The organism is Desulfosarcina alkanivorans, from assembly GCF_009688945.1.
GTDB classification, from domain to species: Bacteria; Desulfobacterota; Desulfobacteria; order Desulfobacterales; family Desulfosarcinaceae; genus Desulfosarcina; species Desulfosarcina alkanivorans.
Genome location: NZ_AP021874.1, coordinates 3683864 through 4145236 on the forward strand (window position 1 = coordinate 3683864; position 461373 = coordinate 4145236).

Consider the following 461373-nt stretch of genomic DNA (forward strand, 5'->3'; position numbering starts at 1 on the left):
TTCGCATGGTGGCAGGCCCTCTCCTCCCGGCAGGGAGGCATGGCCGGGCGGGGGCCTCTGAATCCGTTTCAGCATCACGCCCTGGCAGGCAATGGTGAGGGAAATCGTGCAAATTAAGGAAAGAGTAAGTCGCTGAAGAAACCCTTTTGGGAATACAATGCGGCGGTCTACAGGCAAACGAAGGTTAACGGTCATGGGCTGGCAGGATATCCATTGCCGTTTCCAGGCCCCGCCATCATCGTTATGAGCGCCGCCAAACGGACCGCCTACCCCAGGTTGATCAGAACCACCGCCACCCCCGCCAGGGCAAGGAACGCAAAATTAGCCGGGCGCAGCCGTTCACGCCAGACCAGCAGGCTGGCCAGTGTCGTCAATGCAATCACCCCCAGTGCCAGGGTCGGGTAGGCCGTCGCACCCGGCAGATGGGCCAGGGTGCGGATCCAGAAATGCGTGGCCAGAACGTTGGTGAGCCCCAGGACCGCACCCCAGAAAAGGCAGCGCCTGCCGGGCCGGGCGCCTTTGAAAAGCTGGGGAAGGGTGAGAATCAGGGCGGTGGTGAAGATCATGGCCATAAAGCGGTCCGGGTCGGCCAGCGGCGCCAGTTCCGCCTGGACCTTGAAGGTGAAATCGGTCACCCCGTATGCCGCGAATAAAAGCAGCCCCCAGACGATGCCTCCCCATGCCGTTTTTCCGGAAGGGCCGGGGCGCAATGGTTCTTTGCCGGCCAGCGGCAGACAGGCGAATGCCAGGATGAGCCCGGAAAACTGATAACCGTTGGCCGGTTCGGCAAAAAGCAGCAGGGACCCCGCCGTGGGCAGCGCGGCAGACAGGCGCATCAAGGTGGTGGACAGGGCCAGGCCCGCAGCCGATATGGCCCGGTCGAAAAGCCAGAGCGATAGCACGTACATGAAGCCCACAAAGATGCCCAATGACCATAGCAGGGGCGAATCCGTGCCTGGAAGGGGTTGCCAGGCCCCCCGGGCCGCAAGACCGAGACTGCACACCAGATAGTTGACGGCCAGCAATTTCCCCAGCTTCAAGCCCTTGGCGTTGGCGACCTTCATGGTCATGGCCACCCCGCTGGAAAAGGCGATGGCCAGGGCCAGCGATGGGATTGCATTCATGATGTGCCCTGATCTCCTTGACTGTATTGGGGCCGGTGGGCCTTGCTGCCAACCCCGGCACGACCGTTCCCGGATGAAAACCGGCGATGGCCGCAACCGGTTCTTCGGCCTTCGGGCCGCCGCCGTCGACATCACCGCCAGGGGGCGTTGTCACCGCAGCAATAAGCCAGGCCGGACAGAAAGGCAATAGATTGATTTGGTTATCGTTAGCAGGTAGAAAAAACCACTCATCGCGCCGCGCCGGGCCCCAAAAACGAACAGGTACATGAACCCATCCGGCATGGGGCGGGCATTGATGAAAGCCGGCGTGGACGGCCCTGCCATGGAGGAAATCAATAAAATGATAGCCAATGGCGAATCCGCCAATAAAACCATTTTCACCGTGATCAAGGAAAAAGAAATTCTGGACAAAGCCATTGGCCTGGTAAAATCCTTTTGCGGCGATCTCTGTGAGCCGGGCAAGGGCATATTATTTGCTGTGCCACTCGCTTTTGTGGATGGGCTGCCGGAAGAAGCGTGAAAGGCCCGGCACTGCGGACAAGGACCCTGGTCGTGGAAAAAAAGCGGGTCAGGGAAGGATGTCGATGGGCGTTCCGTCAGCGATGAGGGACCAGACCACATCCATGCCTGAATGGTTCAGGGCAATGCATCCGCCGGTCCTGCTCGCTCGGGCAGGAGATGTGGATGAAGGTATAGAACCGGCTTCCTGGATTGCGCCAGTCCATGACATACTGCCCTTCGGGGGTGGGCCATTCGCCCTCCTCCAGCTTGTCCCCTTCGGGCGCGCCGCCCAGGGCAATGGCAAAAGCATACAGCACGCGGTCCCCGTGCATGAGCAGCAGCAGGCGCTCGGGTTTTTGACCACCACCCGGTCCGCTGTGACCACCTGCCACGCCGACACGATTGCCGGCGCCATGACAAAAGCCGACATCGTCAACAATAAAAAAAATGAGCGCACCCTGTTGGGCGCCCTCACCGGCTTGACCGGTTAACGCTTCGGGAAAGCGATTTTAATTTTTTCGCGGCCGTTCTTTTTCTTCACTTTGACCTCGAGGTCGATGCTGCTGTCGCGAATGCCCAGCGCCAGCGCCGTCTTGCCCTTGTCGGCTTCGATGTGGGTCATCTGCCTGAAGGTTTCAAAAATTTCATGGCCCACATCCTTGCCCGGGGAGGGCAGCTCAGCGGGCCGGTATTCGGCGGAGACGGTGATCCGGCCGTCTTCGCTGCGGGAGATGGTGATCTGTTCCGCATTGCTGCCGACCCCGTGCAAAGCGGCCAGGGCAGCCCATTTCAAGGCTGCGCTGCGGGCATCGGGTTCGTCTTTTATCGTCGACATCTCCTTGAGCGGATCTGTCGTTGCGTAGCAATCGCACATGTCCTGAACGTTTTTATGGATACTGCCGGAATCCTTCATGATGGGCCCCCTTATGGTTCGGTGGTCGTCGGGTCGGTCAATGGGCATCAACAACCCCTTTCAATGACAATCGGAAATATTACCATTTGACGGGAAACGTCAACGGCGGCGGAATGGACGGCAACCGGTCCCTATGCGGCGGTCGGCTCCCCCCTGCCGCCTTCGTCATGGCAAGCGCATAACGGCCGCCTGCACCAGGTCCAGCAGGGCCGTGGGATATATGCCGATGCCCACGATCAGGACAATCATGGCCAGGGCCGCCAGGCGGGCGGCCGGGGTCAGGGGGATGGCCGCGGCCGGGCGGTCGGGTTCATCCAGGTAGGCGGCCTTGAGCACCAGCAGGCAGTAGTACAGGGAAACGACGACGTTGGCCATGGCGATGACGACCAGGACCAGATAGCCCTTTTGCATGGCGGCCAGGAATATCATCAGCTTGCCGGCAAAACCGATGGTGGGCGGGATGCCGGCCAGGCTGAACAGGGCCAGCATCAGTGCCAGGGCCAGCAGGGGGCTGCGCCGGTGCAGGCCCGCCAGTTCACTGATCTGCAGGTTGCGGCCGTCATCGGCCACCCGGGTCATGACCATAAAACAGGTGTATTTCATGACCAGCACGGCCGCCCCGTAAAACAGGGCGCCGGCGTACCCGGCCGGTGTCATGCACAGCATGGCCAGCAGCAGGTAGCCGGCATGGGCGACACTGGAAAAGGCCATCAGCCGCTTGAAGTCCCGCTGGGCGATGGCGGCCAGGTTGCCCACGGTCATCGACACCACGGCCATGGCGATCAACCCCCGGGCCAGCATGTCGCCGTTTCCCTGGGCCAGTGAAATCACGCGCAGCAAGACGGCCACGGCAGCCACCTTGGACACGGCGGCAATAAAAGTCGCCACCGGGTTGGGCGCGCCCTCGTATGCGTCGGGGGCCCAGAAGTGGAAGGGAAAGACAGCCAGTTTGAAAAACAGCCCGGCCAGGGTCAGCAGCAGGCCGGTGGCCACCATGGGCTGGCCCATCCTGGGGGGAATCAGATCGATCAGCCGGTCGATGTGCATGGCGCCGGTAGCCCCGTAAACCAGGGCCAGACCGAAAAGCATGATGGCCGACGCACTGGCCCCCACCAGGAAATAGCGCAGGCCCGCAGCCATCCCCAGACGGCCCTCCCGGCGAAGAAAAACCAGGATATACAGCGAGTAGCTGGACAGTTCCAGGGCCAGGACCAGGGCCAGCAGGTGCACCGCCGAGGCCATGAGCGTCATGGCCAGGGTGCAGACGGCCAGCAGAAAAAAGCCTTCAGCGTGGTGCGCGGGTGCAACGCCCTTGAAGTCATCGCACAGGCAGACGACCAGAAAAAAACCGATGGCCAGGAGCACCTTGACCACCTGGGAGAAAAGATCCACGCGGTAGACGCCGTTGAACAGGTCGCCGCCCATCGTGGCACAGGTCAGGCTGGCCGCGACCGTTACGGCGGCCATGGTGACGCCCAGGTGGTAATCCCGCTGCCGGTCCGGCTTCAGGCAGGCCAGCACCAGAAACAGGGCTGCCGCCAGCAGCAGGGTCATTTCGGGAAGGAGCAGGGTCCAGTTCATCTTAATCCTGTCAATTGAACCGTGGCCGTATGGATCATGTCAAACAGCAGGCCCGGGAACAGCCCGAACAAGACGATCACCGACACCAGAATCACGCGGGGCACCGCCAGGGCGGCGGGGATGTCCGTCAGACCGGCGAATTTTTCCAGCGGCGGCCCGTAGCAGGTGTTCTGGACCACCCGCAGCATGAACAGCGCACCCACCGCCAGCGCACCGATGGCCAGCGCACCGGCCACCGGGTAGACCCGCACGCAGGACATGAACACCACCAGTTCGCCCCAGAAGCTGGCCAGGCAGGGAACGCCGATGCCGGTCAGCGCGGCGATAATGAAAAAGGCGCTCGCCCGCGGCATGATCCGGCTCAGCCCGCCCAGTTCGGCGATGGCCTTGGTGTGGGTCCGGTCGTAAATATAGCCCACCGAGGAGAAAAAGAGGGCCGTCATGATGCCGTGGGCAAACATCTGGAACACCGCCCCGTTCATGCCGTCGACGGTCATGGTGGACAGCCCCAAACCGACGATGCCCATGTGCGACACGCTCGAGTAGCCGATCACGTATTTCAGGTCGGTCTGGCTCAGCCCGACGATGGCCCCGTATACAATCCCGCAGACCGCCAGCACGGCCATAAGCGGCGCCCAGAACTGCCAGCCTTCCGGGCACAGGAAGATGCCCACCCGCAGGATGCCGAAGGCACCGATCTTCATCAACACGCCGGCGTGGATCATGGACACCGCCGTGGGTGCGGCCACATGGCCCACCGGCGACCAGGTGTGAAAGGGAAACACGCCGGCCAGGATGCCGAAACCGATGTAGAGCATCAAAAAGGCCAGGCGCTGCTGGGCCGGCGAGAAGCGTTCCCCGTCCATCAGCGTCAGCAGGTCGAAGGTCAGGGTGCTAGCCTGGGACACCAGGTAGACGATGGCCGGCAGGATCAGCGCGCTGCCGGCCAGCAGGTAGAGGGTCAGCTTCATGGCCCCGTACTCCTTGCGCGTGCTTCCCCAGACGGCGATGAGCAGGTACATGGGAAACAGGGAGACATCGAACCATACGAAGATGAAAAACAGGTCCAGGCTCATGAACATGCCGAAGACGCCGGCCACGAGCAGGAACACCAGGGCGAAGAATTCCTTGACCCGCAGCTGCATCTCCCAGCAGGTCAGTACGGCGGTAAAAAAGACGATGCCGGTCAGCAGCAGCATGGGCAGGGCAAAACCGTCCACCGCGTTGAAATAGGCGATACCCAGCGCGGGGATCCATTCCACCCGCTCGGCGAACTGGTAGCCGCCCGCCTGCTGGTCGTAGGCACAGTATAGATAGACGGAGATAACCAGGGTCAGGCCGCTGAACACGGCGCCCACGATTTTAATGGCCTGCGTGTGCCGTCCGGGGATGGACAAAATCACCAGCAGGCCCACGGCGCAGCAGAGCAGCAGGGCCGTCAAAAAGGGGAAATGTGCCAGCTGGTAGGCCATGGTCACCCGCCCCATGCGATAAAGAGAATCAGACCGACAACCGCCGCAAACATCACCATCAGCCGGTACTGGATCATGCCCGCGTGCAGCCAGGCCGCCACCCGGCCCAGGCTGACGGTCGAGCGGCCCAGTCCGTCCACGGCACCGTCAATCACCCGCCGGTCGTTGGCCGCAAACCACCGCGACACCCCCCGGTAGACCAGCGTGTCCAGTAAAAACCGGTAGAACCGGTCCAGGTACCAGCGCTGGCCGAACAGGTCCGCCAGCAGGGGGAAGCGCTCCACCCAGCCGATCCGGCTGGCCTTTGGCCGGCCGAATTCGAACCAGGCCTGCCCGATGGCCACCGCGGCCAGCAGGCAGGCGGCCACGGGCAGCCAGCCGTGGTGGGCCGCCGCCCCCGCCCCGCCGCCGGTGCGGGCCAGAAAATCCTGCAGCGGGGCCTGAAAAAATCCCAGGGCCAGCGTCACCCCCGCCAGACACCACAGCACCACCGCCATGGCCCGGTCGCCCCCGTGGCCCCGATCGCCGTGGCTGTCCGCCGGCGGGGCATCATCCCCACCATCCCGGGGAAACAGGAGAATGAAAATCAGGCGGAACGAGTAGTAGGTGGTCAGAAAAGCGCCCACGGCCGCTGCCAGAAAGGCGACCGGGTGCCCGCTGTCCAGCAGGTGCCCCAGGATCAGTTCCTTGCTGAAAAACCCGGAAAAGGGCGGCAGGCCGGACAGCGCACCGGCCCCCACGATGGTACAGGCGACCGCCGATTTCAGCCGGCGACCGCCCTGCCGCCCGATGGCGGCCATATCGTTGGTATGGCAGTGATGGATAAACACGCCGGCGCTCAGGAACAGCAGGGCCTTGAAACCGGCATGGGTGACCAGGTGGAACACCCCTGCAAACAGGCTGCCGGCGCCCAGTCCCATGAGCATGAACCCCAGCTGGCTGATGGTGGAAAAGGCCCAGACCTGCTTGATGTCACGGGCCACCATGGCCATGGTGGCGGCCAGCAGCATGCTGACCGTGCCGATCGTCAGGCAGACCGCCATGGCTGTCGGCGACAGGGAAAAAAAACCGAACAACCGGGCAAAAAGATAAACACCGGCGGCCACCATGGTGGCCGAATGCAGCAGGGCGCTCACCGGTGTGGGGCCCTCCATGGCGTCGGGCAGCCAGGTGAGCAGCGGGAACTGGGCGCTCTTGCCGACGATGCCGCCGAAGATCAGCAGGGCGGTCAGCGTGGTCATGCCCGGCGACAATTGCGCCGCCACCGCGGCCGGATCAGTCAGCACCGGAATGTCCAGGGTCCCCAGTTGCAGCCAGAGCAGCACCAGCCCCAGCAAAAATGCCACGTCGCCGGTGCGGGTCATCACGAAGGCCTTTTTCCCGGCCTCACTGGCGCTGAATGTGTCGAACCAGAAGCCGATCAGCAGGTAGGAGGCCAGTCCCACCAGTTCCCAGAAAATGTAGAGCTGCAGCAAGGAGCTGGAAACCGTCAGGCTCAGCATGGCCCAGGCGAACAGGGACATGCAGCCGTAATAGCGCCCGAAACCCGGGTCCCCGGCCATGTATCCCAGCGAATAGACCTGGACGAGGAAACTGATCGCGGCCACCACGGTGAACATCAGCAGGCTGGTCGGGTCCAGCAGGATGCCGAGGGGGATCGCCGTCTGTCCGGAAACCACCCAGACGGTCTGGAATACCAGCGGTGCCGGCATCTGCCAGTGCTGGACCAGCAGGGTGACCGCCGCCATCAGGGACAGGCCGGCGGCGCCGATGGAGATAACCGCACTCAGCCGATGGCGCGACCGGGTGGCCACCATGATCACGCCGAAGGCCAGCAGCGGCAGGATCAGGGCCGAAGCCGCAACGATCAGACTGAAGTGAAAAGGGGTCGCGGTGCCCATACTCAAGGGGTTCCTCCCGTTTCGACTGCCGCGTCACCGAGCCCAGGGTCCACCGACCCGGTGCGCCGGTAGACCACCAGAATGGCGGCCAGCCCGACGGACACTTCCGTAGCGGCAATCGCCAGGATAAAAATGACAAACGCCTGCCCTTCCATCTGCTGCCAGTGCAGTGCCGCCCCCACAAAGGCCACCGCCGCCGCATTGAGCATGATTTCGATGGCCAGCAGCATCATGATCAGGTTGCGCCGGGCCAGGATGCCAAACATGCCCAGGGTAAACAGCAGGGCCGACAACAAAAGGATGTGGTTGAGCGGAACGATCACGGCGCCTCCTTTTGCCGGTCAGCGGACGGCGGACGGACCCGGATGCCCAGCACATAAGCGCCCACCAGGGCCACCAGCAGCAGCATGGATGCAATTTCCACGGCCAGCCAGTGGGCCTGGAAGAGGAAGACGCCGAACGTCATCGGCGATGCCTGGGCCGCCGATAGGGGAGCCCATCCCGAGGTGTCCCGGCCCACCAGCACCGTATTGACCAATAAGAAGCCGACACTGATGAAAATAGCCGGCAGCAGCTGCCCGGCCGGAAAGAACATGCCGGGCCTCTTTTTCAGCCGGATCATCATGATCAGGAAGAGAAAAAGCACCATGATCGCGCCGGCATAGATGATAATCTCAAGGGCCGCCAGGAAGGGCGCCCCCAGCAGGTAAAAGAGCATGGCCGTTCCAAAAAAGGACAGCACCAGGTAGAGCACCGCATGGACCATGTTGCGCCGGGTGACGGCCAGCACGGTGGACGCGAGGATCAGCAGGGCGATGGCGTAAAACAAAAGGGTGAGTAGGGACATGGCTCAATCACGATGTCAGGGTAAATTACTTTTCACATTCACCGGCGGCGCCTCACTGGCATGCTCGCCTTTCCCGCGTTGGTCCGTGGTCACGCCGGCATAGTCATAAAAGTTATAGGACGGGTCCTTGCCGCAGCCGTCCACCAGCAGGTCCTTTTTCTCAAACACCAGGGTCAGGATATCGCGCTGCACGTTCTCGAAGTCCGGCGTGAGCTGAATGGCCGACGTGGGACAGGCCTCTTCGCACAGGCCGCAATAGATGCAGCGGCCGAAGTTGATGCGGAACCAGCGGGCGTAGCGCCTTCCGTCCGGCTGTTCGGCACTCTGCATGCTGATGCAGCTGACCGGGCATACCGCCGAGCAGAGGTAGCAGGCCACGCAGCGCTCGCGGCCGTCCGGATCACGGGTCAGCACGATGCGGGCCCGCGAGCGGTCGGGCAGCTGCCGCTTGACCTCCGGATATGACTCGGTGATGGGCTTGCGCCCCAGGTGTCTGGCCGTGGTGGCAAACCCGTCCACCAGCGCCTTGAGGGCCGACCATGCCGAATTCTCATCAGGCTTCAGTGGTTTATGTGCTGTGGTTTTTTTCCTTGGGCCCACTTGGGATCTCCACAGTTTTCATTACTTCGGATCAAGGCCGCAGGATTTTTGTCACCGCCCAGCAAGCCCATCGGGATCTTCGTCAGGCGGTACATCGCGCCATTAAGGGTTCCAAGTGTTTTGGATGGTTCGGGTTCAGATCATTCGGTTTTCCCTCGAATCCTTGACGCCTCGCCCCCTTGCCCCCTCAGGCTACCCCCTGGAGCGAAAGGCGCCGCTTCTCATCACATTGCGAACTGGATGAATGCCCCCGTCACCACAATATTTACCAAAGACACCGGAATCAGCACCTTCCACCCCAGGGCCATGAGCTGATCGTAACGCAGCCGCGGCAGGGTGCCGCGAATCCAGATCATGATCACGGCCACCATGACTATTTTCAGCATCAGCCAGACCACCGGCGGCAGCCACGGCCCGCGCCAGCCCCCCAGAAAAAAGATGGCCGTCAGCGCGCCCAGCACCTGGATATGCACGTATTCTCCCAGAAAAAAGAGGCCGAAACGCATGCCGCTGTATTCGGTGTGAAACCCGGCCCCCAGTTCGTTCTCCGCTTCGGGCAGGTCGAAGGGAATGCGTTTGCTTTCGGCCATGGCGCCGATCACGAAAATGGCGAACGAGACCGGCTGGAGCACGATGAACGGCACGCCGGCCTGGGCATCCACGATGGCTGTCAGGCTGAACGACCCGGCCAGCATCACCACCGGCACCAGCGACAGGCCCAGGGCCAGCTCGTAGCTGATCATCTGGGCCGCACCGCGTATGCCCCCCAGCAGGGCGAACTTGGAGTTGGAGGCCCATCCGCCCAGGGCCACGCCGTAGACGCCCAGCGAGGACAGGGCAAACACGAAAAGCAGCCCCACGTTCAGATCGGTGATCACCATGGGAACGGCGCGGCCAAACACCCTTACATCTGGTCCCAGAGGCACCGCGGCGAACATCAGCATGGCCGTCACGGCCACCACGGCAGGTGCCAGTCGAAAAATGACCCCATCGGCCGCGGCCGGCACGATGTCCTCCTTGGTGAGCAGTTTGACGGCATCGGCGATGGGCTGCAGCAGGCCGAAAATCCCGGCCCGGTTGGGCCCCAGCCGGATCTGCAGCCGGGCCAGCAACTTGCGCTCCAGCCACACCAGGTAGCTGGCCGCCAGCAGCAGGCCGCTGAGCGTCACGGCGATCTTGATAAAAAGAATGGTGAGGCCTAACAAAAAATCCATGCGATCTCAGCCCGTCCAGGGGTTACGATGGCTTAACGAGCGATGCCCGCTACATTTCAACAATTCCGGGTCTTGACCCCCGCCGTTTCACCACGCCGGGGCATTGCTACGGGTCCAACGGAGCCACCCGGCTGCTTTCCAGGCTCAGCCGGGTGTCCCCCAGTTCCTGCCAGTTCAGCAGGTGGTGCCGGGGAACGACCAGCACCCCCCTGGCCATGGTCGGATCGGCCTGCAGTGGCAATTGCAGCTCCCCCCGGCGGGCAGTCACCCTGACCGGCAGGTTTGCGGCCAGGCCGGCACCGGCGATGGTGTCCGGGTGCATGCGCGCAACGGGCGAGGCGCTCAGCGCCTGCAACACCGGAGACATGGCCGACAGGCTTTCGGTGCCGAAGGTCCAGTCCACCAGCAGCAGGGTAATCGCGTCGGCCGGCGTGTCGATTTCCGGTGGGGAAAGTCCCTCTGAAACGGTTCCCGGGGAAAAGGACGAAGCGGCCAGGTCGATGCGGTCTGCCGCTGCATCGGCTGCGGGCATGGCCACTGCCGGGTGAAAGGCCGCCATGGCCGCGTTCAACTGCTGAACGGGATCGGCTGAAAGCGACCGGGCAAGGGACGCCACGGCCCGCCAGGCTGGCAGCGGGTCATCACCGGGGACGCGCCTGTCGAAAGCGCGCGGCGGATGGTCCCCGTCGCCGGCCGCCGCGATGGAATCCCCGGGGGCCATGACGGCATCGGCCGCCTGCAGGCGCCCCTCCTGGTTGATCCAATGGCCGCCGGATTCATAGATCGGCTGGGTCGGCAGGAACTGCCCCGCCCCATGGTTCAGGGGCGAGTCCAGGTCATCGAGCACCACCAGGTGATCCAGCCGTTTCAATGCCGACTGCAGCCGGGTCCGGTCCGGAAAGCCGCGCCAGAGATCCGATTCCACCGCCACCAGCGCACGAACCTGACCCGCTTCGATGTGTTCCAGCACCTGCGACAGGGAAAGGAGCGGCTCAGCTGTCAGGGCGGCCGCGAAGGCATTGGCCCCGACAAGGGTGTAGAACAGCCCGACCTTGATATGGGTCCGGCTCAGTGCCCGGGCCAGATCGGCGGCCAGGCGGATGTCCCGGGAGGTCACGATGTCCGTGCCGCAAACAATCACCGGCCGCGGACTGCCGTTCAACCGCCTGGCCAGGGTCGCCACGGGAAAGGCCTCCGTTGCACCGGGCGGTGTGGCATCCGCCGCCGGCGCCGTGATGCGGCCCCCGATCTGCTCGATCATGGCCTGCAGGACGGCGCCCAGATGTGACGGATGCACGGCCCAGTGATCGAATCGGAAGGGCAGCTGCACCCCGCGCGGATCGACGACGGTCACCCGGCCGCCCTGCCGCCACACCTGGCGCAGGGAGAGGGCCAGCATGGGGGCCTCGTTGATCGGATCGGCCCCGATGACCAGCACGTCGGCAGCGGCGGAGACGTCGGCCAGGGAAACGGCCAACGCTGGTATCAGGCCGCCCACGGCAGCGGCCAGGTTGGATGCCTGGCGCGGTGTGGCCGCCACCGCCGGCCCGGTCCATCCGTGCTCGCCGCAGGCCCGCCCGACCATGGCCAGGGTTTCCAGGCTGCTGCGCGACGAAGCCGCGACGGCCACACTCCCGGGGCCGTATTGCCCGGTCGTCCGTTCGATCGCCGACCGCGCTGCGGCCAGCACGTCGCCCATCGCTGCGGGCGTCCCTTCGAGGCGGGCCTGCCGGGGCCGGTCGACGGCGCTGGCGTACGGGTAGGCGTAGCGGCCCCGGTCGCAAATGAAATACCCGTTGACCGCAAGGTTGGGCCGGGCCTCGTGGCGCACCACCTGACGGTAACGGGCCGATGCCACGGTATTGCACCCCAGGGAGCAGTGAATGCACAGGGAAGCCTGGCGTTGATAATCCCAGCGCCGCCCGAAATATCGCGACGGCTTGTCGGTATACACCCCCGTGGGACAGATGTCGGTCAGGTTGCCGCTAAAGGGGCTTTCCAGTGCACCGGACCTGCTGCGGCCGAAATAGACCCGGCTGCCGATCCCCATCACGCCCAGGTCCCGGTAGCCGGTATACTCCTGGTAGTACCGCGAGCAGCGATAGCATTGGATGCAGCGGTTCATTTCGTGCTGCACCAGCGGTCCCAGGTCCTGGTTGTGGTGGGTGCGCTTCAGCCCCCGATAGCGACGCAGGCCATGGCCGCCCGATACGGTATGGTCCTGGAGCAGGCAGTGCCCGCCTTCGTCGCACACCGGACAGTCGTGGGGATGGTTGAGCATGAGAAACTCGATCACATGCCGCCGGAAATCCACGGCTTCGGCATCGGTGGTGGAGACCACCATGCCCTCCTGTGCATCGATCATGCAGCTCATCTGGACCCCCTTGACGGGCCCATCCGTAAAGGCCACGGCACAGACCCGGCAGGCCCCCACCGATCCCAACGCCGGATGATAGCAGAAACGCGGGATCATGATGCCCAGCCGTTCGGCCGCCGCGATCACCTTGGTGCCGGCGGGAACATCGATTTTTCGGTTGTCGATGGTAAGCGTGGGCATGATTGTTATTTAACCGATTGCCATCCGTTTCAATTCCGGTGTGTTAATAACCGTCTAATGGGGGTTCAAGGATTCGAGGATCCAAGGGGTCAAGTGATTGTCTTCCACTTTTTCCCAAAAAAGGTTGCGGGTTCGGCCATCCCTGTCCGGGTTGATGTCTTACCAGATTGGCGCGCTTTACCTTTCCCTCGACCCCTTGAACCCTCGACCCCTGAACAAAACGCCGTATTGGACCGGCAGGTGCCTTTTACTATCTTAACGACCTGTCCCCCCGGAAAGGGTAGCCTGTGGTTCAGGGCAAGGCCGCAGCATTTTTGCAACCACAGGCGTAGCAGCGCTACGTTGAGGATTGCACAAATGGGAGAACGCCGCCCCTGGGCCTCAGGATGCCCTTTCCCTGCTTTTAAAGGGGCAGCCCCTGCCCTCAACGTGCGCCATCACCTCGTCTTCGAAGTGCGCCAGCAAACTCTCGATGGGCCCCACCCCGCCCGGCGCAAAGGCGCAGTAGGACTTCCACAGGTGCCGGCACATCGTCCTCATCATCGGAATGAAGTCCGCCTCGCCCTGCCCGTTTTCGATGCGCCACAACAGGTCCCGCAGATAGGGGAACCCCTCCCTGCAGGGGGTGCACCAGCCACATGACTCGCGGGCGAAGAATTCCGTCAGGTTCAGGGTCGCGGCCACCAGGCAGGTGTGGTGGTCGAATACCATGACGGCCCCGGTCCCTAAACGGTTGCCGATCGCTTTCAGGGAATCGAAGTCCATGGCAATATGGTAATGGTCCGCGGTCAGGTACCCGGTGGAGGCGCCGCCGGGCAGGCAGGCCTTGAAGGTCGCCCCGTCCTTCATGCCGCCGCAGCAGTCCTCGATGATCTCCGAGAGCGGGATGCCCAGGGGCAGTTCATGGCAACCGGGTTGGCTGACCTTGCCCGACACGCAGAAAAGCTTGGTGCCGGCGGCCTCCGGACTCAGGGCCAGGTCCTTGAACCATTGGGCCCCGTGGGTGACGATATGGGGAATGCAGGCCAGTGTCTCCACATTGTTCACCAGGGTCGGCAGCCCCCACAGCCCTTTATCGGTGGCGTAGGGCGGGGGCTGCTTGGGGTTGGGCCGCCGGCCCTGAAGGGCGTTGAGCTGCGCGGTCACCTCGCCGCAGATGTAACGGCCCCCGCTGCGATGGACGACGATCTCGAAGGTGTAGTCGCTGCCGAGGATGCCTTCGCCCAGCAGTCCCTCCCGGCGGGCGATCTCGATTTCCCGCTCCAGGATTCTGGCGGCACTCTCATATTCGGGGCGGATAAAAATGATCCCGTGGGAGGCCCGGATGGAGTAGGCCGCCAGGGCCATGCCCTCCAGGAGCATATGCGGTTCGGCATGCAGAAAGACGCGGTCCTTGAAGGTTCCCGGCTCCATCTCGTCGGCGTTGCAGACCAGATAGCGCGGAAACGGGGCGTCCTCGGCCACGGTCTGCACCTTGACCCCGGCGGGGAATCCGGCCCCGCCGCGCCCCAGCAGAAGGGCATCCGTCAGACGGGTCTTGACCGCCTGCCGGTCCATTTCGGTCAGCACCCGGCGCAGGGCATCATAGCCGCCGGCCGCCCGGTACTCCGCCAGGGTGGTGATGCGGTCCGGCTTTCGGTGTGCCAGCAATACCCGGGGATAGGATGCACTCACGGGGACGCCTCCTGCAGGGTGTCGATCAGCCGATCCAGGGATTCGATGGTCAGGGGACCGTGAACCCTGCGGTCGACCAGAATGGCCGGGGCCCGGTCGCAGTAGCCGATGCAGCATACCGGCAGCAGGGTGAACAGCCCGTCGGCCGTGGTCCCGCCCACCGGGATGCCCAGCCGGTCGCACAGGTGCGCCACCAGGTTTTCCCCGCCTTCCATCCAGCAGATCAGGCTGTCGCAGACGTGAATGACATGCCGGCCCACCGGTTCGCGGTAGATGAACGTATAGAACGTGGCCAGTTCATCCACCTCCAGGGGCGACATGCCCAGCAGGTCGGCGGCCTGCACCAGGGCCTCGTCGGAAAACCAGCCGTAATGATCCTGCAGGGCATTGATCACGTCGATGGCCATCTCCCGAGGATGGTCCACCCGGTCAATCTTCGCCTGCAAATCGCTTTTCAGTGTTTCAGGCAGCATAGGAGATGAAGCCTTTACGTATTCGGTTCCGGGCGGTGCTGTAAAGCGGTCGAGATCAAGGCTTGCGCATCCTTGAGAAACGAGGCGTACTCAAGGTACGCCGCAGTGAAGTAAGGATACGCGTAACGCCGATATCGATCGTTTTACAGTGCCGCCATGCTAGCGGTCGATGTCGGGTAGTATGTAGTCCACCGACCCGATAATGGTGATCAGGTCGGAGAGCGACCAGCCTTTGGCCATCAGCGGCAGGGCCTGCACATTGGCAAAACCCGGCGCCCGGATGCGCATGCGGTAGGCGCAGCCGAGCCCGTCGCTGACCACGAAATAGCCCTGCTCGCCCCGGGGGATTTCGCAGGCGACATAGGCCTGCCCCCTGGGAATCTTGGGCCCGCGGGTCACGTTGATGAAATGATGAATCAGGCTCTCGATATCCGTGAGCATGTCCTTGCGCGCCGGGATCACGTAGCGGTAGTCGTCCGTGACGGTGCGTCCCGGCGGCATCTTCGCCGCCGCCTGGCGGATCAGCCCCAGGCTCTGGCGCATCTCTTCGATACGCACCAGGTAGCGGGCGTAGCAGTCGCCGCCCTCGGCCGTGGGGATGTCGAAATCGAACTGGTCGTAGCCGCTGTATGGAAAGGCCCTGCGCAGATCCCAGGCCAGGCCGCAGGCCCTCAGGTTGGGGCCGCTGACGCCCCACGCCACGGCATCGTCCAGGCTGATCGCCCCGACCCCCATGGTCCGGGCACGAAAGATGGGATTTCGGGTGATCAGGGATTCGTACTCGTCCAGGCGCCGGTCGAAGCTTCGCGTGAAGGCGTCCACCGCCTCTTTCCACCCCCCGGGCAGGTCGGCGGCCACACCGCCGATGCGAAACCAGGAGGGGTGCAGCCGGCCGCCGGTGATCCGTTCGACGATGTCCAGGATCATCTCGCGTTCCCGGAAGGTGTAGAACGTAGGGGTCATGGCGCCCACATCATGGGCATAGGTCCCCAGCCAGACCAGATGGTTGCTCAGGCGGAAGAGCTCGCTGAGCATTACGCGGATAAACTGGGCGCGGACGGGCACGTCGATGCCGGCCAGCGTCTCCACGGCCATCACATAGGGCAGGTTGTTGGCCGCCCCGGCCAGGTAGTCCACCCGGTCGGTGTAGGGAATGAACTGGTGCCAGGTCTGCCGCTCCCCGATCTTTTCCGCCGCCCGGTGGTGGTAGCCGATCTCGATGTCCATGTCGGTGATGGTTTCCCCGTCCAGGCCCAGCACGTAGCGGATCAACCCGTGGGTGCTCACATGATGGGGACCCACATTGACGATCAGGTCCTGCCGGCCGTCGCGGTCGCGGACAAAAAAACCGCCGTCGCGCGGCTGCAGCCGCCGGGCGTCCGCCTGGGTGTAGGGGGCCATCTCCGTCGCCCGGCCGGGATGGGATTTTCTCAGCGGGTGCCCCTGCCAGTGGTCCGGCATGAGGATTCGCCGCAGGCCGGGATGCCCGTCAAAGCCGATGCCGAACATGTCGTAGGCTTCACGCTCGTACCAGGCGGCCGACGGCCAGACGCCGGTAACGCTTGGCGCGGTGGGGGATTGTCCTGTCAGCGGCACGGTCAATCGCAGCCGGGTGGGCGGATCGAAGGCCAGCAGGTGATAGACCAGGGTATAGTCACGGCCCGGCTCACGGTGCCGGCGGGCCGACTCGTCGATTGCAGTGAGGTCGTCCAGCCGTCTGAATCTGGGAGCCGCATCATTTTTCAGGTAGGACAGGACCTTTCGAAGGGCGTGGGGAGCCACTTCAAAGGCGGCCATATCGCCGGTCGGTGATAGCTCGTGGACCGCATCGCCGAATCGCCGGTGCAGCCGTTCGCCCAGCTGCCGGTCGGTTTCGGTTGCCGGGCGCTCGGCCGGCGGCGGTGTCCACATGCCGTCGCTGCGGCTGTCGTCAAAGGATGGCGGAACCACCGAGGTGCCCCGGATGGCGGTGCCGCCCATGCCCGGACCACGCGGGTCACGGCTCTTGGAAACACCGTCCACCAGCACCGGCGTCACGGTCCCCTGACTGCCGCCGGCCAGGTGAAAGACCGGGCGGGCCGGTTTTTCCCGGACGATTTTTTCCTGCAGTTTGACCAGGCCGGCCAGCACCGCCTCGGGTCGCGGCGGGCAGCCGGGGATGTACAGGTCCACCGGCAGGATCTGATTGACCCCCTGGACCACGCTGTAGGCGTCGTACATGCCGCCGGTGTTGGAACACGACCCCATGGAGACGACCCATTTGGGCTCGGCCATCTGCTCGTAGAGCCGCAGAACCACCGGGGCGATCTTTTTGAAAACGGTTCCGGAAATGATCAGCAGGTCGGCCTGCCGGGGCGAGGGACGCAGCACCTCGGCACCGAAGCGGGCGATATCATAGCGGGCGGTAAACACGGCGGCCTCTTCCACAAAACAGCAGGAAAGGCCGAAGAACATGGGCCACAGGCTGTGCCTGCGGGCCCAGTTGATAACGGCGTCAGCACCGGCCAGGGCGGTGTCCATGTCCGGTTTCAGTCGCGTTTCGGCCCCCATTCGAGGCCTCCCTTCACCCAGACGTAAACGAGACCGGCGATCAGCACACCGATAAAAAACTGGATCTGGAACCAGCCCGCCCAGCCGAGGGGACGGCTGGCCACCGCCCACGAGAAGATGTAGGCACCCTCCAGATCAAAGATCAAAAAGAAGATGGCCACCATGAAAAACGGCACCGGATAGCGCAATCGGGCCTGGCCGGTGGGAATGATGCCGCTTTCGTAAACCCTTGTTTTTTCCGGGGTGGGATGCTGTCGGCCCAGCCAGCGGGACAGAAAAAGCAAGGCGAGCGTCAGACCGATGACGACGGCGCCATAGAGGATCAGGCTGAAGACGCCGGGTTGCCAGGGGGAAAGAACGCCTTGAAGGTCAATGGGCTGCATCGGTTCACCGTTGGTCTTCAGAGGTCGGTTGGAAGGGATATCCAAAAAAGCGAAACGCCGGTGCTGACCGCCTGTCCCGGGGCCGAGGCCCCTTCGTCGGCTGTGGAGAATAATTGTAGATCGGAGTGTTCCCGGTTGTCAAGCCGGACGGTTGGGCTCAGACGACTGCCGGTTTTAATCATTGCTTCAATCTGGATATGTTTTATAATGATTCAGGATTGAACATGGTGTGATGCTTTCTGAGAACCTTTTCTTAAAAGGGGAAAGCCATGGCCCATATCGTCTCCCATTCTTCCTACCGCCAGCTTACCGATCGCCTCAACCGATTCCCCCAGGGCGCCCCCCCCGCTGAACTGCTCACCAAGATATTGAAAGTGCTCTTCAATCCACGGGAAGCAGAACTGGTTTCGCTGCTGCCGATCCGGCCGTTCACCGCAAAGCGGGCCGCCGGGGCCTGGCGCATGCCCGAAAGCGAGGCGCACCGGATCCTTGACGGGCTGGCCGGAAAAGCCCTGCTGGTGGACTTTGAAGTCAACGGGGACATGCAATACGTACTGCCGCCGCCCATGGCCGGTTTTTTCGAGTTCTCCATGATGCGCATCCGGGAGGACATCGATCAGCAGCTGCTGGCGGAGTTGTTTTATCAATACCTGAACCAGGAGGAGGACTTTGTCCGGGCGCTGTTTACCGAGGGGCAGACCCAGCTCGGCCGGGCGTTCGTCCATGAGCCGGCGCTGTCCGAAGCCAACGCCCTGCACGTGCTCGACTACGAGCGCGCCAGCGAGGTGATCAGAACCGCCTCCCACCGGGGCATCAGCATGTGCTACTGCCGGCACAAGATGATGCACATGGACCGCGCCTGCTCGGCGCCCATGGATATCTGCATGACCTTCAACACCGCGGCCGAATCGTTGATCCGCCACGGCCATGCCCGGCCGGTGGAAGTGACCGAAGGGCTGGAGCTGCTGGCCAAAGCCCGGGAGAACAACCTGGTTCAGTTTGGTGAGAATGTGCGCCAGGGCGTCAACTTCATCTGCAACTGCTGCGGGTGCTGCTGCGAAGCCATGACCGCCGCACGCCGCTTTGCCCTCATGCAGCCGATTCACACCACGGGCTTTTTCCCCCGGGTGGACGAAAGCACCTGCAACGGCTGCGGCCGGTGCGTAACCCTGTGTCCGGTGGCGGCCATGACCCTGGTTTCGGCCAACGACCCCAAACACCCCAAACGAAACGTGGCCCGGGTGGACGAAAACCGGTGCCTGGGCTGCGCGGTGTGCCTGGGGGCGTGCACCCAAACCGCCAGCCTTTCCCTCGAGCACCATCCCGGACGGGTACTGACCCCCCTGAACGGCGCCCACCGGGCGGTGATCATGGCTGTCGAACGGGGCAACCTGCAACACCTGCTGTTCGACAACCGCGTCCTGTGGCACCACCGGGCCCTGGCGGCCGTGGTGGGCGTCATCCTGCGCCTCCCTCCGGTGGCCCGGGTCATGGCCACGGACCAGGTCAAATCGCGCTACCTGGAAGCACTGGCGCGCCGATACGCATGAGCCGTTCAAAGGAAAAGGAGGGAATCATGTTTGGATTGATTATTGTCGCCCTGGACGGGTCGACGCATAGTTTAAAAGCGCTGGATTACGCCAGCCAGCTGGCCGAAAAACACGATTCAAAGCTCATTTTACTGCATGCGTTTCGTTCCACCTCTGATCTTCGAGGGTCTGAAGGCTTCAACCAGATGGTCGGCAAACGGAGGCAAAAAGGGGAAGAAATCATCAAAGCGGCATGCAAACGGTTGGGACAGGCGGCCCATGACGTGGAAGAAAATCTGCTTGAAGGTCCGGCAGCCGAAGCAATCGTCTCGGTCGTCGAAGCGCGTAATGCCGATCTGGTTGTGATGGGCACTCGGGGGATGGGTTCCCTGAAGGGGCTGCTTTTTGGAAGCGTCAGCACCAAGGTGACCCATTATTCTCCATGCTCGGTACTGGTCGTTCGATGAGTGGGTAACGGTCGGCGCCGGAAGAATCAGGGGTGATGCATCTGTATCGAATGGATTCCATCGGGAGAATTTCGCCTGCTCGACAAAAAGTCAATGACGACGCCCTTGTCTATTTGAGACTGAACACAACCCTGCCCCTCGCGGTCTTCTCCTGATTCTGCCCTTCGGCTGCGGCCTTCGGGGCCACGATAAAAACCCGTTCCCGCGCCACCCGGCCATTTTCCAGCAGATAGTTTTTAACATTAAACGCACGCGCGTCGGCCAGCTTGCGAAAATCGTTTTCAGTGACCCGGGTATGGGTCCGCACGAGCTGATCGATCTCTTCGGGCGTCAGCACGACCGGTTTTCCATTGGCGTCAACCGGCACGGCAAGGCCGTCGGCGCTGAAAATCGCCGCCATGAGAACCGGACGTTCCGCGGGGTCAACGGTAATCGCCTCCAGGGGAACGGCGCTCTCGCCCGAGGCCATCATCCGCTGGAGCTTTTCCGCCTTGAGCCGGTTTTCCAGCAGCACGCCCCGCAGTCCATCTCGGTCCCATTCCGGTGACGCCGTTCCCTGAAGGTCCAGTTTCAACCCCGGCCGCTCGTATAGAATCTTGGCCAGTTTGTCCATCTTGTCCGCATTGTCACGGCTGATCTGGCTGGTACCGGAATCGAAATCCAGGTAACTCAATTCCTCACCGCCACCGGCCAGGGCCCCTAATGCGGCAAAAGGCGAGGTGACGATTTTGACAATCAAATTCCTGATGACGGTCAGCACCACCCTGCCGATCTTGAATTCGGGGTCGTCCACATTGCCGCTGACCGGCAGCTCCAGTTCGATATTGCCGTCCCGGTCCTTGAGCAGGGCCACGGCCAGCTTGATGGGCAGGCCCACCGTGTCGGGGCTGTCCACCGGGTCGCCCAGGGTGAGTTGATTGACATAGATGCTGTTCTTTCCCTCCAGCCGGCGATCCTCCATGAGGTAGGCCACGTTGAAGGTCAATTTACCCTTCTCCAGTATATAGCCCAGATATTTCCCCGAATAGGGCGAAAAGGGGCTCAACTCGATGTCGGAAATATTCAGGTTCAGATCCAGGTAGGGATTGTCGATCAGCGGATTGATCCGGCCGGTGACCTTTACCGGCGCGTGATCGGACCACATGCCCTCCAGAAGCACATCGGCCTTTCTCTCCTCGATGGACTCCAGGCCGGACACACGCCCCCCCAGGTCGTGGAACCTGGCGTTGAAATTGGGCTTGATCAGCCGATCGGAAAAATCCACATCCCCGCCGGTCAGAGAGACCCGGGCGATGCGAACGGTTGGTTTTTCCGTTCGGGGGCCTGCCGGCGGGATTGGCGCCGGTGGTGGCGGGGAACTGTCCGTAGGGCCGGTTTCGGTTTCCGATCCCGCGTCAGTCGGGCTGAACATGGAGACCAGGTTGACGCTGCCGTCCGGGTCAACGATCAGGCGGGCGAAAAAATCGGAAAGAGAAACCTGGTCGATGGAAATCCCGGTGGGGTTCAGGCCAAGGTCAAAGTGGTCAAACACAAGGGCCTCCCACTTGAGGAAATCATTGGCATTTTTGCGGTCGATGGAGGCGAACCGGTTGAGCCCGGCCGTGCCGGTATAGGCGACCGCCGGCGCCGCGCCCGGTTTCCGGGACACTCCCAACCGGCCCTGCGTGCTGAAAAAGCCCTGGGTCACAATGAGTCCCGCCTGTTCGGAAAGGTACGGCTGGAAGGGACGGACATCCATGTTTTCAGCGGCAACAGCCAGATCCAGGGCAAGGGGCGAGATGGTGACCGCACCGCCGGCCCTGAACTGCCCCGCCTGTTCCCAGCGGAGCGAGAAATCCGCCTTGCCCGCTGAACCGGGTGCCGTGGAAAGATCCGAAGCGGACAGGGCGATCCTGTCCAGCCTGATCTTGACCGGTTCCCGGGGCACGCGGTCTTCCACCGCCACGGCGGCATCAGTGACACTGACAGCTCCGAGGTTCACGACAAATGGCGCGGATTCCGGGTCGGCCGGCGACATTCGTTTCTCACCGGACGGCCCCGCGCCATCACTCTCCACGTCGTGGGCCCCGAAAGCGGGAACAAAGGCCTTGACCAGGTTCAAGGCGCCATCCTTCTCCCGGCGGCAGGAGAAATCGGCCCTGGAGAGTTCGAGGCGTCCCAGGGTCACCTCCCGCCGGGCCAGTTCCACCGTGGCATCGGCCACGCGCAGCCGTTCGAACGCGATCAGGGGGTCGTCGTCATCCTCGTCCACCACACTGAGATGTTCCAGATCAAGGTGGACGCCGGACAGGGAGAGCAAAGGGCCCCCCGCTTCCTGACGGAAGCGGTAGCTGCCGCCGAAGGACAGCTGGCCGGCTGTGGTCTTGAAGTCGAAACGATCCTTGTAGTAAGGGATGTACCGGGAAACCTGCAGGCCGGAGACGTCAAGTTCTCCCGCCAATTGGAGGGGGGTGGGAGATGCGGTGCCGGACAGGGTGACCGATTCACCGGCCTCGCTTTTCAGGGAGAGGCGGTAGGCGGCGGTGCGGTCGCTGTTGAGGCCAAAGTTGTCGACCTCGACGTCAAGGTCGGTAATCGTCGTGGAAAACGGCTCGCTGTTGGAAAGGTCCGTAAAATGGACGACGCCCTTGTCCAGCTTGAACGCGTCGATGGTCAGCACCGGCTGAAATCCGCCGGTAGTGTCTTCAGCCGCTTTTTCCTCCGCCTTGCCGTATGCTTTGGCCGCCAGAAAGGGCAGATACAGCGCCCCTGAGTGCAGCCGTTTCAGAAAATATTCCGACCCGGACGATTCCATCCGGGCCACGCGCAGCTGCCCCCCCAGCACCGTTGAGGGCAGCAGATCGATTTTCAGATTCGGGTGGTAAACGAAGGCGTCGCCGTTTCCGTCCGCCAGCCGCGCGTCAATAAAGGAAATCAGGCCGGCCACCACCAGCTCCGGCTGGCCGCCTTCCAGCATCCGAAAATCGACTTCGGTTTTCGTTTCCAGGGTAAGCGACTGCACCACCAGGTTTTCCGGAAGCGCTGCATAGGGAAGGTAATGGGGCACGCTCAACCGTTCGACGCCCACGTCTAGGGTGGTTTCCCGCTCGGGGCCGAATGGCCGCGTTTTGCCGTCCAGGGCCAATGTGGCGCCGTTGATCCGCGCGCCCAGGTGAAACCGGGTGGTGACGTCCATGTCGGCCGGACGGGAGGAAAAGTCGGAAACGGTCAGGTTCAGGTCGTCGATATGGTGGGTGACGCCCGCCACCCGGTCATCCATAACGACCCGGGCGCCGGTGAGGCGCGTCTCGTAAACGGCCAGGGCCAGTCCCCCTGGGTCATCCGGCGTGCCGGTTGGTGCAGATCCGGTCCCGTCGCCCCCGGCGATGTCCGAGAAGTTGAAGGCGGTCTCACCGGAGCGTACCAGGGAGAGCGTCGGATTGACCACCCGAACGGATTTGAGCACCAGCGCCCATTTAAAAAGGGACGAGACCTGCAGGTTGACGGTGGCGTCATCCCATTTCACAAAAGGCGCACCGCCGGTTTCCCGGACGTCGAGATCGCGGAGGGTGACCGACAAGGTGATGGGGTTGACCCGCACCGAACCCACCGACACATCCCGGTTGATGGCCCTGGCGACCTGATTTTCCATGATGCTGCGCACGATGAAGGGGGCGCCGAGGAAACCGAAAAGAATATAAAAGACAAGGATCGCAGAAATGGCGACGACGATCTGTTTCTGGCGCACGGTCAGGTCAGCTGTCTTTATCATCTTGATGGATCCGCCTGCAATCGTTCGGATGGGAGCCCAGGTGTGGGCCGGCTGCCGCTGGGGCAATCAAAGGGCGCCGGCAATCACCTCCAGGGCCCGTTTCATCAGGTCCGGGTCCGCCTGGGATCCCATGTGGCCCAACCGGAACACCTTATCGGCCAGGGGCCCGTAACTGCCGGCAACCACCAGCCCTTGGTCCCGCAGGCACCGATCCCACGTCTCCCATGTATGTCCGTCGGGAATCCTGGCCGCCGTGACCGTGGGGGACGGGATGGCGCCGGATACCGGAAACAGGTCGATCCCCATCTCCAGCAGACGCCGGCGGCAGAACCGGGCCACCGCATCATGACGGTTGAAGCTGTTTTCCAGTCCCTCCTCCAGCAACAAGCCGGCCGCCGTGTGCAGGGCAGCCACGCCCTGCCAGTTCGGCGTGTAGGGGAAATAAGCGTTCTTAACCGCCTGCTGGAAGGGCTTGAGCGCATCGTAGCCCACATAGCCCACGGCATCGACAATCTCCCAGGCCTTGGGGCTCACCGACAGGAAGGACATGTCCGGCGGCGCGGAAAGACATTTCTGCCCCCCCCCCAGGCACAGGTCGATATGCCAGTCATCGGCCAGCACCGGGACGCCGCCGGCACCGGCCACCGAGTCCACGTAAAAAAGGGGCACCCGGTAGGCGTTTTTCAGCCGGCCCAGTTCCTCGAGGGGATTGAGGGTCCCCGACGGGGTCTCGCAGTGGACAGCGGTGATCATGCGGGGTTTGAACTCGGCAATGGCCGCTTCGATGCGGGCCATGTCATTAATGGTCTCGTCATAGCTGAAGCCCACGGTTTTCACATCTGCACCGAGGGATTGGGCCATTTCACCGATGCCGTAGCCGAAGACACCGGTGGCCACGGCCAGCACCCGGTCGCCGGGCACCAGGCAACTCTTCAGAGCGCTCCACAGGGCGAGCATTCCCTCCCCTGACATGATCACGATATCATCCCGCGTGCCGAAAATTTCTTTCAGCCGCCGCTGAGTGCGCGTGTAAAGTTCGACAAACTCGGATTCCAGATCCCCGGAACCATAAGGTTCCAGGTAGGCCTGACGGACGGCCTCGGGCACCACCACCGGCCCGGGGACCATGGGGATGGGATAGGTTTGCATGACGGCCCCTCCTTGCAGGGAAATGCGGTCTTTAGGAGCAAAATAGTGCCTGTTTACTTCGTATAGATGGCTACATTTGGATAGGAATGCCAAATGTCAAAACCCGAATGCCAATTGGAGGATGGGGATTCGATCTTATTTCCGAACAGGCAGCATACCTTCATTTGACATTTTGCATTTGAACTTTGGTATTAAGGTTTATCGATGAATCAAGATTCACAACACTTTTTGTATGTTGTTTCAAATAATACCCGGTCCTGTCAGCACGATTCCGTTAAACCTGTATGCTGCGAATCTGCTTCAGCCACGGCTGAATCCGGTCCCGGTGCTCCGGGGGAATCATGAGCACAAACACGGGCTGATTGGCGACCAGGCCGGCCGGCGGTGGCCCGAGTTGGCCGGCGGTGTAAGCTTGCCGGTTTTTTTCAGAGTCCAGAAACTGCATCACATCGGAAAAATTTCCCGAGAACCCCTGGGCGTCGATATGCTCCAGGTGCTGGAGAAACACGTCATTGACCGTCAGGATAAACGGGTCCATGTCTGCAAATCCCGTCTGGCCGCAATTTCTGGCAGAGACCATGCAGCGGCAGCCAAAGGGCCGCACCCCATAGAGAGAACAGGCGTCATCGGCAAGCACCGGACAGGGGCCGGCGGAAGGATCCATCTGCTCTTCGGGCGGGTCGCCATCGCGGGCGCAGATGTCGGCCATGCGGTTAATGGAAACCCGGGGCTTGAATCGGTCCGGATGAGACTGCCGGGCAATGGTTTCCAGGCAATGCATGTCACCGGCCTTTTCCAGATGGGTGATGATCCGGTAACCTTCCAAGGTGGTCATGGTCACATTTGCCGTGCAGCAGTGCGCGCAATATTTTTCACATGCCAGGTCGAATTCGCCGATAAAGCGGTCGTAGATGTCGACCATTTGTTCCAGTATGGTCAGTTTTGCATTCAAGTTCATTTCAGATGACTTTCCGTGGGATAAAGGGATCATGTCTCGCGTTTCTCTTATACCCCAAACCGTTTCCTTTTTCCAGCAGTTACGGGCCGGGCCCCGACGCCCCGGGTGATGGCGGCCGCTCGGACCGGATCCACACGGTTTTTCCTTCGATCGAAAGCATGGTATACAGTATATTTTCCAATCAACTATTGCCTGGCGAACAAACCGGTATGGTTTCGTCGTGCCGGACTTGATCGGGCATCCAGGAAATACTGGATAGCGCTAAAGCGTCACTGCGAGCCCGGCCTTCGCCGGCATGACGGACGGTTGAAGTCTCTAATCGCCGGAATAATAACGGACAGCAAGGGAGGATGCCATGACCGGCAGGGTCTATTTCATCGATATGCGGGCCACGATCAAGGAGAACTTTATTGCCAAAATCGGACGCCTGATGGAAACCGCAGGCATATCGAGGATCATCGACAAGCGGGACCTGACGGCGGTAAAAATGCATTTCGGGGAAATGGGAAATGCGGCGTTCATCCGACCGGTGTACATCCGCAAAGTGGTCGAAGTGGTCAAACAGGCCAAGGGCGTTCCATTCCTCACCGATGCCAACACGTTGTACGCCGGCACCCGCAGCGACGCCCCCCACCACCTGACCACGGCCGTAAAAAACGGCTTCGCCTATGCGGTGGTTGAAGCGCCGCTGATTATCGCCGACGGCCTGCGCGGCAAAAGTGAAACAGCGGTTCCGATCAACCAGAAACGCTTCGCGTCGGTGTATATCGGCACCGATATCGTGGAAGCCGACGCCTTCATCTCCGTGGCCCATTTCAAAGGCCACGAATTGTCCGGCTTCGGCGGGGCCGTCAAGAATGTGGGCATGGGGTGCGCCTCCCGAAAGGGCAAGCTGGCCCAGCACTCGGGCCTGTCTCCCCGAATCTCGGGCGAACAGTGCATCGGCTGCGGTGAATGCCGGGACCACTGCTCCCAGCATGCCATCTCCATGGAGGGCGAAACAGCCGCCATCGATGCCGACAGCTGCATCGGCTGCGGCGAATGCATCCTGATCTGTCCCAACGAAGCCATCACGGTGCAGTGGAACCGCTCCGTCCCGGTCTTCCTTGAAAAAATGGTGGAATACGCCCTTGGCGTTCTGAAGGGGAAGGCGAACAAAGCGTTTTTCATCAATTTCATCACCGATGTCTCCCCGGCGTGCGACTGCTATCCGTCCAACGACGCCCCCATCGTGAAAAATATCGGCGTGGTGGCCGCCACCGACCCGGTGGCCATCGACCAGGCCTCGGTGGACCTGGTCAACGCCGAGCCCGCCCTGGCCGGCACCCGGCTGACCACCAATACCGCAGCAGGCGAAGACAAGTTCAAGGGCATCTACCCCAAGGTGGACTGGGAGATCCAGCTGGACTACGCCGAAAAAGTGGGATTGGGTTCAAGGACCTATGAACTGGTAAAATTATAACCCGACGAAAGGCCGATATGCTGCGTACCACGGTTCACATGGCCCTGCACGTTCTGGCGCCGGCCGCCGTCGCCCGATTCGGTTTTCCACGTCGCTGGAAGAGGGCCTGGGCGGTCATGGTCGCGACCATGGCCGTTGACCTGGACCACCTGCTGGCCACACCGATATTCGACCCGGATCGCTGCAGTATCGGTTTTCATCCCCTGCACACCTGGCCGGCCATGGCGCTGTACCTGGCAATGGCCCTCGCCCCCAAAACCCGCCTGGTGGGTCTGGGACTGGTGATTCACATGGCGCTGGATGCCATCGATTGCATCTGGGCGGGATCGGGTCTGGGATAGGAACAAATACGTACTACCAGATTTTGATGCTCCGCCCCTTCAGCTCCAGCAGTTCTTCGGTGGTAGCCCTGAGCCGGTCGGCCAGAACGCCCGAGAATACGCGATAGATGACATAGCCGAAAGCCAGCTTGTCATTGCCGGTCAGCTGCTCGATGTAATAGATGTCCGTGGCCAGGCAGACCGTTTCACCGACGGCGACGGCCGAAGCACTGCGGGGGGCACACTCGATCGCCCCCATCTCGCCGAAAACATCGCCCCGGCGCTGGAGCATGGCCACCGGTTTATTGTCCTTCATCAGCCGGACTTTCCCGTAAACCATGAAGTAAAGCCATGTATCGGCGCTGCCCTGTTCAAAAATGGTTTCCCCGGGGTTGTACTTCCTGATTTTGCTCATGGACATCAGGTGGTGCAGTTCATCCTCTTGGAACGGTTCGAAAATTTCGAATTTCTTGATATCATTCAGGACTCTCTGGTTTCCCTTTAAAAAATCGGTTTCCTGCATGGGGCTCCTCCCTGTCCCGATCATTGGCTGAAGCGGGTGACATCCTGTTGACCATCCCTGTGGGAAATGTCAATTTTTTATACAGCCCGTTGCACTGTACGTAACTGGAATGCCAGCTGATCGGTAAAAAAACCAACTGTTTTTATATTAGTTTTTGCAAATTCATGGGACTCCGTTCCCATTTCCTGGCATATGTTAAGCATGATTCGCACCAATAAGACCGTAAATCACGGCGCGATCGTTCAGGCCCCAATTTTTTCAATTCGGGTTTCTTTTCGAAGGAAGTGGGTAAGGCCAAGGCCCGGTACGGGCGAACAAATGGGAGCCGGGTCAGGACGGCGTTTCGGACCGTTGCTCGACTCTCATGAACCAGGCCTTGATGACGGCATTGACCAGGGTTGCCAGGGGAATGGCAAAGAAAAGCCCCCACAGACCCCACAATCCGCCAAAGAGCAGCACCGCCACGACAATGGCCACCGGATGGAGGTTCACCACCCCGGAAAGCAGCAGCGGCGCCAGCAGGTTGCCGTCGAGGATCTGAATGACCATGTAAGCCACCATGGCCGAGGCAAACTGGCTGCTCCAGCCCCACTGGATGAAAGCCACCAGCGCCATGACAAACCCCATGACCGTTACACCGATATAGGGAATGATGACGGACAGTCCCACAAACAGGGAGATCAGCAGGGAAAACTGAAGCCCCATGGCGCGGAACACGGCGTAGCTGACACCCCAGATAATCAGCAGTTCCCAGCCTTTTCCCCGGATGTAATTGGTCACCTGAACATTGGCCTCCTGCCATACGGATTCGGTAAGGTCCATGTTATCGGGCAGAAAGCGCCGTCCCCAGTCCAGGATCATCTCCTTGTCCTTGAGCAGGAAAAAGACCATGAAGGGCACCAGCACCAGATAGACCACCAGGTGAATGAGGCCCATGACCGAAGCCAGTGACAGGGTCAGGACCCGTTTGCCCAGGGTGGAGATCCCGGTGTTGAGAAATGCGATGATCTCTCTGATCTGGTTTTCGGAAATGAGTTCCGGGTAGTTGGTGGGCAGTTCAAGCAGCCGGTATTGTATCGTGGTCAGCATGCCGGGCAGCTGCTGGACCAGTTGGCTGATCTGCTTGACGGTCAGGGGAATCAGCCACAGGGTCATGACGACCATGGCCACCATGAAAACGGTAAAAACGATGGATACGGCGGCCAGTCGCGGCAGGCGGGAACGCTGAAACAGGCTGACCATCCCGTCGAGCAGGTAGGCGATGATGATACTGATGAGAACCGGCGCCAGAAGGCTGCCCAGAAAATAAATCAGACCGGCGCCCGCCAGGAGCATAACGCCGAGAATCACCCGCTGGGGGTCAGAAAAATGCCTGTCTTTCCACGTCCTGAACAGCTCAAACATCGGTTCCGTTCCCTGCTCCCCTCTATGTAAACCATCGGCCGGTGGAGACCCCGTTAAAAGCGGTATCCATATACCAGCCCCAGACTGTCCATGCCTTCGTTGGGCGACGCCAGGTCGGCATTGGATACGTGGTCAAAGGCAAGGACGATCCGGTGATGGCGGCTGATGGCATATCCGATTTCGATGGGAATCCGGAACAGCACCCGTGAGCCCAAAGATTTCCGGTCGGCCGAATCCGTATCCCGCTCCCCGTCGTGCAGGGCCAGCCCGATTCCCGTCGAAAAAGAGAAAGCCGATGCCGGTTCCCACTGGAGCAGGACCCCTCCGTATACCGTGCTGGTGTCGCCACGGGTGTTCCAACTCCCCCCCACGCTGGGGTATGCCGTTGCCGACAGCAGATTGAACAGCGGGCGATTGAAGATCACCGCCATGCTGAAATCCGGGCCCTCCTCCCTGGATTCGCCGCTCCACAGCCCGTCAACATCGTGGGCCAGCACCCCGGCCCGGATTTCCCGGACAGGGCCGGCAGACGGGGATTGCCCGAAGGCGAGGCCGGTCATCGTCAAGCACACCGCCAAGGCCCAGGGGCCTGCATGCAGGCGAAAAAAGCGGTGGTAGAGGCTGCGGCGAACCCCATCTGCGAATATCATTCAACCGCATCCGGAGGCAGTTCGCAGGTATCCCCCCGAACTGATTTCTTAGCCTCGACGTAGTGGGCCGCGGCCAGGGCGGCCGTGCAGCCGTCCGCCGCCGAGAGCACAATCTGACGGGCGAACTTTTCCCGCAGGTCCCCGATCACGTATACGCCGGGCGAGTTGGTTTCACACTTCTCGTCGGTGACCACCAGCCCGTCGGCGTTCATGCGGGTACCGGCAGGCACCAGTTCGTTATTGGGGTTGAAACCGATGAAGATGAACACCCCGTCCACGTCCAGGCTCCGGGCGTCCGCCGTCACCGTGTCTTTCAGGGCGACGCCGTTCACCCCGTCCTCGCCGGCCTTGATCTCGGTGACCACGGTGTTCCAGAGCATCTCGATATTACAGTCGTCGAAAATGCGCTGCTGCAGGATCTTGCTGGCCCGCAGTTCATCCCGGCGATGGGCGATATAAACCTTCTTACACAATTTGGCCAGGTACAGGGCCTCTTCCGCAGCGCTGTCGCCACCGCCGACCACCACCACCGTTTTCCCCCTGAAAAAAAATCCGTCGCAGGTGGCGCAGTAGGAAACGCCTTTGCCATAAAATTCGCGTTCCCCATGCACGTCGAGCTTTCTCGGGCTGCCACCGGTGGCCAGAATCACCGCATGGGCCTTCAGGGACTCGCCATTGGCCAGCTTCACCGTGTGATGGTCCAGGCCCGGGTCCAGGGCGGTGACCTCCTGGGAGATCATTTCAAGGTCGTAGGATTGGGCGTGCTGGGTGAATTTCATGGAAAGCTCGGCACCGCTGATATGGGTGAACCCGGGATAGTTTTCCACTTCGTCGCTCATGGCCACCTGTCCGCCGGTGACGCCCTTTTCGACCATCACGGTCTTGAGCGCCGCCCGCATGGCATAGATGGCGGCGGACAATCCGCCCGGGCCCCCGCCGATGATTACCAGATCATAAAAATCGCACTGTGCCATCGTCAGTCTCCCTTCTTTTGCCGGGCCAGGGCTTTCTGCAGCTGGTCCCCCAGCGATCCCATTGAGTTGGTCGTCCCGCCGGCATATTCCTGCCACCCCTGGTCATCGGCACCATCGCCGGTCCCCAGTGATATTTTCCGTTCCCTGGCGTGGATGCCATCGATGGTCACGGTGATGGCGGCCCCGGGCTTGAGGGTGTCGAAGGCCGCCGCTTTTTCCGATGCGGCGATTTTTGATTTGGGAAGCAGCCCGGTGATACCCGGCGACAGGTTCACGAAGATGCCGAAGGCCTCCTTTTTCTCCACCCGCCCCTGCACCTTGCTGCCGGGCTTGAATTTTTCTTCGACGTCCGCCCAGGGATCGCCTTCGGCATCTTTGATGCTCAGGGAAATTCGCTTGCGGTCAAGGTCAAATTCCTTGACCATCACCATGATCTCGTCACCGGGCGCGACCACCTCTTCCGGCCGCATTACCCGCCGCGTGTAGCTCATCTCGCTGATGTGCACCAGCCCCTCGATACCGGGGAACAGCTCGACGAAAGCGCCGAAATTGGCGCAACGGGTCACCTTGCCCATCAATTTGTCGCCCACGCTGACCCGGTTCGGGGCCTCGAGCCAGGGATCCCCCATGGCCTGCTTGACGGAAAGGGAGATCTTCTGGGTGCCCGGCTTGTCGCCCTCCTTGATGCCCAGGACCTTCACCTGAAGTCGATCCCCCACCTTGACGGCCTGCTCGGGCGTGTCCAGCCGGGACCAGCTCAGTTCACTGATATGCACCAGTCCCTCCACACCGGGTGCCAGAGACACGAAGGCGCCGAAGGGCAGAATGCGCACCACGGTGCCTTCGAAGACCGCCGCCTCCTCCAACTGCGCCATGAATGCCTTGCGGCTGGCTTCCATCTCCTTCTGGAGGATGTCACGCCGCGAGACCACAATGTTGCGCCCCCTCTCTTCGAAACGTTTGATCATAAAGGAAAACGTCTGCCCGACATACAACTCCGGATCTTCCACGTAGGTCACATCCATCTGGCTGATGGGGCAAAAGGCCCGCTGCTTGGACACGTCCACCTGAAACCCGCCCTTGATGGCGGCCGCCACCTTGCCCTCCACCGGAACGCGTTGTTCCCATGCCTCCTTGAGCATGTTCAGGCCACCGATTCCGGACATGGCCCTGGACAGGCGGATTTCACTTTCATCGGCGGCGACCACGTACAGGTCCAGTTCATCGCCTTCGACAAACGGCAACTGGCCGTCCTCATCCAGCAGCTCGGACGTTTCCACCACCCCGTCCACTTTGGTACCCGTGTCCACAAACACGTTGCCCGTGCCGATGGAAATGATGCGTCCGCGGATCTGGTCGCCCACCCGGATATTATCATTCATGCCTGCGCTGTAGGATTCAAACAGCTCGGCAAAACTCTCTCCGTCCTCCGGGGACTCGTTTTCAAAATCGTCGTTCATGGTTGTTCTCCCAGTCGTTTAAAAGGTGCGGCAACTTCACCAGAAAATGATGGCTTTTGCAAGCCTATTGTCGGTTGCCGGACCATTTCCCGGATCACCGGCGAAGGCCTGAAAAAGCAACTTCCGGGGTTGACATCTGACCGGGAAAGGATAAGCTTTCCCCATCGGTGCCAATGCCTGTCAGTGCACTCGCCTCGGCCGTTTCACAAGCCCGGCACCCGATACAGACAGACACCCGTGAAACGGGCTGTGCCCATCATTAAAAAGGAGATGTCATGGCCATCATCAAATGGGATCCGCTGGGAAACATTGCCACGCTGCAGGACCGCATCAACAAGCTTTTTGACGATTCGTTCCCCTGCCAGACGGATGAGGACGGCGAAACGCCGCTGTGTGAGTGGACACCCGGCGTGGACATCTTTGAAACCGATCCGGGGGTCGTCATTGCCGTCGATCTTCCCGGGGTAAACAAGGAAGATGTGGTGGTGGAAATCCGGGATGACGTGTTGAGCATCAGTGGGGTGCGCTGCGCCGATCCGGAATATCAGGCGACCAACTATTATCGCCGGGAGCGCATCTGCGGAAATTTCCACCGGACCTTCACCCTGCACGCGATGGTCCCGCCGGAACAGATCAAGGCCAAATTCAAAAACGGCGTGCTGGTGGTGGAAATCCCCAGACCCGAGGAGGATCATCCCCGGCAGGTTTCCGTGGACATCGAATAGACGCCTTTCCCATAGTGCCTTCGGTGAAAATGCGTCAGGCCGGGTTGAGCTGTTTGTCAAAGTTGGAGATATGATAAAAAAGAATGTCCCGGAGCATACTCAAAAATACGTTTTTTTCCAGATCGTGGTTAACCACCTGCCTGTCGATGAGGGCAAGCCTTGATTTAAGCAACTGGTGCTCGGCCAGGTGCTCCCGGGTCATGGCCAGACCCTCCTCCCTGCAGATTTTTTCCTCGCTGTCCAGATGATTGACAAAAGCCGAAACCAGAATTCGGGCCGTGGGGATCCAGTTCCCGGATTTTGAGCGGCAAAGATCGATCATGCTGTCGATGTTGGCATGTTCGCTGTCGATGCGCAGACTGCCGGTCGAAAAGTAAGAATAATACATCGGCGCGCCTGTAAAAAGAACGTGATAGGGTGGAGGATTAAAATTAGCAAACGGAACGGTCATCCGTCAATCCGTCTTTTGACGAATTGACCGGCAGGCAGGTTATGCGCGGCAACGTCGAGGGTCAGGACGGTCGCGTCCGAACCGGGACCGTGCAGGGATGTTTCTCCTGCGCGCCCCTTCGCAGAAGACCGTTTTGTCCCGTATATTTAAAATCCGCCAGGCGTGATTACATTGTTGGAAGATAATTTGCCCGGATTCATTCAGATGGGCCGATTTTTTACAACGTTTATCCAAAGGAGTCTGCCATGGAAAGAAGAGATATCGTACCCAACGAACGGGAATGTATCAGCCAGTGCATCATGAAGTTCTGGTCCGGTTCGGACCGGCCGGTTGAAAACAGGGATGAACGCTACGAACGATGCCTGACCCACTGCAATGTCTGCGGTTCGGCCTGACCGGGCCGCGTCGATAACGGTTGACCGGTCCCCGGAGAAAATGAACGGCCGGTCCGGTTTCACGATGGAAAACCTGTAAAAAAAGCCCCATAGGCGACTGTTGTCGTCCGTGGGGCTTTGGCTTATTGACGGGCCGGCCGAGTCATCGATCCCCCGGCGGCCACCAGTTTTCCAGCTGACGATGAAACGCTTCTGCAGAAAAAACGAATCGGGACCGCCGCCGGTTGCGCCGGATTGCAATTTGACTTTTCCGGCAGATCGGCCATACCTTTGGCTCAGCCGATTAACCCCCTGAAAAACAGCCAGGCGAACACAAGGACGTCGTTATATTCATGAATGAACACGGCACCCCCGAACACATCCAGCGCCAGGCCGAGATGCTGGCCAACCGGGTAAAAAAACGTTTCAAACACCTGCACCGGCGCTTCAAGCGGCAACAGATCGAGGTGTTTCGCCTCTACGACTGGGATATCCCCGAGATTCGTGCCGTGGTGGACTGGTACGGCGGCCACCTGGTGATCGGGGAGTACATGCGCCGCCAGTCGGTGCCCGAATGGCTGCCCATGATGGGCCGGGCCGCGGCCCGGTCCCTGGACGTCTCTGAAGACAAGGTCCACCTGAAGCACCGCTGGGCAGGCAGTCAGGATGGCAACCGCTACCGGCGGATCGACCACTCCGACAGGAAAATCGTCGTCTCCGAACGCGATCTGAAGTTCCTGGTCAATCCCACCGACTATGTGGATACGGGCCTGTTTTCCGACCACCGGGACACCCGGCAGATGGTCCGGGAGATGGCCGCCGGCAAGGATTTTCTCAACCTGTACTGCTACACGGCATCTTTTTCCTGTTACGCCGCCAGAGGCGGGGCCCGCGCCACCGTTTCCGTGGACCGGTCGAAAAGCGTGATCCAGTGGGCCCGTGAGAACATGGCCCTCAACGGCATCGACCCGGAGGTCAACCGGCTGGTCCAGGCCCACACCTTCGATTTTCTGAAAAAAGCCCGGCAGGAAAGGCAGCGCTTCGACCTGGCGGTCGTCGACCCGCCGTCCTATTCCACCACCAAAACCCGCAACGTGGCCTTCGACATCGCCAGGGACCATCCCCGGCTCCTGGAAGGGGTGGTCGAACTGCTTCGACCGGGGGCCACCCTCTTTTTTTCCACCAACCACCAGAACTTCGACCCCCGCATGCAGGGTCTCAGGATTTCCGGTGTGCAGGAAATCACTGCCCGCACGATCCCCGAGGACTACGTAAACAAGCGCAAGACCATTCACCGCTGCTGGCGCATCACCGTATAGCCGGGCTGATATCGGAAAAAAACGCCATCCTGGCTTTAAAACCGGCCCCGGCGGCCCCATATTCCATATGGTTTGACAATAACGCACGACAACCAGGAGAAAACCCATGATAAAACACGCAACGGCAACCCATCTGGCCGATCTGGTCGGCTACCAGAAAGATGCGGTGGTCAGCAAAACCATTATTGAAAAGAAGACAGGCACCGTAACCCTGTTCGCCTTTGACCAGGGGCAGGGCTTAAGCGAGCACACCGCCCCCTTCGATGCCATGGTTCAGGTACTGGACGGGGAGGTGGAGATTCGCATCTCCGGCAATCCGCACACGGTCAAGGAAGGCCAGACGATCATCATGCCGGCGGGCGAACCCCACGCCTTGAAGGCCGTGACCCCATTCAGGATGCTGCTGACCATGATCCGGTCCGGTTGATCGCATTCGAGACAGCCGGCTGCCATCCAGGCAGCGCAGGTGCAGCGCACATGGACTAAAAACGGCCCTTGAGGGTCAAGCCGATAAACGGCGCCGGGTCGTAGTCGGTGTCGCCCAGTTCATGGGCGTTTTCATCTTCGATGGTAATGCTGCCGCCCACCAGCGCCCCGCCGTTGAGGTCCAGGCGACACCGGCTGCCCAGCGACCGGCCCACCCGTATAAACGGCGCCCAGAATGCCACCTCGCCGATGCCGTCGGCCACCACGCTGCTGTCGTCCAACCGGAAGCGGTAGGATCGGTAGGCGCCGCCCACCCCCATTTCCAGGGCATCGTTCGGGGTGTAGACCAGCTCCAGTCCGGCCGGCCCCACCGGCCCGGCCCGGAAGGGGTTGGTCAGCCGCAGCCGGTCGTTGATCTTCCAGTCGACGACCAGGTAGGGAAACACTTCCGACTGATCCAGCCGTTCGAAGATGCCGCCCCCCAGGCCCAGCATCAGATCCGGGCCGAAGGTGTAGGCGGCCGACAGCACCACGCCGTAGGAAAGGGATTCTCCGGCGTCGGCCCCGGATGCACCGGCAAAATCCATTGAGGGGATGACCCCGAAGCGCCAGGGGGTATCGGTCCGGTAGAAAATGGGGACACTGATGCCGGGCCTGAAAATTTCGTTCCACAGATCGACGCCGGCCAACCCGTCGATGTCGGAAAAGGTCCAGCGTTCGTAATCGACGCCCAGTCCGAGGCCCACCGTCCAGTGCCGATCGATCAACCGGGCAATGTCGAAGCGCAGAAAATGGCGCTGGACGTCGAACCTGCCGCCGCTGTCCAGATCGGTTTCAAACTGGTAGATGGGGGTGTAGGAGAACCGGTAACCGATATTGGGCCGATCCCCCTGCCCGGGTCCGGCGGAGGATGCACCGGCATGGCCGGGCGACGCGACAGCAGCAACCATCAACGATAGCACCAGTAGAACCGGGTGAAGCCGGGATCGGATCATGTCAGTCTCCTTGTAAAAAAGGGTTTCGGGTGAACGGGACAGGAAACGTTCTCATTACACCGGCGCCTTGGCGGTCGTCGAGGATTATTTTTTACCTGTCCGGCGGCACGACAGGCGTTACCGGGATGGGAGCCAAGGAGACGACAGGCGTTTTCAGAAAAGCACCGGGCCGGATGGATGCTTACGGCGATCGGGACCCGGGGTTGCGCACAGCAGCACCCGTAGTCGAATGTCCCCATGGGCACAGGTTAAAACCGGAAGCGAACGCCCGCACACACGGCGTCTGATCCGCCGTCGGCGGCGATGGTGCCGAAGCCGTCGGAGCGGTGGTGCAGCCGAAACAGCAGTTCCCATCCCCTGGTGGGGGGGCCGAGGGTCAATTCCCCGAACCAGTAGATCAACCACCGGCTGCTGTCGCTGTTGGTTTCGAGTTCGATTTCAGGGACACGGGTGGCATGGGAGGGGCCCCGGGGGATATCGCGCGTTGCCATTTTTCTCTGGTCAGCCGGCCCCCATAGACGGCCAGGGCAAGATCCTGGGCGATCACGACGCCGGGGAGGAGCCCCACCATCAGGCAGGCGATCAGCACGACCGATATGTGTTTTCTTCCCATAAGCCATCCCAGGACGCTGCGTTCCTCTTTTTTTCAAGGTACTGCCCGTTTCGCGGTAACGTCGTTTTCGGACCACATCGGCGTGCGCCGCACCGTCCCAGGGTACGCCGGCCACCCGCATTCCCAAACCGTCGCGGGTTGAACCGGGCTGCAAATGGCTGTCATCCAGGGGGGGTGAATGCGTATCGCCCGATACCGGATTCAAAACGGTCCGGATCGAATCGACACGGCCTGGCTGATATCCGAGCGCTCGCCGGTCCGCTCCACAAGGTGGATCCGATTGCCTTCATGTACGACGGAAGCGTCTGCGCGGAGGGCCAGAAAGGCCAGGACCAGAAAAGCAGCCACCGGGCATCGGTTTTCATCATATCCACCAAAGCAGCATGAAATCAAATTTTTCTTGCAGCGCTGGTCTGCACGAGGACGAAATCCTTACCAAAACGTATGGGAATCGGGGAGCCGTGGAAGAAAACGTCCTGCAATGGGGGGCCCGCTGGCCCCGTGGCTGCGGGGGGATGAAGGTCCGGGAAACCGAAGGGTCGGGGCGGCTGTTTTCCCGGATACCGGGACCGACGGCGCGCCGCGGCAGGGGCGGCCAGTCACCCGGGGACGGCCAGCGGCGTAGGGCCGCCGGCGTCCAGAACATTGCGAATGGTGTTCAGCAGTTGTTCCCTCGTGTAGGGTTTACGAAGGTATCCGCTGGTACTCGATTCAAGGGTTTGCATGGTTCGTTCATCCAGGGTGCAGCCGGAGATAATGACGACGCTGAGGCCCGGATGGGATTTCAGCAGTGCCTGCAGGCATTTTTTGCCCCCCATCCCGGGCATGATCAGATCGAGCATGACGATATGGATCGGGTCCCGGCTCCGTCCGACCACCTCGAGGGCCCTCTCCCCCGCGGAAACCGTCAGGACCCGATAGCCGGCGTTTTCAAGCAGCAGTTGGCTGCAATGCCGGATGGCTTCATCGTCATCCACCACAAGGATGGTCTCACTGCCCCCCCGGCAGCCCACTTTCGCCCGGGTCGGTGTCCGCTCCCGGGGGGATTCGACCGCCGGCAGATAAATCCGGAAGCAGGTTCCCCTGCCGGGCGAACTGCTGCACGTGATCTGGCCATCGTGGTTGTTGACGATCCCATAGACCATGGCCAGGCCGAGCCCCGTTCCCTTTCCCGGCGCCTTGGTCGTAAAAAAAGGCGCAAAAATCTGATCCACGGTATCCCTGTCCATGCCATGCCCGGTGTCTGAAACGCTGATCAGCACACCGTCCTGCGGGAGACTGGCGGGCGGGGGACTGTCGCCGGCTGCGGGAAGGGCCACGCTTTTCGTCTCGATGACCAGACTGCCGCCGTCCGGCATGGCGTCACTTGCATTGATCGCCAGATTCATCAGCACCTGCTCCATCTGAACCGGGTCGGCATCGACCATCTTCAGGTTGGCGTCGAGGCGCAGGTCCATGTGAACCATCTTGGGAATGGTGCGCTGCAACAGCTGGTGCACCTGGCGCACCCGGTGGTTGAGGTTGATGGGCCGTTTTTCACTTTCGATTTTCCGGCTGTAGGTGAGCAGCTGCCGGGTAAGGGCGCCCCCCCTTTCAACGGTCTCTATTATCTGGTCGAGCCCATGCAGGTCGGTGTTGCCGTTATTAAGGTTCAACCGAAGTAATTCCGAAGCCCCCTGAATGGTCTGGAGCAGGTTATTGAAATCGTGGGCAACCCCACCGGCCAGCGTAGCCACCACCTCCAGTTTCTGGGCCTGCTGCAATTCTTCTTCGAGCCGTTTTTGGGCATCCATCATCCGCACGGCACGCATCATGTATCGAATCCGCTGAACCAGGATCACCCAGTTGATCGGCTTGGTAATGAAATCCGTGGCGCCCACCTCATAGGCACGATTGATGGAATCCAGGTCATCCAGGGCCGTCATGATCAGAATGGGCATCCCCTCGCAGCACGGCATGTGGCGCAGGGCGATGGCGGTGTCAAAACCATCCATCTCCGGCATCATCACATCCAGCAGGATGATGTCGGGCAGGTGGCGTTCAACGGCCTCCAGGGCCCGTAACCCGTTTTCGGCTTCCGACACCAGAAAACCGGCGTTTTCCAGAGACTCACAGGCCACGCCCCGCATGATGGCATCGTCATCCACGACGAGGACGTGGGGTTGTGGTTCGTTGTTCTTCGGTTCTGTCATGAAGCTCCTGTCTTTCCGGGAGGTCAGGCGTTTCACCCCACCCTCTGGTTTCATTGGCCGGTATGCAGGCACGCGCTGCAAAAGGCCGGCAGGCAGTCGTGGATGCAGATTCATCACCACGAAAAACACCGCCGCATGACCTACCTTATCGACGCGGCCCGAAAAATCTTCAGCATTATTCCCGTTTTTCTTTCAACGCATCCAAGCAAAACAGATTTTCCGGCTGCCGCCGGAGGCGGTTTATGGATCGTTTTCAGACTTGCCTGTCCGGTTCGCATGGATGGCGCAGGCGTGTGTTCCCCGCCATTTTCCCTAATGAAAGCCGGAAGTGAGCCGATAGTATAGAAAAACAACCAACCGCCTTGGCGTTAACGTTGCCAGCGAGAGAGGTCATGCGAAAAAAGGGAGAACCGATCAAAAGGGAGCCCAATCACAAGGGTATCGGAATCCACTTCGAGCCCCTCGAGCCCCGGATCCTGCTGTCCGGAAGCTGGGGGACGGGGATGGACAGCCCTGCGCCCGACATCCAGGCCGGCCCCCGGAGCGACTTCGCCCAGGACACCGTGGCAATTTATGAGCGCACCGGAAGATCCGTTGCGGTCTTCGAGCACCAGAACCAGGGTCCGCCGGGCAGCGGCTCGACTGTGGACCTGCTGGCCGGCAGCCCTGCGCTGGAAACCATCCCTGCCGACCATGCCGGCTGCAGCGCCGCCCCTGGCCGGATCGAAAATGACGAAATCCCGAGTCCTTACCCGCAACCGGATAGGGAGACGCAGCTGGAACTGGTCGTCGTCGATGCCGGCATCCGGAACCATGGACCGTTGGTGGACGATATTCTGGCGACCGCCGGTGATGACCGGGCGTTGGAGGTCCTCGTGCTGGACAGCGGCCGCGATGGCGTGGAACAGGTCAGCGACGCCCTGGCCGGCAGGCAGGGCATTGACGCCCTGCACATCCTGTCCCATGGATCCGAGGGACAGATCCAGTTGGGATCCACCGCGCTGACCGCAGGCAGCCTCGACGCCCATGCCGATGCGATCGCCGGCTGGTCCACTGCGCTGGACGGGTCGGCAGACATCCTGATCTACGGTTGCGATGTGGCCGCCACACCCGACGGCCGGGCCTTCATCGACACCCTGGCCGCCATGACGGGGGCCGATGTCGCGGCGTCGGTCGACCCCACCGGCAATCGCGCCAACGGCGGCGACTGGCATCTCGAATACCGTGTCGGCACCCTCGAAAACAGCGTCGCCGTTACCCCATGGCTGCAGCAGAACTGGGACCAGGTGCTCGGCCAGATCACCGTGACCACCACCAGTGACACCCTTGACGGCGATGCCGATACCAGTTCCCTGGCCGCCCTGGCGGCCACCCCGGGCAGTGACGGGGCGATCTCCCTGCGCGAGGCCATCGAGGCGGCCAACGCCGATACCGGCGCCGATACCATTATCCTGGGGTCCGGCACCTATGGCATTACCCGCACGGGACTGGCTGACAACACGGGTGACTTCGACATTCGCGACGATTTATCGATTGTGGGTGTATCGCCATCACAGTCCATCGTGGACGGCAACGAGTCCAACCGCGTCTTCGAGGTGCACGATGACGCGGCGATCACCGTTTCCTTCTCCAACCTCAAAATTCAAGATGGCTATACCGGGCTCGGTGGTCCGGACGGGGCCGGGCTGTTCATTAACGGGAGTGCCAACACACCGTCGGTTTCGATCGCCAATGCCTGGTTTTCCGGCAACGACACCGGCGCATTTGGCGGCGATGGCGGCGCGATCTACAACCAGGCCGACCTGACCATTGTCAACACCTTGATCGAAGGCAACACCGCCGATTTGGGCGGCGGCTTATACAACGCCGTCGGCGCGACATTGCGCATGGCCAATGTGACGGTCAGCGGCAATGATTCGACCGACGCCGAAGGCGGCGGCCTCTATAATGGAGGGGTTGCCACGCTGCGCAATGTTACCGTTGCGCTGAACACCTCTTTTACCCAGGGGGGCGGGCTGTTTCAAGCCGGTGGTATGCTGGATATGGCCAACAGTATCTTTGCGGGTAACAGCGCCGGCGGGTCGGGGAATGACATTCATGGGGTCGTTTCCAGTTCCGGATACAACATCGTTGAAGATATCGCCGATGTCACCGGCTTGATCGGAACGGACCAGAATGTCGACCCGCTTCTCGGCGGCCTCGCCGACAACGGCGGCGACCTGATGACCCACGCCCCGGCGGCCGCCGAAGCCATCGACACGGCCGATCGTTCGCTGATGGCCATCACCGACCAGCGCGGCTTCCTGCGCGGCGACGGCAGCCCGGACATCGGCGCCTTCGAGGTTGGGGCGAGCGCGGCCGGCACGGCGGACTATCTCGACCGCTTCGACACCGATGGATCGTTCGCCGGCGACGATGGGGCGCTGCCCTGGATCAATGGCTGGCAGGAGGTCAATGAAGCTGATGGAGCTAGCAATGGATTGGCACAGGTCCATGACCAATTCAGCGGTGACGGCGGCGGTAATGTGGAGCTACGCATAAAAAATGACAGCGGTGTCTGGCGCGAGGTTGATCTCGGTGGCGCCGTTTCCGCCTCGTTGAGTTTCGACTATGTCCGTGCCGATCTGGAGGTTGATGACCACCTCGTGGTCTATGTCCAGACCGCGGGTGGAACCGGTGGTGTACCTGTGGGAGACGCGCCTGGCACCTGGGATGAAATTGGACGCTATAGCGGTGTGGCCGACGATTCAACCTATCAGAGCGAATCGCTTGATGTCAGCTCCTATATCTCTACGGAAACCCGAATTCTGCTTTACGCTGAAGGAGTAGCCCAAGTAAATGATTATATTTATATTGACAATGTTAAAATCACTTTGAGCTTAACGGCGACGAATGCCGAGGAGTCCCTGGCGGTCAACACCGGCATCACCGTGGACGAGGGCAGCGCCGACAACACCGTCACCGCCGCCATGCTGCTGACCACCGATGCCGACAACACCGCCGCCGAGTTGGTCTACACCCTGACCGCCGCACCGACCCACGGCACCCTGTTCCTCTCCGGCGCGGCCCTGGCGGCCACGGACACCTTCACCCAGGATGATATCGACAACGCTCGCATCACCTACGACCACGATGACTCGGAGAACCTTTCCGACGAATTTGATTTCAGCGTCGACGACGGCGCCGGAACCGCCACTACGGGCACCTTTTCCATCAGCGTCACGGCGGTCAACGACAACGAAGAAATCCTGGCGGTCAACACGGGCATCACCGTGGACGAGGGCAGCGCCGACAACACCGTAACCGCCGCCATGCTGGCCACCACCGATGCCGACAACACCGCCGCCGAGCTGGTCTACACCCTGACCACCGCACCGACCCACGGCACCCTGTATCTTTCCGGCGTGGCCCTGGCGGACAGCGACACCTTCACCCAGGACGACATCGACAACGATCTGATCACTTACGACCACGACGATTCAGAAACCCTGTCCGACAGTTTCGCCTTCAGCGTCGACGACGGCGTCGGGGCCGCCACCACCGGCACCTTCAGCATCACCGTGACCGGTGTCAACGACGCCCCCACCCTGACCGCTTCCGCCGATGATCCGATCTTCACCGAAGGCGGCGCTGCCTCTGGACTGTTCAGCGGCACCAGCGCAAGCACGGTCGAGGTCGGACAGACACTGAGCACGCTGGTCCTGACCGTGACCGATGCGGTGGACGGCGGCAACGAGATTCTCAACATCGACGGCAATCAGATTGCGCTGGCCGACGGTACGACGGGTACGACCGCGATCAACGGGCTGCTGTTCAACGTCAGCGTTATCGGGGTCACCGCGACGGTTACCCTGAGCGGTGGCACGCTGTCGGCTGCGGAGCTCGAAACCCTCGTCGACGGGATCAGCTATCAGCACAACAGCGGCACCCCGACCATAGGGGGCCGGACGGTCACCCTGACCCGTCTGGTGGATTCGGGCGGCACGGCCAACGGCGGTGACGACACCGCAACCCTGGCCATCGCCTCGACGGTGACGGTCGAGGCCGCCGGCGGCACTGCGCCGGTGCCGGGCAACAACGCCATCAGCATCAACCAGGGCGGCGGGATCGTCCTCGACAGCACGATGCTGTCAGCGACCGATGCCGATAATGCCGACGCCGGTCTGACGTTCAATGTATCGGGGGTCAGCAACGGCTGGTTTGCCTTCCTATCGGACACCGCCACGCCGATCACCAGCTTCGACCAGTCGGCGGTCACCGCCGGCAACGTGGTATTTATCCACGACGGCGGCGAACTCGCGCCGGCCTACCAGATATCGGTGACCGACGGCAGCACCAGCACGGCCGCCGCGCCAGCCATGGTGACCTTCAGCCAGACCGGTTCAGGGGTGTTGTGGGTGAGCACGGATGGAGATGTGGGCGCTTCCAACGGGGCGCCCGGACTGGATGGCACGGGTTGGCGCAAGGGCGACATCCTGCAGCAGGCCGCCCCCAACCTGAGCCTGGGCGAGGCCGCCACCGACGGCACCTTCAGCATCGCCTTCGATTCGTCGAACTTCGCCACCGACGCCAACGTCAACGGCATGCACTTCGTGACCGGCACCGTCACGATCGGCAGCAGCAATGCGATCACCCTGCAGGCCGGCGATCTGCTTCTGACCACATCCAATTACAAAACCTTTTCCAGCAACGGCGCCTTCCCGCCGTCCGACCTCACCGTCGACAAGACGGATATCTTCTTTTTCCGTCCTGACACCCCCGGCGACTACAGCGTGGGCAACTTCTACCTGCTGCTCAGCGATCCGTTCCGGGACGGCGCCGAGATACGCGGGCTGTCCCTGGTCGAGAAGGACGTCTGGGTGGGCGACGTCCAGTTGCAGGCGGGCGACCTGCTGCTGGCGCGCTCGGGCGGGGCCGAGGACAACGACATCTGGCTGCTGGAAACCGGCACCCTCGACCCGACGGTTGGCGGAAGCTACCCGACCGCGCAGCGTCTGATCGAAGGTGACGACGCGGGCGTGGATATCGAAGACAAAATCCATGGTCTGGATATCGTCGAGACCGACATCTCGGGCGGTGGCTATAATTTCGATGCAGGCACCATCCTGGTGACGTTGGATGCCGATGACGGCGACGGCATTGGTACCACCGCACAGGCGGCCGACCAGCAGGACATCGTCGCATTGCAGGTCAACAAGACCACCCTGGGTTCGGGTGCCGGCAACGCCCAGGGGGTCGCGACCCTGGTATTTGATGGTGATGACGTCAGTGGCAACGACGTGAATTTTGATTCGGGCAGCGAGAATCTCGATGGCCTTACGCTAACGGTCACCCCGGGCACTGGCAATGCGGCCCCGACGCTGGACAGCAGCACACTGGTGGTCAACGAGGACCAGACCGTGACCCTGACGGCTGCGATGCTGTCGGCCAGCGATCTGAATGATGCGGACAGCGGCCTGGTATTCAACGTGTCGTCGGTCAGCGGCGGACGGTTCGAGATTGCCGGGGCACCGGGTGTGGCGGTGACCAGCTTTACCAAGGCCCAGATCGACGCCGGTGACGTGTTGTTCGTCGATGATGGCGACGAACTGGCGCCCGCATTCAACGTGTCGGTTTCCGATGGATTGCTCTCCGACGGACCGGTGGCGGCGACGATCAACTTCACCCCGGTCAACGACGAACAGACCCTGGCGGTCAACACCGGCATCACCGTCGCCGAGGGCAGCAGCGGCAACACGGTCACCGCGGCCATGCTGGCCGTCACCGACGCCGACCACACGGCCGATCAGCGGGTCTACACCCTCAGCGGGATTCCGGCCAGCGGCACCCTTTACCTGAACGGCGCCGCCCTATTTCTGGGCGATACCTTCACCCAGGACGACATCGACAACGACCGGGTGACCTACGACCACGACGGTTCGGAGATCACGGCCGACAGCTTCGCCTTCAGCGTCGACGACGGCGTCGGCGCCGCCAGCGCCGGCACCTTCAGCATCACGGTCACCCCGCAAAACGATGCCCCCACGGCAAGCGGCAGCTGCACGATAGCCGGCACGGATGAGGACACCATCAGTGCCGCAGTACAGGTCAGCACCATTGTTTCCGATGCATCCATAACGGTCAACGATAGGGATGGGGACATAGTAGGCATAGCCGTTTTCGATACAACCGGCCTGGGCAATTGGCAGTATTCCACGAACGGTGTCAGCGGATGGACTGATTTTGGCACCGTCAACCCAAATGCCGCCCTGCTCCTGTCGGAGACCACCTGGGTTCGGTATCTGCCCGATGGCACCAATGGCGAAATCGTCGGTTTTGATTTTCGGGCCTGGGATCAAACAACGGGCAGCTCCTCCATCAATGGCGCGCCGGAGGTTGCCGATACTGTACCTGGCGGTGGCACCACGGCCTATTCGCCAAGTGCCGCCAGGGTTGCCCTGACCGTCACGGCAGCCAATGACGAGCAGGTGGTGGCCACCAACACGGGCATGACCGTATCCGAGGGCGGCACGGGCAACACCATCACGGCCGCCATGCTGCAGGCCACGGATGTCGATAACAGCGCCGACCAGTTGGTTTACAGTGTCACTACCGTACCGATCAACGGCATCTTGTACCTGAACGGCATGGCCCTCTCGGCCTCGGACAGCTTCACCCAGGACGACATCGACAACGACCGGGTGACCTACGACCACGACGGCTCGGAGACCACGGCCGACAGCTTCGCCTTCAGCGTGGACGACGGCGTCGGCGCCGCCAGTGCCGGCACCTTCAGCATCACGGTCACCCCGCAAAACGATGCCCCGACCGCGACGGCCGACAGTTTCACGGTCGCCGAGGGGTCGACCACCCGTCTGAATCTGTCGGGCAACGACAGCGATGCCGACGACGGACTGGACCCGGCCGCCATCACCATCGTCTCCGGTCCGGACAACGGGACCATCGACAGCATCAATGCCGACGGAACGGTGGTCTACACCCACGACGGCGGTGAAACCCGTTCCGACAGCTTTACCTACACCATCGACGACGTGGCCGCGGCCACCTCCAACACGGTCACCGTCAGCATCACGATCACCCCGGTCAACGACGCGGCGACCGGCGTCCCGGCGATCATCGGCACGGCGCAGGAAGACGGCACGTTGAGCGCCGATACCAGCGCCATCGGGGACCCCGATGGCCTGGGAGCCTTCAGCTATCAGTGGCAGCGCTCCGGCGACGGCGGCAGCACCTGGCACAACGTGGGCCCGGATTCGGCCACCTACGTGCTCGGCGACAGCGATGTGGGCGCCCGGATCCGCCTGCAGGTCCGTTTCACGGATGCCCAGGGCGCCGGCGAGGGGCCGCTGACCAGCGCCGCCACCGCGGCGGTCGCCAACGTCAACGATGCCGGTGCGGTGGCCATCGACAACACCACGCCGGTCCAGGGCACGACGCTGACGGCCGCCGTGACGGATCCGGATGGAACCAGCGGCCCCATTGCCTACCAGTGGCAGCGTGACGGGGTGGACATTGCCGGCGCAACCGGCTCGTCCTACACCACGACCCCGGACGATGTGGGCACGGTGATCACGGTAACCGCGAGCTACACCGATGACGGGGCCGCCGCGGAACACCCCACCAGCGCCGGCACAACGCCGGTTGCCGGGATCTCCCCCCCCCAGGTGCCCACGGTGGATCCGCCAGCGGACAGCGGGGAGCCCGCCGGCCCCCCGCCTGTTCCCGACATGAAAGCACCCGAGCCCATCGCCGAAGAAGAGGCGCCGGCGACAGAACCGGCGGCCGAGCCGAGCGCCCCGCCGTCGGCGGCAACCCAGGCAGCGGCGATATCCAGTCGCCGGCCCACCGCCGGGCGGTCGCCGTTCCTGGTCAAGGCCGCCCATCAGGTCGGCCGGATCCTGGGTGCAGACACCTATGTCAAATCGATCGCCCGGCGCCAGGCCGGCAACCCGCCTGGTCTCCAGGCAGAAGCACCCACGGACAGGGAGCCGCACCCGGTGGACCGTCATGCCGGCCTGCATCGTCGAACGGCGGCCCGCGCGTACCTGAACATGGTCAATTCCCTGGATGAGGTAAAAAAGGAGATGGCCGGCGACGTCGCCGTCAACCAGACGATTTTGGGCTCCGCCATCGCCGTGTCCACGGGCCTGTCGGTGGGCTATGTGGTCTGGATGATCCGGGGCGGCATGCTGCTCAGTTCCCTGCTCTCATCCCTTCCCGCCTGGCAGATCCTGGATCCGTTGCCGGTCCTGGCGGTGAGAAGAGGCGACACGGACGCCGATGACGATGAATCGCTGGCATCGATGGTGGCAAGCCAACCCCGCAGTGCTCCCGGGAAGCCCGCCCCCACAGGGGAGCTGACAGAAGCGACGGAGGAAACCTAACGGCCATGAATCGATTGAATGTCAAGCACCGGGTTGTCATCGGCCTCCTGGGATTGGTGGCCAGCGTGGTCATGCTGGGTTTCTTTCTGGGAATCGTCCCGGACAGGGACAGTGCGGTCCGGCAGGGGCGCACGGCGCTGGCCGAAGCCATTGCCGTGCACACGACGTCAGCGGTGCTTGCCACGGAGTTTACCTACCTGAACGACGATTTCGACCGCCTTGTGGCCAGGAATCACGACCTGCTGTCGCTGGCCCTGCGCCGGCAGGACGGTGCGGCGCTGGTGGCGACGGCCGGGCATGCCCGTCAATGGCAGGTGATGGGCGGTGAGTATTCCCGGGACACCCAGGTGCGGGTGCCCATCTGGTCCGGAGAGAACAAGTGGGGCCAGCTGGAGCTTCGTTTCGAAGCCTTGACCCGGCCCGGCTTCATGGGGCTGGCCCACCACCCGATGCTTCGCATGGTGGTGTTCATGGTTCTGCTCTGCTATCTCGGTTTCTACTTCTATCTGGGCAAGGTGCTGCGTCAGCTGGACCCCTCCCGGGCCATTCCCGGCCGGGTGCGCTCGGCCCTGGACACATTGGCCGGCGGCCTGCTGGTGCTCGACCACAAAGAGCAGATTGTGCTGGCCAACAGATCCTTTGCCAACCTCCTCGGTAAAGCATCGGACAATCTTCTCGGCCACCGGGCCGGTGACCTGCCATGGATGGATAAAAAGGGCGACACGGTCAAGCGCCCCGACCGTCCCTGGGTCCAGGCACTGGAGAGCGGCGAAACCCAGACCAACCGTATCCTGCGCCTGCGGCGCCCGGACCGGCGCGGGTTGACCTTCAACGTCAACTGCTCTCCGGTGCTGGGTGCCAGCGGCAAGTACGCCGGTGTGCTGGTCAGTTTTGACGATATCACCCAGCTGGAAAAAAAGGAGATCGAGCTGCGCCAGTCCAAAGAGCAGGCCGAAGCCGCCAATCAGGCCAAAAGCGCTTTCCTGGCCAACATGAGCCATGAAATCCGGACGCCCATGAACGCCATCCTCGGATTCACGGAAATCCTCAAACGAGGTTACGGAAAAGACCCGGCGGACAGTTTGCGCTACCTCAATACGATTCACGCCAGCGGCACCAATCTGCTGGACCTGATCAACGACATCCTGGACCTGTCCAAGGTCGAGTCCGGTCAGCTGGAGGTGGAGGCGGCCTGGACCGAGCCCCATCGCATTATCCACGAAGTGCTCCAGATGCTGGGGCTCAAGGCCCGGGAACAGGGAATCCGGCTGACATTCAAGGCGCGTCGTGCGCTGCCCCGGCAGATCAAGACCGACCCGGCGCGTTTTCGACAGATTATCTTCAACCTGGTGGGCAATGCCATCAAGTTCACGGAGAAGGGCCAGGTCAGGGTGGCCTGCGATTTCCAAGCATCGGCGGCCCACCCTCAGCTGCAGATCGATATCAGCGACAGCGGCATCGGCATTGCCGCGGATAAGATTGATTCCATTTTTGACCCGTTCACCCAGGCCGATTCGGCGATCACCCGTCGTTTCGGTGGAACTGGGCTGGGCCTTTCCATCAGCCGCAAGTTCGCCCGGGCACTGGGCGGCGACATTCGGGTAAAGAGCCGGCCGGGTGTCGGCAGCACCTTCTCGGTGACCGTGGCCACCGGTGATGTGCAGGCGGTGCCCTTCCTGCAGCCGGACGAGTTGACGAAGGCGGATCAGGTGCAGCCGGCAGGGAAACAGACAGCCTGGCAGTTCCCCGAGGCGCGGGTGCTGGTTGTGGACGACGGGGATGAAAACCGGGAACTGATCCGATTGCTGCTGCAGGAGGCCGGGCTGAAGGTGGAGGAAGCGGAGAACGGAAAAGTGGGGGTGGAAAAAGCCACCGCGCAATCGTATGACGTTATTCTCATGGACGTCAACATGCCCGTCATGGATGGGTTCACGGCAACGCAGACGCTCCGGCGGCAGGGCCTGGAAGCGCCGATTATCGCCCTGACCGCCAACGCCATGGCCGGGTTTGAGCAGGAGTGCCTGGACGCCGGGTACTCCGGTTACTGCTCCAAGCCCATCGACCTGGACCGGCTGATGAAACGGATGGCGGATCTGTTGGGGGGCAGGCCGGTTGACGGCCGGTCCGCCGAAGCGGAAACCATCGACGCCGCACCGATAGCCACCGCCGGGACGCCTCCGTCCGCAGAGGCCGCCCCCATCGTTTCCACCCTGCCGGACAGCAACGAACGGTTCCGCGGCCTGATCGCCCGTTTTGCCGCCCGGCTCAATGAGCAGCTGCACACCGCCCGACAGGCCCTCGTCCAGGGGAACCGGGACGAGGTCTCCGCATTTGCCCATTGGCTCAAGGGGTCGGGCGGCACCGTCGGCTTCGATGATTTCACGGTGCCGGCAAGCCAGCTTGAAACCCTGGCCAAAGAAAACGGCAGTGCCGCGGAACTCCACAAACAGATCACCGCGCTGAGCGGGCTGGCTGCGCGCCTGGTCGTTCCCGGGAATTCAGCACCGACAGCACCCCCGTCTGAGGTCGTTCGGTCAGGCAAAATCATTTCGGACACCCCGATGAAGCCGATCCGACCAGCCCCCGAGGCAAGCCCCCCCCTGACGTCGCGCCTGGCGTCCAACCCCAGATTCCATGGTGTCATCTGCCAGTTTATAGAGAAATTGAAAGAAGAATTGGGCCGGGCGGAGCGGGTTCTGGAAAGCGGAGACATGCCAGCGCTCACCCTGATCGCCCAATGGCTGAAGGGAGCCGGTGGAACGATGGGTTTCGACGATTTTACGGCACCTGCCGCACAGCTCCAGGCGTGTGCCAAAGCAGCACAGGTCGAGCAGGCAGGCCAGGTGATCGCCCAGTTAAGAATCATTTCGGAAGCCATCGTGCCGCCACCGCCCTTGCCGGCAGGCAAGGCTGAAAACCGACCGATGGGTAAAAGACCTGTCGCCAGCATCAACTAAAGGATTAATCAACCATGCCCGTTGCTCTTGGATCGGATACCATAACGTGCAGGATGGCCTCATCAGAACCAATGAAAGATGGTGAGCCCCTGTTGGATGCAACCATTATGATGGTCGACGATGAACCCATCACGATGGAAATCGTCCAGATCCTCCTGGAAGAGGCCGGTTATCGACACTTTGTGATGGTCGAGAATCCAGCCAAAGCAATGCACACGCTCGAGGAAAAGCGTCCGGATCTCCTTTTGCTCGACCTCATGATGCCGGAAATCTCGGGATTCGATATATTGAGATCCGTGAGGGCACACCCGAAACTCAGGCATTTGCCCGTGTTGATCCTGACGTCATCCTCGGAGGATAACGACAAACTGACGGCACTTGACCTTGGCGCGACGGACTTTTTATCCAAACCGGTGGATCCGATCGAACTGCGCCTGCGGGTGCGCAACACCCTGGCGGCCAAATCCTACATGGATCAGCTGGCATTCTACGACCCCCTGACCAAACTGCCCAACCGGCATTTATTCATGGAGCACCTGGACTGGGCGTTGAAAGGGGCCAGACGCAACCGGGAAAATCTGGCCGTATTGAGCATCGAACTGGACCAGTTCGATAAAATCAACGACACCCTCGGACTTTTTGCAGGTGACGAACTGCTTCGAAAGCTGGCTCAGCGCATCGCCGGTGTGGCCCAGGGTGTCGATATACTGGGAGATGTGACACCCGATAAAAAAATTGCCGTGAACCTGTTCCATCTGGAGGGAGGGGTTTTTTCCCTGATTCTATATCGTCTCACCAACGCGAGAAGTGCGGCATGGGTCGCCGAAAGCATCATGGAATCCGTTAACGAACCCATATACATCCAAGACACGGAGCTCTATCTGACAGCCAGCATCGGCATTTCGACCTACCCGACGGACAGGGCCGATTGTGCCACGATGCTGCAGATGGCCTCGGGTGCCAAGGATTATGCCAAGAGCACGGGGGGAAACACCTTTCAATTTTCTTCCCGCCAGATCCACACGCGCTATCAACGCCGCCTGGGTCTGGAAGCCCGGCTGCGGCGGGCACTGGATCGCGATGAATTAATTCTCTTCTACCAGCCCCAGCTGGATGTCCAGACCAACACCATCACCGGGGTGGAAGCCCTGTTGCGATGGCAGGCCCACGATGGCGGCATCATTCCGCCGGATAAATTCATACCCCTTGCCGAAGAGACCGGGCTGATCGTCCAGATCGGCGAATGGGTGCTGCATCGCGCATGCAAGCAGTTGAAGGCGTGGCAGCAGGCGGGAAAAGCCGCTATCGGCATGTCGGTCAACATGTCACCGGTCCAGTTTCAGAGCAGGGAGATGCCTGCCATTTTCAAGCGCGTCGTCGGCAGCAGCGGCATCGATCCCTGCCAGCTGACGATCGAGGTTACCGAAGGCATGTTGCTGGAAGATCTCGACGCCAAGATTGCCCTGATGAAAGGCTTGAAGGACCTGGGCCTGAAACTGTCCATCGATGATTTCGGGACCGGGTACTCTTCGCTGAGCTACCTGAGAAAACTGCCCTTGGACGAATTGAAAATCGACCGGTCCTTCTTTATCGATTTTTTCGAAGACACCAAAAGCCGTGCCCTGGTCTCCTCCATGATATTTCTCTCCCACAACCTGAATCTGCTTACGGTTGCCGAGGGTGTGGAAACGGAGGCCCAGCTTCGCTTTCTGCAAAAAGGGGGCTGCGACCTTTACCAGGGCTACCTGTTCAGCCGGCCGCTTCCCAACGACAAGTTGATCGAACTGCTTTCCCCTGAGGATTGAACGCGGTTCGGTCAAGCCGGGTCGAACGGAGTTCGGGATTTCATCCGGTTGCCGGAAACCTCCGGCCGTGGGACGTCGTATTTGACGCGACCGGCGTCAAAATCCGGGCACTTTTCGGCCGCCCCCCGGCCAAAGAATATAAGAAATTGGTATCATTAACTATTTTTAGACTCCTGGTTGGTATATTCTTTGCTGATTACACAGGAAGCCACAACAGAGGCCCTTCGTTTCCGGAAGGGCACCAAAAGATCAGGATGTCTTTTCGCCTGAGAGGAACACGCGTCATGGTTAAACTCAAATCCGCTGTCATTCTGGTCTTGCTGATGGGGGTGGTGGCCGGCAGCACCCTGTCCGCCCATGGGGAAGAATTGCAGGGCATCACCGCACCCAGTGCCGACATCAGCCTGTCCTTTGTGCTTGCGGGCCGGGTAGCCGATGTCCTGGTTGCCGAAGGTCATCGGGTCAAAAAGGATCAGCTGCTGGCGCGCCTGGACGACGAACCCGAAAAGATCCAATCCCAGCAGTTGAAGCTGCTGTCAGCGGACCGGACCCGGATACTGGCCGCCGAGGCGGAACTGGCCCAGAAGAGGGTCGATCTGAGAAAGCTTGAACTGGCCCGGTCCAAAGGCGCCGCCAGCGACTGGGAGGTGGAACACCTGCGACTGAACGTCCAGATCGCCCGGCTGGCGCTGCAGACGGCAATTCTGGAGCAGGAGCAATATCAGCGCCGCTATGCGCATTCACGGAGCCAGCTTCGACGAATGCGCCTGGTCGCGCCCATGGAAGGGATTGTTGAAAATGTCAGCGTCGAAGCCGGCGAATCTATCGGAGCCTTAGGACCGGTGATCCGCCTGGTCAAAAACGATCCGCTCTGGATCGACGTTCCGGTGCCATCAGCTCAGGCCAATGATCTTACAGTGGGCCAACCGGTATGGACGTCCGTTGCCGGAGGCACCGGGATGGCGGCACCCAACGGCCGGATCATCAACATTTCGGCCGTTGCAGATGCCGCCAGCGACACCCTGCGCGTGCGCGTCGAGGTTGACAATCCGATGAGAAGGCCTGCCGGTGAGCGCGTTACCATCGAATTCTCATCGCCAACAGACGCAGATACCGCTGCCCGACTGAAAACGGAGACGGAGTAGCGGCTCCTATGTTCAACCGATCCGTTTTATCTACCGATGCCGCCCCGGAAGGGCACCCACCGGGGCCATCATTGCCATTTAAATGGGTTTCCAGGCATCATGGCCGCAACACTGAAAAACGCATCTGCAGGTGATTCAACGCCTGGGGATCCTTTTCGATTCGCGCACATCACAGAATTGTTCACGTGCGGCGGTCCGCCCGATCAGTTCCTCGCCGACTTGCTGGCCACCCAGTGCCGCAATGCCCGTGCGGATGCCGCCGTCGTGGTGCGGCCCGGACAAAAGAACCGCCTGGAAATCCTGGCGGCCTACCCCGGGCCGGTTGCCAGCAAACCCGCCCTGGATTGGGTCGCCAGGGCCCACGAGCCGTTTCACAGGGTCATGGCGGACGGGAAGTCGGTTTTAGTTCCGGAAATGCCTGCCCCGGGCGGGAGCACCGAGCCGTTGGGGACCGTGCTGGGCGTCCCGATCCGCAACGAAGCGACGGTTCGCGCGGTGGCCTTGTTTCTGCTCCGGGCATCAACCACCCACGAAGGCTCGGCCCCCCTGACCCTTCTGGAAACGACTCCGCTCCTGCTTGAACATTATGAACTGCGCCTGGCATTCGACCATGGTCAGGCGGCCATGAAGCGCCTGGGGCAGGTCCTCGACGTGCTCACGGTGGTCAACCGGTCACACCGCTTCTTGAGCGCCGCCATGGCATTGTGCAACGAGATGGCGACCCGCCTGGACTGCAGCCGGGTCAGCCTGGGGTTTTTAAACGGCCGTTGTGTCAAGGTTCAGGCCATGAGCCATACGGACACCGTCAACCGGGAAATGAAGCGGGTCCAAGCCATTGAAGCAGCCATGGAAGAGTGCCTGGATCAGGATGTGGAAGTGATTTACCCGGCATCGGATACGGCAGCAGTGGTGTGCCGCGCAACCGCAGGACTTGCCGGGGAGCATGGTCCCGCCGGCGTGCTGAGTCTGCCGATTCGGGAAGACGGTGGGGCGGCCGCGGTGATGACCCTGGAGCGCACGCCGGAACGGCCCTTTGACCGGCCGGAGGAAATCGAGGCGGTCCGACTGATCTGCGACCTCTGCGCCCCGCGGCTGCTCGACCTCCGGCAGAACGATCGCTGGTTCGGTGCACGGGTGGCGTCGTGGGCGCGCCAGCCGATGGAATCGCTCATCGGGCATGAACACACGTGGATCAAGGTGGCTGCGATCCTGTTCTTTTTTCTGATGGTGTTTCTCGCCACCACCAGAGGAGATTATCGACTGGATGCGGCCTTCGTTCTGGAAGCCCGCAATCAGCAGGCCGTGGTTGCGCCATTCGACGCCTTCACCAAGAGTGTCCTCGTGGCGCCGGGTGACCGCGTCGAAGCCGGACAAACCATTCTGGGCACACTGGAAACCACGGAACTGCGGTTGAAGCGGGCCGCCCTGAAGGCCGAGCAGCTGGGTTACCGGAAACAGATGACCGCATCGATGCGCGACCGGAAGACTGCCGACGCGCAGATCGCAGGCGCCCAAAGCGATAAGCTGGCCGCTGAGATCCGCCTGGTCGACAGCAAAATCGAACAGGCCACCCTGGTCGCACCGATCACGGGCCGGATCATTTCAGAAGACCTGAAGCAACAGATCGGAGCACCGGTCGAAACCGGAGAGATCCTTTTCGAAATCGCCCGCATCGATGCCCTGCGGGCCACCCTGTTCGTCCCCGAAACGTCTGTCGCCGGCGTCACCGCCGGTCAGGCCGGGGAACTGGCATCCGAGGGCCATCCCGGCCAGCGGATCCGGTTCGTCATCGAACAGGTGAACCCCATAGCCGAAATCGTCGACCATCAAAACGTATTTCGCGTGCATGCCCGCATCGTCAACCACCTGGAATGGATGCGGCCCGGCATGAAAGGCCGCGCCAGGATATCCGCTGGACAGCGATCCCGACTGTGGATCGTCTCCCACCGCGTGGTCGACTGGCTGCGCATGGCATTATGGATCTGAGCGAGGCAAGCAGGTGAGCACTGACCGGCCGACATTCAATGAATCCTGGTATCGGGTATCCGCCCTGACCCCAAGGCTGCTCGCCGCGGTGAACGTTCGCCGGCAGCACTTTCGAGGCGTGAGGTGGTATATTCTCCAGGATCCGGCGGACAACTGTTTTTTCCGTATGAGCGACGCCGCCTACTATTTTGTTGCCATGCTGGACGGACGACGCACCGTGAACCAGGCGTGGCAGGTCTGCATGAAACGATTCGGTGACAACGCGCCGACCCAGGGCGAGGCGATCGATCTTCTCGGCCGGCTCCATAACGCCAATTTGCTCCAGGGCAATATCGCACCTGATGCGAAAACGCTCTTCAAAAGGCACCGGAAACGCGTCTGGCGGGGGGTGAGGGGGGCAATGGGCAATCTTCTTTTCGTTCGCATCCCCTTGTGGGATCCGGACCGTTTTCTGGACAGGTGGGTGAAGCTGGTCGGGAGGGTGTTCAGCGGATATGGCCTGGCCCTGTGGTCAGGCCTCCTGGCCGCCGGGCTGTGGGCCGTTGGCGGCCATGCCGAGGCGCTGGCCGAAGGCACTGCCAACGTGCTTGCCCCGGACAACCTGCCCCTTTTGTATGCCGCCGTGGTATTGGTGAAACTGGCCCACGAAATGGGACACGGGTTTGCATGTAAACATTTCGGGCAACGGACGGGTGCCGGCGGCGAGGTGCATCAGATGGGCGTGACCTTTCTCTTCTTCACCCCGCTGCCGTTTGTGGATGCATCCAGCGCCTGGGGCCTTCGAAACCGCTGGCACCGTATCGTGGTCGGTGCCGGCGGCATGCTGGCTGAACTGGCCATTGCATCCGTTGCCGCCATCCTCTGGGTGCGAACGGCTGACGGAACCATGGCGCATGCAATCGCCTATAATATCATGTTTATCGCCAGTGTGAGTTCCCTGGCATTCAACGGGAACCCGTTTTTGCGATACGATGCCTACTACATCCTGCTGGACCTGCTGGAGATCCCCAATCTTGAATCCCGATCGAGGCTGTACGCCTTCTATCTGATCAAGCGATACCTATGGGGTCTGGGCACGGCTTTCGACCCCAGCCATACCCCGGGGGAAAAGGGATGGCTGATCTTCTACGCCGTTGCCGCCACCGCCTGTCGACTGGTCGTTTTTTCAGCCATTGCGCTGGTGCTGATGGGTAAATTCTTTTCGATCGGCGTGCTGCTGGCGGCGATCCTGATCGGCCGCTGGGTGCTGCTGCCCCCGGGGCGCCTCATCCGCTATCTGGCCACCAGCCGCGAGCTTGTCCGCCACAGAAAGCGCGCGGTGCTGACATCCGCAGCGGCCGCTTTTCTGGTTTTTGCTGCCGTGGGGTGCGTCAGGATGCCCGATCGATCCCGGGTCGAGGGTGTCATCGACCCGCGGGATTATTCTGTCATTCACATGCAGACAGCAGGATTTATCGAACAGGTTCTCGAGTCCGGCCAGCCGGTCGGGCCGGACGGGCCTGCGGTGGTCAAGGCGACCAGCCCTGAACTGACGGCCAAACGGGATCGGGTGCGAGCCGAGCTGCGCCGGCTCCGGGTCGGTCGGCAGACGGCCCAGACCCGGGACGCTGCCGCCGCCCAGATCATGAAGGAAAAAATGGCGGCATTCGAGGAGCAGGTCGCGCGTTTGGAAGATGACTGGCAGGCTCTGGCGCCCAAAGCGCCCATCCCGGGAACCTGGGTCGCACCGGATGGCGGGCGGATGACGGCCATGTATGTAAAACAGGGTCAGCGAGTCGGTGTGGTCGTTAATCTGGACCGCCTGCGTATCCGGGCCGTCGCCAGTCAGCGGGTGGCGTCACGGCTCATAGAAAGCGCCAGCCGGGATGTGGAGATAAGGCTCAGAAATCGGCCGGACATCGACTTCAGCGGACGGATCGAAAGAATCATTCCGGCCGGCCAGGAACGGCTGCCGTCAGCCGCATTGGGATATGCAGCCGGCGGTGCGACCCGGACCGAACTCGAGGATCCCAGCGGAAAGCGGGCAGCGGAGCCGTTTTTTGAAATTTTGGTCGCGCCGGTGGTTCCGGCGACCCTGACGCTTCGCCCCGGCCAGACCGTGGTCCTTCGCTTCGAGACACCTGCCAGGCCGCTGCTCGCCCAAGGCTGGCGTGCCCTTCTGCAGCTATTCCAGGGGAGGTATCGGGTCTAGCATGGAGACCGTAGACAGTGCCGCCTGGCGAATGCTTTCACAACGCCTCAAGGTGGCGGAACCGCTCCAGGGCCTGGATGCGCGATGGCATCAGGTCATCGGCCTTGCCGGCCGGCTTTCGCCGGGTCGGGGTCGTTTTCTGCGCCAGGCCGACCGGGTCATGGCCATGACCAGAGCCTTAATTCCGCTTTCAGACGCCGGGCTGCGCGACTGCATGGCGCCGCTGCAGGATCGGTTCCGCCTGGGTCGCGACACGATCGACAATCACCTGCTGGCCTTTGCCATCATCGGCGAAGTGGCCGCACGAACCGTCGGGCTGCGGCCTTATCGCGAGCAGATCGCCGCAGCGATTTCAATGGAAGCCGGTTGTGTTGCCGAAATGGCCACCGGCGAAGGCAAAACCCTCGTGGCCGCGCTGCCGGCCGTCCTTGCCGGCTGGCGCGGTCACGGCTGCCATGTCATCACGGCCAACGCCTACCTCGCCCGGCGGGACGCCGGCTTGATGAAGGCCGTTTATCGTTTCTGTGGCCTGACCGTGGGATGCGTCACCGGGGAAATGGAACCGACCGGACGCAAACAGGCTTACCGGGCGCACGTCACCTACTGCACGAACAAGGAAGCCGCCGCCGACTTCCTGCGTGACCGGCTGCTGATGGGAAGTCTTCAGGGGCTGCCCGCGGCCCTGCTCTCGAAGATGGTTCGCGGCCGCGGCGCCGACATGAGCCGGCTGGTCCAGCGCGGCCTGGCGTGCGCCATCGTCGACGAAGCCGATTCCATATTCGTCGATGAAGCCGTCACGCCCCTGCTGATCTCGGGAGAAAGCCCGAATCAGGACCATGTCGCCGCCTACCGTCGGGCCGCCCGACTGGCCGACGGGCTGCGTCCGTCCATGGATTTCCGGATCGATCGCCCCCATCGCGAGATCCATCTGACGCCGGCCGGAAAACAGCGTCTTGCCGAATTGGCGCATCCCCTGGGGGGCCTCTGGGCCGGATCCCGGCGGCGTGAAGAGCTGGTTGTGCAGACCCTTGCCGCCAGGGAATTTTTCATTCGCGACAAGCAGTATGTGGTCGATGGCGGCAAAGTGGTAATCGTGGACGAGTTCACGGGTCGGCTGATGCCCGACCGAACCTGGCGGGAAGGCATCCATCAGGCGATCGAGGCCAAAGAAGGACTCGACATCAACCTTCCTAAAGAAACCCATGCAAGAATCAGCTTTCAACGGTTCTTCCGGCTTTATGGAAAACTGTGCGGGATGTCCGGCACGGTCACCGAGGCCCGGTCGGAATTGTGGCAGATTTACCGACTGGCGGTGGTCTCCGTCCCCACCCATCGTCCCTGCAGACGGACCGTCATGCCGGATCGTGTGTTCACGACGGCCGCAGCCAAGTGGGAGGCGGTGGTAAAGGCGATCACCGAAGTTCACCGGACCGGTCGCCCGGTCCTGGTCGGCACGCGCAGTATCCGGGAAAGCGTGCACCTGAGCGGCCTGCTCGCGGCCAGGGGCGTGGCGCATCGATTGTTGAATGCCGTGCAGCAGGATTCCGAGGCCCTGATTATCGCACAGGCCGGCCGCAGGGGGCAGGTCACGGTGTCGACGAATATGGCCGGCCGCGGAACGGACATCCGGCTGGGCCCGGGCGTTGCGGAACTGGGGGGCTTGCATGTGATCGCCACCCAGCGCGCCGAAGCGCGGCGCATCGACCGCCAGCTCTTTGGCCGGTGTGCCCGGCAGGGCGACCCGGGCAGCGCCCAGGCCTTCGTCAGCCTGGAGGACGACTTGTTCCGGAGGCACGCCCGCCTGGTGCCCATGGCCGCAGGTAAACGTTACAGCCATCACAACAAAGAGATCTCCTCGCCTTTCTGGCGGCGTTGGATCAATACCGTCCAATCCCGTGCCGAACGGGTGTCGTTTCGCGCACGCAAAGAGGTTCTATCGGCAGACAAATGGATCGAACATCAACTCGGATTTGCATCCCATGACATATAAAAGGGGTAGCCTTCACCACATGCTGACAACACGAAAAATTCTCGGTTCGTTCTGCATCGCCGTCCTGTTAGTCTTGAACACCATGGCGCCGGCCAGCGGCGGGGTCGACACCCCATCCGCCCGCCTGGAGGTCGCCGACGTCAATTTCGGTGGCAACTCGCCGGAACCAAAGGATGAACGATTCACCCTTCAAGTGGGTGCCTTTAAAAGGATGGATCGGGTTGAAAAAGCGTTGTCCCGGCTTGAGGCCAAGGGGTGCCATGCATTCTATCGATACGAGGATACCGGTGCAAAGGGGATGTGGTATCGCGTCTACGCGGGCAGCCACACGACGAGAGAAGAGGCATTGGCAGCCGCCGATCAGTTGAAGGCCCGCGGAGTGGTGGATTCCTGTATCATTCGCAAGGTGGATACGGGCGGGGGCCCGCTTTCGACAACGGCCGCTCAGGGGGCTGCGGGCCTGCAGGCCGGCCTCGCGAAGGCGGAAGAAAGAGAGCCGGCCCCCATCCGCACATCGCGCCCGGACGGGGACGCACAGGCAGCCGGCCCGGTGAAGGCGCCGCCGGATGACGTCCGGGATCCGGTGCCGGCGGTATCGCCGCCTGACGCCGGGGGGAAGAACGTCCCGGAAAGGGAAATGGCGCCGGTCCGCCTGTCGCTGATGGACGCCATCCTTTACAGCCTGAAGGGCAATCGTGAAATCGGCGTGGTAGCCTATGAACCGGAGCAGGCCCGGGAGGACGTTGAAAACGCCGAATCGGTATACGACCCGTTATTGTTCGCCGACACCACCTTTCGGCGTGAGCCCAACCTGGACTCGAGTGTGACGGATATTGTCACCAGCGATGAAGGGATCAGCCAGGCGGGCATCAGAAAGCCGCTCAAGACCGGGGGGTCCCTGTCGACCTACCTGGAAACGAGATACGAAGATTTGAACAATGCGACCTTCGAAAGGCGTTACAAATACATCGTTGCCCCGACGATTGAACTGCGTCAACCGCTGCTGAAAAATCGGGGCGGCAGGGAAGAACGGACCGCCATTCAGATTGCCAGCTGCCAGGCGAGCATTTCCGAGGAAAATTTTCGCCAGAAGGTGATTGAGATCGCCAGCAGCGTCGCCAGCGCCTACTGGAAGCTCTTTTTATACAAGGAAGTGGTGAGCATCAATCGGCAAAATCTCGACATGGCCGAAGAGGTCCTCCGGCGTGAAACGGTTCGACTGGCCAGGGGCATCTCCCAGCAGCTGGATGTCGAACGCGCAAGAAGCAATGTTCAAACACGGCGCAGCACCCTGTTGCGGTCCCGGGAAAACCACCGGGTCGCCATGGATCGGCTCAAGCTGCTGCTGAACTGGTCGCAATTGAAAATTGATTCCGATTTACCGGTGATGCCTGTGGAAACCCCACGGACGGTAACGGTGCATGTGAACGAAAGGGAAGCCATCGCGACGGCACTCGAGAACCGGCCGGAAATCATCAAAGCGAAGCAGGCGCTTCTGATTCGGGAGATTGACGAAGACCTCTCGGCACACCAGCGCCTGCCGACGCTCGATGCGGTCGGACGTTACAGCTTAAGCGGTTATGGCAAGGATCTTGACGGCGCCGGAAACGACATGTCACCCAATGATGAGGATTCATGGGAAGTCGGCCTCTATTTTGAGTGGGCCATCGGCAACCGCTCGGCCGGTTCCGTCTACCGGAAAAAAAGACTGAAGCGCCTGCAGGCCAATGGGCAACTGGCACGCATCGAAGATGACGTCAAACTGGACGTCAAACGCGTACTCCACGGCATCGCCGCCGCCAGGGGCGAGATAGAAGCCACCCGGTTGGCCAGGGAATCGGCTGAAAAAGTGGTGGAAGGCGAATTCGTTCGGTTCGATATCGGGCAGGCAGGCAACCTGGAACTCCTGCGTGCCCAGGACTTGCTGGCGGCCAACAGCCGCAGCTTTATCCGCGCCGTGGTCGACTACAATATCGCGATGCAGGAACTGACGAGGGCCCAGGGAACCCTGCCCCATGGGGTCACCCTGGAGGCGGCCGGAAGAGGCAGCCATTGAGCAACCCGTTTCAGGGAACCAACCCGCCAGGCGAAAGGAATCACGTCAGGGTTCGAAGTTTTTCCTTGATGCGGAGTCTGGCTTCCGGGGAAAGCGCGGCGGCATCCCGGGGCGTCGACGGATCACTGTCGACCTGACGGCTCATCGCCCTCAACAGGATCAATTGCCGGCGGACACGGGCACAGTAACGGCACATCATCAGGTGAATGCGAACCGCCATGCGATGGTGAAACGGCAGCGGGCCATCCAGTGATTGGGATACCTTCTGCGACACGTCCCTGCAGCAGAACATCCAGTGCGTCATTTTACCGTTCCTTCTTGATGCCGGCTGAATCCAACCCGTTCAAGGCATTTGCGCAACAGCATCCTTGCCCGGTGGAGCAGCACCCAGCAATTGTTGGCGGTAATCCCGAGCTGCCCGCAGATCTCTTCGGTCGTCAAGCCATCGATTTCTCTGAAAACAAACGCATCGGCACTTCGCTGCGGCAAGTCTGACAAACATCGATAGAAATGGTCCAGAAATTCTTTGGTCTGCTGGGCTTTTCCGGGGTGGGTGCGCCAATGGGCCGGACGGGTCTGCCAGCCCCCGTTGGCGTTGAAAAGCCTCTCCACCTCGTCCGGGTCATCGGACCGGTTGGGTGCCATAATCGTGGACTTGTTTTTTCGGTAATGATCGATCAGCTTGTGCTTCAGGATGCCGAACAGCCAGGTTTTCTCGGAAGAACGCCCCTTGAACCGGTCCTTGGCCTTCACAGCCGCCAGAAATGTTTCCTGAACCAGATCTTCGGCAACAGCTTTGTCTTTGACCCTGGCAAGCGCAAAGCGAAATAGCGAATCTCCATACGCATCCACCCACAGGTCGGCATTTGTTTTTGGCGAGCCTTGCATGATTGTCGAATACCCTTTGTCCGGATGACCGCTGATTGTTGAATCAGGGTATCAGATTGCGTCGATTTTTCAAGCGGTCCGCCTTTCATCTGGTGGATTTGTCGGCCCAACCCGACAGCCCTTACACGGTTCAATGCGGATTGTAATGATTTTCTGCCACCGTCGACTGAATGGTAGAAATGAGGGGCAGGCGGTGTCGAATGCGATCAGCAGGAGAGGTCAGATGCTCAGGCACACCGTTGAGAATGCCAGAGATGCGTTTGACGCGGGCCATGCAAATTTCTGGGGCAATCTCATCCGGTTGAATAATTTGCTGGTCATCGTTAACATCAGTATGTTTTTTCTGACCGGACTGGTGGCCAAAGGCTATTTTTATACCTTTTATTCCCTGGTATGTCTGGGGGTCGTGGGGGTGGGCGTGCTCATTCCGACGACGCTGATCCGCCGTCTCTGGTATTACTGGATATTCCCGGCCACTGAACTTTGCGGCCTCTATTTCCTCGTTGCCAGTGTTGTATACTGGATTAACAACGGTTCCGGGTAGCCCTGCAGGGCCGTTGGCGGCAATCCACTTCCAAAGGGTGAACCATGCGACGCAACATCGACATACGATCCGGTGGCCTGTTAAAAAAAATCGGCCGTTATTTTCTCAAACGACTGGAAAGGCCCCTTCGGTATTGCTCCCGAAGACCTGGAAATTGTCCTGAACAGGGTGGTCGGCAATCTGGGGTATCGCTATGACCACGAAAACCTGGTGGACCTGGCCCTGCTTGCCCTGCCGTCATCGATCAATCCATTTAAAAAACAGACGATTAAAGCCTGTTTAGGCGGGTGCACGGAATATAAAGTGATCTGTTCGGGAATGATTGCCAACGCATTCCAGGCCGTCGGTTATCCGATTGTCCCTGCATTGCGGCCGGCGTCGGGTACCGGGAGCCACATGGCCAACGCCCCTTACGGGTCCAGGCTGGTCATGCGCCACCATTCTCAAATTGTGCCGAAAGATTTTGACCTCAGCCCCAATTTCGAGATAGTGAAGTACAACATTATCGGATTGGGACGTTTCAATTACCAATCGATCTGGGCTGAAAAAAAACCGACGTTCAATAGGGATTGACATCTGGCCGCCCATTGACGAACGTGGTGCGGCATTCATCAACCTCGTTTACCCTCCCAAAATAAGGACCGACCCCCCATGAGACAGGATCTTGAGCCAGGCGTTGCCGACATTCTGAAAAAAGCTTCGGACATGGTGCCCCTTGAGCGGGAAGACGCGTTAACCCTGATGCGGGTGCCGTTGCACACGGCAGGGTGCTATGCGCTCATGGAGACCGCCAACCGGATGTCGCGATCAGAATTCGGTAATAAAGGAGAAAATCATTTTCATATCGGGCTCAATGTGGAAGCCTGCCCCATGGATTGCCTTTTTTGCAGCCTCACCCGCACGGCCGGCATCTTCAAAGAGAAAATCGATTTTTCCATGGAACAGATCATCCGTTGGGCCAAAGCGGCCGAGCAGCAGGGCGCCGATGCCCTGAACCTGATGACCACGGGAACCTATCCGTTCAAGCGCCTGCTCGAGGTCGGCCGGCAGCTGGGTGAGGAAACCCGCGTTCCCCTGGTGGCCAACACCCGGGACATCAGCCATCGGGAAGGTGAAGCGCTGATCGATGCCGGTTTCGTGGGGGCCTACCATGCCGTCCGGCTCGGGGAGGGGCGGGACACCCCGTTTAACCGGAATAAGCGCATTGAAACCATCCAGGTGTTCCGCGACGTGGGGTTGCTCTGGATGAACTGCGTGGAGCCGGTCGGGCCGGAACATTCGGACGATGAAATCGTGGATCTGATGCTGCTGGCCCGGGACTATGGCGCCACCTACAGCGGCATCATGCGACGAATCAACTTTCCGGGTTCGCCCATGGAGCGGTTCGGCATGATCAGTGAGCTCGAAATGGCCCGTCTGGTGGCCATCAGCCGCCTGGTCATGGGCGACGTTCCCCAAGCCCACTGCACCCATGAACCCCACAGCGCGTCACTCATGGCCGGTGCGAACCTCTTCTTTTCCGAAGTAGGCTCCAGTCCACGGGACCAGCAGGCCGATACCGGCAAAGGCCGCGGCACCGACGTCACGCATTGCCGGCAGATGCAGCTGGAAATGGCGTGGGACCCCTCACTGCCATCGAACTGTTTTGAGAACTAACCAGGCGCGGGACGGCAAACCGTCATCGCCTGCGAAAGGAACACGCATGCCATCAAAACAAAGATTGATTCGCTTTCTCGTGGTCGGCATCCTGACGTTGATGCCCCTTTCTGCTCCGGCTGAGGAACCGGTTCGCATCGGCACATGGAAAACCCCGCAGACGATCCAGCCACTTTTTTACCACCGTTTTCTTCCGCAAACGATGAAAAGCCGGGTTCTCACGTTTACCAACCCGGCGGACCAGAAAACGGCGCTTCTTGCCGGAAGCCTCGACATTTGCGGAACCACGCTGGCGCATGCCATTTATTCCGCTTCCGTCGGCCAGCCGGTGGTCGTTGTTTCGGCACTGTGCAACAAATGCTCGGCCCTGGTGGTCAAAAAAGACGGCCCGATTCATTCCGAAAAGGATCTCGCGGGCAAAACCATCGGTTATGTCCCGGGGACCATGCACGAAATCCTGCTCAGGGAAACATTGACCCGCAACGGGATAGCGCCGAATACGGGCGTCACTCTCATTCGGGTCGATTTTTTTGACATGGGAACCGCCCTTGCCGGCGGCAGCATCGATGCCTTTCTCTCCGGGGAACCGTTTCCCTCACTGGCCGCCAACCAGGGATACGGCCGAATTCTTTCATACCCCTATTACGCCGATTCGGTCGGCACGATCAACGCCGGGATGCTGGTGCGTCGGGCCACAATCGAAAACCATCCTGAACGGGTGGCCCAATTGGTGCTCGCGCATGCCCGGGCGACCCGCTTTTTAAACGCGCATCCGGACGCATGGCTGAGAAAAGCATCCGGTTTCGGAACCCGTATGGAGGTATTGACCGCCGCGGTGCCCAACATCGAACTCGCCTGGGAGATGGACGACGCGTTCATACGCAAAGCCAAAGCCCTGGGCAACCGCATGCAGGCCCTGGGAATGATCCAACGCCAACCGGACTACGATCGGCTCTTTGATTTATCGTTTGTTGCCCAGGCCCGGGAACGACTCCAATGAACCGTCGACCGTCCACCCCCGGCCTCTCCGGCCAGCTGATGCCATGGATTCTGCCGGCATGTTTTCTCGTGGCCTGGATGGCCGCCTGCGAAACCGGCCTGGTTCCCGGTTACCTGTTGCCGCATCCGAAGGACATCTTCGCCACCGCCTCGACCTATATCTTCAGTGACCCCGGACAGGACCCCTACGCGGGACGCTTTGTCGAGGATCTTCTCGCCAGCACCATGCGGGTCATGACCGGCTTCGGCCTGGCGGTGGCGGCAGGCATCCCGCTGGGCATCGTTTCCGGACGAATCGCGCTGGTCAATCGGATGCTGAGCATGACCATCAATGCCCTGCGCGCCGTTCCCGGTATCAGCTGGCTGCCGCTGGCGATGGTGTGGTTCGGCATCGGCATGAAAACGACCGTCTTTCTGGTGGCCCTGGCGGCCTTTTTCCCCATTTTCCTCAACGCCGAGGCGGGCGCCCGCCAGGTCAGCCCGATTCTGCTTCAAGCCGGCGCCATGATGGGCGTTCACCGCCTGCGGGGCACCTTCGCCATCCTGATCCCGGCGGCCATGCCGCAGATCATTACCGGCCTGCGCCTTGGAATGGGCATTTCATGGGCCTACCTGGTGCTGGGTGAACTCACCGGTGTGCCCAATGGGCTGGGGGCCGTCATCATGGATGCACGCATGCTGGGCCGCATTGACATCATCATCGTGGGGATCCTGATGATTGCACTGGTCGGACGGCTGTGTGACCTGGGCCTCCATGGCTTGTTGCGAGGCTGCTTCAAGAGTGCCAGGAGGCTGCCGTGACGACCCGATTGCATATCGTAAAAAAACGGCCGGACGTTAAACCGGTAATTCTCGAAATCGAAGGTCTGAGCAAGGGATTCGGGACAAACGGGCCCGCCCAACCTCGCGTGCTGGAGCATATCAGTTTTTCTGCCCGACGGGGTGAGATGATCTGCATTTTAGGGCGCAGCGGCTGCGGCAAATCCACCCTGCTCAAGATTCTGGCCGGTTTTTTGCCCCCAAGCAGCGGTTCGGTGCGGCTGAAGGGGCGACCGGTCGACCGCCCCGGGCCGGACCGATGTGTGGTCTTTCAGGAGGATGCCTTATTCCCCTGGCTGACGGTCCGGGAAAATATCGCTTTCGGCCTGAAAGGCCGCGGGATGGACCACAGGGATCAGCAGCGGGAAGTGGATCGATTCCTGTCCCTCGTCGGACTGGCGGATTTTGAGGATTTTCTGCCCCAGGATATTTCCGGCGGCATGAAACAGCGGGTATCCCTGGCACGGGTACTGATTCTCCAGCCGGAGGTATTGCTCATGGATGAACCCTTTGCCGCCCTGGATGCCCAGACACGCGAGGAAATGCAGAATCTTCTGCTCGATCTGTGGGAACGGCTGTCCCACACGGTTGTTTTTGTAACCCACGACGTCAATGAGGCCGTATTGCTGGCCGACCGGATCATCCTGCTGGAAAAGGATCCCGGCCGCATCCGCGAAGATATAACCATCGACCTGCCCCGGCCGCGCAAAAAAGAATCAGACCGCTATTTTGACCATTGCCGTTCGATGATGGCCAAGATTAACCAGGTTTGACGGTACTGCTGGACTGCCCGGCTGCCAGGTTGACCCGAACACGAGACCATCACGGGAGGATGAGAAGACGTCCATGCGTGAGCAGTTCACGGATCGCTGTTGCGGAATTCGTTGTCAAAAGATGAATCAACATCCCGCGATGCAATCGATCTCCACATCCAATCCGGCATCCAGGCCTTTAACCGCCATGGCGATGCGGGCTGGCGGATCATGCGGAAAAAATTTCTGATAAACCGTATTCATCTCTTTTTTATGCTCCCATTCGGACAGGTAAACATTGACTTTCAGAACCTTTTCGAGGCCTGAGCCGGCAGCCTCCAGAATATATTGGATATGGGTGAGGATGCGCTGTGTTTGGGAAGCAACCGAATCTTTGACGGGTTCATGGGTTACCGGATCGTCAGAGGTTTGTCCGGAGACGAATACCAGATTGCCATACTTGATCGCCTGGGAGTAAGGACCGGGTTCGGGTGCTCTATCACTGTATACGATCTCTTTTTGCATGGTTTCTCCTTATTATTTTACAAACAGCTGTTGGGGAAACTCGATAAATTTTTCACACCCCTTGTCCGTTACCAGTATCGGCTCGCTGCATTCGAAGCCATAGGCATCAAGCCAGATCCCCGGCATGAAATGCAGGGTCATTCCGGGTGATAGTATGGTTTTGTCCCCGGGTCTGAGACTGATGGTGTGCTCGCCCCAATCCGGTACGTAGTTCAGTCCGTAGGAGTAACCGACGCGCGAGGGCTTGACCACACCCGTATGGGCAATCGCTTCCCGCCACCTGGCCTCCACCGCCTCGGCCGTTACCCCCGGTCGGACAAAGGACAACGTTTCCTGGAGTCCTTTCACCACGCCATCGGCGGTTTGACACAGGTCTTCCGGCGGATCTCCCAGGTATACGGTCCGGGACAAGGGGGCATGATATCGGTATCTGGCGCCGCAGAGTTCCAGCAGCACCGCATCGTTTTTTTGGTATTGCCGGTCGGGTTCGAAAGTCAGATGAGCGGTGGACGTTCTCTCCGCAGATGGCATGATCGGGAAAATAGCCGGTGACGAACCGCCGAATGCTTCCGTACCGGCAATTTGGGCGGCGCAGACGTTTGCCGCCACATCTTTTTCCCACACCCCCACATCGATCTCATCAATGGCGGTTTGCATCACCTTTTCACAGATCCGGCTCGCTTGTCTCATATATTCGATTTCAGCCGGCGATTTCACGACTCGAACCCAGTTGACAAGATTGGTCCCGTCCATCAGCTGAGCATGGGGCAGTTCCTCTTTTAGCGTGATATACATTTTTGCATTGAACCAGTATCCGTCCATCTCGAGGCCGAATCGTCTATTGTCTGCCTGATTCTCCCGCAAAAGGCCTGCCACCCAGCGCATGGTGTGGGTGTAGCGTGACTGGACATATTTATCCGGATATCCGCATATACAGTCATCGGGCAACCAACTGGTAAGCCTTGCACCGTTGGAATCCTGCTCGCGGCCGAACCAGATCGGGTTTTCCCGGTTCAGAAAAACGATGACGCCTTGGTGAACATAAAACGACCATCCATCATAGCCGGTCAGGTAATTCATGTTGGCCGGATCCATTACCAGCAACATTTCCATACCGAGATGGTCCATCATCTCTTTGGTTTTGCGGACCCGCCGTAGGTATTCTTCCTTGGTAAAAATCATATCGAGGATTCCTTAATTGTCGTCATCGATGAGTCTATGCTGAATAATGGATACATAATCACGGGAATTGATGCTGTTTCCGGACAGCAAGGTGACAACTGTATTCCCTTTCACATCCATCCGCTGATCGATCAATGCGCCGACACCAACGGCGGCGGCACCTTCCACGATTAATCGATGATTTTCAAAAACATAATGCATCCCGTTTTTTATTTCTTCTTCCGATATCAACAGGTGCTCGTCCGTAAATTTTTCCACAAGCGGCAGTGTGTGTCGATTCACATAACCGATCCCACCCAGCAGCGAATCGGCGATGGAGTCTTTTTCTTCCACTTGGACGGGCCTGCCGGCTTTCAGGCTCTCCAGCATGGCTGGAGACTGCTCAATGGAAAGACCAACGATATGAATGCCCGGATTGATGGATTTGGCAGCCATAGCGATCCCTGCCAATAGGCCGCCTCCGGAAAGTGGTATCAGCAGCACATCCGCATCGGGGAGCGTTGACAGTATTTCAAGTGCGATCGTCCCCTGACCGGCAATTATCATCGGGTCGTCAAACGGCAGTACGGGGATGAGGCCTTCGGCCGAGACCAGATCCTGATAATTTTTCTCTGCTTCATCCTGGGAATGGCCTTTCACAGAGACTTCCGCCCCCAGTTGTCTGATTGCCTGGACCCGGTAAGAGGCAACGTGTTCCGAGAGGCATACCACTGCCCGGATACCCATTTTTCCGGCGACATAGGCAACCGCTTTACCATGGTTGCCGGTGGAAAAAGTAATAACGCCTCTTTTCTTTTCTTCATCGCTAAGGCTTAGCATCTTATTTGCCGCCCCCCTGACCTTGAATGCGCCGGTATGCTGCAGACATTCCAGCTTCAGGTCTACCGTTCGTGCACCGGTTATTTTGGCCAGACCGGCAGATGGCAACAACGGCGTCTGAAGAATCATTGGTTTGATTCGGGCATGGGCACGATATACGTCCTGTAATGTTGGTAAGTGTGTCATAAAGTTATTCCACATCGAAGCAATTGTTTTAGTGCTTCCGTATACCAAAGACCGGAACCGGGATCTTTGATAAAGTCGTTTGACACCGCCGCCTTTCATCACGCCAGGATAAGTGATTTCCTTTGCCACCCATGTCTACCCCCCCATTGCCAGGTTCGGTAGAAAAAGAGCAATCTGCGGAAAGGTAATCAGGATAATCGTCGCCAGGATCAGAATTGACAGAAACGGCAGCGCGTGGCCGATCACCTCGAGATAAGGCCGCCTGAAGATGAGTTGTGCGGTAAAGATATCGCAGCCAAAGGGCGGCGTCGCCGAGCCGATGGCCGCCTGCAGTGTCACCAGGGTTCCCAGTAGAATGGGGTCGACGCCTGCACCGACCACATACGGCTGAAAAACAGGGCTCAGGATGAATATGGCGACGATGGGGTCCACAAACATGCAGGCCACAAAATAGACGACAACAACAATGGTAATGACCCACAGCATAGACGGATCGGTCCCGAAAAGCGGTGGCAGCAGCTTGGCCGGAATCTGCAGGAATCCGATAAGGAAGGAGAACGCCTGGCCGGCGCCAACCAGGATAAAGACGACGCCGGTGATGACGCCGGTCTGTAAAAAGGCATCCACGATGCGCTCGACCGTCAGGCTTTTGTAAATAACCATTTCCAGAATCAGCGCATAAAGCACCGCCGCTGCTGCTGCCTCGGTGGGACTGAAAAAGCCTGCATAAATGCCGCCCACGATGATAACGGGAAAGCCCATGACCGGCAACCCGTCTTTGACCGCTGTCCTGCGCTCGGACCAGTTGGCCTTGGGTAGGGTCGGAATCTTCTTCACTCTGGAGTAAATGTAGCAGTAGATGGAGAACATCATCAGAATCATCAACCCGGGGAAAATCCCGGCCAGAAAGAGCATTCCGATGGAGGTACTGGTTGCCACGCCGTATACGATAAACCCGATACTGGGCGGGATCAGAAATGCGATGTCACTGGAGTTGATGATCAACCCCAGAGTAAATGAGCTTTTGTAGCCGGCTTCCAGGAGCATGGGCCGCATGGTGCCGCCGATGGCCGCCACCGTGGCCTGGGTGGATCCGGAAACGGCGCCAAAAAGCGTACAACTGGCATTGGTGGTGATGGGCAGGCCACCGGGCAGATGGCCGACGAACACCTTCAGCATCCGGATCAGGCGATTGGCCGATTCCCCTGAAGTGATAATGCTGGCCGACAGGATAAACATGGGCACGCACACCAGTGCCGGCGGCGTCACCCCGGTAATGACCTGCTGCACCATGGTGATGATCATCCTCGGGGCGAAATCCGGCATATAGACGAACAGGTAAAGGATCAAAGAGCCCAGCAGGGTTATCATGAAAGGGAATCCGATCAGAAGCATGGTCGCCAAACTGATTCCGAAAAGGATCATATCTGCTCACCTCCAATTTCTTCATCTTCATATTCGCTCTGTTGATCCGGAGACTGCCAGGGGTCTTTTTCGATGATGTTTTTGATGATCGTGCGAAGGTACTGTATGCAGGCAAGCCCGAAACCAATGGGGATAATGATATAAAAAGTCCACTTGGGCACCCGCAGCGCGGGGGTCATGTGCCCCTTGGACATGGCGTTCATCAAATATTCCCATGACGCCCATGCCATAATTCCCATTACGACGGCGCTGACCAACGAGATGAAAATGATAAAGACCTTTTCCATTTTCGGCGGCATGGCATCCAGAAAGGCCCCCATTCGGATGTGACGTGCTTTACGAACGCCGTAACTCACGCCGGTAAAGGTCGTCAGCATCACCAGAAACTTGGAGACCTCCTCTGCAAAATAAATACTTTGGAAAAACGTGCGCGCAAACACATTGGTGATCAATAAGATTCCTAAAGAGGCGACGCAAAAGACCAGGATAGAGACTTCCACTGCATTGACCACCTTGCCGGCGGCACGGTTGAACCTTCGCAGAGCGCCGGGTATAACCGACTCTTCAGTGTCCTTTTTCATGGGTTGACCTCGGGGGCTGGAGCGATTCGCCCTGCCGCGGTTTGCCGGCCGCGGCAGGACAAATTTGCTTCGTTAGTTAATGCTGAGGGCTTTTTTTGCGTTCTTGATGTCTTTGAGCAGGGCATCCAGCACCGCTTGGGCGCCTTCGCCCCCAAGTTGAGGATATTGCGGGTAGACCGTTTCAGCCTTGGCTTTGAAGGTGGCAATGGTTGCGTCATCGAGAACGTGAAATTTCAGTGACGGTTTGGCCGCCTTCATCTTCTCCATGTCCGACGCGTTGCGCTCGGTAATCCATTTACCGGCAGGGACGATGGCGTCGATCCAATACCTGCGCATTTCATCTTGTGCTTCTTTGGTCAATCCGTCGAAGAACTGCTGGTTGACGGTGGGGATGCCAATGAAAGGCTCGCTTTTTAATTGGGTTAAATGTGTCTGAACCTCGTAGAATTTCATGCTGAAAATGGCAAACAACGGGTTCACCTGGGCATCGATCAGGCCCATCTGCAGGCCGCTGTATACTTCGCCGTAGCTCATGGGGGTCGGGCTGGCCCCATAGGCCTTGTAGTCTTCCACGAGCAGTTTGGATGACATCAGCCGAAGCTTCAGGCCGTCCATGTCTCCCAGCGATCGGATCTCTTTCTTGGAAGTCACCCACTGCCAGCCTTCGAACATGATTGACAGCGGCACAAGATCGTTCTGGCGGAAGGCTTTTTCCAGCAGTGGCAGGAACTCGCCGTTTTGTGCCATCCAGCCGAGAACCTCGGGAACCTTTTCGGTGGGGAAGATATAATTCAGCGCCAACGCCTGAGCTTGCGGCACAAAAGAACTGATCCATGCATGATCGGAAAAGACGAACTGCACGACGCCCATCTGGGCCAATTCGTTGATGTCGCCGGTATTTCCCAGTGTGCCGTACGGGTATACCTCAATGTCGATTTTACCGCCGGACCATGTTTTCATGTGGTCAGCAAAATTCCTGGCCCAGACGGTCATGAAGTCACCTTCAATCTCTTCCGAGGCCAGTTTGGCTTTGATTGCCGGACCGGTGTAACTGGCGGCCATGGCGGTCCCAAAGAGAATGAGAACAAAAAGGGCGGTTAACAGCACAATGCTTTTTTTCATAGTCAGATTCCTTTCATCTAACGCTCGTCGGGGCGAGCCGTAAGCTGTTGAAATTCCATTTCAGGCCTTGGGTATGGTCCTCCGATCACCTCCTTTTTGATCCTTTGACATGGTAAAAAAATTCAGGGCACCGCGGACATGCATGGCGACCCCGTTTAAAAGCACATCTTCATCGATGTCGAATCGTGGATTATGATGGGAAACGAACGTGCCTTTCTTCTCACTTCCTGCACCGAGGAACATGAAAACGCCGGGCACACGCTCACTGAATTCCGAGAAATCCTCACTTGCGATGGTGACGTGATCGATAATGGCATCTTTGTTTTCGAATACATCCCGGGCAGTCCGGCGGGCTAACGCGGCCAGGGAGGGATCGTTGATCAGCGGGATATTCTCATGGATGATTTCGATATCACAGGTACATCGATGGGTGCGACAGACCTGCTCGGCCACCCGCCGGAACCTTTCGGTAGGCTGTTCTTCGCTGTCGGGGCCGCCTTTGTATAGAAAACGGATAGAACCTTCCAGTTCGACCTTGTCCGGAATAATATTGCTTTTGGTGCCACCGGAAATTTTTCCGAACATGATGACGGTCGACTTCAGGTTGCTGATCTCGCGGGTCTGGATCGTCTGCACGGTCTGTATCAGGTTGGCAGCGGCAATCACGGGGTCCACGGCATCCTCAGGAACGCCGGTATGGCCGCCTTTTCCGAAAACAGCCATTTTGAACACATCCAGTCCGCCCATGACCGGGCCGGCGCTGATGCCGATCTTGCCGGATGCCACCGGTGTCCAGACATGAATGCCCATCACGGCATCGACGGTTGGGTCTTCAAGGACCCCTTCTCCGATCATGTGCAGTGCGCCGGCGATTTCTTCATTCGGCTGGAAAACGAACTTGATCGTTCCCGCGAGGGTGTCTCTGTGTTTAGACAACACCTTGGCCGCAATCAGCAGCATCGCCATATGGGCGTCGTGACCGCAGGCGTGCATCACCCCCGGGTGTTGCGATTGGTAGTCAACATCATTCGCTTCGGTTATCGGTAAGGCGTCCATATCCGCCCGAAGCATCAGCACCGGACCCGGACGGGATCCTTCAAGAAGGGCGACGACCCCTGTTTTCGACATGCGCCGGGTGGCCAGGCCCAGGGCCTTTAAATAGGCTTCAACCACTTTTGCGGTACGGTGTTCTTCGAAACCCAATTCGGGGTACCGATGAAAATCCCGCCGCAAGGCGATCACTTCATCACGGTATTGTTCGATCTGTTCGGATAATTGCATACGCGTCTCTCACCTGCTTTTTTTCTTAATCCTTCATCTGCTTCACAAAAATCCCGTATACGGGCGTTTCACTACCGTCGAAAAAACATAATCGATCATGGAAATGTAATCGAATACCGGCATTTGAACAGTTGCTTGCAAGGCCGCGGCGTATGGCGGCAGGAGGCTGCATTCCAACAGCAGCGCCTGTACCGCGTCATGTTGGGAAATGAGACGGCGGCCGGCCGCCACCACTTCGGCCTCTACCTTCTCGGTATCGAGCGTCCCCGTCTCCTGGATGGCAAACCGGTAAAAATTCGGCTGATCTTCCAAGCCTTCGATGACCAGTCGATCGACGTCGGTGACGCCCACGGCAGCCAGCAGTGTCTCGTCCAGGCTGCGGCCGTCGGCGGTCAGGACGCCAACCTTGCAGCCCTCATTCAGAATGGACAGCATAAAAGGAATCTGAAGCAGGCTCGACAGAAATACCGGCACCGCCAGTTCACTGGCCAGGCGTTTCTGGTGCAGGGCCATAAACCCGCAGTCTCCGGTCACGGCCCTTACGCCCTGGTCAACGAGGTCCTGGGCCGCCGTCTTCAGTGCATCGTAGACCGCCGGGTCCTTGCCGATGGCCCGCGCCACCGAAAAGCCCTCGACTTTGCAAAAGCGTACGGGATAGTTATAGGTGGTGGCGTTGGCCACATCCCCCGGGATGAATGGAACCGAGGTGTCCAGAAGGAGGATGCCGATGGCCTCTCCGCTGCTCGCCTGTCCTTTTGTGGCCTGATAGATCATCGAATCACCCTCTTCGTCCATCAGGATCTGTGGCAGGATGCCGACGTCGCTTCATGCTTTGACGAACAGTTTTCGGGGGACATCGGCAAAGGTCTCACAACCGTCTCCGCTGACGCGGAACGATTCACTGCACTCAAATCCATAGTCGTCCATCCACATGCCCAGAATCATGTGAAAGGTCATGTTGGGTTCAAGGACCGTCTGATCGCCTGGCCGCAGGCTGGCGGTGTGCTCGCCCCAGTCCGGCGGGTAGTTGAGGCCCATGGCGTAGCCAATGCGCGACTCCTTCTCCAACCCGACCTTGGCCATGTGCTTTCGCCAAACCTGTTCCACCGCTTCGGCGCGCATGCCCGGCTTGATCGCCGCCAGGGTCAGATCGAGGCCCTCAACAGTGTGAGCGGCCAGTTCGACCAGCTTGGCAGGGGGGTTTTTGCCCAGATAGGCCGTACGCGCGATGGGGCAATGGTAGCGATGCCGGCAGGCCGCCAGCTCCAGGTTGACCATCTGTTCGTTTTCGTATGGGGCATCGGTCCAGGTCAGATGAGGTGCCGAGGTCTTCTCTCCGGTGGGCATCATGGGCACGATGGCGGGATAATCTCCGCCGAATGCCTCGGTTCCCGACATCTGGGCCTGGTATACGGCAGCCACGGCATCACACTCGCGCACACCTGGTTCGAGCCGATCAATGGCCGTGGTCATCACCCGGTTGGCGATTTGGCCGGCTTGCCGCATAATGACAATTTCGGCGTCCGATTTGATCAGACGAACCCAGTTGACCAGCAGGTCGGCATTGGCAAAGCGCGCGTTGGGCAGGTGCTTTTGCAGTTCGGCATAGGCGCGCGCCGAGAAGTAGTAGGCATCCATTTCCACACCGACGGTCTTTGCCCCCCAACCCCGTTCGGCGATCATGTCCCCCACGAAATTCATAGGGTGCCGTGCCAGTGTCTGCACATAGTGATCCGGGTATCCGATAATGTCGGCTTCAGGTAAAAATGTGGTATGACGGGCCCCGGCCACGTCCATTCCCCTACCGATCCACAGCGGGGTGTCCGCATCCAGGCTGACCACGACACATTGTGGCACATAAAACGACCACCCGTCATATCCGGTGAGGTAGTTCATGTTGGCCGGATCCGAGGCGACCAGCACGTCGATTCCGGCATCTGCCATTCGGGTCTTGGTCTTGCCAAGGCGTTCGAGATATTCGCTTTCGTCAAACAGAGTCATTGTTCCTCCACACGATCAACGGTTGGATTACACCCACCCTCTTAATTTCATGGCCTTTTCAATTTTTTTCAGCGCACTGATCCAGGTTCCGATCCGCAGCGTGGCACCTTCATGGGCCCGAGCCGTTTCAGCCGCATCGCGGTAGGCCGCCAGAATCCGTTTTTCCAGCATGGCATTGACGGTCTTAAGGTCCCAGTACTGGTCGGAAAGGCCCTGGGTCCGCTCGAAGTGACAAACGGTGGCGCCGCCGCTGTTGGCCACCACATCCGGCACAATGGTCACTCCTTTTCCGGCAAGAATCTCGTCCGCTTCGGTCGTCACCGGGCCGTTGGCGCCTTCCACAATCAATTTCGCCTTGACATGCGCGGCATTATCTTTGTGGATGACACTCTGTACCGCGGCCGGCACGATAATATCGCAGTCAACGCCGAAAATTTCGGCATTAGAAACCGGCCTGGTACCCGGAAAGTCAACCACTTTACCGGTTTCGGCCACGTATGCTGTAAGTGATGCGATGTCGATGCCTTCAGTATTGTAGATGCCGCCGAACACATCGCTCACGGCCACAATTCTGGCCCCTTCCTTATTGAGCAGTCCGGCCAGGGCCGATCCAACCTGTCCGAAACCCTGAACCACCGCGGAACTCCTGGAGACCACCATGCCAAGATCCTCGGCTGCCGCTTTCAAGGTAATGAAGACACCGCGACCGGTGGCCTCTTCGCCGCCGACGGACCCCCCCAGGATGGCCGGTTTGTCATTGATTGCCGCCGGGCAGTGGTTTCCGGTAATCTGCTCGTATTCGTCGAGCATCCAGGCCATGGCCTGCTCACCCGTCCCGATGTCGGCGCCGGGAACGTCGGCCCAGGGCCCCTTTGGAGAAAGTGAGCGCACAAAGGCGCGCACCAGCCGCTCCATGTCGTTTTCGGTCAGTTCAGCAGGGTCGGCTTGGATACCGCCTTTGGCTCCGCCTGCGGGAATGGCCGCCGCGCAGTGTTTGATGGTCATAAACAGGCCCAGGGCCTTGATCTCGTCCAGGGTCAGGTTGGGGCGTATGCGCGTTCCATTGCGGCATGGCCCCAGAGCATCGCAATAGTGGACCCGATAGGCGGGAAAAACCTTGAAGGCGCCGCTATCGAGCTTCAAAGGAATTCGAAATTGTTGAATCCGCTTCGGTGCCTGGAGAATTTCCATCACCCGCGCGTTGATACCACCAATGGTACCGGCCTGGTTGAGGGTGTTAATCGCTACCTGAAAGACATTATTCATATTGCTCACCTTAAAAATTACAATTGAGTGCTAACCGATCCCATAGTCCGATTCCGGAGTATTTTTTAATAAAAATTCAGGTATTCCGTCTGAAGACCGACAGGTGAACGGTCCTGATCGGTTTACACCTTCAATGCTTGGACCTGAATTCTCACAAGATTATCGACAATTAAACAACCACCGGCAGGACCAGGTCGGCCGGTCCTTTTTTCGAAACCTTTAAATTCGGGGCATGGCGGTTCATCAGTTCCTGGATCACCTGGGCGACTTTGACCTTCTCACGCACCAGATCCTGATGGAATGATTCGAACGCCCAGGGTTTGTATATGTCACCTTCGCTGGTGCCCGGCTCGATCTTGAAGTAGACCGGTGCGGCGACACGGGCAATTTCAGGCGCCTCGTAGGCCCGGTACATGCCGCCGAATGCGTCGACGATAATTACATAAACGTCCAGTGGGATATCCACGGTCTTTCGAATGGAGGACAGGATCGGCAGGGAGACATCGGAAAGCGGGTTGAGGGAATTGACGCCCATGGATTCCACCACTTTGGCACCTGCCGCGCTACAGTATCCGCCGAATACGGAAAATTTGAAGATGGTTTCAGCCGGGATCACCCCTTCTGCGCGCATCTTGTTGAGGATAAACAGCACCCCTTCGTCATAGACCAGAAATCCACGGTGCCCCGCCTCGATGTTGCGCATGATGTCGGCGATGTGATAAGAGATGTTATCTGACCCCCTGAGCCGAAAGCCCTGCATGGTGCCCTCCGGCGTGGACATCTCCTTGGCGCCGGCGTCCCAGCCCTTGCGATGGCCGACAGTCATAACCAGTTCGATCTTCTCGTCGTGAGCCATCCGGGCCATGGCCTTGAGTTCCTCGAAGTCGCAGTAGGTCGAGCCGCCTACGGTCGCAATGGCGCGGTGAACGGTGACATCTCGTTTTTTGGCTTCGTCGATCATCGCTTCCATTGTGGTGGCCCGTTCGATACCGGCAATTTCTATCCGCCAGTGCCCTCCGTCCGGAAAAGATTGGGTCGAATCCACCAGATCGTAGCCGTCCCGGCCTGGGATCCCCTCTTTCTCCATGAAGTCACGAATGGTTTTCAACACCTCGGACATAAAAACCTCCATATCTGAAAAGTTTCGTTTATGTAAAAAATTACTGCTCATAGCAGCTTATCTGAAGTACGGGCGAACATCATTGGCCGATCAGTTTTTTAAGCTTGGGCAGTTCTTTCTCCACCATTTTGTAGGCATGTTCTTCTTTGGGGAATAACCCGTTTCGTGCCTCCTGCGCATATTGCTGGAATGCGCTAACGGTTTTTTCTCCCAGGTTCTCATATTTCTTTACAAACTTGGGCGTAAATGCCTGGAATATACCCAACACGTCGCTGCAGATCATAAGCTGCCCATCCGCTTCCCAGCCGGCTCCGATGCTGTATACAGGGATGCTCAGCCGTTCCCGGATAATGCCACAGACTTCAGGCGGCACCGCTTCCACCAGGAGTGCAAAGGCACCGGCGGCCTCGATCGCCATTGCGTCTTCGATCAGGTCTTTTGCCGCAGCCGCTGTGCGGCCCTGAGCCTTGAAGCCCCCCTGCTGGCCCGAACTCTGGGGAGTGAGTCCGATATGCCCCATGACCAGCATACCGCCATCGGCGATGGCCTGAATCTGGGGGCATACACGTCGGCCGCCTTCCAACTTGATCGCGTCCACGCCAGCTTCTTTGTGAAAGCGTCCCGCATTTCGAACGGCCTCTTCCACACTGACCTGATAGGAAAGAAAAGGCATATCTCCGATGATAAACGTATTCGCTGCACCCCGCCGCACCGCCTCACTGTGCCAGATGCACTGGTCCATGGTTACCGGGACGGTACCGCTGTATCCGTATATGCACATGCCCAGTGAATCGCCCACCAGTATCATGTCCATGCCGGCCTGATCGGCGAATGCGGCGGTCCAGTAGTCATATGCCGTAATCCAGACTGCTTTTTGGCTATCCTGTTTCATTTTCTGCAGATCAATACGCGTCAGTTTTTTTTTACTCATGGCGTGTATTCCTCCTTCAAGGTTCGGTTGGCAGCCAACCGGTTTCATGGTTTTATTTCTCAGGTGCACCGATCTGGCGCGATATTTGGCGGCACATCGGTAACAGCGTTTTTTGGATCGTGTTGATTTTTTCTTCCGTCATCCTCAGCGTTGGACCGGAAACGCTCAGGGCATATGTCGGCCTGCCCGTATGATCAAACACCGGCACGGCCACACAACGAAGCCCGAGGCTCAGTTCTTCATCGTCGATGGCGTAGCCGCGTCGCCGGATCTGCACGATGTCGGATTTCAAGTTCTCAGGGGTGGTAATTGTACGGGGAGACATTGCCACCCAATCCACGGACGCCAGATAGGCTTCGAGTTCACGATCAGGCAGAAAGGCCAACACCGCCTTGCCCAACCCGGTGCAGTATGCTGGAGCCATTGCCCCCATACCGACGTCCATTCTTAAAATCTCAGTGCTGTTGATTTTATCCAAATGAACGATTGCGGTTCCGTCCCAATGTCCCAGATTGACCGTTTCGCTGAAAGCCCGGGCAATTTCCTGCATGAAAGGATGGACGATCCGGCGGATCTCGAACCCATCGAGCTTCTTCATGCCCAATTCGAGGACCTTGAACGTCAGGCGAAAGACGCCATCCTCTGTCTTTTCAACATAGCCCAAATCGCGAAGCGTCGATAAAAACCGGTGACTGGCAGCCCTGCTGGTTCCGAGGTGCCCTGCAACCTGAGAAACCGACATTTCGCCTTTGGAGGCGAGCTGCTCCAATATTCGCAACCCTTTGGCCAGGGAAGAAACAAAATAGTATTTTTCACCTTTTGACGGCATTGCGTTCCTCTTTAACCGAAATGAGGCCCAATTTGGCACGTTGATCCCAGCAAATTGTATCTCACTATGTGTGACGCCATCTCTCTATGTGTGACGCATTGTTTAGCGGATATACATGGGCCTTGTCAAGGATTTTTATACCCGGGTGATTTGCCAGCTGCATGGTCCAAACGGAGCATCCACCCCTGATGTCCCCTCTCGAGTCGAAGACGACCGGGTCAACATTTGTGTTGACAAGACCGACCGGTCTGGCTTAAAACCATAAAAATATGACTGAGCGTTCGCTCGGATTATTAACAAAAAAACGGGGAATTGGTAGTTTTTACAAAATGTTGAACAAAGTTCAGAAAAAAACTGAAACCAAGGGGATTCCCACCCAGGTCAAAAACCAGGCATTGGTGACCCAGCGTCGGCGCCAAATCGTGGACGCGGCGGTGAACCTGTTCATCGAAAACGGATTCCACAAGACCACCACCCGACAGATCGCCCGGGAGGCAGGCATCTCCATCGGTTCGCTCTACGAATACATCGCCACCAAGGAGGATGTGCTCTACCTGGTATGCGACGCCATTCATGCCGAAATCGAGCACGGGGTGGCCGAGGCGCTCGACCGCGCCAAAAACGGGAGGAACCCCCTTTCCGAAGTCATCCGTGAATACTTCATGGTCTGCCACCGCATGAACGACCACATTCTGCTGATCTACCAGGAGACCCAGTCGCTGCCCGGCAAGTGGCAGCGGGTCGTGCTGGAAAACGAAATCCGCATCACCGGCATATTCACCGGTGTGCTGGCCCGGCTCATGGCCTCGGGGGACCTGCCCCGCATCGCCCCGCGGCAACTGGACCTGGTGGCCCACAACATCTCGGTGCTGGGGCACATGTGGACGTTCCGGCGCTGGTTTCTGGCCAACCATTACGGCATCGATGAGTATATCGAATTCCAGACCAGAAACATTTTAGGCATGTGCCGGGAGAATGCATTGTTAAAATAAGGATTCAAGGGGTCGAGGGGTCAGGGATTCAAGGGAGAACGAAAACGGGCTTCACGGGTGACAGCGATTTTGGGATATCAAAATGATACTTCGTGATATGGGGTGAATTCGAATCACTCGACCCCTTGAACCCTCGAACCCTATTTATTGTCGGATACAGAATGGACGGATACCATTATTAATAAACGCAGGAGGGAATGGAATGGATTTTGAGCTGAACAAAACCCAGAAGGACATTCAAAAGGCAGTCAGGGATTTCGTAAAAGGAGAATTTGACAAGGAATTGGCCTTCGAAATGGAGCAAAAACACGAATTTCCCCGTAAAATCTGGAAAAAGGCCTGTGACCTGGGGCTGCTCGGGGTTCACTTTCCGGAGAAATACTCCGGACAGGGGCTCGGTTCCATTGAAGACATTCTGGTCATCGAAGAACTGTGCCGCGGCGACTCCACGATCGGCAGCGCCATCGCCCTGGCCCCGTTCGCATCGGAAATCATCATGCACTACGGATCCGATGAGCAGAAAGAGAAATACCTGCCCGCCGTTGCCGAAGGCGAAATGCTTTCCGCCGGCGCCTTTACCGAGCCGGACCACGGTTCGGACATCACCTTCATGAATACCACCGCCGTCAAAGATGGCGACGAATGGGTCATCAACGGCGGCAAGACCTTCATCACCAATGGCGGGCTGGCCGGGTTCTACAACGTGCTCTGCCAGACCGACCCGGACGCCTCTCCCGGCTACCGCGGCCAGAGCGTCATCCTGGTGGAAGCGGACCGAGAAGGGCTCTCCACCACCGATGTGGGCCAGAAGATGGGTATCCGCATGATGGCGACCGCCGAAGTGACCCTGAAAGATGTCCGCGTGCCCCTGGCCAATCTCGTTGGTGAGGAAAACAAGGGGTTTTACCATGTGCTGCATTTTTTCGATGAAAGCCGCATCCAGGTGGCCGCCCAGGCGCTGGGAACGGCCCAGGGGGCCTATGACCGCGCACTGGCCTATGTCAAGCAGCGTGTACAGTTCGGCAAGAAAATCGCCCAGTTCCAGGTGACGCAGCACAAACTTGCCGACATGGCCACCAAAATCGAGCTGGCCCGGCTGATGACCTACAAGGCTGCCTGGAATTTCGACCAGGGCCGTATCGATCCCAAGCTGACCTCCATGGCCAAAATGTATGCGGCCCGCACCGCCGTAGAAGTGGCCGATGAAGCCATCCAGCTGCTGGGCGGCTACGGCTACATGACCGAATACGAGGTGGAACGCTTCTACCGCGATGCCAAGATCACCGAGATCTACGAGGGCACCAAGGAGATCCAGAAAAACACCATCGCCAGTGCATTGATCGGCAAATTGAAATAAGAACGACCCATCCCCGGAAGGCCCCCTCCCCGTCGTTCACCGGCGCCTTCCGGGGTCACCCGCAACCGCATTTCGTTGATGCTGCGACCTGAACCCTTCGGCCGCCACCACAGCATCTTTCCAGTGCTGTCCGACAGGCACCAATCGGCCTGCTCAGGACACGGGAAAGTCACCCGCTCGGCGGAGCGAGACAACCAGGACCAGCCACAGGAGGACGCATGAACGATGACATCCAGGTTTACCGGCCCGAGAACAATGTAAGGGTCGTCACGGCAACATCCCTTTTCGACGGCCACGACGCCTCCATCAATATCTTCAGGCGCATTCTGCAAAGTACCGGCGTGGAGGTAATCCACCTGGGCCACAACCGCTCGGTGAAGGAGATCGTCGACGCCGCCATCGAAGAAGATGCCCAGGGCATTGCCATTTCCAGCTATCAGGGCGGCCACCTGGAATTCTTCAAGTACATGGTCGATCTGTTGAAGGAAAGCGGCGCGGACCACATCAAGGTGTTCGGCGGCGGCGGCGGCGTCATCGTCCCCGAAGAAATCAAGGAACTGGAAGCCTACGGGGTGACCAAAATCTACTCACCGGAAGACGGCACCAGCCTGGGGCTCCAGGGAATCATCAACCACATGGTCCAGTCGATGGACTACTCCCGCGCCGACGAGACCGCCATGGATCTTTCCGACCTGGCTGCGGACAACAAGTTGCTGGTGGCCAACCTGATCACGACCCTGGAACAGGCCAAGGCCCGGGAGAACGGCCACCTGGCCAAATTCCGGCAGGAACTCAAAGAAAAAATAGGGGACCGCAAGGTACCGGTGATCGGCATCACGGGAACCGGCGGCGCCGGCAAATCCTCCCTGACCGACGAACTGATCCTGCGCATGCTCCATGACCTGAAGGACATCCGCATCGCCATCGTCAGCGCCGACCCCTCCCGGCGGAAAACCGGCGGGGCCCTCCTGGGCGACCGCATCCGCATGAACGCCATCGACAGCCCGCGGGTCTATATGCGCTCCATCGCCACCCGGCGTTCCCACACGGAGATCCCCGAGGCCATGGGTGAAGTGCTGGATGTGGTCAAGGCAGCCGGTTACGACCTGGTCATCGCCGAAACCGCCGGCATCGGCCAGGGGGACTCGCACATCATCGACCTGGTTGACCTTTCCATGTACGTCATGACCAGCGATTTCGGCGCCGCCTCGCAGCTGGAGAAGATCGACATGCTCGACTTCGCCGATATCGTCGTGGTCAACAAGTTCGAAAAACGCGGTGGCGAGGATGCGGTGCGCGACGTGCGCAAGCAGGTACAGCGCAACCGCATGGTCTTCGATCGCCCGGCGGAGGACATGCCGGTGTTCGGTACCATTGCATCCAAGTTCAACGATGACGGCGTCACCGCCCTTTACCACGCCCTGCTGGACGCGATCAAAGCCAAGACCGACGTGGCCTTCGAATCCAGCCTGCCGCGGCCCGACACCAAGCAGTCCACCTCCAAGACCATCATTATCCCGCCGGAGCGCACCCGTTACCTGGCGGAAATCGCCGAAACGGTGAGAAACTACCACCGTGAAACCGAAAGCCAGGCCGACGCCATGCGGCGGGTGTGGCACCTGGAAGAGGCTGCCAGGACGGTCGGCGAAGAGGGCCTGGAAGGGGACAGCGCCGCCCTGCTGGAACGGCTCAAAGGTGAAATCGCCAAGGCGCGCGAGGCCCTGGACGGCGAAACCGAAAAGCTGGTCAGGGAGTGGGAGACCACCCGGGCCGCCTATTCCGGCGACGAACTGGTATACACCGTGCGCGGCAAGGAAATCCGCGTCCCCCTCTATTCCGAGTCCCTCTCCCACCAGAAAATCCCCAAGATCTCCCTGCCCCGTTTCAAGGATCCCGGAGAGATCTATCGATGGATGAGAAGGGAGAACCTGCCCGGCTATTTCCCGTTTACGGCCGGCGTCTTTCCCATGAAGCGCGTGGGCGAGGATCCCACACGCATGTTCGCCGGCGAAGGCGATCCGGCGCGCACCAACCGACGGTTCAAGATGCTGTCGGCAAACAGCGACGCCAAGCGCCTGTCCACCGCCTTCGACTCGGTCACCCTCTACGGCTACGATCCGGACCGACGGCCCGACATCTACGGCAAGGTCGGCAATTCCGGGGTGAGCGTCTGCACCCTGGACGACGTGAAGGTGCTCTACGGCGGGTTCGACCTGTGCGCCCCCACCACCTCGGTCTCCATGACCATCAACGGGCCGGCGCCCATCATGCTGGCCATGTTCCTCAACACGGCCATCGACCAGCAGGTGGACAAATATATCGAGGAAAAGGGCCGTCAGCCCCTGACCGAGGAATACAACCGGATCAAGGCCATGGTGCTGGAAAATGTTCGCGGCACCGTGCAGGCCGACATCCTCAAGGAAGACCAGGGTCAGAACACCTGCATCTTCTCCATCGATTTCGCCCTCAAAATGATGGGCGACATCCAGGAATACTTCATCGATAAAAATGTACGCAACTTCTACTCGGTCTCCATTTCCGGCTACCACATCGCCGAGGCCGGGGCCAATCCCATCAGCCAGCTGGCCTTCACCCTGGCCAACGGATTCACCTACCTGGAGTACTACCTGTCCCGCGGCATGCCCCTGGACAGCTTTGCGCCCAACCTCTCCTTCTTCTTCTCCAACGGCATGGATCCGGAATACACGGTCATCGGCCGGGTCGCCCGCCGTATCTGGTCCGTCGCCCTGCGGGAGAAATACGGGGCATCGGTGCGCAGCCAGATGCTCAAATACCACATCCAGACCTCGGGCCGCAGCCTGCACAGCCAGGACATCCAGTTCAATGACATCCGCACCACCCTGCAGGCCCTGTGCGCCATCTACGACAACGCCCAGAGCCTGCACACCAACGCCTTCGACGAAGCCATCACCACGCCCACGGAAGAGTCGGTGCGGCGCGCCCTGGCCATCCAGCTGATCATCAACCGGGAGTGGGGGCTGGCCAAAAACGAGAACCCCTACCAGGGCAGCTTCGTCGTCGACGACCTGACCGACCTGGTCGAAGAGGCCGTGCTCATGGAGTACGACAAGATCACCGCCCGCGGCGGCGTCCTGGGCGCCATGGAAACCGGCTACCAGCGCAGCAAGATCCAGGAGGAGTCCATCTACTACGAAACGCTTAAGCATACGGGCGCGTATCCCATCGTGGGCGTCAACACCTTCCGGGATCCCCATGCCGACGGCGCCGACATGATTGAAGGCGCCTCGTGCATCGACCTGGCCCGGGCCACCACCGAAGAGAAGGAGTCCCAGCTCACCCGCCTGAAAGAGTTCCAGTCCCGCCACGCGGACCAGGCCCCCGAAGCCCTGGCCCGGCTCCAGAAGGTGGCCCTTTCCGGCGACAACATCTTTGCCGAGCTGATGGAAACCGTGAAATGCTGCAGCCTGGGACAGATCACCGGCGCGTTGTATGGCGTGGGCGGGCAATACCGGCGCAATATGTAAAAAAAAGGATTCAAGGGGTCGAGGGGGCAAGGATCCGAGCGAACAATCCTGTAGATACGTGTCGTTTGCCTTGAACCCTTGAACCCTCGAATCCTTGAACCCTTAACAATCTTGGAGAATAAAATGAAAGAAGCAGTCATCGTCAGTGCCGTGAGAACGCCGCTGGGCAGTTTCAACGGATCGCTCGCCGGCATCGGCGCCACGGATCTGGGTGCCATCGTCATCGAAGAAGCGGTCCGGCGGGCCGGCATCGACAAAAAAGAGGTCAATGAAGTCCTCATGGGCCAGGTCCTGCCCTGCGGCTATGGCCAGAACCCTGCCAAACAGGCGGCCGTCAGGGCCGGCATGCCCTGGGAAGCAGAATGCGTTACCGTCAACAAGGTGTGCGGCTCCGCCCTGAAAACCGTCATGCTGGCCGCCCAGGCGATCCAGACCGGCGATGCCGAGGTGGTGGTGGCCGGCGGCATGGAGAACATGAGCATGGCGCCCTACTACCTGGAGAAGGCCCGTTTCGGCTACCGCATGGGGCCCGGACAGCTCCAGGACTCCATGATCCACGACGGATTGTGGGACATCGTCAACGACTTTCACATGGGCATCTCCAACGAACTGTGCTCCGAGCGCTACCACGTGAGCCGGGAAGACCAGGATCGCTATGCCGTCGAATCCTATCGCCGCGCCCTGGAGGCCATCAACAGCGGCCGCTTCGACGATGAAATCGTTCCCGTCACCATCCCCCGGCGCAAGGGGGATCCCAAAATTTTCGACCGGGATGAATGCGCCCGGGAAACCGCCTACGATGCCATGTCCAGAATGAAACCGGCCTTCAAGAAAGACGGTTTCGGCACGGCCGGCAATGCCTCCATCATCAGTGACGGCGCCGCCGCCGTGGTGGTGATGTCACGGGAGAAGGCCGAGGCACTGGGGTGCACGGTCCTGGCCGCCGTGGGTGCCCAGGCCTCCTACGGCATCGATATGAAATACGTCCTGGTGGCGCCCATGTGGGCCATACCCAAATGCTTGAAAAAAGAAGGCATCGGCATCGACGACGTGGACCTGTTCGAGGTTAATGAAGCCTTTTCCGGTTCCACGGTTGCGGTCATGAACGAACTGGGGCTGTCTGCCGACACCACCAATGTCAACGGCGGTGCCGTGGCCCTGGGCCATCCCATCGGGGCCAGCGGCTGCCGGGTGCTGGTGACCCTGCTGCACGAAATGATCCGCCGGGATCAAAAGACCGGCTTGGCATCGCTTTGTCTGGGGGGTGGGGAGGCGGTGGCCATGGTCGTCAAACGCTGATCGCCGACCAGAAACGGCATCTTGCGGCCCAGATCGGCGTTTTCGGGTTTTGGCAATCCTCGACGTAGCGATGCTACGCCTGCGGTTTCCAAAACCCTGCGGCCTTGATCTGGACCACAAGCCACCATTTCTGAATGAAAACGGCTGTTGTAATGAACCGCATCTGATATCGGAAACAAGCACCTACAGTCTAAACACCTAAACGGCTACAGCCTCAACGGCTAATCAGCTTAACACCTAAATCACTAACCACCTAACAACGGAGTGAGACAATGGACATCAACACCTTTGGGGTTATCGGATCCGGCCAGATGGGCAACGGCATCGCCCAGGTCGCGGCCACTGCCGGCCTGAACGTCATCATGAGCGACATCAAGATCGAGTTTGCCGAAAAGGGGCTGGCCAACATCACCAAAATTCTCGGCAAGAATGTGGACAAGGGCAGGATCAGCGCAGACGACAGGGATGCGATCCTGGGCCGCATCAAGATCACGGCCGATCTGAAGGACATGGCAGAAGCGGATTTCGTGGTGGAGGCGGCCACGGAAAACGAGACCCTTAAATTCCAGATATTCAAGGACCTGGACGACATCTGCAAACCCGGCGTGATCCTGTCCACCAACACCTCCTCCATCCCCATCGGCCGGATCGCCGCCCAGACCGGACGTCCGGACAAGGTCATCGGCATGCACTTCATGAACCCGGTGCCGGTGATGAAGCTGGTGGAGGTGATTCGCGGCCTGGCCACCTCGGACGACACCTACCAGACGACCTGGGACCTGTCGCTGAAATTCGGCAAAACACCGGCCCTGGCCAACGACTTTCCCGGCTTTATCGCCAACCGCATCCTGCTGCCCATGATCAATGAGGCCGTGTTTGCCCTGTACCATGGGGTGGGCACCCGCGAAGACATCGATACGGTCATGCGGCTGGGCATGAACCACCCCATGGGCCCCCTGGCCCTGGCCGATCTGATCGGCCTGGACACCTGCCTGGCGATCATGGAAACCCTGTACAACGGATTCAAAGACTCCAAATACCGGCCCTGCCCGCTGTTGAGAAAATATGTGGAAGCCGGCTGGCTGGGAAGAAAAACCGGCCGGGGATTTTACGAGTATTAAAAAAAAGAAGGATCCAAGGGGTCAAGGATTCGAGGATTCGAGTGAAAAAAATTCATCGAGAACATTCAGATAAAAACTGCAGCCGGGCACAGCGGATAAAAAATGCTGCATTCACTTGATCCCTCGACCCCTTGAATCCTCGAACCCTTTCCTGACAAGGAGGTATCATGCCCCCCAAAAAAACCACGCCACTGCCCCCCGTGGGCAAAAAAATCAAGAAGGCCCGGACCGACAAAAAGATGTCCTACGACGCCCTGGCCAACGAAACCGGTTTTTCCATCGATTTTTTAAAGCAGGTGGAAGCCGGCAAGGTGACGCCGCACGTGGGGTCCCTGCTACAGATTTCCCGGGCTCTGGACATCGACTCCTGCGATCTGCTCAAGGAGGCCGAAGGCCGCATGCAGGATCGCATCAAGGCCTATACCAAGCGGACGTCCAGCTACGCTTACAGCACCCTCACACCGGGCGCTGAAAACAAACATCTCAAGGCCTTCCGGGTGAAGATCGATGCCATGAAAGACCATGAAGGCGTCAGCTACAACCACGAGGGAGAAGAATTCGTGTATGTGCTCGACGGCACCATCGAAGTGGTGGTGGGTCAGCATGTCAACAGCCTCGGCCCCGGCGACTCCCTTCATTTTAATTCCGGCATCCAGCATCACCTGAAAAACACCGGAGAAAAAGACGCCGAACTGATTGTGGTCATCTACAACCCGTAATCGACTGATTCCAGCGAGGCGGCGGTTTCGGTCATGCTGCCCGGGCCCCACCCGGTCATCGGGCCGCCATGAACCGAACACCCGGAACCATGCCGGTGAACATGCCGCCCTGCGGATATACCCAAAAAAGGATTACGCCATGTCATTCAAGCTGACCGATGAACAACTGATGATTCAGTCCATGGTTCGCGAGTTCTCCCGCAAGGTGGTGGCGGAAACCGCAGCGGAGCGGGATAAAACCAAGGAATTCCCCGCCAGGAACCTCAAGAAGATGGCCGAGCTGGGGCTTTTGGGGATGATGGTGCCCTTCGATTACGAAGGCTCGGATTCGGATACGGTGGGATACGTCCTGGCCCTTTCGGAAATCGCCTACTCCTGCGCCTCCACCGCGGTGGTCATGTCGGTGCACAATTCCATTGTCTGCGAAAGCATCTTGAATTTCGGCACCGAAGACCAGAAGCAGCATTATCTCAAGGACCTGGCCATGGGCAAGTATATCGGTGCCTTTGCCCTCACCGAACCCGAAGCCGGCTCCGACCCGGTAAGCCAGCAGACCACAGCGGTCAAGGATGGTGACCACTACATCATCAACGGCACCAAGCGGTTCATCACCACCGGTAAAAACTGCGGACTGGTCATCGTCACTGCCAAAACGGATCCGGATGCCCGCCACAAAGGGATCAGCACCTTCCTCGTCACCAAGGACAACCCCGGCCTCGTCGTGGGCAACATGGAAGACAAGATGGGGCTGCGCGCCTCCGACACCACCGACCTGCACTTCGAAGACTGCCGGGTACCGGCATCGGACATGCTGGGCAGCGAGGGAGAAGGGTTCACCATCGTCATGAAGGGTCTGGACGGCGGACGCATCGGGATTGCCGCCCAGAGTCTTGGCGTGGCCCAGGCCGCCCTGGATGCAGCCGTAAAATACGCCAAGCAGCGGGATCAGTTCGGCCAGAAAATTTCCAAGTTCCAGGGCCTGCGATGGATCATCGCCGACATGGCCACCGAAATCGAAGCGGCCCGGCAACTCACCCTGTCCGCCGCGGCCATGAAGGACCGCAAGGAACGCTTCACCATTCAGGCCTCCATGGCCAAATTGTACGCATCGGAAATGGTCAACCGGGTCACCGCCAAGGCTCTGCAGATGCACGGGGGGTATGGCTTTACCACCGACTACCCGGTGGAGCGGTTTTACCGCGACGCCCGGGTGTTCACCATCTACGAGGGCACCTCGGAAATCCAGCGGGTGGTGATCTCCAACAATATATTGAAAGACAAGCGGACACCCTGATAATATCCAGAAACGGCACCTTTCACTCGATTTCAGCGTTGGGCGGCAAATTCAAATCCTCGAAATATTGTATATATGCCTCCGGTTTGAATCCGCCACCCGCCTTTAACTCGAGCAAAATCTACCATTTCTGAATGCAAGTGGCACAAAAAAATTGGCTTAAAAGGAGGACAATCATGGTCAGAACGGAAATATCCCTGTTCCTGAAAAACGAACCCGGTGAACTGGGCAGGCTGGCCACACTCATGGGTCAAGCCGGCATCAACATCGATGCGTTGACCATCCAGGATGCGTCGGCATATGTGCTGGAACTGTTCAAGGCCAGGGGTAAATCACTCAAGCGCATCGCTTCCGCCGCCAGCTACAACTCCATGCGCAAAGACTCGGCCCAGTTTGCCCTGATCCGCCTGCTTGCCGAAGACGGCAAGACCAACGCCGCCATCGACCTGCTTTCCCAGCACGACTATACGTTCGACATCATGCCGGTCATCGCCGTCCAGCTGGACAACAACCCCGGTGAACTGGCGCGGCTGTCCACCAAATTCGGTGAAGAGGGGATCAACATCAACTATGTCTACGGATCGGTAGCCGGGCCGGACGCCAAATGCCTGTTTGTCTTCTGCCCCGAGGACATCGACCTGGCATCCAAGATCTTTACCAAGGACAAAGCGGACGGATAACGGCTGCACCAGCATTCCTGAAATCCGGATCTTTCTGTTTGCTACCATCGCTTTGGCGGTGCAGAAACAAGCTTTTCTGCACCGCTCTCTTTTTGGCCTTTTGCTTAAAATAACGGAGCCGCCAATGACCGCTTCCGCAGGCATTTTCTCTTGATGGTGGGTTTGGCCTATCAATAGACGCCTGCAACCCGACCATTGAATTTTTCGCGTTCATTGTCACTTTCAGTCTACGGCGCGTTGTGATTCCTACTGAATAAAAGTCAAACATTGGCGTATTGGAGGTTCGTGATGAACAAACAAGATTGTGTAAGCGAAAAATGGTCCAGCAGGACCATTGGACTGATCATCCTGCCCCTGGCGATGGCACTGGGATTTCTCGGTTTTCTGATCCTACCGGTGGTGGGCCTTTTCTTTGCGCTTCCGCTGTTCATACTTTCGTTCTTTTTTATTGCCGCACCGGAAAGCAAGGTGTGCCGCCTTATCCTGCGAAAAGAAACATAACCGTTCACCGACTGGGCACGGATTTCAGGTTGTCCTGAAAAACGCCGCCCGCACGCATGAGCGCAGTGAGGCGGTGGGTCTTTGAACGAAAAGGCCAGGCGTTATTCGCCTGGCCCTTTTTGTTTTTCTCATCCGGCAGACAGGCCTTTCACATCAACTCCGGGTGGCCCGACGGTAACCTATTTCGACCATCCCGATCAATTGGGCGTTTGGATCTGTTTGGCGCCGTCAATGGCCAGATCCACCGTGCTGGGATCGGCAAGTGTCGATGTGTCGCCCATGGATTCCTTGCTGAAATCGCCGGCGGCGACTTTTTTAAGGATACGGCGCATGATTTTGCCGGAGCGGGTCTTGGGCAGAAAATCTGACCATTGAATCATCTCCGGCGTGGCGATGGGGCCGATTTCCTTGCGGACGTGGGCCACCAGTTCCTTTTTCAGCGCATCTGTTTTTTCAACGCCGGAGTTAAGCGTTACAAAGGCGTAGATGGATTGCCCCTTGACGGGATGCGGATACCCCACGACCGCCGATTCGGCGACATACGGGTGAGAGACCAGGGCCGACTCGACTTCGGCGGTTCCCATGCGATGGCCGGATACGTTGATGACATCGTCTACGCGGCCCGTGATCTGGTAATAGCCGTCCTTGTCCCTGCGGCAGCCATCGCCGGTGGTATAGACACCGTCAAACTGGGTGAAATACGTTTCGAAAAATCGTTGCGGATTTTTATACACGCCGCGCATCTGGCCGGGCCAGGACCTTTTGATGATCAGGTTGCCCTGACATTCGCCTTCCAGTTCCTGGCCGGCGTCATCCACAATCGCCGGCTCTACCCCGAAAAAGGGGACGGTGGCCTGGGCCGGCTTGATGTCGATGGCGCCCGGCAGCGGGGTAATCAGAATCCCGCCGGTTTCCGTCTGCCACCAGGTGTCGACGATGGGGCATTCCCCCCTGCCGATATTCTGATAATACCAGTTCCATGCTTCGGGATTCAGCGGTTCCCCTACGGAACCCAGAAGCCGGATGGAGGAAATGTCGTGCTTTTTAACCCATGAATCGCCCTCTTTGGCCAGGGCGCGGATGGCCGTCGGTGCAGTGTAGAAAATGTTGATCTTATATTTTTCGACAATGGCCCAGAACCGGCCGTAATCCGGATAGTTGGGAACCCCTTCGAACATGACCGACGTCGCGCCGTTGCACAGCGGTCCATAGACGATATAGGAGTGTCCGGTTACCCAGCCGATGTCGGCCGTGCACCAGTAGATGTCTCCGTCGTGGTAATCGAAGATCATCTTGTGGGTATAGGAGACATAGGTGAGATACCCGCCGGTGGTGTGCATCACGCCCTTGGGCGTTCCGGTGGAGCCTGAGGTGTAAAGAATGAACAATGGATCCTCGGCGTCCATCTCCTCGGGCGGACAATCGGCATCGACCTTTTTGAGCTCGTCATGAACCCATCTGTCGGTATCGGCGTTCCAGTCCACCTTGACCTTGTCCCCGACCCGCTCGACCACCAGGTGGGTGTGGATGGTGGGGCACGCCTTGACCGCCGTATCCGCGTTGGCTTTTTGCGGAATGGCCTTGGCGCCGCGGAAGGTACCGTCGCAGGAAACCACCATAACGCTTTCGCTGTCCTGGATGCGACTGGCCAGTGCGTCGGCGGAAAACCCGCCAAAAACCACGGCGTGAATGGCTCCGATGCGCGAGCAGGCCAGGATGCCGATGGCCAGTTCAGGAATCATGGGCAGGTAGAAGGTTACGACATCGCCCTTTTTTATGCCGTTACTTTTCAGGATGTTGGCAAATTTGCAAACCTCGGCATGCAGGTCTTTATAGGTAAATTTTTTGCTTTCGCCGGGGTCATTGCCTTCCCAGATGAGCGCGACCTGGTCACCCCGGGTTTCCAGGTGCCGGTCGAGACAATTGTATGAAATGTTCAGTTTGGCGTTGGTGAACCATCTGATGTGAAGATCTTCGGCGCTGGTACCGTAATTGAAGTCCGTTACTTTGTCCCACTTCTTGAACCAGGTTACCTGTTCGTCGGCGACCTTTCCCCAGAAGGCATCGGGGTCGTCGATGGACTGCTGCCACATTTGCCTGTACTGGTCGTAGCTGCTGATGTAGGCTTTTTTCCTGAAATCTTCGGGTACCGGGTAAATCTCTTTGAGCTTCACATCTGTCATGAAAACCTCCATTGGATAAGAATATTGAGTTAATGAGCAACACAATGGCGCGATACGGATCAACGCGGTGCCGTGGCCAAATGTTTCGGTGTCCGGCACCACCGCCACTTTAATGAATTTTATTCATTATATATTTTTTTAGTTTTTTTTTAATGAATGTAAATTTCATGTGGTTCCTTTTACAAATTACATGCCAGATATAAATTGCAGGGCAATAGCAAAGCGATTTCATAACGGCGACAGACTATTAACGCAATAATTTTTAATGGTTAGTCAGCTGTTCGGTATCGTCGGCATGTCACCCTTGAGGGGGAAAAGCAGACGTCCAAAGGGAAGAGCTACAACTTTTATTGTAGAGATAGTCGCCCAGTACCCCCATAACCCATCGGGTTTTTTGATCAAACCAACTATCTTACAACTATAATTGTGGCTACAACCAGTCCGGGATGGACAACTACAGGCGTAAGGGCGCAAAAAGCGCATGCCATGAGCTTTTTACGAGGGCATCAGGCATAGGGAAACCGATCCACGGAATGGCAGGGCCGCATCACCTTGAACGGTTGACAGCACCCCCCTCTATCGTATATCGTCGTTTTACGATTAATCTTGGGTTGCATTCTATGGAAAAAGTGGAATCGAACCATGAATCAAGACGGTGAATGGCAGCTCGACACCCCAGCTTTCGCCAGGATCTGCAAGGCGCTGGGGCATCCGGCACGGGTCCGGATTGTTGAGCACCTCAAAGCCATCGACCGGTGCATCTGCAGCGAACTTGTCCAGATCCTGCCCCTGGCCCAGTCCACCGTGAGCCAGCACCTGAAGGTGCTCAAGGCTGCGGGGCTCATTACAGGAGAGGTGGAGGGTCCCCGGACCTGCTATTGCCTGGACCGGCAGATGCTGGAACGCTTCAAGCGAAGGGCCGATGCCTTCTGATCACAACGCGAGGTCCGACGCAGCGAAGCGTTGGCGGATGACAGGAATGAAATAAACGATGACGTCATGTTGCCCCGAAGAAAAGAACCAGGTGCCCCGGCCCGACGGCACCAGCCACGAGTCGACCGCGTGCGGCCTGAAACCGGACTTTCCCATACTGGGCAAAGACGCAGGGGCATGCTGCGGCGGTCAGGCGCCGGAAACCGGCAGTCGGCATGAAACACCCGGTTACCGGACGTGGGGCTTTGTGGAAGATTTCGTGGAAACACCGGCGGGAAGGATTCCCCGGGTGCACAACCATTGGAATCGTGAGGATCGAACCGGAACCCTTTGCGCCCGCCTGGGCATCGGCCGGGACAGCTACCGCATCGCTCCCGGACTGTATGGCGTCGGCGCAGCGGATGCAGCGTCGCCGGTAATGGTCACCGCCAACTACAAACTCTCCTTCGACACCCTTCGGACGTCGCTTGCGGACACCAGTGCCTGGATCCTGGTGCTCGAGACCCACAGCATCAACGTCTGGTGCGCCGCCGGCAAGGGGACCTTCTCCACCCGGGAGGTCGCCGACCGCGTAAAAGCAGCCGGCCTCGAAAAAGTCGTCGCGCACCGGCGCCTGATCCTGCCCCAACTGTCGGCCACCGGCGTGGCCGCGCGCCAGGTAAAACGCCTGTGCGGGTTTGAGGTCGTCTGGGGACCTGTACATGCCAGAGACATCAAAGCGTTTCTGGAAAACGGCATGAAAGCCGCTCCGGCCATGCGCAAGGTCACCTTCTCCCTGCGCGAGCGCCTGGAATTGATTCCGGTCGAACTCAACCACATGGGCCGGCCGACACTCTATCTGATACCGGGACTGCTGGTGCTGTCCGGTCTGGGAACGGGCATATTTTCAGTGAGCGCCGCCGTCTCACGGGGAAGTGCCGCCATTCTGGCGTACGTCCTTGCCGTGGCGACCGGCGCCATTTTGTCCCCGCTCCTGCTCCCCTGGCTGCCGGGCAGGGCCTTCGCCGTCAAGGGTGCCGCAATCGGCGCCGCGGCCGGCGCCCTGCTCTCGGCCGGATTCAGGGGCCACCTGGCCTGGATGGAGATGCTGGCCCTGACGCTTTTCATCATGGCCGTCAGCTCCTACCTGGCCATGAACTTCACCGGATCGACGCCCTTTACCTCTCCGACCGGCGTGGAAAAAGAGATGCGCCGGGCCATTCCGCTCCAGGCGGCCGGCAGCCTGGCAGCCGCTGCTCTGTGGGTGGGTGCCGGGTTCACGGGATAAGACAACTCACAGGAGGTCGCGATGAAACGATTCAGATACCTGCCCGGGGTGACCACCCTTGAATACGATAAGGGGCTTTGCGTGGGGTGCGGGTCCTGCGAACGGGTATGCCCACACGGGGTGTTTACCATGAACGGCAAAAAGGTGCAGCTGACGGACAAGGACGGCTGCATGGAGTGCGGCGCCTGTGCCCTGAACTGCCCCACGTCCGCCATCCGGGTCACCCCCGGAGTGGGCTGCGCCGCCTACATCATTTCCGGCTGGATCCACGGCAAGGAGAATGCCAGTTGCGGGGGTGAAGGCGGTTGCTGTTGAGAACAATACGGAAAACCCAACGTGGCATATGCCGGAGTACTGATTGGCCGTGGCAGGCACTTGGGAATAAGATTGAACAGGATGACCTGCGACGCTGATCGATGATCTAAATTTAGTTTCACGGGCATCTGCTCTCTCAGTTTACAACATGATTATCATTGCTTTTCAGGAGCCATAGAAAGCTGATAGAGTTGGAGAATCCCAAGTTTAAACCAAGAATCCGCCACCCCAATATATTGTGTTCGCCCCAAAATGAAAAAGCGTGGACTTTTTCGGCAATCCACGCTTTCTGGCTGATCCCCATTATGGCGGTGACCTGCACTATGGGATATCAGGTGGGCCATCTGGACCGAGGACTGATGGTCGTATTCCTCACCTCACCATCTTTCGGGCAAGCTAATGGACACTGATATCTTCGTATTTTATGCCGATCTTACGGCTTCCCATCCAATCAAAGCCTTCTTTCTCGCAGATCCCCAACGATATTGATGAATTTTTCCAGATTTAGCAATCACCCGATGGCATGGAATCAAATAAGCAACGGGGTTGACGGCAATCGCATTGGCAACTGCCCGAAAGGCTTTTGGATGGCCGATATACGAAGCAATGTCCTGATAACTGACGACACACCCCTTGGGGATGTTTAACAGGGCCTTCCAGACATTGATTTGAAAATTGGTCCCCTTGACCTGCAAATTAAACGGGTGTGCACTTTTCTGATGATTAATTCTAAAGATATGGTTAACGATTGAGCATACGGCAGTCGGATTTTCAATAAACTCGGAATCTGGCCACGTATCGAATAACTGTCCAAATGTTTCAGATCGTTCTCCTGACGCTACAAATCCAAAATAACATATCCCCCGTTGGGTGGTTGCCAGCAGGCACTCACCGAAAGGCGAATCACAGACACCGTACGAAATTTGCAGCCCCGACCCTTGTTTTTTAAATTCGCCGGGTGTCATCGCTTCGAAGGTAACAAATAAATCGTGAAGACGACCGGTGCCTGACAGGCCTGCGTCCATAGCGGTTTCTAAAAGGCTCTTTGATTCGACCAATCGTTTTTTGGTGTAATCGAGGGTCATAAATTGCATGAATTGGATCGGACTTATCCCAGCCCACCGCTTAAACAGCCTGTCAAAATGATACTTGCTTAAATGAACGCTTTGCGCCATCTGATCCAGGGACGGCTGGGATTTAAAGTTTTGTTCGATGAACTGAATTGCCTTTTCGATTCGTTGAAAGTCCTCGGACTGCTGTGAACAATCGGATGTATTCATACCAATTCCCCTGCGTTCTCTGTTTTCCTTCATCCTAACCAAATTAAACAAAGATAGCGACCCGGATCTTGCTAGTGTTCATCCAGAAATAGGAAAATTGGGTCGAGATCAAGGCGCGCGAAAAATTTTACCGCAGGCATATGGCTGATATTCCGAGGATAAAATTTTGAGCGCAACGCAGATATCGGACAAATTGGCCATTTATGGATGGGCACTTGCTATAAAATTCAGCAAGATTCGGGTCGCAGGATCCCCCTGCAAGTGTGTATTAATAGGCCAAGCAAACAATAAGACCCATTTTTACAGACCATGACAATTATTCAGGGGGAAACATGAAAACACAGAAAAACATACGAGAATCTGCAACAGTCAACCAGATAATGGGGTTTCAAGAATGGGGGTTGATCATAATTTTATCAATTCTATGGGGAGGCTCTTTTTTCTTTGTAGGCGTGGCTGTTCAAGATATGCCGCCACTCACGATTGTATTATGCCGGGTCGCCCTCGCGTCTATTCTTCTTCTGGCCGCTGTTTATCTTAAAGGGGATAGAATGCCGTCATCACTGGCCTTGTGGGGTGGGTTTATCGTCATGGGCGCATTGAATAATTTGATCCCCTTCAGTTTGATTGTCTGGGGGCAAACCCATATAGAAAGCGGTCTTGCAAGTATCTTAAATGGTACGACGCCTATATTTAGCGTTATTCTTGCCCATTTTTTAACAAAAGAAGAACGGCTGACCACCAATCGGATGTCGGGTGTATTGATCGGCTGGGTGGGTGTTGCGGTGTTGATCGGATTCAATTCATTGCGAGGCTTCGGCATCGAAGTGTACGGTCAAATTGCCGTATTAGGAGCAGCCTTATCATATGCCTGTGCCGCAATTTATGGGCGTCGGTTCAAAGGTCTCAGCCCTCTTGTAGTGGCTACTGGAATGCTTTGTGGCTCTACCATCATGATGACACCAATGGCATTGTTTGTCGATCAGCCCTGGAATCTATCCCCCAGCATCTATTCAATGGCGGCGCTCTTTGGACTGGCTGCGATCAGTACATCCCTGGCTTACATAATTTATTTCAGAGTATTGTCCATCGCAGGCCCGACGAATCTGTTATTAGTTACCTTTTTAATTCCCCTGAGTGCTATTTTACTGGGGGTCATGTTTTTAGGGGAGAGGCTGGAATGGAATGCATTTGTTGGCATGGGACTGGTATTTACTGGCTTGATTGCCATCGATGGCCGCTTGTTGGACAGGTTCCAACGCAAAGAAAAGGTTTGGTATTATGAAATCTGATAGCGTTTTCGTTATTTTAAATTCGCAACTTTGACGCGGTCGTAAAAAGTCAGAATCCCGGTTCTCCCGTCATTCCGGCGAAGGTCGGAATCTATTTTTTAATAATACCTCAACTTCCGGAGCTAACAGACAGAAACTTAAAACTGAAGGTAACGCTATGAATTAATTTAAAAAGATAGTTGAAGAGCCCAGTCTTTTGATTTATAGTGAATTTGCGAATAAACACAATAATATCAATAGGCAAGGGCTCAAATGATTCATAGCAGCATCGCCCCCAAACACAAGCCAACATCTGCATTCTTGGTAAAACGACGACTTTTTCAGCCGATTCAAAATTACTTCCGCTTTGCATCGGTGCGGTACCCGAAAACACCGCGGGCACAGTGGTCGTTCTTTGATATGAACGATTTTTACATTGCCTTTTGTGGGTAAGAACTTCTTCCGAGGCATTGTGATCAACGACGAACTGGCGTTTGGCAAAGATGCTGCCTGCGAAATCCTCAAAGGATGTACCTACAACTGGCGACATCTGCTGATGATTTTAGGGTCCCGGCTCCATGGCTTCTTAAACCGTTTGACGAATGAAAACCGCAAGGCGGTACTGATTGTGGATGACAGTCCTTACGATCGTTCACGGTCAAAAAAGGTGGAACGTTTATCCCGGGTATGGGGCCACAGCAAAAAGCGTTATTTCAAGGGATGTCGAATGCTCACGGACAGTTGGTTTGCCATGCCATCCGTCGTCACCGCACTGAAAGCGCATATTGATGTAATCGGCATGGTAAAAAAGACGCCGAAAATCCATTACGGCTGCAAGGGGCATCAGACAGACCTGATGGCCATTTACCGGAAGCTGAAGAAACGTCCCGGTCGGGCCAGAATCCTGGCCAGCACAATCGTAACCCTGAAAAAGGGATTGCCTGTAAAGTTGGTCTTCGTCCGGGACAAACGCAAAAAGGACTGGCTGGCATTGATGTCCACGGACCTTGAACTGCCGAATGAAGAAATTATCCGCATTTACGGTAAACGCTGGGACATCGAGGTGTTCTCTAAATTGGGCAGGCAGCATCTGAAACGTGCCAAAGAGATCCGCCGGGACTTAGCGATGCATGGATTGCCCATACCAGCATCGTGTTCATGCGCTATATGTTTCTGGCGTACCAGTGCCGGATAGAGACAGACCATCGTACATTTGGAGATCGGTTTTATGCCTGCTGCGATGAAATGGCAGACATTTCGTTTGTCGAGGCCTCTACCGGATTTTAACCCTGGCCGGTGAACAGTTGAGAAAAATGGGCAGTTATTGTGAAAAGACGGCATCGGCAACCTTCGATGCCGTCATTGAAACTGAACTGCAATATGTCGGCTTGCCAAAGAGCGGCGGGATGACCGCTTCGGCGTAACCCCGAAAGTTGAGCAATTAATTTAGTGTTCATCCAGAAATAGGAAAATTGGGTCGAGATCAAGGCGCGCGAAAAATTTTACCGCAGGCATATGGCTGATATTCCGAGGATAAAATTTTGAGCGCAACGCAGATATCGGACAAATTGGCCATTTATGGATGGGCACTAACTAAGAGCTTTGATACTTTCGCCCAATAAATTATGTATTCCTTTGGTGTTACATTCGTTAATCGCATAAAAACGGATTGGCAGTAATCGGCAGATAGCTTGCTACTCCTCAACCCATAGAAATTATTTCAATATCACATCCAAGTTATTTTACTCGAAACTGCACAAACAGTTTAACGGCAAGGCTTTTTTGGATGGAAAGCTTAAAGCATGATTGTGCCGTATGGATTTTCCAACATTTTTTCTGGACATATCTCATAAGCTTTTGTATGTTTTGGCCGATAATTCCGACACATAGTGTCTGCGGCCGGCATCCTGCCTCACTCATGCCGACCTCCTTGCTGACCGCAGGGTTAAAGGAGGTGATCTCTTCTCTACCGACCCGCAAACTGCTCAATTAAATTTTCCTTATTCGAAAACGCCAAAATCCAGTTGATCTGCATCTACGCCTGCGAACCCATCAATTTCGCGAAAAGGAGAAAATGATGCGCATCCGACCCGCTGCCCTTGTTTGGATAATTGTTCCCTTCCTGTTGGCGGTCGCCCTTCCCTGCCAGGCCGCCCAATTTAGCGCGGAACTGACCATCACATCCCCCCAGGAAATTTTATTTACGATGTATCGGTCAAAGACGATCTGATGCGGCTAAAGAAAACTGCCGGCCCTATGACGGTTCCGCCGTTGCCTACCATTCACAACCGAAATACAGGTGTTACCTGGGGACTGATGCCCCAGATGCACCAGTATGTGGAAGAAACCGATCCGGTAAAAACCATGGTGATGAACCCGGTTGTCGGTTGGGAACACAGGCGCAAGTATATGACCGGCACGCCAGCGGGCACCGAGATGGTGGCAGGATATCCCTGCGATGTCGTCGAGTACCGCGAAGCCGGCAAAGATGCCGTCGCATACCGGGTATGGACATCCCAATCCCTGGCTTTTACCGTTAAGACGGTCTCCTACGCGACCAACGGCAACGCAACCATGGCCTTAAGGAACATCAAGGAGGGGCCCCAGGATGACGCGCTTTTCAGCATCCCGGCGGGATATTCCAAGGTCGGTCCGGGAGCCAAAGGTGCGGACAGCTCTGCCGGGCAAACGGAGAAGGAGAAACCGTCGCCAGCCGCCTCGGGCAACATCGTGTTCATTCTGGACGCTTCGGGGTCCATGTGGGGGCAGGTGGAAGGCACGGCCAAGATCGCCATTGCCAAGGAGGTGCTCACCGGTCTGGTGGAGGAATTGCCGGACGATGCCGTGGTCGGTCTGGTGGCATACGGACACCGGCGCAAGGGTGACTGCGACGACGTGGAGGAGCTGATCCCGCTGGGCCTGCTGAATAAAAAGAAAACGATTGCCAAGATCCAGGCGTTGAGCCCCAAGGGCAAGACCCCCATCAGCCGGTCGGTGCGCCTGACCGCCGAGCGGCTGAAAAATCTCAAAGAGGAGACCACCATCGTCCTGGTTACCGACGGCAAGGAGACCTGTGATCCGGACCCCTGCGGCTTGGTCAAAGGCCTCAAAGCATCCGCTATCAAATTCGTCATGAACGTCATCGGATTCGATGTCACCGGGGATGAGCGGGAACAGTTGGAATGCATGGCCACGGCCGGCGACGGGCAATACTATACCGCCGGCAATGCCGGGGAATTCATGTCCGCCGCCCGAGAGGTGGTGGAAAAATCCACACCGCCCTATGGTGTGCTCAAGGTGTCTGCATCCAAGAACGGCAAACCGTTTAACACATTTGTCACCATCACCGACCAGGAAAGTGGCAAGCGGTGGACCCCGGCCAGTACATCCGGTGAAACCGGAACGGCGGAAATTCGGCTCGCGCCGGGTACCTATCAGGCCGAACTCAAGGACTCCGGCGTCAGCGGCGGCCGGGCACCGATGGTGCACCTGAAGGAGATCGTCATCGTGGCCGGTGAGACGGTGGAACGCACGGCTGATTTTTCGGACGGCACCCTGGTTATCGCCACCCTGCTCAACGGCAAAACGATACTCAAGAACTGGAGCAACTATCCCAGAAACGGCACACGCGTCGTCAACCTGCCGGAAGGAACGTATACGGTGATAGTTATCAGCAAGAAACAGAAACTTAATTTTGATAATGTCATGGTTGCTGGCGGATCGCGTGAAACCATCACGGCATCGTTCCCAATAAACCCATGAGTCTGACACGCGCACGAAAGAAGGCATGTCAAACAGTGTAAGATGGATGCGGACATGTACCCGCCGACAAAAGTCGAAAAAATCGGTGTTTATGAAACCGATGCATACATGGCCGGCATTCGCAAATACATATCCTGGCTGGAACTCAACTGCCCGGACGATCAGCGGCTGGCCGTGGCCAAAGATCGGCTGGCTGCATTGAAAGCCAACCGCGCACGGTGACCACTATCGAAACAAAGGAAGATGCATGCGTAAACGAATGATTGTAACCGCAACGATGCTTCTTTGGGCCTTTACAACGGCTGTCGTCGCGACTGCGCAAGACAACCCGGATGAACTGTTCGAGCGATGCAAGGATCACCCCCGCGGCCCCTGGTGCTACCAGGAAACCGTGGAGCAGCGCAACCAACCCGAACTGTGCAAGAATATTCTCACCTATTGGCCCAATGCCGATGGGGTGCACGGATGATGTTACTATCAACTGGCCATGAAAAACAGAGATTGCTCCCTGTGCCAGCGCATCCAAAAGGCGGCCATCAAGCAGATGTGCCTGCGTGACGCCTGCAAATGATTCGTGCATACACTGAAACCAGATAGGAAAGGATAATTTCCATGAACACTCCCACGCTTCTCACCGGACTGGGCTGCGGCATTGCCTCCGGGCTGCTGCTGCGCATGGCCAAACAGGAACTAGCCGCCAAGAAGATGGCCGGGAAATTGAATCTGACACCCATTGGAAACATTCAGCCCGGTTTGTGCCTGACCGCCGGTGAGGTGGTATGCGAAAAACCGCTGGTTACGCCCTACTCGCAGACACCTGCCGCCTGGTATCGTTTTGCCGCAACGGAACGCGGTCTGCAGGATGTGGATAATCACAGAAAGAAACCGGACAAGATGTTGTCCTCAGGAAGTCAAAGCTGTCCGTTTTTCCTCAGGGACGATAGCGGCATCATTGAAGTCTTACCCGCTGGCGGCACGGCTGGCTCTTATCCCCATCAACGCATCATGAAATCACAAAGCGGCAAGCGCACGGCCGTGGGTGATCGGATAAAAAAGCTCAAGGAAATCGACAGACAAAATCATCCGGATGGCGAGAAAAAACCGTTTTTCCGGAAAATCGAAATGGACGAGGCACCCCTGGATGTACCTGAGGATCTCATCGAAGTGGAACCCGGCTCCCGGGAAGCCCAGAACGCCCTTCACAAATATTCCGAAAGCTGGGTACAGGCGGGGGATCGTGTATTCGTTATAGGAATGGTCGAGGATGGGGCAAGGGGCAACCCCAGGAGAATTACCCACGCGGGTAAAAATGGCCCGTTAAAAATGTCTACGGATATGAATGATCTTTCGGCCGGGGCTTTCGGACGCAATTTTATGGTGGCATCCCTGATGGGGCTGGGATTGGGCGTTCTGGGCGTGGTATTCGTCTTGATGAGCCTCGGGATGGTCGGATCCTGAGAAAGGGATCCGATAATGGCCGGTCAGACTCTGACGGCCTTGTAAAAATGAACACATACAGAAGCTTGGGATCAGCAAGGTGAACTAACTTTACGAGTTTTCGCATCTCTATGAAGATTAACCGGGGAGCAGCAGGCAAAACCATTGTCGCTGTAGCGGTGGAACGGAAAAGTAAATTATATGCCTACTCGAAAGATGGGTACTTCGAACGCCTCCCAGATACTGGAGAGACGTGGATCTTGAGAAAAACTGTCCTTTTCGAAATCGGTCGTGAAAGTTCCGATATGGATTGACTATAGAATTTTAAACAATATAAACAAGTGGTTAAAAATTGGCACCATTTTTGGATTGGCTAACCGGTACCGTTTTGCTTGAGGATTAGAAGTGCGAATCAAACAGGGTTTCCTGGGAAATGACGAATCCAACAAACCGAATTGCCGCTTACGACCACGCCCGCGCGTTGGCCATCTGCGGTATGATATTCGTGAACACCCGCGCAATCATGAACAAACACGTTCTCGAGCTGTGGTGGATGGATACCTTCATCGACTTTATCACCGGTCGTGCGGCTGTGATTTTCGTCATGCTGGCTGGTGCCGGCATGGTGATGGCCTACGATCGGGCATCGGACGAAACAAGACCGTTGATAAAAATGCGTCTGATCATCCGTGCCTCATTGCTATACGTGATCGGCCTTCTTCTTATGTCTGTGTGGACGGCAGACATTCTTCATTACTACACGGCTTTTATTATTGGTGGTGTCATCCTTCTTGACCGTCAAACCCATTGGATAAGGATGCTGCTGATTGGATTGGTGGCCGTTTCCATACCCGTTTCTACCCTTGTGGTTTATGAATTTGAAGGGGGCCAGATCATTGAAACGCTGGTTTCACCTGGCCTGTTGGCGGGGCTATTGGATTACTTTTTTTTCAGCAACCATTATCCGGTGTTTCCCTGGATTTGCTTCTTTTTGGTGGGGATGTTGCTCGGGCGGTTGGAACGGAACCCGGGCAAGAGCCGGTTTCAGATCCTTTTTATTATCAGCAGTGTTGTAGTCATCGCCACCGAACTTTTGTCGGCCCTGCTGAACACGGAACCGATCACCGGCAGATGGTTCGACATTGAAGAACCCGGGTGGCGGTCCTTCAGCCTGTCGGAAGCGTTTCCGGTAGGACCGCTGTTTATCTTTTCTGCGGGGGCTTCCGGATTGGCACTGATATCGTTTTTGAGGTGGCTGCCGTTACAGACACAGATGACCACACACTTCTCTCCTCTATCGGCATTTGGTCGCCTGTCCCTGACGTTTTACATCTCCCATATCCTGTTCGGGCATTTTTGCCACCAATGGATCGTGAAACAATACGGCAGCGTCTCGAATAGTCAGGCCCTTCTTTTCGCGGTTGGTTTCATCATTGCTGCCAACCTTTTCGCCCTGGTGTGGACCCGTTTTTTCATGCGGGGCCCGTTGGAAATAGCGATGAATGCGCTGACATATGCCTTCATGAAACCGGTAAGAGCCGTATGGCATCTGGATACGTTGCCAGGTGAGGATTTCCACTTCATAGGGGTGATATCCAATGACGCCAAAAATCATCGTGCACGGAGGGGCACGCAACCAGGAAACCGACGAATCCAAACGTCGGGCGGATGTTCGCGCAGCCTGTGAAGCAGCCTACGAAGTTCTTCTCCAACAATCCGCAGTGGATGCCGTGGAAAATGCAATTCGACAGCTGGAATCCTCCGAATACTTGAACGCCGGGGTGGGCAGCTACCTGCAGCTGGACGGCCGGGTTCGGATGGATGCCGCCATCATGAAGGACGATATGACCGCCGGTGCCGTGATCGGTGTGGAGAGGGGTTTCCAATGCGAAAAATCAACAAAGGCTATATTTTACCCAGCGCTGCGTTTTCATTGAAACCAAGTCAAATCAAGTTTTTCCAGCCACTGGACCGGATACCGGAAGCAGGCGACGTCGTCTACGGGAAAGTATCTCGGATCGGCCAGCATTCGACCTTGGAAAATGTTTCAGGTCGTATCCATGCGATCCACAATGGCTCCAAAGGGATATTTGTCTTTGGGAATCGCTATGCACCTGATTATTATGAAGGGGTTGTCCCCAAAGAAAGCTGCCTGGAAATCGATTTGCTGGCCCGCTCAGGCATCATCGGAAAAATCAGGACAAAAAATACGCTCATCAAGGATCCGACCAAAGTCGACATTCTTGGATATGTCTGCACGGGCAACGGACAGGTGCTCAACACCACCCAATTCCCTTTGATCGATCCCAAGAGCCGGACGAAAAAAGCACCCCGATCACAAATGATCCTGATTTGCGGCACGGCCATGAACTCAGGCAAAAGCATGGCCGCTGTCGCTTGCTGCTGGGTTCTGGCATCCCTCGGCTACAATGTAAGGGCTTCGAAAGTGACCGGCACGGCCAGTCTCAAGGATATTTTGCATATGAACGATGCCGGGGCCAGCCATTATACTGATTTTACCCTGCTGGGACATCCCTCCACCTATATGTTGCCCCCGGAGAAGCTGCTGGATGTCTTCAACGTGTTGGATTTGAAATATGCCAACAATCCAAAAAATTTCTGGGTTGTTGAACTCGCCGATGGTATCCTTCAGCGTGAGACCGGCATGTTGCTGAATGCACAGGAGGTCCGATCGCGGATACACCGGTTGATTTTTTGTGCCAATGATGCCTTTGGTGCCATTGGCGGATTGAAAGTCCTAAACGAACAATATGGACTACAGCCGGATGCCATCTCGGGCGTGTGCTCCAGTTCACCGCTGCATATTCGAGAGTTGTCCGCTTTCACGGACATCCCGGTTTTTAACAGTGCCAATCCGGATCAGCAGATGTTGAAACAGTTGCTCGTCCCCGCCAAAGCGAAGCCGGGCAGGCAGAAAGCAGCCTGAAAAGAGGGATGGTGCTATTGATTGGCACCGACCCATCCACCCGGAATGCGTTCAGGACCTTGTCATGAAGATCGCTCCCGAACTGATCCCCAAAATCAAGATGGTCGCTCCCGGCACGTTGCTGCGCCGTGCGCTGGACGATATCATCATGGCCGATTTCGGAGCGTTGATCGTCTTCTTGGATGACATCAGAGAGCAGGAAGACATACTGCAGGGCGGATTCTACATCGGGGCAAGCTTTTCACCGGAAAAACTGTACGAACTGGCCAAAATGGACGGCGCCATTATTCTCGATGAAAACGTTTCCAGAATCCTGGCGGCCAATGTCCAGCTGGCGCCCGATCCCTTGATAGCGACGAATGAGACCGGTATGCGCCACCGGGCGGCCGAACGCATGGCCCGGCAGACGTCCAAGTTTGTGCTGACCGTCTCACGACGCAGAAAGGTCATCACCCTTTACCATAAAAACCTCAAGCACCAGATCAGTGATATCAATACGCTCATCGCACGAATCAGCCAAACCATCCACACCATGGAGCGATACAAAGGCAGTCTTGACAATAAGTCACTTAGAATCGAAGGCGATGAGTTTCTGGATCGGGTGCAGCTCATTCAAATTACCGAGCTGATTGATGACTGTATCGGAATAATGAACCTGCTCGGGGAAATCGAGCCCTATGTTCTTGAAACCGGAAGTGAAGGCCGTCTGCCGTATATGCGACTGAACAGCATCAAGGATGACGTTGACACCATGATGCTGATGTTCGTCAAAGACTATTGTTCTCAGACACTTTCTGATCCAGAAGTTGTCCGTCTGATTGAAAAGCTGAAAACCGTTACACCTGCCGATAATGAAAAAATTGCTGAACTGCTGGGATGGCCGGCATCGGGAGAGCGCAGTCTGTATGACGTTACGGTGAGACCTAGGGGATATCGGCTACTCAAACAGGTCGCCAAAATTCCGCCGGGCACAGCGGACAAGGTGGTCGACCAGTTCGGGGATCTTGTCCATCTCAGTTTGGCCGATGAAGACGCCCTTCTATCGGTTGACGGGATCGGCCAGAAAAGAGCCCAATCGATCATCGAAGGGATTCAACACATGCGCAACCGTAGTATTTACCGCTGAGCTCTGCTCGGTGCACGGATGATGGTCAGTAGTACCGGGCCAGACCCGGTGTAATGGTTTCGAAGGGGAGGATGTTTTTACATGGCCCGCGTAATCGGGGATCTTGCGTGCTATCCGTTTGTAGCTTCCCGCGGATATCGAGCAGGCTTCCGAACCCCTGAACCGCCTCACTGTCCAGCCAATCCGTTGAATGGACCATCTGTTTTTCGATCACAAGGGATTTACCGCGGTCCAAAGCCACTTTCTTGAACGGATGGCGATAACTGACGCCCTCTCTGAGAACGGCCTGGCTGTATCCGACCTTTAGACGGACTTTTGAAAAATCGATCAGATGCCACAACTCGGCCGAAAAAGAGATGGCATCCTTTTTGGCGGAAATGCTGTATAGCGAGGCGTCGACCCCGCGGTCGGCGAGCGTTTTGCAAACGTCGGCGATATGGTTCTCAGCGCCGATGACTGTCAGCCGCCTGATATACCCGGTAGGGGTGATATCTTCATGGCCGGCCCTGATCTCTTTCGCACATCGTTTCCTGGCACCCATCCCTTGAAATTGGTGGCGAAAAGCAAACGAACAGTAATTGATGGGCAGGGAAATGTCCCGTTCAAGGGCGTATTGGATTAAGGCCAAGGCAGTCAGTTCGCTCTCCAGAACGGTAACTCCTGGGCCGCGGACAAATGTATATCCTCTGTCTATTAGATGGTTGACGTTGTGAGGTGTGCAACGTATCTGGTGAAGGTTCAGATGGTTCACCCCGAGCCGTTCCAGATCAATCATCAATTGTTTGACTGTGGAAATATCTTCCGGAATTGCCGGTATTTCGACGGTAACCCGCGGAATCACATGTAGCGCCTGCTCCAGTGTTTCCAGACGGTATCCATTGGCACTCAAATCGAAACGAATTTCATCCAGTCCACCATCGCACAAGGCCGCAAGCTTCTCCCGATTTACCAAAATCCCGTTGGTATACAGCCACGTATACACTGGATGATCTACCCGTTTTTTGAGGGCTTTCAGATAAGCAAGAAGGCGGTCGAAAGTGAGAAGAGGCTCCCCTCCGCTGAAACCAACTCCCTTGATGTGATAGCGGGATACATAGTCCGCATAATTGTCGGGATGATCGAATACAATCGTATTGGTCATGGGCTGCCCGGGATCGTCCTGAGCGGTGGGACAATAAAAACAGCGGGCATTGCAGGTGCCATTGATGAAGAGGCAGGACCACCGCCCCTGTCCACACAGGGTGCATCCTTGCGAGATATGGCGGGTATAGAGTTTGGTCCGAGAATGGGCCCAATGCGCTTGGGGATTGCCCATGATACGATCCAGCAACGACGTTCTGGTGAAAACGGCTTCCTCTATTTCATCTGGAAGCAGCCATTTCATCGTATCATAAACGTTTGCATACGCTTTGCGGATGTGCGAATCCAAGCTGGTTGCCCTGAATTGTTGTCAATTAAAATCCAAGAGGTCTTCTTCGTCCAGTCCCCGACCCAATTCCTTTTGGATGAGGTCATCGCTTCTGCTCTCGGAAAAGTTCCTTTCATCCGGCATCCAGTCATCGCAATCGGGAAGGCCTTCAAATCCGCAAACCGAACAGGTGCTGGTAAAAGGCTTGAATAATGTTCCACAGATGTGGCAAATTCCATGATTCACACCGTCTTCCTCTCGTTTCTATTAATGCCCACGTCCTCTTCCAGCTTGAAAAACATTCCGCTATCATCCACGATCACTACCTGAGCCAGCGTCTTGATAAAATGCGACCGGAGGCTTTTGATAACTGCCAATATCAGCAACTTTTAAGCCATCAACATATAATTGTGGGATTTAATCAATCTATCTATGAATCAGATGGTTATCCACCATTCAGACGTGATGGAATGGTTTGTTTTCCAATAATAGGAAGCATGGGTTCCGAACGGACTATTTTTGAGAACTGACAGTTCCGGTTTTTCTAACACCGTGGGGGCCGACAAATCAGGTGTTATTTTGGAATGTCGCCTTTATCATTTAAAATCAAAATGTAATATTAATTGCAGATCATTTTCCATAAGATAAAGGGCCTCGGTTGGCACGAGATTGGCGTTCATATAAAAGTCTGGTATCAACGGAGCTGTGATTGCGATCGATCAGCCACCTTGTTTTCAGGTATAGACCCTTTAAGATTAGGAGTATCGAACTGATGGAAAATTTTCAAAAGGATCTGCTTTCTATCTCGAAATCTATCTCTAAACTGGCAGTAAAAGTAGAAACATTGGCTAACGATATCATTGGACAAAGCATGGAAAAGAAGCCAGTCAAAATATCATCGTCCTCAGAAGCAATCGTAAAAGAAGCCACGTAACGCATGCCCTCTAAAAATTGGATTAATAACAACCTCACCATCGCTGCTCATCCAATAAAGACGCAAAGAAAAGGAAAATGGTGGGAAAGCTATGACCTGATCATCAATGTCTCTGACTATGTGGACGTAGAGCTGAATACGATAATAGCTTACCATGGTATTGCAGTTTACTGGTTCCCAATGGGGGAATCCTACGGCATCCCTTTGGAAAATGTTTATGGTGCGATTTCAGTCTTGTGGTACGCTGAATCCAACAACCTAAGAGTCCTCCTTCATGGCATATCTGGGAGGAATCGAAGCATAATGGTTACCGACTGTTATTATTATATAAAAAACGGAAAGCACAGGAAAGACAGCGCCCGTGATGTCCTTTATGGCATAAATAAAAGCAACAAGCTGATTCTGAACATTCACGATAATCAACTACCCGGCATCTATCGCATGGAACTGTTTCTCGAAAATTGTAAAAAGCTACTAACAGCACCAGAGGTCGCAGGCGGGGCCCCAGTTGATTGGTTAAAAAAAGAAACATTCGGATAGAGGATCTAATGCCAACTTGGCAGCACAATCATTTTAATTGCAATCCGTTTTTTTTTAAACCCATAAAGGACAAATTAAGCAGCATTGACACTGTATAAACCGAGTTGATGATCCATGAAAACCTGGGGCGTACGTTCACGATGAAAACAATCATCCCCTTCATCCTATGGCTTCTGCTTTTCATTGGCAACGACATCGCTGTTAATCCGGTATCGGCCACCGATAGTGTGGCCTATCCTGTGATCAAACTGACCGTCAATAACCAGCCCCTCGGAGAGGTCTTGGCGGCCATCACGACCGAGACCGGGTATGAGTTCAACATCAACGAACAGTGGGAGTCGCATCCAGTCAGCGCCACCCTCGATAACCTTTCCTTGGAACAGGGGCTCAAACGACTGCTGCGCAACTTGAACCACACCATCATCTGGGATTCGGACCAGATCATCTCCATCATGGTCTATGGCAAGACCGAGGCCACAAGCCATCACAGCGGGATCTCACATGCCGCACTTCCTCCTGGTATCCCGTCCGTGCCGCCCTCAGAAGCCGAGGACCTTGGCGAACTGCAAGACGATCTTTCACCCGAAGAAGAAGCCTCAGAAGCCGATAAGCGCGAAATGGCAGGAAGCGAGGAGAATGCGCCGCTTGATGATCAAAAGCCCGACAAGACCCCAATTCAAGATTAGCAGCTTGAAAACTTTTTAGATCCTTGTATTGGTTTCCAGTCCAATAAAACTGGAACAATTATCCGAGCACCCCTGCAGGCCGGCAAATAAAGTATGTTCTGGCTATAACACGAAAACCAGCATTCCGGAAATTCCATTTATCTGTCCATACGTTGCCGATCAAGAGGACAGATGGAAAATTTCAAGGGCCACTACATATGGCAGTCGGACGAAATCCCTGTTCGATGCAGATTACATTTGAAAATAGTAAATATGACATAAGTACGGTGGTCTGAGATATATTGAGAAAATAACCGGTTGGACTCAACAACAGATACCATCTTTCCTGGATTTACAGAACCGCGACGTCCCCGCCTATCAGGCGACGGGAACCCATTCACAAATGACGCCAATTGTGGTTTCGGCCCCAAGGCGCCTCCAGTCGGTGTGTATCGGAATTGCTGCCAGCGGGTGAAACGCATGTGCCGGGCCGTTCCCAGGCAGCTATACCCGCCCCTCGGTCACCAACCTTGCAAAATGCTCATAGCTGCGGTCATAGGTGCGTTCGGCATCGTCGGGAAAGACGCAGGCGGGCAGCTGACGCATCTGCGCGTGGTACTTGATGCATTCACAGCAGACCCCTTTTCGCGAGCAGGGTTCGTAGGAGCAGTTGCAGCGTTCCAGATTCTTATCCTTATTGCACTCCATGCTAGGCATCTCCCTTCAGGCCGATTTCATCGGCCACTTCCCGCATGCCCATGATGGTGTCGGTGATCAGTTCACCCAGTTCCACCCCCAGCATATCGACGCCCTGTTGAATAATCGACCGGTCCACTTTGGCGGCAAAACGCTTGTCCTTCCATTTTTTTTTCACGGACTTGGCCTTCATGTCCAGGACGCTTTTGGTCGGCCGCACCAGCGCCGAGGTGGCCACCAGACCGGTCAGTTCGTCGATGGCGAACAGCACCTTTTCCATGGTGGTTTGCGGTTGGACATCCGAACAGATGCCCCATCCGTGGCTGACCACGGCGCGGATCAGGTGGTCGGGCCAGTTGTTTTCCTTCAGGATTTCTTCTGTTTTTTTACAGTGCTGATCGGGGAATTGTTCGTAATCCAGGTCGTGGACCAGGCCCACGACCCCCCAGACGTTCTCGTCCTCGCCGTATTTCCTGGCCATGTAGCGCATGACGCCTTCGACGGCAAAGGCGTGTTTAATCAGGCTGTCACTCCGGTTGTATTTTTTTAAAAGGGCCAGGGCATCTTCTCTGGTGGGTATCGGACTGCTCATCATGGTCTCCTATATCGTCATGGGATTGTCTGTGGAGCATGCAGGTCTTACTTTAAAAATACGGAGATTGATTTACCATATGACACGCCGGGCAACAACCCCTTGCCCCTTTGGATCATCGAAGCCTTTAACCCCTGTCAAAATGGACGGGCCATGCCAGGAGAAAGAGACGACCATGCCCCGCAAGCACCCCACGGATGAACTGCACCGACTGACATCCGCCATCCAGGCGCTCAACGTCCGCTGGTCCAGGCAGGCCCTGGCCCTCTGGCAAGGCCTGCCGCCCGAACATGCACCGGACCGGCTGTATGCCGGATTCGAAGCCGTCCTGACCCCGGAAACCATTGCCGGGGCATCGGACATACCGGACGATAAAACACGCACCCGCATCCGCCACGGGTTGATCGATCACTACCTGCAGCGCCAGCTGATGCCCCACGAGACGGAAATGCAGGCCTGGAGCCGTGGTGCGGCGGCCCACGTGGACGGTGAAAAAATATACTTCAGGGACGTCATTCCCTGGTGCCAGAAATCCAGCACCCTGGCCAAACGTCAGCGTCTGCAGCAGGAAACCGGCCCCTTGTGCAAACTGCTTAAGCCCTTTGCCGTCAACTACTGGAAGGTCGTGCTGGACACCCTTACCGCAGAGTTCGACTTCGACAATTACATCGATTACTGCCGCCAGAAAAAGGGCATTGACTACCACCGACTCTACCGGCAGGTGAAAGTCCTCGTCGATCAGACGGACGCTTACTACTTTGCGGCCATGGACGCGTGGAGCCACGCGCGTTTCAACCTGCCCGTGCAGCAGCTCACCCGGTTTGACGCCATCTACCTGCTCAGCCTGGGCCAGTGGGATCGGCTGTGTCCGGTGAATGCGCCCGAAGAGACGCTGGGATTCTTCAGGCACTGGGGGCTGGACCCGGCCCATCATCCCGGTCTTCATCTGGACCTGAGCACATCGGCCGAAAAAAGTGCCCAGGCGATTACCGTCATGGTCCGGATCCCCCGGGAGATCCATATTCTCATGCGGCCCGAAGGAGGGTGGGTCGATGTGGAAACCCTCTGGCACGAACTGGGACACGGGCTGTCGGCCGTTTCCACTGACCCGTCACTTTCTGAAGTGGACCGTGAACTGGCCACGGCCTTCAACCTGTCCGAAACTTACGCCTTCCTGCTGCAGCGCATGGCCCTGAGCCGGCCGGTACTGGAACGGGTCATGGGGCTGCCCGAGGCCACCGTGGCCACCATCGGCTACTACAAGGACCTGAAGGATCTGTCGGTCTTTCGCCGCTACGCCGCCAAATTCATCAGTGAATACGAAATGTTTACCGGCGGCGACCTGACCGACGGCCAACCCTATGCCGACACCATGGCCCGCATCACCGGTTTCTACCACCAGCCGGAAAGTCACCTGTTCGACCTGGTGCCCGAATTCTACTGCGCCGATTACCTCTTGGGGTGGATGGGGGAAGCCGTGCTGGCCGACCACCTGACCGGACGTTTCGGTGAATACGGATGCCTGGATCCCCTGGCCGGAGAATGGCTGAAGTCCCTCTGGCGCCAGGGCAATGCCGCGGACATGTTTGCCTTCTTCGAAACGAACGGACTGGATGAACTCACGGCGGCCCCCCTGCTGCGTCGATGGAGGCGTTTATCGGAGACGCCGGCAGCCTGAGATCAGGGCCGGCACTTTCCGGAGCTGGCTTGAATGCATGTTGTCGACTGGCACCAGTTTGTATTTCAGTCCGGAGCTGTGTATACTGCCCCTGAGCCCCATCAACCAGACGCACGACACGCAGCAACTGCCCCCCGAAGTCCTTTCAGGTCCGTGAGTAAACGGGCCAAAAACGGTGGTATCTACCCGTTTTCCGTTCACCGCCGTGTTGGCGGCCCACGGAAAGATCAAACCATTGGAGGAATGAATGACGAAAAAAATGGCCATGTGGCGCCCCCTGATTATTGTTTTCCTGCTGTTGCCGGGTGCCGGAATGGCGCAGGACTGTTCGACCCTTGATGCATGCATGGCCGACATGCTCGAAACGGCACCGGACAGTGTGACCGTTGGAGAATTGAAACAATATTGCCGGGATTGCGTTAACGCCCACCGGGCCGAAGGGCCGGCGGCTGAACAGGAAGCGGAAAAACCGCCGAGCCCCGTTGAGGTCCGACTGAAAGAAGAGGGGAGAACCAGCCAGGACTGGTTCGTACTGACCCCGCACCGTGCCAACTATCTTTTGCCGGTCGCTTACAACAGCTCCCCCAATGAAGAAGCGCTGGAAGGAACGTCGCTGGAAGATGCAGAGCTGGACAATGTGGAAGTCAAATTCCAGATCAGCGTCAAATATCAGTTGTTTGATAATATCTTTAAGGACAACGGTGATTTATATGTCGCCTACACCAATCAGTCCTACTGGCAGGCCTACAACAGCGACAATTCCAGCCCCTTTCGGGATACGAACCATGAACCCGAAGCCTGGGTGCAGTTCGATACCGACTGGAAATTCTGGGGATTCAAAACCCGGTTGATCGCGATCGGTGCGGCGCATCAGTCCAACGGCCGCGCCGAACCCCTGTCCAGAAGCTGGAACCGGCTGTACGCCAGCATTTTAATCGAAAGAAACCATTTTGTGCTCGGCATCAAACCCTGGTGGCGGGTTCCGGAAGACGACGATGATGACGACAATCCGGACATCGACAAATACATGGGTTACGGAGAGCTTCGGGTGGCATACAAATGGAACGACCACACCTTTTCCATGATGATGCGCAACAACCTGAGGAGTTCCGGCAACAAGGGGGCCGTGGAGTTGGGGTGGAGCTTTCCCCTGTATCGGAAACTCAAAGGGTATGTGCAGTATTTCAACGGGTACGGGCAGAGCATCCTGGACTATGACGATTCAGCCAATACCATCGGCGTCGGATTCGCGCTGTCGGACATTCTTTAAGGCCTTCGCTGCGCAACACACGACGGCCTGACCATCGAAGGCGGAAAATCACGTCGGGGATGACAACCGGGATGGTCACCCCTGAACGGACCGATATTTTCCATCGGCTGCCATTGGCGCTTCCCGTCCCGGAGTCCCGAACCATGGTTGCCACCAGCGCCTCGATCGACTCCCGGCAACGTCCAGTGACCAAGGTACGACGATCATGCACTTCCGTTTGACCAAAATTCACTCCATACGCGTTAAGTTGATCATCAGCCTGATTGCCGTGTCGCTGTTCATCGGCCTGATATCTCTTACAGTGGGCGGGAAACTGCTTTACCAATCGGTGATCGACGAAGCCAACAACCGGGTTCGACAGGATCTGAACGTCGCCCGCCTCATCTATGAGGAGCGGATCAACGCCGTTCGTCTGGCCCTGGAAGTCATCGCATCGAATCACGAATACTCGGGTAAAGGTTCCGCCGCGGGTCTGTTGGCTGTTGCCGAATCGGTCGATCAATTGTCCGACCGGCTGAAGTTGGATTTTTCGGGAATCACCGATGCCCGGGGACAGGTGATATCCGGTTCGGCGACAACGGCCCGTGAAATATCCGCCCCAGGGCCTCTCCATCCGCTGGCAGGCCACACACTGGAAAAGCGGCAGACCGTCACCGGCACACTGGTCATGGATCGCGACCAGCTTATGGCCGAAAGCCCGTCCATGGCCGACCGTGCGGACATCACGATTCGTTCGTCCGGGAAAGCGGACGGCGCACCGGCCCACCGGGAGACGAGCGGGCTGACGGTCGGCGCGGCGGTTCCCATCGTTGTCGACGGCAGCATCGCCGCCGTCCTTTACGGGGGGTTTTTGCTCAACCGTGACACCACGATCGTCGATAAAATCGGAGCGACCGTCTTTAAAAATGAGGTTTACAAAGGCCGGAACGTGGGCACGGCCACTATTTTTTACAAGGATCTGAGGATTGCGACCAGCGTAAAAGATCCGTCGGGAAAGCGGGCGCTGGGGACCCTGGCCTCGCCGCAGGTGGCCCGGCACGTACTGGAGAAAGGAGAAAAATGGACCGACCGCGCCAGGGTGCTCGATGACTGGACCATCACCGCCTATGAGCCCATCGCCGATATTGCCGGAAAACGGGTGGGCATGCTGTATGTGGGCGTACTGGAGGCCAAATATTCAGACATCCGGAGAAGGGCCATCGTCGTTTTCGGCGGCATCACCCTGGCGGGCGTGATCATCGCCATCGCACTGGAGTGGCTGTTTGCCGGACGGATCATGCGTCCGGTGAGCAATCTGATCCGTGCCAGCGCAGAGATATCCAGCGGTAATTTCTCACCTAATATCGGCACCATCTCCAGGGGAGACATCGGTCAGTTGCAGAAAAAATTCCTGATCATGGCCGGGGCCCTGAAAGAGAGGGAGGAGCGCCAGCGGGCCGAGAGCGAGACCCGCCTGATTCAGTCGGAAAAGCAGGCCAGTGTGGGCAAGCTGGCGGCCGGGGTGGCCCACGAAATCAACAACCCGTTGACGGCCGTCCTGACCTTCACCCATCTGATCCTGCGGCGAAAGGATCTGCCAGCCGAGGTCCGGTCCGACCTGGAAACCGTTGCCGCCCAGACCGAGCGGGTCCGGGGGATCGTCAAGAGCCTGCTCGACTTTTCCCGCCAGACGGAGATTTCCACTGAAACCGTGAATATCAACAGCCTGGTCGAAGACAGCGTGGGATTAATGAAAAATCAGGCACTGATCAAAGATGTTCACCTCTCTTTCAAGGGCGAAGCGGGCCTGCCCGCCTTGACCCTGGATCGCAATCAGTTTCAAAGCGTCCTGATCAACATGATCATCAACGCATTGGATGCCACGCCGTCAGCCGGAAAAATCGAAATCCGGACGACCCGGGCCGACCACAACGATGCCCCCGGCGTAGAAATCCGGATTGCCGATAACGGCAGCGGCATCTCACCCGAGCACATGGATCAGTTGTTCGACCCGTTTTTCACCACCAAGGCGGTGGGCAAGGGCACCGGCCTCGGTCTGGCCGTCTCCGCCGGCATCATTCAGCGCCATGGCGGGACCATCAACGTCAGATCCAGGCTTGAATCGGGAACCACTTTTACGATCTGGCTGCCCCGGCAGCAGGTCAAGGCATCGGCGCCCCCCGCCGGAAGCCGGGAGAAATCGTAATGAGAATTCTGGTCGTCGACGACGATGCCATCGTGGTGCAGAGCTGCTGCCGGATTCTGGAGGCCGAGGGCATGGCCATTCAAACGGCGGACAACGTGGAGACGGGGGCGGCGATTCTGGCCGCCGAAAGCTTCGATTTGATGCTGACCGACATCAAGATGCCCGGCCGGGACGGGTTTGAAATGATCCGGCGTGCCAAGAAGATACGGCCTGGAATGCCCATCCTGATGATGACCGGATACCTGACCGCAGATACCATTGAAGCGGGGCGCCATGCCGGTGCGGACAACTGCATCGCCAAACCCTTTACCCCCGAAGAACTGGTTCAAGCCGTGCTGAAGATGGGGTAGCCATGCCCCGGAAAGCAACCATACCCCAGGAAGGAGCCGCAAAATGAAACCAAGCATGTTGATCATCGACGACGACACCGCCGTTCTGACATCATGTCAGCGCATATTCACCGAAGAAGGATTTGCAGTGACCACGACCACCAACCCGGTAGAGGGGCTTGAGCTGGCGAAACACAACGAATACACGGTTATCCTTTGCGACTGGCACATGCCGGAACTCGACGGCATGAATGTCGTGGCACGGCTGGAAACGGATGCACCCGAATCGGCGGTCGTGATGATCAGCGGTTATCCTTCCGTTGGCCGGGCGACGGAAGCCATGAAACGCGGCGCCATGGATTACCTGGCCAAACCGTTCACCCCGGAGGAGATCGCGGCGACCGTCAAAAAGGCGATTGCCGGCAAATTGGACCGGGAGAAAAAGGTAATGGGACGATTTGAGAAAATACTGGGCAAGTTTCCGACCCAGAGCGTGGACGATAAAGTACCCAAAACCATTGCCGAAACCGTGGCCGAAACCGTGGGGGTCGTCAAAGCGACATCGCCGTGGTTCTCCCTGTTTGTGTTGGGGGTGATGGCCGGCGCCTACATCGGATTCGGCGGGCTTTTTTCCGCTTCGGTAACCTTCGACATGCCGGCGGACCTGGGAACGGGTTTGAAGAAGCTGGTCACCGGCGCCACGTTCAGCCTCGGTCTCATGCTGGTGGTCATCGCCGGTGCGGAACTGTTCACCGGCAACACGCTCATGGTCTCCAGCGTCATGACCGGAAGGGTGACCTGGCAGAAGGTCCTGGCCAAATGGGGGCTCGTTTATGCGGCCAATTTCTTAGGTTCGATTCTGCTGGCGCTGCTCTTCTATTACTCCGGGCTCTGGAAAGCGGGGGGCGACGCGCTGGGGGCGGTCGCGGTGAAAACGGCCCACGCCAAGGTCAACCTGCATCTGGGCGAGGCGTTTGTGCGGGCCATCGGCTGTAACTGGATGGTCTGCCTGGCGGTCTGGATGGCATTGGCCGCACGACAGACGGTCAGTAAAATTTTTGCCATATTCTTCCCCATCATGGGATTCGTGGCCATCGGATTCGAGCACTGCGTGGCCAATATGTATTTTATCCCGGCCGGCATCTTCCTCTCCCGATGGGCCGGTCTGGCGCCCGAAGGCGTCGATTTGACCACCCTCACCTGGAGCGCCTTTTTTCTGAAAAACCTTGTCCCGGTTACCATCGGTAACACCATCGGTGGCGTCGTTTTTGTGGGCATGGGCTACTGGGGAGCGTACCTGAGGTCCTCGGAATAATGAATGTGACCGTGCCCCAGAACAAATTCATCATCACCTTCTGCCTGACCGGTTTTCGAGCTGCCATGGGAGACGCCATCCCGGGCACCCGCGGGTTTGACGCATTCAATGCCCTGAAGGACAGGCTGGATGAAATGGCCGGAGCCGCACCTCCCAGCCGCTCATACCGGTTGACCCCCTGATGCAGGCGCCTTGTGGAACCAGGGCCAAGCACGAATGTTCCAATCATACAAGGCCCGTCCTTTAACGGCGCATCGCATGCATTAAAGGGTTGTTTTAACGAGTCTTTTCGGTTAATGTCAGGTGATCTGGTTGATAAGGCCGACCACCTTTCACCCTTGTTTGCCAATCCATTTTCCATACAACCATCACCCAGAGGTCTTGCCCATGAAACGGACTCCAGTCGTCGCAGAACTGTCTGACCGGTTCCCAACAAGGCATTGGTTTCTCAGGACCGCTGCCACGGCGTTAATGTTTTTTCTTGTTTGCGGCTGCGGCAAAAAGGAGGAACCCGCCCCGAAAGAAGTCGTCCGCCCGGTAAAAGTCATCACCGTCAAAGGCGGCGGCGGCGGCACCACCATGACCTATCCCGGAAAAACACGGGCCAACCGGCGGGTGGATCTCTCCTTCAAGGTCCCCGGCCCCTTGGTGGAACTGCCCGTGGAAGAAGGCCAGGAAGTCAAAAAGGGACAGCTGCTCGCCCGCATCCTGCCACGGGATTTCAAGATCACCCTCGACCAGGCCAAGGCCCGGGCCATCGAAGCCGATCGCCAGTACGACCGCTACAAGGAGCTGTATGTGCGCAAACAGGTGTCCAAGGCCGAGTTCGACCGCTACAAGGCCTCCCGCGATGTGGCCGCCGCCCAGTTGGAAGACGCGCAGAATGCCCTGAAAGACACCTACCTGAAAGCACCGTTTGATGGCATCGTGGCCAAGCGCTATGTGGAGAACTTCCAGGAAGTGCAGGCCAAGCAGCCCATCGTTTTCTTTCAGGACCTTTCCAGGATCGAAGTCCTCGTGGATGCACCCGAGACGGTCGTGGCCACGCTCCGGCAGGGTGAAGAAATCGAAGCCACGGCGACGTTTTCGGCGGCGCCCGATAGACAGTTCCCCCTCGAGCTCAAGGAGTTTTCCACCGAGGCCGATCCCCAAACCCAGACCTACCAGGTGGTACTGGTCATGGACCGGCCTGAAGGAATCAACGTGCTGCCCGGCATGACGGCAACGGTAACCGGCAAGCAGGCCGGAATCGGCTGCTCGGCCGCCCGCATCGTCATCCCCGCCATTGCCGTAACGGAGGGTGCAGACCAAAAGCCCTACGTGTGGGTGCTCGAAAGTCAGATGACCGTGAGTAAAAAAGGCGTCCGGGTCGGCGAGATGACCGGATCCGAGGACATTGTCATCCTCGAAGGCCTTTCCGGAGGAGAGAAAATCGTGACCTCCGGGGTCACCAAGCTGAAAGAGGGCATGCAGGTCAGCATATGGAAAGAGTAGATCGCGTCCACCCATAAATGGCCAATCAGCACGATATCTGCGTTGGACGTACGATTTTTTCATCGGCACATCAACCACATGCCTGGGGGACAGCCCGTGATCCAGGCGGGGCGGCACAGATTAACCGCATACCTTGATCTCAGCCCCATTTTCCTGTTTCCGGACAGACACAAGATAAGGATTGCCGGCAATGAATATCGCTGAGTTCTCTATCCGCAAGAATATCGTCACCTGGACCCTGACCGTGGTCTTGCTGCTCCTCGGCTACCTGGCCTACCGGAACCTGAGCCGGCTGGAAGACCCCGAATTCGTCATCAAGGATGCCGTGGTCGTCACGCCATATCCCGGCGCTTCACCCGACGAGGTCGAAAAGGAGGTGACCGAAAAGATCGAAAAGGCGGTTCAGGAACTGGGTCAGCTCCGCCGCATCGAATCCTACTCCTCCCGCGGGTTATCGACCGTCAAGGTCACCATCCAGGACAGCTTCGACAAAACGACCCTGCCCCAGGTGTGGGACGAAATGCGCCGCAAGATTTATGACGTTCAGGGGCAGCTGCCCCCGGGCGCCGGTCCCTCGATCATCAACGACGATTTCGGGGACGTCTACGGCGTCTATTTCGCCCTGACCGGAGACGGATACTCGTATGCCGAACTCAAAGAGGTCGCCGAACTGCTCAAAAGGGAGCTGCTGACGGTTGTGGACGTCAAAAAGGTCGTTTTTTTCGGTGAGCAGACCGAGGCCATCTACGTGGCGATGTCCCGCGAAAAAATGGCGGCCCTGGGAATCACGCGCCAGGAGATCTTCAACGCCCTGAGCGCCAAGAACCTGCCTGTCGATTCGGGTAAAATCAGAATCGGCAGCGAATATATCCCTATCTTTCCCACGGGTATTTTCAAGTCCGCAGAAGATTTCGGGGAGCTGTTCATTGCCAGCCGGGGAGGCAAGCTGATCTACCTGAAGGATGTGGCCGACATCCGGCGTGATTACGTGGATCCGCCGAGGGCCATCCTGCGCTTCAACAGCAAGCCCGCCATCGGGATTGCCATTTCCACGGTGCAGGGCGGCAATGCCGTCACCATGGGCGACGCGGTCAAGGCCCGCATCGGGCAGCTGATGCCCCAGATACCGGTGGGCATGGAGCTGGGTGTGATCGCCATGCAGTCCGATGCCGTCACCGAGGCGGTCAACGGATTCGTGATCAACCTGGTGGAGGCCGTTCTGATCGTCATCGTGGTGCTGCTGTTTTTCATGGGGCTGCGCAGCGGCCTGATCATCGGGTTCATCCTGGTGCTCACCATCGCGGCCACGTTCGTGTTGATGGACTATTACGCCATCGCCCTGGAGCGCATTTCCCTGGGCGCCCTGATCATCGCCCTGGGCATGCTGGTGGACAACGCCATCGTGGTGGTGGACGGCATGAAGGTGCGCATGGAGCAGGGCATGGACGGCATGCAGGCCGCCAAGGAGGTGGTGGGGCAAAATTCGATTCCCCTGCTGGGCGCCACCGCCGTGGCCGTGCTGGCCTTCGCCGCCATCGGCAGCATGCAGAACAGTACCGGGGAATACTGCCGGTCCCTGTACTACGTGATTCTCATATCCTTGTCCCTGAGCTGGCTGACCGCCGTGACCACCACGCCGCTGGCGACCAAACTGTTCGTCCTCAGCAAAAAGGCCGGGGGCAGCAGTGCCGGCAAGGCAGCCGATCCCTATGGCGGCAGATTCTACCAGGTGTATCGCCGGCTTCTCATCACCGCGATCCGGTTTCGCTGGGTGACCATCGCCGTGGTGGCCGGCATGTTCGCCATGGCCATTTTCGGTTTCGGGTATGTGGACAACATGTTTTTTCCGCCGTCCACGCGTCCCCAGATCATGGTGGAATGCCAGTTCCGGGAAGGCAACCACATCCGCGAAACGGAGGCGGGGGTGGCCCGCATGGAGGCCTACCTGAGGGAGTTGGAAGGGGTCACGGACATTGCCTCGGCCATCGGCTCGGGACACTCGCGGTTTCTGCTCACCTATGATGTTCCGGTGGACGCGGGACCTCACTACTGCAGCATTCTTGTGGGGGTGACCGACTTCGAAGTGATCGAGCAGATTTACACCAGGATGCAAAACGACCTGGAACGGATGATGCCGGACGTCACCGTCAATGTGAAGAAGTTCGCCCTGGGACCCGGTGCCGGCGGAAAAATCCAGCTGCGCATCAACGGCCCGGATCCGGTCGTGTTAAGAGGCCTGGCCGACAAGGCCATGGCCATCATGGAGGCCGATCCGGAGACCAAGGCCCTGCGCAGCGAATGGGGCGCACCCGTCAAGGTGGTTCAACCGGTCATTGCCGAAGACCGCGCCCGGCGCCAGGGAATCGACCGCCCCATGATCGCCCAGGCCATCCAGTCCAACTTTTCGGGGACGACGACCGGCGTCTACCGGGAAGGGATCGAACTGATCCCCATCATTGCCCGGGCGCCCGCCGGCGAACGCAGCACCATGGAGAACATGCGTGACATCCAGGTTTACAGCCCCATGGCGAACCGCAACGTCCCCTTGAGCCAGGTGATTGACGGGTTCGAGACGCGTTCGGAAAACGCGCGCATTTCCAGGCGCCAGCGTCGCAGCATGATCAAAATGCACTGCGATGCCCGTACACAGCTGCCTTCCCAGCTGTTCGCCCGCCTGAAACCCAAAATCGAACAGGCCCTGGGTGTGGATACCGAGGCCTACCTGGGCAAAGCGGTCGCCCCGGAACAATACACCGCCGAGACCATCAAGGTGAAGTACGACGACATCATTCCGCTCAAGGACATGCCCGGCTATTTCATGGCCTGGTCCGGGGAGGCCGAAGACAGCGCCGACGCCCAGCGCAAACTGGGAGATTACATTCCCATTTTCTTCGGCCTGATGATCCTGACGGTGATATGCCTGTTCAACGCCTTCCGGCAGCCGCTGATCATCTGGCTGACGGTTCCCCTGTCCCTGATCGGCGTTACCGCCGGTCTGCTGCTGCTCGGCCAGCCGTTCGGTTTCATGGCCCTTTTGGGGCTGATGAGCCTGTCCGGCATGCTGATCAAGAACGCCATCGTGCTCATCGACCAGATCGACCTGGAGATCCGTGATGGCAAGGCGCCCTTTCATGCCGTGGTGGACTCGGGGGTCAGCAGGATGCGGCCGGTCATGCTGGCGGCCCTGACCACCATGATGGGCATGATTCCGCTGTTCCAGGATGCCTTTTTCATCTCCATGGCGGTCACCATTGTCTTCGGCCTGGGATTCGCCAGCCTTCTGACCCTGGTTTTTGTCCCGACGCTGTATACCGCCTTCTTCAAGATTCCCTGCGAACCGGACAATTGAAGATCAGGGCCGGGATATCGTTAACCAACATGCACACAGGAGTTGCGTATGAAACGCCGATTGGCACTCGTTTTGGGATTGATCGGCCTGGCCGTTATCCTCGCTTCCGTCGTCCAGGCAAAAACCGTTCGAATCGGCGTGGTATATGACGGTGACTCGCCGCAATTTCCAGTGATCAGGGATCTTTTTTTCCATGAAATCGACAGTATGACCCGAGGCGCCCATACCGTGGTATTCCCGGCCCATGCGCAGGCCAGCGGGGAATGGAATATGCGGCAGATCAACCGGGCCCTGGATCGGCTGCTGGCGTCCGCCGGCGTGGACATGGTGCTGGTCCTTGGCGGGGCGTCCGCCCATGAAGTCTGCCGGCGCCGCAACTTCAGCAAACCGGTTTTCGCCGCCTATGTGGTGGACGCCAGGCTTCAGGGACTCCCCGTCGAGGCAGGCACCAGTGGCGTGCCGAACCTGAACTATATCAGCATCTTTTCCGATTTCAACCGGGCAATCCAGACCTTTCGGGAGATCACGCCGTTTTCCCGCCTGGCCCTGGTTGCGGACGGCTTCCTGCGCGAGGCCATCCCCCAGCTGAACACCATCGCCCGACGGATGTCCAACGAGTTTACCATGGATGTCACCGTGGTCCCCGTGACCGAATCCGGAGAACAGGCCCTGGCGGACATTCCCGCTGACAGCGATGCCGTGCTGCTTACGCTGATACCCCGTTTGCCCGACGCGGAATTCCGGAAGCTGGTGGCCGGTATCAACCAGCGCCGGCTTCCCAGCTTCTCCTTGAGGGGACGATGCGATGTGGAAAAGGGGGTCCTGGTCAGCACCACCCCCGAGGACACCTTTTTGCACCTGGCCCGCAGCGTGGCCATCAATGTCCAGGAAACCCTTGACGGCACCAATCCCGGCGACCTGTCCACCGCCTTTGCCGTGGGCGAGAAACTGGCCATCAACATGGCTACCGCCCGCGCCATTGGCATCTACCCGAACTGGGGGGTCCTTGCCGAGGCGGACCTGCTGGACGACGCGTCCGCGGTGGATCAACGGCGGCTGAACATCGTCATGGCCATGCAGGAGGCCCTGGCGGCCAACCTTGACCTGGCCGCCGCCAATCGAACGGTGGAAGCCGGCGCGGCCCAGGTGGAGGAAGCACGGTCACCGCTGCTGCCCCAGGTGGGCGTTTCCACCCAGGCCTCGATTATCGATGACGACCGGGCACAGGCCTCTTTCGGAGCCCAGCCCGAGCGCCTGTGGACCGGCTCCCTGCAGGCCACCCAACTGGTCTATTCGGACAAGGCCTGGGCCGGGTATACCATCGAGAGAGAACTGCAGACCTCCCGTGAGCAGGGGCGCGATGCCGTTCGGCTGGACATCGTTCAGGCCGCCGCCAGTGCCTACCTCAACGTGCTGCGCGCCAGGAGCATCGAACGGATTCAGAAAGAGAACCTGAAGCTGACCCGTGAGAACCTGGAACGGGCGCGCATCCGCGTGGACATCGGCGCCGGCGGCCCCGAGGAGGTGTATCGCTGGGAAAGCCAGATTGCCGACAGCCGGCGAAACGTCCTGACGGCCCAGTCCATCGCCCTGGACACCATCAGCGCAATGAATAATATTCTCAATCGCCCCCTCAGGGAGATGTTTGCCCCCGAGGAGGCCGACTACCGCGACCCCATGAGCATTCTGCCGGATCACCGGCTGACGGATTACATGAACAACCCCATGGAAATTCGGATCCTGAGGGACTTTCTGGTGGCGGAAGGGCTCGCGGCATCACCGGAGCTGAAGCAGATCGAGGCGGCCATGGCAGCTCAGGAGCGCAGCATCACCCTGGCAAAAAGAGAATTCTGGGTGCCTACGGTGTCCCTTTTTGGGGATGTCACCGAAAGGTTCTCCGAAGGGGGTGAGGGATCTGCCCCCCCATCCATCGGCAGTCTCCAGCTGTCAGGCAAAAACGATACGGACTGGACGGCCGGCGTCCAGGCGTCCCTGCCCCTGTACACCGGAGGCGGCAGGCGCGCCGCGCTCAGTCGGTCACGGGAAGAACTGTCGAAGCTCCGCTATGACCGGGACAATATCGCCAACCGCATCGAGGCACGCATTCTCAACGCGGTTCACCTGATCCGGGCCTCCTACCCCGGCATCCGGCTCTCTAAAGACGCCGCCGATGCGGCCGGTCGCAATCTGACCCTGGTGACCGATTCCTATGTTCGCGGCATCAAATCCATCATCGACCTGATTGACGCCCAGAACCAGGCCCTGGTGGCCAACCAGCAGGCCGCCAATGCCGTTTACGATTTTCTCATCGACCTCATGGCCGTGCAACGCAGTACCGGCAGCTTCTTTCTCTTTGCCCCGGAAAAAGAACTGGATGCGTGGATGGATCGGTTGAATCAATATGTAAGCGATGAGGAAAAGATGGCCAGACAGGGCTGACGGTCCCGCATGCATCCGACGCCTTCCCCGCGCCCATTTCATGAGGGGCGGCAAGCCTGCATGTGGCGGGACCGATCGACAGCGTTGAATCAGCGGCGCCTGCCGCCCCCGCCCCGGCCAGCTCCGCTGCGGCTCGGCTGGCGCTGGCGGGATCGCTGATACTGCTGGGTCCGCTGCTGGCCCCGGCTCCGGGAATTGGCATCACGCTGAAGGTTGCGCTGCCGGTCATTCTGCACACTGCCTGCCGGCTGCCGGGCGGGCTGAACGGCCGGCCCGGATAGTTGCGTGGCCGGGCGGTCCGGCGATCCGGCGGTCCTGTCTCCGCCGGGTCGTGTCCACTGGGTTCCCTGGCGCTGCTCCCACCCGCTGCCGGTGCGGCGAAAAATATTGCCCTCCCTGTCGGTATACACGTTGTTGGGCAGGTTGGCCGGCCGCCCCGCGGGGCGCGTGCCTTTCACCTCCCGGGTGGCCGGGCGGGACCGATCGCCACCCTCGCGGCCGGGCACCCGGTCATACAGGCTGCCACCGCTGGGAAGATTTACGGGACGGCCGCCGGACGGTCCGCCCCCACCGGGTGGTCGCTCCCCCGGTGGTTTGGCGATGGGATGCGTAGGCTCGGGCGGCCGGTGTGGCGGAGGACGGTGGTGCGGGGGCCGGTAGTAGGGGGGACGGTATCGGGGCGGCCCCCACCAGCCGCGGTAATACGGGACCCCCCAGCCGTAGCCGAAATAAAAGGTGAACGGCCCGTTGGAAAAAGCGACCCCGAAACTCCAGCCGTAGTAGGAGCTGTATCTTACGCTGTAGCCCCATGTCACCGGCCGCGGGTAGTAGTCGTGGCGATACCAGGGGTGATACCGGTAACCCGTTCCGTACACCACGACCCCGTGATGAACGTAACAGCCGGTGTATCCGGGCGTGTAACCCACATAAACCACTTCGGGCGTGGAATCATACACATAGACATATTTGACGTGGTAAACGGGGCTGGACGGCGGAATCTCCTGAACCGAAGCCGGAACGCTGTCTGCAACGGTCCAGGGGCCCCTGGGGGCTGCCGACACATACCACACGCCATTGTCCACGGCGTAGTACGTCCCCGCCACCCGTATCACCGGAGTGGCCGTGTTCACGGCATAGTCGATTCTCGTCCCCTTGATGCCTTCAAATTCGGGGGCACCATCGTAGACCACCTCGAGGGCCGCCTCCGACCGTATGACAACCGTGGTTTCCGGCACCTGGGCATCGAGCACGGCCTCCCTGGCTTCGACGGTACCGGGAATGCTGGCTCGCAGGTCCCCTTTTTGCGAGTCAGCCGGAATCTGTGCAAAGCTTTTCGGCAGACGGCTCGGCAGTACATGGGACCAGGGGCCGGCCAGTTTCCCGGCCCGGTACCAGCGGCCGGATATCAGCAGAAAATAACGGCCGGTATCCACCTCGTAGACGATATCGCTGGTGGTGTTTTCCACAAACATCAGGTCGTTGCCGGGAAACGGGGTCATCCGGGGCGGCCCGTCGGTGGATATGAGCTCGGTGGGTTCCGTGGCGCCGATAACCTCCAGATCGGAAGCGATGCCGGGCAACGCCCCCCCGTCCGGTCGCTCCGGCCGGATACCGGCCACCGCTTCCGGCGGATCGGCAGCCTGCTCCCATTGGTCAGTGACGGCGCTGGCCCGATACCAGGTGTCATCGCCCATGAGGTAATAGGATTTATCGGCCGGGCTGAAAACCATGGGAAAAGGCGTGTTGACCACCGCCATCAGCGTTGAATTGTCGATGGGCTGAAGAATCGGCTGCCCGTCGAGCGTAACCAGTATCGCCGGGTGCTGGACGTGGATGATCCTCGGTGGCCGGTTCTCCAGCCGCCCTTCCACGACCTTGCGCTGTTCAGCCACTTCGAGGCCGGCAAGGAGCCGGTCGAGGGACATGGGCAAATTCCACTGCGGTACACGGGCTTTCAAAATCCCGGCAAAGGCGGCCGCCTCTTCATCCGTGGCGTTGGGAAACCGCGAACGGACGGTTTCCAGGGATACCAGCCTGACGATGCGCGCATCCCGGTCGGTCTCCACGCGGGCCTTTGTCCAGACAGCGCCGAATACGGGCTCCGCCATTTTGGGGGTCTGGACCGATGCCGCAAACCGCGACGCCAAGCGGTCTCCTTCAAATTTTTCGATCTGGGGCTGATAAATGACAATCGTCCCTTCGGGGACCTTGATCTCCCGGGGCCACCCCGGCTCATCCCCCACGCCGAGGTCGGCCGAACGGGCGGGCAACGGGGAAAATGCCAGAAAAAGAATAAAAACAAGTCCCGGGAATGTGACCCATTTCAGACGCAACATGATTCTCCTGCCGTGAACAGTTCAGGTTGTGAGGTTGTTCCCAGGGCAACCGGACCGGACGGGGAAACCACCGAAAGGTTTGAAGGATACCCGCCCGTCTCCGGCATGGATATGGTCATTTGGGGATTTCCCGGGGGTCGGTCATGTTCTCCGGCCGCAGCATGTCGTCCAGGCGCTCCTGGGTCAGCCAGCCCTTTTCCAGCACCAGGTGGTAGACGCTGCCCCCGGTTTTCAGCGCCTCCTTGGCGATGGCGGCGGATTTCTCATAGCCGATCACCGGAACCAGGGCGGTGACCAGGCCGATGGAATTCTCAACGTAACTGCGGCAGACCTCGCGGTTGGCCTCGATGCCTGCGATGCAGCGGCTGGTCAGGGTGATGCAGGCGTTTTTTAAAATCAGCATGCCGTGCAGCAGGTCGTAGGCGATGATGGGCTCGGCCATGCACAACTCCAGTTCGCTGGCCTCGGCGGCCATGGAGACCACGGCATCGTAGCCGATCACCTGGTAGCAGACCTGGTTGACCAATTCGGGAATCACCGGGTTGACCTTGCCCGGCATGATCGACGACCCCGGCTGCATGGCCGGCAGGTTGATCTCGTTCAACCCGCATCGCGGGCCGGAAGACATCCAGCGCAGGTCGTTGCAGATCTTGGATATCTGCACCGCCGCCCGCTTCATGGTGGCCGACATCTGGGCAAAGGCCCCGGCGTTCTGGGTGGCCTCCACCAGGTTGCGGGCCCGGCGCAACGCGAAGCCGCTGACCTCGGACAATTTAAGCGTCACCCGGTCTGCGTATCCGGGCGGGCTGTTGATGCCGGTACCGATGGCCGTGGCGCCCATGTTGATGTTGTGAAATTCGTCCTCGGTGCGCTTGAGGGCCTCGGCGGCGCTCTCGATCATGACCGCATAGGCCGAAAACTCCTGGCCAAGGGTCATGGGCACCGCATCCTGGTTTTCCGTGCGCCCCATCTTGAGCACATCGGCAAACGCCTCCGCCTTGGTCTCCAGGGCCACCTTCAGTTCGTCCATGGCGCCCAGCAGATCCTTGAGTGACAGCAGCACGGCCAGCTTGATCGCCGTTGGATAGGCATCGTTGGTGGACTGGCTGCAGTTGACGTGGTCGTTGGGATGCAGGTGCTCGTATGCCCCCTTCCAGTATCCCATGATCTCCAGCCCGCGGTTGGCGATCACCTCGTTGGCCATCATGTTGGTGGAGGTGCCGGCGCCGCCCTGGAACATGTCCACGGTGAACTGGTCGTGCAGCCGGCCGTCCAGCAGTTCATCGCATGCCTCGCAGATGGCCTTCATTCTGGCGTCGTCCAGCACCCCCAGTTCACAGTTGGCCTGGGCCGCTGCCTTCTTGACAAAAGCGAGGGCTTCGATCATGTGCTCGAAATTCTTGACGAACACACCGGAGATGGCAAAGTTTTCCATGGCCCGCAGGGTCTGCACCCCGTAATAGACCTCGTCGGGCAGTTCTCTTTCCCCCAGTGAATCGTGCTCGGTCCGAAAATCGCCGATCAGCTGCGCCGGCCCGGCCCCGGTGACCCGTTCGGCGGCCATGCGCAGCCGGTCGCTGATTCCCGCGGCCACCCGGGCGACGATGCGATAGAACTGGTCCGGCTTTTCCTCCCGAAAGGCGGCCAGGGCCGCCTGGGAGATCTGCCAGACCGTGGCCCCGTTTCGGGTAAAGGCTCCTGTGGCATGGGCCTCATCCTCCAGAAAAGCACCTTCCGATATCAGGGCACCGGGGGTCAGAACGGCCAGATGCCGGGTGGAACCGTGCAGGCCACGAACGATGGTCACGTCGCCATCGACGACCAGCCCGGCCCACTGCCGGGGGGTGGATTCGTGAAACAGCCAGTCCTCGGCCGCATAGATCACCTGCTCGCCGCGTTTAAAAAAATCTTCCAGGTCGGTGCGGGCCACACCCATTTTTTTGGATGCTCTCTTCAATACCTCGTTGAGTCTGATCATGGGATCGACCTCCTTTTAAGCTAAAGAATGATCGGGGCAATCATAAACCCGATCACCACGGACAGGGCGATGGCCGTGACGCCCGGGATCAGGAAGGGGTGATCGAATACATACCTGCCGATGCGCGTTGACCCGGTGTCGTCAAATTCCACCGCCGCCAGCAGGGTCGGATAGGTGGGCAGCACGAACAGGGATCCCACCGCACCGAAGGAGGCGATGGCGGCCACCGGGCTGATGCCCAGGGCCAGGGCCGCCGGCATCAGGGCCCGCGTGGTGGCCGCCTGGGAATAGAGCAGCATGGCGGCAAAAAAGAGCACCACCGCCAGCAGCCAGGGTTTGGCCTCCAGCAGGGAACCGGCGAAAACGTTGATCTCCTCGATGTGGGCGGAAACGAAAGTGGTGCCCAGCCAGGCCACGCCCAGGACACAGACGCAGGCGCTCATTCCGGACTTGAAGGTGGCGGCATTGAGGACGTCGCTGGTGTTGATCCTGCAGACCAAGGCGATGAAGGAGGCCACGGTGAGCATGATGGTCATGATGGCATGATCTCTTGGCAGCACCGGATCTTTGATCAGCCCGACGTTGCCGCTGATGGCGGTGGCGTAGGAAACCACAGCGATCAACCCCATCAGGAAAATCAGGACGGACATTCTGGCGCCGGGCTTCATTTCCCCCTGCCGGGAGTCGGATGATGTCGAGACCAGGCCCCTGGCCAGTCGATCCTGGTAGACCGGGTCGTCTTTGAGTTCCTTTCCCAGGAAATTGGTGACCACGGCGGCCATCATGACGGCCTGAAACGTGCTGGGGATGCTGATCAGCAGCAACTGGACGTAGCTGACCCCGACCTTTTCCAGTTCACTGGCGAAAAAAATCACCGCCGCCGATATGGGCGATGCGGTAATGGCGATCTGGGACGCCACTGTGGCAATGGCCAGCGGCCGGGACGGACGCACGCCGGTCTCCTTGGCCACCTCGGCAATCACCGGCAGGGTGGAGAACGCCGTCAGCCCGGTCCCGGCAAACATGGTCATGGTATAGGTCACCACCGGTGCCATGAAGGTGATATACTTGGGATTGCTGCGAAGCACCTTTTCTGCCAGCTGGACCATGAAATCCAGCCCGCCGGCCACCTGCATGGCTGCAATGGCGGCAATCACCGACATGATGATCAGAATGACATCTACCGGGATGCTGCCCGGTTTGATGCCGAAAACAAAGGCCAGCACCAGTACGCCGAAGCCGCCGGCAAACCCGATGCCGATGCTCCCCAGGCGCGCGCCCAGCCAGATAAAAAGCAATACGACCAACAATTCGACAAGCCACATATGACAAGCCTCCTGTCTGGTTATGCCTGGATGGCGCCGTCAGGGCAGTTGATAGGAACCGGACAGGTTTTCGGTATGGCCCGTGAACCGGTTCTCGGTCCGATTGCGAAACACCGATGTCCAGGTGAACGTCAGCCCCCCGGTCAGCCCCTTGAGCCGGCCGGCACCGCCCACGAACGTGCCGTTTACACGGACGCCTTCCTCGACCAGCCGTCCTTCGAGTATACTGTATGCCGCATCTTCTCCCCCCGGCGTTCGCCAGACGCATCGGGTGGCAGTGCCGGTTCCGGCATCCCACAACCCGGTGCACTCCGACCACAGGTCGGCAACCGTGCCGATCTCGTTCTTCAGGTTCACGTGGCCGGACAACCTGAAGGTGAGCACTTCCCTGCCCTCCGCGAAATCAAGGGTCCGATACGTTCCGCTGACGATCCAGGAGCCTGAAAAGGTTCCCGCCTCTTCTGCAAGCGCCCGCCCCGCCGCCAACATCACAAGTAAAAACAAGAGGATCACCCCCGGCCAGATATAGACAGGATTTTTTTCGGCAGACATGCATTCTCCTTTCCGGCACAACCATGTATGTCCGTCACATGGATGTGTGAAAAAAATCGGATTACATTGAAGAGGAACTGAGTTGGTGGAACGCCGCGGTGGATAGATGCTTGAAAAAAACGGCCCAAGTGTACAACATATTTTCCTGTGGGTCCATAAAAAGATCCTTTGTGGGTGCACCCGCACCATTGACATCCGATGAGAAAACGAGCTTGTACAGAGGAGGCTTTTATTCTCACTCTATCGAGAAGCAACTGTAAAACAGGGGGTCGACCCGGACGAGGCAATGTATTCTCTTCTTCTCATGCGCTTTAAACTCAAAGCGGCGCATGCCCCAAGGATGAGAGCTTGACGCGGTGCGCGTCCGCTTCGAAAGCCGGTGACGGCAAAAAGAGCCGTTGAATCCACCGGCCGCAGGATCCCGGCGGAAGCGTTGGCGACATTCAGGCGGGAATGAAGAAACATTCATGGAACGCACGGCCGGTCAAAATGGCAGAAGGCGGCCGCCTGGGGTTGCATTCTGAGTATTGGCTGATATGATCCTGAAGTGCTGATGACCCCCGACAACCCGATCGGTTATGGAGCAACCATTGAAAATTGTCGTTACCAATGATGACGGATACGATCAGCCCGGGCTGGCCGCCCTGGTCGAAGCGGTAAAACCATTGGGCGAGATAACGGTCGTCGCACCGGCAACCCCCCAGTCCAACGTGGGGCACCGGGTGACCATGCGCGATCCCATCCGGGTGGATCGTGTCGGCGAACGGACCTATGTGGTTCACGCAACCCCGGCGGACTGCACCCGCCTGGCCGTCAAATGCCTGGTGCCCGATGTCGACTGGGTGGTTGCCGGGATCAATCCGGGTGCCAACCTGGGCAGCGATGTCTACCAGTCCGGCACCGTGGCGGCCACCCGTGAAGCTGCCATTCTGGGCATCCGGGCGGCAGCCGTCTCCCAGTATATCGGACCGGACGTCACCGTCGACTGGCCGGCGGCACAGGCGCAGAGCGCCCGATGCCTGCAGGCCGTCTGGGAAAAACCGCTGGCTGCGGGCCAGTTCTGGAACATCAATCTGCCCAGCCCGATTTCCGCCAACGACGTCCTGGCCCACCGTTTGTGTCCCCTGGACAAGCACCCCCACCGCTATCGATACGTTGAAGCGGCAAAGGGCTATCGCTACCAGGGAATCATCCACGACCGTCCCCGAGCAGCCGGCAGTGATGTGGACGTCTGCTTCGGCGGAATGATTGCCGTTACCCGGATGGAGATTTAACCGAATGAATTTTTGTTCCCATTGCGGCGGCCCCGTGGTTCTCCAGGTGCCCGAGGACGATGAACGACCGCGCCACGTCTGCCCTTCCTGCGGCACCATCCATTACCAGAATCCCAAGCTCGTGGTGGGCTGCATCCCGGTATGGGAGGATCGGATCCTCATGTGCCGCCGGAACATCGAACCCCGGAAAGGGTACTGGACCCTGCCTGCGGGATTCCTGGAAAACGGGGAGACCGCGGCTGCCGGCGCCCGACGGGAAACCCTCGAGGAAACGGCATCAACCGTTACCGACCTGGAACCCTACCTGATGGTCGATATCGTTCACATCCACCAGATTTACCTGATGTTCCGTTCACGCCTGCTGGCGCCCGACTTTCACCCCACCCGGGAAAGTTCCGAAGTAAAATTGCTCGGAGAAGCGGACATTCCCTGGAACGACATCGCCTTCAAGGTGGTTGAAAAAACCCTGAGACACTACCTGCAGGACCGGCCATCGGGCCGATTTGTCTTCCGGACCGACAAGATTGACAACCGGAGGTTGATCGGCAGTTGAATTCGACATGCCCCCCTGATAAACCGGTTGCCGCCCCACCGAACGGTGTCAAAGGAACTGGCCGAACTCGATGCCCACCCCCACGCACTGCCGGCCGAGCACGCAGGCGGCGGCATCCGCATCTTCCAGGAAATGGCGCACCTTTTCGCCCCCCAGCTCAAAATCCACCGCCCAGGCCCTGTTGGCCGCATCCCATTGTACGACCATATTGCGTTCGCATGATCCAAGTTGGGGATAAATTTCAGATATTTTCTCACATAGTTCCGATCTATTGACCATGGGTCACCTCCACGGGTCCTTTTCAACCGCGGCCCCGTCGCGAGTCCATGTGGACCGGATGCGGACGAAGCACGGTGCGGGTTTGTCGTTGTTTCCGGGAGAGCCGTCAAAGCGGTCAGCAGGAAGAAAACAGGCGGCGGGCGGGTCAGCGTCTTTTCCCCGGATCGATTCAGGGGCTGGTAATGACAAAATTCGCCAATTACCAGTGTCCGTAGGAAAGCGGGGCAATCTTGAGCGTGCGCAGAAACCGTGTAAAACCGGCGTTTCCGGAAATATGTAACCTAAGATAACCGCATTCACCGATTAATCAAGCACGGTCCCTGCAGGGCTTCTGGTACCCGGACCCGTCGCTGGAACCAGGACAATTTGACATTAAGACGACCGGTCATATCGTTATTCCCATGAAACGGATCAGAGACCACAGACGCGGCGCCATACTCGAATCCGGTGCGGAATTGATGCTCCGAAAAGGATATCACGGCACCGGGATTCAGCAAATCGTCGATGCTGCCGGCGTCCCCAAAGGATCGTTCTACAACTACTTCAGGAGCAAGGAAGATTTCGCCCTGGCCGCGATGGAACACACCAGCCGTGATCATATCTCCCGGTTCGAAGCGGCCCTGCAAAAGGGCTCCCCGTCTCCCCGCAAACGGATCATTGAGGCGTACAGGGCCATGGCAAAAGCCTATGATGAGGCCCGAAGCTACACCACCGGGTGTTTTGTCGGAAACCTGTGCCAGGAGCTGGCCGACACCAACGCAGCCGTTGCCGAAAAGGCGGAATTCCTGTTTCGGATATACACCACGGCGCTGGCGCGGTGCATCCGCAGCGCCCAGGCCGCCGGGGAGGTCGCTGCGGAAGCGGACCCCGACCGATTGGCGGAAGCCATTTTCAACAGCTGGGAGGGGGCCATCCTGCGCATGAAGTCCAGCCGGAGCATCGGGCCCCTGAATGCGTTTCTGGGCATGCTGGAGATGCTGCTGCAATAGTGCCGGACAGGAACTGGAAATGGCAGGTCATGGTCCAGACAACAAGGCAACTGGGTTTGAACCCAACCAATGAAATAGACGACCGGTCATTGGAATCAATGACCGCATTGAAAGGAACACCATCATGACAGACACGTTATTTACCCCCTATACCCTCGGATCGTTAACCCTGCCCAACCGCCTGGTCATGGCGCCCATGACCCGCAACCGCGCCGATGAAAACGGAGTGCCCCGGCCCATGACCGCCACCCACTATGCCCAGCGGGCCACGGCAGGGCTGCTGATCACCGAAGCCACCCAGGTTTCTGACAAGGCCAACGGCTACATGTTCACCCCCGGCCTCTACACCGACGACCAGGCCCGGGGATGGCGGGCCGTCACCGATGCGGTTCACGCCAAAGGCGGCCGCATTTTCAGTCAGCTGTGGCATACCGGCCGGGTGTCCCACACCCTGCTGCAGCCGGATGGCGGGGACCCGGTGGCCCCCTCTGCCGTCCCGGCGGACACCCAGGTGTTCACCCCCAACGGGTTCGAACCGCCAAGCATGCCCCGGGCCCTGGCTGTCGGCGAAATCCCGACCATCGTTGAACAGTTCGCTCATGCGGCCCGGCTGGCCAAAAGCGCCGGTTTCGACGGCGTGGAGGTCCACGGCGCCAACGGCTACCTGATCGAACAGTTCCTGAAAGACGGTTCCAACCGGCGCACGGACGCCTATGGCGGGGACATTCCCTCGCGCATGCGCTTTGCCCTCGACGTGGTCACGGCCGTGGTGGCGGTCTGGGGGCCCGGACGGGTGGGATTCCGCATCTCTCCGAGGGGCGTCTTCAACGGCATGGTCGACTCGGACCCGCTTGCCCTGTACAGCCGGCTGACTGAAGCGCTCAACGACATTCCCCTGGCCTACCTGCACCTGATCGAGCCGCTTCCCGGCCACCCCGCTTTTACCAGCCAGGAAGAGGTGCCGCCGGTCGGCAAGGAGCTGCGCAGGATCTACCAGGGGTCCCTGATGATCAATGGGGGCTACGGCAAGGAGAGCGGCGAAAAGGCAATTGCCGAAGATGCGGCGGACCTGGTGGCCTTCGGGGTTCCCTACCTGGCCAATCCGGACCTGGTGGAACGCTATCGTCGCAACGCACCGCTCAACGTACCGGATCAGGACACTTTCTACGGCGGTGATGAAAAGGGGTACAACGACTATCCGTTTCTGGACGAATAACCGACTGAAGTGCCTGTGGCACACGATCCCAAAAAAAACGCCGGCCCCCGGGGTCGGTGTTTTTCATGACCACTGCGGTTGCAGGGAGCGGATAAAGGACACCTCGTTCCGGTATTGTTCGACGGTACTGCGATGGGCGGGAATGGGGTTGGGCGTGACTGCTGGAACGGGCAGCCGCAGGCGGCGGTCAAAGGGCGTCTGGCCGAGTTTCATGTTGAAGGCGGTGACCATCAGGGCTTCCAGATTGATGGCATCCTGCAGGTTGTAGGCCAGCAGGGTCTCTAAGGCCTGTTCGTCACGATTGCGAAGGTAGGCCTTCCACAGCACGACCGCGAACAGCCCGTCAATGTCTTCAAGATCACCGCGGTGCATACCCAGCTGCGCCTCGCAACGTTTGAGTCCCCCTTTGAGCCCCAGGCTGGAGAGCACGTAACGCAGGTCGATGTGGGCATGGTCCAGAGGCCGGCCAAAATGCCGTTCGATCACCGGCACGTCGAAACATTTCCCGTTGTAGGTCACCAGCACGCGATAGCGGCCAATGTCGTCGATGAAGTCCTCCAGGTTTCGTCCATTCACGTAGGTGGCCATCGTCGACCCGTCGTAAACGGCAATGGTCGAGATGGTACAGTCCGTTTCCAGCCCGGTGGTTTCGATATCCAGGTATGCGGTCCGGTTGCGGAACTCACCGAACAGACGCCACTGCTGGCTGGCCGGAATGCGCCGGGCGAAAAAATCGGGGTTGCAGCCGTCCAGTTGGCGCCGGGATTCGATCAGGGTCTCGGAAATGGCTGCCCGTCTGGAGGCCGACAGCTTCAGCGACGCATCGTCGAAAAAAGCGTCCCAGTCATGGACGCCGGCGGCCCAGAAGCCCTGTTCGGTTTTCGGTCCGATGCCCGGGATATGGATAAACGTGTGTCGAAGCATAAGGTGACGTTTACCCGATTTTGCCAGGAATTGAAATGGGAATCGATGCAGGCCCGGAAAGGATGTGCGGGCGTGGAAAAGATCGGGTTGACGCTATGGGCGCTCTTCTTCAGGCGGTGCTTCATTCTGGGACGGTTCTTGATCCCCTTGGGAAATGACGCTGTTTTTTTCCAATTTGTTTTTTCGTTTTTCTTCTTTCTTTTTCTTTCTGGCCAATTCTTTCTGGCGCTTTTGAAAGGAATAATTCGATCTTGCCAATGGCCGACCTCCTTCGTTTTAACCGCTTAAATTCATAATAGGATCGATGCAAAAAAACCTCGATACGGCTGCCGGACGGCAGGGGGTGGCGAAGGGTCCGCACCGTGGTCCAAACAAAAAAGGCACCCCCGCGTATCGCAGGGGATGCCTTTTATTTCTCAACAGAAGGTTAAACTACGGTGACATTCGTGGCGGAAGGACCTTTGGGTCCCTGCTCGATGTCAAAGGAAACGCGGTCACCGTCATTCAAAGATTTGAAACCGGTAGCGTTGATGGCAGAATGATGAACAAACACATCTGCTCCGTCTTCCTGCTCAATGAATCCGAATCCTTTTTGGTCGTTAAACCACTTTACTATTCCATTAGCCATGATAACATCCTCCTTTCTTAAGATTTTCAACGTCGCAGACTGGAGGGTGCCACTCGGACAAATGGGGTTTACCTCTAGAAAGAAACTGCCCTGCACAAGGGTCAGGACTTGATTGATTACAGCCAATCTAATCCTTATTGGAGAGAAAGCAAGCGAATCATTCGTTATTTTCAATAAAAATGACGGGCGCAGATATTTTAACAGGCGAAAATATGGGCTTATGCTGAAATGGTTGAAATGGTTGCAGCGTTGATGATAATTTATCCGTTCCTGTGACCGAGGAGATCTGGAAATGAAAAACGTTCACGCTGAATCGGATGCCCGCGCCCAAAACCAGTCGAAACCAACAATCGAGAAAGAAAAAAGCTATCGTGAGCTCATCGAGAATCTGAACGATATTGTCTACACCACTGATGACAAAGCCATCGTGACCTGGGTCAGCCCTAACATCAGCCGGCTGTCCGGATATACGCCCGACGAAGTGATCGGAAAAAATTTCATCGATTTCGTTGCCCCCGATGATCTGACGGGACGGATCGATCAGTTTTTAAAAATTCTTGGCGGTACCACCCAAGCCACGGAATACCGGCTGGTCACCAAAACAGGTGAAATAAAATGGGCCCGGACCAATGGGCGGCCGATCAGGCGCGAAGGCCGTGTCGTGGGCGTCCAGGGGATTCTCGTTGATATTACCGATCAAAAAAAAACCGAAGAAGCGCTCCGACAATCCGAAGAAAAGTACCGAATCCTGGTCCAGCATGCCAAAGATGCAATCTTTGTTATCCAGGAGGAGCGCATCCGGTTCATGAATCCCAAGGCATCGGAAATACTGGGGTACACCTGTGAGGGCATCGCCGACCGATCCTTTATCGACTTCGTGCATCCGGACGACCGTGCTGCCATCGTGGACCGTTATATCCGGCGCCTGCGCGGTGAGCCCCTGTCCGACCAGATCTCCTTCAGGATATTGAACAAGGATGGCGATGTCAGGGATGTGGACCTCAATGCCGTGCTGATTTCCTGGGAAAAAAAGCCGGCCATCCTGAATTTTTTAAGGGATATCACCCGCCACAACCAGATGGAGGCCCAATTGCGCTATGCGCAGAAAATGGAGGCCCTGGGGACCCTGGCCGGAGGTATCGCACACAATTTCAACAACCTGCTCATGGGCATTCATGGTAATGTATCGCTGTCCCTGATGCGCTTGGACCCGTCTGCATCTTCCATAAAATATCTGGAAAATATCAACAAGCTGGTCGAAAGCGGCTCCCGGCTGACCCACCAGCTATTGGATTCCGCCCGGGGCGGGAGTTGCGAATTCGGCACCGTGGACGTCAACCAGCTGGTCAGGGAGGTTTCCGAAACCCTGACGGCCACGAAAAAGCACATACGGCTGCATCCCCGGCTGTCCGAAAAGATCCCGTGCATTCAAGCCGATCGCGGCCAGATCGAGCAGGTGCTGCTGAACCTTTTTCTGAATGCCGCCGATGCAATGCCCGATGGAGGAAACGTGTTTATCGAGACATCTGCCCTGACAGGGGCCGGGGCCAGGGGGAAAGCCGCGCTGTCCAGCCATCGAACGTATGTCCTCCTGAAGGTGTCCGATGGCGGCACCGGCATTCCTGAAAAAAATCTGGATCGCATCTTCGAACCTTTTTTTACCACCAAAGGGTTGGAAAACGGCACCGGGTTGGGGCTTTCCACCGCATACGGAATCGCCAAAAGCCATTACGGGGATATTGCCGTTGAATCCGAGGTCGATAAGGGGTCGAGCTTTTTTGTATACCTGCCGGCATCCGAGGACGGATTGGCAGCCACCGAAACGATGAAGGTATCCGAAGCGGCAACAGGACAAGGAACCATTTTGCTGGTCGACGATGATGCGTCGGTGATTGAAACCAGCGCGGAGTTGCTGGAGCTGATGGGCTTCGCGGTGTTAACGGCCTCCTGCGGGCCGGACGCACTGGGAACGTTTCTGAAAAAGTGGCAGCTGATTGACCTTGTGATTCTGGATCTGATCATGCCTGAAATGAGCGGCAAAGCGCTCTATCACCAGATGAAGAAAATCAACCCGGGGGTGAAGGTCTTGCTTTCAAGCGGATTCAGTGTATCCGGTGAAGCCGAGGACCTGCTGCGCATCGGGTGCCATGGATTCATCCAGAAACCGTACGATATCAAACAGCTGTCAGCAACCATAGTGGACATCCTGTCGGCGGAATAAACCATCACACACCCGATGGCCGGGTGCCCTCCGGGTTCCAGGGCCCGCCAAGGCGCTGTGAAGCCGGAGGTGGGCAGCGAAAAAGAGTTGCACCCGCGGATGGCGTTCGTCTGCCGCCATCATTTTCTACCTGGTGGCCTTGCGGTTATCGAGGACCCTTCTGAGCTGTTCGGACAATTCGTAGATATTGAACGGTTTCTGGATAAACCCGTTGCAGCCCCTTTCCATGATGGCCTTCGTCTGGCCGCCCGGAGAGTAGCCGCTGGACAATATCACGGGCATCGCCGGTTGAAGCTCCCGGATGCAATCGAATGTCCGGCCGCCGTCCATGCCGGGCATGATCAGATCGAGGATCACCAGTTGAACGTCGCCGCCGTTTCGCCTGACCGCCTCCACCGCGCGTTCACCATTTCTGGCCACCATCACATCATAGCCCAGCTCCTCCAGCAGGGCCTTTCCGACGCCGAGAATCAACTCTTCATCATCGACCAGAAGAATCGTCTCGGCCCCTTCGACCAGCTGCCTTGCCAGAGGGGCTGGCTGCCACACCGCCCCGTCAATCAACGGCAGGTAGATGGTAAAGGTGGTCCCGTGGCCGACTTCACTGTAAACGGTAATGATCCCCTCGTGATTTTTGATGATGCCATAGGCCGATGCCAGCCCCAGGCCGGTGCCGCGCCCCATTTTTTTGGTTGTGAAAAACGGATCGAAAATCCGCTGGCGAATGGAGGCATCCATGCCGACGCCGGTGTCGGTGACCGAAATCTTGGTGTAATGGCCCGGTTTGACCTGGCAGGGATTGCAATAGGCATCATCGAGGGCGACGAGGCCCGTATCCAGGTATAGATCCCCGCCGCCAGGCATGGCCTGCCACGCGTTGATATACAGGTTCAGGAAAACCTGTTCGAGCTGGCTCCGGTCTGCGGCGACCACGGGTGAGGGGCGCTTCAGGTTGGTGTGGATGCGAATTTCCTTTCTCGTCCGGCCAAACATCGTTGCACTTGCCACCAGCAGTTCATTGATGTCGACGGGACGCACCTCATATTTTCCTCCCCTGGCAAAACCCAACAATTGTCTGGTCAGGTGGGTCGCGCTTTGTATGCACGCCTCGATGGCGACGATATGCTCCATATGCGGGTGGGATGGCGCCATACGAAGCGATAAAAGCGAGGTGCGGCCCTGAATGCCCATGAGCAGGTTGTTGAAATCGTGGGCTATTCCCCCGGCCAAAGTGCCGACGGCCTCCATTTTTTGAGATTCGAGCAGCTTGTTCTCGAGCCGTTTCCGTTCGGCAAACAGGTCGTCTATCTCGTCTTTGATCAGTTTGATGGACTGGAAAAGCACGTAAAACGGATCATCTTCGGTGATTTCCATCGGGGGTTCGCCCCCTTCCCGGTCCCACTTGATGCCGCCGATATAGGTCAGGAGCTGTTCGATTTTTCGTCGGTTGGGATCTTCCGCTGTCACGTCCGCTGAAAACCGGGGCTGGCCGGATGGCGGACGCTGCCGGTCCTGACTGACCATCAGAAAGGCGTGATCAAGGTCCCGGACGATTTCAACGCTGAACGGCAAAAATGGCCGGGCCAGAAGTGCCGCCGTATGCATGGAGGCATTGGCGTGATAAAGGATATAGGCGCGCAGCGGGAACCGGCGGTTCCATTTTTTCAATGATTCGAGAAAGGCGATTCGTCCCTGACGGTTTCCCCGGCCCAACCGGCTTGCGTCAATGATAACATATTCTATTGCGGAACCATGGGGCAGTTGGGCCTGGAATAAAGGACGCATTTTTTCAAGCATCGGTATGTGCTCGCGCTCGATGCCGCCCTCGGCGATCGAATGAAGAATGCGCCTGTCGACGATGACAGAGCGATTGGCAAATTTCGGCGTTTGAATATTCCAGGACTCGTTCGAAAGCACTTCCACCGGTGAGAACGACCGGTTTGAACGATCGATGCAGGTTTGTTGGCCGAACAGGAATGCGTCCGACCCGGACAGGGACGGGTCGCACAGCTTGAGTGCACGCACAGCGGCATCTCCGTATTGCCCTTCCACGTAAATGGGTTTGTCCGACAGGTTGAAACGGCGGCCTATTTTGACCGCAATGGAAAGCAAAGGGGACAAATTACAGAATATTAACGCCAGAATCCGTTGGTTGGCGGTCAACCTGTTGGTGGCGTACTGCCGGGCCGACTGGCTGACCCCCTCCAGGGCGGCATAATCTTCTATTTGCAGATATTGTCCGTTTACGCCGCTTACGGATTCGGCCACGGCCTCGTTGAGCGCCAGTGACTGCCGGACTCCGGTGATGTCGGCAAACCCTTCCGGACAGCTGTAGATGATGGCCCCGCCGATCACATAAAAATTGGCCACCAGCGTTTCACCGACCTGCTGCCGGATCCATTCGGGGCGGAACGCGACCCTGAACCCCGTGACCGGGCAAACCCAATCCGGCTGCAAGCATCGTCCGCCCTGATTTGAAAGCGTGTTCATCTTGGATTCGCCCTGATCGTGAACGATTATCACTTCGTCAATGGCGCCTGCAATAAGGCCATGACGGCAATGGGTTGCGCCATATGAAGGTATCAAACCTGGAATAGAGAGGATGGAGATGGAGGCCCGTACAGGCCAATATGCCAAAGTAACGGCAAAAATTCAATCTTTTTGAAGGGTTTCAGGGCAATCCGGCTGGCCCATCCCCGGGCGCTTGAATCCGCCCGGAGACCAGCCTTCATGCCCTTGTCCCGTCTCCCGGTGCCTGATCGGGATAAATGACCGCCGGGCTATCGGACGCGATGGCCGGTTCGCTTCAGGACCGAAACGGCCTGCTCCAGATCGTGTCGTTTTACCAGGACATAGTCCGTGTCATACGTGGAGAGGGCGAAAATTGAAATGCCGGCATCGGCCAATGGCCCGGCCACTGCCAGGAGAATGCCGGTGAGTGAAAAATCCAGGGGGCCTTCAATTTTCAGGGCGAGAAAGCCAGGCTCGGTCCGGACGCCGCCCGGTGGCGCGTCCTGGCGGCAGACGATGGACAGTTCGTCCGCCGTGCGGGTGACGGAAGTCAGGCCCTGCACGGGCAGCCAGTCGGGAACAGGCGCGTCCGGCGCCAGCCGGCACACCGACAATGGATCCTCCAGAACCGACAGGGTCAATTGAACAGGTTTCATGGTCGCGTTCCAATGCCTTTGAAAAACGTATAGCAAAAGGTGCCATCCGCCCGGGTGGTACGGCAGAGATCAGCCATACCTTTATCCCATGTCCGCTCACCGATCAACCCCATGGCCAGGGCCTGCTCCCTGACCCCCGCCACCATGGCGGTAAAGGTCCTGCGGGTAAAGCCGTCGATCAGGGCGGGCCGGGACGCATCCACATATACCATGCGCGGAGAAACCGCGACACCGGCGTATCCGGCATCGACGAGCAGCGGATACAGCCGCCGGCCGATCAGTGCATCGCCACCGGCATGGGCCTGGATTTTAACCAGGCAGTCGACAACCCGGTCCGCCGCATCGCTCCTGGGATGGCAGTAGTAGGATCCGTGGTCGCCCTCGATGACAGTGAGCGTCCCCCCGGGTTTGAGCACCCGCCGGAATCCGGCCAGTGCTTTCACAGGATCGGCCAGATGCTCGAGGACAAAGCAGACGAAGACATGATCGAAGCAGCCCGTCCGGTATGGCAGCCGGTAGAGGTCCCCCTGCCTGAAGCTCACGTTGGTCAGCTGCCGGTCCGCCGCCATCCGTCGGGCCGCGTCGAGGGACGCCCTGGAGATGTCCATGCATTCGAAACGGACTCCGGGGCTGTTCCGGGCCAGCGTGAGGGTCTGGGCGCCGACGCCGCAGCCGGCCTCCAGCACCCGGCTGCCGGCCGGGTAGGCGGTGTCCCCATGCAGCAGTTCGGTGAGTGTACCGGCCTGGTCGGCCAGCCGGCAGGATTCTTTTTCTGAATACCCGTGAACATAGGAACCCATATACCATTCTCCCTTGTCTGGATCCAAAGCCGATCGGAACGGTTTCCTGTCGTTCAGGACAGGAACGCAGGGTTTTCGCAACCAACGGCGTGGCGGCGCACCGTCGAGGATTGCGAAAACGTGAAAACGCCGGTCTGGACCGCAAGATACCGTTCAACGGGAACGGTGGTCTTGTACAGAATTGCGGTATCGACCGGGCGTGGTGCCGACGATTCGCTTGAAATGGCGGGAGAGGTGGCTCTGATCGTAAAAGCCCGCTTCAACGGCAGCCTGCGCAGGGGGTTCTCCGGACGCGAGCAGATGCGTTGCCCGCTGCACCCGCGCCTGTATGAGATAGGCGTGGGGCGTGAGCCCGACCTGCCTGCTGAAGGTGCGGATGAAGTGATAGGGACTCAGGCCGCTGGCCGCCGCCAGTTCGTCAACGGAGATGTCCCGGGCATGGTGGGCATGGATATAGTCCCGGGCGGTGCCCACGGCCACCGGTTCGCGGCCGGTTTCACGGGCCGGGGGGTGCGGCCGGCCGTATTTCCGGATTACCCGGGTCAGTACCGCCAGCAGTTCCGTCTCTTTTTCCAGGAGCGGTGCCTGCGGCGCCTGCATGCGACGGTGAAGGCGGTGGATCATACGGGCCAGACCGGGATCGAAAAGCACCCCGTCCCGAATGAACGGCAGGGGAACCGTCTTTGCGGCGATCTGGGAGGCGGCCGATGCCAGCAGGCCGGCGTCCAGGTAGAACATGCGGTAGGTCCAGCCGGCTTCATGGGCGGCATGGCCGGTGTGCACCTCTCCGGGAACCGCCAGGTTGACGGCACCGGCAGGGGCCACGAGGTTCTCCCCCATGTAGCGAAATCCCAGGGCACCCCTTTCGATGACCCCCAGGCAGTACCCCTCGTGGAAATGGGGGGCAAAGGTCTGGGTCACATAGCGGGCATGCATCAGGTTCACCGGCCCCAGTCCGGTATGCACCCGGCACATGCGGGTTTTTTCCGGGCGGTTCATCCCTTGTTTCCGGCTGACCATGATCTGATCTCTGCAATTTCAGCGGCGTCGATGCCCAATGATTCCAGGAAATCCTGGTGGGCCTCGGGGGACATGCGTTCGAAGGCCACGTGCCACTGGCCCATGGCCGCGTCGTCCAGCCCGGCAGCACGAAGCACGGCCACCCAGCGCTGCTTGTCCAGCACCCGGGTGCCGGCCAGCAGCGATCGATCCTTCAACAGGTTGACGATGGTCTGCTGCTGGGCGCGCAGGTCATGGATTTCCCGATTCAGGGCCTCCAACCGCAGTTCCAGGGCCTTGACGGTTTTCTGCCGGGGCGCCGCCAGGATCCTCTGGATGGTTTCCAGGGCCATGCCCGTTCGTCGATAGCGGCAGATCTGCTCGAGCCGCTGGCGGTCCGCATGGCTGTATATCCGATAGTTGGCGCGGGTTCTTCCCGACGGCCGCAGCAAACCGATGCGATCATAATAGAGCAGCGTGCTCCGGGAAAGCCGGAACATCCGGGCCAGCTGAGAAATACGGTAGCTGGTGGCCTCACTGGCGGGTCTATCGGGCATAGGGATCGGTCTCGAGATCGAGGTCCGCCATCTTGAGCATGGTGCCGGTTTTCAAATAGTGATCCAGCATGCGTTCAAGGGCCGCTTTTTCCGATCGGAAAGCCTCGTCGGTCAGGGCCCTGATCCATTGGTTCCCCGGCTCGCTCAAGCCGGTATAGGTATGGGTCCAGGTGAGAACGGTGCCGCCGCCCTGCGCGGTCAAGGACAGGTCCAGCCGGTTGACCTTGAGGTCGGGCACCAGCCGAATGAATTCGATGGCCCGGTCTTTTTCATACCGGCACACGATCCAGGTTTCCTGGCCCCCCTGGGCGGGGAAATGGGTCTTGAAAACGGCATTGTTTTCGGCCATGCCGCCCGCCGAAAAAATCATATCACAGGACCAGGGTTCGATCCACTCGTATTCCCGCACCGGACACAACAGCGGAAACACATCGGCGGGCGGCGCACACACGGTCATGGTATAGGTTCTGACCACACGTTCTGCCTTGAAGGGCGTCATTTCATCACTCCTTTTCAAAGGGTTGACAGTATAATGACCGCATACACTGTTAAGCTGTAGGCGGGTCAATACCGATTTTCACCTTCGGCACCTCTTCGCGAATAACCGGAAGGGAAGCTTTAAAACCGGTTGATGCTGGTGTATACTCGACACACCCCCCCACCTGGACGCCCAAAAAAACGGAGGAGACGGTTATGGAAAAAACAGTACTGGTGCCCGTTGCCGACGGCACCGAAGAGTTGGAAGCCGTGGCCATCATCGATGTGCTGCGCCGGGCCGGCGCAGCGGTAACGGTGGCTTCGGTAAGCGGCAACCGCCAGATCACGGCGTCTCGCGGAACCGTCATCGTGGCCGACACCCTGATCGAGGATTGCGAAACAATCGATTTCGATTTGGTGGTACTGCCCGGTGGCATTCCCGGTGCCGAGCACCTGCGCGACTGTACGGGCCTGATCCGCATCCTCAGGCAGCAGCGCGAGCGTGGCGGTCTGTACGCGGCCATCTGCGCCAGCCCCGCCGTGGTCCTGGAGCACCATGGGCTGTTGGCCGGACGTCAGGCCACCTGCCATCCCGGGTTTGCCGAGCAGTTGGCCGACCCGTCCCGTGTTCAGGAATCGGTGGTGACAGACGGCACCTGCGTCACCAGCCGGGGCGCAGGAACCGCTGTGGCCTTCGCCCTGGTGATGGTGGAACAGCTCTTCGGCAAAACGACCCGCGACGAGGTGGCGGCATCCCTGGCCATATAGCCGCCCCATGGCAATAAACTGTCGGCGGAATTCACCGGGAACCACTTTGTTGGCCGGTTCACCAATCGCTCCAAGAGGCCGGTGCCTGTATCGATATTGCATTCAATTCAATCGGGATGCAATCCATGGCGGTGATGCACATGAAAAACCGTGTCTTTAATTTGTACCTCAGGAATTTTATACTGACCTTCCTCCCGCTGATTCTGCTCTTTGCCCTGATCTCCGCTTTTTTCTGGTTCCAAGAAAAAAAATCACAGGCCTTGCTGCTGGCGACCGCAGGACGCCAGCATGTGGAAACCCTGAGGAGGATCGCCAACGATGAGCTGAGGACCATCGTTAAGGGGTCAAACGCGGAATTGTTCTGTTGAACTATCTTGGAAACGAGCTTATCGGCAACCTCAACCGGCATTCATCCGATTCGGCTGGCGAGTTCATGATGGTCAATGCAAGTGGCTATTGGCTTAAAGGCCTTGAACCCGGGGAAGAATGGGGGTTCATGTTCGATGATCGCAAAAAGTTGACCCAGGTCCGTCGCGATCCCGAAGCCTGGCGAATCATATCCACCCGGGACGAGGGGCAATTCCGTAACGACCAGGGTCTCTACACCTATGCGACCATCTGTCCGCTGAACCGAAACATGCTGAGCAGCACCGGCTCCAGCCAGGCATTCACCCCAAGTGCGGGGGAGCGTTCCGGCAGGGAAATGCATTGGAAAATCATCTCCCTTGTCAGCGAAAAAACGCTGCAGGGACATAGCCAGATGCTTTTGTTGAAAAAGCTGCCGGCAGGCAGCTTGGAGGCACTGCTGATCGTGGCCGTCGCCATGGCCTTTTCGGTCATAACCGTCCAACGCAAACGGGCTGCGGAAGAGCGTCTCTACCTTGAAAAACTTCAGGCCATCCTGGAATTGGCTGGCGGCGTCTGCCACGAACTGAGCCAGCCCATGCAGGCCATCAGCGGGTATTGCGAATTACTCATGATAAACAGAAAAGATGATAATCCGCACAGTGGCATGATAAAAAAAATGAAAGCCCAGATCGAACGAATGGGAGGCATAACCAATCAACTGACGAGAATCACCAAATATGAAACCACCGATTACCTGGGCGGTAAAATTGTCGACATTGAGAAGTCATCCTTACCATCCAGCGATACGAATGAGGACGTGAAGAAATGAGCGACATGACCCCGCCATCACGCAAAACCGTGGCCCTGGTCCTGGGCAGCGGTTCATCCCGGGGCTGGGCCCACATCGGTGCCATCGAGGCCCTGGTGGAAGAAGGCATTCCCATCGACTTCATCTCGGGGTGCAGCGTCGGCTCCTACGTGGGGGCCATCTTCGCCAGCGGCAGCCTGGACAGCCTCAAGCACTTCGTACTGAGCATGGACGGCAGGAAGGTCTTCTCCTACTTCGATGTGGTTTTTCCCCGTTCCGGCCTGCTGGACGGCACCAAGAAGGTTGCCGAACTCTTCTCCATGCACACCGCCGTAGAGCGGTTCTCCGAACTGAACATCCCGGTGATGATGGTCGCAACGGACCTCCAGCGCGGAGAAAAAATAGTTCTTAAATCAGGCCCCCTGCTTCCCGCCCTGCGAGCCACCATGAGCGTGCCGGGGCTTTTCGCACCCGCCCGGGTAAAGGGCCGCTGGCTGGTGGATGGCGGCGTGGTGGACCCGGTCCCGGTAGGCGTCGCCCGTGCCACGGAAGCCGACGTGGTGATTGCCGTGGACCTGAACAGCGGCATTGCCTCCCGCCGCATGAGAATACCGCCTGTCGAGGAAGAAGTCACACCGCTGCAGGACGGACCCAAGTTCAAGAGTGAATTGCTGGTCAAGCTGACCGACTACTACGAAACCGCAGAGTCCAATTTCAAGCACAAGATCAACGAACTGCTGGGGCGGGACTCGGGCATGCCCGACATCATCGACACCGTCATGAGTTCCATCAACATCATGCAGGAACGGATCACCCGCATCAACCTGGCCGTGGAGCCCCCGGATGTACTGATCCAGCCCCGTCTGGGCGCCTTGAAGATGATGGACTTCGACCAGGTGGAGCTGGCCATCGAAGAGGGGTATATCGGGGTCAGGGAGAAGATGGAAGACATCAAGGCGCTGCTGGAAACACCTTCAACATCATCGTTGTTGCCTCAACCGGGCAGGCCGTAATGCAGGGGCCGCACCCCGAACCAGCACAGGAATGACAGGCCATTCGCTGGTTTTGGCGGGTGCGGGCACCGAAAACACACCTTGCCGGTGCACTCCCCCCAGTGAATGCATGCGTCGGAATCGGCAACCGCAATGTATTCCGAACGGGCCGCCAGCGCCTCCCGCTGGTATCGCTTAATAATCCGCAACTCATGACATCAGCAGGGACAACAGCTGCCTGGCGCGTATATTTCGTGGTCGGACATGAACAGGCTGAGATGAACCCGCCCGCTTTCGTTGGCGGCCTCGAACATTTCAGCCGCTTGCGACGCCAAAACATGGCGGGCCTTTCCATGGAGACAAGGCTGCCGGCAACGCCGTTCAGCAGAAAGCAGACCTCCAGGGGGTAGTCACATCGTTAATAACGGCTATGGATATTCACACAAGGGCAATCCATGCAGGGCCCCCCAGGCGGAAGCCTGGGCGCGGTCATTGACACCAAGTTTATTGAATATATGGATGACGTGACTCTTGACCGTATGTTGGGAGATCTGCAGTTCCCCGGAGATCTCCCTGTTGGTGGCGCCGCCGGCAATCCGCTGCAGCACCTCAATTTCACGCCGGGTCAAAGGGGTGGGCAGGTTGTCGTTGGCGGCATCGAAATTGGCAGCACGGATTCTCTCCAGATCGGATAAGCGCGACTGCAGGGATTGGATACGGGTCTCTTTCTGGTCGATTTTCTGGCGCAGGCAGGCGGTATCGATATCCAGGGACACCGTCCGAACGACATTTCCCTGCCGGTCATAGACCGGGAAAATGGCCTTTTCCTCCACCGGACGGGCCAGGTGCGGACATTTGACCATGGATGTCCGCTGGCGGGAAAGGGCGGCAGCGTAAGCCATGCAGGTGGAATAGCCGCAAATGCGGCAGTTGGTCCCCGGCAGCAACCGATAGATGTCCAGGATGGATACGGGTTTAAATTTTTTATGATTCGGGGTGAGGCGGGGTCTTTGCCTGTACAAATCAGCTATAAAATCTAGCAGTTTCGGCAAAAATGCCATCGCCCCGGCGATATCGCGAACCGGAGCAAATGCGCCCTGCCTGGGATAAAATGCGCATAGCCGCTGAAAAAGCACAAACTTGATGTACACGGGTGTCTCATAATATTGGGCATGGTCCGCCACGGCATTGATATAGGGAAAAAGAGGCGACAGGTCACCATCCAATTCGAACCGGGCGCCATACGCGCCGGCGCCAATATCGGCAACCTGGCCCGTCATGGGGCCGGACGGGAACAGCTTCAGCGTTGTATAGGCCGTCGAGAAATCCCGGTTTTCGAAATATTCAGCGCCGCTCATATCGGGTGCCATCGGGTTCAGGGTCCGGTCTGGTCCGACGCATGACGGGGTCGCCCCCGGGTGATGACCCGCCGTCTTTGTCTGGAGTTCGCGCCGGATATTTTTCAAGAAGGTGCAAATCATAGGCAACCCCGCCACCAAACGCAATTAAATTCCGAAACCGAAACGAGCCCCCCGCGGTCCAAGACAGGCCCTTATTGCCATCGGGCATTCAGGTCCGGTTCCCCGGTCTTTTTCACCCTGTCGATGCAGCTGGGCAACCCAAAAATCGGATAAAAAATCGATGAATCCCCCATTTGGGGGATTTCAGCAGGCGGCCTGTTTCCTATGATCGCCCAGCATAAACACAGTAACCAGGCCGATATCGAGATCGGGCAAAATGACCGCGTCCGGATGGACACGCGTCGGGAAGGAAGGGATGTCATGCCTCAGCTAAAAACCCTCATGGATGTTTTCAAACTGCTGGATAAAACCAATTGCCGCAAATGCAATGAAAAAACCTGCATGGCTTTTGCCGCAGCGGTCTTCCAGGGCAACCGGCCCATTTCGGATTGTCCGCAGCTGCCACCCGAGGTTGCCCGGTTGCATGGATCACGGCCAATGCAGCGGAGCAACAACGAAAGGGACGTCGAGAAACAGCTGGCTCGATTAAAAGCCAAACTGGGGGAGGTCGATTTAACGGCTTCGGCGCCGCGACTGGGCGCCGCTGTTGACGGGGCGAAGCTGGTCCTAAAAATCATGGGTAAGGAATTCAAGGTGGACGCCGACGGAAATATAGTTACGGACATCCACGTGAATCCCTGGGTGACGGGCCCCATCCTCAACTACATCATTTACTGCAAAGGCACGCCGATCAAAGGCAAATGGGTTCCACTGCGGGAACTGCCCAGCGGCGGGGACTGGTACCGGCTGTTCGGCCAGCGCTGTGAAAAGCCCATGAAAAAAATTGCGGATGCCTACGGGGACCTGTTTGCCGACCTGGTGGCACTCTTCAACGGCCAACCGGTTGAAAACCACTACCCGTCCGATGTGGCCCTGGTCCTGCATCCGCTGCCACGGGTACCGCTGCTGATCTGCTACTGGCACCCGGAAGAAGGCATGGGGTCCAAACTGAACCTGTTCTTCGACGCCAGCGCCGAAGACAACCTGGGCATCGACGGGATATACGCCCTGGGCACCGGCATCACCCGAATGTTCGAACGCCTGGCCCTGCGTCACGGCGGCGCCCCGGCCTGATTGGAAACGGTCACAACTATAGGAAAAGGGAGGGAAAATGGCCGTAACAGCACCTGTTTTCGACCGCATTATGAATGATTATCTTTCGCAGGTGGCGCGTCTGGAAGATGTCGCCCGGATCAGTGCGGCACTGGGCGTCCGATACGACGAAAAGGGCTACCGGGTCGGCTTCTTCAACCGGCAATTCACGATCGGCGACGAAAGGATTGTGGATCAAACCGGGAAGGCCCCCAATCACTCGACCAGCGTGATCCTGTGCCAATACCTGCTGTTGTGTCCCGATCCGCCGGTTGTTGACCGGTCTCTGGTCACCTACAAAGATTTCAAGGATGCCGCGCCCTATGTGGGTGGGTTTAAAAACACGGTGGGGCGGCCCATTGCCGGGCACTTTGAAGGAAACATGGACAAGCTTGAACAGCAATGCCTGGCATTGGGGGGCCGGCCGTGGGAGACGGATGTCTCCTGCCAGCTGGCGTTCCAATTCCGTGCGCTGCCCCGGGTGCCGGTGTTTCTGCTGTTCAATGACGCCGACGAGGATTTCCCGGCCCAGTGCACCCTGCTGTTTCAAAGGGATGCGGCATCCTACCTGGATATGGAGTGCCTTGCCATGGTGGGGGCGACGCTGGCGGCCCGGCTTCAGGGGAAATAATCCCCGGCCACCGATCTCTCTAACCCGGCGTTGCAAACGCCTGAACGCTTCAGCACCGCGGCGGCAGGGGTGGCGCCGTTGTTTTTTCCTGCGAGCCTTTGGGGACACGGCCCTTTGCGTCCGCTGAGTGGAAATGGCGGCGAAGGTATTTTATCACTTCTCGATCCAGGGGGAATTGGCCCGGCCATGTTTGAACCTCAGGTTCTTTTTTTGATAGTTCCCCGCGCGATGTAATCACGTTCAGTCCGAAGGGGGTCGGGACCTCGCAGGCGTTTTCCTCAGCCGCGACATGGGATCCGTCCAGTTTCAAGGCCGCGGTTCCGGAATTCATGATGCGCTTTCGGTTGGCAAGGCGCGTTTTGCGGCCGGGTGAACAGACACTGCGGCAAAAACCGCATACGGTGTAATAAAACCAGTCGGGATCAAAGACCGCCTGACGATAGTTCTTAAAACTGTTCCCAGCGTCCTGCATCTGGGGATCAGCCTTCTGAAGACGGATGCACAGGGCATCGAGTTCCTGCTTTTCCCCGGGCAATGCGCAGGCAAGCCGGAAAGGGCTCCAATTGGACCAGGTCCCTGAATCGGACAGCCCCTGATACCCGGTGCATCCGATCCAGCAACAGGTATTCGGTCGTTTCCACGCCATGGTCTCGGTAATGCCGGCGACGGCAACCCGTCTGGAAGCCTTGGGGTGAATCATCTGCACCGGGCAGACTAGGCTGCACATTTTGCACCTGTCGCAAGGGTGATCTTCATCCGAAATGGGTGCGTCCGCCGCCAGGGTGGCGGATGTCAGAACACTTCCCAGTTCAACCAACGCGCCGTATTTCCGGGTCAGCAGATTGCCACTCCAGCCCAGGCGTCCGACCCCGGCGGCAAGGGCCGCATAGCAGCGATACCGCAAATGAAATGACCGAATTTGCAGATGGCAACAGGTAGCGCGGGTCAGCGGAGGGTGGCCCGTCGGCAAGCTTCGCCCTTGATGTGACACCGATCAGATCGGCACCCAACCTTTTTGCCAGGGTTTTCAGATCCGTTGTCGCAGGTGCCATCAGGGCATCCCTTTTTTATGATTGGTATGATCAGGCAAGTGATTCAGTTTTCGTCCCCAGTTCAATATCCCTGATACAAACGGCCCAGACACCAAACCCAAGTTCATCCCAGGGCTTGATGAAATCGGTGATATATCCTGAAGCAGCGTCTCGCTGTCCTTCAGGCGTTGAAACCTCGTCAGAAGAGGGCAGCCGGTACATAACATCCCGGTCTGACATGATCGTATCCACCATCACGTCCCGACCGGATAAAGAGACCTTCGGCCGTTTCAGAATCGCCTTCAGCACACACGGTACACATAAACCCGGTTGAGCCGGTCCGGGTGTTCCAGGGGCAATCCGGGGAACGCTTTGGTTTTCTCGACCATCTGCCATTTACCATCGTTTTCCAGAGCGTCGAACTTGTCCTTGTACCCCTTCGGGATATAAACCTCTTCCAGCATGCTGAAAAGAATATAGCCGCCCGGGCACAGCACACGCACCAGTTCATCGAAGGCGCTTGCCGGGGCATGGCCTGCTGTGAAAACCCCGATGGACTGGCAAGCGCCGAAATGGCCGGAAGGGAAATCCAGCTTCTCACCGAGGACCATTTGGTGAAGCGCCTCATAGACATCACGTTCGTTGGCCTTGTTCAGCATGCCCGCGGAGACATCGATGCCAACTTGCCCCCGGTACCCCAGCAGATCGAGGATGGCCCCCATCAGTCCCGTTCCTGCACCGGCATCGAGAATCGGCGTCGTTCCGGGAACCACATATTTTCCAAACATGCCGGCAGCAACGGCCGGAATATTGTAACCGAATGAAGTGACATCCGCGTCATATTTTTCAGCCCACTGATCGTAAGCCGCCATCAAATCACGGTTGTCTCTGGCAGAATAGACTTTCTGTAAATTTACGCTGCTTTCTTGCCTTACCATTTTATCGTCTCTGTTCATTTCTTCTGCACATCGGTCGAAAAACTCAGCGTCGTTTCACGACCATCCGCCAGGGGTGGGCGACGTTTTTCTTTTCGAGTCTGATTTCAACAATTCGGACCCGACGGTGGTTCTCACCGATCACCAGAGTGGCGTGGGGCCCCCGGATGGATGTGCCGGCATGAATGATTCCAAGCGTTTCGACAACGGGGTTTCTTTCAAACACCCCCGCTTTGATGCGTGAAAATTCATCCAGTTCCCGGATGACATCTTCGAGGCGGGCCAGTTCTTTCTCAACACCTTCCATTTCCTGGCGCAGATCCGCTATCTTTTCAAACAGCAGCTGATGTTCATCTCTCCGCTGGATAATCGTTGCCAGGGACCGTTCGGATGCCGAACGAAGCGTACCCATTTCCGATTTGATTTTCCATGCAACGGCTGGGTCCGCCGATTGAGGGGAATTCAGCAATTCAGTCAATTGGGTCAGTTTTTCCCGGGCAGCCGTCTGGACTTCCGACGCGGCGGCGATCGTCTGCTCCAGCGTATCGGATGCGTCATTGTAATCGCCCAGCAACGCCTCCAGTTCCAGCCGCCGGGTCTCCTTTTCCGAAATTTGCCGGTTGATCACTTCCAGCGCCTCATCCATACGACTGTCGATACCCACAATCAATTCGCACGTTTCGGATGCTTTGGAGCCAATACCGGCTGCGGTAATGCCCTTCCTGGCCTGCACTTTGGATGTCAGGATTTTCCCGTTGTCGACGATCACCGTTCCGCCGGCGATGATGGTGGAATTGGAGACATCCCGATCGACAATGACATCGCCCCTGGCTTCGATGGTCGATTGGTGGATATATCTGGCCCGGATGTTACCGCCTGCTTTCAGGCGGGAGCCGTAAACCCCGCCCAGCACGTTGATATTGCCGACGATATCCGCTTCCGCCGTATTGGCTTCCCGGGTGCACAGGCTTCCCCCTTTGACCTTGTACCCGGCATTGACAATACCGGCCACGTCGATATGACCGTCAAAGTCGACATGGCCGGTACGGATGCCGATGTCGCCTTTGATGTTGAGATCCTCGAACACATGAACCTTGCCGTCGGCGGATCTGACCGGCCGGCCGTCTGCCGTGGCCGTTGCCTTCAGGCCGTCTGCCGATAAAGCCACCCCCCTGCCGCATCGCAACCTGACGTCGGGGACCTTTGGCGGGTGCACGGGCTGGCCGAAAATATCGATACCGGGTATGCCTTTTTTGCCCGCTATCTTTTCTGCAACCAGGGTTCCCGCCTTGACCTGCGGAATCTTGCCACGGTCCTTGTAATCCATGAAACCGGTCTCTTTGAGGGTCCCGATTCTCAGGGGATCGGTCTCGAAATGGTAAACCAGCTCCGCTTTTTCACCCGGGACCGGCGGCTGGCCGTTGGCGATGGTCCAGGGCGCCTGCGGGGTTGCATTATCGGCCAGCGCTTCTATCAGACGGGCCGGCTCGACGATACCGTATTGAACCGCGTTGATTTTGAGGGTTTCTGCGATATCGGCCAATTCTATGGGCTTGGGATACATCTGTATGGGGCGGACAACGCCCTCGAGCTTATCCTCACCGACCCAAAATTCGTAACCCTTGCCCGTTAGCCGGCTGTTTTTGTTAATGGCCTGCAGTGATTTTTTCTTCAAGTCGAATAACCTGTTCAAGATGTCGGGATAATCTTGGGTTTGATATCGCAATCAGATTACGGTCATGAGCCATGGGCGTTATTTATTGATACAAATAAATCCTTTGCCATGGCAACATTTTTCCGGCTGCCTGGCGGCATCTCCGGCCAGCCGTCCTTATCGGTGAGTGGATGCCATCGGGAGAACTGCCCGGCGGAAAGGACGCGGTCCGACGGTTTGGCCGGCCATGCGCAGGGTCCTATGATGAAAACTACGGATTCCATACAGGCCGGACGGGGTTCACTCGCGATTGCCGCGTATCGCGATTGAATTATACATCTCCCACGCAGACAAAAGGTTGCGGTTCAATTCGGTGGACCAGCAGGGGATCACGGATTCCCTTGACGTTGACCCGCGGCAGGGGGCTCATGTCCACGCACCGGTCAAGGCCCGCCCGCACGGCATCGCTGATGAGAATATCGGTGTCATAATCCTTGTTCAGGGCCTGGATGCGGGAGGCGACGTTCACCGTCTCCCCCACCATGGCATAGGAGAGCCGCCGGGGACTGCCGATGTTGGCGGCCACCACTTTGCCGGTGTGCAGGCCGATGCCGTGCCGCAGGGGCGGGTATCCCTGGTTGGCCAGTTCGAGATTGACCTGGGACAGGCGCGTTCTCATCTCCAGGGCCGCATCCATGGCATACTGCTGATGGTTGTCGAGGGCCACCGGCGCCCCGAAGACGGCCTCGATCTCGTCGCCGATGAATTGGAGAACCAAACCGTGGTGGGCGTTAATGATCTCGGACATGGCTTTAAAGTAGGTGTTGATGACCGTGACCACCTCCCGTGGGGATATGGATTCGACCAGACAGGTAAAATCCCGGAGGTCGGCGAACATTACCGTGACCTCCTTGAGTTCCCCGTTGAGGGTCACCCGACCGCCAATGATTTCGTCGCGCACCTCGCTGGATACATATTTTCCGAAGGTGTCATTCAAAAAATCACGTTCCCGCCGCTGACGTCTCTGGCGGTCCACCATCCAACCGGTGAGCAGTGCCATGAGGTTGAAACCGGCCACCTGAAGCGCCACCACTGCCGCCGAGAGGGTGTGGACGTCTGCATTGTGGGTGAAAAAATGCGCGTAGACGACGCTGGCGGCAACGGAAGCGAACAAGGCTGCCTTGAGGCCGAACCAGAGCCCGGCCAGGACGATGGGAAAGAAAAACAGCTCCCGGTGCAGGATGTGGGTGCCCAGGAACCCTCCCATGGGTAAGTGGTGGATCACCGCCACCGACGCAAGAAGAATGAAGACGGCACCCATTTTCATGGCGTTGAGGCTCATGGGCATATCTCCATACCCAGGTTAACCGGATCCGGCAAATTGCAAAAGTTAAATTCCAAATCTCAAAAAGGGAAAAACCAATAGTTGATTGGCATTTTGCAAATTAACCATTTGGACAAAGACTGGTAAAATTGACCCGCCAGTGTCTGTCCAGAAAGGGTAGGTTGAGGTTCAGATCAAGGCCGCAGCGTTATTGAAACCGCAGGCGTAGCAGCGCGACGTCGAGGATTTCAATAACGTGAGGACACAGATATGGACCTCAAGATGCCATTTCCGGATGGACGCGATCTATTGCATGTGATGGTACCAGAACTTGAACACCTGTTTTTTGTCCTGGTTTTTGAGCAGGCAGATGACGCCGTATTTTCCCGCTTGCGCGAAGGTGAAATTGGCGGCCAGGATGCCGCTGTAGTTTTTCAACGGGCTCGTCTGTTCGCTCTTGTCGGGGGCAATCACCTTGATCTTGCCCACGGCGTCTTTAATGGGTGCGCCGTCGCCGGCCTGCTTGAGGTTGACCATGATGTGGTGGGTATCCCCCTTGTCCGAGGTCATGTTCATGCTGGCCAGGCTCATCACCTGGAATTCTGCATCGATGCCCCCTTCCGTGGCCGCGTGTTTGAAGGTGCCGCCCATGCCGGTGTGGTCCATTTTTTTGCCGGACTTCATATCATGCCCGCTGTGGTTCATCTTTTCGCCGGACTTCATATCGTGCCCACCGTGATCCATTTTACCGTCGGACGTCATATCGTGTCCCTGCATGGCCATGGCTGTAACGGTGGTAAGTGCAAAGATAACTGCCGCAATGAGAAGTGTCTGCTTTTTCATTATAATTCCTCCAGAGTTGTGAATAACATCGCCATGTCGGCGAAGGTTATGTACTGAAACCTTGTTTCAGGAACAAAATAGGCGCCACCCATTTTCAAAAAAACGATCGGGGCTGGGAGCCCATTATCCAATTCCTCAATCCCCTGATCCCTCAATCCGGAATATTTTTCTCTTTCCTCATTCCTCCGGCAGCCGCCACCCCTTCCATATCCCGTAGATGACGGGCACCACGATCAAGGTAAGAATCGTTGCGCTGACCATGCCGCCGATCATGGGGGCGGCGATGCGCTTCATCACCTCGGAACCGGTGCCATGGCCCCACATGATCGGCGCCAGGCCCGCCATGGTGGAAATAACGGTCATCATCTTGGGGCGCACCCGCAGGGCCGCGCCCTCTTCGATGGCTTGTTTGAGATGACGACGGTTGAGCCGCTCACCATATTTTTCCCTGAACTTGCGGTAGGAGATATCCAGATAGACCAGCATGACCACACCGGTTTCGGCAGCCACGCCGGCCAGGGCGATAAAGCCCACGCCGACAGCCACACTCATGTTGTATCCCAGCAGGTACATCAGCCAGAACCCGCCGGTCAGGGAAAAGGGCACGCTGAGCATCACCAGCAGGCTTTCTGCGATGTCCTTGAAATTGAAATAGAGCAGCAGGAAGATGAGCAGCAGAGTCATGGGCACCACGATCATCAGGCGCTTTTTGGCCCGGACCATGTATTCGTATTGTCCGCTCCACACCAGGCTGTAGCCCGGCGGCAAATCGATTTTCTCCTGGACGGTTTTCTGGGCGGCCTTGACATAGGTGCCCACGTCGATACCGGTGATGTCCACGTATACATAGGCGCTGTTGCGGGCGTTCTCGCTCTTGACCACCGGCGGTCCTTTGACGATGCGGATGTCGGCCAGTTGGGCGATGGGGACCTGGGCGCCGGTGGGTGTGGGCACCAGGATACGCCTCAGTTTTTCCGGCGTGTCGCGCAGTTCGCTGCCGTATCGCAGATTGACCGGGTAGCGCTCCAGCCCCTCCACGGTCTGGGTGATGTTCATGCCGCCCACGGCGGTCATGATGATGTCCTGGATGTCACCCACGGTCAGTCCGTAGCGGGCGGCCTCATCGCGCCGGATTTCGTAATCCAGAAAATTGCCGCCGGTCACCCGTTCCGCATAGACACTCAGCGTTCCCGGCACCTCCCGGATGACAGCTTCCACCTTTTCGCCCAGATTGTTGAGCACCTGCAGGTCGTCACCCATGATCTTGATGCCCACCGGCGTCTTGATGCCGGTGGAAAGCATGTCCAGACGAGTCTTGATGGGCATGGTCCAGGCGTTGGTCAGACCGGGAAACTGGATGGCCTTGTCCAGTTCATCCACCAGCCGTTCCATGGTCATGCCTTCGCGCCACTCGGATTCCGGTTTCAGCATGATGGTGGTTTCAATCATGCTCAAGGGTGCCGGATCGGTGGCCGTCTCCGCCCGCCCGATTTTGCCGAAGGTGTGCGCCACTTCCGGAAAAGAGGCGATAATTCGATCGGTCTGCTGAAGCAGCTCTTTGGCCTTGGTGATGGAGATGCCCGGCAAGGTGGTGGGCATGTACAGCAGGTCGCCCTCGTTCAGGGGCGGCATGAACTCCGAGCCCATTCGTTTGACCGGGATCCATGTGACCGCCAGAATCACGAACGCGGCAACGAGCACAATGGCTTTCCTCTTTAGCACCACCTTGATAACGGGGCGATAAATCCAGATGAGGAACCGGTTGACCGGGTTTTTGTTTTCAGACTTTATTTTCCCCCGGATCAGGTAGCCCATCAGAATGGGTACAATGGTGATGGCCAGAAACGCGGCACCCAGCATGGCGTAGGTCTTGGTGTAGGCCAGGGGACGGAACAAGCGTCCTTCCTGGGCCTCGAGGGTGAACACCGGCAGAAAGCTCACCGCAATGATCAACAGGGAGAAGAACAGCGCCGGCCCCACCTCCTTGGCGGCGTCGGTGATCAACTCCCAATGGGCTTTTTTTCCACCTTCGTATTCAATGTGCTTGTGTGCGTTTTCGATCATGACGATGGCGCCGTCCACCATGGCGCCGATGGCGATGGCAATGCCCCCCAGGCTCATGATGTTGGCGTTGATCCCCTGGCCATGCATGATGATGAAGCTGATCAAGACACTCACCGGCAATGTGAAAATAATCACCAGGGCGCTGCGGAAGTGAAAGAGAAAAACAATGCACACGATGGCCACGATGATGCTTTCCTCGATCAGGGTGCGTTTAAGATTGTCCACTGCACGCAGGATCAGCCCTGACCGGTCATAGACCGCTTTGACCCTTACCCCTTCCGGCAGGCCGGACTTGAGTTCCTCCAGTCGCCGCTTGACGTTGTCGATGACCTGCAGGGCGTTTTCGCCATAGCGCATGACAATAATCCCCCCGACCACTTCACCCTTGCCGTTGTAGTCGGCGATGCCCCGCCGCAGTTCCGGACCGATCTTTACGCTGGCCACGTTGCGCAGCAGAATGGGGATCCCCCTGTCATCCACACCCAAGGGCACCGAATTCAGGTCTTCGATGCTTTTGATGTAGCCCAGCCCCCGAACCATGAACTCCGTTTCACCCATCTCCACCAGCCGGCCGCCGATATCCTTGTTGCTGCGCTTGATGGCCATGCGGATCTTCTGGATGGGGATATTGTATGCGCGCAGCCGGTTGGGATCGACGACCACCTGGTACTGCTTGACATATCCCCCGATGGACGCCACCTCGGACACCCCCGGAACGCTGGCCAGTTCATAGCGCAGGAACCAGTCCTGGATGGAACGCAGCTGCGACAGGTCGTGGCGGTCACTCTCCAGGGTGTATTCGTATACCCAGCCGACACCGGTGGCGTCGGGCCCCAGGGAGGGGGTCACCCCAGCGGGGAGCCGGCCGGCCACAAAATTCAGGTATTCCAGCACCCGGCTGCGGGCCCAGTAGAGGTCGGTACCATCTTCGAAAATGATGTAGACAAAAGAGATGCCGAAAAAGGAAAACCCTCGGACCACCTTGGCAAAAGGCACGGACAGCATGGCCGTGGTCAGCGGGTAGGTCACCTGGTCCTCCACCACCTGGGGCGCCTGACCGGGATATTCAGTAAAAATAATCACCTGTACGTCGGACAGATCGGGAATGGCGTCCAGGGGGGTACGCACGATAGCATATATACCGGCAGCGATGACAAACAGGGTCGCCAGGATCACCAGGAACTTGTTTTCGACCGACAGTTCGATAATTTTAGCGATCATGGCCTGGTTTCCTCTTCAGAGTACTTGTTCATGGTTATCGGTTCACGGTTTTTTTGATGTACCATGCAACGGTCGAAGCATTTAGGATATTGATAAATATTCGTAAATCCGGAACAACTTTTTTGCGCCTCCTTCCGCAATATTTGATGGATAACTGTAGATGGGCGCAGCAGTTGATTTTTCATCGCATAATCGCGGCAGACCCCTATTATTTTTAGCCGTGAACCGGCAACTGTAAACCGTGAACGGTTACTCGTCTGAATCCATGGACAGGCCGCTCATGTCCAGGCCGTCGTCTTCCATGGTCAACCCGTCCATGTCGAGGTCATCGTCTTCCATGGTCATATCGCCCATATCCAGATCGTCGGCATCGCTCCCGGTTTCCTTGCTTCGCGCTTCGAGCATTTTGGCGATGGCTTCCTTGAGGCGGCTTTCCGAATCGAGCATGAACTGCCCGGAGATGACGATCTCCTCACCTTCGGCCAGGCCGTCGATCACTTCGAACATGTAATCGTTGCCCTCGACACCCAGGGTGACCTCCCGTGCTTCGAACGCCCCTTTACCCCGGGAGATAAAGACCCGCTTACGGACGCCGCTGTCGATCACCGCCTCCTGGGGTACCACCAGCTTTTTTTCGGGAAAGGTGCTCTGAAGGTAGACGTTTGCGTACATCCCGGGTTTAAGTACGTTGCCGGGATTGGGAAAGGAGAGCCGCAGTCGGGCGGTCCGGGTTTTGGGATCCAGGAAAGGGTAGATGAAAAGGACTTCTCCCTGGTAACGTTTGCCGGGGATATAGGCCAGATCCATTTCGGCAGCCATGCCCTTGTGGACCCAGGGCAGTTCGTACTCGTAGACGTCCACATCCACCCACACCGTTGACAGGTCGGCAATTTCGTACTGGTGTTCCCCGGCTTTGACGTAGTGACCTTTCAGGGCGATCTTTTTGGTGACCACACCGGAGGCGGGCGAAAAAATCGTGATCGTCTTCTGAATTTCTCCGGCGGTCTCCAGCTGGGCGATCTGCTCGTCGGTGAGATCCCAGTATGCCAGCCGGGTGCGGGAGGCCTCCAGCAGCCGATCCCTTCCTTTACGTGAATTTTTTTTCCGACCGTTCTGCTGCTGAACGGCGATGAGATATTCCTGCTGGGCGGTGAGCAGGTCGGGGCTGTAAATGTCGAACAGGGGCTGGCCCTTTTCCACCTGCTCCCCTATAAAATCAACGTAGAGGGTTTCGATCCAGCCGTTGAATTTGGTATTGATCGAGTACAGCCCGGTTTCATCATAGATGACCGTTCCGAATGTACGGATCGTCTTGGCAAGGTGTTTCTTCTCGACGCGGCCCAGCCGGAGGCCCATGTTCTGCCGGGTCACCGGGTCGATGCGGACGGTGGAACTGGACGCCTTCTCCCCGCCCTCCTCTTCGTATACCGGCACCAGGTCCATGCCCATGGGCGACTGGCCGGGTTCGTTGCGGATGTATGTGGGGTCCATGGGCGCGGCCCAATATTTGATCTTCTTGCCGGTCTTGGGGTCCACCATACCGGCCTTGAGTGCCTCTTCGGCACGCACGCCGGAAGGACTCAGAACGCCCAGCCCCCCCCACCGGTCCGAACCGGGGGAAAAGGGAGACATCAGTACCCCACTGAGGAAGACGGCCCCAAGGGCGATGCATATCGGTTTAACAGACATGGTTGATCCTTTCCGGTTTTTTCCCCTGGTTACGGCAGCGGGGCGCCCACGCGACGCGCCAGTTCGATTCGGGCAATCCCGACATCGCTGTTGCGGCGTTCGCCGGCCAGATTTACATCCAGCCAGCCGGTGTAAGAGGCAATCACGTCGGCAAAAGAGACTTTTCCCGACTCGTACCCCCGGGTAGATACGTCCAATGAGGTTAAGGACAAGTTTATCAATCGGTCCTTGTACAGAGATCGCTCCCGCCGGGCCCGGTCCAGGTCGAACCAGCCGTTGCGCACCGCCAGACGGGTGCGCGCCTCGGCATCGGTGAGTTCGGCCCCCAGGGCCTCGAGCTTGCGCCTGGTTTCACGAAGATAGGCGTCCCGGCTGCCAAACCAGGCATTCTTGGGCAGGCCCTTGCCGCGAACGGGCGAAACCGTGGTGCTGAAGGTCGGTGTCATGCCTGCGCTGCCGGCCTGGAGAACCGCTTCATCGGTGTAAAGTGAGAAGTTCTGGCTATACGTCGGCCGAATCATGGTCTCGGCCAGTTCCACCATGCGCGCCATCTTACCCACCATGGCCCGCATGCGGTTCAGTTCCTGGCGGTTTTCCAGCGCCAGCGGGTAGAGGATGTCCAATGGGGGAACCGAGGCGTCCGGGGTCGTGGTTGCCGGCCAACCGAGAGAAACGCCCGGCTGCAGGTCCATCAGGGTCAGCAATTCGGTTTCCAGGTTGACCCGTTGCTTTTTCAGGGTATCCAGCCGTTCGCCCAGGCGCTCACGGCCAATGCGGATCTTGACCACGTCCTGGTAGCTGGTTTTACCGGCGCCGTATCGGGTAGTGGCCACCGATTCCAGGCTGTCCATCCGATCGAGGGTATCCCGTGTGATTCCTATCGCCCGGTGGATATACAGCAGGTTCCAGTAGGCCTTGCCACCCTGGGCAACGATGTCGCGCTGAACAAGGCTCAGTTTATGGGCTTCGATCTCGACGTTCTTTTCCGCCACCTGGCCCTTCAACGCGGCCACACCGGGAAAGGGAAATTTCATGCGGATACTGTCGGATCCTCCCATGGGGCCGACCCCGGCCATCACACTCTCGGTAAACGCCGAGTACAGGCCTATCATTGCGTCCAGCTGGGCAACCTGGTCAAATCCTTCCAGGGAAGCCTTCAAACGGGCCGTGGCGCCTTTAATGGATGCGTTGCGCAACAAGACCAGGGACTGTATCGTCTGAAGGGAAAAAGGCCCCTGAAGCTCAGCCACCGTCCGTGCATCATAAGCGGCCGCCAGGACCAGGGCAGAAGAAATGGGGCGACCTCCCGGAGCCAGCCCGTCTCTGTCTATTGCCTTAATCCAACGGCCTCGGGCCGCCTCGATGGTTTTCTTCTCACGGTCGAATGCATCCGGACTCTCAATCACGTCCTGCTCTGAAGCGGCCGGCTGCCGGAGCATGGCCGGCGGGGTATAGGCGTCCATGCCCTGCTTCAGGTCACGGTAGGCGGCAGGCGCCGGACCGGCGGCGGTCATTAGAACGAAAACCGTAATGGGGATCGACAAACGCCTCATGGCAGCTCCTTTCCGGCAGGACCTTCCGCATCCATCGCTTCACCGGTCAAGTGTCTGCCGGCTGCCCGTTCGAGCCGGGCCAGATTGATGCCATAGTCTGCCGTAGCGCGGGCCAGGGCCAGTTGGAAATTGTACCAGACCGACTGGGTTTCGATAAAATCACTGAAAGACGCCTCCCCTTCCCGGTACCATAGCTCGGCGAGTTCCATGGATCTGGCGGCCTGAGGCACGAGTTCGGTTTTGTAAAGGATGAGCACGCGCTTGGCATTACGGGCTTTGAAGTAGAGGGTGCGGATCCGGGTCCTGACATTGTTGATGCGGACCTGCTTCTCCGAACGGGCCCTTGATTTCTCGGCCATGGCCTTGTTCACGCGGCTGCTGTTCCTGCCGAACCACAAAGGGATCGAAATCCCCGCCTGGAGACCGATGGCGTCCCTTCCGGCATCCCTTGGCCGTACGGGAACATCTGGCTCGCCGATACCGGCGTAAAACAGTCCCACCTTAAAATCCGGCAGGTTTTGGAATCGAGCCAGCGACACTTTGGTGTCACCTTTTTCTATGTCCACCTGGGCCATGAGGATGTCCTCCTGGTTGGCTTCGGCCAGGTCATAAATGGTTTTCAGCTCGACACCGATGGGTAGTAAAGCCGGCGGCGCCAGCTGTCCCACCGCCAGGTCGGGAGGACGGTTCAGCAATCCGTTGAGGCGGGCAACCTCCGTCTGTTCCAGTTCTTCAAGAAGCAGCGCATCGTACTGCAACTGCCCGGTCTGGGACTGGGCCTTGACCACGTCAGTCAGTGTGGTTCGGTTGTCGGCGTGAGCGGTTTCGGCAATTTTTCGAATGTGGTTCAGCAGGTTGGTGTTGTGTCGGGTTACCATCCTGGCCTGCCGGATATACCAGAGCTCATAGTATGACTCCTTTACGGCCAGCAGGGTCCCCTTAACCGCCTTGTCGAGCTGGAGCTTGGCCATGCGGGCATCGGCAGCCACCAGGTCACCTGCTTTGGACAGCTTGCCGGGGAAGGGAATTTTCTGGGAAATCTGGGCGTTCCATTCCTGCGGCCCCAGACGGGTCTCGATGGGCTCGGGAAACCAGGTCACCATCAGCTGCGGGTCCGGATAACCGGTGGCGACCCGGTAGTTTTCCACCGTTGCCCGCCACGCTTCACGTGCCTGCTGAATCGACGGGTTGTGGGTATAGGCATGCTCGATGAGGTCGGCAAGCAGAACGGTAGCGGTCAAGTCCCGCCCTTGATCAGGGGACTGAGGGGAAGGGGCGCCGGCGTTCGCCTTCGAGGCCATCAAAACGGTGATCCCCAGCAGCAGTGCAAAGGCGCGTTGGCATAACCACCACGGCCGCGGCGCGATGGCCGATCGGATACGGATTCGAAAAAATGGGTGGTCCATGGGAATCTCCTGCCAGTGATTTAAATACGAGCCGACCCGTTAACTGCGATCGTGCTGCCATGTATTATCAATAGCCATGCCAACGATAAAACCATCTGTTATGATTTCGTTTTTTAATAACTACGGATATTGTGAAGGAAACATGTGCGTAATTATTGCGCAATTTGGCTTGCATGAGACACACGGTGCGTAAATTTTTATCACAATGGGTTGTTCCAGCGTGCCCCCGCCAGGGCACCTGCCGCCAATCGTGCTGCCGGCTGGCTCGGCCACGACTGGAGGTTTCATCAGAACGCACCCGTCAATCAGGGACCCGCAACGAGAGCGTGGTATGGAATTTGAAGGGGGAGATTGACCGGGTGATCAAATTAAAATGGAACGCGACAGAAACCGTATGGGAGTTGACCATGATCGTATACAACAGCATACTGAATCGGCCATGGGTGGCGGCCGCCCTCTTGACCGCTGCGGGGTTGATCCTTTCCGGCCCCGGGGAGGCATTCGGCCATGGCGGCAAAACCCACGCCGCTGAACCTTTTTCCGCATTTCAAGCCGTCCAGAAGGCCACGCAGCTTTACGACCGCCTGATCGTCTCCGAAAAACTTTCGGAGGATTGGGAAACCGGCCTGGCATCCATACATGTAACCGTCCGGGGAACTGAAAGCCGGCGGGAATACGTGGTGCAGTTCAAACGGTCCGGCGACGATCCGGGCAGCGTCTATTTTTATTTCAACCGGCAGGGCGATTATTCAGGATCGAACTTCACTGGAAAATAGACATCGACGGGAGGCGCGTATGCAATCCGGCACAACCGATCCACGCCATTTTCCGAAAATGACGCTGGCGACAATGCCCACCCCGGCAAAGGCCCTGGCCACCTGCATCCTTGTGGCACTGGCCATCGGCATGCTGGGCGCACTGGGCCAGATCGTCGTCCACGACATCATGCCCACGTTTTATGCTCAAACCGGAACCAATGAAACGGCCTCGCCGTCAGGCGATCCCCATGCCGGCATGGATCACGACGCCTCGCCACCACCCGGGGATGGCCGGGGGGATCTCTTCGCCGACCTGGCTGGCGTCGAAAAAAAAACGGTCAAACCGTTTTACCAGCAGGAGCAATTTGTCTGGACCTTGAAGTGGACCCACATCCACCTGTTCGGGATGAGCATGATATTCATCTTCGTGGGGGCTATCACCATCTGGCTGGATGCCGCTCCCGCCCTGCGCACCTGGCTGGTGGTGCTGCCCTTTATCGGGGTGCTGATCGACATCCTGGCCATGTGGCTGAAAGCCTTCGTATCTCCGGCTTTTTTCTGGCTGCACCTGCCCGGCGGGTGCCTGTTTGTCGTGGTGTTCGCCTACGTATCGCTGCGGGCGTTGTGGGAAATGTGGTTCAGATCCGCCGGCCACCGCTAAGAACACCATTTGCTTGTCCGTTACGCCTGGGGGCGGTGCGCAAAAAATTTGCACTTGGGCCCTTGCCGTACTATTCTTTTCACAATTATAATGTTCATGTTCTTTAGCGTCCTTTCGTAAAGGAATCAAAACGGCCATGACCGTCGTTCCCCGCCGACAACTCTATCTGACGGCCCTTTCCATTCTTTTTGTCGTTCTGCTGCTGTTGGTCTTGATCAGCGTTTCCACCTATCGGAACCTGAACCGGGAAAGAAACGCCGCCATGGAGACGGTCCACCGCCAGGCCCTGACGCTGATCAATGCACTGGAAGCGGGGGCCCGGGCCGGTATGATGATGCAGATGGCCGGAAAAGATGCCATCGGAAACCTGGTTCACGAAACCGGCCGGTCCAGCGATATCAATTACCTCTACCTGGTGAACGCGGCCGGCGAGGTGATGCACCACTCCATTCCCTCCCTGGAAGGCACCCGGGCCCTGTGGCGCCCTGAATTCCAGCGGGCGACGGATGTTCGCACCCGGGTGCGTCGTCTGGCCGACGGCGCCCATATTTATGAGGTGGCCAAACCCTTCATGCCCATGGGCATCCATTTGGATCCCGGCATGTCCGCGTCCGGAGCCACATCCGCAGTCCACTTCCATTCCGGTGCCACCGTCTACCTGGCAATGACCATGGCGGCCTATGAAGCCGCCCGGCAGTCCGACCTCCATCACGCCATGATCATGGGAGGCATCGTTCTGGCGTTGGGCGGCGGGGTCGTCTACTTTTTTATCGTGATCCGAAGCTACTACCTGCTCAGCCGGACCCTGCAGGAAACCCGGGACTATACCCGGCAGGTGATCGCCAGCATGGCCCATGGCGTATTGAGCATCGACAAAACGGGAAAGGCGGTTTCCTGGAACCGGCAGGCATTGTCACTGCTGGGTATAACGGGCACGGAAATAGACCACCTTGATCTGCAGACGGTTTTTGATTTTCAGGAAACCGGCATCAGCCGGACGATCCATCAGGGCGTTGCGGTGATGAACCGGGAAATCCGGCATTACCGGGACAATGGGGAATGGCTTCCGCTGCTGTTAACGGTGACACCCATTCAGGATGAAGCCGGAAGCCGCAGCGGTGCTGTGATGGTGCTCAGGGATATGAGCGAAATAAAACGGCTTGAAGCAAAGGTGCGGCGTGCGGAAAAACTGGCTGCGGTCGGCCGGCTGGCCGCCGGCGTGGCCCACGAAATCCGCAACCCGCTCAGTTCCATCCGCGGGTTCGCATACCTTCTCGGGCGTGGCCACGGAAAGGAGACGCCCGAACGGGAGTATGCCGATGTCATGGTGCGTGAGATCGACCGCATCAACCATGTCGTCACGGACCTGCTCAATTTTTCCCGGCCCATGGCGCTTGAGCCTCAAGCCACCATGCTTGCCGATCTCCTCACTCACGTGGTCTCCCTGGTGTCCGCCGATGCAAAGACCAACGGCATCGATATCCGCTTGGATTGCGACACCGGCATTCCGTGCGTCTTTCTGGACCCCAACCAGGTCACCCAGGCCGTGCTCAACCTGATGCTCAATGCCCTCCACGCCTCGCAAAGTGGCGGTGCCGTGGCGATCAGGGCGGCATGGCGCCCTAAAGAGGGGGAGGTGGAAATCCAGGTGACGGATAATGGACCGGGGATTGCGCCGGAAGTTCAGGAAAAAGTTTTCGAGCCCTTTTACACCACCCGGGAGCGGGGGACCGGTCTGGGGCTGGCCATTGTGCGCAAAATAGCGGAAAACCACGATGGCAGCGTCAGTGTGGAGAGTCCGCCGCCGGGGAAAGGCCGCGGTACCCGGTTCAGGCTCTTATTGAGGGATATGCAGGCGGGCGGGGATCCGGCAATGGAAAGATTGACGTCCAACATTGAACTTCCGACATCCAACGTCGAATAAAGCATTTTCTCCAAATTTTTAACGTTTTCAGAAAAATATAAGCATACCCATGAAAGCCAAAATCCTTGTGGTAGACGACGACGCCTCTCACCGCACCATGCTTTCGGCCGTGCTGTCGGCCGAGGGCTACCAGGTGCAGGAGGCCGACGATGGTGACACGGCCTGCCGGGCGGTGGAGAGAACCCTTTTCGATATGGTGCTCATGGATATGCGCATGAAGCGCATGAACGGGGACGCGGCTCAGAAAAAAATGGCGGCGATCAGTCCCGGCACCCCGGTGGTGATCATGACCGCATACGGTTCGGTACGCTCGGCCGTCGAGGCCCTCAAGGCCGGCGCCCACAATTATCTTACCAAACCCATTGATATCGACGAACTGAAAATCCTGGTGGTCAAGACCCTGCACCACCGCAAGCTGGAAGAAGAGAACCGCAACCTGAAGGAACGTCTGGACGCCCGTTTCGATTTCGGCGACATCATCGGCCGCAGTCCCTCCATGCGGGAGCTCTTCGATACCCTGGCATTGGTGGCCCCGTCGGAGGCCACGGTCCTGATCCTGGGCGAAAGCGGCACGGGCAAGGAACTGGTGGCCAACGCCATTCACCACAACAGCCCCCGCAAGGAGCGCCCCTTCGTGAAGGTCAACTGCGCCGCCCTGCCCGAAACGCTGCTGGAGAACGAGCTTTTCGGCCATGAAAAGGGAGCCTTCACCGGTGCCACTGGACCGACAAAAGGACGTTTTCAGATGGCCGACAGGGGAACTCTGTTTCTGGATGAAATCGCGGAAATGGCCCCGGCCACCCAGGCCAAAATCCTGCGTGTACTCCAGGAAAAGGAGTTTGAACCGGTGGGGGGCGCCCATACGGTCCGGGTCGACACCCGCATCATCTCGGCCACCAACCGGAACCTGGACGCGGAAATTGCCGCCGGCCGCTTCCGGGAAGATCTTTACTACCGGCTCAATGTGGTTACGATCAACGTACCGCCGCTGAGAAATCGTTCGGCCGACCTGTCGCTGCTGGCCGACTATTTTCTCGACCGGTTTGCCAAAAAAAATCACCGCAGCCTCAAAGGCATCCACCCGCGGGCCATGGATCTGCTGCTGCGCCACGCCTGGCCGGGTAATGTCCGTGAACTGGAAAACGTCATCGAGCGCGCGGTGATCATGGCCAGGGGAGACATGCTGAAGCCGGAGCACCTGCCCGACACCCTTCAGGACCATCACGACGATGAAGCGGCCAAGGGGCCGGTGCTTGCCTCGGGCCGATCGCTGAAAGAGGTGGAAAGGGAGATGATCCTGAAAACCCTCGAAGACATGGGCGGCAACCGGACACGAACGGCCGAGATGTTGGGCATCAGCCGTCGGACCCTGCAGTTGAAACTCAAGGAATACGGTGTCAATTAATCCTATATGGACTGTTTCGGAGGTGCATCATCGAATCCCGGTCCCGGCATCAAAATAAAATTTCCCCCATCCACTGGCTGCTGATCCGGCGGCTGATAATGGCGGTGAGCATCATCTCCATCGTTCTGGTGTCCGCGACCTGGGTCAATCTTCGCAACATGGCCGTGGAGCGGGTCCTGGATCGGGTCATCATGGCCGCCAGCCACTTCAGCCTCCAGGCCAGGGACATTCTTGACCGTCCCGGCCTGTCGGGCACCGATGGCCTGCAAACCGAGCTGGAAGCGTTCATCGCCGACCGCTCAAGCCATTACGACAGCAGTTTCACCCGGATGGGCCGATTCGTCTACGCCCGGATCTATGACACCGGTGCCCGACGGCTCGCCAGCATCTCGGACAGTGCCTATGATCACATTGCCGCGGTGAACCGGCGCATGGACGATGCCGCCCTGCGCATTCCCCAGCGCGGCAAAAAGCGGCACCGGGTATTCCGGCTGAACGGCAAGCCCCTGATCTCCGTGGTCGCGCCCCTGACCAGCAGTAAAAATGAGGTGGTCGCCTACCTGGAAGGTGTCTTTGCCCTTTCCGGGGCGGCCATGGACGCAGCCAGGAGAGAAACCCTGAAGACACTGGCGCTGGTGACGGCCATCGTCCTGACCACCGCGATCGTCCTGTACCCGGTCATCATCGGCCTGCTCGGCCGCCTGGCCCGAACATCCCGCAGTCTGCTGGATTCGCATATGGAAACGCTCAACGTGCTGGGCAGTGCCATTGCCAAACGGGACAGCGACACCGATGCGCACAATTACCGGGTCACCATCATGGCCGTTAACCTGGCCGAGGCATTCGGGTTGACGGCCCGTGAAATGCGATCCCTGATCAAAGGGGCATTTCTGCATGATGTGGGAAAGATCGGCATCCCGGACAGCATCCTGCACAAACCGGAAAAACTGGACACGGATGAGTACTCGCAGATGAAAACCCATGTGGACAAGGGGCTTGAAATCATCGGTCGCTCACGATGGCTCCGGGATGCGCTGGATGTGGTCGGCGGGCACCATGAAAGAATAGACGGCAGCGGCTACCCCAACGGCCGAATCGGCACCGAGACCCCCGTCAGTGCGCGCATTTTTGCCATCGCCGACGTCTTCGACGCCCTGACGTCCCGGCGTCCCTACAAGGACCCCCTTTCCTACACGGACACCCTGGCCATTCTGGAAAAAGGACGGGGCACCCACTTTGACACCGACCTGTTGGACCTGTTCGAGAAAATCGCCCCCGATCTTTACAAGCGGCTGGCCAACCGCGATGATCAGCAGCTGAAGGTCATGCTCGGGGACATTTCCCAGAAGTACTTCATGAACGATGTGGATACGATTCTGGCCCGGGGGGATTTGGCGTGAGGGCCGGCTGGGAAGAAAAAAAGCGGTATCCGGGGATAACTGCGTTCACCTGATGCCGCCCCGGACAAGCGGGCCATTCACGGACGGGCAAAAGCCTATTTGTTGCTTGCAGCCAGGCCGATCCCCGAGGCGACAAAAGAAGCGCCGACAATTTTATTGAAATACTTCCCCACGGCTGACCGGGAGAAAATGGCGACGATCTGCTGCCCGCCAGCGGCATACAGCATGAAGCAGCTGAATGCAATCAGTGCCCCCGCCCCCATGAGCACGCAGAACTGGATTAAAAAAGACGCATGCGGATCGATGAACTGCGGGAACACCGCAGTGAAAAAAACGATGGCTTTGGGATTCCCGGCCGTGACCAGGGCCGCCTGGAGGAACATTTTTCCCAGGGACGCATCATCCCGACCGGCGCCGGGGAGGTCCGTCGGCACAGCCCCCATGGCCGACGACCGCATGATGCCGATGCCCATGCAGACAAGATACGCCGCACCGGCCCATTTGACCAGTTGAAACACGGTCTCGGAGGCCAGCAGGATGGCCCCCAGGCCGGCGATGGACACCGCCGCCTGAATCAGGGTCACGAGGACGTTGCCCATGGCCGAGGCGATGGTTCGCCTGGCGCCGTATTGCATGCCATGGGTCAGGGCCAGCAGCATGCTCGGGCCGGGAATGATCGAAGCCACCAGCACGGTCATCGAATAGAGCAGCAGAAAATGAACCGTCATTTCTCGACCTCTGCGACGGCAACGTGATCCGGGCTGTCGATCCGGACATGGTCAAACCGCGGCGGATCTTCGTTGCCGTAGTATTTCAGGTAATTTTCCCAGTCGGCCAATTTGGCTTGATCCCGGGGATTGGCGCGCGACAACAGCCGCTTTCTCCGAATGTCCGGCCGGCAACGGACATAGTGAACTTCTACCACAGCGCCCAGATGCTGCCCGAGCGTCTGCGGCCAGTGGGCATCCTGAATCTCCCGGGTGAAAGGGCCGGCGATGACCACGCTGTTAACGGACAGATTATCCCGCGCGATGTCAAACAGCTGTTCGTAAACGGGGGTTCTGAAGATCTGCTTGAAATGGGCGCTGTCCCGGTCGTCAGGATCATGCCCGGATTGCCGGAGCGCGAGTCGGACGAGCCGTTCGGTCGACACATCGATATCGAGAAAAACCGCGCCCTTCCGGGTGGCCAGTTGTTTCCCGTAGGTGGTCTTTCCGGCACCGGGACTGCCGCAGACGATATAAACGCCTGTCATTTATGCGCTCCCATCGTTTTCCCTTGCGGGTTGCCCGGTGCGGCCCCCCTTCGGCCCGGTCTTTTTCCCCTGGGGTTCAAAAAAAGTCATGAAGTATCCGGGGACGGGGGTTTCAAAGGTCATCTCTTCATCGTTGAAGGGGTGTTTAAACTTGATCGACAGGGCGTGCAACGCCAGGCGCCCCTTGGTGCGCCGTCCATATTTGCCGTCTCCGACAATGGGGTTCCCGTTTTCGGACAGGTGGGCGCGGATTTGATTTTTTTTGCCGGTCAGCAGGTCGATCTCCAGTAAGCTATGTTTTTTTGACGATCGGATCACCCGGTATCGGGTTATCGCCAGGTCTCCATCCTGCGGGTTTTCAACCGATTGCATTTTATAATCATCGCCTTCGGCAAGATAAGACTTAAAAATGCCCTTCGGCTCGGTTAACTGTCCATGGACAACGGCCATATATTTTTTTTCAACGGTTTCCCACTGCGCGGCAAATTTCTCACGGATCTCATGACTTTTTGCAAAGACCAGCACACCGGAGGTACCCCGGTCCAGCCGATGGACAACAAACAGATTGTGTTTGGCCTTCGGGTTGCCTTTTCTGACATAATTGGTGAGCAGGTGATGAGCGGTCTTTTTGGCTTCGTAATGGGCTTTGACGCTCAAGAGTCCTGAACTTTTATCGATCACGATGATGTCGCGGTCTTCATAGAGGACCTTGATGCCGGCGGGCACGTATTTGGTTCTTATTTTTATTTTCGATTTGATCATAACTGTTTCCTGCCGTTACAACGGCCTCAGCGAAAAAGGCCGTCCGCCGGAATGCGGTCAGGGGAGGACGACAAGGACCAGCGAAAGCCCGTAAGCGCCCACCTTGGTGAAAACACCCGAGAGGGTCATTCAGCATTTTGCCAGATAGTGGCGGCAGGCGTCTTTCTGCACCGGTTTGGAAGGAAACTTCCTGCACACTTCCGGTCGTGAATCATAGACCCCACAGGCGTAGCGGCCATTGTTCTCATTCAGGAAAAAACAATCTCCGTTGGCCTTGAACCGTAAAAAATACGCTTCGGTGGCCTCACCTTTCGAGTGGGTAAACACTTCAAAGGGCAGGCCGGTCACGTGTTCCAACAATTCGATTTCCCTTGTTGACAATTCCACAAACGGAACATTTTTACAACATTGAGCACATTTTCTGCAAATTTCAGTGGATATAAAATCCGTCATCGCTGAAAAACGCCCGTATCTTCAATAGCAGGATTTAAGGATGCCCCTCTCCCGTCCAGTACGTCCGCCGACAGTCGCCGGACGGGATGGCGGCCAGATGGCACCATGGCCCTTCCGGCTGCAGATCATCGGGGCAGACAGCCGTCTGCAGCCCCGATCACAATATCGGCGAAAACAGCCGGGCCGTTCTTATGGCCAGGCGGAAGGCCAGTGACCGCCGATACACGTCGTCGGTGGTCAGGGGATCGGAAACGGCAAAATCATCCCGGCACATCTTCTCCACCCGGCGGATAAAATCGGCATCGGTGAAGGTCATGGTGATTTCGAAATTGATCCGCAGGGAGCGGTTGTCCAGGTTGGCCGTGCCGATGCCGGCCAGGCAGTCATCGATCAGGAAAACCTTCTGGTGCATGAACCCGTTCCGGTAGGTGTACATGCGCACCCCGGCCACGGCCACTTCGGCCAGGTAGCTGTGGGCCGCCCACCAGACCACCCGCTTGTCCGGGTGGGCCGGAATCAGAATCCGCACGTCCACGCCGCGCATGGCAGCCAGTTGAAGGGCCTTGATCACGGCCACGTCCGGCACAAAATAAGGACTGAGCATCCAGCATCGCCAGGTGGCGGCATTGATGGCCTGCACCATCATCAACGAGCAGCTTTCAACCATGTCGCCGGGGCCGGTGGGGATGCACAGCACCGGTTCGCTGCCAAAGGTGGGGGGCGGCGCCCAGGAGACCTCGGGCCGCTGTCCGCAGGCCCAATGCCAGTCCTCGACGAAGGAAAGTTGAACCGCCAGGGTGACCGGGCCGGCCATTTTGACGTGGGTATCCCGCCAGGATGAGAACCGGGTGCTCTTCCCCAGGTATTCATCGCCGACATTATGGCCGCCCACCCAGCTCTTTTCACCGTCCACCACGACAATTTTGCGGTGATTGCGGAAGTTGATCCGAAACCGGTTCAGCCATCCCCTGCCCACCCGGAAAACGCCCACATGAACCCCGGCGGCCCTGAGTTCATCCGTATAGGAACGGGGCAGCCTGACCGAGCCGACCTTGTCATAGAGGAAGTAAACCCGGACCCCGGCGCGGGCCCGTTCGATCAGGGCCGATTTCAGCCGCCGGCCCAGGTCGTCTGCATGAACGATGAAAAATTGAATCAGGATATAATGCCGGGCCTCGGCGATGCCCGCCAGGATGGAATCGAAGGTGGCCGTCCCGTTGACCAGCAGGGTACAGCGGTTCCCCTTCATGACGGGAAGCTGGTAAATATCGCTGAGAACGTCGATCTGGGGCGTCTCGCGCACCATGAGGTCACGAAGCTGCTGTTCCTGCCGCAGCATCTTCCCCAGATGATGCGTATCGGTGGTGCCGGACTGGTGGGCGGCGGCGTAGTCCTGAATGCGCCGGGCTCCGAAAATCAGGTAGAGAAAAACGGCCAGGTAGGGAAAAAAGAAAAGGGCCATCACCCAGGCGATGGTGCCCTGACTGGTCCTGCCGTTCATGAGAACGTCGAAAATGAACAGGATGCCCAGGCCATGGAGCACCAGGGGAATCAACAACATCCAGTATTCTATGACCACCTGCACGGCAGGCATCTGACAACCTCCGGAACTGAGCATGGTACACGGTTGCCCCCGCTCAATTCAGAACATGACAGGCTACGCCGGGCCGGCCACCACAGCCGCCCCGGCATCGACCGTATTGATGAACGCTGATTTCTCGAGCACCTCTTTTTTAGCATATGATTCCCTGAATTAGCAATCAAACTCGGTCTGGCCGGCCGCCTCCCGCCGGGACATGACAATGCCGGCCCCATTTATGAGTTGACTTGTACCGGCCGGAGCCGATAAATTATGGGTGTTTTCTTCAGGTTTCGCATTGGCAGGCCATCTTCTCTCTCCATGTCCGCAAACGTTCCCGCAGGGCGGCTGCCGGAGACCATCCGGCTCGCCCCCGTCAGGAGGTCAATATGCATCGTACCATCGTTGCCGGCTTAACGGCGCTGTTATTCCTGCTTGGCGGCACCGCCACGGCGGGCACCATCTATACGTGGACGGATGCCGATGGCGTCAAACGCTACTCCAATTCCCAGCCGCCCGAAGATGCCCGGGATGTGCAAACCATCGAGGAAATCCAGTATGACCAGGGCGCGGAAGACCAGCGCCGGCAGGAATTTGACCGTATGGTCCAGGAGGCCAGTGAAGACGCCGACCGGCATTTTGAAACCCGGGCCCGGGAAAAAGAGCAGCAGGCCGAAGCCAGCCGGCAACGCCGGCAGGAGGCGAAAGACCGGCAGATCGAGGAAGCCCGGGCCGAACTGCTCAAGGAAATGGACGCCATTCAAGACCGGGGATACAGCGCCACCTTTACCCAGGGCATGAAAGAGAATCTGATCAAGGCGGTGCAGGAAAAGATCGATCAATTGGAAGCCGGTGCAGGCGACTGACACGCTTGCGAAAATAAAAACAGGCACCACTGAAATGGGGAGGCACGCCGGCCGGTCGCCACGACAAGCGACCGGCAGCGCAGCAGATCCATGCAGATGCTTTTTGCAGGCTGCGGGCAGCAGCGCGGCGGAACCGATCCGGCGGGAGAATCCGATGACCGAACTACGAAACACCCGCACCACGATCCTGAATACGGGCCGGCCTGAAGCCAAACGTGAGGAAATTCGAGACTACTTCCACAACACCTTTACCATCGACGAGAAGCTCTACGACTGCCTGGCCGGCGATGATGCCTTCTACCTGCGCGCGGAACCGCTGCGGCACCCCTTGATCTTCTACCTGGGCCATACCGGCGTTTTCTATATCAACAAGCTGATCACCGCCAAAATTGTCTACCAGCGCGTCAACCCGGCATTCGAATCCATGTTTGCCGTGGGGGTCGACGAGATGTCCTGGGACGACCTGGACGGGGCCCACTATGACTGGCCGACCGTCGATGCGGTCAAGCGCTATCGGGATGAGGTCCGCGCCGTCGTTGACGACATCATCAAAACCCTGCCCCTGTCCCTGCCCATCACCTGGGAGCACCCCTTCTGGACCATCATGATGGGCATCGAGCACCAGCGGATTCACCTGGAGACCTCCTCGGTGATCATCCGGCGGCTGCCCATCGACCGGGTGCAGCCGCTCCCCCTGTGGGACATCTGCACGGAATCCGGGCCGGCACCGGAAAACGCGCTGGTACCGGTGCCAGGCGGCCGGGTGGTGCTGGGCAAATCCAAAGATCACCCCCTTTATGGCTGGGACAATGAATTCGGGCGCCATTCGTTTGAGGTCTGGGATTTCTCCGCCTCACGCTACCTGGTCTCGAACCAGGAGTATCTGGCCTTCGTCGAGGATGGCGGCTATCGAGAAGAGCGCTTCTGGACCGAAGAGGGCCGGCACTGGATCGCCTATGCTCAGGCGCGCCACCCGCTCTTCTGGATCCCTTCGGACGACGGCTACCGCTTCCGGACCATGACGCAGGTCATCGCCATGCCCTGGGACTGGCCGGTGGAAGTCAACTACCTGGAGGCCAAGGCATTTTGCAACTGGCTGGGCGAAAAAAACGGCACCCGCCTGCGCCTGCCCACCGAGGACGAGTGGTATCGCCTGCGCGACATTCACGGCATCCCGGACCAGCCCTATTGGAAAACAGCGCCGGGCAACATCAACCTGGAGCACTGGGCCTCGTCGTGCCCGGTTAACCGCTTTCGCTTCGGAGACTTCTACGACATCATCGGCAACGTGTGGCAATGGACGGAAACACCCACCACCGGCTTCGATGGTTTCGAGGTCCACCCCGTTTACGATGATTTTTCGACGCCCACCTTCGACACCCGCCATAACCTGATCAAGGGGGGCTCCTGGATCTCCACCGGCAACGAAGCCACCCGCGACGCCCGCTATGCCTTCCGGCGCCATTTCTACCAGCATGCGGGCCTGCGCTACGTGGCATCCGAACAGCCGGTGGCGCTGCCCGAGGCCATGTATGAGAGCGACCAGGCCGTTTCCCAATACTGCGAGGCCCATTATGGAAAAGATTACTTTGGGGTGGAGAATTTTCCCGTGCACTGCGCCCGGCGCTGCGTGGCCCATATGCAGGACCGGCCGAAGCGGCGGGCCCTGGATCTGGGGTGCGCCGTGGGGCGGTCCACCTTCGAACTGGCCCGCACGTTCGAATTCGTCAACGGCCTGGACTTCTCGGCGCGCTTCATCCGCATCGCCTTCCAGATGCAGGAAAAAGGGGTCACCCATTATGAACTGGTGGAAGAGGGAGACATCGTCTCCTACCACGAGCGGCACCTGTCCGATTTCGACCTGGATGCGGCAGCCGACCGGGTGGAATTTTACCAGGCCGACGCCAGTAACCTCAAACCCCGGTTCACCGGATACGATCTGATCCTGGCGGCCAATCTCATCGACCGGCTGTCCACTCCGCAAAAATTTCTCTCCTCCATCCACGAACGTCTGAACATGGGCGGCATTCTGGTCCTCACCTCACCATACACCTGGCTGGAGGAATTCACCATTCGGGAAAACTGGGTGGGCGGCATTCGCAGGGACGGCGAACCGTTTACCACCCTGGACGGGCTGAAGGGCCTGCTGGCGGACCATTTTCAGATGATCGCTCCCCCCCGTGACATCGAATTCGTCATCCGTGAAACCCGTCGGAAATTTCAGCACACCGTCAGCCAGATGACGGCCTGGGAACGCGTGAAATAAGGGTCGGCCATGGTCCGGCCAGCAGTCAGTTGGATCAGGGGCTGTCCGGTGTTCGTGGTCCGTTTTGCAGACTGATTTCAACCCGGCGGTTGGCCTTTCGATTCGCCGCTGACGTGTTGGGCAGCAGGGGATGGAATTCCGATTTTCCCTGGATGACCAGCCGCTGCGGAGAAACACCGTGCAAGGCCAGGTGTTTGGCCACGCTGGCGGCCCTGGCGGCGGACAATTCCCAGTTGGAGGGAAAGACGGCGGTGCGAATGGCAAGGTCATCGGTATGGCCGGAGACGATGACCTGATGATGCCTCAGGGGTGCAATCAACTCGGCGAGCCGTTTCAGGACCGACTGCGAATCGGCCAGGAGCATCGCGTCACCGGCATTGAACGTGATGCGTTCGCTCAGGACAAACACGGGCTGTTTCCGGTCCCACCGCACATAAAAATCATTGTTGAAGCTGCCTTCCAGGCGATCCACCATGTCCCTGTTCAGGGGAGCGGTCGGCGTCACCGTTGCCGGGGTCCGGGCACCCGGGACCGATGAGGCCTCAACGGACGGCCCGGCGGCTGGTAAAGGGGCTGACGCCCGGACGGCGGCTGGAGGCAGACGAACGGTATCGGCGGTGGACCGTGGTGCGGCTGTCGTTCCGGCGGGTTCCGATTCCCCGGCGGCGCGATCGGGCCGATGGATGGCATTGGCGTAAAGCAGCACAAAAAATACGAGCAGGAGGGTCATCAGGTCGGCCAGGCTCCACAAAAAGGCATCGTCTTCGGCGGATCCCCCTTGCGCCGGCAAGCTGACAGGGCCATGGAAACCACCGTCCCCGGATGGGTGAAAGCGCCATTGGGCCAACGGGCCGCCATTATCGACCGGCATCTATTTAACCATTTCCTGTTGCCCGGCGGACCGGCCCCGGATATGCCATCGAAACCGCTGTGGCCGGCTCGTCGACGGCATCCTGGATAAATCGGCGTCGGCATACGATTTGAGATGGTGAGCGATTTCCAGGGGCGGCCGCTTGTCGCAAACAGCCACCAGGCCGTCGAAAATGACATTGAGCATCATGGTCTCCCGTCTGATGGTTTCGGCAACCCTGCCGGCGAGGGGAAGAAACAGAAAATTGGCGAAGAGCAGCCCGTAGAAGGTGGTCAGCAGGGCCGCCGCCATCCCCTGACCGATCTGTTCGGAACTGCCGATGTGGTTCAACACATTGATCAACCCGATGATCGTACCCACAAATCCAAACACCGGCGCCAGCCTGGCGAGCCGGCTGACCACGTTAAACTGAATCTGCAGGTGATCCAGATACAGGTTGATCTCTTTTTTCAGGGCCATCTCGACCCGCTGGCGATCGTGGTTGTCAAGAATCATCTGAAAACCGCGGCGCAACACCGGATGCCCCACCGTGTCGATTTTCCGGTTCATCTCCCATAGGCCGGCGACCCGCTTGAGGCGCGCCAGGGCGACGATCTGTTGGACCAGGTCCTCAAGGTTCCGGGACCGCGGCTTCAGGCTGCCGCGCAGACTGGATAAAAACCCACCCGGGGTATGAACCGGAAATGTCAGCAAACCGCCGACAATCGTACCCAAAAGCACCAACGCCCCGCTTTTGAAATTGACCATGAGCGGGATATCTCCCATGATATTGCGGGCAAACAGGAAAAAAACCGCTGTCCCGACCAGCAAAACACCCTTCCTGATCACGAAATTAGCCCTCCAGCTGGTGGCGTTGCCACCGGTTAGGTTTAACTGCATCGATTCTGCTTCCATCCAAGCAGTTTTTATGCCATGACACAGGATGGCCGGTCTCGGGGGAGCCAACGCCTTGCTTGCGGGGAAGTGCCCCTTGTGACTCCGGGAAAAACCGGCCGGGGACGGCAATCCATTCCGGTAAAAAGGGAAGCGCCATGAACGACCGACGCAAAGAAGGCTCGATGGGCCGGGGCTTTCTTTTCCATAACAAGGCAAACGACAAAGGCATGCGCAGATGGGAAACCCGCTGCCCCGCATGCCGCGCTGCCGGAGGCAGGACGTGTCGACATGATCAACCCTGAAACCCTGGCCATCACCTGCGGCCTCTGCAGCGCCGTGGCCTGGGGAGCGGGAGATTTTGCCGGTGGCTTTGCCTCCCGGCGGGGCAATGCACTCACCGTGGTTCTCTTCTCCCAGTTGATCGGCGGCATCCTGCTGTTCTGCCTGGCCACGGCCTTTGCCCGCAGCCTGCCGCCCGCCGGTCATCTGGTATCCGGAGGACTGGCCGGCATCTTCGGCGTCCTGGGTCTGACCGGACTTTACAGCGGGCTCGCCCGGGGGCGCATGGGACTGGTTGCGCCGCTGTCCGCGGTGGTGACCGCCGTGGTGCCCATGACCTTTTCATTTTTTGTGGAGGGCTTACCCGGCGGGTTTCGGCTGACCGGTTTTGCCGTCGCCATGGCGGCGGTGTGGTTTCTGTCTTCTCCGGGAGGCAAATCCAGAATCGCACCGGGGGAACTTCGCCTCTCCCTGCTGGCCGGTTTGGGGTTCGGCCTGTTTTTCATCTTCATGGACCACGCCAGCAGCCAGGCGGTGCTGTGGCCCCTGGTGGCCGCCCGGGCGGCGGCGATCGTGGTGATGGCCGTCCTCCTGGCCGTCACCCGGCAGCTGGCCGCGCCGCCCCGGGGCCAGTTCACCTTTATCGCCCTGGCCGGCATCCTGGATACGGCGGGCAACGCCGCCTTCGGCATGGCCGCCCATCTCGGGCGGCTGGACATTGCCGCCATTCTGGCATCTCTCTATCCCGCCTCAACGGTCCTGCTGGCCTGGCTGGTGTTTCGGGAGCGGCTGGGCCGGCGGCAGTGGTTCGGCGTGGCTACCGCTGCGGTGGCCCTGGTGTTGATCGCACTGTAGTGTATCGCCGGAAACGGCATCTTGCGGCCCAGGCCGGCGTTCTTCCGGCGATAAAATACTTCAACCGTCCGCCATTCCGGCGAAGGCCGGAATCCAGCCGCGCCGCCAACCGTTGGCCGGTTTAAACACCGATGAAACGTTCTGTCAGGAAAGTCGCCACAGGCCCGGCCTGACCGACACCGGGATCGGTTTGACAAGCGAATGTCCAATATCCAGCAAGGAACCGCAGAATGATGAAGGAGGGGATGGTGTCGTTTATCATTGATATCGTGAAACGATACCCTCCCTGGTTATTCGCAGGTTAATAAGGACCCGGCCTGCCCCCTCGTATCTGTCCGGAAAGGGTAGATTGTGGCTCAGGCCAAGGCCGCAGGGATTTTGGAACCGCAGGCGTAGCAGCGCTACGTCGAGGATTGCAAAATCACGAGAACGCCGGCCCGGGCCGCAAGATGCCCTTTCTGGACAGATACGTTAGCCATGGAGGGCCTTGCCGCCGGCCTTGAGCGCCGCCTCCAGCATGATCTCCGCCAGGGTGGGGTGGGCGTGGATGGTGCCGGCGATATCCGCGACCCCCAGACCGCTGGACACCGCCAGGGCCCCCTCCCCCAGCAAATCCGTGGCGTGCGGCCCGATAATATGGACACCCAGCAACCGGCCGCTGCCGGCATCGGAAACGATGCTGGCCTGGCCGGCCAGCTCTCCGAGGACCTGCGCCTTTCCGAGGGATCGGAACAAAACCGTATCGGTGCGGGCATCGATGCCCCGGTCCCGGGCCTGGGCGTCGGTGAGCCCCACACAGGCCACTTCCGGCATGGTGAAGATGGCCCCGGGCACTGCCGTGTAATCCATGGCCCGGTCCCCGCCCATGGCGTTTTCCGCTGCCAGCATGGCTTCGGTGGACGCCACGTGGGCCAGCATCACCCGCTCCGGGCCCAGCACATCACCGATGGCATATACCCCGGAAACGCCGGTCTGCAGGCGATCGTCCACCGGGATCCATCCTTTGGCGTCCGTCTCCAGGCCAATGGTGGACAACCCGATGTCTTTCGTATTGGGCGACCGGCCGATGCACACCAGCGCCTTCTCCACCGACACCGTTACCGGAGCCTTGTCCTTCTCTTTTAAATGTGAAGCAAACGGCGAGGGGCCGACGGTGACCTTCAGATCGCTGCCGGTCCGCACGATCGATTCCACCACCCGGTTGACGTAGAACTTGATCCTGCGCTTTTTCATCTCCCGTTCGAGCACCTTGGAACAACCGGCATCCACAGACGGCAGGGGCAGCATGCGGTCCAGGGCCTCCACCACGGTCACCCTGGCGCCCAGGGCCGACAGGATGCAGGCAAACTCGCAGCCGATCACGCCGCCACCCACAATAAGGATCGATTCGGGTACCGTTTCAATCCCCAGGATATGGTTGCTGGACAAAATCCGTTGGCCGTCAAAGGGAAAGGCCGGCACGGAAAAAGGTTGCGAGCCGGTGGCAATGATCAACCGATCCCATTCCCAGGCCTTCACCTGGCCGTCTTCACCGACGGCGGAAACCCTGCCCGGCCCATCGACGCGGGCCCTGCCGCGAACCAGGGCAATCCTGTGGTGGGCCAGCAGGCCTTCGATCCCCTTGATCTGTGCCGACACCACCTTTTCCTTGCGAATCATGAGTTTTTCCATGTCCGGCAGGGCGCGCCCCTCGCTCCGGATGCCGAACGCCTCGGCCTGATGAAATTTTTCCAGCAGCTCGGCGGTGACCTTCATGATTTTAGAGGGAATGCACCCCCAGTTCAGGCAGGTGCCGCCGACCTGCTCTTTTTCCACGACCGTCACGTCAGCACCCAGCTGTGCAGCCCGAACCGCGGCCACATATCCTCCCGGGCCGGCGCCCAGAATCGTTACCCGTATCGCCATAGGACCGTTCCTCCTTCTCCGGCAGGCACCATGTTGCTCTGAATCGAAACCGCAAGCAGGCCCGCCATGGAAATTGTGTGTTTTATCCGACCCCATTTAATGTATTTATCATCTTTTTTACAACTAATTTTTGAAGAATTCATCAATTTTTCAAAAAATGTTTGACAGATTCATCATCCTTATTTAGCATGATTTAATCATTATCATAATCATGAAAGATGCCCGATGAAAATAGACGCGTTGAATATTTCCATCATCCGCCATCTGCAGGAAGGCCGCAAGTCTTATAAGGTCATCGCCGGGGATCTCGGCGTATCGGAGAATACCGTCCGGTCACGGGTCAGCAAGCTGGAAGACGAGGGCGTACTGGAAATCGTGGGCCTGGTGGACCCGGAAGCGGTCCCCCGGCACCGGGTCGTTATGGTGGGCGTCAAGCTGACGACCATGGACCTGGTCAAGAAAGGGGAAGAGTTCAGCCGTGCCCGCGGGGTAGTATCGGTAAGCGTGGTCACCGGGCGATTCGACCTGATTCTCGTGGTGCTGCTCAAAGAGGGCTTCGGCCTGCTGGAATTCTATACCGAAGAAGTCTCCCGCCTGGAAGGGGTTCAATCGGTGGAAACCTTCGTGGTCTACAAAAGCTACAACTTGAAAATACCTTACATTTTCTAGGATCATCCATTCGAAGCGGATTCGAATGACATGCTTTTCTCGTGATTAAACTTAACCGGCAAGGAGAAATGCATCATGGACACTCCGATCAAACGGACACCACTGAACAACTGGCACAGGGAGAACGGCGCCAACATGGCAGACTTCGGCGGCTATGACATGCCCCTGTGGTATGCCTCGGTAAAAGATGAGCACCTGGCCGTACTGACCGGTGCCGGTGTGTTTGACACCAGTCACATGCCCGCCGTCAACGTCACCGGACCGGGTGCCGCCGACCTGCTTCAGCACTGTTTCACCAATGACCTGGAGGCCTGCATGGGACCGTCCAGGACACCGCTCATACCGGGGCGATGCGTATATGGCGCCTTTCTGGACGAAAAGGGGCATACCATCGATGACGCCATCATTTTTTTTCTGGAAGCGGACAGCTACATGGTGGTGGTCAACGCCGGCATGGGCGGCGCGGTCGCCGGCCATTTGCGGCAGCATCTCGGTGGACGGGATGCCACGGTCGTGGACATGACCGACCGGCTTGGCAAAATGGACATCCAGGGGCCGGCGGCCGCCAGAATCCTCGGCCGGGTCCTGGCCGATCCGCAGGCGGTGTTTGCCGGCATGCCCTACTTCTCCTTCAAGGGGCACCATGACAACGCCTCCCCCCTGGCAGATGCCGTGCGCCTGGACGACGGCACCCCCATCCTGCTGTCGCGCACCGGGTACACCGGTGAATTCGGCTTCGAGATCTTCCTGGCCCCCGACCGGATCCGGCACCTGTGGGAACGTCTTCTGGCTGCCGGTGAATCCGACGGTATCCGGCCCTGCGGCCTGGCAGCCCGGGACAGCCTGCGTGCCGGTGCCGTGCTGCCCCTTTCCCACCAGGATATCGGCCACTGGCCGTTCATCAACCACCCCTGGCCCTTCGCCCTGCCCTTTACCGCCGACCAGGCCGGGTTCACCAAAGACTTCATCGGACGGGCCGCCCTGGAAAACCCGACGGTGGTCGCCTTCACCCAGGCCTTTGCAGGCAAGGATCTGCGTAAAATATCGGCCGGGGAAGGCTCCCGGGTGGTCGATGCCGATGGCCAGACGATCGGCACCGTGCTGACCTGCGCCACGGACATGGGCATCGGGCGTCACGATGGCCGGATATTCAGCATCGCCAGCCCGGATAAACCGGAAGGCTTTTCCCCCAGGGGGCTTTGCTGCGGGTTTGTGCGGGTCGACCGCAAGCTGTCGGTTGGCCAGCAGGTCGACATTGCGGACAGCCGCCGTAAAATCACCGTCACCATCGTGGCGGATGTACGACCCGACCGCACCGCCCGCAAAACCATGGCCGACATGATCTAATCGCGGACACGGTGCCGCGTATCCTATACAAAAAAACAATTACAGGGAGGGAAAAAATGAAAGCGATCAACGAACTGAATCTGCCGGACGATGTACGATACACCGATGACCACGAGTGGGCCAGGAAAAACGGCGATGTGATCCGCATCGGCATTTCCGACTACGCCCAGGATCAGCTGGGAGACATCGTCTTCGTGGAACTGCCCGAAACGGGCAGCACTTTTGACAAAGGCGAAGAATTCGGCACCGTGGAATCGGTCAAAGCCGTATCCGAGCTTTACATGCCCATGGGCGGAGAAGTCGTGGCCATCAACGAGGCCCTTGCCGACCAGCCCGAGCTGGTGAACAGCGACCCCTACGATGGGGGCTGGATGATTGAGATCCAAGCCAGCGACCCCGGCGAACTGGATGCCATGAAATCCAAGGCCGACTACCTTGAGATGCTGAAAGGATAAACAATCATGAGATATCTGCCCCATACCGAAGAAGACATCCAGCAGATGCTTCAGGTGGTGGGTGCGACGGATCTGGAGGCACTATTTTCCAGCATTCCCGACGACTGCCGCCGGAAGGACGAAATGAACCTGCCCGAGCCCCTCACCGAGTGGGAACTCAACGGGCACATGGACTGCATGGCCGCCAGCATGGGCGCCCCCCCCTTCTACAAGGTGTTCATGGGCGCCGGCAGCTACCATCATTATATCCCCGAAATCACCCGTCAGCTGCTGCTGCGCAGCGAGTTCTTCACCGCCTACACCCCCTACCAGCCGGAAATCAGCCAGGGCACCCTGCAGACCATCTACGAATACCAGACCCTGGTCTGCCGCCTGCTGGGCATGGACGTGGCCAATGCCTCCATGTATGACGGCGCCTCCGGGCTGGCCGAGGCCCTGCTGATGACCATCCGGGCCACGCGGCGCAAAAAAGTGGCCGTCTCACGCGCCGTGCACCCCATGTACCGAAAGGTGGTGGAAACCTATTTCGCACCCACCGGATTCGAGGTGGTCGAGCTGCCCGTGGGCGCCGACGGCCGCACCGACCTTTCCGGTCTGTCCGACCTGGGTGAGCTGGCCGGTGTCGCCCTGCAGAGCCCCAACTTTTTCGGCTGCATCGAAGACCTGGAGACGGCCGGCAAGGTCATCCACGCCGACAAGAAGACCCTGTTCGTAACCGCATTCAGTGAACCGCTGGCCTATGGCCTGCTCAAAAGCCCCGGCGCCTGCGGGGCGGACATCGCCTGCGGCGAGGGCCAGAGTTTCGGTATCCCCCAGAGCTTCGGCGGGCCCGGCCTGGGCATGTTTGCCGCCAATCAGAAATATGTGCGCACCATGCCCGGACGCCTGATCGGCAAAACCACCGACCGCGACGGCAAAACCGGTTTCGTGCTGACCCTGGCCACCCGCGAGCAGCACATTCGCCGCGAAAAAGCGACGTCCAACATCTGCTCCAACCAGGGGCTGTGTGCCACCGCCGCCACCATGTACATGGCATCGCTGGGCGGTACGGGCATCCGCGAACTCTCCCGGCTCAACCGCGACCGGGCCGAGTATCTCAAAGCCTCTCTGGCCAAGGCCGGCCATACGTCACCGTTCAGCGCGCCCACCTTCAACGAGTTCGTGGTGCGCTTCCCCGACGGATTTGCCGACACCTGGCAGGCCCTGCTGGAAAAAAAGATCGTCGCCGGGCTTCACCTGGCACCTTATTACCCGGAACTGTCCGACTGCTGGCTGATGTGCGTGACCGAAACCATCTCTAAAACGGCGATCGATGCATTGGTAAAGGAGGTGGCCAAATGAAAGACCAGATTAAAGATAAGATGGGAACCACCGGTCTGATCTTCAACGAACCCCTGCTCTGGGAAAAAGGATCCCCGGGCCGCAAGGGACTGTCACTGCCCCGCCGCGACGTGGAGGAAGCGCCGCTGGACGACGCCCTGGCCGGTGATGGTCCGGATTTTCCGGATCTCTCCGAACTGGATGTGGTGCGCCACTTCACCAAGCTTTCCCAGTGGAATTTCGGCGTTGACAGCGGCATGTACCCGCTGGGCTCCTGCACCATGAAATACAACCCCAAGACCAATGAACGCCAGGCGTCCATTCCCGGATTCGCCGGCGCCCATCCCCTGCTGCCGGAAAGCCTCTCCCAGGGCGCCCTGGAGCTGATGCATGACCTGCAGGGCTATCTGGGCGAGATCACCGGCCTGCCAGCGGTGACCCTCCAGCCGGCTGCCGGCTCCCAGGGCGAACTGACCGGCATGCTGATCTTCGCCGCCTACCACAAAAACAAGGGCCAGCAGCGCACCAAGGTGCTGATCCCCGACACGGCACATGGCACCAACCCGGCCAGCGCCGCCCTGTGCGGCTTCAAGGCCGTTGGCGTCAAATCCGGCCCGGAGGGAATTCTGCTGCCCGAATCGGTGGCCGAACTCATGGACGAGGATACTGCCGGCATCATGATCACCAACCCCAACACCCTGGGGCTGTTCGAGGACAACATCCGTCAGGTGGCCGACATCGTTCACCAGAAGGGCGGCCTGGTCTACGGCGACGGCGCCAACATGAACGCGGCCATGGGCATCGTCAACTTCGGCGACATCGGTGTGGACGTCATGCATCTGAACCTGCATAAAACGATGTCCACCCCCCACGGCGGCGGCGGTCCGGGCGCCGGACCGGTTTGCGTCACCCCGGAGCTGGACCCCTTCCTGCCGGTACCCCGGGTGGTCAAAGACGGCAAGGTCTACCGCCTGGTCGAGGACTATCCCCTCTCCGTGGGCAAGGTGCACGCCTTTTACGGCAATTTCAGCATCCTGCTGCGTGCCTACAGCTACATTCTGAGCCTGGGAAAGGACCTCAAGACGGCCAGTCAATACGCGGTGCTCAATGCCAACTACATCAAGGAAAAACTAAAAAGCCACTACCACCTGCCCTATGACCGGCCCTGCATGCACGAATGTGTTTTTACCGACAAGCACCAGCAGGAACACCATGTGGCCACCCTGGATATCGCCAAGCGCCTGATGGATCACGGATTCCATCCGCCCACGATCTACTTCCCCCTGGTGGTCAGCGGCGCCATCATGATCGAACCCACCGAATCCGAATCCAAGGAGACGCTGGACCAGTTCATCGACGCCATGGGGCAGATCGCCCGGGAGGCCTTAGAATGCCCCGAATGCCTGCACGAATCGCCCCAGTTCCCCAAGGTGCGGCGACTGGATGAAACGGCAGCGGCGAGGAATCCCTGCCTGAAGGGCTGAAACCAACCATACCAGGGGCGGCCAACCGGCCGCCCTTGCCTTTTCCTCTCCAGGATCGTAAAACGGTCGCCATGGAATTTGAAAATCGACAAAACAGGCCGCCAGCCTGCTGGTGGATTGATCTGCCGGAAACCGAATACGGAAAGGCCCTGAACATTCAGCTGGCCATCCTGAACGCCAAGATCACCGGCCGCCTGGAGGCCGACGTCGTCCTGTGCATCGAACATCCCCGGGTCTTTACCCTGGGGCGGCGCGGCGGCCGGGAAAACCTTTGCGTCCGCGATTCATTCCTGGCCCGAAAGGGCGTTGCCGTGATACCCACGGACCGGGGGGGCGACATCACCTACCACGGGCCGGGACAGCTGGTGGTCTACCCGATCATCCACCTGAGCCGCCGCCGCCTGAAGGTGGTGGAATTCGTTTCCGGCCTGGAGCAGGCCATGATTCGCACCGCCGGCCGCTGGCGAATCGATGCCGGCACCGACCCGGCCAACCGCGGTGTCTGGCTGAAGGGCGACAAACTGGGCAGCGTGGGCATCACCATCCGGCGCGGCGTCAGTTTCCACGGGCTGGCGCTTAACGTCAACACGGACATGGAACCGTTCGGCTGGATCAACCCCTGCGGCCTGGACCAGGTCCGCATGACCTCTATCGAGCGCCATCTCGGCCACCCGGTGCCCATGGCCGAGGCCCGGCAGGCGATGGCCGCCCACATGGCGCAGGTTTTCGGCATGACCTTGACAACACGGTCGGCAGAACAACTATACGAAGAGATCGAATTTTGGAATTATTAGGATTCAAGGGTTCGAGGATTCAAGGGAAATGCTCAAGAACTAAAAAAAACTGAGGGTTTGGCAGAAATCCTTTGAGTTCTGTTTGAGAATTTACCGGATAGCTGGAAAATTCACCAAAGAAGAGAGATCCGGCCTGATAAGATCCTTGGTCAACCGTCACTCGCCCCCTTGACCCCTGGAATCCTTGAACCCTTTTTTTGAAAGAAGCCCTATCATGACCCCACCCAACCCCATCCGCACCGGCAAACCGTCCTGGCTGAGAAGAAAACTGCCGTCCGGTCCCGAGTATGAAAAAATCAGGGCCATGATCGGCAAGGGCCAGCTCCACACGGTCTGCCAGGAGGCCAACTGCCCCAACCAGTTCGAATGTTTTTCCGCCCGCACGGCCACCTTCCTGATCCTCGGCGCCACCTGCACCCGCAACTGCCGCTTCTGCAACATCGACGGCGGCCAGCCGGGCCCGCCGGACCCGGATGAACCCAGGCGCGTGGCCGACGCGGCAGCCGACATGGGTCTGCGATACGTGGTAGTCACCTCGGTAACCCGGGATGACCTGGAAGACGGCGGCGCCGGCCATTTTGCCGCAACCATCGAGACCCTGCGCGCAACAATCCCCGGTGTGCAGGTGGAAGTGCTCATCCCGGATTTTCAGGGAGACCGGTCGGCACTGGAAACGGTATTGAGCGCCCGCCCCGATGTGCTCAATCACAACACGGAAACCGTCCGGCGCCTATATTCGGAAGTGCGGCCACAGGCCGACTACCGCCGGTCCCTGGAGCTTCTGGCCCGCGTCGGTGAGATCGCGCCCGCCATCCCGGCAAAATCCGGCATCATGCTGGGCCTGGGAGAAACCGAAGCGGAAGTCCGGCAGACCATCGCGGACATCCATCGCACCGGCTGCCGCATGCTCACCATCGGCCAGTATCTTCAGCCCACCCCCCGGCACCTGCCGGTGGTTGACTTCATCCCCCCGGAGGAATTCGATCGATGGCGTCGGCTGGCCCTGGACATCGGTTTCAAAAAAGTGGCCTCCGGTCCGTTTGTGAGAAGCTCCTACCATGCCGGGGAGATGTTTACAGGATCCGAAAAATGAGTTCTGGATAAAAATGGATTATTTTCTCTGCGTTATCGGCATGGTGATGATCATCGAAGGGGTTCCCTATTTCGCGGCACCGGACCGGATGAAGGGCTGGATGGCAAAAATCATGGAAATGGCGCCGGCATCCCTGCGCCGGTTCGGGCTGGTGATGATGGCAGCCGGCCTGTTCCTGGTATATCTGGGACGATCCTGAAGCGGCGGCCGACAGATTTGAACAACCGGTGCCGCCGGTCCGGCGAACCGCGTGTTCATCCATTCTTGTACAGGTAGAAAAATCTCATCACTTTCTTCACGTAGGCTTCGGTTTCCGGTATGGGCGGAATGCCCCGGTGGGTGTCCACTGCCCGGGGGCCGGCGTTGTAAGCCGCCAGGGCCAGGGGCACCTGCCCGTCGAACCGCTGGATCAAGGTCTTTAAATAACGGGCACCGCCCATGATGTTCTGCCAGGGGTCAAAGGGATCGGAAACCCGGAAGGCTTTCAGGTTCCCCGGCATGATCTGCATGAGCCCCAGGGCCCCTTTTTTGGAAACCGCTTTGGGGTCAAATGCCGATTCGGCGCGGATCACGGCTTTGATCAGGGGGAAATCGACACCGTGAAGGCTGGCGGCCTCGTCGATGTACCGGTCCCACCGGTTGGCGTCCATCCCGGTTCCCTGTCGCCTGGGGCGTTCCTTGACATAGACCTTGTAATCACTCGTCGTGGGGACATTGGTGAAATGCATGACGCCGTCGCTGTCGATATACATATAGATATCGGCAGCCGCCGGCAATGCCAGCATCACCACCAGAAAAATGGCGATCCATGTGCTGCGCTGCAGGATCAGAAAGAATCGAAACGTTTTTCGCATGAAACCTCGGCCGTCAATGGAAATGCAGTTTTTTTCACCCGCGCTCCGTTTCCGGTGGTATCGGCACAACTTGTGGATTTGTAAAGTTTTTTCTTCCTGTTGGCAAGAAAAAAAGGCTCGGGCCGAAGCGGCGCCCCCACGGAGCTTGACACTTCTTTGGTTTCCGCATATAGACCGGTTCAACTTTCACGTCTGCCCCACGTTATCCCGATTCCCAAAGGAGGTGTTATGCCCGCGCACGAGTCCGCCACCGATTACGCATTCCGTCCCAAAGACAGCCTGGTGGGCGCCCAGATGTTGTTTGTCGCCTTCGGCGCCCTGGTGCTGGTCCCCCTGCTCACCGGTCTGAACCCCAACGTCGCCCTGTTCACCGCCGGTGCGGGCACCCTGATTTTCCAATTGATCACCAAACGGATGGTGCCTATTTTTCTGGCCTCGTCTTTTGCGTTTATTGCGCCGATCATCCATGGCGTCAACACCTGGGGCATTCCCGGCACCATGTGCGGCCTGGCGGCCGCCGGTCTGCTGTACGTGGTGCTGAGCCTGTGCATCAAAACCTTCGGCGCCGGTTTCCTGCACCGGCTGCTGCCGCCCGTGGTCGTGGGCCCGGTGATCATGGTCATCGGACTGGTGCTGGCACCGGTGGCGGTGCACATGGCCATGGGCCGCACGGGTGACGGCGCCGCCTGGCTGGTTCCCCAGGGTGCGGCCATGATCGTGGCCGGCACGGCGCTTCTGGTCACCGTCCTGACCTCCCTGCTGGGAAAAGGCTGGTTTCGCCTGATCCCCATCCTCATCGGCATCGGTGCCGGCTACGCGGCGGCCCTGCTGCTCGACATCACCGGCATCTCCGGCGCCATGCAGGCCGGATTCGATCCCGGTGCGCTGAAAAACTACACCGGCCCCGCCCTGATCAGTTTCCAGCCCCTGATGGACGCCCCCTGGTTTGCCGTTCCGGATTTTGTGTTTCCCGAATGGAACCTGCAGGCCATCTTTTTCATCGTTCCGGTGGCGATTGCCCCGGCCATCGAGCATTTCGGCGACATCCTGGCCATCGGCAGCGTCACCGGCAAGGATTTCGTCAAGAAGCCGGGCATCCACCGGACCATGATGGGCGACGGCATCGCCACCTCTTTTGCATCCCTTTTGGGCGGGCCGCCCAACACCACCTACAGCGAGGTAACCGGTGCGGTCACCCTGACCCGCATGTTCAACCCCGGCATCATGACCTGGGCCGCCATTTTCGCCATCGCCCTGGCCTTTATCGGAAAAATGGGCGCCCTGCTGCAGACCATCCCGGTACCGGTGATGGGCGGGATCATGCTGCTGCTGTTCGGCGCCATCACCGTCATCGGCCTCAACACCCTGGTGAAGGCCGGCGAGGATCTCACGGAATCCCGCAACCTGACCATCGTGGCCCTGATCCTGGTCTGCGGCATCGGCGGTATGGTGATCTCCTTCGGCAAATTCACCCTGGGCGGCATCGGCCTGTCCGGAATCCTGGGTGTCGTGCTGAACCTGGTGTTGCCGGGCAAAAAGGAGGGCTGATCCGCCAGCCCGGTTGATCGTGAATGGCCAACGCCCCTTCCGACTCCCTGCGGAAGGGGCGTTTGTATCTTTTTACAGGGGGTTGACAGCCGGGGACCGGCATCGGATTATTTTCCAAGGTGGGTGCGCCCGCAACCGATCAGAGGCATCCCCCTTTCCGCAAACCGGAGTCTGCCATGGACAGAGACACCATCTACCGCAGCCCCCAAACGCCCGTGCCGCCATTTGAATTCAACCGGGAGGTTGCAGATGTGTTCGACGATATGATCCACCGCTCGGTGCCCATGTATGCCGAAATCATCCGCAGGCAGGCCCAGTTGATCGAAGGGTCCTGCCGCCCCGGGTCGCGCCTGTACGATTTAGGATGCTCCACCGGCAACCTCGCCCTGGCCCTGTGCGAGCGAATGCCTCCCGGCAGCTTCCAGATGACGGCCGTGGACAGCTCGGTGCCGATGCTGGACATATTCCAAAAACGCCTGGAAGCCGCCGGCCGGTCCGATGACGTCACACCGGTCTGCCGGGATGTTCGCCGGGTGGACATGCTGCCGGCCAGTGCGGTGGTGGTGAATTTCACCTTGCAGTTCATTCCACCGCCGGACCGGGATGCCCTGCTTCAACGCATTTACCATGCCCTCGAGCCCGGCGGCAGGCTTCTTTTCTCGGAGAAAATCATCCACCCGAACCCGGGGTTGTCGGAGCTGCAGGTGGGCTATTACTACCGGTTCAAACGGGAAAACGGCTATTCCGAGATGGAAATCAGCCAGAAGCGCGAGGCCCTGGAGAACGTCCTCGTTCCGGAAACATTGGATGCGCATCATGACCGGCTGCACCGCTGCGGGTTTTCCGGCATTGACGTCTGGCTCAAATGGTTCAACTTCTGCTCCTGGATCTGCATCAAATGAACCGGCTGGATGCCCTCACCCACGACCCGGTCGTCGGCCCCTATGCGGCTGAATTGACGGAAGCGGTCAGCCGTCGGAACCAGGCGATCTTGCGCACCGATAAAAAGGGGCTTGCCCTGGCGCGCGTCCTGGAAAGCCTGCCCGACGTGGCACCCTCCTCGACCGATGCGAACCGGGCGCGAATCCGCATCGGCACCGCCGGGGATCTGAACAGGGACCAGATCGCGTCCCTTCATACGGCCCTGCGCCACCTGAAACCCTGGCGCAAGGGGCCTTTCGATTTTTTCGGCATACCGCTGGACAGCGAGTGGGACAGTTCCATCAAATGGGATCGGCTGGCCGGCCATCTGGGCCCGCTGGCCGGCAAGCGGGTGCTGGATATCGGCGCCAGCTGCGGCTACTACCTGTTCCGATTGGCGGCCCGGGAGCCTGAATTGATCCTGGGCATCGAACCCTACCTGAATTTTTTCTTCCAGTTCCTGGCGCTGGCACGCTACCTGCCCTGCCCTCAGGTGCACTGCCTGCCCTTAAAACTGGAAGAACTGCCGGCCATGCGGCGCTGCTTCGACACGGTGCTGTGCATGGGGATCCTCTATCACCGGCGATCGCCCCTGGATACGCTGCGGCAGGTTCACCGGATGATGGTGCCCGGCGGACAGCTGGTGCTGGAAACGCTGATCCTGGAAGGCCGGCGAGCGCTGGCGCTGTTCCCGGAAAAGCGCTATGCCAAGATGAACAATGTCTTTTTTATCCCCACCGTCGCCTGCCTGACCCACTGGCTGAAGCGGTCCGGCTTCGACGGCATTCGCTGCGTGGACATCTCACCGACCACCCTGGCGGAACAACGCAAAACCGACTGGATCGACACGGAAAGCCTGGCGGACTTCCTTGATCCCGACGATCCTGAAAAAACGGTGGAAGGCTATCCCGCGCCGGTCCGCGCCATGGTCCTGGCCACTGCCCGTCCCAGATAGCCCCGCCGGCATCACGGCCCGGGAGGTGAGGGGCACGCCGGTTCAGGCCGGCGCCATCTTCTTCAACGCATCCGATATGATGGCATGCACCCTGTCCGACAACGCCTCCACCGACAGGTCATTGAACTGCTCAGGGGGGATGGGGTCCAGGATGCGGATGACCATCTGCTGGCGGCCGTGGAAATTGAGGCTGTGTTTGGGCAGGGCGGCATTGGTGCCGCTGATCACCACCGGCAGAATGGGCACCGCCATCTTTTTCGCAAGGATGAACGCCCCCGGCCTGAACGGCTTCATCGCCCCCGTTTTAGACCGGGTGCCCTCGGGGAAAATGAAAATCGAATTGCCCCGGGAAAGTGCGCGTTCACAGTCGGCAAACATCTGGGCCACCCCCGCCTTGTCCCCCCGCTTGAGCCGGATGTAGCGGTTCAGCCACATGTTCCAGCCGATGAAGGGCAGCTTGAACACCTCAGCCTTGGACACCCACTTGAAAGGGATAAACAATCGAAAAGCCACCAGAATATCCAGCTGGGACTGGTGGTTGGAAACAATTACGTAGTTGCGCCGCCAGGCCTCCCGCCGCCGGCCGCCAACCTGAACGCACCAGGCGGGCATGGCCCACAGATAGAGGGATGCCCAGAAGGAGCTGAACAGGTGAAGAAGAATCAACCGGCGGTCCACCGGTACGGTGAGGATCCATATCAGCAGGGCAACCGTGAAAAAAACGGCGGAGGTCAGTCCGAGAAATACCAGGAAGGCGGCGGCAATGAGTCGGTTCAGCATATGGGGCAACTCCGGCAGGGATGCGATGGTCCGGATTGGCTGTCGATTAACGGGTGATACCGGACACGAACCCATGGCAGAAACGGTGATGCGGCAAGGACTCAGTTACGCCTGAATGGTTCCGATCGTTTTTTCTCTCATGTTTTTCCGGGGGTTGTCCGATAACCAAGCATGCCGTATAACATAATCGATTCTTTCTCAAGCGATTAAACCGGCAGCCGTATAGGGACGGCAGCCATTATTTATCTGACAAGGAGAAATGTTTCCATGGACGATCGGTACACCGTTATTTTTGAAGGCAGAATCATGCCCGGAAAAACCGCGGGAATGGTCAAGGAGCGATTGAAATCCGCGCTCAAGACCGACGAGCGGGGGATTGCCAGGCTGTTTACCGGCAGCCCCGTGGCCGTCCGCAAAAACACGGACCTGGCAACCGCTGAAAAATACAGGCAGGTCTTTTCCGCTGCCGGCGCCTTTTGCGATGTCAGAAAAGAAGCGGCCGCCGACACCCAGGCCCCGCCATCGCCGGCGGCCGGATTGACAGCCGCGGAGGGGGCCGCCGGAGCGCCCGTGCAACGAACCGTTCCCGAGGTAAAAGTTCACCATATAACGACATCAGATGGAGGCAAAATGATCACCACCAACATTGAAACGGTTCCGGGTAAAACCGTGGTCGAACATTTCGGACTGGTTTCCGGCAGCACCATCCGGGCCAAGCACATCGGCCGCGATTTTATGGCCAGCCTGAAAAACCTCGTGGGCGGAGAACTCAAAGGCTACACCCAGCTGCTCCAGGAGTCCCGGCAGCAGGCCATGGACCGAATGGTCGAAGAAGCCCGGCTGATGGGCGCCAACGCCATTGTCAACGTTCGTTTTTCCACCTCTTCCGTGGCCCAGGGCGCGGCGGAGCTATATGCTTACGGAACCGCTGTCCGGGTGGAATAGGAGACTGCCGATGATTGACCTGATAATCTTTTTGTCATTGCTCGCGTTGGGTTACGGCGCGGGTACCTGGGCGGAAAAAAGACACTATCGCTCTATTTTCCAGCGGGAAACGGCCACGATCAATCTGCCCGCCGTCACCTTGAGATCCGTCAATGTGCCCGAAGACAAAATCCGGTCGGCCCGCCTGGTTGTCGGCAGCGCCGTGATTTCGGTGGATTACTTCAAACGCATCCTGGCCAGCCTGCGGAACATCTTCGGCGGCAAGGTAAAATCATACGAAAGCCTGATCGATCGGGCGCGGCGGGAGGCCCTGCTGCGCATGAAAGAGATGGCCGGGGACGCCACGGTCATTGTCAATGTGCGCATCGAAACGTCAGCCGTGGGCAAGCAATCCAAACGCAAAAACATCGGCTGCCTGGAAGCCATGGCCTACGGGACGGCGCTGACCCTGGAGGAATAGGTGAAATTCACGGCCCGGCGGCCGCTGACCAATGTCAATGTCTCGCCCACCCACCCGCTGAAAGAATTTGCGGTGCTGGCCGGCGGCCTGCTGGCCATTGCGGTCGGTGTATACCTGGCCCTCGGCCTGGCGGTCGATTTGGTCGTGCCCCGCCTTTCCATGGACCTGGAACAAAAACTGGCCGGCGCCTTCGTCGGGCGCATCGCGGAAACGGACGAGGTCGCGGAGACCACCCGGTCCCTCCAGGCCCTGGTGGATCGGCTCCAGGAAGGCTGCGCCCCGCTGCCCTACACCATCAGGGTCCACGTCCAACAGGCCGATGCCGTCAACGCTGCGGCCCTGCCCGGCGGCCACATGGTGGTCTTTACCGGGCTGCTGGCGGAAATGACATCGGAAAACGAACTGGCCTTTGTCCTGGCCCACGAACTGGGGCATTTTGCCCACCGCGACCACCTTCGGGGCCTGGGGCGCGCACTGGTGTTGATGACGGCATCCACTGTGTTGCTGGGGGCGGACAACAGCGTCAACAGCATGATCGGGCAGGGAATGGTACTGACCGAATTGAGCTTTTCACGCAAACAGGAAACGCGGGCCGACGAATTCGCCCTGGACACCCTTTTCTGCCATTACGGCCACGTGGCGGACGCCACCTCCTTTTTCAGCAAAATCCCCGAGGACGGGGACCCGGGCCGCTTCGGCCACTATTTCGCCTCCCACCCGGAAAACCGACGCCGCATCGGCCACCTGCAGGATCTGGCGCGGGAACGGGGGTATCCCGCCGGCACGCCGCTGGCCCTGCCCGAAGCTCTCGTACCCGCGAAGTGAACCCGTCCCGAAACGTCTTTTCCGGATGATCGCTATTTTTTTTCCGGCGCCTGTATCAGGCTGCGGTAAAACAGGTCGTCTTCACATTGATTCAACCCATTTTCCACCCGGATCAGGCCTTTTTTGGCCAACCTGGCCAGCGAAATGTCGATGCTTGAAAAGTCGTCGCTGCCGGTCTGCATCTGGGTGCGGATATGGTGGGTTTTCCCATCCCGGATAAAGCCCTTCATGCGCTGGCTGTTGACAAAATATTCCAGGGCCAGAATGCGGCCCTTTCCGTCCGCCCGGGTCACCAGCCGCTGGGCGATGGAAAGCAGCAGGGATTCGGCCAGCGTCATGCGGATCAGATTCTGTTCAAAAGGTTCGAACATGTTGACGATGCGCTCGATGATGGAGGTAGAGTTGTCCGAATGGACGGTGGAGAGGACCAGGTGACCGGAATTGGCCGCCTGAAGGGCGATGCGGAAGGTCTCCTTGTCGCGCATCTCGCCCACCACGATAACGTCCGGGGTATGGCGCAGCACGTGGCGCATGCCCTGGGCGAACGAGCCCACATCCCGCCCCACTTCGCGCTGGCTGATATTGCTCTTTTTGTGTTTGTGCAGGTACTCGACCGGGTCTTCCATGGTGACGATATTACAGCCCCGGCGGGTGTTGATGATGTCCACCAGGGCGGACATGGTGGTGGTCTTTCCATGGCCCGCCGGGCTGGAAACCAGAATCAGCCCCTGGGGCCGCAGGGCAAAGTTGGTGATCCATTCCGGCAGGTTCAGTGCGGGCAGTTCGGGCACCGCGTCCATGAGGGGCCGCAGGGCGATGGCCACGGAATTGCGCTGGCGGTACAAAGCCACACGGAATCGTCCGATTCCCGGATAGGTCGCGGAAAAGTCGTAATCCGTCTTTTTGGAAAAGGCCTGCCACCCTTCATCGGACAGCATTTCCCGGGCGTATTTCAGGCAATCCTCCGGGGTCAGGGCGGGAATGGCCAATCGCTTGAGGGTGTTGGCTATCTTGATGGACGGTGGTGACCCGGCCGTGAAGACCATGTCGTTGGCACCGGTCTTTTTCAGGTAGCGAAGCAGCGGCAGCAGCCGGGGGGATTTTTCCCCGTTTTCCATTTCGACCAGTTCGGACAATACATCTCCGCGCAGGCCCATACCGGGATTGGCGGAAATGCTCCGGATGGCGCTTTCGATCATGAAGGCCGGCATCACGACCGGGCGGATCTTCTTTCCCAGGGAAAATTCGAGTTCGCTGGTGGTGGCGAAATCCTGTGGATTCACCATGGCCAGCACCAGGGTCTGATCTTCCATGGCGACCGGCAGCACCCGCATGGCCGTCATCTTTTCCACGGGTATCAGCTGGAGCACGTCATTGGTGATGTTCCGCTCGTAAAGGTTCACCCCCGGAACGCCGAACTTCCGGCTCAGCAACTCCAGCAGGTCGTCCAGGGCCACAAACCCCATTTCGATGAGAATCGACCCCAGCTGCCCCCCGGCCTGGGCCTGCCGCTTCAGCACCTGCTGAAGCTGGTCGGCACTGATAAGGCCATCATCCATCAGTTGTTCACCAATGCGGCGTTTTCTTCCCTCTTTGGAATCCCTGGGGAGGTGATGATCTGCCATGTTCAATGATCTCCTTTTCGCATGTTGACGGTTGCACACCCTAATAGAAAGGCCGCCGGGTGTTGTCAAATCAAAAAGTGCCGGCCTAGGGCAAGGATTTGGATTTGCCTTGTGGATGGCAATCAAAAATGATAACGGGGCCAGCCGGTTCTTCGACCGGTTTGCCGGCATCGCACCCCTTCACATACGGAGTAGACCCATGACGAGCATTTTATTGATGTATATCCTGGTCGGCGCCGTGGCCGGCATCCTGGCCGGCCTGCTGGGTATCGGCGGCGGGCTGGTCATCGTGCCCATGCTGGTGTTCTGCTTTGTGCGCCAGGGAATTCCCGACGCCATGACCATGCACCTGGCCCTGGGCACATCACTGGCCAGCATCATGTTTACCGCCGTGTCCAGCTTCCGGGCCCACCACCGGCTCGGCGCCGTGCATTGGAGCGTGGTACGCAAGATCGTCATCGGCATTTTCACCGGCACCTTTGTCGGCAGCTGCATTGCCGCGCAACTCTCCACCCATTTCCTCAAGGGATTTTTCGTCGTTTTTCTATATTACGTGGCCGTCCAGATGCTGTCCAACAAGAAGCCCAAACCCTCGCGTCAGATTCCCGGTCCCGGACCCATGTTCGGCGTCGGCAACATCATCGGCGTCGTCTCCAGCCTGGTGGGCATCGGCGGCGGGACCCTTTCCGTGCCGTTCATGATCTGGTGCAACATGTCCGTCCACCATGCCATCGGCACATCGGCAGCCATCGGCTTTCCCATCGCCATTGCCGGGACCATCGGCTATATTGTTAACGGGCTGCCAGTCCCGGATCTGCCGGAGTTTTCCCTGGGGTACGTTTATCTGCCCGCTCTTTTCGGCATCGTGGTGACCAGTGTCCTCACCGCGCCCCTGGGCGTCCGCCTGGCCCACAGCCTGCCCGTGGATCAACTCAAGCGCGTGTTTGCGGTGCTGCTGCTGGTGGTAGGCACCCGGATGCTGATCGGGATCCTGTGATCGTTTTGATCAAATGCGCGAGCCACCGGCGGAAACGTGGTTTATCTGCATGGATCAGCCCTCAAGTCCCGAAATTTTCTTGACAAAAAAACTGTTCCCGAATAGTTAGCTTATCTTGGTGTTTTAATTCCCTCCCGGCTATCGATCTGTGCATACAGATTATGAAATCTACATTATCGAAAGGAGAAAGAACACATGTCCAATCTTATTCCCCCGCATGGAGGCAAGGGCCTCACTGTCTGTCTGCTCGAAGGTGCTGAACTGGAAGCCGAAAAGAAAAAAGCCGAAGGTCTCAAAAAAGTGGAGATCTCCCCACGCGTCAAAGGCGACCTGATCATGATCGGCATCGGCGGCTTCAGCCCGCTGACCGGCTTCATGACCAAGGCCGACTGGAAAGGCGTCTGCGAAGACTTCCTGACCGCCGACGGCACCTTCTGGCCGGTACCGGTGTGCCTCGACGTAAGCCAGGAAGATGCGGCCGCCATCAATGACGGTGACGAAATTGCCCTCTACGATCCCAAAGGGGACGAGATCATGGCCACCATGAAGGTCACCGAAAAGTTCGAGCTGACCGAAGCCGACAAGACCTGGGAGTGCGAAAAGGTCTTCATGGGCGAAGGCACCCCCACCGCCGAAGAATTCTGGAAGATCGCCAAGGAAGATCACCCCGGCGTCCAGATGGTCATGGCCCAGAAACCGGTCAACCTGGCCGGCCCGGTCAAGGTGCTCAGCGAAGGCAACTATCCCACCAAGTATGCCGGCGTCTACCACCGCCCGTCCGAATCCCGCAAGCTGTTCGAAGAACGCGGCTGGAGCGAAGTGGCCGCCCTGCAGTTGCGAAACCCCATGCACCGCAGCCACGAATACCTGTGCAAGATCGCCGTGGAAGTGTGTGACGGCGTTTACATTCACTCCCTGGTCGGCAACCTGAAACCGGGCGACATTCCGGCGGAAGTCCGTGTCGAATGCATCGACGCCCTGGTGAAAAATTACTTCGTCGAAAAGAACGTCATCCAGGGCGGCTACCCGCTGGATATGCGCTACGCCGGTCCCCGCGAGGGCCTGCTGCACGCCGCCTTCCGCCAGAACTATGGCTGCTCCAAGATGATCATCGGCCGCGACCACGCCGGCGTGGGCGACTTCTACGGCATGTTCGAAGCCCAGACCATCTTCGACAAGATTCCGACCCCCGAGGGCGGAAAAGGACTGCTCTGCCAGCCGCTGAAGATCGACTGGACCTTCTACTGCTACAAGTGCGACGGCATGGCCTCCCTGAGAACCTGCCCCCACGCCAAAGAAGACCGCGTGCTGCTCTCCGGCACCATGCTGCGTAAGATGCTGTCCGAAGGCGGCGATCTGCCCGATCACTTCGGCCGCGACGAAGTTGTCGCCATCCTGCGCAAATACTATGAAGGCCTCACCGAAAAGGTGGAGATCAAGACCCACAAGGCAGCCACCGGTAACTAATCATCCGGTAACTGTTTGCAAAATCATAAACGGGACGCACCTCGGTGCGCCCCGTTTTTTATTGGGCAGGCGAATGCACGACGATTCGTGCAGGATACCGTTACCGCAACAACAAAAAAGCCCCGCCAGCTATCGAATGGCATGAAGGGGCTTTTTTGCTCGAAAATGGCAGGCGCGATTGGATTTGAACCACCACCCTTTATCAAAATTATTGGGCCGCCCCCAGTTCTTCTCGAACAACGCGGCGCAGGATTTCTTCAAGCGGTTGTTCCTTATGTTCCATGTGTTTTCTTGTGCCTTACTTGGCTGCTTTATCCTGTGGATGCAGCGTTTCCCATATTTTTAAAGCCAAATCATGTTTGGAAAAAGGTTTGTTTATAAAGTCAATTCCTTCATCTAACACACCATGGTGCGCAATCACATTGGCTGTATACCCGGACATGAAAAGACATTTAATGCCCGGGTGCAGGCGGCTTATCTTTTTGGCCAAATCCCTGCCGTTCATTTCAGGCATGACAACATCGGTTATCAGCAGATGAAGATCATCGGGGTCCAAGTTGCCTGCTATTTGAAGAGCTTCTCCAGGTGTGGATGCGGATAAAACGCTGTACCCCAGTCGCCCGAGCATGGTTGATGTCATATTCAGGATTGAGATCTCGTCTTCCACCACCAGAATTTTTTCATTGCCTTTTTTTATCTCAGGTTTAACCGCTATTAATTCTTCACAGGCAGCCTCATGCCGGGGAAAGTATACCTTGAATGTTGTTCCCTGACCGGGTTCGCTGTAGACGTTTATAAACCCCTTGTTCTGTTTGACAATGCCGTAAACGGTGGCAAGGCCCAGACCAGTCCCATGCCTTGTTCCCTTTGTCGTAAAAAAGGGTTCAAACACGTTTGCCAGGGTATCTTTATCCATGCCGGCACCGTCATCACTAAAGGCCATCATCACATAATCACCCGGTTTGAACCCCCTGTGTGCCAGACAATACTCCCTGTCAAAACTGACATTTTCAGTTTCAATGGTGACTTTGCCAACACTTTTAATGGCATCCCTGGAGTTGACACATAAATTGGCCAGCGCTTGATCGATCTGGGAGGGGTCGATGTTGATTTTCCATAGGTTGTCCGACGGCCGCCATACCAGGTGAATATCCTCCCCAATGAGCCGTTCAAGCATTTTGAGCATGCCGTCAATCGCTGTATTCAAATCCAGGACCTTTGGTGCGATCGTCTGCTTCCGGGCAAAAGCCAGCAACTGTCGTGTCAGATCTGCCGATCGTTCTGCGGCTTTATGAATTTCATGCAGGTTGTCAACGATCGGATTTGACGGGCTTAAATCCTCAAGAAGAATATCGGTGTTTCCCAGTATAACGCTCAGCATATTGTTGAAATCATGGGCGACGCCGCCGGCAAGCTTTCCAACGGCCTCAAGCCTCTGAGCCTGCTGCAGTTCTTTCTCGAGCCTGATTTTTTCTTCTTCGGCCTTCTTTCTCAAGGTGATATCCCGGCCCACTCCCAATACGCCGATGAGGGTTCCCTTGCCGTCGAACATCGGGCTTTTTATTGTCTCCAATAGTTCGGTATGGCCGTCATCCGCATAGGTGATTTTTTCTTCGTTCATGCTCGGCTCGCCTTGTTCCATGGCGAGTCGGTCCTTTTCCCTGAAAAAGTCGGCCAATGATTCATCCAGGAAGTCATAATCTGTTCTGCCGACGATCTGAGCTTCTTTGGCGCCAAAAAAATGTTCAAATTTCGTATTGCAGGACAGGTAAACCCCGTTTGGATCTTTCAGCCAGACAAGGTCAGGCAGAGAATTGACCAATGTGCGTAAATGGGTTTCGCTTTTCTGGAATGATTTTTCCGCCTGTTTTCTCTCAAGGACCTCTCCCTTCAACCGGGTGTAGGAGTCATTGAGATTGGTCCGCATCAGATTGATGGTTTTTGCCAGTTCATCCAGTTCATCTTCCCCCCATTGGATCTGGCCCCGTTTCATCGTAAAAGGGGTTTTCAACGTATCGACCCTTAGAGACCTGGCATAATTCACCAGTTCATAAAGATGACGGGCTACTAACAGGTAAAAAATGAAAAAGATAAAACATGAGACCAGTACTACGACAATACCCTGGGAAAGAAGTAATACAACTGCATTTCTGATCAGACGACTGTATACATTTTCCAGGGTGTAAACAATCCGAAGCGTTCCCAGAGAAATGGTTTTACCGTGGTAGGTATAGGGTAAGGGAAATTCTTCGGCAATGACATTCTTATCTTGAAAAATACCTGCTTCTGCAATGACCTTTTTATCATGCATCACCCCGACGTACTGCATATCGGGCAATTTCATCATTCCATCGATCTGTGTCTGCAAAAGTTCGTTGTCGGATATCCAAAGGCTTTTTTTTATGCCGCCAAGATAACTTTTTTCCACCTGCCGGATACTTTTCCTGATTAAATTAAACCCGCTTTTATAGCCGATATACAATTGCACGGCCGTGATAATAATGGTGAGCAGCGAGCTGAATATGAAAAGCCAGAATATGAATTTCTGGGCGATCCCCCATCGAAAAATTCTTTTCCTTTTTAAATGTCCTTCATGCATTATTGTATATCTCAGTTTTCAGGCCTGTCCGTATGATACTGATTGACGATATTCCGATAGGTTCCGTCCTGCTTAATTGATTGAAGTGTTTTTACGATCTTCGGGATTAACGCAGCGTGTTTTTTATTAACATACAAAAATAAATCGTTGGTCACAATGGGAGGTTCTATGGCCTTAATGCGGTTATACCCCAGTTTGTTCAGCACCTCTGTACCAGTACTCAAACCGAAGATACCGACATCTGCGCGATTTTTTTCAAGGAGGGTGAAAAGCAGGTATTCATTTTTTACCGCAGTTTTGGCGTTATGATCTTTTAGCTCACGTTCGCAATTTTTCCATCCATTCACATAAGCCACATGGTACTGAAAAAGGCTCTTCCAGTCGTTGATCTCGATTTTTTCATTTTTTGAAAATGCGACTACGCGGTTTACAGATAGCCGTTCGGGTACGATGACCAGGTTTGGAAATGCATAAGAAAGTGTGTCTGTGCGTAAAAAATTACCGTCTTCTATGCCACGGTCGGCATTTATTAAAGAGCGTTTTGAAGGCATTGGCGTAATGTTAAGTCTTATCCCGATTCGGTTGAAACATTCCGTCAGCACAGCATTCATTGCTTTTGCCCTGCCATGACGCTGATCGTCCCCAGTTGTAAATGTGAGTATGGTCTGGGCGGATGAACCGGAAGAGAAAAACAAAAATAGAAACAGAATCAATCCCAAGCAGATTTTTTTCATTGTTCCAGCTCATTCTCCCCGATTAAAGGGGAATTAAGTTTTTTGCGAAAGGACTGGCATATATCCTTTTTCAGGTTCTATGTTTTTATACACTATAATTTTCACCGTCTGCAATAATATCCATGACTGACCGATTCCCTCGTCTTGAATTCAAGTGCAAGCAAACCGTTAAGCGTGATCGTTTCCAGGTAACTTGTGCTGTTCATACGCTTCAATCTGCCATTCATCATCATATCTCATGGGATCGTAAATTTTGGGTATCGCACTTGAACGAGACGCCTATAACGGCACCAAGAAAGCGATGCGTCGTCATCCATTCCGAGACCGGAAATCCGGTCCATGGTGTTCCGGTGCATCGCCGATGTCACATGTTGGCAGTGCTTTCGCAATGCCTCTGGACCGCTCACACCTCATTCAACGGCAAGATAACCGAATCCAGCCTATATTGCTTGGGAACATGGGCAGGCCGCCGAAGGACCCGTTGGGCAAAATCGTTGGCTTTTCTGGCCGGCATCGACCTGTGGATGGGACATCCACGATCCTCCAATAAAAAAATACCGCCATGCAGAAAGCAGCGATGGCGGTATAAAATGCGATTTGAAGGAAATATCCTGAATGGCCTGGCAGGCCGCCTGGAATCGTCGGGCATCGGTTCGGGGCAGGGAGGCCCGTGTATTCTGCTATTTCACGTTTGCGGTCCGGGATATCGCGATCTGGCTCCATATGCACCTCCGGAAGCGGACAGGATTCATCGACCCGTTTCAGATCGTTTTCGACGTCTCTCCGATCTGTTTTCTCACCCGTATAATCAGGACTGCCGTTAGATGGATGGGTTAATTCTCAAATGTCCAAGAGGGAACGTAACAAAGCCTGAATGAATTAGCAAATGAACAAAACTAAAAAGCCTGGCCATACATCCGTGTGTATGGCCAGGCTTTTTCATTTAAAAATGGTAGGCGCGATTGGATTTGAACCAACGACCTCTTCCGTGTCAGGGAAGCGCTCTCCCCCTGAGCTACGCGCCTACATGAAGTGATGCAGATACCACTTGCGTCTGCCGCTGTCAAGAAAAATGAGGTGCCGGCAGGATCCTCTTTTCCGCCTCCCGGAGAGACGATTCATGCCGGTGCGGAGGCGCTGGCCCCGATATCGAATTCAGAGCAGCGGCCATGAACCCTCCTCCGGCAACCCATTTCAGGGTTACTGGTGGACCAGACGAATTCGAATGGCCTCTGGGGTCACCTCGAAGATGTCGATGCCGAAGCCGCTGAAGGTCTTCAACAGCAGCGCGTCGGCCAGGGACCGGGTACTGCCCTGGTAATTAACGGCCATGGCGGCCCGGTCTGCAGACATTTCTTTCATTTTCAATTCCTTGACGCCGGACAGCGAAGAGATGGCCGTCCGCAGGCGGACGAAGCTGGCAATGTGGCCGCCGGTGCCCTCCACCGCCACCTCGATGACGGCGCTGCGATCCTGATCCTGCTGCCAGGCAGCCATCACCTGCCGGGCCAGCGCATCACCGGCCAGGGAACCGCCACCGGCCAGGGCATCGCGCCCTCCCGTGACCGCATCTTGGCCGGAAACCACGTCTTTCTGACGCGCACGGCCGATGGACTGCCCGGTCTTGACATTGAAGGCCCGTGCCTCGACAATCGCTTCGAAGGCGGCGATGGCCCCCCCCATGGTATTGGTTGCGGCCGAGGCGGCGCCGGAAGCGACAATCAGCACATCCGCGCCCAGGCGCCCGGCCAAATTGACCAGGTCCGTCTCCGGCGCATCGCGTGGAAGACCCAGCGGGGCACTTAGATTTGGCGGGTCGAGGATATCGAATCCGGCGGATTGGAACGCTGCGGCCATTGCCCCTTCACAGATGGTGCGGCCCGCAAGAAGCCGGTCCCCCCACCAATAGGTAAACGCGGCATCCAGCACATTTTTTTCGGCCACCATGAAAAGGATCCGCGGGGTCACGGCGCCGGCCAGGGCCAGCCCCAGGCGTGACAAATCACGGCTGATCCGGTCCGCAGCAACCTCCACACGTACCAGCGTTCGAACGGTCGATCCTGCCACGGACTCGGTGAGGACTCGATAATTTTCTACGTAATTGTCCCGCTCGGCCAGGATGCTGTCGTTGATCAGCTGGAACCGCCGGACCACCGTCTCGTCGGTGAGCATCTCCATCACCACCTGGCCCACCGCGGCGGCCAGGGCATCGTTGACGGCGTTCTGCCTGCCGCTGGCCAGATTCTTATCATGGATAACGGCGGATCCCAGCACGTTCATCTGCTTCACCACCCGATTGTCCTGTCCGTAACTGCTCGTGGCGACAAGCGCCAGCAGGAGAAACAGGCAGATCCGTTTCATCCAGGTTTTTATTGTCAGACCATCGGACATGGTTTCCTCCCACCCGGACCACTCGGTTGCCGGGGCAACACCGCCGGGTCCATCCGGGCGGCATTGGTAGCTAAATCTTGGTTATTCGATATCAAGCGTTCCGGACCAATGCATAGTCGGCGATGTCCGTCAGAATTTCCCGCACCGGGCCATGGTCAAAAGCGTCAAGCGCTGCCGTCGCCGTTTGGATGTGCTCCGCGGCCAGCGACCGGGTATAGGCAATACCGCCATAGCGGTGCAACATGTCGACGAACTCGGCAAACTCGGCAGGGGTGAAATCAGGGTTTTTAAGAATGGAAACCATGTGTTCCCGTTGCCCGTCCGGCGCATGGGAAAAAGCATGAATCAGCGGCAGGGTCATCTTTCCCTCCCTCAGGTCGGCACCGGCACGCTTGCCCAGGGAACGGGAATCCTGGGTATAGTCCAGCAGGTCATCGGCCATCTGAAATGCCAGCCCCAGGTGGTATCCGAAATCGGTCAGCGCCTGCACGATATCGGTTCCGGCACCGGCCACCAGGGCGCCGGTGCGGCAGGCCCCCTGGAACAGAACCGCCGTCTTGCAGCGAATCACCTCGACGTACGCGTCCTCGGAAAGGGTGACATCTCCCTTTCTTTCCAGCTGGCGGATTTCGCCCTGGGACATGTTTTCAGTGATTCGGGCGATGGTCCGGATCACCTCGTTCAAACCGGTATCCGCGGCAATGGACAACCCCCGGGCCAGGAGGAAATCACCGGTCAGCACCGCCGTGGGGTTGTCCCACTTCTGGTGGGCCACCTGCCGCCCCCGCCGCAAGTCGGCACCGTCCACCAGGTCGTCGTGCAGCAGGGTGGCGGCGTGCAGATATTCAAAAATGGTCGAAAAACGGACGACCTGATCGCCGGAAAAGCCGCAAAGCCGGGCGCAAAGAACCATCAAGAGGGGTCGCAACCGCTTTCCCCCGGCAAAAAGAATATGCCCGGCCACATCGGACACCAGATCGAAATGGGGCTTCAGGTTGTCGGCCAGCGCCTTCTCGATGGCATCGACATCGTCGGCCACGGCAGCGATTATTTTCTGTTTCAGATCGGTCATGGCACCTTCCCGATGAGGTCGTATTCCAGGGTGTCCGTTATTTTGACCGTTGCCATTTCGCCTATCGCTATCTGAGGGCCGCCCTCCTGCGTTCGAATATAGGTGAGGCCATCCACTTCGGGTGCCTGCACGATGGACCGGCCCTCATAAAGGTAGGGTTCGGAGGATGCCTCGACCAGCACCGGCATGGTCGTTCCAATCATGGATGCCAGGTTGTCGGCCGATATCTCCATCTGTCGGGCCATGAGGGCATCATGCCTGGACCGGGCCACCGCTTCGGGCACATGTCCGGGCAGCCGGTGGGAGGGCAGGTCCTCGGCGTCGGAATAGGTAAACACCCCCAGGTGGTCGAAGCGAACCCGCTCCACAAAATCCATCAGTTCCTGAAAATCGGCATCGGTTTCTCCGGGAAAGCCGACGATCAGGGTGGTTCGGATGGCCGCCCCGGGAACCGTGGACCGAATCCGAGCAAACAGATCCAGCAGCCGCCGGCGATCGTAGTTCCGTCCCATTCGCTTCAGGACACCGGCCGCGGCATGCTGGACGGGCAGATCAAAATAGGGACACAGGTTGCGGTGGGCGGCAACGGTCTTGAGGACATCGTCGGAGATGCTCTCCGGGTGACCGTATAAAAAGCGAATCCAGACGTTCGGGTCCATCCCGGCCAGCCGCGCCAGCAGGATATCAAATCGCACCGGTTCGTCCAGATCCTGGCCGTAGCAGGTGGTATCCTGGGCCACAAGATTCAGCTCTTTGACCCCCGCGGCAATCAGCTGGCGGGCTTCGCCCAGGATCCCATCGATCGGTCGGCTCTTCTGGCGGCCCCTCAACCGGGGAATGATACAATAGGTACAGTGCCGGCTGCATCCTTCGGCAATTTTCAGGTAGGCCGTATGGGACAGCACCCGTTCCCGGGCCGCGGTCCGGCCGATGGGAATCAGATCCGGATCGGGCAGCAGGCAGGCCCCGCCGGCCAGTTCGCCGGTCACGGCATCGACAATGCGGGTAAAGGCCCCGGTACCGATGAACTGGTCCACCTCGGGCAGGGAATCGGCAATGGCATCGCGAAACCGTTCCGGCAGGCAACCGGCCACGACCAGCCGCTGGCAGCGTCCCTCTTTTTTGAATCGGGCCAATTCGAGAATGGTGTCAATGGACTCGTTGATGGCCGATTCCACGAAGCTGCAGGTATTGACGAGGATGACGGACGCGTCAGCCGGATCCGGGGTCAGCGACCAGCCGGCCTGACAAAGCTGCCCGGCCATGTTTTCACTGTCCACCTGATTGCGGGCACAGCCCAGACTTTCAATGTATAATCGCATGGGGTTCAGCAAGGTCTCCGAATCCCGATCGGGGGTCAGGAACGGTCATGGTTCTATATCCATAGAAGTATGACGGTACCGGGTTCATCTACCAGCAACCATATGAAAAGTCAAAAGGCCGCCCGACTTTTCGGGCAGCCCTTTTCAATGGTCGGCACCTGAAAATGATAACGGTCTTCATCCAGATGCCTGATCAGGAACGAGGACGCGTCTTAACCTGAGATCGATAACATACCGCATTCATGGGGCCGCTGGCGTTCAGATTCATCGAAGAATGCACCTGAGGCCGCCGGTGAAGGCCCTTCAGCCTTTCAACTTTTCGATTTCAGCGGTGATGGCCGGGACCACATCGAAAAGATCGCCGACGATGCCAAAGTCGCATTTGGAAAAGATGGGGGCTTCGGCATCCTTGTTGATCGCCACCACCACGCGGGATGAGGCCATGCCGGCCAGATGCTGAATGGCCCCGGAAACACCGCAGGCGATATACAGGTTGGGGGCCACTACCTTGCCGGTCTGTCCCACCTGGTCGGAGACCGGCCGCCATCCCTCGTCAACAGCGCTGCGCGAAGCACCGACGGCGCCGTCCAGAGCGCTGGCCAGCGCTTCGACCACGGCAAAATCATCTCCGCCCATGCCCCGGCCGCCGGTGACGACCACATCGGCCTCGGTCAGTTCGATCTTGCCGGTTTCCAGATGTTTTTCAACCAGGTTCAACGCCGTGCCGGTCAGATCGACGGCCACGGTTTCCACCTCTCCGGCGGACTGGTCAGCGACCGCTTCCACGGCCCGGGGACGCAAGGCGACGATGGCCGGGCTTCCGGTCAGGCCCACGTCGGCCAGGGCCTTTCCCCCGTATACGGGCCTTGTGGCCACAATCTGGTCGCCATCAACGCGAACGTCCACGCAATCCATGGCCAGGGGCGCATTCAGGCGCGCCGAAAGCCGCGCGGCGATGTCCCTGCCCAGGGAGGTGGCGCCGATCAGTACCAGGGCCGGGTCGCATGCCGCCACCAATTGGGCGGCGGCTTCGGTGCAGGCATCAGAAAGGCCGTCTTTCAGGCCTTCTTCGTTGGCGACCAGTATCCGCTGGGCGCCATATTCGGATGCCTGTCCGGCCATGGCCTCCACATCGGCACCCATGACCGCAGCGGACAGCGATCCGCCGAGGCTGTCGGCAATCTTTTTGCCGGCGGAAAGGACTTCAAATGAAATATGCTTAAAACTACCGTCGACCTGTTCGGTGATGGCCAGTATTCCCTGTGGCATAATTTTTCTCCCTGTACGGTAACGCCCGACAAGGCATCTGCATCGGGCGGTGTCTTGAATTTACTTGGGCAGCCGCAGCCGTCCCGATCAAATCACCTTGACCTCTTCACGCAGGGCCTTGACCAGGGCTGCCGCCTTGTCGGTGGCACTGTCCCCATCGATGATCCGCCCCCCCTTTCGCTGGGGCGGCAGCCGCATGGCGAGGGTTTTCACCATGGGGTCGCCCGGATCGGTTCCGGTTTCCGACAAGGTGCGGGTATCAATGGGTTTTTTCTTGGCTTTCATGATTCCCGGCAGGCTGGCGTAGCGCGGCTCGTTGAGCCCTCGCTGGGTGGTGATCAATGCCGGCAAAGCGGTTTCCAGCACCAGGGTGCCGCCATCGATGGTCCGGGTGCAGCAGATCTTGCCATCGGCAATTTCCTGACGGATCACCATGGAGATATGGGGCATCCCCATGAATTCGGCAACGGCCGGTCCCACCTGAAAGTTGTCGTCATCCACGGCCCGGTGACCGGCGACAATCAGTTCGAAAGCGCCCTTGCGGAGCTCTCCGGCCAATACTTTGGCCGTGGCCAGACCGTCCAGGGATTTGCCTTCCGGATCGATGCGGACAGCGGTGTCCGCACCCATGGCCAGGGCCGTGCGAAGGGCCTCCACGGCCTTTTCCGGTCCCAACGAAAAAACGGTGACCGACCCGCCGACCGCATCGCGGATCTGAAGGGCCTCTTCAACGGCCATCTCGTCATAGGGGTTCATGACCCAGTTGATACCATCGGTCTTGATGGTGGCGCCATCATCGGCGATCTCAATCAGCGACTCGGTGGCCGGAACCTGTTTGAGCAGAACAGCGATTTCCACGATTCACCTTCCTTTGAGTGACCGGGCCAGGGCGGGTAGAGACGAAAAGCCCTGGCAGCCGGGTCTGAAAAGTTTGGGAACAAATACTTAACCCATCAATATTATGAGCATTGCTTTCGTATTGGGGCTAATTATATGACACCGGCCCCACTTGTCAACCGCCATTCCATCCGGGTTTGCGGCCCCCAAAAGGCCCATGGCGGCCGGCCCTGTTTCCGGAAATGATTTTAACGGCGGACAATGCTGGCCGGCGTGGCGGGCCCCGCCAACAAGCTATATTTTAGCTACAAAATAACTACGAAGCTCTCCGGATTTTGTCAAGCAAAAAACCTGCGCCGGTAGGCTGCGACCCGGGCGTGCCCGGCGTGACAGCAGGCGGCGCTGGCCCTGCCCCTCTGGCAATGCCCTCAATGGATCACAAAGCCGCTGGATGGATGGTCGATGAGGGTGCCGTCCGGCTGGCGAACCACGATGAGGCACTCGACAGCGGCCAATCGGTCCACCAGCGCCAGCCCCTCCTTTGGCCCCATGACCATCAGCGCCGTGGCCAGACCGTCCGCAACCGTGCAGTTGGCCGCCACCACCGTGGCACTGACCACGCCACTGCTCACCGGCCGGCCGGACCGCGGATCGAGGATGTGGGAATAGGTCCGATCGCCGACCTGGAAAAAAATCCGGTAGTCGCCGCTGGTGGCCATGGCCCGGTCCGTGAGAGGAACCGCCCGGTAGACATCGTCGAGTGCGGCCCCCTTGTCCGGGCGGTTGATGCCCACCCGCCAGGGGACCCCGTCCTTTCGGCGGCCGCGGGCGAACACTTCCCCGCCGATTTCCACCAGAAAGTTTGAAAACCCCCTTTCTCCAAGCAGCCGGGCGATCGCGTCCACGCCGTAGCCCTTGGCGATCGAGGCCAGATCCAGGGTTACGGCCGGGTCTGTCTTGCCGATCGTGCCCGACGGGTCCAACCGGATGCGACCGAATCCCACATGGGCCAGCGCCCGGTCGATGTCGTCGTCACCCGGGACCCGGTCGACCGTCCCTTTGCGGCCGAACCCCCACAGGGTGATCAACGGGTCCAGGGTGCCGTCCCAGGCCCCATTGGTGAGCCGGTGCAATTCGGCAGCCACCTGCAGCACATTGAGAAAATCATTGGACGGGGAAAAGGATTCGGATGTGGAGTCGATGCCATTGAACCGGCTGATTTCGCTGCCGGGATCATAGGTGGACATGCTGGCGTTGATGGCGGCCAGGCGATCGTCGATCTGCTCCTGCAAGTCGGCGCCGGACGTGAACAGGCCGGCCACCACCTTGATGTGATAGGTGGTGCCCATGGTCTTTCCGGCCAGGCGCAGTTCCCTTTCCGGCTGGCAGCCACCGCAGGCGAGCAGGATCATCGCCCCGAGGATGAGAATGGCCGGACGGACGGGTATCGGTCGCCAAGGCATCAGCATATCCGTGGTAATTGCTCACCGGTGAGCATGTCCACAATGCGTTCACCGCCGATGCGGGTTTGCATGTAGACGCGACCCGGATGGGCGTCGACGGCCTCGCCGATGATGCAGGCATCCTTGCCGTAGGGCGATTGCCGGATCACCGCCAGCACCCCATCGGCCTGGTCCGCCGGCACAAAGGCCAGCAGTTTGCCCTCATTGGCCACGTAGAGGGGGTCGAAGCCCAGCAGTTCACAGATACCCGCCACCGCGGGCCGGACCGGAAGGCGCGCCTCGTGGATGCGGACGCCCACTTGGGACTGGCCGGCGATTTCATTGAGGGTCGTGCCCACACCGCCCCGGGTGGGATCCCGCAGGACGTGGACGTCGCACCCGGTACCAAAAATATCGGCCACCATGTGATTCAGGGGCGCCGAATCGCTCCTGACGTCCGAGTCGAAGGACAGTCCCTGTCGCTGGGTGAGAATGGTCATGCCGTGATCGGCCATGGTGCCGCTAAGAATCACCGCATCGCCCGGCCGGGCATTGGCGCCGGAGACATCGACCTCCTCGCGGAGCATGCCGATGCCGGCCGTGTTGATAAAAATCCTGTCCGCCGCCCCTTTGGGCACAACCTTGGTGTCTCCGGTGACCACCTGTACGCCGGCCAGGCTGGCGGCCTGTCCCATCTCGGCCACGACCCGCTCCAAATCGGCCATGGGAAACCCCTCTTCGATGATCATTCCCACACTGAGAAACAGCGGGACGGCCCCGCACATGGAGACATCGTTCACCGTGCCGTTGACCGCCAGGTCGCCGATGCTGCCGCCGGGGAAAAAAATGGGATCTACCACATAGGTGTCCGTGGAAAAAGCGATGCGCCCGGCGGGCACATCGAGGACCGCCCCGTCATCGAGCATGGCCAGGGCCGGATTGTCAAAGGCCGGCAGCAACAGGTCGGCCGTCAGGCTGTGGGAAATCTTACCCCCGCTGCCATGGTCCAGAAGAATCTTGTCCGGTTTCATAAGATGCAGCTGATTCCTTTGGGAATATAAATGGTGATAAAAGACATGCTTTTGATTTACCTGAAGACGGCAGCCCGTCCGTCAATGGGCTACGCGCCGCTGACCGCCGGCATTCCCGGGTTATCCGTCCCCATGATAGCGATAATAGGCGGCGCAGGTGCCTTCGCTGGAGACCATGCAGGGGCCGACCGGCGCCATGGGATTGCACACCGTTTTATACAATGGGCACTGGGGGGGAATTTTCATGCCGGTAAGGATTTCACCGCATGCGCAACCCTTGGGCTCCGGGACCGGCCGCAGGTGCATGTCGAAAACCTTGACCGCGTCCAATGCCGCATATTTTTCACGAATCACCAGCCCACTGGCGGCAATGGTGCCGATGCCCCGCCAGTCGGCATCGGCAACCGCGAACACCTCGCGCATCACCGCCATGGCCTTGGGATTGCCGGCAGAAGACACGGCGCGGGTGTAGGCGTTCTCAAGGGCCGGCCGGCCGGATTCCACCTGGTCCACCAGCATGGCGATACTGCTGAGCAGGTCGGTGGGTTCGAAGCCGGCCACGACACACGGCACCCGGTGGTGATCGAAAAAAGGCCGGTAGGCATCCAGGCCGATGATCACGGATACGTGGCCGGGCAGCAGGAACCCGTCGATGTTGATGACACCGCCGGCCAGGGCCTCCAGGGCCGGAGGCACGATCTTGTGGGCCGACACCACGAAAAAATTGTCGAGCCCCTGCTGGTGGGCAGTCACAATGGCGGCGGCCACCGTCGGGGCGGTGGTTTCAAACCCCACCCCCAGAAAGACCACCCGTTGGCCCGGATTCTCCCGCGCCAGGGTCACGGCATCGAAGGTGGAATAGACAATGCGAACGTCGGCGCCGTCAGCCTTTTCCCGCTGCAGGGAGGATCCGCTTCCCGGCACCCGGATCAGATCGCCGAAGGTGGCCACGATGGTGTCCGGCTCACGGGCCAGACTGATGAAGGCGTCGATCTCTTTTTGCGCGGTGACGCAAACCGGGCATCCCGGCCCCGAGAGCAGGGAGATGGTCTCCGGCAGCAGGGAGCGGATGCCGCTTCTGAAAATGGAAACCGTGTGGGTGCCGCACACTTCCATAAAACGGACGGGCCGGCGGCTGGCCCCGGCGATACGATCGGCCAGGTGCCGGGCAATTTTCGGGTCGTGAAAGGCGTCACTGTGTGTCAGGGGCATATAGGGTTGTCTCCCGTGGCTTATTTACCTCTAAGCAACTAATCAGAACAGGGTCGTTTTTCGATAGGGGTCGGGAAGGGCCGTCGCCCTCCCCGCCCTCCGAACCGTGCGTGCGGTTCTCCCGCACACGGCTCTCCAGTCGGTGGTTTCAACATCGTGATTGGCTTGCCAGTGCATGGGCTTCGGTCATGGTGAAAAGCCCACGCTCAGCAAAGAAAGCATTCGGCCAGCGGGTATGGTCTTTACGGCATTGACCCATTCCAGGACGCTTCTGCTGTTTCCGTAGCACCGATCGAAGCCGACGACGGATAAATCCATCGACCGATTTGAACTCATTGGAATTCGCATGTTTGAAATAACCAAACCACCCACGCAGCATCGGGTTCAGGTCCTCAATAATGTGTTTGAGGCTGTTTCCTCGCGTGCGCCGGGTCTTGGTCCGAATGCGATCCCGCAAGGCGTTCAAACTTTTGCGGCGGACCCATCGTCTTCCAGCCTCGAACCGATATCCCAGAAACTCGAAGCCTTGCCCCGGTACCGTGCAATCCCCCACGTGGGTTTTGTCCGGATGCAAGGTCAGACCGTTTGCCGCTACCCAGGCGTTTATAACGGCCAGCGCCGATTGAGCCGTCTCCGGGCTCGGGCACATCACGACAAAGTCATCGGCATAACGCACCATGCGGTACCCTTTGGACCGCATCAGACGGTCCAGCGGATGCAGGTACAGGTTCGCCAACAGCGGGCTGATAACCGCACCTTGCGGCGTGCCACCAATCGGCGTCCATCGCTTGAGCTCGCTGATGATATCCTGTTTGAGATACCCGTGAATCAGGTCGAGAACCCGCCCGTCGCTGATGCGCGTTTCCACCAGCGCCATCAACCGGTCATGGGCAATGGTGTCGAAGTAGCTCGCCAGGTCCGCATCCACGACATGGGTGCAGCCATTCTTAATCAGGCGGTCCACCTCTCGAAGGGCGCTCTTGCAACCGCGCCCCGGTCGGAAGCCAAAGCTCGTCTCCTCGAATTCCTTTTCGAAAATCGGTTCTATCACCAACTTCAACGCCGTCTGCACGATGCGGTCCTTGACCACCGGAATTCCCAGTGGGCGGGTCTTACCCGGTCCCTTGGGAATCTCCACGCGCTTGACCGGCTGGGGGCGATAGGTTCCCGATTTCAACGACTCCGACAATTCCTCAAGGTAAGCCGACGCCTTGTACCCAAACCGTTCGATACTCTGGCCGTCCACACCTGCCGACCCCTTGTTTGCGGCGACCTTCTGCCACGCGATTTCAAGGGTTCGCTGACGGGCAACCTTGTCGATCAGGCTGAACCATGTGCCTCCTTTGACGCCGTTTTCCAGCGCCGCCAACATGCGCTCTGTCCAGATCGAGGCTTCCACCCAACTTCGGGTTTCTGTGCCTTGTTTAGTCCCGCCGCGACGGGACACTGGCGACACGTAGCTTGTGCATTGCCTGTTACTGGATTTCACACATCCACCTTCCTGCCTCCCTTCCCTCGGCACGGGTTTGCTCTCCGCGCTTCTCACGACAGTCGCCGCTGCAGTACTATGAAGGCTCTGACTCCTGTCCACATCACCCCACAGACAGGTCTCCCCGCTTTACCCACGACGCCTTCCGACCATTCCATCTCCAACCACCTGACGTCCCCCTGTCCCAGCTTTAACACGCTACCCCTTAGCTCGGCAGGTCCCCTTTCTTCGGGTAGAGGCTTCGCCATTCTCCAAGCAGGCTCGCCGGCAACGCCCGGCCGAATCGAGTTCGTCATCCTACGGACTGGTCGTTCACCTCCGGTTGCTTCCCACCCCGCCTCACGGCGACGCAGTTACCTTCGGTTACAGGCCCGGAGAGCGATAGGCCTGAAGAGGACTTGCACCTCTTTGACATCGTGCGCTCACGGGCGCACTTGGAGCGGCGTCCTCGCCGCGACTGTCCAGATTGCATCGCGGCTGGAAGCCGCTCCTACGCCTTTTCGGTTCCTTTCGGATATATGGCCATGCGTGGCCTGAAAAAACTTTTTATGAACGCTTGAAAAATCACATTTCCGACGGCTTCGTAAAAGGTTCGAGATCTCCCGCTAAACGCCAGACGGACAAGAAGGCTTTCAAATCCCGAGAATACCGCTATCCGGGTTCCGCAGTGACGAGGGATAAAACGAAACGCAGATATGGTTTTTTTACGAATCCGTCACGTTTGCTGCCGCCACCACGGCCTGTCCCAGCGAAAGGCCACCGTCGTTGGCCGGCACCAGCCGGTGGGTGAGCAGGTCGAATCCGCTTTTTTCCAGGGCGGCGGTCAGTCCGGTCAGCAGGCGGTGGTTCTGAAACACGCCGCCGCTCAAGGCCACGCGATCGATGCCCGTGCCGGACCGCAGATGCCGGCAAAGCGCGTCAAACAGGCCGATCAGGGTGTTGTGAAACCGGGCACTGATCGTCGCCGCGGAAAGGCCCGCCGTCAGGTCGCGGACCACCCCGCGGATAATCGGGGTGACGGCAATATGAAGCGGCGGCTCGCCGTGGTCGTCCCAGGCGAACGGGTAACGGCCGGATTCGGTGGCGTCGAGGATCATCTCCAGTTCCATGGCCGCCTGGCCCTCGAAGGCCACACGGCCGCGCAGCCCGATCATGGCAGCCACAGCATCGAACAACCGGCCCAGGCTGGATGTGAGCGGGCTGTTGATCTGTTTTTCCATCATGGCCATGATGACCGCCACCTGTTTTTTCTCCAGCGATCGAAAAAGGGGCAGCGGGAGGCCCGCGAGGTCCTCTCCCAACGCAGCATTCAGGTGGGCCACCGCCATGCGCCAGGGTTCCCGGATGGCGGCGGCACTGCCGGGCATGGGCACCGGCGCCAGGCAGGCGGCCCGGGTAAAGGAACGGCAGTCGGCCACCAGGACTTCCCCCCCCCAGACCGTTCCGTCCGTTCCCAGGCCCGTGCCGTCGAAGGCAAGCCCGATCACCGGTCCGTCGGCCTGGTTCTCGGCCATACAGGCAGCGATGTGGGCGTGATGATGCTGCACCCCGACACAGGGAAGCCCCGACAGTTCCCTGGCGTAGCGGGTGCTCAGATAATCCGGGTGAAGGTCGCAGGCCACGACCCGCGGATCGATGTCCAGAATGCGTTTAAGATGCTCCACCGTGAGACGGAAAAAATCGTCCGTGGCCCGGTTTTCAAGATCGCCGATATGCTGGCTCACAAAAGCCTGCCGCCCCCGGGTGAGGCAGATGGTGTTCTTCAGTTCGGCCCCGCAGGCCAGTACCGGCGGCATGTCTTCCCTTAAAAAAACGGGTACGGGCACATAGCCCCGGGAACGCCGGATGGGACGCATATGGCCGGCACTGTAGCGGACAATGGAATCATCGGTTCGCAGCAGGATGTCCCGGTCATGAACGAGAAAGGCATCTGCAATACCCCCCAATCGGGAAAACGCCTCGGTGTTGTCGATGGCAATGGGTTCGTCGCTCAAATTGGCGCTGGTCATCACCAGGGCCGTAAAACCGGCATCCAGCAGCAGGTGGTGCAAGGGCGCATAGGGCAGCATGATGCCGAAATAGCGGTTGCGCGGCGAGACCGAGTCGGCAATGGGCGACGGCTCACGCTTTGCCAGCAGGACGATGGGACGCTGGATGGACACCAGCAGTCGCGCTTCGGCCTCCTCCACGCGGGCAATGGCCCGGACGCGCGCCAGACTGCTGCACATGAGGGCAAAAGGCTTTTCCTCGCGGTGCTTTCGGCGGCGAAGGCGCGCCACGGCATCGGCATGGGTGGCATCGACGGCCAGGTGAAAACCGCCCAGGCCCTTGATGGCCACGATTTGCCCCTGCCTGAGCCGGACGGCCGTGTCGGCGATGGGATCGTCGGCGGCGATCATCTTTCCGTGGGCATCACACAGGGTCACCCGGGGACCGCAGACCGGGCAGGCATTGGGCTGGGCGTGAAAGCGCCGGTTGTCGGGGTCGTCATATTCGGCCTGGCACTGCGGGCACATGGTAAAGTGCCGCATGCTGGTCTTGGGGCGATCGTAGGGGACATCGTCGATGATGGTGTAGCGCGGGCCGCAGTTCGTGCAGTTGATAAACGGATAGCCGAATCGGCGGTCGGTCGCATCGCGCATCTCGGCCAGACAGTCGTCGCAGACCCTCACATCGGGAGATATCAGGGTGGACCGGCTGACACCGGCCCGGCTTTTGACGATGGAAAAAGCTGAAAAGCCCGTCACCGGCGCCGGCGATACCGACACGTCCACGATGTGGGCCAGGGGGGGCTTCCGGTTGGGCAGGTCGTCGATAAACTGACGGATGCGGTCCTCCGGCCCCTCGATCATCAGGGACACACCCGTCGCGGTATTGGCCACCTCTCCGTTCAGGCCGTGGTGGTTGGCCAGCTGGTAGATGAACGGGCGAAAACCCACGCCTTGCACGATACCGTTGATCTCCAGGCGTTTTGACGTAAGAGCCTCTGTCATGACCCGCGTTGGACGCTATCCTTTATCGGCTTCCAGACTGTCCACGTAAGCCGCCGCTTCACGCAGCAGTTTCAGGGATTCCGCCGCCGCGGCGGCGTCCAGCTTCTGGATGGCAAATCCGGCATGAACGATGACATAATCACCCACGGCCACATCTTCGAGCAGCATCATGCTGGCCGACCGCTGGACGCCGTCCACGTCGATGGTGGCCATGTTGTTTTCGATGTTGATGACTTTTGATGGAATGGCAAGGCACATAGGTATTCAAGTCCCTTCTTTTTCTGCGTAGGCGACGCCCAACCGATCCAGCTCGGCCAATACCATCTGGATCACATCGTCCATGCGGTCTGCGGTCGTGGCCGTCAAGTCTACACACAAGGTCTCGGTATCCCGGGGCTCGATGCCGACGATAACCGTTTCCGGAACCTTGTCCAAGGCCTGGCAAAGGGTCAGGGATTCAAGAAAATCAATCTGGTGCAGTGAATTTTTGGCCCGAATCCGCTCGGGAATCGCGTCCCCGTCAATGCGGTACAAGTCACCGGGTTCGCCGTGGTTGCGGATGACATCCACAACGATCAGCTGGTCGGCTTCGGCGATGACGCCCATCAGGTTGATACCCAACACACCGCCATCAATCACCGATACATGCTCCGGAAAATCGTAGCGCGCCTCCAGCGCCTCAACCACCCGGACGCCAAAGCCTTCATCGCTTAAAAGGATATTGCCGACCCCCATGATCATGACGTGCTCAGCATTCATATTTTCGGTCTTCCGCTGTCTGTGAGGAGTTCATAAAAGCCTTCGCCCTGAAGCAGACTGCATTGGTAGCACTAAATCACCCTCGGTTCAAGGCATCATCGCCGAAGTCGATTCGCATCCTTAATCCCTTCTGTCCGTGGGAAGCGCCAGGTTGCGGCTGCAGAGCGTGATGTGGCCGGGCCGGCCTGCCCTGACGGAAACCGGTTCCTGCCAGGCCACTTTGTAGCCGCCGATCATGGCCGGGAAGGTAACGACAACATAGTAGTCGCCGGGTGGCACATTCAGGAAGGCAAAATTGCCCGTGTCCGACGATTCGGTGTGGGCGACCAGATAACCGGGCTGATTTCGGTGTTCGGCAAACTGTTTGTAGAAATTCAGATGCATCTGGTTGATCCGGTCCAGGCGTCGATGCCGCTCCAAGGCATCAAGGCCTGCGAACCGGGGGACGGAAATCTTCTTGCTGGTCAGAAAAACGGAGAGGTATTCACCATATATCCGCCGGCCCCGGTCATCGCTGATACCAAGGCTGCCCAGCAGCCATTGCTCCGCCGCAGCCGGCTCGCCGGAAGCCCCAAACAGCACCGACAGGACTAAAAAGATCACCACGAATCGACTGACAGTCATGGCAACGCTCCGCTGTTTATTTTTTCATCGGTCCCGCCCGCCGTTTCCATGGCCGGCGGGCGGGATTTTTTAAGCCACGATATTGAAAATATACTCAAAACATGAAATAGTAAAGGTTAACCTTTTCTGATGGTTCTGCCAATGGCAGAAATGGTTCCCATTCCCCCGGAGGCATCCATGGATCGTTCATACATGGGAAAGGTGTTGTGGGTCGACCTGAGCACCGGCACCATCACCACCGAAGCCATTCCCGACCATCTTTACAGCCGCTTTCTGTCCGGAACGGGGCTGGCGTCCTGGCTCTTGTACCGGCGGATCCCGGCCGGTGCGGATCCCCTGGGGCCGGAAAACATTCTGGGATTCGCGTCCGGCCTGCTGACCGCCAGCGGATCCCTTTTTACCGGCCGCTGGATGGTGGTCGGCAAAAGCCCGCTTACCGGCACCTGGGGAGACGCCAACTGCGGCGGCAACCTGGCTCCCGGCATCAAGGCATGCGGCGTGGACGCTATTTTTTTTAGCGGCAAAAGCGACCATCCGGTCTATTTTTACGCCGACACCAAAGGGGCCGAACTTCGTGATGCGGCCCACCTGTGGGGCAAGGACGCCGTCGAGACCGAACAATTGCTGATAGCTGAAAATGGCGCCCGGCGGCGGGTTCGGGTGGCATGCATCGGCATGGCCGGCGAACGCCGTTCCCTCATCGCCGGCATCGTCAACCACGGCGGCCGCCTGGCGGCCCGCAGCGGCCTGGGAGCGGTCATGGGGGCCAAAGGGCTCAAGGCCCTTGCCCTTTGCGGCGCCCGGCGGGTTCATGCCTATGACCGCCGGCGAATGAAGGCCCTGAGCCTGTCGTGCAACGACCATGTGGCCTTTCAGCCCCCCTTTTTGAACGGCACCATGACGGCCTATCTCGGCGCCCTGATGCGCATGCTGCCCGCCCAGATGAAACTGGACGGCATGCTCTACAAGGTGATGCTGAAAAAGTGGGGCACCGTCAATCAGAACCAGATGGCCATCGAAGTCGGCGATGCACCGGTGATGAACTGGAAGGGGTCCAACCGGGATTTCGGGCCGGACAAATCCAAGCTCATCGACCCCGACGAATTTACCCGGCCGGTGGTGGCCAAATACTACTGCTACTCCTGCCCCCTGGGATGCGGCGGAATCAGCCTGGCACCGGACGGCGCCACCGAGGTGCATCGGCCCGAATACGAATCCACCATTGCCCTGGGGGGACTGTGCCTGAATGAAGATGCCGACAGCATTTACTACCTCAACGAACTGCTCAACCGGGCCGGCATGGACACCATATCCGTGGGCGGCACGGTGGCCTTCGCCATCGAGTGTTTCGAAAAGGGCCTGTTGACCCCCCTAGACACCGACGGCCTGACCCTGACCTGGGGCAATACCGAAGCCATTGTCCGGCTGGTGGAAAAAATGGTCAGGCGGGAAGGCATCGGCGACCTGCTGGCCGACGGCACCCGGCGGGCGGTCGAGCGCATCGGCAGGGACGCCGGGGAGATGGCGGTTCATGCCGGCGGCCAGGAACTGGGTATGCACGACGGCCGCTACGACCCGGGCTTTGCCCTGCACAACGTGGTCGAACCCACCCCGGGGCGCCATACCATCGGGGCTTACATGTATTATGAAATGTTCCAGCTGTGGCGAAAAATACCGGACTTGCCCGATCCCTCCCTGTTCTACCTGAAGGGCAGCAAATATCGGGCAAATCGGGAAAAGGCGATCATGGGGGCGGCATGCAGCCAGTATATGAACGTCATCAACGGCGCCGGGTGCTGCCTGTTCGGTGCTTTTCTGGGCGCCCACCGGATTCCGGTATTTGAATGGCTCAACGCCGCCACCGGATGGGACCTTTCCCCGCAGGCCTACCTGACGGTGGGCCACCGGATCCAGACGGTCAAGCAAATGTTCAACATCAGGCAGGGCATCGCCCCGAAGGACATCCGTCTCAGCAAACGGGTCCTGGGTGAACCGCCCCAACAGGCGGGGGCCAACAAGGGCCGGACCGTGCCCCTGGAAAAACTGCGCCGCTATTACTGGCGCGAAATGGGATATGAAATCGACAGCGGTGTGCCCACGGACGCATGCCTGGCCCACCTGGGCCTGGACAAAAATGAGGCCTGAAAAACATAAACCGGAAATCTGTTAGAAGCGGACCATGGCCTATCAAATTACGAATCGCTGTGTCGGTTGCGGGGTGTGCGTAAGGATCTGTCCGGTCGCGGCCATATCCGGACGGCGCCGGAAACGCCACCGCATCGACGAGAATATCTGTATCGACTGCGGCGCCTGCGGGCGGATATGCCCCCATGCCAGCGTGAAGGACCCCGAAGGCCACGTATGCGACCGGATCCGCATCCGGTCCAAATGGCCGAAGCCGGCATTCGACCCGGACCTCTGCATGGCCTGCACCATCTGCGTGGAGTCCTGCCCAACCGGCTGCATCGATCTGAAACCGGATCGGGGATCCCTGAAAACCCTTCGCCGGCCATTTTTAAAAAACGGCCGCGATTGCATCGCCTGCACGTTTTGTGCTGCCGAATGCCCGGTGGACGCGATCGTGATGTCCGAGGTAAAAAAATGACGGGTTCGTAAAAAAGCCGATATCTGCGTTACGCGTCATCCCCCGTCACTGCAGCGTACCGCCAGTACGCCTGATTCCTCGGCCTTCGCAAGCCTTGATCCCGGCTTTTTTGCGACCCCGTCGGGGATGACAGTTTTTACGGGGGCATCAAAAATGAGGTGCTGGAAAAAAAATCCCCTCCCGGGAATGGACGCCCGGGAGGGGATGATCATCGGATGTTCAGGTTAGAGCACTTTGAACTTGTAGACTTCGTTGGAGTCCGGATCGATCACGTGAACCGCACAGGCGATGCAGGGATCGAAGGAGTGGACGGTGCGCAGCACTTCCAGCGGCTGTTTGGGATCGGCGATGGGCGTGCCGATCAGGGATTCTTCCACCGGCCCCAGCTGGCCCTTCTGGTCTCGCGGACCGAAATTCCAGGTTGACGGGACCACATACTGGTAGTTGCCGATTTTTCCATCCTCGATTTTGATCCAGTGGCCCAGAGCGCCGCGAGGCACATCGTTGAGCCCCACACCCATGGCGCTTTCCGGCATTTCGTAGGGCTCGTACGTCTGGGTGTCGCCCCCCTTTATATTTTCCACCAGTTCCATGACCCAGCCCTGCATGGCGTCACCGATGGCGATGGTTTCCAGGCCTCTGGCAGCGGTGCGGCCGAGGGTGGAAAACAGGGCGCCGGCCGGGACCCCCAGCTTCTGAAGCGTACTGTCCACGATCGGCTTGATGTCCTTATGGCCCTTGCCGTAGGCCATCAGCACGCGGGCCAGCGGCCCCACTTCGCAGGAAAGGCCGTCGTAGCGCGGTGCCTTCAGCCAGGTGTACTTGCCCCCGTCGGGCCGGTACTTGGGATCTTCCTTGATCGGCTTGGTTTCCCCCTTGTAGGGATGCAGCGCGGGACCGTCTTCATACCAGGCGCGGGTCACCTCCTCGGTGACTTTTTCTTCGTAGGCCATGTCGATGTTGGCCAGGTCCCGCTTTTTGATCACGCCCCGGGGCATATACAGGCTGTCCGGCTCGACGTCGGTCAACGGGAAGTCGCCGTAGGTCAGGAAATTGGTCGTACCGCCGATGGCCCCCCAGTCCTTGTAGAAAGAGGCGACCGCCAGAAGGTCCGGGATATAGACGTTTTTAATGAAATCCTGGGTTTCTTTGGTGAGGTAGAGGAATTCGGCAATGCGGTCAGGCGTCATGTCCGCCACACTGGTGACGCCGCCCACCACCAGAGACTGGGGATGCGGGTTCTTGCCGCCGAAAATGGCGTGCATGCGTGCGGCCCGGGCCTGCAGCCGAAGGGCTTCGATGTAATGGGCACAGGCCATCAGGTTGGCCTCGGGCGGCAGCTTGTAGGCCGGGTGGCCCCAGTAGGCATTGGCGAAGGGACCCAGCTGGCCGCTGTCCACGAAGGTCTGAATGCGTTGCTGAACCTGCTTGTAGTAGGCGGCACCGCCCACCTGGGCATTGCTGACATTGTCGGCCAGGGCGGCGGTCTTTTTGGGGTCGGCCTTGAGGGCGCTGACGATATCCACCCAGTCCAGGGCATGCAGATGATAAAAATGGACCAGGTGATCGTGCTGGTACTGGGCGCCATGGAGCAGGTTCCGGATGAGCCGGGCATTTTTCGGAATTTTCAGGCCAATGGCGTTGTCCACGGCCCGAACCGATGAAACCGCATGGACATAGGTACAAACACCGCACGAACGCTGGACGAAATGATGCGCGTCCCGGGGGTCGCGGCCCTGAAGGATCAATTCGATACCGCGGAACATCTGCCCCGAACTCCAGGCGTTGACGACTTTTCCTCCGGCCACTTCGACCTCGATGCGAAGGTGGCCCTCTATTCTGGTAATCGGATCAACAACTACACGCTTACCCATTATGCAATCCTCCCTTATTCGTTAAGGAATACTGATTTCGGTGATAGACGGCTTACATCTCTTCGTAGAACGGGGACATGGTGTCCCAGAAATTCGGCTCACTGCAGCCGATACAGGGATGCCCCGCTTCCACCGGCCAGCTGGTGCCGTCGTTGAATTTGGCAATCGGGCAGTTGTTGTAGGTCTCCGGGCCGCGGCAGCCGACTTTGTAAAGGCAGTAACCCAGGGCGGCCTCTTCGCTTCCGAATTCTTCCACGAATTCCTCGTTTTCGAAATGGGCGCGTCTGGGGCACTGGTCATGAATGGTTTTGCCGTAGGCAAACAGGGGGCGGCCGCTATCGTCCAGATCGGGCAGTTTGCCCAAAAGCAGGTAGTTGACCACGGTCCCCACCAGGTTGATGGGATTGGGCGGGCAACCGGGAAGGTTCAGGGTTTTGATGCCCAGGGCATCGCTGACGCCCTTGTACCCGCCCGGGTTCGGGGCGGCGGCGGGAACACCGCCGTAGGCGGCGCAGGTGCCGATGGAAATAACGGCGGCAGCCTTGGGACAGACCTCTTTGGCAATTTCCAGGAAAGAACGACCGGCCACTTTGCCGTATCCGCCGTTATATTTCGTGGCGATGGAGCCCTCTACGATACAGATGAATTTTCCGTCGTATTTCTTGACTGCATGCTGCAGCTGTTCTTCGGCCTGATGCCCGGCGGCGGCCATGATGGTTTCATGGTATTCCACCGAGAGCACTTCCAGAACCAGCTCGTCAATATAGGGGTACTGGGTCCTGAGCAACGCTTCGGAGCACCCGGTGCATTCGCCGAAATGCAGCCAGACCACCGGCGGCCGCTGGGCCGGCGCAGCAAACACCTCGGCCACCTTGGGGACGAAGGATGATGACAGGCCCATGGTTGCCGTCAGCGCCGTGCAGTACTTCATGAAATCTCTTCGCGAGACGCCTTTTTCCTTCAACCTTTCATAAAATGATCTTTCCTTTTCCATTGGCACCTCCTGATGCTGATTAAGGATGATTGGGGATCAAAAAAAATAGAACCGGCTGTTCATGGGAGGCGGGTTGTGCAGCGGCACAATCTGCGAACTCATGGACGGCCCGGTTCCATTTGTCTTCTCAAAGGCGCTGTATCGATTTGTTTTGGAAGCTCTCAATGCGTTTCGCGATGCTTTCAGTTATCAGGGCCGTATCCGTCAATCTCTATAAATGCAAACGCATGCTAACGCGCAGGAGCAACTGCACGGCATTCAGTTAACGACAATGCTGGTTTCATCAAAAATTCAAACGTGGTGAAAAAAATTAAGCAACGTTTGAAACTATTAGTGGAAGACCCGGGGCAAGTCAAGGTAAAAAGAGGATTTTAACTATTGTTCAAGCTGGTTGGAATCAATGCGGGATGATTTTGCCACCTGGAGAAAATCATGGCAGGGGATAAAAAAAACGCCCGCATGGGACGCGGGCGTTTTCGATTTCAGAGACACCTGACGGGATCAGGCATCGTCCATATTCGTATCCGAATCGGATATCTTTATGGTCTTTTTCAAGTCCTTGATAATTCCTTTTTCTTCGAAATCATCATCCATGTCCTCATCGAGCAGATCATCCACAGCCATCCCCTTATCGGATGCAGACGCATCGGCGGTTTCATCCATCTCCTCTGCCTCTTCCGGGGCGAACAAATCCCGCTCTTCGAAAAACAGCTCGGCAGAAGTGTTGGCACCGGGCTGGAACATCTCGATGATGGCATCGGCAATACGCTCCGTATAGACTCCCGGCGGGTACATGTTATGGGTGCGAAGTGCCTGGATCAGAGCATTACGGTCCTTGTCCATGGAAGATTTGATAACATCGGCATCGTAGGATTCTTCACACAACAGGGAGAGCATCTCCTTGTCCAGTTCCGCGTATTCCTGAATGGCCAGCTTCCCGGCCTCATTGTCCAGCAGAACCACATATTTTTGTTTCATATCCGTCTTCCTCCAGAGGCGATATTTCGCTATTATTTTTTGTGCAGGGAGGAACATCATAAAACATCTGTGATGTCAACCATCATTTAAAATATCCCGTTTTGGAGCGGTTGACGATATTCGGCAGCTGCCCGCCGGTCTTTAGCTCCGGACAGAATTTCTTGCACGCCGGATGCGGTGACGTGAAACTTTTCACGCCGCCAGGAAAACCCGCCCGCCCCCCTCCCCTCCGGGGATAAAAGGATTGACGCTGATGGTACGAAATGTTATTGAGGCGACTTATTTCAGTGGAGGGATGGCCGAGTGGTTTAAGGCGGCGGTCTTGAAAACCGTTGAGCGAAAGCTCCGTGGGTTCGAATCCTACTCCCTCCGCCATATAATCGCTTCACGATTTTATGGTAAGATGGATTAAAAAAATTACGGAGAGATGGCCGAGCCGGCTGAAGGCGCTCGCCTGCTAAGCGAGTGTGGGGGGAAACTTCCACCGAGGGTTCGAATCCCTCTCTCTCCGCCATTTTTCTTAAGGCACCGATAGCCCGCTTGATCCGCGGGCTATCGCTTTTCTGGGTCAAGCCAGCGAAACCCGTTTCGTCAGGGACCGGCCCCCCGCTTCCGCAAAATCATTCCACCATGAAAACCTCATTGACAAAGACAGCATTGTCCCGAGTAGCGACCCTGTTCCTGCTGGCCGCCGGCTTTCTGACCACTGCCATGACGGGGGGCTCCCTGCTCGCCCATGCAGCCGGTCCCGACATCGACCGGGTTCAGAAGGCCATCCAAACCCGTCTGGACGGCGGCACCGCCATCGAGGCCCTGTCCTGCCAGGGAGAAATGATCTGCGGCATCCGAATGCTGCCGCGGGCCTATGACAACCGAAACTATCTGCCCCTGTGGATCGATGCCTCGCTGCGACTGGAAAAAGCGGAGGCCCTGGCCGGGGCCATCGGTCGTGCCGATGAAGATGGGCTCGTACCGCAGGACTATCATATCGAGGCCATTGACGGCCTGCTGGCCGAGATCTGTGAACAGGCCTCCGCAGCGGGTCCGGATTCGGTGGCTGCCGAGCTGTGGGCGGACCTGGATTTAATTCTCACCGATGCCTTTCTCCTGTATGGCTCCCATCTGGCAGCCGGGCGGGTAAACCCGGAGACCTTGCACAACGACTGGAAAATCAACCCGGTTGCCGCGGACCTGCTGTCATCGCTCGTTGCGGCCGCCTCATCCGGGGATGTCGATGGGGCATTGGCACAATTGAGGCCGGCGCACAGCGGTTATTCGACGCTTCGAAGCGCGTTGGCCCGACTGCGCCGATTGGCCGCCTCCGGCGGCTGGCCGCTGCTGGGTGCCGACCGGACACTCAGGCCGGGTGACCGGGATGCGGCTGTGGGCGGCCTTCGCCATCGGTTGACCGTGACCGGTGACCTCGAACAGGCCTTCCACGAAGACGATGCGTTGCTTTTCGATGCCGGGACCGAATCGGCAGTAAGGCGGTTTCAGCAGCGCCACGGGCTGAAGGTCGACGGAATCGTGGGCCCCGACACGTACGGGATGTTGAACGTTCCCGTCAGCCAGCGCATCCGCCAGGTGGTTCTCAATCTGGAACGATGGCGGTGGCTGCCCCATGACCTGGGATCCCGGTACATCCTTGTCAACACGGCAGACTTTAACCTAAAAGCCGTTGAAAATGGCCGGGTTGGCCTGCAGATGCGGGTGGTGGTGGGCAGGCCGGCCAGACGTTCACCGGTGTTCAGCGCGAGAATGACGTATCTCGTGGTCAACCCTTACTGGAATGTGCCCACCACGATCGCCGTCCAGGATATCCTGCCCGAGCTTCAAAAAGATATCACCTACCTGTCCTCGAAGGGCATCCGCGTTTTCGAGAACTGGGAGAGGGACGCACCTGAAATCGACCCGGCCACCGTGGACTGGCAGGCCTACCATGCCAACCGCTTTCCCTTCAGGCTCCGCCAGGATCCCGGGCCCTATAACGCCTTGGGGCGGATTAAATTCATGTTCCCCAACCAGTTTGCCGTATACCTGCATGACACGCCCAACCGCGCCCTCTTCAAGCGGGCCCAGCGGGATTTCAGCTCCGGCTGCATCCGTTTGGAATCACCTGAGGCGCTTGCTGATTTCGTGCTGGCCGACGACCCGCGCTGGGCGGCGGAGACGCTGGCTGACGTCTTCCGGGAAAAAGACCGCCGGATTATCCGGCTGAAGCATCCGATTCCCGTCCATCTGTTGTACATGACCGCCTGGGTGGACGCAACGGGGAGCATCCAGTTTCGCAGCGACATTTATGACCGAGACCGGGATCTGGCCCAGGCCCTGAGCCAGAGAAGACCGAACCAGCCGCCTGATTTTGTCCGCCGATAGCCAAACCGACCATGCCGGCCGATTTCTCCGCTAAAGCCAAAAAATAAAAGCCACCCTGGAGTTGGCAAACCGTCCCGGGTGGCTTTGGTTTTTTTAACCCTGATGGGGAGTGGCGCCGCTTACCCGTTCCAGGTTCGAAACGCCCCGGTATCCACGTGCACAAAATCCGATCGGGGATAGTAGCCGACGCCGCCGGTTTTCAAATCCATGCAGGCCTTGCGGAGCTTGCGGGTGTCATGTCCCGGCAGGCGAATGTCGATGGCGCGGCCCAGCATGTGGTAGCTGAACTTGGCCACCCCTGAACTTTGCTTGCGGAGCCGGGCGTTGGTCTTGGGCGAGCGGTAGCCGGAAATGATGTGAAAGGGAGAGCCGGCCCCCACGTGGCGATGGACGGAATAAAGCAGGTCCATCAACCGGAAATCCATCGCCTGGACATCGCCGGTGCGATGATCTCTCAATATGTGGTTGATGCGCCTCATGGCATCGGGGCAGTAGGCACCGTCTTTGAAATAGCAGAGGGCCAGTCGCTCGCCGGTATGGGTGTTGAAAAAGGAAAGGGACCGTCGGGTGCCGTCGGGCAGCAGGGCGGCCCATCCGGCTGCCGGTACCAGACAGGTGGCCAGAAAACCCGATCCCATTTTTAATAAATCTCGGCGGCTGCAACAGTTCATCTTTGTCTCCCCATTTCAGCGTGTTGGGCCCTGTTCGGCCATCAGTTCAAATCGCAGGCAATAGAAGCAAAAAACATACCTGAATGCTGAAATGGGCATGAAGTTATGGAAAGACTCACGATAAGCATATAAATATCTGTTTTTGTTATTAATTTTTAAATAATTAACCGCTTCACAGACAGAAGACCGATCGAGGAATGTTTTCATCTGCGGCCAGGGTGTTCACATTTTGTCAATCCGTTGACACAAAACTTGCGCTCAAACAATCCGCTGGAATTGTTTCTCCAGGTCCCTGACGGTCCATCGAATCCAGATCGGTCTGCCGTGGGGGCAGTGGGACGGGTTATCGCACAGGTCCAGTTGTTCCAGCATGGCCTTGATCTGGGTCTCGGCAAACTGCTGGTTTGCCCGGATCGCATTGTGGCAGGCCATGACCATGAGGCATCCATCCAGAATCGTTTCCATCTCTGCGCCCACACCGATTTCGGCCGTTTTTTCGACAAGCCGGGTGACCAGCGTCGGTATGCCGCCGCTGTCCAGCAGGGTCGGTATGGCCTTGACCACGAACGTGTTGCCGCCGAAAGGCTCGATCTCCAGCCCGTAGCGGTCCAGTTCCGGGGCCAAGCGCTCCAGGATCTGGGCTTCACGAAATCCCAGGTCAACGGTTTCAGGCAGCAGCAGCCGCTGGGCGGTGGGCCGACGGCCGTCGGATCGCCGCTTGAGCTGTTCGAAAACAATGCGCTCGTGGGCGGCATGCTGGTCGATCAGTATCAGGCCATCGTCGGACTCACAGATGATATACGTTCCCTTGTATTGGCCGAGGAGGGTCAGGTCGGCAAAAAAACGCCTGTTCCACAATGGTGCCTGACGGGCAGGCGGGCTGCGACGGGCCGGGCCGTCCGTCGATGGCGCCGGCGCATGGGGGGCGTCGGCAGGCGGCAATGCGGCCGGTTTGGGATCGGCAGGCGCATCGCTGTCCATGGCCGGCGGCGGCGGTGGGTTCGGTTCAGGAAAACCGGTCCGGGGGACTTGTTCTGCTGCCGGTCGTAGTTTCCGATCCGCGTAGTGGCCATGGGCCTCGGACACCTGTGCCGGCTGTCGCAACGGCTCGGCATCTGACGGTTCAGGCACGTCCCACCGGTTGGGATCGGATTGCCTGAGCGCATCGGCCACGGTGTCCCGCAGGGTGTCGTGGACTATTTTTTGTCGGACAAAACGGATTTCGTGTTTGGTCGGGTGCACATTGACGTCCACCTGGTCAAAGGGCACCTTTAAAAACAGCACCGCCACCGGATACTGGCCCTTCATCAGCCGCCCCCGGTAGCCGGCAAACAGGGCGTGCTGGATGACCCGGTCCCGGACCCATCGGCCGTTGACAAAAAGATAAATCCCCCGGGCCGTGGACCGGTTCATGCGGGGAGCGGCGACCCACCCGCTGATGTGGATATCCTCGGTGGTCCGCTGGACCGGATGGAGTTCATTCCTGATCGCGGTGCCGAGGACATCCGCCACCCGATCCGTGGGGTCTGCAGCCGGCGCCCAGCTTTTGACGATCCGGTTGTTGTGCGACAACCGGAATTGAACGGATGGACGGCACAGGGCCATGCTGGCAAGGGTGTCGGCAATGTGCCCCATCTCGGTGTTGATGCTTTTCAGAAACTTCCGGCGGGCCGGTGTGTTGTAGAAAAGGCCGGCGATGGTGATCATGGTCCCGGGCGGGGCCCCCGCGTCCGAGACATTGTTGATCCGGCCGCCCGCGACATCAATCCGGGTACCCACGTCGGCATCCGCTTCCCGGGTGACCAGGGTGAAGCGGGAGACCGAGGCAATACTGGGCAGCGCCTCCCCCCGGAACCCAAGGGTGCGAATGGCAAACAGATCCGGCTCCCGGCTGATTTTACTGGTGGCGTATCGTTCCAGGCAGAGCAGGGCATCGTCTCGGCCCATGCCTTTCCCGTTGTCCGACACGCGAATGAGTTTGCGCCCGCCTTGCTCGATTTCAACGATAATTCGGCTGCTGCCGGCGTCGATGGCATTCTCCACCAGCTCCTTGACCACCGAGGCCGGGCGCTCCACCACTTCACCGGCGGCGATTTTGTTGGACAGGTTTTCCGGAAGAATTCTGATGCTGGACATTTAGGCTGTCTGGGGTCCGTCTATGGCTAACAGATCGGGGTCCGGATCAGGACGGCAGGGCATCCGTTTCGCACAGGCGTCAACCTGCAATTTCTTTGAAACTGCGGGCCAGATACTCCGCTTCCACAGGTGTCAGGTTGAATTTCAGGCCGGCCGCCTCCATGAGCTGCTGCCGGCTTTGGGTAGATCCTGCTTTTTTTTCTTCAGCGATCCATCTGACCGCTTTTCTCAGGTTTTCACCTTCGGGCTGGATGGTGGCCATGGGCTCGCTCCTTTACGCGTATGGGTTGAGGCGATTCGTCCTATCGAACTGTCAGCCGATGGGAGGCTTCTGATCCGCGATGGTTTGCGCCGCTTCGAACGCCCGGGCGATTTTAAAAAGCATCGCCTCGTTAAAATGGCGCCCCATGACCTGCAGGCCGATGGGCAGGCCGTCATCCGAAAAACCACAGGGGACCGATATTCCCGGAATGCCGGCCAGGTTGGCCGACAGGGTGAAAATATCCGACAGGTACATGGTCAGCGGATCCTCGAGGGTCGCACCGATCGGATAGGCCGGTGTGGGCGCCACCGGGGAAAGGATGGCGTCGCAGGACGCAAAGGCGGATTGGAAATCGTTCTTGATCAGGGTCCGGACCTGGGATGCCTTGCCGTAATAGGCATCGTAGTAACCGGCCGACAGGGCGTAGGTGCCCAGAATAATGCGCCGCTGCACCTCCGCGCCGAATCCCTGGGACCGGGTGCGGCGGTACATCCCGAGCAGATCGGTCTGGGTCTTGTCACGGGCGCCGTATTTCACACCATCGTAGCGGGCCAGGTTGGAACTGGCTTCACTGGGGGCGATGACATAATAGGCGGCCACGGCATGATCGGTGTGGGGCAGGGAGACCTCGATGCATCGGGCGCCCAGCGATTCGATGGTGGCAACCGCCCGCTCAACCGCCGCACCCACCTGAGGATCAAGGCCCTGGGCCTGGCTGAACTCTTTGGGGATGCCCACCACCACGTCCGCAAGCCCCCCCTCGGCAATCGACGCAAAGGCCGGCACCGGTTCGGCAACGGAGGTGGAATCTTTCGGGTCGTGGCCGGCAATGGCGTCCAGCATGATGGCGCAGTCGGCCACGGTTTTACCCAGGGGGCCGATCTGGTCCAACGAAGAGGCAAAGGCCACCAGGCCGAAACGGGATACCCGGCCGTAGGTGGGCTTGATCCCCACCACCCCGCAATGGGATGCGGGCTGGCGGATGGATCCGCCGGTGTCCGACCCCAGGGCCCCCAGGCACATGTCGGCCGACACCGCGGCCGCCGACCCGCCGCTGGACCCACCGGGAATGCGGTCCAGGTTCCAGGGGTTGCGCGTGACCTGGAAACCGGAGTGTTCGGTGGTTGACCCCATGGCAAACTCATCCATATTGAGCTTGCCCACGATCACCGCCCCGGCATTTTTCAATCGCGTGACCACGGTCGCATCGTATGGGGGAACGAAGTTTTCAAGCATCTTGGAGGCACAGGTGGTGCGCAGGCCCCGGGTGCACATCAGGTCCTTGATACCCAGCGGGATACCGGTCAGCGGCTGAGCATCACCGGCGGCCAGACGATGGTCGGCCGCTTGCGCCTGGTCGAGGGCACCGTCTGCATCAACGGTCAGGTACGCGCCGACCTTGCCGTCCACCGCATCGATACGGTCCAAAACGGCCCGGGTCAGCTCAACCGAAGAAATCTCTTTATTTTTCAACAGGCCGGAGGCCTGCTTGATGGTCAGTGCATGCAGTTTCATGGGGTCACGTCCTTGGGGCGTTTCTGCCCGGTAAAGCGATTTCCGAATCAACCCATTGCCAATCAGATCACCCTGGGTACGGTAAAGGCCCCGTCGTCTTTTTCCGGGGCGTTGGCCAGGGCGTCCTGAGGATCAAGGTGGCCCTGCGCCTCGTCCTCCCGGAATGCATTGGTCAGGGTGATGGCATGGGAGGTGGCGGGAACCCCGGCCGTGTCCACCTGTTTGAGGGTATCGACATAGTCAAGAATGGTGCCGATCTGGCCGGCAAACCGGTCGACATCTGTCTCATCGATGTCCAACCGGGCCAGGTGGGCCACGTGCAGGACTTCTTCCTTGGATATTTTCATGGTGTCAAGCCTTTGTTATTTTTTGACCAGGATGGGCTTTTTCCGAGCCCGGATCAGCCGGTTCATATCCGCGGTCGCTTGTTCCCGGCCCTTGTAGCTGCCCACCCGCACCCTGAACCAGAGGCCGTTGCCGGGGATGACAATTCTCGACAGATAGGCAGAATACCCGTCCTTTTTCAGATTTGCAACGATTCGCTGGGCAGCCGTTGGATCCTTGAGGGACGCCACCTGGATGGTCAGGTTGCCCGCGGTGCCGGCAGCGGGCGGCGCCGGCACCGCTGCACGCCCCCCCGGTTTGGCCGACAAACCGGTTTTCTTGGCCATGACGGCGGACCGGTTCTTGTGGGGCGGTTTTAGGGCATCGCCGGATTCAGCCGGTGCAGCCGCCGCCGGCGGCACCGGTGTCGCCGGAAGTGCAACGGCGGTATCCGGATCGTCTTGTTTCAGGGCCTCATAGAACTCCAGGGGGGTCTTGTTGTCCTCCCCCCGGATGGTTTTTTCTATCGCCTCGCGCTCCTTTTTCATCATGGCGTCCCGCAGGGCGGCAAGCTCTTTCTGCAGCGCCTGGGTGTCGAAATGCACGGGAGCGGTCCCCCGGCCCACCAGCACGCCGAGGACAAACATCCAGGCCGCAACGAAAAAGACCAGCAGGTATCGCCCCCAGGCCATTCCCCGTTTTGGCTCGGTATCCTTGCCCTCTGTCACAAGTGATTTCCTTTGCCGGCAGTGAGGCCCGTTGCGGGTGATTTACATGGAATCCGGAGCGGAAACACCCAGCAGCGCCAACCCGTTGCGAATCACCTTCTGGACTGCCGTGATCAGGTAAAGCCGGGCCCGCGTCAACGTCAGGTCATCCGCGCAAAGCACCCGATTCCGGTTATAATAGGTGTGAAAGGCCGCGGCCAGGGTCATCAGGTAGTAGGTGATGCGGTGCGGTTCCATTAATGTTCCGGCCATTTTTACGGCTTCCGGATAGCGGGCCAGGGCCTTGATCAACGCCACGTCCTCCGGAGTATCCAGGGCGGACAGGTCCGCCGGCGTAAAGTCGCCCACATCCATGTCATCCGCCTCGGCCTTGCGGTGGATGCTGGCAATCCGCGCATGGACATACTGGACATAGTAAACGGGGTTGTCGTTGGTCTTGCGCTTGGCCAGGTCCAGGTCGAAGTCCAGGGGGCTGTCATAGTGCCGGGTCAGAAAGATAAACCGGGCCGCATCACGGCCGACCTCCCGGACCACGTCGGACAGGGTGACAAACTCGCCGGCCCGGGTGGACATGGCCACGGGCTGGCCGGCCCGCAACAGATTGACCAGTTGCACCAGCAGCACGCCGAATTGGTCGCGGCCGTATCCGGAGGCCTCCACGGCCGCTTTCATGCGGGGAATGTAGCCATGGTGGTCAGCCCCCCACACATCGATGACGGTGTTGAATCCGCGCTCGAACTTGTCCTTGTGATAGGAGATGTCCGACGCAAAATAGGTGGTCTGACCATTCTGGCGGACCACCACCCGGTCCTTCTCGTCACCGAAATCGCTGGTCTTGAACCACTGGGCGCCGTCTTTTTCGTAAACAAGCCCCTTCTCCTTGAAAAGACGGATATCCGCTTCCACCTTGCCTGCGTCGTAGAGGCTCTGTTCAGAAAACCACCGGTCGAAGGTCACCCCGAAATCCACCAGGTCGGCCCGCATGCCGTCAATAATCTTGCCGGCCGCAAAACGGGCGCAGGGCATGATGGCCTCCGCCTCGTCCTTTGCAAAAAGCTCCCGGCCGTCGCCTTCCAGCAGTTCGCCGGCCAGGTCACGGATGTAGTCGCCCTGGTAGCAGGTATCGGGAAAACCCACCGTCTCGCCCAGCAGCTCCTTTCCCCGCAGGTAAACCGACATGCCCAGAGTCTGGATCTGGCGGCCGGAATCGTTGATGTAATACTCTTTTTGAACGTCATACCCGCAAAAAGAGAGGATGTTGGCGGTGCTGTCTCCCACGGCGCCGCCCCGTCCGTGGCCCACGTGAAGGGGACCGGTGGGGTTGGAACTGACGAACTCGATCTGAATGCGGGCGCCCCTGCCCAGGTCGCAGCGGCCATACTGGTCGTCCTTGGCATGAATGGCCGCCAGCACCGGGTGCCAGGCGGTCGGCCGGATGAAAAAATTGATGAATCCCGGACCGGCGATTTCCGTTCGTGCGATGATGCCGTTTTCATCGTTCAGGTGCTTGATGAGGGCTTCGGCAATTTTGCGCGGCGCCATGCGCTGGGACTTGGCCATCTGCATGGCCATATTGGTGGACAGGTCCCCGTGGCTGTCGGCCTTGGGCTCTTCGAGCACCACCTCGCAAAAATCCGGCGAGGGGAAAATGCCTTTTTGGTGGGCGGCCGAAGCGGCAGCCAGAATCATTTCCTTGAGCAGGGTCTTCATCGATTATTTCCTGACACGTCGACAGCTGACGCCCCTTGGGGCCTCAGTCGTTGCGGTGGTGTGGGTTGATGCTTGCCGGCAGACGGCAGTTTCGCCTGCCGTCGGATACACGCCTGTTTCGATAGAGTCCAGTTCATAAAGAGTTTTCAAATCCAAGTCAAGAACGTTCACCCCGGCAACCGAATGGGCGGACATGGCCCTTAAAACAGACCCAAAACCGCTGAAAGGGCCGAACCGGTGCCCAATGCCGTCGGCGCCGCCCCATGCGTCGACGCCGCTTTTTCCATACCGGCCGATTCCCCATCCGGTCATGGGGTGCTTCTCGTGTTGCCTTTTTACTTGCATATCCTTACATTCCAACGTATTTTGCTTTTTTGCCCGACACTGCAAAGCAATCGCTTGGATCCTGGATCGATCAAAAGGTTTAAATTTTATGAATGTGAGTATCTGCAAACAGCGGCAGAGACTTGCCGTTGATGTTGATGCGGTTTGCCGTCTGGTCATCGCCACCCAGCTGCCCTCCGGGGAAATCCCGTGGTCCACGGGAGAAAAAACCGACCCGTGGGATCATGTCGAAGCCGCCATGGGGTTGGTGGTGGGCGGCTACCTGGAGCAGGCCCGGCGGGCATTTTACTGGCTGCAGTCTATGCAACTGGCGGACGGCAGCTGGTTTGCGGCCTATCGCAGGGGCATCCCCGAAGACCGGACCCGCGAAACCAACATGAGCGCCTACATCGCCGTGGGCGTTTTTCACTACTGGCTGGTTACCGGCGATCGCCGCTTTTTGGGATCCATGTGGGATACCGTGCGCCGGGCCATTGACTTTGCGGTGGCTCATCAGGGCCCCAAGGGAGAAATCAGCTGGGCCGTCAGTCCCCAGGGCAAGATCGATCCCATGGCTCTGCTCACCGGCTCCAGTTCCATCTATATGAGCCTTAAATGCGCGCTCGCCATTGCCGCCGAACTGGGGATGCCGGCGGCGCCGTGGGGCGATGCCCTGCATCGGCTGGGTGACGCCATCCGCAACCGGCCCTACCTGTTCAACATGACCAAATCCCGATTTTCCATGGACTGGTTCTATCCGGTGCTCTGCGGCGCCGTCACCGGGGACGCCGCCGGCCGCCGCATCGAGCGGCAATGGAAAAAATATGTGGTCGAAGGGCTGGGGGTTCGCTGCGTCTCCGATCAGCCCTGGGTGACCGTGGCGGAGAGTTCCGAACTGGTGCTTGCCCTTGCCGCCATGGGAGATACGGAAAAGGCTCACATCGTCTTCAACTGGCTGTCGGAACATGTCTTCGATGACGGTTCGTTCTGGTGCGGATTCACTTTTCCGGACATGACCCGGTGGCCCGAAGAGAAAATCACCTGGACCAATGCCGTGGTGCTCATGGCCGCCGATGCGCTGTTCAGCCTTACCCCCGGTGGGCGGTTGTTCAGTCATGACTGGTGGGCGGAATCCGGATATATGGTATGATCAAGGATCATCGCCCCTACATCGTCAAGAAAGCATACCTGAAGCTTCAAAAATTTTATGCCAGCCACTTTCTTCGCCCTCAGCTGGAGCATCTGGGAGGCGGATTCACCTTCATGCGGCCCTGGCATGTGGAGCTGTTCGGCGCCCCCATATCCATCGGACAATTTGCCACGGTCATCGCCACACCGGACAAGAAAATCAGGCTGTCGGTCTGGCCGGACCAGGCGGGCAAGGGACATATCACCATCGGCAACTACTGCCTGGTCTGCCCGGGTGTGCGCGTCAGCAGCGCTGTCGGCATCACCATCGGCGACAACTGCATGATCGCCAACGGTGCCTATGTAACCGATTCGGACTGGCACGGCATCTACAACCGCATTTCCTTTGGCAAGGCCAGCCCGGTGACCATCGAAAAAAACGCCTGGATCGGTGACAGTGCCATCATCTGCAAGGGGGTCACCATCGGCGAAAACAGTATCGTGGGAGCCGGGGCCATCGTGGTGGACCCGGTTCCCCCCAACTGTGTCGCCGCAGGCAACCCGGCCCGCGTGGTCAAACAGCTCGACCCGCAGGAAACCTTCACCACCCGCGCCCAGTTCTTTTCCGATCCGGTCAAGCTTTCCCGGGACTTCATGGCATGGGAACAGGCCGTGCTTCAGGGAAACACCCTGTTCGGCTGGCTCCGCCACCTGCTGTTTCCCGCCAAAGGGGATTGATGACGAGCCGGACATCAGACCGGAACCTGATCGCCGTCCTCCTGCCGGACGGCGGCCTGCAACTGGAATGGGAGGCGGCGGATGCAGCCATCGGCAAAAGCCGCACACTTCTCCAGGATGAGCTGTATCGATGTTCTGTATCGGACCGGGAAGGCTGGCTGCTACGCCTCGGTCTGGCCGATATGAAGGTGCCGCTCTCCGCTTCGATGTCCTATTGGCGGGAGTTTGCAGGAGAGTTTACCCGGCAGCTGATTCGCACGCCGGATCTCGAAGCCCTGCGGGAATCGGTCCGGCTGGAACTCGCGGCGGATAACATGGCGGCCTGGCTGGGCCGCGCGCCCATGATGACGGGACTGGATTATCTGGATGACCTCCTGCTGGCCAACGTCTGGGAACGATTGCACGCGGCCTGGCGCTCGGCCATGCGGGCCCACGACGGAACGGTGGCCGACTTTATCAGGGCATACCGTCCCAGCGCCCACCTGGTGGGCCGCATCTTTTTCCATCTGGTGGAAAACAAGGATGCGGCGCATCCCTTTGCCTTTCTGGCCACCTATTCCACCCGCCTGAACCAGGCCGGCGACTCCAGGCATGTGCCGCTGAAATTCGCCCTGCAGGAATTTGCCGGGAACCAGGCCAGGTTGCTGGAACTGCTGGCCACGGTCCACGAGGCCGCCAAGACGTCGGCGGTTCTTCAGGAGATGCTCTCTTCCGGCACTATCTTTCAGCCCCTGGCCTGGTCGTCCCGGCAGGCCTTCCTGTTTTTAAAGGACATTCCCGTTTTCGAAACTGCCGGCATCCTCTGCCGGATTCCCGACTGGTGGAAAGCCGGCGGCCCCCGGATCTCCCTCGACCTGAAGTTCGGCACCCGAAAGCCGTCCCTGGTGGGCATGGATGCGATCCTGTCCTTCAAGGCCGGATTACTGATAGACGGCGAGCCGCTGTCCCGGGAAGAGATCCAGCGGCTGCTGGCCCAGTCCGAGGGACTGGCCTTCATTAAAAACAAATGGGTGGCGGTGGACCCGGTCAAACTGCAGAAAATCCTGGCGGCCCACGAAGCGGCCGCAAAGATGGCTGACGCCGGGCTTTCATGGCTGGATGCCATGCGGTTGCAGATGAATCCACGGCAGTTGCCGGGCAATGCCGCAGCGGCGATTGACCAGGTCAGCGTGTCCCATGGACAATGGCTCGCCGATGTCCTGCAGAAATTGCGCGATCCGCATACCCTTCGGGCCATCCGTCCCGGCCGGACCTTCAAGGCCAGATTGCGAAAATACCAGCAGGCCGGATTGAACTGGCTCTGTCTGTTGCACGCCCTTCGACTGGGCGCCTGCCTGGCCGACGACATGGGGCTGGGCAAAACCGTTCAGGTACTGGCCTTTTTAAACTGGCTGTATGCAGCCCAAAAAGGCCGCAGGACCCGTCGACCGGCCAGCCTGCTGGTGATCCCCGCCTCCCTGCTGGCCAACTGGGCCGCCGAGATCAGGCGATTTTACCCGGACCTGTCTTTTTTCATCGCCCACCCCGGCATGCATCCGCAGGAGGAACTGGCCAATGGCGGCAAAGGGCTGATCGAGGCCCATGACCTGGTGATCACGACCTATGCCCTGGCCGGGCGCTATCGTTTTTTGCAGGACCATGCATGGTATTACCTGATACTGGATGAGGCCCAGGCCATCAAAAATCCGGGAACCCGGCAGACCCGCACCCTGAAAACCTACACGGCCGAAAACCGGCTGATTCTGACGGGAACGCCCATTGAAAACCGCCTGTCCGATCTATGGTCCCTGTTTGACTTCATCAACCCCGGACTGCTGGGCTCCGCCACCGAATTCAAACGCTTCGCCAAAACCCTGGACCGGGATCGCTCCCGGTATGGCACGCTGCGCCAACTGATCCGCCCCTATATGCTCAGACGCCTGAAGACCGACAAAACCGTCATCCGGGACCTGCCGGACAAGGTCGAAATGAAGGTCTACACCGACCTGTCGGCCAAACAGATCGTGTTGTACCGGCAGCTGGTGGGCAGCCTCGAAAAGGCCCTTTCCGACACGGACGGCATGCAGCGCAGGGGCCTGATCCTCTCGTCCCTGATGAAACTGAAGCAGCTGTGCAACCATCCGGATCAATACCTGGGCGGTGGCGGCTATCCGGAAACGGAATCGGGCAAGTTCGGCCGCCTGCGGGACATCTGCCGGACCATCCACGAAAAGAGAGAACGGGTGCTGGTGTTTACCCAGTTCAAGGAAATCATTGACCCGCTGTGCCGTTTCCTGGCAGACGTTTTTCACCACCCGGGGCTGATGATCCACGGAAGCGTATCGGTGAAAAAAAGAAAGGCTGCGGTAGACGAATTTCAGGCGGCGCCCTATGTCCCTTTTATGGTGCTCTCCCTCAAGGCCGGCGGCGTGGGGTTGAACCTGACCCGGGCCAGTCATGTGATTCACTTTGACCGCTGGTGGAATCCGGCGGTGGAAACCCAGGCCACCGACCGGGCCTTTCGCATCGGCCAGAAAAAAAACGTGATGGTTCACAAGTTTATCACCACCGGCACGATTGAGGAAAAAATCGACCTGATGATCGAAGAGAAGAGGCAGCTGTCGGAAGATGTCATTGCCGCCGGCAACGAGAACTGGATCACGGAGATGGACGACACCCGGGTGGTGGACATGTTCCGGTTATCGCTGGCGGTCGACCAACAACAGGAACGTGAAAGATCATGAGTTACTGGAAATTCGCCCCATATGTAACCGTTGCCGAGAAAAGGGCGCGGGCGGAGAAAAAAATCCGGCAGCTGAAAAAGAAAAAACCGGATCTCGCGCCGGTCGTCATTGAAGGCCGCAGCCTGGCCAGGACCTGGTGGGGAAAATCCTGGAACGCCAACCTCGAACGCTATGCGGATTACAGCAGCCGCATCGGGCGCGGCCGCAGCTACGTGAGGCATCTGGCGGTTCTCGACCTGCGCATCGACAGGGGATCGGCGGTCGCCCTGGTGCAGGGGTCGAGAAGCAAGCCCTATAGGGTTGAAATCAAGATCAAGGGCCTCGGGAAAACCAACTGGAAAACCCTCACCGCGGCCTGCGGGGACAAGCTGGATTCCCTGCAGGATCTTCTGGCCGGGCGATTCCCCAGGGACCTGTCGCACCTTTTCCTGCAAAGGGGCAGCGGCCTTTTCCCCAGCCCGAAGGACATTCAGTTTTCCTGCAGCTGTCCGGACTGGGCTTATATGTGCAAGCATGTCGCTGCCGTCCTTTACGGCATTGGCGCCCGGCTGGACGAAGACCCGTCGCTCTTCTTCGTGCTGCGGCAGGTCAACATGGACGACCTGATCGCCAGAGCCCTCAGCGATACCACCGAAAAATATCTCCAAAAGGCACAGGAGAGTGACCCGCCCGTGGTTGCCGAAGCGGATCTGGGCCGTGTGTTCGGCATCGATATGGATGTGGCGCCCGAATTTGGCCAGATGATCCCCGAGGCGGCCCCCAGCCCCGCCCGCGCGGCAAAGCCCTCGCCCCAAGCCAGCCCCGGCAAACGGTCACCCGCCAAAAAAAAGGGTGATGACCAAACGCTGATCCTGGAGCGGCTCCAGCGCGCAAAATACGGGATCGATGCGGCCGGACTGCATGCCGAGAGCGGCATCGACATCGTCAAGATTCGCAGCATCCTTTACCGGGCCTACCACAAAGGCCTCATCCAGAAAGTTGCCCGGGGCATTTACACAGCCGGGACGCCCTCGCCGGCCGACCGCCGGGCCGCCGTCCTGGCGGTTATCGAGGCCAGTGCAGGAGGCATCCGCACCCCCCGGGTCGCCGAGGAGACCGGAATGCACCCGGCCTCCGTTCGCCCGGTGCTGGCCCGTCTGCTGAAAACCGGGGAGATCCGCAGAATGTCGCGGGGGCTGTATGGTCCACCCGTGAATCGGATGAGGACCAAACCGGGCGGCGCAACAAGGGCCATTCTTGCCATGATTCAAACCCATCCTGACGGCGTCGCCTTTGCCGCCCTCAAGACCCAGTCGGGCTTCGAGGAGAAGCAACTTCGAAATATCGTATTCCGCCTTGTCCGATCAGGGAAAATTCGCAGGGCCGGCCGGGGGATTTATGCGGCCGTTCCGAAAACAAAATAGTGAAGCCGGCGGTTGATGGGCGCATCGCTCCCGACACCTCATCAGGGGAGCCGGCCAGGCCAGACCCGTTGGGGTGCCTCACCTCGATCGGAATCGGTTTTTTCCCCTTGACGCTTTAAACGATTCCATCATATCAATATTTTATAGTGGCCTTTCTCTCATTTCTTTCGCCATATCCAAGCGACTAAGTTGCTCCTCTGACGCTTACATCGGATCTGAAGCGCTGCTTTAGGAAAAACCCAGTTTTCATCACCCAATGCACATGGACGCCTGCCGGCACGGAAGGACCGCTTTGAATCGGGTCATACTCGGTGGCGCATGAATGTCGTCAAATTATGACGGACCACGACGGATGGGGGTAATCCGGGACATGAGAACGGCTGAAATGGGAAAATCCCATAATGTAGAAAGAAGCAGAAGGATAAACGAAAGAAAAAAATATCAGGAAGAAATCTTCTTTTCGACGGATTCAATGATTTTTCACGGAAGGATTGAAAACGTCAGTATGGGAGGGGCCGGCGTTGGCAGCCGGAGCCTATCGAAAATAAAAAAAGGGGCGGAAGTCATCATTGCCATTCCTTTTGCCAACAGACAGGGCGGCATCAAAAGAAAAGCAATCGTCAAGTGGACCCGAAATGACCAGTTCGGGGTTCAGTTTAACAGGAGAGAAAACGCAAGGCTGAATTATCATAAAGAAGTTTCCTTTTCCGTGGGTTCGATGGTTTTTTCCGGAAATATTAAAAACATCAGCATGGGGGGGGCGGGCGTTGGCAGGTTTAACCTGTCCAAAACCAAATTACCGGTCAAGATAAGGGTCACGATTCCTTTTGCTAAAAAACAAGGCGGCATCAAAAGAAAAGCGATCGTCAGGTGGACCCGGAATGACCAGTTCGGGGTTCAGTTTATTTGACTGGACCAACGCATCGCTTCCGGACGGGCGCGGGAGAGACGGCAGACCGCCGCCTTCACTTACCCCGCTCAGGACGGCCCCTTGGGAACGTCAGTGATCATCGACCCCAGGCCGGGGCCGGCCATAAACCGGTCCGGGTCCTTTTTTACATGGACATCGCGGTCCTTGCAGCGCGGGCAAACCGGCGTGATATCGTCGCCTTTGAAGGTCAAATGGACAAAGGTGTGGCCGCAGGCGTTGCAGCGGCAGTCGGCCGTTGGCATGAGGGGTTACCCCGTCTTCCGGATCGTGTCCGCCGCCTGCTTGACGATCTCATACAGGTCCGTCGGCCCCATGCCATGGCGCATGGCGATGTCGCGCATCGATTCCGATGCGGCGGCGGAAATTGTTTTCGTTTTCAGGGCGGCCCGAAGCTTCTGGATGTCCAGGCCATAAGTGGTGCAAATCTCCTCCAGGGTCAACCGGCCGGTTCCCGGCGGCGGAGTGTCGGGCAGTCTGGCCGGGCCGGTCGTCGCGGCCGCCGGCGGTTTCATGGCCTCGTACAGGGCTTTGGGGGTGGTGGTGTTGATGGTGGCAATGGCCTGAAGGGTCTGCCCCCCGTCCGTGACCTGGTAGCCTGCCTGCCTCAGGCGCTGCAGGGCCTCGGCAGCATCGAGATTCACCTTCCTGGCAAAGGTGTTCAGCGAAGAGAGTTCGGCGTGGCCGTAAGGGGGTTCCCCGTATGTTCGGATGCCCTGATCCTTGAGGGCGGCATTCAGGTCCAGCACCCAGGAAAAGGGCGGCACCGTCAACAGGGTGCCGGCCACCGTCACGACGCACACAACCAGGGCCAGGTTGAACGCCGGCGTGAAGATTTTCACCTGCCGGGATCGGTCCTTGAGATAGGTCAAAAGGGGTTTCCAATTGTAATAGATGTGAAGGCACAGCGCCAGGAGGAACAGCAGCCCCACATTGATGTGCACGTCACCCCACTGGGTCTTGTTCAGCCCCCACAGGCGCCAGTCCGCCCAATAGGCGACCCGCCCATGGGGAACCAGGTACAAGATGATGCTGGTGACCACCATCAGGACAAACGCCAGGCTGGCGGTCAGGGAGGTAAGTTTTCTCAGTTTCATGCGTTTCATTGCTCCGTTGGGTGGGTTGAAAACCATATCCGGTGCCGGGGAAAGGACGCTAAGCTGAGGAGCCCCGCCCGGCCCTTTCGTTACAGGCTGCCGGCATCGCCCGAAGAAAAGCCGTGAAAACAGGAAAAAAGAACACCGCCGGCAAGGGCGGTGGCGGCGCTGAACAGAAACAGCGGCGCACTGTTACCGGCTTCGTAAAGCGCACCGCTGACGAAAAACCCCACGGTAAGGCCCAGACCATATGTCACCGCGTTATTCAATGCCTGGCCCAGTGTTTTGTCTGTATCCGGGGCCAGTTGGTCCATGTAAAGGATCCCGGCCATGTGAAAAGCACCGTAAGTGACGGCGTGCAGGAGTTGACTGGCCATAATCACCATGGCCGATTCGGCAACATACAGGACGCCCCATCGAATGGCGGCCACGGCAAAGGATGCCGCCAGCACCCGCTTGAAAGAAAAACGGGCAAACAGCCGGGGCGAATTGATCATGACCACCACTTCCGCAGTTGATGCCAGGGCCCAGCACAGGCCGATGAAACTGCCCCCATGGCCCAGCTGGGCCAGGTGAATGGAGAAAAATCCATAGTAGGCGCCGTGGCTCACCAGCATCAGAAACGCACACATCAAAAACACCACGGTGTTTCCCGAAAACAGGCGAACGGCTTCATGGGACTGCGCGGTCCGCTGCGGGCGGGTTCGGGGCATCGCGGTGGCGGCAACGGCCTGGATCGCTGAAATGGCCAGCACCAGTGCGATGACGATGCCCACGTCATAGCGGTCGATCACCTTTCCGACCACGACCACCACGACGATAAAGGCGACGGACCCCCAGGCCCGGGTACGGCCGTAGCGGTGTTTGGTTTTTCCGAGCACATCCATGGCAAAGGCTTCAAGAAAGGAGATGATGGGTGCATAGAAGGCACCGTACACGATGGTGAGGATCAGCATGAATCGGAAATCGGTGGTAAAAAGGAAAAGCGCCCACAGGGCCGTGCTGGCCATACTGCAGAGGATGTAAATGGGGCGGCGGAGGCCCTTCCGATCCGCCATGAGCCCCCAGAACAGGGAAAAAATGATCAGCACGGCCGCGCGGACGGCGGACAGGCTGCCGATCTGAAATCCGCTGAAGCCGATCTTGAGGCAATACAGGTTGAAATAGGGCAGAAAGACGCCCATGGCTCCGAAATAGAGGAAGTATTGGATTCTGATGGTATTTTTATCGCTGGTCATGGCCCCGATCGCAACCGTGATGGATTCGTCAGTCACCGCTAAAACGGTTGCGTGCATCATATCCATTCTGAACGGAAAGGCAACGCCTTTCCCCATTTGTCCGGCAGGGAAAAAGGGCCAACGTCTCCGGGATGTTGACACAAATCGAAAACATGCGCATCATTCAGCTGTTGGCTGTCTGCCATCGCGAAACCTTAACAAGCGAACCCGCGTAATACGTGTCATTCCCGTCAAGGAGGAAACAATGAGCCCTCAGGTGAGAAATCCGATCCGGATTTCACTGGTCGTTTTCGGTCTGCTCATGGCCGGGTGTGTGCCACCCCAGACAACCGGAACCGCCGTGACCGGCGTCCGGGACCCGTCGACCGTCGAAAGCCCGGCCAATCTGGTCGGCCAGCTCAGCAACGACATTTCCCGCGCGCGGATGGCGCAGGTCAATGTCCTGTCTCCAGGATGGTTCAAAAAAGCGGAAAGCGCCTTCTTCAGGGCCCAACAAAACCTTGAAAGAGGCAACAAGATCGCCGATATCCGCAGGGATGTCATGGCATCACGGGACCACCTGCAGCGGGCAAACGAATTCGCCGTCATTTCGCGCACCACTTTGGAAGATGCGATCGAGGCCCGTGAAATGGCCCGCAACGCCGGGGCCACCAGCTTTGAAAAGGAGTATCGGCGGGTTGAAAACGATTTTCTGGATCTGACCCGGGCCATTGAACGGGACAATTTGAGTTATGCCCAGAAAAATCGGAGCATGGTGATCGACCGTTACCATGAACTGGAAGTTCGCGCCATCAAGGCGGAGACCATCGGCGAGGTGCGGACGCTGGTTGCCCGGGCCGAAGCGGCCGATGCCCGAAGGCTCGCGCCCCTCTCTCACGACCAGGCCGTAACCCGGCTCAACGACACCGACACGTTCATTTCTTCCAATCCCTATGCCAAGGAAGAGATGCTCTCCATGGCCAAAGAAGCCCTGTTCGAGGCCAGGCGGCTGGTCGTGATCACCGAACTGAGCAATCGGGTCAAAGCCATGAAGCCGGAGGCGGTCGTCCTTTTGCTGGAAGAACACCTGCACAGCATATCCGCCGCGCTGGGCGCACCGGACATGCGCGACCAGGAATACCCGACCCAGTTGGAAAATATCATCGGCTCGGTGAATTCACTCAAAAGCGACCGCACCTTCATTTCCGAAAAAAACCAGGCCCTGCAGTCGGAAATGGAAACACTCAAGGCTGACTACCAGGCCCAAATCGACGCCCTCAACGTTCGTGTGGCCACCCTGGAAGGCAAAACCCGGGAAGACCAGATGGCCAAGGAGCGCATGGCCAGGGAGCGCATGGCCGCCGAACAGCGCCTGGCGGCGGAAAGAAAGTTCAACCAGCTTTACGTGGCGGTACGCGGCTACTTCCAGACGGATGAGGCCGAAGTCTACAAAAAGGAAAACCAGCTGGTGATCCGGCTCAAGGCCATGCGGTTCCCGGTGGGTAAAAGCCTCATCATGCCGGAAAACTACGCCCTGCTCAGCAAGGTGCAAAAAGCCATCCGCACCTTCGACGACCCGCGGGTGATCGTGGAGGGACATACGGACACCACCGGCTCCGACGAAGTGAACATGCTGCTCTCCCAGCAGCGGGCCGAAGCCGTTCGCGAATACATGATCGCCAACCAGACCCTGGCCCCGGAGAGCATTTCCGCCGTCGGCTACGGGTCCGAGCGCCCCCTGGCTTCCAACGCCACATCGGCGGGCCGGGCGATCAACCGCCGCATCGACCTGCTGATCATCCCTGAAGCAAAGCCCATCTGACCGGGCGTTTGTGATATATCGTCAACGATCCATCAGCCATAGGACGTTCCATGAAAAAAGCATGGGACACCTGTTTCAGCCGGACTGGAAAGACGAAAGCAATGGCCAACTTCATCGCCGAAGGGATGAAGGCCTGCCAGGACTGCGGCAAAGCGTTGGGTGAAAAACTGGCTTGATCCGGTCATCGGTTAAGAATTACGGCAGCGTACCGGACGGTTCGGCACGCTGCCGTTTTATTTTTTCTGCCCCGGCCGGCGTGCTTTTCAGGGCTGGCTTTCATGTTCAGGGGTCAGCGCCGGTCTACTCCTTTTTTCCGTTGACTTGCCCTCTGAATCCGGTCTATTTTTAATACAGGCACCAGGGGCTTGTTGCAGTGCACTCCGGCACCAAGATCTGAGCCGACCGTTCCATCGTACCGTTCCAGATGATCGTCTCCCCACCTTTTTCTGAAACACCACGCCACTCGAACCGCCCCTTTATGAACCGCCGACAGATTCCATTGCCGAGCCGTCCAGGCATCCGTTGCCCCCTGGCCGGACGATGCCAACACCGCTGACTGATGGCCGGACACCCCTTCAATGAGCCGGTGCCTGGATGAAAAAGGGCACATTCACGAAGCCGATGGTAAATGCGGTCGTGATCCGTCTTATCACCCTAACGCAATGGAGGCCCGCCCATGTATCTTAAACAAGGAGATCTGTTCTGGGGAATGGACAAGGGGTTCGTCAAGGAGGCCATGAGTGCCACCACCAAAGTAAACCTGGAGGAAGGAGAGGTGGCCTTCAGGGAAGGAGACCCGGCCGATTCTTTTTTTATTCTGGTCAAAGGCCGTATCAAACTCACGCTGGGCGAGAAATCCCGGGAAGTATACGTCGCTTATGAACCGGGAGAGATTATCGGCTGGTCCAGCCTTATCGAACGTGACACACTGTCCGCCACAGCCCGCTGCCTGGAACCGACGATCCTGAGCAAAGTCGACCGGCAGCGGTTTCTCCAGATCCTGAAAAAATACCCGGCCGACAAGGCAACCCTGTTCCAGCGTGTCGCCTCGATGCTGGGCAGCCGCCTGGTGCACCTCTATCCCAGCATTGCCTGAAGGGCATCCTGCATGACAGGAACGCCAGGGGCCCCGCGGTTTTAACAAGCGGGGTCGGTCACAGCAGGTTCCGGGTGACCTTGTAGAGGGAGGGCCGGGTGCAGACCTCGTAGTACTTGCGATGGGTAAAGTGAAGCTGGCTCAGGTCTTTGGGATTGACCGCCGGCACATCGGCTTCACGCAAGACCAGTCGCTGGTAGCGGCCCGACTTGGTGGGAAACTTGCCCGTATAGAGGCGGACCTTTTCCAGCTGCAGGTCGGGAATGTCACCGTAAAACGGCTTCAGGTCAATCTCCTGGGCCAGTTTGCGGAATCCGGCCTCGTTCAACTCGATCCCGTTGACGTTGTATCGGAGAAACAGATCGTCGGCGGTCTTCTCCATCTCCTCATCCGAAGCCCCCTGGAAGACGAAGAGGTTGAAGGGACTGATGTTTTTCCGGATGATGTGCCGGACCGTCTTGTGGCATCCGGAAAGGCGATCCGCCAGATTGATCGCCGGAGAGATCATGATGCGATTGTCCCCATCGAAAAGAAAAGTGGGCGCATCCGCCCGGTGGCAGATACCGATGCCCAGTTCCAGGATCGGCAGCTGGTACTCCTGGCTTTTCTTATTGTACCGGTTGATGATCATCAGCATGTTGATGGCCATTCCGCAGGCCCGGGCCACGCTGTACCAGCCGCTGGGTGTGTCCTCCTGCTCGTAGATGGAGAGGATGATGGCATCGCCTTCGATAAACACTTTGTGGGCATCGTATTCCGACAGGATTTCGGAAATGGGGTCGAAAAAATTGAGGCTGAAATAAGAGGCCGGATTGAGCCCGCGTTCGTTCATCCGGTGGGTGATGTCCGTCGACCCGCGAAGATCGGCCTTGATGATGGTATGGTTGATGATGGGTTTTTCGCCCATCTCCTGCTCGTGGGGCAGCAGGAATTCATACAGGGTGCGATTGGCTTTGGACAGGGCCAGGATTTTCTTGTCCGTGACCAGGTTGATCCGCTCTGCCGCATCACGATAAATGTTGAAGCAGCAGAAATCGCGGTGATATCGGCAAAACGCCCTCAGGAAGCGAACCAGGTAGGCTTTTTTCCGGCGGGTGCCCATGCGTTCCATCTGAACGACCTTGCGGTTGAGCGGCCACATGCGGAATGTCTTGCCGTAAAGCTGTTTCAGGCGCTTGAGCCGGTTTCTCACCAGCTTCCGGCTCTTGGGATTGATCAGGTACTGGAGGACCTGTTGGGGAACAAGCGGCGGACAGTACTCGCGATACAGGGGCTGCATCTCATAGGAAGCCGTAATGCGCTCCATAAGACCGGTGCGGGAGAACTGCCGGAAAAAATAACCCATCAGCAGGCGCTGATGTTTCATCCTCACCCGATGGTTCCGGAGGGTTTTCCGGTCCGCCTTGTCCCGCTTAAGGGCCTGGTATTGTTTTTTGGCCAGGTTCCGGTTGAGCAGCAGGTCAATGTTGTCCGGCTGCTTGATCCACTGATCCAGGCGTTGCAGCTTAAAGTTCTTGCCGTCGTCATCGCCGGGCAGTTCCCTGGCCGTTATCTCCCGGCGCCGGCGATCCAGGGTCCAGCTGATCGCCGCCGTCTCTTCCATTTCCAGGAAACCGAAGATGGTGCGCATGAGGCTGAGCATCATTTCGTAGCGGTCGGGGTCTTCGACCCGGCGCCCCAGGCAGAGGTCGTACTCTTCGATCATGAAGTGGTCATTGAACGGATTGTCCATGTGGACGATGGGATTGGTGAGCAGATCGAAGAGAAATGGGAGGTCCTGGCCAAATACCGCCTCGCGCATTTCGCGAATATCGGATTCCCGGATTTCCCGGAAATACCCGCAAAGCGCCAACCCCACCGCCTGTTGCACCGTCCCCCGGTTTTGGAGGACATGGGCCAGGTTTTCCTTGAGCTTGAGCGCCGCCTTATGATCCTCATGGCGGGCCAGATCCGATCGGCGGATGGCGTTTTTGCAATGACCGATCAGGATGTCGTACTGCCTGCGGATTTCGTCGTGGACCAGGCTGAGAATGGCGATCTGGGCGAGAAAATCAACCTGCATTTCCTTGGCGGCCCTGGCTTTGTTCACCGCATCGCTCATGACCTGGCCATATAACTGCCGGTAGTTTTCCTGCTCCCGGGCCAGGGCGTTGAGCCGGTTTTTTTCTGAGCCGGTCCAGATACCGGTTTCCCGCTCGATGAGAAGAGCGGCCAGCTTGGCCGTCGCACTGCAGAAAGTAGGACTCAAGCGGACATCGCAACGGATATTGTCCACGCCCAGCACCAGACGGTCCAGCGAAAAGTCGGTGGCATAGGACTCCATGGGAAAGTCCTTGAGTCCGGGCAGTCTGGGTTGGAATTTGAAAAAATCGAGCATCCCTGCGTGTTCCGCCTGCTGTTGGAGAAAGGATGGGCGTAGGGGCGATATCAACCCTCTGTTACCCTTACCATTTGGCGACTTCGGTGTCCATAGAATTAACCCGCTGTCAAGGGGTGCCGATGCGCTCCGGTCCTGGCGTCAGCACGTTTACACGGATCGCTGACGGGCCGGACCGGCTTTGATCGCAATGGCGGCATTCGAGCGCCGGCCGGGCCGGGTCTGGACAAGCAGGCCGTCACCCGTTACAGTGGGAAAAAAAGGGAGCAGCCATGGCAACCATTCTCATCACCAACGCATTAACGATAAATGAAGGCACCGCGATCCATCAGGACCTGCGGATCCGTGACGGCCGCATCGACGCGATTGGCGGCGATTTATCAGGCAGGGGCGCGGACCGTGTCGTGGACGCCGGCGGGCGGGTCCTGTTGCCCGGGATGATCGACGACCAGGTTCATTTCCGTGAACCGGGCCTGACCCACAAAGGAGACATCGGCTCGGAATCCCGCGCGGCGGTCGCCGGGGGGATCACCACCTACATGGAAATGCCCAACACGGCACCGGCGACCACCACCATCGACCGGCTGGAGGAGAAACATCGCATCGCCGGACAGACCTCCTATGCAAATTACAGTTTCTATCTGGGAGGCGCCAACGACAATATAGAAATCATCAAACAGCTGGACCCGAAGCAGGCCTGCGGCGTGAAAGTGTTCATGGGCGCCTCTACCGGGAACATGCTGGTGGACGACCCCGTCGCACTGGAACAGATTTTCACCCACAGCCCGACCATCGTGGCCACCCATTGTGAGGACAGCCCGACCATCGATGAGAATACCGGCCGGTTTCAGGCCATCCACGGGGAAGACATTCCCATCGCCCTCCACCCGGCCATCCGCAGTGAAGCGGCCTGCTACCAGTCCACCGCCCTGGCCGTGGAACTGGCCGGGCGGTGCAACACCCGTCTGCATGTGCTGCACCTGAGCACGGCCAGGGAACTGGGCCTGCTGTCGTCCCTGCCGCTGGAAAAAAAACGGATTACCGCCGAGGTGTGTGTTCATCACCTGTTTTTCTCGGGGACCGACTACCGTGACAAAGGCAACCTGATCAAATGCAACCCGGCCATCAAAACAGAGGAGGACCGCCGGCAGCTGCTGGCGGCACTGGAGAAAGGAACGATCGATGTGGTGGGAACGGACCACGCCCCCCATACCCTGGCGGAAAAACAGCAGCCCTATCTGAAGGCGCCATCGGGACTGCCCCTGGTGCAGCACGCATTGGTCAGTTTGCTCGAACACGTCCACACCGGCGCGCTGACCCTGGAACAGGTCGCCGAAAAAACGGCCCACAGCCCGGCAAAGCTCTTCGATGTCAGGGAGCGGGGATACCTCCGGGAGGGCTACTGGGCCGACCTGGTGCTGGTGGACCTGGAGCATCCCACCGTGGTGGACGACCAGCCGGTTCACTATCGCTGCGGCTGGACGCCCTTTGCCGGCCACACCTTCCGATCGTCCGTCGCGGCCACCTTCGTTTCCGGCCACCTGGCCTATCATGACGGAAGGATCGACCCGGATCCCGCCGGACAGCGTCTGGAATTCGACCGATAGGCGATCCCTCCAGGAAACGGCCCGGTTGGACCACAAACCCATCGGGCCATCATGTCGACCGTAAAATACAATCTTTATGTCGGGAACTGAAACCGCCGCCCGGCGCCGGCAGGCTCTGAAAGGGGGCGTTCAGGATTCAGAAAAAAAAGGCCAGCGCGCCGTGCTCCCTCAGGATGTTCACCCCAATCGCCAGCAGAACGACGCCCCCCGCCATTTCCGCCCAGCGGCTCAGCTGCACCATGCTGCCGATCATTTTCCCCAGGTGCATGCCGGCGGTGGTAAAAGCACCGGCCACCAGCCCGATGATCAGTGCCGGCGTCCAGATGGAAACGCTGATCATGGAAAGGCTCAGGCCCACGGCAAGCGCGTCGATGCTGGTGGCCACGGACAACAAGACCATGGTCATGCCCCTGGTGGGATCCTTGCTGTCGGATTCTTCTTTTTCACCTTTGAATGCCGACCGCAGCATACCCTGGGCCACGAAGGCCAGCAGAACGAAGGCCACCCAGTGGTCGTAGGCCTCGATGCGGCTTCTGATCGTCAACCCGGCACTCCAGCCGATGACAGGCATCATGGCCTGAAAAAGGCCGAAGTGCCAGGCCAGCCGAAAGGTCTGGCGGGCGCTGACGGATCGAAGGGAAACCCCCGAAGCGATGGAGACAGCAAAGGCATCCATGGCCAAGGCCACGGCAAGGGCCAGAGTGTTGATCATTTCCAAAGATCGAATTCCCTTTTGGTGCGATCGGTTCCCTTAAGGCTCCAACAGACTGGAAAAAACTAAATAAAGGCCCGGCTCTTGTGTACGGGACCCCAAGAACTTGGACCCGGTGCGGCATGGCAGCAGTTAACCGACTGCCCGCCGGACCGGGTTCCAATTGGAAAACAAGCTAGCGTTGGGCAGCGCGGGGTGCCTTGCCTGCCAGCGGGTTGTAGAGCTTCATGATAGCGAACTTCATGACATCCAGGGTTTTCGTCTCTGCAATGATCCCCAGCAATGTCTCTTCCGCCTCGGAAGGAAGGTGGCAGGCCTTGGAATCGTCACAGGTGAGGCCGGAGAAGCCTTTTCCGAGTTTTTTGTACTCCTTGGCGGTCACCCCCACTTGAACGGCCTCTTTACCGTCGATGTTGACGATCTTGTCTGCCAGACCGGCGTCACTGATCACGGCCTTTTTCGCATCATCCAGAATCACGTTAATGTAATAGTCAGCCATCTTGTCGCCTCCTATTGTTGAAATGAAAAATGTTGTGCATAAACCCAAACCGGTTGGAGCTTTTTACGAAATATCATAAAGCGGGTCAACAAAGGATTTGTCGGGATTCATGCAACGCGACGTTACCAGCACTTTTCCGCAAGGGGGTAACTCCCCAACAGCTTGACGAACACCGCATGGAGGGTCAGCTCCCCGATGGCCGATTTCACCTCATCGGCATCGATGCCCGCTTCGAATGCCGCGTAGAAGACATACTCCCATGGATTTTCGGGAATAGGCCGCGATTCCAGCTTGGTCAGGTTAAGGCTGTACTTCTGGAAAATTTTCAGGCAGTCCACCAGGGCGCCGGGATAATGGCGGGTCTTGAACGCCACGGTGGTCTTGCCCGTCACATGATCCGCGGGCACGTTCTCCTTATTGGCAATTACAAAAAAGCGGGTGGTATTGGAACTGTTGGTCTGTATATTCCGCTCCAGGATCTCCATGTCGTAGATCTCGGCGCACAACGCCGAGGCGATGGCCGCGCAGTCCATGCGGTCACCCGCAGCCACGGCCTGGGCCGCCCCGGCGGTGTCGTAGGTAGGTACCGGGCGGATGCCCTTCGACTTGAGGTATGCCTTGCACTGCTTGATGGCGTGGGGGTGAGAAAAGGCCTCTTTGATGTCCTCGAGCCGGGCTCCTTTCTTGGCCAGCAGGGTATGCCGGATGGGCAGATACGCCTCGGCGATGACGAACACATCGTTGGCAAAAAGAAGATCGTAGTTCTCCACTACGGTGCCGGCGATGGTATTTTCCACGGGGATGAAGCCAAAGGCCACCTCCCCCTTGATCACCAGGTCGAATACATCGTCGAAGGCATCGCAGCCGACCGTATCGACGGTTTTGCCGAAATGTTCGTGGAGGGCCATCTCGCTGTAGGCGCCCTGTCTTCCCTGAAACGCGATTTTCATCAGCCGAGCCTTTCGTGAATGTTGGCCATGGCGTCGATAAACGCCTGGCGTTTTTGTCTGGCATAGGGGTTATAGGCGTGCATATCTTCGAAGAGTTGCCAGGTATCGTGGCTGACCACTCCCAGAATATGCATGAGCCGTTTATAGCCTTCGGTGTCGATGTCCAGGTCGCGGGCGCCGAATGCAGACAGCGACCGGCCGATAAAATGCGTCAGAGAAAGACTCACCGCGATCTTCTCATCATGCTCTTTCGCCGTGGCCTCGATCACCACCAGGCCCTGATTTTCAAACCATTTCTTGATTTTTTCGTACTGGCCGGTTTCAATGCGCTCAGGGCAGAGGACGATTTTGCAGCCCCCAAGCGAGTCGGCAGCACTGTCCGGGCCGAACATGGGGTGCGTGGGCAGGATGGAAACCGTTGCGGGAAGCAGCTCCCGCATCCATTGCACCGGGTAGACCTTCACCGAGCACACATCCACCACCAGGGCGTCTTCTCTGAGCAGGGGCGCAACCTTTTTCAGGGTGTCCCGCATGGCGGAGATGGGCATGCACAGGATCACGATCTCCTGGCTGCAGGCCGTTTCAAAGGAGACCGGACGGGCGCCGCAGGCCCTGATTTCTTTTTCCTTATCGCTACGGGTAGACACGACGATGGAAAAATCTTTGGACAGGTAACGGGCGGTAAGTGCTCCGAAACGCCCGAAACCGATGATACCGATACTGCTCATAACACCTCGCGGATTCTCTTGAATGCTTCCATCAACACATCATCGGGGGCGGCAAAACAGATGCGTACATGGCCGTCCATGCCGAAGTCCTCACCGGGGACGACGGCCACCGCCGTCTCTTCCAGGATCCGGGCGGCAAAATCCCCCGAGGTCTCCCCCTTTTTAAGGTGACCGGAAATGTCCGGAAAAAGGTAGAATGCGCCCTGGGGACGGATGCAGGGAAAGATGCCGGCCACCTGGTCGAAGGCCAGGTCCCGCTTGCGCTGAAGATCGGCCCGTCGCCGGATCAATAACCCGTCGTCCATTTCCAGGGCCGCCATGGCGCCATGCTGGGCAAATGTACAGACATTGCCGGTCAGGTGGCTGTGGAGGCGCACCATGGCCGCCGCCACCGCTGGCGGGGCAAGGGCATAGCCCACCCGAAAACCGGTCATGGCATAGTGTTTGGAAAAACTGCGCGTGACGATCAGCCGGTCGCGCACCGCCTCCAGATCGAAAAGGGACGTGTTCGCCAGATTGTCATAGACGAAGAAATCATAGGCCTCGTCGGCGACCACGAACAGGTCGTGCTCCTGTGCCAGCCGGGAGATGCCTTCCAGGTCCCGGCGGGGGTAGACCGCGCCGGTGGGGTTGTTGGGGGAATTGACCAGTATGGCCCTCGTTTTGGCCGTAACGGCAGACGCAATGGCGTCGAGGTCCAGCTGGTGGTCACGGGTCCCCACAAATACCGGCTCCCCGCCGGCCAGCTTGACCTGTTCGGCAAAACTCACCCAGCAGGGCACGGGGATGATGACCTGGTCACCGGGATCGCAAAGGATCTGAAAGATGGAATAAAGCGCCTGTTTGGATCCGTTGAAAACGACGATGTTCTCGGGCCCGCAGCCCGCAAACCGGCCGGCCAGGGCGGTTCGCAGGGCCGACAGTCCCGCCATGTCGCTGTAGCGGGTCTGCTGCAGGTCCAGGGCACGCTTGGTGGCCTCGACCACCGGCCCCGGCGTATCGACCGCCGGCTCGCCAATGGCCAGGCTGATCACCGGCCGCCCCTGCCGCTTCAAGGCCTCTATCAGCGGAATGAACCGAGCGGTCTTTGAAGCCTCGATGCGTTGAATTCTGGTGGAGAGTTTCAAGTCTTTCATTCCTGAAATTTTCAATTCCTAACCCGGATTAACCGGAAACAACAAATTACAAGCACCAAATTTCAAATAAATTCCAAATTACAATTTCCAAACAAGGGCCAAAAAACACCATCACTGTTTGCGTTTGTCTTTGGCAATCTTTAAACGAAAACCCCTACCGATTCAGTGAGTGGAAATCTCCACTCTTCAAGATCATGAGGTTTTGAATTTTAGTCATTGTGATTTGGTTTTTGGTGGTTGTCATTTTTCTCTTGTCTTCTGCCGCAGGGCAAAATCCCCCAGCACCAGCGCAGCCATGGCCTCCACGATGGGCACGGCCCGGGGCACCACGCAGGGGTCGTGCCGGCCCTTGGCCTCCAGGGTGACCGGGTTGCCGTCGAAATCCACCGTCTGCTGCGCCAGGCCGATGGTGGCCGGCGGCTTGAAGGCCACCCGCAGGACGACCGGTTCGCCGTTGGAAATGCCGCCCTGGATGCCCCCGCTGTTGTTGGTTGTCGTTCCCAGTCGACCGTCGGCAGCCACGAAGGCGTCGTTGTGGATCGATCCCCTGAGCCGGGTGCCGGCAAATCCCGAACCGATTTCAAATCCCTTGGTGGCCGGAATGGACAGCATGGCCTGGGCCAGTTTGGCCTCCATCTTGTCGAAGACCGGCTCCCCCCACCCGGCGGGAAGGTTGCGGCACACGCAGGTAACGATGCCGCCCACGCTGTCCTTCTCCTCTTTAACGCGGGCCACCAGGGCCTCCATCTTTCCGGCCGCCAACGTGTCCGGGCATCGGATCAGGTTGCGATCAATGACCTGCCGGGTAATCGTCTGCACGTCCACCTCCGCAGACGGGATATCGCTGACCGCACTGACCCAGGCAACGATATCGATCCCGTATGCCTCCTTCAGCATCTTTTCAGCAACCGCGCCGGCAGCCACCCGGCCGATGGTTTCCCGGGCGCTCGACCGGCCGCCCCCGGACGAGGCCCGCACCCCGTATTTCATCTGGTAGGTGAAATCCGCGTGGGAAGGCCTCGGGATCCGGCTCATCTGGCGGTAGTCGCCGGGCCGCTGGTCCTTGTTGGGCACGAAGAGGCCGATGGGCGTCCCCAAGGTAACGCCGTTTTCCACACCGGAAAAAATGGTCACCCGGTCGGCCTCCTGGCGGTCGGTGGTCAGCCTGCTCTGCCCCGGCCGGCGCCGATCCAGCTGTGGCTGGATATCGGCCTCATCCAGCGTCATGCCGGGCGGGCAGCCGTCGAGCACGGCGCCCACGCCTTTGCAGTGGGATTCGCCGAAAGTTGAGACTTTCAATAGGGTTCCGAAGGTACTGGACATGGTATGGGGTCCTGTTTGTTGGGTTTATCGGGTTGGCCGGTTCATGGTTTTTCCGAAGTCGGAAGTCTGAAGTCAGAAATCTGATCCCGGCGGGAAGCCGCTCCTTAAATGCCTCAATTCCCTAATCCCTCAATTCTGAAATTTTAAATTCTGCGACAATCCGGTCGCAAAGGGTTTCAATCTTCTCATGATCCGTTGCCAGGGCCAAGTCCGCGGCCTTTTCGTATAGCGGCCTCCGTTCCGACAGCACCGATTCTATTTCTTCCATCAATCCCTGGCCGGTCAGCGAAGGCCGGTTGCCGGCCGTGGCATCATCCGCAAGCATCCGCATCTCGATGGTCTTCCGGCCGGCCTTGAGCCAGGTGACCCGTCCCGACGTTTTCATGATGGCGACATTGCGGTCGTCGAGGACAATGCCCCCCCCGGTGGCCACGACCTGGTGATCCATCTCGGACACGGATGCCAGGGCCTGCCGCTCCTTCTGCCGAAAATACGGCCATCCATGGCGGTCGACGATCCGGGCGATGCTGTTACCGGCTGTTGCGGCAATCATCTGGTCCGTGTCAGTGAAGGGCCAACCGAGTCGTCGGGCCAGGGCCCGCCCCACCGTCGTTTTGCCCGTACAGCGGTATCCGATCAGATACAGGATCATCGTGGTTGTCAGTCCGTGTAAAGTGATTCCCAGACCTGCCAGAAGTCGGGAAAGGATTTCTCCACGCAGCCTGGCTCCGCAATCCTCACACCGGGGGTCACCAGGCCGGCCATGGCAAAACTCATTGCAATGCGGTGATCGTCGTAAGTGTCGATTGACGCGCCGCGGGCAGTGCCTCCCGTCACCCGAAGCCGGTCATCTTCAGCGACGGCCACGATGCCCATTTTTTTCAGTTCGGCACAGGTGGACGCCAGCCGGTCGCTCTCCTTGGCTTTAAGGTGAGAAACGTTCTCGATGACCGTCGTACCGTCGGCAAAGGCCGCCACCACTGCCAGGGTGGGCACCATGTCCGGCATGTCGGCCATGTCCACCGTGACGGCCCGAAGATCGCCGCCGGTCACCGTAATGCCGCCGGGTCCGTGGTCCACCCGGCAGCCCATCTGTTCGAGCACCCGGGCCAGACCGACGTCACCCTGGCTGGATGCCGCCGACACGCCGTCGACGGTGACACTGCCGCCGGTGATGGCTGCGGCGCCCCAGAAGTACCCGGCCTGTGAGGCATCCGGCTCCACCGCGTAGCTGCCGGCCCGGTAGGTCTGCCCCCCGGCCACCTCGAAACAGGCGTATCCCTCGCGTTGCACCCGGATGCCGAAGCGTTTCAAAATATCCACGGTCATGTCGATGTATGGCCGGGATACCGGGCCATGGGAAACCGTGATGGACATGCCCGCTGGCGTGCACGGGGCCGTAAGCAAAAGGGAGGAGAGGAACTGGCTGCTCACGCTGCAATCGATGGCCACCGCCCCCCCCGCTGCCTGCCCCCCAGGGATCTCGACCGGCGGACAGCCGTTATCCTCCAGTGCGCGGGCCCCGATGCCCAGCTGATTCAGCGCCTCCAGCAGGTGGCCGATGGGCCGGTGGTACATGCGCGGAGTGCCGCTGAGCACATAGGTTCCCTCTCCCAGGGCGGCCACGCCGGCCAGCAGGCGCATGGAGGTGCCGGAGTTGGCCAGGTAGATGGCTTCCCGGCAGGGTTTGAACCGGCCGTTCAGGCCATGGATCTCGATGGACGCCCGGCGGTCGGCGACCACCGCCCCCATCTTCTCCAACGCGGCAAGGGTCAGCAGGGTGTCCTGACTGCGCAGCGGGTTGTGCACCGTGCAGGGCCCGTCCGACAGGGCCGCCGCGATCAGCGTCCGGTGGGTGTAGCTCTTGGATCCCGGCACACGGATCCGGCAACGGCCGATGCGATGGGGTCTGATTTCAATCATGAAAATTTCATTTCTCCCTGAACGTTATGATTATTACTGATGCATATGGGCAATATCCGGTTCTTACTCTGGGCAATGGCAAAAGGGTTCCAGGATTCAAGGGTTCAAGCGGTTGTATTGTTTTTTGTTAGACTTTCTTCCTCAACGCCTCGAGAACCGTTTTTTTCATCAGTTGCACCGGCGCCTTTTTCCCGGTCCAGCGCTCCAGCTGGCAGGCGCCCTGGTGCACGAACATGGCCACCCCGTCGACCACCGTGCAGCCGGCTTCCCGGGCCGCCTTGAGCAGTCGGGTCTCCAGCGGATGGTAAACGATGTCCATCACCGTCATGCCGGGCCGCAGGCAGGCGTGGGCCACGGGCATCCGGTCCGTGTGAGGGGTCATGCCCACCGGGGTGGTGTTGACCAGAATGTCATAACCGACCCCGGAAAAATCGGCCAGGGGGCAGAAATCGCAGTCCAGTTCACCGGCCAGCCGGCGTCCCCTGTCATCGCTGCGGTTGACGATGGTCAGCCGGCCGCCGTAGGCGGTCACCCCATGGGCCAGGGCGCGGGCCGCGCCGCCGGCGCCGACCACCGCCACCCGCCGGTGGGCCACCGGGGTTTTTTCCAGCAGGGCCGCCATGGCGCCGGGGCTGTCCGAGTTGAAGCCGTAAAGGCGGCCGGCGTCGTTGACGATGGTGTTGACGGCGCCGATCTGCCGGGCCAGTGGATCCACGTGATCCAGAAGCCCCATGATCGCCACCTTGTGGGGGATGGTGACACTGCAGCCGTGAAGGTTCAGGGCCCGGATCCCGGCGACGGCGCCCGGCAGATCGGTAACGCGGAAGGCCACGTAAACCCCGTTGTGGCCGATCCGGCGAAACGCCGCATTGTGCATGACGGGGCTCAGGCTGTGGGCGATGGGGTCCCCGATCACCGCGTAGAGCCGCGTGCGGGAATCGACAGGCAGGTTTTCGTGTTCCGATGCCATGGCTTAGACCCCCACACCGATCAGCGGATAGGATCCCAGGTTTTTCAGGTACAGCGCATGGGGCTTGATCAGTTCGATGGCCTTCTGGATGCTGCCGTCTTCAAAATGACCCTCCAGGTCGACGAAAAAGAAATGGCTCCAGCTTTCGTGCCGCGTGGGCCGGGACTCGATCTTGACCAGGTTGATGCCGGCATCGGTGATGGGCGCCAGGGCGCCGGCCAGGGCGCCGGGCACATGGGTCAGGGCGAACATCAGGGAAGTCTTGTCCCTGCCGGACGGCCGGACCTTTTCCTTGCCGATCACCAGGAACCGGGTGGGCGGGCGGGAAAAATCCTCGATTTTCGAGGCGACGGCCTCCAGCCTGAAGATGGCCGCGGTACCACAGCCGGCAATGGCCGCCACCTGTTTTTCCCGGGCCGACTGGCCCACTGCAAAGGCGCTGGAACTGCACTCTTTCAACTCGGCATCGGGGAGATACTGGTTGAGCCAGTTGCGGCACTGGTTCAGGGCCTGGGAGTGGGCATAGACCGTCTTGATCGCGCGCAGGCGGACTTCCTGGGCCAGCAGGTCGTAAGAAACCGGCTGATAACGCTCGGCGCAGATGCACAGGTCCGATTCGAAAAAGAGATCCAGAGTATGGCGCACGGATCCCTCCACGGAATTTTCCACCGGCACCACCCCGTAGTCACAGGCTCCTTTCTCGACTTCACTGAAAATCTCCCGGATGCTGGGCTGGGGCACGTAGGTGACGGAGTAGCCGAAGTGGCTCGTGGCGGCAAGATGGGTGAACGTGGCCTCGGGCCCAAGATAGGCCACCCGCTGGGAAGCCTGCACGGCGCGCGCGGCAGCGATGATGTCGATGAAGATGTGGTGGAGGACGTTGGGGTTCAACGGCCCCTTGTTCAGGCTGGTCAGGCGCCTGAGGATCTCGCTTTCCCGGGTGCTGTCGACCACCCGGTTGCCGCTGTCCTTTTTCAGCTCGCCGATCCGTTTGGCCAGGTTGAGCCGCCGGTTGATCAGATCCAGGATGGTGTCGTCGATATGGTCGATCTGGTTGCGGATATCGCAGATGTCGGTGGCCATCGTGCATTCAGGGGGCTTTAGGCTGTCTACCATGGTGATTGCGGCCTCTCAATGGGTTGATCATCTATGGAATCGATGGTCTACACGACAAAGGGCCGGGGAGAGTGTTCTCCACGGCCCTAAAAAAAGAAACGCCGTGGGTTTTTGGTCTGCCCACGGCTTGGTTTGTCTGTTTGGTTCTCAGGACATTCAGCGCGCGCCGGGCAGACCCTTGCTAAAAAAGCAATAAAAGTAAAAATATCTGCCGGTGGTAAATCGAGTCATCGAGTCCTTGCCTTTCAAACGCTGAAGTGGAGAAAAAATACAAGGTCGGATTTCTCCTGTCAAGCTTTTTCCGAAACGCTGAAAAGCGGGACAGCTGCCCATCCGCTTTTTCCAGGTTGTAAACAATCCTAACGTTCACCCGTTGATGGCCACATGCCGCAAATAGACGTTTCTATGCATTTACAGTCGGTTACGGATTGGCTTGGTTTGTGCGTATACGAAGGTTGATCCCAGGCATCATCATCAACCAGGGAACCCACCAATGACAGCAGCCCTGATTATATTCGTCATTTCACTGCCGATGGTTGCGGCTGTCGCCTGCCTGATCTTCAGGCGCGACCACCTGCGCAATGGCGTGATCACGGCAACCGGGCTGGCCCTGGCGGCAACGGCCGTGATGCTGATTTCAAGGACCCCGGCCGACCTTTCAACCACGGGGCCGGGACGGCTGGCCGTCGAACGCATCATCCAGGCCGCCGATGTGGGCCTGTTGATCCTTTTTCTTTATTATGGGCGGCGCTACCGAAGCCGCCTGGTGGTTGTTCTGTCCGCCATACAGCTGCTCCTGCTGGGAGGCATGGAATGGCTGTCCCCCCCGTCGGTCCCTTCCGATGCGGTGGTCTTTCATGCCGACGGCCTGACACGGGTCATGCTGCTGATCATCAACCTCGTGGGGCCGTTGATCTGCTGCCACGCCATTGCCTACATGCGCAATCACGAACGCGAGTTCAAAATCGAACCATCTGCCCAGCCCCAGTTTTTTTTCATGATGCTGCTGTTCCTGGGCGCCATGAACGGCCTGGTGCTTTCGAACCAGCTCCATCACCTCTACTTTTTTTTCGAATTGACCACCCTGTGCTCCTTTGTGCTCATCAGTCATGACCGGAGCGCACTGGCTGTCGAGAATGCCGTGAGGGCCCTGTGGATGAACAGTATCGGCGGCGCTGCGTTCGCCCTGGCCCTGATCCTGATCCGGGCCTCGACCAATACCCTGGATCTGCAGCGCCTGCTTTTCCAGGGGCACCAGACCGCCGAACTCCTGCTGCCGGCCCTGGCCCTTCTCAGCCTGGCGGCATTCGTCAAATCCGCTCAATTTCCCTTCCAGCGCTGGCTGCTGGGTGCCATGGTCGCCCCCACACCGGTATCGGCACTGCTGCACGCCAGCACCATGGTCAATGTGGGCATCTATCTGGCACTGCGCCTGATGCCGTTGATCCAGGGCACCTTCCTGAGCCGGTGCACGGCCGTATATGGCGGCTTCGTCTTCCTGGCAGCGGCCGCCCTGGCGGTGGGTCAGAGCAACGGCAAAAAGGTGTTGGCCTATTCCACCATCAGCAACCTGGGTCTGATCTTTGCCTGTGCCGGACTGAACACGCCCCCGGCCCTGACCGCAGCCATCTATCTGCTGTTCTTTCATGCCGTTACCAAAGCGCTTCTTTTCCTGTGCGTGGGAACCATCGAGCAGTACATCCTCAGCCGCGATATCGAAGACATGCGGGGTCTGTATGCCGTCATGCCGGGCACCGCCCTGATGACCGTGGCGGGCGTACTCATGATGATCATGCCGCCGTTCGGCGTTCTGCTGGGCAAATGGATGGCCATGGAGTCGGCGGCGATGCATATAGAAGTCATCATGCTGATTGTCGCGGGCAGCGCGTTGACCGTGATGTACTGGGCCCGCTGGGCCGGCCTCCTGATGAGCGAACCGGTGGTGGTGCCGTTTCTGCCTGAACGCTTGCCCGTGTCTACGTGGTCGGTCCTGCTGTCCCTGTGTGCCGGCGGCGCCGGCCTCAGCGCCGCGGCACCCTGGCTGTATGTGCTGGTTCGGGCAGCGGCCGGGTCAGCTGCCCTTCCGGCCGATTACACCGTGCATTGGGGCATCATGGAAAACGCCGTCGGCCGGTTCGCTGTTTTTCCACTGAGCCTGCTGGCCATTGCCGGATGCCTGGTTTCCATCCTGGCCTTCCACCACGCCAACCGGGGGCGTTCGGTATCGCCCTATCTGTGCGGTGAGCAGAGTGACGAGCCCCGGGTGTTCAACGGGCCCATGGACCAGCCGGTGAAAGCCGGGGCCAGGAATTACTACCTGACTTCAATTTTCGGAGAAAAGACGTTGACGGTGTGGCTCAACGCTGCTGCCGGCGTCCTGCTGGTTCTGCTGATGGGAGGCGCCCTGTGAACCAGCCGCTCATCGCGCTGGCGGTCGGCCTGGCCGCCGGACCGCTGCTGGGAGGGCTGGCCGGCGGCCTGGACCGCATCGTTACGGCCCGCCTTCAGGCACGGACGGGGCCGCCCGTGTGGCAACCCTATTACGACGTGATCAAGCTGCTGGCCAAGGAACTGGTGGTGGTCAACGGGTGGCAGGCCTTTTGTGTTTACAGCTACCTCTTCGCCGCCATGCTTGCGCTGATCCTGTTCGTCATGCAGTCGGACCTGCTGCTGATCCTGTTCATCCAGGCGGTGGGGGCGGTGTTTCTGGTCATGGGGGCCCTGGCGTCCACATCGCCTTACAGCCAGGTGGGCGCCCACCGGGAATTGCTGCAGATTCTGACGTACGAGCCGCTTTTGTTTCTGGCGGCAGTGGGCATCTACCTGGAAACCGGCTCCTTCAAGCTGATGACGGTGATGCAGTGGCAATCGCCGCTCATGCTCAAACTGCCCCTGCTCTTTATGGCCCTGTGCCTGGTACTGATCATCAAGCTGCGCAAATCGCCCTTTGACCTGTCTGCCTGCCATCACGCGCATCAGGAACTTGTCAGGGGCGTGTTCACCGATTTTTCCGGCCCCTTGCTGGGAATGATCGAAATCGGCCACTGGTATGAAACCATCCTGATCCTGGGATACTGCAGCCTGTTCTGGGCCACCGGCGCGTTGCCCATGGTGGTGCTGGCGGCGGCGGTATACACCGCGGTCATTGTGGTGGACAATGCCGCGGCCCGCCTCAACTGGCGGTGGATGCTGGTCTATGGATGGGCCATGGGGCTGGCCATGGCCCTGGTCAACCTGATCTGGCGTTATCAGGCCTGAATTCAGCGCTGAAGATCGGGGCCGCCATATTGAAAAAACACCAGATGGTTACCGGGGTAGAAGATGTCCATCCGATGGCTTGACAAGTTGGTCCGCCGCGCCCGGATGCGGTCGCCCTGGATGCTGCATTTCGATTGCGGCAGCTGCAACGGGTGCGACATCGAGGTCCTGGCCTGCCTGACGCCGGTATACGATGTGGAGCGGTTCGGTATCGTCAACGTGGGCAACCCCCTGCACGCCGACCTGCTGGTGGTCAGCGGCACGGTCAATCGCCGCAATGGACGGGTGCTGGCCAACCTTTACGAGCAGATGGCCGCCCCCAAGGTCACGGTGGCCGTGGGGACCTGCGGCCTGTCCGGAGGAATTTTCAGGACGGCCTACAATGTTGTCGGCGGGATCGACCGGGTGATCCCGGTGGACGTTTACGTGCCGGGATGCCCGCCCCGGCCCGAGGCGATCATCGACGGCGTGTTCCGGGCACTGAAATGCCTGGATCGGCCTTCGGATGACCACGGCTGAACGACCAGGCGTCCATCGGGAAGCGGGAACGCTTTTCGAGGTCCCGACGGCAAAACCGACCCTGAGGAGGATGTGGCATGAACGGGAATGTGACTGCAGTGACCGCGCCGAATCTGCTGGGCGAAGTGACCCGGCTCAAGATCGAGGGGTACCGCCTGGTGACCCTGTCCGGCGTGAACACGGGCCCCGACCAGGTGGAGATCCTCTATCATTTCGACAGGGACCTGACCCTGGTGCACCTGCGGCTGAATGCGTCTCGAACCGTCCCCGTGCCCAGCATATCGCCGATCTTCCTGGCGGCCTTTCTGGCTGAAAACGAGATCCAGGACCTGTTCCATATTCGCTTCCACGGACTGGTCATCGATTATCAGCGCACCCTTTTTCTGCCCCGGGAGGTGGAGGCCGCCCCGTTCTGCCGATACGCCCCGCCGGAAAAACCGCCGCCCGTCCGACCCGATGGCCAACCGGCAAACGCGTCAGGTGACCCATGAGAACATCCGTCATCCCCTTTGGCCCCCAGCACCCCGTCCTGCCCGAGCCGCTTCAGCTCAAGCTGTCCGTGGAGGATGAGGTGATCACCGAGGCGGTACCCGCCCTGGGCTATGTTCATCGGGGTCTGGAAGGCCTGGCCCGGACCCGCGATTTTCATCAGATGGTCCAGGTGGCCGAACGCGTCTGCGGCATCTGTTCGGTGCTGCACGCCATCTGCTACTGCCAGGGGGTGGAGGCCATCATGGGGATACCGGTGCCGTACCGGGCGCGCTTCCTGCGGGTGGTCTGGGGAGAACTGCTGCGCCTGCACAGCCACCTGCTGTGGATGGGTCTGTTCGCCGACAGTTTCGGCTTCGAAAGCCTGTTCATGCAGCTGTGGAAAATCCGTGAACGGATATTGGACATCCAGGAGGCGACCACCGGCAACCGGGTCATCTCCGGAGCCATCCGCGTGGGCGGCGTCTGCCGGGACATAGACGCCCGGCAAGGCCGCTGGGTCACAGACCAGCTCGCCTGGGTGGAGCAGCAGGTCAGGCAGATCGAGCCGGTATTGACGGATGATTTCACCATTCGCCGCCGCACCGTGGGCAAAGGCGTCCTCACGGCGGCACAGGCCCATGAATTGGGAGCCGCCGGACCGGTCCTGCGGGCCAGCGGCATCGCCCAGGATATCCGCCAGACCGGTTACGCAGCCTACGGTGAGCTGGACTTCGAACCGGTGACCGCAACCGCCGGTGATTGCCATGCCCGCTGCATGGTCCGTCTGGGGGAGATTCATCAGAGTATCGACCTGATCGGCCAGGCCCTGACCCGCATGCCGGAAGGCGAACTGCGCGCCAAAGTCCGCGGCCGCCCACAGGGAGAATCGCTGATGCGTGTCGAGCAGCCCAGGGGTGAGGTCGTCTATTACATCCGGGCAGATGGCGGCATATATCTGTCCCGGGTCCGCATTCGCACCCCCACCTTCGCCAACATCCCGGTGCTGGTCAAGCTGCTTCCCGGCATATATCTGTCCGACGTACCGGTGGTGGTATTGAGTATCGACCCGTGCATCAGTTGCCTGGAACGATAGAAGGAGAACCATCGTGTTCAGGATGACCCCGCAAATTCTGCGTAATTTCTTCTCCGGACCGGCCACCCGGGCCTATCCCCGCCAGGTCCGACGGCCCTTCCCGGCCACCCGCGGCCGGCTGGTGAATGACATCGCGCAATGCAACTTCTGCGGCGTCTGTGCCAAAAAGTGCCCCAGCGCCTGCATCGACGTGGACCGTCATCTTTACCGGTGGTCCTTTGCCCCCCACATCTGCATCGGCTGCGGGGTGTGCGTGGAGGTCTGCCCCCGCGGCTGCCTGCACCAGGAACCGGCCACCGGCCCGCCTGCTGTCCGCAAGGAGAGGGTAGTCATGGATGGAGAATCGAAACCCTCGGAATGAATTCAAAATGGCATTGAATACCGGGGACACAAGCGATGGAGACCTTGATATCGGTCGGCATATCCGCCAATGGCTTTCAGGCCGCGATGCCGCCGCGGGGTGTCGTCGCAACGACAGGCGCTAAACAATCCAGATCGATTTTTCCGGGGCCAGGGAAAGCACCTTCCGGGTGACGCGACCCATGCTGAAATCCTCCACGGTGGTGGCGCCGCGCCGGCCGATGACGATGGTCCCGAAACCCTGGAACTGGGCCTCTTTGGCGAGGCCGTCGGCCCGGCTGGCCTTCTCCTTTAAAATGGCCGTCTGGAAATGATCGGGATCGAAACCGATACGGGCCAGATGCTGTTTGGCCTCGACCATGGCCGGGATGATTTTCCTGGTGTTTTCACTCAGCCAGTGGGACTCATGCCTGGGATGAAAGGCGGGTGTCGTCGCAGGGTGCGGAGCGGACAGCGGGCGCACGATGTGGCACAAGAGGATCTCTTCGATGGTTCGGGAAAAAAGGGTGCTCACCTGTTCAAACCCCTTGCGGATGCTGCGCGACCGATCGAAGGCCACCAGCACCTTGCGCGCATCGGGCCGCGTGCCGACAACCGCCAGGGGAACGTGGGAAATGGTTTCAGTCAGCTTGGCCGCGATGCTGCCCAGCATATAATCGGGAAGGGTGCCGAATCCGCTGCGGCCGACGGCTACCGCTGCGCAGCCCAGACTGGCCCTGTTGATGATGTCCCGGGCGACACCGACCTGCCGGTCCTGAATGGTAATGGATATCGAATCCGCCGGAAAACCTGCCGCCAAAAACCGCTGTCTGGCCGTTTCCATGAATGCGTTTACGGCCGACCCGTTGCGACGGGTCCACCGGGTAATTTCCGCTTCATATTCAACGGTGTCCGCATCAATGGTGTCCTCGGGGGAACCCAGGTCGAAAACCGCCTCGGGGACCTTGGTTTTCACATGAAAAAGCTCGATTCCGATCTGTCTCGGGGTCAGTATCCCGGCGAGGTAGCTCACCGCAGTTAAAGACTGATCCGAGCCGTCAACGGCCACGAGGATGACTGGTGTTTTCGCCATGGCACACCTCCTGGGGCGGGGTTGGATCCGGTTCCCGGGAATCGGTCGAAGGCCGGATCGGATGGTGACGCGCAAAAATGGGGCTCGACGTTCATGATCAGCCGGATAATGGCCCAATGATACGGCCGCCACATATCCCGGTGGGGAAACCGTCCCGGGTCCCCCCTGCCCATTTCTACGCAAAGGCTATGCCACAGGCGATGCCCCGCACCGGCCCACCAGTCCCTGCCATCCGGCCCTGCCAGCCGCTCATCCGGCAACGATGGATTGACGGTGGAGGATCCACCTGTGCGCCCTGCCCGTCATTCTTTTTTACAGACTGTAAAGAATAACGTGAGAACGCATCTATCCGGCCGGCTGGGAGCCCCCCGCTGCGACGTGACTGCCGGCGGGTTCAGTGCCGGCTTGCCGGTAATCCTGCCGGTGGCATGTTTTGTGCATTGGGATTGACCATGTACGCGCCTGCCGGCCCCAAGCCCGGCCCAGGGGGTTATCCGTCTGTTCCCGGTTCCAGACCAACGGGCAGCGTGACCGCCCCCCCTATCCGTTCCGGCAGGCGGGAGGTCCGCTATGGGCAGCGCTTTTCAACTGGATGCACAAGGCCTGCAACGGGTCCTGGACCTGTTGGCCGCCCGCGGCTATAAGACCATTGGACCGACGGTGGCGGCATCGGCCATCGTGCTGGGCAGCGTGGCATCCATCGAGGACCTGCCACGGGGATGGTCCGACCGGCAGGCACCGGGCAGTTATAAACTTGTCAGGACCGGGTCCACGGGCTTTTTTCAGTATACCTGCGGCCCCCATCCCTGGAAGCGATATCTCACCCCCCCGGAACAGCTTCTCTGGCGCAGCACCCGGCACAATGGAAAGATCCGCTCCCACGCGCCGGAACCCGCCGCCGGGCCATATGCCTTTGTCGGCATGCGCCCCTGCGATCTCCGGGCCCTGGACATTCTGGACCGGGTCCTGTCGGAACAGGCCTATACGGATCCAGCCTATTCACGCGCCCGGGACAGTCTGTTCACCATCGTCGTGAATTGTCTGGAGCCCGGCGGCACCTGTTTCTGCACCGCCACGGGAGGCGGGACCCGTGCGGTTTCCGGTTTCGACATCGCCCTGAGCGAAGTCGTCGAAACGGATCGATGCGTGCTGGTTGCCGAGCCAGGCAGCCGCGCCGGTGCCGAGGTCATCGCCGCCGTATGCAGAGATCCCGCCACACAAGAAAAAACCGAACGGGTCCGCCGCCTTGCCGATCAGGCCGCCGACAGGATGAACAGCCTGCCGGATCTGACAAAAATGGGACCGCTGTTTCAACAACGCTTCGACGCCCCCTGCTGGCAGACGCTCGAAGCGCGCTGCCTGGCCTGCGGCAACTGCACCATGGTATGCCCGACCTGTTTCTGCCACACCGTCATAGACACGGGATCGCTTGACGGCAGCCAGGCCGAGCGTCTGCGTGTCCAGGATTCATGCTTCAACATGGCCTTCAGCTACATTCACGGCGGGAGCGTCCGCCCTTCCGTCAGCAGCCGGTATCGCCAGTGGTTCCTCCACAAACTGGCAACCTGGCAGGACCAGTTCAAAACGCCGGGGTGCGTGGGCTGCGGGCGCTGCATCACCTGGTGCCCGGCCGGCATCGACCTCTGCCGGGAGGCGCTTGTTCTCGCCGGCGGTGAAGAAAAACGATCATAGAGGGGGCACACCATGGGATCCATTATTCGAGAAATCCGACAGCATGCCTTCTTCGAGGGGTTTCCCGAAGCGCTCTTCAAGGAGCTGCGGACCTGCGCCGACAAGGTGCCCTATGGGGTCGACGAGTTCATTTACCGGCAGGGGGATCCGGCTGAAGCGTTTTTCCTCATCCTGCAGGGTCGCATCGCCCTGGAACTCTATGGCGGCCATCACGGCGCCATGATCGTCCAGACCGTGGGGGAAGGGGAAATCCTGGGGTGGTCATGGCTGTTTCCTCCCTATCGCCGTCACTTCGATGCGCGGGCGGTCACCCCCGTGGCAGCCATTTCCCTGCAGGCCTACTGCATGCGCGAGCAGGCCGAGCGCAACCACCACCTGGGCCACGAGCTGTACAAGCGGTTTTCACGGGCCGTGGTGACCAGCCTTCAGGCCGCGCGGATTCAGCTGCTGGATCTCTACAGCCGGTCCCCGGCCCATTCGGGTCGCTGAAGGAGGTGGACGTGAATTCACCCATGACGCCCCGATGGTACCGCATCCGGCGAACCATTGCGGAAACCCGCGACACCTTCACGCTGGAGCTGGAGGCTGACGGCCAGGGGACCGATGCCGCATTTTTACCCGGACAGTTCAACATGCTCACCATGCATGCCGTCGGCGAAGTGCCCATCTCCATCAGCGGCGACCCGGACGACACCGCCCGCATCGTCCATACGATCCGCGCATACGGAACGGTCACCAGCCGGATGCAGCGGCTGAAAAAAGGGGATTTCCTGGGGCTCAGGGGACCCTACGGCGTCGGCTGGCCCATGGAGGCCCTGGCAGGCAACGACATCATCCTGTGTGCCGGCGGCATCGGTCTGGCGCCGCTCAGGCCGGTTCTGTACACCATCCTGGCCCACCGGAAAGATTTCGGCAAGGTCACCCTGCTCTATGGTGAACGCACCCCCCAGGACCTGCTTTACCGCCGGCAGATGGAACGCTGGCGGGGCCGGTTCGACCTGGACATCCGGGTGACCGTGGACAGTGCCCGCCGGGACTGGCGGGGGGACGTGGGGGTGGTGACCACACTGATGACCGCTGTGCGGTTTGACCCCGGACAGACCTATGCCCTGCTGTGCGGTCCGGAAATCATGATGCGCTTCGCCATCGACGCGCTGTCCGCGAAAGGTCTGGGCGATGATCGCATGGTGATCTCCATGGAGCGCAACATGAAGTGCGGAATCGGGCTTTGCGGCCACTGCCAGGTCGGGCCGGTGTTCGTGTGCCGGGACGGGCCGGTCTTTCGATACGACAGGGTCAGGGAACTGTTTCACCGGCGGGAGTGCTGAAGCCATGAACCCCGAAAAGAAAATCAAGCTGGCCGTCTGGAAGTTGACGTCGTGCGACGGCTGCCAGTTACAGCTTATCAATGCGGAAGACCGGTTCCTGTCCATTGCCGGGGTGGTCGAATTTGCCCGATTCCCGGAAGGCTTCCGCAACGTGGCCAGGGGCCGCTATGACATCTCCCTGGTGGAGGGATCCGTCACCACCCCCCGCGATGCCCGGCTGGTCCAACAGATCCGCCGGCAATCCCGGGTGGTGGTCGCCATGGGCGCCTGCGCGACCAGCGGCGGCATCCAGGCGCTGCGCAACTTCAGCGACGCCGGCAAATGGATGCGCATGATCTACCCCAGCCCCGGCACCATCGACATCCTGAAGAAATCGACGGCCCTGTCCGACCACATTCACGTGGATCACGAACTGCGGGGATGCCCGATCAATCCCGACCAGCTGATCGAGTTGATCGCCGCCTGCCGCCAGGGTCGCAAGCCCAACCTGCCCACCCACAGCCTGTGCCAGGAATGCAAGCGCATGGGCTATATCTGCGTGACCGTGGCCTCAGGGGTGCCGTGCATGGGGCCGGTGACCCAGGCCGGATGCGGCGCCATCTGCCCGGCCGTGGGCCGCGGCTGCTACGGCTGCTTCGGCCCCTGCGACACAGCGAACACCCGGGCCCTGCACGAGGTATGGCAGCGGCAACTGGAGGTACCGGTCGACGACATCCGCCGGGCCTTTCGCGGGATAACCGCCTGGGCAACCCCTTTTCGGCGGGAAAGTGAGCGGCGATGAGCACCACCAGAACCATCGAGGTGAGGCAGCTGGCCCGAGTGGAGGGTGACGGCGGATTTTCCATCAGGGTCCGGGACGGCCGGGTCCGCGACGTGAAGATGAACATCTTCGAGCCGCCACGCTTGTTCGAGGCCTTTGTCCGGGGTCGGCACTATGCCGAAGTGCCGGATCTCACCGCCCGCATCTGCGGCATATGCCCGCTGGCGCATATGCTGGGCGCCAGTCAGGCCATGGAGGCGGGCCTGGGGATACCGGTCAGTCCGGCGGTGCGCGCCCTGCGGGAACTCGTCTTCCTGGGTGAATGGATCGCCAGCCACAGCCTGCATATCCACCTGCTGCACGCTCCGGATTTTTTCGGGTGCGACGATGTGCTCGCGCTTTCCCGAGACCACCCCGAGGCCGTCCGGCGGGGAATTCGCCTCAAGCAGGTCGGCAACGACATTGTCAGGCGTCTGGGCGGCCGCGAGGTTCACCCCGTCAACCTGCGCATCGGGGGATTTTACAAAATGCCCTCGATGTCTGACATAGACGCGCTGCGGCAGGATCTGGAATGGGCCCGCGAGGCGGCCCGCGAGACCGTGCAGTGGACCGCGGACTTGACCTTTCCGGATTTCGAGCAGGACTACCTGTTCCTGGCCCTTCACGACCCCGAGGATTATGCGGTCCTGTCGGGGCGGCTGCTGGCGAGCACCGGTGAAAAGATGGCTATCGGCGATTTCGAAACCTTCATGCGGGAGGAGCAGGTGGGCCACGCCACGGCCCTTCACGGGCTTAGCCGGCAACACGGGGCGTACCTCGTCGGGCCCCTGGCCCGGTTCAACCTCAATTTTTCCCAGCTGTCCCCGGGTGCCCGGAAGGCGGCGGAATCGGTCGGACTCACGCCGCCCTGCGGCAATCCCTTTAAGGGCATCATCATCCGCAGCGTTGAAATCATGCATGCCTGCGAGCGGGCTCTGCTTTTAATGGACCAGTATCGACGTGCCGATCCGCCAGGTGCGGAAACAGCCCCCTTTTCGACCACGGGCTGCGGTTGCGTGGAAGCCCCGCGGGGGGTGTGCTGGCACAGGTATCGCCTCGACGAGCGCGGCAATGTGGCCGACGCCCGGATCGTTCCGCCCACATCCCAGAACCTCAGGTCGATGGAAGCCGACCTGCACGCCTTTGCCGACCGGCACCAGGACCTGAAACCGGATCGGCTGGCCTGGCAGTGCGAACAACTGGTCCGCAGCTACGACCCGTGCATTTCGTGTTCAAGCCACCGCATCAACCTGCAGACAACCAGGGGCACGTAAGAATGCCATCTGCCGTTGGCGATGCACAACCGCGGTCATCGGTTTTTCGCGGCCGGCAGGAGCAATCCGAATACCAGGCAGATCACCGCGGCGATCAACGCCAGCCAGAAGACCTCCACGACGCAGTTGCCGATGGCGTTGTGCAGGATGGATTGCGCCGTGGGGGGCAACTGCTGCTGGACATCCGGTCGGAAAAAATTCTCGAAATTCTGTCGGATCTGCGCCATCACCCCAACCGGGATATCGCCTTGAAGGACCGATGCGTTCAGGGTGTCCGCCACCCGGGCGAACCGGGTGGTGACCAGGCTGCCGCAGATGCCGATGCCAACCGTTCCCCCGAGGGTGCGGGTAAACTGGTGGGACGAAGTGGCCACACCCAGGTCCGTCTTCCCGACGCTGTTCTGGACGACCAGCAGGGTGGCAATGGAGGTGAATCCCATGCCCACACCGGCCAGCCCCATGGCCGCGGCGCAGGTCCACAGGCCGGTGGCCGCCGAAAAACGAACGGCCATGGTGCAACCGGCAACCAGGATGATGCCCCCGGCCAGGGCAAACGCCTTTTCACCCCAGCGGTTGGATTGCCGGCCGCAAAACAGTGCGCCGGCCGACCAGCCGAAGCTGAGGAACACCATGACGATGCCCAGTTGGAAGGGCGAGTGGCCCAGGGCCCCCTGGATGAACAGCGGGCTGAATGCGGAGAGGGCAAAAATGGCCACGCTGCTGAAAAAAACCAGGCCGTTGCCGGCGGAAAAGCCCCGCAAACGAAAGAAATCAAAGCAGAGAATCGGTTCGTTGCTGCGTTTCTCGACGATGTAGAATCCCGCGGCAGACAGCCCGGACAGGACGAAGAGCCCCAGGATCGGCGGCGATGCCCAGCCATAGGCCCGCCCGCCCAGCAAAAAGGCGGTCAGGAATGAAAGGATGGCCACGGTCAGGGTAACCATGCCGGCGTAATCGATCTCTATGATCCGCCGTTTATCCCGGGTTTCCGTCAGGAAAAACCAGATCCCGGCCAGTGAAAGCAGCCCGATGGGCACGTTGATGTAGAAAATCCATCGCCAGGAGACCCAGGTGACGATGAACCCGCCCAGGGACGGGCCCAGGACGCTGGCCAGGCCCCACACAAAACTGGCGTAGGACATCATCCGGCCGCGGTGCTCCGGTTCGGAAATGTCCGACAGGACAATGTATACCAGGGCAAAGTTTCCGCCGGCACCGATTCCCTGGACGGCCCGAAAAATGGTGAGGGCCGTCATGTTACGGGCCATGCCGGCCAGCACGGACCCCACCAGGAAAATGAGAATGGAAACCAGGTAAAGGGTGCGGTTGGGAAACAGGTCGGCCAGCTTGCCGAAGACCGGCAGGGAGATGGCCCGGCTGAGCAGGTAGGTGGAAAAGACCCAGCTGTACAGGTGAAGGCCTCCCAGGTCGGCCACGATGGTCGGCATCACCGCACTCATGATCAGCGTGTCCAGGGCGGCCAGAAACAGGGCCAGCAGCGTGGCCAGGATCAGGAGCAGTCGGCGTTTGTGGGTGAGGGGTTGCGGCGGCATCGGGATCCTTATTCAAAAAATGGCAATTTGCAACCCACGATACCCCGATACCGGGGGCCAGTTCAAGACACTTCAATGGGGTCTCGCCTTATCCCCCTCCCTGGCAGGCCGCCCCCTTGCGTTTCTCCGCGGGACCGGATGACAAATTGCGGTTGACCGCATGTGCCCGGCTGCCCTACCATTAATTACCGGATCGGAGGAATACATCCAGCGCCGGAATCAAGCCAGGCGTGAGAAGCATTCCCCTGCTGAACCCCTCACCGGTATCCGCCGGCCATTGTCCGCGCTTTGCATCCGAGTCGTCACCTCGATCCATCCGCTAACGGCAAGGGGACCGTCCATGATCCCGTCACCCGACCATCGATCACGCCAGCACCCGCCACCCGGACGACGGGATGGATCGCCCGCCCCCTCCGCCACTGAACCGGCCAGGATCGACACCCGCAGGTACAGGAAGGTCCGCTGGTTCTTCGTCAAAATGCTCGCCGGCATGATTGTTTTTGATGTCCTTTTCAGCCTGCCCCTGCTGCGCTGGTTTCGGCCACCGGCCCTTCCCCGCTGGCGGAAGGTATCGCAACACTACCGGGAAATGGCGGTTGAAATGGGCGGGGTATTGATCAAGCTGGGCCAGTTCGTCAGCACTCGGGTGGACCTGCTGCCGCCGGAAATCATCCACGAACTGGCCGGGCTTCAGGACCGGGTGGCCCCGGCACGGCTGGAAACCGTCGTTTTGCAGATCGAAAAGGACTTTACCCGTCCCCTGGCCGACATCTTCCCCGTTTTCGGGCCGGACCCCATCGGGTCGGCCTCTCTTGCCCAGGCCCATGAGGCTGAGCTGGACGATGGCACGGCCGTGGTGGTCAAGGTGCTCCGGCCCGGCATCGACATCCTGGTGGCCACGGATCTGAAGGTCATGGAACAGGTGTGCCGCTGGTTGAACCGGTTCAGCCACATCCGAGGCCGCATGAATCTCGACCAGTTGATGGCTGAATTTACGGCCACCACCCGCCGGGAGCTGGACATGATGGAAGAACTGGCCAATCTCAAGCGGTTCGACGATGACTTCCGGAAGGATCCGCACGTCTATGTTCCCCGGGTCCATGAAAACCATTGCGCCCCGGCAACCCTGACAATGGAAAATGTGGCCTACGTCAAAATCAATGACGTCGAGGCGTTGGGCAGGTGGGGCATCGATCACCGTCAGGTCGCCGACCGGCTCTACGACGTCTACATGAAGCAGATCTTTATCACCAACTTCATCCATGTGGACCCCCACCCCGGCAACCTCTTCATCCGGCCCCTGCCCCTGGAGAGGGAAACCGCGGCCGGCATTCATGCATTCTCTCCAGGCGACCGCCCGGTCGCCTGCGAACAGCGCCCGTTCCAGATTGTCTTCATCGATTTCGGCATGACTGCCGTGATTCCCAAGCGATTCAAGGCGGCCCTGAGAACGATGGCTATCGGCGTGGGCACCCGGGACGCACGAAAGGTGGTCCAGGCCTATGTCGCCGCCGGTGTGCTGCAGCCGGGGGTGGATACCGTCCGTCTGGAAGCGGCCCATGAGGACTGGTTCAACCGGTTGTGGGGCATTCGCATGGGGAAAATGCACGAAGTGGCCTACGAGGAAGCTCGCTATTTTATTAAGGAATACAGGGACCTGATTACTGAAATCCCTTTTCAGCTTCAAGAGGAAATGCTTTTTGTCGGCCGGGCGGTGGGCATCCTGGCGGGGATGGCCACCCAGCTCGATCCGGAATTCGACCCATGGGGAAAGACCATTCCCTACGCCAGGCAGTTTGCCCGGGAGGAACTGAAGCTGAACTGGAAGGATCTGCCCGAGGAGGTCCTGTTGCTGGGGCGGCACCTGTTGAAGATTCCCGCCGCCCTGGATCATGTTCTCGACAAGGCCCGGCACGGCACCCTGGCCATCCAGGTGTCGCTCTCCCCGGAAACGCGCAGGGCCATCAAACGAATCGACCTGTCCGTCAAACGATTCGCCTGGATGGTGCTGTCCGCCGGGTTGCTGGTATCGGGGGTCAATCTCTATATCGCCGGGCACCTCCATCTGGGCGTCGCCTTCATGGGCCTTTCCATCCTGGTTTTTCTGTGGGGGTTGAGAAAGGCGTAGGTCTTCGGGTTCGGCGGAATGCACCGGACGGGCCGCATGGGCGCCCGGGCGACTTGACCCGGCGCACAGATGGTGTAGAGTGGTCGTGGCTGACGGTTGGCCCTCCACCCGGTCTGAACAACGCTCCCGGCCGGATGCGGGAAAAGCGGCCCGCAGGGGCTTGCCCGGAGAACGGTTGAAGGATCAGGGAAAATGTGTGACGCTGGCGCAATGAGGGTGAATCGAAAAATCCGGCTGGTATTGACGGCCGCCCTGCTCATGGTCACGGCCCGCGCCATGGCCTATGAAGAAATCGAAGATCTCGTGGACATCTTTGCCACCGGGGGGCGGTTTATTGCCATGGTGGACGGCCGGCGTAATTTTTCCGAAGCGTACCGTTCGGACGAAAAAATTCTCTGGCAGGGGGCAAAGGGGGAAGTGGGCGCCTTTCTCACCAGTGACCGGCTTCTGGCCGTTTCCGTCAGATCCGGGCAGTGGAACACCATCTATCTCAAGGTGAATGAGAAGAAGGGGCAGCCGGAGATGCTGATATCCGCTCATCTGGTGGTCATGCTGACCGCCGAACGGATCGTCGGCTTCGGCACCCATACCGGCGGCTTTATCCAGACGCGGATGCCCATCGGGGAATCGGTGGCCGACAGGGCGGCTGAAGGCCGGGTGGCCGTCGTGGTCACACCTGCCCGGGCTTTCGGTTTTTCCTCATATCGCCGCGGTGTCGCCGAAATCCGTTTTAAACGGCAGGAAAAGGTGGTGTCCCTGAAAACCACCTACAACCTGATTCGCCTGCGGACGTCTCAGCGGTTGATCACCTTGAAATCCGAGGATGCCGTGTGGCGGCAGTTTGACCTGAAATAGCCTTTTTGGTATTGCCCGCAATGGGTTGAGAACCGGTTCAATGGGCAGGCGGAAGAGGTGGCATGGATATCGACTACAAATCGTTGATCGACAACATCTTCGACGGGCTGTACCTGGTGGACAAAAACCGGTCGATCATCTACTGGAACCGGGTGGCGGAAAAGATCACCGGATATCGCGCTGAAGAGGTGATCGGCAAACGGTGCCGGGACAACATCCTCGTTCATGTGGACAGGAGCGGAAAAAGCCTTTGCCTGGGCAGGTGCCCGCTGGAGGCGACCATCGGGGACGGCCAGTTCCGGGATGCGGAAGTGTTCCTTCAACACAAGGACGGCCACCGTGTGCCGGTCTGGATCAGGGCGGCCCCCCTTCATGACACCACCGGGACCATCATCGGCGGCGCCGAGCTGTTCACGGACCTGAGCGCCGGCAATGCCATCAGCAACAAGGTTCTCGCCCTGGAAAAGCTCTCTTTCCTGGACCCCCTGACCCAGCTGGCCAATCGCCGGTACCTTGAAATGGAGCTGAGCAGTCGCATTGCCGAGAAAAATCGTTATGGGGCCGCCTTCGGCCTGGTCTTCATGGATATCGATTTTTTCAAACGCTTCAACGACACCTATGGCCATGACGTGGGCGATCGGGTGCTCAAGGCCGTGGCCCGGACGTTCGTGAACACCGCCCGGCCATCGGACCTCATGGGCCGATGGGGGGGTGAAGAATTCATCGGCATCCTCGGCCGTGTCGACGGGGACGGCCTGGATTCCGCCGTAGAACGAATCCGCGCTTTGATCGAGCAGTCCCGCATGGATGAAAACGGCCAGTCCCTGCAGGTCACGGTTTCCATCGGGGCCACCCTGGCCCGTGACGCGGACAACGCAGACAGCATTGTCAAACGCGCCGACACCCTGCTCTACGAAAGCAAGAAAAACGGCAGGAACCGCTGTACCATCGGATGACGGGAAAACACCGTCATGCGTTTCAGGCGTTTAATAAAAATGACCTGCAACGGGCGAGCGCCGGCAGCTGAATCGAATCCCTTTTCCTATGGAACCACAGCCATGACCCGACCCGACAACTTCACCCGTCCTGAATACGACCGGTCCGCCCTGATCACCATCGATGTCCAGAACGACACCCTCGACGGCGGACCGTTTGAAATACCCGGCACATCGGCCATCCTGCCGCAAATCAGCGGACTGTGCCGACGCTTTCGCCACGCCGGACGCCCCATCGTCCACGTCATCCGCATCTACACCCCCGATGCCGGCGACGCCGACCGCTGCCGGCGGGGTGCGCTGCTGGCGGGAAAGCGGATGCTGCTGAAAGGATCGACGGGGCGCCGGCCGGCCGGCCCCCTGCTTCCCGGCAACGACATCCGCATCGACGACGAGCTGCTGATGTCCGGGGCGATCCAGCCGATCGGCCCCCGGGAGGCGATCGTTTACAAGCCGCGGTGGGGCGCCTTTTACCGAACGCCACTCGAGGCCCACCTCAGGAAAAACGGGGTGTCCACGCTGGTGTTCTGCGGCTGCAACTTTCCCAATTGCCCGCGGGTCTCCATTTACGAGGCCAGCGAAAGGAATTTCCGGATCACGGCCGTGGCGGATGCCATTTCCAATATGGACCAGGCGGACGCCTGCGGGCTCGAGACAATCGGCGTCACCGTTTCCACCACCGAAGCTGTCGGCCGGCACATCCAGGGCCTGCAGGCAGTCAACATCGGGCATCGGTTGGCAGATGGAAAACGTGAGGAGGGACTCCCGAATGGAAAATCATGGAAGGACGGCAGCATGAACATCCTGTTTGCGGCACCCGAGAACGCCTGGGGCGGTTTTCTGGGGATGGTTCGAAAGCAGTTGCCGAACCATCGATTCAGGGCCACCGGTGGTTTCGCCGTCGACAGCCTGGACGGTGTGGAGGTGCTCATCCCGACCATGAGCCCCGTCACCCGGGAAGTGCTGGCGGGAGCGGACCGGCTGAAACTGATCCAGCAATGCGGTTCGGGGCTGGAGGGCGTCGATCTCGCAGCCGCGGCGGAGAAGGATATCTTCGTGGCCAATGTGCCTACGGCAACGTCGGGGAACGCCGACTCGGTGGCCGAGGTGGGCATCTATCTGATGATCGGCCTTCACCGGGATGTTCGCGCAATGGACCGGAGCATGCGGGAGAAGAAGATGGGACAGCCCCAGGGCAGGGCCCTGGGCGGAAAAACCGTGGGCATCGTGGGCCTGGGCGGTATCGGCCAGGCCCTGGTGAAGCGGCTGAAGGGGTTCGGGGTGCGCATCATCGGCATCAAGCGGCAGGCCCCCCAGGCGGCCGAAACAGCCCTCGGGCTGGACTGGGTGGGCGCGGCGGAGCAGTTGCCCGAACTGCTGGCCCAGTCGGACGTCGTCTTTCTCTGTGTTCCCGCAACCCCTGCCACCACCGGCCTGATGAACCGGGAAACGCTTGCCCGCATGAAGCCCGAGGCCTACCTCATCAATCTATCCCGTGGCGGCCTGGTCGAGCGCGACGCCCTGGAATGGGCCCTGTCCAGCGGCACCATCGCCGGTGCCGGCCTGGATGTCTTCTGGGAGGAGCCGCCGGACCCCGACGATCCGATTTTCCGCCAGAATGTGCTGGCCACGCCCCACATCGGCGGTTCGACCGATCTTTCCATGCAGGGCATCGTGGCAGGGGTGGTCGAAAACATCCGTCGCCTGGAAGCCGGCCGGACGCCGCTGAACTGCGCGAAACCGCAGCAATCGAATTCCCGCCGATTCCTGTGATTATCAAAACAAACCTGCGGTTTTGGCGACGGCTGCGACCCAGACCACCGACGGGTTGAAACAGAACTTACCAAACTGGGCAATATCCGGAACCGGGAATAATTGGAGCCGTCTGGCAGGTCACATCTTACCGTTTAGAGGCGCTCAAATAGCGGGTGGCGTCGGAGCAGCACGCGCGAATACAGTCTTCAATGGGTGTCTGGCTCGGGTGTTGTGGGCTCGGGCCATACCCGTGGCGGCATGTCAAAGGCAGGTGCGCCCCCAAGGATCGGCCAGGCTGTTCCAAGGCACTTTTTTCGGGATGCGGTTGTCCGTTTCCAACCTGGTACGCCGGCCGAGCCCTCGCCAGGGCGTTTTCCGGATTAGGAGACTCAGGCAGGACGGCCGGCGGCTGTGCTTCGCGGCCACATAAAGCCCAGATCACCCGCCATACTTCCCGTACCAGATCACATCACGATAATTGACCGGATCCGTGGCCCCTTCCGTATTGAACACCAGCACGGTGGCGCCCGGGCCGAGCTCCAGGGCCTTGCTCAGGGACGAACAGTCCGGATGATTGGCCAACAGATCCAGCAGGCCGATGCCCACGGCTCCGGATTCCCCGGCTTCTATCGCTTCGTCATCCCCAACCGGGTTGGCCAGGATGCGCATGCCGTTGGCCGCTGTGGCATTGCCGCAGCTGATGAAGCAGCAGGCCCATTCCCACAGAATATCCCATGCCGGGGGGCTGGGTTCGCCGCAGGCCAGGCCGGCCATGATGGTATCCAGGTCTCCGGTTACGGCATGGGGGCGGCCGTCGCCGGCCCGGGCCGAAGCAAGCATGCAGGCGGCGCGGTCGGGTTCGACCACGATGAAGCGGGGCGGCTGATCGGCGTACACCCTGGCCAGGTGGGCCACCATGGCCGCGGCAAAGGACCCGACCCCGGCCTGAACGAAAACGTGCGTGGGATGCAATCCGGCCCCTGCCATCTGGGCAACGGCTTCCGCAGTCATGGTGGTGTAGCCTTGCATGATCCAGCGGGGAATGTCCCGGTATCCTTCCCGGGCCGTGTCCTGGACCACCTGCCACCCGCGTTGCCTGGCTTTTTGCCAGACCAGCCGCACGGCATCGTCATAATTGAGATCGGTCACTTCGACCCGGGCGCCATGGCGGCGAATGTTCTCCACCCTGGCCGGTGCCGACCCTTTGGGCATGAAAATGACCGCCTGCATTCCCAGCTGCTCGGCCGTCCAGGCCACGCCCCGGCCGTGGTTGCCGTCGGTGGCGGTGGCCAGGGTCATGGACGCAAGCCGATGGCGGAAGGCATCGCCGGTCAAAGCGCTGAACGCAACTTGCTCCCACGGGATTTCCAATTGTTGCGCCACCAATCGCGCCACGGCATAACTGCCGCCCAGCACCTTGAAGGCGTTCAGGCCGAAGCGGTCGGATTCGTCTTTGACCAAAATGTCGCCGATTTTCCAACGCCGGGCCAGCCGGTCCAGGCGCACCAGGCCGGTCGGGCGATATCCGGGCAACGTACGGTGAAAACGCTGCACCTGTCGGACCGCGCTGTCGGTGAAATCGGCGACCTGGCGTTTCCGACCGGGCGCGGCCGCCAGATAGCGAATGCCGCAACTGGGTATTTTCCGGATCATTTCCGATTTACACCTCCACAGGGACTGCCTACTATCGGGTTTTGTTTATTGGCGCTCACTGCACCGCAACGGCAGGAGGATGACAATGGCCGACTATCCGATTGTAAACAGAAATCAACCCCAACTGACGTCGCTGGGCCAGGGCAACCTGCCCGATTTCTACATGGAAGACTTCTCCGTCCTCGGGCTGTGTGTCAACGACTGCGACCTGGCCGCTGACATTCTGAAGCACCACCGATTTGCCTTGAGGCCGTCCCATGGCTCGATGACTGTCCAGATCAAGGATGCCTTTCACGCAGCAGCGGCGGTTGGCCTGCTCAATGAACATGGACTGGCGTGTGAACTGGCCGATGTTGCCCTGGGCATGTATCAGGGGTGATAGCCACCGCGGGTCTGCCGTGGGCGGACATCGACACAACACTTCCGGCAGGATTCAATCCAATGCAATTTACCCTCGGGAGGCATGAATAGCGCCCAACGCCGGCATCGACCAGATTGGCCATTTCTGGATGGACGCAGCCTAAATCAGCCGATAGACCCGGAACGGGAATGCCCTTCGCACGGCCGTCACGTTGTCCCCACCTTCCAGCGCGGTGGCATCGTAGAGGGTTTTCCTGGCCAGGCACAGGGCCTGCGAAGGACTCTCTCCGTTGCACAGGGAACGGAAAAAACGGATCATGGTCTGGGCCGCAGCCTCTCCGGCCTGCCGGCTGAAAATGGTCGCCACAAAGGCAGTTGTACCGGCTTGATTGAAGTGGTTGATGAAATTGAGGTTCAATCCGTACAGATCGCAATCGAAATAAACCAGTTCAGGCTGCAGGCCGGACAGGGTCTGGGGCCGAACAATCATGTGCTTCATCTGCACCAATTTCCGGGTAAAGCCGGACCGGGGGTCGATGGAAAACTCCTCGGTCTCATACGCCCCGACCGCCCGGATGTGGAACACATCGTCTTGCTTCTCCACGAACAGGGTCAGGTCGGCCGCCAAGGCAGGCGATGAAAAAAAACAACGATGCGAGCACCGCCCGGAAAGCCAGGGTTTTGAAAAACAAGGGCAATTGATCGGTCATGGGCAGCCTCCGTCGGCAGGGGAAGCATTGGTCGGATCCAATTTTGTTGACCGACCTGTGACGTATCACAGTCCGGCCTCTGCCTTTTTGGATTCCAGCCGGGCGTCGAATTTGGCTTTGTCGATGATGAATCGCTCGTGCCGTCCGCGGGCGATCCGATCCACGCCGTCGTGGGCCTCGATCTCGAACACCATCCGGCGGCGGTCCACTTCCACCAGTTTCACCCTGGCGGTAACTTCGAATCCCACCGGAGTCGCCGCCGTATGGCTGACATCGATGTGGGTGCCCACGGTTTGTTCCGCCGGCCAGTCCAGGTGCGGCGTTACCGCCTGGATGCAGGCCCATTCGAAAAAACCGACCATGAATCCGGTGGCGAACACCTGGGGCATCACCTGGAATTCATCGGCTTCCGGATAAAGTGCCGGAACGGTTTTGGCGTCGGTGATGCGGTAGGTGAATTCATGCTCGATACCGGGAACCAATGTCGCTTTCATCGTTCCTCCTTGGCTTAAAAAATCGTTTGCCGCCCCCCAAGATGGCCAAAAAGCGCTGTCGGGTGGCTGTCATGTCACTTATGAGTTAACACAATTTTCAGGACCTGTGCAGGGGGCGCAAAAAAAATCGCCGGTGCGTTGGCGAAACACGCACCGGCGACAGGCAGTAAACCGGTCGATCGTTAAATCGGTTGGCACCCGGACGGCGACGCCTCCCCATGGCTGGCCACGGAAAGGCGTCCAAGGGTCAGGCGCACCCGTTATGGACTAAACTTTTCTGGAACCGGCCAGTCCGATCCCATTGAGCGCGTCTTCCATTTCAGCGAGGATGGCCGGATCGTCGATGGTCGCCGGCACCTTGTACTCCTTGTTGTCGGCAATCTTCTGGATCGTACCCCGCAGGATCTTGCCCGAACGGGTCTTGGGCAGGCGGTTGACCACCGTGGCGGTTTTGAATGCCGCCACCGGACCGATTCGGTCGCGAACCATCTGGACCACCTCCTGCTGGATGGCGCCATGCTCCCGCTCGACACCGGCATTGAGCACCAGAAAACCGATGGGAATCTGGCCTTTGAGCTTGTCTTCGACACCCAGGACGGCACACTCGGCCACTTCCGGATGGTCGGCCAAAACCTCTTCCATGGCACCGGTGGAAAGGCGGTGGCCGGCCACGTTGATGATGTCGTCGGTGCGGGCCATGACGTAGGCGTATCCCTCGTCGTCGATGTAGCCGGCGTCCGCGGTTTTATAGTACCCCGGGAATTCTTCCAGGTAGGACTCGACAAAGCGGTCGTCGTTCTCCCACAAGGTAGGCAGGGTTCCCGGAGGCAGGGGCAGTTTGACCACCAGCGCGCCGATCTCGCCCGGCGCCACCTGCTGGTTGTTGGCGTCCACCACCTGCAGGTTCCAGCCGGGTACGGCCTTGGTCGGCGATCCGTACTTGACCGGAAAGTGGTTCAGGCCCATGCAGTTGGCCGCGATGGCCCAACCGGTCTCGGTCTGCCACCAGTGATCGATGACCGGGACCTTGAGGTTGTTTTCCGACCACTGAATCGTGTCCGGATCGGAACGTTCGCCGGCCAGAAAGAGGATCTTGAAGTTGGACAGATCGTAATTTTTCATCAGCTCGGCCCTGGGATCCTCGCGTTTAATGGCCCGGAACGCCGTGGGCGCCGTAAACTGACATTTGACATTGTGCTGGGAGATGACGCGCCAGAACACGCCCGCATCGGGGGTTCCCACCGGTTTGCCTTCGAACAGAATGGTGGTGGCGCCCTTGAACAGCGGTGCGTAGACAATATAGGAATGGCCGACGACCCACCCCACGTCGGAGGCCGCCCACCATACGTCGCCGGCATCGATGTCGTAAATCGCCTTCATGGTCCATTTCAGGGCCACCATATGGCCGCCGTTATCCCGAACCACGCCCTTGGGCTGGCCGGTGGTGCCTGATGTGTAAAGGATGTACAGCGGATCGGTGGCCGCCACCGGCACGCACTCGGCCGGCTGGGCGGATGCCATGGCGTCTTCCCAGTCCACGTCGCGGCCGTCGATCATCGAGGCCTGCTCCATGGGTCGCTGCCGCACGATGCAGGACTTGGGCTTGACATCGGCCATTTCGATGGCGCCGTCCAGCAGGGGTTTGTATTTGATGATTTTTTTGCCTTCGATGCCGCAGGAGGCGGAAACGATCACCTTGGGCTTGGCATCGTTGATCCGGGTGGCCAGTTCTTTGGCGGCGAACCCGCCGAACACCACCGAATGGATGGCGCCGATGCGTGCACAAGCCAGCATGGCGATGGCGGCTTCGGCGATCATGGGCATATAGATAATGACCCGGTCTCCCTTGACGACGCCCTGGCCGGCCAGCACGCCGGCAAAGGTGGCGACTTCGTCCCGCAACTCGCTGTAGGTATAGGTCTTGATGGTATCGGTCACCGGGCTGTCATAAATCAGGGCCGCCTGATCGCCGCGGCCATTTTCGACGTGATAGTCCAGCGCGTTGTAACAGGTATTGACCATGCCGCCGGTAAACCACCGGTAAAATGGCTTGTTGCTGTCGTCCAGCACCTTGTCCCAGCGCTTGTACCAGTGACACTCTTCCGCGGCCTTGGCCCAGAAGCTGTCCGGGTCGTTGATGGATTCTGAAAATGCGCTATCGTATGGATTGGTCATGAACGGGTCCTTTCATGTCTTGGCATTGAAGGGTTGAATAGTGGGGTCGGACCATCCGTTGGATGGTATCCGGACCGGGTCGGATGCCACGGTCTTGCCCGGAGGGGGGGCCGTCCGCTCCGGGCAAGAAGTCGTGGGTGGGTCCCTGTGGGTTTTGGGTTCAGGGACGACCATTCGATTCGACGACCACCGTCGGCATGGGCTGGGTGATGAATGCAACCCAGACGGCGGTGACACCATCAAAGGGTTAAGCGGTTTCTTTTGCCAGGCTGCCCACCGGTTCGGGCGCTGTATCGATCCAGGGTTTTCCAACGGGAAGAATCGGTCGCCCGAACACTTGGGCATAAATGGCGGCGGCCATCATGTACCAGGCGTTGAGGGCACACAGAATCAAAACGATGGCGGTCGGCTTGGTCAATCCGGGGTACCCGAAATGGGCCAGATCGAGCCCGATAAAACCGAGCAGCAGCAGGGTGAAGGTGGAAGCCATGGCGCCGTGGACACGCATGGCAGCGACCCACATGATCGCGGTGTAAAGGGTCCAGACCACGAGGAAAAAGCCCACATCCGTGTGACTGAGGGTGTAGATCTTGAAATGGTTCAGCATCCAGATGATACCCAGTGCGATCCAGAAAGAACCATAGGAAACAAAGGCGCTGTATCCGAAATTGTTACCGCATTTGAATTCCTGAAAACCGGCAATCAGCTGGGCCACCCCACCGAAGGCAAAGGCAAGGGCCAGGACCGGTCCGATACCGCACCATCCAAGGTTATGAAACTGGAGAATCAACGTGGTTAAACCAAACCCGGCCAGACCGACAACTGCTGGATTACCTTGACCTTCTGCTGCCATTACGACCTCCTTGTGGATAAATGTGAGGAAAAATGGAAAAGAAATTTCTCTGCCTGAAATTGTTTCATCGCTGAGAACCTGGCGGCAAGCAGGAATTGTTGCAGAAACCAGGGGGGATTGCCTGGCCGGGTTCAATCAATGTGCTGCGAATTGCAGAAGTGAATGAGCAAGTGATGTGCCACAGGATAGGAAAAATCAAATCGTGTTTGATTTCAATTTGTTATAAACTTTTGGGAATTTTGTAAATGAATAACGTTCATCGTATAATCGAGACGCAAATGTCCCAATACTATCCTTTTATAAGTATAATAATTTGATTTAATTGAAAAATACAAGCTTGGGGTATTTTTGCCCCAAATAGAGGTGATTACAGCCCGTAGGCTTTCATTTTGCGGAATAGCGTCCGCCGGTCGATACCCAGCAGTTCGGCGACACGGGATCGGTGCCAGTGATTTTCCTGGAGCAGGTGTTCAATGTATTGCTTCTCGAAATTGCTGACGGCCTGACTCAAGGGCTGGTCGAAACGATCCGGAAGGCCGGGCGGTGGATCCGGCCGGATGGCGGGAGGCGGCTCATCGGTCGTTGGGGGGAGGTCCAGAAAGTCGATCTCTCCCAGGGTGATATAGCGATGCACACTGTTTTGCAGTTCGCGGATATTCCCCGGCCAGTCGTAGCGCTGCATGGCCGTAATGATGCGCTGGGGGACCACGGGAAGCTTGTCGCCATGGGGAAAATCGCTGACAAAGTGGTTGACCAGCAAAGGGATGTCCTCTTTGCGTGAGGACAGGGCCGGCAGGGTAATGGGCAGAATGTGGATACGATAATAAAAATCTTTGCGAAAATGCCCGCTTTCAAGACGTTGTCGCAGGTTTCGGTTGGTCGCCGCCACGATGCGAATGTCCGCCTGCTTCACGATGCTGCTGCCGATGGGGGTATACCCGCCGCCTTCAATGGCGCGCAGCAATTTCACCTGCATGCTCAGGTTCAGTTCGCCCACTTCATCCATGAACAGGGTCCCGCCGTCGGCCGCATCCAGATAACCGGGTTTGTCCTGGTCCGCTCCGGAAAAAGCGCCTTTGCGGTAGCCGAAAAACTCACTTTCGATGAGGCTGTCCGGAATGGCGCCGCAGTGAACCGTGACAAAATTTTTGCTGCCGCGGTCGGACAGGTCGTGGATGGTCTTGGCCACCAGTTCCTTGCCCGTGCCCGACTGGCCGTAAATGATCACGTGGGCGTTGGACTCCGCCGCCTTGAGGATGTTTTCGTAAACCTCCTGCATGGGCCGGCTCTTACCGATAATATGGCCGAACCGGCTGGCCGTTCGCATGGATGACTTCAGCCGCCGGTTTTTTTCAGACAGCTGGGTCTCCCGCTGGCGCAGCCAGTCTTCGGTCGCTTTTCGATCGGAAATATCCAGTACCACCGCCTGCAGGTTGCGGACCTGGCCCTCACTGCCGAACATCGGTGATTGAACGGCATCATACCAGCGGCCGTCCTTTTCGTTGTAGAACTCGGTTCGTGCGGCCTGGCCTTTGAACACATCGGAATGCCGGCACCACGGACACGGCTGATCCAGACCATACAAAACGACATGGCAACGCTTGCCGGCCACGTCGTCACCCACGTGGTCGGCCAGCTTCCGGTTGACGAAATCCAGACAGAAGTCCGAATCGCACGTATAGATGAACCCTTCGAAAATAGAGACAATCTCGGCCAGCCGGGCTTCGCTTTGCCTCAACGCGGCAGCGGTCTTTTCACGAATGGCCATCTCTTTGGTCAACTCGGCGTTGGCCACCAGCAGTTCTTCGGTACGCCGGTGAAGGTCCCGGGTCCGGGAACCGATTTCGTCTTCCAGGTGGGCCTGATAGCGCCGATTCTCTTCCAGCAGCCGGGTGTGCTCCAGGGCCCGGCGGATCGCGTGCTCCAGCACGGCCATATCGACGATGGGTTTGGTCACGAAATCAAACGCCCCCAGGCGCAGTGCCGCGACCGCATCCTGCAGAACACCGGCACCGGTGACCACGATCACGGGGATGCGGTCCAGCTGACCGGCAATCGCAGCCAACACTTCCAGCCCGTCCATGCGCGGCATGCGAAGGTCAAGCAGCACCACATCGGGGGTGACCTCGTAAAACCGACTGAGTCCGTCCCGGCCGTCACCGGCCTGGTATACGACAAACCCGCTGTCCTCGAGGTAGGTGGAAACACTGTCACGGACAATTTCCTCATCGTCGATGATCAGCACCCGGCGCTGTTGAGCGGTTTCAGCTGGCATGGCCATTCTCCCTGGAACCGGAACCGTCGATCGAATCGGCATCGTCGTCCAGCGGATCGCGCAACGGCAGGCGGATGACGAAACTGGCCCCCTTGCCCGGCGACGACTCCGCGGTCATTGAGCCATGGTGGTTGTTGGCAATGATAAAATAAGAGACCGACAGCCCCAGCCCCGTCCCCACGCCCACCTGCTTGGTGGTAAAAAAGGGCTCGAAGATTCGTTTGAGCTGAAGCTCATCCATACCGGGCCCGTTGTCGGTGATTTCGATGACGGCAAACCCTTTTTCCTGGCGCAGCTGCAGGGTGATGCAGGGCGGCGCCGGCGGCTGCCCGCTGTCCCCCATGGCCTGGGCCGCATTGCGAAGCAGGTTGAACACCACCTGTTCGATTTCCGTGGCGACACAGGGGACCGGCGCCATGGACGCGTCATAATGACGGACAATCTGGATATGGCGAAAATCAAATTTCTTTTTCAGATCATAATCCTGGGCCGCCAGCTCGATGGCCTTGTCCAGCAGTTCGGACAGGTCCACCGGCGCTTTGCGCGATTCACTGCGCCGGCTGAAACTGAGCATATTTTCAACGATATGCGACGCCCGCTCTCCGGACACGCGGATGTTCTCCAGAAAACGGAAGATTTCCCTTTTCTCCAGATAACTGCGGATCGTTTCCAACCGGGTGCCGCACGCCTCAGCAACCTTTTCGTTGGCCGGCAACCCCGGCGACATGCGCCGAACCACATTTTGAAGACTCTGCAGCATGCCCCCCAGCGGATTGTTGATTTCATGGGCCATGCCGGCGGCCAACCCCCCGACGCTCATCATCTTTTCGGTCTGTACCATCATGGCTTCCATGCGCACCCGCTGGGTGACGTCGTCCACCCGGATCACCGCGCCTTTCACCTGGCCCGCTTCAATGGGATAAACCATGATGTCGGCATGAAAGGAAAGGCCCTTTAAACGGCACAGGGCCTTTTCCACCTGCCGGGCCTGGCCTTCGTTGATGGCCCCGTCCATCATCTCCATGAACGGGATGAGCAGCGGCAGCACCTCGGTGACCGGACGGCCCAGTGCCTGGCGGTCCTCCAGACCGGTCATGCGCACCGCACTCCGGTTCCACTGGGTCACCAGCCCCTTTTTATCGACCCCCACCAGGACCGAGGGCATGGCGTCAACGAAATGCTTGAGATAATGCCGCATGCGCGCCATCTCCTGTTCGGCCTCCCGGGATTCGGTGATATCGGTACCGATACACAGGTATTCCTTGATGGCGCCGGCTTGATCATGGATGGCCCGACTGGTCCAGGCGATCCAGACCGGCTTGCCGTTTCGCAGCTGGTTGGCATGCTCGTATCGCCCGCGGTAGCCGGACGGCCGGATCATCATGCGGATGCCGTCGGGTATATCTTCGGAAACGATGGTGCCGGTGACATGCTTGCCCAGAATTTCCGACTCCGCGTATCCGAAAAACTGCTGGGCGAATTCATTGAAAAACGTGATTTTTCCCAAGGGCGTCATCCGCAGGATGATGCTGTTGGCATTTTCCACCAGTTCCCGGTACTTGGCTTCGCTTTTACGGATGGCGGCCTCGGCCTTTTTACGGTCGGCGATTTCCGTTTTCAGGCTTTCACTGTAGACCTCCAGCCGCTCCATGAACGTGTTGAAATAGTTGGCCAGCGTTCCCACTTCGTCCCGGCTCTGGCGCTGCATGCGCACCGAGATGTCCCCCTTGGCCCCCGAAGCGAACCGGTTCATCAGCTCCTGCAGGGGGTTGGTGATCGATGAACTGATACGCAGCGTGATGGGCAGGACCAGAATGAAAGAAATCACCACCGTGGCCAGAATCAGGTGCCCGATGGTTCTGAGCGGTGCGTAGAACTCCTCCAGATAGCTCGATGAGGCCACAATCCATTCATACTCGGGGATGTAGTTGAAGATGACCAGTTTTTCCCGCGCCGGCGATTCACCGGAGGGTTCCCAGGAATAGATGATTTTTCCGCTTTTGCGCTTGCAGATCTCCCGGATGAACTGACGGCCCTTGACGTCGGTCGCCTCGAAATAATTGCCTTCCAGCGAAGGGTGGACAATCAGGTTTCCTTCAACATCGAGGACATAGGAATATCCCGTCTGGCCGAAGACCAGGGACAGAATGCTGTCCCGGAAATCATCCACGTTGACCAGTTCTTTGAATTCATTGCGGTAGGAAGACACCGAAATGATCCAGTCCCACGGCTCGAAATAGGTCATGTACAGGGCTTTGGGCCGCAGATGGGTTTCTCCCGGATTTTTCCAGTTATACTCCAGATAACCGACTTTCCTGATCTTCTGGTCGGCAATGAACGAATAGTCGGAAAGATCAACGCGAACCAGGGCATGTTCCGGATGAATCAGGATGACACCATGGCTGTCGATACTGTAAATGTATCCGGTTTTTCCGATGGTCTGGCTGAGCATGACGTCCCGGGTGCGGCGCTTGGCCTCCTCCATGCTCATGACGCCGGCCACGGCCTTGCGGTAAAAATGCTGGGCGATCTCCCTGTTTTTTTCGGCGACCGCACGCAGGTGGTTTTTGATGGAAACCCCGGCTGACGTGCGGACCATGTTCAAAATGGTCTGGGTGGTATTTTTGAGTTCGCTTTCTATGTTGGTCTCGATGGCCTCCTTGACGAAGGAAAATATGATGCCGCTGCCGATGGCCAGCGAAAGCATGATGACCGCGGAATAGCTGATGAGCAGCTTGTAGCGGATACGAAGATCCGAGAATCGACGCGACAGGTTTAACATCAACCTCTCCTGTGAACTGGCGTTGACCGGCCGACAGACGGTTGGAATGGATGGGCACCGTTATCATCAATGGCGGTCGGACAGAGTAGAAAATGGCAGGCCTTGATGTCAACAGGGAAAAAGGCGGGAGGGGGGAAAGCGGGTCGCGGCGTCGAACGGTATCACCGAGCCTGTTCGATCACGATCGATGCAATGCGCATGAAAGCCGGCGCCCCCCCCGGAGGGCCGGGCCAGGGCGCATCACCGCAATCGAACAGGCCGAAACCGGGAAGGCTCAGGCCGACTCTACCGATTTGATTTCCGGGATTTTCTGTTTCAATACCCGTTCGATGCCGTTCTTCAGGGTCATCTGGGACATGGGGCAGCCGGCACAGGCACCCTGGAGCCGAACCTTGACAATGCCGTTTTCCACGCTGATCAGTTCCACGTCCCCGCCGTCCGCCTGGAGCATGGGCCGGATAAGATCGATGGCCGCTTCTACCTTTTCTTTCATATCAGTTTTCCTTTCCCGAGAAAGATGAACCCGATGTTCGTATCGGGGCCGTTACCAGCCTGTCAACCCTCACGTTTAGTATAGAACGCCTTTCTGAACTGGTCAAACGTTCCGGCCAGAATCGCCTCGCGCATGGAGTTGACCAGGTTCACGTAGTAATGGACGTTATGGATGCTGTTGAGCCGGTAAGCCAGTATTTCACGCGCCGTGTACAGATGCCGCAGATAGGCCAGGCTGTAATGGCGGCAGGTGTAGCAATCACACGAGGGATCCACCGGCCCCTCGTCATCCCGGAAGCGCGCGTTGCAGATGTTGATGGTACCCCGATCGGTAAACATCTGCCCGTTGCGGGCATTTCGCGTGGGCATGACGCAGTCGAACATATCGGCACCCAGGGCCACCAGTTCGACCAGGTCCTCGGGGGTGCCCACCCCCATGATATAGCGGGGACGGTCCGCCGGCAGCAGGGGCAGGGTGTGGGCCGCCATTTCCATCATCAGGTCCTTGGGCTCCCCCACACTGAGGCCGCCGATGGCGTAGCCGGGAAATCCGATCTCGGCGATGGCTTCGGCGGACCGTTGCCGCAGGTCGGCGAACATGCCCCCCTGGACGATACCGAACAGGCTGTTGCGGCATTCCGTCTGTTCGCGCCAGAAGGTTTTGCAGCGCGCCGCCCAGCGCGTGGTCAACTCCAGGGCCGCCACCGCCTGTTCATGGGAGGCCGGATGCTCCAGGCACTGATCCAGGCACATGATGATGTCGGAATTGAGGCAGATCTGGACCTCGATGGATTTTTCCGGCGACAGCATGTGCCGGCTGCCGTCGATGTGGGACTGGAACGCGTAGCCCGCTTCGGTCAGCTTGCGCAGCTTGGCCAGTGAAAAAACCTGGAACCCCCCGCTGTCGGTGAGGATGGGCCGGTCCCAGTGCATAAATCGGTGCAGGCCGGCAAAACGGCCGACAATGTCGCATCCGGGGCGAAGATAAAGGTGATAGGTATTGCCAAGGATAATCTGGGCGCCGGCGGCCTTCAACTCCTCGGGACTCAGTGCCTTGACCGTGGCCAGGGTGCCCACGGGCATGAAGACGGGAGTCTCGATTTGGCCGTGAAGCGTATCGAAAACACCCGCCCGGGCGGCGCCGGATTGAGATATCAATTTGAAATCAATCATAATTGGTCTGATTCGGATGATCGTTAGGATTCGATTAAGCGCGTATTCATGGCTGACAGGCCGTGTAACATCGGCCGCAGTCCGTCCACCTAAACACCTTCCACCTTCAGCCTGTCCACCTATTCTATCAACATCGCATCCCCATAGCTGAAAAAGCGGTACTTTTCGGCCACTGCCGTATGATAGGCCTCCAGCATGGTCTCCCGACCGGCAAACGCGGACACCAGCATCAGCAGGGTGGAGCGGGGCAGGTGAAAATTGGTGATCATGGCATCCACGATCTTAAACGTGTACCCCGGATAGATGAACAGATCACAGCGACCGCTTCCCGCCGCCACGCGGCCGTCCGACCGGGCGGCGTATTCCAGGGAGCGCACGCTGGTGGTGCCGACGGCCACCACCCGGCGGCCGGCCGCCTTGGCCTGGTTGACGATCCGCGCCGTCGCATCCGAAATGGAGAACCACTCTTCATGCATGCGGTGCTCCCGGATGTCGTCCACCCGGACCGGAACAAAGGTGCCGTACCCCACATGAAGGGTGACGGCGGTCACGGTGACGCCCTTTTCACGGATGCACGCCAGAATGTCATCGGTAAAGTGCAGACCTGCTGTCGGGGCGGCAATGGCCCCCTGCTCACGGGCATAAACGGTCTGATAGCGCATCCGGTCGGTTTCATCCGGTCCTTTGTCGTCCCTTTTGATGTAGGGGGGCAGCGGCATCCGCCCGATCCGATGCAGCAGGTCGTCAAATGGGGCGGGAGAGGAAAACCGAACCGAATAGATCCCGTCGGAGAAAGCCAGGACCTCGGCAGTCAACCCCTCATCGAAAAAAATCCGTGTGCCGGGGGGGCTCTGCTTGGAGGCCTTGATCAGGCACCGGTAAACCCGTGTGCGGTCATCCTGCCCGCGGTCCTCGGCTTCACCGTAATCGAGGATCAGCAGTTCGACTTTGCCGCCGGTTTTTTTACGACCGTACAGGCGTCCCGGGACAACCCGGGTGTCGTTGACGATCAGGACATCCGAGGGATGCAGCAGGTCGGCAATCTGGTTGAACTGCCGGTGCAAAACCGAGCCGTCGTTCCGTTTCAGGTGAAGCAGCCGGGAGCCGTCCCGGGCGGTTGCCGGGGTCTGGGCGATCAGCGCCTCCGGCAGGTGGTAATGGTAATCGTCGAGTGTATACATCCGTTACGGCCGCCAGTCCGGCCATTTCCTTTCCGTAGCATTGAGTCGTCATCGCCATGGGGCAACCCCACGGGTTGTTGACCGCCCGTCCGGAGTCGGGGCGTGTGTTTCTGGGCCAGCGCCGTTTCCGGACAGGCGCTGAGTGGTTTCAGCACTATAATGACCTTCCGGTGCGGGATCAAGCCTTGCCGGCGCATAGGCGTCACAAATGGGTTGCCCGCCCACCGACCAGCCGCCCGTTGCAAATTCATGCAATGAACAATATTCATAAAATTATTCTTGACAGAGGATTAACCGGCGGTCTAACGTCCAGGCGCAATAACATTGTTACTCTTTTTGAAAGAGCCAGTCTATACAATATAATTTTATGCATAAATTACAAATGAATAAACGTTATTTAAACAAGAAACATCATTATTCACAGCCATTATTCGCGTTTAAAAAAAGCATCTAAAAAAATATTTTTAGTATAAATTTATATAAGTTAAACAAAAGCCGATCTCCTGACGGGATCAAAAGATCGGAACCCTCATAACAATGTTTGCACCTCTTAAACCGGAAGTCTACCAGCGGCTGGAACAGGCCGTACTGGACATTTTTTCCCACTCCGACTTTCACAAGGCCAATATCCGTGACGTGGCCAACCGGGCGGGTGTAAGCTTTTCCACCATTTACAAACATTACGGATCCAAAGAGCGCCTGGTCTTTGCCTTTGTCGACGTCTGGCTGGGCAAACTGACCGAACGCATCTACGATCATCTTCAGGGCATCGAGGACCTCAAGGAAAAGATGCGCAAGGTGCTCTGGCTCCAGCTGGATTACTACGAACGCAACCCGGGTCTGGCCAGAATCATTTTCATGACCCTGCCCATGAAAACCTGGATGGCGGACGAATCCTTCCAGCAGAAAAAAATGATCAACCTCTACCTGGAGGTGATGCGCAAGGGCCAGAAAGAAGGTCAGCTCGATCCCAATGTTCGTGCCGGCGTACTGCTGGACGTCATGCTGGGGACGGTGCAGCGTGCCTTTACCATGTGGATCTCCAGGGGGCAGCAGGGCCGATTGACCGATCAGGCCAACATGCTTTTCGACATGGTCTGGCGGGCCATTTCCAATCCCGGTGATGGCGGCCGGTAAAAAAGTTACTTTAACCATTGGAATGGAGCAGTGATGACAGCGGGTTAATTTGTTTTTACCGGGTGCCGGGGTGTGGGTACTGATTCGCGTTTGCGTTACGATGTTGACAGGATGGGGTTTGCCGGGGGGCCGATATCACCATTTTAAACCGATCAACCGTTTTAACAAAAGGAGCACACCATGTCAGAACATCCCGATTTGCAAAAATGGAAAGACCTGTCCACCAAGCAGCTCAGGGGAAGACCCCTGGAGGACCTCGCGTGGGACACCCCTGAGGGGATACGGGTCAATCCGCTCTATACGGCGGAAGACCTGGAAGGCATGCCCCATGTCAATACCCTGCCCGGTTTCGCCCCCTACGTCCGCGGCCCCATGGCCACCATGTATGCCGGGCGCCCCTGGACCATCCGCCAATACGCCGGTTTTTCCACGGCCAAAGAATCCAATGCCTTTTACCGCCGCAACCTGGCCGCCGGCCAGAAGGGCCTGTCGGTGGCCTTTGACCTGGCCACCCACCGCGGCTACGATTCGGATCACCCCCGGGTCATGGGCGATGTGGGCAAAGCCGGAGTCGCCATCGATTCGGTGGAAGACATGAAAGTCCTCTTCGACCAGATCCCCCTGGACAAAATGAGCGTCTCCATGACCATGAACGGCGCGGTGCTGCCCATCATGGCCGGCTATATCGTGGCGGCCGAAGAACAGGGCGTCAGGCAGGAGCAGCTTTCCGGCACCATCCAGAATGACATCCTCAAGGAGTACCTGACCCGCAACACCTATATTTACCCGCCGACCCCCTCCATGCGCATCGTTTCGGACATCATCGCTTACTGCTCCGAAAACATGCCCAAGTTCAACACGGTCAGCATCAGCGGCTACCACATGATGGAAGCCGGCGCCAACAGCGTACTCCAGACGGCCTTCACCCTGGCGGACGGACTGGAATATGTCCGCGCGGCCATTGCCGCCGGGCTGGACATCGATGCCTTCGCCCCGCGGCTGAGCTTTTTCTTCGGCGTGGGCATGAATTTTTTCATGGAAATCGCCATGCTGCGGGCAGCCCGCTTCCTGTGGCACGAGCTGATCAAGCCCTTCAATCCCAAAAACCCCAAATCCTCCATGCTGCGGACCCATGTCCAGACCTCGGGCTGGAGCCTCACCGAGCAGGACCCCTACAATAACGTCATCCGCACCACCCTGGAAGCCCTGGCTGCGGTACTGGGCGGCACTCAGAGCCTGCACACCAACTCCTTTGACGAGGCCGTCGGCCTGCCCACGGACTTTTCGGCCCGCATCGCCCGCAATACCCAGATCATCATCCAGGAAGAATCCCAGGTATGCCACACGGTCGATCCGCTGGGCGGCTCCTACTACATCGAGGCCCTCACCGACGGAATCATCAAGGAAGCCCGCAAAATCATCGATGAAGTCGAAGAACTGGGCGGCATGGCCAAAGCCATCGAAACCGGCATGCCCAAGTTGCGGGTCGAGGAATCGGCGGCCCGCAAGCAGGCCCGCATCGACCAGGGGCTGGATGTCATCGTGGGCGTCAACAAATACAAACTCGACGAAGATACCCCCATGGACGTGCTGGAAGTCTCGGACGAGGTGCGCGAAGACCAGATCCGCATGATCAAGCGGCTCAAGGCCGACCGGGACGACGACGCCGTCCGCAACGCCCTGGGCGGGGTCACCCAGGCGGCCGAAAACGACGGCAACCTGCTGGCCGCCAGCATCGCGGCCATCCGCGCCCGGGCCACGGTGGGCGAGGTGTCCGACGCCATGGAAAAAGTCTTCGGCCGCTTCGTGGCCACCACCCAGTGCATCTCCGGGGTTTACGCGTCCGAATATTCCGACAACGAGGTGATCGAGGCCATTCGCAAGCGCACCGACGGCTTCATGGACAAAGAGGGCCGACGGCCGCGCATCCTGCTCACCAAGATGGGCCAGGACGGCCACGACCGAGGCATCAAGGTGGTGGCGACGGCCTTTGCCGATCTGGGCTTTGACGTGGATATCAGCCCCATGTTCCAGACGCCGGAGGAAGCGGCCAAAATGGCGGTGGAAAACGACGTCCACCTGGTGGGCGCATCCAGCCTGGCCGCCGGGCACAAGGCCCTGGTGCCCCAGCTCATCAAGGCGCTCAAGGCAGCCGGGGGCGACGACATTCAGGTCATCGTCGGCGGCGTGATTCCACCGGGCGACTATGACTTTCTCTACCAGGCCGGTGCCGTGGGCGTCTTCGGACCCGGAACGGCCATTACCGAATCGGCCAACAAGGTGCTCAACGCCCTGGACAACCGCAACGCATAATCGCACTGGGTCCGCATACGCCCGCTCCCCCGTCGCCAGGCCATTCCGGTGCGGCGGGGGAGCGGGTTGCCAATGACTCAGCAAGCCAGAATGGGGGCCATTTTCCAATGGGTGGAAAAGATCCCGACTATTACATCGACGGCGTCAGATCCGGCAACCGCCGCATCCTGGCCAAGACCATCACCCTGATCGAAAGCGCGCATCCCATCCACCGGCAACTGGGGCGCACCGTGGTCGACCGGCTGCTCCCGTTCACGGGGACGGCCATCCGCCTCGGCATCACCGGTGTTCCCGGGGTCGGCAAAAGCACCTTCATCGAAAGCTTCGGCACCATGCTGGTGGAGAAGGGCCACCGGGTGGCGGTGCTGGCTGTCGACCCGTCCAGCACCCGCAGCGGCGGCAGCATCATGGCGGACAAGACCCGCATGGAACGGTTGTCCGTTGCCCCGGGTGCATTTATCCGCCCGTCGCCCTCCGGCGGCACCCTGGGCGGGGTGGCCCGCATGACCCGTGAAACGCTGCTGGTCTGTGAAGCCGCCGGGTTCGATGTGGTGGTCGTGGAAACCGTGGGGGTGGGACAGTCTGAAACCACGGTGGCCTCCATGGTGGATTTTTTCCTGGTTCTCATGCTGGCCGGAGCCGGCGATGAACTGCAGGGCATCAAGAAAGGCGTGCTGGAACTGGCCGACGCGGTGGCCATCAACAAGGCCGACGGCGACAACCGGGAAAAGGCGGAAAAAGCCCGGCGATCCTATGAGATGGCCCTGCACCTGCTCAACCCGGCCACGCACACATGGTCCCCCCCGGTATTGACTTGCAGCGCCTTGACATTGGACGGGGTGGACACACTATGGGAGACCATCCTGGATTACCGCAAGCGATTGTCCGCCACCGGAGAACTGGACGAAAAACGTCGCCGCCAGTCATTGGCCTGGATGTGGTCGCGCATCGAAGACGGGCTCAAGGAACGGTTTTACGACAATCCGGCCATCAGCGACCGCCTGGGAGACATCGAAGCATCCGTGGAACGGGGAGACCTCTCTCCCACCGTCGGCGCGGACACGCTCCTTTTTTTGCTTGACAAGGATCGCTGAGTCTAGAAAATTGGAAGATTGTTTTCAGGCCCGTCTGACATGGGGAATTATTTTTTAACCTTTTGTTTATTTTAGTTATATATAATTTGTGGCCAGTTGCCGGATGACTTTTATCCTCACCCGCCAGCTAGTCAATGAGTTCTGCACTTCAGGTGAAAGGAATGTGACATGGGTATTGTGAAGGAAAAAATCAAGGATCTCAAGGCGCGGGAAGCCCGCATCCTTGAGATGGGCGGGGAAAAACTGGTTGCCAAGCACAAGGAAAAAGGCAAGCTGACCGCCCGTGAACGCATGGGAAAACTGTTCGACAAGGGAACGTTTCGGGAAATCGACATGTTCGTCCGGCACCGCTGCGTGAATTTCGGCATGGAGGATGTTGACATTCCTTCCGATGGCGTCGTTACCGGACACGGCCTCGTGGATGGCCGGCCGGTGTTCGCCTTTGCCCAGGACTTTACCGCCCGGGCGGGCAGCCTCGGCGAAATGCAGGCCAAGAAGATCTGCAAGGTCATGGACATGGCCCTGAAAGCCGGCGTCCCCTTTGTCGGCATCAACGACTCGGGCGGCGCCCGCATTCAGGAGGGGGTCGACGCCCTGTCCGGCTACGGCCAGATCTTTTATCGCAACTCGGTGGCCTCCGGCGTCATTCCACAGATCTCGGCCATCATGGGGCCAACGGCCGGCGGTGCGGTCTATTCACCGGCCATGACCGATTATATCTTCATGGTCAAGAACACCAGCTACATGTTCATCACCGGTCCTGAGGTCATCAAATCGGTCACCGGAGAAGAGATCAACTTCGAGGACCTGGGCGGCGCCATGGCCCACAATGAAAAGAGCGGTGTGGCCCAGTTCGCCTGCGAAAGCGACGAAGACGCCATCAACCAGATCAAATGCCTGCTGGCTTATCTGCCGGCCAACAACATGGAAGAGCCGCCGGTGGTGGAGACGGGCGACGACCCCACCCGAACCGACAAAGCGCTTAACACGATCATCCCGGACAGCCCCAACCAGTCCTACGACATGCGCGACGTGATCCGCGCCATCGTGGACAACGGGACCTTTTTCGAACCCCATCAGCACTTCGCCACCAATATCCTGACGGCCTTCGCCCGCCTCAACGGCCGCAGCATCGGCATCATCGCCAACCAGCCCATGGTCATGGCCGGGTGCCTGGACATCAACGCCTCGGACAAGGCCACCCGGTTCATCCGTTTCTGCGATGCCTTCAACATCCCGCTGCTCACCATCGCCGACGTCCCCGGCTACCTGCCCGGCAGCCAGCAGGAATGGGGCGGCATTATCCGCCACGGCGCCAAACTGCTGTGGTGTTACAGCGAAGCCACCGTGCCCAAGCTGCTGCTGGTCACCCGCAAGGACTACGGCGGATCCTATCTGGCCATGTGCTCCAAGGACCTGGGAGCCGATTTTGCCTTTGCCTGGCCCACCGCCGAAATCGCCGTCATGGGTGCCGCCGGTGCCGCCAACATCATCCACCGCAAAGCGATCAAGGGCGCCGACGATCCCAAGGCCAAACGGGCCGAGAAGATCGCCGAATACGAGGACCTGTTCTCCAATCCATACTGCGCCGCCCAGCGGGGCTACATCGATGCGGTTATCGAGCCGGCCGAGAGCCGGCCGCGGCTCATCGACGCCCTGGAAGTCATGTGCAGCAAACGGGAACTGCGGCCACCGAAAAAGCACGGCAACATCCCCACGTAGCGGCCGACGTCAAACGCTAACCAACCCCTAAAAGGTGTGATATATGGACGCAAATGAGAAAAAGCTGGCCGCCGCCGTTGCCGCGGTATCGGCCTATATCCAGACCGAAGAGGAAGCGCTGGTCATGCCGCCGCCCAAGCGGCCCGAACCCCGCCGATTTGACCAGGGCAACCTGTGGAGCCTGTCCGGCAGGCAGGGCATGATGCAAATGCGCAACCTGATGCAGATGAAAACCTTTAACCGATTGCGCTGAGGCCGACCGGAACCGAACATGTTAACCCACTTCCAATTTTTAAGAGGAGACCCATACGATGAGTGACCACGATCAAGTCAAAATGACCAGCATGAACTACGACGTGAACCGGCCGAAAGCGGAAAATCCGGTGAAGATCATGGATCTGAGCCTCCGCGACGGCCACCAGAGCCTGTTTGCCACCCGCGGCCGCACCGAGGACATGATCCCGGTGGCCGAACTGATGGACCAGGTGGGCTTCTGGGCCGTGGAGACCTGGGGGGGCGCCACCTTCGACACCATGCACCGCTTCCTCAACGAGGATCCCTGGGAACGGATCCGCACCCTGAAACGCTACTTCAAAAAGACCCCATTCTCCATGCTGCTGCGGGCCCAGAACCTGGTCGGCTACCGCAACTACGCCGATGACGTGGCCAACGCCTTCATGGACCGCGCCTGCGAAAACGGCATGGACATCTTCCGCACCTTCGACGCCCTCAACGACTACCGCAATTTCGAGACCGTGGTGCCCAAAATCAAGGAGTACGGCCGGCACTTCCAGGGCTGCATCTGCTACACGCTGACCGAACCGCGTCTGGGCGGCGAGGTCTACAATCTGGATTACTATGTGAACAAGGCCAAGGACCTGGATGCCATGGGCGCCGACTCCATCTGTATCAAGGATATGGCCGGTCTCATCGCCCCCTACGATGCCTATGCCGTGGTCAAGGCCATCAAGGAGGCGGTCAAGCTGCCCGTCCACCTGCACAGCCACTTCACTTCCGGCATGTCTCCGCTGAGCCACCTCAAGGCCATCGAGGCGGGTGTGGACATCATCGACACCGTCATGACGCCTTACGCCTATCGCACCTCCCACGCCGCCGTGGAGCCGCTGGTGATGAGCCTTTTGGGAACCAGCCGCGACACGGGCTTCGACATCCACCTGCTGGCCCGGATCAACGAGATCTTCGAAAAAGAAGTCATGCCCAAGTACAAACACCTGCTGGACGATTCCAAGATGTCCATCATCGACATCAACGTGCTGCTCCATCAGACCCCCGGCGGCATGCTCTCCAACCTGGTCAACCAGCTGCGCGACATGGACGCCCTGGACAAGATCGACGAGGTGTACAAGGAACTGCCGCGGGTCCGCAAAGACCTGGGCCAGATTCCGCTGGTCACGCCCACCAGCCAGATCGTGGGCATCCAGACGGTCAACAACGTGCTCTTCGACACCCCGGAAGAGCGCTACAAGATGATCACCGGCCAGGTCAAGGACCTGTGCTACGGCCTCTACGGCAAGACCGCCGTGCCCATCAACGAAGAGGTTCAGAAAAAGGCCCTCAAGGGCTACGAACGGGGCGAAGAGCCGATCACCTGCCGGCCCGCCGAAGTGCTCGAACCGGAACTGGAGAAGGCCAAGGAAGAGATCGGCGACCTGGCCGTGGATAAGGACGACCTGGTGCTTTACGCCATCTACCCGGTCACCGGAAAGAAGTTCCTGCAGTGGAAGTACGGCAAGGAAGAGCCGCCCGCATCAGTCAAACCCATCACCATGGATGAGGTCCGGAAGAAGGACGAGCTGATTAAAAAAGCCAAGGCCGGCGAACTGGTTGAGAAGAAGAAGGGCGCTCCGGCCAAGGGTGAGAACACACGCACCTTCAATGTGTTCGTGGACAACGAGTACTTTGAAGTGGGTGTGGACGAAGTCGGCGGCAGCCCGGTGCTGCAATACGCCCAGCAGATTCAGCTGTCCGGCGCCGTTCCGGCGGCCGCACCGCCCGCCCCTGCAGCTGCCCCTGCAGCTGCGCCCGCTGCCGCACCGGCCGCACCGGCCGCAGCTGCGCCGGCAGCCGCGCCCGAGAAGAAAGCCGAAGCCGCGCCCGCTGCCCCTGCGGCGGCAGACGCCGCCGGCACCCCCCTGCCCGCCCCCATGCCCGGCATGATCGTCAAGTACGAGAAAAAAGTGGGCGACGCGGTCAACGAAGGGGAGACCCTGGTGATCCTGGAAGCCATGAAGATGGAAAACGCCCTGGCCGCGCCGGCCAGCGGAACGGTCAAAGCGATCAACTACGGATCGGGAGACTCGGTGGCCAAGGGAGATGTGCTCTGCGTGGTCGGTTAAGCCGGAAGTCATGTGACTGAACAGTGTCCATCCAGAAATGGGGAATTTTGGCCGAGATCAAAGCAGGCGAAAAATTTTACCGCAGGCATCGTGTTGATATTCCGAGGATAAAATTTTGAGCATAGCGCTGATATCGGGAAAAGAACCATTTATGGATGGGCACTGAATAAATGAGCATGGTCACCCGCCTGCGGCTCACGACCGTGCTCATCCTTTTTCAGCCGGATTTTTACGATCGATGAACCCAACGTTTCCTCCGTTACAGACTTCAAGATAATGTTTTTGGACGGCGTTATCGGTCATCGCAGTATTCAGTCAGCTGACAGCTTCCTCCCTCTGGCCTTTCCAAAGACACTATCCGCAACCCTATCGAATTAAGGAGAAAGAGGCCCATCCATGAAAATTCATGAATACCAAGCCAAAGAACTGTTCCGCAAGAACGGCGTGGCCGTTCCCGACGGTCAGGTCGCCTTTACCGTCGAAGAGGCCAAGGCGGCCGCTGAAAAACTGGGATCCTATCCGGTGGTGGTCAAGGCCCAGATCCACGCAGGAGGCCGCGGGTTGGGCGGCGGCGTGAAAGTGGCCAAGAACGAACAGGAATTCGACGACTACGCCGGCAGCATTCTGGGGATGAACCTGGTCACCAAGCAGACCGGTCCCGGCGGAAAACGGGTCAAAAAGCTGCTGGTCGAGCAGGGGCTCAACATCGCCAAGGAACTCTACCTCAGCATTCTGCCGGACCGCGCCACCGCCAAGATGATCATCATGGCTTCGGAAGCCGGCGGTATGGACATCGAAGATGTGGCCGAGAAAACCCCGGAGAAGATCATCAAGGTGTATGTGGATCCCAACGTGGGCATCCAGGGCTACCACCTGCGGGCGGCGGCGTTCGGGCTCAACATGCCCAAAGCTTCCATGAAACCCTTCACCGTCCTGCTGAAGAACCTGTTTAACCTGGCCGTCAACTACGACTGCTCCCTGGTGGAGATCAACCCCCTGATCATCACCGCGGAAGACGATGTCATCGCCCTGGACGGCAAGATGGATTTCGACGACAACGCCCTCTACCGTCACCCGGACGTAAAAGAGTACCGCGATCTGGATGAAGAGGATCCCACCGAAGTGGAGGCCGGCAGCCACGGCCTGAACTACATCCATCTTGGCGAAGGCGGCAACGTGGGCAACATGGTCAACGGCGCCGGACTGGCCATGGCCACCATGGACTGCATCAAGTACGCCGGCGGCAATCCGGTCAACTTCCTCGACGTGGGCGGCGGCGCCAGCGCCGAGCAGATCGAAAACGGCTTCCGCATCCTGCAGAGCGACGAAAACGTCAAGGCAATCCTGATCAATATCTTCGGCGGAATCCTGCGCTGCGACCGGCTGGCCAACGGCGTGGTCCAGGCCGCCGAGAAGGTGGGCCTGCGCGTGCCGGTGATCATCCGCATGGAAGGCACCAACCTGAAAGAGGGGCGCCAGATCCTGGCGGATTCGGGCCTGGACCTGATCAACGCCAAAGACCTCAAGGACGCAGCCGAGAAGTTGAAGGAAGCCATCCAGTAACTCCCACAAACAAGCGAGGAATGAATCGTGAGCATACTTGTCAATAAGGAAACGAAGTTGGTGGTGCAGGGTATTACTGGAAAGGAAGGCCAGTTCCATACCCGTGCATGCGTGGACTACGGTACCCAGGTGGTGGCCGGCGTGACGCCCGGAAAGGGCGGCCAGAAGATGGACGACGTTCCCGTTTTCAATACGGTGTCCGATGCCGTCAGGATCGCCGGTGCCAATGCCAGCATGATTTTCGTGCCCCCGCCCTTTGCCGCTGACGCCATCATGGAAGCGGCCGATGCCGAAGTGCCCCTGATCGTCTGCATCACCGAGGGGATTCCGGTCATGGACATGATGCGGGTGAAAAACTACCTCAAGGACAAACCGGTGCGCCTCATCGGTCCCAACTGCCCCGGCATCATCACCCCCGGCGAATGCAAAATCGGCATCATGCCCGCCGTCATTCACCAGCCCGGCAAAATCGGCGTGGTCTCCCGATCCGGCACCCTGACCTATGAAGCCGTCCACGCCCTGACCACCACCGGCCTGGGCCAGACCACCTGTATCGGCATCGGCGGCGACCCGGTCAACGGGACCAACTTCATCGACTGCCTGGAGCGCTTCCAGGCCGACGAGGCCACCGAAGGCATCGTCATGATCGGCGAAATCGGCGGCGACGCGGAAGAAAATGCGGCCGACTACATCAAGGCCGAGGTCACCAAACCGGTTGTCGGTTTCATCGCCGGCCTGACCGCGCCTCCGGGACGGCGCATGGGCCATGCCGGCGCCATCATCAGCGGCAGCAGCGGCACCGGCCAGAGCAAGGTGGCGGCCATGAAGGCCAACGGGATCCATGTGTGCGAGAACCTGGCGTATCTGAGCGATGTCTGCGCCGAAACCTTTAAATAGCCGGGATGGAAAGGGCATCTCTTACCCGATTTCTGTGTTGGGCGGCGGATCCGAATACTCGAAATATTCACAATATTCCTTCGGTTCGAATCCACCACCCGCTTTGAACTCGGGCGAAATCTGCCATTTCTGATTCCGATTGAATTGATCTTTTTCTATACGGACGGTCTTTGCAGGCCGTCCGTGGTTTTTTGGCAGTTGATCTAATTTCGGCCAGATGGTAATTGATCTGCGTTGAAATTGAACACCCCAGACCCCGGCCCTATCCCCTCAATGGGAGAGGGAGACGACACGTGCGGTTTATCCCAATATTTTTACAACGGTCGTGCTGGCGTCCCCTCGCCCCCCGGGGGAGAGGGACAGGGTGAGGGGGAATAGAATGATGTGTTTCAAGGCAGGTTGGATCACCAAGCGCCGTTTTCAGGCATCCGTTATCTAACCTCGGTCCTCGGAGAAAACCATGCACGAAATGGGCATCGCCATGGAGATCGTGGACATCGCCAAAGCTTCGATCCCGGAAGATATGCAGGGCAGCAAGGTCCGCAAAGTCAACCTTCAGGTGGGCAAGCTGTCGGCCATCGTGACGGAAAGCCTGCGGTTCTGCTTTGATCTGGTGATCAAGGACACGCCCCTGGAAGGGGCCGAACTGGCCGTAGAGGAAATGCCCGTGGTGGCCCGGTGCAGGGACTGCCAGACCCAGTGGACCGTCACGGAGCCGGTGTTTACCTGCAAGAACTGCCAGAGCGGGGCCATCGACATTCTCTCGGGCCGCGAACTGGACATCAAGTCCATTGAAATCGAGGACAAGGATTGACCATGTGGAATTTCGCCAATCGCATCACCCGACGCTATCATCACGATCATAAAAAACACGGTTCCCACGACCATCACCACCATCACGACCACGGACATGACGTTGAGTCCCGGAAATCGGGCACCCGTGAAATCAAGGTGGTCCGGCGGGTGCTGGACGCCAATGACATCATGGCGGACCGCATGCGGGCCGTCTTTAACGAAAAAAAGGTCTTCGTGCTCAACATGATGAGTTCGCCGGGCTCGGGCAAGACCACCACCTTGCAGAAAACCCTGGCCCGCATCATGCCGGAGCTGCGCTGCGCCGTGATCGTGGGCGATATCTGCACCACCCACGATGCCGACCGCCTGGCCCGGTCCGGTGCCCCGGTGATCCAGATCAACACCGATGAATTCGGCGGAGACTGCCACCTGGCGGCCCATGTGGTCGAAAGGGCCGTGGCCGGCCTGGACCTGGATGCCATCGACCTGCTGATCGTGGAGAACATCGGCAACCTGGTCTGCCCGGCCGAGTTCGATATCGGCGAGGACAAGCGTGTGGTGGTCCTCTCGGTCACCGAGGGCGAAGACAAGCCGGCCAAGTACCCCCTCATGTTCCGCGAGTGCGACGCCACCCTGCTCAACAAGATCGACCTTTTGCCCTACCTGGATTTCGACATGGACCTGGCGCGCAAATCGATCGGCCAGATCCACCCGGGCATGCCCGTTTTCGAAATGTCCGCCAAAACCGAAGAAGGCTTTGACGAATGGATCGGGTGGCTGCAGGAGCAGGTAGATGCCAAGTTGAAAGGGTGATGTCGGTTTCGGTTGGATTGATTGGATCGTCTGCCACGCATTGTCCTGTAGAAAGCCATGCCGACCACCAAAACACAAAAAAAGAAAGCCAAACGCAAAAACAAGCTTCAGGCCCGCAAGAAGGCCCAACATGCTGAAGTCCGCTTGGACAAAGCAGATTTTTTTTACGCCGAATCCCAATGGTACAAGGAGCAGGGAAATTTTGACAAAGCGTTGCATTTTATTAAAAAAACGCTGAAGCTGGCTCCGAATGACCTCGATTACATCAGGGCCCTGGTTGATTTGGGATTCAGGATGAAGAACCCAAAGCTCCAGTTTGACGGCATCATGCGGTTGTACAGCTGTGGTCAGATGGATGACCTGCTATTGCCCCATTTTACCAATTTGCTGATCGATAAAGGGGATTTCGAACTGGCCATTCAAACGATCGATCGCCTGATCGTTCGGCTCCCCTCCATGAACATTCCCAATAAGCGTCGACTCAACAGGGATGCGAAACACAATCGTGAATATTGCCTGTTCCAATTGCAGAATGAAGTAAGCGGCCGGCCTTCGCCCCCCAAAAAGCAAGTCAAGAAAAAAGCGGTCAAAAACAAACCTCAGGTGGCCAGTCCCCGGTCGGTACACCCGAGGCCTCCCGCGTCAGAACCGTCCTTGCCTGAAATTCCCGTAAGCGTGGTCATCGACCGGGATTCCTTCCAAACGCATCTATCCGCAGGCATGGCGTCATCCCACGCACGGTATGACGTTGCCCTGGAGGCCCAGCGTATCCGCTTCAGGGAGTCCTTCGAGAACCTGATCTGCTTGTCGACCCTCATGGGTGTCCAATCGTTCTGGCACCAGGAAGAGACGGCCCGCAAAGTGTTAAAAACCTTTCGTGGACGCGCCCTTCTATCGGACGAGGTGGGGCTGGGCAAGACCATCGAAGCCGGCATGGTCCTGAAAGAGTATGTTCAGCGTGGCATGGTTAAAAGTGCCCTGATCCTGACCCCCACCCCACTGGTCAGCCAGTGGCAGGAAGAACTGAAAGCCAAATTCGCTCTTGATTTTGCATCCACCGACGACCTGGATTTTCGCAAGTCCAATCACGCGTTCTGGAACCTGCCGTTTATTCTGGCCTCCATCAATCAGGCAAAATCCAAGCGCAACGTCGATGCCGTGACCCGCCGGGAATATGACATGGTGATCGTGGATGAGGCCCATCATCTTAAGAATCGCAATACCCTCAACTGGAAGCTGGTCAACGCGCTTAAAAAACGGTTCCTGCTCCTGTTGACCGCCACGCCGGTGGAAAACAACCTCATGGAGTTGTACAACCTGATCACCCTGCTCAAGCCGGGCCAACTCAAGACGGCCAAAGCCTTTCGCGAGCGGTTCATGACCAAGGGGGATCCGACCAGCCCGCAAAACCGCAGCCGGCTCAAGAAACTTCTCGGCCAGGTGATGATTCGCAACACCCGGGCCGTGGCAAAAATCAATATTCCCCCACGCTTTGCCGAAACCATAAGGATTGAGCCCACCGGTGCGGAAAAAGAGCTTTACGACCGCATCACCACCTTGGTTCAATCCATCAATGAGACCAGCGGGACAGGCAACAAGCTACTGCTCAAACACCTGTTGGCCGAAGCCGGATCTTCACCACAGGCAGTGGAATCGACTCTTTCGCGCATGCTGGGCAACAAGGAACTGCTGCTGGACCATGAAAAACAGATAGGGGCCATCCGCAATCTGACACGGTCCATGGGCGATACCCAGAAGAACAAAGTCCTGCTCAACATCATTCACAGTGCACCGGGAAAAAAAATTATCTTTGTCAAGTACATGGGCACCTTGGCGCATATCTCTGATTACCTGGCCTGGAAAAAGATACCCCATGCGATGTTTCACGGCCAAATGAAAAACGCGGAAAAGGATGCACAGATAGAGCAATTCAAGGAGCAAACCGATATTCTGGTCACCACGGAAATCGGCGGCGAGGGACGCAACCTGCAATTTTGCCACCAGATGATCAACTATGACCTGCCCTGGAATCCCATGAAAATCGAACAGCGTATCGGCCGGATTCACCGCATCGGACAGGAAAATGAGGTGCGCATTTTCAACCTCTGCTCGGCCAACAGCATCGAAGATTACATTCTGGATATCCTGGATCGTAAAATCAACATGTTCGAGATGGTGATCGGCGAGATTGAAATGATCCTCGGACGCGTTCGCGGCGAAAAGGATTTTTCCGACCGGGTGTACAATATATGGATGGATGCGGCATTGCCGGAAGAACGTCAAAAGGGCTTCGACCAATTGGCCACGCAGCTCAAGCGCTCCAAAACACGCTACCACACAACAAAACAGTTGGACGAGAATCTTTTCGGAGAGAATTTTGAACTCTGATCCGAACCACACCCTGGAATCGTTTGTCGAACGTTTCTTTGTCTGCCGGGGTGCGGTGGTCGAAAAACGTGGCTCAGGTCTGGATCTGCTGGTTCCAGGGGATCTGGCACGGCGGTTCGGTATTCCTGAGTATTGCCACCTGGCCGTTGAAGGCGAGTCGCCGGATAGTTACAGCGTCAACTATGGCTCTCCGCTGCTGGAAACCATCATCCAGGCCGCCGGAGAGCAGATTCCCCTGACCATTGTTCGTCTCGCCTTTCACTACCTCAAAAGCCAGGGCTTCGACCGGCTGATCCAGGAGCGGTTCACCTTTCACGGTGCCATTGTCGGCGTGAACAACACCGCCGAAGTACTCACCGAATACCTGCTGCTGAATTGCCGTTTTCTGGCTCAAAGCGACGAACAAAAAGAGGGATTGATTCCCCGGGCCTTCAACATCGAAACCGGTGCGCCGGTCGGCAACCTTGAGGAAATGCTGGAGACCACCGAAAAGGAATTTGAGCCGGATGGCCCCTGCAGCCCGTTTGAAGCGGGAAAAATCGATGCCATCATTGATTGGGTCAGCCGTCAGGCACCCAAATGGGTAGAAGCGGAAATCCAGCCCTTCCGTGACAGCATGAACCGCCGCTTCAGGAGGGATGTGGCCAACCTGGAGGCATACTATGCCGACTTGAAGCAGGAGATGAGGGACAATTTGAAGCGCAGCGGCATGTCCAAGCAGTTGATTCAGGAGCGAAGAGAAAAAATTGCGCTGATACCGGAAGAGATGGCCAAGAAAAAAGATGACCTGTTCAAGAAATACAGCATCAAGGTCAAGATAGAACTCAGCGGTGCCATGCTGATCCGCACCCCAGCCGTCAAGTTGTTCTGTCAGGCCACCATCGGCCGCAGCAAAAAGCCCTTCACCCTGTTCTACAATCCCATCGACAAATCCCTTGATCCCCTGGTTTGCAATGGCTGCGGGCAAGCCGCGACCGACATCCATTTCTGCGACCGGCTGCATCTGCTGTGTCCCGAATGCGCACAGATATGCCCCGCCTGCAATACCAGGTCATAATTATCCCATTTTTCACTCGGTCAATTGATCCGCGCTGATGTCCAATGCGGATGCAATTTTTTCCAGCGTGGATCGTCTTCTGTTCGACTCTCTGATTTGTGATATTGAGTGCCATGGAATCCTCAATTTTTGTATATCGTGTATAATGCATACATGCAGTATATGCAGCGGTCAAGGAAGACCGTCGCCCAGCAATTGTAATTTTAAAACGATCAAATTCCGTTTTTCATTTTCTTGTGCGGCCAAGAAAACGAAACAAAAGAAGCCGCCCGCGTCACGGGACATCCCTTGCGCTTCTCGCCACCGGCGGGTCCTGTGGAACTCGCTGCGCTCAAACAGCCACAGGCCCAAGGTCGCCGCTGTCTGCGATGCTCAGGCCCGTGACGAAGGGGCAAAAGGAATCGCTTTTGGCTCAATCCGTTTATATGACCGAACGCATCGGCCGCCCCAGCTTCTAAATTTTATATATTGTTTGCTCTTGGGGATGGGGGTTTTTTTATAAAACTAATACGATGGGACATAATGACAATTACTGACCGTCGCCCTTATTCCTTCTATTGTGGGTTTGATCATTTCCGCACCAAACTAAACCAGACGGCTTTTTCCTGATAGAAATGTATAGACCCCTTTCCCAGCCTGGATGATCTTCCTGCCAAGTTGCTCTGGTTTGCCGCTGGTGTCGGCATAGGGAATCAAAAAACGGCTTCCCAACATGGCAACCAGATTGTTGCGTTGCTGGGCAGTCGATACGGTGGGCCGTTTCTGTTTTTCGTCGAATGGCGACAAAATCAGCAACCGGCCCTGATCGATCGGCTTTTTCCATACGCTCGGAATCCGCATCCGAGCGATGCTGCGCGCCGGACAGACGACAATCGACTGGTCGCCTTTCAGCAGGATATCCAGGCAGTCCTTTTCGATGGGAGAATGGAAACCGCTGACAACGGGGACGCCGGCGTCGCGCAAAAGCCGCATGCAATCGTAGGTGTTCAAAATGATTTTGCCGGGGCATCGGATCGAGCAGAAAATGCCCAACAAGTTGTCATTGAGGATATCAAGGTTGCCAATGGTCCAAAAGCTTTGAAAACGGGAGGAGATTTCACCCTTTAGTAAGGCCGCCGGGCAGGTTGATTCGCTCGTTTTGATTTTCTGAGTTGGGTTGCTCATGACGATAAAATTCTATTCGTAATTCTATTTGGAAATTACGAATAGAATTCCAAATAGAACCCTATATGGCGTTCATACAACTGAAATATTTGAATAATTCTATTTGGAAAAATTCCAAATAGAATTCCAAATAGAAATCAAGGCAACTCGTACCGGGTCCATCGCCCCTTCCCCAACCGCTTGATTACCCCTTTATCGGTCATTTTTTTCAGGATGTAGGATGTTTCGTCAAGATTGGTACCTAACAGTTCGCGGCATTCGGCATTGGTGATTGAGCCCTGCTGTTGAATGTAGCCTATAATTTTTTTCTCGTTTTCCCCTATTGGCGAATCGCCATTTTCAGCCACTGAAACCTTCAAACGATATTTGGTCCATCGGCCGACACCGCTCTGTTCCACAAGATCCGCCTGCACCAAGCCCCGCAAATCACTCCCGGCGGTCATCATATCCACGCGGTTCAACCGGCGATAGTCCTGGTTGTCGATGTCATGATTCTGTTTGAGATAGACCAAGGCCAAGCGCTGGTGATCGTTGATCGGCAACTGTGCAAACCGATTGATTCACCCCAAACAACTGAATATTGAATCCATCCATTTGGAAAGTTCTCGACTGGAGTTGACGGGTGGCGTTCGAATAGAAAAAGGGGCTCTATACAAAAAACGCGGTGGTTCCCCTCCACAGGGGAACCACCGCGCTTTATATGTTAACGGCCGGTCAAGCCGTGGGGAGGCGTCTTTAAGCGATCATGCCTTCCTTCCAGAAGGGCGACATCTGGCGCAGGCGTTCGATGATGGGCGGCATCTTCTCGATGATGAAATCGATCTCTTCTTCGGTGTTGTAAATGCTCAGGCTGTAGCGGATCGATCCGTGGGCGGCGGTGAAGGGCACCCCCATGGCACGCAGCACGTGGGAGGGTTCCAGGGAGCCGGACGTACAGGCGGAACCGGATGAGGCGCAGATCCCGTACTGGTCCATCAGCAGCAGGATGGCTTCGCCCTCGATGTACTCGAAGGCGATGCTGGTGGTGTTGGGCAGGCGGTTTTCCGGATCGCCGTTGATCATTGATTTGGGCACGCGTTTGAGCAGTTCGGTTTCCAGCTTGTCCCGCAGGGCCCGCACCCGGGTGTTTTCGTCCTGCATGCATTCCATGGCCAGCTGGGCGGCGCGGCCCATGCCGATGATGGAGGCGGTATTCTCGGTGCCGGCCCGGCGCCCGAATTCCTGGTGTCCCCCCATGAGAAAAGGAGCGAACTTGGTGCCCTTGCGAATGTAAAGGACGCCGACCCCCTTGGGGGCGTGCAGTTTGTGCCCGGAAATCGAAAGCATGTCGATGGACGAATCGGCCATGTTGATGGGAATTTTTCCCACGGCCTGGACGGCATCGGAGTGAAAGACGATGCCCCGCTCCCTGACCTTGCGGGCAATCTCTTCCACGGGGAAAATCGTTCCGGTTTCATTGTTGGCCCACATGACACTGACGATGGCCGTGTCGTCGGACAGGTGCTTGTAGAGGAAATCCAGGTCCAGACGCCCCAGCCGGTCCACGGGAACAAACGTCACCCGGTAGCCGTTGTCTGCCAGGTGCTCGCACAGGCTCTTCACCGCCGGATGCTCCACCCGGGTGGTGATGATGTGGCGCTTGTCCGGATTGGCCCGGATGGCGGCGTGAATGGCCGTGCTGTCGCTTTCGGTGCCGCAGCTGGTGAACAGGATCTCTTCGGGCATGGCGCCTAGCAGGGTGGCCACCTGTTCGCGGGCCGCCTTGAGCGTGGCGCCCACGTTGCCGCCGAAGGCGTGCATGCTGGACGGATTGCCGTACAGGTCGGAAAAATAGGGCAGCATCGCCTCCACCACCTCCGGTGCAACACGGGTAGTGGCATTGTTGTCCATGTAAATGGGTTTCATCCGCTACACCTCCTCGACGACCAGTTCCTGGGAGACCAGATCCTTGAGTTTGGTTTCCACGTAGTGTTTCAGGGTGATCTGGGATTTGCTGCACGACGCACAGGATCCCCGAAGCTTCACCAGCACCCGGTTGCCGTCCACATCCACCAGTTCGATATCGCCGCCGTCCTGTTTCAGCGCCGGCTTGATTTCCCGTTCCAGGGTGGCATCGATCATCTTGATCTTCTGGATATTGGTCAACTTTTCGGGTTTCCTGGCGGCCCGGGGGGCATTGCCCAGCACCGAATCGATGATGAACTGGATCTTGTCGTGGCAGTTGCCGCAGCCGCCGCCGGCCTTCACGTAATCGGTGACATCTTCCAGGGTGGTCAGGCCGTTTTCTTTCACCGCCCGCTCGATCTGCACATCGGAAACACCGAAGCACTCGCAGACAATTTCGCCTTCGATCTCTTTGGCGGCCTCCCCGCGGTAATAGGCGATGGCCTTTTCCATGGCATCCCGTCCCATGACCGAGCAGTGCATTTTCTCCTTGGGAAGGCCGCCCAGGTAATCGGCGATATCTTCGTTGGTGACCTTGGCCGCCTCGTCCAGGCTCATGCCCTTGACAATTTCCGTCAAGGCGGACGATGAAGCGATGGCGCTGGCACAGCCAAAGGTCTGGAACTTGGCATCGGCAATCCGCTGGTCGTCACCCAGCTTGAAAGTCAGCTTGAGCGCGTCGCCGCAGGCCAGGGAGCCGACTTCCCCGATCCCGTCGAAATCGTCGATAAAACCGACATTCCGCGGGTTGAGAAAATGCTCTTTCGTTTTATCAGTGTAATCCCACATGGTTTCCTCCAGGGTAACAGGGTGCTGTCCAATCCTATGTAAAGCAGGGCGTTTGTGGCAAACCGAACCCCGCCCATTGTCATTGCTCGCTATACGATAAGCATGATCTTCCAAAAAAAAAGCCGTGACCTTGTCCTTTTTCTGTGACAAACTTTCCAAGGGCGAAAAGCAGAAAACCCATTGAAAACCGGACCCAAGAAGGGAGGAGGCGACCATGAATCTGAGAAAATCCGTCTTTTCCGGAAGCTGGTATCCGTCGGACCGCAAAGCCTGCGAGGACCAGATTCACCAGTTTATCGAGGAAGGCAAAGACCGCACCGTTGCGGTGGCCAACCCGGTGGGCGGCATCGTTCCCCACGCCGGCTGGTACTTTTCCGGCAGCATTGCCTGCAACGTCATCCAGCGGCTGGCCCGGGCCGCATCGCCCGATGTGGTCGTGGTGTTCGGGATGCACCTGCACGCCGGCTCACCCCGGTATATCATGCCCGAGGGAGAATGGGAGACCCCCTTCGGCCCCATCGCGGTGGACACGGCCCTGGCCGGAGAGTTGACCCGCCGGTATCCTTTCGAGCTGGAAACCCCCACCCGGTTCAACCAGGACAACACCATCGAACTCCAGATGCCTTTCATCCGCTATTTTTTCAAGGACGCCCGGGTGGTGGCCATGGGCGTGCCGCCGGCCGCGGAAACCCTCGACCTGTCCCGAACCGTGGTCAGCACGTCCCAGGACCTGGGCCTGAAGATCGCCGTCATCGGTTCCACGGACCTGACCCACTACGGCCCCAACTACGGGTTCACCGCAAAGGGCGCCGGTCCTCAGGCCGTCGACTGGGTCCGGGACGAAAACGACCGTCAGGTCATCGACGCCATGGTCCGCATGGATCCGGAGGCCGTGATCCGTCAGGGATTGTCCAATGACAACGCCTGCTGCTGCGGCGCGGCGGCGGCAGCCATCGCTGCCGGCAAGGCGCTGGGCGCCGGGCATGCCGACGAACTGGTCTATGCCACCAGCTACGACAAGAGCCCGGGGGACAGTTTTGTGGGGTATGTGGGAATGCTTTTTTAAAAGCAGGGTTCAAGGGGTCAAGGATTCGAGGGCTCAAGTGCAACAGCAGTATCGGGGGCCATGAAGGAGTTTGATTTTTTTGAACCAAATACACCCTTCCGCCATCAAAGCCATATGATGTGGTTAAAAAAGGCCGTCGCCATCCAGGAGGTTTTTGGGGCGGGCTGTTTCGCCATGTATCCATTTACATACCTTGATTTCCGCGAAAAACCCGGCAGGCATCCAGAAGGTCGTCTATCACAATATTTGACAGGACTGACCGACACAAGATTATCTCAATGTATCTGAAATCAGTTCCAATCACCGATTTTTCTGTATAACACCCAAAATTTGATGATATACAGGTCAACATACTAACTGGTTATGTTCAAAAAGGAGTGAAATTTGATCACTTTTTCTTTTTCAAATAATTATTCATGGGTCTACTACATAATCAGTGCTGGTGTTATTGCTATATTGATAAGGTTAATTAATTCCTTTTGGCGCACTTTTGAAAGTGAAGACAAACCCAAAGATAGATGTAAAAAATTCAAAGATGCATTTTTAGGGCGTGGATGGATAGAAACAAGACAATTCATTGATAAAGCTAGAATTAAAAAGGAAAATGTCAAAATCGCAAATGATTATTGGTATCCATTTTTCCTTGGGTGGTTGGAATTAGTCTCATATCCCATACTTTTACACTCGGATAAAGCAACATATATTGGGGCTTGGTTAGCCTTCAAAACAGTTCACAAATGGGGATATTCGCCAGGGATTAACCGTTGATTTTACAACAGATATTTATTAATGAATGCGATTATTCTTGTTTGTTCTTATCTTTTAAGTGTATGTCCAATGTTGTTGAAATAACAAACATAACATCTATATGGCCTCCGGTTGTCAAGGAAAAAACTTCTCCCATGGATCGGAATAATCGTACGCGTTCACGGGATATTCCCGTATGAATCAAATCCAGGAAAGGTCAGGCATTATATTACGAAAGTAGGAAGCAATACATTCCACGAGAAATGGGAACGTGGGCTTTTCATTTAAACGGCAGGTCTCTTTCAGTGACAAGATCCGCTCGACCCACCGATTACCCTTTTCGCTTTGGGTTCCCAGACTGCGTTTTCGCCACAGCACACCAAAACGTAAGGCCCGCTCAGCGCGATTATTTGTAGGTTCGACGCCATGGTGATCGAGAAAGGTCCACAGACTGTCCATTTCCCGTACGATCTGACGGGCAAGTCTACCAGCATCGGTCTTGTCCTCCTCCCAAAGGGAGACGGTGAACAAGAAGAACGTATAAAAATCCGACCACTGTTTTGAGTCGGGAGGTTCTTTGGCAAACGATACCAGTTGCCTCAGCCAGGCGGCGACGATTTCTCCGAAGCGGCGAAGGTCGGGTTTCTTTCTTTCCGTCAGGGCATCGGCCTTGCGGATCAGGTGAGCCAGGCAGGTTTGGCGGTGCACCCATTTTTGGTATAGGCCGTATCCATCACTGACCAGAATGCCGTTCCAATCCTGGATTAAGTTTTCGAAGGCCTCCTTAGACCGGTGTGGGTCGATACGATAAAATGCCACCCGTTCATTTACCATGGCCCACAGCCAGTGCAGATCATTTTGCTTAAACCAGGATGTTTCGTCGATGTAGTTACACCAAAAGCGTCGGGCGATCTGGCCGATGCGTTCGTAGACTGGCAATAGCGCATTTGAGGTGCGGTCGACAATTTTCTGGATGGTTCCGGTGGCAATGGGAATGTCTAATACAGATTCGCACAACTTTTTGACATCGTTTCGGCTCATGCCCTTGATGCCGCTCAGTTCACCGATAAAGGCGGTAAAACGAGGACCGTAACCGGTGGACATCTCAGGTGGCAGCATGGCTTTGACCACGTTACCGCAGTTAGGGCAATCGCATTGCTGGAGAAGATAGTGATTGACTTGCATTTCGATTTCGGGAAGCTCAATATGTTGATGTACGTAAAACGTTTTCATCTTTTCCTGATCGAAAGCCGAATGCCCGCATGAGCAACGTTGCGGGGTCAACCAATAGCTCTCGGTCGGGTCCAGCACTTGCTGCTGGTGCGGCTTATGGCCTTTCTGACCGCCTTTAGCCTTTTTGCTCTTTTTTTGCTTTCTCTTCTTCCTCGCAAAAGGTGGATCGGAAGACGGTGGCTTGCTGGAGTTGTGAGAATTTTTCCGGGTCCGAACCTCGAGCTTCTCGAGCCGTTTTTCGTGGAGTGCAATCCGCTGTTCCATATCGAAAAGCGTCCGTTCCAGAGCCATGATGTAATGACGCACCGGCTCTGGCGTCAGTTGCCAATCGAGTTCCGAAAAAGGTCTTTTGAGTGCCATGAAAAGCACCCTATCATAGCCAAAAAGAAAAATCTAGATTTATTTTGAATTATTCCAGATGGTTAGGAACCTTGCTTTTGTGTATTGATTTCGGGGACTTGCGAAGCCAATCGGACCATCAAAGTACCCCGTGAATGCTTACGAATAATCAATTTCTAAGCGAACCTCTTCCGTCTCTTTTCTCGGATTCCTTGACAAGCAATTCGTTGGTTCCGGCTTGCGTCTTCGGTCGCGAGCGTCAGCGCGTTTGGATAACGCGTCTGCACCAAACATCTATCAGGATTGACTGATTTGCCAGATGGTTCTTTGACAATCAGCGTGCCACCTTAAGGCGGCTTCAGAATATATTTCGATTCCCTTATTCCGGCGCAGTCAAAGGTATCGGCTCGTCCGACGGGCGGACGTCCAGTTAGGGTGTCACTCGGATAAGGGGCAGAACACGATCACCACCGGTCAAGCTATCCGTATGCGTGGATGGAACCGAAAGGTGCCGCCAATCAAAGCATTGAGCTTCGGGCATCGGGTCCACTCTTTTTTCGCAGTCGGGCTGCATGTCTTAAATCGAGAGACTCAGATCCGCCCGTTTGATCTCAGTTATGCGATAAGTTGACACCTTCCGGTTCCACATCTATTGATCGAAGAATCGTTTCATGTTGAACGCCTCCTTGTTTTTGAGCATAAAGTAAATGGCCCGGCCCAGCTTGTGGGTGAAGATTCCCAGAGCCTTGCCTTTATTGTATTTGTGTTCCAGTTTGGAAACGAAATACTTTGCCTGGGATGAATCCCTGAGCATGAGGATCGCGGCTTCCTTGATCGCCCATTTGAGATGGTGGTTGCCGATCTTCTTGTTGCTGTGCCCGGCCCACTTGCCGTCGGACTCTTTTACCGGCCGGATCAGCCTGGCATAGGATGAGAAATCCTGTACCCTGGGAAACCGCCTGACATCATGGACCTCGTACAGGATTACCAGGGCCAGGATCTGCCCGACACCGGGGATTGAGCGCAGCAGATATAAAGTGTGGTAATCATGCTGGCGGGCGGTTTTTTCGATATGCCATTCAAGCTTTTTAAGAATCTGATTCATGGCATCGATCATGGCCAAGTCGACTTCGATGCTCTTTCTGACAGCCGGGTCTTCAAACCTTTCGGCGACACCGCCATGGTTGTATTTGCGTGACAATTTTTTCCTGAACGCCGGCAGGTTGTACTGGGTATTGGTGTTGTTAATATGGGCTACCAGTTCGCTGCATCGTCTCGACAGATACATGCGCCGGCGCAGCAGATCCCGTGTTGCCCGCCACTTGGCCGGATAGGGATAAGCGGTGGGAAAATTGCTGTTTTTGAGTAACATGGCGAGTTTGTAAGAATCGATTTTATCGTTTTTGGTTTTGCCGCCGTGGATGGCTTTCATGTATAATGCGTGTCCAAGGACGAAATCGATTTTGTGATCGGCGCACAGATCGGCCAGCCAGTACCAGCAGAAGACACATTCAACACCGACAACAACGTCTTCGATAAACGGGAACACCAGTTCGAAAAAGAGTTCCGGGTCGGTTTTGATATTCAGGTGAACAACAATTTTTCCTTTATGGTCGAGGATGCAGACATACATTTTCCTGGCATGCAGATCGACACCGCAGTAATACTTGTGCTGTCGGTTGTAAAATTTCATGATGTGCCTCCTTTTGCTTGGGTAAGTATTTGTTAGGGGTAACAAAAGTTTACCGTTGCAAGTGAAAGGGGGCAACCCATCATCATGTTTTCTGTTCGAGAATGGGGTATTAAAAAGCTCGTCGGAGAACAGGAAATATGATGATGGGTTTACACGACAGCCCCGTTTCTTTGGGAGGCCATAACTAGTATCAATCGCATCCACCCGACTTTACCCGCCGCTACGCTCTGGGCAAAGCGGGTGATGCAGGCGTTAGGCTTTGAGGGTACAATCTATGAACAAGCGGCGAATCGAAAAGCTGAAAGACCTGCTTGAAGAGCTAGTTCCTGACCAAATCGACTTCCAGTTATACACAGAAATGTTGGAAGCTCGATGGGATACAGACACATTTTTTCGTGGAAAGGTTCTCGCATTGCACAGCTACTTGAAGCTTTTAAAAAGAGCGGATCTATCTGCATCTCTAAACGATTTTTTGCCAATTGACGGGAATGCTATTGAAGCTTTGACCTTCATCAGGGACCATATCACACCTGAGATTCTCGATTATTTGGAAAAAGAAGCAAATGTTGACGAGAATGATCTAAGTGAGCATTTTTGGTGTTTTTTACATCCAAGAATTGTAACGATCGCGAAGCCAAGATTTGATACCGGATTTGTACGCGTTCACGGGATATTCCCGTATGAATCAAATCCAGGAAAGGTCAGGCATTATATTACGAAAGTAGGAAGCAATACATTCCACGAGAAATGGGAACGTGGGCTTTTCATTTAAACGGCAGGTCTCTTTCAGTGACAAGATCCGCTCGACCCACCGATTACCCTTTTCGCTTTGGGTTCCCAGACTGCGTTTTCGCCACAGCACACCAAAACGTAAGGCCCGCTCAGCGCGATTATTTGTAGGTTCGACGCCATGGTGATCGAGAAAGGTCCACAGACTGTCCATTTCCCGTACGATCTGACGGGCAAGTCTACCAGCATCGGTCTTGTCCTCCTCCCAAAGGGAGACGGTGAACAAGAAGAACGTATAAAAATCCGACCACTGTTTTGAGTCGGGAGGTTCTTTGGCAAACGATACCAGTTGCCTCAGCCAGGCGGCGACGATTTCTCCGAAGCGGCGAAGGTCGGGTTTCTTTCTTTCCGTCAGGGCATCGGCCTTGCGGATCAGGTGAGCCAGGCAGGTTTGGCGGTGCACCCATTTTTGGTATAGGCCGTATCCATCACTGACCAGAATGCCGTTCCAATCCTGGATTAAGTTTTCGAAGGCCTCCTTAGACCGGTGTGGGTCGATACGATAAAATGCCACCCGTTCATTTACCATGGCCCACAGCCAGTGCAGATCATTTTGCTTAAACCAGGATGTTTCGTCGATGTAGTTACACCAAAAGCGTCGGGCGATCTGGCCGATGCGTTCGTAGACTGGCAATAGCGCATTTGAGGTGCGGTCGACAATTTTCTGGATGGTTCCGGTGGCAATGGGAATGTCTAATACAGATTCGCACAACTTTTTGACATCGTTTCGGCTCATGCCCTTGATGCCGCTCAGTTCACCGATAAAGGCGGTAAAACGAGGACCGTAACCGGTGGACATCTCAGGTGGCAGCATGGCTTTGACCACGTTACCGCAGTTAGGGCAATCGCATTGCTGGAGAAGATAGTGATTGACTTGCATTTCGATTTCGGGAAGCTCAATATGTTGATGTACGTAAAACGTTTTCATCTTTTCCTGATCGAAAGCCGAATGCCCGCATGAGCAACGTTGCGGGGTCAACCAATAGCTCTCGGTCGGGTCCAGCACTTGCTGCTGGTGCGGCTTATGGCCTTTCTGACCGCCTTTAGCCTTTTTGCTCTTTTTTTGCTTTCTCTTCTTCCTCGCAAAAGGTGGATCGGAAGACGGTGGCTTGCTGGAGTTGTGAGAATTTTTCCGGGTCCGAACCTCGAGCTTCTCGAGCCGTTTTTCGTGGAGTGCAATCCGCTGTTCCATATCGAAAAGCGTCCGTTCCAGAGCCATGATGTAATGACGCACCGGCTCTGGCGTCAGTTGCCAATCGAGTTCCGAAAAAGGTCTTTTGAGTGCCATGAAAAGCACCCTATCATAGCCAAAAAGAAAAATCTAGATTTATTTTGAATTATTCCAGATGGTTAGGAACCTTGCTTTTGTGTATTGATTTCGGGGACTTGCGAAGCCAATCGGACCATCAAAGTACCCCGTGAATGCTTACCCGGATTTTATTCTGATTCTGTCGAAGCTGCTTTCAAAGAAATCAACGTTATTATAAAGGCGCATTTCAAACAAGTGACAAACATTGAACTCGATGGAGCAAAGCTAATGTCCCGCGCGTTTTCAAAAGATAATCCAGTATTCACATTAGCGGATACTTCGACGATGGACGGCAAAAATGTTCAGCAAGGTTACATGAATCTGTTTCTTGGTTCAACTATAGGGATTCGAAACCCAAGTGCGCATGGAAATGAGGAAATGGAACAAATAGATGCTATCCATTTTCTATTCCTTGCAAGTTTATTGCTACGGAAATTTGACACACGCATATAACCACCAAATGCACCGGATGCAAAAGGCCGTGGCTTATTAACCATTCGTGGTTTATCTTCTTTAGCATGCTTTTAAATATTTTCGTGGAAGCCTTTTTCACTTGGTGATTTGGAACGTTAGGATTCATTGATGGACGACGAAACTTTGTTTAACAAGGTTTGGGTTATTGAGTCTTTACGTAAAGAAGATCGTGAGACTGGGAAATCACTCTATAACGATGTATTGCTCCCTATTTCCCTTCGTGAAAAAAATTTGAGAATTGAAATTGCTTGTCCGACTGACAAAGAAAGCTTCTTCAAAGTTCTTTCTGAAGTAGAGAAAGAAGCGAAGGCTGGGCTCTATCCAATAATTCACCTGGAGTGTCATGGTTCAATAGAAGGGCTGCAATTGACAAATTTTGATACCGTTAGCTGGGAGGATTTGAGAGATGTTTTCATTCGAATAAATATTGCAAGTCAACTCAACACAGTAATTGTTGTGGCAGCATGCAATGGAATCTATCTTATAAACGTTGCAACAATACTTGACAGAGCTGCATTTTGGGCCGTGATCGGGCCAGTTGACGAAATATCGGATCTTGAACTGAAGCGGGACTTTTCAGCTTTTTACGAAACTTTTTTTAAAACGATGAGTGGGGATGAGGCTGTAAATGCTTTAAATAAAGGGGTACCAATCTCGGACCGTGTTTATCATTTTCGCTCATCTCAAGCCCTATTCAAACGAGCGTTTCTGAACTATCATCAAACTCACTGCGTAGGTAAAGGCAAGAAAATACGATTGGAGGCTTTGATAAGTGAAGCCATGAAAGACCCAGCTACTCGCGCTAAGGGCGTAAATTGGGTACGCAAACGTATCAAAGCTGAACTATCAAAAGAACGAAAACAGTTCATTAAATTCAAAGATCGATTCTTTATGATTGATTTGTTTCAAAAAAATGCAGAAAGATTTTCGTTGAGTTACGAAGATGTAATTGAAACATTCGCATCCTAACCTTGCAGTCCAGAGGGACAGCAAGGGCCGAGCCACTATGGGAAATTGTGCTTTGTAAAAACTCTTTATCATTTACAAAGGTCAGTGAAAGCCCTTGCTGCCCCTGACCGCATCGTTAGCAAGGCGATGGAGGATTGAGATTGAAAATTAAGATCTTCTATTCTTGGCAATCAGATATTAAGGCTGCATCTAATAGAACATTGATACAAAATGCGTTGGAGGGTGCTGCTAAAGATATTCGAGATGACGACTCTATAGAAATTGAACCCGTAGTCGACAGAGATACATTTGGAGTCCCTGGCTCTCCAGATATTGGATCAACTATTTTTAGTAAAATCGATAATTGTGATATTTTTGTTGCTGACGTTACTATTGTTAACAAGCTTCAACAAGCCCGCCCAACTCCGAACCCGAATGTATTAATTGAGCTAGGATACGCCTTAAAATCAAAAGGAGATAACCGCACAATATTGGTTTTGAACTCAGCTTGCGGGAATCCTGAACTTTTACCATTTGACCTTCGACAAAAACGTATTCTCACATACGGTTCAGCGATAGATTCTACTAATCGCGCTAAAGAACGGGCATTATTGCGTAACCAACTGTGTAAAGCGATCTCACTGATTGTACAAAGTATCGTCGAGACACCCCTGAAAAGTAATCCAGTTATTTTATCAATAGATTATAAAAAGATCAAAATCGAGTCGAAAAGGCATGATTATCAACTTCAAGTTGAATTAAAAAATGATGGAACAAACAACATTTCAGAGTGGCACGTTGATGTTGTTTTTCCAACTACATTATTAAATCCTTTGGTTACATATGCTCTCGCAGTACCTGAACGTAGCGATCATAAAAATACACTTTTCAGATCTAACCAAGACACACATCCGGGTGTTATTTATCCGGGTGATAAAAAAATTGTTATGAGCATTGATTATTATATAAATACAAATACTTATAGAATTCGGCAGGATTTATTCCAAAACAAAGTCAGTGCTATTTCTTATGTTCATGGTCAACAGGTTGCCAATATAGAAAAAGAAGTTAGTGAATTACAAATGTTTTAAAGAATATTTTTTTGTTAGCCAGGGCATTCAGTGGATCGCAAGGACCATGCGCCCACTGATTCCCGCCGTTACCGATAACTAATTACCGGTTGGCCCCGATTACATATATCCACAATCCGCGAATCAGAAATCGACCAAAGCGCCGATACAAATAACAATACCTAAGATCAAGTTTGACAATCCGCCATATTACAAACGGCCATCCAAAGGTCGGTAACTGCATAGATTTAACACCTATATCAGGGGAGTATCCCTCGACCCCTTGAATCCTCGAATCCTTGACCCCTTTTTTTAGAGACCGTCCTGTATCTCCGCCAGCCGATCGCTGATCTGAACCGGGTACGGTTGCGGATCGGTGAACCGTTTGTGCCCGTCATCCAGCCGTTCGAAATTTTCCGAAAACCGTGACCGGATCTCCGAAAGGGTCGGCATGGGGCCCACCGGCCGGCCCTTTTGCATCACGGGCGTCAACAGGGCGGCGGCACCGTCCGGGGGGTCGTCCCGCAGGCCGATCACATCACCCAGAAAACGGCCGTCGGCGGCCGCCCGCCGAAAGACCTGCTTTTCTCCGGCCAGGGTCATCTTGCCCTCACTGACCTTGCGCACGTTGCGGTCGCCCATGCGCACCATTTTATAGACCATGTCCAGATAGGGCGCATCGGCCGAGGTTCCCATGCGGGTGCCCACGCCGAAAGCATCGATGCAGGCCCCGTCGGCAACCAACCGTTCCAGGGCATACTCGTCAAATCCACTGCTGGCAAAGATCCTGGCCTCCGTCAGCCCCGCCTCGTCCAGGATCCGCCTGACCTGCCGGCTCAGGGCCACCATGTCCCCGCTGTCCAGCCGGACCCCCATCAGGGCCTTTCCTTTCTCACGCATGCGGATGCCCACGGCGGCGGCAGCCCTGGCGCCCTGCAGGGTGTCGTAGGTGTCGATGAGAAAAACGGCATTGTCGGGAAACAGGCTGGCATAGGCCTCGAAGGCGTCGGTTTCGCTTTCGAATGCGGTGACGTAACTGTGCGCCATGGTTCCGGAAATGGGGATGCCCCAGATCTTTCCGGCCAGGACGTTGCTCGTACCTGAAAAGCCGGCGATGTGGGCGGAACGGGCCACAGTCATCCCTGCGTGGCTGCCCTGGGTGCGGCGCAGGGAGAAGTCCACGACGGGGCGGCCGGCGGCGGCATGAACGCAGCGGGCGGCCTTGGTGGCCAGCATGCTGGCCACGCCCATGGTATTGATCAGGTAGGTCTCGATGATCTGGGCCTCGATCAGGGGCGCCGTCACCTCCAGCACGGGCTCGTCGGGAAAAAAAATCTCGCCTTCGGCCATGGCCATGACACTGCCGGTGAATCTCAGTGTGGCCAGGTGGGCGAGGAATCCCCGCCGGAACTGACCGGTCTGCGCCAGCCAGTCGATCTCCTCGTCGCTGAATTGGAAGCGGGTCAGCGCATCCACCACCGCCTGAAGCCCGGCGGCTACAAAATAGCCCCGCCGGGGGTGGGGCCGCACAAACAGGGAAAAGGTGGCCGTGTCATCCAGTTGCCGGTCGAAGTACCCGGCCGCCATGGTCAGTTCGTAGAGATCGGTAAACAGGGGGCCGGGGAATGGGGGAAAACTCATTGAACGATCGCTCCGTATAGTCGCTGCATGCGCTGGAGGGCGTGGCTGTGGGCATCGGCGTCAAAATCGGCCACACCGTCACGCGGTACCCGCGTCCGGTAGTCCCGGTTGGCCAGTCCCCCGACGGTGTCCATCACGCAGATGGAGGTGCACACGCCCACCACCTCCACCTCTTCGGGGTCGGCGGCAGCCAGTATTTTTTCCAGGTCGGTGCCATAAAAGCCGCTGTAGCGGGTTTTGGGCAGGACCGCTTCGCCTTTCCGGGGCGCCAGGTCGTCGATGATGCGGCTACCCCATGTGCCGGCGATACAGTGGGGCGGGAACTTTTCAAACTCACGGTCGTCCTTTGCATGGGCATCCTGCAGGTACACCACCAGGCTGCCCGCCCGCCGGTGGGCCTCCAGCCGCAGGCGCACGAAAGGAATGATCTCCCTGGCCCCCTTTCCGCAATAGAGCGCCCCTTTTTCGTCGATAAAATCGTTGAGCATGTCAACGACGATCAATGCCGATCTGACCATGGACCTCCGCCTTTCCGGGCCGCTGGCCGACCCGCCGATGGTTTGGACCAAAATATACCTCATGCGCGCGTTTGTAAACAAACACGTGCAGCCTTGACTGGTACTACTGGTTGGCGATAAATACATACCATTGGTATATCAACCCCCCATCAAGGAAGCGTTTTCTCCATGAACCCTGACATCTACCGGGAAATCAAGCGCCGGATCCTCTTTCTGGAGTACGCGCCGGGCCAGATCCTCAACGAAAATAGTCTGGCCAGAGAATTCGGGGTCAGCCGCACCCCCATGCGCGAGGTCCTTTACCGGCTGTCCTGGGAACAGCTGGCCCGCATCATCGCGCGAACGGGCACCATGGTCACCCAGATCGAGTTTCAGACCATGATGCACACCTACCAGACGCGCCTGGGCATCGAAGGGGAGGTCGGCCGGCTCTGCGCCGAACTGGCCACGGACCGTCACCTGGACAGGATCCGTACGATCCGGGAAAGCTGCGCGCGGTTGATGGACAAAAAAGATCCCGGCGCCCTGGTGGAAATCGACCGGCGATTTCGGCGGATGCTCCACGAGACCGCCGGCAATCCGGTGCTCAAATCCGTTTCCGACCAGCTCTATACCCTGACCTTCCGGCTGTGGTATGTTACCCTGGACAAGGGTGAATGGCAGGATGAGGTCCGGGAGATGCTCGATGAAATCGACACGACCCTGGCCGGCATGGAAGCCAGAAACAGCCGGGAGACATCCCGTGCACGGCGCGAGGCCCTGATGCGTCATTTCGAGCGGATCCGCGCCAAGTACCTGGGGGTGCCGGGTAATGTGAGGCTTTAAAAAGCTGGTTGGTGGTTTTGGTTGATGGTTTTGGGTTTGATTCAGCGTTGGACGGTCATCCTGTAAAAGACGGACATCGAATCAGCAGAAAGGAAGAACAATGAAGTACATCATCTACCTGTTGGGGTTTCTGTGGATCGCGGCGGGGGCCATCGCCATTCTCTACACCGGTGACTACAAGGCCTACCTGAAGGCATTGATGGTCCGGCTGGATCGCAAGTTTCTGGCCCTGATTCCCGCGATTTTCGGTCTGCTGCTGCTGGTTGCCGCCCCGTCCACCGGCCACAGCTGGTTCATCGGCGTGATCGGTGTCCTGGGAATCGTCAAAGGCGCGCTGATCTATTTCAACCCCGGCGGCATTCTGGAACTGAGCAAAGACTGGCTGGAGGAGCTCTCGGACCAGGGATACCGGTTGATCGGCATTATTGCACTGGTGCTGGGGACCGTAGTGATCTCCTGGATTCAATAATCAGCGACTCCCTAAAAAACCCGATATCCGCGTTACGCTTCGTCCCTCGTCACTGCGGCGTATCATCTATACGCCCTCATTCCTCGGGACTCGCAAGCATTGATCTCGGGCTTTTTATGAAGCCCCTTGGTTACCGGGCTGTTACTGGTCTGCAAGTTGGACCGATCAGGTTCGCAAAGGTATACTTTCGGTCGAAGGGCGCCTTGGCTCTGAAGCCATCCGATGATTGAAAACGAATATGCCGACAAAAAGAATATGGGGCAAAGCGGGCATTTTTGCATGGATGCTTTCTGTTTTGATACTTGTCGCCTTGCCCCTGCTGGGCATCATCTTCGCCGGCCGCGATCCGGCGGCCTACCTGGAAATACCGCCGACCACCCGCTATGTCCGGCAGGCCGGATTCTCGTGGCCCTGGTTTGCCTTTTTCACAGTCGCCGACCTGCTGCTGATGGCCGGCCTGCTGTGGGCGGTTCGCTGCGGGCATAGGAAAAAACCGGGCACGCCCGAAGGGTCTGCGTCACCGGGAGCATTCCCCTGGTGGGGCTGGGCCGGCCTGGCCCTGTGCCTGAGCAACTGGCTCCTGGCCTGGCAGCGGTTCTCCTGGTTCTGGCTTTTTCAGCCCCACACCTTCCTGCCCATCTGGGCCGGTTTCATCCTGGCCGTCAATGCCCTTGCGGTCAAACGCAGCGGCAGTTGCCTGCTGCTGCGCCGGCCGCTTCGATTCGTGCTGCTCTTTCCGGCCAGCGCCGGGTTCTGGTGGTTCTTCGAGTACCTCAACCGCTTCGTCCAGAACTGGTACTACACCGGCATCGAAGGCATGGGGCCGGGAGCGTACAGCTACTTCTCCAGCCTGGCCTTTGCCACGGTGCTGCCCGGCGTACTGAGCATGATCGACCTGCTGTCCACGGTTCCGGCCCTGGGCCGGGGCCTGGCCCGCTGCCGGCCGATCCGCCTGCCGCCCCCCCGGTGGGTGGCCCCGGCCACCCTGGCCGCGGCGGGGGCCGGCCTGGCTCTGATCGGCCGCTTCCCCGACCAGCTTTTTGCCCTGCTGTGGGTCTCGCCCCTGCTCATCTTCCTGGCCATCCAGGCCCTGACCGGCCGCCGCACCCTGCTCCAGCCGCTTCGCTCCGGCGACTGGCGGCCGGTGGTCATCCCGGCCCTGGCAGCGCTGGCCTGCGGCTTCTTCTGGGAGATGTGGAACTACTTCAGCCTGGCCCGCTGGACCTACTCGATTCCCCATGTCCAGCGGTTCCATCTGTTCGAAATGCCCATCCTGGGATACGGGGGCTACCTGCCCTTCGGCCTGGCGTGCCTGGCGGCGGGCATGCCGGTGATCGGCGATCCGTTCAACCAGGCAGACCGGTATTGATCAACCATCACGCCATCCGCTGGGCAACCGGCACCCCCATCCTCTCAACCCGGTGCGGGATCCTTGCCCCTGAAGCGATGTGGGCCTGGAACTGCATTTCTTTGCTTGAAGCAACCATGAAAATCAATTAGGGTCAGTTTACAGGCTGTGCGCCTCGCGTCCTGAAAGGGGCCGCCGGCAGCATTACCGATACCTCCGGGTATTCAGTGGATATCCTTTTTCCCGATCGCGTGCCCAATACTCCAGACGACAACACCCGCATGAAAGGGCATGACTTGGATTTAGCAAAACGGCACACCATCTTGGAGGCTTCATGTTGAAACAATTGCTGGACAGCCTGTTGTCCCGCCTTCGTTCGTATTTCGATATTGAAAGAATGGGTTTGCTGCTTGGCGAACTCCTCGTCAGTGTCATCATCGCCATAATCGTCCTGACACTCTTTTACCTGATCTGGCGGGCAGTGAGCTGGGTCGTGACGCCCCGCCTGAAGCGCCGGTTTGACAAAACCAGCGTCGCGTTTGCAGAAACGATATTAAAATTTGGCATGTTCGGTCTGGGCGTAATCGCCGCGCTCGGTGCAGCCGGGATAAAGACAGCGGCATTGCTGGGTTCCTTGGGGGTGGCCGGACTCACGATCGGGTTCGCGCTGCGCGATACGCTCTCCAATATCATCTCCGGCATCCTGGTGTTTATGGATCGCCCGTTCACCATCGACGACCTGGTGGACATCGACGGCAAGTATGGGCGGGTCGACCGGATCACACTGCGTACCACGCGCATCGTGACCAACGACGGCAAGATGCTGGCGGTGCCCAATGCCGAGATCATGAATAAAACCGTGACATCCTATACCAATTTCCCTCATCTGCGGCTGGATATCGCCGTTACCGTGGCGGTTACGGAAGACCTGGACCGAACGCGGATGATCCTGCTCTCACTGGTACAGGATGATCCCGACTACATGGTCGAGCCATTGCCCCGAGTGGTGGTGACCCAGCTCCACGACTACAACGTCACCCTGGAACTGCAGGCGTGGATCGAAAATGAACGGCAACACGTGAGGAAAAGCCTGGAGTTGCGCGAGAAGGTGTTCAAGGCATTGACCGCCGCCGGGGTGGAGATGCCTTTTGAAACGATTCAACTGGCCCCGCACCAGGTTACCGTCGGGATGAGGAATGGCGAAAACGGTGCCCCTGCCCCGGATGGCAGGCCGGGTTGAGCGCCCGGCGTTGACCGTCGGGCGGCTTGCTTCCGCCAGAGACCGTTGGATGTTAAGGGCCGCCGGACAGGCAGGATCAGATTGCGTACACAAACGCCCACTGACCTCATGATGGGAAGCCGATGAAGACGTCCGATTCCGAAAATGAAAAAACAGCCCCGCCACTCTGGCAGTATGTTCCCATTGCCGATTACCACCCCCCTGCCCCACCGGTAACCGAAAGCGTGAGAGAGCGGCTGGCTGTCTTTCGGCGCCTCTTTCTTCACGGCGAACCGGAGGAGGAATCCCCTTTCAAGGCCAGCGACAACCTCCGGGCGCTGCCGGCCTGGCAGAGCAAACGGGTCGCCCCCTCGCCTGAATGGCACGGTTCGGCAGAGGCGCTGACCCTTGAACTAACCGCATGGCTGAAGCAGGAGGAACCCGACAGGCCGGCAATTGTTCTGGTTGGACCACCCCATGGCGGGCACAGCGGGACACTGGCGGTGTGGGCAGAGCAGCAGGGATGGCCGATCTTGCCCCCACCCTCGACGGAGCAGATATTGAATGGCGATGACACCTGGCTTTCCGGGCAGAGCCGTTCGGGCAGCCCCTGGGTTTTTCCTGCTCTGGAGCGCGCCTATTTGCGTCACGCAGAGGGCTTAAACCTGATACGCCGGTTCCTGGACCGGGTCTGCTCCGGGAATTTGGGTCGCGGCATCATTGGCTGTGACAGCTGGTCCTGGGCCTTTCTGCGTCACGTCTGGCGCGGCCGGCTGCCCGTCACGCTGACCCTTCAGGCCTTCGACAAAGACCGGCTGGCCGACCACTTTCAGCAGATCGCCGATCCTTCCGGCGACCGACAGCTCCTGTTCCGCCAATCGGACAACGGCCGCTACGTCCTGAAGCCCCCGAAGACCGAGACGTCCACTGGCGCAGAGACCAGCAGTTTTCTGCAGCTCCTGGCGGCCCACAGCCGGGGAAACCTCGGTGTTGCCCGGGCGGTCTGGCTCGCCAGCCTGCAGACCGAACCGGATGAGAAACTGGCTGAGGAACCGCCGGATGAAGGCGCTCCCGGGATGGACGGCCAAACCGTTTGGGTGCTTCCCTGGAGCCAGCTCTCCTTTCCTGCGCTTCCGTCCGGCGCAGGACGGGACGAGGCCTTTGTGTTGCACACCCTGCTTCTGCACAACGGCCTGCCGCTTGAACTGATGCAGCGGTTGCTGCCCCTGGCGCCCAGCCAGGTGATGGAAACGCTCCTGCGGCTGGAAGACAGCGGACTGGCGGCCCAGGTCGATAGCGTCTGGCAGGTGGCGGCGCGGGGCTACCCGGCAGTCCGCCAGTTCCTGCAGGACAACGGCTACCTGATCGATCAATTTTAGGAGAACCAGATGAACGGTTCGGGTAATGTCTCCGAGATTTTTCGCACCTTGAGCCACGCCAACCTCGTTCATATCGGGTTGATTGTGGTCGCCGCCTGGCTGTTGATCGTGTTGAGTTCGCGTTTTCTGCCGTGGCTGGCCGAAAGGGCTTCCGGTCGCTTTCGTTCCTATCTCCGGGCCTCGGTACCGGTACTGCGGCTGGTGATTATTATCGGCGCCCTCGTGCTGACGGTCATCCGCGTGATCGAACCGACCATCGACAACCTGATGGTCCTGCTGGGCGCCCTGGGACTGGCATTGGGGTTTGCCTTCAAGGATTACGTCAGCAGCCTGATCGCCGGCGTGGTGACCCTGTACGAGATGCCCTATCGTCCCGGCGACTGGATCGAGGTCAACGGGGCCTACGGCGAAGTGAAAGCCATCAACATGCGCAGTGCCGAAATCGTCACCCCCGACGACACCGTGGTGGTCATTCCCCACCTGAAATTGTGGGACCAGCTTATTTTCAACGCCAATGACGGTGGACAGAACCTGCAGTGTGTGTCCGACTTTTATCTGCACCCCCGCCACGACGCGGCGCAGGTCAAGCACACCCTCTATGATGTGGCCCTGACCTCCACCTTTCTGCAGATCGAACAACCGATCCACGTGATCGTTGTGGAAAAACCGTGGGGCACCCACTACCGCCTCAAGGCCTACCCGCTGGATCCGCGCCAGCAGTTTCACTTTGTCACCGACCTGACCGTTCGCGGCAAAGCCGCGCTGACCGGTCTGGGTGTGGCATTTGCCGCGGCGCCGACCGTATCGCCGGCGCATCAATGATGCCGCGTTGGGAAAATGACCTGCCCGCATCGCAAAAAAACCCCTCGACACCCGCTATACGGTTGCAAATCATGGAGGCCCTGTTCTATTGGGGGACAGACCACCCGTTTTCTTTTGATGTCCGATCATCCGCCGCAGCCGGTTGAATGCAGCCTGCAGGGGGGCTGCAGCCGGCCGCCTGGCGTCCAAACGCAAAGGAGGAGAAGATGTCGACAATTAAAAAAAGCATGCTCACCGGGCTCTTGGTCGCGCTTGCCGCAATGGCACTGGCCGCGTCCATGGTTCCGCCCGCAACGGCGGCAGGGTTCAAGAAGGAGTACAAGCTGCAGGTCAACGTGGGCCCGTCGTTTTACTGGGGAATCGGGGCGACCAAATTCGCCGATCTGGTCAGGGAAAGAACCGATGGCCGGATCAACATCAAGCCCTATTTCGGCAGTGCACTGCTCAAGGGCGCCCAGCTCAAATCCGCCCAGATGGTGGCCAAGGGGGTCATCGACTGCGCCTATGAGTCGACCATCAACGTATCGCCGGTCATACCCGAAGCCAACATCTTTCACCTGCCGTTTTTTATCAACACGTTCGAGAACCTGGACAGGATGAAGGCCGGCCAGTCCGGACAGGCGGTTTTCGCGGCCATGGAAAAAGTGGGTCTCAAGCCGCTGGCCTGGGCGGAAAACGGGTTCCGCCAGGTGACCAACAGCAAGCGACCCATCGAAAAACCGGAAGATCTCAAGGGGCTGCGCATCCGGGTCGTTGGCAACCCCCTGTTCATGGACACCTTCCGGCAGCTCGGCGCAGACCCGGTCAACATGAACTGGGGCGACGCCCAGACGGCCTTTCAGCAGGGCGTGGTGGACGGCCAGGAGAACCCGGTGGGGGTGCTGATCCCTGTCCAGATCCACCAGTATCACAGCTACGCCACCATGTGGAATTACCTGGTGGACCCGTTGGTCATCTACTGGAACCGGAAGCAGTGGAAGGCCTTTCCTGCCGACATCCGGAAGGCGATCCGGGAATCGGCCGAGGCCTCCGGCCGGTTTGAGATCGCACTGTGCCGGGCCGGCCTGGACGGAGACAAATCCCTCACGGTGCTCAAAAACGACTTCAACTACACCATGGCGGTTCCCGATCCGGTGGCGTTCATGGAATCCAGGGGCATGACCGTCTCGTTTCTGTCCGCGGACCAGGTGAAGGCTTTTGCCGACGCCACGGCCCCCGTTCTTGAAAAATGGGCCGGGGAGATCGGTACGGACCTGGTGGAAAAAGCCAGGGCCGATATGGCCCGGTAGCAATGCCCACGACCTGCTGAGGAGCACACTTTGAAATCCGGAAAACCGATCCGCGCCGACTATTGGATTGCCGCGCTTTTGCTCATGTCCATGGCCCTGATTGCCTTCGTCAATGTCCTGAGCCGCTATTTCATCAACTTTTCCATCGGTGCCACCGAAGAGATCACCATCAACCTGTTCGTTTGGATGACGGTGGTCGGCACGGGCATCGCCTTCGAGCGCGGCGCCCAGTTGGGCATGGTGACCTTTTTCAACCTGTTCCCCCTGAAAATGAAAAAAAGCCTGGTGGTCTTCAGCGCCCTTCTGGGCGCCGGGCTCTTCATCCTGGTCTGCGGGTACATGGTTCAGGCCATCTACGACGAGCTGACCCTCTTTCATGCCACCAGCGCGGCCCTGGGCATCCCCGTGTGGATCTACTATGCAGGGGTGCCGCTGTTCGCCGTGTTTGTCTTCCGGGGCATCTATCGCGGCACGCTGGCCCGCCTGGCTGTGCTCGACGGGGAGAACGCCTGATGGAAATTCTTCTCATCAGTTCGGTTTTCCTGGTCCTGATGACGCTCGGGGTCCCCATCGGGACGGCCCTGGGCGTGGCCGGCGTGGTGACCATATTTCAGTTCGACCTGGGCATCGAAATGCTCGGCGTCAATTTCTCTTCCGGGATTGCCTCTTTTCCGCTTCTGGCGATCCCTTTTTTCGTGCTGGCCGGGGTCATCCTCGACCGGGCCGGGCTGGCGGCGACCATCGCCCGGTTCTTCGAACTGCTGGTGGGCAAAAGCACCGGCGGACTGGCCATGGTGGCGGTCATGACCTGCATTTTCTGGGGGTCGCTTTCCGGCTCCGGGCCGGCGACGACCGCCGCCGTGGGCATGATCCTGCTGACCCCCATGATCAAGCACGGGTACAAGAAAAGCTTTGCCGGCGCGACCATTGCCAATGCCTCCGACCTGTCGATCATTCTGCCCCCCAGCATCGCCTTTATCATCTACGGCAACATTACCAGTGTCTCCGTGAGCGCCCTGTTCGTGGCCGGCATCATCCCCGGACTGTTGACCGGCGCCGGCACCGTGCTGGTGGCCTATCTGGTGTCCAGAAAACGCGGCTACCGCGGAATCGCCAGCCGGGGCACCCCCGCCGAGCTCTGGCAGGCATTTAAACGCTCCGTCTGGGCGCTGCTGGCGCCGGTGGTGATCCTGGGCGGGATTTACTCGGGCATCTTCACGCCCACGGAGGCGGCCGTGGTGGCTGTCTTCTACAGCCTGTTCGTGGCCGTTTTCATCTACCGGTCCATCCGGTTGCGGGATATGATCGACATGCTGGTGGATGCGGCGGTCACCAGTTCGGTCATCATGTTCATCGTGGTCTTCGCCGGGATTTTCACCTGGACGGCCTCGGTCATCGGGGTGATCGACAGTGCCGCCGAACTGATCGTGAGCATCGCCCCCAATGCCGTCGTGATGATCATTCTGATCGACCTGCTCCTGCTGGCCCTGGGCATGGTGCTGGATGCCATCAGCATCTCCTACCTGCTGATGCCCATCCTTATCCCGGTGCTCAAGGCCTTCGGCATCGATCCGGTCTGGTACGGGGTGATTTTTATTTCGGCCCTGGCGGTCGGCCAGGCCACACCGCCGGTGGGCGTCAATCTGTTTACCGCCGCCAACCTGATCAACAGCGACGTTGACGCCGTGGCCAAAGAAGCCATCCCCTACGTCCTCATGGATGTGGTCATCCTGGTCATCCTGTCGCTGCTGCCGATTCTCTCCCTGTACCTGCCGATCAAGGCCGGGCTGTATTCACCATGATTGAGCTCAGCCTTTTCACGGTCGTCAAAGTATCGGTATCCATCCTGGTGGTGGTCCTGCTCAGCCTGATCGCCGAATGGGCCAGCCCGCGCATCGCCGGCATCGTATCCGGCTATCCGCTGGGCGCGGCCATCAGCCTGTACTTCATCGGCCTGGAAAACGGGAACCGCTTCGCCGCCCGCAGTGCGCTGTTTACCGCCGCCGGCCTGGCGGCCACCATCGCCTTCGTGGGGGGGTATCTGCTGGGGATCAGGTGGGCCCATGGCCGCGGCCGGCTGCGGTCACTGGCATTTTCCGTCCTGCCGGGCATCGCGGCCTACGGGCTGGCTGCCTGGACACTGTCATACCTGCCCGTCAATTGGATCAGCGCCCCCTCGATCGCCATCACCGGCATGCTCCTGGCCGCCTGGGGCTTCCGCCGCATCCCCAATGTGAAAATACGGCAAAAAATCCGCCTGGGCATCAGTGTAACCCTTCTGCGGGCCGTATTCGCCGCCCTGGTCATCCTGGCCATCACCACGGTGGCCGGGGCGGTCGGTCCACGCTGGGCCGGTCTTTTTTCGGCCTTTCCCATCACCATGCTGCCCCTGCTGGTCATCGTCCAGTTCACCTATGAAACGGACCACGTCAGAACGATCATCAAAAACGTTCCCCGCGGGCTGGGATCGCTGCTGATTTATGCCCTGGTCGTTGCCGCGTTCTATACACGGCTGGGAATCGCCTGGGGAACCCTTCTGGGCTACCTCGCGGCCACAATTTACCTGATCATGCTTGAATACGGGATCAAGGCTTGCGGCCCCCGGGGAAAGAAGTGTACTTAGGAATCGCAATGAAATCCGTAACCATTCTCTCAGTCATCCTCGACCTGGTCATCCTGGTGTCTTTTCTGACCCTGCCGCGCACCGGCATGGAAGCCATGGGCACCGCTTTTCTGCTGATACCGCTCCTGGCGATTCGGGGAATCGTGGCGGTAATCGGGCTTGTGATGGCCTGGCGCCGCAAGCGCATAACCTTTATCGCCTATACCTTCTTGAGCCTGGCTGTCATGGCCGGGCTCTGGACGTTCGGCTGGTCCCTGAAGCCCAGGGATAAACCGCTGTACCGGGCACTTCGCCGGTCTGCCAGGGAACAGGCCAGCCGGCTCTCCGACTACAAAGACCGAAAAATTTATGACGCCCGGCGCTTGCTCATGAAAACCCGTGACCCCGGGCATGCCCGGCTCTGCGACCTGCTGGCCGATGAACGCGACGTGGCGCTTCTGGAGGAACAACTGGCCCTGGAGCCGGATCTGTCCAAAACTTGCGTCACCTTTGACGGGGATCGGGTCTCGCCGGTCTTGCATGCCGTCATCCACTCCTATGGGCCCTGGCCGGAAGGCCCCACCAAGCGCCCGCCGGTGGACACGAAGCGCCTGGATGCCGCCGTACGGCTCTTGCTCGACCATGGCGCCGATCCCAATGCCTTCGACCGCCATGGCAACACGCCGCTGCACTACGCGCTCATCTTTCAGGAGGAACCGCTGGTCGATGTCCTGCTTGCCGGCGGTGCCTGCGTTTTTCTCAAAAACGATAAGGATGAGTCGCCTGCAAGGCTGCACTCGTCGCCTCGCCTGAGAAAAAAGATCCGCGCTGCAGCCAACGATCCGGCCATGGTGGCCCGCTGCCCGGACCTGCACCGGACGACGGCGGAGAAGTCCGACAGCCCCCCTGACGGGCAACGGACAGGCAAGCCGCAGTTGCCACCGGATGCGGGCCTGCTGGATGCCCTGCGCTCCGGGCGTATGGAGGAAGCGGCCGACTATCTCAGTCAGGGGGCCGACCCCAATGCGGTAGACAAAAAAGGCAGCACCCTGCAGGCAGCCATGCGACTGTGCCGGGACCACAAACTGGCCATGATGCAGATGCTTCTTAAGGCCGGTGCCGAGGTCAACCTCCGGAACCGGCGGGGGGAGACGCCGCTTAAAATTGCGGCTTTTGACTGCAGCAGGGCGGTTCCTTTCCTGCTGGAGCAGGGTGCCGATCCCACCCTGGCCGACAATGCAGGCGACACCGCCCTGCACGGCATCGTCAAATACAAGGCCGAAACCATGTCTCCCCTGCTCGACGGGCTGCTGCAGGCTGGGGCCGACATCAATCACCAGAACCGGCACGGCCAGACGCCGCTGGTCAAAACGGCCTATGCGCCCTACGTACGCGACGAAGTGGCGCCGTTGCTGCTGGCCAGCGGGGCGGATCCCAACCTGCAGGACTACCGGGGAGATACCCTCCTGCATATTCTTGCGGCCGAAAAGGGCCGCACCGATCCCGGCGAAATGGTCCGGTTGCTGCTGGATCGCGGGGCCGGGCTCGAAATACGCAACCGCATGCACAGAACGCCGCTCATGGCGGCGGCTGCCCGTAAAAATGTGAAGATCGCAAAAATGCTGATCGATTCCGGTTCCGATGTGAATGTCAGAAGCAAACGGGGCAACCCGCTGATCGGTTCGCTGATCTCCTGCGATCCTGAAAAGCTGGCCATCCTCAAACTCCTGGCGGACGCAGGCTGCGATGTGGCCGCCACGAGCGAATACGGCCCTCTGCCCCTCGCGCAGGCGTTTTACAACCACCTGCACCTCGACTGCCTCGAACCGGCCCGGGTATTGTTAAACGCAGGGGCAGACCCCAACCGGCAGGATCGCAACGGCACGGCCCCGATCCACAGCCTGGCCCATTGGAGTAAAAAAGACCCCGAACCCGCCCTGGCCCTGCTTCTGGACCATGGCGCCCGCATCGATATCCGCAACCAGCAGGCCATGACGGCATTGCTGCTGGCCGCACGATACGGGACCAGCCTCGCCCCGATGAAAGCCCTGCTGGATCGGGGGGCCGATGCCGATGCGGTCGACAACGCCGGCAACACCCTGCTGCATTGTGTGGCCATGAATACCAAGCCCGGCGTGGCGCAGCGGCTGGAATTCGCATTGGCCATCGGCGGTGACCCTGCCGCCGCCAACAGCAAAGGCGAACGCCCCATCGATCGCGCCCGCCGAATGAAAAACCTTCCCGCGGTCGACGCCCTGACGGCATTGGACAAGTAGAATCCAACGCTGCAGAAACGAAGAGAACACAATGGCCATCGAATTGAAATATAGCCAATCTGTGTCATCCCCGAGTAGTCGTAGTCGGGGATCCATCCACTATCATCCATCCTCCCCCCCCAAAGGGCAGTATACCCTGACCGTTGCAGATTTCGGAATCAATTGGTTGGTCGCTACTCACAAAAACGGAATCAGTGATGCTATGCGAACATATTTTAATGGAAAAACAACTATTTCAATAGAAATCATTTGTACTGCTCCAGGAATTCTGCCGAAGGCGGAATGTTCTGAATGAGATCGATCAAAATTCCATTGGGATCTTTGATGATGCAATGCCGCTGCCCGAAAACCTCCGAACGGATATCCTGAACCAGCGGGATCTTTTCTTCCATCAAGCGCTCATACTCCTTGTCCACGTTGGAAACTTCCATGTTAATGAGCATTCCTCTGCACCGCTGCCGGTAGCCGTCCGGCACACTGGGATGGGAATGATCCAGGAAGGCCAGCTCGAATGCCGGGGTGCCGGAGGACCTCAGGCTCACATACCAACCGGCGTCAAACGTGACTTTAAAATTGAAATGGGTAATGTAAAACCCTTTTGATGCCTTCACTTTGTCTGTACAGATGACCGGATAGAGGCTGTTTATTTTCATGGTGGTTTCCTTTCCTGGCATTCTATGTTATACATACAGTATGTATTTAAAAAACAATAATGCATACAGCGTGTATGTCAATGAGGTCAATGAAAATGCCTGCAAAAAAACAGCTCACCAAAGCCGCCCAAACCAAGGCAACCACCCGCAAATTGATCACCATCGCCAAGAAGGAGTTCAGCCAAAAGGGCTATTCCGGGGCTTCCATGGAACGCATCGTCAAGGCCGCCGGCATGACCCGCGGCGCTTTGTACCACCATTTTGATGGTAAACAGGGCTTGTTCTATGCGGTGTTCTGCAAGGCCCAGCAGGAAATCGGTCGCCGGATCGAGAAAAAGACCGAGGCGGTTTCCGATCTGTGGGATCAGCTCGTTGAGGGGTGCCATGGATTCCTGGAGGCCAGCTCCGATCCCGATTTGCAGCGGATCGTCGTCATCGACGCGCCTGCCGTTTTAAAGTGGGAAACAGTGCGCTTCGTGGATTCAAACATAGAGGGCAGCGGATTTTCCCTTTTGAAAGAATGTATCCAGGAACTGAAAACCAATCATATCATCAAGCCCCTGCCCGTGGATGCCCTGGCTCATCAGCTCAATGGTGCCATGGATGAAGCGGCTGTCTGGATCGCCCGATCGACGGATACCCGTTTAGCCCTGAAGGAGGCCAAAGCAGTCTTGGATGAGCTGCTCAACGCGCTGAAGGTATAGGGCAAGCGCTCGAGTTGGCATTTTGCACGCCAACACCATTCATATTGCATGGCAAAATCGCAAAAAATTAGGTGTATACCTTTCTGGCACCGAATTTGGGTTTTCCTGCTCTCCACAGATACAGTCTGAAAAGCCGTTGAAACCTATGAAAGCATGATAGGAGGATGATTCCATGGTCAACAACGAACAACAACGAAATAGCCCAGGCACCACGGCCATGGTGCCTGGGAATAGATCACGCCGATCCTAAAACAGCCGGTAAAGCCGGAAGAAAAAATGCTCGACAGGCAGAATTTCCATCCCGGCGAACCCGGCGGCCAAGGCATATTGTTTAAGCGTTTCCGGCCGCATGACCGTTCCGGTCTGGGCCGAGGGCTGCTCGGCCATGCCGTTCGGCAGGCAGGCCATCACGCTGAACCCGTAAAACAGCCCATCAATTCCGCTGTCATCCGGAGAAAAGCGTTCCGCCGTGCGTTCGTCAAGAATCACCACGCTGCCGGTTTCAGCGGCCATCTGCCGCATGGCAGTCAAGACACCCACCGGATCGGGCATATCGTGAATGCACTCGAAAGCGGTGACCAGATCGTACGTTTTTTTGTGGATCGGATCGCTTGCATCGCGCACATGAAAATTGACCCTGCCGATTAGACCGGCTTGCCGGGCATTGATGCGCGCCCGGGCAACGGAGGGCTCATCCAGATCATAGCCGTCGACCCGGATATGGGGATACGCCAGGGCCATGCCGATGCTGGACCAGCCCTGACCGCAGCCGATATCCGCCACCCTGGCGTGTGGATTGGCAGTCAGGCGTCCGTGGATGTCCGGGATGCCGGGCAGCCACTCGCGGCCCAACTGCTGCATGAACATGGTGCGGTTCAACAAACCGACACCGTCGCGCATATCCTCACCGTAGCGGCTGTACGGCACGCCGGCGCCACTTTTGAATGCCTCGATGACGTCGGCCACCGGCCGCACCGCGCCGACGACCAACTGGGCCAGTGGCGCCAGGAAATTTACACTCTCTCGGTCGGTCAGCACCTCGATATGACCGGCGGGCAGGAAAAACCGTCTCTCTCCGGCCGGTGCATCGGCATTTTCCACCCGCACTATACCCGCCACTGTCTGCTGCTCCAGCCATTCACGCACATAGCGCTCGTATGTACCGGTCAGTCCGGCCAGTGCTGTCGACGTCAGCGACGCACCCCGGGCCAACGCCGTGTAAAATCCCAGTCGGTAGCCGATGTGGATGGTGTAGATATCGAAGACGCCTGTGGTTGCATCCAGCATCCGCATGGTGAATGCATCTCTCTCCTGATCGGTTTGTGTCGTGTCGAGTTGTGTTATCGTATTCATGATTCATCCTCATATATGTTATTTTTACAAAATCAGTTCCAGATCCAGCCCCGCGAACGGATCCGCCAGGCGCCCATTGCCAAAGCTACGTCTTGGACCGGCAGCTGGACCGGGTTGCAGGTGAATGGCGGCTTCCACCGTATCGGAGGCTTCATGTTCATCAAACGGATAATCCGTCCGCCACAGCAGGTGCCGCATACGCCGGTTCTGCGGGTGGATGGACGCATTCAGCGTTTTGAGCCCCAGGGCCGCAGCACTCCGGCACAGGCGCTTGAGCAGCGCCTTGCCCACTCCGCGGCCCTGAAAGCCATCTTCGACGACGATGGCAAACTCGGGCCTGCCGTCAGGATAACTGCGGTCGAAGCGATAGTAGGCCAGGCCGATGATCGTACCGTCGGTATCGTTGCGCTGGGCCACCAGGGCCGCCCCTTCGGAAGGGGGCATATCGCAAACGGCCTGCATATCCTTGATTCCCGGCTGGTATAGCGTCAAGTATCGGAAATAAAGGGTCTCTTTGGACAGGCGCCTGTGCATGCGCAACAGGTTGTTCACATCGGCGGGAACGGGCGGGCGGATCACCAGGCGCGTCCCGTTCAACCGCACGCCATTCGAACCGCCGCTGCGCAGCGTTCGCATGCCTGCAGATGCTTTTTTGAATTGTTTTTCGATTTTATGGATATATGTTTTGATAAATTCAGCCATTGTGATTGCCTCCCTGTTATGCGGAAAAAGCCTGTTCCCGCGGTTTTGAATCCAAGGTAAACGAGGGGCGTCCCTGCAACGTCCTTTACAGCGTCCCCGGAGGCGTCCTTTTTTATTTTTGAAAAAGAATTATTTATGACTGAAATTAAAATCTACCTCTTCGGCGCCCCGCATATCGAAATTCAGGGACGTTTCATGGACCTTCGCCTGCGCAAGGCCCTGGCCCTGCTGGCCTACCTGGTTGTCACCCGCAAAACGCACACCCGCGACACCCTGGCCGCCATGTTCTGGCCGGAAGCCGACCAGCGGACCGGGCGGGCGGACCTGCGCCGAACCGTCTACAACCTGAAAAAAATGGTGGGTGAGAAAACCCTCGAGGTGAACACCGAATCCATCGGCATCCATCCCGAGGCCGACCTGTGGACCGATGTGGACGCCTTTGAGGAAAACGCAGGCATGCTGAAAGACGATCCCCATACCGAGGGGGAGCGGTTATCGCGCCTGTCGGAAGCAGCGCAGTTGTATTGCGGGGATTTCATGGCCGGGTTCAATCTTGCCGACTGCATCGAGTTCGATGAGTGGCAGTTCTTCCAGCGCGAGCACTGGCAGCGTATGGCCATGCAGACGCTTGATGAACTGATAGCGGCCCATGAGGCCGAGGGACGGTTTCCGGATGCCATTTCCGCGGCCCGGCGGCGATTGTCCTTCGACCGCCTGCACGAGCCCACCCATCGGCGCCTGATGCAGCTTTACGTTCAAACCGGTGAGAACGCCGCCGCCATGCGGCAGTATGGCATGTGCAAACGGATGCTCAAGGTCGAACTGAATGCCCAGCCCCAGGTGCAGACGGTGGACCTTTACAATGCCATCCGCGCCGAGCGGCACGCCGGCCGGTCAACCATTGCTGCCGTTACCCCCAAAACCCGCTACGCCAAAAGCGGCGACACTTATATCGCCTATCAACGGCTGGGCAGCGGCCCCGTGGATATCCTTTTCGTGTCGGGCTTTGTTTCCCACATCGAGTATCTGTGGAAGGAACCGGGACTGGCCTCTTTTTTCCAGCGGCTTGCCGGATTCTGCCGGCTGATCCTGTTCGACAGGCGCGGGGTGGGATTGTCGGACCGCACCGGCGACCCACCCCACGTGGAAAGCACCCTCGAAGACATCCACGCCGTCATGAAAGCAGCCGGATCGAAGCGCCCCATCCTGTTCGGCGTCTCCGAAGGCGGCCCGGCCATCCTGCAGTATGCGCACCGGTATCCGCAGTACTGCCGGGGCCTGATCCTTTATGGAACGATGGCCAAGGGCACCCGAAGTGAGAACTATCCCTATGCTCTGACCCGCGAGCAGTATGACACGTGGCTGGCGCGCCTGGCGAGTGAATGGGGAGGACCGGTGGGCATGGACTATTTTGCGCCCAGCCGCAGGCACGATCCGCTGCTGAGGCAGTGGTGGGCCGCCCTGTTGCGTCTCAGTTCAAGCCCGGGCAACGTGCGCCTGGTTCTGGAAGCCCTGCGCGATATAGACGTGCGCTCCCTGCTCCCGGCGATCACGGTGCCGTCCCTGATTCTGCATCGCAAGGACGATAGCGCCATACGTGTGAAGGCCGGCCGCTACATGGCCAGTCGTATCCCCGGCAGCGAATATGTGGAGCTCGACGGCCAGGATCACTGGTGGTGGGTGGGGGATGTGGATCCGATCATCGCGCAGATTAAACGCTTTTCCCAGAAAACGTCCGGCCACTGATTCAACGGAATCACGAAAACAGGATCAACCATGCCAAATGCGCATTGGCCGCAGACCGCATAAGGTCACTCATTATCGGGCATGGAAAGTACAAAGAGGCCATCTGAATTCGCAACATCCGGCACCGAAGGTGCCCTGTAAACGTTTGGCCGAAAGCCAGAATAAATGCTGCAACCCTAATCGTCTTAAATGGAAAATGAGTCACCGTAACATGATCTAAAATAATACGAAAATATTCTGTTTTAGCCATAAGGTTTGACACCGTATTTACAATCATCGGCAGTGCGTTATTTACGTTGTTTATTGCCAGCCTTCCTTTATTTATTTTACGATATCTTGTCGTCCTTCAGCGTTATAAAAGCGATTGACAATAGTCATTTAAAAGATCGCTTCCATCGATTGTTCACCTCATCATGACCTCCAATACAACCAATTGTAAATTCATAATTTTATACACATCAGGGTCATAATTGGCGGTCATGACCGTGGCTATTTTAAAACAAGAGAAGCCAGCGGAATCAAATTCAGTGAAAAATTCGCATTTTCAAATTAAGGCGGATACTAAAAACAATCGCGTCTTTCGCAAAAAGAAAGGCGGAGGTATGAATTCAGAGCTGAACCTTTGACCAAAGCAGGGAAACAAATGGGTGCCCCTTTTTATACTGCACAATTACTGGGTTCGGTGAATCAGGAACGGCTGGCCTGACGAAGACATCCTGTTATTTTAATGAAAGATGTGATAATGCGATCTCTTTTGAAAAAAGCGGCCGAGTAGAAGAACGTTGCTGGTATAAAGTCCAATTTATTATCTAAACAAGCAGGAGATTATTTTATTATGTTGAAAAAAGGTGTGATGATTGCTTTGACCCTGTTCATGTTCGCTCCCAGTGCATTTTCAAAAACGACGATCACCGTTGCCTCTGACGCCACGTGGCCCCCAATGGAGTATATCGATAGAGACAAAGCCATCACCGGCTTCACGCCCGAACTGTTGGCTGCCATGGAAAAAGTAAGTGATATTAAATTTGACATCCGGAACACGGCTTGGGACGGCATTTTTGCAGGGCTCGCCGCCGGTAAATACGACATGGTTGCCTCCTCTGTTTCCATTACGGACGTCCGCAAAAAAGCAATGAGCTTCAGCAGTCCTTATTTTGAAGTCAAACAGGGGGTTATCACAAAAAAAACAGCGGACATAAAATCCAAGGCAGATCTGGAGGGCAAAACAGCCGGCGCCCAGATCGGTACCACAGGCTTTCTGGTGGCACGAAAGATTAAAGGGGTCACCATGAAATCCTACGACGAAATCGGCCTGGCCGTAGAAGATTTATACAACGGACGGACTGATGCCGTGGTCTGCGATGACGCGGTTGCCGCGGATTACGCGCTTACCAACAAACAATATTCCCAAGATTTGACCCTTGCCTTCCTGCTGAAGTCAGATAAGCCTGAATATCTGGGATTTGCCTTCAAAAAAGGGAAATCTGAAGACAAGCTGAAAATGGTCAACGATGCCCTGGAAAAAGTAAAAGCATCTGGAGAATACGACAGAATTTTCAAGAAATGGTTCTAACGGATGACCTGGTTTGAAATCCCTGGCAAGCCCTTTTGTTGCCAGGGATTTTATTTTTTTGAACCACAAAATTCAGATCATCACGTTGAATGATCGATGCCCTCGTTAAAAGTCGTTTTTCCGACGGGTTCGTAAAAAAGCCGGAATCTCCCGCTAAAGGTCAGACCGGACAGGAAGGCTTGCGGGTCGCCAAAAGCGAGATTGTGCGAGCGAACAGCAAATCGATCTATATCCTTACGTCGAACATTCATGTTCCATCCCGAGGAATGAAGGTGTTCTGCCGGTACGCCGCAGTGACGAGGGATGAAGCCTGACGCAGATATCGGCGTTTTTACGGATCCGTCAACGATTGGAGTGCCAAAATGGCAGACAAGGATCATCCCATTAACATAATGGTCGGCGACGGCGCCGCCATTCCTGAACAAAAAGACAAGGGGTTGGTGAATGCATGGTCCATATCCTTTGTCGGCGCCGTGGGCTGTATTATCTATTTGTGCCTGATCGACCCGGACATGTATTGGGAAGTGTTAAAATTCTTACCGGACGGGATACTGGTCACCTTCCAGGTCACCATTGCCTCCATTGTTGTGTCTTTGATAATAGGCCTCTTCACAGGTTTGGGACGTATCTCGGACAACAAAATAATCAATACCATTGCATCGACCTATGTTGAGATTGTACGGGGCATTCCTTTATTGGTTCAACTCTTTTACATTTACTACGCTCTGGGACGATTTGAGTTCCTCCAGATTTCGGAACTGCCATCGGCCATCATTGCCATGGGTGTCTGTTATGGTGCGTATATGGGAGAGGTTTTCAGAGCCGGTATCATCTCCATTGACAAAGGGCAGGGGGAAGCGGCCCGATCTCTTGGGTTTAACAAATCCCAAACCATGTTCATGGTTATTTTACCCCAATCATGGAAAACCATTCTTCCGCCGGTGGGCAATGAATTCATTGCCCTTTTAAAAGACAGTTCCCTGGTTTCCATATTGGCGGTTGCCGATATATTGAGACGCGGGCGTGAATTTGCAAGCGTGACCTTCAGCTATTTTGAAGCGTATACCATGGTTGCTTTGGTTTATCTGGTGATCACCCTTATTTTATCCAAAGCGGTAAGCAAAATGGAAGAAAGGTTAAATTATTATGAAAGGGACTGACGCCATCATTCAGATAAAAAACGTTTATAAGTATTTTGGCAGATTATGTGCCTTAAATAAAATTAACCTTGACATTACACCGGGTGAAAAAGTGGTGGTGATCGGCCCTTCCGGTTCCGGCAAATCAACCATGCTGCGGTCAATTAATCGCCTGGAGAAAATAGATAAGGGACAAATTCTCGTTGACGGCAAAGACATCAATGACAGAAGCAACGACATCAATATGCTTCGCCAGGAGCTTGGAATGGTCTTCCAAAGCTTCAACCTTTTTCCCCACAAAACCGTGCTGGGAAACCTCATGATGGCGCCCATGAAACTCAAGAAAATGTCAAAGGAAAGCGCTGAAAAGAGAGCCATGGAACTGTTGCACAAGGTCGGGATCAGTGACAAAGCACACGTATATCCCAAAATGCTGTCCGGCGGCCAGCAGCAGCGGGTGGCCATCAGCAGGGCGCTTGCCATGGATCCTAAAATCATGCTCTTTGACGAACCCACCTCTGCCCTGGACCCGGAAATGATCGGCGAAGTACTTGAAGTCATGGTCAATCTTGCCAAAGAAGGCATGACGATGGTTTGCGTGACCCATGAAATGGGCTTTGCAAGGGAAGTTGCCGATAAAGTGATCTTTATGGACAATGGAAAAATCATTGAAACCGGCACGCCCGAGCACTTTTTCAACGCGCCTGAAAACGACAGAACCAAATTGTTTTTATCTCAGATATTATAATCAAGGCCAAGCGCCCTGAAGAAAAAAGCCCATAAAAGATCAGTTGAATCAGTGTTGTCCCCGAGCAGTCGGGGATCCCGTCATTATCAGCCCGCCTTTGCCCCAACGGTCGGCAACCCTTAATGGGTTGAACCGCATCAGGATGCTTTTATAGAAAAACAGGATATCCGGGAAAACGCTCAAATAGCGGAATCATCCAAAAGGCGGAGATCGCAGCATAGATGCATTGGAATCAACACCCTTTTTCAGGGATTCCCGGTATTTTTTGGGCGAGACGCCTGTCTTGCTTTTGAAGAGCCTGGAAAAATAGTAGGGGTCTTCAAAGCCCAGGAAACCTGCAATATCAAAAATATGATAAGAAAGATTGGACAGCATGATCTTGGCTGCATTTATTTTTAGCCCGATAAAGTATTGATGCAACGAGACGTTGGTTTCCCGCTTGAACTTTTTTCTAAGTGTATTCACACAGATTCCATGACCGGCGGCAATATTTTCAAAATTCAGCTCTGCTTCACGCAGGTTGTTGTGCATGGCATCAAGGGCATATTGCACGGAAGATGATTTTTTATTGAGATCCGATGTGACGGCCTGCCTGCTTATCTCATAAAGAATATTGTGCAGGAGACAGAAGGCATGTTCATCGGCGGATTCATTATTTTCAAGGGTACATAGAACCAGTTGGTTCCAGTGATTTTCCAGGGGGCCGAAATCATTTAAACGTGTAACCCCGGGGGTCGGTAAAAGGTTCTTAAATCCATTTTCTACCGCATCGTGCCTGAACAGAACCCAGTAATTTCTCCAGGTTTTGCGGTCCCGGGGATCGTATAGGTGCTGTTTTCCTTTCGGCACATAAACCATGGATATCTGTTTTATCACGGAACTCAGCCCTTTTTCCTTGAAGATGAACAGGGCCTCGCCTGAAATGGTAATGGCCAGGAAGTCAGAATCAAAGGTGCGCAGACCAACGGGTCTCATACAGAGCAGGTCCGGGTCAACAATCCCGGCACTGTGGACGCTTCTGTCAATCATTTAATTCACCATCATTTTTCTATGAAAAATTAATCGATTCTAAAGAAAAATAAATCTTAAATCCAGTTTTATCCATCTTTTTTATAATTTTGTCCATTCAAGACCCCCTCTCTTTGCTGTATTTTCAGTATCAGAAATGATCGTGTATTCAAATGATTAAAAGCCACCAAAACAAGGACAAAAAAAAGGGATATCCATATGAAAACGACAGGAATGTTAATTTTTTTAACGATGGCAATGGGATTATTTTTTTCTGTTCCAACTTTTGCCGCAGATGATAACGTCCATATCATTCGGTTTGCCTGGAACGATATGTGGGGGCCGAAATCCCGGGCGTCTCAAATTTTTCGGCCAGGCGGTGAGATGGAAAAAATGATTCATGAAAGAAGCAACGGCCGCCTTGAAATGGAAAGCGTGTCCCGCAGGTTTCCCGGAACAGATATCATCCAGGATGTTGCCAGGGGAAAGGCCGATGCCGGTGATCTTCACATGGTGTATCATTCAGGCATCTACCCCTTATGGAACTGGGATGAAATACCCGGAATCGTCAATATGAACCCCAACACCGGGGTCAGTGAAGAACTGGACATCTACAATGACCCCAAAGTCAGGGCCTGTTATGACAAGACCATGGGCAAAATCGGCCTGAAATTCTGGTTTGTTACCCAATGGGATCCCTGCAACGGCATCTGGAGCAAAAAAGAAATAAAGACGTTGGATGATATCAAAGGTCTTAAAATATGGACCCCTGGGTATCTTCCGGCCAGGGGAATGAAGGCCCTGGGCGCCAGCACGGTCAGCATGCCCGGTTCCGAAGCCGCACCGGCCCTGTTGGCCGGCGCAATTGATGCAGCGCTCCTGCCCATGGATTTTGGGTATTCCATCGGCCTGGCCAAGATCGCCAAATACTTTACCCGGATACCGATTTCCCCCACCAGGAGTTCAGTGACCGTGGTCAATGAAAAATTTTTTACCAAACTTCCCAAAGACCTTCAGAAAGTTTTCCAGGAAGTCGGCCTGGAGCTTCAGCAGATGGTCAACCGGTCGACCCGTGCTGGATATGCCTTAAGCGCCGATGCGGTTGATCTGGCCGGCATCAAAAGAGGTGAACTGGTCCCTGCCGCTATGGCTGAAGCCCGGAAAAAACTGAAAGCCATTGAAGAGGAATGGGTGACACTCTCCGGCAAACAGGGGCGGGATTTTTTACCCCTGGTCAAGGATGCTGCAAACAGGCACCGGAACTTGAAAACCGAAAAATCAACTTTTTGCATGACGGTTCATTAATCCATCATATTCCGCCAAGGGGCCATTCAAGGCCCCTTCCAACAATAGATTGCGTCAACGGGTTGTAAAGAAAAATAATGCCATACCTTATGTTGATACTAAGTGCCTTTTTTTGGTCGGGGAATTTTGTCCTGAGCCGGGGAATGCACACTGAGATCGCTCCAATCAGCCTGTCTTTCTGGAGATGGGCCGTTGCCCTATTGATCCTTTTACCATTTGCCCTGAAACCATTGAAACAGGACCGGCAAATCATTCAGAAGAACCTTAAATTCATAATTTTCCAGGGAATTATTAGCATTACGGGCTTTAACACCCTGATTTATATAGCCCTGCAGTCAACAACCGCCATCAATGCATCCCTGGTCAATTCTGCCATCCCCGTCATGATAGCGGTGATTTCACAGGCGGTATACAGGGAAAGACTGACAGGTTTCCAGTCAATGGGGATCCTGCTTTCCCTCTTTGGTGTTCTGTACCTGATGTCCAAGGGGAACCTGGACATACTCCTTGCCATGGAATTTAACCGGGGAGATATCGTTGTCCTGTTTGCAACCCTGCTGTGGGCCACCTATTCCGTCAATCTAAAAAAGGCGCCCAGGGAGTTGCACCAGATATCCTATCTGGCCAGCATCAATATAGTGGGAGTACTTGCCCTGGTTCCCTTTTTTCTCCATGACATTGCCTTGGGAAAGACATTTCCCATAACATTGCCCAATGTGATGACCATCGGCTATGTTGCCCTGTTTGCCTCGGTGCTTGCATTCCTCTTCTGGAACGGGGCCATAAAAAAACTGGGAGCCAATAAGGCCGGGCCTTTTATTCATCTCATGCCGGTGTTCAGCACCATTCTGGCGGTTCTTTTTCTGGATGAAAAATTGATGCACTACCATTTGACCGGAATAATCTTTGTATTTGCAGGCATATTTATTACCAGTTTTAAGTTTTCCATGGTATTTAGAAACAATGTTGCCGGGGCGGGGTCGCCCATTAAAGGGCAGGTCAAGTAATCGAGTAGAGGGGGGCCTCACGGCCTCTCCCTTTCACACCACCGGGCGTACGTGCTCCGTACCGGCGGTTTCTCATAGCGGTGCAACAACAAATACCTGCTGGTCAGGTTTATCAGTCCAATCGTCTCGAACCATTTAATAGGCATGGCCTCGTTGGCCGATGGAGATCCAGACAGTCGCCGCCATCCCTTGCCGGACAGGGCCAGTATCCAGGATCGCCATTCCAGGACACCTTTGAACGTAGCGACATAAACGTGGTCGATGATGCAATTGGGGTAATCATCTTCCCTGCACCTCCATGCTATGCGTTTGTGAAAAAAGAAAACATCCCGATCGATCATTTACCTTTAAACATTAATGACATAAAATTAATTGCCCCGAAGTGTCGGAAGGTAATCGTCATACCTGCTTCAGACCTGCCACGCTCAATAGTGATATCGAGGGAACTATCACAACTATCACACTGAACTTCATCCTGAAAATTGACGGGACGGTTATAAAACGGCATTAGCTGACAAAAGGCGGGAGCCGACCTCACTGATCGAAAGCGTTGCATGCCTGACACGAACCTTCGGTCGGCGGCTCACCCATTACGAGATTATTGATGTCGCAATTGAAGACACCAATATCACTCAGGCCAGCCCCAACAAAGTGACGTTGTTCCTGCTTTTCGCAGCATTGGTTGTCGTTCCCTGGACCATTCGCAATGCCTGCGTCCTTGGCGGATTTACACCTGTTTCGACGAATTCGGGGATAAATCTTCTTCTTGGAAATTCCGAGAACGCAGGTTCCAACACGGGTGTCAATGTGGATATTTCCCGTTATCTGGAAGCGACCAAAGCGTTGAGCGAAAAAGAGAAAGACGTTCGACTCAGGCAATACGCCATTTCTTGGATACGCGAAAATCCACGAGCGGCCATCAATCTCTATTTTTTTAAACTTCTGAATTACTTCAACTTCCGAAATCAGCTATATGTCAAGACAGAGGGAAGACACACAAGAGATATCATCATGTTTTTAAGCTATTATCCATTGCTTTTCCTGGCCGCCTTGAGACTTTTGATGTACAAAAAGCGCCCTATATCGTCTTCGGAGGCCATTCTCTATCTTATTTATTTCGGAAACGCCTTTGTCAGTGCGATATTCTTCACGCGAATACGTTTTCGTATTCCATTCGATACGCTGCTGATCGCGATTGGGGCGGCGACACTTGGATTAATCGTTCGGGAGATAACCAACCGATATATATCGAAGAAGACAAATGCAGGCGATGCTGAAGCGCTCACCTGATCTCTTATACGAGCCAGCAGGGAAGCAAGTTACCATGGTCAGATGGCGTTCGTGAATGATACATTACAGCATAAAACCCGGAATCATAAACAAAACGCTGAATCAAGGCCAATTCAATTGTTTGCAGCAATTTTCCTCATCACCATACTCCTTATTGCGATTACCCTGTTACCGTTGTGGCGTCACCCGCATTGGCTAATCCGTGGAATGGATTTTCCGCGGTTGCAATTTGCCGTTTTGGCAATAATTCTGTTACTTGGTCAGTTTCTTTTTCCCGATCTTGGGAAGACAACCAGCTGGGCACTCATTTCACTAACACTTGCGTGCTTTGTCTGGCAGTCGTGGTGGATTGCTCCATACACGCGCCTTTGGCCCGTGGAGGTACAAACGACGAAGGACAGCAATCCTGACCGACTTCTCAGCATTATGACAGCCAATGTGCTTACACCCAACCATAACGCACAGGCGCTGCTCAACGTCGTCAATGAACACCATCCGGATGTTCTTGTAACGTTGGAGTCTGATCAATGGTGGCAGGATCAACTCGACACCTTAGCGTCTGAAATGCCTTACAGCATAAAATGCCCCCTGGACAATCTATATGGAATGCATGTGTATTCACGTCTGCCTCTTGATGAATCCGAGATCAATTTTTTAGTGGAAGACGACGTCCCTTCTATGCATTCCCTGTTGAAGCTGCGCACGGGTGACGCGGTGCGGATGATTTTTTTACATCCTGCACCACCAAGCCCTACCGAAAATCCGGAATCTTCGGAGCGTGATGCTGAGTTGGTGATTGTCGCACGGAGCATCGTTGACAGCGATCAACCGATCGTCGTCACGGGTGACCTTAACGATGTCGCCTGGTCGCCAACGACCCGGTTGTTTCGAAAACTCAGCGGGTTGATAGACCCGCGGGTAGGCCGCGGAATGTTCAACACTTTTCACGCAGGATATCCATTTGTGCGCTGGCCATTGGATCACATATTCCACAGCCGGCACTTTACCTTGAAGTCCATGAAACGACTGCCCCCAATAGGGTCGGATCATTTTGCGATCTTCACGGAACTTTCGTACACCCCGGTACAAGGAGCGGTTCAGCAGGGGTTAGAAGCCGATCGATCTGACCGATCTTGGTCAACGTCTATAGCTGAAAAACAAAACGTGAGTGAAGCAGATGTTCCCAGCCCGGGCGAATGAGTCAGACGTTCATCATTTCCTGGCCAAGGTTGTCCGGTAGATCTGCATTCAAAAAAAGCGCTTAAATCCAAAAGGAGGTTGATTATGAAAAAGAGTCTTTTCATAGGATTAACTTTTTTGGTTTTTTTGTTAATTGGAAACCATGTATTTGGGTTGACGGTTGGAAATGAAATCGTTTCCGTAGGCGATTTGAAACATGAAGTTCTGCTAAAATGCGGCCAGCCCCGGTCAAAAGAAATAATCGGCTATATCGACCGTGTGGTATCCGATGAAAGAATACGGGTTATGAAAATCGAAGAATGGATTATCGCCGTTACCTCCTATGGTAAAACGTACTACTATAGCCTGATGTTTGAAGGCAATGAGCTCAAAGAGATCAAATCCGCAGGTGAAAAATGATAAAGTTGGCTATTTGCGGAAAAATGTGAGGGAAACGGTTTCAGGGACGTAAATCAGTGACCAGTGAGCGGCACGACAAGGCGCATATGCATCGGGCCTTCTGTGCCGGTACCATCGACCAGGGAGAAGTGATCTATCAGGTCCAAGGGAAGCCTTGCCCTGATCTATCCGGAAACGCGTCATTCCTGCAATCCCACCGGATTGGGCATAAGACACCAATCGTCTTGCAAACGGCTGGAGGATTGATGATCATCGCCGGGGCCGGTCTCGCGCCGGCTCACCGGAGCAACTGAAACGCAGGGGATGGTTGGAGCAGCCCCCCGCGTCGGGGCGGCCCATCAAACAAGGGTGCCGCACGTCGCCGCTCTGCCGGACTCATTGGTTCCGCATCCGGCCACGGAACATGGAGAAAAAGATCCCGACCGTGCACAGGCCCACCGACACCGCGAACACCACCCGGGTGCCGATGAGAAATCGGGCATAGCTGTCGGGCGTAATCGCCCGGTGGCCGACGAGCAGGGCGAGCACAGCGGTGGCAATCGCCATACTGACCATCTGCCCCAGCAGCCGCATGGTGGCCACGGCGCCGGAAGCGATGCCGTAATCCTTTTTGGCCACGGCGCCCATGATGGCGCTCATGTTGGGCGACGAAAACAGGGCGAACCCGAATCCCAGCAGCACCAGGTTGCCGATGATCCCGGCAACGGAAGAGTTGGCGTCAAGCTGGGTGAAGACGGCCATCCCCATGGCCGTGATGGCCATGCCCCCCGTGGCCGGCAGGCGCGGCTCCACGCGGTCGGAAAGGCGCCCGGCCAGCGGTGAAAAAATGGCCATGATCACCGGCTGGGCCATGAGCACCACGCCTGCGGTCTGCGGCGTCATGCCTTTGATGTACTGCAGGTATAGGCTCATCATGAATGTGACGGCAAACGTGGCCGAGTAATTGAGCAGGGCGGCCAGGCTGGAGAAGGTGAAGGTGCGGTTTTCCACGAACAGGGACACCTCGAAGACCGGGTGGGGAGAGCGGCGCTGCTGCCGGAAAAACAGCACCAGCCCCAGCGTTCCGCCCGGAATCAGGGTGCATCCAAGGGGTGACGGCATCACCGTGGCGCCGTACACCAGGGAGAGGATGGCCCCGGCGTAGATCAGGCATCCCGCCACATCCAGCCGCCGGCTGCCGGGATCGGCCCACTCCCCCCTGAGAAAGGCATGGGTGACGGCGATGGAACCGACCCCCAGGGGAAGCATGGCCGCAAAGATGCTGCGCCAGCCGACCTGCTGGGTCAGAAAGCCGCCGACAAACGGCCCGACCGACAGCCCCACGTAGACGGCCGAAACATAGACGCCGATGGCCCGGCCACGCTTTCGGGGCGGGAAGACGGAGGTCAGGATGGCCATGCCGGTGGTCACGAACAGGGCTGCCCCCAGGCCCTGGATCACCCGCAGGAAAAGAAACCAGGCGGTGTTGTGAGCCAGGGCTGCGGCCGTCGCCCCGGCGGTGTAGACGATCAGGCCGATGCTGAACACCTTCCTGCGGCCGTGGATGTCGGCCAGCTTGCCGGCCGGAATCAGGCCCACGGCCATGGCCAGCAGGTAGGCGGTCGCCACCCAGCCGAGTTCCACGGCCGTCATCTTCAGATCGTCCTGGATGGCTGGCAGGGCCACATTGACCGAGGAGATCATGAAGGGCCCCATGAAGGAGGTCAGGGTGGCCACAAACAGGGCCGACCGTTCCAGGGCGGCTTGATTTTCCGGCGCAGGTGGACGGTTTGGATCCGGATCTGAATTCACTGGCATCCTGTCTTTCGTCTGTGGCGGTCAGGCATTCGACGCGGCTCGCTATGCCGATTATGCTGAAAACGGCCTGCTGGCTTTTAGGTATCACCGATCAGGGCATCTCTTCAACGCCAGCCATCGGTGCATCAAGGAACCGTTGCCGCTTTTACACCCTTGAAACGCCGTGGTAAAGTCATTAAGGTATGTTTTCGTCAACGTTCCAGCCGCCAGGTTTCTGCTGGTTCAGGACCGTATTGGTCCGTTAGGGTGAAAGCGATGCCAACAAGGCATCTCCGGCACCCCTCTGTGGCTGGACGGGGGTAGCGCCCGAGATCCAAAGCTCTCAGATGTTAAAACCCGGCCCACCCTTTTTTCTGTTTCAGGTCTCCCAGAGGAGCGACCAATGAACTACTGGCTGATGAAATCCGAACCGTCTGCGTTCAGCGTCGATGATCTGAAAACCTTGCCGGACCGGACTGAACACTGGGATGGCGTGCGCAACTACCAGGCGCGCAACATGATGCGCGACCAGATGAAGGTCGGCGATCGCGCCTTCTTTTATCACTCCAACTGCCGGGTGCCGGGAATCGTCGGACTGATGGAAATCGTGCGCGAAGGCTACCCGGACCATACCGCCTTTGACCCCGCCGGCAGGTATTTCGACGAAAAAAGCAATCCGGACCAGCCGCGCTGGTTTATGGTCGACGTCAAATACATCCGCCACACCCGGCGCGTCATTCCCCTGGCAGAGCTCAAGGCCCATGCGGCACTTGAAAACATGCCGCTGGTGCGCAAGGGGAACCGACTCTCCATCATGCCGGTCTCCGAAACCGAGTGGAACGTGATTCTATCCATTGAGAATGGAGCGGACCGGTAGATCGACAATTAACAGACGGATCCGTAAAAAAATTCGAAACCGGCGTTACGCTTCATTCCTCGTCATTGCTGCGCAGCCTACAGTACGTCTCTTTCCCCGGGCTTCACAAGCCTTGATCACGGCTTTTTTACGATGAGACCAACATTCTGTACAATTGGTAACAATGTCCCCCTGAATAGAGGAGCATGATTTTGAAAGTCACCGTTTGCCAGATTGACCCCCGGGCAGGGCAGCTGGATCAATACCTTTCCGCCCTCACGGATCACGTGCACTCGGAGCGCAGCGACTTTTTACTGCTGCCCGAGATGAGCTTTTCCGAATGGCTGGCGGCCGACCCGACGCCGGACCCGGAACGCTGGTCAAAAGCCGTCAATGACCACGCCCGCTATATCGAAAAATTGGGTTCGCTGGGCGCCAGAGCGGTAATGGGAACCCGGCCGATTACCAATACCGCGGGAAGCCGGCGCAACGAGGCCTATCTCTGGACGGCAGACACCGGCAGTGCGGCAGGTGTGCGGGAAAAATACTACCTGCCGGATGAAGACGGGTATTGGGAGCATTCCTGGTATGACCGGGGACCGAAAACCTTCGATACGGCGCGTTGGGCCGAGGTCCGAATCGGCGTACAAATCTGTACTGAGATGTGGTTTTTCGAGTGGGCGCGTCATTATGCGGCGGCCCGTGCAGACCTGTTGTGCGTGCCCCGGGCCACCCCCCATGATTCCGTTGACAAATGGCTGGCCGGGGGGCAGGCGTCGGCCGTATGTTCCGGGGCCTATAGCCTCTCATCAAACCTCTGGTGCCCGCCGGGCAGCAAAGCGGACTGTGGGGGCCTGTCCTGGATTATCGATCCGGAAGGCAATATCCTTGCAAAAACGGATTTTGATACGCCGTTTGCGACGGCAGACGTCGACCTTTCGCTGGCCAGGACCAGTAAATCGACCTATCCGCGGTATGTGCCTGAATAGGGGCTCGCGCGGGGGATGGGGACGGTCCTGTCCGCTGTTCAGTTCGACCCTCTCTCAAGCAGTGCGGGCTCGTCAATGCGACGCCTGGTGAAGCGTTCATCCAAACCGGGTCATTTTTCGCAGGCGGGCTCCTCCAGCCGCGATGCAATGGGATGATCGCGGCTGAAAGCGTCTTCTGCGCCATTTCGGTCTCTTTCGACAGAGGATGCCCGTGGATAGCCGGAAAAAACTTTTTACGAGAGCACCTCGTGTTGGTGGACGGATAAAAAATCGCCTTTACGACGGATTCGTCAAGCTTTGAAACTGCCGACAATCGAATTCAGTTCCGCGGCCATCCGTTTAAGATTTTCGGCACTGGCCATGACCTGTTCGCTGCCGCCGGCGATTTCGGTGGAACTCTGATTGACCACGGCGATGTCCTTCGTGATTTCCGCCGCCACCGTGGAGCTCTGGTTGACGTTCTCGTTGACTTCCTGAATCCCCCTTGATGCCTGGGCGATGTTGGTCGCGATCTCTCTGGTCGCAGCGGATTGCTCTTCCACGGCCGTGGCGATGGTGCCCACAATTTCGTTGACGCTGTTGATGACCTCGGTGATGCCGTTGATCCCTTTGACGGCCCCGTGGGTGCTGCCCTGTATGTTGCCGATCTTCTCCTTGATCTCCAGGGTGGCCGTCGAGGTCTGCTTGGCCAGTTCCTTGATCTCGTTGGCCACCACGGCAAAGCCCTTGCCCGCCTCACCGGCCCGGGCCGCCTCAATCGTTGCGTTCAGGGCCAGAAGATTGACTTGCTCGGAGATTTCCGTAATGGTCTCGACCACTTTGCCGATGGCCTCGGCCGCCTGACCCAGTCCGTCCATCTGGCCGGAGGTCTCACCGGCCTGGCTGACGGCCTGGACGGAGATGGCCCTGGCCTGTTCGGCGTTCTGAGCGATTTCGTTGATGGTGGCGGTCATCTCCTCGGCGGCCGTGGCCACCATGCTGCTGTTGGCGGAGGACTGTTCCATGGCAGCCGCCACGTTGTTCAGGTTGGCGCTCATCTCTTCGGCGGAGGTGGCCACATTGTCGGCCCGGCTGGACGCTTCGACGGATCCCCTGGACAGTTGCGCGGCGATTTCTGTGAACTCACCCGACGAACGGTCGACCATATTCGAGCTCTCCGCGATTTTTCTCATCATGCCCTGCAGCTTATCCAGAAAGGTATTGAACCCGCCGGCCAGTTCACCAATTTCATCTTTCTTGATGATGTCCAGGCGCCGGGTCAGATCCCCCTCTCCCTGAGCAATATCTTTGAGCATGGCCACCGTACGATTGATGGGCACGGTGACCGACCGCGCACTGAAAAACAGGGGGATCAGAATCGCTGCCAGCAGGACGATGCACAGGGCGGCGATGCCCAACTGAATTTTTTGCATCATGGCGTACAGGTCACCGGCGTTGTACACATAGGCCATCACACCAATCTGTTTGCCACCGAAGTCCTTGATCGGCAGCACCGTCGTATAATAATCATCGACCCGGGCGGACGTCATCCCCATCTGCCCGCCGGTCAGCATGTCGGCGGTTAAAATTGCGCTGGTAACCTCTTGGTCGGTTGAAGAGACGAAAACAAACTTATCTCCAATGACCGGATTTTTGGATTCATCCTGCAGTCGGGTGGCAATGGGCAAAAACGCCTTGTTCATGTATACGGCAATGTACTCCTTCTCGTTGCTGATGCTGTACTTGACCAGCGGATCATAAGTGGAAAGCGACTCCACTGATCCCAGAAACGTTCCATTGTCGGCGATGACGGGCGCGATTCCGCGGATGGCGAAACCGCCGCGACCGATTTCGATACCGGTGATCGGCTGGTGGCTGCCGCTGCTGATGGTCGCGACCGTATTTCGGAAAGAACTCAGGTCATCGCTTTTGTGCTGATCCGTTTTCCACAACCGCAGAAGGCTCCTGGTCGGCGGGACGTGGAAATGCAGGCGCAGGGACTTGCCGTCATGGGTCTCCCGGTAGCCCTTCACGATGGAGGCGAAATGGTCGCGAAGATGCCGGCGGGCCGATTCCATCTGGGTGTCATCGTCCTCACTCAGGTTGCCTTTATAGGCCGTCTCATAGGCATCCTGGACGGCCTTTGCCCGGCTGAACAGGGAGGCCTGGCTCAGCATTTCGTCCGCGATGCGGTTCTCGCTGATGGAAATGTCGGCCACTTTCGACCGGGCGATGCGATCCAGATTTCGTTCCACCAGCCGGGAGACGGTCGTGCCGGCGACAAAAAAAAGCGCAACTGAAAAAATCACGGTGGCGCTGATGGCGGGCAGTAAAATTCGGGTACCTACTTTTTGCATGTGTTTCATGATCGGTTTATCCTCCGAAAAAAGCATCCAGGGGTTGTTTGATTCTGCTCATTTGCACAATACTATCGTCCGCCACGGGATGAACTTTAATCAAAAACAAATATAACTATCCGAATTTTATTCTGATTAAATTTGTCAAGAAACATTTGAGGGGATACCACCGGCCATGACCGCTCGATTGACAGCATGCTGTCAAAGCGTTAGTCTGCTGTCATGAAAAACGGTGACCGGCATGCACGAACGCCTTCGGCGGAAATATTTACAGCGTTGATACTTGAAACGTTCCGGTTCAATGGTCAACTGCTTGCTGCGGGGAATCGCCTGACCCAGGAATTTGGACTGACAAGCGCCCTTTGGCAGGTGCTGGGCGCCATTGATGAAAAACCGCTGCCGGTGGCCCAGATTGCACGAAACATGGGACTGACGCGACAAAGTGTCAGGCGGTCAGCCCATTTACTCAAAGATAAAGGCTTTGTCGATTTTCAGGAAAACCCCCACCATCGACGGGCAAAACTGGTTGCGCTCACGATTCCGGGACGCGATGCACTCGGTCAAATCAGGGCAATACAGACGGACTGGGCGAACGCCGTTGCTGATGGAATCAGTGTTCAGCAGTTGAAATCGGCGGTGAACACCATAATGCTGCTAAGCAGCCGGTTATAGGCCATCCTCACGGTTTCATACCCGTCCGTTGCACCGCCGTGCACTGAAAACATGACCGGTGCCGGGCTCGGCGAAGCGCCAATGGGAGGGTTGGATACGGATGAAGAACCGGCCGATGTCCCTTTTATGCAGCATGGTTTGCCAATTGGGGCTTTCCGCCGACGGCCATAGTGAAAAATTTAATCGAAAAGGCCAGGCGTGTTGTCATCTTGCACGGAAATAAAAAGGTTGAAAGCCGAATTCAGGTCAGATCTAGAGATATTGATGCCATGGGGCATCTGAACAATAACGTCAAACGCAGTGATGCCGAATGAAAGTTTCTCCCAGGTCATTGAAATGGATGCTGAATCTGTATCCGCCCTACTTCGGAACCGGTGTAAACGTCACCTATATCAGCGAGGACTGGAAAGAGCTGCATGTGTCCATGGCCATGCGCGGGTATAACCGCAACGCCGTTGGCACCCACTTCGGGGGCAGCCTGTATTCGATGGTTGATCCCCACCTGATGCTGCTTTTGATGCAATTGCTGGGAAAGGCCTACCTGGTTTGGGATAAATCGGCATCCATCGAATTCGTCAAGGCAAGCGCAAAAAAAGTGTCGTCGATCATCAAGGTGTCGGATGATGACCTGGATCGCATACGGCGCAATACGGATAATGGAGAAAAGTATTTTTCCAACTTTGACGTCAGCATAGTGGATGAGGACGGCGATTTGGTGGCCAGAGTGAAAAAAACGCTCTATGTACGAAAAAGACACCCCGAATCAGGGAGTTGAACAGAAGTGGGCAAAGAACGCATCCGCTTTATCGATACCGCCCGTTTCCTGGCCATGGCGATGGTCTTTTACGGGCACTTTATCGAACGAATCATGTACCTGGCGAACCCGACGGCGGCCGCGCAATACAAATTCATCTACTCGTTTCACATGGTCCTCTTTTTCGTGCTGGCCGGTTACGTGGCCAAACAGGACGACCTGGCGCCGGGGTTCGGACGGTTTCTAAAGCAGCGCGTACTGTCGCGCCTGCTGCCGTTTGTCTTCTTTACGCTGGTGTTCATGCTGGCCGCCGGCCTGTTTCCCGGGGATTTCTTTCAGCTCCAACTGCCCAGCGTGCAGGGATATATCGACGGCCTGGTGAACACCGTGTTCGGCATCCCCATGTTTTGTGTACCGTCGTGGTTCCTCCTGATCATCTTCTCGGTGGAGATGATTCACTACTGGGCCTTTCGCCTGCTGGCCTCCGATGTGAAAATCGTGGCCGGCGTGATCCTTTTCTATGTTTGCGGCTACCTGCTGAACGCGACCTTCGACATCGTCAATCCGATCAGGGGCAGGGTCGTCGGATGGAACTACCTGTTCATCCACGAAGCGCTTTTCATGTATGCCTTCTACCTGCTGGGCGTCTTCCTGCGCCGACAAAGATTCCTCAGGAAAAGACAGCCATTACGCGTCCTGGCACCCGCGGCAATGGCGGCATTTCTCGTCGTCCTGTTCACCTACCGGCTCAACAGTGGCCGGTTCAGTTTTCCGCCCCTCGATGCCGTGGTCATTCTCTTCTCTTCCCACGGCCATGCCGCCTGGTTCCCCCTGACGGCCCTGGCCGGCTGCCTGATGGTGCTTCTGGTCGCCCGGGCCGTGCCGAGCTGGCGGCCGATGGTCTGGATGGGACAGAACACGCTGATCCTGATGTGCCTCAACGGCATCTTTTACCACTATATCAACCCGCCGGTAGCCGCATGGGTCGTCGGCCATCTGCCGGGGACGCCATTGACCGTGTGGTGGGTGGGTTGTGCGATGACGGCGGGAAGCTTGGCTGTCTGCATGCCGCTGGTCTATCTGTTGAGACGCTGGCTCCCCCAGCTGGTGGGCCGGCCGGCGGCGGCGGGGCCGTTGCTGAAAAACCTGATTTGATACCGTTAAAGGAGGACCCATCATGCACCCACACCTTTTTTCCAGGATCACCATCCAGGGCCTGGCCCTGAAAAACCGCATCACCATGGCACCGCTCTATCTGGGCTATGCCGGCGAAGGCGGCACCGTCAGCCAGATGCTGCTGGCGCACTACCGGCTCATGGCCCGAAGCGGTGTGGCCATGGTCGTGGTGGAGAATGCGACCGTGGACCACCCCACCGGCAGCGGCTCCAACCGCACCCTGCGGGCCGATACCGACGACAACCTGGACGGTTTGAAACAGCTGGCCGATACCATCAAACAGGCGGGCGCGCTGGCCTGCCTGCAGATCAACCACGCCGGGCGGTTTGCCCATGCGACCGACCGGCCGGTGGCGCCGTCGGCGGTGAACACGTTCGGCCGCATGCCCAGGGCATTGAAGGAGGATGAAATCGAGCGTATCCTGGATAAATATGCCGCCGCGGCGGCCAGGGCCGGGGCCGCCGGGTTCGACATGGTGGAATTGCACGGCGGCACCGGCTACCTGCCGGCCCAGTTCCTCTCCCCGCGGACCAACCGGCGCACGGACGGATACGGGGGCAGCCTGGACAACCGCCAGCGCTTTGCCCTGAACCTGCTGGCACGGGTCAAGGCGGCGGCGGGCGCCACGCCGGTGGGTTACCGGTTTCTGGCGGACGAATGGATGCCGGACGGGTTTCAGCTGGAGGAGTCGACGCAATTCGCCGCACGCCTGTCTCAAAATGGCATCGCCTACATCTCCGTAATGGGCGGCACCTATGAATCCTTCTCTCTGCCGGAGATCGTCAAACGGTCCGAACGGGAAGGCTACATGCTCGACCTGGCCGCCGCGGTCCGCGCGAATGTGGACGTTCCGGTCGTCGCCGCCGGCCGGCTGGCCACCGGCGCCTTTGCGGAACGGGCCATCGCCCAGGGGAAGACGGATCTGATCGGCCTGGCGCGCGTCCTGTGGGCCGATCCGCTGTGGCCGCAGAAAGTCCGCGAGGGCCGTGAAACCGAGATTCTTCACTGCAACCCACACTGCGGCGACGCCTGCATGCACATGGTGATGAAAGGCCGCCCGGCGTTTTGCGTGGCCTGGCCGGCAGAAAAAATGAAAGCCTGGAAGGCCCAATTTGTATAGGCATGCCCATGGTCGTTCTGGTCAAAAATGGCCGTATTGTTGAAAAAATTCCCGGAAAATGTTCATATACATCTCCTGAAAAAAAATTCTGGGTTTCTCAAATGAAAAGATGCGTCTTCATCTGGATGGCGGCACTTGTGATACTGGGCTGCGGTAAGGACAATGAGAACCAGACCGCCATCGCCCGATCTCAGGGCATCACCGATGATGAGATCCTGGTCGGCTCGTCCCTGGCCCTGGGCGGTCACGCCGGCTACCTGGGCACCCAAACCCTGCACGGTGCACTGGCTTATATCCAGCATGTCAACCAGCAGGGCGGCATTCATGGCCGCCGGATCAGGGTCATTGCCTATGACGACGGCTATGACCCGCCCCGATGCGTAACCAACACCCAACGGCTGATCATCGAGGACAAGGTGTTTTCCCTGTTCTGCTATGTGGGAACGCCCACCACGGTCAAAATCCTTCCCCTGGTGGAGGAGGCCAGGATTCCCGTGGTCGGCATGTTCACCGGGGCCAACGCCCTTCGGGACCCCCTCAACCGCTACCTGATCAATGTGCGGGCATCCTATTACCAGGAGACCGGTGCGGCGGTGAAGCATCTTGTCGAAACGATGAAGCTCAAAAGAATCGCCGTCTTTTACCAGTACGACGCCTACGGGTTCGACGGCCTGAAAGGGACGGAAATCGCGCTGCGCCTTTACGGCCTGGTCCCGGTGGCCACGGGCACCTATATCCGCGGCACCCTGGATGTGGATGAGGGATTGCGCAAGATCATGGCCGCCGGCGCGGAAGCCGTGGTCATGATCGGCACCTATGAACCCTGTGCCAAATTCATCCGCCTGGCCGACCAAAAGCAGTTTTCGCCCGTGTTCTACAACGTCTCCTTTGTGGGAGCCGATGAACTGGCCCGGCTGCTGGGCCGGGTCGACCAAAAAATCATCGTGACCCAGGTGGTGCCGCCGCCGGAGGTGTCGGGCAGCGACCAGAGCCTCTGGGGGGCGCGGGATTATGTGACCCTGTTAAAACAGTATTATCCCATGGATCGGCCCAACTTCGTCAGCCTGGAAGGGTATATCAATGCCAAGGTGCTGGTGGAAGGGCTTCAGCGCGCCGGGCCGACGTTGAATCGCGAGACATTCATCAATGCCATCGAGTCCATCCAGCAACTGGACCTGGGTTTCGCCAACCGGCTCTCCTTCAGCCCCCTGGACCACCAGGGATTGGAAAGGGTTTACTTTACCCATCTGCAGGATGGAAAATTTGTATGGCGCAGCCATTGATCGACAGCATTAAAAATTCCAGCCTGAAGAATAAGATCTTCTTTTCGGTCACGGTGGTCATCCTGCTGATCAGTGTCCTGATCGCCCTTTTTACGCGCTGGATACTGATCTCCACGCTGGTGTCGGAACTCCAGCAGCGCGGGTTGGGCATTGGCTACAGCATTGCCGAAAGCTGCAGAGGGTTCATCCTGACCAAGAACAAGCCCCAGCTGACCAGCCTGGTCTTCGACGCCCGCCTGGGGGCACGCAAGGAATTGGTCCGCTACGTCTTCATCAAGGACAAACAGGGCCGGATCCTGGCCCACACCTTCACCAGCGCGTTCCCCGGCCAAATCACCGATGCCAACCGCATCGAACCGGAAAAAGACCACCGCATCAGGTTGATGGATATGGGCGGGGACAGGGTCTACGACGTGGCCGTTGCCGTCAAGGAGGGTATTTACCGCATCGGGTCAGTGCATGTGGGCGTGTACAAAAAGCACATCGATCAGCTGATCAACAAGTTGCGGACCACGTTTCTGGGCTTCGTTTCGGTGGTGATCATTTTCTTTTTCATCATCAGCCACCATCTTTCCAAGACCATTACCCAACCCATCACCCGGCTGACCGATGTCTCCGATGAAATCAGCCGTGGCAATTTCGATGTTCAGCTGGATCTGGAAAAAGGGCTCCAACAGGGCGGGGTCAAGGATGAAGTTCGGCAACTGTCCAGATCCTTTATCAATATGACCAATCGCATCCAGGAATCCCAGGCCAAGCTGAAAGAGTCGGACAACAAATACCGGTCCCTGTTTGCCAGCGGCCCCAACCCTATCTTTGTGCTGGATCGCAAAACGCTGACGATTCTCAGTGCCAACCCCAGCGCCGAAGAGACATACGGCTATACCCGGGAAGAACTGGTGGGCCGGCCGTTTACGGACCTGGGCCCATTTGATCTGGACGAAAACAAGTGGGCCGAACTCAACGCCCAGCATGCCGGCAGCGTCACCACCATCAGCTCCAAGGTCCAATATTTCAAAAAGGGGAACCAGGCATTTTTTGTGAACCTGCACGCCTGCCCGGCCCCCTATGAAGACAAGAACGCACTGATCGTGGCCACCACCGACATCTCCGAAATGGTGGAAAAGGACAGCCAGCTGATTCAGGCCAGCAAGATGACGACCCTGGGGGAGATGTCCGCCGGAATTGCCCACGAACTCAACCAGCCCCTCAACGCCATCAAGATGGGCAGCGAATTCCTGGAAATGATGCTTGAAAAAGAAAAAGGCATCCCCGAACGGGAGCTGTTTCACATCGTACGTGAAGTCAGCAGCCAGGTGGACCGGGCAGTGGATATCATCCGCCGGCTGAGAGATTTCGGGCGCAAATCGGACTTTACCCGGGAAAAGATCCTGATCAACGACCCCGTCAACTCGGTGCTGGACATCATCGGCCGCCAGCTGCGGTTGCAGAATATCCATGTACGGCTCCGGCTGACGGCCGACCTGCCGCCCATTATGGCCCACCACAACCGCATCGAACAGGTCATCTTCAACCTGTTGACCAACGCCCGGGATGCGATCAACCTCAGGGAAGAGTCGGGACGGGGAGATCCTCGGCGGGAAATCATCATCAGGAGCTACGCCCGGGACAGCCAGGTGGTGGTGGCGGTTTCAGACACGGGCATCGGCATCGATCCGGCGGTCAAGGACCAGATCTTCGAAGCGTTTTTCACCACCAAGAAAATGGGCGAGGGCATGGGGCTGGGCCTTTCCATCACCAACGGCATCGTAGAAGATTACGGTGGCCGGATCGATATCGACAGCAGGGAAGGCCAAGGCACCACCTTCAACCTGAGCTTTCCGGCGGTGCCGCAGGGGCGGTGACAAACCCGGCCGCATAGACCGTCGCCTGGTCGAAAAACCTGAACCGCAGGGTGCCGCTGTCCAGTACCGTCACCCCGGCCTGGATAAGGTGGACATCACGGCCGATCTCCCTGGTGTACTGAATCCCCACCTGGCCCACCCGGCCCCCACCGACTCCCGTGCGTTTGACGAGCGTCTCCAGGTACTCCAGGTAAATCGCATTGTTCACATGGCCATTGGGGTCGAAATCCCCTTCCCGGATGGTGATCGGCACCGTCTGCTGCGGGGCGAAGGCGTTGTCCACCTCGAATTCGATGGCGCCGGGGTCGAGGACATCCCGGGCTTCGGCCGTGTAGGGCGCGGACACCGTCGTGGGGATTTTGGCGACCCGTTGGCGGTTCAGGTCATAATAGAGCCATCGGCTGGTGGCTGCCGCCACCGTCTCATGGCCGCAGCAGACCAGAAAATCCCTGCCGGCCCGAAACCCCGCCGAGCCCCTGTGCCATGTCCGCAGGGTGACCGTCTCCCGGTAGCGGGGCAGTCGGCAGATGTGCACCCGCATGCGGTTCAGAATCCACACGGCACCGGCGGCCAGCATGTCCGCCGCCCCCAGCCCCACCGATTCCGAATGGTGAAGCGCACCCCGCTGGAGGCGCTGAAACAGCACCGGCAGCTTCATGCGAAACGCCGTGTCCACCTCGTCGTACTCCACAATTGACGTCTGTTCAAATTCCATGGCGGTCCACTTTCCCGGCACGCTTGGCTGCGCCCGGGTTTCATCGAACGACGGCCCGGGTCAACAGATACCGTTCACCCCCCTAAAAGCTTATGACGGCAGCCCTTTTCCGCCAGCCCCGGCTCCCGTCCAGCCAATCCCCGCCGTCCATGCAAATGGCCAGCGCCTCGGCCAGGTGCCTGGCCTTGAATCCCATCGATTCACTGCGTCCCAGGCCGGACAGGCACGAGGGGCAGTTGGTGAGCACGATCTTCTCATCGGTGGCCCCGCCAAAAGCCGTCGCGAGGGCGTCCCGTTTGCGCGCCCGCATGGCTGCGGCCACGTCCGGCCGGCTCAGGGCCAGGGTGCCGGCCTCCCCGCAGCAGTGGGGCACCACCGCCGCAGGGCTGCCCAGGCGGGCCAGCAGCGCCTCCCCCCGACCCTCCAGGGAGTCGTGGCAGGGGACATGATAGTACTGCCCAAGGCCGCTGCCGGCAGCCAGCCCGCTGTCAATGGCCAGCCGGCTGACATCCGCCAGCTGACAGCCGAAAATGGCCGGCACGCCCATGTCGTCCAGGGATTCCCGGCAGGTGCCGCAACTGACCGCCACGGCATCGAAGTGCCAGTGCCCGAAGCGCTCGCGAATCTGGTTCAGGATGACCGCCGTGCGCATGGTCTGGCGGCGGTGCATGTCGGCTTTGGCATTGACCCGTGCCGGAAACCCGCAGCACAGAAAGGGTGGCGGCAGGAGCACCCGCATGCCCATCCGGATTAAAATGTGGATGGCCGCCAGGGCGACCCGCGAATAGAGCCGTTCGGAGCCGCAGCCGGGAAAATAAAAGATCGTGTGCCGCACCTCGCCGTCCGGTTCGAGCACCACGGCCTGGCCGGGCCCGCAGGCGGGCAGCCGGCTGAAAAGGGTGCCCCCCGGAACCGGTGGCATGGGGGCTCGCAGCAGGCCCAGCCCCCTGGCGCCGGCCAGCCGCCGGGCTCCGGGCAGCCGGTTGAGCATCCAGGCACCGGCCCGCTGAAGGCGGCTGCCCGCCCACAGGGCCGTGGGCCGCAGGAGGCCATTTACCGCCGGTGAGCGGCTGTCCAGGTAGGCCAGGGCCATGCCGGTGGCCGGTGCGGTCTTTCGGTAGCGGCGCGCCGTCAGGATCTCCCGCTCCAGAACGGACACGGCACCCGTATCGATGTCCACCGGACAGGGGGGCTGACATTTGTGACAGATGGTGCAATGGTCGGCCACCTGCCCCAGGTACTTGAGCGCGTTGAATCCGGTGGAGCGGAAGCGCTGGGTTTCGTAGAGGATGGCCTCGATGAGCGCCACCACGGCCAGGTTCTTGTTGCGGGGATGATAAAACAGGTTCTCTTTGGGGTGAAACACGCAACAGGGGGTCTTGCAGCGGCCGCAGCGCACGCAGCCGGAGATCTGCTCGGCCAGCGCCTCCAGTTCGCCGTGGCGCAGGATGCTGGCCTCCAGTTCCAGCAGGTTGAAGGACGGGGCGTAAACCAGCTGCGCTGCCCGGGGGTCGCTCAGCTTGCCCGGATTCATGATCGCCTCGGGATCCACCTGCCGACGATAGCGGCTGAGGTCTTCGATACGACTTTTTTCCAGGTAGTTGAACTTGGTGAACCCGATGCCGTGCTCGCCGCTGACGGCCCCGCCCAGGTCCACCGCCTTGGCCATGACCGCATCGGCGGTTTCGGCGGCCCGGATCATCATCTCCCGGTCATTGGAAAAAACGGGGATATTGACGTGGATGTTTCCGTCCCCGGCGTGCATGTGGGTGGCGATGGCAATCAGCCGCGACCGGGTGTCGGCATAGATCTCGCCAATCTCCTGGTTGATTTTCACATAGCCGCTGAACAATTCGCCCAGTTCGGCCTTGAGCTGCCGGATGTGCGTCTCCTCCTGGAGATGGTGCTTGCCGGCCAGCCGGATGCGCGCCAGGGCGGCCATGAGCAGCTGTTTGGCCGCGGGCAGTTTGGCCGCCAGCCACTCGGGGTCCTCCAGGGGCTGGGCCGTCTCCAGGTGGGCGCCGAGGCGAAACACCAGAGCCTGCTGGTTCTCGCGCTGCTCCTCGGCGTTGATGTCGTCGGCGAACCGGGCAAACTCGGCCAGTGCGGCGATGGGCAGGACAATGTCTTCGTTGAGCTTGAAGGATTGGGTCCGCCTGGCGATGGCCCCCAGGCGTTTGCGGTCCCGCCAGAAGCGCCGGGCCTCCTGTTCGTTTTCGGCCACGAACAGGTGGGTGTTGGGAAATTCGGCCATGAGCCCTTCGAGACGCTCGAGGCCGCGCCGGATCTGGTCGTCGTCGTGCCCCACCATATCCACCAGCAGCACGGCCTTGGGCAGGTCCTGCCGGGGGGACTTGACCTTGTATCCGATGGCGCGCACATAGGCGTCGTCGAAGTGCTCCAGGGCCATGAGCGTTTCTTGACCGCGGTTGGCAAAGACCTCGCAGATGGCGGCGATCGCCCGGCTGGCTTCGTCCATGTCCGTACCGAAAAACTCCAGGCAGCAGGTGGCTTTCTCGGGATAGGCCCGGTGAAGGATGAAACGGGCCGAGGTGATGATGCCATCGGTGCCCTCCTTCTGGATGCCGGGCAATCCGGACAGCGCCTTGTTGGTGATGTCCTTGCCCAGCCCGGCCTGGCGGATCTGGAGGCCGTCCAGGGTCACCGTACGAACCAGCTGCCCCGTGTCATCGGCAATGTCGAAGTCGATCCGGTCGTCGGGCAGGATGCGCCGCAGGGTGTGGCCCCGCCGCCGGACCGTGTAAAAGCGGCCATCGGGCATGGCGATGACGAATGACAGCAGGTTGTCGATGGCCGTGCCCCACAACACGGCGGTCTTGCCGCCTGCGTTTTCGGCGATGTTGCCGCCGATGGTACAGGCCCATGCGCTGGTCGGATCCGTGGCAAACACCAGCCCCTGCCTGGCGGCATAGGCCATGGCCGCATCCGTGATCACGCCGGATTCCAGGTGGATGACGGCCGCCTGCCGGCGGCCCGGGTCCGGAGCCGGCATCTCACACGTTTCGATGCCATGAATGCGATTGAGCCGTTCGGTGTTGACGATCACGCAGCCGTCTTCAAGGGGCACGCTCCCGCCGGTGAGTCCGGTGCCCCCGCCCCGGGGGACCACCTTGAAGCCGGCCTCGGCAATGGCCCGGATCACCAGCGGCACCTGCGCCTCACGGGTGGGGCGCACCACGGCCAGCGGCAGACAGAGGCGCCAGTTGGTGGCGTCGGTCACGTGGGCGTTCAGGGTAAACGGATCGGTGAAGACATGTTCCCGGCCGACCACGGGAGCCAGGCGCCGATGGATCAGCCGCTGACCGTCACGGATTTGACGGATGCCGGCATGGCTTTCATCCAGCAGGCGCCGGCAATCATCGATCACGGCCGTCCGTTCAGCAGCCTCGCCCGCCTCCCGTGACACCATCTCCAGATCCATGCGAACGGCCTTGAAGAACCGTTGCTGCCGCCGCGGTGAAGCGAGCAATTCATTGCGGATAAAGGGATTTCGACGCAGCATGAACATATCGCCGAAAAATCGCATCAGGGGCCGGAACACCGGTCCCGCAGCCTTCAGGAAACTGCTTTTCTGCAGCCGGCCGAACCCGGCATCCCCGAGGAGCAGGCGAAGCACCTGGCTGTCATCGGCAGAGGTATAGTTAAAGGGTATTTTTCGGGTTTCGCTGTCTGGCATATGGCCGGCCTTGGTATCCGTTATTTCTGTGTACTGGAAACGGGTTCCAAATCACAATTCCCGTCAATTGGCAACCGTTTCAGCGGCAGGGGCCGGTTGCCGTCGTACCGGCCCGCCCCGTGGCTTTTCGGGTCCACGGGTCGGGCGATCGAAAGGGCCTACAGGGGGCGATTATTTTTCCCATTGATTCGGGGGGTAACGATCTGCCCGGGCTGAATGGACGGGTGAATCTGATCCAGTTGTGTGATATGGACCTTTCCGGGCCGCCGATCGGGCCATGTATGGGGTCAGGCACAGTTGTATACAAAATGTAACATGTTTCACAGATAAAACGCCGGCTGCCGCCCCCCGGCGTTGCCCCCATGGCAGCGGACAACAACATAACACTTTGGAATGTTTGTTGCATATTTAACGCTGACCATGCAACATGATACTTGATTGCAGCGACGACAGGAGGGGAAAAGGGATGCCAGAGGCCGACAAGGAAAAAAGGACTGCTGTGTTCGACCGCGAAACCTACGTAAAAATGCTGATCACCATTGCCCGGGCCGACAAGGAAAACGGCCTGCAGGAGTATCGCTACATCCGCAAGCAGGCCATCCAGCTGGGCGTCGACTACGCAGCGGTGCTGAAAGACACCCAAAAGAATTTTGAAATCGGCACCCAGCAGGTGTCCCGCCTGACGGCGCTGCGCGTCCTCAAAGATGCCATCATGATCGCATCCATGGACAGCAATTTTACCCTGCCCGAAAAGCAGAAAATTTATACCTACGCCGAAAAGCTGGACATCCCCCGAACCGATGTGGATCAGCTTGAAGTTCTCGTCGGCGCGCTCAAAGAACTGGACGACCGCTGGAAGGAACTGGTAGCCGGCCATCCCGATGAATAGGCCCGCATTGATCACCCCCATTTTCGACTACACTGACCGGGCCATCGCCTGTTGCAGGGCGGGTCTTTTGCAGCTGGACGGGTGGTGGCGGTTCTTATCCGCGCTGGACCCCTGGTTTTCCCTGGGCCTGTTTCTCGTCTGCTCCGTGCTCATGGTCTACCGTCTTAACGTACTGGAACGCAAAGGCCTCGAAGGCACCGTCCTGGGCACGCTGGTCATGCCATATGCCTCGGGGTTTCCCAACCTGATGTTTGCCTTTTCCCTCGGCCGCCAGGGCGGCAGCGGGTCGGTCATCCTTGAAAACTGCATCGTCAACAACGTCACCAACCTGACCCTGCTCATCGGCCTGCCGGCGCTCGTCTGGACCCTGAACATCATCCCGTCCCGGACGGCGCGGACGGCCCACCGCCCCGTGTCCAAGCTTCATCGCCTCAACACCCTTTCCCTGATCCTGACCCTCGTGGCCCTCTTTTTTTTCACCGGCGCCCTGTGGGCCCTGGGCAGGGACGGGACCCTGGATTTTGGAGACGGCCTGGTGCTGGTGGGCATATTCCTCTTCTGGCAGGTGCTGCACGTATTTGACGTCCTCAAATACAACATCCACCAGCGCCGCTCGCTGCCGTGGACCATCCTGGTGGACGTTTTGCTGGTGGTGGCCCTGGGCGCCGGCGTCCTCAACGGCATCGACCGGCTGGTGGCCTGGGTCATGGCCCTTGGCCCGGGGTTTGTGCTCTACGACCAGCTGGGGCTTCTCAGCGGCTGCCTCATGGTGCTGCCCAATGCGGTGCTGGCCGCCTACTATGCCTGGGCCGGTCGGGCGGATATCGTCTACAGTTCACAGGTGGGCGACGGCCACATCTGCATCCCCATGTGCATCGGCCTGTTTGCCCTCTTTTCCATGATCCAGGTGCCGGCCCAGACCACCATGGGGATCATGGTCATCGTCGGCGCGGGCCTGGTTCACCTGTTTTTCGTTTCCGTCGTCGGCCGGCTTCCCCGGTTCATGGGCGCCCTGCTGACCATCGCCTACGGTATCTTTATCTACACCGGGCTTGTCGCATAATTCCAACAACGCAACAGTTAACATAATCAGGGCTCCAAATAAGAGCCTACCCGTTTAGATGGTTTCAGTAGTGACGGGGGTTAGCTGGAGTTATATATCCACCGAAACTTGTTTGGGCCTGTTGTAGACATCACGTATATGCAATGCAGACAAGATGTAAAATACCCCGGCTATGACATCTGTATTTTTAGAATCGTTTTCTATCTGCCATCGTAATTCAGCAAATCCTAAGTTACGGACCGAAATTTAAATCTACCCACCAATGCATTAAGTTCTTCTGCAAGGCCACTCAATTGAATGGCCCTATCACTTACCTGTCTACTGCTGCTGTTCATATCTCCTGCTGCTTGGTTGACTTTGGAGATCTCCCTGGCAATCTCTTTAGCCGCTAGTGAGCTCTGGGAAACGTTATCGTTTACAGTACCGATTCCTCGGGACACTTGGGTAACATTCTCTGCTATTTCGCTGGTAGTCAACGACTGCTCCTCGACAGCTGTGGCGATTCCTGTCACGATTTCGTTAATATCGGTAACAACTTTCGAGATACCATTGATACCAGTAATTGTGTATTTGGTATTCGTCTGTATGCCTTCAATTCTACTCTCAATCTCGCATGTAGCATCAGCGGTTTGTTTGGCCAGTTCTTTGATTTCGTTGGCAACTACGGCAAAGCCCTTGCCAGCCTCACCAGCCCTGGCGGCTTCGATGGTAGCATTTAAAGCTAATAAATTAACTTGTTCGGATATATCGGTAACCGTTTCCACCACCTTGCTTATGGCATTTGCCGAATTACCTAGCTCTGCAACTTGTTCGGACGCTTCTTCAGCACGGGAGACCGCTCCTGCAGTGATCGTGCTTGCTTTTTCCGTGTTCTGAGCGATTTCATTGATAGTGGCAGCCATCTGATCAGTGGCCGATGTAACCATGCCTACATTGGCCGCAGCCCGATCCATCGAATCGGCCACTGAGTCTGAATTTGTGCTCAATTCTATGGCTCCGGCTGAAACGGTTTCCGCCTGGGATGCAGTCTGTTTCGCGCTGTCCACCATTCTGCTGGCAAGCTCAGACAACTCGCTCGAAGAAGAGTCCAGGCTTTGAGCGTTGCTGGCAACATTGTTAATAATCCCTTGTAATTTCTCCATGAAAGAATTAAACCATTTGGCCAATTCGCCGACTTCATCCCGACTGTTGTTTTCAAGCCTGGTGGTTAAATTGCCTTCGCCCTCTGCAAGATCTTTGAGCATAGCGATGGTATTTCTCAAAGGCCTGCTGATCGAGCGAGAGATAATAAGATAAACTAAAATTACGGAACTGAATAGGACACAAATAAAAATTACGGAATTTCTTTTTTGCTGCTTTTTTGCAGAATGTTTAATTAGAGTAAGCGCTTTTTTAATATCTTCAGAAAATGAGTTCATCACTGAAGATAGATCCTTGCGTAGAATATCGGTCAGTTCTGCGAGGTAGGCAATATCATTTTCCATTTCATCCGTAGTTTCCGAACTCAAACTCATTGCTGTATAAACGGTATCTGCTAGTTGTGTGAACTTTTTAAGCTTTTCCACATATGCCATAAGCTCTTCTTTTTGTTCGTTGCTGCCCCCGTCCAAACTAATGATGGTGTTAATGGCCTTTTGAACTTTCAATGATTTTTCTCTGGCATCGCCGATGATTGAATCATCACCAATCATGACGGCATCTTTATAGAGTTTAACTTGCTCGTTGAATGCTGCTAACGCCTCCTGACTAAGTTTACTAGAAGGGAAAATATATTCTGAAATTATGTTAAGTTGTTTTTCAGACGCCTTGTCATCAATAAAGCCGAAGATCATTGTCCCAAAATACCCTAAAACGAGCAGGCTCAAACCGAGCCATATTTTTTTTCCTAAGGTTAGAGAATTCCACATATAAAACCTTTTTTATTTTCAATGGTTGATAAAGAGGCGACTGCTCAGGCGACGATAATTTCTTTTGTAACCTGAGCAATTGTCTTCTCAAACAATTAAAAGCTAAATGTAATTTTAGCTGCATACATAAACCAGTCTTCGTCAGTACCCTTGGGGTTGTCAATGGAGACAACCTGAGCAGTACCATCCAGCATGTGCCCCTCTAATTTGATGGTCCAATATTCATTGAGGTCGAAACGGGTGGTAAGTGCCCAATCTTTCTGCCAGGCACCGTGATCCGGTAGTCCCTGGGCTTCTAAAGTATCGCCATCTTTGTCCTCGATATTAGCGTAGTACACAGAATAGTATGTTCCAACCTGAAGCCAATCTGTAAAACGATATGATGCGCTCAAATAATATCCTTCAGATTTGGTCGTATCTTCCGGTAGGACGTTGTCAATCCCAAAAGTTAATTCTTGCCTTGTATATTCGGCTGCAAGCACCAAATCATTCCAAGTGTATTCTGCGGAGGCCACATAATTCGTGATATCATTAAAATCGGCGACCAATGAAGAGCCAGCCGGTAGAGGCCCGAAAGGATAGTTGGTCCGAATATCAGAATCAAGACTCAATGTTAGATAGCTGCCTCCGACCCGCAACCCATCCAGCGGAGTCGACCATTGCAAGCTACCAACATAAGCAGTATCGATGTTAAATTTTTCAACTTCAAATACCCCACGACCAAGAGCTTCTGTTACTTTTGCGATGCCACTGTCGCTATCCACGTCAAAAGTTCCAATTTGAAGTTGATAAGAGAGATCACCAAAAACACCGACAGGTATCTCACCGTAAATACCGGCTCCTTGGATGGCCACGAGAGTATCTCGTTGCAAGTCATTGTAAACACTTTGCGGAAGCAAAATATTGGTTCGCAAAGCGTCAATATCTCTTGTTTCATTATAAAATCCGTAGGGTAATTTTATTTTACCTGCTCGAAATCCGAGCCAATCTTTCCACCGATAATCCCCATAAGCCCAATCTAAGGTGACCTCCCCATTTCCTATGTCACCAAGATCCCTGGCAAACAATTGAAGTCCTAAGCGCAGTTTTTCAGTCAATTCTTTTCCGAAATTAATGCCAAACTCATTAAATTCAAAGGAGCCTTTCTCTGTATTGCCTGCCAAGTAATTGTTGTTGTCCGTTTGCATGTATCCTTGAGATATAAAACCGTGAATATCGATATCCGCAACTTCTATGGCATGACAATTCAAAATATTCAGAAAAGTAATCGCAAAGCTGAGACAAGTCACAATTAGTTTTTTCATCTTTTCCTCTCATTTTTAAATTATTAAAACATTTAATTCAATAGTATTTTATCAAAAGTATCAATTTACAGATAATACCCTTGCTATATCGAGAACAGTATTATTTCCAACATATCCAATAGCGTTAGGTGTCTCATCAATAAAAGTGAGAAGTTCATTTTCATTATTAAATTTTCTAGGAAACTTTCCTTTGCCTGTAAACACTATTCTTTTCCAATAATTATTAAATTGAGAGACACTTTTACCTATGTACATTTTCAGGAATTTTTCATGTACATCACCTGACTCATAAATGACAAAAATAATTCTATTTCCGTCGTTCCATTTCGTTTTTTTTCCAAGATATATATTTTTCAATTCATGTTTACTCAACGAATCAATGCTTAAATTTGGATTAGCTATTATGTTGATATCATCTGCAAAAGCGATAGGTGTTAGTATAAAAGTATTCATAATGCAAAAAAAACCGAATCCGACCATGATTATCGCTGTATTCAATAGATTTTTTCTCACATGACCCTCCTGTTAAGGTTTTTGATTTAAATATAATTATATTTAAACTTTTCAGATGATAGTGTTTTAGAAATTGCAAGTATTAAATTAAGTTATAAACCGGCAATTGAATTGTGAACAATGTCCCCTTACCTATTGTACTAGTGACGTTTATACTTCCATAGCAGTTGTCCACAACACGCTTGACCACCGATAGCCCGAGACCAGTTCCATGACTTTTTGTAGTAAAATATTTATTAAAACATTTATCGATATTATCTGCGGTGATTCCAGAACCAGAATCCTGTATATGTATCAATATTTTTGTCCCTTCTCTATCTAGTTCCAATTTAATTTTTATCCATTTTTCTACGCTTTCTTCCATGGATTCGATTGAGTTTAGAATAAGGTTTTTAAATATTTGCTCAATATCAAATTTATTTCCTAAAACAAATTTTTCGTCCTCATCATATTGGTTTAAATCTATTTTCAGTGACACCTTTTTAATTGTCATCAAATCTTCAAACATTTTTATAGAACTAATCAACAAAGTTTTAATATCAACAACTTCTTTAGGGCGTTCTTCGTATTTATTAAGGCTCAATAGTTCTCTATTAATATGGTTAATTTTTTTTGCAGCCGTTAAAATATCCTTAAAAAATTTGATAATAGCATCCTTGTCATCAAGATTAAGCATTCCCAACTCTGCACTACCGTTAATACAACAAAGCGGGTTGTTAATTTGATGGACTAACATGGAAACATCTTCATTTGAATTTCTTTTAGTCAACTTGTTTTCCATACTTTTATTTGAATTTTTATTATAACTTTCTACAATTTCAATTATTTTTCTCCTTTGTTTATTGCGTTTATAGTCGCGTTGCTTTAGAGCCTTTTGCAGCGAATCATGAACCTTATTAATTGATAACGGTTTTTCAAGATAATCATTAACTTCTAATCGAATAGCTGATTTTGTACTTTCAATATTCCCATTTCCCGTTATCACGATAGATATAATATCAGGCGAACAGGCCTTTATGGTTTTAATAACCTCAAGGCCATTTATATCAGGAAGACACAAGTCGGAAAGTATTACATCATATTTTTTATTAGTAGCTTTTTGAATACCATCTTTACCATTTTCAGCTGTGTCAATTTGATATTTTTTAGAATCCAAGCCTAAAGAAAGCGCTTTTCGGATTGAAGATTCATCCTCTATGATAAGTATTTGTGTCATTTTCCACCTGCCATTTCTTGAATTGCGCATTGAACTCACATTATTTGATAATTGTGAACTGTCCTATGCTTTTAAAAGTTTTCATTCTGCACAACACGTGCCATTTTTATTCCCCAAGCAGGCTAAATATTTTCCATAAAATACAGAGCCTTGCCACGCAGCATTCAGTTAGGCACTAAATAAGAATAATTCATTGATTTTGTTAATGAGAATATTCTTCTTAAACTATTATAATAGTGTTATAATAGTTTATTATCAGAATTATTGTAGAAATTAATCTGTTAAATAAAATGATTAGAATGGCAATTCTATAAGAAGGAAGGCGTTAATTGATACAAACCACATGACACTGAGCAGGCCTTTTCCTAAAACGTAAAAGCCTTTCACCAATGCAAAAAGGGTGGATAATAAACTTGTAAAACGAAATAAGGAAGAATTGTAGCATTAATAATGAATTCTTAAACTCTTATTAATTGGGGCATGCGGAACAATTAAAATGCAATGATAAATTTACTAAAGTTTGCTAATTATAGTCCATTATGTGCATGCAAACACATCAATTCTTACCAAACTTTTTCACCTTATGACAATAATACCATGTACAAAAACAATTTTTTGAATACTTTAGCTTCACTGGTAAATGGATTTTGAGAGTCATTGATTTAAAGTAACGAAGAAACTAAGTATTAATATTTGTACTCGTTTTCACAAAGGTAATTCAATAATAAATGATGATCCTTCACCGGGATCGCTACTAACAGATATCGTTCCGCCATGTTGTCGGATAATTTGGTTTGATATGGCAAGGCCCAGCCCCAATTGGGAATGTTTTGTAGAAAAAAAGGGATCAAAAATATGGGACAAATGCTTTGATTGTATTCCATGGCCATTATCAACCAATTGAATAAATACGGCTTCCCTTCCATGTTTGAAAGTAGAAGATCCCTTGAAGGTCTTAAAATCGATACGGCCACCATTTTTAACGCTCTCATTGGCATTGCATAATAAATTGTCTATTACTTGCCTAATTTCTTTTCGATCACCAAAAATAGGTGGCAGATTTCTTGCCAAAGAGCAGTTAATTTTTACTTTTCCAAGTTCTGCAAGTCTACCGTTAATCGTATCTTCAACCAATGAATTTAAATCTAACGCAATTTTTGATGATATTGATTTCTCTCCGTATTTAATCAACTTCTTGACAATTTTAGCGATCCTTTTTACGTTATGGGACATATCTCTATATATTTCCAGTTGCTCATCCGTTGGATTGAATTTATTCCTGTCGCTCAACACATCAAGGAACAAATTCAATCCAGCCAATGGATTCCTGATTTCGTGCGCAAAACCGGACGATAATTGTCCCAAAGATGACAGTCTTTGTATTCTATTGATCATTTCTTGATCCCTCTTTTTTTTAGAAATATCAGATATACGGATAACTAAAGCGGTAACTGTTTTATTATCCTTAATCGGATATACGTCGATCTGATTGACCGAGCTTTTATTTGAGGGATGGTTTTTTTCGATAGAAACCGCGTTACCGTTCGATATAATTGAACGGATTTCATCGTTATCCAAAGGGTAATATCCTGACAGCATAAGACTTTTAAATGGTTTTCCAATCGCATCCTGTAATTGCATTTCGTAGAAATCAGCTGCAGCTTTGTTAAGCATTTTAACAATCAAGTCGTTTCCTAATAAGAGCATCGGTTCTGCAAACCCGTCGATAAGGGAATGCAAAAGTAAAGTTTTCTTTTTAATTTCAATTTCATATCTTTTTCGAATTTCAATTTCAGCTTCTATTTTTTCGTTTTTTGAATTAAGCTGTGCATTGGTTTTTTTGAGGTCTTGAATAAAAGCTCTATTTTCAATTCGCAACCTCCTTCTTTCAAAAGCTTGTTGGATAGTATAAAGTAGTTCGTGAATATTTTCTAGTGGTTTTGTCAAATATCCAAAGGCGCAATACTCTTTTAGGGCATTAATTACATTCTCAACGGAGGCAAATCCTGTTAGAATGATTACTTCTACATCTCTGTCCAAACGTTTAACTTGTTTTGTAACTTCCAGGCCATCTATACCTGGCATCCGCATGTCTGTAATAACCAAACCGAATTTATTTTCATTAAAAAGCTCTATTGCTTCCTCTCCACAAGATGCACAATCGGTATTGTAGCCCTCTAAGGTAAGAATAGTATTTAACGTGTTTAATATATCTGGTTCATCATCGACAATAAGAACATTTAAATTAGTATCCTTTGAAACAACCAACGATGTAATTGTGTCCTTATATTTATTTTTATGTCTTTTGTTTATATCTTGCATAACGGCACCCTTTTTGATGGGCTCAATTCAGTCAGTGTCTTCTTAATTAAAACTTCAACAACAATTTTATACGAAATTAACAATTCTACTATTTATTTTTTAACTGGAAGTTCTATCGTGAAGGTTGTGCCCTTGCCAATAGTACTTTCGCAACTAATATGACCGCCATATTTTTCAACTATCTGATGACAGATCGCAAGCCCCAAACCAGTACCATATCTCTTTCCCTTGGTAAAAAAGGGCTCCCAGATCTGTTTTATATCGGTAGGATTTATACCTGGACCGTTATCTTTGACTTTGATAATAATATTACTATCATTTTTTTGGTTATCATTATTTATTTTACAAGCATTTATATTAACAGCTCCTTTTGTTCCTATGGCTTCTATAGCATTTTGAATTAAATTTCCAAATACTTGTTGAATCCCAACGGGATCACCCCAAAAAACATCTATATTGTCCGCAATAGATACTTCACAATCTATTTTCTTTCTTCTAAATTTATCTGACCATAAACGGATTGTATCATTTATTAAATTTTTTATATCTATATTGCCTTCATTTGTGACTGTAGGTCTTGAAAAATCAAGAACACGGCTAATGATATTAGCGATCCTATCTACATTTTCCTTTAATTCTTTTAAAATATCTTCAACTTGGTCTGATTTATCAGTCAACACTTGATCGCACAGAATATCTAAAAATAATGATATACTCGACAAAGGATTTCTAATTTCATGAGCGATGCCGGCGGATAGATGGGCCATTGATGATAAGCGATCTGCTCGCATTAATTGTTCCTGGATAATTTTTTGCTCAGTAATGTCCATGAGGATTCCAATCAGCCCAATAATTTTCCCATGCTTATTGGCTATCCTCTTCAATCTGAACCAACCGGTTTTATTACTAGCAAGCTTTAATTCGAATTCTGAGGTCTCCCCATTTAAGACCGATCTATAAAGATATTTAGCCTGTTGTAGAGATTGTTTTTCTACACATTTGAATATACTACTATTAATTATTTTTCCAACTGGCAAATTGACTATCTCGGCAAATTTTTCTTCATTGTTGACATTTCTAATTGTTGCACTTGAATCAACTTCATAAGCGATTATGGGTAGGCTCTCCCAGAGTGCTTTAAATTTTACTTCAGATTGTCGAATAGCCTCTTTCATCTCGGAATACTTTGTAAGATCGATATGATAACTCAAAATTGCTTGGTTTTCCTCGACCCGAATGGGAACAGATCGTATAATAACGGGAAATTCGGAACCATTTTTTCTTTTCATCGTTATTTGATATGGCTTAACAACTTCTTTTTTATAATGTTTATATAAATTTTTCTTGACCAGCGATCGGTGTTTTGGTGGAATAACTAATTTTATCCAATCGAAGGAATTGGATTGCATTTCGTCAAGTGTCCAACCTAGTTTCTCTATTACGGTTTTATTGGCATAAAGAACCTTATTTTCCTGAATGATGCTGATCATATCCGGACAGGTATCTACAAGCATATGGTATCTATTTTCGCTTTGCCGAAGCGATTCAACAAGGCCTTTTTTTTCCTCATCCAATGCCATGCTGTGCAGTGCAAAGGCAATATCCTCTGCGATCTCTTTCAGTAGCGATATTTTTTCCTTTATTTGTTTGCCTGTATGAATATTGTATAAACTAAGGAGGCCATAACTTTTATTATTTTTTAACAAATTGAAGGTAAATACTTGATAATAAAGATTGGAATTTTTGTCATAAAAAACGCCACAAAAGGATTCCCGATCAGCAGGTATATCCACCATTGTTTTAAGACAAGCGTCTTGCTTCCAATTAGGAGAAACGCCCTTTTTAATTTCAGCAATCAGTGAAACCAGATCACCGCCCAATCCTGCACAAGAATTTTCAACCGGTTGTCCAGCATCGTCGAGCAGCTGTATCCAGGCCCCCTTCATATCGGGGTTCGATGTTAGGATCTGGCAGCTTTTACGCAAGAGCCTTTTCCGATTTTTTTCCCTGACGATCAGTTGATTAACGGCGCGGATGGAATACAACGTGGCATTCAGCGATTCAATGGTTTTTGCAGTCTGAACGTACTCGGTGATATCTTGCACTGTACCAAACGCGCTTATCGGGTTCCCGTCCCGGTCGCGGATGTATTCGGCCACAGCTTTAAAATTTCTAACACCGAGATCCTTGTGTATGATACGGTATGTAACCGTCTGCTCTCCCGAAAATGAAAGGGAGTCCTGCAATACTTGGATATATTGATCCCTTTCATCCGGGTGTATTATGTCAATCCAGGCATCTAATGATAATGAAAAGCTCGGCTTCGGGTCCAAGCCGACAAGGTTTAAAAATGAATCCGATGCGATCACATTGTTTGTTGCAATGTCCCACTCCCAACATCCCAGATTTCCCATTCTCTGGGCTTTTCTCAACATCGATTCTTTTTTCTGAATTTTTTGTAAAAATTTCTTTTTTTCAGTGACATCTCGATTAATACCGCAAAAGCCTTTGAATTGGCCGTCATTTCCAAAAAGCGGTGTACCGCTTGTTTCTATCCAAACGAGTTTTCCGTTCTTATGGTGGATTTGGACCTCCAAACCATTTATATTTTCCTTCGCTGCAGAGAGCTTCCGGTACAATGAATCGATACGAATGGCCTCCTCGTTTTGAAATAGCTCGCCAATCTTTTTGCCAACAATCTCTTCCGGCGCATAACCCCAAATGTTAGCCACAGCCGGACTTGAATAGATTACCTTTCCGTTTGCATCTACTTCCCAGATCCAGTCCTGCGATGTCTCGACCAGGGACCGATACCGCGCTTCATTGTTTTTCAACTCCGCCGTAATATTATTTTTTTCAGTCTCGTCCTGAATCGTCTCCACTGCACCGATAATATGTCCCTTAGAATCGAACAGGGTTTGCGCCTTTCCCGTGAAATATCTGTCAACGCCTTTTCCCTTGAAATTCGGAATCGTGACAGCTGCTGTGATGGCGCTATTTGCGGTTTTAAACTTTTCATACGCTTCATCATGACCATCGCGAAGTTGTAATGCCAAATCGAGAAGGGTCGGCTTTGGTTTTCCGTAGAAGGCGCGGCCCACATCAAGAGTCTTTTTTCCCATGATATCTTCAGCCGGAGTCTCCAAAATTTCCTCCGCCATTCGATTCCAGACAATGACGCGGCCCTCCGCGTTCACGGCCGCCACACCCTGAGGTAAGAACTGAACCATTTGTTCCAGCAAATTGTTCCTTTCTTTCAACGCATCACGTTCCGCACGCAAACGGGTCTCATTTTGCCGGCCCTTCTCGAAAGCCAGCTCCAAATTAATGACTTTCTTCTCCAATTTTTCGTAAGATGGTTTTAAGGCCATTTTGGTTATATCCCCTTTTTTCGAGACCGACGGTAATTTCAGTTTCCGCCATATATCTATGGTTAGGTTTGGTGCGAATGGGCGTTTCAGCCGGCAGTCGGAATCCGAACACGCATCGAAGTTCCCGTAGCATCGGTTTGGGTTACTTTGATGTCTCCCATATGATCCTTGATGATACCGTAGCTGATTGAAAGGCCCAGCCCCGTTCCTTTGCCCACCTCTTTGGTGGTGAAAAAAGGATCGAAAATCCTGTCCACATCTGCATCACAAAGCCCAGTTCCATTGTCTCGAACCAGGATGTCTATAAAACGTTGGCCCGCGCCATTGTTGGTTTCTTTTTCTTTTAAAATCATAGGCGTGGTAACTCCAACCTTGGTAACAACCTCTATCTGACCTTTATATGAAGGCATTCGGCTTCCCTCTTTCTTTCTCCCGCTCTGCGCTTTGTCTAACGTACGCCTGTTTTGAACGGGAGTCAGTTCATTATCGGCTTTTGAAAGGATAGCATCTCGAGCGTTGGCTATTAAGTTCAGTACAACCTGCTCCAACTGATTGTTGTCCCCCAGGATTTTTGGGAGATTCGACCCAAATCTCTTCAAGACATTGATACCTCGCAACCGAAGCTGCTCCCCAATAATTAGAAATGAATTATCGATGATTTCGTTAACATCCACTTTCTGAAACGTTGCATGAGACTGCCGCGAAAAGGTTCTTAGATGGTTGATGATATTCATCATCCGTTTCGTGTTGCGATCGATTGGCTCCAAAAGGTTGTTTAGGCTATCAACATCCCCTTTCCATTCTCGGATAAAATGCTTGGTGATTTGCGCGTTGCTTCTTATAACCATCAAAGGTTGATTCAATTCATGGGCGACTCCGGCCACGAGTTCCCCGATGGAGGCAAGCTTGCCCGACTGGACAAGTTGAGCTTGAGTGTTTTTCAACTCTTCATAAGCGTTCTGCAAGGATGTTTCGATCTTTTTTCGATGAGTGATGTCCATTAGCAAACAAATAGCACCATCCATAAAACCAGAATTATTTTTTAAAATCGAACCGGACATAAGTATGGGGATTTCGTCTCCTCCCCTAATTATTATGGTTCTCTCGATGTTTTTGATAGATTTTTGCTTAAAAATTTGTTCCAACCAGTTCTTTTTAGAGGAGGCGTCTTTATCAACTATGACATCCTCGAATAGATCTCTGTCATATAACTCCTTGATAGAACATTTAAAAAGTTTCAGGGCCGCATCATTAACCAGTTTAATTTTCCCATACGCATCCAATACTATCAGCCCTTCGCTCATACTTTGTATGATATTGTCCATATAATCTTTAGAAACAGTTGTTTTCTCAAGACGTTCCGTCATTATGTTGAATGAGTTGGCTAGCATTCCCAACTCATCGCTAGTTTTTAGGCTTGCCCTAGCGGACAGATCCCCTTCCGCTACCGACAGGGTCGCTTTTAAGAGTGAAAGTATCGGGACAGTCAAATTCCTGGCAAAGAAATAGGATCCCAAGATTGCTGCCAACAAACAAAAAAGCCCCAACAACGCAGTTAATTTATAAATGGATTCTGATTGGTTGTGGAGAGGCTTGAGGGATAACCCGATATAAAGCCAGCCCCATTGGAGGCTAGAATATTGCAGGGGATATGAAAAGCGATAAACTTCCTTCCCTATCAAGGGGCTATACACCATGTACCCTTCTGCCATCTCGCCTTTTTCAAAACGCCATTCAGAATCGGGATGCTCGTGCATCTCCCATTGTTTGGAGGTGTGGACCAGTGTAAATCCCCTGTCTCTGGAAACCACTATATAATGGATTCCGGAGCTGTTTCGCAGCACTTCCAAGCAATGTTCGACAATGAATTCGTAGTCTTCATCGACAATTGCATTGCCGCAAACTTGGCTGAGAGATGCGGATACACTTCGAGCCTCTGATTCAAGGCTCAGCAGCAACGCATCCCGCCCTTTGACGATCAATACCAATGAATACAGACCGATGATAACCAAAGAAAACAGCAACAGGAGAACAAAGGTCCGTTGAAAAATACCCCGCTTCTCTCTTATAGGACCCTCGCCACCGTTTTCGGAAGAGCTGATTTTCAGGCTGGTTGAGTTAGGAAATCCCATGATTTCTTCCCGCCACCCTTGCACGGCAACATGTTTGTTTATTCTTGATCGTTGGCCATTTTCGTTATCTTATGATATCAAGTTCATATTGTAGAAGCCAGCCGGCCGGCAGGCTGCCGAAAGGGCCATCTTGTCCGCAACCAATTATGCAAAGCCTAATGGCTGTCGAGAAGCGCCTCGTATTCATCGATAAGCGCTTGTACACTTCTTAAGTCCGCAGGCGTGCTTCTGATTAGACGATCCATTTTAAAGAGCAGCAGGATTTGTTTTCCACGCGTTGTTCGATGCAATTCCAATGCTGATTTCGTGAGGGGCGCTTTCCAGCTTTGATCATATCCTTTGCGAAGAATGCCTACTGTGTCCAGCATGGTTGGCGATGATGCCACGACTTTCAACTTCCTTGCAACTTGGGGATTCAGTTCGGTCATGGTTTCATAAACGGAGTTAGGAACGACACAGATATCGGCGCGTTTGAAGAAAACGGATAAAACTGCTTGTGAAGCTTTTTTCTTTTTTAATATGGAAGAATAAAAAATATCCGCCATTTGAAGGTTACTACGGAGGAGCAGTGTGTCTAAAAAAAGACGGCTCAAGGTATCATGCTCAATGACCGCCAGAATACCGCCTTGCGTATTTACAATAGGTGCCTGCTTGTTTTCAGAATGAACGATGGTGACGTATTTTCTACTTTTATTATTATGATAGATGCCCGAAAAGAAAATTTCTGCGTTTATTTCATCTTTGAAATAAAGATAATCCAACGTCGGCGTGACTGCCATGTCGAGATGGCCGGAATTTATCTTTTGAGTTACGTCTCTTATATCATTAATTATCTGGCCACTAACCTTGATACCGACCTGATTGCCGATTTCCTCAATCCACAGCATTATTGCAGCTCTGGCATCTTTTATATCCATGTCGCCTAATACTGCGGCTACAAATCCAATCTTCAGAGTTGGATCGGTTCCTTTCTGCTGGGTCTCTGCCAAGGCTGTGAGCGTAAGAGGAAAGCAAATCAGAAAAAGTGTCATAAGGCCTTTTGCGAGAAACCTCATTTCGCGGCTCCTTGTCGCAATGGTTCGAGGATCTCGTTACCGATGATGAAGTCCAACCTGGATCGGCTGACAGCATGATCGTGGCGGGCTTTCAAATATTGGGCACTGATAAAAGGTTCGAGCAGCTGTGCTTCAATGACCTCTTTGGTCTCTGCAAGCTCATTTTGATAGGCGCGCACATTAAGTTTTCGGTTCTCCCGAGCCGAGGCAAGAGACTCACCGGTTGCCATTACCTGTTCCTGGGCGCGGGCTAATTGAAGAAATGTGTCTTTTACTAGAAGACCAAGGCCCTCCTTAAAATACAACTTTTCCTGCTTTTTTTTCTCAAATCGCGCCGTTGCTTCCCTAATTTCATTCTTTGTTCTAAACCCCCTGAAGAGTGGTAATTGCATGCTAATGCCAATATTCCAAGATTTTATGTTTTTATCGCTCATTATTCCGGCATCATAAGAATTGTCAATGCGGCTCAGATTTCCATTCAGTGCTATGGTGGGGAAATAGCCACTGCGCGCCTCCTTGATTCCAGCTTCGGCAGCCTCAAGGGCGAGCTTAAGTTTGGACCATTCAGGGTTGAACTGATAGGCATTGGAAATAAGTTCGTCCAATTCCACGTTGAAGGGTACAAATGGGATCTCATTGGCGGCTGGCACAACGTGCTCGCGCCAACTCAATCCGATAGCGTTGGACAGTGCCGCTTTTGCGAGCTCTTCGTTGGAAGCGAGGAGGGCAACGGATGAACGAATCGTTGTTACGATAACCTGCGTGCGAAGAAAGTCGGTTTTCATTACAGTACCGGTTCCCGTCTTGTAGAGCATTTCCGTCAATTCCAGTAAAACGTTTAATCTATCCAGCGTTTCACGACCAAGTTTGTGGAGGCTGGTCGCAAGCACAGCACCGTAGTATAGCTTTTTCGTATTGAGGACGATTTGAAGATCGGTTTTTCTTGCCGCTTCTTTTGCTATGTTTACACCCGTACTTGCCTGCTTGGACATGGCGGTTCGCTTGCCCCCCATATATATAGGATAGACGAGGCCTACCGAGCTGATTAGTGAATCTCTATCCATTAGCTTGACGTCTATTTCGTGAACTGTAACGTTTGACTGTATTGGGGTTGGCCCAGGGCCTTGCACAGTGAGAGCCATTGTGGATTCAGGAAAAATTAGATTGGGGCTCTCATCCAGTCTATTGGCATTCATCTTTAGCGATAGTTGCGGCCAGTATGTGGAAAGAACCTGCTGATGTTGGGCTTCGGCAATTTTTATGGCGGATTCGGAGATTTGTCGCTGGCGGTTTTTTGTCAAAGCGATCTCCAAGCAATCCTCTAAGGATAGATTCCGAATTGCGTTACCAATGATTTGGCCGGAAAGAGTTTCGGAACCAAATGTGGGACCACAAAAAAAAAGCAAGAACGAAATGTTGAAAAAAAGAGTTCTGATCCATATTCGGGTATACCATCCCCTAAAACTCTTTTCCTGGATTGAAACTGTACTATGAATGTCCATGTATACGTCTTTTCTGGCATTTTATTGGATCGTTATCGAATCGATTATATCGCCTGCAGATGTTCCCGCACTTATCGTTGGTTGACGTAAGCGTTGTTAGTTGCACCCTATGCATTATGCATGTTATGTACCATGATATCATTCAGCATATAAAGCATTGAATACGCAAGGATTATGGAGAGAAGCCAACGCTGAAAATGGCGAGCAAAACCTTAGTTTAGTCATTATTGCAGAAGAGTAAGAAGAATATTGTTACTTGGTAAGCACCGAATGCAAAAAAATGGAAATTGTTTGTAAATCGAATTGTTGAATTTCAATTGTGGGGGGCAAATTAGATCGATGCAAATCCAGTTCAATATTTCAAACCGAGTTTTTTTATTCGGTATCGAAGCTTGTGAACAGGCATATTAAGCAATTTTGCTGATTCTACAACGTTGCCACGGGTTCGTTTTAACGCCTCCTTAATCAGGTTTCTTACTGTTTGCCCATAGTCAAGGGTATGATCCGCTTTTAAACCTGAAACCTTTTCTTTACACAGATCGAAACTATGCAAAAAATGCTTCGGCAGAAGTGTATCGCCATCTTCAAGAAGGCTTACCCGCTCCAAAATGTTACGAAGTTCGCGTACATTGCCGGGCCAATGATATTGAAGCAGAGCATCCTTTGCTTCAGGAGAAATGTTTGTAAAGCGCTTGCCAAATTTACTGCCATAATGGCTCAAAAAATGTTCCGTTAAAAGAAGTATGTCGCCCTTTCGATCACGTAGGGGAGGAACTTCGAGCTTAACCACATTGAGACGGAAAAAAAGATCCTTTCTGAATTGTCCTTTTTCAATTGCATTTTCAATTTTTGAATTAGTGGCCGCTATGACCCGGGCTTTGACATTGACTTCTTTGCTACTTCCGACTCTCTTGAACTTCCTGTCCTCAAGAACACTTAGTAGTTTTGCCTGTGCGTCAAGCGACATGGCACCAATTTCATCCAAAAAGAGGGTTCCCCCCTCCGCCTCTTCAAAATGTCCTTTTTTTCCCTCTTCCCTGGCTCCCGTAAAAGCACCTCGTCCATATCCAAACAGTTCGCTTTCGACCAAATCTTTTGCGATGGCAGCGCAATTGACGGTAACAAATGGGCCACCGCGCGTTGATGTAGAGTAATGGATATTACGCGCAAAGACGCCTTTTCCGGTACCGCTTTCTCCCACAATCAGGACAGGCGTATCCATACTTCGAGACAACTTATTTACAACTACCATCAGTTCATGCATTTCAGGGCTTTTACCGATAATTTCAACTTTATAGCGATTTGCCTCGGATTGTTGCATGAGGTGGAGCTGGTTCTTAAGAGCTTTATTTTCGAGGGCATTTTTCACAGCCAGGAAAAGTTCCTGGGATTTTATCGGTTTTACCAGATAATCATAGGCACCTATCTTCACAGCCTTTACGATGGTATGAATATCTTCAACTGCCGTGACCATTACAACCAACGCGCCTGGATCCATTTCTTTCAGCTTTTTTAATACATCGATACCCGTCATATCCGGCAGGCTGATATCCAAAAGCACTAGGTCCGGTCTTTCCTGGTCAAATAATTTTATCGCGGAAGATCCTTGTCTTGCAGTGATAACTTGGTATTTGCTCTCCAGGATCATTCGGAGCGCCTTTAAAACGCTTTTTTCATCATCAACAATCAATATACTTTGCATATCAACGCCTCTTCGAATGGGGTTTCACTACTATTAGCAAAAGGGAGGCGGCCCTAATAATAGCTTTATATAAATTTTGGTCCACATCTATTGCGAGAGTGGCTTTCATGTAACCTCAAGCGTAGAGAGTACCGAGGATCTGAAAGTGTTCAACCGGTGCTAATCTCTCCATATAGAACCCACAATTGTTTCGTATCGATATAGCATATTGATAAATCATATTATTTCTTCTGTAAGGTCCACTAAAAACCAGTGAATAATAAGTTATCATTTAGGTTAATATTGGTTGCTTAGCCTATTTTATCGATCAAGGCCTGTAAAACTTTAAAAAAATGCCGAAATACAAGTAACATGAACCCTATCATGCAAAATCCGTTTTCAAAGCATTCGGCTCAGACCGCCTTGACTGTGGGGCATTCCGTTTAGACTATTAAAAAGCACGTCTAAATCAGAAATTTTGAACTACTGACAATAGTATAAAGTGTATAACCCTCTATTTTGTAAACTTTTTTTTAATTTTATGTTACCCCATTCATGGAGAATGATAATATTCTAATCGATTCTCGATAATAACATAGGTTGCCCCAAACCTCCACACAAGAGATGCATTCTAACAGTCTATAATTAATATCAATATGTTGTTTTATTTATTTTCTCTAAAATGGCACAATATATGCTTTGAGGATCTTCAATAAGTATAGAGGGAAATAGGACTGACAGAAACTGCTTGGGTGAAGCGTAACATCATCGTTGACAGCTATATTGCTGAACACTGAGGGTGCTCCGCTCCGTATCCATCACATGAAATAGGTTGAAAAAAATATTCAAGGAGTGACCATGAAAGCCAGACTCGGATTGATCGGCCTTGGAGAGATGGGTATGGTCATGGCTGAAAATCTGCTTAAAAAAGGATATCCATTAGCTGTATTCGATTTGGACCAAAAACGGGTAAAGCGGCTTGTTAATCTTGGCGCTTCGGCAGTATCAGGCCCGGATCAAGTTGCAGAGAATTCAGATCTTTTGCTGATTATCGTTCGGACGACAGAACAGGTCCGCTGCGTCCTTTTCGGAGAAAATGGTGTGGTTTCAGCCTCATCGTTACCGTCGGCAATAGCGGTGATGTCCACCATCAGCCCCGTTGACGCAAGGAAAATGGCCAAGCCATTCCAAAATAAAGGGATCGGGTTCATCGATGCCCCGGTCAGCGGAGCCAGACTGCGGGCCGAGTCCGGCGACTTGACCATCATGGTGGGGGGAGATAGTGGCATATACCGAAAATTTCTTCCGATATTCGAGGTGATCGGCCGCCATGTCGTGCATGTGGGGTCGGTGGGGGCAGGACAGACCGCCAAATTGGTCAACAACATGCTGTTGTTGGTCAACATGTGCGTTGCCCATGAGGCCAAAGCGCTAATCGAAGATACCGGAATGGACCATGACACAATATTTGATCTTATTCGCGTGAGTACCGGGCAGAGTTGGGTTATTGACAATTGGAATACGGTGGCTGGATGGTGGCAGCATTATTCACCGGGAACCGCGCTCGACCTTCTGTACGAGGATATCGATATCACCCTGCAGTTGGGAGAAAAACACCAGGTTCCGTTATACCTGTCGGCATTGGCCAAACAACTATTACGTTACTGATTTTAATACCTTGAGTTTAAGTTGGCTTTGGCTAAATCGAAAGCAGTTGGATTGCCTGACAGACGTATTGAGTGAGCGCTTAAGCAAAAATTTGAAAACGGTTAACTCATTTATGGAGAGACCTCGGCCGAAAGGCGCTTGCTATTGGTAAACCTCCCCAAATACCAACCTTTAATTATTGGCACCGCCACCCTTCGGCTGAGGTCACTCCGCCAATTTTTTTTGGGTGGCCGATTATTTGAAAAGCTACTTTATTTTAGCAAATGCGCCAAGGTCTGGTAGCTTTTTCATAGGCTTTCTATGTAAAATTCTAAACAGGAGCTAACCTGGTAAAACTTTGGTTCGTGTGAAAAGCGTATCAGAATCTATTCTATCCGAATGACAACCCAGGATATTGGATGGTCGCAGCTATATTATTGCAAGAATTGAAATATAGAACGAGAAGCCACTATATGAGAAGCTGATGGGCATCCAACATTGCAGGGAGCGAGAGAGAAGCAGGCTTCGACATCTGAAAACAGGGGGGTCGATTGTGTCGTAGTAGCCCCCGCCTGGTTCCCCAAAAAAGCGGTGACAGATTGAAAGACGACTGTCGATATGCAACCAAGCTGTCCACCTTGCTTCGAGCGGGCGAACTCACGCCGGTCTATGTCCCCAACAATGAAGATGAAGCCATGCGAGACTTTGTTCGTGCCCGCGTTGACGTCCGGAAAGCCCTTCGCAAAGTCAAGCAACAAATCAATGTCTTCCTGCTACCGCTGTATGAGAGCAAGAGGGAAAAACGATAATGCCGACAAGATTCACAACATCAATGCTCCGGTTTAGGTAGTCTTATTTCCCTGTCTTTGCATTTACTATGTTTGGATTCACTTCAAACAGGATTACAGCCTTGCACACCGTATTTCGAAACCTGCCAATTAATAAGAAATTATTGGTGACCTATCTCTCTGTTTTTTTTGTGACCTCATCTCTTGGCAATTCCGTTTTGTATTCAATGGTACGACATACCATTGAAAGAAACATTGAGCAGGAACTCAAGAACACTACCAATATGATACTAAATATGGTGCATACTGCAGCCCGAGTGTCCATCAGAAACAACCTGCGCGCCGCTGCCGAACAAAATCGTGAGATTGTTGGCCGCATTTTTCAGAAACAACTTCAGGGAAATTTGACGGAAAGCCAAGCCAAGGCTCAAGCCAGGGAAATTTTGACAGGACAATCAATAGGAAAAACAGGCTATATATACTGTGTTGACAGTCGCGGCGCCGCTGTTGTTCACCCAAAGCCCGGTATGGAGGGTGGCGTTTTTCTGGAACAAGGATTCGTCAAAGAGCAGATTCTCCGAAAAGAAGGCTACCTTGAATACGAATGGAGGAATCCCGGCGAACCTGCCAAGCGGCCAAAAGCCCTGTATATGACGTACTTTGCCCCATGGGACTGGATCATTTCCGTTTCGTCATATCGAACTGAATTTGCAGAATTAATAGACGTTTCGGATTTCCGGGACAGTATTCTATCCTTGAAATTCGGCGAGACCGGCTATTCCTTTGTGATTGATAGCAAAGGGCAGATGATTATCCATCCGGTAATTGAAGGCAACGCTTTTGCATTCGCTGATACTTCGGGCAGGAAATTCATCCGAACCATTATTGAAGAGAAGAAAGGCAAGAAAATCTATTCTTGGAAAAATCCTGGAGAGCAGGTGCACAGGGACAAGTTGGTCATTTTCAACTATATCCCAGAGTATGACTGGATAGTCGCCTCGTCCTGTTACCTTGAGGAGTCCTACGCCCCCCTTAAAAAGGTTCTCAATGTGGTGCTGGCCACCACTGCGGCCACTTTATTAATTACCATTCCAATTACTTGGTTGATGAGCTTATATATCGTCAGGCCGTTGAAAACGATGATGAAGAACTTCCGTCGAGGAGCCAGTGGCGATCTGTCGATTCGATTGGATATTTCAACCGAGGATGAAATGGGACAATTGGCTGGATATTTCAATTACTTCATGGAGAAACTGGAATATTCCAACGCTATCCTTACCAATGAGATTCTGGATCGGCAGCGAGTCGAAGCTAGACTGCGAATAAGTGAAGAGAAATACAGGACTATTCTAGAGCGAATGGAGGAAGGTTATTACGAGGTGGATACACAGGGGCGTTTCACATTTTTCAATGCCGCCCTTCAGGCCATTCTCGGCTACCCAAAAGCTGTTTTGAACAGTCTTAGCCTCCGAGAAATTTCCGATCCGGAAACCTACCGCAAGATTAAGGAAACCTTCAGAGAAATCAGGACTTCGGGCAAAGCACAAAAGGCGGCCAGCTACCAGTTGAATCGGCGAGATGGGTCAACCTGTTATTTAGAAACATCCATATCATTGATGGTCGATGCGGATCGGCAGGTCATTGGCTATCGAGGTGTCCTCAAGGACATTTCGGAAAAAAGGCTGGCGGATTTGGAACTTCGGCGTTCCGTAGAGATGTTTTCTAAGGCGTTCCGATCCAGTCCCGCTGGTATGTTTATCGTAACCATCAACGATGGCAGATTCGTCGACGTTAACGATAGCTTCCTTCGCTATACAGCCTTCAGCGCAGAGGATGTCATCGGGCGGTCGCTGACCGAAACACAATTTTTTATACCGGAAGAGAAAAACGAACTGATCGTCGCGCGCCTTCAACAGGAATATGCCATTCGCAATATGGAAATCAATTTTCGCGCCGACGGAGACCATTGTCGCATGGGAATTCTTTCTGCGGAAATGTTAATCCTCCAAGGCAGCAAATGTATGCTGGCTGCCTTGGAGGATGTTACCGAAGCCCGACAACTGGAGCGGGAAGTCCTGGATATCAGCGAACGTGAACGCCAACGAATTGGATTCACTCTTCACGATGATCTCTGCCCGCACCTGCTGGGCGTAGAAGTTCTTAGCAATGTACTTCGGCAAAAGCTCGCAGAAAGGTCATCACCCGAGTCAATTAATGCCGCTAAAATTCAAGGTTTGATTCAGGAATCTATAATTAAACTCAAACGGTTATCCAGGGGACTGTATCCGGTGGACTTGTCCGGCTACGATTTCGACACCGCCATTGCTGATCTGGTGATGCAGGCTCAAGATATTTTCGGCGTCTCATGCCATTTTCTTTGCGAACTGCCTATATGTCTCAACGACGATACCATGGCGCGTCACGTTTATTGTATCACCCATGAAGCTATTCACAATGCCCTCAAACACGCCAACGCGGAAAACATTTTTGTGGTCTTAAATATGGAAAATGAAAAGATTATACTTACCATCAAAGACGATGGAAGGGGTATTCATGCCGATGAGCCTAACCATGGTATGGGAATGCGGATTATGAATTACCGTGCTCGGCGGATTGGTGCAGAGTTCACTGTCGAATCCGATATGGGTATGGGAACGACCATAACCATCGAAATAGAGCAAACGAAACAGTCTGGAGGGGGGCAGAAGGTGAGATGATGGGAAGAACGAAACGTATCATGATCGTTGAGGATCACCCCATTTTTCGGATGGGGCTGAAGGATCTGGTCAATCTCGAACCAGACATGTCCGTGTGCGGTGAGGCTGAGGATGTCTCCTCGGCTATCAAGCTGGCCCAACAGGAACTCCCGGATCTGATTGTGCTGGATCTGGCACTCAAAAACAGCAGTGGCATTGACCTCATTCATCAGTTTCGCTTCGAACGGGTAAGAATACCTATTCTTGTCCTTTCAATGCACGGTGAAGAATTCTACGCTCATCGATGCCTACTTGCTGGTGCCAGCGGTTACATCAAAAAACAGGAAGCTTCGCTTTCTGTAATCAAGGCGATTCGTAATATTCTTTCCGGAAAATTGCATGTCAGCGAAAAGCTGATGACTCATATATTAACGCAATTGCGCTTCAGCAAAGATACCCCCCAAGAATCCCCAATCGACCACCTTACCGATCGTGAGATGCAAGTTTTTAGATTGATCGGCCAGGGCATGTTGCCCAGTGATATTGCGAACCGGTTAAATCTGAGTGTTAAAACCGTGGGCTCCCATAAGGAACGGATCAAAGAAAAAATGGGTTTCAAGCATGGAGGCGAACTGGTTCGCTTTGCAGTGCTTTGGACCGAAAACATGCGGTAGCCCAACCATCACCCCATAGTGACTCTCAGCCTTTCACGTGCCCATGATAAACGTGTGACCAAGCAGTGATGCCGACAAGAGATATGGTATCCACACTGCAGCCCTATCATCATCGTTCTGGCCTCATAAAAGGCTTTCAGCGAGATTGTCCAATTTTTGCTAAGGCGCGATGATGGTAAACAAAGCAAACTAGTGTCCATCCGGCAACTTAAGCCACCGGTATCAATAAAAAAAAGAGCATTTTGTGACGGTTTTTCTCTTCTCATTGTAGTATGTTGAAAGTCGCCAAACGTTCAATATTAATACAAAAAGCAGAAAAGGGCCAAACACAAAATGCGCGAAAAACATCAAAAACAAATGCCACTTATCGATCTCCCAACCGGTCATCCCAAGGAAAAAGAGCTGGAAGCGATCAGCATCGTGCTTGATAGCACTCCTACCATTTGCGATCATGTACTGCAAGATCTCAACAAGGGAAAAATCATCAAGCGCCGGACCGGGGCTCGCGGCATGACGGCCGAGGAGATTATTCGCGCTGCGGTGGTGATGCGGATTTACAGTTTCACCGATGAAGATCTGGCGTTTCATATCTCCGATTCCAGGGCCTTGAGACGATTCTGCCGCATCGGCATCGCCGACAAGGGATTCAAAAAAGTCGGCCCTCAACGCCAATATCAAACCGCTGTCGCCGCAAACCTGGCAGCGTATATCCGACGACCTTTTGGTCTGCGCCAAGGACGAAAAAATCGAAAAGGGCCGGAAGGCGCGGATCGATTGTACGGTGGTCGCGTCCAACATCCATAAGCCTCTCGATTCCGTACAACTGTTCGATGCGGTGCGCGTGATCGCCCGTTTGTTGACCAAGGCCCGAGACGATTTCGGGATCAAGATCGTCTTGACCGATCATCGGCGCCGGGCCAAGAAAAGGATGATCGGCATCCAGTACGCCAAAGGAGAAAAACAGCGTATTCCCCTGTATAAAGATCTGCTCAAGGTCACTCGCAAAACCATCGGCTATGCCATCCGGGCCGAAGAGATCCTGGCACGGCACTGCAGCGCGGACCCGCTTTTGCTGGGCTTGTTCGGCGAGATCAAACATTATGGCGACCTGGCCCGAAAAGTCTACGACCAAACCTATCGCCGGGTCGTTCAAGGCGAAAGCGTCCCGGCCGGCCAGAAGGTGTTTTCCATTTTCGAAGACCATACGGACATCATTATCAAGGACCGCCGAGACACACATTACGGTCATAAAATCTGTTTGACGGGCGGGGCCTCCAACTTGATCCTGAATTGTGTCATTTTGGAGGGCAACCCCGCCGATACGGAATTGGTCGAAACCATGCTCGACCGTCAAAACCGGATCTATGGCCGCTATCCGTTGAAAGTCGCTTTGGACGGTGGGTTCGCTTCCAAAGACAACCTTGTCAAAGCCAAAGCGCGTAAAATCAAGCACGTCTGCTTTTCCAAAAAACGCGGATTGAAAGCAACGGACATGTGCCGCAGCGACTACGTTTACAAAAAGCTCCGCCAGTTTCGCGCCGGAATCGAATCCGGGATATCCTGGCTTAAGCGCAGCTTCGGTCTGACGCGCTGCACCTGGAAAGGATTTCGTTCGTTCAAATGCTATGTCTTGGCATCGGTCGTTGCCGCCAATTTGCTTACGATCGCCAGAAAGAAACTCGCGACCACCTGAACGGCAACTTCTGGCCGGCCGCCGACCAACCAGAGCATAGGATCGCCAAAACGATGGTATTAGTTGGCCATATGACCAATGAACTACCCCGCAGCAGAGCTGACGGGGTATCAAGGCAGCTCTAACTGTATCGGTTAGCTATTCGAAGCAAAGCTTCGGGGAATTTAACCCCAAGAGATTAAAATTTGTTCCAACCCAAAATTTACTTCTCACCGAGGCATCGGAAATTTTTTTCTTCGCAAAGAAGATAAAAATCATCCATTTCTGGATGGGGAATAGGTAATTTACTTATTAACATTTGGTTAATTTCCCCCCCCTTTTTTCCACGATTTGCTGATTTACGGATGCAATGTAATCTGAAACAGTTGACATTAAGTAAGATTTCCATCGAAGTGCAAAACATCCATCAGCAAAACTCTGCTGCTTCCTCGGTTTTTCGGAATAGTTGAAATTTGTTGCATAAAAAGCATAATTCATCAAAGAGACGGTGCGTAATGGATATGCTCACCATCAGCAATCTTTCCCTGTCGTTTAGAGGACTTCAGGTTCTTACGGACGTCAGCTTCGAAGTCAACCAGGGGGAGTTATTTGCAATTATCGGCCCCAATGGCGCCGGCAAAACATCTATCCTCAACAGCATTAGCGGCTTCTATCGGCCCAACAAGGGCCACGTCTACCTCGAAGGGCTTGATATATCACGCCATCCACCATACCGACGGGCAGAGCTTGGACTCGGCCGCACTTTTCAAAACATCGCCCTTTACCATGGGATGTCGGTTCTGGATAACATCAAACTGGGAGCGCACGTGCACCTGCGAACCGGTCTATTGTCTTCCCTGTTCTATTGGGGTCGTTCCCACCGGGAAGAGATGACTCTGCGCAAAGAAATCGAGGAGGATGTTATCGATTTTCTTGAAATTGAAGCGATCAGAAAACTCCCGGTCGGTTCCTTGCCCTATGGCCTTCAAAAACGGGTAGAGTTAGCTCGTGCGCTGGCCATGCGTCCGAAAATTCTCCTTATGGATGAGCCAGTAGCCGGAATGAATGCCGAGGAAACCGAAGATATGGCCCGTTTCATTTTGGATATCAAGGAGGAGCGAAACATTACTATCGTGCTCATTGAACATGACATGAAAGTCATTATGGACATTTCGGACAGGGTGCTTGTCCTCAATTTCGGTCAAAAACTAGCTGAGGGGAGTGCTGAAGAGGTACAGCGGCATCCGGAAGTTATTAAAGCATATTTGGGAGAAAACAAGGCACACGATGGAGATCTTTCTACAACTGCTGGTTAGTGGCTTCGCGGTAGGCGGTGTATATGCCCTCATCGCCCTTGGTTTTGTACTTATATACAAAGCCACCAGTATCATCAACTTTGCCACTGGCGAGTTCATGATGATTGGAGGTTTCATTTTTTATACCCTAACCATAAGCGTGGGGCTGCCGCCCGTTTTCGCCTTTTTGGGCGTAATAGTAACGGCTGCCTTCCTGGGCTTTCTGATAGAAAGGATGATTTTACGCCATATGCTGGGGCAACCCACAATCAGTGTAGTTATGGTGACCATCGGGTTAAGTTCGATATTATTGGGGATTGCAGAGATAATATGGGGTGCGGAGTTCAAGAGCTTTCCGGCCATTTTCCCAAGAGATCCTGTTATCATCGGTGATATCGTTCTTCGATCAAATATCTTCTATGGATTTGTCATATCTGCATTCGCCGTTGTCATATTCGCCTTGCTGTTCAAGTACGCCAAGGTAGGTATCGCTATGCGGGCAACTGCCGCGGATCAAGTGGCATCTTTTTCAATGGGCATCAATGTCAAATCTATGTTCACGCTCTCTTGGGCGCTCGGGGCCATTGCCGCCTCGATGGGGGGGATCATCATAGCCAACATAGGGGGGGTACACCCGACCCTGGGACACATCGGCTTAAAGATTTTCCCGGTGGTGATTCTGGGTGGACTCGACTCCATATTGGGTGCCGTACTGGGTGGCTTCATTGTCGGCATTGTGGAGAATCTTGCCGGTGGTTACTTGGACCCGTATTTCCATGGTGGAGTTAAAGAGGTGGCACCTTTTGTCGTGCTGGTTCTAATCCTTCTCTTTAAGCCATATGGTCTTTTCGGCAAAAAAGAAATCGAACGGCTTTAACCGGAGACCCAAGAAAACATGCGAATCGGCAACTTTAAGGAAACTTATGCGTCGGACGAAGCTGTGTTCCAGACGCCCACGGTGCGTTTTTGGATATGCGTTCTTTTTTTGGCGTTGTTGATCTTCCCTTTCCTGGCCAACGATTACCAGCTCTACATGGCGAACTTGGTGGGAGTGGCCATCGTGGGGGCGGTGAGCCTCAACATTCTTACCGGTTTTGCCGGCCAGATCTCACTGGGCCATGCCGCTTTTATCGGTATCGGGGCCTATACGGCGGCAATTATAGCAACTCGATTGGATTGGCCGTTTCTTCTCTGCTTGCCAATGTCCGGCCTGTCGGCTGCTTTCTTCGGGATAATCGTAGGGGGGCCATCCATGCGGATGAAAGGACTCTATCTATGCATCGCGACTTTGGCAGCTCAAGTAATCTTTGAATTTACCTTCGTCCACTGGGAGTCCATGACTGGTGGAATCCGGGGCCTCAATTTGCCACCACCGAAAGTGTTTGGAATTAGTGTGGACAACGAGTTCAAGTTCTATTTCATTACGCTAGCGGTGGTGATGATTATCGTCACCGTAGCCCGGAATATGTTCCGGAACCGCGTTGGTCGAGCATTCATTGCCATTCGTGACCGCGATATTTCAGCTGAAATCATGGGTATCAATTTGTTTCAGTATAAAATGTATGCATTTGGTGTAAGTTCATTTTTCGCAGGCATCGCTGGATGCCTCTGGGTCAACTTCATGAGGACGGTGACACCCGAACATTTCCCGCTCATGGAAAGCGTCCGCTATCTGGCCATGATTATTGTAGGCGGACTTGGGAGCATTCTCGGGGCCATATACGGAGCCATTTTCATGACACTGGTCCCGGAAATCCTTAAAAATACTTTGGGCTTGATCGCCCACCAGTTTCCTACAGCCATGAGCTACCTTTTTCCAATGCAGGAAGTTGTTTTCGGGTTGCTCATCGTGATGTTTCTGGTTTTCGAACCCCACGGGCTAGCGGAAATCTGGCGGCGCGTGAAGGATTATTTTCGATTGTGGCCGTTTCAACATTGAATAAAGGGGGACCAAATGAAACAGGAGAAATGGTGGATCGCATGGGCTGCCGTGCTGTTTATGTTGGTGGCAGTAGGTACTTCGTGGGCTGAAGACGAAATAGTAATTGGCGGTTGTCAGCCGATTACCGGTCGTTTCGCTTTCGCCGGAAAACACATCAATGAGGGACTAATGGATGCCGTCGGCTATGCCAACGAGCAGGGTGGCGCAGGTGGCAAAAGGTTCAGGTACCTCTATCAGGATACCGGTTACGACCTGAAACGCGCCGTCGCAACCTTCAAGCAAATCATGGCCCAAGACACTCCGGTGATGATGTATGGGGAGTCGACGGGACAGGGCAAAGCGCTATCTCCGGAAATTAATGATCGCTATCATGTGGTCTACAGCTCCACAAGTTTCTCCGAGGAACTTAGCGACCGGAAAAAGAACCCGTATATATTCGTTGGAGGATCTACCTATGCCCAGCAATTCGGCATACTATTGAAATATATCGCCGATCATCCCAAAAAAAAGGGCGTTCCGCCCCGGGTGGCGTTTTTCTATAGCGATACCGAATTCGGCCGTGACCCGATTCCCTACGCAAGGGAGAAAGCCAAGGAACTTGGGATTGAGGTGGTTGCCGAGGAAGTTACGAAGGTGGGTGCCGTAGACGTGACTAGCCAGTTGTTGGACCTCAAGCGCAACAAGCCAGATTTCTGTATCTTTCAGGGCTACGTGGTCTCCCCCATTCCAGCGGTCATCACAGGCGCCAAGGATTTCGGTCTGGATATAACCTTTATGGGAACTTTCTGGGCGATGAGCAAGATGCTTATAGACAAGCTCGGTCCTGATGGAGATGGATACATGGGGGTCATGCCATACAGCTACTGGTACATGGATGACGTTCCTATGATCCAGATCATTCGGGCCTACAACAAAAAGCATCACCCGGATGTCACCTATCGACCAAATTCCTACATGCAGGGGTGGTTTACCGGCATGGTGTTTACCAAACTAGCCCAGATGTGTGTCGATCGGAACCTTCAGGTAACGGGAGAAAACCTCAAGGACATGATTCCTAAGATCAGGGATTGGGATACGGGCGGTCTTGCCGGTGTAGTGAGTTTCAAAGACACCAATGCCACGGCAATGGGGAAAGTATACCGAGCCGAAGGCGGCAAATATATCCCCGCATCCGACTGGATGTATTTAGATTGACAAGGGCGGCGACCACTCGGTCGATAAATCGTTCCAATGCTGTGTTGACTTGCCTCCATATCATTTCTGTCCAACAGGTGTGGAGGCATGACAGCGCATTGTATATATGGAGGACAAGTTGCCCGCTATCCTTGAACTCAACAACATCGAGGTGGTTTTCAACAATGTGATCCTGGTTCTGAAGGGGCTCTCCCTGAAAGTGGAACAGGGCGCCATTGTGGCCTTGCTGGGGTCAAATGGTGCCGGCAAATCTACTACGCTTAAAGCCATTTCTGGATTACTGCCTCTGGAGGATGGTGAAATCACCGAAGGCAGTATTAATTATCGGGAGTTTTCCTTAGCAGGAATGGCTCCCCATAAGATAGTGCAAAAAGGCATTTTTCAGGTTATGGAAGGCAGACGTGTTTTCGAGGACCTCACCGTAGAGGAAAATCTGGCATGCGGAGCCTATACACGCAAAGATAGGCCCGGCATTGCCAGGGATATTGAAAAGTGTTTCACTTATTTTCCTGTTCTCAAGAGCCGTAATAACCGGTTAGCCGGCTACCTGAGCGGAGGTGAACAGCAAATGCTCGCCATAGGCCGTGCAATGCTGGCGCAACCTAAGCTTATGATGCTCGACGAGCCATCGATGGGATTGGCGCCAATGCTGGTTGAAGAGATTTTTGACATCCTACAGCAGATCAATCGGAAGGAAGGGATGACCATTCTATTGGTGGAGCAGAACGCTCAACTTGCGTTAGATATCAGCAACTACGGTTACATCATGGAAAATGGAAAGGTCGTACTTGATGGTCCCGTAGAATTGTTGCTCAAGGATAAAGATGTTCAGGAATTTTATCTGGGTGTTGGTCATAGTGAGGAGAAGGCCAGCTATCGAGACGTAAAACATTACAAGCGGAGGAAGCGATGGTTGAGTTGATCGGAAAAACGCTTCCCCAGGTATTTCTTGACCAGGTCGCTCTCCGTGGTGATTCGGTAGGACTGAGGGAAAAGGACTACGGCATTTGGCAACGGGTTACCTGGAGGCAGTACTTTGAGAATGTCCGTAATTTCTCTCTGGGCCTTAAACAGCTTGGTTTCGAACGTGGCGATCACATGGCAATTCTCAGTGAAAACTGTTGCGAATGGCTTTATTCCTGCATGGGGATTATCAGCCTGGGCGGAGTCGCGTTGGGTGTTTACTCAACCAGCCCCTGTAAAGAGGTCCACTATGTTGTCAAACACTCTGATTCGGTTTTTGTATTGTGCGAAGATCAGGAACAGACCGATAAAATACTTGAAGTCATCGACGATCTTCCAAAACTGAAAAAAATTATCGTCAAGGACATGAAAGGCCTGCGGAACTACCCGAAAGACAATATCATTTCTTTTGCAGAGGTGGCCAAACGTGGTCTTGCCTTGGCAAAAAAAGAGCAGTATAGATTTCAAGCAGAGATCGAAAAGGGGCATGCCCAAGATGTTTGCATTATGATATACACATCGGGTACCACCGGCCCTCCTAAAGGAGCCATGGTGAACCATCGCAACATCGAAGCGATGACCCGTGCTGCCGCGGCAGCTATGGAAATTGACGACACGGATAGCGTTGTTTCCTATTTGCCCCTTTGCCATGTGGCCGAGCAGATCTTCAGTCTTTATTTGCCTCTATATTTTGGTGTCCAGGTAAATTTTGCGGAAAGCATCGCTACGATCCAAAATGATCTCAGGGAAATCGCTCCAACCGTTTTTTTGGGTGTGCCCCGCATTTGGGAGAAATTACAGAATTCCATCATTGTCAACATTCAGGATTCCAGTTGGTTGAAACAGAACATTTTTAACCTTTGTATGAAAATCGGATATGGGGTTTGCGATCGACGACTGGCCGGTAAAAAGGTAGTAATTGGCCTTGCGCTGATCTGGTGGGCCTGCTATGGCTTCATCTTCAGGGCGCTGCAGAATTACGTAGGACTTCGAAATGTACGGCTGTGTTTTTCCGCAGCAGCGAAGATAAGCCCCGAAGTGCTGAGATATTTCCACGCGATTGGCATTCGCGTCAAGGAAGGTTATGGAATGACTGAGTGCACAGGGCTGTCCTTCATTCACAAGGGAGACGACATCAAGCTCGGTACAGTGGGAAAGCCACTGGACTGCATCACATTCAAGCTCGCACCGGACGGGGAGTTGATGAAGCGTGGGCCTAGCATTTTTTCCGGCTATTACAAAAATCCGGCGGCCACAACCGAAGCAATTGTTGATGGCTGGCTCATGACTGGAGATATCGCCGAGGTACACGAAGACGGTCATCTTGCCATCGTAGACCGCAAAAAAGACATCCTTATCACTTCGGGCGGAAAGAACATCGCACCTTCTTTATTGGAAAACGAACTCAAAGTTAGCCCCTTCATCAAGGAGGCCATCATCTTGGGCGACGACCGCAAGTTTGTCTCGGCAATGATTCAGATTGATTTCGAAAACGTTGGCAAATGGGCCACGGATCATCACCTTGCCTATACCAATTTCAAGTCGCTCTCAAAACTTCCTGAGGTCCATGACCTGATTCAAAGAGAAGTGGACGAAGTCAACGAACAGTTTGCTCGGGTGGAGAATGTGCGAAAGTTCCTGCTACTAACTAAGGAACTTGATCACGATGACGACGAACTGACCGCTACCATGAAAGTCCGTCGAGCCAACATCTACAAAAAATTTTCGGAGGAAATCCAGGCTATTTATGGGGTACAGGACTAGATGTGAAGTCAGTGCCTACCATTATTATTAATACGGCAATTAAACATACCAATTTTCTCTCATTTGTGCTATAGCATCGTTTATGGAAAAGACAGATACACGAAAACTGAAACCCGAGGTGCAACAGGAACTTCGCAACCAGGCCATCAGGCTTCGTCAAGCCGGACGGACGTATAAGGAAATCGGCGCGATTGTTGGCGTTCACCACACGAATGTTTGCAAGTGGTGGAAGGCCTACGAGCAAGGTGGTCAAAAAGCGATCAAACACAAACAGCGGGGTCGCCGCAAAGGTACTTGCCGCACACTGACGGATGATCAGGAGCGCGAGCTACAACGATTGATAAAAGATCGATGCCCCGACCAGTTGAAGCTTCCTTTTGCCTTATGGACACGCATCGCTGTCCAGCAGTTTGTGAACCAGTTGTATTCGATTCAAATTCCCATTCGAACGGTTGGGGAATATTTGAAGCGCTGGGGATTTACCCCGCCAAAGCCGCTCACCAGGGCATATGAAAGGAATCCGAAGGCCGTCCAACAATGGCTGGACGAAACGTATCCGACTATTGCCGAGCGAGCTAAAACAGAACAGGCCGAAATTCATTGGGGCGATGAGACAGGTTTATTGAACAACGCTTACTACCATCGCAGCTACGCCTCAGCTGGTAAAACACCGGCGATACGGTTGCCAGCCAAGCGAGAAAAGATCTCCATGATATCGACCGTGACCAACCAGGGTAAAGTTCGGTTCATGGTGTATGAAAATGCCATGAATTTAAAAACGCTGATCCGATTCATGACCCGACTGATAAAAGATGCAGACCGGAAAGTGTTTTTGATACTGGACAATTTGCGCACCCATCATAGCAAACCGGTTAGGGAATGGCTTGAGGGACACAAGGATGCAATTGAAGTGTTCTTCCTGCCATCCTATTCACCTGAGCTGAACCCTGATGAATATTTAAACCGTGATCTGAAACTCAATGTCCATAAGAACAAACCGGCGCGAACAAAATAACAGTTGAAACGAAAAACCATTGGTCACTTGCGAAAGCTTCAAAAGCTGCCCAAAAGAATCATGAAGTACTTTAAAGATCCCAACATTGCCTATGCTGCATAGTTGGTGCGTTTAGTTGCCAGAGTAATAACATTTTGATCGCCGTAGCTTACCGATATAGGTTGTAAACGATCGGATTCTAAAGCATCCATTGAATGATTACATGAGAAATTCTTCACAAGTCTCCTCCCTTATGAGAGAAGATGTGGCGCTGATCACACTGGATGACGGCAAAGCCAACACGCTCAGCCATGAGAGCATTGCCGCACTGCGCGAGGCGTTATCACTTGCCGAGTCCGAATCAAGGGCTGTCGTGCTCAGCGGCAGACCAGGCTTTTTTTGCGCGGGGTTCGACCTAAAGCTTGCAAGAGCCGGCCATGAAGCCATGCGCGGTTTGGTCGCCGCCGGTGCAGATATGCTGATGCAAATTTTGTCCTTTCCCCAGCCGGTACTCATGGCCTGCACAGGACACGCAATGGCCATGGGAGCGGTCATGTTGCTAAGTGCCGATGTTTGCATTGGGGCAGAGGGGCCATTCAAGATTGGTCTTAATGAGGTTTCGATAGGCATGCCTTTACCTGCCTTTGTAGTGGAACTCGCCCGGAGCCGACTGAGCCCGCGTCACTTCTTTGCTGCAACGTGTAATGCGCGGATCTATGACCCGATAGGCGCCGTGCAGGCCGGCTACCTGGATCGGATATGCTCACCTGAAGGTGTGGTGGACCAGACTGTCGCGGAGGCAGGGAATTTGGGTAAAATCCTTGTTCCCGAAGCTCTAAAAATTACAAAACAATATGCCCGGAGCGCTATAATAAATTCTTTGCGAAGCACCTTGTCTCGGGGCCTGAGTTCCTTTGAATTATTTGAGGGGTAGTGGTGTGTTTCTCTGGCCGGATAAGGTACTCTATTCCGTTGGTATTCAATGGCAAAGAAGATTATTCACACCCAGAAAAGCAAGCTAGATCTCGACCCGCTGGATTCGTGAAACCTAGAAGGTCTCCAGAGGCTTTCTCGATGAAACCAAATTGGATCGGGACGTTCAACATCAAATTGATTTCAATTTCGAAGGCGTTTTACAATAAGTCCTGACCAAACTGAGAAATAGTACGCCGCCAACGATTATGAACTTATTTGTCTGAACTGGAAAAAAGCAAGGAACTAAATAAGGAGTGACCATGAAAGCCAGACTCGGATTGATCGGCCTTGGAAAGATGGGTATGGTCATGGCTGAAAATCTGCTTAAAAAAGGATATCCATTAGCTGTATTCGATTTGGACCAAAAACGGGTAAAGCGGCTTGTTAATCTTGGCGCTTCGGCAGTATCAGGCCCGGATCAAGTTGCAGAGAATTCAGATCTTTTGCTGATTATCGTTCGGACGACAGAACAGGTCCGCTACGTCCTTTTCGGAGAAAATGGTGTGGTTTCAGCCTCATCGTTACCGTCGGCAATAGCGGTGATGTCCACCATCAGCCCCGTTGACGCAAGGAAAATGGCCAAGCCATTCCAAAATAAAGGGATCGGGTTCATCGATGCCCCGGTCAGCGGAGCCAGACTGCGGGCCGAGTCCGGCGACTTGACCATCATGGTGGGGGGAGATAGTGGCATATACCGAAAATTTCTTCCGATATTCGAGGTGATCGGCCGCCATGTCGTGCATGTGGGGTCGGTGGGGGCAGGACAGACCGCCAAATTGGTCAACAACATGCTGTTGTTGGTCAACATGTGCGTTGCCCATGAGGCCAAAGCGCTAATCGAAGATACCGGAATGGACCATGACACAATATTTGATCTTATTCGCGTGAGTACCGGGCAGAGTTGGGTTATTGACAATTGGAATACGGTGGCTGGATGGTGGCAGCATTATTCACCGGGAACCGCGCTCGACCTTCTGTACGAGGATATCGATATCACCCTGCAGTTGGGAGAAAAACACCAGGTTCCGTTATACCTGTCGGCATTGGCCAAACAACTATTACGTTACTGATTTTAATACCTTGAGTTTAAGTTGGCTTTGGCTAAATCGAAAGCAGTTGGATTGCCTGACAGACGTATTGAGTGAGCGCTTAAGCAAAAATTTGAAAACGGTTAACTCATTTATGGAGAGACCTCGGCCGAAAGGCGCTTGCTATTGGTAAACCTCCCCAAATACCAACCTTTAATTATTGGCACCGCCACCCTTCGGCTGAGGTCACTCCGCCAATTTTTTTTGGGAGGCCGATTATTTGAAAAGCTACTTTATTTTAGCAAATGCGCCAAGGTCTGGTAGCTTTTTCATAGGATCAGGGCCATTCAAAATATATAGCCGACAGCCTGACACGTCTTATAAAAGACTATGATCGGAAATCCTAAGGTAATAGTTTCGAAAAGACTTTATTGATTCCGAGAGTTATTTTAATAAAATCAGGGCATCCACTGCAACGGGTTGGTTGCCTCTTATGATTAAAGGATTAATATCAATTTCTTCTATCTTTTCGACTTCCATTCCGATTTGTCCAATGGTTATCAAAAGCTTGGCCAGCATGGTACGGTCCACAGGTTCCATTCCACGGAAGGCTTCCAGCATTTTATGCCCTTTAATTTCATCCATCATTTCAAAAGCGTCGATTTCTTCTATAGGGGCGACTCGAAAACAGACGTCCTGTAAAATCTCGGTAAAGATGCCACCCAAACCAAACATTACGCACGGTCCGAACTGGGGATCCCTTTTCAACCCCGCCACTAGTTCTCTCTTCCCCTGAACCATTTCTTGGACAAGGACTTCACTCCCGGCCTCATTCATCAATTCGGAAATCCTATTAAAGGCAAATAGCGCTTCATCCTCGTCGTGAATGCCTACCTGCACTAAACCCTTTTCAGTCTTGTGGCCAATTTCCGCCGAGCATCCCTTGAGAACAATCGGATAACCGATCTCTTGGATAGCCTCCTTCAAGTTGTTTTCATTTGCAACCAATACCTCCTTCGTAATCGGAATATCGTATTGGGCAAGCAATTTCTTCGATTCGAATTCGGAAAGTGCCGTCCGACCCTTTTTTAACGCCTCATCAATGATTTCCATTATTTCCCCCTGAAGGCCTTAATTTATACCGATTCTTGATTTTTCGATACTCCCATAGGGCGGCCATAGCGCTCACAGCCCTTTCGGGAGTTGGGTAGACCGGGATACCGTGATCCTGTATTAAGGCCACGGCACTATCCTCACGTCCGGTAAAACTCGCGCAAAAAATTGGTTTATTTGATTTTTTCGGAAGGTTACAGAACTCAATGCAAATCTTTTCAACCGCCTCTTCTAACAAATCCTGGGTTAATCCGTTCGTATTGCCGGTCATGGCAATTTTATCCTTGAAATGAACGGGGCCGAAAATCCCGTAGAATAGCATACCGTCAATCTCTTTAAGATTTAGAATCAAGTTTGGCAACTTCTTAAATATCAATCCCAAATCATAATTCATCGTGACATCCACAGGGTTTACGCTCGATGCCGCCGATGGTATCATAGCTTTGATTTTGTTGCGGACTTTTGAAGAAAAGATAGGGATATGTAGGCCGCTCCTTTCAGCCGCATCAGCCATTGAACTCCCTGGACCGCCCGAATTTGTTAACACTGCAAAGCTTTTTCCTTTGGGCAGAGGTTGGCTAGATAAAGCTAGACTCCAGTCAAAAAGTTCAGTCACGTCGTTGGCCCTAAGAATGCCGGCCTGTTGAAAAAGTCCTCTATACAACTTGTCCGGACTTCCCATGGAGCCCGTATGAGAAGCGTTAGCTCGAGCCCCGGCCTCTGTTCCGCCAGCAGATACCGCGATGATTGATTTCTTTGCTGTAATTTCTCTAGCAACCTTCAGAAAGTCGACCGGTCTTTTAATCCCCTCGATGTACAATGCAATGGATCGGGTTTGGTCATCCCTGCCAAGATATTCAAGGCAGTCCACCATATCGATATCGGCCTGGTTCCCGATACTAATTGCCTGGCTAATCCCCATTCCTATTTTTTCGAAGTAGTTCAATGTTTGGGTTACGTAGCTGCCACTTTGGGATATGATTCCAACATGCCCAGGTGAATATTTTTCAGGAAACCAAGTTGTATTCAGACCGATTCGACTGTTGATAATACCAATACAATTTGGCCCAAGAAAGCGGATTCCATATTTTTGGGCAATTCTAATCAAATCCTCCTGAGCCTTTTTCCCATTTTTGCCAGTTTCACCATAACCGGCTGTTATTATGATTGCATGTTTGATTCCTGCTCTACCGCATTCATCAAGAACGGCAGGGACTGCCTTTCCAGGTATTACCAGTACAGCCAAGTCAACAGGTTTATTAAGAGAAGATATATTGGGATAAGCTTTGAGCCCTATAACTTCTTTTTCTTTTCTATGAATTGGATAAATTCTGCCTTGGTAACCACTCTTGAGAATTGTCACGAGTTGGGCAGTGCCTATCGTTGAGAGGGAGTTGGACCCCCCTAAGTAAACGATGGATTTCGGGTTCATGATTGTTTGTAACGGGTTGACGTGCATGGGGTAACCTCCGGAAACCATTTAGGCGGTATTCTTTACCGGAATATGAATTTCAGTAGTGATGTTATCGGGTTGTTGAAAAACGGTACTTTCTTAAGACCTCGAATCGGCAAAATTGTATCTTCAACCGGCACACTACATTCGGCGGATAACTGCATGGTTTTGGAAAAAATCCGAGTATCAGTAAAAATGCGCTCGAGACTGCAAGCGAAAGCAGATGTCTTCATGCAGTCATATAGAATTGCCGCCACACCCCTATTGCCATTGCGACATGGAAAACCAAACAGCCACAATCGCTTTGTGAAAGCATTACACACTCTGCGATTTGTGTCTTGTTGTATAGTCCCGCAGCAGGGACAAAGCTTGAATGCTTTCCATGGGATTGTCAAAAACCGGAAAGGAATTGGCTGCTTTTAACTGCTCCAAGTGTCTCTTTTCGGTGAAAAAACTGAGCCCTATGGGTTTGTCTAACTCATTGCTGATTGAGCGAAAAAGCTCCAGAAGCTCTTTCGGGCTAGAGATTTCACTACCTATCATTTTTGCCATTTCCGGTCCGTACATGAAAGAAAGCGATAGTCCATCAATGTTATCCAGAGATAAACATTGCTTTACGGACTTTAATAAAATATCAAAGCTGTGAATATCGCCGAAATCCATTGGATTGGACATGCGTATTACCCCGCCCCTACGATACCTTTCAATTTCTTGAATCAGCTTTGACGGCAGCTCTGGGCAAACAAAACCATATGATTCACATGCGTCTCCAAGGATAACCGAAAATCCACCTGATAGCGATATGGCTACCAAACGGTTGCCTTTAAGCGGTGGCAGGCGTAGAGCCTTTGCACAAATTACCATTTCATGCAGACTCCTCACCCGGGGGACCCCCGCTTGCTTCATGGCTCCTTCGATAACCCTATCATTGTTAGCAAGTGCTGCGGTATGTGATTTGGCCACTTTAGAAGCCGTTGGTCCCACATTAGATTTGAACAGGATAATCGGCTTCGGTGATCTTTTCGCCAATCTTATAAATTCTTTTCCATTGTCAATACTTTCCAGATAGAGATGGATCTGTTTGGTATCCTCGTCTTCTATCAAGTACTCGATAAGATCTAGCTCATCTACATCCAATTTGTTCCCTGTGCTAATAATTTTCGAAAACCCGATGTACTCATCTGAGAAATAATGGGCAGCTTGATTAGCGATTCCTCCACTTTGGGCGACCAAACTAATTGAACCTTTTATGAAGTTCCGCGTATTAATCGGGTTAAAAGGTGTGCAAAGACCCGATCCAGTATTTATGGTTCCCACACAGTTAGGACCAATGAATCGGATGCGATGATGCTTTGCGACGTTAATAAGGTCTTTTTCCTCCTGATTATCCGTTTCTTTATACTCCCGGTATCCCGCGCTAGAAACAATTACGTGTCGTATGCCCTTGAAACCACACGCTTCCACTGTTTGAGCTACCAGGTGGGAAGGCACAAGTATCACAGCAAGATCAATGCCCTCAGGCAGCTTTGCGGTATCTGTTATAATTTTTTTCCCATAAATCGTTCCCGGTTTATTTCCTACAGGATAAATTTTTCCCTCGAATCCCATTTCCAGGCAGTTGCGTATAATAGTTTTTGCCAAATTCCTCGGATTGAGGCTCACACCAAATACAGCCAATGTCGATGGATAGAAAAATTGTTTCATCGCCACCTCAGGTTCTATTGACTACGGAGCTAAGATTGAAAGATATGGTTGCAAGGTTACCGTAACCGCACCTACAGGCATTGTGAAATAAAATAAAAAGCTTGGCATCACCTCCAAGATAACAGATTGTTGATCGAATGCATCGAAATCCACAACTCCCAAACTATATTGATTGCATTAATAGCGGTCATAACAGGCTTCCGGATTTGAAAAACGTTGGTCAAATTTGATCTCGAGTCTTGAAAAATCCTCAGTAGTGGTAAAGCCTTTCAAGGCGACTCACTATTGTTGGTTATGAGGCCTTCAAAACACAGTCGTGTGACAGATGCGGTTACAAACGGCTCACTGGAGCTTCAAAGACAATCGTATCTGATCTTTTTCACTTATTACAAGTTTAGGGATTATTATGTTAGACGACTGGCCTTCAGTCAAAAGGCTTTATACTACTCATGTAGGTGGCATAACCAGTGCCGTGCCCTCAGCCACCAGTTCATTTTTCTGGTTGACCCAAGTCAACTTCAGGCGAACCCATCGTTTATCTTGCAGCTTTTCAGACACTTGCGCCGATGCCGTAATCGTATCACCGATATAAACCGGTGCCTTGAAGCGGCTGAATAGTTCTAAGGCCACTGTCCCTAATCCTGGCAGTTTTGTTCCCAGTACCGGCGCGATCAGGCTTTGAGACAGGGGGCCATGGGCAATGCGGGTTTTGAAACGCGTCTGCCGGGCATAAGCTTCGTTAACATGCATGGGATTAAAATCACCGCTTATGCCGGCGAATATGTATATGTCACTTTCAGTGATAGTTTTACTGAAGGAGGCTTTTTCTCCGACCTCCAACACATCATAGGATTTCCCTTTTTCATAAAACATGGTGATTTCCCTTTCAAGGAGGCCTGTCTGCTATCTTCGATGCCATTCAGTACTTCAGTTCGGGAAGGTCTCTGAAGCACTCAAGGGAATCTGGGTTGGACAACGCTTCTCGGTTGGTTACATGCTGGTTTTCAACTACGTTCTTGACAGCCAGTTCTACCTTTTTCATATTGAGAGTATAGGGGATGTCCATGACGGCCACGATTTTGGCCGGAACATGGCGGGGCGAGGCATTGGATCGAATCACCTGTTTGATCTCATCCTTTAACGATTCGGTGAGGATACAGCCTTCCTTCATGACCACAAAAAGAACGACCCGCACATCGTTCCCCCAGCGCTGCCCGATAACCACACTATCGGCCACTGCCTCGATAGTTTCCACCTGGCGGTAGATTTCGGCTGTTCCGATGCGCACGCCACCAGGATTCAAAGTGGCGTCGGACCGTCCATAGAAGATAACACCGCCGGTTTCAGTGATCTGAATATAATCGCCGTGGCACCATACACCGGGGTAATCCTTGAAGTATGCTGCCCGGTATTTCGCGCCATCCGGATCATTCCAGAAAAAAATTGGCATGGAAGGGGCGGGCGCAGTGCAGACTAGTTCTCCACGTTGGTTGGTAACGGATTGGCCGTTCTCATCATACGCCTTCACGCTCATCCCCAGGCAACGGCATTGCAATTCACCGCTGTAGACGGGCCCCATAGGACTACCCCCAGCAAAACATCCATTTATATCCGATCCTCCTGATATGGAAGCCAGTTGGACGTCCTGTTTAATCCGGGTGTAGACATAGTCGAACTGCTCAGGTGACAAAGGGGAGCCAGTGGATAAGATCGTGCGTAAGCTCTTCAGGTCGTAGTCTATGCCCGGACAGGCACCTGTGTTTTCAAGAGCCGCCAGGTAACCTGCGCTGGTGCCAAATACAGTGATACGCTCATCCTGAGCCATTTGCCAAAGCGCTCCGGGATCAGGGTGAAAAGGATTGCCGTCAAAAAGAACGACCGTGGCGCCAACCGCCAGTGCACAGGTGAGCCAGTTCCACATCATCCAACCGCAGGTAGTGAAGTAAAAAATGGTGTCGTCTCGGGTCAGATCGGTGTGCAGTATGTGCTCTTTAACCTGGTTAACTAAGACACCACCTGCGCTCTGCACCATGCATTTGGGGAGACCAGTGGTGCCTGAAGAGTACATAATATACAAGGGATGATCGGCCGGGAGCTGGACGAATTCGATCTCCAGTCCGTTTTCACTGGAGACGAATTCGTCGTAATGGACGGCATTGGCTATACTTTTGATATTAGAACGGTTCTTTCCGTAAGGAACCACCACCACAGTTTGGATGGAGGGAATCTGATCGACTATCCGGGACAGTCGATCCAAGCAATCGATGGACTTGCCTTTATATCGGTAACTGTCGGCAGCGATCAGCATCTTGGGCCGGATTTGTCCGAAACGGTCGAGGACCCCTTTGATGCCAAAGTCCGGTGAACAGGAGGACCAGACCGCGCCCAGGCTGACCGCAGCCAGCATGGCAATGATGGCCTCTGGCATATTGGGAATAAATCCCGTGACACGGTCTCCTGGTTTGATGCCACGGTCCTTCAGGGACCTGGCCAAGCAGGCCACGCGGTTGTAGAGCTCGGCATAGGAGATCTGATAAGAATCGGCGGTTTCGGCTTTAAACGATAATGCCATGCGATCATCCCGGTAGCGTAGCAGGTTTTCGGCAAAGTTCATCCGTGCGCCCGGAAACCAATTCGCGCCCGGCATTTTATCAAGATTGTCGACAACACGATCGTAAGGTTGGGAAGCTACAATTCCAGCAAAGTCCCACAAGGCCGCCCAAAAATCAGGGATATGATCGACCGACCACTTGTACAATTGATCGTAGTGACCCAGATCAGTATCGAGTTTTTGGTTGATGAATTGCATGAATCGAATCATGTTGCTGTTGTTAACCCGTTCTTGGGATGGATACCATTTAATCTCATTCATAGTAATTCCTTCATTGCTAAGGAAATAGATAACAACTACTACTTTTTACTTTAGCTATTTTTGAAATACGCTTTGGGATAGTTAGTTTACTAAAACACCGGCAAACCATGTAATCGTGGTTGGGAAAACAAGGCATATTAGCAACCCTAAGCAGATCATCAAGCAAAACGGAATGCTTCCGGCCCAGATTTTTTCGGTGGTTACCTCCGGTGGAGCACATCCTTTCAGATAAATCAGGGAATATCCGAACGGCGGGGTCAAAAACGAACTCTGCAACATGATAGCGCACATTACTACAAACCAAAGTTTGTCGAACCCAGCAGCTTCAGCGATAGGTATAAAAATGGGAAAGGTAATCATGACGATGCCGATCCAATCGATAAACATTCCCATTATAAAAGTAATCAGCAGCATGATGCCCAAGGCCCCCCATTTATTTCCCATGCCAATGGTTTGGATAAGATCGGCCACTACATCCCCGCACCCGGAGCCTACGAAAACTCCGGTAAAACAGGTTGCACCTACCGCAACCATTAACACCATAGAGGTAGTTTGAGTGGTATTGAGGACAACACTGAACAAAACTTGCCTATTAAATCGCTTATAAATAATTACGAGAATTAGAGATAGGGCCGCTCCCATACCAGCGGCTTCGGTGGGTGTGGCAATGCCAGCAAAAATGGAGCCTAAAACCCCGACGATTAGTATCAATGGAGGAACCAACGATTTAACCACCTTGAATAATATTTCAGAGGATGTCACCTTGGACCGCTCTTCAGCGGAAAGGGCTGGTCCAAGATTCGGATTGATCCAGCACATGACAATGACATATAGCATGTAAAGGCCTCCCAAGATCAATCCGGGAACAATGGCCCCCGCAAACAGCTTACCCACGGATATAGATGTCTCATTGGCCATTACAATCAGCATAATGCTAGGGGGAATAAGGATACCTAGAGTACCGCCTGAGCATATGACGCCGGAGCTTATTCGCATATCGTACCCGTATCGGTTCATAATCGGCAGGGCCAAAACACCCATTGTAACAACCGATGCACCAACAATTCCGGTACAAGCAGCAAACAGGACAGAAACAACAATTACAGCAATGGCAATTCCTCCCTTGAGTGATCCCATAACGTATCGCAATGCATCGAACAGGCCGTCGGACACTTTGGATTGTCCTAACATTTGGGCCATAAAAATGAACAAGGGGACTGCGATGAGCACATAGTTGTTCATCATACTGAAGATCCTGCTCATAAACATGTTCAAGGAGTCCGGTCCCCAGGAAATTAGCCCGAAAATTACCGATAATCCCCCAAGCACAAATGCTAAGCTATGTCCCAAAAACAGGCCTATTGCCAGGGAGGTGAACATCAGAACAGTTAGCAGTTGTGGGCTGATATCAATCATGAAAGTCTCCTTTGGATGGATTAAGTATCAGCACGCGCCTGGTCACATTCGCAACACCTTGTAATATTAGCAGCAGGAATGAAAGAGGGATAACCGTTTTGATTGGGTACAGGGGCGGGGCGAAGACACTCCAGCTTGTTTCCCTGGTGGACCATGATATCTGTGCATAATCAATTCCCTTCCACAGCATGACAATGGTAAAAGGGAAAAAAAAGATTAGGTAGCAAAAGATATCAAGCAGGGCTTTTCTTTTTTTAGAAAGCCTTGACCGGAAGATATCAACAGAAACATGTCCATCTTGCATTAGGGTGAACGCGGAGGCAATCATGAAGTTAAGCCCGAATAGATGCGTACACGTTTCAAAATTCCAGATGGTTGGCGAATTGAAAAACCGCCGTAAGACCACTTCTAAAACCGTAAGCACCATCAGCAGCAAGGCAATCCAACTGAAGGTTTTTCCGAACCAGGCATTAATCTTCTCAATGACGGTTACATAGGTGTCCAAAGATTTCATCCCATTTCTCTCTGGCCAATAGGGTTTAATTATAGACGATATGTGCCAATTTTTAGAACCCGCCGTTGATCCACTGCCGCTTAAACAGTTAGGAATGCATTTGAGGGCAGTGGATGAACGAACAAGACTATGCCTTTAATTCCATTTTGGTGAAACCTATTGTGTGGCTGCTCGGCGCAACTTTTCCATATCCGGCAGAATGATCTGCCTGCTTAGCAGCCCCAGTTCCTTGTCACGAGTATTTGTAAGGACATTCATGGCGCTGAACATTGAATAAACTACTTTGGCGAATGTTGGATTTTTTTCAGCCTCTTCTACAATATGGTAGTAGGACAATTTTTGTATTTCCTCCATGACTGCTTCATCCAAATAATTAACTGTAACCCCTTTATCCATGAATTTTTTTGCATAAAGACTACCCTCGTAATTGTAATGGGCAATCCCCCAAGCCATCGTGGCTGTTGCGGCCACTTTGAATTTTTGCTGGATATGCGGAGGTAGTTGGTCCCATGCCTTACGGTTGACCATCAGTCCCATAGGAGATGCCGGCTGGTGCCACCCTGGAGAGTTCCATACGGAGGTAACTTCCTGGAAGCCAAGGCTCCAATCATTGTCGGGAGTGCTGAACTCTGCAGCATCAATAACGCCTTTCTCCAATGCCTGATATATTTCTTGGCCTGCTAACATGACTTGCGATGCACCCAAATCTTTAAGAATTTTCCCCTGGAACAGCCCGGACATCCTAATTTTTGCTCCTTTGAAATCTTCTCGTTTTGTAAAGCTCCTTTTGCCACGGAGACCAGACTCCGGAGGGAGCACCGTATGGAAAAAGTAGAGCAAGCCATGTTTTTCGAAAACATCCATGGCAACCTTGTCCCCGCCACCTTTGATGATCCAAGTCATCAAATCCATTTGCCCTGGACCACATGGGAGCGCTCCCAGCGCACCGAATGCTGTATCTTTACCAGCCCAATAACCCGGCCAGTCGAACCCGATTTTTACGACCCCACTTTGAACTGCTCCAAAGACTTCGAAAGATGATACAATCTGGGGGGCTGGGTATAGTTTGACTTCCAGCTCACCTTTGCACAACTCGTTGAGTGTCTTGACAAAGTACTGGTCAGCCTTAATCAAGGTGATGGCCGGCGTCCATACCGTGGCTGCTTTCCATTTAATTAGCTTTGCAACGACAGGAGTGCCTGGAGCAAAAATTACAGCGATTAGAACAACGATAACCGAAACAGTTTTTAATGTTCTCTTTGTCATCACAGTTTCCTTTCGTTGTGAGCAATTAGCTTTCTTGATTCTGCTGCCCGAAAATCTATAAGAGGCCCATAGATATGCCTCTCTTTAAATTGGATTAGTGTACCTCCTCATATAAAATTGAAGTGTAAGGTGATGTATCTTGATGTTAACAAACTATTTTTTCTTTCAATGCGATTTTGTTAATCTTACCTGATCCCAGTAGAGGCCATTCACCACTGCTGATGAAATAAACTTTTTTAGGAGTCTTGAATTTACTTATTTTCCCTTTACAGAAGTCGAACACATCCTGTTGTACCATCCTGTGCTCTGGCTCAATTTCGATTATGGCAGTAACTGCTTCACCCCATTTTTCATGGGGAACGCCTATTACTTGGACGCTTCTAACACCGGGCATACTCTCAAGGAAAATTTCTACTTCTCTTTCAGACACATTTTCCCCCCCCGTTTTAATCATCATTTTATAACGACCACGGTAGCTGATGTTTCCGCCAAGGTCTTTACATCCGTAATCTCCCGAGTGGAAAAAACCGTCACTGTCAATTGCTTTACGTGTTTCTTCCTCATCTTTATAATACCCTTGAAACCTGCTCCACCCTCGCAAGCAAATCTCACCATTTTCTTCGGGTCCAACCTGATCACCTGTATATGGATTAATTATCTTTACCTCAATGCCTGGCCAAGGTTTACCATTCGTATGTTTACGGATATAATCGTCGACTTCGTCGAAACTCATACTGACACCGGTACCCTCACTGAACCCGTAGTGATGGGCGATGACCTTTGCACCAGGAAACACATTTCGACATTTTTCGTACCATTCCGGCCCGGCGGCCAACAGTATGTTGCCTACCGATCCCAGATCGCAGTCGTTGAAGTTAGGGTCATTTGCAAGCGCATTGAAATGCGCTTCGAAACCACAGAAAAAGTTGATTTTTTGAGAATTTATTATTTCAAGAACTTCAGGAGCTACGAATTCGTTGACATGCAGTTCGTATCCGCCGGTCAGAGCACCGAGGGGAAAGTAGACGCATCCGGCAATATGGTAGAAGGGGAAGTTGCATAGCAATTTACTGCGGGGCGTCATGTTGAATGTTTTAGGAATCAAGTTTAGGCCTATGCCGAGCAGGCTGGTGTGGTTGTGCATCGCACCTTTGGGAAAGGCGGTGCTTCCGGAAGTGAAAAGGATATTGCAAATGTCTTCCGGCGCGCCCATTGCAATCATGTCGTTGATTTTTTTTCCATTACAGCTGCGGCCAGATTCCATAATATTTATAAAATCATGGCAAAAAAGATAACGCTTACCTGAAGGGCTCAGACAGACGATTCGCTCAAGACTGGGGATAATTTTCGAGGATATGGAGTCTTGGACACCGCCCGTGATATACGGATCGAGCTCGGTCAACAATCCAACATAATCTCCGGATTTCAATTTGTCTGTCATTATCAGCGTCTGGATGTCGCCCTGTCGTAGAATATATTTGAGCTCCTCAGTACGAAAATTTATGTTGATGGGTACGATCACGGCACCAATGATATGCAGGGCGTATTTAGTCAGGATCCATTCAGGAGCATTGCCGAACAGTGTCCCCACGCGGTCACCTTTTTTAACCCCTATTTCACATAATCCGGCGGCCAGCATAGCCGACTCTTGGTATAATTGGCCGTATGTCCACTTTTTGCCCTTAAAAACGAGGGCCGTATCATCTCCGTATTGCTGCACCGCGGTTTGCAATTGTTTTGCAATTGTCACTTTTTCCCAGTTCGGCATGATTATCTCCTTTTTTCCCGGTGCAGCTTCATATGCCGAGTGCGGTCCCAAGAATGGGCGATCAGGTCTTCGACTTCCGATTTGAGTACATTTTTTTGAATTTTCTGGGTGGCTGTTTTGGGTAAGCTATCGCGAAATTCGATAAAGCGAGGTATTTTGTAATAAGCTAATCGTTGTTCGCACCATTGGATTAGATGTTCCGGTGGCAAGGAAACCCCCTCGCATGGGACTACATAGGCCTTAACCTCTTCGATTCGAATAGAGTCGGGTACCGCTATGACGGCGGCATCCAGAACATCAGGGTGGTCAGATAGGACCGATTCCACTTCGGATGCAGAAATGTTTTCTCCGCTCCTGCGAATCATATCCTTTTTCCGGTCGACAAAATGATAATATCCATCTTCATCACGGTAGCAATAGTCGCCTGTATGAAACCATCCATTGCGCCAAACTTCTGCAGTGGCATCCTGATCTTTCAGATACCCGGACATGAATCCTTTACGGCGGAATATCTCGTCGGAAGAGCGGGTCAGCAATTCACCGACAGTTCCATCGGGGACTGAACGATCATTGTCGTCAACAATGCGCGCCTCTACTTCCGGCAGGAGTTTCCCAAAGGCTGCGGTTCCAGGCTTCCGCTCCTTCAGCCTCCGTCCAGTCAGGAAAAGTCCACCACCACCACCTTCTGTGGAGCCGTATACCTCTAGTAAAGCAACGTTAAACCGCTTTTCGAACTTTTCTTGGATATCTTTGGGCACGCCAGCCCCGATCCCGTAAACGGTTTTACCACCATAATCATATTCACTTTCAGCTAGCCCCATTAACATTGCCGGAATAACTCCTAGGTAGTGAAAGAATGTGACTTGATGCTTCCGAATATCCTGCCACCATGTCGACGGATGAAAGCGGTCGACGAGCACAACTGACGCACCGGCGGTAAGGGCACCCATTATAGTCAGGGTTTGTGCGTTCATATGGAAAAGAGGCAAGGGAGTCAGGATTACATCCTTATCCCCGACCATATGTTCACGGACATACATGGCACCTAAGTTCAGGTAATAGTATTGATTGACCAAGCACCCTTTGGGCCGTCCAGTTGTTCCGGACGTATAGAGAACGGCGGCCTCATCATCACAACTGATGGTCGGCGTTTCTTGCGGAGCTTGACCATGTCTGAGCAGGTCCGAAAAAAGCACACAGCCTGGGGGAGCGGATGGTGTATCTAAGACGATCATCGATTGTATGCCGGGGCAGTCCTTACGGGCTAAATCGACTATGTCGAAATGAGCTGAATCGGTGATCGCCATGACCGATTCTGAGTGATCGAGTAAGTACTGGGTTTCATAGACGGTAAAGTCGACATTGATCGGGACCATGCTTGCGCCGATTTTGTTTAAGCCGAACCAGAGATGAAGATATTCAGGCCTGTTCATCAACATGACGGCCACCCGATCTCCTTTTTTCAACCCTAGCCGGAGGAAGGCACCCGCCAAATTGTCTGAGACTTCATCCATTTGCCTAAAAGAAATTGTTCGGTTTTTGAAATAAAGAAATGTTCGGTTGCCAAATTTTTCAGCTGCCCTTTGAATAAGTTCTGCTGTTGATTCCATATTTCCTCCCAATGCTGCCTCTTTTCCGGAAATTATTTATGGGAATCAATACCGTCTAATTAATGATGACTAGTACTTGGTTCATGGCGACGTTATCATTTTTTGCCACGAGGACATCAGCAACGGTCCCGTCTGCTGGCGCACGCAACGGATTTTCCATTTTCATTGACTCGATGATCACAGCATCCTGTCCGGCTAAAACGCTATCGCCTTTGTTCACCAAAACGTCGACAACGATTCCAGGCATTGGGGATATGATTTCGCTTTTCATTTCAGCAAGCTCCTTCTCTACGTTTGTCTCGAGCGTTATTTAAGCAACATTTTGCACACGAAATACGGGCTATGAATGCGGCGTTGCCAAAGCGGCTTTGCGCTGAAATTTTTCTGTTTGCGTTTTGGCATCAGGGCGTCTTTCCAGTGAGTATTGGGTCAAGATCCACATTTTCCGGCCAGTTTTTCGGAAAAGATTGTCCGGGCGCTTCCCCCCGGTGCGCTTTTTTTTCCGCAAGGCCTTTACGTTTGTATTCTTCCCTTGGTTGTTTGGGGATTCTCCCGTTCAAAATGGACTCGGATCTCAGACGCCTGCCAATCGTTTTTTCCCATTTATTGCCAAGAGCCAAAACCCGTTCTATATCTATACCAGTCTCCACCTTCATTTCATCCATCATGACTAGCATGTCTTCTAGGCTGACAAGTCCGACGATATTCGGATCTCGGTAATAGTATTCCCCTGTTCCTCTGACGGGCACACCATCCAGGAAATTGGCGGGTTGTCCGCCGATGCCACCCATGACGCCTTCGTGGATCTCCACACCAGCAGCCATGGCGGCCAGGACATTGGCCAGCCCCCAACCCCGTGTGACGTGAAAGTGGGCTACGTGCAGGTCGCGGTTGGGAATCTCATCCAGAACCATGGAAAAATATCGGTAGACTTGATCCGGCGGAGCTGATCCGTCGTGGTCGGCGTGTTCGATGTCGTCGGCGCCGATACTAAGCCAGCGTTTGGTGAACTCCAGAGCGTCTTCGAAACGCGTGGGACCTGAAATCGGACTGCCCCAGATCGTGCTTACTGTTCCGAAAACCCGAATGCCGACATCATGGCACTTTTCAATGCAACGGCTGGCTTCTTGCCAGTATTCCGGTAGAGTCGTACCGGAATTGGCATAATGATGCTCTTCATCTGTGGACACCATCATTCCGATCCGATCCGGTCCCCAACCTTCCTTTCGACCGGCTATGGCCCGATCCACACCGGTTTCCCTGATAGCTACACCTGTCAGTTCAATATCGTCGAAATTAATTCCTTTTCTCGACAGTCGCCGGCTGTCGCGGACCCGTTTGAACAATTCTTCAGCATCCCTGAACTGAGGCAAAAAAGCTGGGTTAGCGAAATTGGTAATCTCGAGCCGCTTGAATCCAGCCAGTATAGCTTCTTCAACATAAAATACTTTTGCCTCAGTAGGGATAAAATGCTCCTCATGCTGCAGCCCTTCTCGAATGGAAATATCGCCGACACGAACTGTTTTAGGGTAGCTCAGTTCAAATGGATTGCTCATTCAGTTCCTCCTTTTCGATTCCTTGTTTGGCAATTGATGTATCCTAACGCCAACAGCTATTTCCCAGTGAAAACAGGCTTGCGTTTTTCTGCAAAGGCATCCAGTGCTTCCAGCCTGTCCTGGGTTGGGATGGTAATTTCATATGCTTTGGATTCAAGAGGCAGGGCAACACCGAGGCTGCACTGCGAACCATAGTTCAGTGCGAATTTAGCTTGCTGGACCGCCACCGGGCCGTTATCTGCAATCTCCTTTGCAAGGGCCTGCGCGGCTTTCATCAGTTTATCGGATTCAGCTACCTGGTTGACCAAACCAATCTCCAATGCAGTGCGAGCGTCTATTCTCCGGGCGGTATAGATCAGTTCTTTTGCCTTGGCCAAACCAACGATCCTGGGCAATCGCTGGGTGCCGCCACCGCCTGGGATAATGGCCAGACGGGTTTCGGTTAACCCCATCATGGCATCTGCAGCGGCAATTCTCAGATCACACGCAAGGGCAAGTTCAGAGCCACCGCCGAATGCATACCCATTTATTGCGGCGATCACCGGTACCCGGGCGTTCTCAACTGCTGCCATAGTGCCGCGAACCGTAGTGATAAAGCGCCGCACCTGATCATCGCTAAAACTGCGTCTTTCTTTGAGGTCTGCTCCGGCTGAAAACGATGCTTTTTTGCCTGCAAGTGGCGGGGCACCAGTTATTATTATTACCCTTATAGACAAATCGAAATTACTTTCCTCGACGACCTGCTTGAGCGTAGTAATCATCTCCATGTTCATGCAATTCATAGCACCGGGACGGTTCATAGTCAGAATAAGCATCCCATTCGATTTCATTTCTTGTAATATGGTATCGGACATCTGCCTTTCTCCTTATTAAAATTTAAAATTTCCGAAACTCGATTGTTGGATTGGTTTCAGCAACGAAACTTCAAAAGCCGTTGCCAGTGCATCCCTGCACATGTTGAGTGGTAAAGTGCCGTCATGGTACATGCGAGCTTCAGTGTAAAAGGGGTGTGCCTCACGAGAGTATTTATCAATCATTTCTTGCTCAAATTTCTGGAACTCTTTCTCATCTTTATTCTGACCACGTTTTTTAGTATTGGCTCGCTCAAGAGTAGTTAAAATGTGACCTGCCGTTCTACCTGACATCACCGAGGTGCGCCCACGCATGGTATTGAATATAAAATTGGGATCATAAGCGCGGCCGCACATCCCGTAGTTGGCAGCCCCGTGGTCTGGCCCGATGACCCATTGAATTTTTGGAACATTGGCGCAAGCCCCAGCCCTGACCATATTGGAGCCGTATTTACCGATGCCGGCATACTCTTCTTCAGTACCCACCATGTATCCCGGAGAATTCTGAATATAAAGGATTGGTAATTTTTGAGTGCAGCAACGAACGATCCATTCGGCAGCCTTGCGAGCAGATTCGACAAAGATAACTCCTATGCTGTTACTGGCAACGACTCCTATGCTCAGACCTTTGAGACGTATTTTACCGCAAACGATATTATCACCCCGACCGGGGCAATAATTGCGTTTATATTCGCTGAACGCCGAATCATCAGCGATTGCTGCTATTACCTGCCTGACGTCAATACTTCGGTAAGGATCTGAGGGAAGTACTTTGTACAAGTGGTCATCAGGTACCCGGGGCAGGCGCTCAGGCTGGCGGTCTGCATATATTTTTTGAGGGGGGTCATGTGATAAAAGCTCACGAAGCTTTTCAATCCCTTCGTCTTGTGAGGTAACAAAATGATCGGCGCCACCTGAAATACTAGTGTGTATTTTTGCGCCGCCTAAGTCTTGCATAGTTACTTCTTCCCCGATTGCGGATTTGACCATTGGAGGCCCGCCAAGGAATGAATAGGCCAGCTTATCAATCATGATGGATTCGCATGCAAGGTATACCGTATAGGCGCCGCCGGCAGTGTTGCCTCCTGTGCTTAAGGTATATTGTTTTAGGCCCTTGGCGGACATCCGGCTCATGTTGTAAAAAAACCGTCCGAACTGGTCACGGCCGGGAAATACGCGGTCTTGCATAGGCAAGAATCCACCCGCCGAGTCACCGATATAAATAGTGGGAATACCGCATCGATCGGCAATATCCTGAGCCCGCAGATGCTTTTTACAATTGATGGGGTAATATGCACCGGCCTTGACACGGCTGTCATTGGCAATGATCATTGCCCAGTTACCGTGAATCTTACCAAGTCCGGTCGCTAAACCGGCCGAAGGGACATCTTTAGTGGTTTCATAGTCAAGGCCGAATCCGGCACCCCGGCTTAGCTCAAAAAAATCTGTTCCAGTGTCGATTAGCTGTTGGATTAACTCACGCACAGGTTTTTTCCCCTGATGTTTAAGTCTCTCGATCTGCTTTTGACCGCCAGGGTTGTATGCTTTGTCCCAAAGGGCATGAATTTGCTTTTCTTCATTTTTCCAGTGAGCACGGTTGTTTTCAGTAATCTGTGCCTTTTTTAGGTCATCGGTCATGATTGAATCCTCCATAGTTTGTTCGGGGGTTCATTTGCCTCTCTTTTCGCGACTTTGTCTCACGCCGGTTATAATAAAAAAAGCCGATTGCGAGGATATATTTTCCTCGAACCGGCTATCTTCGTAGCTCTGAGTAAACGTGGCGCTCTATGACGCTCGAATTATGCGTGCCTTCAGGCTTTTCAGGTTTATTTATGAATGGTAATAATTTTTTTACATTTAGGGCAACGAGTTTCTATTTCTACCACATTACCACGCATCAAAAGCCTGTTACAAACAGGACAACGGTATTCCTTCTTATCACATGTTTTCAGGTCATTTTTCACCTCAGCAGTATCCGATTTTGATTTTATCATGATTTTTTAGGGCTGTCTTTTTACGCCAGCGGCCTCTTTTCATGAATTTTCTTTTAGTGCATCGATAAATAGGCTAGCAATTTCGTTTCTAACCTTTATAAGGTCGTAGTTCCGTTTAAAAATAATCCAAGGAATTAATATATGATCTATTGATCCAAAAAGTAACGCCCGGCAAACGGTTGGTCTGAGTTCACTTATAAACACCCCGCTGTTTTGGCCATCCCGGATTATCCCTTGAATAATTGAGAAAATTTTTTCCAAAATTTTGTTACTTTCTGAATAGTAGAATTTCTTATTTGGACGCAACATCAGCACCAATATTCTTGAATAATCATGATCTTCATTGTAAAAGTTGAATAAAGAATAGATCATTTTTCTGAGTTCGATTTCTGGCGAATTTCCGCTAAGTTCGTCCAGCAATTGACCTAATTTTTCCTCCGGGATATTAATCAGTAAATTTTCTTTATTTTGATAATAATCGTAAATAGTCCCTTCTGATACGCCAGCTTGACGAGCGATTTCCATTACATTGGTATCTTTATACCCATAGCTTGCAAACAGTTTACTGGCGCAACAAATGATCTGTCGACGTTTCCGTTCCTTTTTGTTCGCGGGAGAAATAATGGTCTTTTTTCTTGTGATTGCATTGTTTATCAAATCAAACAGATGTTCAGCTACCTCAAGGGGACTGGTACCATTTTTCAAGGTCCAGTTTATTGCAACATGATCAACGGTACCAAGGATCATATCGCGTACGATGCGAGGTGGAATTGATTTACGAAAACTACCCTCGGCGACGCCTTGTTCAATGATAGTGGTAAAAATACCACTATACTGCTTTAATTTTTTATAGGCGCTGGACTTGTAAAATTCTGGATAAGATCGCGACTCGAGGATAATCTGAATTTCCTTGCGACTGGCCGAATAAAACTTGCAGTGACACCAAACTGCCTTGCGAAGTTTGTTGATCGCACCAAGAATTCCCTCAAGGTGGTCTTTTATCCCCTCTATGCTTTCAATGAGAAACTCTTCAATAATTGCAAAAAGTATCTCTTCTTTACTATTAAAACATGTATAAATTCCAGAGGGGGCAATTTGTGCTTCTTTTGCGATCTCAGAAATCGTTGCACCCTCGAACCCTTTCTCAGCCAAAACCCTTGTGGCTGAAGCAAGAACTATAGCTCGTTTGCTCACTATGGCCTTACCCCATAACTATGAATATTGATCAATGTAAATTTAGAAATGATTTGTATTCATATTAACTTGACCTATCTTTGTCAAGCAGATTATATAAATAGCCAACTAACATAAAAAACTAAGAAAAATAAAGCTAATAATGTATAGAAAAGAGCAACAATGTTCAATATACAGCCATTACCTCCAGCAAAGCTTGAATTTCCCCCGAAATAGTGGACACTGAGTTAAGCAGCAAGAGGGAATGTTTCGTATTCTTGAGGCGTTGCATAATCAGGCACAGAGTGACGCCTTTTTCGGTTGTAGAAGATTTCGATATAGTAAAACAGGCTGGTGGTCGCTTATGAGCGGCTGAGGTACCGGTGATGATTCACCCATTCGGTTTTCAGCAGATGGAAGAAGCTCTCCGCAACCGCGTTATCATAACAGCTGCCCTTGCGGCTCATGCCGCAGGTCATCATATTTTTAGTGAGCATTTTCTGGTAATCACCGGCGGCATACTGGCTGCCCCGGTCTGAGTGATGCATCAATCCCGATGCGGGGCTTTTAAGGTCCAGCGCCATCTGTAGCGCATCGATGGATAGTTGACGGGTCATCCGAGAAGAGGCAGATCAGCCGACAACCTTGCGGTTGAACAAGTCGATTACCACAGCCAGATACAACCACCCTTCCTGGATATGGATGTAGGTGATATCACCGACTCAGGTTCGGTCCGGAGCGTCCACGGTAAACTCCTGGCTCAACAGGTTGGGTGCCACCGGCAGGTTATGCCGGGAGTTGGTGGTCGCTTTGAATTTCTTTTGGGTACGAGTCCGGATACCGGCTTCACGCATAATCCGGGCAACGCGGTTTTGGCCGCAACGGATGCCCTCATCGGTAAGATCCCGGTGAATTTTCGGTGATCCGCAGATTCCGTGACTGGCGATATGGAGGACGCGTATTTTGTCCTCTAAGGCTCGGTTTTCAATTCTTCGAGGGCTCTCCGGTCATGTCAGCCAGGCGTAAAACCCAGAGGGGGAGACATTAAGCAACGCGCACATACGGCCTACCTTGAACGCCTCCCGGTGATCAGCAATGAATTGGAATTTCATTTCTGATCCTCCGCAAAGTAGGCCAGCGCTTTTTTTAAGATATCGCGCTCTTCTTTTACCCGCTCCAGTTCTTTTTTAGAGTGCGAAGCTCCTGGTCGCCAGGCTTTTGCCGACCTTTGCCGGGAAAGGCGTTTTGAGGATCATCCGCCAACTGTTGCTTCCAGCGGCGCAGGACACTGTATTCAATGCCCAAATTTCTGGATGCTTCGGCAATGCTGTATCCCTTTTCTGTGATCAGCGCCACGGCTTCCTTTTTAAATTCCCGGCTGTAGCTCTTTCGTTTCTTCTTTGACCATTGAACACCTCCTTCTGCCCATATACCTTGGGCTCTTCGAGGTGTCCACCAAATCGGGTAAAATGCATTATAACGCAGGATCATTTTTGATTTCCCTCGTATAAGGGCATATTGTCGATCAGCCTAACTCCGCCGCAGTGAATCGCCGCGCAACGGCGGCCTTTAAAATCCTGGACATAGTCAACCTCAAACCCATCGGCTTCTAGCAAACGGGCCACCTCCTCGGCCGGCGCTTGAGCAGCCAATATTTTCGGAAACCTGGCCGCCTTCTCACGATGCCTTTTAGACAGGTGGAGATTGCGCGAACTTATGGCCAGGCGGTCTATATCGCGAACCGTGGGACAACCAACAATGATCAAGGGCATGAAAAAAGCTTCCACCATGCCTTTGACCAACTGGAGTTGCTGCCAGTCCTTCTCACCGAAATAAGCCCGTTGCGGTCGGACTAGGTTCAATAACTTCATGACCACGCTAAGCACTCCATCAAAATGACCGGGGCGGTGGGTGCCACACAACAGCGGGCTGACTTCGTTTTCGGAAACGCGATAACGATAATCGTCAGGATATAGTTCGCTGTAGTCGGGGAAGAAAATTGCATCCACCCCTTCAGCTTCACACAGTTTCCGGTCCGCTTCAAAGGTGTTCGGATAGTTGGCCAGATCATTCTCATCATTGAATTGGGTGGGGTTAACGAACAGACTGATGGTACAAATATCATTGTCCTGTCGACAGCGGGTGATTAATGACTGGTGTCCCGCATGAAGCGCCCCCATGGTAGGCACCAGCCCCACATTTTGTGTTGAAGGAATCACGTTGCGCCAGTTCTGCCAGGAGCTGATACTGGTAAAGATCTCCATAGTTATCCTACGCGTCTATGATTGTAATAATTCAGCGAGTTATGATTCATATGACGAAATCGTATGCTTGGACATTCAACTGCCATGTGGTATCTCAATTTCCTGTAGGGCAATATTGAATCAGCCCGACAACAGGGTTTTAAGCGGCTTAATCACTATACAAACACTGCGTCCTTGCACACTTCACAACTTTCGAATGTCAGACGACAGAGCTAAACAACAAAGATAGCTTCCTTATCGGCAACCATTGGCGTCAATGTCAGCGTGATCAGCTCGGTAAATCCTTTGTGTCCCCCGGCTTCCAACCCCTCCGTTATCAAATATTATAAAGAATAGCCGTGTTAGTGAAGGTCATCCAGAAAAATAGACATTAGGTTCAAATAGCCATTGCAGATGTTCAGGTAGTAAAGGTATGGATTCTAAAAAAATGCTAAAAAAGGAAATCCGGAACCTCCATGTGAATAACCATAACACTCAATGAGTCTGGTTGCCTCTTCATTATCCAAGTTTACAAATGACTCCATATGGTCCTCCTCCAAAAACATCTTCACCCGGGTCCATGTATGGGTTCAATGCACACTGATAAATTGAACTTTCAACAATTCTGATTTTTTCTTTTTTCTCGAATCGAATTATTTTTTTCAATACCCAAACGGCTAATTTTTTGAGACAATTCGGATACAACAAACGGTTTCTGGATAAATCCGTTGCAGCCCCTCTTGATGATCTCTCGCGCCTGGCCATCGATAGCGTACCCGCTGGACAGGATCACCCTGATATCCGGCAGAATCTCACGGATATGATCGAATACGTCTCCCCCGCCCATGCCTGGCATGACCATGTCCAGAAGGACCAAATCTATTTTTGAGCCCATCTGTTGAAGCGTTTCGATGGCCTGTTGACCGCTATTGGCTGTTGCCACTCGATATCCCAGCCGCTCCAGAATTTGCTGCCCAACCTCCAGAATCATATCCTCATCGTCGACTAACAGAATTGTACCCGTACCGGTGATAATTTCTTCCTTCTCAGACACGTGTTTAACCACTGGTTTATCCAGTGCCGGCAGATAGACCGTGAATGTCGTGCCCTGCCCAACTTCACTGTAAACAGTGATCGTTCCACAATGATTTTTAACAATGCCAAAAGCCGAGGCCAGCCCCAGCCCCGTTCCCCGGTTTCTTTCCTTGGTCGTAAAGAACGGATCGAAGATACGAGACAGATTTTCTGTATCGATGCCGATACCGGTATCGATCACCTTTATGCGGGCGTAGGTTCCCGGTTCCAGTCGGTAGGCAGTACAAAATTCCTCGTCCAGGGTGATGACTCGGGTATTCAGGTGCAACGTTCCGCCTCCGGGCATCGCCTGCCAGGCGTTTACGAACAGATTGATCAACACCTGCTCGATCTGTCGGCTGTCCGCCTCCACCACGATATCGCCGTCATGGAACTCAATATGGATGGCGATCTCTTTTTTTGTGCGACCGAACATCGTGGCCGTGGTTTGTAACATGTCATTAATATCGATCGGTTTGACCTCGTACTTGCCGCCCCGGGTATAGCCCAGTAGCTGGTCGGTCAACCCCCTGGCGCTGCATATATAGTCGTCGATGGCGTTCAGATGTTCTGCAAGGGGGTGGGCATCTCCCAGATCCATGGATACCAATGTGCATCGGCCCTGGATGCCCATCAAAAGGTTGTTGAAGTCGTGGGCAATACCCCCTGCTAACGTGCCGAGGGCTTCCATCCGCTGGGCAATGTGAAGTTGGGTCTGCAGTCGTTTCTTTTCGTGGATGTCGCGGATAACCCCGTGGGTGCCAACGAACCGTTTCTTGCCATCGGGTGGGACCGATTCATATATCCCAATGGATTTGACTTCGACATTCAAAAAGCGATCTGGACCGAATTTCTTTTCTGACGCCTGCAAACGCAGTTCAAGTTCGGTAGTGGTTCGATTGCCCGAACGGCCCTCGTTAAATAACCAGTGCACTTTCTTTCGATCAGCTTTCGCCACGAACGTCGCATAGTGCTTGCCGATGAGTTCCTCGGGAGCGTATCCTAATAGCTGTTCAACGCTCTCACTTAAAAAGGTAAACTTGCCGTCGGTGTCCAGCGTGTAGATGATGTCGGGGATGTTCTCAACCAGGGACCGATACATAGCTTCGGACAATTTCAACTCTTGGTCGATGATATCCTTTTCCTGGCGAAGCAGTCGCTGGGTCAGTGCATTCTCAACCGTTTTGAGCAGTTCATCGGGTTCAAAAGGTTTGCGAATATAGTTATAGGCGCCGCAACGCAATGCCAACAGGGCCGAATCGAGATCGGTATCGCCGGCGATGAAAATAACCGGGGTGTCGGGGTGTTGAATCTTGATGTGGCTTAGGATCTCATGCCCTCGTATATCCTGCAAATGAACGTCCAGGATGACCAGGTCGAATTGGGTTGTTTTCAAAGAAACCAGGGCGTCTTTGCCACAGTTCGCCGATGAGACCTCGTAGGTCCTGCTTTTAAGCAGCGCCTCCAGGCTGTTACACATCCGTGGATCGTCAGCGACGATCAGGATTTCTAAGGATCTGGTCATTAGTCGGACAATCAGCGTTTTTCGTTTGTAACCAATATTATTGATTATTTAGCGCGTCTATCAGTTCGGATAAGTGATTCAACTTCGCGTTAAGATTATTTCTGCCGGATTGATAAAGGCTCTCCATAATCTCCTGACGGGTTTGATTATCCGGAGCATTGGAAATAATCGTTCGATCTCATCCTGTAGTTCTTTCAGTTGTGAATTGTGCTGAATGAGTTCCTTTAAATCGTCATGGACCAACTAAATCGTCATGTACCAACGTTGACGATAAAACAGGTAGAGGACTGGGCGCACCATCTCACCGCTTTAATAAGATGGCTTTGCGCCCAGTCCTGCGCGGGAAGTGGAGGTGCCAGGTAGGCCTGTCCCGCGACGAGCTTGGATTATCTATTTCACATCAATCTGCCAGATTACCACCTATCACAACAATCATGATGAACCCTATTTTTAAACTCATCAATGTTGCGGTGCTTGCAGCCCCCTGATGAAGATCTCAAAGGCCAACTCAAATTTGGCACGAACAAGATCGTCTTTAGCATTGATGACCTTATTGATCTCTTCTCGTAAAACGACCCCGGAAAACAAACCCCAAAGAATGTCGGCCAAGGCGTTGGGATGATGGGCGGCAAAGGCCTCTTCATTCAGGCTGGTACTTAAAACTCCTATTATTCTACCCAGAATTTTTCTGGCCAGCTCCGTAATCTCCGTTAAAAGTTCATAGGAGATATGCTGCAAGGTTTCGATAGATTGTAGTTTGAACATGTTGATAAGCACCAATGGATCGAAGTCGTATGTGCCCAAAAAACAGTTTTTCAGGTTTTCCAACCTTTCCACAGCAGATGCGCCCACCTCTTCGTTGGTGTGCTCCATCCGGATCAATAGGTACTGAAGGGTCCTCACAGGTAATGACGCTAACAGTTCCTCCTTGCTATCAAAATACATATAAAGAGTCCCTGGACTCAATTCGGCTTCTTTGGCGATGTTACCCATGGTCGTATTTCCATATCCATTTTCAACTAGTACGCGCCTGGCTGCGATCAAAATCTGCTGGCGGCGCCTTTCTCTCTCTCGCTCTCTGCGCTGTGAGGTTCCCATGGCTTCTCAATTATCTCGCTCAGTTGATGCTTCGGCCTGGTTGCGATCGTCCAATAGTAGTAACACAGGCTGCCAGGGTCAATTATCGTTTCGGGAATTTGGACGTATGTCCTGATATTGACATGGTCGCCCGAATTAACCATCCGTGCGGCCGGACCATACATTTGGGTCATCCCGATCCGCGAGCGCAGGTATCACATACGCTTCCAGCCGGGCACAATTCTCCACGTCAACCATCAGGCAACAGCACGAGAATTTATTTTATCCTGAAGGCGGCTACCCAATTACAAAAGCTTCATGCCCAGGCGGCTGGTGACAGATAACCAAACCTTTCCTGTCGCAGTTGTCGCTTGTAGAGGTAATGGCCACATCCATGCAAAAACATACTATAGCATATTTTTGGATAGTATCCTTGTTATCGTCTTTAGATCAGAGCGTATATATTCTTTTCAGTTTTCAATCAACGACGACAATAGCTTTCCCGGTGGGTAGTATTGCTTTTTTGAAGACGGTATTTAACACAGTGGCCGCGGCCAGATATAGCCCGAGAACACCCAGTATGAGCAGGCAATACGCAGCTATGGGCGCCGCGAAGGACGGATTAACAGCCTTGAATTTCATTAATGTAAGGAACCAAAGGGCAATGTCCGCAAAAATAAGTGCGGCCAAAAACACAGGAGAACCGACAAGATACGCTGGCGTTATTACAGTTAGAATGATTGACAGGCAAAGCCAAGCATAAGGATCGCACGTTGCGCTCCAGTGAATATCGTTCGCATGGCAGATAAATTCTGCTGCGTTGAGAAGTCCTGTTACAAACATGAAAAATGCCCCAAATAAAAGCATAACGTTGCCACCCGTTATATTTCCCTCCTTCAACTCAATAACTCCAGCTGTAAACTGTGCTACAAAACCACCGAGCAACCAGATGGCAACTGCCAGATGGGAATCGGCACCTATTCTCCCTGTCAAGAGGCCAAAGAAAATGAAGCAGGCAATTGATAGTGCCGTTAGCGCTTGCGGACTCGGATTGGCGAAACCATGTTCTTGTTGGGACATTTTTTCTCTCCTTTTATAGGATTTTAAGTTACTGCTGAACAACACATTGGTTAATCGTACTTCTTTCATTTGCTTTAGTCGGATAGTCGAGACCTAATACTCAGTGGATCAGTTTGATAGGCTCTACCAGACTATAAAAATAGAGCTCCTATTAAAAGAGCGTGTTTCATGAGTGGATACCGGGGGAACAACGCTTTCAAAAAAGCTCAATGCCGTCGGTCACTGCCAATTCCCTCGACTGTATCACCCTGGTTTAGGGATTAGTAACTTCGTAAACTTGCTAGAAGTCGACACGATTAAGCCCCCTTAAATGCAGGATTTGGCGCGCCTCGTCAGGCGTAGCAGTTTCAAGCCCAAATTCTTTAGATATACGTACTATTTTTTCAACCTGCTCGGCATTGCTTTTAGCCATGACACCTTTTTCAAGATATAAGTTATCTTCCAAACCCACCCTCGAATGCCCGCCCATAAGCATTGCGGCCGTACATAACCTAAATTGATTTTTCCCCGCAGCGCAAACCGACCATTCAAAATCACCGATGAGATCAGTGGCGGTCTTTTTTAAAAAAACAAGATTTTCGATGGTTGCCGGTATTCCACCAAGAATTCCCATGACAAACTGAAGGTATACGGGTTTTTTGATCAACCCTTTCTGTATCAAGAAAGCTAAGTTATTGATCATTCCTATATCATAGATCTCAAACTCGGGCTTCGTACCCAACTCGTTAAAGATGCTGTTAAATTCACGTAGTGTTTTAAATGTATTTGGAAAAATAAAATCTTCGGTCATAGATAGGTAACCGCGCTCCCATTCATATTTAAAACTTTTCAGATTGTCCAAGGCATGAAAGAGTGCAAAATTTATTGATCCGGCGTTCAAAGATGCGAGTTCCGGGCGAAAGGTTTTAACGCCAACCACTCGCTCATCTGTCGTTTGGCCTAAACCACCACCTGTCGTGATGCAAACTACCAGATCCGTTTCAGCCTTAATTTTCGTTAAAACTTCACGGTAAAGGGATTGATCCGAAGAGGGCCGTCCATCTTCGGGATCCCTTACGTGAATGTGGACGATTGCAGCGCCGGCGCCATGGGATCGAATGGCCTCTTCGGCGATTTCATCCGGTGTTATCGGTAAGTATGCTGACATCGAAGGGGTGTGAATACTACCGGTAATCGCAGCGGTAATGATCACTCTATTCATCATTTCATCCTTTTAGTTAAATGCGTTTACTTTTATTTCACCCAGCGCCATTCGGGCTAAGTCGCCTATAAACAGAACGGGCAATCGGTTCCTATGTGCAGCAGGTGAAAGAGCATGCATACACATTGGACAAAGGCAGACAAGGGCCTGCGCACCTGCATTTATGGCGTCTTTGACATTTTCTTCTTGATGGGGCGTCGGATCCCCCATGCCGAGTATTTTCTTAACGCCTGCACAACACATGGCATTTTCCCTATCATATTTTCGGTCCACCCGTTCTGCGCCCACAAGATCCAAGAGTTCGTCAATAAAGTTTTCCTTTTCCGGCGTGTATCTAGAGGCGCATGGCCGCTGATAAGCGATTTTAACATTCAACGACTTAAGGCTATGGTGCTTTGGTTTAAGTCTCCGCAAAAGGTGCTCGGCCAGATGGACCGGACGAAATGGCACATCGAGACCGTATTCGGGTGCGAAGTGGGATAACATCGTGTAACAATCATCATGAAAACAGACTACCTCTTTAGGATTGTTTCGCGCCAGATTCTGAATCAACCTCTTAACGTGCTTTTCCTGGATGGATGCCCCTCCGATATGACTGAATAGGACCCAGCAGAAATAGGGATTGCCGCTTACCTGAGGCATGTCGTACAATGCGCCTTTGATCAATTCGGGATCGGTTTCCTTGAACACGCACAAGGATAGAATGCTATCGGCATTGAAGGCCGCAACCTCGTCATCGTTCGAGGAGAACCGGCGTTCGACAGCCTTAAGTTTCTCTTTTGGAAAAAGGGTATAGTATTTTTCCTGCAAGGATGCTATCAAGTCGAAAGGATAGGCTTGCTCCGGGCAAATTTCGTTACAGGCAAAACAAGTAATACAATTTTTTAATACGGACGAGTATTCTTTTTTAATCAATTTTTTGACTATCCCGATAGCCTCTTCACCATCGACTTCCATCCAAGGACATTGGCTTAGACATTTACCGCAGCGGTTGCATAAATCTTCTCTAAACATGTATGTATTATCTTTCAGCTATTCTATCGGTTTTGATTATGCCTTGATATGAGTATATTGACCTCACACCTTTTCGTATAATGTCGCGTAACTTTGTCTGATTTTATATTTTTCGAGTTTACCTGTAGTCGTTTTCGGTAAGTCGCCAACCATCACTACTTTCTTGGGTATTTCGAAACCACCCAAATTTTCTCTGCAGAGTGAAAGAATTGCATCTTCCGTCAAATCGGAACCTTTAACGGGCACGACAAAGGCTGTTATGGCCTCAATCCATTTTTCGTGAGGCAGGCCGACAACTGCCACGGCTTCCACCGCAGGATGGTTCAAAATTACCCTTTCAACTTTGATGGAGGGTACATTCTCCCCACCGGTTTTTATCATATCCTTCTTTCTATCGACAAAAACCAGCAGCCCGTCATCGTCGAAATAGCCCAAGTCGCCTGAATGATGCCATGCAAACGCTTTGCTGTCTTTTGTAGCGCTTTCGTTTTTTAGATACATTTCCATTACACCGGGACCACGCCATACAATTTCTCCTACACCCCCCTGTGGTAGGATATTGCCTGCATCGTCCATGATTGCGGTATCAACCGTCAATGCGGATTCGCCCCAATAATTGCCCTCTTTTTTCAATTGCCATTCAGAACGAAATGTATTTGTCGAAGGAAAGCATTCGGTCTGGCCAGTGCAAAGCATAAAATCAGCATCGAATAATTTAATTGAATCTTCTAACGTTCTACGATCCATCGGCGTCATTGCATAAATACATTTGCGGACGGAGGCAAATTTCGTTTGGCCCGAATCTGGGCAGTCGAGCATTGCACGATACATTGCAGGCAGACAAAAAAGAACCTGTATCTTCTCTCGCTCTATAGCTTGCAATACAGCGGCGGCGTCAAACGAGCGGAAGACGACAACCTTTCCTCCCAAGTGAAATGCCGATGTGTTAAAGGTCTGCTGGGCGCAATGAAATACAGGTAAAGTGGAAAGAAGGACCGTATTCCTTTGCCAATCGAGTTCGATCGGATTGGTCAAGGATAGGATAAATACAGAAAGGTGTGAAATCATCACCCCTTTAGGATCAGCTGTTGTCCCGCTGGTATAAAGAATTTCAAAAATGTCTCGATCTTGGATTATGACGTCTTGAACTTCTTCATCGGATTGTCCCTCCATAAGCTTATTGAAATCCTGGAAGGGAGCGGTGATAGAATCGCCGAAGATCGAAAAAGAAATAAGAGTTTTCAATGCGGGCACCAATTGTTTGACATCCAGAACCAAAGAACAGAGATCGGAGTCACAAATCAATACATTGGCTTCGGCATGATTGATAATATAGGCAATTCCTTCCGGGCTTAAACCGGGATTAATAGGCAATGCAACAAATCCCCCCTTGGCACAACCGTAAAGACAGATCAGGTACTCGATCGAATTGGGCCCCAAGAGCGCAATGCGGTCGCCCTTTTTTATTCCCAACGATCGGGCCATATAAACGAAGTTATTAATTTTCTTGTTGAATTCGCAATAGCTTATTTCGATATTTGTATCACCTCTTGTCTCAACCACGGCAATGTTGTCTGGCGATGTCGCGGCTCTTCGTCTGAATATATCCCCTAAGGCTACCCTTTGAACCAAATTTTTCGAAAGTTCAGTTTTCATCTGTTTCGCTCCAGTTTTCATTGTCTTCATTTGAAAACCGCTTGCGCGATAGACGCAGACGGTGCCGAATCATCCTTTTTTATAAGGCTTCTCTTAGTTCTCTCCGCATTATCTTGCCGACTGCATTTTTCGGGATTTCATCGACAATTACGATTTTTTTGGGCACTTTGAAGGTCGCCATCCTCTCCTTGCAAAAGGCAAAAATATCCTCCAGACTCACATCGTTCTTCGATTCTTCCATGACGCTGATAAATGCTGTGACCACCTCACCTTTGTATTCATCTTTTACGCCTATGACTGCAGCTTCCTTAACGGTGGAATGCGCCATGAGAACACTTTCGACTTCTGCGGGCGCTACGTTGTAGCCCGAAGTCACTATCAAGTCCTTATATCGATCAACGAAATAAACATATCCGTCCTCATCAATATAGCCAGCATCGCCAGTTTTCAGCCACCCGTCTTCAAGAAAGGTATCCTTTGTCTGCTCCGGTTTATTCCAGTAGCCCTTGGCAACCCCCTCTCCGTTGAACATAATCTCACCTACAGTGCCGACCGAAACGATCTCGAGGTTTGAATCAACAACTTTCACTTTACAATTGAACGGCCCTCCAATTGCGCCGGGTCTATACTTGTTAGGCATGCTCAAAACTCCGGATCCTTGGCACATACTCTCCGTCATGCCATATCCGTCAAGCAGCCTTTTGCCAGTAATTTCCTCCCATCTGAGTCTTACCGGGTCGGGTTGGGGCGCACCGCAGGAAAGCGTAGTTTTCAGATCGGGATAGGTTCCATTCTCGAACCCCGGAGTATTCATGAGCCCGACGAAGAAAGTAGGTGGTGCAAAAATGGTGGTGATTTTGTATTTGTTAATCAACTCAATACAAATTTGTGGTTCGAAAAGAGGAACGTGTACCACCGTGCCGCCGACAAAAAGCATCGGCAATTGTACGAGGCAGTATCCGGAGCAGTGAAACATCGGCATAATTTGCAGATTTACATCGTTTTCGGTAAACCCGTAGATATCCACTGTAGGCGACGTGCATGCCCAAAGATTCCGGTGCGCTTCCATGACCCCCTTTGAGACACCCGTCGTCCCGGCCGTGTAAAGCAGCAACGCCAAATCATTTTCAGTATCGATTTCAGCATAATCGTTTAATGCCTGTCCTTCCTCCAACAGGCTGACGAGGCTTAAACATCCATCTGGCAGCGCCTCTTTCGAAGAATGGAACAATGCCGGTATTTGGTCGTCATTTTCCGTAAAATCGGATAGTTTTGATAGTACTACGGTCTCTATGGCTGTATCTTGTCTGGCGGCTTCAATGGTATTGTGAAAAACGTCCAGAGCGATTATTACCCTTGCCTCCGAATCTTTGAGTTGATAACGCAACTCTCTATGTTTATACATGACGTTACAGGGAACCATCACGGCGCCAATTTTCAAAACTGCAAACAAGGCGATTGAATGCTGGATAGAATTGGGCATCATTGTCGCGACACGGTCCCCTTTACCAATATGGAATCGTTTCGATAATTGCCATGCCAACCGGTCAGATAACTGATCGAGTTCATGATAGGTCACTTCTTTTCCACAGCATACGAGGGCAACTTTATCCGGGTACGCTTTGGCGCTTTCGGTAAGGATGGTGTATGCTGGTACATTTGGTAAGGGTTTCGGGGGGTAGACGCCGAAATTAGGTTCAAATTTAATAATTGACTTGTCCATTTTCATCACCCTTCTCCTTTTCGATTATGTTTTGTGTGCAATGCTATACAGGCTCTTGATAACAAACCATTTTAGGAGTTATGAAATTCGGACTGAGCTTATTAAATGCGCACCGATGCTTTTATCGGTGCTGTTTTGTCGTTGTCTTATGTCTTAGTATCCCAATCCTCGCTTAATTAGTTCATTGGCAATAAGAATTCGTCTGATTTCCGAGGTTCCCGCACCGATCTCGTAAAGCTTTGCATCCCGGTAAAAACGATTAATTGGGAAATCCATAGTATATCCATAACCACCATGAATCTGAAGGGATTGGTCTACTGCTTTCGTTACGGTTTCGGCAGTAAAGAGGATGGCGGCTGCAGCGATTTTGTGAACTACCGTACCTTTTCCTCCATTATCAGTGTTTCCGGCTAAAACAGCGGCCCGGTATATCAAATATCTAGATGCTTCCAATTGGGTATACATATCAGCCAGTTTGGCTTTGACTAGCTGGAAATTACAGATTTTTTCACCAAACTGCCGGCGTTGCTTCGAATACTTCAGGGCAAGTTCCAGAGCGGCCTCACCGATTCCCAAGGCCATCCCGGCTACAACAACCCTTTCGACATCCAGGCCGCGCATCATCACTTTTATTCCCTGATTCACCTCCCCGAGAACATTTTCGGCAGGAACTCGGCAGTTATTAAAAACAAGCTCTCCCGTAGGAGAGCCACGATGGCCGATTTTTTCGATGTTTTTTGAAACACTAAAACCCTCGAACCCTTTCTCAACGATAAACGCAGTGATCCCTTTAGCACCCTTTTCAGGTTCCGTTTTCGCGTAAACCAAAGCTATATCGGCAACCGGCGCATTGGTTATGAATGTCTTACTTCCGTTGAGAAAATAATCATCGCCTGTTTTTTCAGCGGTTGTTTGGATGCCAACAGCATCCGATCCCGCTTCCGGTTCTGTTAGTCCCAGGCAACCGACAATTTCTCCCGAACAAATGCTGGGCAAATATTGTCTTTTTTGTTCCTCATTACCATTTTTCTCAAGATTGTGGGCACACAAGTTAATATTTGCCCCGACGGACAATGCCACGGATGGAGATATGCGCCCCATTTGCTCCATGACTAATACTGTTGTGAGAACATCGTATCCACTACCGCCATATTCTTCTGCAACATTAACTCCCAATATTTCGGCTTTTCCGAGTTTCTTCCACAAATCTTCGGGAAAATAATCATTTTTATCGATTTCATCGGCAATTGGTTCGACTTCTTTAAGCATGAATTCTCTAACGCTTTTTTGTATTCTTTTCTGCTCGTTACTTACCTCTAAATCCATATATTTCCCCTTTGTATACTGGTATATTTAAAAATTTAGGATCTCGGCTGGGAAATCGATATAATCAGTTCTAAAGGCCGGTAATGGATGTACTCAACTCACATATTTCCGGCCAATCTAAAGGAAAACATTGTCCGGGCGCTTCCCCCCGGTGCGCTTTTTTTTCCGCAAGGCCTTTACGTTTGTATTCTTCCCTTGGCTGTTTGGGGATTCTCCCGTTCAAAATGGACTCGGATCTCAGACGCCTGCCAATCGTTTTTTCCCATTTATTGCCAAGAGCCAAAACCCGTTCTATATCTATACCAGTCTCCACCTTCATTTCATCCATCATGACTAGCATGTCTTCTAGGCTGACAAGTCCGACGATATTCGGATCTCGGTAATAGTATTCCCCTGTTCCTCTGACGGGCACACCATCCAGGAAATTGGCAGGTTGTCCGCCGATGCCACCCATGACGCCTTCGTGGATCTCCACACCAGCAGCCATGGCGGCCAGGACATTGGCCAGCCCCCAACCCCGTGTGACGTGAAAGTGGGCTACGTGCAGGTCGCGGTTGGGAATCTCATCCAGAACCATGGAAAAATATCGGTAGACTTGATCCGGCGGAGCTGATCCGTCGTGGTCGGCGTGTTCGATGTCGTCGGCGCCGATACTAAGCCAGCGTTTGGTGAACTCCAGAGCGTCTTCGAAACGCGTGGGACCTGAAATCGGACTGCCCCAGATCGTGCTTACTGTTCCGAAAACCCGAATGCCGACATCATGGCACTTTTCAATGCAACGGCTGGCTTCTTGCCAGTATTCCGGTAGAGTCGTACCGGAATTGGCATAATGATGCTCTTCATCTGTGGACACCATCATTCCGATCCGATCCGGTCCCCAACCTTCCTTTCGACCGGCTATGGCCCGATCCACACCGGTTTCCCTGATAGCTACACCTGTCAGTTCAATATCGTCGAAATTAATTCCTTTTCTCGACAGTCGCCGGCTGTCGCGGACCCGTTTGAACAATTCTTCAGCATCCCTGAACTGAGGCAAAAAAGCTGGGTTAGCGAAATTGGTAATCTCGAGCCGCTTGAATCCAGCCAGTATAGCTTCTTCAACATAAAATACTTTTGCCTCAGTAGGGATAAAATGCTCCTCATGCTGCAGCCCTTCTCGAATGGAAATATCGCCGACACGAACTGTTTTAGGGTAGCTCAGTTCAAATGGATTGCTCATTCAGTTCCTCCTTTTCGATTCCTTGTTTGGCAATTGATGTATCCTAACGCCAACAGCTATTTCCCAGTAAACACGGTTGTTTTCTGCAATCTGTGCCTTTTTTGGGATCATCGGTCACGATTGAATCCTCCATAGCTTGTTCGAGGATTCATTTTCCTCTTCTTTGGCGCTTTTGTCTCACGCCGGATATAATAAAAAAAGCCGATTGCGAGGATATACTCCTCGCAATCGGCTATCTTCGTAGCTCTGAGCAAACGTGGCGCTCTATGACGCTCGAATTATGCGTACCTTCAGGCTTTTCAGGCTTAATTATGAATGGTAATTATTTTTTTACATTTAGGGCAACGAGTTTCTATTTCTACCACATTACCACGCATCAAAAGCCTGTTACAAACAGGACAACGGTATTCCTTTTTATCACATGTTTTCAGGTCATTTTTCACCTCAGCGGTATCCGATTTTGATTTTATCATGATTTTTTAGGGCTGTCTTTTTACGCCAGCGGCCTCTTTTCATGAATTTTCTTTTAGTGCATTGATTGATAGGCTATAAATTTCGTTTCCAACCTTAATAAGGTCGTAGTTCAGTTCATTGCTACATGATCAACGGTGCCAAGGATCCTATCGCGTAAGATGCGAGGTGGAATTGTAAAATTATGGTTAAGATCGCGACTCGAGGATAATCTGGATCTCCTTGCGACTGGCTGAAAGAAACTTGCAATGGCACCAAACTGCCTTGCAAAGCTTGTTGATCGCAACAAGAATTCCCTCAAGGGGATCTTCTACCCCCTCTATGCTTTCCATGAGAAACGCTTCAATAATTGCTAAAAGGATCTCTTCTTTACTATTAAAACATGTATAAATTTCAGAGGGGGCAATTTGTGCTTTTATTGCAATCTCAGAAATTGTTGCACCCTCGAACCCTTTTTCATCCAGCCCCCTTGGGGTTGACGCAAGAATTAAAGCTTACTTGCCCGCTATGGCCTTATCTCACAGGTATGAATATCGATCAATGAAAATTAAGAAATGATTTTTATTCATATAAACTTGATTTGTCTTTGTCAAGCAGATTATAAAATTTTCCAACTAACATAAAAAACAGGGAAAAATAAAACTAAAACTGTATAAATTAGGACAACATAATTCACTATACCACTATAGGCAGGTATCAACGAGCCAATTTCAAAACCATTGCGAAATACGTTCAGCGTCTAATCGTGGGCCACCTGCCCGCACAAAGCTTTTTAACTTGGTTTCCGATAAGCGGCCAGGCATGTTATGAGTTTCTGTTTAGAGGATTAATCATGGGGCCGCCATTGGACACGCGATGGATATATTTTCAGGAGTGAAAGATTGCTAATGCTTGCCGGTGGTATGCTTCTTCCAGATCCGCTACATGCTCAAGCTCTTTTTCAACCTCTGTGAAATCCGGCTTCACCTTTTCGGACACGTTTTTAAGGCATAAGGCGAGCGCTTGCCAGGCAAAACCCAGCTCAGCCATCTGCTGGGCCAATCCAGCCGAAGTAATTTCAGGCACGAGGATTGCCGCTTCGGATAAAAAATCGGCAAACAGAAATCGAAAGCCGCCACCGCCAGTGCCCCGTTTTTCAATGATCTGATACAGGAACCGGGCAGTCCATTGCCAGTCTTCGAAATGCGACCAATTGGAAATCTCGGCCTGCCATAGGCGCAGCCCGCTGATGCCCCCGGTAATGCCGTCGATAGCATCGAAACCGTTGAGCATGGACAGGCTATTACCGGCAATCGCCTTTTTTATTTGTTCAGGGAGGTTATCGGGCAGACAGATCTTTGCAGGTGAAAACATGTGTCCGCTGATGGTCATAAAATCGGATTGATAGAATCTTGCCTTTCGCATGTTTTCAGAAGGAACCGTCAGCAGGCCGGTGCGTTCGGTATCGGTTACCAAAAAGACGTCACGGTCCGGATCATATCCCCAGGCGGTAATCACATGCCCCGGATAATGTGTGTTTGAACCGTAATACGGCAGATAAAAAAGATCTGTACGTAGAATCACCGGCACACCGAGAGCCAGCCGGTCTTTCAACCCTTGCTCACTTGCTTCAGGTGTATCGAAGGTTTCCCATTGAAACGGATGGCCAATGCCATTGAAGAACTGTTCCTCGAAATCAATGGCCCGCACATGAACGATTCGGCTTGGCGACATTTCAGGACAATAGATAAACCATACGGCGAGGCCCTGTCCGAGCCCGAAGCACATGGCTTCGCTCCAATCGATTTCGTGATAATTAACCAAATTGCGGATGCCGGTGCTGGCACAATGGCGTCCCGGATGATGGTGAACGTCAAGTAAAATCATTGCTAAGCATATCCTTTTTGAACCTGACTAACTTTTTAGTATGGCTCTAATGGACCGATAATATTTGCCGGCTTTTCTGGAGCGTTTTTTATGGATAGGTGCTGATCAACAGGCTTTCCTATCATGCTGTGAGGTGCCTTTTCGTCGGTTCTGAACAGTCTTGTCTCACCCAGTCTATGGCTTGGGTGACTTGAAAGGAGGCTGCAAAGAATTGGGCCGACACGGTACCACCGGTATATTTCAGCATGTAATTTTTCATGACGTGCCCACCCAATCCTTGCAACCAGCCAATGGTCGCTGTGAAGGAGGTACATCCGGCTTGAGATCAATGGATCGTCAATGATCTCCTGCCGGATATTCGTGAATATGTTCGACTACATCAAGCTTGATGGAAGATCCAATTACCTGTACTTACATCATTTTTTTCTCTTTCGCATCATTTGCGGCTTATGAATACATCCGCTTGTATTGTTTCCGGATAGCCTTCTTATCCATTTTTCCCACACTGGTTTTGGGAATCTCATCGACAAACAAAACCTCATCTGGCAACTGCCATTTAGCGAATGTTTTGGATAAATGGTTCTTTATGTCATCGGCAGTTGTGCGGTTTTCCTCCCCCTCTCTCAATATCACCAGGGCAAGCGGCCGTTCTTCCCATTTGGGGTGAGTAATGCCCACAACTGCCGCTTCCCGAACCGATGAGTATGACATGATTTCGTTTTCCATATCAACGGAACTGATCCATTCTCCACCACTCTTGATGACATCCTTGAGGCGATCAGTGATTTTTAGGTAGCCGTTTTCGTCAAGAGTGCCTACATCGCCGCTCCGCCAATAGCCGTCCATGGTAAACTGGGCTTCCGACCCGGGGGCATCGTGGTATTTTGCGGTAATCCAGGGACCACGGATCAGCACTTCGCCAGGTGTTTTGCCGTCTTTGGGAAGTTCCTTGCCCCCTGCGTCCACAACTTTTAAATCCAATCCTACTACGATTAAACCCTGCTTCTTCTTCAGCTCCCATTTCTGATCTTCGTTCAACTCTTTTTCCACGTAAGGCATGATCCGGTTAACCGTTACCAGGGGTGTAGTTTCCGTGGCGCCGTAGGCGTGGATGATTTCCACCCCGGTGAGATCCCAGAATCCTTTCATCATGGACGCAGGTGGTTCGGTTGCTCCGGAAAGGAAACGGGCTCCTCTGAGGTCCGGCTTTTCGTCCAGCCCTCGGATGTAATCCAGGAGTGGCATAAAAATGGCCGGGGCACCTGCGCTCAAGGTGGTTTTTTGATCAACAATCAATTTGCTCAGGCCCTCCAAGGAATCCAGCGTATACATACCGGGAAACACCAGCCGTGCCCCCACCATAGTGGCTGCTTGGCTCAGCCCCCACCCCAAGGCGTGAAACATGGGCACAATCTGGCAATAGGTGTCCTTTGGGGATATCTCCGTGCTCATGCCGATAGTGCAGGAGTGCAAATAGACGTCACGATGGGAATAGTAGACGCCCTTTGGTTTGCCAGTGGTACCCGTAGTATAGCATGCGGCGTAAGCGGATGTTTCATCCATATGAGGCCACTCGAAATCTTGTGAGCCTTCAGCAATAACATCCTCATAGGAGTATGTGTTTTCCAACGTGGTCTCCACGTCAGCCAACTTCTTACCCGGCATGGTAATAATGATATAGCCTTTAATATTTTTGCACAAAGGAGCGACTGCGTGGGCAATGGGCAACAAAGTCTCATCTACGATAATGAAGTTAGCACCGCTATGGTCGATGACATAGGCCAGGTCAGGAGGCGTTAACCGCAGATTAAGCAGCAACATAACCGCACCCATACCGGGCAAGCCGAAATAAATTTCGTAGTTTTCATGGCTGTTCCACGCCAGGACACCAACCCGGTCTCCCACCTGGACGCCGATTTCCTTTAAACTGGTGGCCAATTTTTTCATGCGATTGTATGCTTCGGCATAGGTGTAGTAGAACATGCTTCCGTCTATCCGGCGACTGGCAATCTCCTGAGGTCCGAAATTACGGGCCGCGTGTTTTATGATGCTCGTGACATTAAGCTGGTATTTATCCTGACTTGTTGCGGGAAAACCTTTTGTGATTTCCATGGGGGCTCCTTTTTTGGGTAGAATACAGCTCAAAGGGTGATTAAAGTTAGACTGGCTAAACGATAACGCCAATATTGGCATTTCGTGATTCCTATCCGACGGTGTTCGGTAATCACCATCTGACGTTGCCTAATTCCCATACTGCTCCCGGAGCTTGAACTTCATTACCTTTCCGGCGGCATTTCGCGGTAGGCTTTCAATAAATGCCACAGATCTCGGCTTTTTATAGGAAGCCAGCTTTTTCTTGCAGTGGGAAACGATCTCATCCTCGCCGATACGCTCTCCTTGCTTGGCGACGACGATCGCTTTCACGGCTTCTCCCCACTGTTCATCAGGGACCCCAATAATCGCCACCTCCAATACTTTTGGATGGGTATAAAGAACCTCTTCGACTTCAGCGGCATAGATGTTTTCCCCTCCACTAATGATCATGTCTTTAGCTCTGTCTACAACGTATATATATCCTTCTTCATCTTCCCTCACCAGGTCACCGCTGTGAAACCAACCTCCGTCCATGGCCTCTTTGGTTTCTTTCGGCTTTTTATAGTACTCCAGCATTGTTGTCGGGCCTCGATAAACGATTTCGCCGACATGGCCTACTTCAACATCCTTCCCATCGATGTCGACAATCCTAGCCTCAACATTGATGATCCTCTGGCCAACCGAGCCCGGCTTTCTGATTGCATCTTTGTGTTTTAGCATGGTTGTACAGGGACTCATTTCAGTTTGCCCGAATACATCATATATTGACATATCTGGGAACCTTCCCATAATTTTCTTTTTTACCTCTACAGGCAAAATGGCTGCCCCCGACACCCCTATTGTAAGCGAGGTGTAGTCGTAGTTGCCAATGTCCGGGCTTTGAAGTAAAAATATCCACATGGCGGGAACAAGGAAGATGAAACTAATCTTTTCTTCCTCTAATGTCTTGGGTATCTCCTGAGGATCGAATTGCTCGACGATAATCGTTGTTCCTCCTCTCATAACAATGGTTAAAAACAGGCCCAATGCGGCTGCGTGAAATAGCGGGGGCACGCATAACCAGCGAGGCTCATTAGTAAAATTTATTTCGGCAAGCAGGTTAAGAGCGTCCATCATAAGGTTTTTATGGGTTAAGACCGCCCCCTTGGGCTTGCCCGTGGTGCCGGACGTATAGACGATAAAGGCCGGATCGTCATCGTTAACGACAATAGATGGCTCCTCTTCTTTTTGTTTCCGTAGAAAGTCTTCATAATCAATGATGCCATCATTTTGATTTTGACCGACTCCGATATATTGTTCAACCATCGACAACTCGTTACTGATGGATCCGATCGTTTCCTCAAATGCTTTTCCGAAAACAACGATCTTCGAGTCAGACTGGTTGATCTGATAAACGAGTTCTGCCCCGGCAAGGCGAAAGTTGAGAGGCACTACGATAGCACCGATCTTTGTGATGGCAAAGTAGCATTCCACCAGTTCAACGGCGTTAAAAAATAGAACCGCGACTTTGTCTCCCCGGCTGATACCGAGTTTGATCAATCCGTTGGCCAAACGATTTACACGCTTGTTGGCCTCATTATACGTGTAGCGTCTTTCACCAAAAATAAATGCCTCTCTGCTTGGCGATTTTCTCGTATTTCTTTTGATTAACTCCCCAATCGTCAACTGCCGTGATTGTTCCAACCTTCCGCCCATGACCTATCTCCTTTGACTTACGGTTAGTATCGTGCACTTCGATATACAGGTTCTCTGGGAACAAGGAACTGCCCCTTTCTCAATAGGCCAACTTTTCTTTATGCTAAGTCTTTCTGCATTCTGGACAGGAGATCTTTGCGCAGTTGCTTTTTCAGTATCTTGCCCACCGGATTGCGCGGTATTTGTTCCAAATACTCCAGGCGCTCGGGATGCTTGTATCTAGCCACTCCTTTCTCATTCAAAAGGCAAACCAGTTCATCAAATGTTACAGTCTGGCCCGGAACTGGTACAACATAGGCACACATCCTTTCCCCCAATTTTTCATCCGGCATTCCAACAACGGCGGCCTCCTGAACCTTGGGGTGAGATAGCAAGTAATTCTCAACTTCCTGTGAACTGATATTATAGCCGCCCCGGATTATGATGTCCTTGGCTCGCTCGAAAAAAGAAATGCAGTCGCCCTCACGAATCTGAAACAGGTCTCCGGTACGGAAAAAACCGTCTTTCGTAAAGCTCCTTTGGGTTACTGTCGGATTCTTGTAATATTCAGCAATCACACCGGGACCCTTGTATACCAACTCGCCAACCTTACCTACTTCGGTAAGTTCTTCACCGCTATCATCCAGGATTTTAACTTCCACAACTTTACTGGCGGAAGAACTCCAGATTGACCCGGGTTTGCCCCACTGGGGGAAATGATCCACCCTACAATCCATTTCAGGAATATCCTCAATCCCGGACACGATGCCGGTACCCTCGTTCTGTCCCCAAATATTTCCGATTTCGATATCCCAACGTCTTTTAAATTCCTGCAGGGTATATAGCGATGGCGGCGCCGACCCCAGTGTAATGGTGCGAAATGATGTCAAATCAAATTGATCCACATTGGGGTGTTTGACCAACATGTTGGCAAGCGCCGGTACCAGTAACGTATAATTAGGTTTTTCTTCCATGAGCTGCTTCATGAAAACCTGCGGATCAAAAGGATGATGCAGCAACAAGGTCCCACCAAGAATTGTCCATGGTATGTAGACCGTTCCTATGGAGGCCATATTGACCAAGGGCCCAGCGGTAAGCATTACATCTCCGGAGCGCATGCCTGCAACGTCTTGCACCTTTGCCATGCCGGCCCAGTTGTTGTGACTCAAAGGGCACCCTTTAGGATTGGCTTCAGTCCCGGATGTCCAACAGATAGTGAAAATGTCGTTGGGGTCCACGGTAACCGAATCCAAGGTCTGCTTTATCTGCCCAAGGCTCAGTGCCCGAATATCTTCCAAGCTAAAGACCTTTTCAATATGCGGATGCTTTTTCTGTAAGGACTTCGCCTGGGCCATGTGATCGAAGTTGTTGAATTGCTTGATGGTGATCAGAACCCGGGCCTTGGTGAGACCGGCGATATAGCTCATTTCCGATTCCCGCCACAGAACGGGCAGCGGTGAAATCAAAGCGCCGGCTCGGGAAACGGCCTGATAGAGCATGGCAAGCTCCCAACAATTTGGCAATTGAACCAAAACCACATCATCCTTTTCGATGCCTTCGGCAACAAGCGCTTCTGCAACTGCATCTGCAGCACGGTCTAAATCCCGGTAAGTTAGGCGCTCTGCTGGAAGTCCTACAAGTTTTTCTTTGTTGGGAGGATCGATCACACAGACCCGCTCCGGATCCTTTTTTACATGACTCTTGAAGTAGTCAATAAGAGTCTTGTCGCCCCAAGCCCCCATTTGTGTAAATTTCTTAATCGATGAAGATGATGCAAGAATCATTTTGCCTCCTTATTGTTTAACAATGTTATTTCCCTTGTTGTCGTTTCATGTGGCTGTTCCTGAGACCAAATTCGCTTCCCGCTTCAACCTATCTGCTAAGGCCTCCATCCACCTCAAGGATGCTGTTAAAATGGTAATTTGCTCAAATCTATCCCTGTCATAAACCAACGGACTATATGATGCCTTTACGAACAAACTCCTTAATCTCCCCTTTTGAATATCCGATTATAGACAATACGGATTCGTTGTGTTGGCCAAGATCCGGTGCTGGAGAATAATCAGGATGAGGAGAGCCAGAAAGGTTGAATGGAGGCAAAGGGTGTGGTTTTTCTACTCCATCATCCACCCACAAAAGTCGTGATTTTACCAATTTGGACATTATAGCCTCTTCGGTGGATAGAATCGGCGTAACGCATGCTTCGACATGCTCAAATAAATCGCTCCATTCAGATAATGTGCGCGTTCTTATAATTTTGGAAACTTCATCTATTGCCGACCTTCCATCGTATTGTCTATATATCAGGTCTTCTCGTCCGACTGTAATGCAGAAATTTTTCCAAAACTTGAACTCTACGGCGCCCAGTGCCATGTGACGATTGTCCTGCGTTCTGTAAACATGATAAAATGGCTGAGTACCCCATAAAACGCTGTCTGCTGTGTTAGGGTCTACCCTTGTGTCAAGAAAATTGCATTGCCCTAGTAAATTCAGAGAGAATATTCCGTCAAACAAAGAAACATCAATATACTGGCCGACCCCTGTATTCTCCCGCTGCACAATAGCCGCCAGTATTCCAGCAAGCCCCAACAGACTCCCACCTCCCAGATCTGCAAACAGTATATTTGGTACCTGTGGTGATGCATCAGTCGCGAATGTAGAATGAAACGATCCGGCTAATGCCTGATAGTTCAGATCATGACCAGCTTTATGACAATATGGCCCGCTCTGGCCAAATCCGGAAAGCGATACATAGATGATTCGGGGATTAATACTTTTAACCGCATCGTAGCCTAAACCGAGTTTATCCATAACACCTGGACGAAACCCTTCCACAAAAACATCGCAATGACTAACAAGGCGATGAGAGATTTCTCTGGCAGTTGTATGTTTAAGATTTAAGGTGATGCTCTTTTTGTAGCTATTGACAAGACCGAACAGACGAAAAGGATGATCGGGGTCTGATTCGAAAACTCTCGCGGGATCGCAGCTTTGTGGGTTTTCAACCTTCAGCACATCTGCACCCAAGGCGGCTAGTAGCCAAGTCAGATAAGGCCCCGGTAGATTAGTGGTCAGATCCATTACCTTTAGGCCTGACAACGCTTGTCGCATAGGTTTCTCCATATTTCGACTACAGCCTTAACGAATTAATTGCTTTAAAAATCGGAGCGAACTGCGTGTGGTATTTTCGTATAGGCTTTATAAAACGGATTAATTCGATTGATATTGCTAACCAGCCACAGTGTTTAATAATTTGCCTGAGAATAGGTATTGGTATGTTGTTGTTTCCAAACGATTCCGCCCAAGGATAGAATTCGTTTTCTATGTAGGCTATTTTACCAGCAGGTCACTATTCTCAGGCCCACGGCCGTCCAAGAGCGAGCAGACGGCCAAATCTTTGCCGAAAAATCGATCCACTCGCAAGGCCCCCTTGGTATCATCAAGGATCCATCCTGCCGGAAGTCCAGACGGGGCTCGGACCAGTTTTCCCTTGGCGACGACCGCGAGCCGATCTCCTTTTTTTAGACCAGAATCCTTGCCGGCGTTAACGTACCATACATGGTTTTCATGATAAAAAACCCTGCAGAACCAGGGAATGATAGCACTCCGATATACCGCCTGTTCAAAGGCTACACTGACGATGTTATCCATAAAGTGCACAACATCGACCTTTGTCAAAAGTTGGTTGGTTATCTCCAAAGATGGATAGCGATGCGGAATAGCGGTGTCTATCAGATGAATGCGGGCTATCCCGTGGCCAGGAAATTTTTTCGGCAATTGGATAGTTTCCACCCGGACCAGCATTCGCACGCCAGGGTAAATCGATACAACCTGCGATAGTCCGACCAAGTCCTTTGGCAAGGGTTCCTTGTGCCGGGGTATCGCCTCTCTGATTTCGACGGGTGGAACCGGTACGATGTGAAATCTCATCGAAACGGTTGTCATCGCATCAATCAGCACTTCTGCCGCACCAGCTGGCACCCGATCCCGATCGAACAGTACACCGACCTTGATCTTCATTCTCTGCTTAACAGGAGCCAAAGCCAAGGTCGAGGAAGTCGGCATCGAGTCCTCTTTACCTACGGCAGTCCGCCGTTCAATCTTGGCATCATGCCCTCCCAGTTCAGTTCGTTGTTTCTCCAACCTTTCACCATCGGCAGAACCGTCCTCCTTTTCGTGCAACGCCATCTGGTTTCTTTCTCTAAAAAAGTCTCCAGATAATAAAGCGGGTTGATCCACGGTCATTTGTCGTACCTGGGCATTTGAGTACGGATGGTCGGCCGATGTTTCGTTACTAATGATGTCGGGTGCGCTGGCGCAAGCAACAATCATCGTCGATGTTGTCAAAAAACATGCTAAGACACGATTCTTCCACGCTGTGAGAAAAAAGTTCATGGGCATCGTCTCTCCAAAGAGGCTCCCAGTCGGGCTGGAAGCCTCTCTTTAGCCTTTTCGCAAGAATTGGCTTAGAAATTAATGATTAACTCGGCCGCTAGTCGATAAGCCGTTTCATCGCTTTTTGCGCCTAACGCAGCAGTAACATCTTCCAGCCCGCTTCCAGGGAAAAACATAGAGAATTGACCCTTTACGAAGGAGTGTTTAGAGGTTGCCAAGGTGAGTTCGTTGTCCCATTCAGTTCCAATGTAGCCGGAGTCAACAGCTGTGTAGCCTAGAGCAGGGTTCACCATATTGGCAACTGTAATTTCCTCGTTCCATCTAAAGTAATTGACATTGGTTTTATAGATCAGATATGGTTTCGGAGCGACCTTAATCCCGGCGCTGACCATAGTCATTCCGGGGTTATCACCGCGGCCACTGCCGGCTCCTGCAAAATTCTGTAGCCCTCCTGTAAAAACCGGGGTGCCGTTACCATAAAGCTCAGGAACATAGCCGTATAGAATGGACCCAAGGACAAAGTTGGTATCCCCGATGATGGTATTCTCACCGCCCCAGCGCCCTGAATATCGCTGTGCATTGAGGTTACCGTTGTAACCACCAAGTTCGTCATCATTGGGATCATCGTCGCCCGAGGTATAAACAATCCCCAAATGAGGCTTAAACGAAAAATCGGTAAAAACCCCTTTAAATTCAAAGGAGATATCTGCTGCAAATGCAAAGGCATTGATATCGTAATCCTCAGCCAGACCCAATGCTCCTAGCCCTGTATCATCAGCCGAGCCAAACTGGTAGACACCCTCAAGGAACAGTTCCGCCAGGCCAAAGTTGCCGATGTACAACCCACCGATATGATGTGAGTCGACATCCGGCACGCCACCTGAGATTCCCAGAAGCGGAGCAGCAGGGGAACTTTGGGTCAAATAGTCCAGAAAATCCCTGGTTTGTACATTGCGGATACGGTCGTATGAATAAAAGCCGACAACTTTATGGTTCTTAATGGGTGTCCATTGGAGCTTACCGGCATAGAGGTCTCGATCTGCGTTCTTGGAGCCTTCAAAGTCTGTGGGACTTAATTGAAAATCATTTTCATGTAGTTTGAAGTAACCCAGGTTGTAACTGATGGTTTCATTTTTACCTGTTAGCCAGAAGCCGGGGCTATCATCCCCATATACCAGGCCAGCACCGTCCATGGCATCGAGATGCCAGATGTCAAAACCGGCGTGCAGACGCATGTTCCAGGGCAGTGCGTATGATATGTTAAGCCGTTCAAGCCCGAAATCGCTGCTGTCTTCATCACGCCCACCCCGTTCATCTACCGTAACCGTATCCCACACCTTGTCGAACTCCAGGGCAGCGTAAAAACTCCAGGTGCGGTCCTTTGGCAAGGCGTTGAAATGGATCTTGTTTTCATTGCGAATGTAATTGTCTTTTACCATTCCTGATTCATTGGAATGAATCCGAAAAAACTCGCTTCCAAGACTGCCGCCCAAGAATCCATTGGGGGCCGCATTACTCATCCCAAAATCGTAATCAGTCTCGGATGTGGGAATAACCCTCACCGTGGCTCCGAAACTCATCAGGATGTCTTTTGCGGTGTTTACCTGTATGCTACCAGGTCCAACGATTGTCTCCTTGGTAATGTCATCCGCAAGGTTTATACCTTCTCCCGTACTTTCTGATTCTGCGGCCACAACATTTGAAACGATACCAAGCCAGAGGCTTAAAAGAACACAAGCCATTCTCCTTAACCTGCTTTTCATAACTCCTCCTCTATCGATAATGGTTTACAGTAAAGCATCATGTATGGCCAACTTGAGAGCAATACATGAGCTGCCAAAACACCCAGATTTGGTTGAATAAGTTGAACGATTCCATTTCAGGGAGAAAGGTGTTTGCCAAGGCAAGAATTCATCTGATTGGATTTAACCGCAATCCAATATCGATCACCCTTTGGTCAATTTTATATTTAAAAAGAAGTAGACTTATCCGCTAACGGCAGTTTGCCAATTCAACTGAAATCACGCATGATCTATTGCAACTAAATGTAAAAAGATTGCGATTTTAGGCTGGTTATGTTGTCCAAATAGGCTTAAAGCATCCTAGCCCTGTCAGTAACCTGAAAAGAGAGATCTGCCGGACATTGTCTGCGAAACGAAAACCATCATGACTGGCTACCGTTCAGAATACAGGCTACTTTGCCAGATAAAAGGTTGTCGGGATGATTTCTTTACTTCGAACGATCCTTTTTGTCTCTTCAAGGAACCGTAGGTGTGAAATCGCCTCCCCGGTAGCAAACCAACGCTGCGTTACCGGAAACTCATTCCAGGTCTCGCAGCGAATATCCCAACTCATCTGTGACGCCACTTCATAGGCGTTTTTAGGACCGCTTCTCAAAATATCACAAATCTCCGTCATGCGATCTTCATGGTGTTGCATGAGTTCGTCAATACGACGCCGATGATCACTGAACCGGCGGCGGTGTCCGGGAAGTACTAAGGCTACGTCCAACTTGCCCACCCGTTTCAGGCTGGCCAAATATTCTTTTAGCGGGTTCTGGTCGTCAGCCCAACACTGGATATTCGGCGTAATGTCGATTAGCAGGTGGTCACCGGCGATAAGGATTTTTCGAGACGGCTCATAGAGGCACATGTGTCCTTTGGTGTGGCCGGGAGTTATGATACAGATGAACCGGTATGCGCCGATTTCAAAAATATCACCATCGTTAATAATGTTGAGTTTAGGAACCCATTTGGATCCGTGTTTGTGACCAGGGTGGTTCTCCAGCGCCGAGTGTAGTTCCGCCTTCGGAAATCCATTTCGTTCTGCATAGGCGATCATTTGGCCGAAGCCGTTCCACGATTCGATCAGTTCGCTATCCGGGCGGTTGAAGTAGATCCGGCTATTCCGGCTCGCCAGGCGTCCGACCAAACCGAAATGGTCCGCATGCAGATGAGTAATGAAAAAATCAGTGTGGTTGAGATCGACGTCCAGCTTCGCTAGACCGGTCCGCATCGTTTCAAGGCACTCTCGATGGTTGAGGCCTGTATCAACGACCAGAGATCTTCCCCCCCCTTTGACCACATAGGAATTCAAATACTTAAGCGGGCTTTTAGGAAGCGGCACCTGGATGCAGTAAAAATCGGGAAACAATTGTTCAGTCATGCCACCTTATCTTCTATATATGCCGGGGCTTATTGATTTTTCGGTTCAAGGAAAAGCATTGTATCGTATACGACGTCTGTCATGTCCTTGAAATCGAAACCCTGCCGTCTTCGACCCACTTTTTTCGGCTGCAAGGCAATCCTGATTGCCGTCCTTCTCAGGGGCAGCCCTGTCTCACTGTTTAGGCAGGTCTTTAATTAGCTTTGGTAGACTTCTGTATTGTTCTCTCTCAATATGTTCTTCCTGATTTTCCCTGTTGAAGTCAGAGGCATCTCGTCGATAAATACGACACGTTTGGGGATTTCGAATTTGCCGAGTTCGCGCTTGCAGAGGTCAATCACATCCTGCTCGTCGAGATCGGCATTTTCTTGCTTCACGACAAAGGCGGTTACCGCCTCCGTCCAGTGGGGATGCGGCAATCCTACCACTGCTGCCGACATTATTCTATGATCCGAAAGCAGCGCCCTTTCAACCTTTATGGAGGGTACATTTTCACCGCCAGTCTTAATCATATCTTTTTTCCGATCCACGAAAACGAGAAGATTATCTTCATCAAAATATCCTAGATCGCCCGAGTGGTGCCATCCGAAAGCCCGGCTTTCCACAGTCGCCTCTTCATTTTTAAGGTAGCAATTCATAACCGCCGGACCGCGCCAGACGATTTCGCCGGTTTCCCCTTGCGGCAGCAGGTCCCCCCCGGAATCCATGATGGCCGTGTCCAAGGTCAATGCCGATTCCCCCCAGTAGTTGCCCATTTTTTTAAGCTGCCATTCAGACCTGAATGTATTGGTGGAAGGGAAAAACTCGGTC

385 protein-coding genes, 3 tRNA genes and 3 pseudogenes (1 of these 391 running past the window's edge) are annotated in these 461373 nt (G+C 56.0%); 190 read left to right on the plus strand and 201 right to left on the minus strand.

The genetic code is table 11. The annotated features are described in order from the left end of the window. Window positions 1–266 precede the first annotated feature (266 nt). Window positions 267–1124 carry a hypothetical protein gene (locus tag DSCA_RS16205; RefSeq protein ID WP_155317413.1) on the minus strand — a complete coding sequence of 286 codons (858 nt, stop codon included), beginning with the start codon at window positions 1122–1124 and terminating at the stop codon, window positions 267–269. 295 nt (window positions 1125–1419) lie between these two features. On the opposite strand from DSCA_RS16205, the gene DSCA_RS16210 reads away from it, so the two are divergent. Then, the gene (locus DSCA_RS16210) at window positions 1420–1644 is read left to right on the plus strand and encodes a hypothetical protein (RefSeq protein WP_155317414.1); all 225 of its coding nucleotides are present in this window, start codon (window positions 1420–1422) and stop codon (window positions 1642–1644) included. Between the two features lie 76 nt (window positions 1645–1720). On the opposite strand, the gene DSCA_RS16215 is transcribed toward DSCA_RS16210, so the two are convergent. Further along, window positions 1721–1942, minus strand: a complete 222-nt coding sequence (locus DSCA_RS16215) for a hypothetical protein (RefSeq protein ID WP_197904607.1) — start codon at window positions 1940–1942, stop codon at window positions 1721–1723. Between the two features lie 9 nt (window positions 1943–1951). On the opposite strand from DSCA_RS16215, the gene DSCA_RS31995 reads away from it, so the two are divergent. Then, window positions 1952–2116 carry a hypothetical protein gene (locus DSCA_RS31995; protein WP_167527532.1) on the plus strand — a complete coding sequence of 55 codons (165 nt, stop codon included), beginning with the start codon at window positions 1952–1954 and terminating at the stop codon, window positions 2114–2116. Here the strand turns inward: DSCA_RS31995 and DSCA_RS16220 are convergent. The 13 genes from DSCA_RS16220 to DSCA_RS16280 all read right to left on the minus strand — a co-directional run bounded on the left by DSCA_RS16220 (window position 2113) and on the right by DSCA_RS16280 (window position 17790). Continuing rightward, window positions 2113–2586, minus strand: a complete 474-nt coding sequence (locus DSCA_RS16220; RefSeq protein ID WP_231716199.1) for a hypothetical protein — start codon at window positions 2584–2586, stop codon at window positions 2113–2115. The two genes, DSCA_RS31995 and DSCA_RS16220, sit on opposite strands and share 4 nt — an antisense overlap. A 117-nt stretch (window positions 2587–2703) precedes the next feature. Further along, window positions 2704–4119 carry an NADH-quinone oxidoreductase subunit N gene (locus DSCA_RS16225; protein WP_155317415.1) on the minus strand — a complete coding sequence of 472 codons (1416 nt, stop codon included), beginning with the start codon at window positions 4117–4119 and terminating at the stop codon, window positions 2704–2706. Next, window positions 4116–5591 (minus strand): complex I subunit 4 family protein, encoded by a 1476-nt coding sequence (locus DSCA_RS16230; RefSeq protein ID WP_155317416.1) that lies wholly within the window; start codon window positions 5589–5591, stop codon window positions 4116–4118. Before DSCA_RS16230 ends, DSCA_RS16225 begins: the two co-directional genes overlap by 4 nt. A 2-nt stretch (window positions 5592–5593) precedes the next feature. After that, window positions 5594–7492, minus strand: a complete 1899-nt coding sequence (locus DSCA_RS16235; RefSeq protein ID WP_155320455.1) for an NADH-quinone oxidoreductase subunit 5 family protein — start codon at window positions 7490–7492, stop codon at window positions 5594–5596. Between the two features lie 2 nt (window positions 7493–7494). Further along, window positions 7495–7815 carry an NADH-quinone oxidoreductase subunit NuoK gene (gene nuoK / locus DSCA_RS16240; RefSeq protein ID WP_155317417.1) on the minus strand — a complete coding sequence of 107 codons (321 nt, stop codon included), beginning with the start codon at window positions 7813–7815 and terminating at the stop codon, window positions 7495–7497. Beyond that, window positions 7812–8339, minus strand: coding sequence for an NADH-quinone oxidoreductase subunit J family protein (locus DSCA_RS16245; RefSeq protein ID WP_155317418.1), 528 nt, complete (start codon window positions 8337–8339; stop codon window positions 7812–7814). The genes nuoK and DSCA_RS16245 overlap by 4 nt, the downstream gene beginning before the upstream one ends. Before the next feature lie 15 nt (window positions 8340–8354). Then, window positions 8355–8939 (minus strand): NADH-quinone oxidoreductase subunit NuoI, encoded by a 585-nt coding sequence (gene nuoI, locus DSCA_RS16250; protein WP_269434602.1) that lies wholly within the window; start codon window positions 8937–8939, stop codon window positions 8355–8357. Between the two features lie 224 nt (window positions 8940–9163). Continuing rightward, window positions 9164–10153: an NADH-quinone oxidoreductase subunit NuoH gene (gene nuoH, locus DSCA_RS16255; RefSeq protein ID WP_155317419.1), complete on the minus strand. Its 990-nt coding sequence runs from the start codon at window positions 10151–10153 to the stop codon at window positions 9164–9166. A gap of 106 nt (window positions 10154–10259) precedes the next feature. Beyond that, on the minus strand, window positions 10260–12710 hold the full coding sequence (gene nuoG, locus DSCA_RS16260; RefSeq protein WP_155317420.1) for an NADH-quinone oxidoreductase subunit NuoG: 2451 nt from the start codon (window positions 12708–12710) through the stop codon (window positions 10260–10262). Window positions 12711–13091: 381 nt separating this feature from the next. Further along, window positions 13092–14384 carry a complex I 51 kDa subunit family protein gene (locus DSCA_RS16265; RefSeq protein ID WP_167527533.1) on the minus strand — a complete coding sequence of 431 codons (1293 nt, stop codon included), beginning with the start codon at window positions 14382–14384 and terminating at the stop codon, window positions 13092–13094. After that, window positions 14381–14857: an NADH-quinone oxidoreductase subunit NuoE gene (nuoE, locus tag DSCA_RS16270; RefSeq protein WP_155317422.1), complete on the minus strand. Its 477-nt coding sequence runs from the start codon at window positions 14855–14857 to the stop codon at window positions 14381–14383. Before nuoE ends, DSCA_RS16265 begins: the two co-directional genes overlap by 4 nt. Window positions 14858–15016: 159 nt before the next feature. Further along, the gene (locus DSCA_RS16275) at window positions 15017–17407 is read right to left on the minus strand and encodes an NADH-quinone oxidoreductase subunit B/C/D (RefSeq protein WP_155317423.1); all 2391 of its coding nucleotides are present in this window, start codon (window positions 17405–17407) and stop codon (window positions 15017–15019) included. Further along, entirely contained in the window at window positions 17386–17790 is a 405-nt protein-coding gene (locus DSCA_RS16280) for an NADH-quinone oxidoreductase subunit A (RefSeq protein ID WP_155317424.1), read from the minus strand. The genes DSCA_RS16275 and DSCA_RS16280 overlap by 22 nt, the downstream gene beginning before the upstream one ends. A 269-nt stretch (window positions 17791–18059) precedes the next feature. Here DSCA_RS16280 and DSCA_RS16285 point away from each other — a divergent pair, with 269 nt between their 5' ends. Beyond that, window positions 18060–19340 carry a 4Fe-4S dicluster domain-containing protein gene (locus DSCA_RS16285; protein WP_155317425.1) on the plus strand — a complete coding sequence of 427 codons (1281 nt, stop codon included), beginning with the start codon at window positions 18060–18062 and terminating at the stop codon, window positions 19338–19340. 35 nt (window positions 19341–19375) lie between these two features. Further along, entirely contained in the window at window positions 19376–19786 is a 411-nt protein-coding gene (locus DSCA_RS16290; protein ID WP_167527810.1) for a universal stress protein, read from the plus strand. Between the two features lie 109 nt (window positions 19787–19895). On the opposite strand, the gene DSCA_RS16295 is transcribed toward DSCA_RS16290, so the two are convergent. The 3 genes from DSCA_RS16295 to DSCA_RS16305 all read right to left on the minus strand — a co-directional run bounded on the left by DSCA_RS16295 (window position 19896) and on the right by DSCA_RS16305 (window position 25644). Continuing rightward, complete coding sequence (locus tag DSCA_RS16295) at window positions 19896–23537, minus strand: DUF748 domain-containing protein (protein ID WP_155317427.1); 3642 nt, start codon at window positions 23535–23537, stop codon at window positions 19896–19898. Between the two features lie 66 nt (window positions 23538–23603). Continuing rightward, entirely contained in the window at window positions 23604–24686 is a 1083-nt protein-coding gene (locus DSCA_RS16300; RefSeq protein ID WP_155317428.1) for a pyridoxal-phosphate-dependent aminotransferase family protein, read from the minus strand. A 274-nt stretch (window positions 24687–24960) separates the two neighbouring features. Continuing rightward, window positions 24961–25644 carry a YkgJ family cysteine cluster protein gene (locus tag DSCA_RS16305; protein WP_155317429.1) on the minus strand — a complete coding sequence of 228 codons (684 nt, stop codon included), beginning with the start codon at window positions 25642–25644 and terminating at the stop codon, window positions 24961–24963. 355 nt (window positions 25645–25999) lie between these two features. Between DSCA_RS16305 and DSCA_RS16310 the strand changes: the two genes are divergently transcribed. Beyond that, window positions 26000–27106 carry a DUF362 domain-containing protein gene (locus tag DSCA_RS16310; RefSeq protein WP_155317430.1) on the plus strand — a complete coding sequence of 369 codons (1107 nt, stop codon included), beginning with the start codon at window positions 26000–26002 and terminating at the stop codon, window positions 27104–27106. A gap of 17 nt (window positions 27107–27123) precedes the next feature. Next, window positions 27124–27447: a DUF6122 family protein gene (locus tag DSCA_RS16315; protein WP_155317431.1), complete on the plus strand. Its 324-nt coding sequence runs from the start codon at window positions 27124–27126 to the stop codon at window positions 27445–27447. A 13-nt stretch (window positions 27448–27460) separates the two neighbouring features. Here the strand turns inward: DSCA_RS16315 and DSCA_RS16320 are convergent, their stop codons facing one another. From DSCA_RS16320 to DSCA_RS16340, 5 genes are all read right to left on the minus strand, one after another. Further along, window positions 27461–27949, minus strand: a complete 489-nt coding sequence (locus tag DSCA_RS16320; RefSeq protein WP_167527811.1) for a cyclic nucleotide-binding domain-containing protein — start codon at window positions 27947–27949, stop codon at window positions 27461–27463. Between the two features lie 330 nt (window positions 27950–28279). Next, window positions 28280–29353 (minus strand): AI-2E family transporter, encoded by a 1074-nt coding sequence (locus DSCA_RS16325; RefSeq protein WP_155317433.1) that lies wholly within the window; start codon window positions 29351–29353, stop codon window positions 28280–28282. Between the two features lie 53 nt (window positions 29354–29406). Further along, a complete protein-coding gene (locus DSCA_RS16330) occupies window positions 29407–30003 on the minus strand; it encodes an acyloxyacyl hydrolase (protein WP_155317434.1) in 597 nt (198 codons plus the stop codon). Next, window positions 30000–30977 (minus strand): thioredoxin-disulfide reductase, encoded by a 978-nt coding sequence (gene trxB, locus DSCA_RS16335; protein WP_155317435.1) that lies wholly within the window; start codon window positions 30975–30977, stop codon window positions 30000–30002. Before trxB ends, DSCA_RS16330 begins: the two co-directional genes overlap by 4 nt. 2 nt (window positions 30978–30979) lie before the next feature. Beyond that, a complete protein-coding gene (locus DSCA_RS16340; RefSeq protein ID WP_155317436.1) occupies window positions 30980–32437 on the minus strand; it encodes a 30S ribosomal protein S1 in 1458 nt (485 codons plus the stop codon). Window positions 32438–32712: 275 nt separating this feature from the next. Here DSCA_RS16340 and DSCA_RS16345 point away from each other — a divergent pair, with 275 nt between their 5' ends. Continuing rightward, window positions 32713–33162 (plus strand): Hsp20/alpha crystallin family protein, encoded by a 450-nt coding sequence (locus DSCA_RS16345; protein WP_155317437.1) that lies wholly within the window; start codon window positions 32713–32715, stop codon window positions 33160–33162. Window positions 33163–33196: 34 nt separating this feature from the next. Here the strand turns inward: DSCA_RS16345 and DSCA_RS16350 are convergent, their stop codons facing one another. Next, window positions 33197–33550 (minus strand): hemerythrin domain-containing protein, encoded by a 354-nt coding sequence (locus DSCA_RS16350; protein ID WP_155317438.1) that lies wholly within the window; start codon window positions 33548–33550, stop codon window positions 33197–33199. A 308-nt stretch (window positions 33551–33858) separates the two neighbouring features. Between DSCA_RS16350 and DSCA_RS16355 the strand changes: the two genes are divergently transcribed. The 3 genes from DSCA_RS16355 (at window position 33859) to DSCA_RS16365 (ending at window position 35733) form a co-directional block, all read left to right on the plus strand. Then, window positions 33859–34008, plus strand: a complete 150-nt coding sequence (locus DSCA_RS16355; RefSeq protein WP_155317439.1) for a hypothetical protein — start codon at window positions 33859–33861, stop codon at window positions 34006–34008. 332 nt (window positions 34009–34340) lie between these two features. Beyond that, complete coding sequence (locus tag DSCA_RS16360) at window positions 34341–35306, plus strand: class I SAM-dependent methyltransferase (protein WP_155317440.1); 966 nt, start codon at window positions 34341–34343, stop codon at window positions 35304–35306. A gap of 106 nt (window positions 35307–35412) precedes the next feature. Beyond that, on the plus strand, window positions 35413–35733 hold the full coding sequence (locus DSCA_RS16365; protein WP_155317441.1) for a cupin domain-containing protein: 321 nt from the start codon (window positions 35413–35415) through the stop codon (window positions 35731–35733). A 55-nt stretch (window positions 35734–35788) separates the two neighbouring features. Here DSCA_RS16365 and DSCA_RS16370 read toward each other — a convergent pair whose 3' ends face one another. The 3 genes from DSCA_RS16370 to DSCA_RS16380 all read right to left on the minus strand — a co-directional run bounded on the left by DSCA_RS16370 (window position 35789) and on the right by DSCA_RS16380 (window position 39532). Beyond that, window positions 35789–36727, minus strand: a complete 939-nt coding sequence (locus tag DSCA_RS16370) for a hypothetical protein (protein WP_155317442.1) — start codon at window positions 36725–36727, stop codon at window positions 35789–35791. Window positions 36728–36975: 248 nt separating this feature from the next. Then, entirely contained in the window at window positions 36976–37218 is a 243-nt protein-coding gene (locus tag DSCA_RS16375) for a hypothetical protein (protein ID WP_155317443.1), read from the minus strand. Window positions 37219–37939: 721 nt separating this feature from the next. Continuing rightward, window positions 37940–39532 (minus strand): response regulator, encoded by a 1593-nt coding sequence (locus tag DSCA_RS16380; RefSeq protein ID WP_167527812.1) that lies wholly within the window; start codon window positions 39530–39532, stop codon window positions 37940–37942. A gap of 102 nt (window positions 39533–39634) precedes the next feature. Here DSCA_RS16380 and DSCA_RS16385 point away from each other — a divergent pair, with 102 nt between their 5' ends. The 9 genes from DSCA_RS16385 (at window position 39635) to DSCA_RS16425 (ending at window position 62046) form a co-directional block, all read left to right on the plus strand. Then, window positions 39635–39877, plus strand: coding sequence for a hypothetical protein (locus DSCA_RS16385; RefSeq protein WP_155317445.1), 243 nt, complete (start codon window positions 39635–39637; stop codon window positions 39875–39877). A 47-nt stretch (window positions 39878–39924) separates the two neighbouring features. Then, a complete protein-coding gene (locus tag DSCA_RS16390) occupies window positions 39925–47916 on the plus strand; it encodes a cadherin-like domain-containing protein (protein ID WP_155317446.1) in 7992 nt (2663 codons plus the stop codon). Between the two features lie 5 nt (window positions 47917–47921). After that, window positions 47922–50873 (plus strand): response regulator, encoded by a 2952-nt coding sequence (locus tag DSCA_RS16395; protein ID WP_155317447.1) that lies wholly within the window; start codon window positions 47922–47924, stop codon window positions 50871–50873. A gap of 71 nt (window positions 50874–50944) precedes the next feature. Continuing rightward, window positions 50945–52678 carry a GGDEF/EAL domain-containing response regulator gene (locus DSCA_RS16400; RefSeq protein WP_167527813.1) on the plus strand — a complete coding sequence of 578 codons (1734 nt, stop codon included), beginning with the start codon at window positions 50945–50947 and terminating at the stop codon, window positions 52676–52678. Window positions 52679–52962: 284 nt separating this feature from the next. Beyond that, window positions 52963–53823: an efflux RND transporter periplasmic adaptor subunit gene (locus DSCA_RS16405; protein ID WP_167527814.1), complete on the plus strand. Its 861-nt coding sequence runs from the start codon at window positions 52963–52965 to the stop codon at window positions 53821–53823. A gap of 177 nt (window positions 53824–54000) precedes the next feature. Further along, window positions 54001–55809 (plus strand): HlyD family efflux transporter periplasmic adaptor subunit, encoded by a 1809-nt coding sequence (locus DSCA_RS16410; protein ID WP_167527815.1) that lies wholly within the window; start codon window positions 54001–54003, stop codon window positions 55807–55809. Between the two features lie 13 nt (window positions 55810–55822). After that, window positions 55823–58000, plus strand: coding sequence for an efflux RND transporter periplasmic adaptor subunit (locus tag DSCA_RS16415; RefSeq protein ID WP_155317451.1), 2178 nt, complete (start codon window positions 55823–55825; stop codon window positions 57998–58000). Between the two features lies 1 nt (window position 58001). Beyond that, on the plus strand, window positions 58002–59990 hold the full coding sequence (locus tag DSCA_RS16420) for a preprotein translocase subunit SecA (protein ID WP_155317452.1): 1989 nt from the start codon (window positions 58002–58004) through the stop codon (window positions 59988–59990). A gap of 19 nt (window positions 59991–60009) precedes the next feature. Further along, window positions 60010–62046, plus strand: a complete 2037-nt coding sequence (locus tag DSCA_RS16425) for a TolC family protein (protein ID WP_167527816.1) — start codon at window positions 60010–60012, stop codon at window positions 62044–62046. Between the two features lie 40 nt (window positions 62047–62086). On the opposite strand, the gene DSCA_RS16430 is transcribed toward DSCA_RS16425, so the two are convergent. Both DSCA_RS16430 and DSCA_RS16435 read right to left on the minus strand, forming a co-directional pair. Further along, window positions 62087–62350 carry a zf-HC2 domain-containing protein gene (locus DSCA_RS16430; protein WP_155317454.1) on the minus strand — a complete coding sequence of 88 codons (264 nt, stop codon included), beginning with the start codon at window positions 62348–62350 and terminating at the stop codon, window positions 62087–62089. Then, window positions 62347–62934, minus strand: a complete 588-nt coding sequence (locus DSCA_RS16435; RefSeq protein WP_155317455.1) for a sigma-70 family RNA polymerase sigma factor — start codon at window positions 62932–62934, stop codon at window positions 62347–62349. The genes DSCA_RS16430 and DSCA_RS16435 overlap by 4 nt, the downstream gene beginning before the upstream one ends. Before the next feature lie 223 nt (window positions 62935–63157). Here DSCA_RS16435 and DSCA_RS16440 point away from each other — a divergent pair, with 223 nt between their 5' ends. The 6 genes from DSCA_RS16440 to DSCA_RS16465 all read left to right on the plus strand — a co-directional run bounded on the left by DSCA_RS16440 (window position 63158) and on the right by DSCA_RS16465 (window position 67725). Further along, complete coding sequence (locus tag DSCA_RS16440) at window positions 63158–63478, plus strand: hypothetical protein (protein ID WP_155317456.1); 321 nt, start codon at window positions 63158–63160, stop codon at window positions 63476–63478. Between the two features lie 168 nt (window positions 63479–63646). Further along, window positions 63647–64051 (plus strand): hypothetical protein, encoded by a 405-nt coding sequence (locus tag DSCA_RS16445; RefSeq protein ID WP_155317457.1) that lies wholly within the window; start codon window positions 63647–63649, stop codon window positions 64049–64051. A 78-nt stretch (window positions 64052–64129) separates the two neighbouring features. Continuing rightward, window positions 64130–65134, plus strand: coding sequence for a biotin synthase BioB (locus DSCA_RS16450; protein WP_155317458.1), 1005 nt, complete (start codon window positions 64130–64132; stop codon window positions 65132–65134). A 46-nt stretch (window positions 65135–65180) separates the two neighbouring features. Next, a complete protein-coding gene (locus DSCA_RS16455) occupies window positions 65181–66134 on the plus strand; it encodes an ABC transporter substrate-binding protein (protein ID WP_197904608.1) in 954 nt (317 codons plus the stop codon). Beyond that, window positions 66131–66934 carry an ABC transporter permease gene (locus DSCA_RS16460; protein WP_155317459.1) on the plus strand — a complete coding sequence of 268 codons (804 nt, stop codon included), beginning with the start codon at window positions 66131–66133 and terminating at the stop codon, window positions 66932–66934. The genes DSCA_RS16455 and DSCA_RS16460 overlap by 4 nt, the downstream gene beginning before the upstream one ends. Beyond that, on the plus strand, window positions 66931–67725 hold the full coding sequence (locus tag DSCA_RS16465) for an ABC transporter ATP-binding protein (RefSeq protein ID WP_155317460.1): 795 nt from the start codon (window positions 66931–66933) through the stop codon (window positions 67723–67725). The genes DSCA_RS16460 and DSCA_RS16465 overlap by 4 nt, the downstream gene beginning before the upstream one ends. A gap of 126 nt (window positions 67726–67851) precedes the next feature. Here the strand turns inward: DSCA_RS16465 and DSCA_RS16470 are convergent, their stop codons facing one another. From DSCA_RS16470 to DSCA_RS16530, 13 genes are all read right to left on the minus strand, one after another. After that, entirely contained in the window at window positions 67852–68229 is a 378-nt protein-coding gene (locus DSCA_RS16470) for a RidA family protein (protein ID WP_155317461.1), read from the minus strand. Between the two features lie 12 nt (window positions 68230–68241). After that, complete coding sequence (locus DSCA_RS16475) at window positions 68242–69411, minus strand: M24 family metallopeptidase (protein WP_167527817.1); 1170 nt, start codon at window positions 69409–69411, stop codon at window positions 68242–68244. 12 nt (window positions 69412–69423) lie between these two features. Next, window positions 69424–70545 carry a pyridoxal-phosphate dependent enzyme gene (locus DSCA_RS16480; protein WP_197904609.1) on the minus strand — a complete coding sequence of 374 codons (1122 nt, stop codon included), beginning with the start codon at window positions 70543–70545 and terminating at the stop codon, window positions 69424–69426. Between the two features lie 6 nt (window positions 70546–70551). Then, entirely contained in the window at window positions 70552–71841 is a 1290-nt protein-coding gene (locus tag DSCA_RS16485; RefSeq protein ID WP_155317463.1) for a TRAP transporter large permease, read from the minus strand. Further along, window positions 71838–72422, minus strand: a complete 585-nt coding sequence (locus DSCA_RS16490) for a TRAP transporter small permease (RefSeq protein WP_155317464.1) — start codon at window positions 72420–72422, stop codon at window positions 71838–71840. Before DSCA_RS16490 ends, DSCA_RS16485 begins: the two co-directional genes overlap by 4 nt. Window positions 72423–72494: 72 nt before the next feature. Further along, a complete protein-coding gene (gene dctP, locus DSCA_RS16495) occupies window positions 72495–73544 on the minus strand; it encodes a TRAP transporter substrate-binding protein DctP (RefSeq protein WP_155317465.1) in 1050 nt (349 codons plus the stop codon). A 60-nt stretch (window positions 73545–73604) separates the two neighbouring features. After that, a complete protein-coding gene (locus tag DSCA_RS16500; protein ID WP_155317466.1) occupies window positions 73605–74825 on the minus strand; it encodes a M20 metallopeptidase family protein in 1221 nt (406 codons plus the stop codon). Window positions 74826–74867: 42 nt separating this feature from the next. Then, a complete protein-coding gene (locus DSCA_RS16505) occupies window positions 74868–75599 on the minus strand; it encodes an aspartate/glutamate racemase family protein (RefSeq protein ID WP_155317467.1) in 732 nt (243 codons plus the stop codon). Between the two features lie 51 nt (window positions 75600–75650). After that, on the minus strand, window positions 75651–76826 hold the full coding sequence (locus tag DSCA_RS16510) for a M24 family metallopeptidase (RefSeq protein WP_155317468.1): 1176 nt from the start codon (window positions 76824–76826) through the stop codon (window positions 75651–75653). 27 nt (window positions 76827–76853) lie between these two features. Next, window positions 76854–78092, minus strand: coding sequence for a Glu/Leu/Phe/Val family dehydrogenase (locus DSCA_RS16515; RefSeq protein WP_155317469.1), 1239 nt, complete (start codon window positions 78090–78092; stop codon window positions 76854–76856). Window positions 78093–78261: 169 nt separating this feature from the next. After that, window positions 78262–79212 (minus strand): hypothetical protein, encoded by a 951-nt coding sequence (locus DSCA_RS16520; protein ID WP_155317470.1) that lies wholly within the window; start codon window positions 79210–79212, stop codon window positions 78262–78264. Window positions 79213–79291: 79 nt separating this feature from the next. Continuing rightward, window positions 79292–80143 (minus strand): 3-methyl-2-oxobutanoate hydroxymethyltransferase, encoded by an 852-nt coding sequence (gene panB, locus DSCA_RS16525; protein WP_155317471.1) that lies wholly within the window; start codon window positions 80141–80143, stop codon window positions 79292–79294. Window positions 80144–80195: 52 nt separating this feature from the next. Further along, complete coding sequence (locus DSCA_RS16530; protein ID WP_155317472.1) at window positions 80196–80972, minus strand: IclR family transcriptional regulator; 777 nt, start codon at window positions 80970–80972, stop codon at window positions 80196–80198. A 329-nt stretch (window positions 80973–81301) separates the two neighbouring features. On the opposite strand from DSCA_RS16530, the gene DSCA_RS16535 reads away from it, so the two are divergent. The 9 genes from DSCA_RS16535 (at window position 81302) to DSCA_RS16575 (ending at window position 92441) form a co-directional block, all read left to right on the plus strand. Beyond that, window positions 81302–81964, plus strand: a complete 663-nt coding sequence (locus DSCA_RS16535; RefSeq protein WP_155317473.1) for a TetR/AcrR family transcriptional regulator — start codon at window positions 81302–81304, stop codon at window positions 81962–81964. A 202-nt stretch (window positions 81965–82166) separates the two neighbouring features. Further along, a complete protein-coding gene (locus DSCA_RS16540; RefSeq protein WP_155317474.1) occupies window positions 82167–83321 on the plus strand; it encodes an acyl-CoA dehydrogenase family protein in 1155 nt (384 codons plus the stop codon). A 218-nt stretch (window positions 83322–83539) separates the two neighbouring features. Next, on the plus strand, window positions 83540–86827 hold the full coding sequence (icmF, locus tag DSCA_RS16545) for a fused isobutyryl-CoA mutase/GTPase IcmF (protein ID WP_155317475.1): 3288 nt from the start codon (window positions 83540–83542) through the stop codon (window positions 86825–86827). A gap of 123 nt (window positions 86828–86950) precedes the next feature. Next, window positions 86951–88126 (plus strand): acetyl-CoA C-acetyltransferase, encoded by a 1176-nt coding sequence (locus DSCA_RS16550; RefSeq protein WP_155317476.1) that lies wholly within the window; start codon window positions 86951–86953, stop codon window positions 88124–88126. 272 nt (window positions 88127–88398) lie between these two features. Further along, window positions 88399–89247 (plus strand): 3-hydroxybutyryl-CoA dehydrogenase, encoded by an 849-nt coding sequence (locus DSCA_RS16555; RefSeq protein ID WP_155317477.1) that lies wholly within the window; start codon window positions 88399–88401, stop codon window positions 89245–89247. A 167-nt stretch (window positions 89248–89414) separates the two neighbouring features. Continuing rightward, window positions 89415–89966 carry a helix-turn-helix domain-containing protein gene (locus DSCA_RS16560; protein WP_155317478.1) on the plus strand — a complete coding sequence of 184 codons (552 nt, stop codon included), beginning with the start codon at window positions 89415–89417 and terminating at the stop codon, window positions 89964–89966. A gap of 139 nt (window positions 89967–90105) precedes the next feature. Further along, window positions 90106–91260 (plus strand): acyl-CoA dehydrogenase, encoded by a 1155-nt coding sequence (locus DSCA_RS16565; protein ID WP_155317479.1) that lies wholly within the window; start codon window positions 90106–90108, stop codon window positions 91258–91260. 176 nt (window positions 91261–91436) lie between these two features. Further along, window positions 91437–91940: an amino acid-binding protein gene (locus DSCA_RS16570; protein ID WP_155317480.1), complete on the plus strand. Its 504-nt coding sequence runs from the start codon at window positions 91437–91439 to the stop codon at window positions 91938–91940. Window positions 91941–92228: 288 nt separating this feature from the next. Next, window positions 92229–92441 (plus strand): hypothetical protein, encoded by a 213-nt coding sequence (locus tag DSCA_RS16575; protein ID WP_155317481.1) that lies wholly within the window; start codon window positions 92229–92231, stop codon window positions 92439–92441. Window positions 92442–92638: 197 nt separating this feature from the next. Here the strand turns inward: DSCA_RS16575 and acs are convergent, their stop codons facing one another. Beyond that, a complete protein-coding gene (acs, locus tag DSCA_RS16580) occupies window positions 92639–94624 on the minus strand; it encodes an acetate--CoA ligase (protein WP_155317482.1) in 1986 nt (661 codons plus the stop codon). Between the two features lie 642 nt (window positions 94625–95266). Here acs and DSCA_RS16585 point away from each other — a divergent pair. Genes DSCA_RS16585 through hgcB form a run of 3 tightly spaced genes read left to right on the plus strand, consistent with a single transcriptional unit; the run spans window position 95267 to window position 97139 of the window. Then, the gene (locus DSCA_RS16585; RefSeq protein WP_155317483.1) at window positions 95267–95557 is read left to right on the plus strand and encodes an ArsR/SmtB family transcription factor; all 291 of its coding nucleotides are present in this window, start codon (window positions 95267–95269) and stop codon (window positions 95555–95557) included. Between the two features lie 58 nt (window positions 95558–95615). Further along, window positions 95616–96824, plus strand: a complete 1209-nt coding sequence (hgcA, locus tag DSCA_RS16590; protein ID WP_155317484.1) for a mercury methylation corrinoid protein HgcA — start codon at window positions 95616–95618, stop codon at window positions 96822–96824. 21 nt (window positions 96825–96845) lie between these two features. Continuing rightward, window positions 96846–97139, plus strand: coding sequence for a mercury methylation ferredoxin HgcB (gene hgcB, locus DSCA_RS16595; protein ID WP_155317485.1), 294 nt, complete (start codon window positions 96846–96848; stop codon window positions 97137–97139). Between the two features lie 422 nt (window positions 97140–97561). Here the strand turns inward: hgcB and DSCA_RS16600 are convergent, their stop codons facing one another. Next, a complete protein-coding gene (locus tag DSCA_RS16600; RefSeq protein ID WP_155317486.1) occupies window positions 97562–98419 on the minus strand; it encodes a methylated-DNA--[protein]-cysteine S-methyltransferase in 858 nt (285 codons plus the stop codon). A gap of 332 nt (window positions 98420–98751) precedes the next feature. Here DSCA_RS16600 and DSCA_RS16605 point away from each other — a divergent pair, with 332 nt between their 5' ends. Next, window positions 98752–99711: a DMT family transporter gene (locus DSCA_RS16605; protein ID WP_197904610.1), complete on the plus strand. Its 960-nt coding sequence runs from the start codon at window positions 98752–98754 to the stop codon at window positions 99709–99711. A 109-nt stretch (window positions 99712–99820) separates the two neighbouring features. Here the strand turns inward: DSCA_RS16605 and DSCA_RS32000 are convergent, their stop codons facing one another. Next, window positions 99821–100240 carry a hypothetical protein gene (locus DSCA_RS32000; protein WP_167527818.1) on the minus strand — a complete coding sequence of 140 codons (420 nt, stop codon included), beginning with the start codon at window positions 100238–100240 and terminating at the stop codon, window positions 99821–99823. 6 nt (window positions 100241–100246) lie between these two features. Between DSCA_RS32000 and DSCA_RS32005 the strand changes: the two genes are divergently transcribed. From DSCA_RS32005 to disA, 9 genes are all read left to right on the plus strand, one after another. Next, window positions 100247–100885 (plus strand): transposase, encoded by a 639-nt coding sequence (locus tag DSCA_RS32005; protein ID WP_269434677.1) that lies wholly within the window; start codon window positions 100247–100249, stop codon window positions 100883–100885. Between the two features lie 1121 nt (window positions 100886–102006). Next, window positions 102007–103452 (plus strand): VWA domain-containing protein, encoded by a 1446-nt coding sequence (locus tag DSCA_RS16615; protein WP_167527820.1) that lies wholly within the window; start codon window positions 102007–102009, stop codon window positions 103450–103452. 54 nt (window positions 103453–103506) lie between these two features. Continuing rightward, complete coding sequence (locus DSCA_RS16620) at window positions 103507–103674, plus strand: hypothetical protein (RefSeq protein ID WP_155317489.1); 168 nt, start codon at window positions 103507–103509, stop codon at window positions 103672–103674. Window positions 103675–103699: 25 nt separating this feature from the next. Next, window positions 103700–103921 (plus strand): hypothetical protein, encoded by a 222-nt coding sequence (locus DSCA_RS16625; RefSeq protein ID WP_155317490.1) that lies wholly within the window; start codon window positions 103700–103702, stop codon window positions 103919–103921. 143 nt (window positions 103922–104064) lie between these two features. Continuing rightward, on the plus strand, window positions 104065–104910 hold the full coding sequence (locus tag DSCA_RS16630) for a hypothetical protein (protein WP_155317491.1): 846 nt from the start codon (window positions 104065–104067) through the stop codon (window positions 104908–104910). A 412-nt stretch (window positions 104911–105322) separates the two neighbouring features. Continuing rightward, window positions 105323–106576, plus strand: coding sequence for a DUF418 domain-containing protein (locus DSCA_RS16635; protein ID WP_155317492.1), 1254 nt, complete (start codon window positions 105323–105325; stop codon window positions 106574–106576). Continuing rightward, window positions 106488–106826 (plus strand): isoaspartyl peptidase/L-asparaginase, encoded by a 339-nt coding sequence (locus DSCA_RS33225; protein ID WP_155317493.1) that lies wholly within the window; start codon window positions 106488–106490, stop codon window positions 106824–106826. The genes DSCA_RS16635 and DSCA_RS33225 overlap by 89 nt, the downstream gene beginning before the upstream one ends. Beyond that, window positions 106775–107836 (plus strand): hypothetical protein, encoded by a 1062-nt coding sequence (locus tag DSCA_RS16645; protein WP_155317494.1) that lies wholly within the window; start codon window positions 106775–106777, stop codon window positions 107834–107836. Before DSCA_RS33225 ends, DSCA_RS16645 begins: the two co-directional genes overlap by 52 nt. Before the next feature lie 64 nt (window positions 107837–107900). Further along, on the plus strand, window positions 107901–108962 hold the full coding sequence (gene disA, locus DSCA_RS16650) for a DNA integrity scanning diadenylate cyclase DisA (protein ID WP_155317495.1): 1062 nt from the start codon (window positions 107901–107903) through the stop codon (window positions 108960–108962). Window positions 108963–108987: 25 nt separating this feature from the next. Here disA and DSCA_RS16655 read toward each other — a convergent pair whose 3' ends face one another. Beyond that, the gene (locus DSCA_RS16655; protein ID WP_231716535.1) at window positions 108988–110169 is read right to left on the minus strand and encodes a radical SAM protein; all 1182 of its coding nucleotides are present in this window, start codon (window positions 110167–110169) and stop codon (window positions 108988–108990) included. Between DSCA_RS16655 and DSCA_RS32600 the strand changes: the two genes are divergently transcribed. The 4 genes from DSCA_RS32600 to DSCA_RS16670 all read left to right on the plus strand — a co-directional run bounded on the left by DSCA_RS32600 (window position 110077) and on the right by DSCA_RS16670 (window position 112530). Further along, window positions 110077–110583: a hypothetical protein gene (locus tag DSCA_RS32600; RefSeq protein ID WP_231716590.1), complete on the plus strand. Its 507-nt coding sequence runs from the start codon at window positions 110077–110079 to the stop codon at window positions 110581–110583. The two genes, DSCA_RS16655 and DSCA_RS32600, sit on opposite strands and share 93 nt — an antisense overlap. Before the next feature lie 559 nt (window positions 110584–111142). After that, window positions 111143–111304, plus strand: coding sequence for a hypothetical protein (locus DSCA_RS16660; protein WP_155317497.1), 162 nt, complete (start codon window positions 111143–111145; stop codon window positions 111302–111304). A gap of 3 nt (window positions 111305–111307) precedes the next feature. After that, window positions 111308–111844 (plus strand): protein-tyrosine phosphatase family protein, encoded by a 537-nt coding sequence (locus tag DSCA_RS16665; protein WP_155317498.1) that lies wholly within the window; start codon window positions 111308–111310, stop codon window positions 111842–111844. A gap of 140 nt (window positions 111845–111984) precedes the next feature. Next, window positions 111985–112530 carry a hypothetical protein gene (locus tag DSCA_RS16670; RefSeq protein ID WP_155317499.1) on the plus strand — a complete coding sequence of 182 codons (546 nt, stop codon included), beginning with the start codon at window positions 111985–111987 and terminating at the stop codon, window positions 112528–112530. Between the two features lie 483 nt (window positions 112531–113013). Here DSCA_RS16670 and DSCA_RS16675 read toward each other — a convergent pair whose 3' ends face one another. Further along, a complete protein-coding gene (locus tag DSCA_RS16675; RefSeq protein WP_155317500.1) occupies window positions 113014–113217 on the minus strand; it encodes a DUF6485 family protein in 204 nt (67 codons plus the stop codon). Between the two features lies 1 nt (window position 113218). Next, entirely contained in the window at window positions 113219–113800 is a 582-nt protein-coding gene (locus tag DSCA_RS16680) for an HD domain-containing protein (protein WP_331457104.1), read from the minus strand. Between the two features lie 172 nt (window positions 113801–113972). Here DSCA_RS16680 and DSCA_RS16685 point away from each other — a divergent pair, with 172 nt between their 5' ends. The 9 genes from DSCA_RS16685 to DSCA_RS16725 all read left to right on the plus strand — a co-directional run bounded on the left by DSCA_RS16685 (window position 113973) and on the right by DSCA_RS16725 (window position 127856). Beyond that, complete coding sequence (locus DSCA_RS16685; protein ID WP_155317501.1) at window positions 113973–115475, plus strand: hypothetical protein; 1503 nt, start codon at window positions 113973–113975, stop codon at window positions 115473–115475. Window positions 115476–115722: 247 nt separating this feature from the next. Further along, window positions 115723–116745: a phospholipase A gene (locus tag DSCA_RS16690; protein WP_231716200.1), complete on the plus strand. Its 1023-nt coding sequence runs from the start codon at window positions 115723–115725 to the stop codon at window positions 116743–116745. 205 nt (window positions 116746–116950) lie between these two features. After that, window positions 116951–118930, plus strand: coding sequence for a sensor histidine kinase (locus DSCA_RS16695; RefSeq protein ID WP_231716201.1), 1980 nt, complete (start codon window positions 116951–116953; stop codon window positions 118928–118930). Beyond that, the gene (locus tag DSCA_RS16700; RefSeq protein ID WP_155317502.1) at window positions 118930–119280 is read left to right on the plus strand and encodes a response regulator; all 351 of its coding nucleotides are present in this window, start codon (window positions 118930–118932) and stop codon (window positions 119278–119280) included. Before DSCA_RS16695 ends, DSCA_RS16700 begins: the two co-directional genes overlap by 1 nt. A gap of 43 nt (window positions 119281–119323) precedes the next feature. Then, window positions 119324–120574 (plus strand): formate/nitrite family transporter, encoded by a 1251-nt coding sequence (locus DSCA_RS16705; RefSeq protein ID WP_155317503.1) that lies wholly within the window; start codon window positions 119324–119326, stop codon window positions 120572–120574. Further along, entirely contained in the window at window positions 120574–120756 is a 183-nt protein-coding gene (locus DSCA_RS16710; protein ID WP_155317504.1) for a hypothetical protein, read from the plus strand. Before DSCA_RS16705 ends, DSCA_RS16710 begins: the two co-directional genes overlap by 1 nt. Window positions 120757–121045: 289 nt before the next feature. After that, entirely contained in the window at window positions 121046–122068 is a 1023-nt protein-coding gene (locus tag DSCA_RS16715; protein ID WP_167527821.1) for an efflux RND transporter periplasmic adaptor subunit, read from the plus strand. Window positions 122069–122258: 190 nt separating this feature from the next. Then, window positions 122259–125417 (plus strand): efflux RND transporter permease subunit, encoded by a 3159-nt coding sequence (locus tag DSCA_RS16720; protein ID WP_155317506.1) that lies wholly within the window; start codon window positions 122259–122261, stop codon window positions 125415–125417. Between the two features lie 48 nt (window positions 125418–125465). Beyond that, window positions 125466–127856 (plus strand): TolC family protein, encoded by a 2391-nt coding sequence (locus DSCA_RS16725; protein ID WP_155317507.1) that lies wholly within the window; start codon window positions 125466–125468, stop codon window positions 127854–127856. 89 nt (window positions 127857–127945) lie between these two features. On the opposite strand, the gene DSCA_RS16730 is transcribed toward DSCA_RS16725, so the two are convergent. The 4 genes from DSCA_RS16730 to DSCA_RS16745 form a co-directional block, all read right to left on the minus strand. After that, complete coding sequence (locus tag DSCA_RS16730) at window positions 127946–130192, minus strand: carbohydrate-binding family V/XII (protein ID WP_155317508.1); 2247 nt, start codon at window positions 130190–130192, stop codon at window positions 127946–127948. 115 nt (window positions 130193–130307) lie between these two features. After that, window positions 130308–132170: an aspartate ammonia-lyase gene (gene aspA / locus DSCA_RS16735; RefSeq protein ID WP_155317509.1), complete on the minus strand. Its 1863-nt coding sequence runs from the start codon at window positions 132168–132170 to the stop codon at window positions 130308–130310. A 20-nt stretch (window positions 132171–132190) separates the two neighbouring features. Beyond that, the gene (locus tag DSCA_RS16740; protein ID WP_155317510.1) at window positions 132191–133495 is read right to left on the minus strand and encodes an anaerobic C4-dicarboxylate transporter; all 1305 of its coding nucleotides are present in this window, start codon (window positions 133493–133495) and stop codon (window positions 132191–132193) included. A 39-nt stretch (window positions 133496–133534) separates the two neighbouring features. Then, window positions 133535–134047: a hypothetical protein gene (locus DSCA_RS16745; RefSeq protein ID WP_155317511.1), complete on the minus strand. Its 513-nt coding sequence runs from the start codon at window positions 134045–134047 to the stop codon at window positions 133535–133537. Between the two features lie 590 nt (window positions 134048–134637). On the opposite strand from DSCA_RS16745, the gene surE reads away from it, so the two are divergent. Beyond that, window positions 134638–135321 carry a 5'/3'-nucleotidase SurE gene (gene surE / locus DSCA_RS16750; protein ID WP_155317512.1) on the plus strand — a complete coding sequence of 228 codons (684 nt, stop codon included), beginning with the start codon at window positions 134638–134640 and terminating at the stop codon, window positions 135319–135321. A gap of 4 nt (window positions 135322–135325) precedes the next feature. After that, entirely contained in the window at window positions 135326–135874 is a 549-nt protein-coding gene (locus tag DSCA_RS16755; RefSeq protein ID WP_155317513.1) for an NUDIX hydrolase, read from the plus strand. Between the two features lie 48 nt (window positions 135875–135922). Here DSCA_RS16755 and DSCA_RS16760 read toward each other — a convergent pair whose 3' ends face one another. Then, window positions 135923–136081 carry a hypothetical protein gene (locus DSCA_RS16760; protein ID WP_155317514.1) on the minus strand — a complete coding sequence of 53 codons (159 nt, stop codon included), beginning with the start codon at window positions 136079–136081 and terminating at the stop codon, window positions 135923–135925. A 473-nt stretch (window positions 136082–136554) separates the two neighbouring features. Here DSCA_RS16760 and DSCA_RS16765 point away from each other — a divergent pair, with 473 nt between their 5' ends. Then, window positions 136555–137142, plus strand: coding sequence for a TetR/AcrR family transcriptional regulator (locus DSCA_RS16765; protein WP_155317515.1), 588 nt, complete (start codon window positions 136555–136557; stop codon window positions 137140–137142). Window positions 137143–137266: 124 nt separating this feature from the next. After that, window positions 137267–138358, plus strand: a complete 1092-nt coding sequence (locus DSCA_RS16770; RefSeq protein WP_155317516.1) for an alkene reductase — start codon at window positions 137267–137269, stop codon at window positions 138356–138358. A 63-nt stretch (window positions 138359–138421) separates the two neighbouring features. Here DSCA_RS16770 and DSCA_RS16775 read toward each other — a convergent pair whose 3' ends face one another. The 3 genes from DSCA_RS16775 to DSCA_RS16780 form a co-directional block, all read right to left on the minus strand. Then, on the minus strand, window positions 138422–139282 hold the full coding sequence (locus DSCA_RS16775; RefSeq protein ID WP_155317517.1) for a ribonuclease H-like domain-containing protein: 861 nt from the start codon (window positions 139280–139282) through the stop codon (window positions 138422–138424). Between the two features lie 93 nt (window positions 139283–139375). Continuing rightward, on the minus strand, window positions 139376–139540 hold the full coding sequence (locus DSCA_RS32010; RefSeq protein WP_167527822.1) for a hypothetical protein: 165 nt from the start codon (window positions 139538–139540) through the stop codon (window positions 139376–139378). A gap of 169 nt (window positions 139541–139709) precedes the next feature. After that, entirely contained in the window at window positions 139710–139910 is a 201-nt protein-coding gene (locus DSCA_RS16780) for a cold-shock protein (RefSeq protein ID WP_155317518.1), read from the minus strand. Window positions 139911–140202: 292 nt separating this feature from the next. On the opposite strand from DSCA_RS16780, the gene DSCA_RS16785 reads away from it, so the two are divergent. Then, window positions 140203–142131, plus strand: a complete 1929-nt coding sequence (locus DSCA_RS16785) for a PAS domain-containing hybrid sensor histidine kinase/response regulator (RefSeq protein ID WP_155317519.1) — start codon at window positions 140203–140205, stop codon at window positions 142129–142131. Between the two features lie 126 nt (window positions 142132–142257). Here the strand turns inward: DSCA_RS16785 and DSCA_RS16790 are convergent, their stop codons facing one another. From DSCA_RS16790 to DSCA_RS16815, 6 genes are all read right to left on the minus strand, one after another. Further along, a complete protein-coding gene (locus DSCA_RS16790; protein WP_155317520.1) occupies window positions 142258–144621 on the minus strand; it encodes a response regulator in 2364 nt (787 codons plus the stop codon). A 290-nt stretch (window positions 144622–144911) separates the two neighbouring features. Beyond that, entirely contained in the window at window positions 144912–145298 is a 387-nt protein-coding gene (locus tag DSCA_RS16795; protein ID WP_155317521.1) for an ACT domain-containing protein, read from the minus strand. After that, window positions 145295–146098 carry a class I SAM-dependent methyltransferase gene (locus DSCA_RS16800; RefSeq protein WP_155317522.1) on the minus strand — a complete coding sequence of 268 codons (804 nt, stop codon included), beginning with the start codon at window positions 146096–146098 and terminating at the stop codon, window positions 145295–145297. Before DSCA_RS16800 ends, DSCA_RS16795 begins: the two co-directional genes overlap by 4 nt. A 153-nt stretch (window positions 146099–146251) precedes the next feature. Further along, window positions 146252–147097 (minus strand): AraC family transcriptional regulator, encoded by an 846-nt coding sequence (locus tag DSCA_RS16805; RefSeq protein ID WP_197904611.1) that lies wholly within the window; start codon window positions 147095–147097, stop codon window positions 146252–146254. Beyond that, the gene (locus DSCA_RS16810; protein ID WP_155317523.1) at window positions 147094–147654 is read right to left on the minus strand and encodes a MerR family transcriptional regulator; all 561 of its coding nucleotides are present in this window, start codon (window positions 147652–147654) and stop codon (window positions 147094–147096) included. The genes DSCA_RS16805 and DSCA_RS16810 overlap by 4 nt, the downstream gene beginning before the upstream one ends. Then, entirely contained in the window at window positions 147644–148153 is a 510-nt protein-coding gene (locus tag DSCA_RS16815; protein ID WP_155317524.1) for an SRPBCC family protein, read from the minus strand. Before DSCA_RS16815 ends, DSCA_RS16810 begins: the two co-directional genes overlap by 11 nt. Before the next feature lie 194 nt (window positions 148154–148347). Here DSCA_RS16815 and DSCA_RS16820 point away from each other — a divergent pair, with 194 nt between their 5' ends. From DSCA_RS16820 to DSCA_RS16835, 4 genes are all read left to right on the plus strand, one after another. Further along, window positions 148348–148899: a DJ-1 family glyoxalase III gene (locus DSCA_RS16820; protein ID WP_155317525.1), complete on the plus strand. Its 552-nt coding sequence runs from the start codon at window positions 148348–148350 to the stop codon at window positions 148897–148899. 140 nt (window positions 148900–149039) lie between these two features. Continuing rightward, on the plus strand, window positions 149040–149267 hold the full coding sequence (locus tag DSCA_RS16825) for a hypothetical protein (protein WP_155317526.1): 228 nt from the start codon (window positions 149040–149042) through the stop codon (window positions 149265–149267). Continuing rightward, window positions 149264–150076 (plus strand): histidine kinase dimerization/phospho-acceptor domain-containing protein, encoded by an 813-nt coding sequence (locus DSCA_RS16830; RefSeq protein WP_155317527.1) that lies wholly within the window; start codon window positions 149264–149266, stop codon window positions 150074–150076. Before DSCA_RS16825 ends, DSCA_RS16830 begins: the two co-directional genes overlap by 4 nt. Further along, on the plus strand, window positions 150073–151068 hold the full coding sequence (locus DSCA_RS16835) for a patatin-like phospholipase family protein (protein WP_155317528.1): 996 nt from the start codon (window positions 150073–150075) through the stop codon (window positions 151066–151068). The genes DSCA_RS16830 and DSCA_RS16835 overlap by 4 nt, the downstream gene beginning before the upstream one ends. A 407-nt stretch (window positions 151069–151475) precedes the next feature. On the opposite strand, the gene DSCA_RS32295 is transcribed toward DSCA_RS16835, so the two are convergent. Next, complete coding sequence (locus DSCA_RS32295) at window positions 151476–152417, minus strand: LuxR C-terminal-related transcriptional regulator (protein WP_197904612.1); 942 nt, start codon at window positions 152415–152417, stop codon at window positions 151476–151478. Between the two features lie 411 nt (window positions 152418–152828). On the opposite strand from DSCA_RS32295, the gene DSCA_RS16845 reads away from it, so the two are divergent. Continuing rightward, window positions 152829–153641 (plus strand): DUF3786 domain-containing protein, encoded by an 813-nt coding sequence (locus DSCA_RS16845; RefSeq protein WP_155317529.1) that lies wholly within the window; start codon window positions 152829–152831, stop codon window positions 153639–153641. Between the two features lie 37 nt (window positions 153642–153678). Then, window positions 153679–154290 (plus strand): DUF3786 domain-containing protein, encoded by a 612-nt coding sequence (locus DSCA_RS16850; protein WP_155317530.1) that lies wholly within the window; start codon window positions 153679–153681, stop codon window positions 154288–154290. A 49-nt stretch (window positions 154291–154339) separates the two neighbouring features. Here the strand turns inward: DSCA_RS16850 and DSCA_RS16855 are convergent, their stop codons facing one another. The 10 genes from DSCA_RS16855 to DSCA_RS16900 form a co-directional block, all read right to left on the minus strand. Then, window positions 154340–155194, minus strand: a complete 855-nt coding sequence (locus tag DSCA_RS16855; RefSeq protein WP_155317531.1) for a hypothetical protein — start codon at window positions 155192–155194, stop codon at window positions 154340–154342. A gap of 178 nt (window positions 155195–155372) precedes the next feature. Then, window positions 155373–155630 (minus strand): hypothetical protein, encoded by a 258-nt coding sequence (locus DSCA_RS16860; protein WP_155317532.1) that lies wholly within the window; start codon window positions 155628–155630, stop codon window positions 155373–155375. After that, a complete protein-coding gene (locus tag DSCA_RS16865) occupies window positions 155624–156277 on the minus strand; it encodes a class I SAM-dependent DNA methyltransferase (protein WP_155317533.1) in 654 nt (217 codons plus the stop codon). Before DSCA_RS16865 ends, DSCA_RS16860 begins: the two co-directional genes overlap by 7 nt. Window positions 156278–156302: 25 nt before the next feature. Continuing rightward, window positions 156303–157931: a FapA family protein gene (locus DSCA_RS16870; protein WP_155317534.1), complete on the minus strand. Its 1629-nt coding sequence runs from the start codon at window positions 157929–157931 to the stop codon at window positions 156303–156305. Window positions 157932–158241: 310 nt separating this feature from the next. Continuing rightward, window positions 158242–159252: an adenylate/guanylate cyclase domain-containing protein gene (locus tag DSCA_RS16875; RefSeq protein ID WP_167527823.1), complete on the minus strand. Its 1011-nt coding sequence runs from the start codon at window positions 159250–159252 to the stop codon at window positions 158242–158244. A gap of 288 nt (window positions 159253–159540) precedes the next feature. Then, window positions 159541–160077, minus strand: a complete 537-nt coding sequence (locus DSCA_RS16880; RefSeq protein ID WP_155317536.1) for a hypothetical protein — start codon at window positions 160075–160077, stop codon at window positions 159541–159543. A 177-nt stretch (window positions 160078–160254) separates the two neighbouring features. Beyond that, the gene (locus tag DSCA_RS16885; protein ID WP_155317537.1) at window positions 160255–163362 is read right to left on the minus strand and encodes an efflux RND transporter permease subunit; all 3108 of its coding nucleotides are present in this window, start codon (window positions 163360–163362) and stop codon (window positions 160255–160257) included. Between the two features lie 249 nt (window positions 163363–163611). Continuing rightward, window positions 163612–165051, minus strand: coding sequence for an efflux RND transporter periplasmic adaptor subunit (locus DSCA_RS16890; protein WP_155317538.1), 1440 nt, complete (start codon window positions 165049–165051; stop codon window positions 163612–163614). Window positions 165052–165080: 29 nt separating this feature from the next. Next, window positions 165081–166604 carry a TolC family protein gene (locus DSCA_RS16895; protein ID WP_155317539.1) on the minus strand — a complete coding sequence of 508 codons (1524 nt, stop codon included), beginning with the start codon at window positions 166602–166604 and terminating at the stop codon, window positions 165081–165083. Further along, the gene (locus DSCA_RS16900) at window positions 166601–168010 is read right to left on the minus strand and encodes a TolC family protein (RefSeq protein WP_155317540.1); all 1410 of its coding nucleotides are present in this window, start codon (window positions 168008–168010) and stop codon (window positions 166601–166603) included. Before DSCA_RS16900 ends, DSCA_RS16895 begins: the two co-directional genes overlap by 4 nt. Window positions 168011–168369: 359 nt before the next feature. On the opposite strand from DSCA_RS16900, the gene DSCA_RS16905 reads away from it, so the two are divergent. The 5 genes from DSCA_RS16905 to DSCA_RS16925 all read left to right on the plus strand — a co-directional run bounded on the left by DSCA_RS16905 (window position 168370) and on the right by DSCA_RS16925 (window position 174158). Beyond that, complete coding sequence (locus DSCA_RS16905; RefSeq protein ID WP_155317541.1) at window positions 168370–168786, plus strand: DUF6488 family protein; 417 nt, start codon at window positions 168370–168372, stop codon at window positions 168784–168786. Between the two features lie 19 nt (window positions 168787–168805). Next, window positions 168806–169429 (plus strand): hypothetical protein, encoded by a 624-nt coding sequence (locus DSCA_RS16910; RefSeq protein WP_155317542.1) that lies wholly within the window; start codon window positions 168806–168808, stop codon window positions 169427–169429. Window positions 169430–169565: 136 nt separating this feature from the next. Beyond that, window positions 169566–171353 (plus strand): two-component system sensor histidine kinase NtrB, encoded by a 1788-nt coding sequence (locus tag DSCA_RS16915; protein ID WP_155317543.1) that lies wholly within the window; start codon window positions 169566–169568, stop codon window positions 171351–171353. Between the two features lie 49 nt (window positions 171354–171402). Continuing rightward, complete coding sequence (locus tag DSCA_RS16920; protein ID WP_155317544.1) at window positions 171403–172758, plus strand: sigma-54-dependent transcriptional regulator; 1356 nt, start codon at window positions 171403–171405, stop codon at window positions 172756–172758. Window positions 172759–172856: 98 nt separating this feature from the next. Further along, a complete protein-coding gene (locus tag DSCA_RS16925; protein WP_155317545.1) occupies window positions 172857–174158 on the plus strand; it encodes an HD-GYP domain-containing protein in 1302 nt (433 codons plus the stop codon). A gap of 95 nt (window positions 174159–174253) precedes the next feature. Here DSCA_RS16925 and DSCA_RS16930 read toward each other — a convergent pair whose 3' ends face one another. The 5 genes from DSCA_RS16930 to cls all read right to left on the minus strand — a co-directional run bounded on the left by DSCA_RS16930 (window position 174254) and on the right by cls (window position 178222). Then, window positions 174254–174886 carry a LysE family translocator gene (locus DSCA_RS16930; RefSeq protein WP_155317546.1) on the minus strand — a complete coding sequence of 211 codons (633 nt, stop codon included), beginning with the start codon at window positions 174884–174886 and terminating at the stop codon, window positions 174254–174256. Next, on the minus strand, window positions 174883–175413 hold the full coding sequence (locus DSCA_RS16935) for an AAA family ATPase (protein ID WP_155317547.1): 531 nt from the start codon (window positions 175411–175413) through the stop codon (window positions 174883–174885). Before DSCA_RS16935 ends, DSCA_RS16930 begins: the two co-directional genes overlap by 4 nt. Then, on the minus strand, window positions 175414–176175 hold the full coding sequence (locus DSCA_RS16940) for an RluA family pseudouridine synthase (protein WP_155317548.1): 762 nt from the start codon (window positions 176173–176175) through the stop codon (window positions 175414–175416). A gap of 129 nt (window positions 176176–176304) precedes the next feature. Further along, window positions 176305–176628 (minus strand): YkgJ family cysteine cluster protein, encoded by a 324-nt coding sequence (locus DSCA_RS16945; RefSeq protein ID WP_155317549.1) that lies wholly within the window; start codon window positions 176626–176628, stop codon window positions 176305–176307. Between the two features lie 157 nt (window positions 176629–176785). Continuing rightward, a complete protein-coding gene (gene cls, locus DSCA_RS16950; RefSeq protein WP_167527825.1) occupies window positions 176786–178222 on the minus strand; it encodes a cardiolipin synthase in 1437 nt (478 codons plus the stop codon). Between the two features lie 374 nt (window positions 178223–178596). Here cls and DSCA_RS16955 point away from each other — a divergent pair, with 374 nt between their 5' ends. Then, entirely contained in the window at window positions 178597–179073 is a 477-nt protein-coding gene (locus DSCA_RS16955) for a DUF4124 domain-containing protein (RefSeq protein WP_155317551.1), read from the plus strand. A 154-nt stretch (window positions 179074–179227) separates the two neighbouring features. After that, the gene (gene ovoA, locus DSCA_RS16960) at window positions 179228–181339 is read left to right on the plus strand and encodes a 5-histidylcysteine sulfoxide synthase (RefSeq protein WP_155317552.1); all 2112 of its coding nucleotides are present in this window, start codon (window positions 179228–179230) and stop codon (window positions 181337–181339) included. Between the two features lie 34 nt (window positions 181340–181373). Here ovoA and DSCA_RS16965 read toward each other — a convergent pair whose 3' ends face one another. Next, window positions 181374–182210, minus strand: coding sequence for an OmpA family protein (locus DSCA_RS16965; protein WP_155317553.1), 837 nt, complete (start codon window positions 182208–182210; stop codon window positions 181374–181376). After that, window positions 182211–183089 (minus strand): motility protein A, encoded by an 879-nt coding sequence (locus tag DSCA_RS16970; RefSeq protein WP_167527826.1) that lies wholly within the window; start codon window positions 183087–183089, stop codon window positions 182211–182213. A 285-nt stretch (window positions 183090–183374) separates the two neighbouring features. Here DSCA_RS16970 and DSCA_RS16975 point away from each other — a divergent pair, with 285 nt between their 5' ends. After that, window positions 183375–184220: a DMT family transporter gene (locus DSCA_RS16975; protein ID WP_155317555.1), complete on the plus strand. Its 846-nt coding sequence runs from the start codon at window positions 183375–183377 to the stop codon at window positions 184218–184220. Window positions 184221–184691: 471 nt separating this feature from the next. Here the strand turns inward: DSCA_RS16975 and lpdA are convergent, their stop codons facing one another. Beyond that, complete coding sequence (gene lpdA / locus DSCA_RS16980; protein ID WP_155317556.1) at window positions 184692–186125, minus strand: dihydrolipoyl dehydrogenase; 1434 nt, start codon at window positions 186123–186125, stop codon at window positions 184692–184694. 225 nt (window positions 186126–186350) lie between these two features. On the opposite strand from lpdA, the gene DSCA_RS16985 reads away from it, so the two are divergent. The 8 genes from DSCA_RS16985 to DSCA_RS17025 all read left to right on the plus strand — a co-directional run bounded on the left by DSCA_RS16985 (window position 186351) and on the right by DSCA_RS17025 (window position 193486). After that, the gene (locus DSCA_RS16985) at window positions 186351–186794 is read left to right on the plus strand and encodes an Lrp/AsnC family transcriptional regulator (protein ID WP_155317557.1); all 444 of its coding nucleotides are present in this window, start codon (window positions 186351–186353) and stop codon (window positions 186792–186794) included. Window positions 186795–186869: 75 nt separating this feature from the next. Continuing rightward, complete coding sequence (locus DSCA_RS16990) at window positions 186870–188141, plus strand: aminomethyltransferase family protein (protein WP_155317558.1); 1272 nt, start codon at window positions 186870–186872, stop codon at window positions 188139–188141. Window positions 188142–188197: 56 nt separating this feature from the next. Next, window positions 188198–188596, plus strand: a complete 399-nt coding sequence (gene gcvH / locus DSCA_RS16995) for a glycine cleavage system protein GcvH (RefSeq protein WP_155317559.1) — start codon at window positions 188198–188200, stop codon at window positions 188594–188596. A gap of 6 nt (window positions 188597–188602) precedes the next feature. Then, window positions 188603–189937 (plus strand): aminomethyl-transferring glycine dehydrogenase subunit GcvPA, encoded by a 1335-nt coding sequence (gcvPA, locus tag DSCA_RS17000; protein WP_174783992.1) that lies wholly within the window; start codon window positions 188603–188605, stop codon window positions 189935–189937. Beyond that, window positions 189934–191400, plus strand: a complete 1467-nt coding sequence (gene gcvPB / locus DSCA_RS17005) for an aminomethyl-transferring glycine dehydrogenase subunit GcvPB (RefSeq protein WP_155317561.1) — start codon at window positions 189934–189936, stop codon at window positions 191398–191400. The genes gcvPA and gcvPB overlap by 4 nt, the downstream gene beginning before the upstream one ends. Before the next feature lie 71 nt (window positions 191401–191471). Next, the gene (gene lipB, locus DSCA_RS17010; protein ID WP_155317562.1) at window positions 191472–192194 is read left to right on the plus strand and encodes a lipoyl(octanoyl) transferase LipB; all 723 of its coding nucleotides are present in this window, start codon (window positions 191472–191474) and stop codon (window positions 192192–192194) included. A gap of 214 nt (window positions 192195–192408) precedes the next feature. After that, window positions 192409–193287 carry a lipoyl synthase gene (lipA, locus tag DSCA_RS17020; protein WP_155317563.1) on the plus strand — a complete coding sequence of 293 codons (879 nt, stop codon included), beginning with the start codon at window positions 192409–192411 and terminating at the stop codon, window positions 193285–193287. A gap of 13 nt (window positions 193288–193300) precedes the next feature. Beyond that, a complete protein-coding gene (locus tag DSCA_RS17025) occupies window positions 193301–193486 on the plus strand; it encodes a DUF2065 domain-containing protein (RefSeq protein WP_155317564.1) in 186 nt (61 codons plus the stop codon). 55 nt (window positions 193487–193541) lie between these two features. Here DSCA_RS17025 and DSCA_RS17030 read toward each other — a convergent pair whose 3' ends face one another. Further along, entirely contained in the window at window positions 193542–194141 is a 600-nt protein-coding gene (locus tag DSCA_RS17030) for a lytic transglycosylase domain-containing protein (RefSeq protein ID WP_155317565.1), read from the minus strand. A 228-nt stretch (window positions 194142–194369) separates the two neighbouring features. On the opposite strand from DSCA_RS17030, the gene DSCA_RS17035 reads away from it, so the two are divergent. From DSCA_RS17035 to cmoB, 3 genes are all read left to right on the plus strand, one after another. Further along, window positions 194370–195689, plus strand: a complete 1320-nt coding sequence (locus tag DSCA_RS17035; RefSeq protein ID WP_155317566.1) for a uracil-xanthine permease family protein — start codon at window positions 194370–194372, stop codon at window positions 195687–195689. A gap of 176 nt (window positions 195690–195865) precedes the next feature. Then, complete coding sequence (cmoA, locus tag DSCA_RS17040; protein WP_155317567.1) at window positions 195866–196591, plus strand: carboxy-S-adenosyl-L-methionine synthase CmoA; 726 nt, start codon at window positions 195866–195868, stop codon at window positions 196589–196591. Further along, window positions 196588–197565, plus strand: a complete 978-nt coding sequence (gene cmoB / locus DSCA_RS17045) for a tRNA 5-methoxyuridine(34)/uridine 5-oxyacetic acid(34) synthase CmoB (protein WP_155317568.1) — start codon at window positions 196588–196590, stop codon at window positions 197563–197565. Before cmoA ends, cmoB begins: the two co-directional genes overlap by 4 nt. Window positions 197566–197607: 42 nt before the next feature. Here the strand turns inward: cmoB and DSCA_RS17050 are convergent, their stop codons facing one another. Then, window positions 197608–198345 carry a lysophospholipid acyltransferase family protein gene (locus DSCA_RS17050; RefSeq protein ID WP_155317569.1) on the minus strand — a complete coding sequence of 246 codons (738 nt, stop codon included), beginning with the start codon at window positions 198343–198345 and terminating at the stop codon, window positions 197608–197610. Window positions 198346–198612: 267 nt separating this feature from the next. Here DSCA_RS17050 and DSCA_RS32605 point away from each other — a divergent pair, with 267 nt between their 5' ends. Genes DSCA_RS32605 through DSCA_RS17065 form a run of 3 tightly spaced genes read left to right on the plus strand, consistent with a single transcriptional unit; the run spans window position 198613 to window position 200575 of the window. After that, window positions 198613–199290: a YbjQ family protein gene (locus tag DSCA_RS32605; protein ID WP_231716202.1), complete on the plus strand. Its 678-nt coding sequence runs from the start codon at window positions 198613–198615 to the stop codon at window positions 199288–199290. A 10-nt stretch (window positions 199291–199300) separates the two neighbouring features. After that, window positions 199301–199750, plus strand: a complete 450-nt coding sequence (locus DSCA_RS17060; RefSeq protein ID WP_155317570.1) for a YbjQ family protein — start codon at window positions 199301–199303, stop codon at window positions 199748–199750. After that, entirely contained in the window at window positions 199751–200575 is an 825-nt protein-coding gene (locus tag DSCA_RS17065; protein ID WP_155317571.1) for a M48 family metallopeptidase, read from the plus strand. A 32-nt stretch (window positions 200576–200607) separates the two neighbouring features. Here the strand turns inward: DSCA_RS17065 and DSCA_RS17070 are convergent, their stop codons facing one another. Beyond that, entirely contained in the window at window positions 200608–202200 is a 1593-nt protein-coding gene (locus DSCA_RS17070; protein ID WP_167527828.1) for a PilT/PilU family type 4a pilus ATPase, read from the minus strand. 199 nt (window positions 202201–202399) lie between these two features. Between DSCA_RS17070 and DSCA_RS17075 the strand changes: the two genes are divergently transcribed. Further along, window positions 202400–203197, plus strand: a complete 798-nt coding sequence (locus DSCA_RS17075; RefSeq protein WP_155317573.1) for a sulfite exporter TauE/SafE family protein — start codon at window positions 202400–202402, stop codon at window positions 203195–203197. 195 nt (window positions 203198–203392) lie between these two features. Beyond that, a complete protein-coding gene (gene sat, locus DSCA_RS17080; protein WP_155317574.1) occupies window positions 203393–204664 on the plus strand; it encodes a sulfate adenylyltransferase in 1272 nt (423 codons plus the stop codon). A 298-nt stretch (window positions 204665–204962) separates the two neighbouring features. Here sat and DSCA_RS17085 read toward each other — a convergent pair whose 3' ends face one another. The 16 genes from DSCA_RS17085 to DSCA_RS17160 form a co-directional block, all read right to left on the minus strand. Next, window positions 204963–207263: a PAS domain S-box protein gene (locus tag DSCA_RS17085; protein WP_155317575.1), complete on the minus strand. Its 2301-nt coding sequence runs from the start codon at window positions 207261–207263 to the stop codon at window positions 204963–204965. A gap of 11 nt (window positions 207264–207274) precedes the next feature. Continuing rightward, window positions 207275–207997, minus strand: a complete 723-nt coding sequence (locus DSCA_RS17090; RefSeq protein WP_155317576.1) for a substrate-binding periplasmic protein — start codon at window positions 207995–207997, stop codon at window positions 207275–207277. 950 nt (window positions 207998–208947) lie between these two features. Beyond that, window positions 208948–209022 (minus strand) — tRNA-Val (locus DSCA_RS17095). Between the two features lie 175 nt (window positions 209023–209197). After that, complete coding sequence (locus tag DSCA_RS17100; RefSeq protein WP_155317577.1) at window positions 209198–210388, minus strand: hypothetical protein; 1191 nt, start codon at window positions 210386–210388, stop codon at window positions 209198–209200. 91 nt (window positions 210389–210479) lie between these two features. Beyond that, the gene (locus DSCA_RS17105) at window positions 210480–211460 is read right to left on the minus strand and encodes a polyprenyl synthetase family protein (protein WP_155317578.1); all 981 of its coding nucleotides are present in this window, start codon (window positions 211458–211460) and stop codon (window positions 210480–210482) included. Beyond that, on the minus strand, window positions 211457–212782 hold the full coding sequence (rimO, locus tag DSCA_RS17110) for a 30S ribosomal protein S12 methylthiotransferase RimO (protein WP_155317579.1): 1326 nt from the start codon (window positions 212780–212782) through the stop codon (window positions 211457–211459). The genes DSCA_RS17105 and rimO overlap by 4 nt, the downstream gene beginning before the upstream one ends. Before the next feature lie 303 nt (window positions 212783–213085). Further along, on the minus strand, window positions 213086–214051 hold the full coding sequence (locus DSCA_RS17115) for an electron transfer flavoprotein subunit alpha/FixB family protein (protein ID WP_155317580.1): 966 nt from the start codon (window positions 214049–214051) through the stop codon (window positions 213086–213088). Window positions 214052–214138: 87 nt separating this feature from the next. Then, the gene (locus DSCA_RS17120) at window positions 214139–214909 is read right to left on the minus strand and encodes an electron transfer flavoprotein subunit beta/FixA family protein (RefSeq protein ID WP_155317581.1); all 771 of its coding nucleotides are present in this window, start codon (window positions 214907–214909) and stop codon (window positions 214139–214141) included. 407 nt (window positions 214910–215316) lie between these two features. Next, the gene (locus DSCA_RS17125; RefSeq protein ID WP_167527829.1) at window positions 215317–216351 is read right to left on the minus strand and encodes an FAD:protein FMN transferase; all 1035 of its coding nucleotides are present in this window, start codon (window positions 216349–216351) and stop codon (window positions 215317–215319) included. Next, window positions 216351–217361, minus strand: coding sequence for a hydrogenase expression/formation protein HypE (gene hypE / locus DSCA_RS17130; protein WP_155317583.1), 1011 nt, complete (start codon window positions 217359–217361; stop codon window positions 216351–216353). The genes DSCA_RS17125 and hypE overlap by 1 nt, the downstream gene beginning before the upstream one ends. A 120-nt stretch (window positions 217362–217481) precedes the next feature. After that, window positions 217482–218573, minus strand: coding sequence for a hydrogenase formation protein HypD (gene hypD, locus DSCA_RS17135; RefSeq protein WP_155317584.1), 1092 nt, complete (start codon window positions 218571–218573; stop codon window positions 217482–217484). 148 nt (window positions 218574–218721) lie between these two features. Further along, window positions 218722–219972: a group II intron reverse transcriptase/maturase gene (gene ltrA, locus DSCA_RS17140; RefSeq protein ID WP_197904613.1), complete on the minus strand. Its 1251-nt coding sequence runs from the start codon at window positions 219970–219972 to the stop codon at window positions 218722–218724. A 794-nt stretch (window positions 219973–220766) separates the two neighbouring features. Beyond that, complete coding sequence (gene hypF / locus DSCA_RS17145) at window positions 220767–223055, minus strand: carbamoyltransferase HypF (RefSeq protein ID WP_155317585.1); 2289 nt, start codon at window positions 223053–223055, stop codon at window positions 220767–220769. A gap of 15 nt (window positions 223056–223070) precedes the next feature. After that, a complete protein-coding gene (locus DSCA_RS17150; RefSeq protein ID WP_155317586.1) occupies window positions 223071–223313 on the minus strand; it encodes a HypC/HybG/HupF family hydrogenase formation chaperone in 243 nt (80 codons plus the stop codon). Window positions 223314–223319: 6 nt separating this feature from the next. Then, window positions 223320–223814 (minus strand): HyaD/HybD family hydrogenase maturation endopeptidase, encoded by a 495-nt coding sequence (locus tag DSCA_RS17155; RefSeq protein WP_155317587.1) that lies wholly within the window; start codon window positions 223812–223814, stop codon window positions 223320–223322. Between the two features lie 120 nt (window positions 223815–223934). Continuing rightward, on the minus strand, window positions 223935–224438 hold the full coding sequence (locus DSCA_RS17160) for a carboxypeptidase-like regulatory domain-containing protein (RefSeq protein ID WP_155317588.1): 504 nt from the start codon (window positions 224436–224438) through the stop codon (window positions 223935–223937). A 177-nt stretch (window positions 224439–224615) separates the two neighbouring features. On the opposite strand from DSCA_RS17160, the gene DSCA_RS17165 reads away from it, so the two are divergent. Together DSCA_RS17165 and DSCA_RS17170 are read left to right on the plus strand one after the other, a co-directional pair. Further along, on the plus strand, window positions 224616–226583 hold the full coding sequence (locus DSCA_RS17165) for an aldehyde ferredoxin oxidoreductase family protein (RefSeq protein WP_167527830.1): 1968 nt from the start codon (window positions 224616–224618) through the stop codon (window positions 226581–226583). A 34-nt stretch (window positions 226584–226617) separates the two neighbouring features. Further along, complete coding sequence (locus tag DSCA_RS17170; RefSeq protein ID WP_155317590.1) at window positions 226618–227043, plus strand: 4Fe-4S binding protein; 426 nt, start codon at window positions 226618–226620, stop codon at window positions 227041–227043. A 224-nt stretch (window positions 227044–227267) separates the two neighbouring features. On the opposite strand, the gene DSCA_RS17175 is transcribed toward DSCA_RS17170, so the two are convergent. From DSCA_RS17175 to DSCA_RS17185, 3 genes are all read right to left on the minus strand, one after another. Beyond that, window positions 227268–228917, minus strand: a complete 1650-nt coding sequence (locus tag DSCA_RS17175) for a nickel-dependent hydrogenase large subunit (protein ID WP_155317591.1) — start codon at window positions 228915–228917, stop codon at window positions 227268–227270. A gap of 52 nt (window positions 228918–228969) precedes the next feature. Then, entirely contained in the window at window positions 228970–229911 is a 942-nt protein-coding gene (locus tag DSCA_RS17180) for a hydrogenase small subunit (protein ID WP_155317592.1), read from the minus strand. A 501-nt stretch (window positions 229912–230412) separates the two neighbouring features. Then, entirely contained in the window at window positions 230413–230889 is a 477-nt protein-coding gene (locus DSCA_RS17185; RefSeq protein ID WP_155317593.1) for a hypothetical protein, read from the minus strand. Between the two features lie 289 nt (window positions 230890–231178). On the opposite strand from DSCA_RS17185, the gene DSCA_RS17190 reads away from it, so the two are divergent. From DSCA_RS17190 to DSCA_RS17200, 3 genes are all read left to right on the plus strand, one after another. Then, a tRNA-Ser gene (locus DSCA_RS17190) sits at window positions 231179–231264 on the plus strand. 46 nt (window positions 231265–231310) lie between these two features. Further along, window positions 231311–231403 (plus strand) — tRNA-Ser (locus DSCA_RS17195). 128 nt (window positions 231404–231531) lie between these two features. After that, window positions 231532–233265 carry a L,D-transpeptidase family protein gene (locus tag DSCA_RS17200; RefSeq protein WP_167527831.1) on the plus strand — a complete coding sequence of 578 codons (1734 nt, stop codon included), beginning with the start codon at window positions 231532–231534 and terminating at the stop codon, window positions 233263–233265. A gap of 119 nt (window positions 233266–233384) precedes the next feature. Here the strand turns inward: DSCA_RS17200 and DSCA_RS17205 are convergent, their stop codons facing one another. From DSCA_RS17205 to argS, 7 genes are all read right to left on the minus strand, one after another. Continuing rightward, window positions 233385–233903: a YcbK family protein gene (locus tag DSCA_RS17205; RefSeq protein WP_197904615.1), complete on the minus strand. Its 519-nt coding sequence runs from the start codon at window positions 233901–233903 to the stop codon at window positions 233385–233387. A gap of 291 nt (window positions 233904–234194) precedes the next feature. Further along, window positions 234195–236072 carry a DNA mismatch repair endonuclease MutL gene (gene mutL / locus DSCA_RS17210; RefSeq protein WP_155317596.1) on the minus strand — a complete coding sequence of 626 codons (1878 nt, stop codon included), beginning with the start codon at window positions 236070–236072 and terminating at the stop codon, window positions 234195–234197. A 79-nt stretch (window positions 236073–236151) separates the two neighbouring features. After that, on the minus strand, window positions 236152–236334 hold the full coding sequence (locus DSCA_RS17215) for a hypothetical protein (RefSeq protein WP_155317597.1): 183 nt from the start codon (window positions 236332–236334) through the stop codon (window positions 236152–236154). Between the two features lie 51 nt (window positions 236335–236385). Continuing rightward, window positions 236386–237849, minus strand: coding sequence for an Asp-tRNA(Asn)/Glu-tRNA(Gln) amidotransferase subunit GatA (gene gatA / locus DSCA_RS17220; protein WP_155317598.1), 1464 nt, complete (start codon window positions 237847–237849; stop codon window positions 236386–236388). A 62-nt stretch (window positions 237850–237911) separates the two neighbouring features. Next, the gene (gene gatC / locus DSCA_RS17225; RefSeq protein WP_155317599.1) at window positions 237912–238196 is read right to left on the minus strand and encodes an Asp-tRNA(Asn)/Glu-tRNA(Gln) amidotransferase subunit GatC; all 285 of its coding nucleotides are present in this window, start codon (window positions 238194–238196) and stop codon (window positions 237912–237914) included. Window positions 238197–238211: 15 nt separating this feature from the next. Continuing rightward, window positions 238212–238901, minus strand: a complete 690-nt coding sequence (locus DSCA_RS17230) for an SPOR domain-containing protein (RefSeq protein ID WP_155317600.1) — start codon at window positions 238899–238901, stop codon at window positions 238212–238214. A gap of 42 nt (window positions 238902–238943) precedes the next feature. After that, entirely contained in the window at window positions 238944–240611 is a 1668-nt protein-coding gene (gene argS / locus DSCA_RS17235; protein ID WP_155317601.1) for an arginine--tRNA ligase, read from the minus strand. 433 nt (window positions 240612–241044) lie between these two features. Between argS and DSCA_RS17240 the strand changes: the two genes are divergently transcribed. The 5 genes from DSCA_RS17240 to DSCA_RS17260 all read left to right on the plus strand — a co-directional run bounded on the left by DSCA_RS17240 (window position 241045) and on the right by DSCA_RS17260 (window position 247837). After that, window positions 241045–242085 carry a glucosidase family protein gene (locus tag DSCA_RS17240; protein ID WP_155317602.1) on the plus strand — a complete coding sequence of 347 codons (1041 nt, stop codon included), beginning with the start codon at window positions 241045–241047 and terminating at the stop codon, window positions 242083–242085. Further along, window positions 242082–242801, plus strand: coding sequence for an acyltransferase (locus DSCA_RS17245; protein ID WP_155317603.1), 720 nt, complete (start codon window positions 242082–242084; stop codon window positions 242799–242801). The genes DSCA_RS17240 and DSCA_RS17245 overlap by 4 nt, the downstream gene beginning before the upstream one ends. Further along, on the plus strand, window positions 242801–245524 hold the full coding sequence (locus tag DSCA_RS17250; protein WP_155317604.1) for a DEAD/DEAH box helicase: 2724 nt from the start codon (window positions 242801–242803) through the stop codon (window positions 245522–245524). The genes DSCA_RS17245 and DSCA_RS17250 overlap by 1 nt, the downstream gene beginning before the upstream one ends. After that, window positions 245521–246927: an SWIM zinc finger family protein gene (locus tag DSCA_RS17255; RefSeq protein ID WP_155317605.1), complete on the plus strand. Its 1407-nt coding sequence runs from the start codon at window positions 245521–245523 to the stop codon at window positions 246925–246927. The genes DSCA_RS17250 and DSCA_RS17255 overlap by 4 nt, the downstream gene beginning before the upstream one ends. A gap of 370 nt (window positions 246928–247297) precedes the next feature. Continuing rightward, window positions 247298–247837: a PilZ domain-containing protein gene (locus DSCA_RS17260; RefSeq protein ID WP_167527832.1), complete on the plus strand. Its 540-nt coding sequence runs from the start codon at window positions 247298–247300 to the stop codon at window positions 247835–247837. A 68-nt stretch (window positions 247838–247905) separates the two neighbouring features. Here DSCA_RS17260 and DSCA_RS17265 read toward each other — a convergent pair whose 3' ends face one another. From DSCA_RS17265 to DSCA_RS17275, 3 genes are all read right to left on the minus strand, one after another. Further along, the gene (locus DSCA_RS17265; RefSeq protein ID WP_155317607.1) at window positions 247906–248100 is read right to left on the minus strand and encodes a zinc ribbon domain-containing protein; all 195 of its coding nucleotides are present in this window, start codon (window positions 248098–248100) and stop codon (window positions 247906–247908) included. A 6-nt stretch (window positions 248101–248106) separates the two neighbouring features. Further along, window positions 248107–248952: a DUF4405 domain-containing protein gene (locus DSCA_RS17270; protein WP_231716203.1), complete on the minus strand. Its 846-nt coding sequence runs from the start codon at window positions 248950–248952 to the stop codon at window positions 248107–248109. 89 nt (window positions 248953–249041) lie between these two features. Continuing rightward, complete coding sequence (locus DSCA_RS17275; protein WP_231716204.1) at window positions 249042–250250, minus strand: MFS transporter; 1209 nt, start codon at window positions 250248–250250, stop codon at window positions 249042–249044. A 184-nt stretch (window positions 250251–250434) separates the two neighbouring features. On the opposite strand from DSCA_RS17275, the gene DSCA_RS17280 reads away from it, so the two are divergent. From DSCA_RS17280 to DSCA_RS17285, 3 genes are all read left to right on the plus strand, one after another. Then, window positions 250435–251991 carry an OmpA family protein gene (locus DSCA_RS17280; protein WP_167527833.1) on the plus strand — a complete coding sequence of 519 codons (1557 nt, stop codon included), beginning with the start codon at window positions 250435–250437 and terminating at the stop codon, window positions 251989–251991. 50 nt (window positions 251992–252041) lie between these two features. Then, on the plus strand, window positions 252042–252167 hold the full coding sequence (locus DSCA_RS32955; protein ID WP_269434603.1) for a hypothetical protein: 126 nt from the start codon (window positions 252042–252044) through the stop codon (window positions 252165–252167). A gap of 500 nt (window positions 252168–252667) precedes the next feature. Next, window positions 252668–253087: a cyclic nucleotide-binding domain-containing protein gene (locus tag DSCA_RS17285; protein WP_155317610.1), complete on the plus strand. Its 420-nt coding sequence runs from the start codon at window positions 252668–252670 to the stop codon at window positions 253085–253087. Between the two features lie 58 nt (window positions 253088–253145). Here DSCA_RS17285 and DSCA_RS17290 read toward each other — a convergent pair whose 3' ends face one another. After that, window positions 253146–255464, minus strand: a complete 2319-nt coding sequence (locus DSCA_RS17290; protein ID WP_155317611.1) for a nucleotidyl cyclase domain-containing protein — start codon at window positions 255462–255464, stop codon at window positions 253146–253148. A gap of 272 nt (window positions 255465–255736) precedes the next feature. Here DSCA_RS17290 and DSCA_RS17295 point away from each other — a divergent pair, with 272 nt between their 5' ends. Continuing rightward, a complete protein-coding gene (locus DSCA_RS17295) occupies window positions 255737–257071 on the plus strand; it encodes a dihydroorotase (RefSeq protein WP_155317612.1) in 1335 nt (444 codons plus the stop codon). Window positions 257072–257207: 136 nt separating this feature from the next. On the opposite strand, the gene DSCA_RS17300 is transcribed toward DSCA_RS17295, so the two are convergent. From DSCA_RS17300 to pheA (DSCA_RS17345), 10 genes are all read right to left on the minus strand, one after another. Next, on the minus strand, window positions 257208–257783 hold the full coding sequence (locus tag DSCA_RS17300) for a manganese efflux pump MntP (RefSeq protein WP_155320468.1): 576 nt from the start codon (window positions 257781–257783) through the stop codon (window positions 257208–257210). 175 nt (window positions 257784–257958) lie between these two features. Beyond that, window positions 257959–258282: a DUF6955 family protein gene (locus DSCA_RS17305; protein WP_155317613.1), complete on the minus strand. Its 324-nt coding sequence runs from the start codon at window positions 258280–258282 to the stop codon at window positions 257959–257961. Window positions 258283–258404: 122 nt separating this feature from the next. Further along, window positions 258405–259232: a prephenate dehydratase gene (pheA, locus tag DSCA_RS17310; protein ID WP_155317614.1), complete on the minus strand. Its 828-nt coding sequence runs from the start codon at window positions 259230–259232 to the stop codon at window positions 258405–258407. Next, entirely contained in the window at window positions 259232–259960 is a 729-nt protein-coding gene (locus tag DSCA_RS17315; RefSeq protein ID WP_155317615.1) for a prephenate dehydrogenase/arogenate dehydrogenase family protein, read from the minus strand. Before DSCA_RS17315 ends, pheA (DSCA_RS17310) begins: the two co-directional genes overlap by 1 nt. Further along, window positions 259957–261096, minus strand: coding sequence for a pyridoxal phosphate-dependent aminotransferase (locus DSCA_RS17320; protein ID WP_167527834.1), 1140 nt, complete (start codon window positions 261094–261096; stop codon window positions 259957–259959). The genes DSCA_RS17315 and DSCA_RS17320 overlap by 4 nt, the downstream gene beginning before the upstream one ends. 240 nt (window positions 261097–261336) lie before the next feature. Further along, a complete protein-coding gene (gene aroC / locus DSCA_RS17325) occupies window positions 261337–262419 on the minus strand; it encodes a chorismate synthase (protein WP_155317616.1) in 1083 nt (360 codons plus the stop codon). 121 nt (window positions 262420–262540) lie between these two features. Further along, window positions 262541–263071 carry a shikimate kinase AroL gene (gene aroL / locus DSCA_RS17330; protein WP_155317617.1) on the minus strand — a complete coding sequence of 177 codons (531 nt, stop codon included), beginning with the start codon at window positions 263069–263071 and terminating at the stop codon, window positions 262541–262543. Between the two features lie 8 nt (window positions 263072–263079). Then, window positions 263080–264342, minus strand: coding sequence for a 3-phosphoshikimate 1-carboxyvinyltransferase (gene aroA / locus DSCA_RS17335; protein WP_155317618.1), 1263 nt, complete (start codon window positions 264340–264342; stop codon window positions 263080–263082). 127 nt (window positions 264343–264469) lie between these two features. Next, window positions 264470–265312: a shikimate dehydrogenase gene (locus DSCA_RS17340; protein WP_167527835.1), complete on the minus strand. Its 843-nt coding sequence runs from the start codon at window positions 265310–265312 to the stop codon at window positions 264470–264472. Between the two features lie 3 nt (window positions 265313–265315). Beyond that, entirely contained in the window at window positions 265316–266428 is a 1113-nt protein-coding gene (pheA, locus tag DSCA_RS17345; RefSeq protein WP_231716205.1) for a prephenate dehydratase, read from the minus strand. A gap of 493 nt (window positions 266429–266921) precedes the next feature. Here pheA (DSCA_RS17345) and DSCA_RS17350 point away from each other — a divergent pair, with 493 nt between their 5' ends. The 6 genes from DSCA_RS17350 (at window position 266922) to DSCA_RS17375 (ending at window position 272130) form a co-directional block, all read left to right on the plus strand. Beyond that, complete coding sequence (locus tag DSCA_RS17350; protein ID WP_155317619.1) at window positions 266922–268838, plus strand: NADH-quinone oxidoreductase subunit 5 family protein; 1917 nt, start codon at window positions 266922–266924, stop codon at window positions 268836–268838. Further along, window positions 268835–269686 (plus strand): complex I subunit 1 family protein, encoded by an 852-nt coding sequence (locus DSCA_RS17355; RefSeq protein ID WP_155317620.1) that lies wholly within the window; start codon window positions 268835–268837, stop codon window positions 269684–269686. The genes DSCA_RS17350 and DSCA_RS17355 overlap by 4 nt, the downstream gene beginning before the upstream one ends. 63 nt (window positions 269687–269749) lie before the next feature. Beyond that, window positions 269750–270205 carry an NADH-quinone oxidoreductase subunit B family protein gene (locus DSCA_RS17360; RefSeq protein ID WP_155317621.1) on the plus strand — a complete coding sequence of 152 codons (456 nt, stop codon included), beginning with the start codon at window positions 269750–269752 and terminating at the stop codon, window positions 270203–270205. 77 nt (window positions 270206–270282) lie between these two features. Beyond that, complete coding sequence (locus DSCA_RS17365; protein WP_155317622.1) at window positions 270283–270696, plus strand: NADH-quinone oxidoreductase subunit C; 414 nt, start codon at window positions 270283–270285, stop codon at window positions 270694–270696. Then, window positions 270693–271769 (plus strand): hydrogenase large subunit, encoded by a 1077-nt coding sequence (locus DSCA_RS17370; protein ID WP_155317623.1) that lies wholly within the window; start codon window positions 270693–270695, stop codon window positions 271767–271769. The genes DSCA_RS17365 and DSCA_RS17370 overlap by 4 nt, the downstream gene beginning before the upstream one ends. Window positions 271770–271791: 22 nt before the next feature. Then, window positions 271792–272130, plus strand: a complete 339-nt coding sequence (locus DSCA_RS17375) for a 4Fe-4S dicluster domain-containing protein (protein ID WP_231716536.1) — start codon at window positions 271792–271794, stop codon at window positions 272128–272130. Between the two features lie 120 nt (window positions 272131–272250). On the opposite strand, the gene DSCA_RS17380 is transcribed toward DSCA_RS17375, so the two are convergent. Beyond that, the gene (locus DSCA_RS17380) at window positions 272251–273201 is read right to left on the minus strand and encodes a universal stress protein (protein ID WP_155317625.1); all 951 of its coding nucleotides are present in this window, start codon (window positions 273199–273201) and stop codon (window positions 272251–272253) included. Between the two features lie 570 nt (window positions 273202–273771). Here DSCA_RS17380 and DSCA_RS17385 point away from each other — a divergent pair. Genes DSCA_RS17385 through DSCA_RS17405 form a run of 5 tightly spaced genes read left to right on the plus strand, consistent with a single transcriptional unit; the run spans window position 273772 to window position 278294 of the window. Continuing rightward, window positions 273772–274893, plus strand: a complete 1122-nt coding sequence (locus DSCA_RS17385) for a 4Fe-4S dicluster domain-containing protein (RefSeq protein WP_155317626.1) — start codon at window positions 273772–273774, stop codon at window positions 274891–274893. Between the two features lie 12 nt (window positions 274894–274905). Next, complete coding sequence (locus DSCA_RS17390) at window positions 274906–275382, plus strand: cyclic nucleotide-binding domain-containing protein (RefSeq protein ID WP_155317627.1); 477 nt, start codon at window positions 274906–274908, stop codon at window positions 275380–275382. Between the two features lie 11 nt (window positions 275383–275393). Further along, entirely contained in the window at window positions 275394–276221 is an 828-nt protein-coding gene (locus DSCA_RS17395; protein WP_197904616.1) for an FAD/NAD(P)-binding protein, read from the plus strand. 4 nt (window positions 276222–276225) lie between these two features. After that, complete coding sequence (locus tag DSCA_RS17400; protein WP_155317628.1) at window positions 276226–277002, plus strand: NADH-quinone oxidoreductase subunit B family protein; 777 nt, start codon at window positions 276226–276228, stop codon at window positions 277000–277002. After that, a complete protein-coding gene (locus tag DSCA_RS17405; RefSeq protein ID WP_155317629.1) occupies window positions 276999–278294 on the plus strand; it encodes a Ni/Fe hydrogenase subunit alpha in 1296 nt (431 codons plus the stop codon). The genes DSCA_RS17400 and DSCA_RS17405 overlap by 4 nt, the downstream gene beginning before the upstream one ends. 35 nt (window positions 278295–278329) lie before the next feature. On the opposite strand, the gene DSCA_RS17410 is transcribed toward DSCA_RS17405, so the two are convergent. After that, window positions 278330–279847 carry an MFS transporter gene (locus tag DSCA_RS17410; RefSeq protein ID WP_155317630.1) on the minus strand — a complete coding sequence of 506 codons (1518 nt, stop codon included), beginning with the start codon at window positions 279845–279847 and terminating at the stop codon, window positions 278330–278332. 340 nt (window positions 279848–280187) lie between these two features. On the opposite strand from DSCA_RS17410, the gene DSCA_RS17415 reads away from it, so the two are divergent. From DSCA_RS17415 to DSCA_RS17430, 4 genes are all read left to right on the plus strand, one after another. Further along, window positions 280188–281975: an ABC1 kinase family protein gene (locus tag DSCA_RS17415; RefSeq protein WP_167527836.1), complete on the plus strand. Its 1788-nt coding sequence runs from the start codon at window positions 280188–280190 to the stop codon at window positions 281973–281975. Window positions 281976–282191: 216 nt separating this feature from the next. After that, on the plus strand, window positions 282192–282830 hold the full coding sequence (locus DSCA_RS17420) for a hypothetical protein (RefSeq protein WP_155317632.1): 639 nt from the start codon (window positions 282192–282194) through the stop codon (window positions 282828–282830). A gap of 62 nt (window positions 282831–282892) precedes the next feature. Continuing rightward, a complete protein-coding gene (locus tag DSCA_RS17425; protein ID WP_155317633.1) occupies window positions 282893–283786 on the plus strand; it encodes a sensor domain-containing diguanylate cyclase in 894 nt (297 codons plus the stop codon). A 102-nt stretch (window positions 283787–283888) separates the two neighbouring features. Then, window positions 283889–285598 carry an isochorismatase family protein gene (locus DSCA_RS17430; RefSeq protein ID WP_167527837.1) on the plus strand — a complete coding sequence of 570 codons (1710 nt, stop codon included), beginning with the start codon at window positions 283889–283891 and terminating at the stop codon, window positions 285596–285598. Between the two features lie 420 nt (window positions 285599–286018). On the opposite strand, the gene DSCA_RS17435 is transcribed toward DSCA_RS17430, so the two are convergent. Continuing rightward, window positions 286019–287233 (minus strand): diaminopropionate ammonia-lyase, encoded by a 1215-nt coding sequence (locus DSCA_RS17435; RefSeq protein WP_155317635.1) that lies wholly within the window; start codon window positions 287231–287233, stop codon window positions 286019–286021. An 85-nt stretch (window positions 287234–287318) separates the two neighbouring features. On the opposite strand from DSCA_RS17435, the gene DSCA_RS17440 reads away from it, so the two are divergent. After that, window positions 287319–287612: a hypothetical protein gene (locus DSCA_RS17440; protein WP_155317636.1), complete on the plus strand. Its 294-nt coding sequence runs from the start codon at window positions 287319–287321 to the stop codon at window positions 287610–287612. A gap of 141 nt (window positions 287613–287753) precedes the next feature. On the opposite strand, the gene DSCA_RS17445 is transcribed toward DSCA_RS17440, so the two are convergent. The 9 genes from DSCA_RS17445 to queA all read right to left on the minus strand — a co-directional run bounded on the left by DSCA_RS17445 (window position 287754) and on the right by queA (window position 299728). Next, window positions 287754–288197, minus strand: coding sequence for a hypothetical protein (locus DSCA_RS17445; protein ID WP_155317637.1), 444 nt, complete (start codon window positions 288195–288197; stop codon window positions 287754–287756). Between the two features lie 171 nt (window positions 288198–288368). Next, window positions 288369–288797, minus strand: a complete 429-nt coding sequence (locus tag DSCA_RS17450; protein ID WP_155317638.1) for a thioesterase family protein — start codon at window positions 288795–288797, stop codon at window positions 288369–288371. A 267-nt stretch (window positions 288798–289064) separates the two neighbouring features. After that, window positions 289065–290972, minus strand: a complete 1908-nt coding sequence (locus DSCA_RS17455; protein WP_155317639.1) for a propionyl-CoA synthetase — start codon at window positions 290970–290972, stop codon at window positions 289065–289067. A gap of 247 nt (window positions 290973–291219) precedes the next feature. Next, entirely contained in the window at window positions 291220–291825 is a 606-nt protein-coding gene (locus DSCA_RS17460) for an acetate uptake transporter (RefSeq protein WP_155317640.1), read from the minus strand. A 367-nt stretch (window positions 291826–292192) separates the two neighbouring features. Further along, entirely contained in the window at window positions 292193–294100 is a 1908-nt protein-coding gene (locus DSCA_RS17465; protein ID WP_167527838.1) for a sigma 54-interacting transcriptional regulator, read from the minus strand. Next, entirely contained in the window at window positions 294090–296882 is a 2793-nt protein-coding gene (locus DSCA_RS17470) for a cache domain-containing protein (RefSeq protein ID WP_155317642.1), read from the minus strand. Before DSCA_RS17470 ends, DSCA_RS17465 begins: the two co-directional genes overlap by 11 nt. Before the next feature lie 274 nt (window positions 296883–297156). Next, a complete protein-coding gene (locus DSCA_RS17475) occupies window positions 297157–297375 on the minus strand; it encodes a NifU family protein (RefSeq protein ID WP_155317643.1) in 219 nt (72 codons plus the stop codon). Window positions 297376–297437: 62 nt separating this feature from the next. Next, a complete protein-coding gene (gene tgt / locus DSCA_RS17480; RefSeq protein WP_155317644.1) occupies window positions 297438–298547 on the minus strand; it encodes a tRNA guanosine(34) transglycosylase Tgt in 1110 nt (369 codons plus the stop codon). A 119-nt stretch (window positions 298548–298666) separates the two neighbouring features. Then, window positions 298667–299728: a tRNA preQ1(34) S-adenosylmethionine ribosyltransferase-isomerase QueA gene (queA, locus tag DSCA_RS17485; RefSeq protein ID WP_155317645.1), complete on the minus strand. Its 1062-nt coding sequence runs from the start codon at window positions 299726–299728 to the stop codon at window positions 298667–298669. A 537-nt stretch (window positions 299729–300265) separates the two neighbouring features. Between queA and DSCA_RS17490 the strand changes: the two genes are divergently transcribed. The 12 genes from DSCA_RS17490 (at window position 300266) to DSCA_RS17545 (ending at window position 315864) form a co-directional block, all read left to right on the plus strand. Beyond that, a complete protein-coding gene (locus DSCA_RS17490) occupies window positions 300266–300865 on the plus strand; it encodes a TetR/AcrR family transcriptional regulator (RefSeq protein WP_155317646.1) in 600 nt (199 codons plus the stop codon). Between the two features lie 180 nt (window positions 300866–301045). Continuing rightward, complete coding sequence (gene scpA, locus DSCA_RS17495) at window positions 301046–303178, plus strand: methylmalonyl-CoA mutase (RefSeq protein ID WP_155317647.1); 2133 nt, start codon at window positions 301046–301048, stop codon at window positions 303176–303178. A gap of 107 nt (window positions 303179–303285) precedes the next feature. Next, window positions 303286–304272, plus strand: coding sequence for a methylmalonyl Co-A mutase-associated GTPase MeaB (meaB, locus tag DSCA_RS17500; RefSeq protein ID WP_155317648.1), 987 nt, complete (start codon window positions 303286–303288; stop codon window positions 304270–304272). 168 nt (window positions 304273–304440) lie between these two features. Beyond that, window positions 304441–305994 (plus strand): acyl-CoA carboxylase subunit beta, encoded by a 1554-nt coding sequence (locus DSCA_RS17505; RefSeq protein ID WP_155317649.1) that lies wholly within the window; start codon window positions 304441–304443, stop codon window positions 305992–305994. A gap of 43 nt (window positions 305995–306037) precedes the next feature. Then, the gene (locus DSCA_RS17510) at window positions 306038–306247 is read left to right on the plus strand and encodes a hypothetical protein (protein WP_155317650.1); all 210 of its coding nucleotides are present in this window, start codon (window positions 306038–306040) and stop codon (window positions 306245–306247) included. A gap of 58 nt (window positions 306248–306305) precedes the next feature. Continuing rightward, window positions 306306–308351, plus strand: coding sequence for a pyruvate carboxylase subunit B (locus DSCA_RS17515; protein WP_155317651.1), 2046 nt, complete (start codon window positions 306306–306308; stop codon window positions 308349–308351). A gap of 396 nt (window positions 308352–308747) precedes the next feature. Beyond that, entirely contained in the window at window positions 308748–309914 is a 1167-nt protein-coding gene (gene sucC, locus DSCA_RS17520) for an ADP-forming succinate--CoA ligase subunit beta (RefSeq protein ID WP_155317652.1), read from the plus strand. Between the two features lie 27 nt (window positions 309915–309941). Then, complete coding sequence (gene sucD / locus DSCA_RS17525) at window positions 309942–310811, plus strand: succinate--CoA ligase subunit alpha (protein ID WP_155317653.1); 870 nt, start codon at window positions 309942–309944, stop codon at window positions 310809–310811. A gap of 460 nt (window positions 310812–311271) precedes the next feature. Further along, entirely contained in the window at window positions 311272–311625 is a 354-nt protein-coding gene (gene hypA, locus DSCA_RS17530) for a hydrogenase maturation nickel metallochaperone HypA (RefSeq protein WP_155317654.1), read from the plus strand. Window positions 311626–311627: 2 nt separating this feature from the next. Next, on the plus strand, window positions 311628–312419 hold the full coding sequence (hypB, locus tag DSCA_RS17535) for a hydrogenase nickel incorporation protein HypB (RefSeq protein ID WP_155317655.1): 792 nt from the start codon (window positions 311628–311630) through the stop codon (window positions 312417–312419). Between the two features lie 57 nt (window positions 312420–312476). After that, window positions 312477–314807, plus strand: a complete 2331-nt coding sequence (locus DSCA_RS17540) for an SNF2-related protein (RefSeq protein ID WP_155317656.1) — start codon at window positions 312477–312479, stop codon at window positions 314805–314807. Then, the gene (locus tag DSCA_RS17545; RefSeq protein WP_155317657.1) at window positions 314797–315864 is read left to right on the plus strand and encodes a hypothetical protein; all 1068 of its coding nucleotides are present in this window, start codon (window positions 314797–314799) and stop codon (window positions 315862–315864) included. Before DSCA_RS17540 ends, DSCA_RS17545 begins: the two co-directional genes overlap by 11 nt. Before the next feature lie 585 nt (window positions 315865–316449). Here the strand turns inward: DSCA_RS17545 and DSCA_RS17550 are convergent. The 4 genes from DSCA_RS17550 to nifU all read right to left on the minus strand — a co-directional run bounded on the left by DSCA_RS17550 (window position 316450) and on the right by nifU (window position 319761). Then, window positions 316450–316854 carry an SMF family protein gene (locus tag DSCA_RS17550; RefSeq protein ID WP_155317658.1) on the minus strand — a complete coding sequence of 135 codons (405 nt, stop codon included), beginning with the start codon at window positions 316852–316854 and terminating at the stop codon, window positions 316450–316452. Between the two features lie 311 nt (window positions 316855–317165). Beyond that, window positions 317166–317570, minus strand: a complete 405-nt coding sequence (locus DSCA_RS17555; protein ID WP_155317659.1) for a winged helix-turn-helix transcriptional regulator — start codon at window positions 317568–317570, stop codon at window positions 317166–317168. A gap of 193 nt (window positions 317571–317763) precedes the next feature. After that, window positions 317764–318933, minus strand: a complete 1170-nt coding sequence (nifS, locus tag DSCA_RS17560; protein ID WP_155317660.1) for a cysteine desulfurase NifS — start codon at window positions 318931–318933, stop codon at window positions 317764–317766. Between the two features lie 3 nt (window positions 318934–318936). Continuing rightward, complete coding sequence (nifU, locus tag DSCA_RS17565) at window positions 318937–319761, minus strand: Fe-S cluster assembly protein NifU (RefSeq protein WP_155317661.1); 825 nt, start codon at window positions 319759–319761, stop codon at window positions 318937–318939. A gap of 214 nt (window positions 319762–319975) precedes the next feature. On the opposite strand from nifU, the gene amrB reads away from it, so the two are divergent. The 3 genes from amrB (at window position 319976) to DSCA_RS17580 (ending at window position 321595) form a co-directional block, all read left to right on the plus strand. Then, window positions 319976–320827, plus strand: coding sequence for an AmmeMemoRadiSam system protein B (gene amrB, locus DSCA_RS17570; RefSeq protein ID WP_155317662.1), 852 nt, complete (start codon window positions 319976–319978; stop codon window positions 320825–320827). Window positions 320828–320887: 60 nt separating this feature from the next. Next, on the plus strand, window positions 320888–321115 hold the full coding sequence (locus tag DSCA_RS17575; RefSeq protein WP_155317663.1) for a hypothetical protein: 228 nt from the start codon (window positions 320888–320890) through the stop codon (window positions 321113–321115). Between the two features lie 96 nt (window positions 321116–321211). Next, window positions 321212–321595 (plus strand): hypothetical protein, encoded by a 384-nt coding sequence (locus DSCA_RS17580; RefSeq protein ID WP_155317664.1) that lies wholly within the window; start codon window positions 321212–321214, stop codon window positions 321593–321595. A 180-nt stretch (window positions 321596–321775) separates the two neighbouring features. Here the strand turns inward: DSCA_RS17580 and tnpC (DSCA_RS17585) are convergent, their stop codons facing one another. Both tnpC (DSCA_RS17585) and DSCA_RS17590 read right to left on the minus strand, forming a co-directional pair. Then, window positions 321776–323167, minus strand: coding sequence for an IS66 family transposase (gene tnpC / locus DSCA_RS17585; protein ID WP_155314961.1), 1392 nt, complete (start codon window positions 323165–323167; stop codon window positions 321776–321778). Window positions 323168–323795: 628 nt separating this feature from the next. Further along, window positions 323796–324839 carry an IS110 family RNA-guided transposase gene (locus tag DSCA_RS17590; protein WP_155317665.1) on the minus strand — a complete coding sequence of 348 codons (1044 nt, stop codon included), beginning with the start codon at window positions 324837–324839 and terminating at the stop codon, window positions 323796–323798. Between the two features lie 274 nt (window positions 324840–325113). Between DSCA_RS17590 and DSCA_RS17595 the strand changes: the two genes are divergently transcribed. Next, window positions 325114–325611, plus strand: a complete 498-nt coding sequence (locus tag DSCA_RS17595) for a hypothetical protein (protein WP_155317666.1) — start codon at window positions 325114–325116, stop codon at window positions 325609–325611. Here the strand turns inward: DSCA_RS17595 and tnpC (DSCA_RS17600) are convergent. Then, window positions 325525–326916, minus strand: a complete 1392-nt coding sequence (gene tnpC / locus DSCA_RS17600) for an IS66 family transposase (RefSeq protein WP_155314961.1) — start codon at window positions 326914–326916, stop codon at window positions 325525–325527. The two genes, DSCA_RS17595 and tnpC (DSCA_RS17600), sit on opposite strands and share 87 nt — an antisense overlap. An 84-nt stretch (window positions 326917–327000) precedes the next feature. Here tnpC (DSCA_RS17600) and DSCA_RS17605 point away from each other — a divergent pair, with 84 nt between their 5' ends. The 3 genes from DSCA_RS17605 (at window position 327001) to DSCA_RS17615 (ending at window position 329450) form a co-directional block, all read left to right on the plus strand. Then, complete coding sequence (locus DSCA_RS17605) at window positions 327001–327390, plus strand: TIGR02391 family protein (RefSeq protein ID WP_155317667.1); 390 nt, start codon at window positions 327001–327003, stop codon at window positions 327388–327390. Window positions 327391–327519: 129 nt separating this feature from the next. Next, complete coding sequence (locus tag DSCA_RS17610; protein ID WP_155317668.1) at window positions 327520–328380, plus strand: hypothetical protein; 861 nt, start codon at window positions 327520–327522, stop codon at window positions 328378–328380. Between the two features lie 140 nt (window positions 328381–328520). Then, window positions 328521–329450, plus strand: coding sequence for a hypothetical protein (locus DSCA_RS17615; RefSeq protein ID WP_155317669.1), 930 nt, complete (start codon window positions 328521–328523; stop codon window positions 329448–329450). A gap of 291 nt (window positions 329451–329741) precedes the next feature. On the opposite strand, the gene DSCA_RS17620 is transcribed toward DSCA_RS17615, so the two are convergent. Together DSCA_RS17620 and DSCA_RS17625 are read right to left on the minus strand one after the other, a co-directional pair. Next, window positions 329742–331070: a nicotinate phosphoribosyltransferase gene (locus DSCA_RS17620; protein ID WP_155317670.1), complete on the minus strand. Its 1329-nt coding sequence runs from the start codon at window positions 331068–331070 to the stop codon at window positions 329742–329744. Beyond that, on the minus strand, window positions 331067–331588 hold the full coding sequence (locus tag DSCA_RS17625) for a cysteine hydrolase family protein (protein WP_155317671.1): 522 nt from the start codon (window positions 331586–331588) through the stop codon (window positions 331067–331069). Before DSCA_RS17625 ends, DSCA_RS17620 begins: the two co-directional genes overlap by 4 nt. A gap of 168 nt (window positions 331589–331756) precedes the next feature. On the opposite strand from DSCA_RS17625, the gene DSCA_RS17630 reads away from it, so the two are divergent. From DSCA_RS17630 to DSCA_RS17680, 11 genes are all read left to right on the plus strand, one after another. Continuing rightward, window positions 331757–332413, plus strand: coding sequence for a GntR family transcriptional regulator (locus tag DSCA_RS17630; RefSeq protein WP_155317672.1), 657 nt, complete (start codon window positions 331757–331759; stop codon window positions 332411–332413). A 100-nt stretch (window positions 332414–332513) separates the two neighbouring features. Then, window positions 332514–332882 (plus strand): hypothetical protein, encoded by a 369-nt coding sequence (locus DSCA_RS17635; RefSeq protein ID WP_155317673.1) that lies wholly within the window; start codon window positions 332514–332516, stop codon window positions 332880–332882. A 295-nt stretch (window positions 332883–333177) separates the two neighbouring features. Then, a complete protein-coding gene (locus DSCA_RS17640; RefSeq protein WP_155317674.1) occupies window positions 333178–334251 on the plus strand; it encodes a hypothetical protein in 1074 nt (357 codons plus the stop codon). 313 nt (window positions 334252–334564) lie between these two features. Continuing rightward, window positions 334565–335470 carry a mechanosensitive ion channel family protein gene (locus tag DSCA_RS17645; RefSeq protein WP_155317675.1) on the plus strand — a complete coding sequence of 302 codons (906 nt, stop codon included), beginning with the start codon at window positions 334565–334567 and terminating at the stop codon, window positions 335468–335470. A gap of 122 nt (window positions 335471–335592) precedes the next feature. Beyond that, window positions 335593–336828 carry a hypothetical protein gene (locus tag DSCA_RS17650; protein WP_155317676.1) on the plus strand — a complete coding sequence of 412 codons (1236 nt, stop codon included), beginning with the start codon at window positions 335593–335595 and terminating at the stop codon, window positions 336826–336828. Window positions 336829–336837: 9 nt separating this feature from the next. Next, on the plus strand, window positions 336838–337650 hold the full coding sequence (locus DSCA_RS17655) for a mechanosensitive ion channel family protein (protein WP_155317677.1): 813 nt from the start codon (window positions 336838–336840) through the stop codon (window positions 337648–337650). A 206-nt stretch (window positions 337651–337856) separates the two neighbouring features. After that, window positions 337857–338939: a DctP family TRAP transporter solute-binding subunit gene (locus DSCA_RS17660; RefSeq protein WP_231716206.1), complete on the plus strand. Its 1083-nt coding sequence runs from the start codon at window positions 337857–337859 to the stop codon at window positions 338937–338939. Window positions 338940–338969: 30 nt separating this feature from the next. Further along, window positions 338970–339452 carry a TRAP transporter small permease gene (locus tag DSCA_RS17665; protein ID WP_155317678.1) on the plus strand — a complete coding sequence of 161 codons (483 nt, stop codon included), beginning with the start codon at window positions 338970–338972 and terminating at the stop codon, window positions 339450–339452. Then, window positions 339452–340741 (plus strand): TRAP transporter large permease, encoded by a 1290-nt coding sequence (locus DSCA_RS17670; RefSeq protein ID WP_155317679.1) that lies wholly within the window; start codon window positions 339452–339454, stop codon window positions 340739–340741. The genes DSCA_RS17665 and DSCA_RS17670 overlap by 1 nt, the downstream gene beginning before the upstream one ends. Continuing rightward, window positions 340738–341562 (plus strand): hypothetical protein, encoded by an 825-nt coding sequence (locus DSCA_RS17675; RefSeq protein ID WP_155317680.1) that lies wholly within the window; start codon window positions 340738–340740, stop codon window positions 341560–341562. Before DSCA_RS17670 ends, DSCA_RS17675 begins: the two co-directional genes overlap by 4 nt. An 8-nt stretch (window positions 341563–341570) precedes the next feature. Beyond that, window positions 341571–343817, plus strand: coding sequence for an ankyrin repeat domain-containing protein (locus DSCA_RS17680; RefSeq protein WP_155317681.1), 2247 nt, complete (start codon window positions 341571–341573; stop codon window positions 343815–343817). A gap of 245 nt (window positions 343818–344062) precedes the next feature. Here the strand turns inward: DSCA_RS17680 and DSCA_RS17685 are convergent, their stop codons facing one another. Next, window positions 344063–344470 carry a VOC family protein gene (locus DSCA_RS17685; RefSeq protein WP_155317682.1) on the minus strand — a complete coding sequence of 136 codons (408 nt, stop codon included), beginning with the start codon at window positions 344468–344470 and terminating at the stop codon, window positions 344063–344065. A 95-nt stretch (window positions 344471–344565) separates the two neighbouring features. On the opposite strand from DSCA_RS17685, the gene DSCA_RS17690 reads away from it, so the two are divergent. After that, entirely contained in the window at window positions 344566–345174 is a 609-nt protein-coding gene (locus DSCA_RS17690) for a TetR/AcrR family transcriptional regulator (protein WP_167527839.1), read from the plus strand. Between the two features lie 246 nt (window positions 345175–345420). Here the strand turns inward: DSCA_RS17690 and DSCA_RS17695 are convergent, their stop codons facing one another. Next, entirely contained in the window at window positions 345421–346527 is a 1107-nt protein-coding gene (locus DSCA_RS17695; protein WP_155317684.1) for a class I SAM-dependent methyltransferase, read from the minus strand. A gap of 24 nt (window positions 346528–346551) precedes the next feature. Next, window positions 346552–347229 (minus strand): GNAT family N-acetyltransferase, encoded by a 678-nt coding sequence (locus DSCA_RS17700; RefSeq protein WP_155317685.1) that lies wholly within the window; start codon window positions 347227–347229, stop codon window positions 346552–346554. Between the two features lie 135 nt (window positions 347230–347364). Here DSCA_RS17700 and DSCA_RS17705 point away from each other — a divergent pair, with 135 nt between their 5' ends. The 5 genes from DSCA_RS17705 (at window position 347365) to DSCA_RS17725 (ending at window position 352435) form a co-directional block, all read left to right on the plus strand. Next, window positions 347365–348975: an alpha/beta hydrolase gene (locus DSCA_RS17705; RefSeq protein ID WP_155317686.1), complete on the plus strand. Its 1611-nt coding sequence runs from the start codon at window positions 347365–347367 to the stop codon at window positions 348973–348975. Window positions 348976–349445: 470 nt separating this feature from the next. Then, window positions 349446–349601 carry a hypothetical protein gene (locus tag DSCA_RS17710; protein WP_155317687.1) on the plus strand — a complete coding sequence of 52 codons (156 nt, stop codon included), beginning with the start codon at window positions 349446–349448 and terminating at the stop codon, window positions 349599–349601. A 209-nt stretch (window positions 349602–349810) separates the two neighbouring features. Then, entirely contained in the window at window positions 349811–350548 is a 738-nt protein-coding gene (locus DSCA_RS17715) for a basic amino acid ABC transporter substrate-binding protein (RefSeq protein ID WP_155317688.1), read from the plus strand. 362 nt (window positions 350549–350910) lie between these two features. Continuing rightward, on the plus strand, window positions 350911–351708 hold the full coding sequence (locus DSCA_RS17720; RefSeq protein WP_155317689.1) for an amino acid ABC transporter permease: 798 nt from the start codon (window positions 350911–350913) through the stop codon (window positions 351706–351708). Beyond that, the gene (locus tag DSCA_RS17725) at window positions 351695–352435 is read left to right on the plus strand and encodes an amino acid ABC transporter ATP-binding protein (protein WP_155317690.1); all 741 of its coding nucleotides are present in this window, start codon (window positions 351695–351697) and stop codon (window positions 352433–352435) included. The genes DSCA_RS17720 and DSCA_RS17725 overlap by 14 nt, the downstream gene beginning before the upstream one ends. Window positions 352436–352627: 192 nt before the next feature. Here DSCA_RS17725 and DSCA_RS17730 read toward each other — a convergent pair whose 3' ends face one another. Further along, window positions 352628–353464: a helix-turn-helix domain-containing protein gene (locus tag DSCA_RS17730; RefSeq protein WP_155317691.1), complete on the minus strand. Its 837-nt coding sequence runs from the start codon at window positions 353462–353464 to the stop codon at window positions 352628–352630. Between the two features lie 363 nt (window positions 353465–353827). Here DSCA_RS17730 and DSCA_RS17735 point away from each other — a divergent pair, with 363 nt between their 5' ends. The 5 genes from DSCA_RS17735 to DSCA_RS17755 all read left to right on the plus strand — a co-directional run bounded on the left by DSCA_RS17735 (window position 353828) and on the right by DSCA_RS17755 (window position 358644). Then, window positions 353828–354748 carry a TRAP transporter substrate-binding protein gene (locus tag DSCA_RS17735; RefSeq protein ID WP_167527840.1) on the plus strand — a complete coding sequence of 307 codons (921 nt, stop codon included), beginning with the start codon at window positions 353828–353830 and terminating at the stop codon, window positions 354746–354748. Window positions 354749–354837: 89 nt separating this feature from the next. After that, the gene (locus DSCA_RS32960; protein ID WP_269434678.1) at window positions 354838–355755 is read left to right on the plus strand and encodes a DMT family transporter; all 918 of its coding nucleotides are present in this window, start codon (window positions 354838–354840) and stop codon (window positions 355753–355755) included. Window positions 355756–356406: 651 nt separating this feature from the next. Continuing rightward, window positions 356407–357045, plus strand: a complete 639-nt coding sequence (locus DSCA_RS17745) for a hypothetical protein (RefSeq protein ID WP_155317694.1) — start codon at window positions 356407–356409, stop codon at window positions 357043–357045. Window positions 357046–357096: 51 nt separating this feature from the next. Continuing rightward, window positions 357097–358245 (plus strand): endonuclease/exonuclease/phosphatase family protein, encoded by a 1149-nt coding sequence (locus DSCA_RS17750; RefSeq protein WP_231716207.1) that lies wholly within the window; start codon window positions 357097–357099, stop codon window positions 358243–358245. Window positions 358246–358329: 84 nt separating this feature from the next. Beyond that, window positions 358330–358644: a DUF2845 domain-containing protein gene (locus DSCA_RS17755; protein ID WP_155317695.1), complete on the plus strand. Its 315-nt coding sequence runs from the start codon at window positions 358330–358332 to the stop codon at window positions 358642–358644. Between the two features lie 375 nt (window positions 358645–359019). Here DSCA_RS17755 and DSCA_RS17760 read toward each other — a convergent pair whose 3' ends face one another. After that, window positions 359020–360441 carry an MFS transporter gene (locus DSCA_RS17760; protein ID WP_155317696.1) on the minus strand — a complete coding sequence of 474 codons (1422 nt, stop codon included), beginning with the start codon at window positions 360439–360441 and terminating at the stop codon, window positions 359020–359022. 382 nt (window positions 360442–360823) lie between these two features. Between DSCA_RS17760 and DSCA_RS17765 the strand changes: the two genes are divergently transcribed. Beyond that, a complete protein-coding gene (locus tag DSCA_RS17765; protein WP_155317697.1) occupies window positions 360824–361297 on the plus strand; it encodes an EVE domain-containing protein in 474 nt (157 codons plus the stop codon). A 191-nt stretch (window positions 361298–361488) separates the two neighbouring features. Further along, on the plus strand, window positions 361489–362265 hold the full coding sequence (locus DSCA_RS17770) for a carbon-nitrogen hydrolase family protein (protein ID WP_167527841.1): 777 nt from the start codon (window positions 361489–361491) through the stop codon (window positions 362263–362265). Window positions 362266–362555: 290 nt separating this feature from the next. Here the strand turns inward: DSCA_RS17770 and DSCA_RS17775 are convergent, their stop codons facing one another. Further along, complete coding sequence (locus DSCA_RS17775; RefSeq protein WP_167527842.1) at window positions 362556–364610, minus strand: methyl-accepting chemotaxis protein; 2055 nt, start codon at window positions 364608–364610, stop codon at window positions 362556–362558. 213 nt (window positions 364611–364823) lie between these two features. On the opposite strand from DSCA_RS17775, the gene DSCA_RS17780 reads away from it, so the two are divergent. The 6 genes from DSCA_RS17780 (at window position 364824) to DSCA_RS17805 (ending at window position 371471) form a co-directional block, all read left to right on the plus strand. Continuing rightward, window positions 364824–365273 carry a MarR family winged helix-turn-helix transcriptional regulator gene (locus DSCA_RS17780; RefSeq protein ID WP_155317700.1) on the plus strand — a complete coding sequence of 150 codons (450 nt, stop codon included), beginning with the start codon at window positions 364824–364826 and terminating at the stop codon, window positions 365271–365273. A gap of 340 nt (window positions 365274–365613) precedes the next feature. Next, window positions 365614–366048 carry a DUF4442 domain-containing protein gene (locus tag DSCA_RS17785; RefSeq protein ID WP_197904617.1) on the plus strand — a complete coding sequence of 145 codons (435 nt, stop codon included), beginning with the start codon at window positions 365614–365616 and terminating at the stop codon, window positions 366046–366048. Window positions 366049–366054: 6 nt separating this feature from the next. Beyond that, window positions 366055–367182, plus strand: a complete 1128-nt coding sequence (locus DSCA_RS17790; RefSeq protein ID WP_155317702.1) for an acyltransferase family protein — start codon at window positions 366055–366057, stop codon at window positions 367180–367182. Window positions 367183–367204: 22 nt separating this feature from the next. Then, window positions 367205–368323 carry an oxidoreductase gene (locus DSCA_RS17795; protein WP_155317703.1) on the plus strand — a complete coding sequence of 373 codons (1119 nt, stop codon included), beginning with the start codon at window positions 367205–367207 and terminating at the stop codon, window positions 368321–368323. A gap of 101 nt (window positions 368324–368424) precedes the next feature. Next, the gene (locus DSCA_RS17800; protein ID WP_155317704.1) at window positions 368425–369606 is read left to right on the plus strand and encodes an ABC transporter substrate-binding protein; all 1182 of its coding nucleotides are present in this window, start codon (window positions 368425–368427) and stop codon (window positions 369604–369606) included. After that, complete coding sequence (locus tag DSCA_RS17805) at window positions 369591–371471, plus strand: ATP-binding protein (protein ID WP_155317705.1); 1881 nt, start codon at window positions 369591–369593, stop codon at window positions 371469–371471. Before DSCA_RS17800 ends, DSCA_RS17805 begins: the two co-directional genes overlap by 16 nt. On the opposite strand, the gene DSCA_RS17810 is transcribed toward DSCA_RS17805, so the two are convergent. Next, window positions 371434–372186 carry an acyl-[acyl-carrier-protein] thioesterase gene (locus DSCA_RS17810; protein WP_155317706.1) on the minus strand — a complete coding sequence of 251 codons (753 nt, stop codon included), beginning with the start codon at window positions 372184–372186 and terminating at the stop codon, window positions 371434–371436. The genes DSCA_RS17805 and DSCA_RS17810 overlap by 38 nt on opposite strands. Window positions 372187–372268: 82 nt before the next feature. Beyond that, the gene (locus tag DSCA_RS17815) at window positions 372269–375883 is read right to left on the minus strand and encodes a DUF3683 domain-containing protein (protein WP_155317707.1); all 3615 of its coding nucleotides are present in this window, start codon (window positions 375881–375883) and stop codon (window positions 372269–372271) included. Window positions 375884–376349: 466 nt separating this feature from the next. On the opposite strand from DSCA_RS17815, the gene DSCA_RS17820 reads away from it, so the two are divergent. Together DSCA_RS17820 and DSCA_RS17825 are read left to right on the plus strand one after the other, a co-directional pair. Continuing rightward, complete coding sequence (locus DSCA_RS17820; RefSeq protein ID WP_155317708.1) at window positions 376350–376772, plus strand: hypothetical protein; 423 nt, start codon at window positions 376350–376352, stop codon at window positions 376770–376772. Beyond that, the gene (locus tag DSCA_RS17825; RefSeq protein WP_155317709.1) at window positions 376765–377835 is read left to right on the plus strand and encodes a sodium/calcium exchanger protein; all 1071 of its coding nucleotides are present in this window, start codon (window positions 376765–376767) and stop codon (window positions 377833–377835) included. Before DSCA_RS17820 ends, DSCA_RS17825 begins: the two co-directional genes overlap by 8 nt. Window positions 377836–378062: 227 nt before the next feature. Here DSCA_RS17825 and DSCA_RS17830 read toward each other — a convergent pair whose 3' ends face one another. From DSCA_RS17830 to DSCA_RS17875, 10 genes are all read right to left on the minus strand, one after another. Next, window positions 378063–379742: a methyl-accepting chemotaxis protein gene (locus DSCA_RS17830; protein ID WP_155317710.1), complete on the minus strand. Its 1680-nt coding sequence runs from the start codon at window positions 379740–379742 to the stop codon at window positions 378063–378065. Window positions 379743–379837: 95 nt separating this feature from the next. Beyond that, window positions 379838–381046: a porin family protein gene (locus DSCA_RS17835; RefSeq protein ID WP_155317711.1), complete on the minus strand. Its 1209-nt coding sequence runs from the start codon at window positions 381044–381046 to the stop codon at window positions 379838–379840. Between the two features lie 60 nt (window positions 381047–381106). After that, window positions 381107–381559, minus strand: coding sequence for a hypothetical protein (locus DSCA_RS17840; RefSeq protein WP_155317712.1), 453 nt, complete (start codon window positions 381557–381559; stop codon window positions 381107–381109). 82 nt (window positions 381560–381641) lie between these two features. Continuing rightward, window positions 381642–382775 (minus strand): hybrid sensor histidine kinase/response regulator, encoded by a 1134-nt coding sequence (locus DSCA_RS17845; protein ID WP_167527843.1) that lies wholly within the window; start codon window positions 382773–382775, stop codon window positions 381642–381644. 705 nt (window positions 382776–383480) lie between these two features. Next, the gene (locus DSCA_RS17850) at window positions 383481–385097 is read right to left on the minus strand and encodes a hybrid sensor histidine kinase/response regulator (protein ID WP_155317714.1); all 1617 of its coding nucleotides are present in this window, start codon (window positions 385095–385097) and stop codon (window positions 383481–383483) included. 92 nt (window positions 385098–385189) lie between these two features. After that, window positions 385190–388468, minus strand: a complete 3279-nt coding sequence (locus DSCA_RS17855; protein WP_155317715.1) for a PAS domain S-box protein — start codon at window positions 388466–388468, stop codon at window positions 385190–385192. 86 nt (window positions 388469–388554) lie between these two features. Beyond that, window positions 388555–390600 (minus strand): sensor histidine kinase, encoded by a 2046-nt coding sequence (locus tag DSCA_RS17860; protein WP_155317716.1) that lies wholly within the window; start codon window positions 390598–390600, stop codon window positions 388555–388557. 155 nt (window positions 390601–390755) lie between these two features. Continuing rightward, window positions 390756–391655: a phosphate/phosphite/phosphonate ABC transporter substrate-binding protein gene (locus DSCA_RS17865; RefSeq protein WP_155317717.1), complete on the minus strand. Its 900-nt coding sequence runs from the start codon at window positions 391653–391655 to the stop codon at window positions 390756–390758. Next, complete coding sequence (locus DSCA_RS17870) at window positions 391652–393157, minus strand: TolC family protein (RefSeq protein ID WP_155317718.1); 1506 nt, start codon at window positions 393155–393157, stop codon at window positions 391652–391654. The genes DSCA_RS17865 and DSCA_RS17870 overlap by 4 nt, the downstream gene beginning before the upstream one ends. Before the next feature lie 352 nt (window positions 393158–393509). Continuing rightward, on the minus strand, window positions 393510–394859 hold the full coding sequence (locus DSCA_RS17875) for a sigma-54-dependent transcriptional regulator (protein ID WP_155317719.1): 1350 nt from the start codon (window positions 394857–394859) through the stop codon (window positions 393510–393512). A gap of 837 nt (window positions 394860–395696) precedes the next feature. On the opposite strand from DSCA_RS17875, the gene DSCA_RS17880 reads away from it, so the two are divergent. The 14 genes and pseudogenes from DSCA_RS17880 to DSCA_RS17945 all read left to right on the plus strand — a co-directional run bounded on the left by DSCA_RS17880 (window position 395697) and on the right by DSCA_RS17945 (window position 412512). Continuing rightward, the gene (locus tag DSCA_RS17880) at window positions 395697–396506 is read left to right on the plus strand and encodes an NAD(P)-dependent oxidoreductase (protein ID WP_155317720.1); all 810 of its coding nucleotides are present in this window, start codon (window positions 395697–395699) and stop codon (window positions 396504–396506) included. A gap of 578 nt (window positions 396507–397084) precedes the next feature. Beyond that, on the plus strand, window positions 397085–397294 hold the full coding sequence (locus DSCA_RS17885; protein WP_155317721.1) for a hypothetical protein: 210 nt from the start codon (window positions 397085–397087) through the stop codon (window positions 397292–397294). Between the two features lie 101 nt (window positions 397295–397395). Then, entirely contained in the window at window positions 397396–399990 is a 2595-nt protein-coding gene (locus DSCA_RS17890) for a cache domain-containing protein (protein ID WP_167527844.1), read from the plus strand. Between the two features lie 20 nt (window positions 399991–400010). Continuing rightward, the gene (locus DSCA_RS17895; RefSeq protein WP_231716208.1) at window positions 400011–400643 is read left to right on the plus strand and encodes a response regulator; all 633 of its coding nucleotides are present in this window, start codon (window positions 400011–400013) and stop codon (window positions 400641–400643) included. Between the two features lie 333 nt (window positions 400644–400976). Next, window positions 400977–402336 (plus strand): annotated as a pseudogene (locus DSCA_RS17900) (ISNCY family transposase). A 494-nt stretch (window positions 402337–402830) separates the two neighbouring features. Continuing rightward, on the plus strand, window positions 402831–403631 hold the full coding sequence (locus DSCA_RS17905; protein WP_155317723.1) for an ABC transporter ATP-binding protein: 801 nt from the start codon (window positions 402831–402833) through the stop codon (window positions 403629–403631). Next, window positions 403603–404487, plus strand: coding sequence for a branched-chain amino acid ABC transporter permease (locus tag DSCA_RS17910; protein WP_155317724.1), 885 nt, complete (start codon window positions 403603–403605; stop codon window positions 404485–404487). The genes DSCA_RS17905 and DSCA_RS17910 overlap by 29 nt, the downstream gene beginning before the upstream one ends. A gap of 18 nt (window positions 404488–404505) precedes the next feature. Then, the gene (locus tag DSCA_RS17915) at window positions 404506–405549 is read left to right on the plus strand and encodes a branched-chain amino acid ABC transporter permease (RefSeq protein ID WP_155317725.1); all 1044 of its coding nucleotides are present in this window, start codon (window positions 404506–404508) and stop codon (window positions 405547–405549) included. Between the two features lie 15 nt (window positions 405550–405564). Further along, window positions 405565–406746 carry an ABC transporter substrate-binding protein gene (locus DSCA_RS17920; RefSeq protein WP_155317726.1) on the plus strand — a complete coding sequence of 394 codons (1182 nt, stop codon included), beginning with the start codon at window positions 405565–405567 and terminating at the stop codon, window positions 406744–406746. A gap of 118 nt (window positions 406747–406864) precedes the next feature. Continuing rightward, the gene (locus tag DSCA_RS17925; protein ID WP_155317727.1) at window positions 406865–407668 is read left to right on the plus strand and encodes an ABC transporter ATP-binding protein; all 804 of its coding nucleotides are present in this window, start codon (window positions 406865–406867) and stop codon (window positions 407666–407668) included. Next, window positions 407656–409473 carry an AMP-dependent synthetase/ligase gene (locus tag DSCA_RS17930; RefSeq protein WP_155317728.1) on the plus strand — a complete coding sequence of 606 codons (1818 nt, stop codon included), beginning with the start codon at window positions 407656–407658 and terminating at the stop codon, window positions 409471–409473. The genes DSCA_RS17925 and DSCA_RS17930 overlap by 13 nt, the downstream gene beginning before the upstream one ends. Window positions 409474–409555: 82 nt before the next feature. Beyond that, a pseudogene (locus DSCA_RS17935) lies at window positions 409556–410590 on the plus strand (IS630 family transposase). Between the two features lie 88 nt (window positions 410591–410678). Further along, the gene (locus DSCA_RS17940) at window positions 410679–411401 is read left to right on the plus strand and encodes a crotonase/enoyl-CoA hydratase family protein (protein ID WP_155317729.1); all 723 of its coding nucleotides are present in this window, start codon (window positions 410679–410681) and stop codon (window positions 411399–411401) included. 301 nt (window positions 411402–411702) lie between these two features. Next, window positions 411703–412512, plus strand: a complete 810-nt coding sequence (locus DSCA_RS17945; protein WP_155317730.1) for an NAD(P)-dependent oxidoreductase — start codon at window positions 411703–411705, stop codon at window positions 412510–412512. A 402-nt stretch (window positions 412513–412914) separates the two neighbouring features. Here DSCA_RS17945 and DSCA_RS17950 read toward each other — a convergent pair whose 3' ends face one another. The 38 genes and pseudogenes from DSCA_RS17950 to DSCA_RS18135 form a co-directional block, all read right to left on the minus strand. Further along, entirely contained in the window at window positions 412915–413583 is a 669-nt protein-coding gene (locus DSCA_RS17950) for an acetate--CoA ligase family protein (protein WP_155317731.1), read from the minus strand. Then, window positions 413570–415042: an acetate--CoA ligase family protein gene (locus DSCA_RS17955; protein WP_167527845.1), complete on the minus strand. Its 1473-nt coding sequence runs from the start codon at window positions 415040–415042 to the stop codon at window positions 413570–413572. The genes DSCA_RS17950 and DSCA_RS17955 overlap by 14 nt, the downstream gene beginning before the upstream one ends. A gap of 309 nt (window positions 415043–415351) precedes the next feature. Continuing rightward, a complete protein-coding gene (locus DSCA_RS17960) occupies window positions 415352–416740 on the minus strand; it encodes a CoA-binding protein (RefSeq protein ID WP_155317733.1) in 1389 nt (462 codons plus the stop codon). Window positions 416741–417187: 447 nt separating this feature from the next. Next, window positions 417188–417613: a MaoC family dehydratase gene (locus DSCA_RS17965; protein WP_155317734.1), complete on the minus strand. Its 426-nt coding sequence runs from the start codon at window positions 417611–417613 to the stop codon at window positions 417188–417190. Between the two features lie 46 nt (window positions 417614–417659). Beyond that, entirely contained in the window at window positions 417660–419612 is a 1953-nt protein-coding gene (locus tag DSCA_RS17970; protein ID WP_155317735.1) for an acetoacetate--CoA ligase, read from the minus strand. An 81-nt stretch (window positions 419613–419693) separates the two neighbouring features. Continuing rightward, on the minus strand, window positions 419694–421028 hold the full coding sequence (locus DSCA_RS17975) for a TRAP transporter large permease (RefSeq protein ID WP_155317736.1): 1335 nt from the start codon (window positions 421026–421028) through the stop codon (window positions 419694–419696). Beyond that, the gene (locus DSCA_RS17980; protein ID WP_167527846.1) at window positions 421021–421533 is read right to left on the minus strand and encodes a TRAP transporter small permease subunit; all 513 of its coding nucleotides are present in this window, start codon (window positions 421531–421533) and stop codon (window positions 421021–421023) included. The genes DSCA_RS17975 and DSCA_RS17980 overlap by 8 nt, the downstream gene beginning before the upstream one ends. Before the next feature lie 165 nt (window positions 421534–421698). Then, window positions 421699–422808 (minus strand): TRAP transporter substrate-binding protein DctP, encoded by a 1110-nt coding sequence (gene dctP / locus DSCA_RS17985; RefSeq protein ID WP_155317738.1) that lies wholly within the window; start codon window positions 422806–422808, stop codon window positions 421699–421701. A gap of 145 nt (window positions 422809–422953) precedes the next feature. After that, window positions 422954–424576 carry an AMP-binding protein gene (locus tag DSCA_RS17990; protein WP_155317739.1) on the minus strand — a complete coding sequence of 541 codons (1623 nt, stop codon included), beginning with the start codon at window positions 424574–424576 and terminating at the stop codon, window positions 422954–422956. Between the two features lie 2 nt (window positions 424577–424578). Further along, a complete protein-coding gene (locus DSCA_RS17995; RefSeq protein ID WP_155317740.1) occupies window positions 424579–426186 on the minus strand; it encodes an ATP-dependent acyl-CoA ligase in 1608 nt (535 codons plus the stop codon). Window positions 426187–426241: 55 nt separating this feature from the next. Continuing rightward, the gene (locus DSCA_RS18000; RefSeq protein ID WP_155317741.1) at window positions 426242–426457 is read right to left on the minus strand and encodes an acetyl-CoA carboxylase biotin carboxyl carrier protein subunit; all 216 of its coding nucleotides are present in this window, start codon (window positions 426455–426457) and stop codon (window positions 426242–426244) included. 130 nt (window positions 426458–426587) lie between these two features. Continuing rightward, a complete protein-coding gene (locus tag DSCA_RS18005; RefSeq protein ID WP_155317742.1) occupies window positions 426588–427742 on the minus strand; it encodes a beta/alpha barrel domain-containing protein in 1155 nt (384 codons plus the stop codon). 56 nt (window positions 427743–427798) lie between these two features. Further along, entirely contained in the window at window positions 427799–428596 is a 798-nt protein-coding gene (locus DSCA_RS18010; RefSeq protein ID WP_155317743.1) for an enoyl-CoA hydratase-related protein, read from the minus strand. 15 nt (window positions 428597–428611) lie between these two features. Continuing rightward, entirely contained in the window at window positions 428612–430231 is a 1620-nt protein-coding gene (locus tag DSCA_RS18015; protein ID WP_155317744.1) for an acyl-CoA carboxylase subunit beta, read from the minus strand. A 188-nt stretch (window positions 430232–430419) separates the two neighbouring features. Then, on the minus strand, window positions 430420–430587 hold the full coding sequence (locus tag DSCA_RS33240) for a Com family DNA-binding transcriptional regulator (protein ID WP_155317745.1): 168 nt from the start codon (window positions 430585–430587) through the stop codon (window positions 430420–430422). A gap of 39 nt (window positions 430588–430626) precedes the next feature. Continuing rightward, complete coding sequence (locus tag DSCA_RS18025) at window positions 430627–431781, minus strand: TetR/AcrR family transcriptional regulator (protein ID WP_155317746.1); 1155 nt, start codon at window positions 431779–431781, stop codon at window positions 430627–430629. 227 nt (window positions 431782–432008) lie between these two features. Next, window positions 432009–433191 (minus strand): annotated as a pseudogene (locus tag DSCA_RS18030) (IS3 family transposase). 56 nt (window positions 433192–433247) lie between these two features. Continuing rightward, window positions 433248–434024 (minus strand): pantoate--beta-alanine ligase, encoded by a 777-nt coding sequence (gene panC / locus DSCA_RS18035; RefSeq protein WP_155317747.1) that lies wholly within the window; start codon window positions 434022–434024, stop codon window positions 433248–433250. Between the two features lie 595 nt (window positions 434025–434619). After that, window positions 434620–436602, minus strand: coding sequence for a hybrid sensor histidine kinase/response regulator (locus tag DSCA_RS18040; protein WP_155317748.1), 1983 nt, complete (start codon window positions 436600–436602; stop codon window positions 434620–434622). Window positions 436603–437061: 459 nt separating this feature from the next. Beyond that, window positions 437062–437700, minus strand: a complete 639-nt coding sequence (locus tag DSCA_RS18045) for a TetR/AcrR family transcriptional regulator (protein ID WP_155317749.1) — start codon at window positions 437698–437700, stop codon at window positions 437062–437064. Between the two features lie 456 nt (window positions 437701–438156). Further along, window positions 438157–438759, minus strand: coding sequence for an acetate uptake transporter family protein (locus DSCA_RS18050; RefSeq protein WP_167527847.1), 603 nt, complete (start codon window positions 438757–438759; stop codon window positions 438157–438159). Between the two features lie 280 nt (window positions 438760–439039). Then, entirely contained in the window at window positions 439040–439963 is a 924-nt protein-coding gene (locus DSCA_RS18055; RefSeq protein ID WP_231716209.1) for a BKACE family enzyme, read from the minus strand. Between the two features lie 9 nt (window positions 439964–439972). Further along, complete coding sequence (locus DSCA_RS18060) at window positions 439973–440974, minus strand: (Fe-S)-binding protein (RefSeq protein ID WP_155317751.1); 1002 nt, start codon at window positions 440972–440974, stop codon at window positions 439973–439975. A gap of 63 nt (window positions 440975–441037) precedes the next feature. Next, window positions 441038–442630, minus strand: coding sequence for an AMP-binding protein (locus DSCA_RS18065; RefSeq protein WP_167527848.1), 1593 nt, complete (start codon window positions 442628–442630; stop codon window positions 441038–441040). Between the two features lie 79 nt (window positions 442631–442709). Continuing rightward, entirely contained in the window at window positions 442710–444359 is a 1650-nt protein-coding gene (locus DSCA_RS18070; protein ID WP_155317753.1) for a class I adenylate-forming enzyme family protein, read from the minus strand. 147 nt (window positions 444360–444506) lie between these two features. After that, window positions 444507–445679 (minus strand): acyl-CoA dehydrogenase family protein, encoded by a 1173-nt coding sequence (locus DSCA_RS18075; protein WP_155317754.1) that lies wholly within the window; start codon window positions 445677–445679, stop codon window positions 444507–444509. A 70-nt stretch (window positions 445680–445749) separates the two neighbouring features. Then, window positions 445750–446898 (minus strand): beta/alpha barrel domain-containing protein, encoded by a 1149-nt coding sequence (locus DSCA_RS18080; RefSeq protein WP_155317755.1) that lies wholly within the window; start codon window positions 446896–446898, stop codon window positions 445750–445752. Between the two features lie 305 nt (window positions 446899–447203). Beyond that, a complete protein-coding gene (locus DSCA_RS33245) occupies window positions 447204–447371 on the minus strand; it encodes a Com family DNA-binding transcriptional regulator (protein ID WP_155317756.1) in 168 nt (55 codons plus the stop codon). Between the two features lie 186 nt (window positions 447372–447557). Further along, window positions 447558–447857, minus strand: coding sequence for a TetR/AcrR family transcriptional regulator (locus DSCA_RS33250; RefSeq protein ID WP_155320477.1), 300 nt, complete (start codon window positions 447855–447857; stop codon window positions 447558–447560). 379 nt (window positions 447858–448236) lie between these two features. Then, window positions 448237–449235 carry a BtrH N-terminal domain-containing protein gene (locus DSCA_RS18095; protein WP_155317757.1) on the minus strand — a complete coding sequence of 333 codons (999 nt, stop codon included), beginning with the start codon at window positions 449233–449235 and terminating at the stop codon, window positions 448237–448239. A gap of 447 nt (window positions 449236–449682) precedes the next feature. After that, complete coding sequence (locus DSCA_RS18100) at window positions 449683–451347, minus strand: long-chain-fatty-acid--CoA ligase (RefSeq protein ID WP_155317758.1); 1665 nt, start codon at window positions 451345–451347, stop codon at window positions 449683–449685. A gap of 129 nt (window positions 451348–451476) precedes the next feature. Next, a complete protein-coding gene (locus DSCA_RS18105) occupies window positions 451477–453024 on the minus strand; it encodes a long-chain-fatty-acid--CoA ligase (protein WP_155317759.1) in 1548 nt (515 codons plus the stop codon). 98 nt (window positions 453025–453122) lie between these two features. Beyond that, window positions 453123–454787 carry a class I adenylate-forming enzyme family protein gene (locus tag DSCA_RS18110; protein ID WP_155317760.1) on the minus strand — a complete coding sequence of 555 codons (1665 nt, stop codon included), beginning with the start codon at window positions 454785–454787 and terminating at the stop codon, window positions 453123–453125. A gap of 172 nt (window positions 454788–454959) precedes the next feature. Beyond that, the gene (locus DSCA_RS18115) at window positions 454960–456114 is read right to left on the minus strand and encodes a CaiB/BaiF CoA transferase family protein (protein ID WP_167527849.1); all 1155 of its coding nucleotides are present in this window, start codon (window positions 456112–456114) and stop codon (window positions 454960–454962) included. Between the two features lie 219 nt (window positions 456115–456333). Further along, the gene (locus DSCA_RS18120) at window positions 456334–457398 is read right to left on the minus strand and encodes a hypothetical protein (protein ID WP_155317762.1); all 1065 of its coding nucleotides are present in this window, start codon (window positions 457396–457398) and stop codon (window positions 456334–456336) included. A gap of 71 nt (window positions 457399–457469) precedes the next feature. Next, on the minus strand, window positions 457470–459161 hold the full coding sequence (locus DSCA_RS18125; RefSeq protein WP_155317763.1) for an alginate export family protein: 1692 nt from the start codon (window positions 459159–459161) through the stop codon (window positions 457470–457472). Window positions 459162–459591: 430 nt separating this feature from the next. Beyond that, window positions 459592–460563, minus strand: coding sequence for an MBL fold metallo-hydrolase (locus DSCA_RS18130; RefSeq protein WP_155317764.1), 972 nt, complete (start codon window positions 460561–460563; stop codon window positions 459592–459594). A 197-nt stretch (window positions 460564–460760) separates the two neighbouring features. Beyond that, window positions 460761–461373: the 3' portion of an AMP-binding protein gene (locus DSCA_RS18135; protein WP_155317765.1), read on the minus strand. It continues 977 nt past the right edge of the window; only the last 613 of its 1590 coding nucleotides appear in the window; its start codon lies beyond the right edge, outside the window — the gene reads right to left on this strand; the stop codon is at window positions 460761–460763.

Bases quoted from the DNA above. Each gene is read 5' to 3' on its own strand.
- DSCA_RS18125 (WP_155317763.1), bottom strand. From the start codon at position 459,161: ATGAAAAGCAGGTTAAGGAGAATGGCTTGTGTTCTTTTAAGCCTCTGG.
- DSCA_RS17850 (WP_155317714.1), bottom strand. From the start codon at position 385,097: ATGCAAGATATAAACAAAAGACATAAAAATAAATATAAGGACACAATT.
- DSCA_RS17370 (WP_155317623.1), top strand. From the start codon at position 270,693: ATGAGAACATCCGTCATCCCCTTTGGCCCCCAGCACCCCGTCCTGCCC.
- DSCA_RS17425 (WP_155317633.1), top strand. From the start codon at position 282,893: ATGGATATCGACTACAAATCGTTGATCGACAACATCTTCGACGGGCTG.
- DSCA_RS16325 (WP_155317433.1), bottom strand. From the start codon at position 29,353: ATGTTTGAGCTGTTCAGGACGTGGAAAGACAGGCATTTTTCTGACCCC.
- DSCA_RS17965 (WP_155317734.1), bottom strand. From the start codon at position 417,613: ATGTTTTATGAAAAAGGGAAATCCTATGATGTGTTGGAGGTCGGAGAA.
- DSCA_RS16345 (WP_155317437.1), top strand. From the start codon at position 32,713: ATGGCCATCATCAAATGGGATCCGCTGGGAAACATTGCCACGCTGCAG.
- DSCA_RS17245 (WP_155317603.1), top strand. From the start codon at position 242,082: ATGATCAAGGATCATCGCCCCTACATCGTCAAGAAAGCATACCTGAAG.
- DSCA_RS17720 (WP_155317689.1), top strand. From the start codon at position 350,911: ATGGCAGACAAGGATCATCCCATTAACATAATGGTCGGCGACGGCGCC.
- DSCA_RS18040 (WP_155317748.1), bottom strand. From the start codon at position 436,602: ATGACCAGATCCTTAGAAATCCTGATCGTCGCTGACGATCCACGGATG.
- DSCA_RS18000 (WP_155317741.1), bottom strand. From the start codon at position 426,457: ATGAAAAGCGAAATCATATCCCCAATGCCTGGAATCGTTGTCGACGTT.
- DSCA_RS32600 (WP_231716590.1), top strand. From the start codon at position 110,077: ATGATCGAATACAATCGTATTGGTCATGGGCTGCCCGGGATCGTCCTG.
- DSCA_RS17290 (WP_155317611.1), bottom strand. From the start codon at position 255,464: ATGCTCGATTTTTTCAAATTCCAACCCAGACTGCCCGGACTCAAGGAC.
- DSCA_RS16900 (WP_155317540.1), bottom strand. From the start codon at position 168,010: ATGGACCACCCATTTTTTCGAATCCGTATCCGATCGGCCATCGCGCCG.
- DSCA_RS17340 (WP_167527835.1), bottom strand. From the start codon at position 265,312: ATGGCATCGGAACACGAAAACCTGCCTGTCGATTCCCGCACGCGGCTC.
- DSCA_RS16805 (WP_197904611.1), bottom strand. From the start codon at position 147,097: ATGAACCGCCCGGAAAAAACCCGCATGTGCCGGGTGCATACCGGACTG.
- DSCA_RS16470 (WP_155317461.1), bottom strand. From the start codon at position 68,229: ATGCAAAAAGAGATCGTATACAGTGATAGAGCACCCGAACCCGGTCCT.
- gatC (WP_155317599.1), bottom strand. From the start codon at position 238,196: ATGAAAATATCCAAGGAAGAAGTCCTGCACGTGGCCCACCTGGCCCGG.
- DSCA_RS17660 (WP_231716206.1), top strand. From the start codon at position 337,857: ATGTCGACAATTAAAAAAAGCATGCTCACCGGGCTCTTGGTCGCGCTT.
- DSCA_RS17070 (WP_167527828.1), bottom strand. From the start codon at position 202,200: ATGGCAGATCATCACCTCCCCAGGGATTCCAAAGAGGGAAGAAAACGC.
- DSCA_RS17400 (WP_155317628.1), top strand. From the start codon at position 276,226: ATGAACCCCGAAAAGAAAATCAAGCTGGCCGTCTGGAAGTTGACGTCG.
- cmoA (WP_155317567.1), top strand. From the start codon at position 195,866: ATGGACAGAGACACCATCTACCGCAGCCCCCAAACGCCCGTGCCGCCA.
- DSCA_RS16745 (WP_155317511.1), bottom strand. From the start codon at position 134,047: ATGTCTGCCGAAAAAAATCCTGTCTATATCTGGCCGGGGGTGATCCTC.
- DSCA_RS17800 (WP_155317704.1), top strand. From the start codon at position 368,425: ATGAAAAGATGCGTCTTCATCTGGATGGCGGCACTTGTGATACTGGGC.
- DSCA_RS17250 (WP_155317604.1), top strand. From the start codon at position 242,801: ATGACGAGCCGGACATCAGACCGGAACCTGATCGCCGTCCTCCTGCCG.
- DSCA_RS18010 (WP_155317743.1), bottom strand. From the start codon at position 428,596: ATGTCCGATACCATATTACAAGAAATGAAATCGAATGGGATGCTTATT.
- DSCA_RS17845 (WP_167527843.1), bottom strand. From the start codon at position 382,775: ATGACACAAATACTTATCATAGAGGATGAATCTTCAATCCGAAAAGCG.
- amrB (WP_155317662.1), top strand. From the start codon at position 319,976: ATGAATCTGAGAAAATCCGTCTTTTCCGGAAGCTGGTATCCGTCGGAC.
- lipB (WP_155317562.1), top strand. From the start codon at position 191,472: ATGGAATTTGAAAATCGACAAAACAGGCCGCCAGCCTGCTGGTGGATT.
- DSCA_RS16450 (WP_155317458.1), top strand. From the start codon at position 64,130: ATGAGACAGGATCTTGAGCCAGGCGTTGCCGACATTCTGAAAAAAGCT.
- DSCA_RS17540 (WP_155317656.1), top strand. From the start codon at position 312,477: ATGCCGACCACCAAAACACAAAAAAAGAAAGCCAAACGCAAAAACAAG.
- DSCA_RS17460 (WP_155317640.1), bottom strand. From the start codon at position 291,825: ATGGCAGCAGAAGGTCAAGGTAATCCAGCAGTTGTCGGTCTGGCCGGG.
- DSCA_RS16245 (WP_155317418.1), bottom strand. From the start codon at position 8,339: ATGTCCCTACTCACCCTTTTGTTTTACGCCATCGCCCTGCTGATCCTC.
- DSCA_RS17465 (WP_167527838.1), bottom strand. From the start codon at position 294,100: ATGCCAGCTGAAACCGCTCAACAGCGCCGGGTGCTGATCATCGACGAT.
- DSCA_RS16390 (WP_155317446.1), top strand. From the start codon at position 39,925: ATGCGAAAAAAGGGAGAACCGATCAAAAGGGAGCCCAATCACAAGGGT.
- DSCA_RS16370 (WP_155317442.1), bottom strand. From the start codon at position 36,727: ATGATCCGATCCCGGCTTCACCCGGTTCTACTGGTGCTATCGTTGATG.
- DSCA_RS16515 (WP_155317469.1), bottom strand. From the start codon at position 78,092: ATGAATAATGTCTTTCAGGTAGCGATTAACACCCTCAACCAGGCCGGT.
- aroA (WP_155317618.1), bottom strand. From the start codon at position 264,342: ATGATTGAAATCAGACCCCATCGCATCGGCCGTTGCCGGATCCGTGTG.
- DSCA_RS17695 (WP_155317684.1), bottom strand. From the start codon at position 346,527: ATGAATACGATAACACAACTCGACACGACACAAACCGATCAGGAGAGA.
- DSCA_RS16925 (WP_155317545.1), top strand. From the start codon at position 172,857: ATGGCGGTGAGCATCATCTCCATCGTTCTGGTGTCCGCGACCTGGGTC.
- DSCA_RS17180 (WP_155317592.1), bottom strand. From the start codon at position 229,911: ATGGAAAAGGAAAGATCATTTTATGAAAGGTTGAAGGAAAAAGGCGTC.
- tgt (WP_155317644.1), bottom strand. From the start codon at position 298,547: ATGATTGATTTCAAATTGATATCTCAATCCGGCGCCGCCCGGGCGGGT.
- DSCA_RS16865 (WP_155317533.1), bottom strand. From the start codon at position 156,277: ATGAACAGAGACGATAAAATGGTAAGGCAAGAAAGCAGCGTAAATTTA.
- pheA (WP_231716205.1), bottom strand. From the start codon at position 266,428: ATGGTAGACAGCCTAAAGCCCCCTGAATGCACGATGGCCACCGACATC.
- DSCA_RS18080 (WP_155317755.1), bottom strand. From the start codon at position 446,898: ATGAGCAATCCATTTGAACTGAGCTACCCTAAAACAGTTCGTGTCGGC.
- DSCA_RS17990 (WP_155317739.1), bottom strand. From the start codon at position 424,576: ATGCCGAACTGGGAAAAAGTGACAATTGCAAAACAATTGCAAACCGCG.
- nuoE (WP_155317422.1), bottom strand. From the start codon at position 14,857: ATGCTGCCTGAAACACTGAAAAGCGATTTGCAGGCGAAGATTGACCGG.
- DSCA_RS16915 (WP_155317543.1), top strand. From the start codon at position 169,566: ATGACCGTCGTTCCCCGCCGACAACTCTATCTGACGGCCCTTTCCATT.
- DSCA_RS17475 (WP_155317643.1), bottom strand. From the start codon at position 297,375: ATGAAAGAAAAGGTAGAAGCGGCCATCGATCTTATCCGGCCCATGCTC.
- DSCA_RS16320 (WP_167527811.1), bottom strand. From the start codon at position 27,949: ATGCAGGAAACCGATTTTTTAAAGGGAAACCAGAGAGTCCTGAATGAT.
- DSCA_RS16375 (WP_155317443.1), bottom strand. From the start codon at position 37,218: ATGGCAACGCGCGATATCCCCCGGGGCCCCTCCCATGCCACCCGTGTC.
- DSCA_RS16970 (WP_167527826.1), bottom strand. From the start codon at position 183,089: ATGCAGTTAAACCTAACCGGTGGCAACGCCACCAGCTGGAGGGCTAAT.
- DSCA_RS16340 (WP_155317436.1), bottom strand. From the start codon at position 32,437: ATGAACGACGATTTTGAAAACGAGTCCCCGGAGGACGGAGAGAGTTTT.
- aroC (WP_155317616.1), bottom strand. From the start codon at position 262,419: ATGTCCAGTACCTTCGGAACCCTATTGAAAGTCTCAACTTTCGGCGAA.
- DSCA_RS17910 (WP_155317724.1), top strand. From the start codon at position 403,603: ATGGAGATCTTTCTACAACTGCTGGTTAGTGGCTTCGCGGTAGGCGGT.
- DSCA_RS16800 (WP_155317522.1), bottom strand. From the start codon at position 146,098: ATGGGTTCCTATGTTCACGGGTATTCAGAAAAAGAATCCTGCCGGCTG.
- DSCA_RS16295 (WP_155317427.1), bottom strand. From the start codon at position 23,537: ATGATAAAGACAGCTGACCTGACCGTGCGCCAGAAACAGATCGTCGTC.
- DSCA_RS16635 (WP_155317492.1), top strand. From the start codon at position 105,323: ATGACGAATCCAACAAACCGAATTGCCGCTTACGACCACGCCCGCGCG.
- DSCA_RS16360 (WP_155317440.1), top strand. From the start codon at position 34,341: ATGAATGAACACGGCACCCCCGAACACATCCAGCGCCAGGCCGAGATG.
- DSCA_RS16720 (WP_155317506.1), top strand. From the start codon at position 122,259: ATGAATATCGCTGAGTTCTCTATCCGCAAGAATATCGTCACCTGGACC.
- DSCA_RS32605 (WP_231716202.1), top strand. From the start codon at position 198,613: ATGGACGATCGGTACACCGTTATTTTTGAAGGCAGAATCATGCCCGGA.
- sucC (WP_155317652.1), top strand. From the start codon at position 308,748: ATGAAAATTCATGAATACCAAGCCAAAGAACTGTTCCGCAAGAACGGC.
- DSCA_RS17870 (WP_155317718.1), bottom strand. From the start codon at position 393,157: ATGGACATTCATAGTACAGTTTCAATCCAGGAAAAGAGTTTTAGGGGA.
- DSCA_RS32960 (WP_269434678.1), top strand. From the start codon at position 354,838: ATGTTGATACTAAGTGCCTTTTTTTGGTCGGGGAATTTTGTCCTGAGC.
- DSCA_RS17645 (WP_155317675.1), top strand. From the start codon at position 334,565: ATGTTGAAACAATTGCTGGACAGCCTGTTGTCCCGCCTTCGTTCGTAT.
- acs (WP_155317482.1), bottom strand. From the start codon at position 94,624: ATGACAGATGTGAAGCTCAAAGAGATTTACCCGGTACCCGAAGATTTC.
- DSCA_RS17430 (WP_167527837.1), top strand. From the start codon at position 283,889: ATGACCCGACCCGACAACTTCACCCGTCCTGAATACGACCGGTCCGCC.
- DSCA_RS18045 (WP_155317749.1), bottom strand. From the start codon at position 437,700: ATGGGAACCTCACAGCGCAGAGAGCGAGAGAGAGAAAGGCGCCGCCAG.
- DSCA_RS17650 (WP_155317676.1), top strand. From the start codon at position 335,593: ATGAAGACGTCCGATTCCGAAAATGAAAAAACAGCCCCGCCACTCTGG.
- DSCA_RS16695 (WP_231716201.1), top strand. From the start codon at position 116,951: ATGCACTTCCGTTTGACCAAAATTCACTCCATACGCGTTAAGTTGATC.
- DSCA_RS17085 (WP_155317575.1), bottom strand. From the start codon at position 207,263: ATGCATGAAGGACATTTAAAAAGGAAAAGAATTTTTCGATGGGGGATC.
- DSCA_RS16440 (WP_155317456.1), top strand. From the start codon at position 63,158: ATGCTCAGGCACACCGTTGAGAATGCCAGAGATGCGTTTGACGCGGGC.
- DSCA_RS16395 (WP_155317447.1), top strand. From the start codon at position 47,922: ATGAATCGATTGAATGTCAAGCACCGGGTTGTCATCGGCCTCCTGGGA.
- DSCA_RS17455 (WP_155317639.1), bottom strand. From the start codon at position 290,972: ATGACCAATCCATACGATAGCGCATTTTCAGAATCCATCAACGACCCG.
- DSCA_RS17755 (WP_155317695.1), top strand. From the start codon at position 358,330: ATGAAAAAGAGTCTTTTCATAGGATTAACTTTTTTGGTTTTTTTGTTA.
- DSCA_RS17405 (WP_155317629.1), top strand. From the start codon at position 276,999: ATGAGCACCACCAGAACCATCGAGGTGAGGCAGCTGGCCCGAGTGGAG.
- DSCA_RS16600 (WP_155317486.1), bottom strand. From the start codon at position 98,419: ATGAATACATCCGATTGTTCACAGCAGTCCGAGGACTTTCAACGAATC.
- DSCA_RS16585 (WP_155317483.1), top strand. From the start codon at position 95,267: ATGAATCAAGACGGTGAATGGCAGCTCGACACCCCAGCTTTCGCCAGG.
- lipA (WP_155317563.1), top strand. From the start codon at position 192,409: ATGACCCCACCCAACCCCATCCGCACCGGCAAACCGTCCTGGCTGAGA.
- DSCA_RS16235 (WP_155320455.1), bottom strand. From the start codon at position 7,492: ATGGGCACCGCGACCCCTTTTCACTTCAGTCTGATCGTTGCGGCTTCG.
- hypD (WP_155317584.1), bottom strand. From the start codon at position 218,573: ATGCCCCTGACACACAGTGACGCCTTTCACGACCCGAAAATTGCCCGG.
- panB (WP_155317471.1), bottom strand. From the start codon at position 80,143: ATGAGTAAAAAAAAACTGACGCGTATTGATCTGCAGAAAATGAAACAG.
- DSCA_RS17875 (WP_155317719.1), bottom strand. From the start codon at position 394,859: ATGCAAAGTATATTGATTGTTGATGATGAAAAAAGCGTTTTAAAGGCG.
- nifU (WP_155317661.1), bottom strand. From the start codon at position 319,761: ATGTGGGATTACACTGATAAAACGAAAGAGCATTTTCTCAACCCGCGG.
- DSCA_RS17595 (WP_155317666.1), top strand. From the start codon at position 325,114: ATGAACAAGCGGCGAATCGAAAAGCTGAAAGACCTGCTTGAAGAGCTA.
- DSCA_RS16740 (WP_155317510.1), bottom strand. From the start codon at position 133,495: ATGTGGCTTGTCGAATTGTTGGTCGTATTGCTTTTTATCTGGCTGGGC.
- DSCA_RS16435 (WP_155317455.1), bottom strand. From the start codon at position 62,934: ATGCAAGGCTCGCCAAAAACAAATGCCGACCTGTGGGTGGATGCGTAT.
- DSCA_RS17510 (WP_155317650.1), top strand. From the start codon at position 306,038: ATGGACGCAAATGAGAAAAAGCTGGCCGCCGCCGTTGCCGCGGTATCG.
- DSCA_RS16930 (WP_155317546.1), bottom strand. From the start codon at position 174,886: ATGACGGTTCATTTTCTGCTGCTCTATTCGATGACCGTGCTGGTGGCT.
- DSCA_RS16205 (WP_155317413.1), bottom strand. From the start codon at position 1,124: ATGAATGCAATCCCATCGCTGGCCCTGGCCATCGCCTTTTCCAGCGGG.
- DSCA_RS17035 (WP_155317566.1), top strand. From the start codon at position 194,370: ATGCCCGCGCACGAGTCCGCCACCGATTACGCATTCCGTCCCAAAGAC.
- DSCA_RS32000 (WP_167527818.1), bottom strand. From the start codon at position 100,240: ATGTCGCCAGTTGTAGGTACATCCTTTGAGGATTTCGCAGGCAGCATC.
- DSCA_RS17155 (WP_155317587.1), bottom strand. From the start codon at position 223,814: ATGAATGCTGAGCACGTCATGATCATGGGGGTCGGCAATATCCTTTTA.
- DSCA_RS17690 (WP_167527839.1), top strand. From the start codon at position 344,566: ATGCCTGCAAAAAAACAGCTCACCAAAGCCGCCCAAACCAAGGCAACC.
- panC (WP_155317747.1), bottom strand. From the start codon at position 434,024: ATGGAGATCTTTACCAGTATCAGCTCCTGGCAGAACTGGCGCAACGTG.
- DSCA_RS16560 (WP_155317478.1), top strand. From the start codon at position 89,415: ATGCCCCCCAAAAAAACCACGCCACTGCCCCCCGTGGGCAAAAAAATC.
- DSCA_RS17700 (WP_155317685.1), bottom strand. From the start codon at position 347,229: ATGGCTGAATTTATCAAAACATATATCCATAAAATCGAAAAACAATTC.
- DSCA_RS16715 (WP_167527821.1), top strand. From the start codon at position 121,046: ATGTTTTTTCTTGTTTGCGGCTGCGGCAAAAAGGAGGAACCCGCCCCG.
- hypF (WP_155317585.1), bottom strand. From the start codon at position 223,055: ATGACAGAGGCTCTTACGTCAAAACGCCTGGAGATCAACGGTATCGTG.
- DSCA_RS17865 (WP_155317717.1), bottom strand. From the start codon at position 391,655: ATGAGGTTTCTCGCAAAAGGCCTTATGACACTTTTTCTGATTTGCTTT.
- DSCA_RS16280 (WP_155317424.1), bottom strand. From the start codon at position 17,790: ATGCAGCCCATTGACCTTCAAGGCGTTCTTTCCCCCTGGCAACCCGGC.
- hypB (WP_155317655.1), top strand. From the start codon at position 311,628: ATGTGGAATTTCGCCAATCGCATCACCCGACGCTATCATCACGATCAT.
- DSCA_RS16775 (WP_155317517.1), bottom strand. From the start codon at position 139,282: ATGCTTCGACACACGTTTATCCATATCCCGGGCATCGGACCGAAAACC.
- DSCA_RS18005 (WP_155317742.1), bottom strand. From the start codon at position 427,742: ATGAGCAATCCATTTGAACTGAGCTACCCTAAAACAGTTCGTGTCGGC.
- DSCA_RS16990 (WP_155317558.1), top strand. From the start codon at position 186,870: ATGGACACTCCGATCAAACGGACACCACTGAACAACTGGCACAGGGAG.
- DSCA_RS16520 (WP_155317470.1), bottom strand. From the start codon at position 79,212: ATGTCCGAGGTGTTGAAAACCATTCGTGACTTCATGGAGAAAGAGGGG.
- DSCA_RS16420 (WP_155317452.1), top strand. From the start codon at position 58,002: ATGGAGACCGTAGACAGTGCCGCCTGGCGAATGCTTTCACAACGCCTC.
- DSCA_RS17150 (WP_155317586.1), bottom strand. From the start codon at position 223,313: ATGTGCCTTGCCATTCCATCAAAAGTCATCAACATCGAAAACAACATG.
- DSCA_RS16940 (WP_155317548.1), bottom strand. From the start codon at position 176,175: ATGATCAAATCGAAAATAAAAATAAGAACCAAATACGTGCCCGCCGGC.
- cls (WP_167527825.1), bottom strand. From the start codon at position 178,222: ATGCCTGCCGTGCAGGTGGTCATAGAATACTGGATGTTGTTGATTCCC.
- DSCA_RS16625 (WP_155317490.1), top strand. From the start codon at position 103,700: ATGCGTAAACGAATGATTGTAACCGCAACGATGCTTCTTTGGGCCTTT.
- DSCA_RS16535 (WP_155317473.1), top strand. From the start codon at position 81,302: ATGTTGAACAAAGTTCAGAAAAAAACTGAAACCAAGGGGATTCCCACC.
- DSCA_RS17855 (WP_155317715.1), bottom strand. From the start codon at position 388,468: ATGGCCTTAAAACCATCTTACGAAAAATTGGAGAAGAAAGTCATTAAT.
- DSCA_RS17515 (WP_155317651.1), top strand. From the start codon at position 306,306: ATGAGTGACCACGATCAAGTCAAAATGACCAGCATGAACTACGACGTG.
- DSCA_RS16210 (WP_155317414.1), top strand. From the start codon at position 1,420: ATGAAAGCCGGCGTGGACGGCCCTGCCATGGAGGAAATCAATAAAATG.
- DSCA_RS18130 (WP_155317764.1), bottom strand. From the start codon at position 460,563: ATGACTGAACAATTGTTTCCCGATTTTTACTGCATCCAGGTGCCGCTT.
- DSCA_RS17705 (WP_155317686.1), top strand. From the start codon at position 347,365: ATGACTGAAATTAAAATCTACCTCTTCGGCGCCCCGCATATCGAAATT.
- DSCA_RS17285 (WP_155317610.1), top strand. From the start codon at position 252,668: ATGTATCTTAAACAAGGAGATCTGTTCTGGGGAATGGACAAGGGGTTC.
- DSCA_RS17470 (WP_155317642.1), bottom strand. From the start codon at position 296,882: ATGTTAAACCTGTCGCGTCGATTCTCGGATCTTCGTATCCGCTACAAG.
- DSCA_RS16275 (WP_155317423.1), bottom strand. From the start codon at position 17,407: ATGGGGGCCGAAACGCGACTGAAACCGGACATGGACACCGCCCTGGCC.
- DSCA_RS17300 (WP_155320468.1), bottom strand. From the start codon at position 257,783: ATGATCAACACTCTGGCCCTTGCCGTGGCCTTGGCCATGGATGCCTTT.
- DSCA_RS18110 (WP_155317760.1), bottom strand. From the start codon at position 454,787: ATGATTCTTGCATCATCTTCATCGATTAAGAAATTTACACAAATGGGG.
- DSCA_RS17975 (WP_155317736.1), bottom strand. From the start codon at position 421,028: ATGATTGATATCAGCCCACAACTGCTAACTGTTCTGATGTTCACCTCC.
- DSCA_RS16795 (WP_155317521.1), bottom strand. From the start codon at position 145,298: ATGAAACCTGTTCAATTGACCCTGTCGGTTCTGGAGGATCCATTGTCG.
- DSCA_RS16820 (WP_155317525.1), top strand. From the start codon at position 148,348: ATGGAAAAAACAGTACTGGTGCCCGTTGCCGACGGCACCGAAGAGTTG.
- DSCA_RS16485 (WP_155317463.1), bottom strand. From the start codon at position 71,841: ATGATCCTTTTCGGAATCAGTTTGGCGACCATGCTTCTGATCGGATTC.
- DSCA_RS17920 (WP_155317726.1), top strand. From the start codon at position 405,565: ATGAAACAGGAGAAATGGTGGATCGCATGGGCTGCCGTGCTGTTTATG.
- DSCA_RS16490 (WP_155317464.1), bottom strand. From the start codon at position 72,422: ATGAAAAAGGACACTGAAGAGTCGGTTATACCCGGCGCTCTGCGAAGG.
- DSCA_RS16385 (WP_155317445.1), top strand. From the start codon at position 39,635: ATGCAGATTCATCACCACGAAAAACACCGCCGCATGACCTACCTTATC.
- DSCA_RS18015 (WP_155317744.1), bottom strand. From the start codon at position 430,231: ATGACCGATGACCTAAAAAAGGCACAGATTACTGAAAACAACCGTGCT.
- DSCA_RS16910 (WP_155317542.1), top strand. From the start codon at position 168,806: ATGCAATCCGGCACAACCGATCCACGCCATTTTCCGAAAATGACGCTG.
- DSCA_RS16710 (WP_155317504.1), top strand. From the start codon at position 120,574: ATGAATGTGACCGTGCCCCAGAACAAATTCATCATCACCTTCTGCCTG.
- DSCA_RS17270 (WP_231716203.1), bottom strand. From the start codon at position 248,952: ATGAAACTGAGAAAACTTACCTCCCTGACCGCCAGCCTGGCGTTTGTC.
- DSCA_RS17655 (WP_155317677.1), top strand. From the start codon at position 336,838: ATGAACGGTTCGGGTAATGTCTCCGAGATTTTTCGCACCTTGAGCCAC.
- DSCA_RS17625 (WP_155317671.1), bottom strand. From the start codon at position 331,588: ATGGTCAGATCGGCATTGATCGTCGTTGACATGCTCAACGATTTTATC.
- nuoH (WP_155317419.1), bottom strand. From the start codon at position 10,153: ATGGATTTTTTGTTAGGCCTCACCATTCTTTTTATCAAGATCGCCGTG.
- DSCA_RS17860 (WP_155317716.1), bottom strand. From the start codon at position 390,600: ATGGGATTTCCTAACTCAACCAGCCTGAAAATCAGCTCTTCCGAAAAC.
- DSCA_RS17610 (WP_155317668.1), top strand. From the start codon at position 327,520: ATGGACGACGAAACTTTGTTTAACAAGGTTTGGGTTATTGAGTCTTTA.
- nuoG (WP_155317420.1), bottom strand. From the start codon at position 12,710: ATGCCCACGCTTACCATCGACAACCGAAAAATCGATGTTCCCGCCGGC.
- DSCA_RS17050 (WP_155317569.1), bottom strand. From the start codon at position 198,345: ATGCTGAACCGACTCATTGCCGCCGCCTTCCTGGTATTTCTCGGACTG.
- DSCA_RS17160 (WP_155317588.1), bottom strand. From the start codon at position 224,438: ATGACTGTCAGTCGATTCGTGGTGATCTTTTTAGTCCTGTCGGTGCTG.
- DSCA_RS16220 (WP_231716199.1), bottom strand. From the start codon at position 2,586: ATGCCCATTGACCGACCCGACGACCACCGAACCATAAGGGGGCCCATC.
- DSCA_RS16890 (WP_155317538.1), bottom strand. From the start codon at position 165,051: ATGTCTGTTAAACCGATATGCATCGCCCTTGGGGCCGTCTTCCTCAGT.
- DSCA_RS16690 (WP_231716200.1), top strand. From the start codon at position 115,723: ATGACGAAAAAAATGGCCATGTGGCGCCCCCTGATTATTGTTTTCCTG.
- DSCA_RS18100 (WP_155317758.1), bottom strand. From the start codon at position 451,347: ATGGAAATCACAAAAGGTTTTCCCGCAACAAGTCAGGATAAATACCAG.
- DSCA_RS16505 (WP_155317467.1), bottom strand. From the start codon at position 75,599: ATGATCTATCAGGCCACAAAAGGACAGGCGAGCAGCGGAGAGGCCATC.
- DSCA_RS17735 (WP_167527840.1), top strand. From the start codon at position 353,828: ATGGAAAAAATGATTCATGAAAGAAGCAACGGCCGCCTTGAAATGGAA.
- DSCA_RS18120 (WP_155317762.1), bottom strand. From the start codon at position 457,398: ATGAACTTTTTTCTCACAGCGTGGAAGAATCGTGTCTTAGCATGTTTT.
- DSCA_RS16565 (WP_155317479.1), top strand. From the start codon at position 90,106: ATGTCATTCAAGCTGACCGATGAACAACTGATGATTCAGTCCATGGTT.
- DSCA_RS17030 (WP_155317565.1), bottom strand. From the start codon at position 194,141: ATGCGAAAAACGTTTCGATTCTTTCTGATCCTGCAGCGCAGCACATGG.
- DSCA_RS16935 (WP_155317547.1), bottom strand. From the start codon at position 175,413: ATGACAGGCGTTTATATCGTCTGCGGCAGTCCCGGTGCCGGAAAGACC.
- hgcA (WP_155317484.1), top strand. From the start codon at position 95,616: ATGACGTCATGTTGCCCCGAAGAAAAGAACCAGGTGCCCCGGCCCGAC.
- DSCA_RS17715 (WP_155317688.1), top strand. From the start codon at position 349,811: ATGTTGAAAAAAGGTGTGATGATTGCTTTGACCCTGTTCATGTTCGCT.
- DSCA_RS17620 (WP_155317670.1), bottom strand. From the start codon at position 331,070: ATGAGTTTTCCCCCATTCCCCGGCCCCCTGTTTACCGATCTCTACGAA.
- DSCA_RS33240 (WP_155317745.1), bottom strand. From the start codon at position 430,587: ATGATAAAATCAAAATCGGATACTGCTGAGGTGAAAAATGACCTGAAA.
- DSCA_RS16670 (WP_155317499.1), top strand. From the start codon at position 111,985: ATGAAAACAATCATCCCCTTCATCCTATGGCTTCTGCTTTTCATTGGC.
- DSCA_RS17635 (WP_155317673.1), top strand. From the start codon at position 332,514: ATGAAGTACATCATCTACCTGTTGGGGTTTCTGTGGATCGCGGCGGGG.
- DSCA_RS16300 (WP_155317428.1), bottom strand. From the start codon at position 24,686: ATGCAAACCTATCCCATCCCCATGGTCCCCGGGCCGGTGGTGGTGCCC.
- DSCA_RS16955 (WP_155317551.1), top strand. From the start codon at position 178,597: ATGCATCGTACCATCGTTGCCGGCTTAACGGCGCTGTTATTCCTGCTT.
- DSCA_RS16630 (WP_155317491.1), top strand. From the start codon at position 104,065: ATGAACACTCCCACGCTTCTCACCGGACTGGGCTGCGGCATTGCCTCC.
- DSCA_RS16605 (WP_197904610.1), top strand. From the start codon at position 98,752: ATGAAAACACAGAAAAACATACGAGAATCTGCAACAGTCAACCAGATA.
- DSCA_RS16555 (WP_155317477.1), top strand. From the start codon at position 88,399: ATGGACATCAACACCTTTGGGGTTATCGGATCCGGCCAGATGGGCAAC.
- DSCA_RS18065 (WP_167527848.1), bottom strand. From the start codon at position 442,630: ATGAAAACTGAACTTTCGAAAAATTTGGTTCAAAGGGTAGCCTTAGGG.
- DSCA_RS17950 (WP_155317731.1), bottom strand. From the start codon at position 413,583: ATGGAAATCATTGATGAGGCGTTAAAAAAGGGTCGGACGGCACTTTCC.
- DSCA_RS16965 (WP_155317553.1), bottom strand. From the start codon at position 182,210: ATGCCGGTCGATAATGGCGGCCCGTTGGCCCAATGGCGCTTTCACCCA.
- dctP (WP_155317465.1), bottom strand. From the start codon at position 73,544: ATGAAAAAAAGCATTGTGCTGTTAACCGCCCTTTTTGTTCTCATTCTC.
- DSCA_RS17775 (WP_167527842.1), bottom strand. From the start codon at position 364,610: ATGAAACACATGCAAAAAGTAGGTACCCGAATTTTACTGCCCGCCATC.
- DSCA_RS17360 (WP_155317621.1), top strand. From the start codon at position 269,750: ATGTCCATCCGATGGCTTGACAAGTTGGTCCGCCGCGCCCGGATGCGG.
- DSCA_RS17765 (WP_155317697.1), top strand. From the start codon at position 360,824: ATGAACTACTGGCTGATGAAATCCGAACCGTCTGCGTTCAGCGTCGAT.
- DSCA_RS16755 (WP_155317513.1), top strand. From the start codon at position 135,326: ATGAATTTTTGTTCCCATTGCGGCGGCCCCGTGGTTCTCCAGGTGCCC.
- gcvPB (WP_155317561.1), top strand. From the start codon at position 189,934: ATGAAAGACCAGATTAAAGATAAGATGGGAACCACCGGTCTGATCTTC.
- DSCA_RS16825 (WP_155317526.1), top strand. From the start codon at position 149,040: ATGAAAAACCGTGTCTTTAATTTGTACCTCAGGAATTTTATACTGACC.
- DSCA_RS17350 (WP_155317619.1), top strand. From the start codon at position 266,922: ATGACAGCAGCCCTGATTATATTCGTCATTTCACTGCCGATGGTTGCG.
- DSCA_RS17815 (WP_155317707.1), bottom strand. From the start codon at position 375,883: ATGCCAGACAGCGAAACCCGAAAAATACCCTTTAACTATACCTCTGCC.
- DSCA_RS18055 (WP_231716209.1), bottom strand. From the start codon at position 439,963: ATGATGAATAGAGTGATCATTACCGCTGCGATTACCGGTAGTATTCAC.
- hypA (WP_155317654.1), top strand. From the start codon at position 311,272: ATGCACGAAATGGGCATCGCCATGGAGATCGTGGACATCGCCAAAGCT.
- DSCA_RS17630 (WP_155317672.1), top strand. From the start codon at position 331,757: ATGAACCCTGACATCTACCGGGAAATCAAGCGCCGGATCCTCTTTCTG.
- DSCA_RS17760 (WP_155317696.1), bottom strand. From the start codon at position 360,441: ATGCCAGTGAATTCAGATCCGGATCCAAACCGTCCACCTGCGCCGGAA.
- DSCA_RS16380 (WP_167527812.1), bottom strand. From the start codon at position 39,532: ATGACAGAACCGAAGAACAACGAACCACAACCCCACGTCCTCGTCGTG.
- DSCA_RS33245 (WP_155317756.1), bottom strand. From the start codon at position 447,371: ATGATAAAATCAAAATCGGATACCGCTGAGGTGAAAAATGACCTGAAA.
- DSCA_RS17265 (WP_155317607.1), bottom strand. From the start codon at position 248,100: ATGCCAACGGCCGACTGCCGCTGCAACGCCTGCGGCCACACCTTTGTC.
- DSCA_RS17025 (WP_155317564.1), top strand. From the start codon at position 193,301: ATGGATTATTTTCTCTGCGTTATCGGCATGGTGATGATCATCGAAGGG.
- DSCA_RS17165 (WP_167527830.1), top strand. From the start codon at position 224,616: ATGGATCGTTCATACATGGGAAAGGTGTTGTGGGTCGACCTGAGCACC.
- DSCA_RS18115 (WP_167527849.1), bottom strand. From the start codon at position 456,114: ATGCGACAAGCGTTGTCAGGCCTAAAGGTAATGGATCTGACCACTAAT.
- DSCA_RS16305 (WP_155317429.1), bottom strand. From the start codon at position 25,644: ATGAACTTGAATGCAAAACTGACCATACTGGAACAAATGGTCGACATC.
- DSCA_RS17215 (WP_155317597.1), bottom strand. From the start codon at position 236,334: ATGGCCACCATCCAGCCCGAAGGTGAAAACCTGAGAAAAGCGGTCAGA.
- DSCA_RS17305 (WP_155317613.1), bottom strand. From the start codon at position 258,282: ATGGCTGACTATTACATTAACGTGATTCTGGATGATGCGAAAAAGGCC.
- DSCA_RS16660 (WP_155317497.1), top strand. From the start codon at position 111,143: ATGGAAAATTTTCAAAAGGATCTGCTTTCTATCTCGAAATCTATCTCT.
- DSCA_RS17380 (WP_155317625.1), bottom strand. From the start codon at position 273,201: ATGGCGAAAACACCAGTCATCCTCGTGGCCGTTGACGGCTCGGATCAG.
- argS (WP_155317601.1), bottom strand. From the start codon at position 240,611: ATGAAGACCCTGCTCAAGGAAATGATTCTGGCTGCCGCTTCGGCCGCC.
- DSCA_RS16540 (WP_155317474.1), top strand. From the start codon at position 82,167: ATGGATTTTGAGCTGAACAAAACCCAGAAGGACATTCAAAAGGCAGTC.
- DSCA_RS18095 (WP_155317757.1), bottom strand. From the start codon at position 449,235: ATGATTTTACTTGACGTTCACCATCATCCGGGACGCCATTGTGCCAGC.
- dctP (WP_155317738.1), bottom strand. From the start codon at position 422,808: ATGACAAAGAGAACATTAAAAACTGTTTCGGTTATCGTTGTTCTAATC.
- DSCA_RS17075 (WP_155317573.1), top strand. From the start codon at position 202,400: ATGACGAGCATTTTATTGATGTATATCCTGGTCGGCGCCGTGGCCGGC.
- DSCA_RS18070 (WP_155317753.1), bottom strand. From the start codon at position 444,359: ATGAAAATGGACAAGTCAATTATTAAATTTGAACCTAATTTCGGCGTC.
- cmoB (WP_155317568.1), top strand. From the start codon at position 196,588: ATGAACCGGCTGGATGCCCTCACCCACGACCCGGTCGTCGGCCCCTAT.
- DSCA_RS17970 (WP_155317735.1), bottom strand. From the start codon at position 419,612: ATGAATGAGATTAAATGGTATCCATCCCAAGAACGGGTTAACAACAGC.
- DSCA_RS17115 (WP_155317580.1), bottom strand. From the start codon at position 214,051: ATGCCACAGGGAATACTGGCCATCACCGAACAGGTCGACGGTAGTTTT.
- DSCA_RS16685 (WP_155317501.1), top strand. From the start codon at position 113,973: ATGCCCCGCAAGCACCCCACGGATGAACTGCACCGACTGACATCCGCC.
- ovoA (WP_155317552.1), top strand. From the start codon at position 179,228: ATGACCGAACTACGAAACACCCGCACCACGATCCTGAATACGGGCCGG.
- DSCA_RS17170 (WP_155317590.1), top strand. From the start codon at position 226,618: ATGGCCTATCAAATTACGAATCGCTGTGTCGGTTGCGGGGTGTGCGTA.
- DSCA_RS16845 (WP_155317529.1), top strand. From the start codon at position 152,829: ATGCCTCAGCTAAAAACCCTCATGGATGTTTTCAAACTGCTGGATAAA.
- DSCA_RS16665 (WP_155317498.1), top strand. From the start codon at position 111,308: ATGCCCTCTAAAAATTGGATTAATAACAACCTCACCATCGCTGCTCAT.
- DSCA_RS17675 (WP_155317680.1), top strand. From the start codon at position 340,738: ATGATTGAGCTCAGCCTTTTCACGGTCGTCAAAGTATCGGTATCCATC.
- DSCA_RS16285 (WP_155317425.1), top strand. From the start codon at position 18,060: ATGGCCCATATCGTCTCCCATTCTTCCTACCGCCAGCTTACCGATCGC.
- DSCA_RS16620 (WP_155317489.1), top strand. From the start codon at position 103,507: ATGTACCCGCCGACAAAAGTCGAAAAAATCGGTGTTTATGAAACCGAT.
- DSCA_RS16575 (WP_155317481.1), top strand. From the start codon at position 92,229: ATGAACAAACAAGATTGTGTAAGCGAAAAATGGTCCAGCAGGACCATT.
- DSCA_RS17805 (WP_155317705.1), top strand. From the start codon at position 369,591: ATGGCGCAGCCATTGATCGACAGCATTAAAAATTCCAGCCTGAAGAAT.
- DSCA_RS17320 (WP_167527834.1), bottom strand. From the start codon at position 261,096: ATGAAAGACTTGAAACTCTCCACCAGAATTCAACGCATCGAGGCTTCA.
- DSCA_RS17830 (WP_155317710.1), bottom strand. From the start codon at position 379,742: ATGTGGAATTCTCTAACCTTAGGAAAAAAAATATGGCTCGGTTTGAGC.
- DSCA_RS17060 (WP_155317570.1), top strand. From the start codon at position 199,301: ATGATTGACCTGATAATCTTTTTGTCATTGCTCGCGTTGGGTTACGGC.
- DSCA_RS17575 (WP_155317663.1), top strand. From the start codon at position 320,888: ATGAAGGAGTTTGATTTTTTTGAACCAAATACACCCTTCCGCCATCAA.
- DSCA_RS17685 (WP_155317682.1), bottom strand. From the start codon at position 344,470: ATGAAAATAAACAGCCTCTATCCGGTCATCTGTACAGACAAAGTGAAG.
- DSCA_RS17375 (WP_231716536.1), top strand. From the start codon at position 271,792: ATGACCCCGCAAATTCTGCGTAATTTCTTCTCCGGACCGGCCACCCGG.
- DSCA_RS17280 (WP_167527833.1), top strand. From the start codon at position 250,435: ATGAGCCCTCAGGTGAGAAATCCGATCCGGATTTCACTGGTCGTTTTC.
- DSCA_RS17835 (WP_155317711.1), bottom strand. From the start codon at position 381,046: ATGAAAAAACTAATTGTGACTTGTCTCAGCTTTGCGATTACTTTTCTG.
- hgcB (WP_155317485.1), top strand. From the start codon at position 96,846: ATGAAACGATTCAGATACCTGCCCGGGGTGACCACCCTTGAATACGAT.
- DSCA_RS16785 (WP_155317519.1), top strand. From the start codon at position 140,203: ATGAAAAACGTTCACGCTGAATCGGATGCCCGCGCCCAAAACCAGTCG.
- DSCA_RS17960 (WP_155317733.1), bottom strand. From the start codon at position 416,740: ATGAAACAATTTTTCTATCCATCGACATTGGCTGTATTTGGTGTGAGC.
- DSCA_RS18060 (WP_155317751.1), bottom strand. From the start codon at position 440,974: ATGTTTAGAGAAGATTTATGCAACCGCTGCGGTAAATGTCTAAGCCAA.
- sat (WP_155317574.1), top strand. From the start codon at position 203,393: ATGTCCAATCTTATTCCCCCGCATGGAGGCAAGGGCCTCACTGTCTGT.
- DSCA_RS17090 (WP_155317576.1), bottom strand. From the start codon at position 207,997: ATGAAAAAAATCTGCTTGGGATTGATTCTGTTTCTATTTTTGTTTTTC.
- DSCA_RS17410 (WP_155317630.1), bottom strand. From the start codon at position 279,847: ATGCCGCCGCAACCCCTCACCCACAAACGCCGACTGCTCCTGATCCTG.
- DSCA_RS16875 (WP_167527823.1), bottom strand. From the start codon at position 159,252: ATGAGCCTCAACGCCATGAAAATGGGTGCCGTCTTCATTCTTCTTGCG.
- DSCA_RS17590 (WP_155317665.1), bottom strand. From the start codon at position 324,839: ATGAAATTTTACAACCGACAGCACAAGTATTACTGCGGTGTCGATCTG.
- DSCA_RS17385 (WP_155317626.1), top strand. From the start codon at position 273,772: ATGGGCAGCGCTTTTCAACTGGATGCACAAGGCCTGCAACGGGTCCTG.
- DSCA_RS16530 (WP_155317472.1), bottom strand. From the start codon at position 80,972: ATGCCGTCAAAAGGTGAAAAATACTATTTTGTTTCTTCCCTGGCCAAA.
- tnpC (WP_155314961.1), bottom strand. From the start codon at position 326,916: ATGGCACTCAAAAGACCTTTTTCGGAACTCGATTGGCAACTGACGCCA.
- DSCA_RS16920 (WP_155317544.1), top strand. From the start codon at position 171,403: ATGAAAGCCAAAATCCTTGTGGTAGACGACGACGCCTCTCACCGCACC.
- DSCA_RS16330 (WP_155317434.1), bottom strand. From the start codon at position 30,003: ATGATATTCGCAGATGGGGTTCGCCGCAGCCTCTACCACCGCTTTTTT.
- DSCA_RS16645 (WP_155317494.1), top strand. From the start codon at position 106,775: ATGCGAAAAATCAACAAAGGCTATATTTTACCCAGCGCTGCGTTTTCA.
- DSCA_RS17825 (WP_155317709.1), top strand. From the start codon at position 376,765: ATGAATAGGCCCGCATTGATCACCCCCATTTTCGACTACACTGACCGG.
- DSCA_RS17105 (WP_155317578.1), bottom strand. From the start codon at position 211,460: ATGACCGATCTGAAACAGAAAATAATCGCTGCCGTGGCCGACGATGTC.
- DSCA_RS16880 (WP_155317536.1), bottom strand. From the start codon at position 160,077: ATGAAAAAGCAGACACTTCTCATTGCGGCAGTTATCTTTGCACTTACC.
- DSCA_RS17490 (WP_155317646.1), top strand. From the start codon at position 300,266: ATGTTTGCACCTCTTAAACCGGAAGTCTACCAGCGGCTGGAACAGGCC.
- DSCA_RS16765 (WP_155317515.1), top strand. From the start codon at position 136,555: ATGAAACGGATCAGAGACCACAGACGCGGCGCCATACTCGAATCCGGT.
- nifS (WP_155317660.1), bottom strand. From the start codon at position 318,933: ATGAAACCCATTTACATGGACAACAATGCCACTACCCGTGTTGCACCG.
- DSCA_RS16475 (WP_167527817.1), bottom strand. From the start codon at position 69,411: ATGATTTTTACCAAGGAAGAATACCTACGGCGGGTCCGCAAAACCAAA.
- DSCA_RS16460 (WP_155317459.1), top strand. From the start codon at position 66,131: ATGAACCGTCGACCGTCCACCCCCGGCCTCTCCGGCCAGCTGATGCCA.
- DSCA_RS16455 (WP_197904608.1), top strand. From the start codon at position 65,181: ATGCCATCAAAACAAAGATTGATTCGCTTTCTCGTGGTCGGCATCCTG.
- DSCA_RS18105 (WP_155317759.1), bottom strand. From the start codon at position 453,024: ATGGGCGGAAGGTTGGAACAATCACGGCAGTTGACGATTGGGGAGTTA.
- DSCA_RS32005 (WP_269434677.1), top strand. From the start codon at position 100,247: ATGATTTTAGGGTCCCGGCTCCATGGCTTCTTAAACCGTTTGACGAAT.
- pheA (WP_155317614.1), bottom strand. From the start codon at position 259,232: ATGAAAATCGCGTTTCAGGGAAGACAGGGCGCCTACAGCGAGATGGCC.
- rimO (WP_155317579.1), bottom strand. From the start codon at position 212,782: ATGCGATTATACATTGAAAGTCTGGGCTGTGCCCGCAATCAGGTGGAC.
- DSCA_RS16230 (WP_155317416.1), bottom strand. From the start codon at position 5,591: ATGGCCTACCAGCTGGCACATTTCCCCTTTTTGACGGCCCTGCTGCTC.
- DSCA_RS17505 (WP_155317649.1), top strand. From the start codon at position 304,441: ATGGGTATTGTGAAGGAAAAAATCAAGGATCTCAAGGCGCGGGAAGCC.
- DSCA_RS16700 (WP_155317502.1), top strand. From the start codon at position 118,930: ATGAGAATTCTGGTCGTCGACGACGATGCCATCGTGGTGCAGAGCTGC.
- DSCA_RS32295 (WP_197904612.1), bottom strand. From the start codon at position 152,417: ATGGCACCCGATATGAGCGGCGCTGAATATTTCGAAAACCGGGATTTC.
- DSCA_RS17255 (WP_155317605.1), top strand. From the start codon at position 245,521: ATGAGTTACTGGAAATTCGCCCCATATGTAACCGTTGCCGAGAAAAGG.
- DSCA_RS16895 (WP_155317539.1), bottom strand. From the start codon at position 166,604: ATGAGGCGTTTGTCGATCCCCATTACGGTTTTCGTTCTAATGACCGCC.
- DSCA_RS16885 (WP_155317537.1), bottom strand. From the start codon at position 163,362: ATGATCGCTAAAATTATCGAACTGTCGGTCGAAAACAAGTTCCTGGTG.
- DSCA_RS16835 (WP_155317528.1), top strand. From the start codon at position 150,073: ATGAGCGACATGACCCCGCCATCACGCAAAACCGTGGCCCTGGTCCTG.
- DSCA_RS16315 (WP_155317431.1), top strand. From the start codon at position 27,124: ATGCTGCGTACCACGGTTCACATGGCCCTGCACGTTCTGGCGCCGGCC.
- aroL (WP_155317617.1), bottom strand. From the start codon at position 263,071: ATGATCCTGTATCTGATCGGATACCGCTGTACGGGCAAAACGACGGTG.
- DSCA_RS16425 (WP_167527816.1), top strand. From the start codon at position 60,010: ATGCTGACAACACGAAAAATTCTCGGTTCGTTCTGCATCGCCGTCCTG.
- scpA (WP_155317647.1), top strand. From the start codon at position 301,046: ATGTCAGAACATCCCGATTTGCAAAAATGGAAAGACCTGTCCACCAAG.
- gcvH (WP_155317559.1), top strand. From the start codon at position 188,198: ATGAAAGCGATCAACGAACTGAATCTGCCGGACGATGTACGATACACC.
- DSCA_RS16815 (WP_155317524.1), bottom strand. From the start codon at position 148,153: ATGACGCCCTTCAAGGCAGAACGTGTGGTCAGAACCTATACCATGACC.
- DSCA_RS33225 (WP_155317493.1), top strand. From the start codon at position 106,488: ATGACGCCAAAAATCATCGTGCACGGAGGGGCACGCAACCAGGAAACC.
- DSCA_RS17205 (WP_197904615.1), bottom strand. From the start codon at position 233,903: ATGGGATCGGGTTTTCTGGCCACCTGTCTGGTACCGGCAGCCGGATGG.
- DSCA_RS16760 (WP_155317514.1), bottom strand. From the start codon at position 136,081: ATGGTCGTACAATGGGATGCGGCCAACAGGGCCTGGGCGGTGGATTTT.
- DSCA_RS16365 (WP_155317441.1), top strand. From the start codon at position 35,413: ATGATAAAACACGCAACGGCAACCCATCTGGCCGATCTGGTCGGCTAC.
- DSCA_RS17440 (WP_155317636.1), top strand. From the start codon at position 287,319: ATGGCCGACTATCCGATTGTAAACAGAAATCAACCCCAACTGACGTCG.
- mutL (WP_155317596.1), bottom strand. From the start codon at position 236,072: ATGTCCAGCATCAGAATTCTTCCGGAAAACCTGTCCAACAAAATCGCC.
- DSCA_RS17365 (WP_155317622.1), top strand. From the start codon at position 270,283: ATGAACGGGAATGTGACTGCAGTGACCGCGCCGAATCTGCTGGGCGAA.
- DSCA_RS17820 (WP_155317708.1), top strand. From the start codon at position 376,350: ATGCCAGAGGCCGACAAGGAAAAAAGGACTGCTGTGTTCGACCGCGAA.
- DSCA_RS16810 (WP_155317523.1), bottom strand. From the start codon at position 147,654: ATGCCCGATAGACCCGCCAGTGAGGCCACCAGCTACCGTATTTCTCAG.
- DSCA_RS17880 (WP_155317720.1), top strand. From the start codon at position 395,697: ATGAAAGCCAGACTCGGATTGATCGGCCTTGGAGAGATGGGTATGGTC.
- meaB (WP_155317648.1), top strand. From the start codon at position 303,286: ATGGGTGGAAAAGATCCCGACTATTACATCGACGGCGTCAGATCCGGC.
- DSCA_RS16780 (WP_155317518.1), bottom strand. From the start codon at position 139,910: ATGGCTAATGGAATAGTAAAGTGGTTTAACGACCAAAAAGGATTCGGA.
- DSCA_RS16405 (WP_167527814.1), top strand. From the start codon at position 52,963: ATGGTTAAACTCAAATCCGCTGTCATTCTGGTCTTGCTGATGGGGGTG.
- DSCA_RS16310 (WP_155317430.1), top strand. From the start codon at position 26,000: ATGACCGGCAGGGTCTATTTCATCGATATGCGGGCCACGATCAAGGAG.
- DSCA_RS17295 (WP_155317612.1), top strand. From the start codon at position 255,737: ATGGCAACCATTCTCATCACCAACGCATTAACGATAAATGAAGGCACC.
- DSCA_RS16510 (WP_155317468.1), bottom strand. From the start codon at position 76,826: ATGACTCTGTTTGACGAAAGCGAATATCTCGAACGCCTTGGCAAGACC.
- DSCA_RS17680 (WP_155317681.1), top strand. From the start codon at position 341,571: ATGAAATCCGTAACCATTCTCTCAGTCATCCTCGACCTGGTCATCCTG.
- DSCA_RS16680 (WP_331457104.1), bottom strand. From the start codon at position 113,800: ATGATGAGCAGTCCGATACCCACCAGAGAAGATGCCCTGGCCCTTTTA.
- gatA (WP_155317598.1), bottom strand. From the start codon at position 237,849: ATGAAACTGCATGCACTGACCATCAAGCAGGCCTCCGGCCTGTTGAAA.
- DSCA_RS17125 (WP_167527829.1), bottom strand. From the start codon at position 216,351: ATGCCTTGGCGACCGATACCCGTCCGTCCGGCCATTCTCATCCTCGGG.
- DSCA_RS17730 (WP_155317691.1), bottom strand. From the start codon at position 353,464: ATGATTGACAGAAGCGTCCACAGTGCCGGGATTGTTGACCCGGACCTG.
- trxB (WP_155317435.1), bottom strand. From the start codon at position 30,977: ATGGCACAGTGCGATTTTTATGATCTGGTAATCATCGGCGGGGGCCCG.
- DSCA_RS16975 (WP_155317555.1), top strand. From the start codon at position 183,375: ATGATCAACCCTGAAACCCTGGCCATCACCTGCGGCCTCTGCAGCGCC.
- DSCA_RS17100 (WP_155317577.1), bottom strand. From the start codon at position 210,388: ATGTCCGATGGTCTGACAATAAAAACCTGGATGAAACGGATCTGCCTG.
- DSCA_RS17450 (WP_155317638.1), bottom strand. From the start codon at position 288,797: ATGAAAGCGACATTGGTTCCCGGTATCGAGCATGAATTCACCTACCGC.
- DSCA_RS17810 (WP_155317706.1), bottom strand. From the start codon at position 372,186: ATGGAATTTGAACAGACGTCAATTGTGGAGTACGACGAGGTGGACACG.
- DSCA_RS18050 (WP_167527847.1), bottom strand. From the start codon at position 438,759: ATGTCCCAACAAGAACATGGTTTCGCCAATCCGAGTCCGCAAGCGCTA.
- disA (WP_155317495.1), top strand. From the start codon at position 107,901: ATGAAGATCGCTCCCGAACTGATCCCCAAAATCAAGATGGTCGCTCCC.
- DSCA_RS16790 (WP_155317520.1), bottom strand. From the start codon at position 144,621: ATGAACACGCTTTCAAATCAGGGCGGACGATGCTTGCAGCCGGATTGG.
- DSCA_RS17905 (WP_155317723.1), top strand. From the start codon at position 402,831: ATGGATATGCTCACCATCAGCAATCTTTCCCTGTCGTTTAGAGGACTT.
- DSCA_RS16570 (WP_155317480.1), top strand. From the start codon at position 91,437: ATGGTCAGAACGGAAATATCCCTGTTCCTGAAAAACGAACCCGGTGAA.
- DSCA_RS17260 (WP_167527832.1), top strand. From the start codon at position 247,298: ATGAGAACGGCTGAAATGGGAAAATCCCATAATGTAGAAAGAAGCAGA.
- lpdA (WP_155317556.1), bottom strand. From the start codon at position 186,125: ATGGCGATACGGGTAACGATTCTGGGCGCCGGCCCGGGAGGATATGTG.
- DSCA_RS17785 (WP_197904617.1), top strand. From the start codon at position 365,614: ATGCTGAATCTGTATCCGCCCTACTTCGGAACCGGTGTAAACGTCACC.
- DSCA_RS17780 (WP_155317700.1), top strand. From the start codon at position 364,824: ATGAAAAACGGTGACCGGCATGCACGAACGCCTTCGGCGGAAATATTT.
- DSCA_RS16350 (WP_155317438.1), bottom strand. From the start codon at position 33,550: ATGTATTATTCTTACTTTTCGACCGGCAGTCTGCGCATCGACAGCGAA.
- DSCA_RS17175 (WP_155317591.1), bottom strand. From the start codon at position 228,917: ATGGGTAAGCGTGTAGTTGTTGATCCGATTACCAGAATAGAGGGCCAC.
- DSCA_RS17315 (WP_155317615.1), bottom strand. From the start codon at position 259,960: ATGAGCAGTATCGGTATCATCGGTTTCGGGCGTTTCGGAGCACTTACC.
- DSCA_RS16730 (WP_155317508.1), bottom strand. From the start codon at position 130,192: ATGTTGCGTCTGAAATGGGTCACATTCCCGGGACTTGTTTTTATTCTT.
- DSCA_RS16430 (WP_155317454.1), bottom strand. From the start codon at position 62,350: ATGACGCACTGGATGTTCTGCTGCAGGGACGTGTCGCAGAAGGTATCC.
- DSCA_RS17390 (WP_155317627.1), top strand. From the start codon at position 274,906: ATGGGATCCATTATTCGAGAAATCCGACAGCATGCCTTCTTCGAGGGG.
- DSCA_RS16675 (WP_155317500.1), bottom strand. From the start codon at position 113,217: ATGGAGTGCAATAAGGATAAGAATCTGGAACGCTGCAACTGCTCCTAC.
- DSCA_RS16770 (WP_155317516.1), top strand. From the start codon at position 137,267: ATGACAGACACGTTATTTACCCCCTATACCCTCGGATCGTTAACCCTG.
- DSCA_RS17240 (WP_155317602.1), top strand. From the start codon at position 241,045: ATGAATGTGAGTATCTGCAAACAGCGGCAGAGACTTGCCGTTGATGTT.
- DSCA_RS17670 (WP_155317679.1), top strand. From the start codon at position 339,452: ATGGAAATTCTTCTCATCAGTTCGGTTTTCCTGGTCCTGATGACGCTC.
- DSCA_RS17435 (WP_155317635.1), bottom strand. From the start codon at position 287,233: ATGATCCGGAAAATACCCAGTTGCGGCATTCGCTATCTGGCGGCCGCG.
- DSCA_RS17415 (WP_167527836.1), top strand. From the start codon at position 280,188: ATGATCCCGTCACCCGACCATCGATCACGCCAGCACCCGCCACCCGGA.
- DSCA_RS16355 (WP_155317439.1), top strand. From the start codon at position 33,859: ATGGAAAGAAGAGATATCGTACCCAACGAACGGGAATGTATCAGCCAG.
- DSCA_RS17795 (WP_155317703.1), top strand. From the start codon at position 367,205: ATGCACCCACACCTTTTTTCCAGGATCACCATCCAGGGCCTGGCCCTG.
- DSCA_RS16550 (WP_155317476.1), top strand. From the start codon at position 86,951: ATGAAAGAAGCAGTCATCGTCAGTGCCGTGAGAACGCCGCTGGGCAGT.
- DSCA_RS16500 (WP_155317466.1), bottom strand. From the start codon at position 74,825: ATGCAATTATCCGAACAGATCGAACAATACCGTGATGAAGTGATCGCC.
- DSCA_RS16945 (WP_155317549.1), bottom strand. From the start codon at position 176,628: ATGACGGATTTTATATCCACTGAAATTTGCAGAAAATGTGCTCAATGT.
- hypE (WP_155317583.1), bottom strand. From the start codon at position 217,361: ATGAAACCGGACAAGATTCTTCTGGACCATGGCAGCGGGGGTAAGATT.
- DSCA_RS17275 (WP_231716204.1), bottom strand. From the start codon at position 250,250: ATGATGCACGCAACCGTTTTAGCGGTGACTGACGAATCCATCACGGTT.
- DSCA_RS17955 (WP_167527845.1), bottom strand. From the start codon at position 415,042: ATGCACGTCAACCCGTTACAAACAATCATGAACCCGAAATCCATCGTT.
- DSCA_RS16985 (WP_155317557.1), top strand. From the start codon at position 186,351: ATGAAAATAGACGCGTTGAATATTTCCATCATCCGCCATCTGCAGGAA.
- icmF (WP_155317475.1), top strand. From the start codon at position 83,540: ATGAACGATGACATCCAGGTTTACCGGCCCGAGAACAATGTAAGGGTC.
- DSCA_RS16225 (WP_155317415.1), bottom strand. From the start codon at position 4,119: ATGAACTGGACCCTGCTCCTTCCCGAAATGACCCTGCTGCTGGCGGCA.
- DSCA_RS17915 (WP_155317725.1), top strand. From the start codon at position 404,506: ATGCGAATCGGCAACTTTAAGGAAACTTATGCGTCGGACGAAGCTGTG.
- DSCA_RS17725 (WP_155317690.1), top strand. From the start codon at position 351,695: ATGAAAGGGACTGACGCCATCATTCAGATAAAAAACGTTTATAAGTAT.
- DSCA_RS16615 (WP_167527820.1), top strand. From the start codon at position 102,007: ATGCCCCAGATGCACCAGTATGTGGAAGAAACCGATCCGGTAAAAACC.
- DSCA_RS32955 (WP_269434603.1), top strand. From the start codon at position 252,042: ATGAAAAAAGCATGGGACACCTGTTTCAGCCGGACTGGAAAGACGAAA.
- DSCA_RS16705 (WP_155317503.1), top strand. From the start codon at position 119,324: ATGAAACCAAGCATGTTGATCATCGACGACGACACCGCCGTTCTGACA.
- aspA (WP_155317509.1), bottom strand. From the start codon at position 132,170: ATGATCAGACTCAACGAGGTATTGAAGAGAGCATCCAAAAAAATGGGT.
- DSCA_RS16850 (WP_155317530.1), top strand. From the start codon at position 153,679: ATGGCCGTAACAGCACCTGTTTTCGACCGCATTATGAATGATTATCTT.
- DSCA_RS17945 (WP_155317730.1), top strand. From the start codon at position 411,703: ATGAAAGCCAGACTCGGATTGATCGGCCTTGGAAAGATGGGTATGGTC.
- DSCA_RS17930 (WP_155317728.1), top strand. From the start codon at position 407,656: ATGGTTGAGTTGATCGGAAAAACGCTTCCCCAGGTATTTCTTGACCAG.
- DSCA_RS16725 (WP_155317507.1), top strand. From the start codon at position 125,466: ATGAAACGCCGATTGGCACTCGTTTTGGGATTGATCGGCCTGGCCGTT.
- queA (WP_155317645.1), bottom strand. From the start codon at position 299,728: ATGTATACACTCGACGATTACCATTACCACCTGCCGGAGGCGCTGATC.
- DSCA_RS17995 (WP_155317740.1), bottom strand. From the start codon at position 426,186: ATGGAATCAACAGCAGAACTTATTCAAAGGGCAGCTGAAAAATTTGGC.
- tnpC (WP_155314961.1), bottom strand. From the start codon at position 323,167: ATGGCACTCAAAAGACCTTTTTCGGAACTCGATTGGCAACTGACGCCA.
- DSCA_RS17185 (WP_155317593.1), bottom strand. From the start codon at position 230,889: ATGAAACAAAAATATGTGGTTCTGCTGGACAATGAGGCCGGGAAGCTG.
- DSCA_RS18075 (WP_155317754.1), bottom strand. From the start codon at position 445,679: ATGGATTTAGAGGTAAGTAACGAGCAGAAAAGAATACAAAAAAGCGTT.
- DSCA_RS17895 (WP_231716208.1), top strand. From the start codon at position 400,011: ATGATCGTTGAGGATCACCCCATTTTTCGGATGGGGCTGAAGGATCTG.
- DSCA_RS16400 (WP_167527813.1), top strand. From the start codon at position 50,945: ATGAAAGATGGTGAGCCCCTGTTGGATGCAACCATTATGATGGTCGAC.
- gcvPA (WP_174783992.1), top strand. From the start codon at position 188,603: ATGAGATATCTGCCCCATACCGAAGAAGACATCCAGCAGATGCTTCAG.